The 451710-nt window shown below is 67.2% G+C and carries 420 protein-coding genes, 7 tRNA genes, 16 pseudogenes, 1 riboswitch and 1 other annotated feature (2 of these 445 only partly in view); of the genes and pseudogenes, 218 read left to right on the top strand and 225 right to left on the bottom strand.

From position 1 onward, the window contains the following. Window positions 1-539, top strand: the 3' end of a protein-coding gene (gene trmFO, locus OVA30_RS15675; protein WP_043707097.1) for a methylenetetrahydrofolate--tRNA-(uracil(54)-C(5))-methyltransferase (FADH(2)-oxidizing) TrmFO. The gene continues 886 nt to the left of window position 1, outside the view; 539 of the gene's 1425 nt are visible here — the last part of the coding sequence; its start codon lies beyond the left edge, outside the window; the stop codon is at window positions 537-539. A gap of 18 nt (window positions 540-557) precedes the next feature. On the opposite strand, the gene OVA30_RS15670 is transcribed toward trmFO, so the two are convergent. Next, complete coding sequence (locus OVA30_RS15670; RefSeq protein ID WP_268176010.1) at window positions 558-770, bottom strand: hypothetical protein; 213 nt, start codon at window positions 768-770, stop codon at window positions 558-560. A gap of 382 nt (window positions 771-1152) precedes the next feature. Here OVA30_RS15670 and OVA30_RS15665 point away from each other — a divergent pair, with 382 nt between their 5' ends. Then, window positions 1153-1563, top strand: coding sequence for a hypothetical protein (locus OVA30_RS15665; protein WP_268176009.1), 411 nt, complete (start codon window positions 1153-1155; stop codon window positions 1561-1563). Window positions 1564-1575: 12 nt separating this feature from the next. Here OVA30_RS15665 and OVA30_RS15660 read toward each other — a convergent pair. Further along, window positions 1576-1652, bottom strand: a tRNA-Arg gene (locus tag OVA30_RS15660). Between the two features lie 45 nt (window positions 1653-1697). Then, window positions 1698-1774 (bottom strand) — tRNA-Pro (locus OVA30_RS15655). Window positions 1775-2276: 502 nt separating this feature from the next. On the opposite strand from OVA30_RS15655, the pseudogene OVA30_RS15650 reads away from it, so the two are divergent. Then, window positions 2277-2396 (top strand): annotated as a pseudogene (locus OVA30_RS15650) (IS5/IS1182 family transposase); the annotation flags it as partial. 453 nt (window positions 2397-2849) lie between these two features. On the opposite strand, the gene OVA30_RS15645 reads toward OVA30_RS15650, so the two are convergent. The 3 genes from OVA30_RS15645 to fdxA form a co-directional block, all read right to left on the bottom strand. After that, window positions 2850-3722, bottom strand: a complete 873-nt coding sequence (locus OVA30_RS15645; protein WP_003599511.1) for an RNA polymerase factor sigma-32 — start codon at window positions 3720-3722, stop codon at window positions 2850-2852. Between the two features lie 282 nt (window positions 3723-4004). Continuing rightward, window positions 4005-4595: a CarD family transcriptional regulator gene (locus OVA30_RS15640; protein ID WP_003599510.1), complete on the bottom strand. Its 591-nt coding sequence runs from the start codon at window positions 4593-4595 to the stop codon at window positions 4005-4007. Between the two features lie 519 nt (window positions 4596-5114). After that, the gene (gene fdxA / locus OVA30_RS15635) at window positions 5115-5453 is read right to left on the bottom strand and encodes a ferredoxin FdxA (protein WP_003599509.1); all 339 of its coding nucleotides are present in this window, start codon (window positions 5451-5453) and stop codon (window positions 5115-5117) included. 478 nt (window positions 5454-5931) lie between these two features. On the opposite strand from fdxA, the gene OVA30_RS15630 reads away from it, so the two are divergent. From OVA30_RS15630 to greA, 3 genes are all read left to right on the top strand, one after another. Beyond that, complete coding sequence (locus tag OVA30_RS15630; protein ID WP_268176008.1) at window positions 5932-6531, top strand: hypothetical protein; 600 nt, start codon at window positions 5932-5934, stop codon at window positions 6529-6531. 105 nt (window positions 6532-6636) lie between these two features. Next, window positions 6637-7635 (top strand): acrylyl-CoA reductase (NADPH), encoded by a 999-nt coding sequence (acuI, locus tag OVA30_RS15625; RefSeq protein ID WP_268176007.1) that lies wholly within the window; start codon window positions 6637-6639, stop codon window positions 7633-7635. A 20-nt stretch (window positions 7636-7655) separates the two neighbouring features. Beyond that, a complete protein-coding gene (gene greA / locus OVA30_RS15620; protein ID WP_056113075.1) occupies window positions 7656-8120 on the top strand; it encodes a transcription elongation factor GreA in 465 nt (154 codons plus the stop codon). A gap of 124 nt (window positions 8121-8244) precedes the next feature. Here greA and OVA30_RS15615 read toward each other — a convergent pair whose 3' ends face one another. Continuing rightward, window positions 8245-9189, bottom strand: a complete 945-nt coding sequence (locus OVA30_RS15615; protein WP_003599505.1) for a ribose-phosphate pyrophosphokinase — start codon at window positions 9187-9189, stop codon at window positions 8245-8247. A gap of 166 nt (window positions 9190-9355) precedes the next feature. Continuing rightward, window positions 9356-9583, bottom strand: a complete 228-nt coding sequence (locus tag OVA30_RS15610) for a DUF4170 domain-containing protein (RefSeq protein WP_003599504.1) — start codon at window positions 9581-9583, stop codon at window positions 9356-9358. A 127-nt stretch (window positions 9584-9710) separates the two neighbouring features. Here OVA30_RS15610 and OVA30_RS15605 point away from each other — a divergent pair, with 127 nt between their 5' ends. Then, a complete protein-coding gene (locus tag OVA30_RS15605; RefSeq protein WP_268176006.1) occupies window positions 9711-10175 on the top strand; it encodes a hypothetical protein in 465 nt (154 codons plus the stop codon). Between the two features lie 56 nt (window positions 10176-10231). On the opposite strand, the gene xseA is transcribed toward OVA30_RS15605, so the two are convergent. The 3 genes from xseA to OVA30_RS15590 all read right to left on the bottom strand — a co-directional run bounded on the left by xseA (window position 10232) and on the right by OVA30_RS15590 (window position 13060). Further along, entirely contained in the window at window positions 10232-11803 is a 1572-nt protein-coding gene (xseA, locus tag OVA30_RS15600; RefSeq protein ID WP_268176005.1) for an exodeoxyribonuclease VII large subunit, read from the bottom strand. A gap of 217 nt (window positions 11804-12020) precedes the next feature. Then, complete coding sequence (locus tag OVA30_RS15595; protein WP_015824059.1) at window positions 12021-12236, bottom strand: hypothetical protein; 216 nt, start codon at window positions 12234-12236, stop codon at window positions 12021-12023. 86 nt (window positions 12237-12322) lie between these two features. Next, the gene (locus OVA30_RS15590) at window positions 12323-13060 is read right to left on the bottom strand and encodes a hypothetical protein (RefSeq protein WP_012255066.1); all 738 of its coding nucleotides are present in this window, start codon (window positions 13058-13060) and stop codon (window positions 12323-12325) included. 83 nt (window positions 13061-13143) lie between these two features. Here OVA30_RS15590 and purD point away from each other — a divergent pair, with 83 nt between their 5' ends. From purD to OVA30_RS15575, 3 genes are all read left to right on the top strand, one after another. Next, on the top strand, window positions 13144-14466 hold the full coding sequence (purD, locus tag OVA30_RS15585; protein ID WP_268176004.1) for a phosphoribosylamine--glycine ligase: 1323 nt from the start codon (window positions 13144-13146) through the stop codon (window positions 14464-14466). A 13-nt stretch (window positions 14467-14479) separates the two neighbouring features. Next, window positions 14480-14923, top strand: coding sequence for a nucleoside deaminase (locus OVA30_RS15580; protein ID WP_268176003.1), 444 nt, complete (start codon window positions 14480-14482; stop codon window positions 14921-14923). 91 nt (window positions 14924-15014) lie between these two features. After that, the gene (locus OVA30_RS15575) at window positions 15015-15716 is read left to right on the top strand and encodes an SDR family NAD(P)-dependent oxidoreductase (RefSeq protein ID WP_268176002.1); all 702 of its coding nucleotides are present in this window, start codon (window positions 15015-15017) and stop codon (window positions 15714-15716) included. Between the two features lie 4 nt (window positions 15717-15720). Here the strand turns inward: OVA30_RS15575 and OVA30_RS15570 are convergent, their stop codons facing one another. Next, window positions 15721-16638 carry an alpha/beta fold hydrolase gene (locus tag OVA30_RS15570; RefSeq protein WP_268176001.1) on the bottom strand — a complete coding sequence of 306 codons (918 nt, stop codon included), beginning with the start codon at window positions 16636-16638 and terminating at the stop codon, window positions 15721-15723. Window positions 16639-16952: 314 nt separating this feature from the next. On the opposite strand from OVA30_RS15570, the gene OVA30_RS15565 reads away from it, so the two are divergent. Then, window positions 16953-19055, top strand: a complete 2103-nt coding sequence (locus tag OVA30_RS15565; RefSeq protein WP_268176000.1) for a putative bifunctional diguanylate cyclase/phosphodiesterase — start codon at window positions 16953-16955, stop codon at window positions 19053-19055. 178 nt (window positions 19056-19233) lie between these two features. Here the strand turns inward: OVA30_RS15565 and arsB are convergent, their stop codons facing one another. From arsB to OVA30_RS15550, 3 genes are read right to left on the bottom strand one after another with little or no spacing between them, the layout of a single operon-like run. Further along, the gene (gene arsB / locus OVA30_RS15560) at window positions 19234-20310 is read right to left on the bottom strand and encodes an ACR3 family arsenite efflux transporter (protein WP_268175999.1); all 1077 of its coding nucleotides are present in this window, start codon (window positions 20308-20310) and stop codon (window positions 19234-19236) included. A 9-nt stretch (window positions 20311-20319) separates the two neighbouring features. After that, window positions 20320-20757 carry an arsenate reductase (glutaredoxin) gene (arsC, locus tag OVA30_RS15555; RefSeq protein ID WP_268175998.1) on the bottom strand — a complete coding sequence of 146 codons (438 nt, stop codon included), beginning with the start codon at window positions 20755-20757 and terminating at the stop codon, window positions 20320-20322. Then, on the bottom strand, window positions 20750-21109 hold the full coding sequence (locus OVA30_RS15550) for an ArsR/SmtB family transcription factor (RefSeq protein WP_015824050.1): 360 nt from the start codon (window positions 21107-21109) through the stop codon (window positions 20750-20752). Before OVA30_RS15550 ends, arsC begins: the two co-directional genes overlap by 8 nt. A gap of 50 nt (window positions 21110-21159) precedes the next feature. Between OVA30_RS15550 and arsH (OVA30_RS15545) the strand changes: the two genes are divergently transcribed. The 10 genes from arsH (OVA30_RS15545) to OVA30_RS15500 all read left to right on the top strand — a co-directional run bounded on the left by arsH (OVA30_RS15545) (window position 21160) and on the right by OVA30_RS15500 (window position 33764). Next, on the top strand, window positions 21160-21927 hold the full coding sequence (arsH, locus tag OVA30_RS15545; protein ID WP_268175997.1) for an arsenical resistance protein ArsH: 768 nt from the start codon (window positions 21160-21162) through the stop codon (window positions 21925-21927). Between the two features lie 167 nt (window positions 21928-22094). Next, window positions 22095-22271, top strand: coding sequence for a DUF1328 domain-containing protein (locus OVA30_RS15540; RefSeq protein WP_003607421.1), 177 nt, complete (start codon window positions 22095-22097; stop codon window positions 22269-22271). 90 nt (window positions 22272-22361) lie between these two features. Continuing rightward, entirely contained in the window at window positions 22362-24371 is a 2010-nt protein-coding gene (locus OVA30_RS15535) for a pseudouridine synthase (protein WP_268175996.1), read from the top strand. Between the two features lie 12 nt (window positions 24372-24383). Next, a complete protein-coding gene (gene rsmD, locus OVA30_RS15530) occupies window positions 24384-24938 on the top strand; it encodes a 16S rRNA (guanine(966)-N(2))-methyltransferase RsmD (RefSeq protein ID WP_268175995.1) in 555 nt (184 codons plus the stop codon). A gap of 72 nt (window positions 24939-25010) precedes the next feature. After that, complete coding sequence (locus OVA30_RS15525) at window positions 25011-25940, top strand: aldo/keto reductase (protein ID WP_268175994.1); 930 nt, start codon at window positions 25011-25013, stop codon at window positions 25938-25940. Further along, window positions 25930-26667, top strand: coding sequence for an NADPH-dependent F420 reductase (locus tag OVA30_RS15520; protein ID WP_268175993.1), 738 nt, complete (start codon window positions 25930-25932; stop codon window positions 26665-26667). The genes OVA30_RS15525 and OVA30_RS15520 overlap by 11 nt, the downstream gene beginning before the upstream one ends. Then, window positions 26664-28040 carry an NTP/NDP exchange transporter gene (locus OVA30_RS15515; RefSeq protein WP_015952098.1) on the top strand — a complete coding sequence of 459 codons (1377 nt, stop codon included), beginning with the start codon at window positions 26664-26666 and terminating at the stop codon, window positions 28038-28040. Before OVA30_RS15520 ends, OVA30_RS15515 begins: the two co-directional genes overlap by 4 nt. A gap of 312 nt (window positions 28041-28352) precedes the next feature. Next, complete coding sequence (locus OVA30_RS15510; RefSeq protein ID WP_056153080.1) at window positions 28353-31583, top strand: efflux RND transporter permease subunit; 3231 nt, start codon at window positions 28353-28355, stop codon at window positions 31581-31583. Beyond that, window positions 31576-32892, top strand: coding sequence for an efflux RND transporter periplasmic adaptor subunit (locus tag OVA30_RS15505; RefSeq protein WP_076642365.1), 1317 nt, complete (start codon window positions 31576-31578; stop codon window positions 32890-32892). The genes OVA30_RS15510 and OVA30_RS15505 overlap by 8 nt, the downstream gene beginning before the upstream one ends. A 272-nt stretch (window positions 32893-33164) precedes the next feature. Continuing rightward, window positions 33165-33764 (top strand): cysteine hydrolase family protein, encoded by a 600-nt coding sequence (locus OVA30_RS15500; protein ID WP_015824041.1) that lies wholly within the window; start codon window positions 33165-33167, stop codon window positions 33762-33764. Window positions 33765-33769: 5 nt separating this feature from the next. Here the strand turns inward: OVA30_RS15500 and OVA30_RS15495 are convergent, their stop codons facing one another. Then, window positions 33770-33997, bottom strand: a complete 228-nt coding sequence (locus OVA30_RS15495) for a hypothetical protein (RefSeq protein ID WP_268175992.1) — start codon at window positions 33995-33997, stop codon at window positions 33770-33772. A gap of 315 nt (window positions 33998-34312) precedes the next feature. Here OVA30_RS15495 and OVA30_RS15490 point away from each other — a divergent pair, with 315 nt between their 5' ends. Next, entirely contained in the window at window positions 34313-35347 is a 1035-nt protein-coding gene (locus OVA30_RS15490; RefSeq protein ID WP_003605024.1) for an aldo/keto reductase, read from the top strand. An 88-nt stretch (window positions 35348-35435) separates the two neighbouring features. On the opposite strand, the gene OVA30_RS15485 is transcribed toward OVA30_RS15490, so the two are convergent. The 3 genes from OVA30_RS15485 to OVA30_RS15475 are packed head-to-tail and all read right to left on the bottom strand — an operon-like array spanning window position 35436 to window position 36195. After that, on the bottom strand, window positions 35436-35654 hold the full coding sequence (locus OVA30_RS15485; protein ID WP_268175991.1) for a hypothetical protein: 219 nt from the start codon (window positions 35652-35654) through the stop codon (window positions 35436-35438). A 2-nt stretch (window positions 35655-35656) separates the two neighbouring features. Further along, window positions 35657-35902 carry a hypothetical protein gene (locus OVA30_RS15480; RefSeq protein WP_015824037.1) on the bottom strand — a complete coding sequence of 82 codons (246 nt, stop codon included), beginning with the start codon at window positions 35900-35902 and terminating at the stop codon, window positions 35657-35659. Between the two features lie 5 nt (window positions 35903-35907). Beyond that, entirely contained in the window at window positions 35908-36195 is a 288-nt protein-coding gene (locus OVA30_RS15475; protein WP_003605030.1) for a hypothetical protein, read from the bottom strand. A gap of 242 nt (window positions 36196-36437) precedes the next feature. Here OVA30_RS15475 and OVA30_RS15470 point away from each other — a divergent pair, with 242 nt between their 5' ends. Genes OVA30_RS15470 through OVA30_RS15455 form a run of 4 tightly spaced genes read left to right on the top strand, consistent with a single transcriptional unit; the run spans window position 36438 to window position 39688 of the window. Continuing rightward, complete coding sequence (locus OVA30_RS15470; RefSeq protein WP_268175990.1) at window positions 36438-37613, top strand: acyl-CoA dehydrogenase family protein; 1176 nt, start codon at window positions 36438-36440, stop codon at window positions 37611-37613. Continuing rightward, on the top strand, window positions 37610-38206 hold the full coding sequence (locus tag OVA30_RS15465) for an SAM-dependent methyltransferase (RefSeq protein WP_268175989.1): 597 nt from the start codon (window positions 37610-37612) through the stop codon (window positions 38204-38206). The genes OVA30_RS15470 and OVA30_RS15465 overlap by 4 nt, the downstream gene beginning before the upstream one ends. A gap of 13 nt (window positions 38207-38219) precedes the next feature. Continuing rightward, window positions 38220-38948: a cytochrome b/b6 domain-containing protein gene (locus OVA30_RS15460; protein WP_268175988.1), complete on the top strand. Its 729-nt coding sequence runs from the start codon at window positions 38220-38222 to the stop codon at window positions 38946-38948. Then, window positions 38945-39688, top strand: coding sequence for a molybdopterin-dependent oxidoreductase (locus OVA30_RS15455; RefSeq protein WP_268175987.1), 744 nt, complete (start codon window positions 38945-38947; stop codon window positions 39686-39688). The genes OVA30_RS15460 and OVA30_RS15455 overlap by 4 nt, the downstream gene beginning before the upstream one ends. Before the next feature lie 9 nt (window positions 39689-39697). Here OVA30_RS15455 and OVA30_RS15450 read toward each other — a convergent pair whose 3' ends face one another. From OVA30_RS15450 to OVA30_RS15440, 3 genes are read right to left on the bottom strand one after another with little or no spacing between them, the layout of a single operon-like run. Continuing rightward, on the bottom strand, window positions 39698-40471 hold the full coding sequence (locus OVA30_RS15450; protein WP_015952087.1) for an ABC transporter ATP-binding protein: 774 nt from the start codon (window positions 40469-40471) through the stop codon (window positions 39698-39700). Further along, the gene (locus OVA30_RS15445; RefSeq protein WP_268175986.1) at window positions 40468-41517 is read right to left on the bottom strand and encodes a FecCD family ABC transporter permease; all 1050 of its coding nucleotides are present in this window, start codon (window positions 41515-41517) and stop codon (window positions 40468-40470) included. The genes OVA30_RS15450 and OVA30_RS15445 overlap by 4 nt, the downstream gene beginning before the upstream one ends. Continuing rightward, complete coding sequence (locus OVA30_RS15440) at window positions 41514-42563, bottom strand: iron ABC transporter substrate-binding protein (protein WP_268175985.1); 1050 nt, start codon at window positions 42561-42563, stop codon at window positions 41514-41516. The genes OVA30_RS15445 and OVA30_RS15440 overlap by 4 nt, the downstream gene beginning before the upstream one ends. A 166-nt stretch (window positions 42564-42729) precedes the next feature. On the opposite strand from OVA30_RS15440, the gene OVA30_RS15435 reads away from it, so the two are divergent. Beyond that, complete coding sequence (locus OVA30_RS15435) at window positions 42730-43596, top strand: alpha/beta fold hydrolase (protein ID WP_101475586.1); 867 nt, start codon at window positions 42730-42732, stop codon at window positions 43594-43596. Between the two features lie 73 nt (window positions 43597-43669). Here OVA30_RS15435 and OVA30_RS15430 read toward each other — a convergent pair whose 3' ends face one another. Further along, complete coding sequence (locus OVA30_RS15430; RefSeq protein WP_268175984.1) at window positions 43670-44800, bottom strand: hypothetical protein; 1131 nt, start codon at window positions 44798-44800, stop codon at window positions 43670-43672. Window positions 44801-45048: 248 nt separating this feature from the next. Then, complete coding sequence (locus tag OVA30_RS15425) at window positions 45049-46722, bottom strand: bifunctional protein tyrosine phosphatase family protein/NAD(P)/FAD-dependent oxidoreductase (RefSeq protein WP_268175983.1); 1674 nt, start codon at window positions 46720-46722, stop codon at window positions 45049-45051. 126 nt (window positions 46723-46848) lie between these two features. On the opposite strand from OVA30_RS15425, the gene OVA30_RS15420 reads away from it, so the two are divergent. The 8 genes from OVA30_RS15420 to OVA30_RS15385 all read left to right on the top strand — a co-directional run bounded on the left by OVA30_RS15420 (window position 46849) and on the right by OVA30_RS15385 (window position 52789). Next, window positions 46849-47514 carry a peroxiredoxin gene (locus OVA30_RS15420; protein ID WP_268175982.1) on the top strand — a complete coding sequence of 222 codons (666 nt, stop codon included), beginning with the start codon at window positions 46849-46851 and terminating at the stop codon, window positions 47512-47514. 2 nt (window positions 47515-47516) lie between these two features. Further along, the gene (locus OVA30_RS15415) at window positions 47517-48410 is read left to right on the top strand and encodes an MBL fold metallo-hydrolase (protein ID WP_268175981.1); all 894 of its coding nucleotides are present in this window, start codon (window positions 47517-47519) and stop codon (window positions 48408-48410) included. 38 nt (window positions 48411-48448) lie between these two features. Beyond that, window positions 48449-48835: an ArsR/SmtB family transcription factor gene (locus OVA30_RS15410; RefSeq protein WP_268175980.1), complete on the top strand. Its 387-nt coding sequence runs from the start codon at window positions 48449-48451 to the stop codon at window positions 48833-48835. Then, on the top strand, window positions 48832-49614 hold the full coding sequence (locus tag OVA30_RS15405; RefSeq protein ID WP_268175979.1) for a sulfite exporter TauE/SafE family protein: 783 nt from the start codon (window positions 48832-48834) through the stop codon (window positions 49612-49614). The genes OVA30_RS15410 and OVA30_RS15405 overlap by 4 nt, the downstream gene beginning before the upstream one ends. Window positions 49615-49859: 245 nt before the next feature. Next, complete coding sequence (locus tag OVA30_RS15400; protein WP_268175978.1) at window positions 49860-51284, top strand: cytochrome ubiquinol oxidase subunit I; 1425 nt, start codon at window positions 49860-49862, stop codon at window positions 51282-51284. A 14-nt stretch (window positions 51285-51298) separates the two neighbouring features. Continuing rightward, a complete protein-coding gene (gene cydB / locus OVA30_RS15395) occupies window positions 51299-52309 on the top strand; it encodes a cytochrome d ubiquinol oxidase subunit II (RefSeq protein ID WP_268175977.1) in 1011 nt (336 codons plus the stop codon). Continuing rightward, on the top strand, window positions 52309-52488 hold the full coding sequence (locus OVA30_RS15390; protein ID WP_268175976.1) for a DUF2474 family protein: 180 nt from the start codon (window positions 52309-52311) through the stop codon (window positions 52486-52488). The genes cydB and OVA30_RS15390 overlap by 1 nt, the downstream gene beginning before the upstream one ends. Window positions 52489-52579: 91 nt before the next feature. Beyond that, window positions 52580-52789: a hypothetical protein gene (locus OVA30_RS15385; RefSeq protein WP_268175975.1), complete on the top strand. Its 210-nt coding sequence runs from the start codon at window positions 52580-52582 to the stop codon at window positions 52787-52789. Here the strand turns inward: OVA30_RS15385 and OVA30_RS15380 are convergent. After that, window positions 52779-53105, bottom strand: coding sequence for a hypothetical protein (locus OVA30_RS15380; protein ID WP_268175974.1), 327 nt, complete (start codon window positions 53103-53105; stop codon window positions 52779-52781). The two genes, OVA30_RS15385 and OVA30_RS15380, sit on opposite strands and share 11 nt — an antisense overlap. 42 nt (window positions 53106-53147) lie before the next feature. Here OVA30_RS15380 and OVA30_RS15375 point away from each other — a divergent pair, with 42 nt between their 5' ends. The 3 genes from OVA30_RS15375 to clcA all read left to right on the top strand — a co-directional run bounded on the left by OVA30_RS15375 (window position 53148) and on the right by clcA (window position 59205). Next, a complete protein-coding gene (locus OVA30_RS15375; RefSeq protein ID WP_268175973.1) occupies window positions 53148-54458 on the top strand; it encodes an efflux RND transporter periplasmic adaptor subunit in 1311 nt (436 codons plus the stop codon). Window positions 54459-54577: 119 nt separating this feature from the next. Continuing rightward, window positions 54578-57709, top strand: a complete 3132-nt coding sequence (locus tag OVA30_RS15370) for an efflux RND transporter permease subunit (protein ID WP_268175972.1) — start codon at window positions 54578-54580, stop codon at window positions 57707-57709. A gap of 128 nt (window positions 57710-57837) precedes the next feature. Continuing rightward, a complete protein-coding gene (gene clcA, locus OVA30_RS15365; RefSeq protein ID WP_268175971.1) occupies window positions 57838-59205 on the top strand; it encodes a H(+)/Cl(-) exchange transporter ClcA in 1368 nt (455 codons plus the stop codon). 583 nt (window positions 59206-59788) lie between these two features. On the opposite strand, the gene OVA30_RS15360 is transcribed toward clcA, so the two are convergent. From OVA30_RS15360 to OVA30_RS15335, 6 genes are all read right to left on the bottom strand, one after another. Further along, window positions 59789-60148, bottom strand: a complete 360-nt coding sequence (locus OVA30_RS15360; protein ID WP_238508723.1) for an acid-activated periplasmic chaperone HdeA — start codon at window positions 60146-60148, stop codon at window positions 59789-59791. A 664-nt stretch (window positions 60149-60812) separates the two neighbouring features. Continuing rightward, window positions 60813-62303, bottom strand: a complete 1491-nt coding sequence (locus OVA30_RS15355) for a Do family serine endopeptidase (RefSeq protein WP_268175970.1) — start codon at window positions 62301-62303, stop codon at window positions 60813-60815. Window positions 62304-62637: 334 nt separating this feature from the next. Continuing rightward, a complete protein-coding gene (locus tag OVA30_RS15350; protein WP_268175969.1) occupies window positions 62638-64335 on the bottom strand; it encodes a methyl-accepting chemotaxis protein in 1698 nt (565 codons plus the stop codon). Between the two features lie 130 nt (window positions 64336-64465). After that, window positions 64466-65269 carry a GAF domain-containing protein gene (locus OVA30_RS15345; protein ID WP_253397660.1) on the bottom strand — a complete coding sequence of 268 codons (804 nt, stop codon included), beginning with the start codon at window positions 65267-65269 and terminating at the stop codon, window positions 64466-64468. Window positions 65270-65715: 446 nt separating this feature from the next. Then, window positions 65716-66423 carry a YoaK family protein gene (locus OVA30_RS15340; protein ID WP_268175968.1) on the bottom strand — a complete coding sequence of 236 codons (708 nt, stop codon included), beginning with the start codon at window positions 66421-66423 and terminating at the stop codon, window positions 65716-65718. A 147-nt stretch (window positions 66424-66570) separates the two neighbouring features. After that, entirely contained in the window at window positions 66571-66789 is a 219-nt protein-coding gene (locus OVA30_RS15335; RefSeq protein ID WP_268175967.1) for a hypothetical protein, read from the bottom strand. 97 nt (window positions 66790-66886) lie between these two features. Here OVA30_RS15335 and OVA30_RS15330 point away from each other — a divergent pair, with 97 nt between their 5' ends. After that, window positions 66887-67756 (top strand): LysR family transcriptional regulator, encoded by an 870-nt coding sequence (locus tag OVA30_RS15330; protein ID WP_265224992.1) that lies wholly within the window; start codon window positions 66887-66889, stop codon window positions 67754-67756. Here the strand turns inward: OVA30_RS15330 and OVA30_RS15325 are convergent. Next, window positions 67735-68661 (bottom strand): alpha/beta fold hydrolase, encoded by a 927-nt coding sequence (locus OVA30_RS15325; protein ID WP_268175966.1) that lies wholly within the window; start codon window positions 68659-68661, stop codon window positions 67735-67737. The genes OVA30_RS15330 and OVA30_RS15325 overlap by 22 nt on opposite strands. A gap of 446 nt (window positions 68662-69107) precedes the next feature. Between OVA30_RS15325 and OVA30_RS15320 the strand changes: the two genes are divergently transcribed. Continuing rightward, window positions 69108-70184 carry a linear amide C-N hydrolase gene (locus tag OVA30_RS15320; protein WP_268175965.1) on the top strand — a complete coding sequence of 359 codons (1077 nt, stop codon included), beginning with the start codon at window positions 69108-69110 and terminating at the stop codon, window positions 70182-70184. 6 nt (window positions 70185-70190) lie between these two features. Here the strand turns inward: OVA30_RS15320 and OVA30_RS15315 are convergent. The 3 genes and pseudogenes from OVA30_RS15315 to OVA30_RS15305 all read right to left on the bottom strand — a co-directional run. After that, window positions 70191-70358: pseudogene (locus tag OVA30_RS15315) on the bottom strand (transposase); the annotation flags it as partial. A gap of 2 nt (window positions 70359-70360) precedes the next feature. After that, window positions 70361-71620: an extracellular catalytic domain type 1 short-chain-length polyhydroxyalkanoate depolymerase gene (locus OVA30_RS15310; protein WP_268175964.1), complete on the bottom strand. Its 1260-nt coding sequence runs from the start codon at window positions 71618-71620 to the stop codon at window positions 70361-70363. A gap of 74 nt (window positions 71621-71694) precedes the next feature. Continuing rightward, window positions 71695-72114, bottom strand: a complete 420-nt coding sequence (locus OVA30_RS15305; RefSeq protein WP_015952063.1) for a CopG family transcriptional regulator — start codon at window positions 72112-72114, stop codon at window positions 71695-71697. Window positions 72115-72166: 52 nt separating this feature from the next. Here OVA30_RS15305 and OVA30_RS15300 point away from each other — a divergent pair, with 52 nt between their 5' ends. Beyond that, the gene (locus OVA30_RS15300; RefSeq protein WP_268175963.1) at window positions 72167-72322 is read left to right on the top strand and encodes a hypothetical protein; all 156 of its coding nucleotides are present in this window, start codon (window positions 72167-72169) and stop codon (window positions 72320-72322) included. A gap of 422 nt (window positions 72323-72744) precedes the next feature. Here the strand turns inward: OVA30_RS15300 and OVA30_RS26025 are convergent, their stop codons facing one another. Continuing rightward, complete coding sequence (locus OVA30_RS26025) at window positions 72745-72912, bottom strand: 2Fe-2S iron-sulfur cluster-binding protein (protein ID WP_442786133.1); 168 nt, start codon at window positions 72910-72912, stop codon at window positions 72745-72747. A gap of 393 nt (window positions 72913-73305) precedes the next feature. Between OVA30_RS26025 and OVA30_RS15295 the strand changes: the two genes are divergently transcribed. The 5 genes from OVA30_RS15295 to OVA30_RS15275 all read left to right on the top strand — a co-directional run bounded on the left by OVA30_RS15295 (window position 73306) and on the right by OVA30_RS15275 (window position 80258). Then, complete coding sequence (locus tag OVA30_RS15295; RefSeq protein WP_056498784.1) at window positions 73306-74391, top strand: efflux RND transporter periplasmic adaptor subunit; 1086 nt, start codon at window positions 73306-73308, stop codon at window positions 74389-74391. Then, the gene (locus OVA30_RS15290) at window positions 74388-77495 is read left to right on the top strand and encodes an efflux RND transporter permease subunit (RefSeq protein ID WP_268175962.1); all 3108 of its coding nucleotides are present in this window, start codon (window positions 74388-74390) and stop codon (window positions 77493-77495) included. The genes OVA30_RS15295 and OVA30_RS15290 overlap by 4 nt, the downstream gene beginning before the upstream one ends. Window positions 77496-77734: 239 nt before the next feature. After that, on the top strand, window positions 77735-78277 hold the full coding sequence (locus OVA30_RS15285; RefSeq protein WP_268175961.1) for a TetR family transcriptional regulator: 543 nt from the start codon (window positions 77735-77737) through the stop codon (window positions 78275-78277). A gap of 176 nt (window positions 78278-78453) precedes the next feature. Then, a complete protein-coding gene (locus OVA30_RS15280) occupies window positions 78454-79860 on the top strand; it encodes an MATE family efflux transporter (protein ID WP_268175960.1) in 1407 nt (468 codons plus the stop codon). Window positions 79861-79934: 74 nt separating this feature from the next. Further along, entirely contained in the window at window positions 79935-80258 is a 324-nt protein-coding gene (locus tag OVA30_RS15275; RefSeq protein WP_268175959.1) for a DoxX family protein, read from the top strand. A 76-nt stretch (window positions 80259-80334) separates the two neighbouring features. Here OVA30_RS15275 and OVA30_RS15270 read toward each other — a convergent pair whose 3' ends face one another. Further along, entirely contained in the window at window positions 80335-80784 is a 450-nt protein-coding gene (locus tag OVA30_RS15270) for a MarR family winged helix-turn-helix transcriptional regulator (RefSeq protein ID WP_268175958.1), read from the bottom strand. 224 nt (window positions 80785-81008) lie between these two features. Here OVA30_RS15270 and OVA30_RS15265 point away from each other — a divergent pair, with 224 nt between their 5' ends. The 3 genes and pseudogenes from OVA30_RS15265 to OVA30_RS15255 all read left to right on the top strand — a co-directional run. Then, the gene (locus OVA30_RS15265) at window positions 81009-81308 is read left to right on the top strand and encodes a hypothetical protein (RefSeq protein ID WP_268175957.1); all 300 of its coding nucleotides are present in this window, start codon (window positions 81009-81011) and stop codon (window positions 81306-81308) included. A 192-nt stretch (window positions 81309-81500) separates the two neighbouring features. Then, entirely contained in the window at window positions 81501-82322 is an 822-nt protein-coding gene (locus OVA30_RS15260) for an oxidoreductase (protein ID WP_268175956.1), read from the top strand. 630 nt (window positions 82323-82952) lie between these two features. After that, window positions 82953-83089, top strand: a pseudogene (locus OVA30_RS15255) (recombinase family protein); the annotation flags it as partial. A gap of 137 nt (window positions 83090-83226) precedes the next feature. Here the strand turns inward: OVA30_RS15255 and OVA30_RS15250 are convergent. Next, window positions 83227-83302, bottom strand: a tRNA-Ala gene (locus tag OVA30_RS15250). 122 nt (window positions 83303-83424) lie between these two features. On the opposite strand from OVA30_RS15250, the gene OVA30_RS15245 reads away from it, so the two are divergent. After that, a complete protein-coding gene (locus OVA30_RS15245) occupies window positions 83425-83715 on the top strand; it encodes a YggT family protein (RefSeq protein WP_003604312.1) in 291 nt (96 codons plus the stop codon). Between the two features lie 194 nt (window positions 83716-83909). Continuing rightward, complete coding sequence (locus tag OVA30_RS15240; RefSeq protein ID WP_015823963.1) at window positions 83910-84956, top strand: MaoC family dehydratase; 1047 nt, start codon at window positions 83910-83912, stop codon at window positions 84954-84956. Between the two features lie 28 nt (window positions 84957-84984). Here the strand turns inward: OVA30_RS15240 and OVA30_RS15235 are convergent, their stop codons facing one another. Together OVA30_RS15235 and OVA30_RS15230 are read right to left on the bottom strand one after the other, a co-directional pair. Then, window positions 84985-85776 carry a TSUP family transporter gene (locus tag OVA30_RS15235; RefSeq protein WP_268175955.1) on the bottom strand — a complete coding sequence of 264 codons (792 nt, stop codon included), beginning with the start codon at window positions 85774-85776 and terminating at the stop codon, window positions 84985-84987. A 151-nt stretch (window positions 85777-85927) separates the two neighbouring features. After that, window positions 85928-86713, bottom strand: a complete 786-nt coding sequence (locus OVA30_RS15230) for a class II glutamine amidotransferase (RefSeq protein WP_003604305.1) — start codon at window positions 86711-86713, stop codon at window positions 85928-85930. A 279-nt stretch (window positions 86714-86992) separates the two neighbouring features. Here OVA30_RS15230 and OVA30_RS15225 point away from each other — a divergent pair, with 279 nt between their 5' ends. Continuing rightward, window positions 86993-87382, top strand: a complete 390-nt coding sequence (locus OVA30_RS15225) for a response regulator (protein ID WP_085856205.1) — start codon at window positions 86993-86995, stop codon at window positions 87380-87382. A 100-nt stretch (window positions 87383-87482) separates the two neighbouring features. Here the strand turns inward: OVA30_RS15225 and rpsU are convergent, their stop codons facing one another. Next, entirely contained in the window at window positions 87483-87800 is a 318-nt protein-coding gene (gene rpsU / locus OVA30_RS15220) for a 30S ribosomal protein S21 (RefSeq protein WP_012254978.1), read from the bottom strand. A gap of 434 nt (window positions 87801-88234) precedes the next feature. Continuing rightward, window positions 88235-89449: a polyhydroxyalkanoate depolymerase gene (locus OVA30_RS15215; RefSeq protein ID WP_268177503.1), complete on the bottom strand. Its 1215-nt coding sequence runs from the start codon at window positions 89447-89449 to the stop codon at window positions 88235-88237. A 350-nt stretch (window positions 89450-89799) separates the two neighbouring features. Here OVA30_RS15215 and OVA30_RS15210 point away from each other — a divergent pair, with 350 nt between their 5' ends. Next, a complete protein-coding gene (locus OVA30_RS15210) occupies window positions 89800-90456 on the top strand; it encodes a glutathione S-transferase family protein (RefSeq protein WP_003606293.1) in 657 nt (218 codons plus the stop codon). 128 nt (window positions 90457-90584) lie between these two features. Here OVA30_RS15210 and OVA30_RS15205 read toward each other — a convergent pair whose 3' ends face one another. The 3 genes from OVA30_RS15205 to OVA30_RS15195 form a co-directional block, all read right to left on the bottom strand. Continuing rightward, window positions 90585-91757, bottom strand: a complete 1173-nt coding sequence (locus OVA30_RS15205; RefSeq protein WP_268175954.1) for a GGDEF domain-containing protein — start codon at window positions 91755-91757, stop codon at window positions 90585-90587. A gap of 200 nt (window positions 91758-91957) precedes the next feature. Further along, window positions 91958-93436, bottom strand: coding sequence for an ATP-binding protein (locus OVA30_RS15200; protein ID WP_268175953.1), 1479 nt, complete (start codon window positions 93434-93436; stop codon window positions 91958-91960). After that, a complete protein-coding gene (locus OVA30_RS15195; protein ID WP_003607099.1) occupies window positions 93433-94158 on the bottom strand; it encodes a response regulator in 726 nt (241 codons plus the stop codon). Before OVA30_RS15195 ends, OVA30_RS15200 begins: the two co-directional genes overlap by 4 nt. Before the next feature lie 242 nt (window positions 94159-94400). Here OVA30_RS15195 and OVA30_RS15190 point away from each other — a divergent pair, with 242 nt between their 5' ends. The 4 genes from OVA30_RS15190 (at window position 94401) to OVA30_RS15175 (ending at window position 97406) form a co-directional block, all read left to right on the top strand. Continuing rightward, window positions 94401-94682, top strand: a complete 282-nt coding sequence (locus OVA30_RS15190) for an accessory factor UbiK family protein (RefSeq protein WP_012254975.1) — start codon at window positions 94401-94403, stop codon at window positions 94680-94682. A gap of 458 nt (window positions 94683-95140) precedes the next feature. Next, a complete protein-coding gene (locus OVA30_RS15185) occupies window positions 95141-95647 on the top strand; it encodes a YbjN domain-containing protein (protein WP_003607101.1) in 507 nt (168 codons plus the stop codon). An 81-nt stretch (window positions 95648-95728) separates the two neighbouring features. Beyond that, window positions 95729-96562 (top strand): pyrroline-5-carboxylate reductase, encoded by an 834-nt coding sequence (gene proC, locus OVA30_RS15180; protein WP_268175952.1) that lies wholly within the window; start codon window positions 95729-95731, stop codon window positions 96560-96562. 70 nt (window positions 96563-96632) lie between these two features. Beyond that, entirely contained in the window at window positions 96633-97406 is a 774-nt protein-coding gene (locus OVA30_RS15175; protein ID WP_268175951.1) for a TetR/AcrR family transcriptional regulator, read from the top strand. 372 nt (window positions 97407-97778) lie between these two features. Here the strand turns inward: OVA30_RS15175 and OVA30_RS15170 are convergent, their stop codons facing one another. From OVA30_RS15170 to OVA30_RS15135, 8 genes are all read right to left on the bottom strand, one after another. Next, window positions 97779-98036, bottom strand: coding sequence for a hypothetical protein (locus tag OVA30_RS15170; protein ID WP_268175950.1), 258 nt, complete (start codon window positions 98034-98036; stop codon window positions 97779-97781). Between the two features lie 175 nt (window positions 98037-98211). After that, on the bottom strand, window positions 98212-98889 hold the full coding sequence (locus OVA30_RS15165) for a DUF4142 domain-containing protein (protein ID WP_268175949.1): 678 nt from the start codon (window positions 98887-98889) through the stop codon (window positions 98212-98214). Window positions 98890-99056: 167 nt separating this feature from the next. Continuing rightward, window positions 99057-99557 carry a GNAT family N-acetyltransferase gene (locus OVA30_RS15160; protein ID WP_147019146.1) on the bottom strand — a complete coding sequence of 167 codons (501 nt, stop codon included), beginning with the start codon at window positions 99555-99557 and terminating at the stop codon, window positions 99057-99059. 289 nt (window positions 99558-99846) lie between these two features. Continuing rightward, the gene (locus OVA30_RS15155) at window positions 99847-100125 is read right to left on the bottom strand and encodes a DUF2218 domain-containing protein (protein ID WP_003606707.1); all 279 of its coding nucleotides are present in this window, start codon (window positions 100123-100125) and stop codon (window positions 99847-99849) included. Window positions 100126-100153: 28 nt separating this feature from the next. Then, a complete protein-coding gene (locus OVA30_RS15150) occupies window positions 100154-100990 on the bottom strand; it encodes a sugar phosphate isomerase/epimerase family protein (RefSeq protein ID WP_238508417.1) in 837 nt (278 codons plus the stop codon). After that, on the bottom strand, window positions 100987-102294 hold the full coding sequence (locus tag OVA30_RS15145; protein WP_268175948.1) for a DUF6005 family protein: 1308 nt from the start codon (window positions 102292-102294) through the stop codon (window positions 100987-100989). The genes OVA30_RS15150 and OVA30_RS15145 overlap by 4 nt, the downstream gene beginning before the upstream one ends. After that, on the bottom strand, window positions 102291-105287 hold the full coding sequence (locus tag OVA30_RS15140) for an IucA/IucC family protein (protein ID WP_268175947.1): 2997 nt from the start codon (window positions 105285-105287) through the stop codon (window positions 102291-102293). Before OVA30_RS15140 ends, OVA30_RS15145 begins: the two co-directional genes overlap by 4 nt. Beyond that, entirely contained in the window at window positions 105271-107055 is a 1785-nt protein-coding gene (locus OVA30_RS15135; RefSeq protein WP_268175946.1) for an IucA/IucC family protein, read from the bottom strand. Before OVA30_RS15135 ends, OVA30_RS15140 begins: the two co-directional genes overlap by 17 nt. An 882-nt stretch (window positions 107056-107937) precedes the next feature. Between OVA30_RS15135 and OVA30_RS15130 the strand changes: the two genes are divergently transcribed. The 19 genes from OVA30_RS15130 to OVA30_RS15040 all read left to right on the top strand — a co-directional run bounded on the left by OVA30_RS15130 (window position 107938) and on the right by OVA30_RS15040 (window position 131538). Continuing rightward, the gene (locus OVA30_RS15130; protein ID WP_015823952.1) at window positions 107938-108459 is read left to right on the top strand and encodes an RNA polymerase sigma factor; all 522 of its coding nucleotides are present in this window, start codon (window positions 107938-107940) and stop codon (window positions 108457-108459) included. Between the two features lie 97 nt (window positions 108460-108556). Then, the gene (locus OVA30_RS15125; protein WP_268175945.1) at window positions 108557-109522 is read left to right on the top strand and encodes a FecR family protein; all 966 of its coding nucleotides are present in this window, start codon (window positions 108557-108559) and stop codon (window positions 109520-109522) included. Window positions 109523-109692: 170 nt separating this feature from the next. Further along, window positions 109693-112212, top strand: coding sequence for a TonB-dependent receptor (locus tag OVA30_RS15120; protein WP_268177502.1), 2520 nt, complete (start codon window positions 109693-109695; stop codon window positions 112210-112212). Between the two features lie 128 nt (window positions 112213-112340). After that, complete coding sequence (locus tag OVA30_RS15115; RefSeq protein WP_268175944.1) at window positions 112341-112508, top strand: hypothetical protein; 168 nt, start codon at window positions 112341-112343, stop codon at window positions 112506-112508. Between the two features lie 38 nt (window positions 112509-112546). Continuing rightward, on the top strand, window positions 112547-114118 hold the full coding sequence (locus OVA30_RS15110) for an ABC transporter substrate-binding protein (RefSeq protein WP_268175943.1): 1572 nt from the start codon (window positions 112547-112549) through the stop codon (window positions 114116-114118). Window positions 114119-114210: 92 nt separating this feature from the next. After that, window positions 114211-115191, top strand: coding sequence for an ABC transporter permease (locus OVA30_RS15105; protein ID WP_003602451.1), 981 nt, complete (start codon window positions 114211-114213; stop codon window positions 115189-115191). Beyond that, window positions 115191-116114: an ABC transporter permease gene (locus OVA30_RS15100; RefSeq protein WP_253387843.1), complete on the top strand. Its 924-nt coding sequence runs from the start codon at window positions 115191-115193 to the stop codon at window positions 116112-116114. Before OVA30_RS15105 ends, OVA30_RS15100 begins: the two co-directional genes overlap by 1 nt. Continuing rightward, a complete protein-coding gene (locus OVA30_RS15095) occupies window positions 116114-117952 on the top strand; it encodes an ABC transporter ATP-binding protein (RefSeq protein ID WP_268175942.1) in 1839 nt (612 codons plus the stop codon). Before OVA30_RS15100 ends, OVA30_RS15095 begins: the two co-directional genes overlap by 1 nt. Window positions 117953-117984: 32 nt before the next feature. Further along, entirely contained in the window at window positions 117985-119277 is a 1293-nt protein-coding gene (locus tag OVA30_RS15090) for a Zn-dependent hydrolase (RefSeq protein ID WP_268177501.1), read from the top strand. Further along, window positions 119274-120254 carry a phosphotransferase gene (locus OVA30_RS15085; RefSeq protein WP_268175941.1) on the top strand — a complete coding sequence of 327 codons (981 nt, stop codon included), beginning with the start codon at window positions 119274-119276 and terminating at the stop codon, window positions 120252-120254. The genes OVA30_RS15090 and OVA30_RS15085 overlap by 4 nt, the downstream gene beginning before the upstream one ends. 222 nt (window positions 120255-120476) lie before the next feature. Beyond that, window positions 120477-121412, top strand: a complete 936-nt coding sequence (locus OVA30_RS15080; protein ID WP_015952000.1) for a phosphotransferase — start codon at window positions 120477-120479, stop codon at window positions 121410-121412. Window positions 121413-121415: 3 nt separating this feature from the next. Then, a complete protein-coding gene (locus tag OVA30_RS15075; RefSeq protein WP_268175940.1) occupies window positions 121416-122222 on the top strand; it encodes an inositol monophosphatase family protein in 807 nt (268 codons plus the stop codon). A gap of 124 nt (window positions 122223-122346) precedes the next feature. Continuing rightward, window positions 122347-123606 carry an aromatic ring-hydroxylating oxygenase subunit alpha gene (locus tag OVA30_RS15070; protein WP_003605821.1) on the top strand — a complete coding sequence of 420 codons (1260 nt, stop codon included), beginning with the start codon at window positions 122347-122349 and terminating at the stop codon, window positions 123604-123606. A gap of 3 nt (window positions 123607-123609) precedes the next feature. Continuing rightward, complete coding sequence (locus tag OVA30_RS15065; protein ID WP_268175939.1) at window positions 123610-124737, top strand: hybrid-cluster NAD(P)-dependent oxidoreductase; 1128 nt, start codon at window positions 123610-123612, stop codon at window positions 124735-124737. A gap of 63 nt (window positions 124738-124800) precedes the next feature. Next, window positions 124801-126843 carry an NADH:flavin oxidoreductase gene (locus OVA30_RS15060; RefSeq protein WP_268175938.1) on the top strand — a complete coding sequence of 681 codons (2043 nt, stop codon included), beginning with the start codon at window positions 124801-124803 and terminating at the stop codon, window positions 126841-126843. A 262-nt stretch (window positions 126844-127105) separates the two neighbouring features. After that, window positions 127106-129007 carry a (Fe-S)-binding protein gene (locus OVA30_RS15055; protein WP_268175937.1) on the top strand — a complete coding sequence of 634 codons (1902 nt, stop codon included), beginning with the start codon at window positions 127106-127108 and terminating at the stop codon, window positions 129005-129007. Beyond that, on the top strand, window positions 129004-130224 hold the full coding sequence (locus OVA30_RS15050) for an electron transfer flavoprotein subunit alpha/FixB family protein (protein ID WP_268175936.1): 1221 nt from the start codon (window positions 129004-129006) through the stop codon (window positions 130222-130224). The genes OVA30_RS15055 and OVA30_RS15050 overlap by 4 nt, the downstream gene beginning before the upstream one ends. After that, the gene (locus OVA30_RS15045) at window positions 130221-131015 is read left to right on the top strand and encodes an electron transfer flavoprotein subunit beta (RefSeq protein WP_268175935.1); all 795 of its coding nucleotides are present in this window, start codon (window positions 130221-130223) and stop codon (window positions 131013-131015) included. The genes OVA30_RS15050 and OVA30_RS15045 overlap by 4 nt, the downstream gene beginning before the upstream one ends. 13 nt (window positions 131016-131028) lie before the next feature. After that, on the top strand, window positions 131029-131538 hold the full coding sequence (locus OVA30_RS15040) for a prolyl-tRNA synthetase associated domain-containing protein (RefSeq protein WP_012254950.1): 510 nt from the start codon (window positions 131029-131031) through the stop codon (window positions 131536-131538). A 298-nt stretch (window positions 131539-131836) separates the two neighbouring features. Here OVA30_RS15040 and OVA30_RS15035 read toward each other — a convergent pair whose 3' ends face one another. From OVA30_RS15035 to OVA30_RS15010, 6 genes are all read right to left on the bottom strand, one after another. Next, window positions 131837-132058, bottom strand: coding sequence for a DUF1127 domain-containing protein (locus tag OVA30_RS15035; RefSeq protein ID WP_003607061.1), 222 nt, complete (start codon window positions 132056-132058; stop codon window positions 131837-131839). Between the two features lie 429 nt (window positions 132059-132487). Further along, window positions 132488-133849, bottom strand: coding sequence for an L-serine ammonia-lyase (locus OVA30_RS15030; RefSeq protein ID WP_268175934.1), 1362 nt, complete (start codon window positions 133847-133849; stop codon window positions 132488-132490). Window positions 133850-133991: 142 nt separating this feature from the next. Next, the gene (locus OVA30_RS15025) at window positions 133992-134582 is read right to left on the bottom strand and encodes a sarcosine oxidase subunit gamma (RefSeq protein ID WP_268175933.1); all 591 of its coding nucleotides are present in this window, start codon (window positions 134580-134582) and stop codon (window positions 133992-133994) included. Next, window positions 134575-137562, bottom strand: coding sequence for a sarcosine oxidase subunit alpha family protein (locus OVA30_RS15020; RefSeq protein ID WP_268175932.1), 2988 nt, complete (start codon window positions 137560-137562; stop codon window positions 134575-134577). The genes OVA30_RS15025 and OVA30_RS15020 overlap by 8 nt, the downstream gene beginning before the upstream one ends. A 1-nt stretch (window position 137563) precedes the next feature. Next, the gene (locus tag OVA30_RS15015; RefSeq protein ID WP_015823931.1) at window positions 137564-137860 is read right to left on the bottom strand and encodes a sarcosine oxidase subunit delta; all 297 of its coding nucleotides are present in this window, start codon (window positions 137858-137860) and stop codon (window positions 137564-137566) included. Window positions 137861-137879: 19 nt separating this feature from the next. Then, complete coding sequence (locus OVA30_RS15010) at window positions 137880-139133, bottom strand: sarcosine oxidase subunit beta family protein (RefSeq protein WP_015823930.1); 1254 nt, start codon at window positions 139131-139133, stop codon at window positions 137880-137882. Window positions 139134-139569: 436 nt separating this feature from the next. On the opposite strand from OVA30_RS15010, the gene OVA30_RS15005 reads away from it, so the two are divergent. Continuing rightward, on the top strand, window positions 139570-140601 hold the full coding sequence (locus OVA30_RS15005) for a GlxA family transcriptional regulator (protein ID WP_015951988.1): 1032 nt from the start codon (window positions 139570-139572) through the stop codon (window positions 140599-140601). Window positions 140602-140794: 193 nt separating this feature from the next. Here OVA30_RS15005 and OVA30_RS15000 read toward each other — a convergent pair whose 3' ends face one another. The 4 genes from OVA30_RS15000 to OVA30_RS14985 form a co-directional block, all read right to left on the bottom strand. Next, entirely contained in the window at window positions 140795-142144 is a 1350-nt protein-coding gene (locus OVA30_RS15000) for a hypothetical protein (RefSeq protein ID WP_268175931.1), read from the bottom strand. A gap of 80 nt (window positions 142145-142224) precedes the next feature. Continuing rightward, window positions 142225-143061 carry a glycine betaine ABC transporter substrate-binding protein gene (locus OVA30_RS14995; protein WP_003606104.1) on the bottom strand — a complete coding sequence of 279 codons (837 nt, stop codon included), beginning with the start codon at window positions 143059-143061 and terminating at the stop codon, window positions 142225-142227. Between the two features lie 185 nt (window positions 143062-143246). Further along, complete coding sequence (locus OVA30_RS14990; protein ID WP_015823926.1) at window positions 143247-144098, bottom strand: ABC transporter permease; 852 nt, start codon at window positions 144096-144098, stop codon at window positions 143247-143249. After that, entirely contained in the window at window positions 144014-145342 is a 1329-nt protein-coding gene (locus OVA30_RS14985) for a quaternary amine ABC transporter ATP-binding protein (protein WP_268175930.1), read from the bottom strand. The genes OVA30_RS14990 and OVA30_RS14985 overlap by 85 nt, the downstream gene beginning before the upstream one ends. 515 nt (window positions 145343-145857) lie before the next feature. Then, window positions 145858-145967: riboswitch (guanidine-I (ykkC/yxkD leader) on the top strand. Between the two features lie 388 nt (window positions 145968-146355). Between OVA30_RS14985 and OVA30_RS14980 the strand changes: the two genes are divergently transcribed. The 12 genes from OVA30_RS14980 (at window position 146356) to OVA30_RS14925 (ending at window position 160190) form a co-directional block, all read left to right on the top strand. Continuing rightward, window positions 146356-147366, top strand: coding sequence for an ABC transporter substrate-binding protein (locus OVA30_RS14980; protein ID WP_268175929.1), 1011 nt, complete (start codon window positions 146356-146358; stop codon window positions 147364-147366). Window positions 147367-147376: 10 nt separating this feature from the next. After that, window positions 147377-148438, top strand: a complete 1062-nt coding sequence (locus tag OVA30_RS14975; protein ID WP_268175928.1) for an ABC transporter permease — start codon at window positions 147377-147379, stop codon at window positions 148436-148438. Continuing rightward, entirely contained in the window at window positions 148435-149385 is a 951-nt protein-coding gene (locus tag OVA30_RS14970; RefSeq protein ID WP_268175927.1) for an ABC transporter ATP-binding protein, read from the top strand. The genes OVA30_RS14975 and OVA30_RS14970 overlap by 4 nt, the downstream gene beginning before the upstream one ends. Continuing rightward, on the top strand, window positions 149382-150182 hold the full coding sequence (locus tag OVA30_RS14965) for a creatininase family protein (RefSeq protein WP_268175926.1): 801 nt from the start codon (window positions 149382-149384) through the stop codon (window positions 150180-150182). The genes OVA30_RS14970 and OVA30_RS14965 overlap by 4 nt, the downstream gene beginning before the upstream one ends. A 1-nt stretch (window position 150183) precedes the next feature. Beyond that, window positions 150184-151557 (top strand): type III glutamate--ammonia ligase, encoded by a 1374-nt coding sequence (gene glnT, locus OVA30_RS14960; protein ID WP_012254934.1) that lies wholly within the window; start codon window positions 150184-150186, stop codon window positions 151555-151557. Between the two features lie 12 nt (window positions 151558-151569). Then, a complete protein-coding gene (locus tag OVA30_RS14955) occupies window positions 151570-151941 on the top strand; it encodes a cupin domain-containing protein (protein WP_268175925.1) in 372 nt (123 codons plus the stop codon). 228 nt (window positions 151942-152169) lie between these two features. Then, window positions 152170-152982 (top strand): urea amidolyase associated protein UAAP1, encoded by an 813-nt coding sequence (locus tag OVA30_RS14950; RefSeq protein ID WP_268175924.1) that lies wholly within the window; start codon window positions 152170-152172, stop codon window positions 152980-152982. 14 nt (window positions 152983-152996) lie between these two features. Continuing rightward, the gene (locus tag OVA30_RS14945) at window positions 152997-153617 is read left to right on the top strand and encodes an urea amidolyase associated protein UAAP2 (protein WP_012254931.1); all 621 of its coding nucleotides are present in this window, start codon (window positions 152997-152999) and stop codon (window positions 153615-153617) included. A 4-nt stretch (window positions 153618-153621) separates the two neighbouring features. Next, window positions 153622-157293 (top strand): 5-oxoprolinase/urea amidolyase family protein, encoded by a 3672-nt coding sequence (locus OVA30_RS14940; protein WP_268175923.1) that lies wholly within the window; start codon window positions 153622-153624, stop codon window positions 157291-157293. Between the two features lie 303 nt (window positions 157294-157596). Next, entirely contained in the window at window positions 157597-159432 is a 1836-nt protein-coding gene (gene atzF / locus OVA30_RS14935; RefSeq protein ID WP_268175922.1) for an allophanate hydrolase, read from the top strand. Between the two features lie 97 nt (window positions 159433-159529). Continuing rightward, complete coding sequence (locus OVA30_RS14930) at window positions 159530-159745, top strand: hypothetical protein (RefSeq protein ID WP_003604125.1); 216 nt, start codon at window positions 159530-159532, stop codon at window positions 159743-159745. A gap of 223 nt (window positions 159746-159968) precedes the next feature. Continuing rightward, window positions 159969-160190, top strand: a complete 222-nt coding sequence (locus OVA30_RS14925) for a DUF6894 family protein (RefSeq protein ID WP_003604123.1) — start codon at window positions 159969-159971, stop codon at window positions 160188-160190. Between the two features lie 45 nt (window positions 160191-160235). Here the strand turns inward: OVA30_RS14925 and OVA30_RS14920 are convergent, their stop codons facing one another. The 5 genes and pseudogenes from OVA30_RS14920 to OVA30_RS26020 all read right to left on the bottom strand — a co-directional run. Further along, a complete protein-coding gene (locus OVA30_RS14920) occupies window positions 160236-160763 on the bottom strand; it encodes a hypothetical protein (protein ID WP_056498906.1) in 528 nt (175 codons plus the stop codon). Window positions 160764-161087: 324 nt separating this feature from the next. Beyond that, entirely contained in the window at window positions 161088-161303 is a 216-nt protein-coding gene (locus OVA30_RS14915; protein ID WP_003604120.1) for a hypothetical protein, read from the bottom strand. Window positions 161304-161546: 243 nt separating this feature from the next. Further along, window positions 161547-161729 (bottom strand): DUF3606 domain-containing protein, encoded by a 183-nt coding sequence (locus OVA30_RS14910; protein WP_003600567.1) that lies wholly within the window; start codon window positions 161727-161729, stop codon window positions 161547-161549. A gap of 78 nt (window positions 161730-161807) precedes the next feature. Then, a pseudogene (locus OVA30_RS14905) lies at window positions 161808-161993 on the bottom strand (integrase core domain-containing protein); the annotation flags it as partial. Then, window positions 161990-162115: pseudogene (locus OVA30_RS26020) on the bottom strand (IS3 family transposase); the annotation flags it as partial. The pseudogenes OVA30_RS14905 and OVA30_RS26020, both read right to left, overlap by 4 nt. Window positions 162116-162514: 399 nt before the next feature. Between OVA30_RS26020 and OVA30_RS14900 the strand changes: the two are divergent. Then, window positions 162515-163257 (top strand): annotated as a pseudogene (locus OVA30_RS14900) (IS5 family transposase). A 15-nt stretch (window positions 163258-163272) separates the two neighbouring features. Here the strand turns inward: OVA30_RS14900 and OVA30_RS14895 are convergent. The 3 genes and pseudogenes from OVA30_RS14895 to OVA30_RS14885 all read right to left on the bottom strand — a co-directional run bounded on the left by OVA30_RS14895 (window position 163273) and on the right by OVA30_RS14885 (window position 166527). Then, window positions 163273-163662, bottom strand: coding sequence for a hypothetical protein (locus OVA30_RS14895; RefSeq protein WP_268175921.1), 390 nt, complete (start codon window positions 163660-163662; stop codon window positions 163273-163275). Window positions 163663-163762: 100 nt separating this feature from the next. Continuing rightward, window positions 163763-163981, bottom strand: a pseudogene (locus OVA30_RS14890) (IS5 family transposase); the annotation flags it as partial. Window positions 163982-164154: 173 nt separating this feature from the next. After that, window positions 164155-166527, bottom strand: coding sequence for a glycosyltransferase family 2 protein (locus OVA30_RS14885; RefSeq protein WP_268175920.1), 2373 nt, complete (start codon window positions 166525-166527; stop codon window positions 164155-164157). Window positions 166528-166882: 355 nt separating this feature from the next. Here OVA30_RS14885 and rfbC point away from each other — a divergent pair, with 355 nt between their 5' ends. From rfbC to OVA30_RS14855, 6 genes and pseudogenes are all read left to right on the top strand, one after another. Then, complete coding sequence (rfbC, locus tag OVA30_RS14880) at window positions 166883-167437, top strand: dTDP-4-dehydrorhamnose 3,5-epimerase (protein ID WP_268175919.1); 555 nt, start codon at window positions 166883-166885, stop codon at window positions 167435-167437. Window positions 167438-167570: 133 nt separating this feature from the next. Continuing rightward, the gene (gene rfbB, locus OVA30_RS14875; protein ID WP_012253821.1) at window positions 167571-168629 is read left to right on the top strand and encodes a dTDP-glucose 4,6-dehydratase; all 1059 of its coding nucleotides are present in this window, start codon (window positions 167571-167573) and stop codon (window positions 168627-168629) included. A gap of 2 nt (window positions 168630-168631) precedes the next feature. Next, window positions 168632-169522: a dTDP-4-dehydrorhamnose reductase gene (rfbD, locus tag OVA30_RS14870; RefSeq protein WP_268175161.1), complete on the top strand. Its 891-nt coding sequence runs from the start codon at window positions 168632-168634 to the stop codon at window positions 169520-169522. A gap of 16 nt (window positions 169523-169538) precedes the next feature. Then, window positions 169539-170424 (top strand): annotated as a pseudogene (gene rfbA / locus OVA30_RS14865) (glucose-1-phosphate thymidylyltransferase RfbA). A 168-nt stretch (window positions 170425-170592) separates the two neighbouring features. Continuing rightward, a pseudogene (locus OVA30_RS14860) lies at window positions 170593-171020 on the top strand (transposase); the annotation flags it as partial. Between the two features lie 450 nt (window positions 171021-171470). Beyond that, on the top strand, window positions 171471-171899 hold the full coding sequence (locus OVA30_RS14855) for a transposase (protein ID WP_268177500.1): 429 nt from the start codon (window positions 171471-171473) through the stop codon (window positions 171897-171899). 338 nt (window positions 171900-172237) lie between these two features. Here OVA30_RS14855 and OVA30_RS14850 read toward each other — a convergent pair whose 3' ends face one another. Then, window positions 172238-172993, bottom strand: coding sequence for a class I SAM-dependent methyltransferase (locus tag OVA30_RS14850; RefSeq protein ID WP_015951970.1), 756 nt, complete (start codon window positions 172991-172993; stop codon window positions 172238-172240). Between the two features lie 201 nt (window positions 172994-173194). On the opposite strand from OVA30_RS14850, the gene OVA30_RS14845 reads away from it, so the two are divergent. After that, entirely contained in the window at window positions 173195-173740 is a 546-nt protein-coding gene (locus OVA30_RS14845; RefSeq protein WP_268175918.1) for a hypothetical protein, read from the top strand. Beyond that, entirely contained in the window at window positions 173737-174360 is a 624-nt protein-coding gene (locus OVA30_RS14840) for a hypothetical protein (protein ID WP_268175917.1), read from the top strand. The genes OVA30_RS14845 and OVA30_RS14840 overlap by 4 nt, the downstream gene beginning before the upstream one ends. A 35-nt stretch (window positions 174361-174395) precedes the next feature. On the opposite strand, the gene OVA30_RS14835 is transcribed toward OVA30_RS14840, so the two are convergent. Beyond that, window positions 174396-175540 (bottom strand): IS3 family transposase gene (locus OVA30_RS14835; protein ID WP_268175847.1). Its coding sequence is split into 2 segments (ribosomal slippage): window positions 174396-175273 and window positions 175273-175540, totalling 1146 coding nucleotides; the frame shifts between segments, so codons are not numbered across the junction. A 228-nt stretch (window positions 175541-175768) separates the two neighbouring features. On the opposite strand from OVA30_RS14835, the gene OVA30_RS14830 reads away from it, so the two are divergent. After that, window positions 175769-176395, top strand: a complete 627-nt coding sequence (locus OVA30_RS14830; RefSeq protein WP_268175916.1) for a trypsin-like peptidase domain-containing protein — start codon at window positions 175769-175771, stop codon at window positions 176393-176395. 347 nt (window positions 176396-176742) lie between these two features. On the opposite strand, the gene OVA30_RS14820 is transcribed toward OVA30_RS14830, so the two are convergent. The 5 genes from OVA30_RS14820 to OVA30_RS14800 all read right to left on the bottom strand — a co-directional run bounded on the left by OVA30_RS14820 (window position 176743) and on the right by OVA30_RS14800 (window position 183310). After that, on the bottom strand, window positions 176743-177372 hold the full coding sequence (locus OVA30_RS14820; RefSeq protein WP_268177543.1) for a hypothetical protein: 630 nt from the start codon (window positions 177370-177372) through the stop codon (window positions 176743-176745). Between the two features lie 39 nt (window positions 177373-177411). Beyond that, a complete protein-coding gene (locus tag OVA30_RS14815) occupies window positions 177412-179112 on the bottom strand; it encodes a site-specific integrase (RefSeq protein WP_268175915.1) in 1701 nt (566 codons plus the stop codon). 97 nt (window positions 179113-179209) lie between these two features. Further along, window positions 179210-179299, bottom strand: a tRNA-Ser gene (locus tag OVA30_RS14810). Window positions 179300-179437: 138 nt separating this feature from the next. Continuing rightward, window positions 179438-181612 carry a glucans biosynthesis glucosyltransferase MdoH gene (gene mdoH / locus OVA30_RS14805; protein WP_268175914.1) on the bottom strand — a complete coding sequence of 725 codons (2175 nt, stop codon included), beginning with the start codon at window positions 181610-181612 and terminating at the stop codon, window positions 179438-179440. Window positions 181613-181663: 51 nt separating this feature from the next. Next, window positions 181664-183310: a glucan biosynthesis protein D gene (locus OVA30_RS14800; protein ID WP_268175913.1), complete on the bottom strand. Its 1647-nt coding sequence runs from the start codon at window positions 183308-183310 to the stop codon at window positions 181664-181666. 413 nt (window positions 183311-183723) lie between these two features. On the opposite strand from OVA30_RS14800, the gene OVA30_RS14795 reads away from it, so the two are divergent. From OVA30_RS14795 to OVA30_RS14785, 3 genes and pseudogenes are all read left to right on the top strand, one after another. Then, window positions 183724-184893, top strand: a complete 1170-nt coding sequence (locus OVA30_RS14795; protein ID WP_268175912.1) for a dimethylmenaquinone methyltransferase — start codon at window positions 183724-183726, stop codon at window positions 184891-184893. A gap of 152 nt (window positions 184894-185045) precedes the next feature. Beyond that, window positions 185046-185727: pseudogene (gene arsH / locus OVA30_RS14790) on the top strand (arsenical resistance protein ArsH). A 69-nt stretch (window positions 185728-185796) separates the two neighbouring features. Further along, complete coding sequence (locus OVA30_RS14785; RefSeq protein WP_268175911.1) at window positions 185797-186003, top strand: hypothetical protein; 207 nt, start codon at window positions 185797-185799, stop codon at window positions 186001-186003. A gap of 467 nt (window positions 186004-186470) precedes the next feature. Here OVA30_RS14785 and OVA30_RS14780 read toward each other — a convergent pair whose 3' ends face one another. After that, window positions 186471-186695, bottom strand: a complete 225-nt coding sequence (locus tag OVA30_RS14780; RefSeq protein WP_003607107.1) for a hypothetical protein — start codon at window positions 186693-186695, stop codon at window positions 186471-186473. A gap of 596 nt (window positions 186696-187291) precedes the next feature. On the opposite strand from OVA30_RS14780, the gene OVA30_RS14775 reads away from it, so the two are divergent. Continuing rightward, window positions 187292-188323, top strand: coding sequence for an LLM class flavin-dependent oxidoreductase (locus OVA30_RS14775; protein WP_268175910.1), 1032 nt, complete (start codon window positions 187292-187294; stop codon window positions 188321-188323). Here OVA30_RS14775 and OVA30_RS14770 read toward each other — a convergent pair. The 12 genes from OVA30_RS14770 to OVA30_RS14715 all read right to left on the bottom strand — a co-directional run bounded on the left by OVA30_RS14770 (window position 188312) and on the right by OVA30_RS14715 (window position 202499). Then, a complete protein-coding gene (locus OVA30_RS14770) occupies window positions 188312-188503 on the bottom strand; it encodes a hypothetical protein (RefSeq protein WP_268175909.1) in 192 nt (63 codons plus the stop codon). The two genes, OVA30_RS14775 and OVA30_RS14770, sit on opposite strands and share 12 nt — an antisense overlap. Window positions 188504-188646: 143 nt before the next feature. Continuing rightward, entirely contained in the window at window positions 188647-189987 is a 1341-nt protein-coding gene (locus OVA30_RS14765) for an NCS2 family permease (protein WP_253387887.1), read from the bottom strand. Window positions 189988-190096: 109 nt separating this feature from the next. Then, complete coding sequence (locus OVA30_RS14760) at window positions 190097-190351, bottom strand: hypothetical protein (protein WP_076642614.1); 255 nt, start codon at window positions 190349-190351, stop codon at window positions 190097-190099. 128 nt (window positions 190352-190479) lie between these two features. Beyond that, a complete protein-coding gene (locus OVA30_RS14755; RefSeq protein ID WP_268175908.1) occupies window positions 190480-192717 on the bottom strand; it encodes a xanthine dehydrogenase family protein molybdopterin-binding subunit in 2238 nt (745 codons plus the stop codon). Between the two features lie 11 nt (window positions 192718-192728). Further along, entirely contained in the window at window positions 192729-193703 is a 975-nt protein-coding gene (locus OVA30_RS14750; RefSeq protein ID WP_268175907.1) for an FAD binding domain-containing protein, read from the bottom strand. Between the two features lie 13 nt (window positions 193704-193716). Next, the gene (paoA, locus tag OVA30_RS14745) at window positions 193717-194367 is read right to left on the bottom strand and encodes an aldehyde dehydrogenase iron-sulfur subunit PaoA (protein ID WP_253387890.1); all 651 of its coding nucleotides are present in this window, start codon (window positions 194365-194367) and stop codon (window positions 193717-193719) included. Window positions 194368-194525: 158 nt separating this feature from the next. Then, window positions 194526-195785, bottom strand: a complete 1260-nt coding sequence (locus OVA30_RS14740; protein ID WP_268175906.1) for an SfnB family sulfur acquisition oxidoreductase — start codon at window positions 195783-195785, stop codon at window positions 194526-194528. A 185-nt stretch (window positions 195786-195970) separates the two neighbouring features. Next, window positions 195971-197083 carry a dimethylsulfone monooxygenase SfnG gene (gene sfnG / locus OVA30_RS14735; protein WP_268175905.1) on the bottom strand — a complete coding sequence of 371 codons (1113 nt, stop codon included), beginning with the start codon at window positions 197081-197083 and terminating at the stop codon, window positions 195971-195973. Window positions 197084-197374: 291 nt separating this feature from the next. Further along, complete coding sequence (locus OVA30_RS14730; RefSeq protein WP_003603464.1) at window positions 197375-199792, bottom strand: penicillin-binding protein 1A; 2418 nt, start codon at window positions 199790-199792, stop codon at window positions 197375-197377. A 326-nt stretch (window positions 199793-200118) separates the two neighbouring features. Further along, the gene (locus tag OVA30_RS14725) at window positions 200119-201450 is read right to left on the bottom strand and encodes an N-acetylmuramoyl-L-alanine amidase (protein ID WP_056503231.1); all 1332 of its coding nucleotides are present in this window, start codon (window positions 201448-201450) and stop codon (window positions 200119-200121) included. A 190-nt stretch (window positions 201451-201640) separates the two neighbouring features. Then, complete coding sequence (locus OVA30_RS14720; RefSeq protein ID WP_003607569.1) at window positions 201641-201826, bottom strand: hypothetical protein; 186 nt, start codon at window positions 201824-201826, stop codon at window positions 201641-201643. 268 nt (window positions 201827-202094) lie between these two features. Continuing rightward, window positions 202095-202499: a hypothetical protein gene (locus tag OVA30_RS14715; protein ID WP_268175904.1), complete on the bottom strand. Its 405-nt coding sequence runs from the start codon at window positions 202497-202499 to the stop codon at window positions 202095-202097. A 14-nt stretch (window positions 202500-202513) separates the two neighbouring features. Here OVA30_RS14715 and OVA30_RS14710 point away from each other — a divergent pair, with 14 nt between their 5' ends. Together OVA30_RS14710 and OVA30_RS14705 are read left to right on the top strand one after the other, a co-directional pair. Beyond that, window positions 202514-205654: an Rne/Rng family ribonuclease gene (locus tag OVA30_RS14710; protein ID WP_268175903.1), complete on the top strand. Its 3141-nt coding sequence runs from the start codon at window positions 202514-202516 to the stop codon at window positions 205652-205654. Window positions 205655-206157: 503 nt separating this feature from the next. Further along, complete coding sequence (locus OVA30_RS14705; RefSeq protein WP_268175902.1) at window positions 206158-207042, top strand: carotenoid biosynthesis protein; 885 nt, start codon at window positions 206158-206160, stop codon at window positions 207040-207042. Between the two features lie 33 nt (window positions 207043-207075). Here the strand turns inward: OVA30_RS14705 and OVA30_RS14700 are convergent, their stop codons facing one another. The 3 genes from OVA30_RS14700 to OVA30_RS14690 all read right to left on the bottom strand — a co-directional run bounded on the left by OVA30_RS14700 (window position 207076) and on the right by OVA30_RS14690 (window position 210800). Continuing rightward, window positions 207076-208239, bottom strand: a complete 1164-nt coding sequence (locus OVA30_RS14700; RefSeq protein ID WP_268175901.1) for a pyridoxal phosphate-dependent aminotransferase — start codon at window positions 208237-208239, stop codon at window positions 207076-207078. Window positions 208240-208317: 78 nt separating this feature from the next. Continuing rightward, a complete protein-coding gene (locus tag OVA30_RS14695) occupies window positions 208318-209631 on the bottom strand; it encodes an OprO/OprP family phosphate-selective porin (RefSeq protein WP_268175900.1) in 1314 nt (437 codons plus the stop codon). A 125-nt stretch (window positions 209632-209756) separates the two neighbouring features. Next, the gene (locus tag OVA30_RS14690) at window positions 209757-210800 is read right to left on the bottom strand and encodes an HD-GYP domain-containing protein (RefSeq protein ID WP_147018225.1); all 1044 of its coding nucleotides are present in this window, start codon (window positions 210798-210800) and stop codon (window positions 209757-209759) included. Between the two features lie 313 nt (window positions 210801-211113). Here OVA30_RS14690 and OVA30_RS14685 point away from each other — a divergent pair, with 313 nt between their 5' ends. After that, window positions 211114-211893, top strand: a complete 780-nt coding sequence (locus OVA30_RS14685) for a DsbA family protein (protein WP_003604931.1) — start codon at window positions 211114-211116, stop codon at window positions 211891-211893. Window positions 211894-211959: 66 nt separating this feature from the next. Here OVA30_RS14685 and OVA30_RS14680 read toward each other — a convergent pair whose 3' ends face one another. The 4 genes from OVA30_RS14680 to OVA30_RS14665 all read right to left on the bottom strand — a co-directional run bounded on the left by OVA30_RS14680 (window position 211960) and on the right by OVA30_RS14665 (window position 217750). Next, a complete protein-coding gene (locus tag OVA30_RS14680) occupies window positions 211960-213141 on the bottom strand; it encodes a mechanosensitive ion channel family protein (protein WP_268175899.1) in 1182 nt (393 codons plus the stop codon). 482 nt (window positions 213142-213623) lie between these two features. Continuing rightward, window positions 213624-215360 carry an AMP-binding protein gene (locus OVA30_RS14675; protein WP_268175898.1) on the bottom strand — a complete coding sequence of 579 codons (1737 nt, stop codon included), beginning with the start codon at window positions 215358-215360 and terminating at the stop codon, window positions 213624-213626. A 99-nt stretch (window positions 215361-215459) separates the two neighbouring features. Further along, window positions 215460-216260 carry a hypothetical protein gene (locus OVA30_RS14670; protein ID WP_268175897.1) on the bottom strand — a complete coding sequence of 267 codons (801 nt, stop codon included), beginning with the start codon at window positions 216258-216260 and terminating at the stop codon, window positions 215460-215462. Further along, window positions 216257-217750, bottom strand: a complete 1494-nt coding sequence (locus OVA30_RS14665) for a leucyl aminopeptidase (RefSeq protein ID WP_268177499.1) — start codon at window positions 217748-217750, stop codon at window positions 216257-216259. Before OVA30_RS14665 ends, OVA30_RS14670 begins: the two co-directional genes overlap by 4 nt. A 291-nt stretch (window positions 217751-218041) precedes the next feature. Here OVA30_RS14665 and lptF point away from each other — a divergent pair, with 291 nt between their 5' ends. The 14 genes from lptF (at window position 218042) to OVA30_RS14600 (ending at window position 232765) form a co-directional block, all read left to right on the top strand. Next, window positions 218042-219211, top strand: a complete 1170-nt coding sequence (gene lptF, locus OVA30_RS14660) for an LPS export ABC transporter permease LptF (protein ID WP_012254867.1) — start codon at window positions 218042-218044, stop codon at window positions 219209-219211. A 10-nt stretch (window positions 219212-219221) separates the two neighbouring features. Beyond that, window positions 219222-220310 carry an LPS export ABC transporter permease LptG gene (gene lptG, locus OVA30_RS14655; protein WP_060770957.1) on the top strand — a complete coding sequence of 363 codons (1089 nt, stop codon included), beginning with the start codon at window positions 219222-219224 and terminating at the stop codon, window positions 220308-220310. Window positions 220311-220358: 48 nt separating this feature from the next. Continuing rightward, complete coding sequence (locus OVA30_RS14650; protein WP_268177498.1) at window positions 220359-222989, top strand: LPS-assembly protein LptD; 2631 nt, start codon at window positions 220359-220361, stop codon at window positions 222987-222989. Window positions 222990-223016: 27 nt separating this feature from the next. Then, window positions 223017-223745, top strand: coding sequence for a class I SAM-dependent methyltransferase (locus OVA30_RS14645; RefSeq protein WP_268175896.1), 729 nt, complete (start codon window positions 223017-223019; stop codon window positions 223743-223745). 265 nt (window positions 223746-224010) lie between these two features. Continuing rightward, complete coding sequence (locus OVA30_RS14640; protein WP_268175895.1) at window positions 224011-224487, top strand: tellurite resistance TerB family protein; 477 nt, start codon at window positions 224011-224013, stop codon at window positions 224485-224487. 138 nt (window positions 224488-224625) lie between these two features. Then, on the top strand, window positions 224626-225012 hold the full coding sequence (locus OVA30_RS14635) for a CidA/LrgA family protein (RefSeq protein WP_268175894.1): 387 nt from the start codon (window positions 224626-224628) through the stop codon (window positions 225010-225012). After that, window positions 225009-225725, top strand: coding sequence for an LrgB family protein (locus OVA30_RS14630; RefSeq protein ID WP_012254862.1), 717 nt, complete (start codon window positions 225009-225011; stop codon window positions 225723-225725). The genes OVA30_RS14635 and OVA30_RS14630 overlap by 4 nt, the downstream gene beginning before the upstream one ends. 51 nt (window positions 225726-225776) lie before the next feature. After that, window positions 225777-225832, top strand: a sequence feature (sul1 is cis-regulatory element that is thought to sense ions involved in sulfur or methionine metabolism; They are found in Alphaproteobacteria). A 71-nt stretch (window positions 225833-225903) separates the two neighbouring features. Continuing rightward, entirely contained in the window at window positions 225904-227409 is a 1506-nt protein-coding gene (locus tag OVA30_RS14625; protein WP_268175893.1) for a SulP family inorganic anion transporter, read from the top strand. 165 nt (window positions 227410-227574) lie between these two features. After that, window positions 227575-228678: an alpha/beta fold hydrolase gene (locus OVA30_RS14620; RefSeq protein ID WP_268175892.1), complete on the top strand. Its 1104-nt coding sequence runs from the start codon at window positions 227575-227577 to the stop codon at window positions 228676-228678. A gap of 516 nt (window positions 228679-229194) precedes the next feature. Beyond that, the gene (locus tag OVA30_RS14615; protein WP_268175891.1) at window positions 229195-230466 is read left to right on the top strand and encodes a glycosyltransferase family 2 protein; all 1272 of its coding nucleotides are present in this window, start codon (window positions 229195-229197) and stop codon (window positions 230464-230466) included. Next, the gene (locus OVA30_RS14610) at window positions 230463-231509 is read left to right on the top strand and encodes an HlyD family secretion protein (RefSeq protein WP_268175890.1); all 1047 of its coding nucleotides are present in this window, start codon (window positions 230463-230465) and stop codon (window positions 231507-231509) included. Before OVA30_RS14615 ends, OVA30_RS14610 begins: the two co-directional genes overlap by 4 nt. Beyond that, window positions 231434-231790 (top strand): hypothetical protein, encoded by a 357-nt coding sequence (locus OVA30_RS26015; protein WP_442786106.1) that lies wholly within the window; start codon window positions 231434-231436, stop codon window positions 231788-231790. Before OVA30_RS14610 ends, OVA30_RS26015 begins: the two co-directional genes overlap by 76 nt. A 283-nt stretch (window positions 231791-232073) precedes the next feature. After that, window positions 232074-232310, top strand: coding sequence for a nucleotidyltransferase domain-containing protein (locus OVA30_RS14605; RefSeq protein WP_268175889.1), 237 nt, complete (start codon window positions 232074-232076; stop codon window positions 232308-232310). Window positions 232311-232312: 2 nt separating this feature from the next. Next, a complete protein-coding gene (locus OVA30_RS14600) occupies window positions 232313-232765 on the top strand; it encodes a nucleotidyltransferase domain-containing protein (protein ID WP_268175888.1) in 453 nt (150 codons plus the stop codon). 73 nt (window positions 232766-232838) lie between these two features. Here the strand turns inward: OVA30_RS14600 and OVA30_RS14595 are convergent, their stop codons facing one another. Continuing rightward, window positions 232839-233288 carry a GNAT family N-acetyltransferase gene (locus tag OVA30_RS14595; RefSeq protein WP_253397398.1) on the bottom strand — a complete coding sequence of 150 codons (450 nt, stop codon included), beginning with the start codon at window positions 233286-233288 and terminating at the stop codon, window positions 232839-232841. Window positions 233289-233601: 313 nt separating this feature from the next. Continuing rightward, window positions 233602-234069, bottom strand: a complete 468-nt coding sequence (locus OVA30_RS14590; protein WP_253397397.1) for an Lrp/AsnC family transcriptional regulator — start codon at window positions 234067-234069, stop codon at window positions 233602-233604. A 123-nt stretch (window positions 234070-234192) separates the two neighbouring features. On the opposite strand from OVA30_RS14590, the gene OVA30_RS14585 reads away from it, so the two are divergent. Further along, window positions 234193-234747, top strand: coding sequence for an RBBP9/YdeN family alpha/beta hydrolase (locus OVA30_RS14585; RefSeq protein WP_268175887.1), 555 nt, complete (start codon window positions 234193-234195; stop codon window positions 234745-234747). Between the two features lie 330 nt (window positions 234748-235077). Here the strand turns inward: OVA30_RS14585 and rsmA are convergent, their stop codons facing one another. From rsmA to OVA30_RS14570, 3 genes are read right to left on the bottom strand one after another with little or no spacing between them, the layout of a single operon-like run. Further along, window positions 235078-235968 (bottom strand): 16S rRNA (adenine(1518)-N(6)/adenine(1519)-N(6))-dimethyltransferase RsmA, encoded by an 891-nt coding sequence (gene rsmA, locus OVA30_RS14580; protein WP_268175886.1) that lies wholly within the window; start codon window positions 235966-235968, stop codon window positions 235078-235080. A gap of 8 nt (window positions 235969-235976) precedes the next feature. Further along, complete coding sequence (gene pdxA, locus OVA30_RS14575; RefSeq protein WP_268175885.1) at window positions 235977-237026, bottom strand: 4-hydroxythreonine-4-phosphate dehydrogenase PdxA; 1050 nt, start codon at window positions 237024-237026, stop codon at window positions 235977-235979. A 23-nt stretch (window positions 237027-237049) separates the two neighbouring features. Beyond that, the gene (locus OVA30_RS14570; RefSeq protein WP_268175884.1) at window positions 237050-237754 is read right to left on the bottom strand and encodes a nucleotidyltransferase domain-containing protein; all 705 of its coding nucleotides are present in this window, start codon (window positions 237752-237754) and stop codon (window positions 237050-237052) included. 295 nt (window positions 237755-238049) lie between these two features. Here OVA30_RS14570 and OVA30_RS14565 point away from each other — a divergent pair, with 295 nt between their 5' ends. Then, the gene (locus OVA30_RS14565; protein WP_268175883.1) at window positions 238050-238229 is read left to right on the top strand and encodes a hypothetical protein; all 180 of its coding nucleotides are present in this window, start codon (window positions 238050-238052) and stop codon (window positions 238227-238229) included. An 88-nt stretch (window positions 238230-238317) separates the two neighbouring features. On the opposite strand, the gene modC is transcribed toward OVA30_RS14565, so the two are convergent. Continuing rightward, complete coding sequence (modC, locus tag OVA30_RS14560; RefSeq protein ID WP_268175882.1) at window positions 238318-239412, bottom strand: molybdenum ABC transporter ATP-binding protein; 1095 nt, start codon at window positions 239410-239412, stop codon at window positions 238318-238320. Window positions 239413-239689: 277 nt separating this feature from the next. On the opposite strand from modC, the gene OVA30_RS14555 reads away from it, so the two are divergent. Then, window positions 239690-240346, top strand: a complete 657-nt coding sequence (locus OVA30_RS14555; RefSeq protein ID WP_268175881.1) for a glutathione S-transferase — start codon at window positions 239690-239692, stop codon at window positions 240344-240346. 72 nt (window positions 240347-240418) lie between these two features. Here OVA30_RS14555 and OVA30_RS14550 read toward each other — a convergent pair whose 3' ends face one another. The 8 genes from OVA30_RS14550 to OVA30_RS14515 form a co-directional block, all read right to left on the bottom strand. Continuing rightward, on the bottom strand, window positions 240419-240799 hold the full coding sequence (locus OVA30_RS14550; protein ID WP_268175880.1) for an energy transducer TonB family protein: 381 nt from the start codon (window positions 240797-240799) through the stop codon (window positions 240419-240421). Window positions 240800-241021: 222 nt separating this feature from the next. Further along, window positions 241022-241756, bottom strand: a complete 735-nt coding sequence (modB, locus tag OVA30_RS14545) for a molybdate ABC transporter permease subunit (protein ID WP_268175879.1) — start codon at window positions 241754-241756, stop codon at window positions 241022-241024. Window positions 241757-241832: 76 nt separating this feature from the next. Beyond that, the gene (locus OVA30_RS14540; protein ID WP_003605771.1) at window positions 241833-242081 is read right to left on the bottom strand and encodes a BrnA antitoxin family protein; all 249 of its coding nucleotides are present in this window, start codon (window positions 242079-242081) and stop codon (window positions 241833-241835) included. Between the two features lie 5 nt (window positions 242082-242086). After that, the gene (locus OVA30_RS14535) at window positions 242087-242320 is read right to left on the bottom strand and encodes a hypothetical protein (RefSeq protein WP_003605770.1); all 234 of its coding nucleotides are present in this window, start codon (window positions 242318-242320) and stop codon (window positions 242087-242089) included. A 241-nt stretch (window positions 242321-242561) separates the two neighbouring features. Beyond that, complete coding sequence (locus OVA30_RS14530) at window positions 242562-242780, bottom strand: hypothetical protein (RefSeq protein ID WP_012254849.1); 219 nt, start codon at window positions 242778-242780, stop codon at window positions 242562-242564. A gap of 60 nt (window positions 242781-242840) precedes the next feature. Continuing rightward, the gene (locus OVA30_RS14525) at window positions 242841-243359 is read right to left on the bottom strand and encodes a GAF domain-containing protein (RefSeq protein ID WP_056503163.1); all 519 of its coding nucleotides are present in this window, start codon (window positions 243357-243359) and stop codon (window positions 242841-242843) included. Window positions 243360-243758: 399 nt separating this feature from the next. Beyond that, window positions 243759-244595 carry an alpha/beta fold hydrolase gene (locus tag OVA30_RS14520; RefSeq protein WP_015823866.1) on the bottom strand — a complete coding sequence of 279 codons (837 nt, stop codon included), beginning with the start codon at window positions 244593-244595 and terminating at the stop codon, window positions 243759-243761. 247 nt (window positions 244596-244842) lie between these two features. Beyond that, window positions 244843-245415: a fasciclin domain-containing protein gene (locus OVA30_RS14515; protein ID WP_012254846.1), complete on the bottom strand. Its 573-nt coding sequence runs from the start codon at window positions 245413-245415 to the stop codon at window positions 244843-244845. A gap of 123 nt (window positions 245416-245538) precedes the next feature. Between OVA30_RS14515 and OVA30_RS14510 the strand changes: the two genes are divergently transcribed. After that, window positions 245539-246459, top strand: coding sequence for an oxidoreductase (locus OVA30_RS14510; RefSeq protein ID WP_268175878.1), 921 nt, complete (start codon window positions 245539-245541; stop codon window positions 246457-246459). Window positions 246460-246567: 108 nt separating this feature from the next. Here OVA30_RS14510 and OVA30_RS14505 read toward each other — a convergent pair whose 3' ends face one another. From OVA30_RS14505 to OVA30_RS14480, 6 genes are all read right to left on the bottom strand, one after another. Then, window positions 246568-247284 (bottom strand): endonuclease III domain-containing protein, encoded by a 717-nt coding sequence (locus OVA30_RS14505; protein ID WP_268175877.1) that lies wholly within the window; start codon window positions 247282-247284, stop codon window positions 246568-246570. Window positions 247285-247349: 65 nt separating this feature from the next. Continuing rightward, window positions 247350-247856 carry a DUF892 family protein gene (locus tag OVA30_RS14500; protein ID WP_268175876.1) on the bottom strand — a complete coding sequence of 169 codons (507 nt, stop codon included), beginning with the start codon at window positions 247854-247856 and terminating at the stop codon, window positions 247350-247352. Window positions 247857-247967: 111 nt separating this feature from the next. Beyond that, a complete protein-coding gene (locus tag OVA30_RS14495; protein WP_268175875.1) occupies window positions 247968-248549 on the bottom strand; it encodes a TetR/AcrR family transcriptional regulator in 582 nt (193 codons plus the stop codon). 153 nt (window positions 248550-248702) lie between these two features. Continuing rightward, window positions 248703-250757, bottom strand: a complete 2055-nt coding sequence (locus OVA30_RS14490) for a GAF domain-containing hybrid sensor histidine kinase/response regulator (RefSeq protein ID WP_268175874.1) — start codon at window positions 250755-250757, stop codon at window positions 248703-248705. A gap of 5 nt (window positions 250758-250762) precedes the next feature. Then, window positions 250763-250957, bottom strand: a complete 195-nt coding sequence (locus OVA30_RS14485; protein WP_080518443.1) for a ribbon-helix-helix domain-containing protein — start codon at window positions 250955-250957, stop codon at window positions 250763-250765. Between the two features lie 196 nt (window positions 250958-251153). After that, on the bottom strand, window positions 251154-252002 hold the full coding sequence (locus tag OVA30_RS14480; RefSeq protein WP_268175873.1) for a LysR family transcriptional regulator: 849 nt from the start codon (window positions 252000-252002) through the stop codon (window positions 251154-251156). 98 nt (window positions 252003-252100) lie between these two features. Here OVA30_RS14480 and OVA30_RS14475 point away from each other — a divergent pair, with 98 nt between their 5' ends. Together OVA30_RS14475 and OVA30_RS14470 are read left to right on the top strand one after the other, a co-directional pair. Next, window positions 252101-252505, top strand: a complete 405-nt coding sequence (locus OVA30_RS14475) for a tautomerase family protein (RefSeq protein WP_268175872.1) — start codon at window positions 252101-252103, stop codon at window positions 252503-252505. Between the two features lie 305 nt (window positions 252506-252810). Continuing rightward, window positions 252811-253062 carry a hypothetical protein gene (locus OVA30_RS14470; RefSeq protein WP_003602849.1) on the top strand — a complete coding sequence of 84 codons (252 nt, stop codon included), beginning with the start codon at window positions 252811-252813 and terminating at the stop codon, window positions 253060-253062. A 190-nt stretch (window positions 253063-253252) separates the two neighbouring features. On the opposite strand, the gene OVA30_RS14465 is transcribed toward OVA30_RS14470, so the two are convergent. Continuing rightward, complete coding sequence (locus OVA30_RS14465) at window positions 253253-253597, bottom strand: hypothetical protein (protein WP_268175871.1); 345 nt, start codon at window positions 253595-253597, stop codon at window positions 253253-253255. A 550-nt stretch (window positions 253598-254147) separates the two neighbouring features. Between OVA30_RS14465 and OVA30_RS14460 the strand changes: the two genes are divergently transcribed. Beyond that, a complete protein-coding gene (locus OVA30_RS14460; protein ID WP_012254837.1) occupies window positions 254148-254429 on the top strand; it encodes a hypothetical protein in 282 nt (93 codons plus the stop codon). Window positions 254430-254530: 101 nt separating this feature from the next. On the opposite strand, the gene OVA30_RS14455 is transcribed toward OVA30_RS14460, so the two are convergent. The 6 genes from OVA30_RS14455 to OVA30_RS14430 all read right to left on the bottom strand — a co-directional run bounded on the left by OVA30_RS14455 (window position 254531) and on the right by OVA30_RS14430 (window position 261008). Next, on the bottom strand, window positions 254531-256228 hold the full coding sequence (locus OVA30_RS14455) for a methyl-accepting chemotaxis protein (RefSeq protein ID WP_268175870.1): 1698 nt from the start codon (window positions 256226-256228) through the stop codon (window positions 254531-254533). A gap of 506 nt (window positions 256229-256734) precedes the next feature. Beyond that, window positions 256735-257277, bottom strand: a complete 543-nt coding sequence (locus OVA30_RS14450; protein WP_268175869.1) for a YciE/YciF ferroxidase family protein — start codon at window positions 257275-257277, stop codon at window positions 256735-256737. Between the two features lie 210 nt (window positions 257278-257487). Then, window positions 257488-258492, bottom strand: a complete 1005-nt coding sequence (locus OVA30_RS14445; RefSeq protein WP_003602860.1) for a magnesium transporter CorA family protein — start codon at window positions 258490-258492, stop codon at window positions 257488-257490. Window positions 258493-258517: 25 nt separating this feature from the next. Next, entirely contained in the window at window positions 258518-259387 is an 870-nt protein-coding gene (locus OVA30_RS14440; RefSeq protein WP_268175868.1) for an SDR family oxidoreductase, read from the bottom strand. Then, window positions 259384-260235, bottom strand: coding sequence for an SDR family NAD(P)-dependent oxidoreductase (locus OVA30_RS14435; protein ID WP_268175867.1), 852 nt, complete (start codon window positions 260233-260235; stop codon window positions 259384-259386). Before OVA30_RS14435 ends, OVA30_RS14440 begins: the two co-directional genes overlap by 4 nt. Window positions 260236-260243: 8 nt before the next feature. Further along, on the bottom strand, window positions 260244-261008 hold the full coding sequence (locus OVA30_RS14430; protein WP_268175866.1) for an enoyl-CoA hydratase-related protein: 765 nt from the start codon (window positions 261006-261008) through the stop codon (window positions 260244-260246). A 431-nt stretch (window positions 261009-261439) separates the two neighbouring features. On the opposite strand from OVA30_RS14430, the gene OVA30_RS14425 reads away from it, so the two are divergent. After that, a complete protein-coding gene (locus OVA30_RS14425) occupies window positions 261440-261883 on the top strand; it encodes a DMT family transporter (RefSeq protein WP_268175865.1) in 444 nt (147 codons plus the stop codon). 61 nt (window positions 261884-261944) lie between these two features. On the opposite strand, the gene OVA30_RS26010 is transcribed toward OVA30_RS14425, so the two are convergent. The 5 genes from OVA30_RS26010 to OVA30_RS14405 all read right to left on the bottom strand — a co-directional run bounded on the left by OVA30_RS26010 (window position 261945) and on the right by OVA30_RS14405 (window position 266481). Continuing rightward, complete coding sequence (locus tag OVA30_RS26010; protein ID WP_442786105.1) at window positions 261945-262346, bottom strand: hypothetical protein; 402 nt, start codon at window positions 262344-262346, stop codon at window positions 261945-261947. 128 nt (window positions 262347-262474) lie between these two features. Further along, a complete protein-coding gene (locus tag OVA30_RS14420) occupies window positions 262475-262867 on the bottom strand; it encodes a DNA adenine methylase (protein ID WP_268175864.1) in 393 nt (130 codons plus the stop codon). Beyond that, the gene (locus tag OVA30_RS14415) at window positions 262864-263214 is read right to left on the bottom strand and encodes a hypothetical protein (protein WP_268175863.1); all 351 of its coding nucleotides are present in this window, start codon (window positions 263212-263214) and stop codon (window positions 262864-262866) included. Before OVA30_RS14415 ends, OVA30_RS14420 begins: the two co-directional genes overlap by 4 nt. Before the next feature lie 180 nt (window positions 263215-263394). Continuing rightward, on the bottom strand, window positions 263395-264225 hold the full coding sequence (locus OVA30_RS14410) for a hypothetical protein (RefSeq protein ID WP_268175862.1): 831 nt from the start codon (window positions 264223-264225) through the stop codon (window positions 263395-263397). Between the two features lie 1233 nt (window positions 264226-265458). Then, a complete protein-coding gene (locus tag OVA30_RS14405) occupies window positions 265459-266481 on the bottom strand; it encodes a KpsF/GutQ family sugar-phosphate isomerase (RefSeq protein WP_268175861.1) in 1023 nt (340 codons plus the stop codon). A gap of 253 nt (window positions 266482-266734) precedes the next feature. On the opposite strand from OVA30_RS14405, the gene OVA30_RS14400 reads away from it, so the two are divergent. Then, window positions 266735-268507, top strand: coding sequence for an outer membrane beta-barrel protein (locus OVA30_RS14400; protein ID WP_268175860.1), 1773 nt, complete (start codon window positions 266735-266737; stop codon window positions 268505-268507). Window positions 268508-268575: 68 nt separating this feature from the next. Here OVA30_RS14400 and OVA30_RS14395 read toward each other — a convergent pair whose 3' ends face one another. The 7 genes from OVA30_RS14395 to OVA30_RS14365 all read right to left on the bottom strand — a co-directional run bounded on the left by OVA30_RS14395 (window position 268576) and on the right by OVA30_RS14365 (window position 274995). Then, the gene (locus OVA30_RS14395; RefSeq protein WP_268175859.1) at window positions 268576-269139 is read right to left on the bottom strand and encodes an AprI/Inh family metalloprotease inhibitor; all 564 of its coding nucleotides are present in this window, start codon (window positions 269137-269139) and stop codon (window positions 268576-268578) included. A 240-nt stretch (window positions 269140-269379) separates the two neighbouring features. Beyond that, on the bottom strand, window positions 269380-270204 hold the full coding sequence (locus OVA30_RS14390; protein WP_015823847.1) for a succinate dehydrogenase iron-sulfur subunit: 825 nt from the start codon (window positions 270202-270204) through the stop codon (window positions 269380-269382). Window positions 270205-270260: 56 nt separating this feature from the next. Then, window positions 270261-270821, bottom strand: a complete 561-nt coding sequence (locus OVA30_RS14385) for a hypothetical protein (RefSeq protein ID WP_268175858.1) — start codon at window positions 270819-270821, stop codon at window positions 270261-270263. A 44-nt stretch (window positions 270822-270865) separates the two neighbouring features. After that, entirely contained in the window at window positions 270866-272683 is a 1818-nt protein-coding gene (gene sdhA, locus OVA30_RS14380) for a succinate dehydrogenase flavoprotein subunit (protein WP_268175857.1), read from the bottom strand. Window positions 272684-272712: 29 nt separating this feature from the next. Continuing rightward, window positions 272713-273132 carry a succinate dehydrogenase, hydrophobic membrane anchor protein gene (sdhD, locus tag OVA30_RS14375; protein WP_004446649.1) on the bottom strand — a complete coding sequence of 140 codons (420 nt, stop codon included), beginning with the start codon at window positions 273130-273132 and terminating at the stop codon, window positions 272713-272715. A gap of 8 nt (window positions 273133-273140) precedes the next feature. Next, window positions 273141-273542, bottom strand: a complete 402-nt coding sequence (gene sdhC, locus OVA30_RS14370) for a succinate dehydrogenase, cytochrome b556 subunit (protein WP_012254823.1) — start codon at window positions 273540-273542, stop codon at window positions 273141-273143. A 127-nt stretch (window positions 273543-273669) separates the two neighbouring features. After that, window positions 273670-274995 carry an SLC13 family permease gene (locus OVA30_RS14365; RefSeq protein ID WP_268175856.1) on the bottom strand — a complete coding sequence of 442 codons (1326 nt, stop codon included), beginning with the start codon at window positions 274993-274995 and terminating at the stop codon, window positions 273670-273672. 177 nt (window positions 274996-275172) lie between these two features. Between OVA30_RS14365 and OVA30_RS14360 the strand changes: the two genes are divergently transcribed. Continuing rightward, the gene (locus tag OVA30_RS14360) at window positions 275173-276063 is read left to right on the top strand and encodes a LysR family transcriptional regulator (RefSeq protein WP_056460390.1); all 891 of its coding nucleotides are present in this window, start codon (window positions 275173-275175) and stop codon (window positions 276061-276063) included. Window positions 276064-276075: 12 nt separating this feature from the next. Here OVA30_RS14360 and OVA30_RS14355 read toward each other — a convergent pair whose 3' ends face one another. Continuing rightward, a complete protein-coding gene (locus tag OVA30_RS14355; RefSeq protein ID WP_268175855.1) occupies window positions 276076-277410 on the bottom strand; it encodes an Nramp family divalent metal transporter in 1335 nt (444 codons plus the stop codon). 417 nt (window positions 277411-277827) lie between these two features. On the opposite strand from OVA30_RS14355, the gene mntR reads away from it, so the two are divergent. The 3 genes from mntR (at window position 277828) to OVA30_RS14340 (ending at window position 278977) form a co-directional block, all read left to right on the top strand. Next, window positions 277828-278295: a manganese-binding transcriptional regulator MntR gene (gene mntR / locus OVA30_RS14350; RefSeq protein WP_012753420.1), complete on the top strand. Its 468-nt coding sequence runs from the start codon at window positions 277828-277830 to the stop codon at window positions 278293-278295. A gap of 68 nt (window positions 278296-278363) precedes the next feature. Then, window positions 278364-278672, top strand: a complete 309-nt coding sequence (locus OVA30_RS14345) for a hypothetical protein (RefSeq protein WP_004446663.1) — start codon at window positions 278364-278366, stop codon at window positions 278670-278672. A gap of 101 nt (window positions 278673-278773) precedes the next feature. Then, the gene (locus OVA30_RS14340; RefSeq protein WP_268175854.1) at window positions 278774-278977 is read left to right on the top strand and encodes a hypothetical protein; all 204 of its coding nucleotides are present in this window, start codon (window positions 278774-278776) and stop codon (window positions 278975-278977) included. Between the two features lie 51 nt (window positions 278978-279028). On the opposite strand, the gene OVA30_RS14335 is transcribed toward OVA30_RS14340, so the two are convergent. After that, window positions 279029-279235 (bottom strand): hypothetical protein, encoded by a 207-nt coding sequence (locus OVA30_RS14335; RefSeq protein WP_015823843.1) that lies wholly within the window; start codon window positions 279233-279235, stop codon window positions 279029-279031. Window positions 279236-279408: 173 nt separating this feature from the next. Between OVA30_RS14335 and OVA30_RS14330 the strand changes: the two genes are divergently transcribed. Further along, window positions 279409-279600, top strand: a complete 192-nt coding sequence (locus OVA30_RS14330; protein ID WP_004446666.1) for a hypothetical protein — start codon at window positions 279409-279411, stop codon at window positions 279598-279600. A gap of 167 nt (window positions 279601-279767) precedes the next feature. On the opposite strand, the gene OVA30_RS14325 is transcribed toward OVA30_RS14330, so the two are convergent. The 6 genes from OVA30_RS14325 to OVA30_RS14300 form a co-directional block, all read right to left on the bottom strand. Next, window positions 279768-280067: a hypothetical protein gene (locus OVA30_RS14325; protein WP_268175853.1), complete on the bottom strand. Its 300-nt coding sequence runs from the start codon at window positions 280065-280067 to the stop codon at window positions 279768-279770. A 153-nt stretch (window positions 280068-280220) separates the two neighbouring features. After that, window positions 280221-280430 (bottom strand): hypothetical protein, encoded by a 210-nt coding sequence (locus tag OVA30_RS14320; RefSeq protein WP_004446669.1) that lies wholly within the window; start codon window positions 280428-280430, stop codon window positions 280221-280223. A gap of 88 nt (window positions 280431-280518) precedes the next feature. After that, complete coding sequence (locus tag OVA30_RS14315; RefSeq protein WP_015823841.1) at window positions 280519-280974, bottom strand: hypothetical protein; 456 nt, start codon at window positions 280972-280974, stop codon at window positions 280519-280521. A 299-nt stretch (window positions 280975-281273) separates the two neighbouring features. Next, window positions 281274-281513, bottom strand: coding sequence for a hypothetical protein (locus OVA30_RS14310; protein WP_015951888.1), 240 nt, complete (start codon window positions 281511-281513; stop codon window positions 281274-281276). A 260-nt stretch (window positions 281514-281773) separates the two neighbouring features. Continuing rightward, window positions 281774-282019 (bottom strand): DUF6894 family protein, encoded by a 246-nt coding sequence (locus OVA30_RS14305; RefSeq protein ID WP_004446672.1) that lies wholly within the window; start codon window positions 282017-282019, stop codon window positions 281774-281776. A gap of 151 nt (window positions 282020-282170) precedes the next feature. Further along, window positions 282171-282533 (bottom strand): phage holin family protein, encoded by a 363-nt coding sequence (locus OVA30_RS14300; protein ID WP_268175852.1) that lies wholly within the window; start codon window positions 282531-282533, stop codon window positions 282171-282173. Between the two features lie 383 nt (window positions 282534-282916). Here OVA30_RS14300 and OVA30_RS14295 point away from each other — a divergent pair, with 383 nt between their 5' ends. From OVA30_RS14295 to OVA30_RS14285, 3 genes are all read left to right on the top strand, one after another. Then, window positions 282917-283627 (top strand): L,D-transpeptidase, encoded by a 711-nt coding sequence (locus OVA30_RS14295; protein WP_056113453.1) that lies wholly within the window; start codon window positions 282917-282919, stop codon window positions 283625-283627. Between the two features lie 92 nt (window positions 283628-283719). Next, window positions 283720-284427, top strand: a complete 708-nt coding sequence (locus OVA30_RS14290; RefSeq protein ID WP_268175851.1) for an SOS response-associated peptidase — start codon at window positions 283720-283722, stop codon at window positions 284425-284427. Between the two features lie 144 nt (window positions 284428-284571). Then, entirely contained in the window at window positions 284572-285618 is a 1047-nt protein-coding gene (locus OVA30_RS14285; RefSeq protein WP_268175850.1) for an endonuclease/exonuclease/phosphatase family protein, read from the top strand. Between the two features lie 95 nt (window positions 285619-285713). Here OVA30_RS14285 and OVA30_RS14280 read toward each other — a convergent pair whose 3' ends face one another. Together OVA30_RS14280 and OVA30_RS14275 are read right to left on the bottom strand one after the other, a co-directional pair. Beyond that, a complete protein-coding gene (locus OVA30_RS14280; protein WP_268175849.1) occupies window positions 285714-286037 on the bottom strand; it encodes a hypothetical protein in 324 nt (107 codons plus the stop codon). After that, complete coding sequence (locus OVA30_RS14275; protein ID WP_004446692.1) at window positions 286034-286252, bottom strand: hypothetical protein; 219 nt, start codon at window positions 286250-286252, stop codon at window positions 286034-286036. Before OVA30_RS14275 ends, OVA30_RS14280 begins: the two co-directional genes overlap by 4 nt. A 487-nt stretch (window positions 286253-286739) precedes the next feature. Here OVA30_RS14275 and OVA30_RS14270 point away from each other — a divergent pair, with 487 nt between their 5' ends. Continuing rightward, the gene (locus tag OVA30_RS14270; RefSeq protein ID WP_165617940.1) at window positions 286740-286895 is read left to right on the top strand and encodes a hypothetical protein; all 156 of its coding nucleotides are present in this window, start codon (window positions 286740-286742) and stop codon (window positions 286893-286895) included. A 165-nt stretch (window positions 286896-287060) separates the two neighbouring features. On the opposite strand, the gene OVA30_RS14265 is transcribed toward OVA30_RS14270, so the two are convergent. Continuing rightward, window positions 287061-287456 (bottom strand): hypothetical protein, encoded by a 396-nt coding sequence (locus tag OVA30_RS14265; RefSeq protein ID WP_268175848.1) that lies wholly within the window; start codon window positions 287454-287456, stop codon window positions 287061-287063. A gap of 615 nt (window positions 287457-288071) precedes the next feature. Here OVA30_RS14265 and OVA30_RS14260 point away from each other — a divergent pair. After that, window positions 288072-289216, top strand: a protein-coding gene (locus OVA30_RS14260) for an IS3 family transposase (protein WP_268175847.1) whose coding sequence is annotated in 2 segments (ribosomal slippage) — window positions 288072-288339 and window positions 288339-289216 — 1146 coding nt in all. Because the reading frame shifts where the segments join, the coding sequence is not laid out codon by codon here. Window positions 289217-289402: 186 nt separating this feature from the next. Here OVA30_RS14260 and OVA30_RS14255 read toward each other — a convergent pair. After that, window positions 289403-290278, bottom strand: coding sequence for a glycosyltransferase family 61 protein (locus OVA30_RS14255; protein WP_268175846.1), 876 nt, complete (start codon window positions 290276-290278; stop codon window positions 289403-289405). A gap of 623 nt (window positions 290279-290901) precedes the next feature. On the opposite strand from OVA30_RS14255, the gene OVA30_RS14250 reads away from it, so the two are divergent. From OVA30_RS14250 to OVA30_RS14225, 6 genes are all read left to right on the top strand, one after another. Then, a complete protein-coding gene (locus tag OVA30_RS14250; RefSeq protein WP_268175845.1) occupies window positions 290902-291093 on the top strand; it encodes a hypothetical protein in 192 nt (63 codons plus the stop codon). After that, window positions 291093-293090, top strand: coding sequence for a glycosyl hydrolase family 28-related protein (locus OVA30_RS14245; RefSeq protein ID WP_268175844.1), 1998 nt, complete (start codon window positions 291093-291095; stop codon window positions 293088-293090). Before OVA30_RS14250 ends, OVA30_RS14245 begins: the two co-directional genes overlap by 1 nt. Window positions 293091-293203: 113 nt before the next feature. Continuing rightward, entirely contained in the window at window positions 293204-294085 is an 882-nt protein-coding gene (locus OVA30_RS14240) for an N-acetylmuramidase family protein (RefSeq protein WP_268175843.1), read from the top strand. Window positions 294086-294087: 2 nt separating this feature from the next. Next, window positions 294088-294354: a hypothetical protein gene (locus tag OVA30_RS14235; protein WP_268175842.1), complete on the top strand. Its 267-nt coding sequence runs from the start codon at window positions 294088-294090 to the stop codon at window positions 294352-294354. Beyond that, window positions 294351-294767 carry a hypothetical protein gene (locus OVA30_RS14230; protein ID WP_268175841.1) on the top strand — a complete coding sequence of 139 codons (417 nt, stop codon included), beginning with the start codon at window positions 294351-294353 and terminating at the stop codon, window positions 294765-294767. Before OVA30_RS14235 ends, OVA30_RS14230 begins: the two co-directional genes overlap by 4 nt. Window positions 294768-294771: 4 nt before the next feature. Then, complete coding sequence (locus tag OVA30_RS14225; protein WP_268175840.1) at window positions 294772-295128, top strand: hypothetical protein; 357 nt, start codon at window positions 294772-294774, stop codon at window positions 295126-295128. 246 nt (window positions 295129-295374) lie between these two features. On the opposite strand, the gene OVA30_RS14220 is transcribed toward OVA30_RS14225, so the two are convergent. The 4 genes from OVA30_RS14220 to OVA30_RS14205 all read right to left on the bottom strand — a co-directional run bounded on the left by OVA30_RS14220 (window position 295375) and on the right by OVA30_RS14205 (window position 298387). Then, a complete protein-coding gene (locus OVA30_RS14220; protein WP_268175839.1) occupies window positions 295375-296229 on the bottom strand; it encodes a glycosyltransferase family 2 protein in 855 nt (284 codons plus the stop codon). A gap of 217 nt (window positions 296230-296446) precedes the next feature. Next, window positions 296447-296647 (bottom strand): hypothetical protein, encoded by a 201-nt coding sequence (locus OVA30_RS14215; protein WP_268175838.1) that lies wholly within the window; start codon window positions 296645-296647, stop codon window positions 296447-296449. Window positions 296648-297019: 372 nt separating this feature from the next. Continuing rightward, on the bottom strand, window positions 297020-298033 hold the full coding sequence (locus tag OVA30_RS14210) for a glycosyltransferase (protein WP_268175837.1): 1014 nt from the start codon (window positions 298031-298033) through the stop codon (window positions 297020-297022). A 183-nt stretch (window positions 298034-298216) separates the two neighbouring features. Further along, on the bottom strand, window positions 298217-298387 hold the full coding sequence (locus OVA30_RS14205) for a hypothetical protein (protein WP_268175836.1): 171 nt from the start codon (window positions 298385-298387) through the stop codon (window positions 298217-298219). Window positions 298388-298461: 74 nt separating this feature from the next. Here OVA30_RS14205 and OVA30_RS14200 point away from each other — a divergent pair, with 74 nt between their 5' ends. Then, window positions 298462-298728, top strand: coding sequence for an adenylyl-sulfate kinase (locus OVA30_RS14200; RefSeq protein WP_326493634.1), 267 nt, complete (start codon window positions 298462-298464; stop codon window positions 298726-298728). Window positions 298729-299001: 273 nt separating this feature from the next. Here OVA30_RS14200 and OVA30_RS14195 read toward each other — a convergent pair whose 3' ends face one another. Both OVA30_RS14195 and OVA30_RS14190 read right to left on the bottom strand, forming a co-directional pair. Further along, entirely contained in the window at window positions 299002-299763 is a 762-nt protein-coding gene (locus tag OVA30_RS14195) for a hypothetical protein (protein WP_268175835.1), read from the bottom strand. A gap of 147 nt (window positions 299764-299910) precedes the next feature. After that, the gene (locus tag OVA30_RS14190) at window positions 299911-300114 is read right to left on the bottom strand and encodes a hypothetical protein (protein WP_268175834.1); all 204 of its coding nucleotides are present in this window, start codon (window positions 300112-300114) and stop codon (window positions 299911-299913) included. 231 nt (window positions 300115-300345) lie between these two features. On the opposite strand from OVA30_RS14190, the gene OVA30_RS14185 reads away from it, so the two are divergent. Next, a tRNA-Ile gene (locus tag OVA30_RS14185) sits at window positions 300346-300421 on the top strand. Window positions 300422-300462: 41 nt separating this feature from the next. Here OVA30_RS14185 and OVA30_RS14180 read toward each other — a convergent pair. Continuing rightward, on the bottom strand, window positions 300463-300759 hold the full coding sequence (locus OVA30_RS14180) for a tyrosine-type recombinase/integrase (protein WP_268175833.1): 297 nt from the start codon (window positions 300757-300759) through the stop codon (window positions 300463-300465). Between the two features lie 167 nt (window positions 300760-300926). Further along, window positions 300927-301634, bottom strand: a complete 708-nt coding sequence (locus OVA30_RS14175; protein ID WP_268175832.1) for a hypothetical protein — start codon at window positions 301632-301634, stop codon at window positions 300927-300929. 381 nt (window positions 301635-302015) lie between these two features. Between OVA30_RS14175 and OVA30_RS14170 the strand changes: the two genes are divergently transcribed. The 13 genes from OVA30_RS14170 to OVA30_RS14110 all read left to right on the top strand — a co-directional run bounded on the left by OVA30_RS14170 (window position 302016) and on the right by OVA30_RS14110 (window position 309882). Then, window positions 302016-302363 carry a hypothetical protein gene (locus OVA30_RS14170; RefSeq protein WP_268175831.1) on the top strand — a complete coding sequence of 116 codons (348 nt, stop codon included), beginning with the start codon at window positions 302016-302018 and terminating at the stop codon, window positions 302361-302363. Between the two features lie 564 nt (window positions 302364-302927). Further along, a complete protein-coding gene (locus OVA30_RS14165) occupies window positions 302928-303788 on the top strand; it encodes a hypothetical protein (protein ID WP_268175830.1) in 861 nt (286 codons plus the stop codon). Further along, entirely contained in the window at window positions 303785-304252 is a 468-nt protein-coding gene (locus OVA30_RS14160; RefSeq protein WP_268175829.1) for a hypothetical protein, read from the top strand. Before OVA30_RS14165 ends, OVA30_RS14160 begins: the two co-directional genes overlap by 4 nt. 5 nt (window positions 304253-304257) lie before the next feature. Continuing rightward, window positions 304258-304842 carry a hypothetical protein gene (locus tag OVA30_RS14155; protein WP_268175828.1) on the top strand — a complete coding sequence of 195 codons (585 nt, stop codon included), beginning with the start codon at window positions 304258-304260 and terminating at the stop codon, window positions 304840-304842. A 10-nt stretch (window positions 304843-304852) separates the two neighbouring features. Continuing rightward, complete coding sequence (locus tag OVA30_RS14150) at window positions 304853-305149, top strand: hypothetical protein (protein WP_268175827.1); 297 nt, start codon at window positions 304853-304855, stop codon at window positions 305147-305149. A gap of 496 nt (window positions 305150-305645) precedes the next feature. Beyond that, complete coding sequence (locus OVA30_RS14145) at window positions 305646-306344, top strand: NlpC/P60 family protein (protein WP_268175826.1); 699 nt, start codon at window positions 305646-305648, stop codon at window positions 306342-306344. 197 nt (window positions 306345-306541) lie between these two features. Further along, the gene (locus OVA30_RS14140; RefSeq protein ID WP_268175825.1) at window positions 306542-306973 is read left to right on the top strand and encodes a hypothetical protein; all 432 of its coding nucleotides are present in this window, start codon (window positions 306542-306544) and stop codon (window positions 306971-306973) included. Further along, window positions 306973-307281, top strand: coding sequence for a hypothetical protein (locus tag OVA30_RS14135; protein WP_268175824.1), 309 nt, complete (start codon window positions 306973-306975; stop codon window positions 307279-307281). Before OVA30_RS14140 ends, OVA30_RS14135 begins: the two co-directional genes overlap by 1 nt. 13 nt (window positions 307282-307294) lie before the next feature. Then, window positions 307295-307756 (top strand): hypothetical protein, encoded by a 462-nt coding sequence (locus OVA30_RS14130; protein WP_015951845.1) that lies wholly within the window; start codon window positions 307295-307297, stop codon window positions 307754-307756. After that, the gene (locus OVA30_RS14125; protein WP_268175823.1) at window positions 307753-308211 is read left to right on the top strand and encodes a hypothetical protein; all 459 of its coding nucleotides are present in this window, start codon (window positions 307753-307755) and stop codon (window positions 308209-308211) included. The genes OVA30_RS14130 and OVA30_RS14125 overlap by 4 nt, the downstream gene beginning before the upstream one ends. Window positions 308212-308512: 301 nt before the next feature. Then, entirely contained in the window at window positions 308513-308977 is a 465-nt protein-coding gene (locus tag OVA30_RS14120) for a MucR family transcriptional regulator (RefSeq protein WP_268175822.1), read from the top strand. 115 nt (window positions 308978-309092) lie between these two features. Beyond that, window positions 309093-309236 carry a hypothetical protein gene (locus OVA30_RS14115; RefSeq protein WP_015951842.1) on the top strand — a complete coding sequence of 48 codons (144 nt, stop codon included), beginning with the start codon at window positions 309093-309095 and terminating at the stop codon, window positions 309234-309236. A 364-nt stretch (window positions 309237-309600) separates the two neighbouring features. Beyond that, a complete protein-coding gene (locus OVA30_RS14110) occupies window positions 309601-309882 on the top strand; it encodes a hypothetical protein (protein ID WP_015951841.1) in 282 nt (93 codons plus the stop codon). Window positions 309883-309912: 30 nt separating this feature from the next. Here the strand turns inward: OVA30_RS14110 and OVA30_RS14105 are convergent, their stop codons facing one another. Beyond that, window positions 309913-310125 (bottom strand): hypothetical protein, encoded by a 213-nt coding sequence (locus tag OVA30_RS14105; RefSeq protein ID WP_268175821.1) that lies wholly within the window; start codon window positions 310123-310125, stop codon window positions 309913-309915. 552 nt (window positions 310126-310677) lie between these two features. On the opposite strand from OVA30_RS14105, the gene cysC reads away from it, so the two are divergent. Continuing rightward, on the top strand, window positions 310678-311268 hold the full coding sequence (gene cysC / locus OVA30_RS14100) for an adenylyl-sulfate kinase (protein WP_268175820.1): 591 nt from the start codon (window positions 310678-310680) through the stop codon (window positions 311266-311268). A 275-nt stretch (window positions 311269-311543) separates the two neighbouring features. Here cysC and OVA30_RS14095 read toward each other — a convergent pair whose 3' ends face one another. From OVA30_RS14095 to OVA30_RS14080, 4 genes and pseudogenes are all read right to left on the bottom strand, one after another. Beyond that, entirely contained in the window at window positions 311544-311831 is a 288-nt protein-coding gene (locus OVA30_RS14095) for a hypothetical protein (protein WP_268175818.1), read from the bottom strand. Window positions 311832-312459: 628 nt separating this feature from the next. After that, window positions 312460-312849 (bottom strand): annotated as a pseudogene (locus tag OVA30_RS14090) (hypothetical protein). A 96-nt stretch (window positions 312850-312945) separates the two neighbouring features. Next, window positions 312946-313623, bottom strand: coding sequence for a CatB-related O-acetyltransferase (locus tag OVA30_RS14085; protein WP_015951838.1), 678 nt, complete (start codon window positions 313621-313623; stop codon window positions 312946-312948). Between the two features lie 37 nt (window positions 313624-313660). Next, complete coding sequence (locus OVA30_RS14080; RefSeq protein ID WP_268175815.1) at window positions 313661-313927, bottom strand: hypothetical protein; 267 nt, start codon at window positions 313925-313927, stop codon at window positions 313661-313663. 97 nt (window positions 313928-314024) lie between these two features. On the opposite strand from OVA30_RS14080, the gene OVA30_RS14075 reads away from it, so the two are divergent. The 6 genes from OVA30_RS14075 (at window position 314025) to OVA30_RS14050 (ending at window position 321401) form a co-directional block, all read left to right on the top strand. After that, window positions 314025-314117, top strand: a tRNA-OTHER gene (locus OVA30_RS14075). Window positions 314118-314350: 233 nt separating this feature from the next. Then, window positions 314351-315472, top strand: a complete 1122-nt coding sequence (locus OVA30_RS14070; protein ID WP_268175813.1) for an NAD(P)-dependent alcohol dehydrogenase — start codon at window positions 314351-314353, stop codon at window positions 315470-315472. A 368-nt stretch (window positions 315473-315840) separates the two neighbouring features. Further along, entirely contained in the window at window positions 315841-316380 is a 540-nt protein-coding gene (locus OVA30_RS14065; protein ID WP_182569983.1) for a TadE/TadG family type IV pilus assembly protein, read from the top strand. Beyond that, window positions 316377-316985, top strand: coding sequence for a TadE/TadG family type IV pilus assembly protein (locus OVA30_RS14060; protein ID WP_442786104.1), 609 nt, complete (start codon window positions 316377-316379; stop codon window positions 316983-316985). Before OVA30_RS14065 ends, OVA30_RS14060 begins: the two co-directional genes overlap by 4 nt. Before the next feature lie 198 nt (window positions 316986-317183). After that, on the top strand, window positions 317184-318605 hold the full coding sequence (locus OVA30_RS14055) for a TadE/TadG family type IV pilus assembly protein (protein ID WP_015823654.1): 1422 nt from the start codon (window positions 317184-317186) through the stop codon (window positions 318603-318605). A gap of 66 nt (window positions 318606-318671) precedes the next feature. Beyond that, on the top strand, window positions 318672-321401 hold the full coding sequence (locus tag OVA30_RS14050; RefSeq protein WP_268175810.1) for a hybrid sensor histidine kinase/response regulator: 2730 nt from the start codon (window positions 318672-318674) through the stop codon (window positions 321399-321401). A gap of 136 nt (window positions 321402-321537) precedes the next feature. Here OVA30_RS14050 and OVA30_RS14045 read toward each other — a convergent pair whose 3' ends face one another. Together OVA30_RS14045 and OVA30_RS14040 are read right to left on the bottom strand one after the other, a co-directional pair. Then, entirely contained in the window at window positions 321538-322593 is a 1056-nt protein-coding gene (locus OVA30_RS14045; RefSeq protein WP_268175809.1) for an HD-GYP domain-containing protein, read from the bottom strand. Between the two features lie 217 nt (window positions 322594-322810). Then, window positions 322811-323671 carry a universal stress protein gene (locus OVA30_RS14040; protein ID WP_268175808.1) on the bottom strand — a complete coding sequence of 287 codons (861 nt, stop codon included), beginning with the start codon at window positions 323669-323671 and terminating at the stop codon, window positions 322811-322813. Window positions 323672-324017: 346 nt separating this feature from the next. On the opposite strand from OVA30_RS14040, the gene OVA30_RS14035 reads away from it, so the two are divergent. From OVA30_RS14035 to OVA30_RS14025, 3 genes are all read left to right on the top strand, one after another. Continuing rightward, window positions 324018-325565, top strand: coding sequence for a sensor histidine kinase (locus OVA30_RS14035; RefSeq protein ID WP_268175807.1), 1548 nt, complete (start codon window positions 324018-324020; stop codon window positions 325563-325565). 3 nt (window positions 325566-325568) lie between these two features. Continuing rightward, complete coding sequence (gene fixJ / locus OVA30_RS14030) at window positions 325569-326177, top strand: response regulator FixJ (RefSeq protein WP_012254741.1); 609 nt, start codon at window positions 325569-325571, stop codon at window positions 326175-326177. A gap of 537 nt (window positions 326178-326714) precedes the next feature. Further along, entirely contained in the window at window positions 326715-327404 is a 690-nt protein-coding gene (locus OVA30_RS14025; RefSeq protein WP_003600862.1) for a helix-turn-helix domain-containing protein, read from the top strand. Between the two features lie 152 nt (window positions 327405-327556). Here the strand turns inward: OVA30_RS14025 and OVA30_RS14020 are convergent, their stop codons facing one another. Continuing rightward, the gene (locus OVA30_RS14020) at window positions 327557-328417 is read right to left on the bottom strand and encodes a universal stress protein (RefSeq protein WP_268175806.1); all 861 of its coding nucleotides are present in this window, start codon (window positions 328415-328417) and stop codon (window positions 327557-327559) included. Window positions 328418-328681: 264 nt separating this feature from the next. Here OVA30_RS14020 and OVA30_RS14015 point away from each other — a divergent pair, with 264 nt between their 5' ends. Together OVA30_RS14015 and OVA30_RS14010 are read left to right on the top strand one after the other, a co-directional pair. After that, complete coding sequence (locus OVA30_RS14015) at window positions 328682-328903, top strand: hypothetical protein (RefSeq protein ID WP_003600858.1); 222 nt, start codon at window positions 328682-328684, stop codon at window positions 328901-328903. Between the two features lie 32 nt (window positions 328904-328935). After that, entirely contained in the window at window positions 328936-329262 is a 327-nt protein-coding gene (locus OVA30_RS14010; protein ID WP_268175805.1) for a BON domain-containing protein, read from the top strand. A 45-nt stretch (window positions 329263-329307) separates the two neighbouring features. Here the strand turns inward: OVA30_RS14010 and OVA30_RS14005 are convergent, their stop codons facing one another. The 12 genes from OVA30_RS14005 to OVA30_RS13950 form a co-directional block, all read right to left on the bottom strand. Continuing rightward, window positions 329308-329757, bottom strand: a complete 450-nt coding sequence (locus tag OVA30_RS14005) for a host attachment protein (RefSeq protein ID WP_003600853.1) — start codon at window positions 329755-329757, stop codon at window positions 329308-329310. Between the two features lie 144 nt (window positions 329758-329901). Continuing rightward, window positions 329902-330714, bottom strand: a complete 813-nt coding sequence (locus OVA30_RS14000) for a universal stress protein (RefSeq protein WP_012254736.1) — start codon at window positions 330712-330714, stop codon at window positions 329902-329904. An 87-nt stretch (window positions 330715-330801) separates the two neighbouring features. Next, a complete protein-coding gene (locus tag OVA30_RS13995; RefSeq protein ID WP_268175803.1) occupies window positions 330802-331632 on the bottom strand; it encodes a Crp/Fnr family transcriptional regulator in 831 nt (276 codons plus the stop codon). Between the two features lie 20 nt (window positions 331633-331652). Further along, complete coding sequence (locus OVA30_RS13990; protein WP_003600850.1) at window positions 331653-332129, bottom strand: Hsp20/alpha crystallin family protein; 477 nt, start codon at window positions 332127-332129, stop codon at window positions 331653-331655. Window positions 332130-332792: 663 nt separating this feature from the next. Then, window positions 332793-334055, bottom strand: coding sequence for a monooxygenase (locus OVA30_RS13985; RefSeq protein WP_268175802.1), 1263 nt, complete (start codon window positions 334053-334055; stop codon window positions 332793-332795). A gap of 31 nt (window positions 334056-334086) precedes the next feature. Further along, window positions 334087-334848, bottom strand: coding sequence for an ABC transporter ATP-binding protein (locus OVA30_RS13980; protein WP_268175801.1), 762 nt, complete (start codon window positions 334846-334848; stop codon window positions 334087-334089). Then, on the bottom strand, window positions 334845-336218 hold the full coding sequence (locus OVA30_RS13975) for an ABC transporter substrate-binding protein (RefSeq protein WP_015823638.1): 1374 nt from the start codon (window positions 336216-336218) through the stop codon (window positions 334845-334847). The genes OVA30_RS13980 and OVA30_RS13975 overlap by 4 nt, the downstream gene beginning before the upstream one ends. 34 nt (window positions 336219-336252) lie before the next feature. Beyond that, a complete protein-coding gene (locus OVA30_RS13970; RefSeq protein ID WP_082290077.1) occupies window positions 336253-337296 on the bottom strand; it encodes a branched-chain amino acid ABC transporter permease in 1044 nt (347 codons plus the stop codon). A gap of 4 nt (window positions 337297-337300) precedes the next feature. Beyond that, window positions 337301-338182 carry a branched-chain amino acid ABC transporter permease gene (locus OVA30_RS13965; protein WP_012254728.1) on the bottom strand — a complete coding sequence of 294 codons (882 nt, stop codon included), beginning with the start codon at window positions 338180-338182 and terminating at the stop codon, window positions 337301-337303. Between the two features lie 10 nt (window positions 338183-338192). After that, entirely contained in the window at window positions 338193-338963 is a 771-nt protein-coding gene (locus OVA30_RS13960; protein ID WP_268175800.1) for an ABC transporter ATP-binding protein, read from the bottom strand. 5 nt (window positions 338964-338968) lie between these two features. Further along, window positions 338969-340372 carry an LLM class flavin-dependent oxidoreductase gene (locus OVA30_RS13955; RefSeq protein ID WP_268175799.1) on the bottom strand — a complete coding sequence of 468 codons (1404 nt, stop codon included), beginning with the start codon at window positions 340370-340372 and terminating at the stop codon, window positions 338969-338971. A 55-nt stretch (window positions 340373-340427) separates the two neighbouring features. Next, on the bottom strand, window positions 340428-341882 hold the full coding sequence (locus OVA30_RS13950; protein WP_268175798.1) for a carbohydrate porin: 1455 nt from the start codon (window positions 341880-341882) through the stop codon (window positions 340428-340430). Between the two features lie 671 nt (window positions 341883-342553). Between OVA30_RS13950 and OVA30_RS13945 the strand changes: the two genes are divergently transcribed. The 5 genes from OVA30_RS13945 to OVA30_RS13925 are packed head-to-tail and all read left to right on the top strand — an operon-like array spanning window position 342554 to window position 347062. Next, a complete protein-coding gene (locus tag OVA30_RS13945; RefSeq protein ID WP_268175797.1) occupies window positions 342554-343309 on the top strand; it encodes an ABC transporter ATP-binding protein in 756 nt (251 codons plus the stop codon). Between the two features lie 22 nt (window positions 343310-343331). Then, window positions 343332-344558, top strand: coding sequence for an ABC transporter substrate-binding protein (locus tag OVA30_RS13940; RefSeq protein ID WP_268175796.1), 1227 nt, complete (start codon window positions 343332-343334; stop codon window positions 344556-344558). Further along, a complete protein-coding gene (locus OVA30_RS13935) occupies window positions 344555-345412 on the top strand; it encodes an ABC transporter permease (RefSeq protein WP_268175795.1) in 858 nt (285 codons plus the stop codon). Before OVA30_RS13940 ends, OVA30_RS13935 begins: the two co-directional genes overlap by 4 nt. A gap of 10 nt (window positions 345413-345422) precedes the next feature. Then, the gene (locus tag OVA30_RS13930; RefSeq protein WP_268175794.1) at window positions 345423-345980 is read left to right on the top strand and encodes an OsmC family protein; all 558 of its coding nucleotides are present in this window, start codon (window positions 345423-345425) and stop codon (window positions 345978-345980) included. Window positions 345981-345985: 5 nt separating this feature from the next. After that, window positions 345986-347062, top strand: a complete 1077-nt coding sequence (locus tag OVA30_RS13925) for an acyl-CoA dehydrogenase family protein (protein ID WP_268175793.1) — start codon at window positions 345986-345988, stop codon at window positions 347060-347062. Window positions 347063-347064: 2 nt separating this feature from the next. On the opposite strand, the gene OVA30_RS13920 is transcribed toward OVA30_RS13925, so the two are convergent. Together OVA30_RS13920 and OVA30_RS13915 are read right to left on the bottom strand one after the other, a co-directional pair. Continuing rightward, window positions 347065-347490, bottom strand: a complete 426-nt coding sequence (locus OVA30_RS13920) for a hypothetical protein (RefSeq protein ID WP_268175792.1) — start codon at window positions 347488-347490, stop codon at window positions 347065-347067. 130 nt (window positions 347491-347620) lie between these two features. Beyond that, on the bottom strand, window positions 347621-347884 hold the full coding sequence (locus OVA30_RS13915) for a hypothetical protein (RefSeq protein WP_003601346.1): 264 nt from the start codon (window positions 347882-347884) through the stop codon (window positions 347621-347623). Window positions 347885-348203: 319 nt separating this feature from the next. On the opposite strand from OVA30_RS13915, the gene OVA30_RS13910 reads away from it, so the two are divergent. After that, window positions 348204-348482, top strand: a complete 279-nt coding sequence (locus OVA30_RS13910) for a hypothetical protein (protein WP_268175791.1) — start codon at window positions 348204-348206, stop codon at window positions 348480-348482. A 183-nt stretch (window positions 348483-348665) separates the two neighbouring features. On the opposite strand, the gene OVA30_RS13905 is transcribed toward OVA30_RS13910, so the two are convergent. After that, window positions 348666-349415 carry a Crp/Fnr family transcriptional regulator gene (locus OVA30_RS13905; RefSeq protein ID WP_268175790.1) on the bottom strand — a complete coding sequence of 250 codons (750 nt, stop codon included), beginning with the start codon at window positions 349413-349415 and terminating at the stop codon, window positions 348666-348668. A gap of 393 nt (window positions 349416-349808) precedes the next feature. Then, window positions 349809-350858, bottom strand: a complete 1050-nt coding sequence (locus tag OVA30_RS13900) for a substrate-binding domain-containing protein (RefSeq protein ID WP_268175789.1) — start codon at window positions 350856-350858, stop codon at window positions 349809-349811. 141 nt (window positions 350859-350999) lie between these two features. On the opposite strand from OVA30_RS13900, the gene OVA30_RS13895 reads away from it, so the two are divergent. After that, entirely contained in the window at window positions 351000-351728 is a 729-nt protein-coding gene (locus OVA30_RS13895; protein WP_268175788.1) for a recombinase family protein, read from the top strand. 155 nt (window positions 351729-351883) lie between these two features. Here the strand turns inward: OVA30_RS13895 and OVA30_RS13890 are convergent, their stop codons facing one another. After that, on the bottom strand, window positions 351884-353161 hold the full coding sequence (locus tag OVA30_RS13890; RefSeq protein WP_268175787.1) for a DegT/DnrJ/EryC1/StrS family aminotransferase: 1278 nt from the start codon (window positions 353159-353161) through the stop codon (window positions 351884-351886). 479 nt (window positions 353162-353640) lie between these two features. Here OVA30_RS13890 and OVA30_RS13885 point away from each other — a divergent pair. Then, a pseudogene (locus OVA30_RS13885) lies at window positions 353641-353931 on the top strand (Arm DNA-binding domain-containing protein); the annotation flags it as partial. A 573-nt stretch (window positions 353932-354504) separates the two neighbouring features. Here the strand turns inward: OVA30_RS13885 and OVA30_RS13880 are convergent. After that, window positions 354505-355688, bottom strand: a protein-coding gene (locus OVA30_RS13880; RefSeq protein ID WP_253386706.1) for an IS3-like element ISMex5 family transposase whose coding sequence is annotated in 2 segments (ribosomal slippage) — window positions 354505-355424 and window positions 355424-355688 — 1185 coding nt in all. Because the reading frame shifts where the segments join, the coding sequence is not laid out codon by codon here. Between the two features lie 257 nt (window positions 355689-355945). Next, window positions 355946-356194, bottom strand: a pseudogene (locus OVA30_RS13875) (integrase core domain-containing protein); the annotation flags it as partial. A gap of 976 nt (window positions 356195-357170) precedes the next feature. On the opposite strand from OVA30_RS13875, the gene OVA30_RS13870 reads away from it, so the two are divergent. From OVA30_RS13870 to OVA30_RS26005, 8 genes are all read left to right on the top strand, one after another. Then, entirely contained in the window at window positions 357171-358502 is a 1332-nt protein-coding gene (locus OVA30_RS13870; RefSeq protein ID WP_268175786.1) for an MFS family transporter, read from the top strand. A gap of 150 nt (window positions 358503-358652) precedes the next feature. Continuing rightward, window positions 358653-360311, top strand: coding sequence for an acetolactate synthase large subunit (locus OVA30_RS13865; RefSeq protein WP_268175785.1), 1659 nt, complete (start codon window positions 358653-358655; stop codon window positions 360309-360311). Window positions 360312-360419: 108 nt separating this feature from the next. Next, window positions 360420-361805 (top strand): aldehyde dehydrogenase family protein, encoded by a 1386-nt coding sequence (locus tag OVA30_RS13860; RefSeq protein ID WP_268175784.1) that lies wholly within the window; start codon window positions 360420-360422, stop codon window positions 361803-361805. 138 nt (window positions 361806-361943) lie between these two features. Continuing rightward, the gene (locus OVA30_RS13855) at window positions 361944-362243 is read left to right on the top strand and encodes a DUF6894 family protein (protein ID WP_268175783.1); all 300 of its coding nucleotides are present in this window, start codon (window positions 361944-361946) and stop codon (window positions 362241-362243) included. 353 nt (window positions 362244-362596) lie between these two features. Continuing rightward, window positions 362597-364267, top strand: coding sequence for a methyl-accepting chemotaxis protein (locus tag OVA30_RS13850; RefSeq protein ID WP_442786103.1), 1671 nt, complete (start codon window positions 362597-362599; stop codon window positions 364265-364267). 382 nt (window positions 364268-364649) lie between these two features. Further along, window positions 364650-366293, top strand: a complete 1644-nt coding sequence (locus OVA30_RS13845; protein WP_268175782.1) for an ATP-binding protein — start codon at window positions 364650-364652, stop codon at window positions 366291-366293. A gap of 5 nt (window positions 366294-366298) precedes the next feature. Then, window positions 366299-367642 carry a sigma-54-dependent transcriptional regulator gene (locus OVA30_RS13840; protein WP_268175781.1) on the top strand — a complete coding sequence of 448 codons (1344 nt, stop codon included), beginning with the start codon at window positions 366299-366301 and terminating at the stop codon, window positions 367640-367642. Between the two features lie 273 nt (window positions 367643-367915). Continuing rightward, a complete protein-coding gene (locus tag OVA30_RS26005) occupies window positions 367916-368230 on the top strand; it encodes an alpha-hydroxy-acid oxidizing protein (protein WP_442786102.1) in 315 nt (104 codons plus the stop codon). Here the strand turns inward: OVA30_RS26005 and OVA30_RS13830 are convergent. From OVA30_RS13830 to OVA30_RS13790, 9 genes are all read right to left on the bottom strand, one after another. Continuing rightward, window positions 368181-369611 (bottom strand): PQQ-dependent sugar dehydrogenase, encoded by a 1431-nt coding sequence (locus tag OVA30_RS13830; protein ID WP_268175780.1) that lies wholly within the window; start codon window positions 369609-369611, stop codon window positions 368181-368183. The two genes, OVA30_RS26005 and OVA30_RS13830, sit on opposite strands and share 50 nt — an antisense overlap. A 19-nt stretch (window positions 369612-369630) precedes the next feature. Continuing rightward, on the bottom strand, window positions 369631-370509 hold the full coding sequence (locus OVA30_RS13825; protein WP_268175779.1) for an alpha/beta fold hydrolase: 879 nt from the start codon (window positions 370507-370509) through the stop codon (window positions 369631-369633). A 65-nt stretch (window positions 370510-370574) separates the two neighbouring features. After that, window positions 370575-371318: an SDR family oxidoreductase gene (locus OVA30_RS13820; RefSeq protein WP_268175778.1), complete on the bottom strand. Its 744-nt coding sequence runs from the start codon at window positions 371316-371318 to the stop codon at window positions 370575-370577. Window positions 371319-371329: 11 nt separating this feature from the next. After that, window positions 371330-372115, bottom strand: coding sequence for an SDR family NAD(P)-dependent oxidoreductase (locus OVA30_RS13815; RefSeq protein ID WP_268175777.1), 786 nt, complete (start codon window positions 372113-372115; stop codon window positions 371330-371332). A gap of 209 nt (window positions 372116-372324) precedes the next feature. Continuing rightward, window positions 372325-373029, bottom strand: coding sequence for a dihydrofolate reductase family protein (locus OVA30_RS13810; protein WP_268175776.1), 705 nt, complete (start codon window positions 373027-373029; stop codon window positions 372325-372327). Beyond that, the gene (locus OVA30_RS13805; protein WP_268175775.1) at window positions 373026-373880 is read right to left on the bottom strand and encodes an SDR family NAD(P)-dependent oxidoreductase; all 855 of its coding nucleotides are present in this window, start codon (window positions 373878-373880) and stop codon (window positions 373026-373028) included. The genes OVA30_RS13810 and OVA30_RS13805 overlap by 4 nt, the downstream gene beginning before the upstream one ends. 13 nt (window positions 373881-373893) lie before the next feature. Further along, on the bottom strand, window positions 373894-374703 hold the full coding sequence (locus OVA30_RS13800) for an SDR family NAD(P)-dependent oxidoreductase (RefSeq protein WP_268175774.1): 810 nt from the start codon (window positions 374701-374703) through the stop codon (window positions 373894-373896). Window positions 374704-374719: 16 nt separating this feature from the next. After that, the gene (locus OVA30_RS13795) at window positions 374720-375445 is read right to left on the bottom strand and encodes a haloacid dehalogenase type II (RefSeq protein WP_268175773.1); all 726 of its coding nucleotides are present in this window, start codon (window positions 375443-375445) and stop codon (window positions 374720-374722) included. Between the two features lie 4 nt (window positions 375446-375449). Beyond that, window positions 375450-376337, bottom strand: coding sequence for an NAD-dependent epimerase/dehydratase family protein (locus OVA30_RS13790; RefSeq protein ID WP_268175771.1), 888 nt, complete (start codon window positions 376335-376337; stop codon window positions 375450-375452). A gap of 132 nt (window positions 376338-376469) precedes the next feature. Here OVA30_RS13790 and OVA30_RS13785 point away from each other — a divergent pair, with 132 nt between their 5' ends. Further along, entirely contained in the window at window positions 376470-377384 is a 915-nt protein-coding gene (locus OVA30_RS13785; RefSeq protein ID WP_268175769.1) for a LysR family transcriptional regulator, read from the top strand. Between the two features lie 492 nt (window positions 377385-377876). Here OVA30_RS13785 and OVA30_RS13780 read toward each other — a convergent pair whose 3' ends face one another. The 3 genes from OVA30_RS13780 to OVA30_RS13770 all read right to left on the bottom strand — a co-directional run bounded on the left by OVA30_RS13780 (window position 377877) and on the right by OVA30_RS13770 (window position 382499). Continuing rightward, window positions 377877-378824 (bottom strand): transporter, encoded by a 948-nt coding sequence (locus OVA30_RS13780; protein WP_268175768.1) that lies wholly within the window; start codon window positions 378822-378824, stop codon window positions 377877-377879. Window positions 378825-378910: 86 nt separating this feature from the next. Next, on the bottom strand, window positions 378911-380698 hold the full coding sequence (locus OVA30_RS13775) for a GMC family oxidoreductase (protein WP_268175767.1): 1788 nt from the start codon (window positions 380696-380698) through the stop codon (window positions 378911-378913). A gap of 364 nt (window positions 380699-381062) precedes the next feature. Continuing rightward, window positions 381063-382499 (bottom strand): aldehyde dehydrogenase family protein, encoded by a 1437-nt coding sequence (locus tag OVA30_RS13770; protein WP_268175766.1) that lies wholly within the window; start codon window positions 382497-382499, stop codon window positions 381063-381065. A gap of 235 nt (window positions 382500-382734) precedes the next feature. Here OVA30_RS13770 and OVA30_RS13765 point away from each other — a divergent pair, with 235 nt between their 5' ends. Continuing rightward, complete coding sequence (locus OVA30_RS13765; protein ID WP_268175765.1) at window positions 382735-383643, top strand: LysR family transcriptional regulator; 909 nt, start codon at window positions 382735-382737, stop codon at window positions 383641-383643. Window positions 383644-383757: 114 nt separating this feature from the next. Here OVA30_RS13765 and OVA30_RS13760 read toward each other — a convergent pair whose 3' ends face one another. The 5 genes and pseudogenes from OVA30_RS13760 to OVA30_RS13735 form a co-directional block, all read right to left on the bottom strand. After that, entirely contained in the window at window positions 383758-384627 is an 870-nt protein-coding gene (locus OVA30_RS13760; RefSeq protein ID WP_268177496.1) for an HpcH/HpaI aldolase/citrate lyase family protein, read from the bottom strand. 119 nt (window positions 384628-384746) lie between these two features. Further along, a complete protein-coding gene (locus OVA30_RS13755; protein ID WP_268177495.1) occupies window positions 384747-386081 on the bottom strand; it encodes an MFS transporter in 1335 nt (444 codons plus the stop codon). Between the two features lie 234 nt (window positions 386082-386315). Next, a pseudogene (locus OVA30_RS26000) lies at window positions 386316-387742 on the bottom strand (fumarate hydratase). Between the two features lie 226 nt (window positions 387743-387968). Continuing rightward, entirely contained in the window at window positions 387969-388715 is a 747-nt protein-coding gene (locus OVA30_RS13740) for an SDR family oxidoreductase (protein ID WP_268175764.1), read from the bottom strand. A 27-nt stretch (window positions 388716-388742) separates the two neighbouring features. After that, window positions 388743-390185, bottom strand: coding sequence for an aldehyde dehydrogenase family protein (locus tag OVA30_RS13735; protein WP_268175762.1), 1443 nt, complete (start codon window positions 390183-390185; stop codon window positions 388743-388745). 292 nt (window positions 390186-390477) lie between these two features. Here OVA30_RS13735 and OVA30_RS13730 point away from each other — a divergent pair, with 292 nt between their 5' ends. The 11 genes from OVA30_RS13730 (at window position 390478) to OVA30_RS13680 (ending at window position 402362) form a co-directional block, all read left to right on the top strand. Next, window positions 390478-391404, top strand: coding sequence for a LysR family transcriptional regulator (locus OVA30_RS13730; protein WP_268175761.1), 927 nt, complete (start codon window positions 390478-390480; stop codon window positions 391402-391404). A 99-nt stretch (window positions 391405-391503) separates the two neighbouring features. Continuing rightward, window positions 391504-393036 (top strand): citrate lyase subunit alpha, encoded by a 1533-nt coding sequence (gene citF, locus OVA30_RS13725; RefSeq protein ID WP_268175760.1) that lies wholly within the window; start codon window positions 391504-391506, stop codon window positions 393034-393036. A 247-nt stretch (window positions 393037-393283) separates the two neighbouring features. Further along, window positions 393284-393520 carry a hypothetical protein gene (locus OVA30_RS13720; protein ID WP_268175759.1) on the top strand — a complete coding sequence of 79 codons (237 nt, stop codon included), beginning with the start codon at window positions 393284-393286 and terminating at the stop codon, window positions 393518-393520. Window positions 393521-394408: 888 nt separating this feature from the next. After that, complete coding sequence (locus OVA30_RS13715; RefSeq protein WP_268175758.1) at window positions 394409-395680, top strand: site-specific integrase; 1272 nt, start codon at window positions 394409-394411, stop codon at window positions 395678-395680. 2 nt (window positions 395681-395682) lie between these two features. Next, on the top strand, window positions 395683-396594 hold the full coding sequence (locus OVA30_RS13710; RefSeq protein WP_268175757.1) for a hypothetical protein: 912 nt from the start codon (window positions 395683-395685) through the stop codon (window positions 396592-396594). 3 nt (window positions 396595-396597) lie between these two features. Then, entirely contained in the window at window positions 396598-397299 is a 702-nt protein-coding gene (locus OVA30_RS13705) for a tyrosine-type recombinase/integrase (protein ID WP_268175756.1), read from the top strand. After that, window positions 397296-399497 carry a hypothetical protein gene (locus OVA30_RS13700; RefSeq protein ID WP_268175754.1) on the top strand — a complete coding sequence of 734 codons (2202 nt, stop codon included), beginning with the start codon at window positions 397296-397298 and terminating at the stop codon, window positions 399495-399497. Before OVA30_RS13705 ends, OVA30_RS13700 begins: the two co-directional genes overlap by 4 nt. Beyond that, on the top strand, window positions 399494-400009 hold the full coding sequence (locus OVA30_RS13695) for a hypothetical protein (protein ID WP_156635726.1): 516 nt from the start codon (window positions 399494-399496) through the stop codon (window positions 400007-400009). The genes OVA30_RS13700 and OVA30_RS13695 overlap by 4 nt, the downstream gene beginning before the upstream one ends. A 383-nt stretch (window positions 400010-400392) precedes the next feature. Further along, entirely contained in the window at window positions 400393-400731 is a 339-nt protein-coding gene (locus tag OVA30_RS13690) for a type II toxin-antitoxin system RelE/ParE family toxin (RefSeq protein ID WP_056203425.1), read from the top strand. Between the two features lie 17 nt (window positions 400732-400748). Next, window positions 400749-401843, top strand: coding sequence for a HigA family addiction module antitoxin (locus tag OVA30_RS13685; RefSeq protein WP_056203422.1), 1095 nt, complete (start codon window positions 400749-400751; stop codon window positions 401841-401843). 162 nt (window positions 401844-402005) lie between these two features. Next, window positions 402006-402362, top strand: a complete 357-nt coding sequence (locus OVA30_RS13680) for a hypothetical protein (RefSeq protein WP_268175752.1) — start codon at window positions 402006-402008, stop codon at window positions 402360-402362. Window positions 402363-402668: 306 nt separating this feature from the next. Here OVA30_RS13680 and OVA30_RS13675 read toward each other — a convergent pair whose 3' ends face one another. Beyond that, window positions 402669-403082: a class I tRNA ligase family protein gene (locus OVA30_RS13675; RefSeq protein WP_268177493.1), complete on the bottom strand. Its 414-nt coding sequence runs from the start codon at window positions 403080-403082 to the stop codon at window positions 402669-402671. Between the two features lie 59 nt (window positions 403083-403141). Between OVA30_RS13675 and OVA30_RS13670 the strand changes: the two genes are divergently transcribed. Then, window positions 403142-403924, top strand: a complete 783-nt coding sequence (locus tag OVA30_RS13670; RefSeq protein WP_268175750.1) for a hypothetical protein — start codon at window positions 403142-403144, stop codon at window positions 403922-403924. Between the two features lie 586 nt (window positions 403925-404510). Here OVA30_RS13670 and OVA30_RS13665 read toward each other — a convergent pair. From OVA30_RS13665 to OVA30_RS13655, 3 genes are all read right to left on the bottom strand, one after another. Next, window positions 404511-410492, bottom strand: a complete 5982-nt coding sequence (locus tag OVA30_RS13665) for a DUF3320 domain-containing protein (RefSeq protein ID WP_268175749.1) — start codon at window positions 410490-410492, stop codon at window positions 404511-404513. Then, the gene (locus OVA30_RS13660; RefSeq protein WP_268175748.1) at window positions 410489-414613 is read right to left on the bottom strand and encodes a peptidoglycan-binding protein; all 4125 of its coding nucleotides are present in this window, start codon (window positions 414611-414613) and stop codon (window positions 410489-410491) included. Before OVA30_RS13660 ends, OVA30_RS13665 begins: the two co-directional genes overlap by 4 nt. 315 nt (window positions 414614-414928) lie before the next feature. After that, window positions 414929-415291: a helix-turn-helix domain-containing protein gene (locus OVA30_RS13655; RefSeq protein WP_268175747.1), complete on the bottom strand. Its 363-nt coding sequence runs from the start codon at window positions 415289-415291 to the stop codon at window positions 414929-414931. Window positions 415292-415457: 166 nt separating this feature from the next. On the opposite strand from OVA30_RS13655, the gene OVA30_RS13650 reads away from it, so the two are divergent. Beyond that, window positions 415458-416987, top strand: coding sequence for an ISL3 family transposase (locus OVA30_RS13650; protein WP_268177492.1), 1530 nt, complete (start codon window positions 415458-415460; stop codon window positions 416985-416987). Window positions 416988-417251: 264 nt separating this feature from the next. Here the strand turns inward: OVA30_RS13650 and OVA30_RS13645 are convergent, their stop codons facing one another. From OVA30_RS13645 to OVA30_RS13635, 3 genes are read right to left on the bottom strand one after another with little or no spacing between them, the layout of a single operon-like run. After that, window positions 417252-419174, bottom strand: a complete 1923-nt coding sequence (locus OVA30_RS13645; RefSeq protein ID WP_268175746.1) for a hypothetical protein — start codon at window positions 419172-419174, stop codon at window positions 417252-417254. Between the two features lie 10 nt (window positions 419175-419184). Beyond that, window positions 419185-421146: a hypothetical protein gene (locus OVA30_RS13640; RefSeq protein WP_268175745.1), complete on the bottom strand. Its 1962-nt coding sequence runs from the start codon at window positions 421144-421146 to the stop codon at window positions 419185-419187. Next, window positions 421143-421643: a hypothetical protein gene (locus OVA30_RS13635; protein ID WP_268175743.1), complete on the bottom strand. Its 501-nt coding sequence runs from the start codon at window positions 421641-421643 to the stop codon at window positions 421143-421145. Before OVA30_RS13635 ends, OVA30_RS13640 begins: the two co-directional genes overlap by 4 nt. Window positions 421644-422085: 442 nt before the next feature. Here OVA30_RS13635 and OVA30_RS13630 point away from each other — a divergent pair, with 442 nt between their 5' ends. Further along, window positions 422086-422751: a DNA-binding protein gene (locus OVA30_RS13630; protein WP_268175742.1), complete on the top strand. Its 666-nt coding sequence runs from the start codon at window positions 422086-422088 to the stop codon at window positions 422749-422751. Window positions 422752-423084: 333 nt separating this feature from the next. Here OVA30_RS13630 and OVA30_RS13625 read toward each other — a convergent pair whose 3' ends face one another. Both OVA30_RS13625 and OVA30_RS13620 read right to left on the bottom strand, forming a co-directional pair. After that, window positions 423085-423435: a hypothetical protein gene (locus OVA30_RS13625; protein WP_056203401.1), complete on the bottom strand. Its 351-nt coding sequence runs from the start codon at window positions 423433-423435 to the stop codon at window positions 423085-423087. A gap of 61 nt (window positions 423436-423496) precedes the next feature. After that, window positions 423497-424783 (bottom strand): hypothetical protein, encoded by a 1287-nt coding sequence (locus OVA30_RS13620; RefSeq protein ID WP_268175740.1) that lies wholly within the window; start codon window positions 424781-424783, stop codon window positions 423497-423499. Between the two features lie 651 nt (window positions 424784-425434). On the opposite strand from OVA30_RS13620, the gene OVA30_RS13615 reads away from it, so the two are divergent. Next, on the top strand, window positions 425435-425698 hold the full coding sequence (locus OVA30_RS13615; RefSeq protein WP_268175739.1) for a helix-turn-helix domain-containing protein: 264 nt from the start codon (window positions 425435-425437) through the stop codon (window positions 425696-425698). Here OVA30_RS13615 and OVA30_RS25955 read toward each other — a convergent pair. Then, complete coding sequence (locus OVA30_RS25955) at window positions 425670-426068, bottom strand: helix-turn-helix transcriptional regulator (protein WP_326493618.1); 399 nt, start codon at window positions 426066-426068, stop codon at window positions 425670-425672. The genes OVA30_RS13615 and OVA30_RS25955 overlap by 29 nt on opposite strands. A 940-nt stretch (window positions 426069-427008) precedes the next feature. Then, window positions 427009-428192, bottom strand: a protein-coding gene (locus tag OVA30_RS13610; protein ID WP_253386706.1) for an IS3-like element ISMex5 family transposase whose coding sequence is annotated in 2 segments (ribosomal slippage) — window positions 427009-427928 and window positions 427928-428192 — 1185 coding nt in all. Because the reading frame shifts where the segments join, the coding sequence is not laid out codon by codon here. Between the two features lie 143 nt (window positions 428193-428335). Here OVA30_RS13610 and OVA30_RS13605 point away from each other — a divergent pair. Then, window positions 428336-428938: a hypothetical protein gene (locus tag OVA30_RS13605; protein WP_268175738.1), complete on the top strand. Its 603-nt coding sequence runs from the start codon at window positions 428336-428338 to the stop codon at window positions 428936-428938. A gap of 36 nt (window positions 428939-428974) precedes the next feature. Beyond that, entirely contained in the window at window positions 428975-429391 is a 417-nt protein-coding gene (locus OVA30_RS13600) for a Crp/Fnr family transcriptional regulator (protein ID WP_268175737.1), read from the top strand. 134 nt (window positions 429392-429525) lie between these two features. On the opposite strand, the pseudogene OVA30_RS13595 reads toward OVA30_RS13600, so the two are convergent. After that, window positions 429526-429753, bottom strand: a pseudogene (locus OVA30_RS13595) (transposase); the annotation flags it as partial. Between the two features lie 153 nt (window positions 429754-429906). Between OVA30_RS13595 and OVA30_RS13590 the strand changes: the two are divergent. Beyond that, window positions 429907-430695, top strand: coding sequence for a hypothetical protein (locus OVA30_RS13590; RefSeq protein WP_268175736.1), 789 nt, complete (start codon window positions 429907-429909; stop codon window positions 430693-430695). Window positions 430696-430920: 225 nt separating this feature from the next. Here the strand turns inward: OVA30_RS13590 and OVA30_RS13585 are convergent, their stop codons facing one another. Further along, window positions 430921-431403 (bottom strand): LysR substrate-binding domain-containing protein, encoded by a 483-nt coding sequence (locus OVA30_RS13585; RefSeq protein ID WP_268175735.1) that lies wholly within the window; start codon window positions 431401-431403, stop codon window positions 430921-430923. 781 nt (window positions 431404-432184) lie between these two features. Here OVA30_RS13585 and OVA30_RS13580 point away from each other — a divergent pair. Together OVA30_RS13580 and OVA30_RS13575 are read left to right on the top strand one after the other, a co-directional pair. Further along, window positions 432185-432763, top strand: coding sequence for a recombinase family protein (locus OVA30_RS13580; RefSeq protein WP_268175734.1), 579 nt, complete (start codon window positions 432185-432187; stop codon window positions 432761-432763). 4 nt (window positions 432764-432767) lie between these two features. Further along, a pseudogene (locus OVA30_RS13575) lies at window positions 432768-433091 on the top strand (HNH endonuclease); the annotation flags it as partial. Window positions 433092-434399: 1308 nt separating this feature from the next. Here the strand turns inward: OVA30_RS13575 and OVA30_RS13570 are convergent. The 3 genes from OVA30_RS13570 to OVA30_RS13560 form a co-directional block, all read right to left on the bottom strand. Next, window positions 434400-434474 (bottom strand) — tRNA-Gly (locus OVA30_RS13570). 104 nt (window positions 434475-434578) lie between these two features. Beyond that, window positions 434579-435055, bottom strand: coding sequence for an NUDIX domain-containing protein (locus tag OVA30_RS13565; protein WP_268177491.1), 477 nt, complete (start codon window positions 435053-435055; stop codon window positions 434579-434581). A 47-nt stretch (window positions 435056-435102) separates the two neighbouring features. Further along, window positions 435103-435798 (bottom strand): fumarylacetoacetate hydrolase family protein, encoded by a 696-nt coding sequence (locus OVA30_RS13560; protein WP_012254712.1) that lies wholly within the window; start codon window positions 435796-435798, stop codon window positions 435103-435105. Window positions 435799-436005: 207 nt separating this feature from the next. Here OVA30_RS13560 and OVA30_RS13555 point away from each other — a divergent pair, with 207 nt between their 5' ends. From OVA30_RS13555 to OVA30_RS13545, 3 genes are all read left to right on the top strand, one after another. Then, entirely contained in the window at window positions 436006-437457 is a 1452-nt protein-coding gene (locus OVA30_RS13555) for an FAD-binding oxidoreductase (RefSeq protein WP_268175732.1), read from the top strand. Window positions 437458-437834: 377 nt separating this feature from the next. Further along, window positions 437835-438128 (top strand): DUF2218 domain-containing protein, encoded by a 294-nt coding sequence (locus tag OVA30_RS13550; RefSeq protein ID WP_003601356.1) that lies wholly within the window; start codon window positions 437835-437837, stop codon window positions 438126-438128. A gap of 77 nt (window positions 438129-438205) precedes the next feature. Then, on the top strand, window positions 438206-439465 hold the full coding sequence (locus OVA30_RS13545; protein WP_268175731.1) for an aminopeptidase: 1260 nt from the start codon (window positions 438206-438208) through the stop codon (window positions 439463-439465). Between the two features lie 28 nt (window positions 439466-439493). On the opposite strand, the gene OVA30_RS13540 is transcribed toward OVA30_RS13545, so the two are convergent. The 3 genes from OVA30_RS13540 to OVA30_RS13530 all read right to left on the bottom strand — a co-directional run bounded on the left by OVA30_RS13540 (window position 439494) and on the right by OVA30_RS13530 (window position 442809). Further along, entirely contained in the window at window positions 439494-440468 is a 975-nt protein-coding gene (locus tag OVA30_RS13540; RefSeq protein WP_265221419.1) for a lipid A biosynthesis lauroyl acyltransferase, read from the bottom strand. 155 nt (window positions 440469-440623) lie between these two features. Beyond that, on the bottom strand, window positions 440624-441352 hold the full coding sequence (phbB, locus tag OVA30_RS13535; protein ID WP_012254708.1) for an acetoacetyl-CoA reductase: 729 nt from the start codon (window positions 441350-441352) through the stop codon (window positions 440624-440626). Between the two features lie 272 nt (window positions 441353-441624). After that, a complete protein-coding gene (locus OVA30_RS13530; RefSeq protein WP_003601364.1) occupies window positions 441625-442809 on the bottom strand; it encodes an acetyl-CoA C-acetyltransferase in 1185 nt (394 codons plus the stop codon). 325 nt (window positions 442810-443134) lie between these two features. Between OVA30_RS13530 and phaR the strand changes: the two genes are divergently transcribed. Both phaR and OVA30_RS13520 read left to right on the top strand, forming a co-directional pair. After that, window positions 443135-443746 (top strand): polyhydroxyalkanoate synthesis repressor PhaR, encoded by a 612-nt coding sequence (phaR, locus tag OVA30_RS13525; protein ID WP_003601366.1) that lies wholly within the window; start codon window positions 443135-443137, stop codon window positions 443744-443746. Window positions 443747-443967: 221 nt separating this feature from the next. After that, window positions 443968-444216, top strand: coding sequence for a hypothetical protein (locus OVA30_RS13520; protein ID WP_056498203.1), 249 nt, complete (start codon window positions 443968-443970; stop codon window positions 444214-444216). An 82-nt stretch (window positions 444217-444298) separates the two neighbouring features. On the opposite strand, the gene rpmF is transcribed toward OVA30_RS13520, so the two are convergent. From rpmF to OVA30_RS13500, 4 genes are all read right to left on the bottom strand, one after another. Then, the gene (rpmF, locus tag OVA30_RS13515; RefSeq protein WP_003601373.1) at window positions 444299-444487 is read right to left on the bottom strand and encodes a 50S ribosomal protein L32; all 189 of its coding nucleotides are present in this window, start codon (window positions 444485-444487) and stop codon (window positions 444299-444301) included. Window positions 444488-444644: 157 nt separating this feature from the next. After that, entirely contained in the window at window positions 444645-445541 is an 897-nt protein-coding gene (locus OVA30_RS13510) for a transglycosylase SLT domain-containing protein (RefSeq protein WP_268175729.1), read from the bottom strand. 249 nt (window positions 445542-445790) lie between these two features. After that, window positions 445791-446594 carry a Cof-type HAD-IIB family hydrolase gene (locus tag OVA30_RS13505; protein WP_268175728.1) on the bottom strand — a complete coding sequence of 268 codons (804 nt, stop codon included), beginning with the start codon at window positions 446592-446594 and terminating at the stop codon, window positions 445791-445793. An 8-nt stretch (window positions 446595-446602) separates the two neighbouring features. Then, window positions 446603-447145 carry a gluconokinase gene (locus tag OVA30_RS13500; protein ID WP_268175727.1) on the bottom strand — a complete coding sequence of 181 codons (543 nt, stop codon included), beginning with the start codon at window positions 447143-447145 and terminating at the stop codon, window positions 446603-446605. Between the two features lie 304 nt (window positions 447146-447449). On the opposite strand from OVA30_RS13500, the gene OVA30_RS13495 reads away from it, so the two are divergent. Continuing rightward, window positions 447450-448616: a polysaccharide biosynthesis/export family protein gene (locus tag OVA30_RS13495; RefSeq protein ID WP_015823611.1), complete on the top strand. Its 1167-nt coding sequence runs from the start codon at window positions 447450-447452 to the stop codon at window positions 448614-448616. Continuing rightward, on the top strand, window positions 448613-449320 hold the full coding sequence (locus tag OVA30_RS13490) for a phosphorylase (RefSeq protein WP_268175726.1): 708 nt from the start codon (window positions 448613-448615) through the stop codon (window positions 449318-449320). Before OVA30_RS13495 ends, OVA30_RS13490 begins: the two co-directional genes overlap by 4 nt. A 194-nt stretch (window positions 449321-449514) precedes the next feature. Here OVA30_RS13490 and hpnH read toward each other — a convergent pair whose 3' ends face one another. Continuing rightward, on the bottom strand, window positions 449515-450678 hold the full coding sequence (hpnH, locus tag OVA30_RS13485; RefSeq protein WP_003601722.1) for an adenosyl-hopene transferase HpnH: 1164 nt from the start codon (window positions 450676-450678) through the stop codon (window positions 449515-449517). Window positions 450679-451425: 747 nt separating this feature from the next. Between hpnH and OVA30_RS13480 the strand changes: the two genes are divergently transcribed. Further along, window positions 451426-451710 carry the 5' end (the start) of an MMPL family transporter gene (locus OVA30_RS13480; RefSeq protein WP_268175725.1) on the top strand. The gene runs 2364 nt beyond the window's last position, so 285 of the gene's 2649 nt are visible here — the first part of the coding sequence; the start codon lies at window positions 451426-451428; the stop codon falls past the right edge of the window.

Raw genomic sequence — 451710 nt, 5'->3', positions numbered from 1 at the left:
ACGCCGAGCAGGTCCGGGTCTTCCGCACGATTCCGGGGCTGGAGAATGCCGAGTTCGCCCGGCTCGGCGGCCTGCACCGCAACACCTATCTCGACAGCCCGCGCCTGCTCGACGCGACCCTGCGGCTGAAGGCACGGCCCCAGCTTCGCTTCGCCGGCCAGATCACCGGATGCGAGGGGTACGTCGAGAGCGCCGCGGTCGGGCTGATGGCCGGCCGCTACGCGCTCGCCGAGGCGGAGGGGCAGACGCTCGCTCCCCTGCCCCCGACGACCGCGCTCGGGGCGCTCATCGGCCACATCACCGGCGGCCATGTCGAGGCGCCCGAGGAGGCGGAGCGCAACGCACCGCGCTCGTTCCAGCCGATGAACGTGAATTTCGGGCTGTTCCCGCCGCTGGCGCAGATGCCCCGCAACGAGACCGGCAAGCGCCTGCGCGGGCCCGAGAAGGCGGCGCTCAAGAAGCGCGCGCTCACCGACCGGGCGCGGGAAGACCTCGCTGCCTGGATGACGGGTGAGCGACTTCCGCACGCGGCGGAGTAGAGAGCGGCTCCGCCGGCTTCAGGGCGCGGCCCTGAACACCCGCCAAAGGGCCGTGAGGCCCTTTGGGGACCCGATGACCTCAGAACGGACCGGCACGGCGCCCGCGAAGCGGCGGCCCTCAGCGTAGCCGTCGCGCACCGCCTCGACCAGATTGACCTTGCCGAGCAGCGCCACGATCAGCGTACCGGCATCCATGCCCTCGGGCCGCTCATGCGCGTCGCGGAAGGTCACCACCGGCAGGTCGAGCAGAACGGCCTCGACTGGCGCGCTCGTCAGGCGAGCGCGAGGCGGGCAATCGCCTGTCCGTCATTTCAGCCATGCTGACTTGGGGTTAGGAGAACCACATTCGCGGTTTCAAGCGGCTGTACCGTGCCGACCGAGCCGGGATTGTCCCGGCTGCCCGAGCCGATCGATGCCTTCATGCGCGTGGCGCCGATCGAGCCGCAGCGCGCCGATCATCGCCCTCCTCACCGGACCACGCCAGGCCGACATCCTTCGCCGGCCCTAGTCGTCCTACGATGGCAGCGCAATCCCGCTCAGGCAGGCTAAGAGCGCCCGCGGCGCCCGATTGGTGCCGATGGGGTCAGATCCCTGCACGCAAGCGCTCCGGCGCATGCTGGATGGTATGGAGCGCAGGTCGCTGCTGATCCTGACGACGAAGACCGATCGCGCCTTCCAGAAAAGGTACTTCGCCCGACTCTGGGAGGAGGCGACGGAGACCGTTGTTGGGAGCATCGCTCTGCCAGGGCTCGACGAGACCGCCGCCCTGCACGTCCGCGACCTGTGCGGAACGGCCGTAACGATGCTGTCGGAGGCCGGCTGCAGCCCGCAGCAAATCGCAACGATCACAGGCCAATCGCGCAAGACGGTGACCGTGATTTTGGGCCCCTACCTCGCTCGCACGAGAGCGCTAGCGGACCAAACAAACTTCAGTTGGGAGAACTCACCGCGAACGGAACTTGCAAACCATCTGCAAGCCGTAACCCCGACGCCGAAGGCATCAAAGGGGAAAACTTATATCTAGCAGAAGAGTAGATGGCGCGCCCGAAAGGATTCGAACCTCTGACCCCCAGATTCGTAGTCTGGTGCTCTATCCAGCTGAGCTACGGGCGCCTTTTTTACTTCTTGACGCCCTTGCGGGGCGTTCCTCTTCTTGCTTGGTCGGAGTGGCAGGATTTGAACCTGCGACCCCCACGTCCCGAACGTGGTGCGCTACCAGACTGCGCTACACTCCGATGCCGGCCCCCGAGGGCCGACGAGCGGGCTTATAGCCGGCACTTTTCGCGGTCGCAAGCGGGTCAGGGCGCTTCATGGCCCTTATTGCGCAGATAGGACGGCTTTTCGCGCTCAAGATTCGGCGAATTTCCGAGCAAGATGCTGACAAACATGGATATTTAAAAATTCCCGTTTTGCCCGGCGGCATCACGCCAAAGCCGGGCCGCGCCCCGACGGGTCCCTTGCGAGCCGGCTCCCTGTCGATCCTAGGCGCCATGGTCGGGGCGGTCGGTATCTGCGCGATCGCGTGACACCCCGTTGTTCGACTCCTGCCGTGACCGGTGATGGGCGCATCACGCTTGAGGCGGGTCGCCGGCTTGGCAGGGGCTGAACAGCGCCCACGTCTCGACCTGCGGCGCGATTGCTGGCGCCGTCTGCGCCACTGGCGGCGGTCGGTAAGATCGACCGGAGCCGGGGTGCGTCTGGACGGTGTCCGTCGTCACGACCAAAGAGGGCGGCCCTGCCAGCGGCCCGAACCCAACGGACCGGGCGATGCGGGCACGAAACGCCACCGACGCGTGCGGCACGCCGCTCGGCCTGAGGCTAACGGGTGCCAACCAGCATGACGGCCGGCGGTTGGCGCCCCTTCGATGCCGTGCCGCCTTGCAGCAGGCGATCACCGGCCGACTTTTCGCCGGCCTCGTCCTGCCCGTGCGATGTCCCCCCGCTGCCACAAGCGCGTCCGGCTGCCCTCTGACCTCAAAGTACCCAGGTCGATGCTGGCAAATCGCCGAGCCTGGCCCAGCGCTGTGCGGCGGCAGGGCAAGGGCTCTCCGGGCTCGGTGTCGGTCGCAACGCCTCCACGGGCCGCCTCCGGCGCGTGCAGCCGGACTGGAGCCTGCCGGTGACGCCGGATCTCCTTCGTCACGACAAGGCGGCTCGCAGCCATGCCTGGCAGCACCTCCGGCGATCCGTGCGGCGGCGGAACCGGACGGCTTGGTCCGTCAAGCGGTCGGCGCTTACCTCTAGATCGCATTCTGAAACGCGAAAGGGCGGCACGCCTGTGCCGCCCTAGAGCAAACCTGCTTCGACCAATCAGGCGTAGACGCTGCTCGGTGCCTGCGGGAACTTCTCGGCGAGCGCCCGACGCAACTTCTCCAGGGCGCGGTTCTCGATCTGCCGGACGCGCTCCTTGGAGATGCCGAGGCGGTGGCCCAGCGCTTCGAGGGTCGCTTGATCCTCGGCGAGGCGCCGTTCCCGCAGGATCCGGAGCTCGCGTTCGGAGAGCACCGTCAGGGCCTGCCGCAGCCAGATGAGCCGCCGTTCGCCATCGACCAGGGCCGAGACCGTTTCATCAGGCAGGGCGGCGTTGTCGACCAGGAAGTCCATGCGCTCGGAGGACGCTTCGCTCTCCTCGCCGACCGGGGCGTTCAGCGACATGTCAGGGCCCGACAGGCGGGCATCCATGAGCGCCACGTCCTCGCGTGAGACGCCGATCGCGGTGGCGATCCGTCCATGGATCTCCGACCCGACCTGCTCCTCGGTCGATTGCATCAGCCGGGCGCGCAGGCGGCGCAGGTTGAAGAACAGGGCCTTCTGCGCGGAACTCGTTCCGCCGCGCACGATCGACCAGTTGCGCAGGATGTAGTCCTGGATCGAGGCGCGGATCCACCACGTGGCGTAGGTGGAGAAGCGGACTTCGCGCTCCGGCTCAAACCGGGCCGCGGCCTCCATCAGGCCGACATGACCCTCTTGCACGAGATCGGCCATCGGCAAGCCGTAATGGCGGAACCGGCCGGCAAGCGCGATCACGAGGCGCATATGCGCGGAGATCAGACGGTGCAGGGCGCGCTCGTCGCGCGCTTCCTTCCAGGCCACCGCCAGCCCACGCTCTTCATCCCTCGCAAGGAACGGCGCCTCCATCGCTGTTCGAATGAACTGACGCCGCATCCCCGCGATCTCTGCCATCCCCGCCTCTCTCGTTCGAGCATTCTTGGTTCGAGCGTTTCGGATCCGCTCGCTCCGTCCCGTCGGTCGGCGACATGCCGGACAGGACCATGGGGCAAGCCCTCCGTGGCAGAGGCACAACACATCCGTGCGACGCTTGTTCCCTACGGGCGCGTGGCGTCGGAGGCGAAAGGGTCAAGAGCTGTACGGGCGGCGCATGAAAAAAGGGCCCGGCGTGGCGCCGAGCCCTCTGGTTCACACATGCGAATCGTGCAGCGATCTGATTCGCTGACGGAAGCCGTCTCAGGCGGCCTCTTCCTGCACGTCGTCCTCGCCCTCGGCATCGGCTTCCGCATCGGCCTTGGCGCGGCGCGGCGATTTCGCGAGGCTCTGCTCGATCAGCTTGAGCGCTTCGGTCTCGGTGATCTTGTTCACCGAGGAGATCTCGCGCACGACGCGGTCCAGGGCGGCCTCGTAGAGCTGACGCTCGCTGTAGGACTGCTCGGGCTGGGCCTCGGAGCGGAAGAGGTCGCGCACCACTTCGGTAACCGAGATCAGGTCGCCGGAATTGATCTTGGCCTCGTATTCCTGGGCGCGACGCGACCACATCGTGCGCTTGATGCGGGCGCGGCCGGTGAGCACGTCGAGGGCCTTCTTGACGAGTTCCGGCTCGGCGAGCTTGCGCATGCCGACGCTGTTGGCCTTCGCGGTGGGAACGCGCAGGACCATCTTGTCCTTTTCGAACGAGACGACGAACAGTTCGAGCTTGTAGCCCGCGATCTCCTGCTCTTCGATCGCGGTGATCCGCCCGACGCCGTGCGCCGGATACACGACCGCCTCGCCGGTCTTGAAGCCTTGGCGGCCTGCTACCGTCGTCTTCTTGGCTGTGGTCATGCGGAATGAGCCTCCACTGTCATCCACGCGGGGCGCGTCCACGCCCGCACGCTCGTCACCTCCGGGGCGGGACACCCGGCGCATGCCTCTGTCCGGCGGCGCGCCATTGAGGCGCTGGCCGGTTCCCGGGCTCTCGCGTTGCTCACACCACACGAAGGCACCCACCGGGAGCGAGATGCTTCCGGCGGTCGATTGCAGCCAGCCTCTTTTCCAGGAAGATGGAACTCGCTTTGAGGGCGATCAGGAGGGGCGCATCGGGCGTGAGCGACGGCGAGCCCTTATGTAACACGAACAGGCCGGCGAATCAAAGGATTGCCGGCGCGCGAGCGCGTCTCCGCAGGGGAGGATCGAAGGTTTTTCGCCAGCCGAAAAGAGCGTCGCCGGAGCTTCCGGTGGATCTTTCGAGGGAGGCCGTGGTGCGTTTGGGGCATCGCCCCGGATGAACCGCCTGCGACGAGACGCCGCCGCGGTTCCAGGGCCCGTCCCGCCGTGCTGCCCGTGGGCGCGCGGCGGAGGAGCTCAGTCGCCGGAGCCGGGGTTGGGCGAGAAATGGGCCTCCAGCTTGCCGCTCACGCCATCCCACTGCTTGGCGTCGGAGGGGGCGTCCTTCTTTTGGGTGATGTTGGGCCAGGTCTTGGCGTAGTCGGCGTTGAGCTTCAGCCAGCTCTCCAGATCGCCCTCGGTGTCGGGCTTGATCGCCTCGGCGGGGCATTCCGGTTCGCAGACGCCGCAATCGATGCATTCGTCGGGGTGGATGACGAGCATGTTCTCGCCCTCGTAGAAGCAATCCACGGGGCACACCTCGACGCAGTCCATGTACTTGCACTTGATGCAGTTGTCGGTGACGACGTAGGTCATGGGCCGTTCGGTCCTTAAATCCGCTTGCCTGGGTGGGGGCTTGCCTGGGCAGGGGCGGGCGCGCTCCTCACCGGCCCGTCGCCCGCTTGCGGATGCGATCCCCTCGTGCGGCGGTTTCAAGCGTCCCGGGCGCCGCCGCCGCCCGATTTGGAAGCGCTCTAGCCCTTGGCCGATGGGCTGACAAGCGCGCCTTGCCGCCCGCCCTCCCCTGCGCGGTGCGAAGGGTTTTTCGGCAACGCCTCCGCCTGCGTCTTTGATCCGATGCGATCCCGCCTGGCGGCTGAAATGTGAAGTCGAAGCTGAATGTTTAGATCTGCGTAGTCTTAGTCGTTGGTTAATTTTACTGTCTTTGACAATCGAGCTTGTCCGGCAGGCAACCTTGGCCGCACTCTGTACGTCGAATGTTATGCCACGCTGAGACCCGTGCGGGACTCGCGGCGGCGTCGAAATCGTATCGAAGTCGCGTTCCGAGGTTGTTATGGCCACCCCCCTGCCCCGCTCGAGCCTGTTCCCCTCCCTTGCCGTCGCCGCCGTCTCGGTGATCGCCCTGGCCGCGCCCGCGCAAGCCGGGGGCGGCTGTGTCAGCGCCGAATGCTACCGCCGCATCGTGACGCCGCCGGTCTACGACACCGTCGCGGAGCGCGTGCTGGTCCAGCCGCCGCGCACCGTCTACCGCACCACGCCGCCGATCTACGACACGGTGTCCGAGCGGGTGCTGGTCGCCCCCGGCTCGCGCCGTTGGGAGACCAGCATCGATGCTTACGGCCAGCTCGTCGGCTGCTGGGTGACCACCCCGCCGCGCTACGCGGTGCAGACCCGCCGGGTGCTGGTGCGGCCGCCGGAGGTGATCCCGCACACCGTGCCTCCGGTCTACACCACCACGCAGCGCCGGGTGCTGGTGCAGCCCGCCCGCGCCGCCTGGGTGCCCGCGGGCGGGCCCGAGTTCGGCCCTGGTCCCGGCTATGGCCCTCTCGGTGTCGGATCGATTCCGGACGCCCTCGGCATCGCCGGCGCCTCCTCTGCGGACGTGGCGGTGGGTCTCGGCTTCTCCCGGGGCAGCATCTACGACGGCTATTGAGGCCCGCGGCCATGTCGGTCTCAAGCGTCGGTCTCGACCGGCGGCCTTGATTCAGGGCCGGGCCGCCGTAGCTCCCCTCCCGACATGAGACGGGAGGAGCGGACCATGGCGGCGTTCAGAGCCTGGGTGATCGAGAAGGGCGAAGCCGGCCAGAGCCTCGCCCTGCGCGACTTCGACGAGGCCGACCTGATGGACGGCGACGTCACCGTGCGGGTCTCGCATTCGGGCCTGAACTACAAGGACGGGCTCGCCATGACCGGCCGGATGCCGGTGGTCCGCCGCTTCCCGATGATCCCCGGCATCGACTTCGCCGGCACCGTCGAGGCCTCGGCGCATCCCGACTACAAGGCCGGCGACGCCGTGGTGCTCACCGGCTGGGGCGTCGGTGAGACCCATCTCGGCGGTCTCGCCGAGCGCGCCCGGGTGCGCGGCGACTGGCTGGTGCCCCTGCCCGAGGGTCTGAGCCCGGCCGAGGCCATGGCGATCGGCACCGCGGGCTACACGGCGATGCTCTCGGTTCTCGCCCTGGAGCGGCACGGGCTCACCCCCGAGGCCGGGCCGGCGCTGGTGACGGGGGCCTCCGGCGGCGTCGGCTCGGTGGCGGTGGCGCTCTTGAAGCGCGCCGGCTGGCACGTCATCGCCGCGACCGGCCGGAGCGGCGAGGCCGATTACCTGAAAGGTCTCGGTGCGGCCGAGATCCTGGAGCGCGAGGCGCTCGCGGGCGAGCCGCGCCCGCTGGCCAAGGAGCGCTGGGCCGCGGGCATCGACGCGGTCGGCGGCCGGGTGCTCGCCAACGTCCTGTCCATGACGAAGGGTGGCGGTGCCATCGCCGCCTGCGGCAATGCCGGGGGCATGGACCTGCCGAGTTCGGTCGCACCCTTCATCCTGCGCGGGGTCTCCCTGCTCGGCATCAACAGCGTGACGACGCCGCAAGCGCCCCGCCGCGAAGCCTGGGCCCGGCTCGCACGCGACCTCGACCGTGATCGGCTCAAGGCCATGACGCGGACGGTCTCCCTGGAAGAGGCGGGCGGCCTCGCCGAAACCCTGCTCGACGGTCAGGTGCGGGGCCGGACCGTCGTCGCCATCGGTGGAACCGCGGCTTAGGCTTGGGCATTTCGTATCTTATGAGCAGAGCATTCGTCCGTGAGCCGGAAGGTGGCGAGGCCTTCGAGGATCTTCCCGATCGGCCCATCTCCTCCCACACCAACTTCGTGACGCCTGAGGGCCTTGCGCAGATCGAGGCCGAGGTGGCGCGCTTGGAGGCGGAGCTGTCCGGCCTCTCGCCGCAGCAGGACAAAGCCGACCACACCCGTGTCTCGCGCGATCTGCGCTATTGGACCGCGCGGAAGAACTCGGCCGAACCGGTCGAAGCGTTCGAGGGCGATACCGTGCGCTTCGGCGCGACCGTGACCGTGCTGCGCGAGGACGACACGCGCCAGACCTTCCGCATCGTCGGCGAGGACGAGGCCGACCCGTCCGCCGGCTCGATCTCTTACGTCGCGCCGCTGGCCCAAGCGCTCACCGGCAAGGGCGTCGGCGACACCGTGACGGTCAACGACCACGAGTTCGAGATCGCCGAGATCCGCTAAGGTCGAAGGTTTCGAAAGGACAAGTCCTTTCGCGGGTCCAGGGCAGAGCCCTGGTGAAGGAGGTTCGGGGCGCTGCCCCGAGACCCCGCCAAAGAGATGATCCCTTTGGAATCCCGCTATTCGTTCAGGTGAACAGGCTCGACACGCTCGATTCCGTCGCCGTGCGCCCGATCGCTTCGCCGAGCAGCGGTGCGATCGAGATCACGCGGATGTTGCGGGCGAGCTTGACCGCCTGCGTCGGCAGGATCGAGTCGGTGATGACGAGTTCCTTCATCCGCGAGGCGGCGATGCGCGAGACCGCGCCGCCCGACAGCACCCCGTGGGTGATGTAGGCGGAGACCTCCTTGGCGCCCGCGTTGAGCAGGGCTTCGGCTGCGTTCACCAGCGTGCCGCCGGAATCGACGATGTCGTCGACGAGGATGCAGGACTGGCCCTCGACGTCGCCGATGATGTTCATCACCTCCGACTCGCCCGCCCGCTCGCGGCGCTTGTCGACGATGGCCAGCGACGCATCGATGCGCTTGGCGAGCGCGCGGGCACGCACCACGCCGCCGACGTCGGGCGAGACCACCATGCGCTCGCCGGGCGCCAGGCGCTCCTTGATGTCGCGCACCATCACGGGGGCGGCAAACAGGTTGTCGGTGGGGATGTCGAAGAAGCCTTGGATCTGTCCGGCGTGGAGATCGAGCGTCAGCACCCGGTCGGCGCCGGCCTCGGTGATGAGGTTGCACACCAGCTTGGCCGAGATCGGCGTGCGGCCCGAGGTGCGCCGATCCTGCCGGGCGTAGCCGAAATAGGGGATCACCGCCGTGATGCGCCGCGCCGACGACCGACGCGCGGCGTCGATCATGATCAGCAGTTCCATCAGGTGGTCGTTGGCGGGGAACGAGGTCGACTGGACGATGAACACGTCCTCGCCGCGCACGTTCTCCTGCAGCTCGACGAAGATCTCCATGTCGGCGAAGCGCCGGACCATGCAGTTCGCGAGCGGCAATTCGAGGTAGCCGGCGATTGCTTCCGCAAGCGGACGGCTCGCGTTGCCGGCGATGATCTTGATGGACGACGTCATGCCGGGCGTCTCTCGGCTCACTCTGCAAGTCATTCGCGGGACGCGCGCGAAACGATTACGTCCGAGACCGCACAAGCATCCGGCCGCGCGGCTCATACCAGCGGGGCCGAGCCCTCACAATGGTTTCGTGAGAAGGACTTCACTGCGCGGGCCCCGCCCTGCCCCCTTAGGGCTCGAGCAGGCGGTGCAGGTGGACGATGAAGTAGCGGGTCTGCGCGTTGTCGACGGTGGCCTGCGCCTTCGAGCGCCACGCGGTCTGGGCCGAGGCGTAGTCGGGAAAGACGCCGACGATGTCGAGATCCTTCACGTCGCGGAAGCGCACCCCCGAGACATCCTCCAGCTCGCCGCCGAAGACGAGGTGAAGCTTCTGGTCCGAGTCGATCGTCGTGGTCACGCGTCTCTCCTGCGGGATGCCGGGGCCCGCCGCCGGTGAGGCAGGAGCCGTGCCGCTCGGTCGCAGAGGCGGCCGTGCCGGTCAAGGTGCTTGCCGCGCAAGGAGGGGCTGATGCGGGAGCCTAAGGATGGTTGTCCTTGAGATGGGCAATCCTTCTGGTTGTGAAGGCCTGATGTCTCGTAGTCTCGCGCGAGGCTCGAATCAGGAGGTTGCGATGGTAGAGCGCGGATGGCGATGGAGACTCCGCCGGAGGTTCGCTGAGCGTCCGATCCTGACTGCCGTTCAGCTCGCCTGTTTCGTGCTCTGGGTCGGCGTCGTCGGCTTGGGCACCTACTTGTCCTTCGCCCTGCCCTACTTCCCACCTCCCCCGGGCGCAAAGTGTTACTTCACCGATGCCCTAATCATCTTCATCGAGTGCCGAGATGGTTTCCCCACGTTGTGGTTGAACATTGCGTGGTGGTGGACTTGGGGAAGCTTCGTGACAATCAGCTTCCTGCCCTTCTCCCTACCTGTCGCGTTGCCGGCGCTCGTGACGCTTGGCTTTGCGCTTGGGTTCGCTCGCTTGCTGTATCGCTGGCGCTGGACTTCATGAGGCGGTGGGCGGCTCCGCGCTTGCCCAGTCGCTATAATTGAAGCCGCTCGGATGGCTCAGAACAGCGATCCCTGCCGCGCGGCCGGTTCGGCCGCCGCCTTCTCAGGCTTCGGTGCGGGCTCGGGCGCGGCCCGGCGGGGCGCACGCTTCGGGCGCGGCGCCGAGCGCGGGGCTTCGGCAACGGGGGGCGCAACGGGGTCGTCCGGAGCCTCCTCCGGGCGCGCAAAGATAGCGCCGTCCGCGAACTGGAGCTGGAACCGCGCGGCTCGGGCCGCGGCCGCGGCCGAGCGCACCGGCAGGCCGTCGGCGTCGCGCACGAGCGCGTAGCCGCGGGCGAGCACGGCCTTGTAGCTGAGCGCTCCGAGCAGGCTGGTGAGCGCGTCGAGCCGGTCGCGGCGGCGCTCGACGATGCGGCTCATGGCGGTGCGCGGACGGTGGTCGATGGCGGCGAGCCGTGCCCGCGCCTCGGCCAGCGCGATCGCCGGGGAGCGCCGGGTCAGGCGATCGGCGACGCGGTTCAGGCGCTCGCGGGAATCGCGGGCATTGGCGGCGAGCGCCGGCCGCAGCCGCGCGTCGGCGAGATCGAGGCGCTGGCGCTTGACGGCGAGGAAGGCGTCGGCGCCGGGGATCGCCCGCACGAGCGCCCGGAAATCCGCCCGCTCGCGCTCGATCCGCCGCAGCATCGTGCCCGCCTGCCGGGCGCCGAGCTCGTGGACCTGGGCGCTGAGTTCGGCCCGCACCGGCACCGCCATTTCGGCCGCGCCCGTAGGCGTCGGGGCGCGGCGGTCCGAGGCGAAGTCGATCAGCGTCGTATCGGTTTCGTGGCCGACGGCGGAGATCAACGGGATCTCGGACTCGGCGGCGGCGCGCACCACCGCCTCCTCGTTGAAGGCCCAGAGATCCTCGATCGAGCCGCCGCCGCGGGCGACGATCAGCACGTCCGGCCGCGGGATCGGGCCATCGGGCGACAGCGCGTTGAAGCCTCGGATCGCCGCGGCGATCTCCTCGGCCGCCCCCTCCCCCTGCACCCGCACCGGCCAGACCAGCACGGGGCGGGGAAAGCGGTCCTCCAGCCGGTGGAGGATGTCGCGGATCACCGCGCCGGTCGGCGAGGTGACGACGCCGATCACCCGCGGCAGGAACGGGATCGGCCGCTTCCGGTCAGTCTCGAACAGCCCCTCGGCCGCGAGCTGGCGCTTGCGCTCCTCCAGCAGCGCCATCCAGGCGCCGATGCCGGCAGGCTCCATCGAGTCGATGACGATCTGGTACGAGGATTTTCCGGCAAAGGTCGTGATCTTGCCGGTGGCGACGACTTCGAGCCCTTCCTTGGGCTTCTGGCGCAGGCGCCCGAGCACGCCCTTCCACACCACCGCGTCGATCTTCGCCGAGCCGTCTTTCAGCGAGAAATAGGCGTGGCCCGAGCCGTGCGGCCCGCGATAGCCGGTGATCTCGCCGCGCAGACGCACATGCCCGAAGGCGTCCTCCAGGGTGCGCTTCAGGGCGGCAGCGAGATCGCCGACCGACCATTCGGGGGTGTTGGCCTGGAGCAGCGCCGATGGCGCCGGCTCCCCCGGCGGCGGCACGGCGGCGGCAGAGGTCGCAGGACGTGGCGGGGGCACGAGCGGCATGGGGCCGGACGCTAGGGAACGGGCCGGGAGAGGTAAAGGCCGACCGCGCGATCAGCTGGGGAACGGCCTGCGGGTGTGGCGCCGGAGCCGCGTCGTTACCCTTGCTGACGGCTTGTTCTGCGAGGGCACGCGCGCCGCACGGAACGCCAGCTGCGCCGGATTCTCGAGGGAAGACGTCGAGCGAACAGGACAGCGGGTGCGATGAACGCGCCTGGCGTCAGATCAGGCGCGTGAGGATCAGCGCTGCCGTCACGGCCGGGGCGGCGGCGGCCGCCATGGCCCAGGGCCAGACCGGCGCGAGCCGCGAACGGCGGTTGTCGTTGGCGGCCCGTGGCGCCGAGCGGCGCTGCACCACGTAGTGCGACAGCCGAACGACGGGTTGCTCGCGGGGTGTGCGGGCGGGGGGGGCGATCGAGTGGCGACAGATCGGCATGGCAGACATCAACAGGCGAGCCCGGCCAACCGTTCCGTCCGGCGCGCGGGATAAAGCGATCCCGTGAGAGGGCCGCCCCGACGCGCTCACCACAGCGAGAATTCGGTGGCGAAATCCGTGCTCCGCAGCGGGCATTTCGGCGCGGGGCAGGGCTCGGCCGGGACGGTCGCGAGCACGCCGTCCGCCCCCGCCTCGAAGCGCAGGCGCACCGGCGGGTCGTCCTCCTTGGCGTAAGCGAGCCGCACCTCGAAGCGCACCGCGTCGAAGGTTTTGCGGTCGGCATAGACGATCACGTCGCGGGAGACGGATTCGCCCGGGTTGAGGTCGGAGGGCTCGCTCGGGAGCGGCGTCGCACCGGAGAACAGCAACCCCTGGCGCAGGATCGGCGTCCCGCCGCTCTCGCGCACGTAGTCGCGGGCGGCATCGACGCTCGCCGTGCCGGAAAGCGAGGCCCGGAAGGCGGCCTCCCGCGCCGCCGTGTCGTCGCCCGGTTCGGAGAAGCGGGTGCGGATGCCGACCACGGTGTAGGTGAGCCCGAGCACGCGCACCCCCGCCTGGCCGACATTGGTGCGGGTCACGGTCGAGCGGATCGCCACCCGGTCGCCGCGCTCGCCGACCCGGGCGAGGTCAGTCTTGACCGAGACCGAGGGCGGGGCGAGCCCCGGTTTGATCCGCGCCTCGTAGACGAAGGTGTAGACGCCCCAGGCCCCTGCCCCGAGGATCGCCAGCGTCTGCACCAGGGTGCTGGCGCCCTCTAGGCCGAGCCCGCGGCGCTTTCGGCCCGGCCCCTCGTGACGGTCCGGCTGACGATCTGTCGGCGCCATAAGGCAGCTTCTCCCGTGCGTTGCCGGGGCAAACGCGAAACGCCCTTTCCCCGGCCCAAAATTTTTTGGATAGGGTTCTTCTCATGACCGAGCCCTTCTCCATCCTGCTCATCGGCTCCGGCGGGCGCGAGCACGCGCTGGCCTGGGCCATCGCGAAATCGCCGCTCTGCACGCGGCTGTTCATCGCCCCCGGCAATCCGGGGACGGCGCAGCACGGCGAGAACCGGCCGGACCTCGCGGTGTCCGATCACGCCGCCGTCGTCGCGTTCTGCCGGGCGGAAGGGGTCGGGTTGGTGGTGGTGGGGCCGGAGGCGCCGCTGGTGGCGGGCCTCGTCGACGACCTTCAGGCCGCCGGCATCCCCGCCTTCGGGCCGACGAAGGCCGCGGCGCAGCTCGAAGGCTCGAAGGGCTTCACCAAGGATCTGTGCGCCGAGCACGACATCCCGACCGCGGCCTTCGCTCGCTTCACCGACCTCGAGCCGGCTTTGGCCTATCTGCGCGCGCGCGGCGCGCCGATCGTGGTCAAGGCCGACGGGCTCGCCGCCGGCAAGGGCGTGACCGTGGCCGAGACGCTGCCCGAGGCCGAGGCCGCCGTGCGGGCGATCCTCGACGGAATGGAAGGCGGGGCGCTCGTCATCGAGGAATGCCTGTTCGGCGAGGAGGCGAGCTTCTTCGCGCTCTGCGATGGCACCCGTGCGGTGCCGATCGGGACGGCGCAGGACCACAAGCGCGTCCATGACGGCGACCTCGGCCCGAATACCGGGGGCATGGGCGCCTATTCCCCCGCCTCCATCGTCACGCCGGAGATCACCGAGACGGTGATGACGCGGATCATCGCGCCGACGCTGGCCGGCATGGCCGCCCGCGGCACGCCGTTTTCCGGCATCCTCTATGCCGGGCTGATGCTGACGGCAGAGGGCCCCAAACTCATCGAGTACAACACCCGCTTCGGCGATCCGGAGGCGCAGGTGCTGATGCCGCGTCTGACCGGCGATCTCGTGCCGGCGCTGCTGGCGGCGGCTCAAGGCGACCTCTCCGGCGTCGCCATCGGTTTCGATGCCTCCCGCGCCGCGCTCACGGTGGTGATGGCGGCGCAGGGCTATCCCGGCGCGGTGACCCGCGGCACTGAGATCCGCGGCGTCGAGGCGGCCGGGGGCGAGGCGGGCGACGCGACGGTTCTGGTGTTCCAGGCCGGCACCCGCCGCGACGGCGACCGGCTGCTCGCCGATGGCGGCCGGGTGCTCGCGGTCACGGCGCTCGGTGCCAGCGTCGGGCAAGCGAAAGACCGCGCCTACGCGGCGGTGAAGCGCATCGACTGGCCGGACGGCTTCTTCCGCAGCGATATCGGCGGCCGGGAGGTCGCCCGCGAAGCGGCTTCCGGAGAGACGGCCTCCAAGGGCGACTGATGAAGGGCGACTGATGCCCGATTTCCTCGACCTCGCCTTCGCCGCCGCCCGCGAGGCCGCGGCTCTGGGCGAGGTGCCGGTCGGTGCGGCCGTGGTGCGGGACGGGACCGTGCTCGCGGTCGCGGGCAACCGGCCGCGCACGCTGTGCGACCCCACGGCTCATGCCGAGATCCTGGCGATCCGCGCCGCCTGCACCGCGCTAAGTGACGAACGCCTCACTGGCTGCGACCTCTACGTGACCCTGGAGCCCTGCCCGATGTGCGCGGGTGCGATCGCCTTCGCCCGTATCCGCCGGCTCTACTACGCCGCCTCCGACCCCAAGGGCGGTGGCGTCGAGCACGGCCCTCGCGTGTTCAACCAGCCGACCTGCCACCATGCGCCGGAGGTCTATTCGGGCTTTCGCGAGGGCGAGGCGGCGGGGCTCCTCAGGGCGTTTTTCGCCGAGCGGCGGGGGTGAGCCGGGAGGGGCGTCGTAACGGAGCGTCGAACCGCGGCTGCGGGCGGCGCGTTCGACCCTTCGTCCTCGCAATGCAGCGGAGCCTCCTCCCATGGTCCCGACCTACCAGCGTGCCCTAATCGTCGGTGCCGGCCCCGGCCTGAGCGCCTCGCTGGCCCGCTTGTTCGTGGCCGAGGGGCTGAAGGTCGGGCTCGCCGCGCGCAACACCGAAAAACTCAACGACCTCGCCGCGGAGACGGGGGCCGTCATCCATGCCTGCGATGCCACCGATCCGGGCGCGGTCGAGGCGCTGTTCCCCCGGCTCGAACCGGCGCTCGGCGGTGCGCCGGACGTGGTGGTCTACAACGCCAGCGGACGGCTGCGCGGCGCGACTGTCGATCTCGATCCGGAGGCGGTGGCCCGCGCCCTCTCGGTCTCGGCCTATGGCGGTTTCCTCGTGGCGCAAGCCGCCGCCCGGCGGATGCTGCCCCACCGCCACGGCGCGATCCTGTTCACCGGTGCCTCGGCGAGCGTGAAGGGATTTGCGGGCTCGGCCCCCTTCGCCATGGGCAAGTTCGCCCTGCGCGGCCTCGCGCAGAGCCTTGCCCGGGAGCTTCAGCCCCAGGGCATCCACGTCGCCCATGTTGTGATCGACGGCGCCATCCGCTCCGCCGCCCGGCCCGATCCGCAGGACCAACCCGACGCGACTCTCGATCCGGACGCCATCGCGAAGGGCTACCTCGCCCTCCTGCGCCAGGATCGCAGCGCCTGGACCGATGAGATCACCCTGCGGCCGTGGGTCGAGCGCTTTTGAGGAATCACGCCGCCAGGAAAGCCTGCAACGCTCGCAAAGTCGGCTCCGGCGCCTCCTCGGCCATGAAGTGGCCGGAGGCGATGCGGGCACCCTGCGCCTGGGGCGCAAAGGTCCGTTGCCAGGCCGCCAGCGCGGTCTCGGGCTTGTCCCGGTCGAGATAGGCCTCGCTCGCAAGCACGAGCACCGGCATCGGCAGGGTCCGGCCCGCGGCGAGGTCGGCGCGGTCGGCGGCGCGGTCGGGCCCGTCGGCGCCGCCGGCCCGGTAATCCTCGCACATCGCATGGATGCGCTCGGGCACGCTCCAGGCCTGCCGGTAGAGGGTGAGCGCACGGGCGTCGAAGGCGGTCAGATCGTGGCGCGCGGTCCAGTCGCGCAGCAGCCCCTCGAAATAGCCGTCCGGATCGCGGCGGATCGCCGTCTCCGGTTCCGGGGCGGGACGCGACAGGAACGGCCAGTGCGGGTTCGCCTCGGGGTTCGCCTCGATGCGGGCCCACTGCACGTCGGTCGGCACGATGTCGAGCAGCGCGAGTCGCTCGATCCGGCCGGGTTCGTCGAGGGCGAGCCGGTAGCCGATGCGGGCGCCGCGATCATGGCCGGCCAGCGCGAAGCGGATATGGCCGAGCCGCTCCATCACCGCGACGATCTCCGCCCCGAGTCGCCGCTTGGCGTAGGCGTTCTCCCCACTCCCCGAATCCGGCGCGGCCGACCAGCCGTAGCCTTTCAGGTCGAGGGCGATGACGCGGTGCGTCTGGGCGAGCGCCGACGCCAGCCGGTGCCACATCGCGTGGCTCTGCGGAAAGCCGTGCAGAAGCAGGAGCGGCGGCGCCGCTTCGGGACCGCCCGCCCGGCCGAACCAGCGGCCCGCCGGCCCCTCGATCCAGAGCGGCGCGAAGCCGGGAAACAGGTCGTCGCCCTCTGCCATCCGCCGTCCTTCCCACGCCACCGCTTCCGTATCGCGGATAACTGCTCGGTGGGGCGAAGGCTCCGGCGTACCCGACCCGACGGCCGTTTGGGGCCCTGAGATTGCGATGATGCAACCTTGCGGAATTTTCTAAGGTCTTTGCAATCCAGGCGACAGTCATGGGGCCCTTCTGCACTTGGAGTCCACTTGAAGCTCACTTGAGTCTCACTTGGGCCAACACGGAAAGGGTAAAATTTAGGCGAAATGTCCAAGACGCGGGCATGAGGAAATATTCACTTTTAGGCGTAAAAGTCCGGCTCGTCCGCGGTGATCTCATGCCCCTGAACGACCTCGAAGAACTCGCGCGAATCGCCTTCGACTGGCTCTGGGCCACCGATGCCGAGGATCGATTCAGCTACGTCTCCTCAGGCGCCGAGCGTGTGCTGGGCCGCTCTCCGGCGGAGCTGATCGGGCTCACGCGGTCGGCCCTGGTCTGCGAGGGGGAGGGTGAGAGCCTTGCCGTCTACCGCGAGACGATCACCGCCCGCCGCCCGTTCCGCGACCTGACCTACGTCTACCGCCATCCCGACGGCACGCCGCGCTGGTTCGAGATCAGCGGCCGCCCGCATTTGTCGCCCGAGGGCGATTTCCTGGGCTATCACGGCGTCGGCAGCGACGTCACCGAGCAGCACCGGACCCGGTGCGCCCTGGTCGAGGCGCACGCCGAACTCAGCGAGCAGAACCGGCGCTTCGACGCGGCCCTGGAGAACATGACGCACGGCCTGTGCATGTTCGATGCGGAGCAGCGGCTCCTGGTGTGGAACCGGCGCTACCTGGGGATCTTCGGCCTGCCCGACGACGCGGTCCATGTCGGCATGGGCCAGCGCGCCATCATCGAGATGCTGGTGGCGCGCGGGTGCTACAAGCGCGGCGCCACGGTCGATGCGATCAGCGAGGGCACCCGCACCTCGCTCAGCGGAGACGGGTCGAAATCGGTTCTGCGCGAACTCGCCGACGGGCGGGTCATCGCCGTGATCCACCGGCCCATGGCCGATGGCGGCGGCTGGGTGGCGACCTTCGAGGACATCACCGAGCGGCGGCGCAACGAGGCGCGCATCATCCACATGGCCCGCCACGACGGGCTCACCGACCTGCCGAACCGCACCCACCTGCGCGAGGTCGGCGCCGAATGGCTCGCGGCGTTGCGCACCGCCGCGGAGGCGCCGCTCGCGGTGCTCTGCCTCGACCTCGACCGGTTCAAGCCGGTCAACGACAGCTTCGGCCACGCGGTGGGCGATGCCCTGCTGCGGGCGGTGGCCGATCGGCTGCGCGGGCACGTGCGCAGCCACGATGTTGTGGCCCGGCTCGGCGGCGACGAATTCGCGGTGCTCTCCCGCGTCGAGGATGCGGCCGCGGCCGCGGCCCTGGCCGAGCGCCTGATCGAGACCGTGGCCGCGCCCTACACCCTCGACGGAATCACCGTCGAGATCGGGATGAGCGCCGGCATCGCCCTGGCCGAGGGCGACGTCCCGCACGACATCGAGCGCCTCCTCAAGGAGGCTGACCTCGCCCTCTACGAGGCGAAGACCGAGGGGCGCGGCACCGTCCGCCTGTTCGAGCCGCAGATGGACGAGACCCTGCGCGAGCGGCTCGGCCTCGAACGCGAGCTGCGCGAGGCGCTCACGCTGGACCGCTTCGAACTGCATTATCAGCCGCTCGTGGACCTGTCCGACAACCGCATCACCGGCATGGAGGCGCTGATCCGCTGGCACCATCCCGAGCGCGGGCTCGTGAGCCCGGCGGTGTTTATCCCGCTCGCCGAGGAGACCGGCCTGATCGTGCCGATCGGCGAATGGGTGCTGCGCCAAGCCTGCCGGGACGCGGTGGACTGGCCGGGCGAAATCAGCGTGGCCGTCAACGTCTCGCCGCTGCAGCTGCGCCACCGCGGCTTCATCCAGAGCGTGCTCGGCGCGCTCGCGGCCAGCGGCCTCAAGGCGAGCCGGCTCGAACTGGAGATCACCGAGAACGTGCTGCTCGACGACACCGAGGCGAACCTCGAAACGCTCCACACCCTGCGCAAGCTCGGCGTGCGCATCTCCATGGACGATTTCGGAACCGGCTATTCCTCGATCAGCTACCTGCGCCGCTTCCCCTTCGACAAGATCAAGATCGACCGTTCCTTCGTGCGCGACTGCGCCGCCCAGTCGGAGGCTGGCGCGATCATCCGCGCCATCGTGAGCCTGGGGGCGAGCCTCGGCATCACCACCTTGGTCGAAGGCGTCGAGACCGAGCCGCAGCTCGCCACGATCCGGGCCGAGGGGGCGCAGGAGGTGCAGGGTTACCTGTTCAGCCCGCCCCGCCCGGTCCACGAGATCGCCGTCCTGCTCGAAGCCGGGACCACGGCCGAGGGCCGGCCCGGGCGGACGCTGGCGGCCTGACGGATCTTTTCGCGAGCTTTCGAGCGCCCGGGGGACGGGCTCCGGGCGCCTTTACGCGTTGCAGCACCCCCTGCCCTACAGGGTTCGAAATACGATCGGCTCGATCGTGTGAGGGGCTGCTGAGTTGTGATGAGCCGCTTACACGGCCCAGACGGGGGCCGCGATCAGACGAGCGCGGCTACCCGACTCGGGTCTCGCGGGAAACGGATTGCAGCGCCGTTCCTCGTGCTGACGCACCGCGCTCGTACCAGCCCTTCGAGCGGTTCACGATCCACACGACCGAGAGCATGACCGGCACCTCGATGAGGACGCCGACCACGGTGGCGAGCGCCGCGCCCGAGTTGAAGCCGAACAGGCTGATGGCGGCCGCCACCGCGAGCTCGAAGAAGTTCGAGGCGCCGATCAACGCCGAGGGGCCGGCGACGCAGTGCTGTTCGCCCGCAGCGCGGTTGAGCAGGTAGGCCAGCCCCGCGTTCAGGTAGACCTGGATGAGGATGGGAACCGCGAGCAGACCGATGACCGCCGGCTGGGCCAGGATCTGCTCGCCCTGGAAGCCGAACAGCAGCACCAGGGTGGCCAGCAGCGCCACCAGCGAGACCGGACCGAGCCGGCCGAGCAGACGGTCGAGGGCGGCTTGGCCGCCGGATGCCAGCAGAATTCGGCGGACCGCCTGCGCGATCACGACGGGGATGACGATGTAGAGCACCACCGACAGCACCAGCGTTCCCCAGGGCACGGTGATGGCCGACAGGCCGAGCAGAAGGCCGACGAGGGGCGCGAACGCCACCACCATGATGGTGTCGTTGAGCGCCACTTGGCTCAGCGTGAAGTGCGGCTCGCCGCGGGTCAGGTTCGACCACACGAACACCATCGCCGTGCAGGGCGCAGCGGCCAGGATGATGAGCCCGGCGATGTAGCTGTCGATCTGCTCCGCGGGCAGGTAGGGTCGGAACAGGGTGCCGATGAACAGCCAGCCCAGCGCCGCCATCGAGAACGGCTTCACCGCCCAGTTGATGAAGAGCGTCACGCCGATGCCGCGCCAGTGCCGCCCGACCTGACGCAGCGCGACGAAGTCGATCTTGAGCAGCATGGGGATGACCATGAGCCAGATCAGCACCGCCACCGGCAGGTTCACCTTGGCGACTTCGGCGGCGCCGACAGCGTGGAAGACGCCGGGCATGACGTGGCCGAGCGCGATGCCGGCCACGATGCACAGGGCCACCCAGAGGGTGAGGAAGCGTTCGAACAGGGACATCGGGCTTCCTCAGGCGGCGCTGACGCGACGACCGTGCTCGTCCACCACGCGCTCGCCGTCCTCCTTCACGAACGCGCCCCGCTGGGCCGGCAGAAGGTCGAGCACCGCCTCGGACGGCCTGCACAAGCGTACGCCCTTCGGGCTCGCCACGAGCGGGCGGTTGAGGAGGGCCGGGTGGGCCTCGATCGCGTCGAGGAGCTGCGCGTCGGTAAACGCCGGATCGGCCAGGTTGAGCTCGGCATAGGGTGTTCCCTTGTCCCGCAGCGCATCACGGACCGAGAGGCCAGCGCGGGCGAGCATCCGAGTGATGAGCGCCCGGCTCGGCGGAGTCTTCAGGTACTCGACCACGTGCGGCTCGATGCCGGCGTTGCGGATCATGGCCAGGGTGTTGCGGGACGTGCCGCAGGCAGGGTTGTGGTAGATGACGATGTCGAACGCCTCAGGCATGGGCGGTGTCTCCGGTGGGGCAGTCGCAGGCGGACAGGGCGGCGACGGCCGGGGCGCAGACCTCCGGCCGACCCTGGCAGCAATCGCGCATCAGAAAGGCGATCAGGGCGGACAGGCCAGCGTATGCGGCGCTGTAGATGACCGACTTGCCCTCGCGGCGGAACGTGATCAGCCCAGCATGCGAGAGCTCCTTCAAGTGGAAGGACAGGTTGGTGCTGGCGACCCCGACCTCGGCCGCCAGCGCCCCGGCGGCGAGGCCGTCGGGCCCGGCGATGACGAGCGCGCGCACGACACGGAGGCGGTGCTCCTGGCCGAGTGCGGCGAAGGCGGCGAGGGCTTGCCGTTCGTCCATGTCTGGTCCATCAATTCAACGTTTGTTGAAACGTATGGAAAGATTGCTGCGTGGACAAGCCCCATCAGCCGTTCGCCGACGGGTTGCCGAACCTCTCCGAGGCGCATGTCGAACTGCCCACTACCGAGCGAGTGCAGGCGTCGACGCCGCTCGCGCACGCGCCGCGCTTCCTGATCCTCTACGGTTCGCTGCGAGAGCGGTCCTTCAGCCGGTTCCTGGCCTACGAGGCGGCCCGGCTGCTGGAGGCGATGGGCGGTGAGGTGCGGATCTTCCATGCGCACGGCCTGCCGCTCCCCGACGACGCGACGGCCGACCACCCGAAGGTGCGGGAGCTCCGCGAACTCTCGGTCTGGTCCGAGGGGCAGGTCTGGGTGAGCCCCGAGCGGCACGGCAACCTGACCGGGGTGATGAAAAGCCAGATCGATTGGCTGCCGCTGAGCGAGGGCTCGGTCCGCCCGACGCAGGGGCGCACGCTTGCGGTGATGCAGGTGTCGGGCGGTTCGCAGAGCTTCAATGCGGTGAACAGCCTGCGGGTGCTCGGGCGCTGGATGCGGATGATCACCATCCCGAACCAGTCCTCGGTGCCGATGGCCTACAAGGAGTTCGACGAGGCCGGCCGCATGAAGCCGGGGCCGCTCTACGACCGGGTCGTGGACGTGTGCGAGGAGCTGATGAAGTTCACGCTCCTGACCCGCGGACGGGCCGATTACCTCGTCGACCGCTACTCCGAGCGCAAGGAGCGTGAGCCCGACCGGCTCAAGGCGGTCGCCGCCGATGTGGGCTTTGTCCGGGCGCCATCCTCCGAGCGGGCATCGTAGGCCGGCCGAACGCGGCGGGGCCGGGCGCTTCCCGGAACGCTTCGCTCCCGGCAACCGTTTTCAGCGCCATCGACGGAACGATTCCGGCAGCTTGGCAATTTCTCAGCCAGGACAGACTTCGAAAGACACTGCAAGACATCGTCCGAGACGGACGTCAGGAGGATACCATGATCGGTTGGGCTGTTACCTTTCTCGTCGTCGCTCTGATCGCTGCGCTGCTCGGCTTCGGCGGCATCGCCGGCACCGCCGTGGAAGCGGCCAAGATCGTGTTCTTCGTCGCGATCGCGCTGTTCCTGATCTCGGCGGTGATGGGCGCGGTGCGCGGTCGTTCGCCGCGACTGTGACCGACTTGAACCGCACGGTTCGATGAAAGGGCGGCCCTCGCGGGCCGCCTTTTCCTTTTGTGCAACCCGCTGCTCTGATAAGGGGCGCGGATGACCGACATTCCAGACCCCTCCCCGGCCGTGCCCGCGGACCAACCCGCCGCGCCCGAGGGCGAGCGCATCGCCAAGGCCATCGCCCGCGCCGGCATCGCTTCCCGCCGCGACGCGGAGGCCCTGATCGAGGCCGGCCGCGTCACCCTCAACGGCAAGGTTCTGACCTCGCCGGCGATCAACGTCACCGATTCCGATCGCATCACGGTGGACGACGAGCCCCTGCCCGCCCGCGAGCGGACCCGGCTGTGGCTGCTGCACAAGCCGCGCGGCGTCGTCACCACCGCCCGCGACCCGGAGGGCCGCCCGACGGTGTTCGACGGCCTGCCCGAAGAGCTGCCGCGGGTCGTCGCCATCGGCCGGCTCGACATCAACACCGAAGGGCTGCTGCTCCTCACCAATGACGGGGGGCTGGCCAAGGTGATCGCCCATCCCGATACCGGCTGGCTGCGCCGCTACCGGGTGCGCGCCTTCGGCGACGTGACCCAGCCCGATCTCGACAAGCTCAAGAAGGGCCTGACCGTCGACGGCATGGAGTACGGCCCGATCGAGGCGACCCTCGACCGGGCGCAGGGCGACAACGTCTGGCTGACGCTCGGCCTGCGCGAGGGCAAGAACCGCGAGGTCAAGCGCATCCTGGAGCATCTCGGCCTGTCGGTGAACCGGCTGATCCGGCTCTCGTTCGGACCGTTCCAGCTCGGCGACCTCGAAGTCGGCCTCGTCGAGGAGATCCGCACCAGGGTTCTGAAGGACCAGCTCGGAAAGAACCTCGCCGAGCAGGCCGGCGTCGATTTCGAGAGCCCGGTGCGCGAGACGATCGCCCCCTTCGGCAGCCCGAAGAAGGCCACCCGCGCCGCGCAGGCGGCGCCCGCAGGACGGGGCCGTCAAGGCGCGCGCGACGAGGGCGCCTCGGAGGCCCGCTCGGGGTCTCGCGGCGGCTCGGCCGGCCGTCCGCCGCGCGATCCCGCCCGCCCTGCCGCCCCCCGCGCCGGTGCGCGCCCGGCCCCGCGTCCCCCTTCCCCGACCGTGTGGCGCGCCGACGAGGAGACGCGGCCTCGCGCCTCGAAGGTGCCGCGCCGGGGCATGGACCCCAAGACCGCCCGCGCGGCGGCGGCCGAGCGCGGCCGCGAGCGGGTCGGCGCGATCCAGGCGGCCGGCGAGCGCCGGGTGCTGGTGGAGCGGCTTCAGCCCTCGCCCGAGAAGCCCGCACCCGAGCCGCATCGCCGGGTCCGCTTCCGCAACGAGGAGGAGCGGTCCGCGCCCCGCGACAGGGCGCGCGAAGACAGGCCGCGCCAGGATCGGCCAGGTCAAGATCGGCCGCGCGATGACAGGCCGCGCAGCGAGGGACCGCGCGAGAACCGCGCCCGCGACGAGCGGCCGGGCCGGGACGAGTTCCGCCACGGCGCACCCGCGGGCGATGCCCGTCCCCGCCGCCGCGAGGCCGGGGAGGCCGCACCGGCCGAGCGGCGCGGGCCGCCCCGCGAGCGCCCGTCCGATTTCGAGGGGCGTCCGCCGCGTGAGCGGAGCGAGGGCCGGCCTCAGCGTGACTTCCATGGTGACTCCCGTGAGCGCGGCGAGGGTGCACCCCGCCGCGAGCGGCCGAGCGAAGGGCGCCCGCCCGAGCGTCGCGGCCCCCCGCGCGACCGGCCCCGTGCCGCCGAAGGCGAGCGGCCGGCCCGCCCTCCGCGCGGCGCCGAGGCGTCCGATCGTCCCGCCTTCCGCAAGGGCCCCGGCAAGGGGCCCGGTGGTGGTGCAGGCAAGAGCTTCGGCGGCAAGCCCGGCTTCAAGGGCGGTGACCGCGACGGCGCCAGGGGCGATTTCAAGGGCGGCGCGAAAGGTGGCCCGCGGGGCGACTTCAAGCCCGGTGGTGGCGGCCGGCCCGGTGGGCGCCCGAGCGGACGTCCCGGCGGCAAGCCCGGCGGTGCCCCTGGGGGACGTCCCGGTGGTGGCGGCAAGCCGGGACCGCGCGGGGGCGGACGTCCGAGCCGTCCGCCGCGCGGCGAGGGCTAAGGGGCTTCGCGCGTGCGGATCGTCGGCGGCGAATGGCGCGGGCGCAGGCTGGTCGGACCGAAGGCGGAGGGCATCCGCCCGACCTCCGACCGCCTGCGCGAGGCCCTGTTCAACGTGCTCGCCCACGCCTACGACGACGCGGTTGAGGATGCGGTGGTGCTCGACCTGTTCGCGGGTACCGGCGCCCTCGGCTTCGAGGCGCTGTCCCGCGGCGCGGCCCGCGCGCTCTTCGTGGACGAGGGGCGCCAGGCCGGCACCCTGATCCGCGCCGCGATCGCCGCCCTTGGCTGCGAGGACCGCGCCCGGCTGATCCCGCGCGACGCGACCCGGCTCGGACCTGCCCTGGACCGGCCCGCGACGCTGGTCTTCTGCGATCCGCCCTACCGGAAGAACCTTGCACCCGCGGCCCTCGCGGCGGCGGCCGGGGGCGGTTGGCTCAGCCGCGGCGCGCTGGTCCTCGTCGAGGAGGCCGCCGAGGCCGGCCCGGTCCTGCCACCGGGTTTCGAGGAACGGGAGCGGCGCAGCTACGGCGAGACCATGGTGACCTTCGGTCGCTTTGCGGGTTGAGCCCTTCGCCCGCGCCGTGAGGTCGCCCTATCTCGCTCGGGCCACGCCCGTCCGCGAGAGGAGCCCGCCTCCATGCCGCCCGTCCCGCCGCTTTCCCGCCGAACCCTGTTGCAGGGCGCGGCCCTCACCGCCGGAGCGGGCTTCGCGCCGGCCCTGCTGCGCCCGGCCCGCGCCGCCGACGCCCTGATCACCCGGCCGATCCCCTCTTCCGGTGAGCGATTGCCGGCCATGGGCATCGGCACCTCGCGCCGCTACGAGGTGGCGCCGACGCCCGAGGCGACCGCGCCCTTGCGCGAGGCGGTCGAGCGCTTCGTCGCGCTCGGCGGCCGGGTGATCGACACCGCCCCGAGCTACGGCACCGCGGAGGACGTGCTCGGCCTGATCCTCGACGGCCTGCGCGAAAAGATCTTTCTCGCCACCAAGGTCGCCGCCCGCGGCCGGGAGGCGGCCCAGGCCGAGACCGAGCGCTCGTTCCAGCGCCTGCGCACGGACAAGATCGATCTCATCGCCGTGCACAACCTCGTCGACACGGAAGTGAACCTCGCGGTCCTGCGCACGCTCAAGGAGAAGGGCCGCATCCGTTATGTCGGCGTCACGGTCTGGCGCGACGAGCAGTTCCCCGAGCTTGAAACGGTGATGAAGCGGGAGAAGCTCGACTTCGTGCAGGTGAACTACGCCCTCGACAGCCGGGCGGCGGCCGAACGCGTCCTGCCGCTGGCGGTTGAGCGCGGCGTGGCGGTGATGGTCAACGTGCCCTTCGGCCGCGACCGCCTGTTCAAGGCCGTGAAGGACAAGCCCCTGCCCGCCTTCGCCGCCGAATTTGGCTGCAAGAGCTGGGCGCAGTTCTTCCTCAAATACGTGCTCGCCAACGAGGCCGTGACTTGCCCGATCCCGGGCATGGCCAAGGCGAGTTACGTCGAGGACAACCTCGCCGCCGCGACCGGGCGGCTGCCGGACGCCGCCGAGCGGCGCAAGATGGAGGCCTTCATCGATGCGGTCTGACTGTTTTGGGATTTCTTCCGTTCGGCGTGGGGTACTGGCTCTGCTGGCCGGCACGCTTCTGCTCCCCGCCCTGCCCGCTCTCGCTCAATCGGAAAATCCCAAAAGAATCGGGATCATCGGGGCGGGCAATATCGGCGGCACGCTCGGCCGTCTCTGGATCAAGGCGGGCTACGAGGTGTTCTTCGCCTCCCGCCACCCCGAGGAGCTGAAGCCGCTCGTCGAGGAACTCGGGCCCAAGGCGCGGGCCGGCACCCCGGCGGAGGCGATCGCCTTCGGCAACGCCGTGCTGATCGCAGTGCCCTACAAGGCCTATCCGGACTTGGGGCGTGAGAACGCCGCGGCGCTGAAGAACAAGGTCGTGATCGATGCCGGCAACGCGGTGAAGGCCCGCGACGGGGCCGTCGCCGACGAGGTCGAGCGCGACGGCATCGGTGCGGTCTCGGCCAAGTATCTGGCCGGCGCCCATGTGGTGCGCGCCTTCAATGCGGCCAACTACAAGATCTTCCAGAAGAATGCCGGCCGGCCCGAGCCGCGCATGGCGGTGCCGATCGCCGGCAACGACCCGAAGGCGCTGGAGACCGCCCGCACCCTGGTCTCGGATGCCGGCTTCGACCCCGTCGTGGTCGGCGAACTGAAGGCGGCCGATACCTTCGCCATGGGCTCGCCCGGCTTCGGGCACGACCTCTCGGCGCCGGAGCTGAAGCAGAAGCTCGGGGTGAAGCCTTGAGCGAGGCCCCGGCCTCTTCGTCGGGCTTTTCGCTCTCTGACCGCCTCGCCCGCCTCGTCGATGTGAGGCCGGGCGAGGGCCCGGCGCTGGCTTGGTCTTGGGCCTACATCTTCGCGCTGCTCGCGAGCTACTACGTGCTGCGCCCGATCCGCGACCAGATGGGCGTGGCGGGCGGCCTGGAAAACCTGCCCTGGCTGTTCCTGGCGACGCTGATCGGCATGCTGGCGCTGAACCTGCCCTTCGCCTGGCTGGTCAAGCGCCTGCCGCGGGCGCGCTTCGTGCCCCTCACCTACCGCTTCTTCATCCTCAACATCCTGATTTTTTCCGCCCTGATCGCGCTTACGGACGGTGAAACCGCGGTCTGGGTGGGCCGAGCCTTCTTCGTCTGGCTCTCGATCTTCAACCTGTTCGTGGTCTCGATCTTCTGGGCCACGGTGGTGGACGTGTTCTCGACGGAACAGGGCAAGCGCCTGTTCGGGTTCATCGCGGCGGGCGCGACGCTCGGCGCGATCTGCGGCTCGGCGGTGACGGCGACGCTGGCGCGCGACGTGCCGACCTGGGCGCTGCTCATCGCTGCCGCCGTGCTCCTGGAGGCGGCGGTCTTCGCCATGCGCGGCCTCGCCCGCCTGATCGGGCGCCTCCACGAGGTGCCGGAGGATTCGCGGGCGGGCGAGGTGATCGGCGGCGACATCTGGGCCGGCATCCGGCGCACCGTCGCTTCGCCCTACCTCCTGAACATCGCGCTGTTTCTGGCGCTGTTCTCGATCACCGCGACCTTCCTGTATTTCGAGCAGGCGGCGGTGGCCAAGAACAACTTCCCCAGCCGGGGGGCGCAGACGGCCTTCTTCGCCAATGTCGATCTCGCCGTGAACGCCCTGACGCTCGGCGTGCAGCTCTTCCTCACCGGGCGCATCACGCGCTGGCTCGGGGTCGGCGTGACGCTGGCGCTGCTGCCGGCGGCGAGCATCGTGGGATTTGCCGCGCTGGCACTCTCGCCGAGCGTCGCCTCGGTGGTGGTGATCTACGTGCTGCGCCGGGCCGGCAACTTCGCCATCGCCCGGCCGGTGCGCGAGGTGCTGTTCACGGTGGTGCCGCGCGAGGACCGCTACAAGGCGAAAAGCTTCATCGACACGGTGGTCTACCGCCTCGGCGATCAGGTCGGCGCGTGGTCCCATGCGGGGCTGGCCGCGCTCGGTTTCGGCGGCCACGCCGCGGCGGTGGTGGCGGTGCCGCTCTCGGCCGCATGGCTCCTCAACGCGCTCTGGCTCGGCCGGGCGCAGGCGCGGCGGCAAGACACGGCACAGCAAGAGGCGGCACAGCTGGCGGCACAAGCAGACGACAATCCGGCGCCATCGCCACCGCGCCCGGCCTGAGGTCAATTGTTGCAAAAGTTGTTTTCAGTTTAACCCTGTCGCTTCGGGCGGATGCGGTGCACCTCGACAACGGGGACAGGCGGCGATGCGGCATCGCAGCGCGCGCATGTTGTCGGCGACAATCGGACATAGAACAGAAACAGTCGCCGTGCGGTATTCGTGGGATCATCCCGCGCCATGGCTCGGGCCAAGGCTTCGTGCCTCTCACAAAATTCCCGTCGGCATGGCCAGGCTAAGGGCCGTCGGCGACCGGGCGTTTCGTGAGGCACTCTGACCGGACATCCACCGGAGATCCAACTTCACCGGAGATTCATGGGACTCGTCCAGTACGCCCTCAAGTTCCGCATCACGACCTATGTCCTCGCGGTGCTGATGATGCTCGGCGGCGTCAGCGCCATCGTCGTCACCCCCAAGGACGTGCTGCCGGCGGTCGATATCCCCGTCGTCGTCGTGGTCTGGACCTATACGGGCCTGTCCGCGCCGGAGATGGAGAAGCGGATTACGACCTATTCCGAGTTCGGAATCTCCAACAACGTCAACAACATCGCCCGAATGGAATCGACGAGCCTGCAGGGCACGTCGGTGATGAAGATCTACTTCGACCAGAGCGTCAGCATCGATCTGGCCATCGCCCAGGTCGTCTCCTCCACGAACTCGATCCGCGCGCTGATGCCGCCGGGCGTGCAGCCGCCCGTCATCGTGCGCTTCTCCGCCTCGTCGGTGCCCGTGATCCAGCTCGCGCTGACCTCGGCCAAGGACAGCCTCAACAAGGTCTACGACTACGCCCAGTACCGCATCCGCCAGCGCCTGACCCAGGTGCCGGGCTCGACCCTGCCCTCCCCCTTCGGCGGCGCCCCGCGCCAGGTCATGGTCGATCTCGACCTGCACGCGCTCCAGGCGCTCGGGATGACGCCGCTGGAGGTCACCAACGCGGTGACCTCGCAGAACCTGACGATCCCCTCGGGCCTCGCCAAGATCGGCGAGCAGCAATACCCGGTGCAGATGAACGCGACGCCGGATGCGATCGCGGCGTTGAACGAGATCCCGATCAAGGTGGTCAACGGCCAGCCGGTGCTGGTGCGCGACGTGGCCTATGTCCGCGACGGCGGCCCGCCGCAGGTCAACGTGGTGCGGGCCGACGGCGCCGCCTCGGTGCTGATGCGGGTCTTGAAGAACGGCACCGCCTCGACGCTCGATGTCGTCAACAACGTCAAGGCGGCACTCCCCGACATCCGCGCGGCGGCCCCCGAGGGCATGGAGATCAAGCCGCTCTTCGACCAGTCGGTCTTCGTCTCGAACGCGATCGAGGGCGTGTGGCACGAAGCCGTCATCGCCGCCGCGCTGACGGGTCTGACCATCCTGCTGTTCCTCGGCTCGTGGCGCTCGACCTTGATCGTGCTCGTCTCGATCCCGCTCTGCCTGATGACCTCGCTAGCCCTGCTCGCCGCCCTCGGTCACACCATCAACGTGATGACGCTCGGCGGGCTGGCGCTCGCGGTCGGCATCCTCGTCGACGACGTGACGGTGGCGATCGAGAACACCTACCGCCTGTTCGAGGAGGGCAAGCCCTTCCGCAACGCCGTGGTCGAGGGTGCCGCGGGCATCGCTAAGCCGGCGCTGATCTCGACGCTGTCGATCTGCGCCGCCTTCGTCTCGGTCTTCGCGCTCACCGACACGCCGAAGTATCTGTTCACGCCGCAGGCGCTCGCGGTCGTGTTCGCGATGCTGACCTCCTACCTCCTCACCCGCACGCTCGTGCCGGTGATGATCGACGTGCTGGTGGCGCGCGAATACCTGCAGCACCACGGCGGCGAAGCGGACGCCCCGCGCCGCGGGCGGATCGAGCGGGCGCTTGTCTGGCTGCTCTCCCCCGTCTTCCGGCTGGCCGGCGCCTTCCGCCGCGGTTTCGAGGCGCGGTTCGACCGGTTCCACCGCGGCTATGTCGGGCTGCTCCACGCCGTTCTACGCCACCCGGTCGCGACGGTGACCGGCGTCGTCCTGCTGTTTGCCGGCACCGGCGGGCTCTTCGTCTTCACGGGGCAGGACTACTTCCCGCAGGTCGAATCGAGCCAGATGACGATGCACCTGCGCACCCGGCCGGGGATGCGCATCGAGACCGCCGAGCAGACCTTCGCCGAGGTCGAGAAGGTGGTGCGCGAGGTGATCCCCGAGGATGAGATCGACCAGATCCTCGACAATATCGGCCTGCCCTCGAACAACTATAACTTCGCCTTCTCCGACGGCTCCTTCGTCTCCTACAACGACGGGCAGATGCTCATCGACCTGAAGGACGAGCACGGCCCGGTCGCCGAGTACCAGCGCCGCCTGCGCGAGATTCTGCGCGAGCGCTTCCCCGACATGATCGTCTACTTCCAGCCCTCCGACATCATCACGCAGATCCTCAATTTCGGTGTGATCGCGCAGATCGACGTGCAGGTCTCGGGCCGCAACACGGTGAAGGATCTAGCCGCCGCCCGGCGCATCGAGGCGCGGCTGAAGGAGACGCCCGGCCTCGTCGACGTGCACCTGCACCAGATCGTCGATCAGCCGCAATTCTTCGTCGATGTCGACCGGCGGCTGGCCTCCGAACTCGGCCTGACCCAGCAGCAGGTGGCGCAAAGCCTCAACGTGTCGCTGTCGGGCTCCTTCCAGGTGAACCCGAACTTCTGGACCGACCCGAAGACCGGCATCCCCTACCAGCTCTGGGTCCAGACGCCAGAATACCGCAACGCCTCGCTCACCGCCCTGCAGAACACCCCGCTCTTTGCCCGCGCCAATGCCGGTAGCGGGCCCGGCGCGCTGACGCTGCTGTCGAGCATCGCCACGATCACCCGCCAGCCGACGCAGACGGTGATCAACCACGTCAACACGCAGCCGACCTTCAACGTCTACGCCGCGGTGCAGGACCGCGACCTCGGCGCGGTCGCCCGGGATATCGATCGGATCGTCGCCGAGGAGCAGAAGACGCTGCCGGCGCCCGACAAGATTAGCGTGCGCGGGCAGATCGAGAACATGCGCGCCGCCTTCTTCCGGCTCGGCATCGGGCTCGGCATCGCGGTCGTCGCCGTCTACCTCCTGATGGCGGTGAATTATCAGAGCTGGGGCGACCCCTTCGTGGTGCTGGCCGCCCTGCCGGTCGCCTTCTGCGGCATCGTCGCGAGCCTGTTCATCACCGGCACCGCCTTCTCGATCCCCTCGCTATTCGGCGCGATCATGTCGGTGGGCATCGCCTCGGCCAACTCGATCCTGCTCGTCACCTTCGCCAAGGAACACCGGGAGGCGACGGGCTGTTCGGCCCGTGAGGCGGCCATCGTCGCGGGCGAGACGCGGCTGCGGCCGGTGCTGATGACCGCGAGCGCGATGTTCTTGGGGCTGGTGCCGATGGCGCTCGGCACCGGCGAGGGCGGCGAGCAGAACGCGGCGCTCGCCCGCGCGGTGATGGGCGGCATCGCGCTCGGCACGCCCTCGACCCTGCTGTTCGTGCCGTTCCTGTACAGCCTGCTGCGGCGGGGCGAGGCCAAGCCGCTCGAGGATTATGTCTGATGACGCCCGTCCGATCCGACCGGAGGATTCGCCCGTGACCGACGGCGAGGACAAGAAAATCCCGCCGCCGCCGGGCAAGGGCGGCTTCGTGTGGGCCGGGCTGATCGCGCTCGGCCTGCTGGCCTATGGCGGCTACGGCCACTGGCAGCGGGCGGCCCGGGCCGAGTCGACGCGGGCGCGGCAGATGGAGTTCGTGCCGAAAGTGCGCACCGAGGAGGCCAAGCGCCTCGACGGGCCGATCGAGCTGACCCTGCCGGGCCAGACCGAGCCCTTCGCCACCGCGCGGATCTATCCCCGCGCCACCGGCTACATCGCCGAGCGCCATGTCGATCTCGGTTCGCGGGTGAAGAAGGGCGACGTGCTCCTGCGCATCGCCGCCCCGGATCTCGACCAGCAACTCGCGCAAGCCGAGGCGCAGCTCGGGCAGCTCGAGGCCCAGCTCCTGCGGGCCCGGGCCATGGTCGATCAGGCCAAGGCCAACACGAACCTCGCCCAGGCCACCAACTCGCGTACCTCGACGCTCGCCGGCCAGGGCTGGGCCTCGAAGCAGAACGCCGACAACACCCAGGCCGGCGTGCTGGCGCAGCAGGCGAACCTCGCCTCGGCGGAGGCCGACGTGAAGGTGGCACAGGCCAACATCAAGGCGCAGCAGGCGACCGTCGGGCGGCTCAAGGCGCTGACCGGCTTCGAGATCGTCACCGCCCCCTTCGACGGGGTGATCACCACCCGCAACGTCGATGTCGGCGACCTCGTCCAGGCCGATGCCGGCTCCGGCTCGCCGCTCCTGTCGATGGACCGGGACGACGTGCTGCGCATCTCGGTCAACGTGCCGCAGAACGCGGCGGTGGGCGTGCAGCCGGGCATCGCGGCCCAGATCAAGGTGCCGCAGATGCCCGACCGCAGCTTCGCCGGCGTGGTCGAGCGCAGCTCGGTGGCTTTGCTCGCCTCCTCGCGCACCCTGACGACGCAGGTCGACGTGCCGAACCCCGACCTCACCCTGCGGCCGGGCCTCTACGTCTACGTAACCCTGGCGATCCCCCGCACCGGCGGCGCCACGGTAGCGGTGCCGGCCGAGGCGCTGGTGTTCAACCAGTCCGGCACCCGCGTGGCGGTGGCCGGCGAGGACGACCGCGTGCGTTGGGTCGAGGTCCATGTCGCCCGCGACAAGGGCACGGTGGTCGAGGTGGACAAGGGGCTCTCGGGCGGCGAGCGCCTCGTGCTGAGCCCCCCGGCCGATCTCAAGGACGGCGGCCGCATCGCCCCCCAGGCGCCGAAATCGGACAAGCCGATGCAAGCCGCGCAGCGCTAAAACTTTCGCGCAGCGCTAAAACTTTCGCGCAGCGCTGATCCCATCCTCGTCCTCATCCTGAGGTGCCGGAGCGAAGCGGAGGCCTCGAAGGATCCTCCAGCAATCGCGCGATCGCTGGAGGATCCTTCGAGGCCCGCTGGCGCGGGCGCCTCAGGATGAGGGGTAGGTGGGATCGGTGGCCTTCCACCCGTTGGACCTTTCAGCAGGTTGCGCGGGCGGCCCCACTCGGCTCACATCCCGCCCGGAAACGCATCCCACGAGAAGGACCAGCCATGACCGACCTCAAAACGCTTCGCAGCCTGTCCGGCCTGCCGCCGGAGCCCGCTTCCCTGTCGGGCTCAGGCTTGGTGATGATCGACCTGCAGAACACCTACCGCGAGGGCGTGATGCGCCTGGAGGGCGTCGAGCCGGCGATCCGAGAGGCGCAGGCGCTGCTGGAACGGGCGCGCAACGCCGGGATCCCGGTCTTCCATGTGCGCCACGATGCCGGGCCTGGCTCGCCCTACGACCTCACCGCCGCCATCGGCCAGATCAGCGACGAGGTCGCCCCGCGGGAGGGGGAGCCCGTCATCACCAAGGCCTATCCGAGTTCCTTCGTCGGCACCGACCTGCAGGCGCAACTGGAGGCCGCCGGCGTCAAGGATGTGATCCTGGCCGGCTTCATGACGCATATGTGCGTGAATTCGACCGCGCGCAGCGCCTTCAACCTCGGCTTCCGCCCGACCGTGGTGGCCTCGGCCACCGCCACCCGCGCCCTGCCGGGCCCGGACGGTGCGACCGTACCGGCGGCCGCGGTGCAGGCCGCAAGCCTTGCGGCGCTCGGCGACCTGTTCGCGGTGGTGGCCCCGGATGCGGCGGCGATCCGGGGGTAGGGCGATCAGGCCGCGCGGGCGCGGGGCGGCGCGGACTCGTCCGTCGGCTGCTGCCCGAACACACGCTGGTAGAGCGCGGCGGGGCTGTGGCTGCGGCCTTCCGAATCGACGATGCGCACGTCGCTCATGCCGGAGGTCGTCAACGACAGGCCCTGCTCCAGGGCGCTCAGCAGGGAGCCGTGCTGCCAGGAATAGACGCGCGAAGCGGTGCCGGCGCTGACGGTGAAGCTCACGAGGCGACATTCCCAATGTTAAGACCGGCTGGCGACACCGGCGCCGGATCTGATGAAAGAAGAGGCAGCCCCGATCGGGGTTCCTAAAACTTGAGCTTTAATAGTGGCTCTTGGTTGACGAAGTCTTTGCGGAACCTGCCCCTTTCGGTGGCGGAACCGCGGGCGCCCGATGGCGGTATGATGGCAGCGGCGCCATTCGCGCCTTGCAGGGTGCCCGCCCGGTCCGCCGCATTGCCGGGGCGCGCCGGTCTCCTCAAGACGGGGGCGGGCGGCCTCTCAGGGCCGTTTCCCGACAGCCACAGCGGAGTGACGGACATGGAATACCGGCAGTTCGGACGCTCGGGCCTCAAGGTACCGGTGCTCAGCCTCGGCACCGCCACCTTCGGCGGCACCGACGCGTTCTTCCAGAACTGGGGCAGCACCGGCGTGGCCGAGGCGAGCCGCCTGATCGATCTCTGCCTCGATGCGGGCGTCAACTTCCTCGACACCGCCGACCTCTATTCGAGCGGCGATTCCGAAAAGATCCTCGGCGAGGCGATCAAGGGCCGCCGCGACCGGCTCCTGATCTCCACCAAGGCGACCTTCCGGGTCGGCGAGGACGTGAACGCCGTCGGCTCGTCGCGCCACCACCTGATCCGCGCCTGCGAGGCGAGCCTGAAGCGGCTCCAGACCGACCATATCGACGTCTACTTCATGCACGGCTTCGACGCGCTGACCCCCGTCGAGGAGACCCTGCGGGCGCTCGACGACCTCACCCGTTCGGGCAAGATCGGCTATATCGGCGCCTCGAACTTCTCCGGCTGGCAATTGATGAAGGCGCTGGCGACCTCGGAGAAGGAGGGGCTCGCCCGCTACGTCGTCTATCAGGGCTATTACTCGCTGATCGGCCGCCACTACGAGTGGGAGCTGATGCCGCTCGGCCTCGACCAGGGCGTCGGCCTGATGGTGTGGAGTCCGCTGGGCTGGGGCCGGCTCACCGGCAAGATCCGGCGGGGGCAGGCGGCCTCGGGCGGGCGGCTGTCCACGGCGAGCGGCGCGGAGGGCGGTCCCACCGTCTCCGACGACTACCTCTACGATGTGATTGATGCCCTCGACGCGGTCGCCGCCGAGACCGGCAAGACGGTGCCGCAGGTGGCGCTGAACTGGCTGCTCAGCCGCCCGACCGTGTGCAACATCGTCATCGGCGCCCGCAACGAGGAGCAGTTGAAGCAGAATCTCGGTGCGGTGGGCTGGTCGCTCACGCCCGACCAGATCGCCCGCCTCGACGCGGCGAGCCGGGAAAATCCGATCTATCCGTATTGGCACCAGATCGGCTTCGACGAGCGCAACCCCAAGCCGACGGCTTGGTGAGGCGGGACGGGTCCGCCAAGAACCCCTCTCCCCGCGGGCGGGGCGAGGGGATGCGTCCGCAAATCGACCCGGTGAGCCGTGAACGGCCTCACATGCTGATCTCGGGCCCGTGCTTGTCGCCGTCATCCGGCACAGGGCCGGCCTCGCCCTGCCAGGGCAGGCTTTGCCAGGGCGGCTGGCCGACCCGAGCCTCGTATTCCTCCAGCGGCAGGGTGGTCTCACCGCCCTCCCCGTCCTGAACCCGGACGTGGCTCGGGCGCGGCTGCTTCGGCGGGCAGAGGAACAGGCCCTTGAACGAGGTCGCCATCGTCAGAGCCCCTCCGGCTTTTCGCCCTTGGGCGTGCGATGGGGGTGTGCGGGGCGGGCGCGCAGGTAGCCCTTGAAGCGCAGATACTCGGCGACGATCTCGCAGATCGCCCGGTCCCGCGGCAGGCGCTCGACCGCGCAATGCTCGTCCAGCGCCGCCACGACCTCCGGCGGGAAGGTCAGGATGCCGGCAAGCTTCGGTTCGGGCGCCGGATCGGTCTCGTGTTCGGTCTCGCTCACGGTCTGCACCCTCTCTACACGCCGGATCCGGCCGGCGGTACGCCCTGCTCCGGCGTGGGGATCACACCGAGCCCGTCCGCATCGCCGGGTCGGGTGGCCCCGAGCCGCCGCAGCAGCGCTTCGTAGGTCTGTACCGCCGGGGAGTCCGATTGCAGCTCGCGAGTGTCGGCCAGGAGCCGGCGCACGTCCTCCACGAACAGGTCGCGCGCCTGCCCTCCTCCGGGGCTCGCCTCGAACAGGCGGCTGAGGGCCAACTCGAACACGCCCATGAGAAGGCCGAGTCGCTCGGTGTCGTCCGCCATCGCTCCCCTCCGGATGTCGTCCCGGCCGCTTGTGCGGTCCGGCCGAAGACTGGAACGCCCATGAGGCGCCCCGCGGTTCCGCCCCTGACAGTGCCGGGGATAATCCAGCCCCCCGCCACTGCGCCGCATGGGAAGACGCGCTCTGCCGCTCTAGGTTTTGTTCCTGGATGGCTTTCCCGTAAGGCCGGCAGCCCGCTCGCGGGCCGGTGCGCCCGCGCGGGGGTGCCGGAGCCGTTCGGGGGATGTCGTACGATTCATCGAACCCCGAGCCGCTTGTGTCGCCCCATTCGCTCCTCTCTCTCGCGCGGTCTCCTGGGGCATCCCGGGCCGGCGCCTGCGACGAGACGGCGGATGGGCAGGGTGGTTTTCCCGCGCAGGCCATCGCCCGGCTGCGTCGGGCCGGGCATCTCGCCGCGCCCCTGCCCGAAGCGCTCGGTGGTGCCGGATTGTGCGAGCCCGCCCGCGTCGACGCTCTGCGGGCGCTGCTGACGGAGATCGGCCGTGACGATCTCGCGGTCGGGCGTCTCTTCGAGGGCCACGTCAACGCACTGGCCCTGGTGCTGCGCTACGCCGACACCGCCGTCGCCGAGCGGCTTGCCCGCGACGCGGTGGAGGGCCGGCTCTTCGGCGTCTGGAACACCGAGCCGGCTGAGGGCGGCCTCGTCCTCGACGGTGCGGACGGCCTCGACGGCGTGAAGACCTACGCCTCGGGGGCGGGCTTCGTCACCCGCCCGCTCGTGACGGCGCGGATCGCCGACGGGCGCCGGCTGATGCTGGTGTTGCGCCTCGAACCCGGCGAACGGGCCGACCTGTCGGATTGGCGCGTTCACGGCATGCGCACGACCGCGACCGGGACCGTCGATTTTTCCGGGCTCGGCCTGCGCGACGGCGAGGTGATCGGCGCGCCGGACGACTATTGGCGCCAGCCCTTCTTCTTCGCCGGGGCGTGGCGCTTCCTCGCGGTCCAGCTCGGCGGGATCGAGGCGGTGATCGAGACCCACCGGGCGCATCTCGCCGCCACCGGCCGGGCCGATGACCCGCACCAGCAGGCGCGGTTCGGGCGGGCCATGGTCGCGGCCGAGACGAGCCGCCTGATCGTCGCCCGCGCCGCCCGCCTCGCCGCCGCGGAAGCCGACCACCCCGAGCGGGTCATCGCCTACGTCAACCTCGCCCGCGCCGCGGTCGAGCAGGCGGGGCTTGACGTCATCACCCTGGCGCAGCGTTCGATCGGGCTCGCGGGTTTCCTCGAAAGCCACCCCCTGGAGCGTCTGATGCGCGACCTCGCCACCTATCTGCGCCAGCCGGCCCCGGATTTCGCCTTGACCGGCATGGCCGCGCACGCGCTGGCGGCCGACGAGCCGCCCCACGCCCTGTGGCCCGACGAGGCCGCCCCGCGCGCCGCGGAGCGTGTGGGATGAGCGGCCGTCGGACGGAGACGCTGCCGGAGCGCTACTTTTCGGAGATCTACGCCTCCGATCCCGATCCCTGGGGCTTCACCTCCAGCGCCTACGAGGCGGAGAAATACGCCGCGACGCTGCAGGCTCTACCGCAGGCGCGCTACAAACACGCTCTCGAGGTCGGCTGCTCCATCGGCGTCTTCACCCGGGCGCTCGCCCCCCGCTGCGGGGCGCTGACCGCCCTCGACGTCGCGCAGGCTGCCCTCGACGCCGCTCAGGCGCGTTGCGCCGAGTACCCGCAGGTCGGCTTCGTCCGCGGCGCGGTGCCGGAGGTCTGGCCGGAGGGCCGGTTCGACCTCATCGTCTTCGGCGAGATGCTCTACTTCCTCAGCATGGAGGATCTGGCCCGGCTCGTCGCACGGGTGGAGGCGAGCCTGGCGCCGGGGGGCGACTGCGTCCTCGTGCATTGGCTCGGCGAGACCGATTACCCCCTCTCCGGCGATGCGGCGGCGGAGGGCTTCATCGCGGGCGCGGCCCCGTTCTGCCGGGTGCTGTCCGGCACGCGCACGGATGCCTACCGCCTCGACGTGCTGCGGCGGTCGGACGGGCCATGATGGCGGACAGGCCATGACGAACGCGATGACGGCGCGTGGAGAAAGTGCCGTCCCGCGCCATCCGCTCTGGGTGCGCCTGACCCATTGGGTGAACACCGGCGCCTTCCTGGCGCTCCTCGTCAGCGGATTCGCGATCCTGCTCGCCCTGCCCCGGCTGTTCTGGGGCGAGACCGGGGCCAACGACGCTTCGGCCTGGATCGTCCTGCCGCTGCCGGTGAACCTCGAACAGACCGGCTGGGGCCGCAATCTCCACTTCCTCGCCGCCTGGATCTTCGTCCTCAACGGCGCGCTCTACGGGCTCGTCGCCCTGGCGAGCGGGCATTTCCTGCGCCGCCTGACCCCCGAGCGTGACCAGCTCCACCCCCGGCACATCGCGGCCGACATCCGCGCGCATCTCCGGCTCACCGGCTCGGGTGCAACGGGCGCGCACCGCTACAACGTGCTGCAGAAGCTCGCCTATCTCGTCGTCATCCTCGTGCTGGCGCCGGTGATGCTGCTCTCGGGCCTCACCATGTCGCCCGGCGTCACGGCGGCCTACCCCGAGCTGTTCACCCTGTTCGGCGGCCGGCAATCGGCGCGCACAATCCACTTCCTGTCGGCGGTTCTGTTCGTCGGCTTCCTCCTGATCCACGTCTGGCAGGTGCTCGCCAACGGGCCGCTCGACCTGATGCGGGGCATGATCACCGGGCGCTCCGCCCGGCCGAAATCCCCGTCGGCGCCGTCAGAGGAGGACCCGCGATGAGCGATCTCACCCGCCGCAGGCTGATGCTCGGCTCCTCGGCAATGGGGATCGGCGGCCTTCTCGGCGGCTGCGAGCTGATCGAGAGCGGCCCGCGTCGATCAGGCCTCTACGGCTTGAGCGACACCCTGACGCTGGCCACCCAGCGCTTCCTCCTGCGCGACCAGCCGCTGGTGCGGGAGTTCGGGCCGGAGGCGATCTCGGCGGTGTTTCCCACCATCAACACCACCGATCCCGACAACCCCGATTACCGCCGCTCGAAGGCGGCCGGGTTCTCCGATTGGCGCCTGCCGGTGAGCGGCCTCGTCGAGCGGCCCGCCGCCTTCACGCTGGCCGAGCTGAGGGCAATGCCGGCCCGCACGCAGGTGACGCTGCATAGTTGCGAGCAGGGCTGGTCGGCCATCGGCGGCTGGACCGGCGTTCCGCTGTCCCACGTTCTGGCGAGCGTCGGGCTCAAACCCGAGGCGCGCTTCATCGTGATCCGCACGGTGGACGGCTGGTGGGACAGCTACGACCTGTTCGACGCCCTGCACCCGCAGACGATCCTGGCCTACGGCATGAACGGCGGCGACCTGCCCGTGGCCCACGGCGCGCCGGTGCGCCTGCGGGTCGAGCGCCAACTCGGCTACAAGTCGCTGAAATACCTCGCCAGCATCGAGGCCACCGACCGCGTGGACGGGCTCGGCCAGGGCCGGGGCAGCATGGTCTCGGAGATGGGGTTTTCCTGGTACGCGGGGATCTGAGAGGTCGGCTCAGCCGATCAGCGGCGTGCAGACCGCCCGCCCCTGCCCCGGCAGCGGCACCACCGCGACCTCGACCCCGTAGAGCAGCCGCAGGGTCTCCGGCGTCACCGTCTCCGAAGGCGGACCCAAAGCGACGAGGCGCCCGCCATGCAGCAGCGCCACCCGGTCGGCGCAGAGGAAGGCGTGGCCGGGATCGTGCGTCGAGAGCACCACGGCGATGCCGGCGGCAGAGAGGCGCCGCACCTGGGTCAGCACCCGCGCCTGGTTCCCGAAATCGAGGCTCGCCGTCGGCTCGTCCATCACGAGGAGCCGCGGCTCGCCGGCCAGGGCGCGGGCGATCAGCGCGAGCTGGCGCTCGCCGCCGCTGATCTCGGTGTAGATCCGCTCGGCCAAGTGGCCGATGCCCAGCGTCGCCAGCGCCCGCTCGGCCGCCGCGCGGTCGGCCGGGCCGGGGCTGGCAAAAGCGGAAAGCCGGCTCGCGCGGCCCATCAGCACCACCTCCCGCACGGTGAAGGGGAAGAAGGCGGCATGCGCCTGCGGCACGTAGGCGATTCTTTTTGCAACTTCGCGGCGTGGTAACGCCGACAGGTCGGTGCCGTCCAAGAGGACGCGGCCGGCGAGCGGGCGCAGCAGCCCGAGCAGAGTCTTGAACAGCGTGGTCTTGCCGCCGCCGTTCGGCCCGAGCAGGCAGAGCGCCTCGCTGTCCCGAAGCGTCAGGCTGACGCCGGAGCCGACCACGCGGGTGCCGTAGCCGAAGGCGAGATCCTGAACCTCCAGGATCATGCCCAGCCCCGCTTTCCCGCAGCCAGCAGCCAGAGGAAGAACGGCGCGCCGACGAGCGCCGTGAGGATGCCGAGCGGCACCTCGATGGTGGCCACCGTGCGGGCCAGGAGATCGACCGCGGTGAGGTAGCCCGCTCCGAGCAGCATCGAGGCCGGCAGCAGGCGGCGGAAATCCGGCCCGACCAGCAGCCGGGCGACGTGCGGCACGATCAGCCCGATCCAGCCGATGACGCCCGTCACCGAGACCGCGGCGGCGGTCACCAGCGTCGCGCCCGCCACCAGGAGCGGGCGGAGCCGGCGCGTCTCGACGCCCAGCGCGCGGGCCTCCTCGTCGCCGAGGCTCATCAGGTTCACGCGCCAGCGCAGCAGCACCAGGGGAGCGAGGCCGAGGGCCATCGCCGGCAGGATCGCGGCGATGTCGCCCGCCGTGACCGAGGCGAGGCTGCCGAGCAGCCAGAAGGTGATGGCGGGGAGTTGGTTGTAGGGGTCGGCGAGCACCTTGAGCAGCGAGATCCCGGCCCCGAGCAGCGCCCCCACGGCGACGCCCGCGAGCACGAGGGTCAGCACCGGATCGTGCCTGCGCACCGCGAGGCCGACGGCGTAGACGGCGCCGACCGCGGCGAGCCCTCCGGCGAAGGCGAGCCCCTGGATCGCCGCCACCGGCAGGGCGAGCACGATGCCGAGCACCGCTCCGAGGCTCGCGCCCGCCGAAACCCCGAGGATGTCCGGCGAGACCAGGGGATTGCGAAACAGCCCCTGATAGGTCGCCCCCGCCGCCGCGAGCCCGGCTCCGACCACGAGCGCCCCGAACACACGCGGCAGGCGCACGTTCAGCACCACGGTCTGCGCGGCGGGATCGAGGGCGGGCGCTTGGCCGAACAGCTTGGCAACGAGCACCCCGAAAACGTCGGCGAGCGGCACGGGGTAGCGGCCGATGCCGAGCGAGACCAGGACGAGGAGGATCAGCGCGACCGGGGCCAGGACCGCCAGCGGCAGGAGGCGCCACCGCGCGGGTCGGGCCTGAGCGGCGCTCGCGGCCTCGCTCACCGGGTCGGCCCCGGTCCGGCGGCGTCGCGCAGGAGGCGGTCGAGCTGCTCGGGCGTGAGCTCGACCCGGTAGAAGCGCTTGTAGAAGTCGCGCACGGCGTCGCCGAGCGTCTGCGGGAACTGCTCGGGGAAGAACAGGCCGGCGAGCCAGCGCAGGCCGATCAGGCGGTTGACCCCCGGCGGGGCATCGACCCAGCCGAAGGGCAGCGTCGGCACCGCGTGGACGCGGCCCTCCCGCACCGCCTTCAGCCCGTTCCAGAGCGGGTCGGCGGCGGCGAGCTTCGGGAAATCGGGGTCGAGGGCGATGATCACGTCCGGGTTCCAGACCAGCACCTGCTCGGGCGAGACGGCGGCGAGCCCGCCGGCACCCGCCCCGGCCACGTTGCGGCCGCCCGCCGCCTCGATGATCTCGGTGTTGATCGAGCCGGACAGGCCCGTCTCCAGCCCGCGGGGGCCGCGGCCGTAATAGACGCGCGGGCGCTTCTCCTCCGGCACCGCGGCCACCGCCTCGGCCACCCCCTTCAGGATCGTCTCCGACGCCGCGGCGAGCGCTTCGCCGGCCTCCGGCGTGCCGATGAGCTGGCCCAGCGTCCGGTAGGTCTCGGGCGTCGCGCTGAAACGCCCGTCGAGCAGCAGGTAGGGGATGCCGGTCTGCGCCTGCACCCGGTCGGCAAGGGAGGCGTAGGTCGCCGCCGTGCTGCCGACATCGACGATGAGGTCCGGCTTGAGCGCCAGCACCGCCTCGACATTGGCGCTGCCGCCCCGCCCCGTCAGCCGCCCGGTGGCGGGCAGGTCGCGCAGTGCCGGGGCGAGATACGCGCGCTCCTCCGGGCTCGGCGCCCGCGGCCAGCCGATCATCTTGTCGGGCGCCAGGGTGGAGAGCAGCACCGCCGCGGGCGGGCCGGCGGCGAGCACCCGGAGCACCCGCTCCGGCACCTCGACCCGGCGCCCGGCGGCGTCGGTGAAGGGCCGGGCCGCCGCGAGGCAGGACCACAGCAGGGCCGGCCACAGGCAGGCGAGCGCGAGAAGGCAGCGGAGCAGCGGCATCGGGGAAGGGCGTCTCCCGTGATCGGATGCTACCTATAGCGGCTTCCGCCCCGGTTGGCGCCGCGCCCGAACCGCGCCGGCCCTGCCGGGTTGGCCGAAATACCGGCATCTGTCCCGGCATCTGTCCCGACTTGCCCATCGACCGCGCGCGAGTGTCCCCGAACCCATGTCCGATCCCGCCGTCAGCCACCGTCACATCGACCTCCGCGGTCTGCGCCTGCATGTCGCCGAGGCGGGGCCGGCGGATGGGGTGCCGACGATCCTGCTGCACGGCTTTCCGGAATTCTGGTTCGGCTGGCGGCATCAGATCGGGCCGCTCGCAGGCAGCGGCCTGCGCCTCCTCATCCCCGATCAGCGCGGCTACGGCCTGAGCGACCGCCCCAAAGGCATCGCCGCCTACCACCTCGACCGGCTCGCCCAGGACGTGATCGCGCTCGCCGATGCCTGCGGGCTCGCGCGGTTCAACCTCGTCGGGCACGATTGGGGCGGGCTCGTCGCGTTCTGGGTCGCGAGCTTTCACCCCGAGCGGGTCGAGCGGCTCGCCGCGCTGAACGCCTGCCATCCCGGCGTGTTCGGCCCCTATCTCCGGCGCCATCCGGGGCAGGCCCTGCGCAGCGCCTATGCCGGCTTCTTCCAGCTCCCCCTGCTGCCCGAACGGGTGCTGACGGCGCGGGAGGGCCGCCTGCTGCGGGCCCTGATGCGCCGGTCGAGCGCGCCCGGCAGCTTCACCGAGGCCGATCTCGACGTCTACGCGCGCGAATGGCTGCGCCCCGGCGCGGTCACCGCGATGCTGAACTGGTATCGGGCGCTCGCTCAGCTGCCCCGCGAGCGGCACCCGCCGAAGATCGTCGCGCCGACGCTGATCCTGTGGGGGGAGCGCGATCAGGCGCTCCAGACGGGCCTTGCCGAGGCGAGTCTGGACCTATGCGAGCGGGGCCGCCTGCAGCGTTTTCCGCAGGCGACCCACTGGGTGCAGCACGACGCGCCGGAGGCGGTCAACGCCGCGCTGATCGACTTTCTGGGACGGTCGTAGACAACCATAAAAGAATGCCGGGGCAGAGCCCCGGCATTCCGCCAAAGGGATGATCCCTTTGAAGTTCCGCTGATCAGCGGCCGCTCATGCCGGCGCCGCCCTCGGTGCCGCCGCGCGAGCCGGATTGCATCCCGCCGCGCTGCTCGCTGCCGCGGTTGCCGCCCGTGTTGCCCATGCCGCCGCCCTGCTCAGAGGCGTTGCGGACGCCGCCGCGCTCGTTGCCCTCGCCGCGCATGCCGACATTGCGCGCGCCCTCGCCGCCCCGGCCCTGCTCCATCGAGCGACCGCCGCGTTCAGCCCCGCGCTCGGCCCCACGCGCCTGATCCGAGGCACGCATCTCGTTGCGCTGGCTGTCGCGGGTCTCGCTGCTGCGGCTGCGCAGATCGGTGCGGGTCTCCGACCCACGGACCTCGTTGCGCTCGCGGAAGCCCGCATTGACCGTGCCGCCGCGCCGCTCGGTGGTCGAGACGGTGGTGGAGAGGCGACGGTACTCGGGCGAGCCGTACACGACGCGCTGGCCGCGGATCGTTACGTAGCGGCGCGTCTCGCCGACGCTGACGAGGCGGCGATATTCCGGCGAGCCGTAGATCACGCGCTGGCCGCGGATGGTGACGTAGCGGCGCGGGCCGGTGCTGCGGCGCTCGGTGACGATCAGGCGGCGATACTCGGGCGAACCGTACACGATCCGTCGGCCGCCGACGAACACGTACCGGCCCTCGCGGCGATAGCCGCCATCGACGGTGGTGGAGCGCACATCGGTGCGGCTGCTGACATGAGTCCGGTCGTGGGTGCGGTCGTGCGTGCGATCCTGGAACCGGTCGCTCCGCTCGGCGCGGGCGTTGCTGCGGACCGTGTCGCTCCGCTCATCGCGCTCGGCCGTATCGCGGCCGGCGCGACCGCTCATGCCGCGCTCCGAACCGCGCTCGCCGCGCGCCATGTCACCGCGATCCGCCCCGCCCCGGCCGGCTTCGCCGCCGTCCCGGGCGGCGCTGCGCTCACCGCCCATGGCGTTTCCACCCCCGCGCGCCTCGCTGCCCTTGGCGCCCATGCCGCCGCGCTCGCTGCCCGACATCCCGGTCTGCCCACCGGACTGCTCCGCACCGGCCCGCATGCCGCCGCGCTCGGACCCACCGGTCGCGGCGCTTTGAGCGTAGACCGACGTGCTCATCAGCAACGCGGCAAGACCCATCGCAATCGTCTTCATGGCGTATCCTCCGAAACTTTAGACGCTCAAAACGTCGCAAATGACAAAAGGGTTCTGCGAAAAGATGCCTGATCGGAAAAAGTCCGATGGGTCGCGTGGGGATTGATTTATGTGAACAAGCTTGGCCATTTGACGTGGATGACGTCTTGCGTGTTCTGCAGGCGTCTTCGCAGATTGGCTCTGATGCCGGGCTCGATCTGCGCATCGACGCGAGCGACGGCCTGGATCGACCTCTTGGTGCGGCGCGATCAAACCGCCCGCTTGGGCTTGGCCATCCACTCGCGCCCCATGAGCATGCCGTGCCAGTAGAGGGGCGGGAGCAGGCGCTCCTTGAGCAGCCACGCGGCCCGGCTCGGCTTCGTACCGTCGAGGAGCCAGGACGGGAAGCTGGGAAGAAGCTTGCCGCCATAGCCGAACTCGGCAAGCAGGATCTTGCCGCGCTCGACGGTGAGCGGGCACGAGCCGTAGCCGTCGTAGACGGCATCCGGCCCCTCGATGAAGCCCATGTCGCGCAGCAGGTTGTGCGCCACCACGGGCGCCTGCTTGCGTGCCGCGGCGGCGGTCTTGGCGTTCGGCGCGCTGCAAGCGTCGCCCAGCCCGTAGACGTCGGTAAAGCGCTTGTGGCGCAGACTCGCCGGGTCCACCTCGACCCAGCCGCTCGGATCCGCCAGGGGGGATTCCCTGACGAAATCGGGGGCCTGCTGGGGCGGAACGACATGGATCATGTCGAACCCGGTCTCGACCGTCGATGGGGTCCCGTCCTCGGCCGTGCAGGTGAACCACGCGCGCTTGGCCGAGCCGTCGATGCGCGTGAGGTCGTGACGGAAGTGCAGCTTCGCGTCGTAGCGCCGGACGTACTCCATCAGGGGCGGCACATATTCCTTCACGCCGAACAGGCTCGGGGTCGCCGTGAAGAGGTCGATCCCGATCTCCCTCAGGCGGCCGGCACGCCGCCAATGGTCGGCGGAGAGATACATCGCCTTCTGCGGGGCGCCCGCGCACTTGATCGGCATGGGGGGCTGGGTGAACACGGCCCGACCTCCGCCGAGGTTCCGGACCAGCTCCCAGGTATAGGGCGCGAGGTCGAAGCGGTAGTTCGAGGTGACCCCGTTCCGGCCGAGCGTTTCGACCAGCCCCTCGATGCCGCCCCAGTCGAGCTTGAGTCCGGGGGCGACGACGAGGCGGTCGTAGCCGATGGTCCGGCCGTCCTCCAGCATCACGGCCTTCCTCTGGGGCTCGAAGGCGACAACGCCGGCCTTGATCCACGTCACGCCGTCCGGGATCAGGGACGCCATGGTCCGGGCGGTCACCGCCGTGTCGAACACGCCGGCGCCCACCAGCGTCCAGCCGGGCTGGTAGTAGTGGATGTCGGCCGGGTCGATCACGGCGACCTCCAGGTCGGGCTTGCGCGCCTTCAGGCTTGAGGCCGCCGCGAGGCCGGCCGCGCCGCCGCCGACGATGACAATCGCGAACCGTTGCTCGGTTCTCTCTTTCGCCGCGCCGGCCTGCGCCGCCATCCGGGGCGCGGCGCCTTTCAGGTCGTAGCCTGCGGCCTTCGTGGCCGCCAGGATCTCCGCCACGGCGCGGCCGCGCCGTGCCTCGGCGAGCGACCATAGCGTCGCCGAGCGCGTGCCGGTGCGGCAATAGGCCAGCACCGGCTTCGGCAGGGTGTCCGCTGCCGCCTCGAAGGCCGCGACATCCGCGTCGGTGATACGGCCCGACGTGACCGGCAGGTCGCGGGCGACGAGGCCGCCCTCCCCGGCCCGCCGCTCGATCTCACGAAAATTCGGCTGGTCGGGGGCCTCGGCGTCGGGGCGGTTGCAGAGGATCGACCGGAACCCGGCGGACGCGACCGCCGGGATGTCGTCAGGCCGGATCTGCGGTGCGACGGCCAAGTCGCGCGTGATGTGATGGACGTCCACCGACGGCTCCGTCGCTATATAAAATTGCATATTGACTTAATCCCCCGGAGCATATCGAATATTGACAGTGGCACAGTACCGGCACTACCTGCCTCTATGCCGGCGAAAAGCCTGGAGCATCGATATATGATTTCACATATTGAAAGGTCCGATCTGGCGACCGACCGGCCGGCCGGCCCCCCGGTGATGGGCGATCCCGCTCCGGGCTTCCGCGCGCGCACGACGATGGGCGAGCGGACGCTTGAGGATTACCGCGGTCGCTGGCTGGTCCTGTTCTCCCATCCGGCGGACTTCACGCCGGTCTGCACGAGCGAGTTCCTCGCCTTCTCGCGCGCCCATCCCCGGTTCCAGATGCTGGATTGCGACCTGCTCGGCCTCTCGGTCGACAGCCTGTCGTCGCACCTCGCCTGGGCGCACAACATCGAGGAGCGCTTCGGCGTCCGCGTTCCGTTCCCGATGCTGGAGGATCCCTCCATGGCCATCGCCCGCGCCTACGGCATGCTGCCGCCGGGCGCCGTGTCGAGCGCGACTGTGAGGACCACCTTCGTCATCGATCCGGACGGGATCATCCGGGCCTCCACCACCTACCCGATGACGGTCGGGCGCAGCGTCGAGGAGATCCTGCGCCTCGTCGCCGCGCTTCAGGTCACCGACGAGGCGGACGTCGTCACACCGGAGGCTTGGCGGCCGGGCGACCCGATCCTCGTCGCGCCGCCGCTGACGTTCCACGGAGCCGCCGCCCGTCCGGAGGGTGAGGCCGGCGACTGGTACTTCCGAACGGGAACCTTGTGACCATGACGGAGACGGACGGCCCGCACCCCATCGTCCGGGGCTTCTACGAGCGGCGCACGGGCAGCATCCAGTACGTGGTCTCGTGCCCGCGGACGAAGCGCTGCGCCATCGTCGATCCCGTGCTCGACTTCGACGAGAAGTCGGGGGCGACCGCGACGCGCTGCGCCGACGAGATCCTGGACTACATGCGCGCGGCCGGGCTCTCGGTCGAATGGATCCTGGATACGCACCCGCATGCCGACCACTTCTCGGCCGCTCAATACCTCAAGGAGCGCACCGGGGCCCCGACCGCCATCGGCGAGCGGGTCGTCGACGTCCAGAAACTCTGGAAGGCTCTCTACGGCTTCACGGACCTGCCGATCGAAGGCGCCCAATGGGACCGGACCTTCGCGGAGGGCGACGTCTTCTCGGTCGGCGAAGTGCCGGCCCGCATCCTGTTCTCGCCCGGCCACACGCTGGCCTCCGTCACCTACGTGATCGGCGACGCCGCCTTCGTGCACGACACCCTGTTCATGCCGGATTCGGGCACCGCGCGGGCCGACTTCCCCGGCGGTAGCGCCGTCGCGCTCTGGCGCTCGATCCAGGCCATCCTCGCGCTGCCGGACGCCACGCGCCTCTTCACCGGGCACGATTACCAGCCGGGCGGTCGCGAACCGCGCTGGGAAAGCACCGTCGCCGAGCAGAAGGCCGCCAACACCCACATGGTCGCGGCGCGCAGCGAGGCGGAGTTCGTGCGCATCCGAGAGGCGCGCGACGCCACCCTGCCGATGCCCAAGCTCATCCTGCACGCGTTGCAGGTCAATATCCGTGGCGGCCGGCTGCCGGAGCCCGAGGCGAACGGCAGGCGCTATCTCAAGTTTCCGCTCAACGCCCTGGAAGGGGCGGTGTGGGAATGAGCCCGGCGGCCTCATTTCCCGAGGACAAGGCCCGGGAGGTGTCCGACCTCCTGAAGGTGTTCGCCCATCCCGGACGGTTGCGCCTCCTCAGCCGCTTGTTCGAAGGCGAGTGCTCCGTGGCCGAGATGGAGCGCGAACTCGGCATCCGCCAGCCGAGTCTCTCCCAGCATTTGGGCGAGTTGCGCGAGGCCGGGCTGGTCTCGACTCGCCGCGAGCACAAGACGGTCTTCTACACGCTGACAGCGCCCCGTGCGGTCGAGCTCGTCGAGATCCTGCACGCGATGTTCGGTTCGGAGGAGCCGCGCCGTCCCCGTCGCGGGAAGGCGAGCGAACGGGCCCGCAATGGCGGGGCGGCCATGTTCGCCCAGGCGGGCGCGGCGGCGACCGGCCGGAGCCAGGATCCTCCGGAGCCAACCCCGCGATGAGCGTCGTGCTCGCCCTCCTGTCCGGCGGCTTCGTCGGGTTCAGCCTCGGGCTCATCGGCGGCGGCGGGTCGATCCTGGCGACGCCCCTCCTGCTCTACGTGGTGGGCGTGGGGCAGCCGCATGTCGCGATCGGGACGGGCGCGCTCGCGGTGGCGGTCAGCGCCATGGCGAACTTCACCGGCCATTGGCGGGCGGGCAACGTGCGCTGGGGCAACGCGCTGGTGTTCGCGGCCTTCGGTGTCGTCGGCGCCCTCGGTGGCTCGACGCTGGGTAAGGCCTTCGACGGCGAGCGTCTGCTCTTCCTGTTCGCCCTGCTCATGATCGCCGTCGGGCTGCTGATGCTGCGGTCCGGCGAGCGCAACGGCTCCGGGCGAGTTGCGGCCGGCGCGCCGTCCGCCCCCGCCTTCACGCCGAGATTGGCCGTGGTGGCGCTGGCCGTCGGCGGGGCGTCCGGGTTCTTCGGGATCGGCGGCGGCTTCCTGATCGTGCCGGGTCTCGTGTTCGCGACGGGGATGCCGATGATCAACGCCATCGGCACCTCGCTCTTCGCGGTCGGTGCCTTCGGCCTTGCGACGGCGGCGAATTATGCCCTCTCCGGCCTGATCGATTGGCCGGTCGCGGCCCAGTACGTCGCCGGCGGCCTCATCGGCGGCTGGGTCGGCATGCGCCTCGCCTGCCGTCTCGCCGGACGGAAGGGCGCGCTCGATCGGATCTTCGCGTCCCTTATCTTCACGGTCGCCGCTTACATGCTCTACCGGACAAGCGCGGCCTTGACGTAACGACCGTCAGGGCCCGGCCAGAACTGGGCAAACCGGCGCGCAGGCCCTCCATCGGGGTGAACCACGCCTGGGGCGCGGCGTAATCATCGCGGCCGCGACGCTCCCGTCTGATCTCGATCAATGCGGCCTTCAGCGTGATGCGCTTCCCTGTTGGGGCGTACTTTGCCGGTGCCTCCAATACAGGGGGTGTCGAGGATGTGCGCTGAGGGAGCCGTACTTCACTTCCGCCGATCGAGTTTCTAAAGATGCCGGACATCTACCTCCCCAGCGCACTCGATCTCGCTCGGAGCCAATTCGCCTTCACGGTCGTCTGGCATTTCCTGTTTCCGGCTTTCACCATCGGGCTGGCCAGCTTCCTTGCCGTGCTCGAAGCCTTCTGGCTCACCACCGGACGCGCGGTCTATCTCGATTCCTACCGGTACTGGCTCAAGATCTTCGCCATCGCGTTCGCCATGGGCGTCGTCTCGGGGCTCGTCATGAGCTACCAGTTCGGCACCAACTGGTCGGTCTTCTCCGACAAGACGGCTCCGATTCTCGGTCCCCTTCTGGGCTACGAGGTTCTGACGGCCTTCTTTCTGGAGGCGGGTTTTCTCGGAGTGATGCTGTTCGGACTGGAGCGCGTGGGCCCGCGCCTCCACTTCCTGGCCACCTGCCTCGTCGCGGTGGGCACGCTGACCTCGGCCTTCTGGATCCTGTCGGCCAATTCCTGGATGCAGACGCCGGCGGGCTACGTGCTCGACGCCAACGGCCATTTCGCGCCCCAGGATTGGTGGGCGGTGGTCTTCAACCCGTCCTTCCCGTTCCGTTTCGCCCACACCGTCACCGCCGCCTACCTGACCACCGCGATGATCGTCGGCGCGGTGGGGGCGTGGCATCTCCTGCGCGACCGATCGAACCCGCGCGCGCGCCTGATGTTCTCGATGGCGATGTGGATGGCGGCCATCGTCGCCCCCGTCCAACTCGTCCTGGGCGATCTGCATGGGACCAACACCTACCACCATCAGCCCGCCAAGGTCGCGGCGATGGAAGGCCATTTCGACAGTGAGCGGCGCGCGCCCTCGATCCTGTTCGGCTGGCCGGACGCGCGGGCCGAGACGACGCGTTGGGCGATCGGCATCCCGGGGCTCGCGAGCCTGTATCTCGCCCACGACCTCAACGCCGAGGTGCGCGGGCTGAAGGCCCTGCCCCGCGACACCTGGCCGACCAACCTGCCCCTGGTGTTCTGGGCCTTCCGGGTCATGGTCGGGCTCGGCTTCCTGATGATCGCCTTGGGCGTGACCTCGCTCTATCTGCGTTGGAAGGAGCGGCTCTACACGTCGCGATGGCTGCACCGCTGCGCGGTCGCGATGGGCCCGTCCGGTCTCGTCGCCGTCACGGCGGGCTGGGTGGTGACGGAATCCGGGCGTCAGCCCTTCACGGTGTACGGGCTGCTGCGCACCGCCGACAGCGTCTCACCCATCGCCGCCCCCGCGGTCGCGACCTCGCTGGCCGCGTTCGCCGTGGTCTACTTCGTCGTGTTCGGGGCCGGCATCTGGTTCCTTCTGCACCTCTTCAATCAGCCCCCGCGACCGCACGAGGCGGGTCTGCCCACCGGTCAGCCGGTGCGCACCGCCGGCATTACCCCGGCCCCGGCGCTCGCCGCCGGTCCGAATGCCCAGCCCGCTGAGTGAAGGAAGCGGTTTCGATGTCTCTCGACCTCACGCTGATCTGGGCCGTCCTGATCGCCACCGCCGTGTTCCTCTACGTGGCGATGGACGGGTTCGATCTCGGCATCGGCATCCTGTTCCCGGCCATGTCCGCCAAGGCCGATCGGGACGTGATGGTGAACTCCGTCGCCCCCGTCTGGGACGGCAACGAGACCTGGCTGATCCTCGGCGGCGGCGGCCTCTTCGCGGTCTTCCCGCTGGCCTACGTGACGATCCTGCCGGCGCTCTACATGCCGCTGATCCTGATGCTGCTCGCCCTCGTCTTCCGCGGTGTCGCCTTCGAGATGCGCTTTCGCATGGTCACGGCGCGGGGTCAGCTCTGGTGGGACCGGGCTTTCTCCTGGGGCAGCTACGTCGCGGCCTTCTGCCAGGGCATCGCGCTCGGCGCCCTCGTCCAGGGCATCCGCGTCGAGGGGCGGGCCTATGCCGGCGGCTGGTGGGACTGGCTCACCCCCTTCTCCCTGCTGACCGGCGTGGCGCTGGTGGTGGGCTACGCGCTCCTGGGCGCATGCTGGCTCATCTGGAAGACGGGGGGCGAATTGCAGATCCGCGCTTACCGCCTCGCCCGCCCTCTGGGCCTCGCGACCTTGCTCCTGATCGCGATCATCTCACTCACGATGCTCGTCCTCAGCGCCCCCTTCCGCGAGCGCTGGCTCTCCTTCCCCGGCCTCCTCGTCGGGGCGCCGGTGCCCGTGCTCGTCGGGCTGCTGGCTTTGCGCTTCCAGCGCTCGCTGGAGCGGCGGGAGGAGCTCATGCCCTTCCTCTGCGCGCTCGGCTTCTTTCTGCTCTCTTACATCGGGCTCGCCATCAGCTTTTGGCCGATGATCGTGCCGCCGGACATCTCGATCTGGGCCGCGGCCACGCATCCGAGCAGCCAAGCCTTTCTTCTCGCCGGTGCGGTGGTGCTGGTGCCGATGGTGCTCGGATACACGGCCTACGTGTACTGGCTGTTCCGCGGCAAGGTCACACCGGAATCCGGGTATCACTGATGGGTCTTCATCAGCCGATGGCGGAGCCTGCCTTCAGGCCCGACGCCGCACGGGTTCGCAGCGAGACGATCACCGGCAAGCTCCGGCGGATCGGCTGGTTCGTTCTGCTCTGGGCAATGAGTGTCGTCAGCCTGACGCTCATCGCCCTCCCGCTTCGATGGCTGCTGAAATCGACCTGATCGGCGATCCGAACAGGGGCGCGGACCGGACGGGTGGTTCGGTGCGCGACCTCGCGCCTCGGACGCGTCCCGTCGGGAACAGTCCTCTGCGATGAAGAATCCGCAAATCCCTGACGATCTCGTGGAGTCATACCGGAATTGGATTGATCATCGTCAAGGTGCTGGCCTGCCCGCCTCGGCTATACTGTCGGTCTTGCAGGGATTGACCATGCCTCAGTTCGATCCGCCTGCCGGCGCCGACTTGAATCGCCACGTCGCCACCGTCGCCCATCCTGACGAAGAGGCCCGGTTCAAACCCTGATTGGTAGATTTTCCAATTTACCGCCCGCCAATCGATCAATCATGATGGAGGATGCGCCATGCGAAGCGTTGCAATGCTCGTTGCTGTTCCGGTGATGATGATGGGAGTCAATATCTATACTGCGACGATGGCCATGAGCCGGCCGGGCCAGATCATGACGACGCGCGACATGAATATCGAGTGTCGCGGCAATGGATGGGTCGGACGCGGTGCGAGAGATTGCTGCAGCGGTCGCTGCCGGGTTCTGAAATCGAAGCGATGCAAGTGCATCGGCAATAAGCCGTCGTTCTAGAGCGCATTCCGGCGAAGTGGTCACCGGTTCGTCGAAAGAATACGTGTCAAACCCCCGGAGGCGGACATGACGATGACCGGCATGTTCACGCTCCGGGTCTGGGTGGCCGCCGCAACGCTCTCCGCCGCGTGCCCGCCCGCCATTTCGACGGCGTTCGCGCAGGCCGAGCCGACGGGCCCCCCCGTCGTCGGCATCATCGCCGCGCGCAAGGAGCCGATCACCCAGACGGAGCAGTTCATCGGCCGCATCGAGGCGAAGCAGCGCGTCGACATCGTCGCCCGGGTGACGGCGTTCATCGAGAAGCGGCTCTTCGTCGAGGGCACGGATGTCGAGGAAGGCGCGCTCCTCTACCTCCTCGAGCAGGGCCCGTTCCAGGCGGTCGTGGCCGCGCAGAAGGCGCAGATTGCGCAGGTCGAAGCGCAATTGGAGAACGCGCGTCTGACGACGCAGCGCGCCCGAACCCTGCTCGGCGGGCCGGCCGGGCAGCAATCGACCTACGACGCGGCCCTCGCGAACGAGCGGGCCTTGGAGGCGCAGCTCCAAGGCGCACACGCCCAGCTCGACACGGCGCAGATCAATCTCGGCTACACGGAGATCCGCGCGCCGATTGCCGGCCAGATCGGGCGCACATCCCTGACGATCGGCAACGTCGTCGGGCCGGGCTCCGGAGTGCTGACGACGATCATCAGCCAGGACCCGATGTTCGTGACGTTTCCGGTGCCGGTCCGTGAAGCGATCAATCTGAGAGCGCGCTATGGGCCGACGGGCGGATTCGGCGCCGTCCTGATCCGGGCGCAACTCCCGGACGGCCGCTTCTACGATCACACCGGGACGCTCGATTTCGTCAACAACACCATCGCGACGAATACCGACACGATCCTGCTTCGCGGCGTGCTGCCGAACCCTCCGATCTTCGGTCAAACCCGCAGCTTGCTCACCCTTCGTGAACTCACGGATGGCGAGTTCGTGACCGTGTTCCTCGAGGGCGTCGAGCCGGTCGAGGTGGTCGCGATTCCCCGCGCCGCCGTCCTGGCCGACCAGCGGGGCAGCTACGTCTACGTGATCGGGCAAGACAATAAGGCCGAGGAGCGTCGGATTCAGCTTGGTCAGTCGAGCACGACGCTCGCGGCAGTGACGGGCGGCCTCAAGGTCGGAGAGCAGGTCATCGCCGAAGGCTTGCAGCGGGTCCGCGCGGGCGAGACGGTTTCTCCCAAACCCGCCGACGCCATTCTGCAGAGGATGATGCGGAATTCGGCCGTGAACGCGGACCGCGCGGGGCCGGCTGCGTCCGTTTCGCCGCCTGCCGGACACGCTCCGACGGGAGCCGCCAGCGGCGCCGGTCCGAGCGCGAGCGGCAGCCCGAACAGCCGGCGCTAGCGCAGCATGGGACGCCGCCCCCCTCGCCCCGTCCCTTGCCTCGTCCCGTGTCCCGCTCCGCGGCCCCTCGTCCCGGATCGCACTTCGTTTGTCCCAGGCGGCCGAGCCCGAGGCGCGTCATGATCTCATCCATCTTCGTGGACCGCCCCCGGCTCGCGATCGTCATCGCGCTGATCATCACGATCGCCGGGGGGCTGGCGCTGCTCCGGATCCCGGTCGCGCAGCTTCCCGACATCGTGCCGCCGCAGGTGAGTGTGTCGGGGATGTATCCGGGGGCCTCTGCCGAGGTCGTCGAGGCGAGTGTCGCCCAGCCGCTCGAGGCGCAGGTCATCGGCGTCGACCGCATGATCTACATGAAGTCCACGAGTGCCAATGACGGCAGCTACAGCCTGGCGGTGAGTTTCGACCTCGGCTCCGACCCGGATATCAACACGGTCAACGTCAACAACCGCGTGCAGTCGGCCTTGTCGCAGCTCCCGTCCGAGGTGCAGCTGCAGGGGCTCAAGGTGCAGAAGAAGTCGTCCGCGATCCTGCTGTTTGCCGTCCTCTACAGCGAGACGGGCGCGCAGGACCCGCTCTTCATCACGAACTACGCCATCATCAACGTGCTCGACGAGATTTCGCGCACGGCCGGAGTGGGCCAGGCCAACCTGTTCGCGCGGATGAACTACTCGATGCGCATCTGGTTCGACACGGATCGCCTCACGAGCCTGAATTTCGCGCCGTCGGACGTGGTGGATGCCATCCGGGCGCAAAGCGTTCAGGCGCCGGTCGGCCGCATCGGCGCGCCGCCGATCACGAACGAGCAGCAGATCCAGATGAACGTGCAGACGCAGGGTCGGTTGTCGACGCCGGCACAATTCGGCGCGATCGTCCTGCGGACGAATTCCGACGGCTCCGTGGTGCGCATCCGCGACGTCGCCCGGGTGGAACTCAGCGCGCAGAGCTTCGACAGCGAATCCCGGCTCGACGGCCGCCCCGGTGTCCCTGTCGCCATCTATCTCGTGCCCGGCGCCAACGCGGTGCGGACCGCGAGCGCCGTGAAAGCAACCCTGGAGAAGCTGTCGGCGCGCTTCCCGGCAGGCTTGCGATACGTGGTCGTGCACGATTCCACGACCTTCGTGAAGGACACCATCTCCGAGGTGCTGCGGACGCTGGCCGAGGCCTTCGTCCTCGTCGTCCTCGTCGTGTTTCTGTTCCTCGGAAATCTGCGGGCGACGGTGATCCCCGCCATCGCCGTGCCGGTGAGCCTCATCGGCACCTTCGCGGTGCTCTACGTGCTCGGCTACTCGGCCAACACCGTGTCGCTCCTGGCGATGGTGCTCGCCATCGGCATCGTGGTCGACGACGCCATCGTCGTCGTCGAGAATGTCGAACGGGTGATGGAGGAGCATCCGGAGCTGTCGCCGGCCGAGGCGACGAAGCTCGCCATGACGCAGATCACGGCCCCCATCATCGCCATCACGCTCGTCCTCCTGTCCGTCTTCGTTCCGATCGCCTTCATCCCGGGCGTGTCGGGAACGCTGTTTCGCCAGTTCGCCGTCACGATCAGCGCCGCGATGCTGATCTCGGCGATCAACGCGCTGACCCTTTCGCCCGCGCTCTGCGGGGTGTTCCTGCGCCCCACGCGCGCGCGGCGGGGCATCATGGGCCGGGTGCTCAACGGAATCGACTGGGTGCGGGACCGCTATGCAGGGGGCGTCCGCCGCCTCGTCCGCGTGTCCGCGCTCTCGCTCGTGCTGGTTCTCCTGTTCGCGGGCGGCATCTTCGGCCTCTCGCGGATCACGCCCGCCGGCTTCCTTCCGGAGGAGGATCAGGGCGCCTTCTTCGTCTCGGTCCAACTGCCCGACGGCGCCTCGGTGGCCCGCACGAGTGCGGTCGCGGCGGAGGTCGAGAGGCTCCTGAAGGACATGCCCGGCGTCAATCAGGTGCTTGCGATCGTCGGCTTCTCGCTTCTGGACGGGGCGGCCGAGCCGAATTCCGCGTTCCTGGTGGCGCAGCTCAAACCCTTCGCCGATCGCCGGAGCGAGGCGGAATCCGCCGGGGGCCTGATCGGGCGCGCTTACGCAGCGGCCGGGACGATCGGGCAGGCCACGGTCCTACCCTTCAACCTTCCGCCGATCGTCGGACTCTCGACGAGCGGCGGCTTCGAATACGTGCTCGAGGCGCGAGAGGGCCAGGACCCGGCCGCGACCGACGCGGTCGTGCGCGGGCTCGTCGCGGCGGCGAACCGCGACCCGCAGCTTGCCCGCGTCTTCTCCACCTTCACGGCGTCGAATCCCTCGATCTTCCTCGACATCGACCGCACCAAGGCACAGGTGCTCGGGCTGGCGATGAGCGACGTCTTCAGTTCGCTCCAGGCCACGCTCGGCGGAGTCTACGTCAACAATTTCAACCTCTACGGCCGCACCTGGCAGGTGAATGTGGAGGGGGAGGCGGACAACCGGGGCGACATTCGCGACATCTGGAACATCTATGTCCGCGGCGCCTCGGGCCAGATGGTGCCGGTGCGTTCGGTCGCGAGCGAGCGCATCGTGCTGGGACCGCAGGTGCTCACGCGCTACAACAATTTCCGCGCCGTGAGCGTGAACGGCAGCCCGGCGCCCGGCATCTCCTCCGGCGCCGCGATGGCCGCGATGGAGCAGATCTCGGACCGGACCCTGCCGGAAGGCTACAGCTACGAGTGGACCGGGACCGCCTATCAGGAGCAGCAGGCCTCCGGGCAGACCTGGATCGTCCTCGGCCTCGCCTTCCTGTTCGCCTACCTGTTCCTCGTTGCCCTCTACGAGAGCTGGACGATCCCCATTCCGGTCCTGCTGTCGGTCGTGGTCGGCGCCTTCGGCTCCTACCTGGCCGTCAAGCTCGCCGGCCTTTCGCTCGATCTCTACAGCGAGATCGGGCTCGTGGTGCTGATCGCGCTTGCGGCCAAGAACGGCATCCTGATCGTCGAGTTCGCGAAGGATCAGCGGGAGGCCGGCGTGCCGATCCGCGAGGCCGCGATCCGCGGCGCCGAGCAGCGGTTCCGCGCCGTGATGATGACCTCCATCGCCTTCATCCTCGGCCTGGTCCCCCTCGTGATCGCCACCGGTGCGGCCCAGATCAGCCGTCGCGACGTCGGCACCGCGGTCTTCGGCGGGATGATCGCGGCCAGTTCGATCGGCATTTTCCTCGTGCCGATGCTCTACGTCACGGTGCAGACCCTGCGCGAGCGCGTGAGCAAGGGGAAGGCGAAGCAGGCTCAGCCCGCCTGACCGGTGGTCCGGGCGCCTGCGAAACCGCCCCCGTGGAACTTCGGTGAGTCCCACGGAGACATCCGTTCCGGGGACGGACCGCGTGAAGTCCAGGGTCTGCCGGCGATCAGCGAGAGGAAGGGGCGAGGATGAAGCCGGCAGATCAACCCGCCACGTCTCCGCAACAGGCACGCTTCGTTGCCGTGGCCCTGATCACCGGTGCCCTCACGGGCGTGTTCGGCGGCCTCTTCCACCTCGCCATCGACACGATCATCGATTGGCCGACATGGCTCGCCGGCCAGACCGCCGGTTGGCGGTTGGTCGCGGCGAGCGCCGCCATCACCATGGCGGCCACGGTCTTTGCCGTGTTCATCACCCGGCGCTTTGCCCCGGAAGCGAGCGGGAGCGGGGTTCCGGAAATCGAGGGGGCCATCGCCGGCATCCGGCATGTGCGCTGGGAGCGCGTGCTGCCGGTGAAGTTCATCGCCGGCATCGCGGCGATCGGCTCGGGCCTGGTTCTTGGCCGCGAGGGGCCGACCATTCACATGGGCGGCTCGGCGGCGCTCGCGGCGTCCGAGATGTTCCGGGTGAGGGACGTCGATCGGCGGGCTCTGCTGGCGGCCGGCGCGGGGGCGGGTCTCGCCTGCGCCTTCAATGCCCCGATGGCGGCCGTGCTGTTCGTCATCGAGGAAACGCGCAAGCAGTTCCCCTACAGCTTCCGGAACTACATGGGGGTGTTCGCGGCCGCGATCACCGGAACCGCGGTGACCCAGATGATCTCGGGCGCGCGGCCGGACTTGCCGCTGTCGGCCGGGGCAGCGGCGCTGGCTTCGTTGCCGGCCTTCGCCGTGCTGGGCATCATCCTGGGGGCCGTGGGCGTGCTCTTCAATCGATGCATCCTGGCGATGCTGGACCGCGCCGCCGCATGGCAGAAGCGGGCCCCGTATGTTTGGCCTGCCCTGGTCGGACTGCTCGTGGGCGCCCTGCTGATCGTCGCGCCGCGCACGGCGACGGGCGGGGAGCAGGTGATTTCACAGATCGCCGTTCTGACCCCGAGTGCGGGCGTGCTGCTGATGCTGGCGGTCGCCCGGCTCTGCACCTCGGTTGTCTGTTATTCCGTCGGCACGCCGGGTGGCATTTTCGCGCCGATCCTGTCGCTGGCGACCTGCATCGGTTTGGCCTTCGGCCTGCTCGCGCAGATGGCGTTCCCCGAGGTCTTGTCCGGCCTTGGGGTGACGCCGGTCTCCTTCGGCATCGTGGCGATGGCCGCACTCTTCAGCGCGACGGTGCACGCCCCGGCCGTGGGTGTGGTGTTGGTGCTCGAACTCACGACTGCCTACGCGCTCGTCCTGCCCATGCTGACGGCCTGCCTGACGGCCAGCCTCGTGGCCCAATGGCTCGGCGGCCGTCCGATTTATGGACAGATGCTGGAGCGCGCCCTTGCCCAGGCCGGCAGGGTGCCAGCCAAGGGCTCGGATATCGGTCTGGCTGCCGATCGGGATCGTGCGACCCACTGAACCGCCCCAAGGCCTGCAAGGCGATCGCTGAAGGCTCGCATCCGCAACGTCACACGGGTGGGGGCGGAGGCGGTGGGGGTGGCGGGGGCGGCGGCAGGGGCAATACCGGCGGTGGCGGCGGAGGGGGCAGCGGCGGAGGCGGCGGAGGCGGCAAGACCAACGGTGGCGGCGGAGGCGGCGGAGGGGCCGGGCGGCGGCGGAAGGGGCTGCGCGAGCGTCACCGTGCTGGTCGCAAGTGCCGCAGTGATGATGATCCATCGCTTCATCATGAGCGAACCTCCATCGCGCTTGGCCGACCTGTGCGGCTCTTCGGACATGACTGAAACGATAGAAGGAGGCTCGTTCGAACCGCGCTTCATCCTCGGCTCCTCTGGTCCCCGTGGACCCTCGCATTCGGCCCTGTCCGAGGTCTGCCGGTCCGGTTGCCCGGACAGGACAGGTCTGAGTCTCGAGCGCGCCGAAATCGGTCCCTGAAATCAGCGCTCGACCAGCTGCAGAAAGGATGAAGCTGGTCGATTTGCTGGCTGAGTGCTGTCGAAGCACGCGTTCGGCGAGGTCATTCAATGATGCAGTCCTATCTACATCAGAATATCTTCTTCAGCTCACCATCGATCTTCGACCATAGGGAGGCGGTCGGCGCCTTCCTGCATTCTTCAGCGACCAGGGGCGTGACCTTCTCGACCCCGGCGATATCGATGGCCACCACATCGGGCTTCTTCTGGCCCTGTTTGTAGCCTGCGGCCCATGCGACGACTTTCGGTTTGAACGTGTCTTCGAACCCGTTGAACTCCTCGCAGGTGACCTTCTCGAGGGGTTTGCTCGCCAGTTTTTCCTGATTTTTGTCGGTGCTCTTCCCGCTGGTGGTTTCGGCCTGAACGAGACCGGCGGATAAGACGACCGCAAGGGCAGACAGCAGGTAAGTCTTCGAAGATCCAGTACGCATGATGAGCTCCTTTGTCTTAGCTTGATGCCATCGACCACATCTCGTCGAACTTCAGAATGCCGAAGTTCGGCGACCTAGATCGCTTTCCGACGAAGTGGACGCCGGCTCGGCGAAAGAAAGCGCGTTGACACAAAGACCTGGAGACGCCGGCCTGATGCCGTCAGGTCGGATACGGCTCAAGCCGGCCAACAGATCTCAGTGCGACGGGCCGATCGCCGGTCGCGCCAACGTCAAATGATGATGACTTGTAATTTGATGCAGCTTGAAGATCGGCGTGTTTGTTTGATTGAGGCCAGGAAGCTAAATCAGCAGGGTCAACCGGGCCAAACACGAAGATGAGGATGGTCCACTTGTGTTAGGCTGACCGGGGCGATCATGCCATCGAGAACTGACGTCTCAACTATAGCTTGAACGGCCGTCGCTCGGCGACGTTCCGGGCGGTTGCAACTTAAAAGATACGAACCGCACCGGATTGCATGGCAGGAGCGATCCGATCGCTGATCCGGCTTGAGCGCAGGATAGCCTCGCTCTGTCGGCAAGAGCGTCCCGTGACCATCGGTGTACTGGCCCGATGACGGTCCGGACCGGCACGGTACGCTCCCGCTCGCCCGCAATGCTTTCGGCATCGAGGTGGGCGCCGCCGAAGCGGGCGATCCGGGGCGGATCAGCCCTCCTTGGTCAGGGGGACGGCGATGAAGCGGGTCTGCCCCCTGGCGCTCTTCACCCGCATCAGCACCGCCTTGCGGCCGCTCGACTCGGCAGCGCGGATCTGTGCCTGCACCTCGGAGGGCTTCGAGACGCTGGTGCCGGCGACATCCAGGATCACGTCGCCCTGGGCGATGCCCCTGGCCGCGGCCGGGCCGTCGGGATCGACATCCATCACCGCCACGCCCTCGTCGCCGAGGCCGGTCTCGCTGGCAGGGGCCAGGCTCAGGCCGAGCCGGGCCTGACCGCTCGGCGCGTCGTCGCCGCGCCGCGCCACCTTGCTGTCGCCTGGCAACGTGCCGAGTTCGACGGTCGCCACCTCGCTTTTGCCGCCCCGCAGATAGGCGAGCTTCACCTCGGTGCCGGGCTTGAGGCCGGCGATCAGCCGCGACAGATCGCGAGCGTTGTTCACGGGCACGCCGTTGACCGACTCGATCACGTCGCCCGATTTCAGGCCGGCCTTGGCCGCCGGCGTGCCGCTCTCGGCGTCATTGACGAGCGCGCCCTTGGCCTTGTCGAGGCCGAGCCCCTCGGCGATGTCCTTCGTCACCGGCTGGACCTGTACGCCGAGATAACCGCGCACCACCTTGCCGTCGGTGCGGAGCTGATCGACCACCGTCTGCACCGTCTCGGCGGGGATCGCGAAGCCGAGCCCGACCGAGCCACCGGACGGCGAGGCGATTGCCGTGTTCACGCCCACGACCTCACCGTTGACGTTGAAGGTCGGGCCGCCGGAATTGCCCTTGTTGATCGGCGCGTCGATCTGCAGGAAGTCGTCGTAGGGGCCGGCGCCGATGTCGCGACCGCGGGCGGAGACGATGCCCACCGTCACCGTGCCACCGAGGCCGAACGGGTTGCCGATGGCCAAGACCCAGTCGCCGACGCGCGGGGCGCCCTTGCCGAACTGGACATAGGGATAACTGCCGCTCTCGGTGATCTTCAGGAGGGCGATGTCGGTCTTGGAGTCCTTGCCGATCACTTTGGCGTCGAGGGTGCGGCCATCGTCGAGCGTGACCTGCACGGTCTTGGCCTTGTCGACGACGTGGTTGTTGGTCACCACGTAGCCGTCCGCCGAGATGATGAAACCGGAGCCGACCCCGCCCCGCGGCCGCATGCCGCGACCGCCCGGCCCACCCTGGCCGAAGCGCTTGAAGAACTCACGCAGTTGCGGCGGCACCTGCTGCATGTTCGGGCCGCCGGGGCTGTCGTCGTCATCGTCGGCGCTGTCGTCGAGCTTCACCTTCACGGCGACGACACCCGGCTTCACCTTGTCGACGACGTTGGCGAACGAGCCCGGCGGCTGATCGGGCGCCTCGATCGGGGTCTTCGGCAGGGCCTGGGCGTAAGCCGGGGTCATGGGCTCGGCCAAGCCAAAGCCGGCCGCGCCGCCTGCGACGAGGGCGGCTGCGGCGACAGAGGCGATGGGGCGGCGGCAGACAGTCAGGGGCATGGAAGTCTCCGAACATCAATCACGGAAGCCTGCCGCCCGACCGCGCCGGAACGCGACCGAACGCCGGACTATGAGACAATGAACGAAAGTGTAGGTTGTGCCCTCCGATCATTTGATCAAACAAGTCGCAGCTCGGCCTCGTACGGAGTCAGCTATTCGTCGTCAGCAGATTTGAGACGAATTGGCTCACCGCACGAGAGGAGTGACTTGAATTCTGCCAGCCGGCCCGATTTTCATGCGAGTGACCCTGGCCCGGCACATTGGCCCGCAGGCTGTACATCAGGGCTGACCACGCCTGGGCGAATCCCATCGCGACCGCGCGGCGCCGAGCCTCTCAGCCCGTGAGAGCCTGCAAACTGGTGTTGATCTCGCCGACACCGTGTGCGGCCGTCTGCATGCTGGACGAGATCTCCTGGGTAATGGCGTTTTGCTCATCGACGGCCGAGGCGATGCCGGTCACCGTCTCCCGTACCGACCCGATCGCCTGCACGATCGAGAGCAGGGCACCCACCGCGTCTTCCGCGATTCCCTGCATCCCATGGATGTCCTGTGCAATCCGCGTCGTCGCCTGGGTCACTTGGTTCGACAGGTTCTTCACCTCGCCGGCCACCACAGCAAAACCGCGTCCGGCCTCTCCCGCCCGCGCCGCCTCGATCGTCGCATTGAGGGCCAGAAGATTGATCTGCTGACCAACGCCCTGGATGAGTTGGACGACGCCGTTCATCGATGCGGCGGCGTCCTTCAGCTTCGCTGTGGAGCGGTCCGCCACGACGGTCTGGTCGTGGATGGCGTCCACTTCCGAGCGCGAGCGGGCCAGGCTCTGCGCGATGTCACCGATCGAAGCACTCAGCTCCTCTGCCGCCGAGGCAACGGTCTGCACGTTCATCAGCGTCTGGCTTGAGGCGCCGGTCGCCGCATGCTGAGCCGCCGTTTTGGCCGTGATGTCGGTGGCGTACTTCACGACCTTGAACGGCTTGCCGTCCGCATCGAAGATCGGGTTATAGCTCGCCTGGATCCAGACCGCCCGCCCGCCCCTGCCGAGGCGCTTGAACACGCCCGCCCGGTACTCACCCCGCCGCAGGGCCTCCCACAGCTGCAGGTACTCCGCGGACTGGACCTGAGACGGCTCGACGAAGGTCCGATGGTGCTGGCCGCGGACCTCGTCCAGCCGATAGCCGACAACGCTCAGGAAGTTCTCGTTGGCGTCGAGGATGGTGCCATCCATGTCGAAATGGATGACGCCCTGTGACCGGTTGATGGCCGCGATCTGCCCCGCCACGTCGGCCCGGTGCAGCTTGTCCTGAGTGATGTCGGTCGCGAACTTCACGACCTTGTACGGGTTGCCCTGGCTGTCGCGAACCGGATTGTAGATGGCCTGCAGCCAAATCTCCCGTCCATCCTTGCCGATGCGCTTGTACTCGGCGCGCTGGAACTCGCCGCGCGCCAGAGCCGCCCAGAACGCGCGATAGGCTTGGCTGTCGCGTTCTGCCGGAGCGACAAACAGGCTGTGGTGCCGGCCCTGCACCTCTTCCAGCTTATAGCCGACAGCGTCGAGGAAGCCGGTATTAGCCATGAGGATGGTGCCATCCAGGGCAAACTCGATTGTGGCGCGCGAGCAGCTGATGGCCTCAAGGACCGCCGCGTGATCGGCGCTGCTCTGCTGCTGTGCCGTGACATCGACCGCGAGGAGAACGATTTTGCTCACCCGGCCGGTACGGTCGAGCACGGGGCAGTAGCTGACCTGCAGCCAGATCGCGTCGCGCTGCTTGGTGAGATGCCGAGAGCACGCGGTCCGGGATTCGCCTCGGGTCACCGCTGCCCAGAGTTCCTGCTGCTCCGCGCGGGTCGCCTCGTACGGATCCCGGACGACATCCAGTGTGTGGCCCTGTAATTCGTCGAAGCTATACCCGAGCCAGTCGAGATAGCATGCATTGGCACTCAAGACGGTGCCAGCCGGCGTGAGCTCCACCATGCCATGCGCACGACCGAAAGCGTGCAACACGGCACGATCGCCGCGAAAGAACAGCGACATGCATCCATCCCAGAGGCGGCATTGTTCGATTGAACCGCGCCCCTTTGAAGGACGGGAGCGCCGCACTGCCGCCAGGCGGTCTGCCGTTGGACAAGATGGGCAATCAGGTCCTAAAAACTCGTTAAACGACCTATTGATCTTTGTTGTTACTGATTTTTCTCACAAGTTGTACGCCGGGATCGGCCGCATCATGCCCGAGAAATACAATCCCTTCGCCTTCCAGAGCCTCCTTGATTTTTACTGTCGTGGACGGGCTACTTGGACGGCTTTGCTCATCCGCCTCCATTCGTTTGATGGTGTTCGGCGAGAGGCCGGTTTTCAGGCTCAGCTCGTCGATGGACCAGCCGAGCATCGCCCTGGCCGCACGAACCTGCAGGCCTGTGATCAGGGATGGCGTTTCGGTACGCGGCCTACCCTGTGCGAAATGTGGGAAGACCCTGTTTTGTCCGGATGCAAGGGTTCTCAACCAGATTTCATCTGTAATCACCTGCGCCAATCGGGCTAACAGCCGGCTGTCTTCTTCGTCGAAGGCGCGCAACTTCCTGTCGATGAGGCAGAGCGAGCCGATCCTTGTCCCCGGTGCGACGATGAGGGGCGCGCCCGCATAGAAGCGGATGAAGGGTTCCCCGGTCACGAGCGGATTCAGGGCGAAATCAGCATGGGCGCGCGCATCGGGAACCACGAACACGCTGTCGTGCAGGATCGTATAGTTGCAGAAGGCCTGTTCCCGCGGCGTGCCCGAGACGTGCAGGCCACACTTGGCCTTGAACCATTGTCGGTCCTCATCGAGCAGGGAAATCAGCGCGATCGGGACATCGAAGAGGGTCTGGGCCAGCTGAGTGATGCGGTCGAAGGCTGGATCCGGTGGTGTGTCGAGCAGCTGCAAGCGATGCAAGGCGGCAAGCCGCCGGCTTTCGCTCTGGCCCGGCGGCATGGGCCATGTCAGTGCTGTTCTGGTCATCGCTTGCACAGCCGATCCGCTCGAGAGACGCCGACCCCATTGCATCAGGCCGGCGTCTCTCGGTCTTTGTTTCACTGCGCTTTCTTTCGCCGAACCGGCGTCCATTTCGTCGGAAAGCGCTCTGACAGGCGGCTTTGTATCAAGGCCGCGACGTACAACGGAGAATGGGTCTGATCGGCGCGGGAACGATATCCCTCGCCGACGAAGAGCGGACCGTTGTAGGTTGAGTGTCTTGGCTCAGTGACGCCTGGGGCTGCATGGCAGCGATGCGGAAGGGTCAACGCCAAGATCGATTGCGCAAAATGCAAATATTGTTCCGTCATGCCCGCCGCGCCTTCGAGCCGTATCGCTCAAGATCGGGCGTTCGAGCCTACAATCGTCGTGGCCACTTCATCGCGTGAGCCCATCTCCGGCGTCGCTCACGTCGTGGCGTTCGCTTCGGCGGGCGTCATCGCCACAAGGACGATCAGGCCGATCAAGATCATAATCGGCAGCGTGATACAGCCGAAGGCCAGATGGGCGATCCCGAAGGCGCCGCACAGAGCGCCCGCGGCGAAGGTCACGATGGCCGGCAACACCCGCAGCAGCCGCGCGCGCGTCTGAGCCGGGCTCCCCGACGTTCTCAGGGCAAGATCCATGGCATCGATGACCGCTTGACTGACGCTAACGGTCATCACCGTGGTCGGAGCGAGGTGGCCGAGGGAGAGACGACCGATCGCGTTCTGCACGCCCATGGCCGCGACAGCGAGCATGCCGACGATCAGCGCCGGGGCACCGTCCGGCGCATCGAGCGGCGCCCATAGGGACCCGCACAAGCCGAAACCCGCGAGGAGAACGGCCTCAACGGCGAGCAGCCAAGGCAGCGGATCAGCATCCCGCCGCTGCAGGAGCAGCGCAAGGACACGGGCCCCCGCCACGGCCGCCAAGAAGACGGGCAAAGCCAGAAGCTTCGCCAGCACGCCGGTCGAGCTCGCGACCAATTCAGCACCGATCAGGACGAAATTTCCGGTGACATGGGCCGTGAACAGGCCTGTCAGCGCGATGAAAGCCGCGGCATCGAAGAAGCCGGCGACGAAGGCAAGGGCGGTTCCAGCGGATGTGCCGCCATCCGTGATCTGCGGCTTCACGAGGCTTTCCCTAGTTTGTAGGCGGCGGAGGCGGCGCCCTGCGCTCAAGCCGCATCCGACCTGATTTGCATCAGGCCAGCGCCTCCAGGCCTTTGGCTCAACGCGCTTTCTTTTGCCGAACCGGCGGCCGCTTCGTCGGAAAGCGCTCTAGTCGTCGAGTGGCGTTTCCGTCATGGCGGCCGGAATCTGTGGGCTGGTGTAGTAGTCCGGCCAAGTCTTGCAGAGGAGCATGACCGCAATGACCAGCACGACGGTCGCGAGAAGGAAGGCGAGCGCTTCCGTGACCTGATGCGCCCATCGGCCGGATGCCGGGATTGCGACGAAGCCGCCGATGAAGATCATGGCGATGGCAACGGGAGCGGTCACTGAGCGGCTCGACGATGGTGCTGCGAATCGGGTTCGGCCTGGACCCTAAGCCTACCGGGCTCCCGAGCGGTAAGGATATCGGCTATCACGAACCGTGATGAGCAACCTCAATGTCGACCAGATCCGCTCCTTCCTGGCCGTCCTTGAAAGCGGCAGCTTCACGGCCGCTGCGCAGACCCTCGGCCTGCAGCAATCCACGGTCAGCGGGCATATCGCGCGGCTGGAACAGGCGCTGGGCCGCTCCCTCCTCATGCGGGACACGCATCGGGTCGCCCTGACGCCGGACGGCCAAGCCATGATCGGCTTTGCGCGCGACGTGCTGGAGGCGCACGACCGGCTTCGCGCCTTCTTCTCGCCGGGCGGCCTGCGCGGCCGCATCCGCCTCGGCGTCTCCGAGGACTACACGCTGTCGGCCCTGGCCCAGGTTCTGGCGCGGTTCGCGGATGGCCACCCTTCCGTCGATCTGCAGCTGACGGTCGGTCTCAGCCGGGCCCTCTACCAGGGCTACGATGCGGGCGAACTGGACGTGATCTTCTGCAAGCGCCGCCGCGGCGATCCGCGCGGTGAATTGGCTTGGGCGGAAGAGCTGGTCTGGGTGGGCCGGCCCGGCTTCGCGCCCGATCCGGCCTTGCCACTGCCGTTGGTCCTCTATCCGCCGCCCTCGATCACGCGCACCCTGGCGCTCGATGCCCTCGAAGCGGCGGGGCGTTCCTGGCGGATCGCCTGCACCAGCGGCAGCCTGATGGGGCTGCGCGCGGCCGTCGAAGCCGGTCTGGGCATCGCGCCGCACTCGGCCCAGGTGACGCCACCGGGACTGGCTCCGATCCCGGAGACGGCCGGATTGCCGCCGATCGGCGAGGTCGAGTTCGTGGTGCTCGGCTCGGGCCGACAGCATCCCGCCGCGACGGCGTTACAGGAGGCGATCCTCGCAAGCACGGCGGAGCTTCAAGCCGTTCCCGAAGGGTGAGTCTCTCGATGCCGAGCCTCGCGCCGTACGTCCCTGGGACGGTGGCCGGTGGCAAGTAGAAATGGAAGTAAGGCCGAAACAAACGCCTTCGGATGCGAGTAGTTGATCCCATGGGCGGCGCCGGGGATGACAGCAAGACGGCCGCGAGGCAGGGCCGCTGCGAGGCTCGTCACAAATGCATAGGGGACGATGTAGTCACGCGTTCCCCAAACCACGAGCGTCGGCTGCGTGACTCGGAGCACCTTCTCTCCGATGCGGTTGCCGACCATGCTGCGTAAGGTCAGGATGTAGCGCTTGATCCCACCACGGGCATAGTCGGCGAGCGCCACCCAAGCGAGCGACCAGCGCTCGAACGGTGCAATGGCAAAAAAGCCGACCACTTGCCGGACGAGGCCGCGTGATTCCGGGTCCGGCGTGGGCCCCTGCAGGACAAGGCGGTCGACGCGCTGCGGGTGAACGAGGGCCAATTCGACCAGCACCTCGCAGCCGAGCGAATTGCCGATAAAGGCCGCGCGATCGATCCCGATCGCGTCCATCCAGGCCGCCAGCGCATCGGCCAACTCGCGAACCGTGAGCACGTGAGGAGGCTTGTCGCTCAAGCCGAAGCCGGGCAGGTCAGGCGCGTAGACCCGGCGGTAAAGGGCGAGTTGCCGCGCGAGCGGGATCATGTAGCGGCTCGACATCCCGAGCCCGTGGACCAGGATCACGGGCAGGCTGTCATCGGGGACGGGATCGACCGAGACACGGGCATGCATCGTCCGGCCGTTGACGCGGGTGTGCCTCGCCGCGAGCCGGCCTGGACGTTGGCTGTGCTCCTGACCGGCACGCCGTCGGGCCAGGGAGTTCACCAGGGCCAGACGAACCAGGATTGCGCCAGCCGTCACAACGATCCACCGCAGGGGCACGCAACTTCCCGTTTCAGCCAAAGTCAATCTCGAGCGGAGCGCCGAGAAGAACCAGCCCCGCGAAACGCAACGGCTCAAGAGATTGTTTCGGAGGGCCCAGATTCCAGCCGTTCGTCAAGGCCAAGGAGCGGGCGACGTCGGCAAATGGGACGCATTGCCCATCCCCAATGCCTCCGAGCGTTTCAAACCTGAAGGGGCCGAAATCACCCCGAAGCTGCCGGGAGAAGCAAAGCTGCAAAACTGTGTTCAGCATGATGTTTGATTCAAGTCATTGCTGAAAAATCGCCGGCCCATGATGGTCAGCGCCGGCATGCTCCCATCATCTCGCCGATCGGACCCGTTGTTTGTATGCGGCTCGCGAGCAGATCTCTAAAACGGATAGACGTCGAGGTCGCGCTTGGAAAATTAAATATTCAAATATCGCGGTCGGATAAGGATATATTTCAATGATACGGATTTGCCCGATCAAAAGTTTCGTGTCGATCCTGACGTTTTGGGCCGTACTCCAAGTCGTTGTTGAACCCGCAGGCGCCTGCTCCCGCTTCGTTTACCTTGGACGAGACGGCAAGATTTTCACGGCCCGGTCGATGGACTGGGAAAATCCCATCGGAACCGACCTCTACATCCTGCCGCGAGGGATGGCGCGCAATGGTGAGGTCGGGCCTGCTTCGATCCGGTGGACGTCGAAATATGGATCCTTGGTCGCGACAGCGTTCGACAATTCGACCTCGGACGGCGCCAACGAAGCGGGCCTTACGGCCAATGTGCTCTGGCTTGAAGAGTCGCAGTACCCGGCTTTCGACGGCAAGGGCCCGCCTGGATTGGCGATCTCAGTCTGGGCGCAATACGCTCTCGACAACTTCGCGACCGTCGATGAAGCCGTTGCCGCCCTCAAGAAGCAACCCTTCACGCTCGTGACGAGCGTGATTCCCGGCACTCAGATCATCGCAAATGTCCATATGTCCCTGTCCGATTCCGGCGGGGACAGTGCCATCATCGAGTATATCGACGGCAAGCAGGTCATTCATCATGGGCGCCAATACCAAGTGATGACGAACTCTCCGACCTACGAACAGCAGCTTGCCCTTGCATCCTACTGGTCACAGATCGGCGGAACGGTCATGCTGCCCGGTACGAACCGCGCGTCCGATCGCTTCGCCCGCGCCTCCTTCTACGTCAAATCGATCCCGCAGGATGGAGACTCGGATCACCTCTTGGCCAGCGTATACGGCATCATACGCAATGTTTCCGTGCCGATTGGGCTTTCGACGCCGGAGAAACCGGAGATATCCTCCACACGCTGGCGCACGGTCTTCGATCACAAGCGCCGCCTCTATTTCTTCGAGTCGGCGCTTTCACCCAACACGTTCTGGACCGACCTGAATCAGATCGATTTCTCCAAGGAAACGGGGAAAGTGCTGAAACTCGATCTCGGCATCGATCAGGCCAACGTCTTCGCTGGAAACGCGACACGGTCCTATCGCGCGTCGGAGCCTTTTCCCTTTGCCGGACTACCGCGATAGAGGCCGCTACAAACCGGCTGCGAGCAGAGCAGCCTTTTGGAGCATGAGGCAAACGAAGGCGACGAGATGCAGGTCTGCCCGCGCGCTGGCAGAGCGCTCCTCGTCTTCGACGAGGCGGCGGAAGCGGGTGGCCCAGGCGAAGGAGCGCTCGACGATCCAGCGCCTGGGCGGCAGATTTATTGTTGTCTTGTTTCGCTTCCACCTGTGTGCGCCATGAAGAAGCGCACCATCTCGCGGCTGGCGTCTGGACCGCGCGGATCCGTGTAGGTGCCGTTCGGGCTTCCGCCGGACCAGGCATGACCCGCTCCATGCAGAACCCACTGCTCCAACACCTCTCGGCCCGAAGGATCGGACTGAACGCTGCGGGTGTAGGTCATGCCGCCTGGGCTCTCCCCGTGAGTGACGACTTTCCCTAAGGCTCCCTCCGGCTTGGATTGAGCGATGATGCGGTCGCCGTTGGCTGCGTTGACGGTGCGGTCCGCATCACCGTGGAAGACGATGGTCGGGACCGACGCGCGTGCTCCCAAAGGCTGAGCCGTCCCGCCGCCGTTCATGGCCGCAAAGGCGGAGGGCATATCCTTGGCCGCACCATAGGGAAGCCCGGAATGGACGCCGATTGCCGCGAACAGATCCGGGTAGGTCGCCGCCATAATCGCTGCGGCCGCTCCACCGGCCGACAATCCCGCGACGTAGACCCGTCTGGGATCGGCCGAGAACTCGCGGATGACGTCCTGGGCAATCCCCGCGATCAGCGAAGGCTCGCCCGAGCCGCGCTGCTGATCGGCCGCGTTGAACCAGTTCCAGCACTTCTGCATGTTGGCCGATTGAGGCTGGCTGGGATAGGCCACCAAGAAGGTCTGCTCTTCGGCCAGCGCGTTCATCCGTGTCCCGGACGCGAAGTCATCGGGCGACTGGGTACAGCCGTGCAGCATGACGACGAGAGGAAGAGCTTGGCCGGTATAGCCGCTCGGGACATAGACCTTGTATGTCCGGCTGCCCGCCGCGTTTGAGAATGTCCGCTCCTCGTATCGAGCCCCATCCGGGACCGGGACCGGAGCTCGCTGAGGCGATCCGAGACCGTCCCCGAGGCCGGAGATCCCGCCCATCTTGGGAAAGCGCTCGCGCAAGGACCGCAGGGTCTCTGCAAGCCCTTGCCGTTCCGAGGCACTTGTCCTCTCAGCGGGGGCTTCCCCGGCCGTTCCCCGACCGAAGACTGGTGCGGTCCACGCCCCACCCGGGGCCCGAGGCGCGACCATGTCGATGGTCGACGCGGGTCGTGCGGTGCTGGCGTCCTTGCCGGGTGCACCCTCCGGCGTGCCCGCTTGCGGCTTGGCGGAGGCCGAGCGTCCCTGAAGAAGGGCCATGGCTTCCGTGAGCTGGCCGGCGCGGGTGAGACGGGTCACCTCACCCATGTCGATGCCGGAGAATGCGTTCATGATCACGATCCTGAATGAGGTGGACGGGCCGGGGCGCGTGTCCGGCTTCGCCGCGAAGGCGTTGAGGCGAGGGATCAGGCCGTACGGTCGGCCAGGGCGGCCTTGACCGCCGGTTTGGCGTGGAAGGCGCCGAGCACTTGCACGGAGGCGATGGCGGCACGGGCGAGTTCCGGCGTCACATCGGGGGCGATGCTGGCGAGGCCGAGAACCTGGATGTGGAGCGGAGCGCCCGCGTCTCTTGCCGCTTCGAGGTCCTGCCGGGTGTAGTGAGACAGGCCCAGGCTGAGCTTCTTGCGGGCCAGCGACTGCGTGACGGCATCGCCCTGACGGTCGAGCTGGTTGCGCACGGCCGTTCGGATGAAGTCGGCGCGATTGGCATAGAAGCCGTCTCGAACCAGCAGATCGATACGGCCGAGATCGACGAAGCCGAGGTTGATCGTCAGCTTCTCGCTGTCGGGCGCTCTCGGACGAAGATCTGGAACGTCATCTGCCATCTCGAGACCATCCTTAAACCATCCCGTTGGATGGCCATGAGATGGTGTGCTCGTGGTGTCATACAAGGGGCGGGCTTTGGCGCCTGACCAAGCCGCGATCGCACACGATGACGCGCCCGCTCTGTCCGACGTGACGTTGAGCGCATCGCTCTATCTCGACACCGAAGTCGATGACGCGCTGATCCTCTCGGAGCAGACCGAAATCTGAATCGACGCTGCGGTTGCAGTGGCTGCGGCGAGCCAATGTCATGGTCGCCCCGGAGGGTTCCGAATGATCCCTTGCGGACCTTAAGTCTGCCAACCCAGATGTCCGCTCCGTAGGAAGAACCAGACCGGTAGGCGGTCACGACAACTGCCGGTTCGGGCACATTAGCGGCCCTGCATCCATCGAACTCAATGCCCGACGCCGGCCCGCAAGGAACACCGTCCGACCCCCCGCTTTGCCATCCGTGCAGGGCGACGCCGCGGACGGTCAAGGTTTGGAGTTCAGGCAGAATTTCGGCTGACGGCAGGGTGCCGCGTTCGGCCAGGATGTCGGCTCTTTCGCCCAAGACGCGGTCTCAGAATTCTTCGGCGTGGAAGCGGTTGAGTTCGTTCTCGCGGCAGCGCTCGCCCCTGGCGAACGAGGCGTTAGGCTTCCAACGCCACGTCACCTTCCGGCCCGGCTTGGCAGGCTAGGATGTAGTCATCCCCCCGATCGGCGTCGCTGAGTGCGTCCTGCACGGGCATCCGGACTTTTCCGTTCTTCAGCTTCACCCTGCAGGTTCCGCACGTTCCGGAGCGACAGGCGCTGTCGATGCGGACCTTCGCTCGTCAGCGACATCGAGCAGCGCCGCTCCGTCCCAAGACGTCGACATCTTGCCGGTGTCCAGGAACCTCACCTTGCCGACGAATCTGCCGGACTTTCAGGTCCTTCTGGTCGGATCGCGCCGGTCCGTTCCGAAGGCCTCGGTCCGTATCTGACCGTCCGGCACGCCCAGGTCGAGCAGGACTACCTTGACCGCATCCCTCATCGGCGTTGGTCCGCAGATGTGGGCGCGGTGGGCCTCGCTTGCTTCTCTGTTCGAGGTCCAAACCTCCGTTTTTCGTGGAGCCGCCGGCTGGCAGACGAAGGCCATTGACGATACATGACGGCCATAATAAATGATGCCCGTCATTTTAAGCGCTCAATCGGCCACGGGGGAACGGGCTATGGATGCGAGATGGGTAATCGGTCTGACCGGTTTGGCCCTTGCGGCCTGCTCGCCGGCCGAGACGGCCGTGAACCCGGAGCCGCCCCTCGTCCAAGTGACCGAGGTCGCCCCAAGCTCCGGCGTCGTGTCCCGCTACACCGGCGTGATCAGGGCCCGCACCGAGAGCAACCTTGGCTTCCGGGTAGGGGGCAAGATCTTCGAGCGTCTCGTCGATCCGGGTGACCGCGTGCACCTCGGTCAGCCGTTGATGCGCCTCGACCGGACCGACTTCACCCTCGCCCTCAATGCCGCGCGCGCCTCCGTCGAGGCTGCCCGCGCCCAGATGATCAAGGCCAAGGCCGACGAGGAGCGTAGCCGTAAGCTCGTGGCCGACGGCTGGACCTCGAAGCAGACCTACGACCAGAACAAGGGTGCGGCCGATGCAGCCATCGCCCAGTTCGCCAATGCCGAAGCCCAGGCCGGCCAGATCGAGAACCAGGCAGGTTACGCCGAGCTCAAGGCCGATGCCGACGGCGTGGTGATGGAGGTTCCCTCCTATCCCGGGGAAGTGGTCGCTGCGGGCCAAACCGTGGTCAGGCTGGCGCGCGACGGGTCTCGGGAGGCGGAGATCTTCTTGCCCGAGGCAAGCCGTGGTCTGGCCAAGGGCGAAGCCAAGGCAACGCTCTATGCCGAGGGCGAAGCAACCTACCCGGCGCGCTTGCGGGAGTTGTCCGCCATTGCCGATCCGGCCACTCGAACTTACCGGGCGCGCTACATCCTTTCGGGTGGTGGTGAAGACGCTTCGCTCGGGGCGACCGTCACCCTGCAGCTCAAATCTCCTGAGGCTGTCCGCACCGCGACGGTCGAGGTGCCCCTCGCCGCCCTGTTCGACCAGGGGCGCGGCACCTCGGTTTGGCGCTATGACGCCGCCAGCGAGACGGTGAAGCCGCAGGCTGTGCAGGTGGCCCGCATGGGCGAGGAGCGCGCCGAAGTCGCCGCCGGCCTCAATCCGGGCGACCGGATCGTGGCTCTTGGCGCCCATCTGCTGAAGGCCGATCAGAAGGTGCGTCGAGCGCCCACCAGCATGACGGGGGTGGTGCGATGAGCGGCTTCAACCTTTCGGCGCTCGCCGTCCGCGAGCGGGCCGTCACCCTGTTCCTGCTGATCGCGCTGACCGGCGCGGGATTCTTCGCTTTCCAGAAGCTCGGACGGGCCGAGGACCCGGCGTTCACGGTCAAGGTCATGACGGTCTCGGCCGCCTGGCCCGGCGCCACCGCCGAGGAGATGCAGCGCCAGGTCGCCGACCCCCTGGAGAAGCGCCTGCAGGAACTGGTCTACTACGACCGTGCCGAGACCACGGTCCGGCCCGGACTCATGGTGACCAAGGTCATCTTCAAGGACAACATGCCGCCGGCGAAACTTCAGTCGGAGTTCTACCAGACCCGCAAGAAGCTTTCCGACCAAGCTTCCAGCCTGCCGCGCGGCGTGCTCGGGCCGCTCTTCAACGACGAGTTCTCGGACATCTACTTCGCCCTCTACGCCGTGCAGGCCAAGGGCCTGCCGCACCGGCAACTGGTCCTGCGCGCCGAGGACTTGCGCCAGCGCCTGCTACGGGTGCCGGGCGTCGAGAAGATTAATATCCTCGGTGAGCAGGCCCAGAAGATCTTCGTCGAGATCTCCTACCAGCGCCTCGCCACCCTCGGGATCAACGGCCAGCAGGTCTTGGCCGCGCTCGCCAACCAGAACGACGTGACGCCCGCGGGTTTCGTCGAGGCCGAGGGCCCGCGCGTCTACCTGCGACTGGACGGCGCCATCGACGGGCTCGACGCGATCCGCAACCTGCCCGTGGCCGCCGGCGACCGCAGCCTCAAGCTCGGCGACATCGCCGAGGTGAAGCGCGGCTACGAGGACCCTCGGACCTTCGAGATCCGCAACGACGGTGAGCCCGCGCTGATGCTCGGCCTCGTGATGAAGCCCGGCTACAACGGCCTCAAGCTCGGCGAGGCGCTCAACGCAGAAGAGGTGGCGATCCACCACGAGACGCCCGTCGGCATCACCTTCACCAAGATCACCGACCAGGCGAAGGTCATCGAAGACGCCATCCACGAGTTCATGGTGAAGTTCTTCACCGCGCTCGGCGTGGTGATCTTCGTGTCCCTCGTCGCGCTTGGCTTCCGCGTCGGCATCGTGGTGGCGCTCGCGGTGCCGCTGACGCTCTCGGCGGTGTTCGTGGTGATGATGCTCACCGGCCGCGACTTCGACCGCATCACGCTGGGCGCCCTGATCATCTCGCTCGGGCTCCTGGTCGACGACGCCATCATCGCCATCGAGATGATGGTGGTGCGCATGGAGGAGGGCTACGACCGCATCGAGGCGGCGACCTATGCCTGGAGCTCGACCGCCGCGCCGATGCTGACGGGCACGCTCGTTACCATCGCCGGCTTCCTCCCCGTGGGCTTCGCCGCCTCGACGGCGGGCGAGTATGCCGGCAACATCTTCTGGGTGGTCTCGTTCTCGTTGATCATCTCGTGGATCGTGGCCGTGACCTTCACGCCCTATCTCGGCGTCAAGCTCCTGCCGAACATCAAGAAGGTCGAGGGCGGTCACGACGCCATCTACGCCACGAAGAACTACGAGCGCCTGCGGCGCGTCGTGCGGATGTCCGTCGACCACAAATGGTGGGCCGCCGGCATCACGGTCGGGCTGTTCGGCCTCGCGGTGGTCGCCATGGGCAAGGTCGAGCAGCAGTTCTTCCCGAACTCGGAGCGCCCCGAACTCATCGTCGAGGTGACGCTGCCGGCAGGCTCGGCCTTCGCCACCACCGAGTCCAGCGTGAAGCGGATCGAGGCAGCCGTGCGCGAACTGCCGGAGGCACGCGAGATCACGAGCTATATCGGCCAGGGCATGCCGCGCTTCGTGCTCTCCTTCGACCCCGAACTGCCCGACCCGGCTTTTGCGCAGATCGTCGTACAGACCGCCGACGCCCATGCTCGGGACGCGCTGCGCGTAAAGGTGCGCGAGCTCGTCGAGGAAGGCCGCTTTCCCGAAGCCCGCGTGCGGGTGCTGCAGATCGTGTTCGGGCCGCCGGTCCGCTTCCCCGTCGCCTTCCGCGTGGTCGGGCCCGACCTCGACGTGATCCGCGGCATCGCGGCGGAAGTCGCGGGCGTTATGGCCTCCAACCCGAACATGCGGATGGTTCACCTCGACTGGGGCGACAAGACTCCGAGCCTGCGCCTCGCCCTGGACCAGGAGCGCCTGCGTCTGATCGGCCTGACCCCGAAGGAGGCCGGCCAGCAGTTGCAGAACTACCTCAACGGCACGCCCGCGACCCAGGTCCGCGAGAACCTGCGCTCCGTGGATGTCCTCCTGCGCAGCCCCGGTCCCGAGCGGCGCTCACTCGGCGACATCGGCGACCTGACGCTGGCCACGAAAGACGGGCGCCAGGTCCCGGTGTCCCAGGTCGCGCGGCTGGAAAGCCGTACCGAGGACGCGGTGCTCAAGCGCTACAACCGCGAGACCTACATCCGCGTCCAGGGCGATGTGCTCGACGGTAAGCAACCGCCGGACATTCACGCCCAGGTCTTCCCGCTGCTCGACCCGATCAAGGCCAAGCTGCCGCCGGGTTACCGCATCGACACGGCCGGCTCGGTCGAGGAGAGCGTGAAGGCGCAGATGTCGCTGGCAGCTGTGTTCCCGGTGATGCTGATCGTCACGCTGACGGTCATCATGATCCAGGTCCGGTCATTTTCCGCCATGTTCATGGTGTTCGCGACCGCCCCGCTCGGTCTCGTCGGGGCCGCGCCGACCCTGCTGATCTTCCACCAGCCCTTCGGCTTCAACGCGATCCTCGGCCTGATCGCGCTGTCGGGCATCCTGATGCGCAACACCCTGATCCTCGTGGACCAGATCCATCACGATCAGGCGGCGGGCCTCTCCGACTACGATGCCATCGTCGAATCGACCGTCCGGCGCGCCAGGCCGGTCATTTTGACGGCGGCGGCCGCGATGCTGGCCTTCATCCCGCTCACCCACTCGGTGTTTTGGGGGGCACTGGCTTACGTGCTGATTGGCGGCGTCGGTGTTGGCACGCTGCTCACCCTGCTGTTCCTGCCTGCCCTCTACGCCTTGTGGTTCCGTGTGAAGCGGGAGCCGCGCCATGCGGAGAGCGCCGCCGGAGCCGACGCGGTGCCGATGCCGGCCGGGACCTGAGGCCCGAATGACCGCCATCGATGTCCCGCCCCTGGGACATCCCGAGATCGCGCGTTTGTCCTCCGAACGTGCGGTGCATCGACCGGCCTGCGCTCCTGCCCTCTTCGCGCAGGTCGGTCGACAGCCTCTGCGAAAGGTATGGGACGGTCGGACACCCCAGAGTGTCCATCCCCAGCCGAAGCTTTAATACATGACTGCTCGCATCTATATGGATCCCAGCAACGGCGGAGGACGATACGATGCCGAGAGTTTCGCAGGAGCAAGCCAAGCTCAACCGCCAACGGGTCGTGGAGGTCGCATCCTCCCTGTTCCGGGAGCGCGGCCTGAACGGCATCGGCGTCGTGGACATTATGGGGGCCGCCGGCCTGACCCATGGCGGCTTCTACGGCCAGTTCGCCAACAAGGATGCCCTCGCGGCCGAGGCGTTCGACGCTGCGATCGGCAACGAATACCGGGCGAACCTCGACACCTTCATCGAGAACTATCTCTCCCTCGGGCACGTCCGGACACCTGGGAGAGGCTGCCCCGTCGCGGCCCTGGTGAACGATATCGGGCGCGAGCCTGCCGGAAGTGCCCTGCGGTCGCGGTTCACCCACGCGGTCAAGGGGCTCGCCAGCCTCATCGCGGACAGACTGCCTAAGAGCGCGAAGGAGCGTCGTAGGCAGCGGTCGCTCGTGGCGCTGTCGACCATGGTCGGGGCCGTGGTGCTGGCGCGGGGCGTCGACGACGAGGCGCTGGCTGACGAACTCCTCCAGGCAGCGCGCTCAACCATCACCCCCTGAGACGTTTCGGGGCCGCGCTTTTCGAAGCCGGTTCGACGTTCCGAATCTGGGTCTCCGAAGGGCAGTTGGGGCTGATGTCCAAGCAAGCCGAGGCCGGCACGGATGGCCCGAGCGTCCACCTGCGTTCCGTGGACGGTCAGTAGCGCGTCGTCGGACTATCTCGGACAGGAGCCCTCATGGACGTCCGCACACGCCGCCTCCTCACGGACCCTATCGTGCCGACACTCGCCCGGATGGCCGCGCCCAACATCCTGGTGATGGCGGTCCAGACCTCCGTCGGCCTTATCGAAACGTATTTCGTGTCGATGCTCGGGACGGACGCATTGGCCGGGATGGCCCTCGTCTTTCCGGTGGTGATGCTGGTCCAGATGCTCTCCGCCGGCGGGATGGGGGGCGCCATCCAATCGGCGGTCTCCCGCACGCTGGGTGCGGACCGGCAGGCGGAGGCCGGAATTCTGGCGTGGCACGCGATGGTGCTCGGCCTGGGGCTCGGCATTGCGACGAGCCTCGTCGCCCTTCCGTTCGGGCCGACCCTCTACGCGGCGATGGGCGGGACCGGAGGCTCGCTCCGAGCGGCGACCACCTACGCGTCCATTGTGTTCGGCGGGGCGGTCCTGATCTGGCTGTTCAACGCGCTGTCGGCCGTGATCCGCGGCACCGGCAACATGGTGCTTCCGGCCATCGTCACCTGCGTCGGGGCCGTCGTGCTGATCCCGCTCTCGCCCGCGCTCATCTTCGGTTGGGGGCCGTTCCCCGAGTTCGGCGTCGCGGGCGGTGGCGTGGCATTCGCAGCCTACTACGCCGCGGGGTCCGCGGTCTTCGCCGCCTACATCTGGTCCGGCCGCAGCGTCCTCCGCCCGAGCCGGCGCTTGCCCGCTCTCTCTTGGGGGCCGTCACGGGAGATCCTGCGCGTCGGGGTTCTTTCGGGCATCGCCAGCATGACCTCGAACGTCACAGTCATCGTGGCGACCGGCTTCGCCGGGGCGGCGGGGCCGGCGGCCGTGGCCGGCTACGGGACCGGCGCCCGGCTCGAATACCTCTTGGTCCCCCTCGTGTTCGGTCTCGGCTCTCCCATCGCAGCCATCGTCGGTACGGCCCTGGGAGCGGGCGACCACGTACGAGCCCGCCAGGCGGCACTGACGGGTGCCCTCATCGCCGGTGTCCTGACGGAGTTCATCGGGCTCGCGGCGGCCCTGCATCCGGCCGCGTGGCTCGGCTTGTTCGCAGACGATCCGGCGATGCTCGCAACGGGCTCGCTCTACCTGCGAATCGTCGGCCCGTTCTACGGATTTTTCGGCTTCGGGCTGGCCCTGTACTTCGCCGCTCAGGGTGCAGGACGTGTCGGCTGGCCGCTCGCCGCCAGCCTCCTTCGGATGGGGGTCGCATTGGGCGGTGCTTGGCTCGCCTTGGCGCTCGGGCTCGGCCTCACCGGAACATTCATCGCCATGTCGGCCGGGTTCGTCACTATGGGGCTCGTCAACGCGGCGGCCTTCGCGACGGGCAAGATGTTCCCGAGCGACGCCCTCGGCCCACCCTCCGTAACTTCCGGAACGCTAGCTCCAGCCGCGGGCGTGAGACGCTGACTTCCGCACCTCAGGGGACAGGGGGGATCTCCATCACGCCGTGTAAACGGCAACTCGGCGACCGGGCGCTCCGGATGCTGCTCGCGACGGTCTTCGTCGGGGCGGCAGGAATGAAGCTTGCGGCGTCCGAATTCGAGACCATGAACTTCGCACGCTTCGGCTACGCGCCATGGTTCATGTACCTGGCGGGTCTCGCTGAAATGCTGGGTGCGGTCTTGCTCTGGGTCCGGGGACATGTCGCGTACGGTGCACTGCTCCTTGCTGTCTTAATGGCGGGTGGTGCGGTCAGCCACCTGCGCGTCGGCGACCCGGCGATGCTGGCTGCCCCGGCGCTCGGCCTGATGGCGCTACTGTGCGGTATCGCCGTTGCGCACCGGCACGAACTCCCCTCCCCGTGACGCCGAACGAGGGCGGAAGATTCGGATACGTTCGAAGCCTGAGCAAGCCTCGGTTCCCGGGACGCTTTGGCCGAACTCACGCCGACAGGGCCATCACGGCGGCACGAAAGGCGTCCTGATCGACCTTGCCGAGTTGCCGGGCAACCGTCGCCTGGGCCTGCTGCCAGAGAGGGTACGCTTCGGCGAGGAGCGTGCGGCCCTCTTCGCTGAGTACGACCCGCCGGACACGACGATCCTCCGCATCGCCCTGGACGGTCACGAGGCCGCGGCGCTCCAGGGGCTTCAGGTTGGCCGTGATAGTCGTGCGATCCGTCGCCAGGTGCTGCGCCAGGGCGCTGATGGTCGGCGGCTCCTCGCGAACCAGCATCATCAGCAACGTGAATTGCCAGTTCGAGAGCCCGGTCGGTCGAAGGGCGGCGTCGTACCTGCGCCCGATGGCGCGCGCAGCCTTCTGCGCCGCGAAGCTGTAGCAGCTCCGTTCGACCGATGCGGCCATCGTCGGGGTCAGGACGGGATCTCGGGCCATGGCGGCTCCCTGGAAGGTTGATACCAACGATATAGGTGCGGTTTGCATGCGTCCAAAGCCGGAAACAGCTGCTCGGAGATGCCCTTGAAGGGTTGATATCAACTATGTGCGCCGCCACACAGCCGTCAGTTCGGATAGGTTTATATCAACGTTATCGCAGAGAGAGGCCACTGGTTCGAAGCGAACCGGCAGGGCCAGCCGCTCCGTCGATGAGGAGAACTCCGATGACCGTTCGTTCCATTCTCGCCGCTGCCGCAGTCGTCGCCGGCTTCACCGCTTCGGCCGCCGCCCAGGAAGGTCGCACTTTCGAGGCGTGGGGCCATACCTTCGACGTCCCCGGCGCCCGGGCCGCTTCCGGGACGGTCGCCGCCCCCAAGCGGGATGCCTTCCGTGCCATCGCTCCGAAGCGCACCTACGTTTCGGGCCAGGTCGGCACCGTGGTCGAGGGCGAGGTTCTCGCGCCTGCCACGACCTCCAACGTCATCAACGTGTGGGGTGCGCGCATCGGGGTACCGGCTCGCTAGACGAGACGTGGGTATATCCTACGCAAGGTCCGATCCGACAAGCCGCCGACACTGGGATCCCACGCCCTCGCGATCCCGCAGGGAAAACCGTCAAGCTGCATCGATGCGATCGATGCAGCTTGCCAATTAAAATTACGATCGTAATGTATTGAGGTCTGCGGCAGTGGCCTGTCGCGACAATGGGAGGTCATCGTGACCCAGGGCAGCACCAAGACCGTAATCGTCACCGGGGCCGCCTCCGGCATCGGGTTATCGACCGCCAAAGCCTTGCGGGCTGCGGGCTACCGCGTGTTCGGGACAAGCCGGAAATCGGTGCCTGCCGCCGGGGGCGGGATAAGCATGCTGGTCTGCGACGTCACCGAGGACGCGTCCGTCACCGAGATGGTCGAGACGGTCTTCGGCGAGACCGGCCGCATCGACCTGCTCGTGAACAATGCCGGTTTCGGCATCAGCGGCCCTGCTGAGGAAACCTCGATTGCGCAGGCGCAGGCCATGTTCGACGTGAACCTGTTCGGCGTCATCCGCACGACCCGTGCGGTCCTTCCCCTGATGCGTGCCCAGAAGGGTGGCCGCATCATCAACGTGAGCTCGGTGCAGGGCTTTATTCCCGCGCCTTACATGGCCCTGTATGGCGCCAGCAAGCACGCGGTCGAGGGCTACTCGGAGTCGCTCGACCACGAGGTCCGTAGCCAGGGCATCCGGATCGTACTCGTGGAGCCCGCCTTCACGCGGACCGCGTTCGACCGGAACCTCGTTCGATCCGATACGCCCCTCGACGTTTACGAGACGAAGCGCGCCGGGCGTAACCGCTTCCTGGCCGATGTCATGATGACCGCAGATGCGCCCGAGGTCGTGGCGAAGGTCATCGTGAGCGCCGCCACGACCGCGACACCCAAGCGCCGGTACACCGCGGGATCCAAGGCACGGCAGATTAGTCTGCTGCGACGCTTCGTACCGGCAAGCGCCTTTGACAAGGCCTTTCGCAAGGCCATGCGCCTTCCGCCGATCGCATGAGAACGCCGGTTGCTATTGATGTCGGCTGACGCGTTGGGCGCTTAGTGTCTCTCACAAAACTCCCGCCGCGCTGTCATCGCCAGAGCGAGAACGGTCAGAGACCGGGCGTTTTGTGAGGCACTCTTAGGTGTTGCGGAAACCGGAAAGGCCAACCTCAACCTCGGACGACGAAGGTCACCTCAGCGCAGCGCAAGGCCGCGACAGTTTCGTCGCCCGGCGCGAACAGGGCCGCGCGCTTCACGCCGAAGCTCAAGGGAGGGGGGCGGCGCTGAAGTTCACCGCCGGCGCAATCGACCACGGAGTCGATTTCGGCCACCACCCGGCCGAGATCGAGCTCGTGCGGTCGACTACGAGCTAACGGCAGCTTTCGGGGCACAAGCAGCCATCCCCGCGCATTTGCTCGAATGTCAGCTCATGGCGCGAAGCAGCGGTCCAGTCTCCGCTTGCTCAAATGCCGTTTCCCGCCCCGCGTGGTCTTCTGGTTGTGCGATCGCGCGTATCCGTAAAACGAACGTTTTCCTTGCGCATATGGGGGGCCTCGGACGGCCTGCCGAAACAACGCTGTTTTTGTGATGACAATATACCCGCAAATCTATTGCACGCATTAGGGCATTGTTTGACTGCCCTAGCATGCTCGCCGGATACGCCCGTGTCTCGACTCAGGATAGAACTTCGACTTGCAGCGCGATGCGCTGACCAAGGCTGGCTGCGAGCGGATCTTTGAGAAGAAGAGCGGTAAGGGTCAGGAGCAGGCGCCCACGAAGGAATGACCTTCAAGAGTGTAAGGTGCACAGCCCATAAGCTTGGAAAAAACCGTCCCCTGAATGGGGACTACCGGGGAGAGCGGTCATTTTCCGCTCTCATAACCCATTGCCACCATTCGGCTTTCCTCGCGAGGAAAACCTGGTGGAGCTGAGGGGAATCGAACCCCTGACCTCCGCAGTGCGATTGCGGCGCTCTCCCATCTGAGCTACAGCCCCGTCCGAGGCGAGGGCCTTGTAGGCTTGTCCGCTTCGGCCTGTCAATTCCGGAAATTTCCCGCCGCACCCGCGTCCCTCACGCCGGGTCTCCGTGCGGGGCGATGAGGACCGAAACCCCCCGCATGAACGCCCTGCTCTGGCTCTTCAACACCATCATCCAGCTCTACATCTACGTCCTCGTTGCGAGCGCCGTGCTGAGCTGGCTCGTGGCCTTCAACGTGGTCAATGTGCGCAATCCGATCGTCTCGCAGATCGGCGAATTCCTCTATCGCGTCACCGAGCCGGTGCTGCGGCCGATCCGGAACCTGCTGCCCAATCTCGGCGGCGTCGATATCTCGCCGATCATCCTGATCCTGCTGCTGCTGTTCGCCCAGAAGCTCGCCACCGACCTCTACGTCCAACTGGCCTTCTGACCGCGTCTCCGGCGCGACCCACCCCGGCGTCAAGCGCGGCATTGCGCGGGCGCCGGGCTCGTTGCTAAGGCGGTCGGGCATCGGTTCGGCCGAAAAGCCGATGCAATGTCAGAGTTTAGGGCCTCGTTCTGAATACGATATTCAAGACGGTGCCCGCTCGGCCAGCAAGAGCCGCACAGGGAGCGACGCGCGCCATGAAGACCAATCCGGGCCGCTTCTTCGAGGATTTCCGCCTCGGGGAGACCATCCGCCATGCCACGCCGCGCACCGTCACCACGGGCGACGTGGCCCTCTACACTGCCCTCTACGGTCCGCGCTTCGCCGTGCAGTCCTCGGACGCCTTCGCCAAGGCGATCGGCTATCCGGCGAGCCCGCTCGACGACCTGCTCACCTTCCACGTCGTGTTCGGCAAGACCGTGCCGGACGTCTCGCTCAACGCGCTGGCCAATCTCGGCTACGCCGAGGGCGGCTTCCACCGCCCGGTCTATCCCGGCGAGACGCTCTCGACCGTCTCCGAGGTGATCGGCCTCAAGGAAAGCTCCAACCGCCAGACCGGCGTGGTCTACGTCCGCTCCACCGGCTCCGACGCCTCGGGGCGGACCGTGCTGAGCTATTGCCGCTGGGTTCTCGTGCGCAAGCGCGACCCGGAGGCCAAGATCGCCGAGGAGCACGTGCCGCAGCTCGCCAAGGTGGTGAACCCGGCCGACCTCGCCCACGCCCTGCCCCCGCTCGATCCGGCCGCCTACGACAATGCGCTGGCCGGCAGCCCGCATCGCTTCGCGGATTACGCGGTCGGCGAGAAGATCGACCACGTCGATGGCATGACCGTCGAGGAGGCCGAGCACCAGATCGCCACGCGCCTGTTCCAGAACACCGCCAAGGTCCATTTCGACGCGGTGGCGACCAAGGAGACGAAGTTCGGCAAGCGCCTGATCTATGGCGGCCACGTCATCTCGCTCGCCCGCGCGCTCAGCTTCAACGGGCTCGCCAACGCGTTCGCCATCGGCGGCATCAATGCCGGCCGCCACGTCGCGCCGCTCTTTGCCGGTGACACGGTCTATGCGTGGTCCGAGGTGCTGGAGACGGCCGAACTGCCCGGCCGCAGCGATATCGGCGCGCTGCGCCTACGCACGGTGGCGACCAAGAACCAGGCTTGCGGCGCCTATCCGGACAAGCAGGGCGAGGGCTACGACCCGTCGGTGATCCTCGATCTCGACTATTGGGCCTTCATCCCGCGCTGAAGCGTCGGCCCTCAAGAGGCTGACGCCTCTACAAAAAGAACCCGGCCACGGCCTGACGCAACGGGTTGGCCGGGTTCGACAGCAGGCGTAGCGCCATCGCACAGGCGATGACGACAAGGAGCGGGCGGATCAACCGGGCGCCGAGGCGCACGGCGAGCGCCGAGCCGACCTGGGCGCCGAGAAAGGCGCCGACGGCCATCGCGAGCCCCACCGGCCAGATCACCGCGCCCTGGAGCGTGAACAGGGCGAGGCTGCCGAGGTTGCTCGCGGCGTTCGAGAGCTTGGTGTGGGCGGTAGCCCGCACCACGCCGAGGCCGAGCAGCGTCACGAAGCCGATCATGTAGAACGAGCCGGCACCGGGCCCGAACACCCCGTCGTAGAAGCCGACAGCAGGGGCCAGCGTCACCGCGAACAGGCCGGGGGTGATCCGTGCCGCCGCATCCTCGTTGCTCATCCGCCGTGCGGTGGCGAAGTAGAGTGCGATGCCGACGAGCATGAGCGGCACCAATGCGTCGAGGACCGGGCGCGGCAGCAGGCTGACGCAGAGCGCGCCGCCCACCGAAGCGAGGCCGGCCCCGAGTGCGGCGGGCCCGGCCTCGCGCCAGCGGATCAGCCCGCGCCGGGCGAAAGCGATCGTGGCCGAGACCGAGCCGGCGCTGCCCTGAAGCTTGTTGGTGGCGATCGCGCTCACGGGGTCGAGCCCGGCGAGCAGCAGGGCCGGCAGGGTCATCAGCCCGCCCCCGCCCGCGATGGCGTCGACGGCGCCCGCCACCACGGCCACGCCGAACAGGCCGGCGACCGTCTCGAACTCAATGCTCATCGGGGATCCCAAAGGGCTTCAAGCCCTTTGGCGGGTTGTCAGGGCAGCGCCCTGACGTCGGCACAGCCGATTTGCAGGGCCCTGCCCTGCACCTTTGACAAGGACTCGTCCTTTCGAAGCCTTGATCACGGCTGCCCCGCCTGGGCAAGCCTCAGGCGGCGGCGCGCTCCGTGCGCGGCAGGCTGACGACGGCGCGGCTGCCGCGGGTCGCCCGCAGCGTTCCGCCCTTGGGCACGATCGTCCAGCCCTCCTTGCAGCCGTCGATCGGCTCGGAGACGACGGTGAGGCCGCGCTCGCTCTCGCGGTAATACAGGCTCGGCGGGCGCCCGTCGCAGGCCCAGCGGAAGGCGGTGAGGCTCTCGCCGTCGGTGAGCACGGCGGTGAAGCGGAAGGCTTCGGCGATGTGCGCCTCCTGCATCAGGTCGCGCACGGTGGTGCAGGTCGCCTCCATGGCGCCGACGGGATCGGAATCGAGGCCGTTGGCGAGCGCCAGCAGGAACAGCGCCTCCGAATCCGTCGAGCCGCGGCGGGTGTCGTACAGCGCGTCGGGGATCATCGCCTCGAGGCGCCGCTTGATCCGGTGATAGCCGCCGATCTGGCCGTTATGCATGAACAGGTGGCGGCCATGAGCGAACGGGTGGCAGTTGGCCCGCGTCGTCGCCGTGCCGGTGGCCGCCCGCACATGGGCGAAGAATGTCCGCGCCCGCACCTGCCGGCACAGGTTCACGAGGTTCTCGTCCGACCAGGCCGGGCAGATGTCGCGGTAGAGGCCGGGCTCGGCATGCTCGCCGTACCAGCCGATCCCGAACCCGTCACCGTTGGTCTCGGTCTTCGCCTCGGAGGCGTGCAGCGACTGATGGACCAGCGAATGGGTCGGGGCGCAGACCAGCTCGTTCAGAAAGACCGGCTCACCGAGATAGGCGAGGAAGCGGCACATGGCGGGACAAGAGCCTCCTTTGCGGTCCGGAGCGAGCTATGCAAGCATCGGTCCGCTCGGACCGCTGCGTGTCGCCGGACTGTAACAATTCGTTCCGTGTAGTGAACAGTCCGTTAAGGGAGGGGTCGATCGGAAGGGTTCAGGCTGGTGCAATTTCGCTGAACCGATCGTCCCCGAACTTGTTGTCGCAGGGCAAGCATCGTCGGCGCCGCCGATTCCGCCGCGGCGTGCCCATGGGCCGCCGCTTCCGAACCGCTCGCACAGCTTCAGGGAGACATCATGGCTCATTCCGGAGACAGCCCGGTCGCGCTCGTCGTCGAGGAGGACGAGGCCGCCCGCGACCTCGCGACCGTCCTAATCGAGGAGACCGACCTCGACGTCATCGCCTGTTCGAGCGCCGAGGACGCGTTGGCCGTTCTCGAACGCGGGGACGTGACCGTGGCGATGGTGATCGCCGACACGCGCCTCTCGGGCAAGATGGACGGGGCGGCGTTGGCGCGCGCGGTCGAGGATCGCTGGCCGGAGGTGCGGCTCGTGGTGACCTCCGGGGGCCGCGAGGAGCGCCGGACCGAGATTCCGCCGCATGCCGTCTACATGCGCAAGCCCTGGCTGCCGCTGGAACTGCTGCGGCAGGCCGAGCGCGCCACCCTGACGGCCAAGGCCGCCTAACGCCAGACGTTCAGACAATGGAAAAAAGCCCCGCCGGTCGAGCCGGCGGGGCTTTTTTCGTATCGCGATGCTGCGGGCTGCGCGCGGCGGCCGGCGCGGATCAGGAAGCAGCGGGCGCCGGAGCGGCGGCGGGGGCCGCTGCGGGCTGCTGCGAGAAGCTCGGCATGCCGGGGCGGCGCGGAGCACCGGTACGGGGCTTCGGCTTCGGAGCGGCGATCAGGCCCTCGCGGATCGCGGTCTTGCGGGCCTGCTTGCGGGCGCGGCGGACAGCCTCGGCCTTCTCACGCGCCTTGCGCACGGAGGGCTTCTCGTAGGCCTTGCGCTGCTTCATCTCGCGGAAGATGCCCTCGCGCTGCATCTTCTTCTTGAGGACGCGGAGCGCCTGATCGACGTTGTTATCGCGAACGAGTACCTGCAACGGAATCAACCCCTAGATTTGTCGTTTCGAACCGCACCGGCCCCGGAATCCCGGCTGAACCGGGAAAAAGCCGTCGGGCGCCCCTGTCTCCGGGCTGCATTCCGGAGGAGGCGTCGTGACGGCAGCCGAATCGGTGCGAAAGAATTGCACCTGAGCGCGCGGCATACACGAAACAGGTTCGTGTTGGAAGTGCAGGAAAGCCTCTTGCAAAGCCGCCGCGCGGTTTCTTCCTGTCCCGCCCTCGCGCGGCGAAGCCGAGGTCACCCAAGGCGTTATCCGATCCGGAAACGCTGCGCCATGGATGGCGCCGGCTTCGCCCCGCAAGGCAGAGAGCAAGGGCAGAGAGACGGTTTCAGAGTGCCTCACAAAACTCCCGGTCTCTGACCGTTCTCGTTCTGGCGATGACAGCGCGGCGGGAGTTTTGTGAGAGACACTCAGGCGTGCGAGGCGATGAAGTTGCGTACGAGCGGATAGGTCTGCGCCTCCCACTTGCGGCCCGAGAACACGCCGTAGTGACCCACGCCGGTTTGGAGGTGGTGGGTCTTCATGTGCGGCGGCAGGCTCGAGCAGAGGTCGTGGGCGGCCATGGTCTGGCCCACGGCGCAGATGTCGTCGCGCTCGCCTTCCACCGTCATCAGGGCGGTGCGCCGGATCGCGCCCATATCGATGGGCTCGCCGCGGTAGGTGAGCTGGTTGCGGGCCAGGGTGTAGTCCTGGAAGACGATCTTGACCGTCTCGAGGTAGAACTCGGCGGCGAGGTCGAGGACGGCGAAATACTCGTCGTAGAAGGTCTCGATCGCCTGCGCCTTGTCGGCGCTGCCGTCGACATAGTGCCAGAACAGGTCCGTATGCGCGTCTCTGTGGCGCTTGGCATTCATCGAGACGAAGGCGGAGACCTGCGTGAAGCCGGGATAGACCCGCCGCCCCGCCCCCTTGTGGCGTCCGGTCACCGTCTCGATCAGGTTCTTCTCGAACCACTCGATCGGCTTCGAGACCGCAAGCCGGTTCACCGAGGTCGGGCTGACGCGGCAATCGACCGGTCCGGCCATCAGGGTCATGCTGCGCGGCTGCGCCGGATTCTTGGTGTGCGCCATCAGCGCCGTGGCGGCGAGCGCCTGCACCGCGGGCTGGCACACGGCCATGAGGTGGGTGCCCTCGCCAATGGTTTCCAGAAAGCGCACCACGTGATCGACGTAGTCGTCGAAGCCGAAACGCCCTTCCGAGAGCGGCACGTCGCGGGCGTTGTGCCAGTCGGTGATGTAGACGTCGTGGTCGGGCAGCAGCGTGCGCACGGTGCTGCGCAGCAGCGTGGCGAAGTGGCCCGAGAGGGGGGCGAGCACCAGCACCTTGGGCTGGACGGTGTCGATGTCCTTGCGGAAGCGGAGCAGCGTGCCGAAGGGCGTGGCGAGCACCGGCTCCTCGATCACCGGCACTTCGCGGTTGCCGACCATGACGGCGTGGATGCCGTAGGCCGGCCGCGCGAAGGTGAGGCCGGCGCGCATCATCATGCGCGCGCCCGCCGACCACCATTTCGCGGCGTCGTGCCAGGGCGTCCGCATCCACGGCGCGGAGGCTTCCTGCAGCAGGCGGCCCCATTGGCGGGTCTGCCGGGCGATGTCCGATTGGACATCGAGGGCTTGGTAGAGCATCGGGCGCAAACTCCAAGCGCGCAAGGTGCCTGCACGCATCCATCTCTCGCGAACGCCCGAACGGCCCGGATTCGCCCGCTTCACGTTTCCGGTCGCCACTGCCGCCCCACGTGACGATGCCAGACGGGACAGGCTAAGCGGTTCTGGATTGGGCGCAACCGATCAAAAGTATATATTGCGCCCCTGTGGTGTGGATGCATCACCTTGCATAGGAGTTTATGGGAGAAGAATTCTATTGCCGGAAAGGCGGGCAGAGGGCCCGAGATCCGGCACAAGACTTGCCCTAGAAAAACATCAAGTGCTGGGTTCCGGGCAGCAGGCCCGGGCGACGTGCATCCGGGGAGAGGGCCATGGCCGAGGCGACGCTCACGATCTCCAGCCGCAACTACTCGTCTTGGTCACTGCGCGGCTGGCTGCTGTGCCGGATGGCCGGGCTCGATCTCGCGGTGGAGGTGCTGTCCGGCTCGGACGCCTCGACGCGGGCCGAACTGCTCCACCTCTCGCCGTCCTTCCTCGTGCCGCGGCTGGAGCACGGCGCGATCGTGGTGTGGGACGTGCTCGCCATCGCCGAATATCTCAATGAGATCCGTCCGGAAGCCGGCCTTCTGCCCGAAGCGCCCGCTGAGCGCGCGCGCTGCCGCGCGGTTTCGGGCGAGATGCATGGCGGCTTCGTCAACCTGCGCTCGGCGCTGCCGATGAACCTGCGCAGCCTCCATCGCGGCTTCAAGATCTTCAACGGCGCCAAGGGCGACATCGAGCGGATCTGCGCGATCTTCGAGGATTGCCTGTCGCGCTCGGGCGGGCCCTACCTGTTCGGCGCGCGCCCCACCCTGGCGGACGCGATGTACGCGCCCGTCTGCACCCGCTTTCGCACCTACGACGTCGCCCTCCCCTTCACGACGGCCACCTACCGCGACACGATCCTCGCCTGGGATCTGATGAGCGAGTGGGCGGCGTCGGCCGAAAGCGAGCCGGAGGAGATCGAAGAACTCGACATGGAGTTCTAGAGCGCATTTCGACGAAGGGGGCACCGGTTCGTCGAAAGAATGCGCGTCAAGGCAGAGACCGAGAGACGCCAGGCTGATGCAAGGGGGTCGGACACGGCTCTAGCGGCGGCCGGCTGGCGCCGCACCGATCAGGCCACCGCCACGCGGTTGCGGCCGAGATTTTTCGCTTGATAGAGGGCGGCGTCGGCGGCGTTCACGAGTGTGTCCAGCGCCGTATGGCCCTTCTTCCAGTCGGCGACGCCGATCGACAGCGTCACCACGGCGTTCGGCCCGAGGCCGGGATGCGGAATCCCGACGCCTTCCACGCGCCGGCGGATGGCCTCCCCGAGCGCGGCGGCCCGCGCGGCATCCATGCCTGGCAGCAGCACGAGGAACTCTTCGCCCCCGAAGCGCACGGCCGTTCCCAACGGGGGCTTGTTCTCGTTCGCCGGGACCAGCATCTCGCGCACCAAGTCACTGACGGTGCGGATGCAGCGGTCACCCGCCAGATGACCCTGGGTGTCGTTGAACCGCTTGAAGTGGTCGATGTCGATCAGGAGCGCCCCGAGGGACTGCGTGTCCTTCTTGGGAATGAGATCGGCGCCGATGGTCGCGAGATGGTGCCGGTTGAACAGGCCCGTGAGTTGGTCGGTCCGTGCCATCTCCGCGTTGCGCTCGATCATCGACTCGACCCGGAGGCGCTGGAGGAAGCCGTAGCGCTCCGTCCGCTCCAGCACGAACGATCCCAGGAGGATGATGGCGGCCGCGATGAGGTAGAAGACCACGATGTACCAGAAGGTCGGGGCATCGACCTCGGGCCGTCTCGCGACGGTCGAGATCTGGGTCAGGACGATCAGCGCCATCCCGATCACCGCCATCCGGAACCGGACGCGCTGCACCAGGACCATGTAGAAGATGATGAGCATCGAGCCGAGCTGGTAGGTCGCGACGTAGTGCGATGCGCTGAACGAGATGATCGTGGACGGCATCAGCACCGAGAGGAAGCAACCTCCCACGAGCAGCCCGTCGACCTGCCAGGTCCGTGTCCGGCGCGGCAGGATCCAGATCATCAGAAGGGTCAGCGGCGTGAAGACGCCCAGGCGCATCACGGCGAGCGGCCCGAGCACGTCCGGCAGGATCATCCAGTCGGCTAAGAGGAAGATGTCGTAGAGGAAAATGGCGGCGAAAAGCGTCGCCTGGGCGAGCCTGATGCGTTCGGGGAGCCCCTCCGTCTCGAACCGCGCCTCGACCGGGGGCGAGAACCGCAACGGGGTGAGGCCGGCGAACTCGCCCTCGATGGTTCCGGTTCGGGAGAGACTCATCAAAGCGAGGGCCAAGTCATTCCAGTCACCCCGACGCTAGAGCAATTGGGTTGCTGGGTTCTTACGAGGACATCTCGGGCGAGGGCATCCCGCGATTGGTCGTTCGCCCCCACTCCTTGCCGGCTGTACTGAACGATCCTCCTGCATGGCGGCCGAGCCGCGTCGGCGGCGCCCTCCATCCGAACGCCGTGCGGACGGGGTTAAGCCGCCCTGCCGGCGCCCGTCGCCCTGGACCGTCCGGCGGCGAGCGGCAGCTCGATGCGGGCACAGAAGCCGCCGCCGGGGCGGTTCTCCAAGGTCAGGCGCCCGCCATGCCCCTCGACGATGGCGAGCACGATCGACAGGCCGAGGCCGAAGCCGCTCGCGGAATCGAGATTGCGGGCGCGGTCGCCACGCACGAAGGGCTGGAGCATGGCGCTGCGCTCGGCGTCGGGGATGCCGGGGCCGTCGTCGATCACCTCCACCGCCACGCCGGGGCGATCGCCGGAGCCCGCCGGCCCCATGACGAGGCGGGCGCCACCGCCATACTTGACGGCGTTGTCGACGAGGTTGGTGATCGCGCGCTGCAGGTCGTCGGGGCGGCCGCGCACGAGGACGTGGCGGGTTCGCTCCAGGCTGACCGCCGCGCCGATGTCGCTGAACCCGTCGCAGACGGTCTGCACCACCGAGGCGAGGTCGATCAGCGTGGTCTGGCCCTCGCCCGGCGCCCCCTGCCCGTCCCGGACATAGGAGAGCGCGGATTCCACGAGCCCGTTCATCTGGTCGAGGTCGCGCAGGGTCATCTCGCGGGCGCGCTCGTCCTCGATGAACTCGGCCCGCAGCCGCAGGCGGGTAATCGGTGTGCGCAGGTCGTGGCTGATCGCGGCCAGCATCTGCGTGCGGTCGTCGAGCAGGCGCAGCAGGCGGGTGCGCATCCGGTCGAGCGCACGGGCGAGCGCCAGCACCTCCTCCGGCCCGCGCTTGGGCAGGGGCGGCGGTTCCTCCGCCGTGCCGAAGGCCTCCGCCGCCGCGGCCAGGCCGGCAAGCGGCGCGGTGAGCGCCCGGGTCGCCCAGAACGAGAGCAGCGTGAGGCTGACCCCGAGGAAGACGAAGGTGAAGATGATCGGCGCTTGCGCCGGCGGGCGCGGAAAATCGTCGGGCAGCACCGCGCGGAGCCGGGCGCCGGCCGGCGTCGTAATGCCGATCTGAAGGAGGCCGGTCTTGCCCCGGTCGTGGCCGGGGGCGAGGTCGGTCACCGGCAGCGCCCGCCCGAAGCCGTCCCGCAGGCGCTCGATCAGGGGATGCTGGCCGATCTCGTCCGCCTGGTTCCCCTGCCCCGCCGACGGCGCGGCGCCGTCCCATGGCGCGATGCGCAGGGTCGGCAGGCCGCGCGCCGCCGCCCGGAGGATCCCGTCGCGCTCGCCCGGCTCGGCGGCATCGAGCAGCCGCGCGACGGTCGAGAGCCGGGTCGCGGCGACGCCGGGCCGTTCGTCCGGCCGCCACGGCTCGCGCAGGGCCAGCAGCATGACCGCCGCGAGCACATGCGCGGCGAGCAGAGCCGCGACGACGAGGAGCGCGATCTGCCCGGCGGCCTTTTTCGGACGGGGCCAGGGCAGATGGGGCCAAGGCAAACGAGGTCGAGTTCGCGATGGTACGGGAGCAGCGGCGGGCGGCTCCGCCGTGGTTCTCAGGGGACTCATGAGCGGCCGATCTCCGGCGCGAACAGGTAGCCGCCCGAGCGGATCGTGCGGATGATCTCGGGGTTGCGCGGATCGCGCTCGAGCTTCTGGCGAAGCCGGGAGACCAGGACGTCGATGCTGCGCTCGAACGGCCCCGCCGCCCGCCCCTGCGTCAGGTCGAGGAGCTGGTCGCGGGAGAGGACGCGCCCCGGCCGCAGGCACAACGCATGGAGCAGGTCGAACTCGGCCCCCGTGACGGCGATGCGCGCGCCCTCCGGGCTCAAGACCTGCCTGAGGCCGACATCGAGGGTCCAGCCCGAGAAATGGAAGCGGCGTGCGCCGTCGCCATCCTGCGGCTCGGCGCCCTTGCGCCGCAGGATCGCCCGGATGCGCGCCAGCAATTCGCGCGGGTTGAACGGTTTGCCGAGATAGTCGTCGGCGCCGATCTCCAGCCCGACGATCCGGTCGATCTCTTCGGATTTGGCCGTGAGCATCAGGATCGGCACCTGCGATGCGGCCCTGAGGCGCCGGCACAGGCTCAGGCCGTCCTCGCCCGGCAGCATCAGGTCGAGGACGATGAGATCGACCCGGGCATCGGCCAGCACCCGGTCCATCTCGCGTCCGTCGCCCGCGACGCTCACGCGGCACTCGTTGGCCCGCAGGTAGCGCGCGACGAGCGCGCTGATCTCGCGGTCGTCCTCGACGACGAGGATGTGGGGCGTCGGCAGGTTGGTGGTGGTCATGACGGCATCCGTCTTAATCCCGCGCGCCTCCTGCCCGGAAGTATGGCCGCTGACGAAGATTGTAACCGCGGGTTTCCGCAGCCGGCCCCGATACGTGCGGCAACAATCCAGAACGGATTTCCGGTCTCCGCACCCCGTGATGGCCGAAGCGTTTCGTCGGTGCCGCTCGATTGCCCTGCTGCCCGCCGATTCTTATGTCGTTGGCACGTGCTCGACAGGTCCGGGCGCCGGAGGGAATTTCCATGCAAGGCTCGAACCGCCTTTTCGACGATGTCGCCCGCCTGTTCACCGATGCCACCGGGGCGGCCCAAGGGGTGCGCCGCGAGGCGGAAACGATGGTCAAGGGCCAGATCGAGCGCCTGATCCGCGACATGGATATCGCCACGCGCGAGGAAGTGGACGTGCTGCGCGACCTCGTCGCTGCCCTGCGCAGCCAGAACGACGCACTCGCCGCCCGGGTGAGCGCGCTGGAGACCCGGCTCGGCGCCGAGGCGGGCAGCGCCGGCAGCACGGAAGCGGTCTGATACGGTTTCCGCTTGATCAAAGCGGCAACCGTATCAGCAAGTCCGCGCGGCGCTTGAGGAGGGCACCCATCGCGCCAGCGCGATGGGATCCCACCGAAACCCAAATCCGCCATCTCGAAGGGATCAATCGGATTTGGGATGAGCGGGCAGTCCGGACTCACCCTCGCGGGAAAGCGCGAATCCGGATTTCTTTGCACAGGAAGCATCGGTGGATAGCTGCGTTGCCCACCGCTGATGCCGGGGCGACGCTTTGAAGCCCGCGGGGCGCGCGGGCTATAAACGATCCGAAGTTGATTCGCCCCGGCGGAAAGGTGGAACCAAACCCCGGGGCGGCGAAATCTGGATTGAACCCCTCCGCAGGACGGAGATCGACGTGGGTTGCCTCGACTCCCGTCACGGCCCTGCTTTGCCCGCCGACCCGATCGAGCCTCTCGACCGGGCCGACAACTTGGATCGCCATGACCCAGCTTAGCCTCATCGAAGACAGCGACCGGCCGGAGCACCCGCTCGATGTCGTCGAGCGCCTCGCCTCGCTGCGCGACTGGATCTTCGATCGCATCGAGACCGACGAGATGTCGGTTTCCGTCTCGGGCCGCTGGGCCGAGTACCACGTCGCCTTTACCTGGATCGAGGAAGTCGAGTCGCTGCACGTGGCCGCCGCCTTCGACCTCAAGGTGCCGGAGCGGCGCCGGGCCGAGATGCTGCGCCTCGTCGCGCTGGTGAACGAGCAGCTCTGGATCGGCCATTTCGACCTGTGGTCGTCGGACAGCGTGGTGATGTTCCGCCACTCGCTGCTGCTCACCGACGGTATCGCGCCGACGCAGGGGCAATGCGCGATGATGATGAAGACCGCCGCCGATGCCTGCGAGCGCTATTATCAGGCCTTCCAGTTCGTGCTCTGGGCCGGCAAGAGCGCCCGCGAGGCCCTCGACGCGGTGCTGTTCGAGACCGAGGGCGAGGCGTAAGCTGCCGATCCTGCGGGATCGCGCCGCCGTCCTCGAGCCCTCGCCCTTGATTCGGTGCGGCTGCGGTGGGATCGAAGGCCTATGACGCGTGCGCCCGATGATCCGACCGCCTTTCCCACGCCCCTGGTTCTGGCCGGCGCCGGCAAGATGGGAGCGGCACTGCTGCGGGGCTGGCTCGCGGGCGGCCTCGACCCCGCCGCCGTAACCGTCGTCGATCCGCAGCCCTCCGCGGAGATCGCGACACTCTGTGCCGAGCGGGCGTTGCGCCTCAATCCCGAGGCCGCCGCCCCGGCCGGAGCGCTGGTGCTCGGCATCAAGCCGCAGGTTCTCGACGCGGCGGCACCGGCGCTGGCCGGATGGATCGGCCCGGACACCCTCATCGTCTCGATCCTGGCCGGCAAGACCATCGCCGACCTCAAGCGCCGCCTGCCGACCGCCCGCGCCGTGGTGCGCGCCATGCCCAACCTGCCCGCCAGCATCGGCCGGGGCGCGACCGGCGCCGTCGGCAGCCCGGAGGTCGGGCCGCAGGCGCGGGCGGGCGCGGAGGCGTTGCTCGCCAGCTCCGGCCTCGTGGCGTGGCTCGACGATGAAGCGTTGATCGATGCGGTGACCGCGGTCTCGGGCTCCGGCCCCGCCTACGTCTTCCTGCTGGCGGAAGCGCTCACGGAAGCCGGCGTGGCGGCGGGCCTGCCGCCGGACCTGTCGGCGCAGCTCGCCCGCGCCACCGTCGTGGGGGCCGGTGCCCTGCTCGACGCCGATGCCCGCGAGGCCGGGCAATTGCGCCGCGACGTGACCTCGCCCGGCGGCACCACCGCAGCCGCGCTCGCCGTGCTGATGCGCGAGGGCGCGCTGCCCGACCTGATGCGCGAGGCGGTCGAGGCGGCGCGGCGGCGGGCGGGCGAATTGTCCGGCTGAGAGGCCCAGCGGTTTCAAGCGGGCGACACTGACCCTACATGAGACGTGAACCGAATGCGGAGCACGGACCATGGAAACAGCCCCCGAGCCCAACACCGGCGGCAAGCCCGAGACCGGTGGGCCATCCGGTTCGTCGAACGCCGACACGGCCTCGCACAAGCCCAACCCGCGTGAGGCCGCGGTCGAGGCGCTGATGCGCCTCGCGGCCGAGCAGCCCTGGAACGACATCGAGGTCGGCGACATCGCCCGCGAGGCGGGACTAAGTCTGGCCGAATTGCGCGACCTGTTCCCCTCGAAGGGCGCCGTGCTCGGCGGTCTGTCGCGGATCATCGATCGCAAGGTGCTGGAGGTCGACACCGCCGACCTCGCCGACGAGCCGGCCCGCGAGCGCCTGTTCGACGTGCTGATGCGCCGGCTCGATGCGATGACGCCCTACAAGCCGGCCCTGCGCCGCATCGCCTTCGCGCTGCGCGGCGACGTCCTGTCCATGCTGGCGCTCAACGGGGTCGCCCTGAACTCCCACCGCTACATGCTGGCCGCCGCCGGCATCGACACGGAGGGGCCGCTCGGCCGGCTCAAGCTTCAAGGGACCGTGATCGCCTTCGCCCGCACCGTCGAGGTCTGGCTCGACGATGATGACCCGGCGCTCGCCCGCACCATGGCCAAGCTCGACCGCGAGATCCGCCGCGGCGAGACCTTCATGGAACGCGCCGACGACGCTCGCCGCCTCACCGCGCCCCTGCGCGCCCTCGGCCGTGCCGTTCTGGAGCGCCGCTCGCGCCGCGATCGGACACCGCCGCCGGCGGGCGACGGGGAGGATCGCGATCCCGCCGCGGCGATCTGAGCGCAGAGTTCCGGGTGGAAAGAGTTCGGGGTCGGAGCGCGTTTGCCAGTCCGACCCCTCAACGATGATCCGAAGCACCGACTCCCAAGTCGGTGTGCTCGAAGCCCGCCGTTGGCTGAAATCGTACTGGGAAACGGTCCGCGCTTTGGCGGCCGAGGGCAAAGACTTGTCGGCCCTGCCTCCGGCTCAATCGCGCGCTCAACAGCCGTTCTGGCCGTGAAGGTCTTGCTGCATCCCCGTGCAGATCTTCTGTCGCTGACGGTGTTTCGCTCTTCAACAGGCTCAGCCAACTTGACTGGGCACGGGGGTGCTGAGCTTCCGGCGCACGAGAGGTCGCAACCGGCCGGAGATGATACTCCGGCCTCAGGGGTTTTACCGGTCCCACCCCTTCAGGTCGCAGAGCGTCATGAAGTCGTGGATCGTGATCAGATCAGCATCAAGCAGAGCTAGGGCTTCATCACGGCTCTTGATCGCTTCGGCGTTCATGGAATGCGCCTTTCCAGTGTCGTGTTTTGAAGAACGACAAGCTAAAGCTTTCGTTCCTTTCGTCTGGAGAAGCATCTCGCGTGCCAGCGGCAACATCGTCGGCGAACCGCTTCGAGGCGCTTCGCTCCGGAGATCGGATTCCAAGCGATGCGCCGCGTTCTCGGGCCTGCCTCGGCCTCAGTCAGTCAGGGACTACCTAAGACGAGGGTTCGACGCGTCCTCGCGTTGAACCCCCTTCAGTCTTTGGCGAGCGCGGTCTGCTCGGGCCTCCTGTTCCTGCATCGTCCCGAAAGCCGGTTGCCACCTTTCGGGACGACGCTCAGCCCTCCCGTCTGCCGCCCATCGTCGCCTGCATCCGCGAGAGCTGCGCGATGTGCCGCTGGATCAGCGGGATCGCACCCGCCGCGATGCGGCGCAGGCCCGGATCGTCGCCGGCCTGGGCGTAGGAGCCGTGGATGTTGAGGGCCTCCTGATGGCCCTGGAGCGAGGCGTTGACGAACATAGCGTCGTATTCGGGACCGGGCTGCATCCCGGAGAGCTGCGACAGGATCTGAGCCTTCTGCTCATCCGTCGTCATGCCGCCGGGACCGCGCCCACCGGGTACACCCAGAACGCCGCCAACCGCACCGACGGTCGCCCCCGCGACGCCGCCCGCCACCGCCAGCGGCGCCTCGACAAGACCGCCGACGAGGCCGGCCGGACCGGCGGGCGCGCCTGCCATTGGCGCTCCCGCACCCAGATACGGGTCGAGCTTGCGGGCGAGGTTGACCTGCTCGGTCACCTCGGCCCGGCTGAAGGCTTTGATGCGCGGATTGCGGGTCTTGGCGTAGGCATCGCGCGCCGTGTTCTCGAGGAACAGGCCGCCCTTCGTCGCCATGGCGAGGTAGACCGGCGCCGGCATGGCACCGGCCGGCGCCGGTTGCGCCAGGGCGGTCCGGGTGACGGCCAGGGCCGCCGTTGCCGTCAGCAGGGTCGTCAGAAAATCGCGCCGATGCATGGTCTCGGGTCTCCCGGTCTGAAAACGATGCTCGGGCGCCGGTTTGCTTGTGCGGTGCCGGAGTCTGACGGGCGAAACCTTCGCGAAATCAGCAATGTTCCTGACCTGCCAGGGGCGGCTTCAAACGAAGACGCTCGGGCGATCCCGGCCGGGTTTGCTGCCGGGATTCAGGGGCCGATCGAGGGACGCAAACGGGCCATGCAATGCACGTCGGCGAAGATGCCGTTGCGGAATGAGGCGGCTTTGTGCGTCCCCTCGATGGCGAAGCCGAACTTTTCGTAGAGGGCGATGGCGCGGGTGTTGTCGGTGAAGACCGTCATCTCGATGCGCAAAATATTGATCCAGTTGTCGGCCGTATCGATCACCGCCGCGAGAAGCCGCGAGCCGATGCCGTGTCCGGCGAAATCCTCGTGCACGGCGATCCAGAATTCCGCCGCATGCGCCCGCCGCCCGTAGAAGGGGCGCAGGGCCGCCGCCCCGACGACGCGCTCGCCCTGCTGCGCGGCGAGGTGCAGATCACGCGGCGAGCGGGGCTCGGCCCATTTCTTCACCGCCTCGAATGATTCGTAGGGGAGCGCCAGCGTTCCGAAACGGAAGGCGGGCTGGTTGTAGATCTCGAACAGATCCGGCGCGTCGTCCTCGCGCATGGCCCTTATCGTCACATCCATACTGGTCCTTGCTCCGTGTGAAGGTCTGATCTCGTCGAGAGCCGGTTCGACCGGTCCGGTCCGGCAACGATGACGATCCTCATGCTGAGGTGTTGCGGCAGCAGCCTCGAAGCACGCCGCGACGCTTCTCTCGGCAGGCCGGTGCGTGGGATCGACCGTTGAAGCACGCTTCGAGGCCGCGCTTTCGCCTGGCACCTCAGCACGAGGGGCGGTGTGCTGGCCGACGCGACGCTGCCCTGCCGTCTTGCAGCGATACGCTCGATGCGAAGCGCGTCTTGCCTGGTGCGGCTCACGTCCAGTCGAAGCGCAGCGTCTCGCGGAAGGCGAAGCGCTCGATGTGGCGCACGACCACGTCGCGCAGATCGGGTAGGCTGGCGGCATCCTGTGCAGTCAGGTCGATCGTCAGGGTTTCGGCGCTGGCACTCAGGCGCGTCTCACCGAGCGGCAGGGCGATCCGGGCATCGGTCGGGCTGAACTCGGTCTCGAACCGGTGGGCCCAGTGTTTGCAGAGCTGCTGGAGGTAGCGGCTGGCATGCGGGGTGCCGACGACGGCACGGCTCTCGGTCATGTCGGTCTCCTGAAGTTCCGGCACCGGCTCAGCGCGCGGCGTGGAGGGCTCCCGCCCCGCGGCGGCCGGCAGTGGCGCTGCGCAGGCGGAAAAGGTCGGTGGGCAGGACCGAGAAGCTGGCCTCGCCGAACCATTCGAGCGAGCCTTCCGCCTGCGGCGGCAGCGTCTTCAGGAAGGCAGCGTAATCCAGCGCGCCCTCGAACAGGCCGGTCATGCCCTCGCGCCGTCCGGCCGCGGCATAGACGTTGGCCGGCTCGAACACCGACAGGTCGGCGCGGCTGCGCACGTTCTTGAGGTGATAGTAGTCGATATGCGGGGAGAGCCGGGCGTGGGCCGCGAGCGGGTCGTCGCCGCCTTCCCAGACGTGGAGCGTGTCGAAATTGACCCGGAGGTTCGGGTGATCGACCGCGTCCAGCAGGTCGAGGAGCGAGGCGGTGGTGTCGGCGAGCGTGCCGGGATGCGTCTCCACCACGAGCCGCAGGCCCTGGTCGGCGAGCTGGCCCGCCGCCATCCGCAGGCGCTGGGCGACATGGGCGCGCTCGTCCGCCGAGGCGGCCGCACTGCCCTTGGTGCCGGCGAAGGTGCGCAGCCGCGGCGCCCCCCAGCTCCCGGCGAGCCGGGCGAGTTCGGCCGTCCGCTCGGTCAGGGTCTCCAGCGGCGCGTCGAGCGGCAGGTAGTCGCTCAGCATCGGCACCCGCAGGCCGTAGGCGGCGAGCCATTCGGCGTGGTCGCCGGGGCCGAGATTGCGGGCGTGCACGCCCCACAATTCGATCCCGTCGAAGCCGTGGCCGCGGGCGAAGCGGGCGAGCTCGCCGATCGACACGAGATGGTGGCGAAAGCTGATGGTGCAGAGCGCGATTCTCATGCGGAGAGCCTTTCGCGTGACGGGAGCGCCTGTCCGAGATCCGGGCTCGTCTGCCGCCACGCCGCGTAGGCTGAAGCGAGCTGCCGCTTGATCGCGAATTCCTGTGCGTCGAGGGCGTCGAGCCGCGCGAGGACGGAGGCGACCTCCCCCGTTTCCCCGGTCCGGGCGAGCTTGAGGACGGCGTAGTGCAGGGCGGTGAGGCCGTTCACCAGGGCCTCGATCTCGTCGCAGATCCGCTGGAACTCCGGGTCCGGCCAGCGCAGGGCCCGCCAGAAGAAGGCGAAGCCGTGCTCGTAGGCCCATTTGCGGATGGTGATGACCGGCAGTTCGCGCAGCGCCTCGCCGACATCCGTCAGCTTCAGCCCGCCCCGCCCCTCGGCATGGGCGAGCACGATGGCGCGCGCGGCATCGATCAGCGGGTTGGTGTCGAACCGGAAACAGGCGTCGAAGAAGGCCGCGAGATCCGTGTCCGCCGGCGGATGGGCCCGCGAGGGATCGAAGCGGTAGCCGCCGGCGACGCTCGGCTGGCGGATGGCGTTCAGCATCCGCTCGCGCTCGATCACGCCCTCCCAGCGGAAGTCGGGGTCGCGCACCTGCCAGAGGTCGGGATCGTCGCCGAGCGAAACGAGCAGGTAGTGCGGGAAGGGGTTCTGGTTGAACTTGTTCTCGCGCTCGGGGAGGTGGAACATGTCGAGCATCACCATGATGCGCGTGTCCGGCTCCCGCTGGTCCAGGAGGTCGAGCAGGGTGGCGACGTTCTCGTCCTTAGAGCGAGAGTGGTCGTACCAGGAGACGAGCGGCACGCTGTAGAGCCGCTCGAACCAGTAGCGGAACGACTCGTGGTCCATCGCGTCCGAGTGGTAGGCGAGCCGCGAGCCGTCGGTGATGGCGAACTCGGCGTCCCAGATCAGGGCGTAAAACGGGCGGTGGTCGATGCCCCGCGCCTTCAGCCCGTCGCAGACGCAACTGACGAAGCAGTGGATCTTCAGGTCGTAGGGCATCGCGCCGTGGACGCCCTCGGAGGGCGTCTCGGACTCGGCGACCGGTGCGACCGGCTCCGCGCCCGGCGCCAGGAGCCGGGCGAGGTCGGCGACGGTGGAGACGTCCTGCCGGTTGATCGCTTCTTCCGGCACCGACACCCCATGCGTCAGTTCCAGTGACAAGATGAGTTGAAGCAACTGGACGGAATCGAGGTAGAGATCCTCGTTCAGCCGTGCGTCCGGCCCGAACCCATCGAGATGGGGATGCTGCATCTCCTCGCGCAGCACCGTGCCGATGGCCGCGATCAGCGTCTCGTTGCTCACGCCACCGCCTCCAGCGCGCCGTCCCGATACTGCGCGGCGACCGCGCGACGAGAAATCTTGCCGTTGGCCTCGCGCGGGATCGCGCCGACCTGCACCGCCTCGACCGGCACTTGGTGGCCGGCGAGCCAGCGGCGGCACCAGTCCTGAAGCGCGCGGGGCGGCACGGGACCGTCGGCGCTGAACAGCAGCGTCACCCGCTCGCCCGCGAACGGATCGGGCCGGGCGAAGGCCACGGCGTCGGTGATGCCGGGCATCGCCATCACCACGTCCTCGACCTCGCCGGGATAGACGTTGAGGCCCGAGACGTTGATCGTGTCGTCCTTGCGCGCGACGAAGATCAGCATGCCGTCAGGCGCCAGGTAGCCGAGATCGGCGGTGTGGATCGCCCCGCCCTCCCCCTCGACCACGATCTCCGCCGGGGCCTCGGGGCCGGTCCCCGCCCGGACGCGGTGATGCGGCAGCGGCCGGCCGATGGCGTCGGCGCGGCGCAGATCCGGGTTGATCGCGATGCAGCCGGCTTCCGAGCAGCCGTATTGCTGGAACAGGTGGGTGACGCGCCCGCGGATGGCGGAAAACCACGGCGCCGGCAGGAGCGTGCCCGAGACCATCGCCGCATGGAGGGTTTCGCCCTCGGGCATCAGCCGGGCCAGCGTGTGCAGCATGGCGGGTGCGGTGTAGAGCACCGGCCGCTCGATCTCGCGCAGGCGACGCAGGAGGTATTTCGGGTTGGTGGTGTCCACGATCACCGGCACGCGGCCGCGGCGCAGACCCACGAACAATCCGCAGATCAGCCCGTAGGAATGGGTGATCGGGCAGGCGATGACCGGGGTCATCCCGTCCGGCTCGGTGAACGCCGAGACGTAGCTCTCGATCTCGCGCTCCACCGCGCTCCAGGGGCGGGCGATGCATTTCGGCTCGCCGGTGGTGCCGGAACTCATCTGGAGCAGCTCGCCCTCCCCAGGAACCGGCGGGGCGGCGCCGTCCAGAGGCTCGCCCTCCAGGCTGTCGAGGAACAGGCGGTGGCAGCCGGCGCGCTGGGCGAGCCGGCGCGCGCCCTCGTCCGGCAGGGCCGGATGGATCGGCAGCAGGCTCGCGCCGCTGCGGCGGGCGGCGAGGATGAAGGCGAGACCCTGGGCGGTGTCGCGGAAACGCGCGGCGACGCGCTCGCCGCTGCCGCCGCGCAGGGCCGCTGCAGCCTCGACGCGCCGGATGGCGGCCTCCATCGCGTCCGCCGGGATGGTGCGGCCGTCGATCTCGATCATGCAGGCTCCGGAAAGGGCGTCAGGGGAAGGGAACAGGGCGTTGGGGGCCAGCAGGCTGCCGCCCGCCTCGCCGAGTCCGAGCTTGCGCGACAGCAGCGCCTCGACCCGCAGCCGGGGCGCCTCGACAGCGAGGCGGGCGAAACGCGCCTCCAGCCCATGCTCCGCCGCGTGGTGCCGCAGACGCAGGCCGAGGCGGCGCCAGAACCCTGCCTCGTCGAGGCCGTGCCGACGCCCGAGCAGGCCGGTGATCTCGCTGAGGTTGAAGACGAACAGGCTGTCGGTGACGAGTTCGGCGAGCGTCGCGGCCGAGCGCATGGCGTGGAAGCGGTCGTCCGCCGGCCCGGCATGGGCCGGGTCGATCGCCCCGAAATCCGGCACGCGCTCCGGGCTCGTCACGAAGTCGGGCGCGTATTCCGCGCTCTCGTGGAAGTCGCGCAGGATCACCCGGTCCGGCCAGCCGTCGCGGTGGACCAGAATCATGTTCTGGCCGTGCGCCTCCAGGGCGACGCCGTGGCCCGCGAGCAGGTGCCAGACCGGCAGCACCGCGACCGTGACCAAGCGGTCGAGCCAGGCGTCGCGGCCGTAGCGTTCGAGCCAGGGCGCGATGAAGGGGCTCCCGTCCGCCTCGCACACGGCCAGCGCGTTGAAGGGCACGGCCGCTTCGCCGGGAACGAGACGCGGGCTCTCCCGCCAGATCGTGGCGAGCTGCCCGGCGAGCGGACCGTCCCGGTCGGCGAGCGCGGCGGCGTATTCGCGCAGCACCGTCACGCGGCCCTGCAGCGCGGGATCGGCGGCGATGAGGCCGGCGAGCCAGTCGGACAGGGCCGGGCCGGTCAGCACGAAATGCGGGTCGAGGATGCGCAGGCTTGAGGTCGAGACGACGGCAAGCGCCAGTTTCACGCTGGCGGCGGACGGGTCGTCGAGATTGTGCAGCGTGCGCAGGGACTGGCTCGCGACATAGCGTGGGCCGGCGGTGCCGAGCGCGACGGCGCGGCCCTCTGCCAGCCAGGGGCGCAAGGCTTCCGCTGCAAGCCGGCGCATCTGCCAGGGATGGACCGGCAGCAGCGCGTGCGTGTCGAGGGAATGGCCAGCCGCGGCGAGGCGGCTGGCGAGGACGTCCCACGCGTCCCCGAGTTCGGACCGCCAGAACCCGTCCTCCGGGCCCGGCAGCGCGAGGGCGATGGTGTCCCGGCGGACAGCCAGCCATTCGAGGCGGAACGGCGCGGCGGCCTCGGGCCCGTAGCGGCGGTGATCCTCCAGGGTGAAGCCGGTGCGCGCCTTGAAGCTCGGATGGTAGGGATGGCCTTCCCACAAAGCCGCATCGAGCGCGGCGAAGGGCAGCGCGCGGCGCTCCGGCGGCGACAAGTTTTGGCTATTCCAGCGGCAGAGTTCGATCGTCTGCCGAAGCTCGGCCAGCAGCCGCGTCCGGTGCTCCGGGGCGGCGGGAAGGGCCTCGACGAGGGTGGCGAGGTCGGCCGGCACCCAGGCGTCCTCTTCGCCTGCCATCTCGACCGAACCGGGATCGAGGCGGGGACGGCCGAAGGGGCCGAAGGCGCCGGTCGCGCGGAAGCGGCGGGAGCCGAGGCGCCATGCGATCCGACCGGCGACGTCGCGGATTGGCTCGCGCTCGGCTAGCCCTTCGAACAGGACGGCTTCGGCCAACTGGCGCAGGACACGCGCTTCGGGCTGCTCCACGGTTTCGGGAAGCATGGCCTCAGGACGCGAGGGCATGGCCGGCCTCGCCCCGAGCCGCCCGAAGCAGGAGCGGGTTCGGCATGTCGATGTAGTTGCCGGTGCCGTCGCCCGAGGCGAGTTCGTCGCGGTCGGACAGGCGCACCCGCAGGTTGGCCTTGGTGCAGAGCGTCGGACCGTCGAGCACCGAGCGGGCGAAGGCGCGGCCGGCGCCGGTCATGCGGCGTGCCATCGCCTCCAGGCGGCGGGCGAGGTCGTCGAGGAGCGTTTCCTCGCGGGCCACCCCGTCATGGCCCATCCGGGCGATGACGGAGAAGATCTGGTTGACCACGAGATAATAGGCCAGCCGTCGGCGGATCTCGCCGTCCGGGAAATAGAGCGAGGCGATGGCGCCGGTCTCGGGCGCATCGCGCAGCAGCCGGGGGCGGGCGGATTCCGAGAGGTAGAAGCCCTGGTTGTCGCGGTAGAAGCCGCGCTCGGGCCAGCCGGAGGCGACATCGAGCAGCGCGTTCTGCTGGTGGGCCTCCAGCGCGATTCCATGCGCGTCGTAGAGGGCGACGACGGGCTCCAGCATGCAATCGAGATAGCGAGCGAACCACGTGCGGGCGGCCTGGGCGCGCGCGGCCGAACCCTCCGGGCAGACCTGCCGCAGAAGGGCCTCCAGCCGCGAGAGGCGGCCGGGCAGCGGCTCGGCGGTGAGGGCTGCCAGCGTCGCGACACCCCGCTCCGCCCCGTCGCGGAACGGATTCTCACGCAGGACTGTCTCGAAGCCGCTCTCCTCGCGGTCGGGGCTGTGCAGGGTGAGGTAGGCGGGGTCGGCCAGGATCTGGAAGTTGGGATGGCGGGTGCCGAATCCGCTTTTCGCCAGCAGCCGGGCCATGGCGACGCCGGCCTTGAGTTCGGCGAGCCGGTTCACCCGCAGCGAGTTGGTGAGGGTGACGGGCAGCGAGAACTTCGCCATCCACGGGCTCTCGGCGGCGTAGACGGTGCGCAGCGAGGAGGTCGCGGTGAAGCGGGGGCCGAAGGCGCCGAGCCGCCGCAGGCGGCCCGCCTCGACCCATGCGGCGACGTGCGGCTCCAGCATCAGCGCCTCGGCCTGGAGCGGATGCATCGGCAGGGCGATCTCGTCGGCGCGCAAGCGCAGCTCGGCAGCGTCGGGGCCGAGCAGGTCGAGGGCGAGGTCGGGCGCGGCGCGGGCCACCGCCGAGTCGTGGCGGACGAGGCTCGCCTGCGCGCCGAACACCGCGAGCTGGAACGTGCCCCCCTCCTCCGGCGCGTAGGCACGAGCCTGCCAGGTCGTGAGGCCCTGCCGGCTCTTGGGTGTCGGGTGCAGCCAATGGCCGAAGACGAGGGCGCGCTCGGCGGCGATGAAGCCGGTTTCCGTCTCGGCCGCCCGCTCCGCGAGGTCGAGCAGGCGGGCGGTCTCACGGTAGCTGTCGAGCACGCGCCCGAGGAGTTCCAGCTCCCGCTCGCGGGCGGTGTCGCCCCGCCCCTCATCCGTGCGCGAATAGGCCTCGCCGAGAAGCTCCTGAAGCGCGCGCATCGGCGCCACCGGCCGCCAGCGCGGCTCGTGCAGGTGGCGGGTCCAGAGGCGGCCGAACGCCTGCGCGCCGCATAGCGAGGGCGACAGGATCTCGACGCGGATCGCGAGGCGGCGGCTGCGCAGATTCCACTCGATGCACGGCGCGGGCGGCCCGTCCGTCAGCGCGTGCCGGATGCGGATGCCGGGGTCGATCTCGCGCAGATATCCGTTGGCGAAGCTGCGGAAGGCGGCTGCCTCGGCCACGGCTTGAGACGAGGGTGGCATGATCTTCGAAACCTCCTGAGAGCCTTGAGGGCCCGGCCGCATCGCGGCGGGGGCGTGCGCCCGAATGATCTGATCCGCCGGCCCGGCCCGGCGCCGCGTCATCGGATCGACGCGGCGGTCCGGTCGCCGGGCCGCCCGTGCGTCACCATCGTCTTGGGGCCTGAGCGCGCGGCGAACTCACCGTTGCGGCGGCGGGCTTGGGGGAGCGTGCGGGTTCGAGAGAAAGAAAAGGTCGTCGATGGAAGCGTAATGATAAGAAAATGGATCTTCGTCGTAGTTGCTCATCGGACTGAGGGCTCCCTCGAATCGCTTGAGGCTGAAGGCGTGTTGCGCAAACTTCAGGCATGCGTCAAGAGAAGATGAATTTATTGGAATTGTTCTTGATATAGGGTGATTGCCTGGTTGCCTTGTCGCGACAGTTGGTTGCCTACAAAAATATTCTTTATTTGTCCGTGGCTTTATCGTGTGTGGGCCGGTTCCGTGCCTCCGCCGGTCACGGCGTGAGCGCGCCCAGCGAGCCATCCCTGATTGTGCCCGCGATCCCGCCGCGCCGGGCCGCCGTCCGTCTCCGAGCCGGCTTCGATCCCGGCGCCGCCGGATGATCGCGACCTGTGAAGCGCGCATTGCGCCGTAATGGGAAAAATCCGTTGCTGATCCGCAACGAGGCCATGAAATGACTTGTAGTATTTAGCTGTTATAATTCTCGTCTTGTTTCTGGGGCGGGTATTTCGACTGTCTGTGCAACGTCTTGCGACAGCATCGTCCGCTAGACTGGAAATGATACAAGCTATTGTGGGGCTTGCATAATCCGCGCGTCTCCTTCTGGTCGGTCCTCAGTCATCGATCAGCGTGGGATCATCTGTGGGCGACGGGACCGACCTCATGGCGGGAGGGGCGGCGGGGGTGTCGATCGATGCCCTCTACCGTCACGAGGGGCTGAAGCTCCGGCGTTTCCTCCAGCGCCTGCTCGACAACCCGGCCGACGCCGCGGATGCGAGTCAGGAAACCTACTTGCGCATGGTCGCCGCGCTCTCGCGCACGAGCATCGAGCACCCCTCGGCCCTGCTGTTCCGCATCGCCACCAACGTCGCCCTGCGGATGCGCAACCGCGGCCGGCTGGAGCGGATTCTGTTCGCGGCAAAATGCGAAGCGGAACTCGCCGAGATCGCCGACGGCTACGCCCTCCCGGAGCGGCAGACGATCGCCCGCCAGGAGCTGAAGCGCCTCGCCGCGGCGATCGACGCCTTGCCGCCCCGCTGCCGCGAAGTGTTCCTGCTCAGCCGCCTCGACGGCCTCGCGAACGGCGAGATCGCGCAGCGCCTCGGCATCTCGCGCAACATGGTCGAGAAGCACATCATCAAGGCCCTGCTGCATTGCCGGCGCAGCCGCCTCGATCTTTTTTGAACGAGTCGCATCAGGAGGCGGCGACCTCGTTGATCTAAGGGGATAGGACACCCGCGCTGCGCCATTTCGGGCCGCGGTGGGCCCCAGGGGGATTGGCGTGGCCGGCAGCGACGGGACGGAGGCCGACGAGGCCGACGGCGATGAGGATCCGGTCGAGCGCGAGGCCGCGGCCTGGGTCGCACGGCTCTCCTCTTCCGACGCCACGGAAGCCGACCACACGGCCTTCGAGACCTGGCGCAAGGCCGATCCCGTCCACGCGGCGGTCTATGCCGAGATGGATGCGCTGTGGCGCCGGCTCGGGCATCTGCCCGATCCCCGCCCGCGCAAGACGTCGGACAAGACATCGAACAAGACACCGAAATCGCTCGCCGGCCTTGCCGCCGTCGCCCTGATCGCGGGCGCCCTGGCCTACGAGACCGGTCTCCTCGACCGGCTGCGCGCGGATCTGTGGAGCGGCGTCGGCGCCATCGAGCACGCGACGCTGCCCGACGGCAGCCGCGTCGACCTCAACACGGACACGGCGATCGCGGTGCGGTTCACCGAGGGGGAGCGCGGGATCGCGCTTCTGCGCGGCGAGGCCAGCTTCGATGTCGTGCCCGATCGGAGCCGGCCCTTCGTCGTGCGCGGCGGCGGCCTGAGCGTGCGTGCGGTCGGAACCCGCTTCTTCCTGCGCGCGGACGGGGCGGACCGTCCCGTGGGCGTCGCGGAGGGGCGTGTCGACGTGTCGGCCGAGAGCGGGCGCGTCGTCGTCTCGGCCGGGGAGGAAGTCCGGATCGGTGGCGACGCCCTGCACGTGGCGGCGGCGGATGTGGAGCGCGCCACGGCCTGGCGCGACGGCCGGCTGATCTATTCCGGAAAGCCGCTGGCGGCGGTCCTGGCGGAACTGAACCGCTACCGCCGCGGGCGCATCGTGTTGCTCGACCGTGGGCTCGGCGAGCGGCGCGTGACCGGCGCGTTCGATGCCCGCAACACCGACGACGCCCTCGACGTGATCGCTGCGACCATGGGCACGCGCATCCGGCGGCTCTCGCCCCTGCTGGTGCTGGTCGGATCGCCCCTGTGAGCGGGGCGATGAGGGTGCGTGAAAAAAATCGCCCTGCTCACGTCAGGAGATGGCGCCCCCGTTGATCTTAAACGTCGAGGGCGCGGAGGACGCAGAGCGTGCCGCCCCTCCCGACGGATCGATGGGGCTTTGGTATGGCGTCGCGCGCGCGCAGGTTTTCACAGGGCCGGATGGCGGGGATCGCGCTGGCCGGCGTGTCGGTCGCGGTGATGTCTCAGGCGGCCGCGCAAGCCGGCGAGGCGAAGCGGCCCCGCGGCCCCACGATCCTGGCAGAAGCGCCGGTGGGGGGCGCTCCCGTCCGGCTCGCCATCCCGAAGGGTTCGCTGGAAGCCGGCCTCGTCGCCTTCACCGAGCAGGCCGGGGTCAAGCTGGTCTACCCGACCGAACTGACGGCGCGGCTCGAGACACCGGGGCTCGCGGGCGAATTCGCCCCGCTCGACGCCCTGACCAAGCTCTTGGACGGCACCGGCCTCACCTATCGTCCGGCCGGCGCCTCGACCATCACCCTGGTCAACCCGCGCTACGTCCAGCTCGGCGCGGCGCCGGCCGGCGCGGTGACCCTCGATGAACTGCACGTCGAGGGGCAGGCTCAGGCCCGGGGCCGTGCCACGGCCGCCGGCCTGCCGCCGCCCACCGGGACGGTCGGGCAGCCGCCCGTGCCCTATGCCGGCGGTCAGGTCGGCTCGGGCGCCCGTGTCGGCTTGCTCGGCAACCGCTCCGTCCTGAAGACGCCCTTCAGTATCACGGGCTACACGGAGAAGCTGATCGCGGACCAGCAGGCGGTGTCGCTCGCCGATGTCGTGCTGAACAATTCGTCGGTGCGCAACGACGCCCCGCCCTATAGCGAGCGCGATTCCTACTTCATCCGCGGCTTCTCGGTCACCAATCTCGACACCGCCTTCGACGGGCTGTTCTACCTCGCCAACCCGCGCCGCACCTTCACGGAGGGCCTTGAGCGCGTCGAAGTGCTGCTGGGGCCGACGGCGCTTCTGAGCGGCGGCACCGGCCGCGTCGGCGGCACGATCAACCTGATCCCCAAGCGCGCCTACGACGAGCCGTTCGCGCGCCTCACCACGACCTATATCAGCGACGCGCAGATCTGGACCCATGCCGACCTCGGCCGCCGCTTCGGCGAGTTCAAGGAATGGGGCGTGCGCTTCAACGGCGCCTACCGCACCGGTGCCACGCCGCTCGACAACAACGCGATCGAGGTGGGCGTGGCGGCGCTGGGCCTCGACTACCGCGGTGACCGGTTCCGCGCCTCGCTCGACATGACCCACTCGACCCAGAACGTCACGGCGCCGACCTCGCTGTTCAACGCGGTCGCGCCCGGTATTCAGATTCCCCGTGCCCCGAACAACCGGACCAACACCGCGAATCCGTTCGAGTACAACGACAGCCGCTACGGCATGATCGCCGGCCGGGCCGAGTACGACGTCCTGCCTGACACGACGGTCTACATCGCTGGCGGCGCCAGCCGCTACAACGAAGACTTCCTCACCTCGAACTACCGCGTGACGAGCGTGACCGGGCAGGCGACCAACCTACTCGCGATCCAGCCGCAGGAAATTCAGGGGCTCACCGGCGAGGTGGGCCTGCGCACCCGCTTCAGCACCGGCTTCCTCAATCATCAGGTGAACATCGCGGCCGTCGAGGCGAACAACAAGAACTTCCGCAGCGGCTTCGTCCCACCCGTCTTCACCCCCTACACGATCAACATCTACAATCCGGTCTACCTGCCGACCGGATCGATTCCGACGATCGGGCTTCCCCGCTCCGCCGCGCAGCCGCTCTTCGCCCAGCTCTCCGCGCGCAGCGTGGCGGTGGCCGACACCCTGTCGTTCTTCGGCGACGACCGCTTCCTGCTGACGCTCGGTGGTCGCTATCAGGAGATCGACCAGCAGGGCTTCGCCACCCGTCCGGGGCCGACGCAGGGGCAGGTGACCTCGAACTATCAGGAGGGCCGCTTCAGCCCCGCCATCACCTTCGTGCTGAGCCCGTTCGAGAACCTGTCCTTCTACGGCAACTACATCGAGTCGCTCGACCCGGTGGCCGGCCCGCCCTCGACGGCGAGGAATGCCAACGAGATCTTCCCGCCCGCAGTGGGGCGGCAGAAGGAGATCGGCGTCAAGTACGATTTCGGCACCATTGCCGCCACGGCCGCTCTGTTCGAGATCGAGCTGCCGAGCGCCTTCACCGATCCCGCGACCAACATCTACTCGGTCAGCGCCCGTCAGCGGAACCGCGGCGTCGAACTCAACGTGTTCGGCGAGCTCGTCCCAGGCCTGCGGCTGCTCGGCGGCGTCACCTTCATCGACGCGGAACTGGTTCGGGCGACGAATGCCCAGGCCAACGGGAAGGCGGCTCCCGGCGTGCCCGACACGGCCTTCAACCTCTACGCCGAGTACGACCTGCCGCCGTGGCTGGCGCCGGGCCTGACCCTGACCGGACGGGCGATCTACACCAGCAGCATGTTCTACGATCAGGCCAACACCCAGTCGGTTCCGGACTGGACGCGCTTCGATGCCGGCCTGCGCTACACGACAGAGGGCGTGAACGGAAAGCCCGTCGTGTTCCGCGCCCTCGTCCAGAACCTGCTCGACGATTCGTATTGGGCCTCCGCCGCCCGCGGCTTCCTCGCCGTCGGCGCGCCGCGCACCTTCATCGTCTCCGCCTCCGTCGACTTCTGAGAGACCGACGCGTCGCTTCCAGCTCCGCCCTGCCCCGACATCGCGAAGGGGTAAGGACGGGCCGCTTGGTCGCGCACGCCTGGCCCGTCGATCGCCCCCACACGCGGGACGCTCGGCGGGCTTTTCGCATGTGCGCGCTCGATCCGCCCGCGATCTGCCGCCGAAACGAGCAGGCCTTCGCGGTGAACGGCCGCTCGCCCCCTCAGCGCTCCGGCCTTCCGGCGGCGATCACCGCCAAGCTGACCGGTCTGTGTGATTTGTGGCTTCTGGCACGGGTCCTGCAATGTGGTTTTTGACCACTTTGATGGATGCGTGGGAACTCGGGAGCCTCAGAATGGCCGGTACAATGGACCGCAGACGGTTTCTTCAGGCGAGCGCCGCCGCTGTGGGTTTTGCCCAGATCAATCCCGACTTCCTGGTCTCCTCGGCCTTCGCCCAATCGGGCAAGCCGCTGGTCTTCCTCTCGGCCGAGAACATCACCGGCAACTGGGATCCCACCGCCCACACCACGCTCTCGCAGAAGAACATCGAGGGCTTCGTGATGGGCTTCCTGACCCGCACGCCGATGACCCTCGATGACCCCGGCAAGGTGGTCTACGAGCTCGCCACCGACATCCGGTTGCTCGATCCGCACCGCCTGCAGATCAAGCTGCGCAAGGGCGTGCAGTTTCACGACGGCAAGCCGTTCGGGCCCGAGGACGTCAAGGCGACCTTCGAGTACGGCGCGGGCAAGGACCGGCCGGCGCAGTGGTATCCCGGCCCGACCGAGACGCTGACGATCACCACGCCCGACGACGAGACGGTGATCGTCGACACCTCGAAGGGCGGCTACCCCGCCCACCTCTTCATCTTCCTCGCCTCGTTCCTCCCGATCCTCTCGGCCAAGGACGTGGCCGAGGGCCCGGGCGGCGCCCTCACCCGGCGCCTGAACGGCACCGGCCCGTTCCGCTTCGTCGAGCAGCGCGGCAACGACACCGTGCTCAAGGCCCATGACGGCTATTTCCGCGGCAAGCCCGGCATTCCCGGCATCAACTTCACCTTCACCGGCGATTCGACCACGCGGATGCTGTCGCTGATGAACGGCCAGGCCTCGATCGTCGAGCGGCTCGAGCCCGAGCAGGTCGAGACGGTCAAGAACAACCCGAAGATCGCGATCAACGAGGTCGTCTCGGTCGAGAACAAGTATCTCTGGTTCCGCTGCTCCAAGCCGCCCTTCAACGACGTGCGGGTGCGCATGGCCGCCTGCCACTCGATCGACCGGGCGATGCTCCTGGAGATCCTCGGCGCGGCAGGCCACGCCTCGGCCAACTTCATTTCGCCGGTGAAGTTCGGCTACGTCGACCTCAAGAACTACCCGGCCTACGACCCCGCCAAGGCCCAGGCGCTGCTGGCCGAGGCGGGCTTCCCCAAGGGCAAGGGGCTGCCGCCGCTCGAATACATCACCTCGGTCGGGTTCTACCCGAAGACCAAGGAGTACGGCGAGGTCATCACCGCGATGCTCAACGAGCAGGGCTTTCCGGTGAGCCTCACGGTGCTGGAGCCGGCGGCCTGGAACGAGCGGCTCTACCATCGCCCCGGCGGCGGACCCGGCCACATGGTCGATTGCGGCTGGTCCACCGCCTCGCCCGAGCCGGATCTGGTGCTGCGCACCCACTTCCACTCCTCCTCGCACCGCATCACCGGCATCGAGGATGCGGAGATTGACGCGAGCCTCGACAAGGAGCGCGCGGCGCCGACGCTGGAGGAGCGCAAGGCCATCCTCCAGAACGAGACGATGCCGCTGCTGGCCGCCAAGATGCCGGCGCTGTCGCTGTTCACCTCGGTGATGATCCACGCGATGCAGCAGGAGCTGAAGGGCCTCTACATCTATCCGGACGGGTCGATCGACGCCTCCAAAACCGCCTGACTGAACTGTCCGCGCCCGGCGCGTGACCCGGCCCGCCTCCGCGGGCGGCCGGGCCCCGCCCCGCCGATTCCGTCACCGGACCCGATGCCCCGATGTTCGTTCTCAGTTTCCTCGCCCGGCGCCTCGCGCAGGGTGCGGTCATCATCTTCCTCGTCTCGCTGCTGATCTTCACCCTGCTGCGGGTGATGTCGGGCAACCCCGTGCGCCAGATGGTGGGCGGGATGGCGCCCGACTCCCTGGTGGAGCAGATCGCCACCACCATGGGCCTGCGCGATCCGATCATCGTGCAGTTCGGCCGCTACGCGGCAGGGGTGGTCCAGGGTGATCTCGGCCGCAGCTTCATGCGGCCGGCCAACGGCGCGGCGACGGGGGGCGCGAATTTCGACGATATGACCCGCGGCGAGCGGGCCGGGGTCGGCGATCTCATCCTCGACGCCCTGCCGATGACCCTGCAACTCGCCGCCCTGGCGCTCGCCATCGCCCTGGTCTTCTCGGCCCTGCTCGGGATCGCGGCCGGCCTGCGCCCCGGCGGGTTCTTCGACCGGCTCGCCTTCGCGGTCTCCTCGGTCTTCATCTCGATCCCGAATTTCTGGCTCGGCATCGTGCTCGCCCTGCTCCTGTCGGTGAAGCTCGGCTGGCTGCCGGCGATCGGCTATGGCGGCTTCTCCTATACGGTGCTGCCGGCCCTGGTGCTCGCCGTCGAGCTGTCGCCGGTGCTGATCCGGACCCTGTCGAGCGCGGTGGCAGCGCAGATGGGCGAGTCTTACGTCGCCGTCGGCCATGTCCGCGGCCTGTCGCGCCCGCGCATCGTCGCCGCGCATGCCCTGCGCAACGCCTCGGTGCCGCTCCTCAACCTGCTCGGCGTGCAGTTCTCCTCGCTGCTCGGGGGCGTGATCATCGTCGAATACATCTTCGACTATCCCGGCCTCGGGCTGTTGACGATCAACGCCGTGCTCCAGCGCGACTTTCCGCTGATCCAGGGCATCGCGATCGTCACCAGCGCGATCTTCGTCCTTATCAACATCCTCGTCGATCTCGCGGCGACCACCATCGATCCGAGGCTCGAATACTGATGGATGCCGTGGACTCTTCCCTGGCGCTGGCTCCGCCCCGCGTCGATGTCACGGCGTCGCGCTCGATCGGTCGGCGCATCCTCGGGCGCGCCGCCCGCTCCGGGGGTTTTCGCGTCGGCTTCGTCGTGCTCGCTCTCCTCGTGTTGGCGGCCGCGCTCTACCCGGAACTCAGCGGCATCGACCCGGCGATGCGGGACATCCGGGCGCGCCTGCTGCCGCCGCTGTTCCTCGGCGACAAGTGGAGCTGGGTGCACCCCCTCGGCACCGACCAGATCGGCCGCGACATGCTGGTGCGCTGCCTCGTGGGCCTGCGCTACTCGCTGCTGATCGGCGTGGCCTCGGTCGCCGTGACCGTCATCATCGGCTGCGCGCTCGGCACCGTCGCCGGCTATTTCGGCGGGCGCACCGACACGGTGATCATGCGGATCACCGACGCGCAGCTCTCGATCCCGATGATCATCCTGGCGATCGCCGTGCTCGGCGCCGACCGCCCGACGATTCCCGCGATCATCCTCGTGCTCGGCCTCTCGAACTGGCCGGTCTATGCCCGCGTGATGCGGTCGGTGGTGATGGCCGAGCGCGGACGCGAATACGTGCGCGCGGCGCAGGTCTCGGGCGCCACGCATCCGCGCATCATCCTCACGCTGCTGGTGCCGCTGCTGGTGCCGCCGCTGCTCTTCACCTCGGTGCTCGATGTCGCGCGGATGATGATCTTCGAATCGACGCTCGGCTTCCTCGGCCTCGGCGTGCAGCCCCCGACGCCGACCTTCGGCAGCATCATCGCCGACGGGCGCAAATACCTGCTCAACGCGTGGTGGATCGCCACCATGCCCGGCGTGTTCCTGTGCCTCACGCTCACCGGCATCAATCTGATCGGCGCCGCCTTCGAGCGTGCCCGCAACTCGATCCACGGGGGCGCCTGATGGACCCGGTGCTCTCCGTCCGCGACCTTTCCGTCGCCCTCACCCTCCCCGGGCGTGAGCGAACCATTCTCGACAGCATCAGCTTCGACGTCGCCCCGCGGGAGATCGTCGGCGTCGTCGGCGCCTCGGGCGCCGGCAAGACCGTGCTGTCGCGCGCCGTGGTCAACTGGATCACCGCCCCGCTCGCCATCCGCTCCGGCACCGTGTCCTTCCGTGGGCAGGATCTGCTGGCGCTGCCGCCGCGGACGATGCGGCTCTTGCGCCGCGACATCGCCTATGTCGGCGCCGACCCGATGGGCGCCCTTGACCCGACCCTGCCGGTCGGGCGCCAGATCGTCGAGAAGCTGCGCGCCGTCATGTCCGAAGTGAGCCGGAAAGAGGCGCAGGCGCGCGTGATCGCCCTGCTCGATGCCGTGCGCATTCCCTCGGCTCCCGCGCGCTTCCACGATTACCCCTCGCAGTTCTCCGGCGGGATGATGCAGCGCGCGCTCATCGTCGATGCCATGGTCTCGAACCCGGCCCTGCTGGTCGCCGACAACGTGACCCAGCCCCTCGACGTGACGGTCGCCGCCCAGGTGATCCGCCTGATGCGCGAACTCACCGAGCGGTTCGAGACCGCGATCCTGTTCGTCTCCTCCTCGCTGCCCGTGGCCCGCGAGGCGGCGAGCCGCACCCTGGTGATCGATGCCGGGCGTCTGGTCGAGGAGCAGCCGACCGAGGCGCTGATCGCGGCCCCGCGCCACGCCTATACCCGCGATCTCGTCGCGCAGATCCCGGTGATCTGGGGCGAGCGCCCGCGCCTGCCCGCGATGCCGAAGGCCCCCGGCGCGCGGCCGCCCCAGCCGATCATCAGCCTGCGGGACGTGTCGCAGACCTACCGGGTGAAGCAGCGCGGGAGCTTTGCCGGCACGAGCGCGCTGCGGGCGGTCCGCAACGTCACCTTCGACATCGCCCAGGGCGACAGCTTCGCCGTCGTCGGCGAATCCGGCTGCGGCAAGTCCACCCTGATGCGGCTTCTGAGCCGCCTGGAGCGCCCGAGCGGCGGCAGCGTGCTGTGCGAGGGCCGTGACATCGCCGGTTTGTCGGGGGCCGAACTCCTCGGCTTTCGCCGCAAGCTGCAACTGGTGCTGCAGGACCCGTTCAACTCGCTGCCGCCGCGCACCGGCATCGGCGCCATGCTGGAAGCACCCCTGCGCACCCATGGCTGGCGCGACCCGAGAAAGATCCGCGAGCGGGTGCGCGCGGTGATGGACGATGTGGGCCTCCCCGTCGCGCTCTACGACGACCTGCCGCTCGGGCTCTCGGCCGGGCAGCGCCAGCGCATCAACGTCGCCCGCGCCATGGTGCTCGAGCCTCAGATCCTGCTCATGGACGAGACGCTCTCGGCCCTCGACCAGACCGAGCAGTTCAAGCTGCTGGCGCTGTTCGAGAAACTCCAGCGCACGCACGGGCTGACCTACATCTACATCAGCCACGACCTCGCGATGGTGCGCAAAGCCTGCAACCGCATCGCGGTGATGTATCTCGGCGAGGTCGTCGAACTCGCCGACAACGAGCGCCTGTTCTTCGATCCCGGCCACCCCTACACCCGCGCCCTGCTCTCGGCGATGCCGGCCCTGGAGGCGCGGCGCTACCGGCCGGAGGATTGCCTGATGGAGGGCGAGCCTCCGAGCCCGATCGACCTGCCGCAGGGCTGCGCCTTCCGCTCGCGCTGCCCGCAGGCCTTCGACGCCTGCGCCACGCATCCCCCGTTCCTCACCGTGCGTGGCGCGCACGACTTCGCCGCCTGCCACCGCGTGCCGGGCGCCGGCGCCGCCCTGCTGGCGGGCGCTGCCTGATGCCGCCCCTTCCCGAGACATCGATGACATCTATGCCCGACATGATGGCCTTCGCCCCCGTGCGGATCGACCCCGCCCGCCTCCAGGCGATGATGGAGGCGGTCTCGGCCTTCGGCGCCGGGCCGGACGGCGCCCTGACCCGCCTGACCCTTTCGCCGGAGGACGGGCAGGCGCGCGACTGGCTCGCCGCGTGGTTTTCCGCGCACGGCTTCACCCCGCGGGTCGATGCGATCGGCAATCAGTTCGGCTGTCTGGAACTGGCCGGCCCCGGCGCGCCCACGGTGATGGTCGGCTCGCATCTCGACAGCCAGCCCAATGGTGGGCGCTTCGACGGCACGCTCGGCGTGCTCGCCGCCTGCGAAGCCATCCTGTCCGTGCGCGCGGCGCTCGAAGCGGCGGGCAGGACGTCGGCCTGCAACTTCACGGTCGCCAACTGGACCAACGAGGAGGGCGCCCGCTTCCAGCCGAGCCTGCTCGGCAGCAGCGTCTTCACCGGTGCCGCCGGTCTCGACTGGGCGCTGGCCCGCAGCGACGGCGACGGCGTCACCGTCGGCGAGGCCCTGTCGCGGATCGGCTATGTCGGGAGCGACGCCGTGGCGGTGCCGGACGCCTTCATCGAGCTGCATATCGAGGGCGGGCCGATCCTCGAGCGCGAGGGCCTGCGCTTCGGCGCCTTCACCCGCTACTGGGGCGCCACCAAGTACCGCCTCGCCTTCCTCGGGCGCCAAGCCCATACCGGCCCGACGCCGATGGCCGAGCGGCGCGACGCGCTTCTCGGCGCCGCCTACCTGATCGCCGACCTCAAGGCGATGACGGCCGATTACGGCCTCGACCTGCACACCTCCGTCGGCCGGCTCGAAGTGCGGCCGAACTCGCCCAACACCGTGCCGAGCGAAGCGGTTCTGTTCATCGAGCTGCGCTCCGGCTCGCCCGCGATCCTGGAGGAGGCCGAACTCCGGCTGAAGGCGGCCATCGATCTGGCCGCCGCGCGCGCGGAGGTGGGTCACGAGGTGCGCGCCATCGACCGGCGCGCCGCCGGCCCGATGGCGCCGGGCCTCGTGCGGCTCGCCGAGCGCGCGGGCGCCGCCAACGGCACGACGACCCGCCACCTCGATACGATCGGCGGCCACGACGCCGTCAGCCTCTCCGCTGTCTGCCCCTCGGTGGTGCTGGCCGTGCCTTGCCGCGGCGGCGTGATGCACCACCCGACCGAGTTCACGAGCCCGGCGGATCAGGCCTTCGGTACCCAGGTGCTGGCCGACATGCTGATGATCCTCGCCACCGAGGGCATGGCCGCCCTCGAGACCGCGGGAGGGGACCGGTGAAGGCGCTGGGCACCCCCGAGGACGCGCCCGAGCGGCTGGCCGAGGCCGCCCTGGCGCAGGCTTTCTCCGCGCGCCCCGACCTTCGGGGCAAGGCGCCGCATTACGCCGTGGCGGTGCCCGGCCTCGCCTCGCCCTCCTATCACGGGGTCGAATCCACGACGTTCCACGTGGCCGAGACCGAGGGCGCCGAACCGAGCCTGTTCCTCAAGGTCTCCGAGCCCTGCGCCGCCGCGCTGCTCGATCCCGCCGCCGCCTTCCGCGGCGCGCAGACGGTCGCTGCGCTGGGCCTCGCACCGGAACCGCTGCATTTCGCGGCGGATCAGGGTGCGATCCTGTTCCGGTGTCTCGGCCCGGATTGGCGCCCGGCTGCCCTCGACAGGCTTCAGCAGCCGGACAGCATGGCCACGGTGATCGAGGCCTTCCGCCGGATCGGCGCGGGCGACCCCCTCGGCCGGCCCTGGAACGTGTTCGACGCGATCCGTACCCTTCGCGCGCTGCTGGGGCCGGAGGCCGATGCCCTGCCGCCCGATGCGTGGTTCCTGTTCGACTGGGCCGAGGCGATCGAGGCGGCGCTGACCGCCGTCGGCACGGACATCCGCCCGGCCCATGCCGACCCGCACGCCTCCAACCTGCTGTTCGGTCCCGGCGGCGCCCTGCAACTCGTCGATTTCGACATGGCCTGCGACACCGACCCCCATTACCAGCTCGGCGCCTTCCTCAACGAGGCCTGCGCCTTCGAGGCGCCGATGAAGGCCGGCATCGAGATGGCGGAGGGGCGCTTCCGTCCGGACGTGTTCAACCGCGCCCGCGCCTATGCCGCCGCCGACGACCTGCACTGGGCCTTGCGCGCGCTCGCCATGGACCGGCTCTCGCCGCGCCGCGGGCTCGAATTTCGCAAATACGCCGCGTGGCGCTTCCTGCGCTGCCGAATGCTCGTCGGCCGACCGGGCTTCGAGGAAACCCTGAGGGCACTGTGATGGCCCGCTCGACGACGATCATCCCGTTGCTTCCCCCGCATCCTGAGGGGCCGCGAAGCGGCCTCGAAGGGGGCTCCCGTTCCCGCGCGAACCCCAGAGCCCCCTTCGAGGCCTCCGCTTTGCTTCGGCGCCTCAGGACGAAGTTCGGAGCAAGGGCCTGATTGCGCGCGCAAAGACCTGCGGTTTCGGCGCGCCGACCGAACGAGCTGTGAGGAGACGACCATGATCGCTCTGGGCCATGCCGCCACCGAGGCCGAGCACGCTTTCGAGGCGGCCCTGCGCACCGTCCCGCGCTGGCAGGGGCGCCCGACGCGCTACCGCCCGGTGCTCGGCGGGATCAGCAACGTCAACTGGCGCGTCGAGATCGAGGGCGAGCCGCATCCCTACTTCGTCAAGATGCCGGGCCGCGGCACCGAGATGTTCATCGACCGCGCCGCCGCCCGCGCCGCCAGCCGGCAGGCGGAGGTGATCGGGCTCGGCCCCCGCACCTTCGACGATCTCGACGCCCACGGCATCGAGATCGCCGAGTTCGTGGACGGGCGCCGGCCCTCGACCAACCGCGACTTCGCCGACCCGGCCCTGCGGGCGGAGGCGATGCGCGTCTATCGCCGCTTCCACGCGGCCCCGCTCCTGCCGCTGACCAAGACCGTGTTCGACATGATCGACGAGCACGACCGGCAGGCCGCCGAACTCGGCGCGCTCCTGCCGCCCGATCAGGCCTGGCTCACCCGCCAGACCCGGCTGGCGCGGGCGGCGCTCGAAGCCTCGGGCCTCGACCTCGTGCCCTGCTTCAACGATCCGATGCCGGGCAACTTCCTCCTCGGCGAGGACGGCTCGATCCTGCTGATCGACTTCGAGTACGCCTCCAACAACGACCGGCTCTACGACATCGCGATCTGGAGCGGGGAGATGTTCTTTCCCGAAAGCGTCGATCGCGAACTAATCGAACAATATTTCGGCCGCTACGACGAAGCGTTGTTCGCGCGCCTGATGGTGCACAAGGCGCTGGCCGACGTGAAATGGTCGACCTGGGCGATGGTGCAGAACCGGATCTCCACCCTCGACTTCGATTTCTACAAATACGGGATCTGGAAGCACATGCGCGCCCGCTCGATCATGAACGACCCGCGCTGGCCGCTCTTCCTGAAGGCGCTCTGAGCGATGGATCTGGCTTTGCCCGCGACCGACCCTCTCGCCCCGGAAACCATCCTCGCCTTTGCCGCCGAACTGGCCGAGGCCGCGCGCCCGATCGCGCTCGCCTATTTCCGCACCCCGCTCGACATCGTGACGAAGGCCGACGAAAGCCCGGTGACGTTGGCCGACCGCGCCATCGAGGTGCGCCTGCGCGGCCTGATCGAGGCGCGGTTTCCCGATCACGGCATCTTCGGCGAGGAGATGGGGGTGAAGCCCGGAGCCACGCCTGGCAGCGGCCCGGTCTGGGTGATCGACCCGATCGACGGCACCAAGAGCTTCGTCACCGGCCTGCCGCTGTTCGGCACCCTGGTCGCCTTCCTCGACGGCGGCGTACCGCTCGTCGGGCTGATCGACATGCCGGCTTTGGGCGAGCGCTGGACCGGCGTGCCGGGGCAGGCGCGGTTCGGGGCCGAGCCCGCCCGCACCAGCACCTGCCGGAGCCTGTCCGCGGCGCGCTTCTTCACCACCTCGCCCGAGGGCTTCGCCGGGGCGGACGAGGCGCGCTACCGCCGCCTCAGCGCAGCGACAGCCCTGCGCCGCTTCGGTGGCGACTGCTACGCCTACGGCCTGCTGGCCTCCGGCCATTGCGACCTGATCGCCGAGACCGGCCTGCAACCTTACGATTACATGGCCCTGGTGCCGGTGATCCGCGCGGCGGGCGGGGTCATCACCGACTGGGCCGGCGAAGACCTCACCCTCGCCTCCGACGGGCGGGTGCTCGCGGCGGCGACGCCGGACCTGCACGCCGAGGCGCTGGCGATCCTGCGGGCGTAGGGAGACCTGAAACCGCCGGCTTCCCCGCGTCGCGGTTTGCCAAGGGGATGTCGCTGAGGTGGAAGCGACGGGGCCCCCGCCGAACAATAATTCCCGACAGCCAGATACGGCTCGGGAGGTCCCCATGCTCGATGTGACGCCGACCCCGCTTCAGCGCCTGCTGCGCGAGCGTCGCCCCGGCTACACCCTCGCGGCCCCGTTCTACCTCAGCCCCGAGGTGTTCGAGGCCGACATGGAGATCATCTTCGGCCGCCACTGGATCTATGTCGGCGTCGAGCCCGACGTGCCGGAGGCCGGCGACGTCATGGTCGTCGAGATCGGCAAGACCTCGGTCGCGATCGTGCGCGACGACGACAACGCGATCCGCGCCTTCCACAATGTCTGCCGCCATCGCGGCGCCCGGCTCGTCCATGACGAGAAGTCCACGGTCGGCAACCTCGTCTGCCGCTACCATTCCTGGACCTACGACCTCACCGGCAACCTGATCCATGCCGAGCATATGGGTCCGGACTTCAAGAAGAGCTGCCACGGCCTCAAGCCCGTGCATATCCGCTCGCTCGCGGGCCTGCTGTTCATCTGCCTCGCCGACCAGCCCCCGGCCGATTTCGACGAGATGGCCGCAAAGCTCGGCCCCTATATCGAGCCGCACAACGTGCGCGACACCAAGGTCGCCTTCCAGAAGGACATCATCGAGCCCGGCAACTGGAAGCTGACGATGGAGAACAACCGCGAGTGCTACCATTGCGGGGCCAACCATCCCGAGCTGACCGTGCCGCTCTTCGCCTACGGCTTCGGCTTCGCGCCCGAGGAGATGGACGAGCACGACCGCGCCAATGCGGAGCGCTACGGCTGCCTGCTCAAGACCCGCCACGGCGAGTGGGAGGCGGAAGGTCTGCCGTCGAAGGAGATCGACGAGCTCGACACCATGATCACGGGCTTCCGCACCGAGCGGCTGCCGCTCGACGGTGAGGGCGAGTCCCACACCCTCGACACCAAGGCCGCCTGCAAGCGGCTGCTCGGCAACCTCACCAGCGCCAAGCTCGGCGGGCTCTCGGTCTGGACGCAGCCGAATTCCTGGCACCATTTCCTCGGCGACCACATCGTCACCTTCTCGGTGCTGCCGCTCGATGCCGAGCGCTCGCTGCTTCGCACCAAGTGGCTCGTGCACAAGGATGCGGTCGAGGGCGTCGATTACGATCTCGCCAACCTCACCGGCGTCTGGGAAGCCACGAACGATCAGGACAGCGAACTCGTCGGCATCTGCCAGCAGGGTGTGGCGAGCCCGGCCTACGAGCCCGGCCCCTACTCGCCGCATACCGAGATGCTCGTGGAGAAGTTCTGCAACTGGTATGTCGGCCGCATGGCCGCGCATCTGGGACGCTGAGCCATGGCCCCGGCCTCCTCCGAACCGGCCGCCCGGCGGCTGGCGGCCTCCGCGCCCTGGGATGCGGAGGCCGACGACGCATTGGTCTGCCTCGCGGTGCGCGACGAGACGCACGACGTGAAGACCTTCGTGCTGGCGCCGAAGGAGCCCCGGCTCTTCGCCTACGCGCCGGGCCAGTTCCTGACCTTCTCGTTCGAGATCGGCGGCGAGACCATCCACCGCTGCTACACAATCTCCTCGGCCCCGACCCGGCCGCACGCGGTCTCGTTCACGGTCAAGCGCGTGCCCGGCGGCCCGGTCTCGAACTGGCTGCACGACCATCTCAAGCCCGGCGACACCGTGCGCGCGCTCGGGCCGATGGGCGAGTTCTCCTGCTTCACCCACCCGGCCCCGAAATACCTGCTCCTGTCCGGCGGCAGCGGCGTCACGCCGATGATGTCGATGGCGCGCAGCTTCCACGATCTGGGCGAAGCCCGCGACGTCGCCTTCGTCCATTCCGCCCGCTCGCCCGCCGACATCGTGTTCCGGGGTGAACTGGAGACGATGGCCCGGCTCGATCCCACCTTCCGCTTCCATGCGGTCTGCGAGACCGATTCCCCCAACGAGACCTGGGCGGGTCCGAAGGGTCGGCTCTCCCTCGAAACCTTGCGCGATGCCGTGCCCGACTTCCTCGACCGGGAAATCTTCGTCTGCGGCCCCAAACCCTACATGGACGCGGTGCGGGCCATGCTGAGCCAAGCCGGCTTCGACATGGCCCGGCACCATCAGGAGAGCTTCGACTTCGGCGAGCTGCCGGAGGCCGAGCAGGAAGCAGCGGCGGAAGCCGAGAAGGCCCTCGACGCCGAGGCCGCGCCCGCGGGCGGCGTGCGCATCTTCCGGGTGGAGTTCGCCAAGACCCGCCGCGTGCTCGAATGCCCGGAGAACGAGACGGTGCTCGACGCCGCCCGCAAGGCCGGCATCCGCCTGCCCTCCTCCTGCGCCAAGGGCCTGTGCGGCACCTGCAAGTCGAAGCTCACCGCCGGCACCGTCGCCATGACCCATGCCGGCGGCATCCGTCAGCGCGAGATCGATGCCGGCATGGCGCTCTTATGCTGCTCGAAGCCCACTAGCGACCTCGTCATCGAGCGCTGAACGGGCGGGCTCGGCCTCGCCCGCGACCTCAAGCTTTTCCCCATCGCATTCGGGAGTCGTCCCGTGATCGCCAATGCCGACGCGCTCTTGAAGCCCCTCACCATCAAGGGCCTCACCATCCGCAACCGGGTGATGTCCACGAGCCACGCCCCCGGCTACGGCCGGGATGGCAAGCCGCAGGAGCGCTACCAGCTCTACCACGCCGAGAAGGCCAAGGGCGGCATCGGGCTCACCATGTTCGGCGGCTCGTCCTCGGTCGCCGTCGACAGCCCCGCCGCGCCCTGGAACCAGATCTCGGTCGCCGACGACTCGGTGATCCCATTCTTCCAGCAGTTCTCGGACCGGGTGCACGCGCATGGCGGCAAGCTGATGATTCAGCTCACCCATATGGGCCGGCGCACCAAGTGGGACACCGAGCACTGGCTCCCCACCGTCTCGCCCTCGCCCCGGCGCGAGCCCGCCTCCCGCACCATCCCGAAAGAGATGGAGGCGGAGGACATCGCCCGCATCGTGAAGAGCTTCGCTCAGGCCGCGCGCCGCTGCCGCGAGGGCGGGCTCGACGGCTGCGAGGTCTCGGCTGCCCACGGCCACCTGATCGACCAGTTCTGGTCGCCGTCGGTCAACCAGCGCACCGACCAATACGGCGGCAGCCTGGAGAACCGGATGCGCTTCGGCATCGAGGTGCTGGAGGCGATGCGCGCGGAAGCGGGCGACGACTACGTCATCGGCATCCGCATGTCCGGCGACGAGATGATCGCCGACGGCCTCAGCCAGGACGATTGCGTCGCCATCGCCTCCGAATATGCCAAGCGCGGCCTCGTGGACTTCCTCAACATCCTCGGCGGGCAAGCGCGCGACCACATCGCCCACGCGATCTCGCTGCCGAACATGTCCTTCCCCGTGGCGCCGTTCCTGTTCCTGCCGAGCGCGATCAAGCGCGAGGTCGACGTGCCGGTGTTCCACGCCCAGCGCGTCACCGATCTCGCCACCGCCGCCCGCGCGGTCGCGGAGGGCCATGTCGACATGGTGGCGATGACGCGCGCCCATATCGCCGACCCGCATCTCGTGAAGAAGCTCTCCGAGGGCCGGGCCGACGACATCCGCCAATGCGTCGGCGCGGGCTACTGTATCGACCGGATCTATGTCGGCGGCGACGCGCTCTGCATCCAGAACGCCGCCACCGGCCGCGAGGCGACGATGCCGCACGAGATCCGCAAGGCGGATGTCCGCCGCCGGGTCGTCGTGATCGGCGCCGGCCCCGGCGGGCTGGAGGCGGCCCGCGTCTGCGCCGAGCGCGGCCACGCGGTGGTGCTGTTCGAGAAGAATGCGGTTGCCGGCGGCCAGATCGGCATCGCGGCACGCGCCGGCTGGCGCGAGGCGATGTCGGGCATCACCCGCTGGCTGGTGGCGCAGGTGACCAAGCTCGGCGTCGATCTGCGCCTCAACACCGAGGCGACCGAGGCGGCGGTGCTCGCCGAGAAGCCCGACGTGGTGATCGTCGCGACCGGCGGCACGCCCTTCCGCGGCCACGCCAAGGGCGCGGAGCAATACGCGGTCACCACCGCCGAGGTGCTGGCCGGCGCGGTCGAGCCCACCGGCTCGGTCCTGCTCTACGACGAGATGGGCCAGCACAACGCCGCGTCGGTGGCCGAGCAATTGGCCAAGCGCGGCTGTCTCGTCGAGATCGCCACCCACGACCGCATGGTCGCGGAGGAGGTCGGCACCACCAACCAGCCGATCCACCTGCGCGAACTCTACAAGCTCGGCGTGGTGATGAGCCCGAACCTGGAGCTGATCGAGATCTATCCGGAGGGCAACCGCTTCGTCGCGGCGTTGCGCAACACCATGACCGACGCCGAGGAGGAGCGCCTCGTCGATCGCATCATCGTCGATCACGGCACGCTGCCGGTCGATGCGCTCTACCACGGCTTGAAGGAGGCCTCGGTCAACCGGGGTCAGACCGACCCGGACGCGCTGATCCGCGGCGAGCCGCAGCCCTACGACCTGTCGAAGGGCTACGCGCTCTACCGCATCGGCGACGCGGTGGCCGGCCGCAACATCCACGCGGCGATCTACGACGCCCTGCGGCTGTGCAAGGATCTCTGATTGGGTTCCCCCTCTCCCCGCACGCGGGGAGAGGCCCGCAGGCACCCTGTCGTGCCTGCGGGAGGCGGAGGCGAAGCCGGAGCGAGGGTGAGGGGGCGATGCCGGAAGTGGCTCCCTCTGAACCGCCCCCTCACCCTCGGCTGCCGCCTCGTCGCGCCGACGACAGGGTCGTCGCGACCCTCTCCCCGCGTGCGGGGAGAGGAGATGCACGGTCCTCGTAAGCCCCGTCCGGAACTGTCGCCCAGCCCGTAGGCCCACCGTCATGACCAGCTTCGTGCCCCTGACCACGGTGTTTCCCGGCCTCGTCTGGCTGATGGCGGCGCTCGCCCTCGTCCAGGGCTTGCGCCGTGCCGCCCTCTGGCGCGTCGGTGCCGCCGCGCCCGTGGCGTGGCTCGACGGGCTCGCCAAGCTGCCCCGGCGCTACCTCGTCGATGTCCACCACGTCGTGGCGCGCGACGCCTACGCTTCGCGCATGCACGCGGTCGTGGCTGGCGGCCTGATCGCGGCCTCGATCCTCACCGCGCTGGCGATCCTGCCGCCGCTGGCCGATTTCCGGCCCTACTGGTTCCTCGTGGCGCTCGCCTTCGGCGTGACCGCGATCGGCTCGCTGCTCGTCGGCGCCCGGCGCTACCCGGCCAAGCCGAAGCGCCTCTCTGCCGGCCGCTTCCAGATCCTGCCGTTCCTCCTCGTCGCCTACGCCGTCGGCGGCACGATCACCGCCCTCATCCTCGCGCTCGGCGGCGGCGGTGGCCTGTTCGGCTCCGTCGCGCTCGCGCTCGCGGCGGCCGGCGGGCTCGGCCTCGCCTTCGAGGTGCGCCACGGCCCGATGCGCCACGCGGCGGCCGGCGCGCTTCACCTCGTCGCCCATCCCCGACCCGGCCGGTTTGAGGGCCGGCCCGACACCGCGCTCCAGCCGCTCGACCTCGACGCGCCCCGGCTCGGCTCGGAGATGCCGGCCGACTTCACCTGGAACCGGCTGCTGTCCTACGACGCCTGCGTGAGCTGCGGGCGCTGCGAGACCGCCTGCCCGGCCTTCGCCGCCGGCCAGCCGCTGAACCCCAAAAAACTCATTCAGGATCTCGTCGCCGGCCTCTCGCCGGCCGAGCCCGCCTATGCCGGCAACCCCTATCCCGGCGGCCGGGCGGCGGAGGGCGAGCGCGGGGCTTTGGCCCGGCTGATCGGGCCGGATGCGCGCATCCATCCCGACACTTTGTGGTCCTGCACCACCTGCCGCGCCTGCGTCGAGGAATGCCCGATGATGATCGAGCATGTCGATGCCGTGGTCTCCCTGCGCCGGCACGAGACGCTGGAGCGCGGAGCGCTGCCCGAGAAGGCCGTCGTCCCAGTGACGGAGCTGCGCCAGTCCGGCGATCCCGGCGGGCGCCCGCTGGCCTCGCGCACCGATTTTGCCGCCGGGCTCGACCTGCCGCGGATCGCAGAGCGCGAGCCGGTCGATGTCCTGCTCTGGCTCGGCGAGGGCGCCTACGACCTGCGCTACGGCCGCTCTTTGCGGGCGCTGATCCGGCTCCTGCGCGAGGCGCAAGTCGATTTCGCGGTGCTGGGTGCGGAGGAGCGCGACACCGGCGACCTCGCCCGCCGGCTCGGCGACGAGGCGACCTTCCAGGCGCTGGCGCGGGAGAACATCGCGACGCTGGCGAAGTACCGCTTCAAGCGGATCGTCACCGCCGACCCACACGCGCTGCATGCCCTGCGCAACGAGTACCCGGCCTTCGGTGGCCACTACACCGTGACCCACCACACCGCCCTCCTGCTGGAGCTGATCCGGGCGGGCAAGCTCAATCCGGGCCGTCTGCCGGACCTCTCGGTGACCTATCACGACCCCTGCTACCTCGCCCGCTACAACGGGGAGACCGAGGCGCCCCGCGCGGTGCTCGACGCGATCGGCGTCACCCGCCGCGAGATGACCCGGTCCGGGCGCCGGGCGATGTGCTGCGGCGGTGGCGGCGGCGCGCCGGTGAGCGACGTGCCGGGCGAGCGGCGTATCCCCGACATCCGCATGGCCCAGGCGGCCGAGACCGGCGCCGGGATCGTCGCCGTCGCCTGCCCCTCCTGCACGGCGATGCTGGAGGGCGTGACCGACCGTAAGGCGGAGATCCGCGACGTGGCCGAACTCCTGCTCCAGGCGGTGGAGGCGGGCCGATGAGCCGCCCGCGCCGAGACCCACGGGCCGAGCGGGCGGCTTCCCTCGTCGCCGGCGAGGGCCCCCGCCCGCGCTACGACCGCACCCGTCGGGTGACCGGCTCCGGCCGGCCCCGCCGCGACCCGCGGGCCGAGCGCGCGGCGCAGCGCATCGGGGGGCTCGCGCGGGCGCGCTACGATCTCAGCCAGATCGGCCGCCCTGTCGGCGAGGCCGTCACCGCTACACCCCGGACCGCGCCCGTGGCCGAGGCGCCGAAGACGATCATCGTCGAGACCCCCGCCTTCCTCGTCGCGGTGGTGCCGGACGCCCCCGGCGGGCGCCTCTCGAGCCATGACCGGCAGGTGATCGGTGCGGCGCGCGCGCTCGCCGGGCGCGAGGGCGCCGTCGCGGTCATCGTGGAGGGGGAGTGCGAGGGGCTGGGTGCGGCCGGTGCCGACCGGATGCTCCGGCTCGAGCGCGCGGAGGGCTACGACCCGGCAGGCCGGGCCGCCCGCATCGAGGCCGCGCTCGCAGGCGTCGGGGCACGTCACGTCCTGTTCCCGGAATCGCTCGATGGCGGCGATCTCGCCCGCCGCGTCGCGGTGGGCCTGAACGAGCCGCTGTTCACCAATGCCGAGGTGGTGGCCGCCAAGGGGCTCGTCCGTCCGGCCCGGGGCCGCCGGGTCGAGCAGAGCCTCGCCCCGCCCCGCCTCGCCACCGTGGCACCGGACGCGGTCGCCGACTATGCCGGCCCGCCGCGGGAGGCCCGCGCCCTGCCCTTCGAAGGGGCTGCGCTGGAAACCCCGCAACACATCGTCTCGGTGACACGCATCCCGGCCGATCCCGCGACCGTGCCGCTCTCGCTCGCCGAGTTCGTGGTGTCGGCCGGCAACGGTCTCTCCGATCTCGACACCTTCCGGCAGGTAGTGGCGGCGCTTCACGCGACACCCGGCGCCAGCCGCGTGCTGTGCGATTCCGGGCTGATGCCGCGCCATACCCAGGTCGGCGCCTCGGGCACGGTGCTCGCGGCGACCTGCTACTTCGCGCTCGGCATCTCCGGGGCGCCGCAGCATCTCCAGGGTGTCGCCGGCTGCGAGCACGTAGTGGCGGTCAACACAGATCTCCACGCGGCGATGATCGAGCGGGCGGGCCTCGCCGTGGTGCTGGATGCCCAGGCCGTGATGCCGGCCCTGCTGCGGCTGCTGGCGGAAGAGGCCGCCGGGTCGGGGACGGCGTCATGAGAATCGCGGTCCTTCTCTCCGCCGGGCTGCATCCGGTCTCCGGGGCGCCCGTGCTGCCGCGGGTCGAGGCGCAGGCGATCCGGATGGCCGCCGGGCTCGGCTCGGGGTCCGAGACCCTGGGCCTGCATGCCGGGCCGGATGCCGCCGCCATCGCCGAGGCGCTGGGCCAGGGCTTGCCCCGCATCGAGCACATCAGGATCGCGGCCGGCGACGACCCGGTGCCCGCGCTCGCCGCGCGGCTCGCCGAACTTGCCCCCGACTTGATCCTGGCCGGACGGCGCAGCCAGGGCGGCGACGAGAGCGGCCTCGTGCCCTACGCCCTGGCCCGCGCCCTCTCAATTCCCCTCGTATCCGACGTGGTCGCGGCGGCGCTCGACGCGGAGGGCGCCCTGCGCCTCGATCAGAGCCTCGGGCGGGGCGCCCTGCGCCGGGTGGAGGTGCGGGGACCGGTCGTCGTCACCTGCCATCCGGACGCCCCCGCCCCCCTCGCCTACGCCTATGGCCGGGCCCGCCGCGGGCGCGTCGAGGCGCTGGCCGTCGCGCCGGCATCACTTCCAGCTCTCGCCTTGGCGGTGGAGGAGCGGCCCTATCACCGCCGGCCCAAGATCGTGAAGGGCGCGCCCGCGGGCGGCTCGGCGGCGGAGCGGCTGAAGGCGGCCACCGGCGAGGGTGGCTCGGCCGCGAGCGGCCGGCTCCTGGTCGAGCCCGATCCCGAGGACGCCGCCCGCGAGATCTTGGCCTATCTCCGGCAGATCGGCGTGCTCGCCCCGCCGGCGGAACCGAAGACCTGAGGAAAGCGAAACGATGCCCCTGAGCCCGGACGACCTGCTGACGCGGCTGCGCGAGCGCGGAATCGCCTACAAGCTCTACGAGCACGAAGCCGTGCTCACCGTCGAGGCGATGATGGCGATCTGCGGCGACATCGCCGGCGCCCACACCAAGAACCTGTTCCTGCGCGACGGGAAGAAGACCTACTTCCTCGTCACGCTCCAGCATGACGCGCAGGTCGATCTGAAGGCGTTCCGCGCCGTGCTCGGCGCCCGCGGCGGCTTGTCCTTCGCGAGCCCCGATGCCTTGCGCGAACAGCTCGGGGTCGAGAGCGGGGCCGTGTCGCCACTGGCGGCGCTCAACGCCGCGCCGGGCAGCGTGCGGGTGTTCCTTCAGGACAGCCTGCTGGCGGAGACGCGGGTCAACATCCACCCGCTCGTCAGCACGCGCACCCTCTCGCTCGTCCCGGCCGATCTCGTGGAGGTTCTGCGGGCCGAGGGGCACGAGCCCACGGCGGTCGCCCTGCCGGAGAGCGCGGCGGCCTGAAGATCCTCAGAGCCTGTTCGATGTGCGATGGCAGCACCGCAGGCCGTGTTCTCTTCCCATCCGCGACCTCATCCTGAGGTGCCGGAGCAAAGCGGAGGCCTCGAAGGAGGGCTCCAGAGAGCACCGCGATCCCTGGAGCCCTCCTTCGAGGCTCGCTGACGCGAGCACCTCAGGATGAGGGCGCGGGTGGGATCGCGTAAAAGTGCCTCACACAATGCCCGGCGGATTGTCCCCGCTCCGGCGCTGACGGAGCGGCGGGCATCGTGAGAGCATTCGATCGGTCACGTCAAACCGGCCCTCAGGCGCGCTGGATGGCCATCGGGAAGGCGAAGGACAGGAACAGCGTCTCGCTGGCCTTCGCCTCGACCGGGGCCGGCTCGATGCGGGAGCGCAGACCCGGCAACGCGGCCCGGCTCAGCCCGATATCGGCCAGAGCCGCATCGCTGAGGTCCATCAGAGCCTCTTCATCCGCCCGAGCGCGGAGCCGGGCGCGAACACTTTCGAAAACCTTGCCGAACATGAGATGAGCCTCGATCGCGCCGTCGTTGATCAAGACGAGGACGGCCTGCGTCTGAACTCATATGATCCTTCCTCTGTCCTCGGAGGAGCGCGGAAGCTTGGGAGCAGACTTGCTCCATGCGCATGCATTGAGCAGGAAGGCCCAAAATTTAGCGAATTGCTCACCTGTTTTGCATGAAGCCGCCGGTCCGGCCGAGCGTTGCCGGCGGCGCGCCGCCCTGCCGGAGAGCGGAATCGACGCAAAAAACCCCTCCTCCGGGGCCGGAAGAGGGGTTGCGGGATCAGCCGGTGCCGGTGTGATCGGGAAAGGGCCGACACGGGTCCGATCGGCGCTTCGTGCAGCGGAGGGGCGCCGCGCGCCCCGCTGCAGCGTGCTGTACGGCACGCCCCAACGCCGGTCGTTCTCACCCGCGACGGTGGGCGCGGGACCTCAGCAGGCGGCGACGTTGACGGCGAGCCCTCCGAGCGAGGTTTCCTTGTACTTGGCCTGCATGTCGTGGCCGGTCTGGCGCATGGTCTCGATCACCTCATCGAGGCTCACCCGATGCTGGCCGTCGCCGCGCAGCGACAGCGAGGCCGCTACCACCGCCTTGTTGGCGCCGAAGGCGTTGCGCTCGATGCAGGGCACTTGCACGAGGCCGGCGATCGGATCGCAGGTCATGCCGAGATGGTGCTCCATGGCGATCTCGGCGGCGTTCTCGATCTGGAAGGCCGAGCCGCCGAGCGCGGCGGTCAGCCCCGCCGCCGCCATCGCCGCGGCCGAGCCGACCTCGCCCTGGCAGCCGACCTCCGCGCCCGAGATCGAGGCGCGGGCCTTGATCAGCCCGCCGATGGCGGCGGCGGTGAGCAGGAACTCGCGCCCGCGCTCGTCGCTCCAATCGGGGCAGAAATCGCGGGTGTAGCGCAGCACCGCCGGGACGATGCCGGCCGCGCCGTTGGTCGGCGCCGTCACCACCCGGCCGCCCGAGGCGTTCTCTTCGTTGACGGCCAGTGCGTAGAGGCTGATCCAATCCATGATCTCGTGGGCCGGGCGGCTGTTGGCGAGCTTCGTCGCCTCCAGCGACTCGTAGAGCCGCTTGGCGCGCCGCCGTACCCGCAGGCCGCCGGGCAACTCGCCGTCCATGCGCAGGCCGCGCTCGATGCAGGCGAACATCGCATCGCGGATCGCGTCGAGGCCGGCATCGATCTCGTCGCGCGGGCGCAGGGTCAGCTCGTTGGCGAGCTGGATCTGCGGGATCGTCAGCCCGGTGCGCAGGGTCAGGTCGAGGAGTTCGCGCCCGCTGCCGAAGGCGAGCGGGGGCGGCACGCACTCCGCATGGCCCGCCGCAGCGGCTTCTGCCTCGGCGGCGGTGACGACGAAGCCGCCGCCGACCGAGTAGAAGATCTGGTCCTCGATCAGCGCATCCCGGGCATCGTAGGCGCGAAAGCGCATGCCGTTGGTGTGCAGCGGCAGGATGTCCTTGAAGTTGAAGACGAGGTCGCGCTCGGGCTCGAAATGGACGCCGGGAATGCCGAGATCGCCGGTCCGGCGCAGTTCGTCGGCGAGCGGCGCGGTCCGATCCGGGTCGATGGTGGAGGGCGCGTGGCCCATGAGCCCGAGCAGGATCGCCACGTCGGTGCCGTGGCCGCGCCCGGTCCAGGCGAGCGAGCCGTAGATCTCGGCGCTGACGCGGGCGACGCGAGCGCGGGCGAGCACGGTCTCGCGGAACCGGCGCCCGGCGATCATCGGCCCGACGGTGTGGGAGCTCGACGGACCGATCCCGATCTTGAACAGATCGAAGGTGCTGATCATCGGGTCCGTTGCTCTCTCAAAAGGCGGCTCTTCCCGACATGGATGCAAGTTCGGGGGAGATGCGCGTCATGGCAGGGTGCCGGGGCCGCGCGGGAGCCATAGGGACGAGATGGGCTCGCCGCCAACGTGTATCAATCCTGCATCAATGCGCGGCGGACCCTTCGACCCCGAAGACGGCCTCATTGAGGAAGCCGTGGACGTAGGTCGAGAACGAGCGCCAGCACTCGACGCGGTAGAGCGGTGCGGCGGTGGCGCGGATCAGCACGATCTCGGACTTGCCGAGCAGGGTGCGGGTGGCGCTGCCCGGCGGGAAGGCGGTCTCGGACAGGTCGAGCGGGCAGCCGGCATTGAGCACCGCCGCGGCCTGCCGGCCCGACACGTCGATGCCGACATTGCGGTGCGAGACGTCGACCAGGGAGTGGGGCAGCCCGGCGAGCGCCTCGTGGATGCGGCCTTGGAGCAGGTCGGCATCGGCCTCGGGGCCGCCGACGAGCCACTCGTCGGGCCCGAGCCGGGCGATCCAGACCTCGCCGTCGGTGCCGACCGTGTTGATCGGCGCATCGAGCGCGAGCCCGGCGAGCTTCGGTGCGGTGCCGGCGGCGAGCCGCGCCCGCAGGGAGAAGCGCGCCTCGGCGCCCGCGGGCCGGACCGAGACGCCCGAACCGGCGGGGGCCGAGCGGGACAGGGCGCCGAGCGGCAGGGCGCGGGCGGCGCGGTAGCGGGTCTCAAGCATGGATGCGCTCCCCCTGGACGTCGAAGAAGACCGGTTCGCAGACGGTGACGCGGGTGAACCCGTCCGGCGTGGTGACGAAGAGATGGCCGTTCATCCGCTCGCGTCCGCCCTCGACCAGGGCCAGCGCGATGGAGCGGCCGCAATTGGCGCTCCAGTAGCTCGACGTGACGTGGCCGAGCATGCGCATCGGGATCGGCTGATGGGTATCGGTGACGATCTGCGCGCCCTCGTCGAGGACGAGTTTGGGATCGTCGGTCATGAGGCCGACGAGCTGCTTGCGGCCGGTGGCGACGACGTCGGGGCGCGCCAGCGAGCGCTTGCCGACGAAGTCTCCCTTGGCCTTCGGGATCATGCCGGCCATGCCGACATCGTCCGGCGTCACCGTGCCGTCGGTCTCCTGGCCGACGATGATGTAGCCCTTCTCGGCGCGCAGCACGTGCATCGTCTCGGTGCCGTAGGGCGTGATGCCGTGGGCCCGGCCCGCCTCGAACACCGCTTCCCAGACCGCGCGGGCGTGGTCGGCGGGCACGTTGATCTCGAAGCCGAGTTCACCGGTGAACGACACCCGGAACAGCCGGGTCGGCACGCCGCAGATCGTGCCTGAGCGCATCGCCATATGCGGGAAGGCGTCCGGCGACAGATCGATGCCGTCGACCAGCGGCGCGATCACGGCGCGGGCCTTCGGGCCCTGGAGCGCGATCACCGCCCATTGCTCGGTGGTCGAGGTCAGGAACACTTCGAGCTCCGGCCACTCGGTCTGAAGGTAGTCCTCCATGTGGCCGAGCACCCGCGCGGCGCCGCCGGTGGTGGTGGTGACGTGGAAGCAGGTGTCCGAGACGCGGGCGACGACGCCGTCGTCGAGGATGTAGCCGTCCTCCTTCAGCATCAGCCCGTAGCGGCAGCGGCCCGGCGCGAGCTTGGTCCAGGGGTTGATGTAGAGGCGGTTCATGAACTCGGCCGCATCCCGGCCGACGATCTCGATCTTGCCGAGCGTCGAGGCGTCGAAGATGCCGACGCCCTCGCGCACCGCCTTGCACTCGCGGGCGACCGCGGCGTGCAGGTCCTCGCCGTCCTTCGGGAAGTACCAGGCGCGCCGCCACAGGGCGACGTTCTCGAACAGGGCGCCGTGGGCCTCGGCCCATTCGTGGATCGGCGTGGTGCGGATCGGATCGAACAGGGCGTGGCGGGCGGGGCCCACCAGCGCACCGAAGGTCACCGGGGTATAGGGCGGCCGGAAGGTCGTGGTGCCGACGGCGGGCAGCGCCTTGTCGAGCTGCCCGGCGACGATGCCGAGCGCGTTCATGTTCGAGGTCTTGCCCTGATCGGTCGCCATCCCGGTCGTGGTGTAGCGCTTGACGTGCTCGATCGACTGGAAGCCCTCGCGCACCGCGAGTTTGATGTCCTTGGCGGTGACGTCGTTCTGGTAATCGACGAAGGCGCGGACCTTGGTCGGGTTCGCGTCGGTGGGCATGATCCGCACCGGCTGGAAGCCGGTCAGCGTCTCCGTCGCCCTGAAGTCCTGCCGTGCGTCGGAACCCGCCGCGGCGGCACCGGCGGCGAAGCCCTCCGCGAGGCAGGCGGCGAGGTCGTAGGTGCCGCGGGCCGCGCCCGCCGAGCGCTCTTCTTGCGCCGAGCGGCTCGGCACGAAGGCATCGATGCCCTCGTCGTAGGCGAGCTTGCCGCGGGACTGCGAGAACAGGTGGACGGCGGGCGTCCAGCCGCCGGACATGCCGACGCAGTCGCAAGGGAGAATGCGACGGCCGCCGCACCGGCCGTCGCTCCCGACAGGCGCCACGATGAGACCCGTGACGCGCTTCCGGCCCTTCGATCCGACCACGGTGTGGCCGGTCAACACGTCGACTCCAGCGCTGCGTAGGCGGGCCAACTCCGGTCCGCAATCCGCTTCCAGGCGCAGATCGACGAGGGTGACGTCGAGGCCAGCGGAGCGCGCATCGAGCGCGGCTTGGTAGGCGGAGGCGCCGCTCGTGGCGAAGACGAGCTTGCGGCCCGGCGCCACGCCGTAACGGTTGAGGAAGACCCGCACGCTTTCGGCGAGCAGGATGCCCGGCCGGTCGTTGTCGGCGAAGACGAGGGGGCGCTCATGGGAGCCGCCGGCGAGCACGACCTGCTCCGCCCGCACCTGCCACAGGCGCTCGCGGGGCGCTTGGCCTGCGGCGGAGGAGAGGTGGTCGGTGACGCGCTCGGTCATCGCCACGTGGTTGTGGTTGTAATAGCCGAAGGCGGTGGTCCGGGGCAGCAGGATGACGTTCTCGCGGGCATCGAGCTCGGCCAGCGTCTCGGCAAGCCAGTCCGCCGCCGTGCGTCCGTCGATCTGCGAGGTCGTGTCGTGCAGGAGGGTGCCGCCGGGCTCCGCGCCCTCGTCGGCCAGGATCACCCGCTTGCCGGTGCGCGCCGCGGCGAGCGCGGCAGCAAGCCCCGCCGGGCCGGCGCCGACGATCAGCACGTCGCAATGAGCGTGGCGGTTGGCGTAGCGGTCGGGATCGGCCACCGTCGGCGCCTTGCCGAGACCGGCGGCGGCGCGGATGAACGGCTCATAGACCCGGTCCCAGAACTTCCGGGGCCACATGAAGGTCTTGTAGTAGAAGCCCGCCACGAAGACCGGCGACAGGAGGTCGTTGACGGCGCCGACATCGAATTCGAGCGACGGCCAATGGTTCTGCGAGGTCGTGCGCAGGCCTGAGCGGGCCTCGACCACGGAGGCACGGTTGTTCGGGTCGATCCGGCCGGGCCCGCGATCGACCGAGAGCAGCGCGCTCGGCTCGTCGGGGCCGTGGCTCAGGATGCCGCGGGGGCGGTGGTACTTGAACGAGCGTCCGACGAGGTGGATGCCGTTGGCCAGCAGCGCCGAGGCGACGGTGTCGCCAGCAAATCCGTGGACCGGCTTTCCGTTGAATTCGAAGACGATGGGGCGGGTGCGGTCGATGCGTCCGCCGCGGGACAATCTGAACGGCTGTGCCATCTCACGCCCTCGTCTCGCTCTGGGTGGATTGGGTGGGCTTCGCCCCCATCGGATAAGTCTCGACGAAGCGGTCGCTGATCGTGTCGCGCAGGGCGTTGAACCAACGCCCGCAGCCGTGGACGTGGCACCAGCGCTCGGCATGCACGCCCTTGGGGTTGGCGCGCACGAACAGGTGCTCGCTCCAGGCGCCGTCATCGACGGTCATCGGGTCGGTGGGCCGCGCGATATGGGCTTGGCCGCCGCACCGGAACTCGGTCTCGGGCCGTTTGCCGCAATGGGGACAGGCGATCAGCAGCATGGGTCTGGCTCCCGACGGATCAGTGCGCGACGGCCGCGGCGGCGGCCTCGTCGATGAGGCGCCCGGTGCGGAACCGGTCGAGGGTGAAGGGCGCGTTGATCGCGTGCGGCTCAGCCGTCGCGAGCGTGTGGGCGAAGACGTGGCCCGAGCCCGGCGTCGCCTTGAAGCCGCCGGTGCCCCAGCCGCAATTGACGAACAGGTTCGGCACCGGGGTCTTGCCGATGATCGGCGAACGATCCGGCGTCACGTCGACGATGCCGCCCCAGGAGCGCAGCATCCGCATCCGGGTGAATTGCGGAAACAGCTCGCAGATCGCGTCGAGCGTGTGGGTGGTGATGTGGAGGCCACCCTGCTGGCTGTAGGAGGTGTACTGGTCGGTGCCGGCGCCGATCACCAGCTCGCCCTTGTCGGATTGCGACAGGTAGGCGTGGACCGCGTTCGACATCACTACGCAGGGGAAGCACGGCTTGACCGGCTCGGAGACCAAAGCCTGGAGCGGGTAGCTCTCCAGCGGCATCGACACGCCGGCCATCGACATCAGCGTCGAGGTGTGGCCGGCGGCGACCACGCCGATCCGGCCGGCGCCGATGAAGCCGCGGGTCGTCTCGACGCCCACCGCCGCACCGGAGGCATCCCGGCGGATGCCGGTGACCTCACAATTCTGGATGATATCGACGCCGCGGTTGTCGGCGCCGCGGGCATAGCCCCAGGCCACCGCGTCGTGGCGGGCGGTGCCGGCCCGGCGCTGGAGCGCGCCGCCGAGCACGGGGTAGCGCAGGCTCCCCGAGATATCGAGCGGCGGGCAGAATTCCTTGCACTCTTCCTTCGAGAGCCACTCGTTGTCGATGCCGTTGAGGCGGTTGGCGTAGACGTGGCGCTTGAAGCTCTGAACGTCGTGGATGTTGTGCGCGAGCATCAACACGCCGCGCTGGGAGAACATGATGTTGTAGTTCAGCTCCTGGCTGAGCCCCTCCCAGAGCTTGAGCGCGTGCTCGTACATCGCCGCGCTCTCGTCGTAGAGGTAGTTGGAGCGGATGATCGTGGTGTTGCGGCCAGTATTGCCGCCGCCGATCCAGCCTTTCTCCAGCACCGCCACGTTGGTGATGCCGTGCACGGTGGCAAGATAATAGGCGGTCGCGAGGCCATGGCCGCCGCCGCCGACGATGACGACGTCGTAGCGGGGCTTGGGCTCGGGGGCACGCCACTGGCGGCCCCAGCCGGTATGGCCCCGCAGGGATTCGGAGAGCAGCGACGTGAGGGAGAAGCGGCGCATCGGTCGACCTCGCGGTATTGAGCGATCATGGTCCGCGCCCCGCGGTGGGGCTTGATCGACGGCGACCGCGAGTTTGGGATTCCCGACCTCGATCGATTTCCCGGCCTGTCCCGCCGAAACGCCGCCGCGCGGCTTCGATCGGGCTCTTCGGCGGTCTGTTTCGCGCGGCCGTTCGACCGACAAACCGGATGGCCAGCCCGATCACGCGGCGGTGATCCGAGGGGCAAACAAGAATTATTCTGTTGCCTTCGCCGGCCGATCGGAGATTAAGTTCCGGTGTGGGCGTCGTCTCTGCGGAGGTGCCGCGTCCGATCGACCGTGCCGGGTACAGCCGGAGCGACCCCGAATCGCTCCCCCGCCGGCACAGGGATCGCCGCGGCACGCGATTTGCCCACCAAGCCGCGGCATAGGCCGACAAACGGTGGTCGGGATGGAAATGACGATCGCGGCCGGGGCTACATGCCCGGCAGGTGTTGCTGCGGCGAGCGAGGCCGTGACCGGGAGAGCCATCTCCGTCGGCTTCATGCTGGTCGATCGCTTCTCGATGATCGCCTTCTCCTCGGCGATCGAGCCCCTGCGGCTCGCCAACCGCGCGGTCGGCCGCGATCTCTACCGCTTCTCGCTGTGGTCGGAGGACGGCACCAAGTGCACCGCCTCGAACGGGATCGAGGTCAAGGTCGCGGGCCGCTTCTGCGATGCGCAGGACTTCGACATGCTGGTCGTGTGCGGCGGCATCGACATCCAGCATCCGGATCACCGCGCCCTCCATTCGGCCCTGCGCCGATGCAGCGCCCGCGGGGCGGCGATCGGCGCGGTGTGCACGGGCACCTACGTCCTGGCCAAGGCCGGCCTCCTCGACGGCTACCGGGCGACGATCCACTGGGAGAACCTGCCGGGCCTCGTCTCCGAGCATGACGGGCTGGAGATCGGCTCGGACCTGTTCGAGATCGACCGCAACCGCTTTACCTGCGCGGGCGGCACTGCGGCGGCCGACATGATGCTGTCGCTGATCGTGCGCGACCACGGGCCGAGCGTGGCCTCGGAGGTCGCCGACCAGCTCATCCATCACCGCATCCGCGAATCCGGCGAGCGCCAGCGGATGGACCTGCGCATGCGCCTCGGGGTCTCGCACCCGAAGCTGCTGCGGGTGGTGGGACTGATGGAAACCTCGCTCGCCGAGCCGCTCGGCAGCCAGGAGCTCGCCGACGCGGTGCAGCTCTCGACCCGCCAGCTCGAACGGCTGTTCCTGAAGTATCTCGGCCGCTCACCGGCCAAGCATTACCTGCGCATCCGCCTGGAACACGCCCGCAACCTGATCCGCCAGACGGCGATGCCGCTGCTCTCGGTGGCGTTCGAGTGCGGCTTCACCTCGGCCTCGCACTTCTCGAAGGCCTATCTCGACTGCTTCGGCCAGCCGCCGAGCGCCGAGCGGAAGCTGGTGCAGACGCAAGGCAGCGTGCGCGCCTGAGCCGTCGCGGCCAATCCACCTCACCCGATCAAAGCACAGCGGGGCGCCGGGGCATCCGGCGCCCCGCTGTGCCTTCACTGCTGCGTGCCGATGCAGATCTCGACGGAACCGGATTGTGGTGGGGCCGGCGGGCCTGAAAACGAAAACGCCGGCTCCCAAGGAAGCCGGCGCGCCGCTCGCGAAACCATCAATTCTAGAAATAATAGCCGATGTTCATGATGAATCGCGACTTGAAGCGGTTCTCGCCGCCCTGGGCGAGGCCGTTGTTGAACTCGCCGACGCCGACATAGGGGTCGTTCCGGCCGATGGCGGCCTCGGTGTAGATGATCAGGTTCGGATCGGCGGTCAGGGTCCAGGCGCCGCCCAGCGTAAAGCGCTCGCTGGCCCGGAAATTTGCTTTGTCCTTGTAGAAGGCACTGAAGCCGGCGAAGGGCACCACGGTGAACGGGCCGATCGGATCGGGCACCTTGTAGGTCACTTCCGCCGAGACGAAATTGCCGCGCGCCGCGAGGTTGTACGAGAAGTCGAAGCCGCCGACCGTGACGAGATCGTTGCGGAAGGGGTTTCGCGGGTCGATGTCCTGGCGGACATAGATCGCCTTGAAGCCCCAGGGGCCGTAGGTGCCGAGCGCGTGCAGACCTTCGAGCTGCTTGGTGCCGGTCTGGCGCGTGTCGAAATTGTAGATGTCCGAGTGCCAGATCGAGGCGCCGAAGGCGAGCGAGACGTCATCGTTCTTGAGAACGAAGTACTCCGCCCGGCCGATGAACATGTTTTGTTCGGCGTTGTTCGTTCCGAACGTGACGTAGGGGTCGGCCCGGACGATCGCGGTGGAGTAGCGCGCGCTGTCCGGGCTCAGGCCGAAGGCGTTGGGGGCGGAGCCCGGATAGAACCCGACCTGATAATTGAAGTCCGGCTCGACATGCGAGAACTTGACGCCGAGATTGTACACTTCCTCCAGGCCCATGGTGAAGCCGAGGGTTTCGAGGAAGCTCGTCCCGAAATACGGGGTCAGGCCGAAAGGGGCTTGGTTGATGCCGGCGGTGATGCTGTCTTCCGGCGTGAATTTGTAGCCGACATAGGCCCACATCGGGTAGCTCACCTCGCCCGGATTGCCGCGATAGCCGCTGCGCGGGCCGTAGATCGAGCTGCCGCCGTAGAACCGGTACTGCGCCGAGCCGAAGATCGTGTCGGAATCGTAGGTGGCCTTGAACGCGAGGGTATCGAAGTCGAAATTCTCCCGCGCCTTGCGTACGCCGCCGCGGCTGGCATCGTCGAAGCGCCAATCGTAGCGGGCGCGGATGGCGCCGCCGAAGGTGAAGGTGCCCGAGTCGGTCTTACCCTTCGGTGGCCCCAGATCGAAATTGCTGCGGGATTCGGGCGCGTAGCGCGGATCGGGGACGGCAACCGGCTGCTCGCTGTTGGCTTGGCTGGGCTCGGCATTGACCTCGACCGGGCCCTGCGTCTGCGCAGCGGCTGTCGATGGGCACAGCATGACCCCCGCGGCACATGCCACAAGGGCAGCCGCCAAACCGTTCGCCGTCATTTGCCTCAACCCCTTGAATGAAGACCCAGGTCGCCTTCCGAGCTGTTTCCCGTCGTTTTCTTATGTCTCGGACCGGGCCGTCACTTCAGCCAGCCATCGACCGTCGCGCGATTCTGCGCGATCCACTTCGCGGCGGTCGCCTCGGGCTTGGCGCCCTTTTCCTCGTTCTCCGCCATCACGGCTTCTTCGTCCTTGATGGTGAGCTTGAACTTCTGGAGGATCGCGTAGACCTCGGGCAGGTCGTCCTTGAGCCCCTTGCGGGCCAGCGTGTTCACGCTCTCGGCCTCACCGAAGCTCTTCTTGGGGTCGGCCAAGTATTTCAGGTCGTAGCGCGCGAACATCCAGTGCGGCGTCCAGGCCGTGACGACCACGTCCTTCTTCTGTCGCACCGCATCCTTCAGCGCGCTGGTCATCGTGGCGTCGCTGCCGTCGAGCAGCTTGACCTTGAGGCCGTAGGCCTTGATGGCCGCCTCGGAACTCTTCATCACGCCGGCGCCGGGATCGATGCCGATCACCTTGCCGTCGACCTCGGAGGCCTTGGTCGCCAGATCCTCGATCGAGTTGAGGGACGACGTCGCGGGCACGGCCCAGCCGATCCGCGCCCCCGTGACGTTCGGGCCGATCAGGTCGATGCGGTTCTTCAGTTTTTCGTAATAGGCGCCCTGCGTGACGGGGAGCCAGGCCGCGACGCTCGCATCCGCGTCGCCGGTCGCCACCGACTGCCACATGGCCGCCGCCGCGAGCGGAATCGTCTTCACTTGGTAGCCTTTTTCCTCAAGGACGAGCTTGAGGATGTTGGTGGCGACCACGGCGTCGGCCCATTCCACATAGGCGAGCCGAACCTGTTTGCCGGCTGCCTCGGCCGGCGTCTGGGCCAGCGCGAGGCAGGCGATCACCCCAAGTATCGGTGCACGCATGGATTGAGCCTTTCAGGGTGGCTTGAGGGTGGTGCCGATTTTGATCTGAGGGCTGACTTCGCCTGAAGCCTCTCTCGCTCGGGGAGAACGAGGCTAATCAGAGAAGATCATGGTGTATGACTTATGTTATTCGAACGGCCGGGTAACGCAAGCAGAAGTTGCTTTTCCGGTCGAACATGTAGCCCTCAAGCCACACCGTGCGGGCGCGCCCGGGCGGCGAGGGCCTGCGTCACGCGGTCGAGGATGACGGCCACGATCACGATGCCGATGCCCGCCTCGAAGCCGGCGCCCGCCTCGAGCCGCTGGATCGACTGCCAGACCGCGCGGCCCAATCCGCCGGCACCGATCATCGCCGCGATCACGACCATGGAGAGGGCGAGCATCATGGTCTGGTTGACGCCGGCCATGATGGTCGGCAGCGCGAGCGGCAACTGCACCTTGAACAGCTTCTGGGTCGCCGAGCTGCCGAAGGCATCGGAGGCCTCGACGAGTTCGCTCGGCACGTTGCGGATACCGAGCGCCGTCAGCCGGATCACCGGGGGCACCGAGAAGACGATCGTCGCAAAGCAGGCCGAGACGGCGCCGAGCCCGAAGAAGGGGAGCGCCGGGATCAGGTAGACGAAGCTCGGCAGCGTCTGCATCATGTCGAGGATTGGGGAGAAGGTGCGCCAAGCCCGTCGGCTGAGCGCGAACCAGATCCCGACGGGAACGCCGATCACGAGTGCCGCAGCGGTGGCGATGGTGACGAGGACCAGGGTCTCGACCGTCGCCTGCCAGAGCCGCAGGTTCCACAGGAACAGCAGGCCGACGAGGGTCAGGAGCCCGATCTTGCGACCGCCGGCCCGGTACGCCGCGAAGGCCGCGACCGCGATGCAGAGCCATGGCGGGATCGCGACGAGGGCGGTGGTGAGCGTTTCGATCCAGTCGGAGACGGTGCGGCTGACGGCTCGGGTCAGCCAACTGCCATGCTCGGTGAGCCAGTCGAGGCCGTTGTCACTGAGCGTGTCGAGGGGGAATTTGGGGACGTTCCACTCCATGTCGGGGCTCCTGACGGCTTTGAGAGGATCGGGGCACCGGCATGCGGCTGCGCGTGCGTGCCGGGCCGCGCGGCGAGTGCCTGCACGACGTCGCGGCTGGTGATGGAGCCGATCAGGCGTCCGTTCCGGCCTACGACCGCGACGGATTCCTCGGCGGCGACCGTCGCGAGGATGGTGTCCAGCCGGCTGTCCGCCTCGACGACGGATTGTCCGAGATCGAGCAGGCTGGAGAGGGTCTCGGCCGGCCGGGCGGAGGCGAGCCTCTCGGCGAAGATTCGGCCGACCAGCCGTCCGTCCCCGTCGGCGACGAGCCACGCCCGGCCGCTTGTGCGGCTACCTGCCCCGCCGAGCGCGGTCCGCGCCTCAGCCACCGTCTGCGTGGGGGCGAGCACAGGGGCGGAGCGATCCGCGACCTGCTCCGCCCGCAGCACGGCGGCGAGATCGATATGCTCGACGAAGCGCTCGACATAGTCGGTCGCGGGGCGGGCCACGATGTCCTCGGGCTGCCCGATCTGCACCACCTCGCCGTCCTTCATCAGGACGATGCGGCCGCCGAGCGCGATGGCCTCGTCGAGGTCGTGCGAGACGAAGACGATGGTCTTCTTGAGCTTGCGCTGGAGGTCGCGCAGCTCCGCCTGCATGTCGCGGCGGATCAGCGGGTCGAGGGCGCTGAAGGCCTCGTCCATGAGCAGGATGTCGGCATCGGCGGCGAGCGCCCGCGCGAGGCCCGCCCGCTGCTGCATGCCGCCCGACAATTCATTGGGATACTTCGTCTCCCAGCCCTTGAGGCCGACGAGTTCGATGGCCTGCATCGACCGCTCGATCCGCTCCTTGGCCGGGACCCGCTTGATCTCGAGGCCGAACCCGACATTCCCGAGGATGGTCCGGTTGGGGAGCAGCGCGAAGTGCTGGAAGACCATGCCGAAGGTCTTCTGGCGGAATGCGAGCAGTTCCTTGCGGCCGAGCCGGGTCACGTCCACCCCGTCCACGACGATCCGGCCGCAGGACGGCTCGACCAGACGGTTCATGCAGCGCAGGAGCGTCGACTTGCCGGAGCCGGACAGGCCCATCAGGACGAGGATCTCGCCCTCTTCGATGTCGAACGAGATGTCGCGCAATCCGACGACCGCACCGCAGGCGGCGGCGATGTCGCCCTTGCGCTTCCCCTGGCCGATCAGATCGAGCGCCTTGGAGGGGTTCGAGCCGAATATCTTGCTGATACCTTCAAGATTGATCCGGCCCATGGGGTGACACCTTTCGATATAGATCGATATTGTTCGCGGCAGAATTTTCTGACAAGCTTATCTTGGACGATGTAAGAGTATTTCCGGCCCTTCGAGGGGGCTTGTCGTATTGCGACGCTTTATTGGCAGCGACCGACGTTCCGGAATTTTAACGCCTCAGCACCGGATCTATGTTGGTCCGTGCCGTGTTTCTGAGCAAGCGTGTTCAATAAAGTTGCAAGATATGTGCGGGCCTTGTGCAGAGGGCCCGTGGTTCCCGGCCGGTCGATGCGCGTCTCCGCCGGTACCGCGCGGCATGCGGGTCGGTACCGTCATCCGGCACTTCGCCGAACGCGCGCGGGTTGCGTCCGCGGATCCGGAGCCGAACACCGCTCCGCCCACTTGTCCGCCCACTTGCGCCGAATGCGAATCCAGGCTGCAGAGCGATTAAAACGTGGGCATAAAAGGTAAAAACTTGCGCAGCCCAAGAATGGTCTTCGCTTGACCAAGAAAATCGCCGGTCCTAAAACCATCATCGAGTTGATCGCTAGGGTTCCAGCATCTCTTTGATGTGTTCGGTCCGAGAGCGGTTGCCGCGGCGGGAGACATCCGCCCGGATGCACGGCGGGATAAAAGCCCGGGAGACCTCACTAGCCAGAGATTGGCAAGGTTAGGTCTTGTACAATCTCTTTCTCTGTTGAGAGGGAACGTATGCCCGGCATCAGCCCCCAGATCGTTTCTCTGACATCATCTCTCGATCGCCGCCCCAGCGGGTCGCGCGCCTTGCGCCGCCCGAGGACGGCGCGGGCCGGGATCGCGCGCCTTCGCGGCCGCTTCGGGGGCCGCACGCGCCTCGTCCCGGGCCGGACGTAACGTCCGCGGGCCCGAGCGCCTCACCCCCTTCCAACCTCAGTGCCGGCATCCGACGGACGGGCTTCTCAGCCCGCCGATGCCGGCCTGCGCGCAAAATCCGCGGCCGACCCACGGCAAGGGTCGGCCATCCGGTTCCGGCGACGATCCCGAGGAGACGAGACATGCGCATCCCGACCCTGATCACCGGCGGCCTCACGCGCCTCCGCCGAAGCCTGTCCGCGCTGACCCTCGCTGCCGGCCTCCTTGCCGCGCCGATGGCGCAGGCCGCCGAGCCGCTGCGCATCGGCTACAGCGATTGGCCGGGCTGGGTGGCGTGGCAGGTCGCCATCGAGAAGGGCTGGCTCAAGGAGGCCGGCATCGACGCCAAGTTCGAGTGGTTCGACTACTCCGCTTCGATGGATGCGTTCTCGGCGGGCAAGCTCGACGCGGTGACCTGCACCAACGGCGACGCCCTCGTCATGAGCGGCAACGGCGCCCGGAACGTCATGATCCTGCTTACCGACTACTCGAACGGCAACGACATCATCGTCGGCAAGCCGGGGGCGAAGTCGCTGGCCGACCTCAAGGGCAAGAAGGTCGGGCTCGAAGTCGGCCTCGTCGAGCACCTGCTCCTGATCGACGGCCTGCAGAAGGCCGGGATCAAGGAGAGCGACGTGACGCTGGTCAACGCCAAGACCAACGAGACTCCGCAGATCCTCGCCTCCGGCGACGTCGCCGCCATCGGCGCGTGGCAGCCGATCGCCGGCCAGGCGATGCGCGGCGCGGCGGGTGCCCGTCCGCTCTACAGCTCAGCCGACCGGCCGGGCCTGATCTACGACGTGGTCACGGTGACGCCCGCGAGCCTTGCCGCGCGGCGGCCCGACTGGATCAAGCTCGTCGGCCTGTGGGACCGGGTCGTCGGCTACATCACGGACCCGAAGACGCAAGGCGACGCGGTCGCCATCATGGCGGCCAAGGTCGGGGTGGAGCCCGCCGTCTTCACCCGCTTCCTCAAGGGCACCAAGCTGCTGACGCTGGCCGAGGGCCGCGCGGTGATGAAGGATGCCGACGGGTTCGGCTCGCTCTACGGTTCGAGCCGGCACGCCGATGCCTTCAACGTCAAGTTCGAGGTCTACAAGACCCCGCAGGACGTGAAGGCCGCCATCGACCCCGCCCTCACCGACGGCAAGTGAGGGCTTGAGGATGCGCGCGCCGCTGCCTCAGCCTCCTCCCGAGGGGGACGCCGTTCCGGCGGTCGCGGTCGCCCCGCTCCCGCCGGTGGCGGGGACCGCCCCGGTCGTCGGGCGGGTGCGGCTCTCCTGGGTCGGCGCGCCGCGCCCGCTGACCCGGCGTCGGCGCGTGGCGCTCACCCTGCTCTCCTTCCTGCTGCCGCTCGGGCTGTGGGCGGCGGTCTCCTACCTGCCCTTCCTCTGGCACCCGCTGGTCGAGGTCACGAATCCCGGCGACGTGACCTGGATGGAGCCCGGCATGCGGGTGCCGCGGACGGCGTTTTCCGAGGAGGTCGCGGCGGCCCAGAGCGGGGGGATGGCTGTGCCCGAGGGGCGCCCGGCCAACCCGGTCTACCTGCCCGCGCCGCACGAGGTCGCGGTGGCCTTCTGGACCTCGCTCACGGCGCCGCCCCCGCAGCGCGACACGATCTGGCTGCCCGCGAGCCTGTGGCACTCGATCCAGATCATTTTTTGGGGCTTCACGATCTCGTCGCTCGTCGGCGTGCCGCTCGGCATCCTGTGCGGGGCGCAACCGACGATCGCCCGGCTGACCGAGCCCGTGATCGAGTTCGTGCGCTACCTGCCCGCCCCCGCCTTCGGCGCGCTGATGGTCGCGATCCTCGGGATCTATGACGGGCCGAAGATCGCCATCATCGTCATCGGCACCTTCTTCCAGCAGGTGCTCGTCATCGCCAACACCACGCGCCGGGTCGATCCGCTGCTGATCGAGGCGGCGCTCACCATGGGCTCGCGCAATCTGCGCCTGATCCGCCGGGTGATCGTGCCGGCGGTGCTGCCGCAGATCTACCGCGACCAGCGCATCCTGCTCGGCTGGGCCTGGACCTACCTGATCGTCGCCGAGCTGATCGGCACCTCGTCCGGCATCACCTTCTTCATCACGCAGCAGGCCCGCTACCAGCATTTCGACAACGTCTACGCGGCGATCCTCGTGATCGGCCTCGTCGGCATCGCCACCGACATTGCCCTGGCCCTGCTCGGCCGCCGCCTGTTCCCCTATGCGAGGGCCGAGGCATGAGAGACGGCATGAGCGCGTCCGCTCCCATCCCGCTGACGGCCGAGCCGTGTGATTATCGGACCCAGTGCGAGCCCGTCCGCGCCCGCTTCGACCGGCTGAAGGCCCGCGACGTCGCCCTGCGGGTCGAGGGCCTCGGCAAGGTGTTTCGCAACGCGGACGGCGCCGAGACCGTGGCGCTCCGCGGCATCGATCTCGTCACCCATCGCCGCGAATTCCTCTGCGTCGTCGGGCCGTCGGGCTGCGGCAAGTCCACCTTCGTGCGCATCCTCGCCGGGCTCGAGATCAAGAGTTCGGGCAGCGTCAGCGTCGGCGGCGTGCCGGTCTCTGGCCCCGGCGCCGACCGGGGCATGGTGTTCCAGGGTTACACCCTGTTCCCCTGGCTCACGGTCAAGCGCAACGTCGCCTTCGGCCTGGAGGAGAACGGCGAATCCCGGCATGTGGCCGAGCGCGAGGCGCTGCAATGGCTGGCGCTCATCGGGCTGGAGCGCTTCGCCGACGCCTACCCGCACCAGCTCTCCGGCGGCATGAAACAGCGCGTGGCCATCGCCCGCGCGCTCGCCATGCGCCCTCGCATCCTCTTGATGGACGAGCCGTTCTCGGCGCTCGACACCCAGTCGCGGGCCAGGATGCAGGCCTACCTGATCGAGATCTGGCGCAAGATCGACATCACCATCGTCTTCATCACCCACGACCTCGACGAGGCTATTTACCTCGCCGACCGCATCCTCGTCCTGAAGGCCCATCCCGGCGAGGTCGAGGAACTGATCGAGGTGCCGGTGCCCCGGCCGCGCCATCCGAGCCAGAGCCTGACACCGGAATTCCGCGCCACCCGCGCCCGGCTCGATGCGCTGATCCACCCCGGCGAGGCGGAGGCCGACGGCCCGGCCGATCTCGGTGGTCTCGACATGGTGACCCGGATGGCGAGCGTGGGGGACGAGGTCGAATGAGCGCCCTCCCCACTCTCCCCTTGCTCTGGTCCGAACGCACCTGGGAGGAGATCCCCGGTGATCTCGAAGCGGCTGCGGGGGCTGCGCTCCTGCCGATCGGTGCCACCGAGCAGCACGGGCCGCATCTCGGCTGCGGCATGGATTTCGTGCTGGCCGACCTCCTCTGCCGCGCGGTTTCGGCGCGCACCCGCGTGCCGATGCTGCCGGCCCTCCCCTATGGCTGCTCGCTCGGCCATTCCCGGCGCTGGCCCGGCACCCTCGCTCTCGACCCTGTCGTGATGACCGAACTCGTCCGGCAGATCGGAAGCCAAGCCTACCATTCGGGCGTGCGCCGCCTGTTCCTCGTCAACGCCCACGTCACCAACGCCGCCCCCTTACGCTGCGCACTGGAACTGCTGCGGGCGGCCCACGACGACCTGATGGTCGCGCTCGTCAACACCGCCACCGTCAGCGAGCGGGTGCGCGCGGCCCATTTCGCCGACGCCGAGGACTGGCACGCCAACCGGGCCGAGACCGCGCTGATGCAGGCGCAGGCCCCCGCCCTCGTGCGGGAAGACCGCATCGCCGAGGCCGACGACCCGGACCGCACCCAAAACCTCGTCTTCGCCCACCCGGTCAACCGCACCAGCCGCAACGGCGTCACCGGCTTCCCCTCGCAGGCGAATGCGGCGGAGGGCGCCGAACTGTTCGCCTGGATGGTCGAGGACCTGACCGCCCTCGTCCGCCGCGGGCTCACCGAGACCCCGCCCCTTCCCCATTCCTACGACGGCCCCGCCGTCCCCATGCCAGGAGCCTGAAATGGGCCACGCGAACGACATCGATCCGCAGGTGCGTGCCGTGCAGGAGGATCTGCGCGCGAAGGGCGTGAAATACGTCATCGGCGCCTATGTCGACATCCACGGCGCGCAGAAGGCCAAGGTGGTGCCGATCGACCACCTGCCGCAGATGGCGGCGGGCTCCGAGCGCTATACCGGCTACGCCCTCGACGGCCTGGGCCAAGCGCCGAACGAGGACGAGCTCGCCTCGGTCCCGGATTTCTCGCAGGTCATCCAGCTCCCCTGGGAGAGCAAGCTCGCCTGGGCGCCGGCCGACCTCACCTTCCAGGGCAAGCCCTACCCGCTCTCGACTCGCGTCGCCCTCAAGAATGTCCTGGCGCAGGCCGAGGCGATGGGCTTCGGCTTCAATCTCGGCATCGAGTGCGAGATCTTCCTGCTGCGCCAAGCCGCCGACGGTTCGCTGCACACGCCGGTGGCGGACGATAAGCTGGTGAAGCCCTGCTACGATGTGCGCGGCTTCATCGACAACTTCTCCTGGCTCGACAAGGTCGCGACCACGATCAACGATCTCGGCTGGGATCTGTACTCGTTCGACCATGAAGATGCGAACGCGCAGTTCGAGTTCGACTTCCAGTACGCCGACGCGCTGACCATGTGCGACCGGCTGACCTTCTTCCGCATGATGACCAAGCATTACGCGAAGGAGGAAGGGCTCATCGCCACGATGATGCCCAAGCCCTTCGCCGACCGCACCGGCAACGGTGCCCACTTCAACATGTCGCTCTCCGACCGCGAGACCGGCCGCAATCTCTTCGCCTGCGCGCCCGGCGAGGATCCCCGCGGCCTCGGCCTCACCGAGACCGGCTACCACTTCATCGGCGGCGTGCTGCGCCACGGCCGGGCGCTCTGCGCCGCCTTCGCGCCGACCGTGAACAGCTACAAGCGCCTCGTGCGCCAGGGCGCGATGGCGGGCTTCTCCTGGGCGCCGGTGTTCAACTCCTACGGCTCGAACAACCGCACCAACTCGGTGCGCGTGCCGGCCGGCGGCGGGCGCTGCGAGAGCCGCAACGCGGACGGCGCGGTCAACCCCTACCTCGCCGCCGCCCTGGTGCTCGCGGCCGGGCTGGAGGGCGTGCGCGAGCGGATCGACCCCGGCCAGCCCAACGAGGACAACCTCTACGCGCTGAGCGACGGCGAGCGCCGGGCGCGCGGCATCGCGTTCCTGCCCCAGACCCTGCAGGAGGCGGTCGACGCCTTCGCCGCCGATCCCCTGGTCGAGGCGACGCTGGGCTCAGGGCTGCGCGAAGAGTTCATCCGCACCAAGCGCGAGGAGTGGAACGCCTACCATCTCACGGTGAGCCCGTGGGAAATCGAGCGCTACAGCCACCTGTTCTAGGCGGAGGCTCCCATGAAGACCGTCATCGCCTTCGCGAACAGCACCGCCGAGCCCTCGACCTACCGACCGGCGCCCGAGCGCATCCTGGCTGGAGACCCGGTTCAGACCGCGACGCTTCACTTCACCAGCGCCGACGGGCGCTTCGCCGCCGGCACCTGGGCGGCGGAGCGGGGGACGTGGCGGGTCGTCTTCACTGAGAGCGAGTTCTGCCACCTTCTCGAAGGGGTGATCGTCGTCACCGACGAGGCCGGCACCCGGACCACCTTCCGGGCCGGCGACGCCTTCGTCTCGCCCGCCGGCTTCACCGGCACCTGGGAGATCGTCGAGCCCGCCCGCAAGCTCTTCGCCTTCTACGAGTCACCCTCGAACCCTGGTGGCTCATGAACGTCCCATCCTCGCCCTCATCCTGAGGTGCCTGCGTCAGCGGGCCTCGAAGGAGGGCTCCAGGGATCGCGCGACGTCTGGAGCCCTCCTTCGAGGCCGCTTCGCGGCGCCCCAGGATGAGGGCGAGCGGGGGACAGGACATCGAAACCTCTTCTGGCCTGCCGGGACGGCCCGGCCGCGACAGGGCTTTTGGACCGGGACGACCCGGCCCCATCGGAGACATGCGCAATGTCGGACGAAGCGAGCCAGATCGCCGAAAACCGCCGCCGCTACGAGGACCTGAAGCAGGCAGGCCAGGGCCACGCCCCGCGCGCCCTGCCCGGCCCGAGCCCGCGCGGTGGCGTGCCGCTCGACGCGGGCACGATCCTCCACCGCGAGACCATCCCCGGCGGCTGGTACTGGACCACCGCTCTGAAGGCCGGGGAGGCGCTCCGGCTCGGCCTCGACCACGGCGCGTCGAGCGTCGCCCTCGTCGCCTGGTCGGCCGCCGACACCAGCGAGCGGCTGAATTACGCCGACACCGTCAAGGTGCAGTGGACGGCCGCCCTGCGGAAAGGCCGGGTGCTGTTCTCCGATATGGGCCGGGTGATGTTCTCGCTGATCGAGGATTCCTGCGGGGCGCACGACGCCCTCGTCGGCGGCTCCAATGCCGCCTCGAACGCGGCGCGCTACGCGGGCGGGCCGCATCGCAACACCCGCGACAACCTTGTGCTCGCCGCCCTCAAGAGCGGGCTGGAGCGGCGCGACATCCCTCCTTGCGTCTCGTTCTTCGCCCCCGTCGTCGTCGGGCCTGAGGGCCGCTTTGCTTGGAATGCCGCTGGCCGGACCACGGGCGATTTCGTGGACCTGCGCGCCGAGATGGACCTGATCGTCGCGCTCTCGAACTGCCCCCATCCCCTCGACCCGGCGCCCGAATACGCGCCGAACCCGGTGGCCGTGACCCGCTTCCGCGCCCCGCCCCCGGCAATGGACGACCTCTGCCGCACCGCCACGATCGAGGCCGTGCGCGGCTTCGAGAACAACGCCGCCGCCGGCTTCTGAGGGGAGCGACACCGATGACCGACACCGTGACCACGCTCTTCGATGCCATCGTGCCCGCGCAGGCGCCGTTCTCCACCCTCGTGCGGGCCGGCCAGACCATCCGCATCGAGGACAGCCAGGGCTGCCAGGCCGTCGATACCCTGTTCTACCGCGCCGACGACCTGGGTGAGCGCTACTCGTCCCAGGATACGGTGCGCGCGCAGGGCGCGGCCTACGTCACCACCGGCACGCGGGTGATGTCGAACGAGGGCCGGGTGATGCTCACCGTCACCGCCGATTCCTGCGGGCGCCACGACACCTCGGCGGGGGCCTGCTCCTGCGAAAGCAACACCGTCCGCTTCGGCCACGCCACCAAGTATCTCCACGCCTGCCGCGAGAATTTCGCGCTGGAAGTCGCAAAGTACGGCCTGTCGAAGCGCGACATCGTGCCGAACATCAACTTCTTCATGAACGTGCCGATCGAGCAGGATGGCGGGCTCGCCATCGTCGACGGCGTGTCCTCGCCCGGCGACTATGTCGAGCTGAGGGCCGAGATGGACGTGATCTGCGTGATCTCGAACTGCCCGCAGATCAACAACCCCTGCAACGGCTTCAACCCCACGCCGATCCGCGTGACCGTCCGCGGCGAGGCTTGAGCGCATGTTCGCCAAGGTTCTGGTCGCCAATCGCGGCGAGATCGCCGCCCGCGTCGTGCGCACATTGCGGCGCATGGGTATCGCCTCGGTCGCCGTCTACTCCGACGCCGACCGCTTCACGCCGGGCGTGCTCGCCGCCGACGAGGCCGTGCGCCTCGGCCCCGCGCCGGCCGCGCAGAGCTATCTCGACGTCGAGGCCGTCGTCGCCGCCTGTAAGGCAACCGGCGCCGAGGCCGTCCATCCCGGCTACGGCTTCCTGTCCGAGAATGTCGGCTTCGCCGAACGGCTGGCGGCGGAGGGCATCCGCTTCATCGGCCCGCGCCCGGAGCATCTGCGCGCCTTCGGCCTCAAACACACCGCCCGCGAACTCGCCAAAGCCAGCGGCGTCCCGCTGCTGCCCGGTACCGATCTGCTGCCGGATGTCGCGACGGCTCTGAGCGCGGCCGAAGCGATCGGCTATCCGGTGATGCTCAAGAGCACGGCGGGCGGCGGCGGCATCGGCATGCAGCTCTGCCATTCGGCCGAGGAGCTGGCCGAGCGCTTCGCCGCGGTCGAGCGCACCGCGCGGGCCAGCTTCGGCGACGCCCGCGTCTATCTCGAGCGCTTCGTGGCACAGGCCCGCCATGTCGAGGTGCAGATCTTCGGCGACGGGCGCGGCCGCGTCGTGGCGCTCGGCGAACGCGACTGCTCGCTCCAGCGACGGAACCAGAAGGTGATCGAGGAGACGCCCGCCCCCGGCCTCTCCGACGCCGTGCGCGCCCGGCTCCACGCCGCGGCGGTGGCGTTGGGGGAGAGCGTCGCCTACGCCTCGGCCGGCACGGTCGAGTTCATCTACGATCCGGACCGCGAGGACTTCTCGTTCCTCGAAGTGAACACGCGGCTCCAAGTGGAGCACCCGGTGACGGAGGCGGTGTTCGGCATCGACCTCGTGGAATGGATGGTGCGCCAGGCCGCGGGCGAGGACCCGATCACGGCGGCCGGTCCGCTCGTGCCGAGGGGCGCGGCGATCGAGGCACGGCTCTACGCCGAGATCCCGCACGCGAATTTCTCGCCGAGCGCCGGCCTGCTCACCGAGGTGCGCTTCCCCGAGACCGCTCGCATCGACGGCTGGATCGCCACCGGCACCGAGGTCACCCCGTTCTACGACCCGATGCTGGCCAAGATCATCGTCACCGGGCCCGACCGTCCGGCGGCTTTGGCCGCGCTCCGGGCAGCGCTCGCCGACACCGCCATCTCCGGCATCGAGACCAATCTCGACTACCTGCGCACCATCGCCGCCTCCGACCTGCTGGCAAGCGGGCGCGTCGCGACCACGGCCCTGCGCGACCTCGCCTATGCTCCCAGAAGCATCGAGGTGCTGCTGCCGGGCGCCCAGTCGAGCCTTCAGGAGCTGCCCGGCCGGCTCGGCCTGTGGGAGGTCGGCGTGCCGCCGAGCGGGCCGATGGATGCGCGCTCCTTCGCCCAGGCCAACGCCCTCGTCGGCAACGGGCAGGACACCTGCGCCCTCGAACTCACCGTTTCGGGCCCGACGCTGCGCTTCCACATGGACGCTCGGGTGGCCCTCGCGGGCGCCGCGATGCGGCTCACCCTCGACGGGGAGGCGCGTCCGCACGGGCAGGCGTTTCCGGTGAAGGCGGGCCAGACGCTCGCCATCGGCGCGATCGAGGGGCCGGGCCAGCGCGCCTATCTGGCCCTGCGCGGCGGCCTCGCGGCGCCCTTGGTGCTCGGCTCGCGCGCGACCTTCGCGCTGGGCGCCTTCGGCGGCCACGCCACCGGCGTGCTGAAGGCCGGCGACGTGCTCCACCTCGGCGACGCGCCGGAGGTCGCCGCCGCCCCGCCCGAGCCCGCGCCGCTGACGCAGGATTGGGAGATCGGCGTCGTCTATGGCCCGCACGGCGCGCCGGACTTCTTCCAGGAGGCCGACATCGCCGACCTGTTCTCGGCGTCCTACGAGGTGCATTTCAACTCGGCCCGCACCGGCGTGCGCCTGATCGGCCCGACGCCGCGCTGGGCGCGGACCGACGGCGGCGAGGCGGGCTTGCACCCCTCGAACCTGCACGACAACGCCTACGCCGTCGGCGCCATCGACTTCACCGGCGACATGCCGATCCTGCTCGGCCCCGACGGGCCGAGCCTCGGCGGCTTTGTCTGCCCCGCGGTGATCGCCCGCGACGAGCTGTGGAAGATGGGCCAGCTCCGGCCCGGCGACACGGTGCGCTTCCGGCCCCTGGCCCGGCCGGAGGATGCGGCGCTGACCCAAACCCTCCCCCCTCTGCGGGGGAGGGTGACTGCGGAGCAGGCGGGAGAGGGGAGCGACGTTTCCGGCGGCGGCGCAACCTTCATGAGGGACGCGACAGCGTCTGCACCGTCGCTCCCCTCTCCCACCCCCCTTCGGGGGGCACCCTCCCCCGCAGAGGGGGGAGGGCAATACGGCTCACCCATCCTCGCCCGCGACGAGACCGGCCCGGTCCCCGTCGCTTATCGGCGGCAGGGCGACGACAACCTCCTCGTCGAGTACGGCCCGATGGCCCTCGATATCGGCTTGAGGCTGCGGGTCCACCTGCTCGCCGAGGCGGTGCGCGCCGCGAAGCTGCCCGGTCTGACCGAGCTGACGCCGGGCATCCGCTCGCTCCAGATTCACTACGACGGCACGGCGCTGCCGCGCTCGCGCCTGCTCGGCAGCCTGCGCGAGATCGAGGCCAGCCTGCCGCCGGCCGAGGCGGTGAGCGTCCCGAGCCGCACCGTCCACCTGCCGCTCTCGTGGAACGACCCGCAGGCGGAACTCGCCATGCGCAAGTATCAGGAGCTGGTGCGACCCAACGCGCCCTGGTGCCCCTCGAACATCGAGTTCATCCGCCGCATCAACGGCCTGCCCGACGAGGCGGCGGTGCGCAGCATCATCTTCGATGCGAGCTACCTCGTGATGGGGCTCGGCGACGTCTATCTCGGCGCGCCGGTCGCCACCCCGGTCGATCCGCGCCACCGCCTCGTGACCACCAAGTACAACCCGGCCCGCACCTGGACGCCGGAGAACGCGGTTGGGATCGGCGGCGCCTATATGTGCATCTACGGTATGGAGGGGCCGGGCGGGTACCAGCTGTTCGGACGCACGATCCAGGTCTGGAACACATGGCGGACCACCCGCGAATTCGTGCCCGGCCATCCCTGGCTGCTGCGGCCCTTCGACCGCATCCGCTTCTTCCCCGTCAGCCACGCCGAACTCACCGAGGCCCGCGCCGCCTTTCCGCACGGGGCCTATCCGATCCGGATCGAGGACGGCACGTTCTCCTACGCCGAGCACCGAAGGATGCTCGCGGGCAAGGCCGCCGAGATCGAGCAGGCCGGCGCGCGCCAGAGGGCGGCCTTCGCCGCCGAGCGCGAGCGCTGGAAGGCGGAAGGCCTCGACAGCTTCGTCGCCGACGAGGCGGTGGCGGCGGAGGCCGCCGAGATCCCGCCGGGCTGCGAGGGCGTGCCGACCACCGTGCCCGGCAATGTCTGGAAGGTTCTCGTCGACGCGGGCGAGACCGTGGCCGCCGGCCAGACGGTGGCGATCCTCGAATCGATGAAGATGGAGGTGGCGGTCACCGCCCCCGTCGGCGGCCGGGTCCGCGAGATCCGGGCCCAGCCCGGCCGCACCCTGCGCGGCGGCGACCTCGTCGCCATTCTCGAAATCTGAGGCCGGGCCGGATCTTGCAAGGCCCGACCGGCCGGACGGCGGAGCCCGCCCGGCGCGCTCCTCGCACAGGCACGGAGACGGCCGATGATGCAGCAGATCCACCGCGCCCTCACCGCGATCCTCGGTCTGGTCGTGCTCGGCCTCCAGGCCAAGGCCGCCGGGCGGCTGCCGCAGGGCGACCGGGGCCGGGAGACGCCGCGATAGGCCTTCCGGCCGCCGGGCCATCAGGCTCGGGCCGCCGGTGCCAATCCCCTTTGAATTACGGGCCGCGTGCCACTGGCCCTTCACGGACGTGAGAGATCGATGCCGGTTCCCGCCTTCCCGAGCCTCAGCGCGCTCCACGCCGCCTATGCCGAGGGGCTCTCGCTCGAGGCGGTTCTGGCCGAGATCGATCGCCGGATCGCTGCTGCCGACGATCCCGGCATCTTCCTCGCACGGGTGCCGGCGGCGGAGATGCAGGCCGCCGCCCGCGCGCTGGGCCCCTTCGACCCCGCGAACAAGCCGCTCTGGGGCGTGCCCTTCGCGGTGAAGGACAATGTCGACGTCGCAGGCCTGCCCACCACCGCCGCCTGCCCCGACTTCACCTATACGCCGCAGGCGACCGCCCCGGCCGTCGAGCGCCTGCTCGCGGCCGGCGCGATCCTCGTCGGCAAGACCAATCTCGATCAGTTCGCCACGGGGCTGGTGGGTGTGCGCACGCCCTATCGGGTGCCGAAGAACGCCATCAATCCGGCGATCGTGCCGGGCGGCTCCTCGTCCGGCTCGGCGGTGGCGGTGGCGCGCGGCCTCGTCACCTTCGCACTCGGCACCGACACGGCGGGATCGGGCCGGGTGCCGGCCGGCCTCAACAACATCGTCGGGCTCAAGCCCTCCCTCGGCAGCGTCTCGGGCCGCGGCGTGGTCCCGGCCTGCCGTACGCTGGACACTCTCTCCGTCTTCGCCGGCACCGTGACGGAGGCCGATGCGGTCTTTCGGATCATGGCCGGATACGATCCGCAGGATCCGTATTCGCGCGCCCTGCCCGTTCCACCCCGCCCCGGTGCCCTGCCGCCGGGCTTGCGCGTCGGCGTGCCGGATGCGGCGGGCCTGATCTTTGCCGGCGACGCGTTCTCGGCGGATGCCTTCGACGGGGCACTCGCCGACCTGCAAACGGTGACTGGCGCTGCAGCGACGGCGGTCGATCTCGCGCCCTTCTTCGCGGTGGCGGGGCTTCTCTATGCCGGCCCCTGGGTGGCTGAGCGCTATCAGGCGATCCGCGGTTTCATCGAGGAGCGCCCGGAGGCCCTGCACCCGACGACGCGGGCGATCATCGGCGCGGCCACCGGTCACTCGGCGGCGGATGCCTTCGCCGGCCTCTACCGCCTCGCCGAACTGCGCCGGGCGACGGAAGCCGTCTGGCGCGGAATCGACGTGCTCGTGGTGCCGACTTATCCGCGTCCGCGCCGGGTCGCCGACCTCGCCGCCGACCCGGTCGGCCCCAACAGCGAACTCGGCACCTACACCAACTTCGTCAACCTGCTCGATCTCTGCGCCCTCGCGGTGCCGGGGCGCTTCCGGGCCGACGGCTTCCCGTCCGGCGTTACGCTGATTGCGCCGCGCGGGGCCGACGGTCTCATCGCCGAACTCGGCGCCCGCCTCCACGCGGCGGCCGGCGGCACCCTCGGAGCGAGCGGCGTGCCGATTCCGGCGGAGGCCGCATCGCCGGGGGATCGCGCGCAAGGGGGAGATCGCGCGCAAGGGGACGAGATCGAGATCGCGGTGGTCGGCGCGCACCTGTCCGGCCTGCCGCTCAACGGCGAGCTGACCGCCCGCGGCGCCCGCTTCCTGCGCGCCGTCCCCACGACGCCGGATTACCGCCTGCACGCGCTGCCGGGCGGACCGCCGGCCCGGCCCGGCCTGATCCGCGTCGCGCCCGGTTCGGGCCATGCGATCGAGACCGAAATCTGGGCGCTGGCGCCGGACGCTTTCGGCTCCTTCGTGGCGGGGATTCCCGCGCCGCTCGCGATCGGCACGCTGTCGCTGGCCGACGGCACGGCGCCGAAGGGATTTTTGGCGGAAGCGGCCGGGCTGACGGGCGCGCGCGACATCAGCGATCACGGCGGCTGGCGCGCCTATCTCGCCTCCGTAACAGCGACGTAGCGCCGTGCCCGGCCCGGTCGCATCGGTCTAGAGGCCCTTTGGAGAAACCTCTCGGGGGGATGAACCCTTTCCTTGTCGGAAGCCAAGGAGGTTCACGATGGCAGACGCGAAGACGGAGCGGGAGGCGGTCGGGACACAGCCGCCCGGTCGCCCGCTCGGTGAGCGCAGCAAGCCCGAAGCGGAGCCGGATCTCGGACCGACGGGCCCAGCCTCGGCCGAGGGCGAAAAACCCGGCCCTCAATCCGGCGGCTACGATCGGCAATCGCCGGATCGTTCGACGGACAATGCCAAGGGCGGCTACGGCGCCGGCTGAGCCGGCCCGCGGGGCAGGCGGAGCGTGTCGCCGCCTGCCCCGCAGAGCCGGTGTCCAAGGGTCACCGAGGCCATCTCATCCCCAGGGCGCGGCCTGTTCAAAAATGGGGTGTAAGTCTCTGAGAGGCCGTGGGTCGCATTGCCCTTTTCCACCGTCTGTCCCCATATGGGAACGAAAGGCGAACAACCGTCTTATCGGAGTTGGAACGAGGGGCTTGGCGCAGATGGCACGCTACCGCTTTCACGCGACGAACGGCTACGCATGCGTGTTCGACGCGCAGGGCAAGGACATCCGGGTCCCCGCGCGCCTCGTCCGGCGTGCCGACGAGGTGGCCCAGGCAGTGATGAGCAGCCTCGATGACCAAGAGGATTGGTCGCAGTGGCATGTCAGCGTGCATGACCTCAGCGGTCGACGCGTGCTGGTGAAACCGTTCGTGTCGGGTTGATCGATCGTCCGGCAGAACGTGGTCACGGCGTTGGCCGAGGCCGCTCTACCAGCACACCCGCGGCAAGCGCCGCTTCCACCGCTCACCCAGGCGCAACGTCTCGCTGCCTGCCCTGTCCGGGCGGCGGCGGCCGACGATGGGGGTTGCCTCCGTCACGGGCTGAGGCGGCTCCGGGACCGCCTGTTCGACGACCTCCTCGACGGCATTCGGGATCGGCACCTTCCGCGGCCTACCCCGGCGACGCGGGGCGTCCTCTGGTGCGGTGCTGGGCGGCGCAACCCGGCGAACGCGAGGAAGCACCTCGGGCTCGATCCCGGGTTCCACTTCGGGCTCCTGAACCTCCGCGACGAGGAGGCTCGGCAGGATGCGGCGATGCTCGGACGGCGCCTCGTCAGCCGACGTCGGAACGCTCGGCGCGGCGGCCTCGAGCGAGGGCCACAGGGCCGCGGCCTTGGCGTGTCCCGCCTGCTTTTGCGTCTCCCGCGGCAGCTTCGAGGGGATGGAGACGAAGCGAGCTTGGCCGTTCGACTTGGCTTCGACGGTGAACGGTCGCCGAACGCGGTTGCGCAACATACCGATCCTGATGCTGGGAGCTTGGGTTTCTGTTCGAAACACCTTGCGCCCGCACATGCCGTGCCACGAAGTGTTTGTCGAGGCCGGGGAACATCAAGCCTTCATGAGGAGGTGCCTCGGCGAGGGACCGGATGGTCTCAACGTTCCGATCGGGCAGGCTTCGATCTGGCGGAAGGAGCGAGACAGTCCGAGCCGCCCATCAAAATCATATCCATCGATGATTTGATCTGGCCTGATGGCTCAAACTGAAGCGCTTGACTGTCGCGTGCGGCTTGCTGAGCGGGAGGGCCTCTTGAGCGCCCTCCCCTTTATCACATGCGCCGGTTACATCCGGTGACGCATCGACCGGTGATGGTGCCGATGCATCATCCGCTTGCGCATCATGTGCCGGTGCATCATCCGCCGCTCGTGGTGGGACATGCGAGCCTGCGTGACGCTGCTGTCGGCTTGGATGCCAGCGGGTGCAATCGGCGCCGCCGATGCGGTGCCGGCCGTAAAGCCTCCGAGCAGGATTGCCAGCGCGAGCGTGGTCTTCTTCATCACCATCTCCTTGGGAGCTTAGGGCCGTCCCAGGCAGGGTGGATAGGTGATTATCCTAGGCCAGGGTTCCCACCCGAGGGAATTTTCCTCCAACGACAGGAGCCAAGGAGCGCCCCCGCCGGGATCACGCTCGCTGGCCCCTAAAGCCGTCTCCGACCCCATTGCATCAGACCGGCGTCTCTCGGTCTTTGTTTTGACGCGCTTTCTTTCGCCGAACCGGCGTCCACTTCCTCGGAAAGGGTACTAACGCTTCTTGCCCAGCTCCGCCGCGATGTCCTTGGTCATGCGGCCGACCTTTCGGTGCGCGGCGGTGAGCTGGTCCTGCGTGACGCCCCAGCGCTTCATCCAGAACTCGACCGCTTTACGCTCGCTGAGGTCGAGACGGTCCTTGTCGATGAAGCCGCGCTTATCCTTGAGGCCAGCCATGAATGATCCCGTGAGGTCGGTTGCAGAGCGTCGATCGAATTGATCTGACCGGTATCTTGGACCGGGCCAGATGGGTGGCTACTGCATGGCAGTGGCCATGGGTAGAGGGAAGGCCAGATCAGGGAAACTGACAGGCACAGGCGGCCGGTAGCCCAGCAACGAATGCGGCCGGACACGGTTGTAGGTGTTCTGTCATAGGCAAATCACGATCTGGGCTTCTCTCAGCGAGTAGAAGAACTCTTGGCCTAGGAACTCGTCACGTACGTCACTTCGGTCACACCGAGGGCGCGGATCACATCGCCTACGCTGTGGCCCTGTGGGATCAACACGTCCGCCTGCCGCAGCTTGGCAACGAAACCCTCGGGCTTGTACCGCTTCGTTCCCATCTGTCCGTTCTCGTCCTGGCCCGCAGGCCATACCTCAGCGCAGACCAATTAGATGGGGGGATCACTCGGCCTGTGTCTTCGCTGCATTCCCAACTCCTCTGTTCCGGGCTAATTCTCTCAATCAGCCCGATCCAAAGCCCGCCGGTCAGGTCACCGCTCTGCAGATCCCCTCTATATTGAGAGATGAGTTCCCAGCGGCGTAGCAGTGCGTCGTAGGCGACCGCAACAAGTACCGGGTTGCGCAACGCGATCAGCGGCATCTCGCGCTTGGCTTCTGTGACATACCGGTGCAGGCGCTCGTGCGCCTCGACGGCCAGCAGGCGCTCCGTGCTAGAGCCTGTCGTCGCCTGAACGGATTGTCGGTGATGGCGTTTTCTCGTTTTCAAATGAGGAGGCGTGATGCTGTCAGACGCGCAGTGGGGTGAGTTGGAGCCGTTGATCGAGGCCTGTCGCCCGAAGGCCAAGGCGTCGCCCAAGGAGCTTCGGCGCATGATCTCTGCGATCCTCTGACGACATCAGAGCGGGGCGAAGTGGCGCGCCATCCCCGAGGAGTTGGGGCCCTGGTGGCAGGCGGCACAGATGTTCATCCGCTGGGCACGCGCCGGGGTGTGGGAGCGGCTGCTCGATCGCGTGCAGGAGCGCGGCGTCGCGCTGGGCATGGTCTTCCTCGACGGCAGCAACGTGCGGGCTCACCAGAAGGCGGCGGGCGCGGCAAAAAGGGGGGATCTGCGGCCGAGCGACATGCTTGTGAAGCACTTGGCCGCTCACGTGTGGTCGCCGACGGACGCGGGCGCGCCGTTGCCTTCCGCATCGCTCCGGGGCAGGCCCACGAACTGCTTCACGCCATTCCGCTCCTCGACCAATTGCCCGGCGTGCCCAAGTGGGTCGTGGGCGACCGCGGCTATTCCAGTCACGGCTTCCGCGAGCACATCTGGACCACCGGTGCACGCTCCGCGATCCCGGCCAAGCGCAACGAGGAGCAACTCGCTTGTCCGGATTGGGTCTACAACAACCGCAACATCGTCGAGCGGCTATGGGCGCGCCTCAAGGAGTGGCGCGCCGTCGCCACACGCTACGAGAAGACCGCCGTCAGCTTCGCCGGTGTTCTCTGCCTCGCCGCAACGCTCGATTGGCTCAAGTGACAACACGCCTTATTTCTATTGAGTAGCTCGACCTGTTTCTGGCGTCAGCCCTTGGCTCAATTCATCCGTTTCACGGCCAGCCAGACGATCTCGTCGGTCCAACGGTTCTGTAGGTCGGCGGCGCGGTGCAGTGCAGCGATCGAGGAACGGTAGCGCTGGATCGTAGCGCGCTTTCGTTTCGGCTTGCGCGTCGATGAAAGCGGCCACCGTCTCGAGTGTTGTCGGCAGCATCGCCCTCCCCACTTCCCGACACCAAGCCGCGAAGATGCGGCTGCCGGCGGCGAGCACGCGGACCGTGTTATCGGCAAAGGCGCCGCGCGCGGCGCAGGCATGGTGCTCCAGCCGCTCGATCAGAACATCAGGGCCGGGCGGCAGTGCGGCGGCGAACGGGATTGGCGCAGCCAACGCGTGACGATGCAGATCGGAGGCGGAATCGACGGCTTCAAGCTCGATAGTCGAAGCTTAGCCGTTCGAATCCCAGTGATCCACACATTTCCTGCGATAGGGCGACGGCGCAACCCCTCCCGTCGGCGATCACAGAGGCCTTGATGCCATAATCGCCACGCGAGCGGCTAAGTGCCTCACGAGCACCTCTCGCCAGCAGATCTCCCCTTTCTGCGGCGCCCGCCGCCTTCTGGTAAGCCCGCACGTTGCTGCCGCCGAGGAAGACCGTGCCCAGCGCTCCGCCCCGCTCGTGCACGCAGTCGAGCAACCGCTCCCACAGGTGGGGTTCACACCGCACTCCCAGATCAGGCTTCAGCCCCTTCTGGAAGCATCGCCATCCCGAATACTCAACCCTAAAACCACCCTTTATCCGACAAAATTCTATACGCTTCCCCCGCAGCGTGGGAGTCAGACGTACCACCACACTGCGGGATCAGGCAAAAGGCCGCTGGTTCAACTATCAGATTGCTTGGTGTGATTAGCCTTCCAAGGTGGAAGCTCTGCTGGATACGGATCGATGGTAAAAGTTGCGTGATTTTTTTTGAATTTAGGATTATAAAACGGATCTGCCAGTTTAGATTGCCCCCACTTTCTAAGCATCAAATCAGCGTCACGCTGGAGGCGGGCTTTTTTATCCGCCGTTGTATCACGCCCCCTAGATTTCGATTCTTTATGCAACAAACGAATGTCCGGGTCGCAGATTACCTTAAGCCCCTTTTCTCGAATACTAAGGCAAAGATCCACATCATTGTAGGCAACCGGCAAGCTTTCATCACAGCCACCGCAAGAAATGTAATCTTCTTTTCTAATAAAAAGACAGGCACCAGTTACCGCATTAAACTGTTGTAAAAGTTTGCTTTTGCTAAAGTTGGAATGATGACTATCTTGTAAGTTATGATAGCAATGTTCTGCAATCCCATGAACCCCAACTCCAGTATAAACGCCAAAATGCTGAATAGTGCGATCAGGATATAATAATCTCGCTCCGACAATACCAATATCTGGTATTGAGAGCCAAGCTCTTGCTCTTTCGAACATGCCCGGTGCAATAACCTCGGTGTCATTGTTAAGTAGACATATAATGCCTCCAGACGAATTTTCAACACCAATATTGCAAAGTCTTGAGAAGTTGAACGGTTCCTCAGAGCGGATAATTTTTATTCTACGACTATCGCGTTTAATTCGAGAAAAATATTCGAACGTTTCTGGATGCTCAGAATTATTGTCAACGATTACAATTTCCATAAGTGGATCAGCATAATTCAGTAGAGAGTCTATGCAAGGGCGCAGCACATCGAGCCCATCTCGAGTGGGAATAACTACACTGATTTGCGGAGGTCTATCTATGGATAATGTACGTACCGAAGCAACACCAGGCACGCTCGAGTCTATTGCTTCTAGGGGGTAGTTGCATCTGGCATAATGATCATTCAGAGCTTTCTTTGCCGCTTCGAAAGCATAAGATTTTTCCCCTGCCCCCATGGATGTCGAACCAACAATTTGTCTCCAATGATAAAGAACGTGTGGGATATGAACAACACTATCCTCGCCAGCCATCTCAAGACACCGAAGGGTTAAATCGTAGTCTTGACTTCCTTCGTATCCCTTCCTGAACCCGCCGACCTGAACGAAGACATCGCGGCGGTATACGCCGAGATGGCTAAACATATTGTGGCCATACATTAGAAATCGATCAAATTTGCCTTTATTGTATGGCTCGCATCGAAATCCTTCAATGCTGATTTTGTCCTCATCGGAATATAACATTGCACAATTGGGGTTTTTATTTATGAAGTAGGCTACAGTCCAAAGCGCATGGGCCGGAAGTAAGTCATCATTGTCCATAAGCACTAAATAATCACCGCTTGCCAAGCTTGCAGCAGAATTTGACGCTTCAGATATATGGCCGTTAATATCTCTAAATATGACCTTAATGCGCGCATCTTCGTCTGCTAACTTTGATAGCAGCTGCCGTACGTTTAGGTCGCGTGAAGCATCATCTGCTATGCATAGTTCCCAGTTTGGATATACTTGTGCCTGAAGGCATGAAATAGCTTCTTGCAAAAGATGCACGGGCGGATCAAAGACAGGCATAATTATCGACAGTAATGGGCGATGTGTCCAGTTTCGATACTGAGCCTCCATGTGCAGCAGATCAGCTGACTTAAGTTCTTCGGTTAAAGATATATAGGAAAGGTACTTTTCGTCTGCCGCTGAAGTGTCCGATGTATTTGCGTGTACCCCGTGCATAGCAGCTGCAGCTAGAAGCGCGTAACTCTGAATTTCGCCTTGCGTAGCAGTAGTGCTGCGGTATCCTTCTAGATAGCCGACCGCCGCAGCTGCTTTTCGTGCAACAAGATTTGCAGCAGCTGCATTGCCTAGCGCTAGCAATCTCTCGATAAATTGTCCGACCGGAGCTTTTTGAGCAATAAGCGACCCTATTTTTATTTGTGCTTTTGCTTCCGTAATGTCTAATCTTGCGCTTGTTAATATTGACGGAAACAAGATGTATCCGCTCCAATAACCCTGGTCACGACCACCAAGCTTGCCCAGATGCACCGTGTTTTCTTCGGAGTAACCAGTACCATAGTCGAGATAAATTTTCGGGCTCACCTCGATATCAGAAAACTCTAACTCCAGTATTATTTGAGACACAAGACTATCGGTAATTAGGTGTGACTCTAACGCAAATTCGATCTGCCCATCTTCTTCGAAGAAAAATATTCCGTTATCGACGGTCGCATTCTTCACGGAGGTGCTTACTATACCGGCTGTTTTAACTCCTAAGTCAGTTTCTTTTTTTCGACCAAACAATTTCTTGACCATTTTTACACCTTGTGATATGAAGTTTTTATTGAATTTGTGCTGGCGTTTCCCGGCGTCGAAGCCTTCGGCTGATATCGTTTTGGTTACACAAGCTATGACTTGTGCTTACACAAATCCGATGCCATCAAGAGGGAGCTTTCCATGTATAGCCATTCTGGCGTAATTTGTGCTCGCACCTCATTGGCAGCGACCTCAGATTCGGCGGCGTCACGGTGGCTCCAGAATCTCCTGCGCTCGTTCTGCGTCAACACATCCTTAAGCGCGGCAGTCAAGGCAAAAGTGTGATGTCTCGACCTTGACTCCCTCCTGCGCAGAGGGCACTAGCCGCTGCCCTATCCTATGCGTGGGATTGAGATTGTTACTTTCTATCGGGACCGAGATCCCAGCGGTCAAGCGGGTGATCCCGAAGCGCCACGGCGACGACCGCGGCTGGTTCTCCGAGGTGTACCGCGCCGACCTGCTGGCCGAGAGCGGCATCACCAACGCCTTCCTGCAGGACAATCAGTCCTTCTCCGCACCCGCCGGGACGATCCGGGGGCTGCACTTCCAAGTCGCACCCAACGCCCAGGCCAAGCTGGTCCGAGTGCTCGCAGGCGCGATCCTCGATGTCGCCGTCGATCTGCGCTCCGACTCTCCAACCTACGGCCGCCACGTCGCCGTGCGGCTCGACGCGGACGGCGGTGAGCAGCTCTTCGTGCCCGCCGGCTTCGCCCACGGCTTCTGCACCCTGGAGCCGGATACCATGGTCGCCTACAAGGTCGATGCCTATTACAGCCCGGCCGACGACCGGAACCTGCGCTGGAACGATCCGGCGATCGGCATCGCGTGGCCGGTGGCTGAAGCGGATGCGATCCTCTCGGGCAAGGACAAGGCCGCGCCGCTTCTGGCCGATCTCGGGCGGGTGTTCTGAGTCAAGGTATCGAGATCGTTCGGTCGGGCGGATTGAGCCCGACCTCAGGTTGGCGTAGGCGCGGCCGAGCGTGGCCCTTGCCCATCGCGCGGATGCCGACCCCGCTGGCAGGAATTAGACGGAGTTGAGATCGATGCGCATTCTGGTAACGGGCGGCTGCGGCTTCATCGGCTCCGCGCTCGTGCTGCATCTGGTGCAGGATCTCGGCCACGAGGTGCTGACCCTCGATGCCATGACCTACGCCGCCAACCCGATCTCGCTGCAGCCGCTGGCGGACGACCCGCGCCACCGCCTGGAACAGGCCGACATCTGCGATCCGGCGCGCGTCCACGCCCTCTACGCCGAGTTCAAGCCCGAGGCGGTGATGCATCTGGCCGCCGAGAGCCATGTCGATCGCTCGATCACCGATCCGGGCGCCTTCGTGCGCACCAACGTGATCGGCACCCAGGTGATGCTCGATGGCGCCCGCACCCATTGGGAGAGCCTCGACCGGGAGGCCAAGGCGACGTTCCGCTTCCTCCACGTCTCGACCGACGAGGTCTACGGCTCGCTGCCGCCGGACGCGTTCTTCACCGAGGAGAGCCGCTACGATCCGCGCTCGCCCTACTCGGCATCAAAAGCGGCCTCCGACCATCTCGCCCGCGCCTGGCACGAGACCTACGGCCTGCCGGTCCTGGTGACGAACTGCTCGAACAATTACGGCCCGCGCCACTTCCCCGAGAAGCTGATCCCACTGATGATCCTGGCCGCGCTCGAGGGCAAGCCGCTCCCGGTCTACGGCGACGGCCTGAACGAGCGCGACTGGATCCATGTCGAGGACCATGCCCGCGGCCTCGTCGCGGTGCTGGAGCGCGGCCGGCTCGGCGAGACCTACCTGCTGGGCGGGCGCTCCGTGCGCAACAACCTCGCCGTGGTGAAGGCGCTCTGCGCCGCCTTCGACCAGCTCAAGCCCGAGAACGGCCCGCACGAGCGCCTGATCAGCTTCGTCGCCGACCGGCCCGGCCATGACCGCCGCTACGCGATCGACCCGTCGAAGGCGGAAGCCGAGGTGGGCTGGCGGCCGACCAAGGTGTTCGAGGAGGCGCTGACGGAAACCGTGCGGTGGTATCTCGACAACGAGGCGTGGTGGCGCCCGATCCGCGAGGGCCGCTATTCCGGCGAGCGCCTCGGCCTCGCGCCCAAGAGCGCCTGAGCATGGACATCCTGATCCTCGGCGGCGCCGGTCAGGTCGGCACGGAGCTTCAGGCCTTGTCCTGGCCCGAGGGCGTGCGGGTCCACGCGCCCGACCGCCAGAGCCTCGACATCACCGACGAGGCGGCCGTTGCGGCTGCCCTCGACGCGCGCACCTACGCGGCGGTAATCAACACGGCTGCCTACACCGCGGTGGATAAGGCCGAGAGCGAGGTCGCGGCCGCATGGCGCCTCAACGCGCTGGCCCCGGCCATCCTCGCGGCCGAGACGAAGCGGCGGGCGATCCCGCTCGTCCATGTCTCGACCGATTACGTGTTCGACGGCGCGGGCGAAGGCTTCTACGCCCCCGATGCGCCGGTGAACCCGCAAAGCGTCTACGGCGCCAGCAAGGCGGCCGGCGAGATGGCGGTGCGCTCCGGCAATCCGCGCCACGCCATCGTGCGCACCGCCTGGGTGGTGAGCCCGCACCGGGGCAACTTCGTGAAGACGATGCTGCGGCTCGCGGGCGAGCGGGATCGGCTTACCGTTGTCGAGGACCAGCACGGCTGCCCGACCTCCGCGGCCGATCTCGCGGGTGCGCTCGCCGCGATCGCCCTGCGGCTGGCCGGCGACGAGGCTGCGCCCACCGGCACCTTCCACTGCGTCAATGACGGCGCGACGACGTGGTGCGACTTCGCCCGTGCGATCGTCGCGGGGTCGGCCCGGCGCGGCGGGCGCTCGGTTCCGATCGAGGGCATCCCGAGTTCCGCCTACCCGACGCCGGCCCGGCGCCCGGTGAATTCGCGCCTCTCCACCCAGAGCCTGACCGACGCCTACGGCCTCGCGCCGCGCTCCTGGGAGCCGGCGCTCGACGACATCCTCGACCGGCTGGTCGGGCCGGTTCGCTCCCACTGATCAGGACGTGTTTCGTATGAAGGGCATCGTGCTCGCCGGCGGCTCCGGCACCAGGCTCCATCCGGCCACGCTGGCGATCAACAAGCAGCTCCTGCCGGTCTACGACAAGCCGATGATCTACTACCCGATCTCGGTGCTGATGCTCGCCGGCATCCGTGAGATCCTCGTCATCTCCTCGCCGGAGCATCTCGGCAACTACCAGCGCCTGCTCGGCACCGGTGAGCAGTTCGGCGTCACCTTCACCTATGCGGTGCAGCCGCGGCCCGAGGGGCTGGCCCAGGCCTTCATCATCGGCCGCGACTTCGTCGGCAGCGACGACGTGGCGCTGGTGCTCGGCGACAACCTGTTTTTCGGCAACGGCATGAGCGAGCTGCTCGCCAAGGCGCGCACCCGCAAGAGCGGGGCGACGGTGTTTGCCTACCACGTCGATCACCCGGAGGCCTACGGCGTCGTCACCCTCGACGAGACCGGCCGGCCCTTGCGGCTGGTGGAGAAGCCCAAGACCCCCGAGAGCCCTTGGGCGGTGACGGGCCTGTACTTCTACGACAATCAGGTGCTCGACATCGCCGCCGAGGTGAAGCCCTCGGACCGGGGCGAACTCGAGATCACATCGGTCAACCAAGCCTATCTCGAACGCGGCCAGCTCCATGTCGAGCGGATGAGCCGCGGCTACGCCTGGCTCGACACCGGCACGCATGACAGCCTGCTGGAGGCCGGCGAGTTCGTGCGGGTGCTGCAGCGCCGGCAAGGACTTCCAGGTCGCCTGCCTCGAAGAGATTGCCTACCTGCAGGGCTTCATCGGCCGCGAGCAGTTGCAGGCGCGCGGTGAGCTGTTCGCCAAAACTAGCTACGGCCAGAATTTGCTGCGCCTCGCCCGCGAGGGCCACCTTAGCATAGCCTAAGGGTGCTTCACACAACGTCGGGTCACCGATCGTCTACCCCTTCGGACGCAGTGACGCGGCGGGAGTTTTGTGAGTGATGTTTAAAGCGCCTAACAAAAAGGCACGGCGGAGCAGTTTGGGCGTTGGCTGCGTATGGCTCGTCCTATTCTGCCCGATGATTTGTGGCACGGCCCGAACCCGACGGACCGGGGCAAGTCGGGCACTAAGCGTCACCTCGTCATTGACGCCCGCGGCACGCCGCTGGGTGGCTGCCGGGCGCCAACCGGTACGACAGCCCGCAGAGGGCGCCTACCCTCGATGCCTCCCGTCGCCTAGGCAATGGCCAACTGGGACGGCCGCGCCGACAAAGCCTACGACGCCAAGGTGCGTCGGCAGGACTGCCGGGCGCACGGGATCGTGCCGCGCATTGCCGGCAAAGGCATCGAGAGCAGTGAGCGGCTCGGCCGCCACCGCTGGGTGGTGGAGCGCACCACGCCTGGTTCAACCGCTTCCGCCGCCTGCCCATCCGTTACGAGCGGCGCAGCGACATCTACGAGGCCTTTACCAGCCTCACCGCGAGCCTCATCACACTCAACCAAATCAAACGGTTTTGTTAGGCGCTCCTAGTCCCGCTCCGGGTTGCGATCGGCGCATGTGGAACGCTCCTTCGGCGGGCTCAGCCATTGGGGCGGCCTGCACCCTGAACGGCCTGGCCGCCTCGACGTTGCAACCGGGCGTCTCGCCTGCGTCGCCAGCATCATGACCACCGATGCCCTCAAAAAAGCCCGCCCGACATGAATATCTTAGACAGGCTCTCAGAGCCCGTTTAAGCACTTCTACCGGCCGTTCCCATCTGTCACGTGTGCAAACTCGAATTCCGCCTGGCGGGGCGGCCTAGAGCGCAGATGTGAACGGACTGACATCGGACGCGCCATGAGGCGCGCCTGGAGGACATGGTGATGCAAGCAGGCTTGGCCGAGGTGTCCTGCTTCTTGGAGCGAGCAGATCCGCCAAGCTGTCAGGATGCGACGGTCATGCGCCGGGTGCTGGCTGGGATCGGTTGACACCTGCGGACGGGCGGAGGGTGGCGGGCGCTGCCGGCTAGCTTTCCGCCCTGGCGAACAGTCTATGGCTGGTTCCGGCGCTGGATCGAGAGCGGGTTGTTTGAGAGCCTGATGCGGGCGCTGGCTCGCCGTCAGCGGCGGCGTTGCGGACGCCGACCGACGCCACGACTGGCGATCATCGACAAGCAAAGCGTCCAGTGCTTTGGGGTACGTGGGCCGTGCGGCTACGATGGTGCCAAGAAGCTGGTCGGGCGCAAACGCGTGGCCCTGGTCGATGCCGAAGGTCATTTTCTGGCCCTCGTCGTCGTGCCCGCCAACGTGCTGGATCGTGACACGCTGCCGGCGGTGGATGCAGGCAAGGAGAAGTGGCCCAGCCTGCGCTTGGCCCTTCCCGACGGCGCCTTCACGGCCGAGCGCGTCCAAGAATCGTGAAAATTCCACGGCACGCGCCACCGCGTCGTCGAGAAGAAGCCGGATCAGAAGAGCTTCGTCGTGCCGAAGCGGCGCTAGCTCGCGGAGCGGACCTTCGGCTGGCTCAGCCATTGGGGCGGCCTGCACCGTGAGCGAACCGGCCGCCGCGATGCCGCAACGGGTCGTATCGCCTACATCGCCAGCCTGATCGCCGCCACTGCTCTCAGCAATTCTGCATGAAATCAAGACCTTAAACAGCATTTTAGTGGAATTGTTGAGCGTCCGACTCAGATAAGAAATAAGCGTTGACTGTGCGATACAGTAACATAACTATATTCGACAGTCAACGCTTAGAAAAATTACTTTCGCTTGGCTACAAAAGTAATTCCTGGTCCATGCGGGTGATTTTCTTGCTTCTCAATGACTACAAACTCAAACCCAAGCGCTTCAAAAGTTTCGCGTAGACCTTCAAGCGATACCCAATAACTATAATTTTCGAGGCCGCCAGCAAAATCTAGACGATCGAGATCACCCAAATAAGACTGCTTTGCTACGACTATGTCGCGTCCTTTGAAGGAGACAACTTCTGGTTCGGAAATTTTTGAGCTCAGCTGAGCATTGCGGGAAACTAAGTCTTTATCGTAGTAGTGGGTCCAAAAGCAACATTGGGTCGCCGTGGAGCATATGGCATCGATCAGCTCCAGCGGCTCCTTCATGTGGTATAAAACGCCGGACGCAAGTACTACATCTACTTTTGGCGGGGCATGGCGCATGTATTTTTCAAAATCTCCGCATATAAATTTTGCCTTAATGTCGAATGCTTCCTTCACTACAAGGCATCGAAGAAAAGCATCTATATTCGCCTCAATTGATATTATGTCGTTGGCGCCCAGCAAATTCATTGCATATGTATGCCCTGCTTCCAACGGACCTAGTTCTAGAATCTTTTTCCCTGCAAATCCTCCTATATATTCATCAAATTGCTTGATTCTTGTGTCGAAAAAAAGTTGAGATGGGCCGCCGCCATATAATGGCACATCGCTGCACCACTGGCCATCGAATATATCAAATGAGTTTCGAACTGCTGCTACGCGTGATTCGAATCGCGTCGTCATTTTTCGTTGCCTTTGCATTCAGCTCAGAGATTGAGCCATTCAACCACAATTTGGCTTAGCTGTCTGCCACACACCACCTTACCCGTTCGCGGGGTCCGGTGGAACTGTGTTCGGTGGGTTCATGTAGCGGCAGGGAACGTTTAGGTGCCTCTGAACTGATAAGGTTGAGCATGTGCTGAGGCCGAGTTGCAGCCCTGCCGGGTGCGGGCTCACGTCGACACGGTGGTCGCTCGCATTCTCCTCGGATTAGAGCAGGGGCACAGCCGTGGCACCGCCGAGAACGCGCTTCTCGTTTCCGAATACGTCGAGGCGCTGGAAGGGCTCCCGCTGGCTGTCATCCAGGCCGCCGCCAGCCGCTTCCGTGACAAGACGACGATCCTGCGCTGGGACCCCGCTTGGCGCCAATCGCCGGCGCAGTTCGCGGATGAGGCTCGCCAAGGCCTGATCCCGCTGCGGGCAAAGCTCGTCCACATCCGGCAGATCCTCGAGACGGAGGTTTACGAGCTGCCGTCGGACGACGACCGGGCAAAGGTCCAGGCCGCGGCGGCGGTGTGGCTGAACCGGGGAGGCAACACGGAGCTTGGGCGCCCTCGCCCTCGCCCGTCGCCCAAAGCGATCGCCGCCGCTCGAGAGGACGCGCTGCACGAGCATGGCGCCCGGTTCCGCGAGGTCGCCGTCGGCTTGCTCGCCCAGCTCCACGCCCGGCTCAATGCCAGGGCGTCGGCGCAGAAGGAGCGGGCGGCGTGAGTGCCGCCCTCGCCCTCACCGATCCCGCCCGCCTCGTCGCGTCATGGCGGGCCGGCGTGCTCAGCCTGCCGGACGACCAGGTGCCCTGCCCCGGCATGATCTGGACCGAGCTGAGTCCGAGCGGGCGCTCCGGCGTGTGGCGCTCGGTGCGGAAGGCGATGCTCGCCTTCATCGACGATTGGGGCGAGGCCGCTGCTGATCTCGGATGGAGCACAGAAGCGCTGTTCGGCGTCCACCGCCTCGCAGGCGCCTCTCGCGCCGACTGCACCGGCACCATGTTCACCGTCTACCCGCGTCGCTGCATCGCCCTGTGCGAGCGCGAGATCCACCTCGACCACATCGGCGGCTCCGTCGTCGTCGATCGCCGGCACCCCTGCCGAATGCGTGCCGATCTGACTGCGCGGGAAGTGAGGGGAGCGATGATCGTCTGCGACGACCCGAAAACGACGGGGAGTTTGGAGCACGTCACCTGCGACCGCTGCCGCATGATCCGCACCGGCGCCGCCGGTTGGACGATCGCGCGATGCCGCTGGTTTAAGAGTCTGGACGAAGCCAGGTTCTACGAGCGGCACGGGAGGCTGCCCGACCCGGCCCCGTCCGTCGCGCCGGCTGTGCACTGACCTGACCGGTATTTTGGACCGGGCCAGATGGGAGGCTACTGCATGGTAGTGGCCATGGGTAGCCGGTAGGCCCGATCCGGGAAGCTGACAGGCGCGGGCGGCCGGTAGCCCAGCGACGAATGCGGCCGGACACGGTTGTATGTGTTCTGCCATAGGCCAATCACGACCTGTGCTTCTCTCAGCGAGTAGAAAATCCCCTGGCGTAGGCACTCGTCACGAAGCTTGCCGTTGAAGCTCTCACAGTACCCGTTCTCCCACGGCGAGCCCGGGGCGATGTACTGGATCTGCGATCCGGTCTTTGCGACCCACTTGCGCAACGCCTTCGAGATCATCTCAGGGCCGTTGTCGCAGCGGATGTGCTCTGGAATGCCATGCAGGCACATCGCCTCTGCTAGCGCCTCGATCACGCCGACGCTGTTGATGCGCCGCGCCACCTTCAACGCCAGGCACGCCCGGCTGTGCTCGTCGATCAGCGTCAGGATGCGTAGAGAGCGCCCGTCATGGGTCTGTGCCTGCACGAAGTCGAAGCTCCAGACGTGGTTGCGGTGAAGCGGCCGCAGCCGCACGCACGAGCCGTCGTTCAACCAGAGCCGGCTGCGGCGGGGTCTATGTCGGCTGGGGACCTTCAGCCCCTCGCGACGCCAGATGCGCTGAACCCGATCCTTGCCCACCCGCCACCCGTCTGCTTGCAGCAGAGCCGTCACGCGGCGGTAGCCGTAGCGCCCATACTCGGACGCTAAGGCGACGATGGCTCGGGTCAGTGCATCCTCGTCGGCCGGCAGGGTGGGCACGTAGCGCTGCGTACCCCGATGCTGGCCGACGATCCGGCAGGCGTGACGTTCCGAGAGGCCGTACTTGGCTCGGATACCGTCGACCGCCTGCCGGCGTCGCTCGGGGGCTACAAGTTTCCCGAGGCGACGTCCGCCAGCACCTGCTTCTCCAAGGACCGATCGGCCACGAGGCGGCGCAACCGAGCGTTCTCGCGTTCCAGATCTTTCATCTTCCTGGCTTGATCGACTTGGAGGCCGGCGTACTCCTTGCGCCAGCGGTAATAGCTCTGCTCGGAGATCTCCGCCTCCTTGCACGCCAGCGCCAAGCTCTTGCCCTGGGCGGTCTGCACCTCGATCTGGCGCAGCGTCAGCACCACCTGCTCCGCGCTCGTCTTCTGACCTCGCCGCATGTCCAACCCCTTCGGTCCTGGCTGATCCTCTCAATCGGCCCGGTCCAAAGCCAGCCGGTCAGGTCACGAGCGCTCCGTTGACGGACGAAAGCCATAGGCTGAGTGCGGGGTTCTTCATGGTGCGGCCTCCGAGGGGTCAACGGAGCTCTGGGAGATTGGTTCGCTTCGATAGTGAAGGCTATCGTGTTGTGATGCAGTAGTGGCTCTACGAGAATGGAAGGTGATAAGATGCTGGATGCTATCTCTCTCTGTTGCCCGAATAAGTCGAAGAACGACGAGTTGGAAGTAGGTTCGGGTTTTGCATATCAAGGCAAGAATGGGCGCTGGATAGTGACCGCAGCGCATATTGGTCTGGGCGCAAAGCCTCATGAGGATTGGTTAAAATGGGCTGACAGAATGTTTGTCGTGCTTCCTGAGCCCAACACCTTCTCTGTCGCGCTGTTCGAAAGCGGCGCTCCACGCTTTCGGCATCTTCCACGTATCGGGGACAATCAAATCAAGCCGGATGTGATTGCGGTTCCCATCACAGAGGCTCAATGGGCAAGTCTTGCGCCCGATTATCGACTTTTCACTGAGGCTGACGCTGGGAATGCGGTGACCGGGCATGAGGTGGTTGGCCAAGGATACCCAGGAAATGGTAGTGATTCGTGGCCCGGCCCGATGCAGACCTTCAAAGCGACTGCTGAAGTTCATCCTGCTCGCATTCGGTTTGATTATGATGTGGAAGTCGGATTTTCAGGAGGGCCGCTGAAAAGCTCTCAGAATAGAATAGTTGGAGTGATCGACTCTGCTGACGATCTCCAGCGTGGATATGCGTGGGATTTTAATTTCCTCCTGCTTGCTGGCAATCTGTAGCCATCTTCTGGCTGATAGGATCACCTCCCTGGTGCTGCGGTCCCAGCGACTAGGCGTGTTGTGCATCAGGGCAAATTATGTGGGGTGCGGCGAGGAAAGTTCGGAAGATAGCCGGACAGCCGCATCCGATCACGCGCAGGGAATTTGACCCGCTAGGCTGGCCCCATGTGCAACCTTTACAGCTTCAATCGCCCCCAGGACGAAATCCGGCGGTGGTTCGACGTGAGCCGCGACAGCGCCGGCAACCTACCTCCCATGCCCGGCATCTTCCCCGACCAGATGGCCCCCGTGGTCTTGGCCGGGAAGCAAGGCTGTGAGCTGACGATGATGCGGTGGGGCAAGGCCGGCTACGCCTCAAATATCTTCCAGTGCCCGCCGAGCGCACTCTTGGCGCCGTTCATGTCACACCGACTGACCATGAGCGCACTGTCTTGGTCCTCTCTGCCGGGCAGTATGATGTGGGCGAGCTGTGCAGTCTCATCTTGAGCTTTCAGAGCCCAAGATGGTACGCCTGTGAGGTTGAGGCGCTTCGGCTTCGTTGGAGATGCAAGGACGAAGTGCGGCTGCACATACTGCGTTGGCAGTGATGTCATCCTCCTGAATTTGCTCTCCATCTGCTTGTTGGTCCAAGAGCTGGATAATTTGGCTTCGATCAAGACAATAGTTTGGTCGAACGCAATCAGAAGGTCGATATCTTCCTGGCCTCCTGTAGCGATGGGAGGATTGTTGAGGGCAGGGCCGGGCAAAGGGTTCAGGTTATATGCCGGGCCAAGCGTTAGGACGGCGTGCAGCCAATCGAAATGGTAGTCGAAAGCCCGCCATGGATCTGGTGGCAATACAATTCCTATTTCATCCCCTACCTTGCTCAGGAAGGCTGGGCTTAGCGATGTGAACGTCTTGCCGATAGCGTCAGAAAGAAGCCAAAACCGCTCCTTCCGATTGAACTGCTTCAGCGCCCGCACTAGCTCGGAATCCATCTGACCTCCTGAACAATTACGAGCGACCGAGCATCGGGCTCAAATGGTATGCAAATGCTTCAAGCAGAGGCTCGCATAGCGCACCTTCTCAATCTCCCGGTACAGCGTCGCGGCCTTGAGCCCCTTGCCGTAGATGGCCTCCTCACCGTCGCTATCACGACGCCATCCGCCCAGCGCATGGACCCGTTCAAGGCCAATCTCAGCCTCTCTCCGCGCGTCTCGATAATTGTGCCGGAAGCTGTGGAAGGAGACCCCTTTCACCTTCATGTCGAGCTTCCCGAGGAAGCGGCGCTTTTCGTTGAACCACTTCGAGAAGGGGCCTGAGAGGTAGCCCAGGCTGTCAGGCTTCAACTCAGGGAACAGGCGCTTCTCTCCCCTCCCCCGCATCTCCTCAGCGAACGCCAGGAACCCGATGCGCTGAAGTTCGGGGTGGACCGGCACGAACCGCTTACCGGCCTCGGTCTTCACCCGCTTTTTATCCGCATCGTCCGCTCCGGGCTCGCCCGCATCATCAATGAGAATGACCGGTACGCCCTCAAGCTCGGCCACATCGTCCACGCGGAGCTGGCAACACTCGCCCAGCCGCATCCCCGTCCAGAGCGACAGGAGAGGCACCCAAAAGCGCCCACGACGGATCACGTTCGGGCCGGGCTTGGCGTAGCCCTCCTCATCGTCCTGACAGCCCGTATAGAGCGGGGCGTTGAAGATGGCCTGGAGCTGCTCCGTGCTGAACGGCTGGCGTAGGTCGCGCCGGTCCCGGTCATCAGGCAGAGCCAGCCCCTCGGCCGGGTTGCGGACCACCCTCCAGTTCTTCACGCCCCACTTGAACAGGGCCGAGAGGTTGTGGAGGTAGTTGTTGACCGCTGCGACCCCGATGCGCTCCAGCTTCTCCGCATCGGCCACCTTAGCGGCATCCTCAAGGGACAGTTTCGGGAACCGCTGCGTGGCGTTCCGGGGCAACCGCATGATGACGTTGCGGATGCGCTCGCAGTCCATGCGGTGGATGCTGTCCACGGGGGTCTCAGAGCCAAGCAGCTCCCTCATGGCCCTGAAGACGGTCTGGTAGGTCTTCAGCGTCCCCGGTGTGCGGCTTCTGGTTGGGTCCGCCAGATAGGCTGTGATGAGTTCCTCGACGGTGCAGGAGCGTGGCGTAGAGGCCGCTATGGGCAGTGCCGGGGTATCGACCACCTCACCCGCATTACGCTCCTGTAGGGCTTTAGCGAAGCGTTTCTGGGCCTTGAGCATTGCGTAGGAGAGGCGGCTCCACGCCTCCGTCCCAGGGCGCACGCTGATGCCCTGAGAGTGGAGCACCTCCTCCATCTCGAAGGCCATGAGGTTTTGGTCGCCACGCGCGAGGGCGGCACCACCGCCCATGTCGAGGATGTCTGCGGCTTCGACCTTCTGCCGGAACGCGCGCTCCGAGAGCCCTTCGCGGCGGGTTTCCTCATCCTCCTCCAGCACCCATGCCAGCCAGATCGAGGCGAGCCTCTCAGCCTCCGCTACGGAAAGCTCGTGCGACGGACCGTCCATGAGGCGGCGTGCAGCGTCCAACTGCCGGTCAAACTCCACGGACTTGAGGCGCGCTCGGCGCACCGCTTCGGCCCTGTCGGATGTCCCGAGGGCAATCCACTTCTGCCCGCTGCGCCCACCAGGGATCACCTCACGCAGCTCGGGAGGCACCCAAGCGCGGAATGAGTAGGTGCCGTTGGGGCGGCGAACGAGGCGGGTTTCAAGGCCCATCTGAAAGGGTCACCTGTAGCAAGGACCTGTAGCACAGGTGCCTGCCAACCCTTTTAAAGTCAACGATTCTCGCTGTACCAAGGGCTTAGAGACGGTCTGGCGGAAGGGGTGGGATTCGAACCCACGGTGGAGTTGCCCCCACGGCGGTTTTCAAGACCGCTGCCTTAAACCACTCGGCCACCCTTCCCCGTCCGCGAAGGCGCGCGATCATGCGCGCCGTGGCGTCACAGGCTTGTCTATGGCCCCCTGGGGATCAGCGTCAATGTGCGATGCGCGGGATCGGGGCGGCGCGCGAGGCGCCGGTGCGCAGGGCGGAGAGCCGGGCTCAGGCTGGCTGCAGGCGGGTGAGCTGGTCGAGGAGGGCGCGATCGTGGAGGAGGGCGAAGCGCTCCTTCGGGGTGAGCCAGGCCTGCGCCTCGGTCAGGGTTTCGGCCTCTACGATCTTGGCGCGGGCGAGCGTGTGGTCGGCGTCGATCGTCCCGCGCGGCCGGGGCGTGCCTTCGGGCAGCATCGCTGCGTGGGCGCGGGCGAGGGTCGGGTCGGCGTGGAGCGCGGCGAGCGCGTCGGTGTCGTCGAAGCCGCGGGCCTCGTTGCGGCGGGCGAGTTCGCCGGCGCGGCGGGCGATGGACGGCTGGGCGTGCTCCTCCGGCGTCACCAGCAGGCCGCGGTGCTTCAGCGCGAGCCCGAGCGCCAGTTGCCCACTCGCCCAGGAGAGCGGGATCGCCAGCACGAGGCCGAGGATCGTCGGCGACATCCATAGGAACAGGGAGGTGGCGATGGCAAAGGCCGCGACGCCGGTGACGAGGCCGAGGCCGGTGTGCCAGCGGTGGCGGCGCACGATGTCCGAGAGGGGGATCGAGCCGTCGTCGCGGCGCTGCGGGTTCCAGCCGGTGTCGCGCCCGGCCAGGATCTGGAACACCGAGCCCGACTGGACCAGCATCGCGATCGGCGCGATCAGCGCCGAGAGCAGGATCTCGATCAGGAAGGACAGGGTCAGCCGTCCCGCGCCGCCGCTGGCCCGCCGGGTCTCGGCGTCCAGAAGCGCCAGGATCAGGCCCAGAAACTTCGGGGCGAGCAGGATGCCCATGGTCAGGGCGAAGAGCTGGAGCGCGCGCACCGGGTCGAAGCGCGGCCAGACCGGATAGAGGCCGAACTCGGCGGAGAAGTATTCCGGGCGGACCCAGGCGGTCTGCAGCACGATGATGATGCCGATCACCAGCTGGGCGAGCCAGAGCGGCGAGGCGACGTAGCCGGCGATGCCCGTGGCGAAATGCTGGCGCGAGGCCGGCGCGAGGCCTGCCGCACCGATGACGCGGGCATGCTGGAGGTTGCCCTGCGCCCAGCGCCGGTCGCGCACGGAGAGATCGATCAGCGAGGGCGGGCTCTCCTCGTAGGAGCCCTCCAGCCGCGGCAGCATGGTGACGCCCCAGCCGGCCCGGCGGATCAGCGCCGCCTCGACGAAGTCGTGGCTGAGGATGTGGCCGCCGAAGGGTGGGCGGCCCTTCAGGTCCGGCAGGCCGGCAGCCTCGGCGAAGGCCTGCATCCGGATGATCGCGTTGTGGCCCCAGTAATTGCCGTCGCGGCCCGACCAGACCGAGAGGCCGGTGGCGATGACGGGGCCGTAGATGCGCGCGGCGAATTGCTGGAGCCGGGCGAACAGGGTGTTGCGGTTGATGATGAGCGGCAGGCTCTGGATGATGCCGGCTTGCGGGTCGGCCTCCATCGCGGCGGCGAGCCGCACGATGCAGTCGCCGGTGAGCAGGCTGTCCGCGTCGAGCACCAGCATGTGGTCGTAGGCGGCACCCCAGCCGGTGACGAAGTCGCCGATATTGCCGGCCTTGCGGTGATGGTTCTTTGCCCGGTGGCGATAGTAGAGCCGGGCCTCGGGGCCGAGTTCCGCGCGCAGATCGAGGAGCGCGCGCTCCTCGGCGACCCAGGCATCGGCTTGGGTCGAATCGGAGAGCACGAACCAGTCGAAATGGCGCCCGAGACCGGTGGCCTCGACCTCCTCGTGCATCGCCTGGAGCCCGGCGAAGACCCGGGCGCTGCCCTCGTTGTAGACCGGCATGACGATGGCGGTGCGGGTGGAAAGGCTCGCCGGACGCGGCGCTGCCTTGTCCCGCAGCAGCAGCGTCGCGAAGCCGAGGAGTGCCCCGGTGAAGGCCAGCGCGATCCACGAGAAGTTCAGGACGAACAGCACCAGCAGCACGTACTGAAGCCAGGTCGCGCCGCCGGAGACCGAAATCACCTCGTACATCTGCCACGCGCCGTAGGCGGTGAGGGCCGCCGCCCCGCCGAACACGAACAGGCGTGCCGCCAGCGGCCCGCCGCCGCCGTCGCGGCGCGTCGCGGGCCGGGTGCGCAGATCCTGCACCGGCATCGCCAGGGGGGCGCGCGGCGGCATGGAGGCCGGCTTGGAGGCCGGCTCGGTCCGCGCCTCGGCCTGGTGCGCCACGGGGCGGTCCATCACGGTCGAGGCGCTATCGGCGGTGTCGGGCATCGTCGCTCCGGCAATGGGTCGGCAACGGGCTGCGAAGGCGCCCGCAAGGGATTACGGCGTCCAGCGGTACAGCCACGTTTCCGTGATCTGTCGCCCTTCCGTCTTCAGGGCAAGGCGCAACTCGCAGGCCCGCTCGCTGCCCGGATCGAGCTCGAAGGCGACGCGGACGGTGCGGGTCTCCGGATGGGCGATCCAGCGGGTCGCGCCCTCGACGATCCGGCCGGGGCCGGCGATCAGCACGGTCTCGACGGGCACGAGGGCGCCCTCGGCGGTGAACAGCCCGTCGCCGGTGAAGTCGACGAGGAACAGGCGCCGGGGATTGGCGGTGCCGCGGCCGCTGCGGGTGCTCGTGACCCGCGCGAGCGGGCTGCCCTGCGGCGATGCCGAGGCTGGCTCGCGGCCCCAGTTCTGCCGGTAGGCGATGCGGACCTCCTGGCCCGCGGGCAGGGCCGCCTTCGGCCGCCAATAGGCGATGACGTTCTCGTTGACTTCCGAATCGCTCGGGATTTCGAGGAGCGTCACGGCGCCCTCCCCCCACAGGCCCTCGGCGCCTGCCTCGGCGGCGCCGGTGGCCTCGCCCGGCTCGACCCAGAGCGAGGGGCAGCGCTCCCAGTGGCGGCCGTCATCCTCGAAGGTCGTGAACGAACGGTCCCGTTGCGTCAGGCCGAAGCCCTGCGGGCGGTTGTCGAGGAAGCCCGAGATCTGGAGCGTCTCCGGGTTGCGCACCGGGCGCCAGATCGCCTCCCCGCCGCCGTTGCGGATCTGCAGGCCGCCCGCGGCATAGACCGCGGCCCGGGCATCGTCCGCGCCGCGCCGGTCGTGCGGGCCGAACAGGAACGGTGCCTGCATGCCGCTGAGCCCGAGGTGATCGACGGCCTTGCGGGTGACCAGGGTGGCGGTGATCGCCGCGGTCGAGGTCTCGCCGGGGCGCAGCTCCAGGCGCAGGGCGGCGGCGAGCGAATCGGAATCGAGCAGGGCGTGGATCACCAGCGGGCCGTCGGGCGTCTTCGGGCGCTCCACGAACAGGGCGCGCCAGCGGGGGAATTCCTCGCCGCGCGGGTCGGCCGGGCGCAGCATCAGCGCGCGGCCATCGACGCCGAATTCCTGGCCCTGCCCCACCAGCCGGTAGAAGCAGGCGCCCTGGAACACCGCAAAATCCTGGTGCCGCTCGCCGAAGCGCGCGCGGATGCGCAGGCCGGAAAAGCCCGGCTCGCGCCCGGATTCCGGCAGGGCTGCCGCACCCGCCTCCGTGCCCGCATCGTAATGCGTGCGGTCGTAGACGACGGGGCGGACCACGCCGTCCTCGACGAGGAACAGGGCGACCCGGTCGGTGAAGTAGAAGCCGCGCGGCAGCGGCTCGACCGCGAAACCGTGCGGCTCGCCGCCCCAGATCAGCGCCTCGGGCCGGATGCGGATCGCCTCGTAGGCTTCCCGCGGCAGGTTCTTGAGCGCGTCGGGGACGTCGTTCGCGGTCTGGGCCACGAAGGGCCGGTTGCCGAGCGCCCGGGCGAGGTCGGGCACGGTGGCATCCGAGAAGGGCGAGCCCGCCGCGGGCAGGGCCGGCGGCGCCGCCTGCGCCTCCACCCGGCCGGGCAGCAGGGCCAGGGCGGCGCCGGCCGCGACCCCGCCGAGGAGCCGGCGGCGGTCGATCGGCGCCGGACCCGCATCGCGGGTCGAAAGGTCGGTCGGATGCGTCATTCCCTCGTCGGCTCTCACGGTCATCGTCTCAAAGTCATCGCGTCTTCCACGAAACGCCCGCTGCGCCGTCGGGCCCGGAGGGGAGACGATCGCAGACCGGGCGTTCGGTGAGGCACTGTTCGTCTCGGAGCGTTCTCGGGGTGAAGAACGGTCGCAGATAGGATCTCAACGCCTGAACCGGGCGTTAAGGTTGCCGGCTTTGCCCGAGTCTTCGCTGCACGTCTGCCGCCATTTCCGTTTCCGGGCGATGCGCCGCGGAGAAGACGGCACCGAGCCCGGACTCGACGAAGGCCCGTGGACCTTCCGGGTCCGGCCGGCGTAAGAGGCTTGCGATCTCGCACGCCGCGTCAGCGGCGCCCGCCGTCTCGCGTCCCGCGAGCCTCCTGTCCAGCCTTGAGACGATGATTCTGCCGATGATTGTCACGCAGATCACCCACCACGACCTCGACGGCTACGGCGCCTCGACGGTGGCCGCCGCCTTTGCGGACGTGTCGCGGGTGGTGCATGTCGCCCGCTATTCCGATGTCGGCCCGGTGGTGGAGGACGAGCTGAAGCGCCTGCGCGGCGCACCGGCCTCCGAGACGCTGCTGATGACCGATCTCGGGCTGGAGGAGCCGACCATCGCCTTCCTGCGCCGCTTCGCCGCGATGAACCGCGGCCGGGTGGAGGGCACGCATCACCGCCTCGTCGTGCTCGATCACCACGCCTCCTCGATCGATCAGCTCAAGCGCCAGAACCTGGAGACCGCGCCCGATCCGGAGCGCGCCGGGCTGCTGCGGGCGGATCTCGGCGACGCGGAGGTGTTCGTGCTCATCGACGAGGCGCATTGCGCGACGCGGATGGCCTATGACCAGCGCGCCCTCTACGCGCCCGAGGCGAAGGTGCCCGGAGAGACGGCGGCGGCCGACCTCGCGGCGCTGATCGAGTCGGTCGAGGCGCTCGACCTGTGGAAGAAGGGCGAGCCCGCCTTCGCCGGCGGTCTCGCCCTCGACGAGATGTTCTGGGACAGCGTCTCGACCCTGGTGCCGGCGAGCCACCCCTGGCACGACCGCTTCGTCTCCGATCTGCTGATGGCGGCGGCCGGCCTGCTGCGGGCGGGCTCCACTCCGGCGGAGCTGGAGCGCCGCTCGGGCGAGTTGCGCGCCCGCCTCGTCGATGGCCTCCTTGCCGGTGAGGCCGGCGACGATCCGACCTTGACCGCGCGCCAGCGCCTCGCCCGGGCGCTCGCCCGCTCGGACGCGCTGTTCCACCGCCTGTCGGACGGCACGCTGCTCTCCTTCGGCCTCGATTCCGGCACCTTCCAGCGGGTCTCCGATCAGGTGATGGAGGCGGGCCGGGCCAAGCGGGTCGTCAACGTGCAGCGGGCGGGCACGCTCTCGTTCCGCTCCATCGACGGCACGGCGCTCGACGGCGCCCGCGCCTTCCGCGGCGGCGGCCACCGCGACGCGGCCGGTGGCAAGCTGCCCCAGGGCAGCGCGCATTCCCGCGAGGACGCGGTCGCCCAGGTCGAACCGGTGCTCAACCCCCCGCCCCCGGACCTGTCCGGCAGCCCGTTCGCCGCGCTGAAGAACTGGAAGGGGTGATCGCTTCACCTCTCCGGATACGAGGGGCCGAACCCCATCAGCCTGACTGCATGACAGGATGCTGAGGGCGGAAACCAGGAGTTGGTTGGATGTGAGGGGAAAAGTCCGGATCAGGAACCGAAGCGGACGAGGCATGGAGATATAACTAGCGGGTGCCGAGCAGCGCGCACTTGGGCCTGTCGCAGCGGTTCGTACACGCGCCACGGTTTCTGATCCTCTACGGCTCGCTGCGGGAGCGGTCGTTCAGCCGCTTCCTGGCCTACGAGGCGGCGCGGCTCTTGGAAGCCATGGGCGGAGAGGTGCGCATCTACGACGCTCACGGGCTACCCTTGCCCGACGACACAACTGCCGACCACCCGAAGGTGCAGGAGCTGCGCGCCCTCTCGATTTGGTCCGAGGGGCAGGTGCGGGTCAGCCCCGACCGGCACGGCAACCTGACTGGCGTGATGAAGAGCCAAATTGACTGGCTGCCGCTTAGCGAGGGCAGCGTGCGCCCGACGCAAGGGCGCACCCTCGCCGTGATGCGGGTGTCCAGCGGCTCGCAGAACTTCAACGCCGTGAACAGCCTGCGCGTGCTCGGGCGCCGGAGGCGGATGATTGCCACCCCGAATCAGGCTTCGGTGACGATGGCCTACAAGGAGTTCGACGAAGCCGGCCGCAAGAGGCCGAGGCTGCTCTGACCGGGTGGTGGATGTCTGCGAGGAGCTGATAAAGTTCACGCTGCTGACCCGCGAGCGAGCGAACTACCTAGTGGATCGCTACAGCGAGCGGAAAGAGCGGGAGCCGGAGAGCCTGAAGGCGGTGGCGACCGACCTCGGTTTTGTGAAGCGGTAGGCAAGCGCTTGACCTTCCCCCTATGGGAAGGGTCACAATCACGCAGCATCCTGCGGAGGACACCAAGCCATGAAGAACCTGATTGCAAGCGCGACAGCCTTGCTACTGCTGAGCGCTGCTCCTGCTCTCGCCATGAGCTGCTGCGGTGGCAGCAAGGGCAAGGGCGCGATGATGTGCGGGAAAGGCACCATGGCGATGAACCACGCCCAGAAGGGCAAGAAGGGTGGTTGCTGCTGCGAGGGTATGAGCGGCGGCAACATGAGCAAGCGTACCTGAGCTACGCCACGTCGTGCCCCAATCAGGCCGGGCCGACTGCCCGGCCTTTTTTGCGCGTGCCATTGGTCAAAACTCGTCCCAACGCGCACGCAGCACTCACACCTGACCGACAAAGCTGATGCACCAGCGGCGCGGCGCAACTAGGCCAAAACTTCATAATTCAAGATTTCCGGATGGCTCGCGGTAGGCGTTGCCAATCAGGCACTTGGAAGGCGCGAAAGTCTCGCCCGAAACTCAACTCATAGGTTCCGATTTCCATCCGCTCCAGACATTGGGATGTGGCTGCTCGAAGGTCCGACTGGGGTCGCAAGCCGTCCTTCGAACGGTCAAGCTGATTGGGTCTTGATCCTCACCTCCCCTCGTCGCCCTCATCCTCGGGCGCTTGGATACAAGCAGTTTAGGTCGGATCGAGGTCGGCGGCCTCTCGTGAAAACGATGGTGATGTCGGATCGTCCGGTCGAATAGGCTCAGATCCCGAGGTTGAACGGCAGGTCGAACAGCGTCGAGTGATCGACGTAGCTGACCCGCAGGGTGTGCTCGCGGGCGCCGTCGGGCAGGGTCTCGCCCTCGCGCAACGTGCGGATCATGTCGCGGGCGGCGCGGAAGGCCATGCCGCAATCCGGGCAGTCGCGCGTCTCCGTCCGGCCGACCGTCTGGCCGTTCCGGCATAGCTCGAAATGAAAGAGAGGCATCCGGTGCCGGTCTCCGAGCAGCGTTCGGAGCGTACTCGTGCAAGCCTTGAGCCGTGATGCGGATGACAACGCGATGTGGTGGAAATTTCGCTTGCCTGCCAGCCGATTGGGCAGGCGCTCCGTTCAGGCACAAAAAAACCCGCCGGCTTTCGCCGACGGGTTTTTGCAGGGGCCACGCTCTCTCGCGCGATGGGAGCTGCCGCCTCGCCCTCGGACTGGCGGGGGAACTCGACCTGTCGCAGCGTTTAGGGAGCCACTATCCCTGCCGATCTTGGTTGGGTGGCGTGTCCTGATCCGCGTCGGCGGTGCGCGTGGGGGAGCCGTTGATGCCGTGAAGTTTCATGGCCAACCTCCTTGTCTCAGGGCGGCGCCGCAGCGCCGATGAAGAGAGGCTAGGACGGTTCGCGGGCCGCGCGCAAGCCCCTTTCTTTCCCTTATCCGCCCTCTCGGTCCGCCCTCGCGCCAGCCTCCGGCAGCGGCGGCCTTGCGCGGTCCCGTTCCTTGCGCCGGGGCGTCCTGCACACGATCTGTCCGCTTCGAGGGGAAACAGTTTTTTCCGCCCCCACGGGCGTGAAACGAAGGTGCGCGGCTTGCTGATGTCTTCCTCTCTGCCTCCCCTCTCCGTCCTCGATCTCGCCTTCATCCCGGAGGGCGCTACGCCGCGGCAGGCGCTCGCCAACAGCGTCAGCCTCGCCCGGCACGCGGAGGAACTCGGCTACCGCCGCTTCTGGCTCGCCGAGCACCACAACATGGTCGGCATCGCCAGCGCCGCCACGGCGGTGGTGATCGGCCATGTGGCGGCAGGCACGGATCGCATCCGAGTCGGCGCGGGCGGGATCATGCTGCCCAACCACGCGCCGCTGGTGATCGCCGAGCAGTTCGGCACGCTGGAATCGCTGTATCCGGGCCGGATCGATCTCGGGCTCGGCCGGGCGCCGGGCACGGACGGGCTGACGCTGCGGGCGCTGCGCCGCGACTACGAGTCGGCGGAGCGCTTTCCCCAGGACGTGCTCGAATTGCAGGCTCTGTTCGGCCCGGTGCGGGAGGGGCAGTCGGTTCAGGCAGTGCCCGGAACGGGGCTGAAGGTGCCGCTGTGGATCCTCGGCTCGAGCCTGTTCGGGGCGGAGCTCGCCGGCATGCTCGGCCTGCCCTACGCCTTCGCCTCGCATTTCGCGCCCGATGCGCTGCTGCCGGCGCTCGCGGCCTACCGCGCCCGCTTCCAGCCGTCCGAGCAGTTGCAGCGGCCCTACGCCATGGTCGGCGTCAACGTCGTCGCGGCGGAGACCGATGCGGAGGCGCGGCGCCTGTTCACCACGGTGCAGCAGCAATTCACCCGGCTGGTGCGCGGCACCCGCGGCCTCCTGCCCCCGCCGATCGACGACATCGAGGCGTATTGGCGCCCGGCGGAGAAGGCGCAGGCCTCGCGGATGCTGGCGCGTGCGCTGGTGGGCTCGCGCGAGACCGTCCGCGCCGGGCTGGAGGCGCTGGTGGCCGAGACCGGCGCCGACGAGGTGATGGTGGCCTCGGCCCTCTACGACCACGACGCGCGGCTCGCCTCCTACGCGATCCTCGCCGAGGCGCATGGCGCTCTGGCGGCGCAGGCCCTGCCCGCGCGCTCAGCGGCCTGAGCGGGCCGCGGGCTTCCCGGCGGCGGGCGGCGGAAGCTGCGAGATGTGGCGCAGGGCCGGCGGCGTCGCCGTCGTCCCGGCCGCGGGGGCGCCTGCCTGTTCCGTCACCCGCGCGATGACGCTGCCCAGGGCGAAACCGCTGAGGCTCAGAAGGATCGCGATGCCGGTGTGCTTGATCATGGCCGGTATCCAAGGCCGGGCCCGGCGGGCGTGGATGGGGCCGATCGTGGCGGGAATTCATTGACGGATCGTGGACAGATCGTGCCGCCGGCCGCGCGGATACCGTCCTGCTCTTGAGAAACGCCGTCCGGCGCGCGCAAAGATCAGTGCGCGCCGCCGCTCTCGACGAATTTGAACAGGAACACGGCCGCGATCACCCACACCACCGGCTTCACCTCGCGGGCGCGCCCGGTCAGGCCTTTGAGGACTGCGTAGGTGATGAAGCCGAAGGCGACACCGTTGGCGATGGAGTAGGTGAAGGGCATCAGCAGCGCGGTGACGCAGGCCGGGATCACCTCGGTGAGGTCGTCCCAATCGAGCGCGGTGAGGTCGCGCAGCATCAGGCAGGCGACGTAGAACAGGGCCGGCGCCGTGGCGTAGGCGGGCACCGAGCCGGCGAGCGGCGCGAAGAACAGGCAGGCCAGGAACAGCACGGCCACGGTCGCGGCGGTGAGCCCGGTGCGCCCGCCCTCCTCCACCCCGGCGGCGCTCTCGAGATAGGCGGTGGTGCTCGACGTGCCGAGCAGCGAGCCGGCGAAGATCGCCGCGGAATCGGCCATCAGCGCCCGGTCGAGCGCGGCCGAGCGGCCTGTCTCCGGCAGGAGACCCGCGCGGTTGGCCACCGCCATCAGCGTGCCGGTGGCATCGAACAGCTCGACCAGGAACAGCACGAGGATGACGTTGACGAGTCCCCCGGTCAGCGCGCCGGGGATATCGAGGGCGAACAGCGTCGGGCTCAGCGAGGGCGGCGCCGAGACGATGCCCTGGAAGGCGTTGCCGGCAAAGACGAAGCTCAGGCCCGTCACCGTCAGGATGGTGAGGAGCAGCGCCGCCTTGATCCGCCGCGCCGAGAGCACCGCCACCATCAGGAAGCCGAGCACGGCCAGCACCGTGCCGGGCTGGCGCAGATCGCCCAGCGTCACGAAGGTGGCGGGGTTGGCGGCCACCACGCCCGCGTTCTTGAGCGCAATGATCGCCAGGAACAGGCCGATGCCGACGGTGAGTGCGATGCGCATGGAGCGCGGGATGCCCGCGACGATGATCCCGCGCAGGCCCGTCAGCGTCACGGCGAGGAAGCAGAGGCCGGAGATGAACACCGCCCCGAGCGCCGCCTGCCAAGTATAGCCCATGCCCTGCACGACGACGTAGGCGAAGTAGGCGTTGAGCCCCATCCCCGGCGCCAGCGCCACCGGCCAGTTGGCGACGAACGCCATCACGGCTGAGCCGAGCGCGGCGATGAGGCAGGTCGCGACGAAGACCGAGCCCTTCGGCATGCCGGCATCGGCGAGGATGCTCGGATTGACGAAGACGATGTAGGCCATGGTGAGGAAGGTGGTCAGCCCCGCAAGCAGTTCGGTGCGGACCGTTGTGCCGTGCGCGCGGAGCTTGAACAGGCGCTCCAACAGGTTCGGCGGCGCGGCGACCGTGTCCTGCTTGGTGTCCATCGCCTCACAGCCCCTTCCCGGATGAGCGGTTCCGCACCGTCATCGCAAGGGTCGGCGACGCAATCCAGTCACCGGCCGCGCGTCGGCGCGCCCGTGTCTGTCTGAGCGCTCAGCGAATGGCCGTCATCCCGCCGCGGGCGGCCGGGCCGGAGAGGGGCAGGCCGAAGCGGCCGACGCTGGGGCTGAGCCCGTTCGTGGTCCAGCGCGGATCGTGCGGGCGCGGACGCTCGGAGGGTGGAAGCTGCTGGATCAGCTGCCGGTACCGCACCGACGCCTCGTCGTTCGGGAAGGCCTGCGCCGTCGCGGTGCCGGCAAGGGTGAGGCCGCCGAGGACGAGCGCGCTGAGGATCGGAAAACGGGTCATGGGTGAGGACTTCGTTCTAACCCGAATCGGCCTGGGGGATGGGTCGATGGGACGTTTCCGTTCGAGGTGGGCACCCGGATCACGATCTGCAATCCGGGTGCCGCCTGTGTCTCAGTAAGCCAAAAGACTCAGGTCCGGCGCTGGGCCGCGCCCTCCCGCTCGTTCCAGCCGTCGAGCACCTTGTCGAGCGTCAGCGGGTAGTCGCGGATGCGCAGGCCGGTGGCGTTGTAGACGGCATTGGCGAGCGCCGCCCCGGCGCCGCAGATGCTGACCTCGCCGAGCCCCTTGCTCTTCAGCGGGTTCGCCTTGTCATCGAGTTCGGGCAGGAACATCGCATCGATGGCCGGCACGTCGGCATGGGCCGGCACATGGTACTCGGCCAAATCGTGGTTCACGAAGTAGCCGTAGCGGGTGTCGGTCTCGGCCGCCTCCATCAGGGCGGCGCCGATGCCGAAGATCATCCCGCCGAGCGCCTGGGAGCGGGCGGTCTTCTGGTTGAGGATGCGCCCGCCGGTGAACACGCCGAGCATCCGCCGCAGCCGGATCTCGCCGGTGTCGGCATCGACGCCGACTTCCGCGAAATGCGCACCGAAGGAGTGCTGCGAGTACTTCTCCTTCATCGCGCCGGGCTTGATCTCGCCCTTGGCCTCGACGCCCTGCGCTCCGGCCAGATCGGTCAGCGCCTCCGAGCGGTTGCCGGAAGTCACGCGCCCTTCCGAGAACACGGCGCCCTCGGGCGCCATGCCCGCCGATTGCAGCAGCGACTGCCGGAGGTTGTCGCAGGCGACGTAGAGCGCCGAGCCGGCCGAGCCCGCGCCGAACGAACCGCCGGAGCCGGCCGCCTTCGGATAGGCGGTGTCGCCGATCTCGACGTGGATGCGCTCGATCGGCAGGCCCATCATCTCGCCCGCGATTTGGGCCAGGATGGTGTAGGTACCGGTGCCGATATCGGTCATCGCCATCCGCACGGTCAGCGTGCCGTCGGGGTTGAGGCGCACGCCGGCCTGCGAGGGCATCAGCGGGTTGAGCCGCGAGGCCGCCGCCATGCCCATGCCGACGAGCCACTGCCCGTCGCGGGTCGCGCCGGTCGCGCCGCGCTTGTCCCAGCCGAAGCGTTGCGCCCCCTCGCGCATGCAGGCGACGAGCTGGCGGGTGGAGAAGGGGACCTTCTTCTCCGGGTCCTGCTCCGGCTCGTTGCGGATGCGCAGCTCGATCGGGTCGATCTTCAGCTGCTCGGCCAGCTCGTCCATGGCGCACTCAAAAGCGAGCTGGCCGACCGCCTCGCCCGGTGCCCGCATGGCCGAGGCGATCGGCACGTTGAGGTTGGCGAGCCGGTGCCGGGTCAGGCGGTTCTGCGCCGCGTAGAGCGAGCGGGTGACGACGGCGGAGGTCTCGTAGAAGACGTCGCCCGGCGCGGTCGCCGACCACGACTCGTGGGCGATCGCGGTGAGCCGGCCGTTCTCGTCGGCGCCGAGCCGAATGCGCTGGATCGTGTCGGTGCGGTGGGTCGCGACGTGGAATTCCTGCTGGCGGGTCAGCGCGACCTTCACCGGGCGCTTGAGGCTCTTCGAGGCCAGCGCGGACAGGATCGCCTCGGGCTGCGGCTGAAGCTTCGAGCCGAAGCCGCCGCCGATATAGTGCGAGACGAGCCGCACATTCTCGGGCTTCAGCTTCAGGACCGAAGCGAGCGAGGTCTGGCCGCGGTTGAGCATCTGGTTGGCAGTGTAGAGCGTCACCCGCTCGCCATCCGGCCCCGCCTCCCAGGAGGCGATGGTGGCGTGCGGCTCCATCTGCGCGTGGATCTGCACGGGCGTGGTGTATTCCACGTCGAGCTTCACCGGGGCGCTGGCGAAGGCGCCGTCGAAATCGCCGATCTTGGAATCGGGCGGCGTCTGCGCCGGCTTCGGCTCGACGGCCGTGGGCCGGGCCGCCTTCAGCGAGGCCTCGGGCGTCTGTACATCGTACTCGGCCCGCACGAGGGCGGCCGCTGCGCGGGCCTGTTCGAAGCTCTGCGCGACGACGAAGGCGATGGGCTGGCCGTGGAAGCGGATCTCGGTGCCCTGCAATTGTGGGTAGACCTGCTCCTTCTTCTCGCCCTGCTCCGGCACGTTCTCGTGGGTCATCACGAGGAGCACGCCCGGCGCGCGCTTGGCCGCGGAGACATCCAGGCTGCGGATGCGCCCCTTGGCGATGCCGGCCTCGACGAGGAAGCCGTAGGCCGGGTTCTTGAGGTCGCGGGTCTCGTAGGCGTAGGGCGCGCGGCCCGTCACCTTGAGGCGCCCGTCGATGCGGTCGATGGGGCGGCCGACGAGCCCGTCCGGCTTGCCGTCGAGGGGCGTCGCGCCGATCGGCTGGTTCATGTCCATGGCGGATTTCCTCAGGCTCGCAGGGCTTCGGCGACGGTGGCGCGCAGCGTCCGGCGGGTGAGCGGGATCTTGAAGTCGTTGGTGCCCTGGCCGCGGGCGCCGTCCAGCACCCGGTCCGCGGCGGCATCGGCCGAGCCGGTCTCGACCAAAGCGGCCTCCGCCGCCTCGACCCGCCAGGGCTTGTGGGCCAGCCCACCGAAGGCGAGCTTGGCCAGCTTCGGCTTGTCGCCCTCGCCCTTGGCGATGATCGCGGCGACCGAGACCGTGGCGAAGGCATAGGATGCCCGGTCGCGGACCTTGCGGTAGAGGTGCACGCCCTCAATGGGTTTGGGGAGCGTCACGGCGGTGATGAGTTCGCCGGCCTTCAAGTCGGTCTCGATCTGCGGCGTGTCGCCGGGCAGGCGGTGGAAGTCCGCCAGGGCGATGCTGCGCCGCGCGCCCTGCGGATCGACCGTCTCGACGGTGGCGTCGAGGACGCGCATCGCCACGTTCATGTCGGACGGGTTGGTGGCGATGCAGGAATCGCTCGCCCCCAGCACCGCCATGATCCGGTTGAACCCGCCGATGGCCGCGCAGCCCGAGCCCGGCTCGCGTTTGTTGCAGGGTTTGGTCGTGTCGTAGAAGTAGTAGCAGCGGGTCCGCTGCAGCAGGTTGCCGGCGGTCGTGGCCTTGTTGCGCAACTGGCCCGAGGCGCCCGCGAGCAGGGCTTTGCCCAGAACCGCGTAGTCCTTCCGCACCCGGGGATGCGCGGCGAGATCGGAATTGCGCACCAGCGCACCGATGCGCAGGCCGCCGTCCTCCGTGTCCGTGACCTCGGCCAGCGGCAGGCGGTTGACGTCGATCAGGGTGGCGGGCGTCTCGATCTGAAGCTTCATCAGGTCGAGCAGGTTGGTGCCGCCGGCGATGAAGCGGGCGCCGGGCCGCTCGGCAGCAAGGCGCGCGGCGTCCTGAACCGTGGCGGGGCGCTCATAGGCGAAAGCCTTCATGGGGTTCGCCTCCTCAGATCTTGGTGCTGGCGTCGCGGATCGCCGCGACGATGTTGGGATAGGCCGAGCAGCGGCAGATGTTGCCGCTCATCCGCTCGCGGATCTCTTCGTCCGTGAGCGAGGCTTTCTGCGTGAGGTCGTCGGTGACGTGGCTCGGCCAGCCCGCCTCGATCTCCGAGAACATGCCGGCGGCCGAGCAGATCTGGCCCGGCGTGCAGTAGCCGCACTGGTAGCCGTCATGGTGCAGGAAGGCGGCCTGGAGCGGGTGGAGATTGTCCCCGTCCGCCAGCCCCTCGATGGTGGTGACGGAATCGCCCTCGTGCATCACCGCGAGGCTGAGGCAGGAATTGATGCGCCGGCCGTTCACCAGCACCGTGCAGGCGCCGCACTGGCCGTGATCGCAGCCCTTCTTCGAACCGTTGAGGTCGAGATGCTCGCGCAAGGCATCGAGCAGGGTGGTGCGGGTGTCGAGGGTGAGGTCGTGCCGCCGCCCGTTGATCTCGAGCGAGACCGGCATGGTCTGCGGCTGCGGATCGACCGCCGCCGGGGCGGCCTCCGCCCGGCCGCGCAGGGAGGCGCCGAGCGTCGCCAGGGCGGCGCAGCTGCCCATCACCGTGCGACGCGATGGATCGAAGCGCCGGTCTCTCGTCGAATGGTCGCTCATCAGGCCTGCCGTCCCGCGCATCCGGACCGGCCGCGGGTGGCGGCCAGTCTGGAATGGATCGAAATCTGACAGGCGAACGCGACAGGGCCCAAGTTGATCCGGCCGGGCGCCGCGCCCCTATGGCGCAGCTTTGCGGTGGGCTCGGCGGAGCGGAAGCCTCAACTCCAGGCGTGGAGCGGCGGGTTCACCCCATTGAGCGCGTGGTTGCCGATGATCGCGTATTTCCACCGCACGGGATCGTGAAGCGTGTGGGTGCGGGCGTTGCGCCAGTGGCGGTCGAGGTTGTGCTCGGCCAGCGTCGAGCGGGTGCCGGAGAGTTCGAACAGGGTGTTGGCGGCCGCGAGCGCGGTCTCGGTGGTCAGCACCTTGGCCTCGGCGACCGCGATCTGGGCCGCGGCCACGCTCTCGGCCGTCGGGTTTACCAGCGCGGCATCGATGGCCAGTCCCGCCCGGTCGAGCAGGGCTTCCGCCGCGTGCTGGCGGATCGTCAGGTCGCCGATGGTGCGGATGGTGTAGGGGTCGTCGGAGGCCCGCTCCCCGCCGCTGTCGATCCAGGGCCGCGCCTTCTCGCGCACGAAATCGATGGTCTCGTCGAGCGCCTCGCGGCCGATCCCGGCATCGACGGCGGCTTGGATGATCTGGAAGATGGCGCCATCCGCCCGCGGCGCCTCGTAGGCGCGGTAGCCCGGCACGAGGTGGCTTTTTTCGACCCGCACATCCTCGATGATGACGGTGCCGCTGGCCGTTCCCCGCTGGCCGAAGGCCGACCAGTCGTCGATCACGGTGAGCCCCGGCGCATCGCGCTCGGCGATGGCGTACCAGGCGCGGCCCTCCGCATCGAGGGCGACGATCGGCACGAGATGGGCGAGGAGCGCCCCGGACGAGTAGAACTTCTGGCCGCGCACGATGACGTGGTCGCCGTGATCGGTGAAGCGGGTCTCGAACTCGGCGGCGCGCTTGGTGCCGCGCTCGGAGAAGGCGTTGCCGAAGCGGGTGCCCTTCAGGACCTCGGCGAAGAGAAGCGCCTGCTGCTCGGGGTCCGACACCGTGCGGATCGCCGCGACGATGCCGAGATGGTTCTGCGCGATCTGCGCGATTGAGGGGTCGGCGGCGGCGATGATCGCGATCACCTGCGCCAGCGTCTTGTAGGAGACCTCCGGCCCGCCATAGGCCCGCGGCACGTTGATCGACCACAGGCCGCTTTGCGAGAAGGCGTCGAGTTCGGCGAGCGGGCGGGCGTTGGTGCGGTCGCGCTCGGACGCGCCCTCGCGGAATTCTTTCGCCAGTTCGTGGGCGATGCGGATCGCCTCGGCGTCGTCGCGGATGACATGAGCCGGGGTCGCGGGGCGCGCAGGCCCCGGCACGCCCTGCGGCCGGCTGCCGGCCTCGGCCGTGGTGGGATTGACGGCGATGGTCATGGAGCGGTCTCCGAAGCGAGAGGGGATCGGAAGGGATCGATCCCACCCTCCCCCCTCATCCTGAGGTGGCGGCGCGAAGCGGCGCCCTCGAAGGATCCTCCAGGGATCGCGCGGGATCTGGAGGGTCCTTCGAGGCTGCTGCGCAGCACCTCAGGATGAGGATGGGGGTGGGACGAGCGTAAGGGTCAGGCCGCCTCGGCCCGGCGCTCGCGGGCGGCTTCCAGCGCGCGCACCCGCGGGATCACGTGCTCGCCGAAATACTGCACCTCCTCTTGGAAGTGCAGGAAGGCGAGCAGCGCGAGATCGACGCCGGCATCCTTGAGGGCAAGGATGCGCTCCGCGATCTGGTCCGGCGTGCCGATCAGGTTGGTCTTGAAGCCGTCGTTGTACTGGACGAGATCCTCGAAGCTGGATTTTGCCCAGTTGCCTTCGCCCTCGGGCGAGGCCGCGCCGGCGTTCTTCACCTCGTGGCCGAAGGCCTTCACCGCGTCCGGATCGGCGTTCTCGATGATCTCCTGAAGGACGGCGCGGGCCTCCTCTTCCGTCTCGCGGGCGATGACGAAGGCGTTGACGCCGACCTTCACGGAATGGCCGTTCGCCTGCGCCTTGGCCCGCAGATCCTCGACCTGCGCCCGCACACCCTCCGGGGTGTTGCCGTTGGTGAAGTACCAATCGGAGACGCGGGCGGCCATGTCGCGGGCGGCGCGTGAGGAGCCGCCCTGGAAGATCTCCGGCAGGTTCGGCCCCGGCTTCGGCTTCAGGGTGTAGTTCGTGTAGCGGTAGAAATCGCCGCGGAAGCTGAAGGCATCCTGGGTCCAGATCCCACGCAAGGACCGGATGAACTCCTCCGAGCGGCGGTAGCGCTCGTCGTGGTCGAGCCAGGGCTCGCCGATCGCCCGGAACTCGCCGGAGAACCAACCCGAGACGATGTTGACCGCGATCCGCCCTTCCGTGAGCTGGGAGATCGTGGCGATCTGCTTGGCCGCCAGCGTCGGGTTCCAGGGGCCGGGCAGGATCGCGGCGATCACCGTCAGCCGGGTCGTGGCGGCGGCGAGCGCGTGGCTGAAGGCGACCGATTCGTGCTGATACTCGGCGCCGTAGCCGGCGGTGAAGCGGATTTGGGTCAGGGCGTAGTCGAAGCCCGCCGCCTCCGCGATCTGCGCGAGCTTGCGATTATAGTCCGCGTCCCAGCTCGTGCGCTGCGCGATCTTGCTGATGACGAGGCCGCCCGAGACGTTGGGCACCCAGTAGGCGAAGCGGATCGGCTCGGACGCGGAGGGCGGGTTCGGAACGGACATGGTGGCGCGGCGCTCGCTCTGAGAAGCGTTGTTCTGAAACATTTCGAGATGACGATGGTTTTATCTGAGTCATCATCGCGTTGACTCCAATCATCGTCTCGGAACAACCTGTCGTCAAAGGAATGATCGAGCGTTTTTTCAGCTCATCGCGAAAGCTCGTTCTTCGTCGTACGGCATCCGGGCGAAGAACGTTTTCGTTGAATACGATCCACCGCAAGAGCGCTTTGAAACGAAAAGAGCCGCCCCGGTCGGGGCGGCTCTTGGTCTATCGCAGGTTGGGGCGGCGGGTCTTCAGTAGACGCCGCCGGCCTGGGCGGCGGCGCCCGCATCGGGCGGCACCGCGGCGGGGGCGGACGGGGCGACGTAGGAGTCCGGCGGGGCGGTGCCGGGCTTGAACGCCTCCAGGATGGTGCCGCCGCCCTCGCCCGAGCCGGCGCGGGTGCCGGAGGAGGCGTTGACGCGGATCAGCTTGATCCCCGCCGGGACGCGGAACGGGGTCGGCGGCTTGTCCTTGAGCGCCACCTTCAGGAAGTCGAGGACGATGGGGGCGGCGAGCCCGCCACCGGTCGCCCGGTCGCCGAGCGAGCGTGGCTTGTCGAAGCCGAGATAGACGCCGACCGCGAGATCGGGGGAGAAGCCCACGAACCACGCATCCTTGGCGTCGTTCGTCGTGCCGGTCTTGCCCGCGAGCGGCTTGCCGATCTGCTTGAGCAGGGTCGCGGTGCCGCGCTGGACCACGCCCTCCATGATCGAGACCATCTGGTAGGCGGTGAGCGGGTCGAGCACCTGCTCGGACTGGTCCACGAGCTTGGGCTCGTCCTGGCCCGACCACTTCTCCGCGTCGCAGCCGACGCATTTGCGGTTGTCGTGGCGGTAGATCGTCTCGCCGGTGCGGTCCTGGATGCGGTCGATCAGCGTCGGGCGGATGCGGCGCCCGCCGTTGGCGAGCATCGAGTAGGCGGTGACCATGCGCATTACCGTGGTCTCGCCGGCGCCGAGCGACATCGGCAGCACGGGCAGCAGGTCGTCGTAGACGCCGAAGCGGCGGGAATACTCGGCGATCAGCGGCATGCCGATATCCTTGGCCAGCCGCACCGTCATCAGGTTCTTCGAGTGCTCGATGCCGTAGCGCAGGGTGTGCGGACCGCCGGACTTGCCGTCGTAGTTCGAGGGCGACCATGCCTCCTGGCCGGGGCCGGCCTCGATGGTGATCGGCGCATCCTGCACCACCGAGGACGGGGTGTAGCCGTTGTCGAGCGCCGCCGAGTAGACGATCGGCTTGAACGAGGAGCCGGGCTGGCGCATCGCCTGCGTCGCGCGGTTGAACTCCGATTCCTCATACGAGAAGCCGCCGACCATGGCGTGGACGCGCCCCGTATAAGGGTCCATCGCGACGATGGCGCCCGACACTTCGGGCTTCTGGCGCAGGCGGTAAGTGCCCTTGGCCGGATCGATCGCCTCGACATAGACCACGTCGCCGGGCTTGACCGCGGCGGCGACGGCGCGGCCGGTCCACTTCACCCCCTCGGCGGTGATCGCGCCGGTCTCGCGCTCCTTCGAGAGCGAGCCGCCGGCCTCGCGCTTGGGCTGGAGCCCGATCTGCGCCACGCCGCCATTGGTGTTCAGCACCACGGCGAGCCGCCAGGGGGCGATGTCGCCGAGCGCGGGCATCTCGGCCACCGCCAGGCCCCAGTCACGGCCGGTGAGATCGACCTTATGCTCGGCCCCGCGCCAGCCGCGGCCCTGATCGTAGCGCACGAGGCCGTCGATGAACGCCTTGCGCGCCCAGGCCTGCATCTTCGGGTCGAGGGTGGCGCGCACCGAGAGGCCGCCCTCGTAGAGCTTGCTCTGGCCGTAGCGCTCGGAGATCTCGCGGCGGACCTCCTCGGTGAAGTAGTTGGCGTTGGCCGCGTTCGGGAAGGCGACGCGCGGGTTGACGCCGAGCGGCTGCTTCTTGGCCTCGGTGCCCTCCTCGGCGGTGATGTAGCCGTTCTGGGCCATCAGGCCTATGATCTCGTTGCGCCGCGCCAGCGCCTGCTGCGTGCGCCGGTAGGGGTGGTAGTTGTTCGGCCCCTTCGGCAAAGCGGCGAGATAGGCCGCCTCGTTGATCGTCAGCTCGTGGACGGACTTGCCGAAGTAATCCAGCGCCGCGGCGGCCACGCCGTGCAGGTTGCGGCCGGGGACGATGGTGCCGAGGAAAATCTCGTTGAGGTAGAGTTCGAGGATCTTGTCCTTCGAATAGGCCGACTCGATCCGCAGCGCGATCAGCGCTTCCTTGATCTTGCGGTCATAGGTCTGCTCGGCCGAGAGCAGGAAGTTCTTGGCCACCTGCTGGGTGATGGTCGAGGCGCCCTGCTTCTTGCCGGACTGGGCGTTGGTGAGGATCGCGCGGACGATGCCCTCGGGGTCGATGCCGCCGTGCTTGTAGAAGTTCTTGTCCTCCGCCGAGAGGAAGGCGGCGACGACGATCTTCGGCATCGCCTGGATCGGCAGGTAGAGGCGGCGCTCGTGGGCGTATTCGGCCAGAAGCGAGCCGTCCGCCGCGTGAACGCGGGTCATCACCGGCGGCTCGTAATTGGCGAGCGCGGCGTGGTCCGGCAGGTCCTGGCTGTACTTCCAGTAGAAGAACGCGCCGACCGCGGCGGCGAGGCAGAACACCACCGCACCGGCCGAGAACAGGAAGGCGAAGAATCGCAGGATGAAACGCATCCGGGGTCCGTTCCGTCGCTCGTCCGCTGCGCGCCGATGAAGGCCAAGCGCGAGGGCCTGCCGCGGGCTCTGATGAGGCCCCGCGCGGCCGCGCCTCTTGTCAGGCGGACGGGGGGCTCGTCGAGCCCCGTATCGACACCGGCTCTATGGTGAAACTGGGGCGATGCAAGGAGACCGCTCGAAAGCGCTCCCCTTAAGCTTTCGTCGGCCTCAGTCGCCGGCGCCCGCCTCCGCGGGCTCAGGCTTTCGCTCCGCTCGACGCCTCGGCAAAGGCCGAGGCACGCTCCGCGCGGCGCTCTTCGCGCCGTGGAGCCGTGTCCGGCTCCTCAGGGTCGGAACGCGATCGCGCTTTTCCCGTTCTCGGCGGAGCGCGCTCCGATCGCCACCGGACGCGAAAGCGTGGCCCGGCCGGAGAAGAACAGGTCCACGGCCTTGGCCATCGAACCCGTCACCCGCATGCGCCACTCTTCCGATTGCAGCTTCTCGAGGTCGCTCTTGCTCGACAGGTAGCCGAGTTCGATCAGCACGGAGGGCACGTCGGGCGAGCGCAAAACCCTGAAGCCGGCCTCGCGGTGGGGCTTCGTGCTCATCTCCATTACCGGGGAGAGTTGGCCCATCAGCCGCCCGGCAAAGCCCGAGGAGAAGCCGCGGGTCTCGCGCAGGGTCAGTTCCTGGAGGATGTCCGCGACCTCCGCCGGGGCTTCGCCGGATTCGGTGCCGGCGGCGGCGTCGGCCCGGTTCTCGCGCTCGGCGAGCCGGGCGGATTCGCCGTCGGTCGCCCGCTCCGAGCCGGTATAGATCGTGGCGCCCTTCACCTGGGGCGCGGCTGAGATCGAATCGGCGTGGATCGAGACGAACAGGTCGGCCTTGGCGTCGCGGGCAATGCGCACCCGCTCGGCCAGCGGCACGAACACATCGCGGTCGCGGGTCATCAGCAGGCGGTAGCGGCCGGAGGCTTCCAGGCGCTCGGCAAAGGATTGGGCGAAGCCGAACACGATGTCCTTCTCGAACACCCCCGTGGCGGCGATGGCGCCGGGATCGGTGCCGCCGTGGCCGGCATCGATGACGATGAGCGGGCGCGTGTCGGCGGTCTCGCGCACGGGCGCGGCCTTGCCCGCGGCAGCCGGGCTCGGATCGCCCGCGACCGCCGCCTTGCGGAAGGTGTCGCGATCGACCTTGCGGAAGGGAATCGAAACCAGAACCGCGCCCTCGCGGGTCTTGACCGTCTCGATCGCCTCGACCACGGCGGGCCCGGTGAGATCGACCACGATGCGCGAGCGGCCCGGGGCGAACAGGCCGTAGCGGAACGAGGCGATGGCACCGTCGCGCTTGCGGCCGCTCATCTTGGCCGGCTCCTTGCCCGGCTCCTGGTCGAGCTGGAAGTTGACCTCGGGCAGATCGATCACCGCCCGGTCCGGCCGCTCCATCACGAAGGCGCGGGCCTCGATCGCCTTCGACAGGGTGAGGGTGAGCCGGGTCGTGCCGTCCCGAGTCGCGGTCTCGGCGGCGATCGCCACCGCCGCGCCGCCGGGCTGCGGGCTGCCGGGGCCGTCTTGAGCCGGCACGGGGCCGGCGGCCAGCACCAAGCCGCCCGCGAGCGCGAGGACGGCGATGGGGCGGACAAGTCCGGTGCGGGGCAGGCGGGTGCTGTGCGGCATCGGGCGGCCAAGGGTCCGGGGAAGCCTCCGATACGAGATACGGCCGAGATGGTTAACCGTTCCTCACTTCGCCCCCGCCGATCCCGGCGCCGCTGTTGTGCGAGGGCGACACCGCCTGCGGCGTCCCATGTCCTGTCCCGCCCTCCCCCTCAGGATGAGGGCGGTGGATGGGATGTCCCTGGCCGGCGGGTCAGGCGCGGCTGTCGGGGGCTTCTCGCTCGGCCGCCTCGCCGTCGGGCATCTCCCAGGCCCGCTGCCAGACGGCGTGGGCGTCCGAGCCCTCCGGGTGCGGGTTGGCGGTGGCCGGGTCGCCCCGGTAGCGGGCCTCACGCCCCTCCTTCGCCACCGCGGCGAGCGATTGATCCGGAAGCGACACCGCGAAGCCCTCCCCTGCTATCCCGACGGGATTTCTGCCATTCCAACGGGTTCGCCGGGTTCAAGCCCGCGGGGCGGCCTCCGGTTCACGGGAACGTGCGGACGATGGCGCGCTTGCCTGACGAAGTGCCGGGGGCCGTCATACGGAACCCTTGCAATTCTCCCGCGACACTCTGTAATGATATCGACCCCATTCCCGGGTTGGCGCTTCGGCGGCCCCCGGGCGCGCCCGGGGCATGTCGGCGCCCACCTCGCTCGAATCAGCAGCGTCAGTCGGCGCCTCCCGGCATCCGGGCGGGTGTCACGGCATTCGCGGCCTCCCGATCATTCCGGGTCGGCCGTGCCCATGAAATCTGTACGGGCCGCTTGCCGGCCCACCATCTTCGCGAGGCCGGATCAGGATGGGAGGACGCACAGCATCGGTTGCCGCTGCTCGTGCCGAAGGCGCGCGGTTTTCGCGTCGCCTCGCCCCTTCCGTCGCCCCGGCCCTGTTCAACCCCCACCGCGCCGATGCCCGGCGCGTCAAGGCGGTTGACGGCAATCCCCTCCCCCGCATCCACCGCGACCTCGGCGACGAGGCCGGCACGCGCCCATCTCCTTCCGGCCCGCAGGCCGGGGGCGGCGCCGCCGGGACCAAGCGGCGCGAGCGTGAGGAGAACGACGTCGGCCGCCATGTCGAAAGCACGTCATGGCCAACAACAAGATGCTCATCGATGCGATGCATCCGGAGGAGACCCGGGTCGTCACAGTCCAAGGCTCGCGGGTCGAGGAATTTGATTTCGAGGCGGCCAACCGCCGGCCTCTGAGGGGCAACATCTATCTCGCCAAGGTCACCCGCGTGGAGCCCTCGCTCCAGGCGGCCTTCGTCGAGTACGGCGGCAACCGCCACGGCTTCCTCGCCTTCAACGAGATCCACCCCGACTACTACCAGATCCCGATGGCCGACCGCCTCGCGCTGATCGAGGCCGAGGCGCGCGAGGAAGAAGAGCACCGCGAGCGCGAGGAGCGCCGTCCGCCGCGGGGCCGCCGCTCGCGCGGGCGCCGGGCCGAGGCCCGCGGTTCGCGCCCCGACGACACGGTGAAGTCGCAAGAGGCGGTGTCCGACGCAGGGTCCGAGGACGCTGCGATCCCCGGTGAGGGCCAGGCCGCCGACGCGCCCGCGCCGGAGGCGATCGAGGCGGTGCGGTCCGCTCTCGTCGAAGGACGGATCGAAGAACGGAACGACGAGCGGAGCGAGGGCGACGCGGCGTCCGCACCGGTCGAGGCCGGCGGCGATGCCTCCGCGAGCCTGCCCGAGGCGGCTTTGGAGCCCGGCCCCTCCGCCGGCGAGGCGCCGGCTGACGAAGCCGCCGCGGTCGAGCCCTCCGACATCGCCGCGATCTCCGAGGCGCCGAACCCGCCCGTCGAGGCCGCGGAATCCTCCGAGTCCGCGCCCGCCGAGGCCGATTCCGCCGAGGCAGAGACGGTCGAGCCGCAGCCCGTCGCCGCCAGCGCGCCCGTCTCCCAGGCCGAGATCGAGGAAGCCGACGCGGATTCCGACGAGGACGCCGAGACCGACGATTCGGACGACGAGGACTCGGAGGATGACGAGTCCGACGACGAGGATGAGGACGACGATTCCGAGGACGACGATTCGGACGACGAGGACGACGACGAGGACTCGGAGGACGGCGAGCCGCGCGTCGCGCAGGTCGGCGGCTCGGGCGATGCGCTCGCCGAGCTCCCCGAGCGTCCGCGCGCCTATCGCCGCCACTATAAGATCCAGGAGGTGATCAAGCGCCGCCAGATCATCCTCGTCCAGGTCGTCAAGGAAGAGCGCGGCACCAAGGGCGCGGCGCTCACCACCTACCTGTCGCTGGCCGGCCGCTACTCGGTGCTGATGCCGAACACCGGACGGGGCGGCGGCATCTCGCGCAAGATCACCTCGGCCGCCGACCGCAAGCGCCTCAAGGAAGTGGTCGCCGACCTCGACGTGCCGGACGGGATGGGGATCATCCTGCGCACGGCCGGCGCCTCGCGCACCAAGCCCGAGATCAAGCGCGACTTCGAGTACCTGATGCGCCTGTGGGAGAGCGTGCGCGAGCTGACGCTGTCCTCGACCGCCCCGGCGCTCGTCTACGAGGAGGGCTCGCTGATCAAGCGGGCGATCCGCGACCTCTACAACAAGGATCTCGACGAGGTTCTGGTCTCCGGCGAGGACGCCTACCGCGAGGCCAAGGACTTCATGCGGATGCTGATGCCCGGCCAGTCCAAGGTGGTGAAGCCCTACCGCGATCCAACGCCGATCTTCGCCCGCTACGGCGTCGAGCAGCAGCTCGACGCGATGTTCTCGACCCACGTCGCGCTGCGCTCCGGCGGCTACCTCGTCATCAACCCGACCGAGGCGCTGGTCTCGATCGACGTGAACTCGGGCCGCGCGACCCGTGAGCACGACATCGAGGACACCGCGCTCAAGACGAACCTCGAGGCGGCCGAAGAGGTCGCCCGGCAGGTGCGCCTGCGCGATCTCGCCGGCCTCGTCGTGATCGACTTCATCGACATGGAGGAGAAGCGCAACAACCGGGCGGTGGAGAAGCGGCTCAACGAGGCGCTCAAGAACGACCGGGCGCGCATCCAGGTCGGGCGGATCTCGCCCTTCGGCCTGCTTGAGATGAGCCGCCAGCGCATCCGCACCGGCGTGCTCGAATCTTCCTCGATCCCCTGCGCCCATTGCGGCGGCTCGGGCTTCGTGCGGGCGACCTCCTCGGTGGCGCTGCACATCCTGCGCTCGATCGAGGAGGTGCTGCTCAAGTCGGCGAGCCACAACGTCGTGCTGCGCACCCGCACCGAGACGGCGCTCTACATCCTCAACCAGAAGCGGGCGCATCTCTTCGATCTCGAGCAGCGCTTCTCGGTCACGATCACCATTTCCGCCGACGACCGGCTCGTGGCGACCTCCGCCTTCCAGCTCGAACGCGGTGAGCCGGCGGTGAAGCACGAGGGCCCGGTGACGGGCGTGCGCGCCGTGGCGATCTCGCCGGTCTACGAGGCCGAGGAGTTCGAGGACGAGGCGGCCGAGAGCCAGGAGACCGAAGAGGTCGAGACCGAGGTCGAAGCGGAGGCTGAGGGCGCGTCCGAGGAGCGCCCCGCCGCCGACGCGTCCGAGGAGGGCGGTGGCCGTCGCCGCCGTCGCCGTCGCCGTCGCGGTGGCCGCGCCTCCGGTGAGGGCGAGGCCCGCGCGCGGGACGAGGACGGGACCGACAGCGAGGACGGAGCCGAGGACGGCGCGGAGGACGGCGACGATGCGCCCGATTCCGAGCCGGAGGCCGTCGAGGCGGCTCTCGGCGCTGCGTCCGAGCCGGACGAGACCGCATCGGACGCCGACGCCAACGGCGAGGACGCCAACGGACGCCGCCGTCGCCGCGGACGCCGGGGCGGTCGCGGCCGCGGCCGGACCGAGCGCAATGGCCGTTCGGATTCCGAGCAGGATTCCGATGCCGACGAGGTGCGGGCCACGGAGGAGTCCGAGGCGCATCCCGAGGAGACCGCCTCCGATACCCTGCCGGTCGGCCCCGAGGAGCCGTTCAACGATGCCGATGTGAGCACCGTCTCGCTCGCCGCCGAGAACGGCGCCGCGGCCGAGCCGCCGCCGGTCGTCCGCGCGCCGGAGCTCGAGCCGATCCAGGTCGAGTCCTTCGCCGAGGCCGCGACCGAAGCGGCAGCGCCCAGCCCGGCCAACGCCGAGCCCGCGCCGGAGCCCGTCGCGGTGGTGCTGACGCCGCCGGACCCGAACCGTCCCAAGCGGGCCGGCTGGTGGTCGCGCACCAAGGCGGCGTTGTCGGGGGAGTGAGGCGCGGCGCGGGATCGCGGATCCCGCGCACGGCTCCTGATGCGTCCTAATGGTTGCGAAGCGGGGTCCGGCTCAGCCGGGCCCCGCTTCGCGTATTGAGGTTTGCCGGAACTCGGACGACGAGCCTGTGCCCAGCTTCGAGAAGGGCCGGATGCGGTGCTGACGGACGCCGAGGAACTGACAGGCCAAGCGGCTGCCATCCAGCATGTGTCGGTTTACAGGTTCCCCCGAAACGACGGGGAGCCACAGCGCGAATGAGACGCGCAGGCAGGTGCCGTGGCCGCCACGACGATGGTGATGACCACGGGGACAGTTCGCCGACCCTTTCGGTGTGCATCCGCCGACGCGTAAGCCGGTCACTGTCGAAGATGCGCCGTGCTGAGGGCGGCGCGAGAGGCAGGTGCCGCTTGGGAGAAGCCGAGTGGCCCGGCCGGCGAACGGTTGACCAATCCGACCCGCTACGGTTGTAGACTCTCGGGATTCTCCCGATCGAGGTGCGGGCGGTGGCACGGTTTTGCTCTTGGCTGGCCTTCTCGGCCCTCCTGCTGGCCGTCGTCTACCAGGGCGGTCGAACGACGATCCTGGCACAGGGCATCGCGGCGCTCTCCATCGTCGTGCTGTTCCTGCATGCGCTGCTGACCCTCGGCGTGATCAGGGCGGGCGCCTTCCTCGCGATCTGCCTCACGGTGACCTTCGCGATCGAGAATCTCGGCGTCGCCACCGGATTTCCCTTCGGGGCCTACGAATTCCTTGTCGCGCCCGATCTCCCGCATGTGGGCGCGATCCCGGTCATCGTCGGGCCGCTCTATTTCGGGATCGGCTATCCCGCCTGGATCATCGCCTGCCTGCTTCTGGGAACCGATGTCGGCGGTCCGGCGAACCGCCGGGAACTCGCGTTTACGCCCGTCGTCGCGGCCTTCACCCTGACGCAGTGGGACGTGGTCATGGACCCGGCCAGCGCCACGATCGGACGGGCTTGGGCCTGGTTCGAGAGCGGCGGCTATTTCGGCATCCCGCTCTCGAACTTTTTCGGCTGGTTCCTGACGACGTGGCTGTTCTTCCAGGGCTTCGCCCTGTTTGCCTATCGAGATCGAGGCCGGCGTCAGAGCATCCGGCGGAGCCCGGCCTTCCTGGCGGTGCCGGTGTTGCTCTACGCCGCCTCCGCGCTCTGCCACCTGCCGCCGCTTCTCGACCCTGACACGGCGGTCGTGGATGCCGGCGGACGCTGCTGGTCTTCTGCCGACATCCGCGAGACGGCGGCGATCATGGCCCTGTTCACTATGCTCCCGGTCGCCGTTGTCGCCTTGATGAAGCTGGCAGGGATGGCGGACCCGCTGGGCGCGGAAACGGTTCGTGCGGACCGGCCCACGCATTTTCTGGCCTCCTGAAGGGGGCGAGCCGCGAACCGCTCCGCCAGCGGCTCAGCCCAGCCAACCCTTCAGCCGCGCCACCGCCTCGGCGCATTCGGCGTTCGAGCCGGCGAAGGAGAAGCGGATGTGGTGGCTGCCCTCCTCCGGGTCGAAGTCGAGGCCCGGGGTTGCGGCGACGCCCGCCTCCTCCAGCATCCGCCGGCAGAAGGCGCTCGCGTCGTCGGTGTGCCGGGCGATGTCGGCGTAGAGATAGAAGGCCCCGTCCACCGGGTGGATGTCGCTGAAGCCGAGGGACGGCAGTGCGTCGAGGAGCAGGGCGCGGTTGGCCGCGTAGCCCTCGCGGATCGCGACGATCTCGTCGAGGGTGTCGAAGGCGGCGAGCGCCGCGATCTGCGAGAGATAGGGCGCCGAGATGTAGAGGTTCTGCGCCAGCCGCTCGATTCCGCGGACCAGCGCCTCGGGCACCACCATCCAGCCCACCCGCCAGCCGGTCATGCAGTAGAATTTCGAGAAGGAGTTGATGACCAGCGCGTTCGCATCGAATTGCAGCGCGGTTGCCGTCGGCACGCCGTAGCTGAGGCCGTGATAGATCTCGTCGGAGATGAAGGGCAGCGAGAGCGCCCGCGCCGTGGCGCAGAGTTCGGCAAGCCGGGTCGGCTCGATCACCGTGCCCGAGGGGTTGGCCGGGCTCATCACCAGCAGGCCGGAGAGGGGCTGCGCCGCATGGACCGCGCGCACCAGCGCGGGGGTCGGGGCGTAGCGGTCCTCCGCACGCAGGGTCAGCGGCTGCGGGATCAGGTCGAGGGCGCGCAGGATGCCGTCATAGGCCGGGTAGCCGGGGCGCGGCACGCCGATCCGGGCGCCCGCATCGAACAGGGCGAGGAAGGCCAGCACGAAGCCCGCCGAGGAGCCCGTCGTCACCACCACCCGCTCCGGCGAGAGGCTGACGCCGTAGGTCTCGGCGTAGTGCCGGGCGATGCGCTCGCGCAGGCGCGGAAGCCCGAGCGCTTCGGTGTAGGGGATGCGCCCGTCGGCGAGCGCTCCTTGCGCCGCCGCGATCACCGCGCGGGGCGCGGGCGCCGAGGGCTGGCCGACCTCCATGTGCACGACGCCTTCCCCGCGCCGCTCGCGGGCGCCGGCGGCGGCCATCACGTCCATCGCCAGGAAGGGCGCCACGGCCTGCGCGCGGCGCGAGAGGGCGGGATCGGGGCTCAAGGGCGAGGCTCCTCACGGGAGAGGCGGGACCCCGGTCAGGTAGACCCTGCCGGCGCCCCGCTCAACCGCGGGAGGCGTCTACCAGGTGAGCTGCGCCCGGCCGATGAAGAGGTCGGCGTCGACGGTGCGGCGGCCGAAGTTCAGCGATTCCGCCGACGGTTCGGCATGCGAGCGGATGTAGTCGAAGACGAAGCGGATGTTGGGCTCGGGATACCAGTTCGCGCCCGCGGTGAAGTCGTGCTCGACGCCGCCGCGCACCTCACGGGATTCGAGGTCGATGGCGCTGTAGCGGACCCCGAGTTCGAACAGGCCGGTGCCGCCGCGGCTGACTCGCTGACGTTCCTCGACGGTGACGCCGGTGAAGACGCCGTACTCGCTGCCATAGGTCGGCACGACCCGGTAGGGCCGGCCCTTGTCGTTGAGCACCACCGAAGCCTGGATGTAGCCGCCCTGGAACAGCAGCGGCGGGCGTCCGTCGCGGCGCTCGATATCGGTGAGGATGTACTCGCCCTGGAGCCGGAACGGACCTTGCTGCCACGCCGCCTCGACACCGACCCGGCCGATCGCCGTGGCGTCGCGGATTGTCCGGGTGTTGACGAGCGGGCGGGCGAACAGGAACGCCTCCGAGCGGCTCGACAGGCTGAGGCTGCTGTCGTCGTCGCCCAGCGTCCGATAGCTGCCGGCGAGGCCGAGATGCAGCACGTCGTTCTTGTTCTCGGAGAGCCACGGCGTGTAGGTCAAGCGGGTGGTCGAGGCGATCCCGTTGTTCTGCAGGCCGGTGTTGATGTTGCCGCCGAACACGCCCGTCACCGCGGTCCAGTTGGCGCCGTGGGTACCGATGGCGGAGCCGAAGTTGCGCGCCGGGGCGAAGGCGTCGGCCTGGGAGCGCTCGGTGAACTGGCTGACATTGTCGCTGATGAGCTGATCGAGGCTGAACGGCTCCTTGAAGTTGCCCTGGGTGATGATGACGTCCTGAAAGCCCTTGTAGGCGACGATGGCGTCGCTCACCGGCACGCGCCGCTCGTTGAAGTCGTACTGGAAGGCGAATTCGGAGTCCTTGAGGTTGTAATAGGTCTCGATCCAGGCCCGGCGGATCGCCGCCGGCTCCTCGAACACCGTGCCGAAGCCGCGCTGCTGCACATGGCCCGTGCCGAAATCCCCCTGGAGCCGGCCGCCGATGCGGAATGTGCTGCCGTCGTCGAGCCGGACCGTGATGCCCTTCTCGTCGAGGGTCACGGGCGGCTTGGCCTCGGCCTTCTTGCGGGACGTCTCGTCGGCCGCGGCGGGGCCGGCGGAGCAGGTCAGGACCGAGGCGAGGGTCGAGACCGCGGCCAGGGCGAGGCTTGGGGCGGCGGCGGAAGCAAGGCAGCGGAGGGCGCGGCGGGGCGGCATCGGAACATCCAAGGCGGGGCAGGTCATGCTTAACCTTTGATGGTTTTGATGACCCGTGTACGACGCCTGGGATGAAAAGGCGGCCCTCGACCGCCGATACCGCGCGCTCGTTGCCGGAGGCCGCGTCAGGGCACCGTCTGCACCGCCCGGCCGAAGGCCTGCACCAGCCCACCCTCGAGCTTGCCCTGCATGCTCGACAGGATCGAGAGCGCGTCGCGGCTCGCCATCGGCACCTTGTAGGGGCGCCGCTCGATCAGGGCGGCATAGATGTCGCAGATCGTCAGCAGCCGCACGGGGTCGCCGATCGCGTCGGCGCAGAGCTTGTCCGGGTAGCCCGAGCCGTCGAGCATCTCGTGATGGTGGCGCGTCACCGCGAGCGTGATCGGGTCGCAGCCGCCGGACGCCATCAGAATCTCGTGGCCGATCGGTGCGTGGGTCTGCATCACCGCCCGCTCGTCGTCGTCGAGCCGGCCGGGCTTGTTGAGCACGGCGAGCGGGATGCGCGACTTGCCCACGTCGTGCACCAGCGCGGCGCGGGTCATGAGCTGCTTGTCCGTGGCGGAGAGGCCGAGATTCTGGGCGAAGGCGGCCACGACGCCGGAGACCAGCAGGCAGTGCTGGAAGGTCACGTCGTCGTGTGCCCACACCTCGTCGAGCCAGCGCGACAGGCCGCCCTCGTGGATGGCGTCGAGCACCGGGGCGATGCCCCGCTCCACGCTCGGCAGGTCGATCGGACCGGTCTGCGCCGATTCGAACAAGCGCGTCATCAGCGTACCCGCCCGCTCGGCCTCGCGGGTCACCACGAGGTCGGCCACCGACTTCTCGGGCCAGACCTCGCGCACCAGCGAGCCCACCACCATCCGCGGCTCGGCCAGCGCCGACAGGCACAGGGTGGCCCCGAGGTTGCGCGCCTCGGTGAAGGCGGATTGCTCGTTGCCGCGGGTCAGGCAGATCAGGGGCGCGCGCGTGCGTGCGGGGCGGCTCGCCAGCAAGCGCAGGCAGCGCTTGGCTTCGGGGCGGCTCAGGGTGATGTCGGCGATCACACCGCGGAAGGGGCCGATCCGGGCCCAGGTCTCGTCGGTGCCCACGACCCGGCACTCGGCGACCGCGCGCACGGCATCCACCAGGGACTGGCTTCGATCCGGGCGGTCGCTCAGCACGACGATCACGCTGCCCTCCCCGTTCCGGCCGAATCGTTGCTTGCCTGGAAGTTGCTTGGCTGGAACTTGAGGTGCATCATTTAGCAAATCGCTAAAATCGAACGACTTTCGGTTGCGCGGCCGGACGGGGCGGTCGCCGCGAAATCGCCGCAGCCCGGGAGCAGGTAACGGCGCGAGACCCTTCAGGGGGCTCCCGTCCGGATCAGATTCGGGTCGGCGCGGCGGATGCGCCGTGCCATAGTTTCGTCGGCGGGGCCGGTGGGAACGCCGTGTCGCTGGTCCCGGCCGGGATGTCGTCCCCGACATGCATTTCGAGGTATCGATGAAGCTCTTCCGCTCCGTTTCCGTCTTCGCCCTCGCCGGCGGCCTTGCGCTCGGTGCGGCCGTCGGCGCCCGCGCGGAGGATGCCGCCCCCTTCACCGACGCCCAGCGCAAGGCGATCGAGGGGATCGTCAAGGACTACCTCGTCAAGAACCCGGACGTGCTGCAGGAGGCGATCGCCGAGGGCGAGCGCCGCGCCCAAGAGACGCAGAAGCTCGCCCAGGCCGCCGCGCTGAAGGAGTCGCGCGAGGCGCTGACGAACTCGCCCCACGGCATCGTCGCCGGCAACCCGAACGGCGACGTCACCGTGGTCGAGTTCTTCGATTACAATTGCGGCTATTGCCGCAAGGCCTTCACCGACGTGCAGACCCTGATCAAGTCCGATCCGAAGCTGCGCGTGGTGCTCAAGGACTTCCCCGTGCTCGGCGCCGAGTCGCTGGAGGCGAGCCGGATCGCGCTCGCGGCCAAGCTCCAGCTCAAGCCGGAGAAGATGTTCGACTTCCACGCCAAGCTGCTCGAGACCAAGGGCCGCATCAACGGCGAGCGGGCGATCGCGGTGGCCAAGGAATTCGGTGCCGACGTGGAACGCCTGAAGAAGGACGCGCAGGGGCCGGAGGTGAAGGCCGCCCTCACCGAGAATGTGGGCCTCGGCGACAAGCTCAGCCTCTCGGGCACCCCCGCCTTCGTGATCGGCGACGAGATCCTGCCCGGCGCGGTCGGCGTCGAGCCGATGCGCAAGACCATCAGCGACATCCGCCAGTGCGGCCACGCGAGCTGCTGAGCCGCTGCTCTCGACGGAAAGAAACAAGGGCCCGGTGCGGATCGACCGCACCGGGCTCTTCTTCGTTCAGGCCGCCGCGGCGCGGGGATCGCTTTGGAGCGGGCGCTCGCCGCGGATGCTGGTCTCGTTGCCGGCCTCGGGCCGTGCCTGGCCACCGGGATAAGGCGGATCGGGGTTCACCCATTCCGCCCGCTGGCGCGGCAGGGCGCTGGGATGCTCCTTCTGCAGGAAGCCGATCATCTTCTCGCGCACCTCGCAGCGCAGATCCCAGGTCTGCGGCGCGTTGCGGGCGCTCACCAGCATCCGCAGCTCGATCACGCCCTCCCGCGCGTCCGAGACCTGCAGGTTGACCACGTTGCCGTCCCACAGCCGGGACGCCCCGGCGATCCGCCGCAATTCCTTGCGCATCGCCTCGATCGGCGCCCGGTGATCGACGTAGAGGAACACCGAGCCGATCAGCGAAGCGCCCTCGCGGGTCCAGTTCTGGAACGGCTTCTGGATGAAGTAGGTCAGCGGCAGGACGAGGCGGCGCCAGTCCCACAGCCGCACGACGACGTAGGTCGCGTTGATCTCCTCGACCCAGCCCCACTCGTTCTCGACGATGACCGCGTCCTCGATCCGGATCGGCTGGGTGATGGCGATCTGGATGCCCGCCACGAGGTTGGAGAGCACCGGCTGCATCGCCAGCCCGAGGATCAGCCCGGCCGCGCCCGCCGAGGCGAGCAGGCTCACCCCGTATTGCCGCACCGGCTCGAAGGTCATCAGCGCGATGGCGATGGTGACGATGGCCACCAGCGTCAGCGCCGCTCGCTCGAGGATGCGCATCTGGGTGAAGTGCTTGCGGGCGAGCAGGTTGTCTTCCGCATCGAGCTTGAACCGGCGCAGGTAGATCACGGTGGCGATGTGGATCGCGGTGGCGCAGGTCCAGCCCGCGAGCGTCACGAAGGCGACGAGCAGCACCTGATTGAGGACGAGCCGGATCTGCCAAGTGAGCGGCGCGGTGGAGACCGCGAGCGTCAGGCTCATGACCAGCAGCGCGAGCCGGCTCGGACCGCGGGTGCGTGACACCAGCGAGCGCCAGAACAGGCTCTTCCCGCTCACCGCCCTCTGCGCGAAGCGATAGGCCACCCCGTGCAGGGGCAGCACCAGCGCGCAGCAGCCGGCCACCAGGATCGGGCTCGCCACCCACCAGGGCCATTGGACGATCCAACCGATCAGCTCGTCGAAGAATGCGTGGGCTTGCGCCATCGATATCCTCTCGCGGCCGATCCTGCCGGCGAAGGATGCGAGCCGGGCGAGCCCCCGGTATTGCCCGAGGTCCCTTCGCCCGAGATCCCTTCGCCGGAAGGACCACACCGGGGGCAATGATCGCTGACGGACACGGTTCCGCACTGCACAATAGCCCGGAAATCCGCTCCGGCCGGGCGCAGTTTTCTGCCTGAAGCAGCCTCCGTGAAGCCTGCCAGCGCCCTCGTATCGAGGGTGACGGCGCGAGGTTTCACGAGCCGTTGCAACAGGCCGAACGGCTCTTCCGGAGCCTTGCACGAGGCCGCGCCGGCACGGCCTGCGGCCGCCGATGATCGGCGACCCGGACGCCCGTGCCGCGATCGCGAAGGTCTGGGACGTGCGGCGCTGCCTCGCCCTCATCGGGGGCCCGATACCCGGCGCGGACGACCGCCCGCTGTTGCGGGTCGATCGGATCGTCGGCGCATGCGGCCGGGGCTGAGCCTTCAGCCCGCCGCTGGCCCGCTGTCCCGCAGGGCCCGGCGCAGCACCTTGCCGACATTGGTCTTGGGCAGGCTGTCCTGGATCACGATCCGGCGGGGCACCTTGTAGCCGGTGAGGCTCGCGCGGGCATGCGCCCTGAGCGCGTCCGGCTCCACGGACGGATCGCGCAGGACCACGTGGGCGACGACCATCTCGCCGCTCTCGCCGCAGGGCGCGCCGACCACGGCGCATTCGACCACCGCCGGGTGGGTGGCGAGCACGTCCTCGACCTCGTTCGGGTAGACGTTGAAGCCGGAGACGAGGATCATGTCCTTCATCCGGTCGACGATGCGGATCTGCCCGTCCGGCGTCATCACCGCCACGTCGCCGGTGCGGAAGAAGCCGTCGGCGGTCATCGCCGCCCGCGTCTCCTCCGGGCGGTTCCAGTAGCCGGCCATCACCTGGGGGCCGCGCACGCAGAGTTCGCCGGGCACGCCGAAGGGCAGCACCGTGCCATCCTCGGCGCGGATCGTCACCTCCGTCGAGGGCAAGGGATAGCCGATCGTCCCGGTCCAGTCGGCGAGCCCGAGCGGGTTGACGCTCACCACCGGCGAGGTCTCCGACAGGCCGTAGCCTTCGAGGATGGTCTGGCCGGTGATCGCCTTCCAGCGGGCGGCCACCGCCGACTGCACCGCCATGCCGCCGCCGACCACGTACTCCACGTTTGAGAAATCGACCGTGCCGATCTTCGGGTGGTTGTTCAGCGCGTTGAACAGCGTGTTCACCCCGGCGAAGTTGGTGAAGCGGGTGCGGCTGAGCGTCTTCACGAAGCCGTCGAGATCGCGCGGGTTCGGGATTAGCAGGCAGCAGCCGCCGAGCCGGAAGAAGAACAGGAAGCAGGCCGTCAGCGCGAAGATGTGGTAGAGCGGCAGCGCCGTCACCGCCACGTGCCCGTCCCCCTCCCCCGCCGGGCCGCGGAACCACGCCCGGCTCTGCTCGACATTGGCCATGATGTTGCGGTGGGTCAGCATCGCCGCCTTGGCGATGCCGGTGGTGCCGCCGGTATATTGCAGGAAGGCGACGTCGCCGGGCTCGATCGCGACCGAGGGGCGCTTGAGGCCGCGGCCCGCCCGCACCACCGCCTCGAACCGCAGGGTCCGCCTGGCCGGTAGGGTGTAGGGCGGCACCGCCCGCTTCACCCGCCGCGAGACGAGATCGACGATCCGTCCCTTCAGCCCGAGCAGGTCGCCGGGGCCCGCCACGACGATCCGCTCCAGGCTCGGCATCTGCGGCAGCGCCTGCGCGACCGTGTGGCAGAAGTTCTCCAGCACGAAGAGGACGCGGGCGCCGGAATCGTTGATCTGCGCGGCGAGTTCGCGCGGGGTGTAGAGCGGGTTGACGTTGACGACGGTGCAGCCCGCCACCAGCACGCCGAGCAGCGAGACGGGACAGGCCGGGACGTTGGGCATCATCACCGCGATGCGGTCGCCGATGCCGTCCACACCCGTCTCGCTGCCCTTGCCGGCCTTGCCGTAGCCGTTGGCGGCGAGCCACGCCGCCACCGCCTGCGCCGCGGCGCCGACCTCGCGGTAGCGCAGGCTCGCGCCGAAGCAGGTGACCGCCGGACGCTCGGCGAAGCGCAGCACGCTGCGGTCGAACAGATCGACCACGGTGCCGACGGAATCGACGTCGATGTCGGCGGGAATGCCGGGGGGATAGGCGGCCAGCCAAGGACGCTCCGCGCTCCGGTCCTGCGCCATCCTTGTCCCTCCTGCCCTGTGGCACGCGGCTTATGAGGGCCGGGCTCAGCCCGGCTCCGCCGCTTCCCGTCGTGGCTTAAGCGTTTCCGGCGCGTTCGATCAAGCCACGCCCACCCGCGCGGCTTGAGGTGTCACCCGAGTCGTCCGCTGCGGCCGCAGGCGGGCGGCCATGAGCAGCCCATGCGGCAGAGCGGCGAGCGTCAGCACCAGGGCGGCCACGACGAGGTCGCGGGCGTCGAGCGGGCGGCGCGGCCACGGGCCGAACCCGGCATCGCGGGCGAGCCCGATCACGGCGGCGGCGAACCACAGCGCCAGGAAGCCCGCGACCCATCCCAGTAGCGCCCGCCCGGCCCCACGCCAGCGGCTCCCGCTGCGCGCCGGACCCGGCCGGCCGACCAGACGCGCGCCGAGCCCCATGGCCAGCCCGAACAGGCCCGCGGCGGCCCCTGCCCCCATCGCATAGGCGATCACCATCGGCGTGCCGTTGAGGAAGGCACCGCTGCCGGTGGCGAAGCCGGCCCGCAGGACGAGGCCGCCGAAAGTCGGGTGCAGGCTCGCCGCCAGGAACAGCGCGAGGCCGATCCCCCCGCCGACGACCCGCCGGACCAGCGAGGCGGAGCCCGGCGCCAGCATGACGGCCAGGATGCGGGTGAGCCCGTAGACCAGCGCGAAGACGAAGAGCGGGTAGCGGTCGAGGAAGAAGCCGTAGAACCGCGCCGCCACGTCCGGCGGCATCGCGCTGCGTTGATCGAAGCCGGTGAGGAAAGCAACGAACAGGGCGGTCAGCGCCGCCAGCAGCGGCGCCGCGGCGATGGCCAGACTGCCCCGTTCCGAGCGCGAGGCGCGCGCCTCCGCCGGGCCGGCCTCCGGGCCGGCGGAGAGCGCTCCGGTGCGGCTCACCGCTCGTAGTGTTCGCGCACGAGCCGGTCGAGCAGGCGCACGCCCCAGCCCGCGCCCCAGCTCCGGTTGATCTCGGAGGGGGTGGAGGACATGCCGACGCCGGCGATGTCGAGATGGGCCCACGGCACGTCGTTGACGTAGCGCTTGAGGAAGGCGGCCGCCGTGGCCGCGCCGCCGTGGCGCCCGCCGGTGTTCTTCATGTCGGCGAACTTCGAGTCGATCGCCTTGTCGAAGGCCGGGATCAGCGGCATCCGCCACACCTTCTCGCCCGCCGCCTCGCCGGCCGCGGTGATCTGGCCTGAGAGCGCGTCGTCGTTGGAGAACAGGCCGGCGATGTCCTGGCCGAGCGCGACGATGATCGCGCCGGTGAGGGTGGCCAGATCGATCATCGCCTTGGGCTTGTAGGTCGCCTGGACGTGCCAGAGCACGTCGGCGAGCACGAGGCGGCCTTCCGCGTCGGTGTTGATGACCTCGATGGTTTGCCCTGAGAGCGAGGTGACGATGTCGGAGGGGCGGTAGGCCGCACCGTCGGGCATGTTCTCGACGATGCCGATGGCGCCGATCACGTTCGCCTTGGCCTTGCGCGAGGCCAGGGCGTGCAGGGTGCCGACGACGGCGGCCGAGCCGCCCATATCGCCCTTCATGTCCTCCATGCCGCCGGCCGACTTGATCGAGACGCCGCCGGAATCGAACACCACGCCCTTGCCGATCAGGGCCAGAGGCGGCTCCGCGGCGTCGTCCGCCCCGTTCCAGCGCATGATGACCACCCGCGGCTCGCGGGCCGAGCCCTGCGCCACCGCGAGCAGGGCACCCATGCCGATCTCCTTCATCCGCGCCACGTCGAGGATCTCGACCTCGACGCCGAGCTGCGTCAGCTCGGAGACGCGCCGGGCATATTCCTCGGGGTAGAGGACGTTCGGCGGCTCGTTGACGAGGTTGCGGGCGAGGATCACGCCCTCGGCGACCGCCTCGGCGCTCCGCGCGGCAGCCTCGGCCGCGGACGGGTCGGCGACCCGCAGGGTCAGCGCGGCACCCGCCTCGTCCTCGTCCTTCTTCTTGGTCTTGTACTGGTCGAAGCGGTAGCTGCGCAGGCGTGCGCCCAGGGTGAAGTCGGCGACATCGCGGGCGCTGGCGGCGAAACCGGGCCCGTCGATCACGACGCGGGCGCTGCGGGCGCCGACCTTGCCGGCGGTGAAGCCGCCCAGCACGGTCCAGTCGATCTTGGCCCGGTCCTTCTCCGATCCCAGCCCGATCACCACGAGCCGGTCGGCCTCCAGCCCCGCCGGAGCCGGGAGGACCAGCGCGCTCTGCGCCTTGCCCTTGAAGCGCTCGCTCGCCGCGGCGCGGGCGACCAGCTCGGTGCCGGGCTGGCCGAGCGCCTCGGAGGCGGCACCGGTCAGGGCGAGGTCGTCGCCCACGAACACCACGAGGTCGCCCCCCGTGCCGCGCGACGACAGCGGCTCAAAGGTGATTTCGATCCCACCGGCCATGATGCTCTTCGCTCTCAACCCGTCTTCCGCCGGCTCCTCCGCGTGCCCCGCGAAAACCGGCGAACCTGTGTACCCGCTGAAACGCAGAACGCAACGCGGGGACGGGGCGCAGGACCCGTGCCCGCTGGCCGCGTGCCTCGAGGGAGGTTGAACTCGCCGTGCTGCTTCCGGTCCTCCCCGCCGCGAAACGGCCTCATTCCAAGCGCCCGAAGCCGGCAGTATCGGCGCCTTGTCCCTTGCATGGGGTGCCGCTCGCGGTGAGTGAATGAAGGACCGGTTCGGGCGGCGCGGATGACGCAGATCGAGCGCTACATATTCAGGATCGCGCTCGGGGCCTTCCTCACCTGCCTGATCGGCCTCACCGGCACGATCTGGGTGACGCAGGCCCTGCGCGAACTCGACCTCGTCACGGCCAAGGGGCAGACGCTCCTCGTCTTCCTGTTCATCACCGCCCTGTCGCTGCCGACGCTGATCACGGTGATCGCCCCGGTCGCCCTGTTCATTGCCTGCGTCTACGCGCTGAACAAGCTCAACGGCGATTCCGAGCTGATCGTGATGTCGGCCGCCGGCATGCCGCCGCGCCAGTTGCTGCGCCCCTTCGCGACCCTGGCCTTCGCGATCAGCGTCGTGGTCGCCTTCCTGACGATCCAGGTGATGCCCTCCTCCTTCCAGGAGCTGCGCGACGTGCTGACCCGGGTGCGGGGGGATTTCGTCGCCAACGTCGTCAAGGAGGGCCAGTTCACGGCGCTCGACAACGGCATCACCTTCCATTTCCGCGAGCGCGGCGCCGACGGCTCGCTCCAGGGCCTGTTCATCCAGGACAAGCGCGAGGCCGGCAAGGCGGTGGTCTACCTCGCCGAGCGCGGGCGCGTCAGCGAGGTCGATGGGCAGACCTATCTCGTGCTGGAAAAGGGCAGCATCCACCGTCAGCAGAAGGACAGCCGCGATTCCTCGATCGTGAGCTACGAGCGCTACGCCGTCGATCTCGCCGCCTTCACGCCGCCGGATTCCGAGACGGTCTACAAGCCGCGCGAGCGCTCGACCATGGCGCTGCTCTTCCCCGATACGGGCGAGGGCTATTACCGCCTGCAGAAGGGCCGCTTCCGGGCCGAACTCCACGACCGGCTCTCCGCCTGGCTCTACCCACTGGCGCTGGCCTTCATCGCGTTCGCCGCTCTGGGCGATCCGCGCACCACGCGCCAGGGCCGGGGCTTGGCCGTGGCCGGCGCGGTCGTGGGCGTGATCGCACTGCGCATCGCCGGCTTTGCCGCGAGCAGCGCGGCCGTGCGCAGCCCCGGCGCGGTGGTGGCGATCTACGCCGCGCCGCTCGGGGCGATCGCCCTCTCCTGCCTGCTGATCTTCGGCGGTGCCCGCACTCGCGCGATGAACGAGTGGTTCGGCCGGCTCGGGCGAAGGCTCGCCGGCAGCCTGCGGCGGCGCCCGCTCGCCGGACGGGCCTGAGGGTGCCGGCATGCTGATCGGAGCGACCCTCGGCCGCTACTTCGCGTGGCGCTTCGTGCGCACCATCCTCGGCGTGTTCCTCACCGTCTTCGCCCTGGTCTACACCCTCGACTTCGTCGAGCTGCTGCGGCGGGCGGGCGACGCGGAGGGCGCCTCGCCGGGGCTGATGGCGCAGCTCGCGCTCTACCGCACGCCCGCCGTGGCCGAGAGCGTGCTGCCCTTCGCGGTGCTGTTCGGCTCCATGGCCGCCCTGCTCCAGCTCTCGCGCAAGCTCGAACTCGTGGTGGCGCGGGCCGCCGGCATCTCGGCGTGGCAGTTCCTCCAGCCCGGCGCCTTCGTGGCGCTGGCGATCGGCGCCCTGGCGATCGGCGCCTACAATCCCCTGTCCGCGGCGCTCAAGCAGCGCTCCAGCGAGATCGAGGCGAAGATCTTCGCCAAATCCACCAAGGCCGGCACCGGCAAGGACCTGTGGCTGCGCCAGCGCAGCATCGACGGGCAGGCGATCATCCGCGCCGAGACGGCGGTCGAGGGCACGACCACGCTGGCCGGCGTCACCGTCTTCCAGTTCGACGAGGCCGGCGCGTTCGCCGCGCAGATCGAGGCGGCGCGGGCGACCCTGCACGACGGCTGGTGGGAGTTGCGCGATGTGCGCGTTCTCACACGCGATGAACCGCCCGAAAGCCACGAGGTCTACCTCGTCGCCTCGACGCTCGATCCGAGCCAGATCCGCCAGCGCTTCACCCCTCCGGAATCTGTGCCCTTCTGGCAACTTCCGGAGACCATCGCACGCCACGAGCGGGCCGGGCTGGATGCCACGCGCTACCGGCTCCAGTACGATGTGCTGCTGGCAACGCCCCTGCTCTACCTCGCGATGGTCCTTGTGGCGGCAACGGTTTCCTTAAGGTTCTTCCGCTTTGGTGGTGTCGGAAAACTGGTGCTCGGCGGGGTGAGCGCGGGCTTCGTGCTCTACGTCGCGCGGCAGGTCATGGAGGGCCTCGGCGCGTCGGGGATGGTCGCGCCGACAGTGGCGGCATGGTTCCCGGCCGTGGTAGGAAGCTTGCTCGGTACGCTCACGCTTCTCTACCAGGAGGACGGCTGATGCACGGTTGTCCGGGTCGGGACGGGTTCGGTCGTGCAAGGGACTATCGTGATCGGCGTGCAGGGGGCTGCACAGGGTTCGAGGGACGCGTTGCGTAAGGTCGCCGACATCGCGATCACGGTCTCCATGGCCGCACTGCTGACGGCAGCCTACGGGCTCGCCGCGCCGCGCGCCCATGCCCAGGCCGGACTGGAGAAGCTCGCCGGCTCCAAGCCCGGCGAGAAGGGCCAGCGCCTGCTCGTCGAGGCCGACGAGCTGATCTACGACAACGACCGCAACACCGTGACCGCGCGCGGCAATGCCGAGCTGCATTACGGCGCGCGCACGCTCCAGGCCGACCGGGTGCGCTACGACCGCGGCACGAGCCGCGTCTTCGCCGAGGGCAATGTCCGCCTCACCGACGAGACCGGGGCCCTGGTCACCGGCGAGCGGATGGAGCTGACCGACGACTTCAAGAACGGCTTCGTCGAGGCCCTGCGCATCCAGCAGACCGTCGTGATGAAGGGCGAGACGGTGCGCACCCGCATCTCCGCCCCGCGGGCGGAGCGAATCGCGGGCGAGCAATCGAGCTTCGACTACGCGACCTACACCGCCTGCGAGCCGTGCAAGGACCATCCGGAGACGCCGCCGCTCTGGCAGATCAAGGCGGCCAAGATCATCCACAACAATGAGACCCACACGATCAGTTACGAGGATTCGAGCCTCGAAATCGGTGGGATCCCGGTCGCCTACCTGCCCTATTTCGAATCCGCCGACCCGACGGTGAAGCGCAAGACCGGCTTCCTGACGCCGCGCTTCATCACCTCGACCCCGCTCGGCAGCGGCGTCGCGACTCCGTACTTCATCAACCTCGATCCGAGCTACGACCTGACGATCACGCCGGCCTTCGTCTCGCGCCAGGGCGTGCTGGGCCAGGCCGAGTTCCGCCAGCGCCTCGACAACGGCAGCTACAATCTGCGCCTGTCGGGTATCTTCCAATCGACGCCCTCGGCCTTCCTGCCGGGGCCGCTGGGTGCGGCCGACCGCGAGTTCCGCGGCTCGGTCGAGACGCGCGGGCGCTTCTTCATCAACGAGCACTGGCGCACGGGCTGGGACCTCGTCGGCGTGACCGACAAGTGGTTCCTCGACAACTACCGCATCCGCAACCAGAGCATCACCACCGACTATTTCCGCGAGGCGGTGTCGAGCGCCTACCTGATCGGCCAGGGCGACCGCTCGTGGTTCGAGGCGCGCGGCTACTACTTCAAGGCCCTGTCGAGCTTCGACTGGCAGAAGGAGCAGCCCGTCGTCCTGCCGGTGATCGACTACGACAAGCGCATCAATGGGCCGGGCAGGCTCGGCGGCGAGGTGCGGTTCGAGGCCAACGTCACGAGCCTCAGCCGCGAGGCGACCGACTTCCAGGGCATCCCGCGCACGGGCAGCTATCTGTTCGCCCCGAGCGTCAACGGGATCAGCTATCCGCTCTACGAGACCTGCACCACCTTCGTGCGCGACCGCTGCATCGTGCGCGGTTTGGGCGGCGTCGACACGCGACTCTCGGCCCAGGTCTCCTGGCGCCGCAGCTTCATCGACGATTTCGGCCAGGTCTTCACGCCGTTCACCTATCTGCGCACCGACGCCTTCTTCGTGAACCCGAGCCGCTCGGGCTTCCAGAACGCCTTGGTGAACAACATCACCACCGTCGATGACGGCTTCTCCGGCCGGGTCATGCCGGCGATCGGCCTCGACTACCGCTATCCCTTCGTCGCCGATTTCGGCGGGCTCGGCGTCCATACCCTGGAGCCGATCGCCCAGGTGATCGCCCGGCCCTCCGAGACCCGGATCGGCCGCCTGCCCAATGAGGACGCGCAGAGCCTGGTCTTCGACGACACCTCGCTGTTCGAGTGGGACAAGTTCTCCGGCTACGACCGGGTCGAGGGCGGCGTGCGGGCCAATCTCGGCGCGCAATATTCGGTCGTGACCCCGTCCGGCTGGTACGCGAACCTGATGTTCGGCGAGTCGATCCAGATCGCGGGCGTGAACTCGTTCCGCCGCGGGGATCTGGCCAATGTCGGCCTCGATTCCGGCCTGGAGAACCGCCGCTCGGATTTCGTCGGCCGCTTCCAGCTCTCGCCTAACCAGAACATCAGCTTCATCAGCCGCGCCCGCTTCGACCAGCGCGACTTTGCCGTGAATCGGTTCGAGACCGGCGTGACCGCGCGGTTCTCGCCGTTCCTGCCGCTCGAAACCTCGCTGTTCTACTCGTTCTACGAGGCGCAGCCGGCGCTCGGCTTCGCCCATCGCCGCGAGGGCGTGACGGCCTCGGCCACCTACCGCATCACCCCGAACTGGTTCGTCACCGGCTCGGCGCTCGTCGACTTCACCCGCTACCTCGACACCCGCGACACCTTCGCCGACCTCTACACCGCCTATCTCACCAACCCGGTCGGCCTCGCCCCGGTCTACAGCAGCCCCGGCCTGACCTACCTCTCCGGCCTGAGCCTCGGCGGCGGCTATCAGGACGAGTGCACCACGGTCTCGCTCAACTACATCGTCTCGCCCATCGCCACCGCGATCGGCGTGCGCGAGCGCAACCAGACCGTGCTGCTGCGCCTGGAATTGAAGACTTTGGGCGAGGCGGACCTGCGCCAGAACGTCAGCAGCTCGACCACCGCCGACGGTATCGCCTCGGTGCGCTGAGATGGTCGTCTGCGCCGGGATACGACGATGCTGAAGGGGGCGGCCGATTCGCTGATCCGCGCCTACGGCGCCTTGGCCACGCTCCCGTTCAGGTTCCGCCGGGACCGCATCGCCCCGCCGAAGGACCTGGCGCACGGCGCCTGGATCGACACCCTGTCGGAGCGCTTCGACAAGCCGGGTCTGCGCGTGCTGGAGGTGGGTTCGCGCAACGTCACCGGCGCCAACTTCCGCCACCGCTTCGCCCAGGCGGAGTATGTCGGCTTCGATCTCTACGCGGGCGAGAACGTCGATGTGGTCGGCGATGCCCACCGGCTTTCCCACTATTTCGGGGACGATGAGCGCTTCGACCTGATCTTCTCCTCGGCGGTGTTCGAGCATCTCGCCATGCCCTGGGTGGCAGCGGTCGAGATCGCCAAGCTCCTGAAGGTCGGCGGCCACGTCTTCGTCGAGACGCACTTCTCGTTTCGCTCGCACGAGCGGCCGTGGAATTTCTTCCAGTTCTCGGACATGGGCCTGCGCGCGCTGTTCAACGACGCCTTCGGCTTCGAGCTGATCGACAAGGGCATGAGCAGCCCGATCGTCGGCTACTTCACCGACCGGGCGCGGTCGGGCCTGCGCTTCGCGCCGATCACCGAAATGTACGGCCACAGCGAAATCCTGTGCCGCAAGCGTGCCGAGCCGGCGGGCTTCGACTGGGCCCGCATCCCCCTCGACGCCATCGTGGACGGCACGCGCTACCCGGCGCCGAGCCGGTAAGGCTGAAACGCCATCGGGTTGGCGATACCCGCGACATCGCCCCACGGATTGCCCGCTGGGGCATCGGGAGCCAACCAAAGGCGACGGGCGCGGTGCGCTCGCTTGCGTCCCCGTTCGCTTGCCATCCCAGGACGCGGCCGCACCCTGTGCAGCCGCACCACGGCGAGGCCGGAAATCCTGTGATGGGCGGGCTTCGGCGCGCTCCGTGCTTGACCCCGTCCCGCCCGGCACCGACGGTGGCGCGCAAAATCGGACGGGAACGGACATGGCCCTCCTTCAGCGGCTTCTCTCCTACGCCTCCTCGGCCTTCGGCCTGCCGACCCCGGCCGAGACGGTGCCCGATGGCAGTGAGGAGCATCTCGCGGCGACCGCGCTGCTCGTCCACGTCGCCCGCGCCGACGGCGTGCTCGACCCGGCCGAGGGCGAGCGGCTGGTGCGCCTCGTGCGCCGCCGCTACGCCGCCAGCGACGCGGAAGCTGAGAGCCTGATTGAGCGCGCCGCCACCTTCGAGGCGCAGACCCGCGACATGACGAGTTTGGTCGAGCTGATCGGCAGCGACGGCAGCAGCTCGGAAGAGCGGGGGCGGCTGCTTGCCATGGCGTGGTCGGTGGCCGGCGCCGACGGCGATCTGCACGAGTTCGAGGAGGCCCTGGTCTGGCGCCTCGGCAAGCTGCTCGGCTTCGACGAGCCGGCGATCACGGCGGCCCGCGACCGCAGCTTCCGCGAGCCCGCCGGCGCGTGATGATGAATCCGGATTTCGAAAAGGCGAGCCTTTTCGCGGGTCCAGGCGCGGGTCCAGGGCAGAGCCCTGGGACAAGATCGCGGCGCCGCCCCGTGACCCCGCCAAAGGGATGATCCCCTTGGGATCCCGGACGTTTCGATGATCGTCAGCCTGACCCTGATCCTGCTCGCCCAGCTTGTGGGCGAAATTGCCGCCCGCGCCGCCGGCCTGCCGGTGCCGGGGCCGGTGATCGGCATGGCGCTGCTCCTCATCTTTCTGGTGCTGCGCGACCGGACGCAGCCGGCCTCGAACCGCTGGCTGCCGCCGCCGCTGGTCGATGGCGGGCTGGAGGGCACCGCCAAGGGGATGCTCGCGCATCTCTCGATCCTGTTCGTGCCGGCCGGCGTCGGCATCGTCGGCAAGCTCGACGTGCTGGCGAGCCACGGGGTGGCGCTCGCCGTCGTGCTCACCCTCTCCGTGACCCTGACCCTGGCGGCGACGGTGCTCACCTTCGTCGCGGTCTCCAAGCTTCTGGACCGCCGATGACCGGCGAGTTCGCGCTCTGGGTTTATCTCAGCCACACGCCGCTGCTGTGGCTCACCGTGACGCTGCTGGCCTATGCGGTAGCCGACCGCCTGTTTCAGGCGGCCGGGCGCCACCCGATGGCCAACCCGGTGATCCACGCGATCTGGATGATCGGCCTCGTGCTGACGCTGACCGGCACGCCCTACCGCGCCTATTTCGAGGGCGCGCAGTTCGTGCACTTCCTGCTCGGCCCGGCCACGGTGGCGCTCGCCGTGCCGCTCTACGAGCGGCGGGCGACGGTGATGCGTGCGCTCCTGCCGATGCTCGCCGCCCTTCTGGTGGGCTGCGTCACGGCGATGACCTCGGCGCTGGTCTTCGCCAAGCTCGTCGGCATTCCCTATGATGTGCGCCTCGCCATGGCCCCGAAATCCGTGACCACGGGCGTGGCCATGGGCATCGTCGAGGCGCTCGGCGGCGACCCGACGCTGGCCGCCGTGCTGGTGATGCTGACCGGCATGGCCGGCGCGGTGATCGTCACGCCGCTGATGCGGACCCTGCGCATCGAAGACATGCGCGCCCGCGGCTTCGCGGCGGGGCTCGCCGCCCACGGGCTCGGCACCGCCCGCGCCTTCCAGGTCAGCGAGGTCGCCGGCACCTTCGCCGGCATCGCCATGGGGCTCAACGCGTTCCTGACGGCGGTTCTCGTGCCGGTGGCGGTGAGTTTCTTGCGCTGAACCTCCCGCATTGCGCTGCGGCGCAGCACGCCGTAAACCCCACCGCAATCGCTCGGACCCGGTGCAAGCCCGGGTGGCTCTTCCGGCCGCCGATCCGCCGGACCACGCATTCGCGACGCTCGCTCCCCTCCCCGCATCAGCCGGCGGAGCCTTGCGTCCCTCTGCGGAATCTTTTGCAATGTCATCGACGGTTTCAACCGCCCGCGGGCGGTTCGGCTCGACTTGGTTCGCCAACTGGTTCGCTAACCCTTGGGCCGACATCCTCTCCGGCATCGTCGTCGCGCTCGCCCTGATCCCGGAGGCGATCGGCTTCTCGGTGATCGCCGGGGTCGATCCGAAGGTCGGGCTCTACGCCTCGGTCGTGATCGCCTGCGTTATCGCCTTTGCTGGCGGGCGCCCGGCCATGATCTCGGCCGCCACCGCCGCCACGGCGGTGGTGATGGTCGATCTCGTGCGCGACCACGGCGTCCAGTATCTCTTCGCCGCCACCATCCTGATGGGCGTGTTCCAGATCCTGGCGGGCCTCGCCCGGCTCGGGCGGCTGATGCGCTTCGTCTCGCGATCGGTGATGACCGGCTTCGTCAACGCGCTGGCGATCCTGATCTTTTTAGCGCAGCTGCCCGAACTCACCGGTGTGACACCGGCCACCTACGGGCTGATCGCGCTGGGGCTCGCGATCATCTACGGCTTCCCCAAGCTCACCCGCGCGGTGCCCTCGCCGCTCGTCGCCATCGCCGTGCTGACGGCGCTGACCGCGTATCTCGGGCTCGACGTGCGCACCGTCGCCCATCTCGGCGCGCTGCCGACCGCCCTGCCGAGCTTTGCCCTGCCGGACGTGCCGCTGACCTTCGAGACCCTGCGCATCATCCTGCCCTACTCCGCGACGCTCGCCGCGGTCGGCCTGCTGGAGAGCCTGCTCACGGCGCAGATCGTCGACGACATGACCGATACCGGCAGTTCCAAGAACCGCGAATGCATGGGCCAGGGGCTCGCCAACATGAGTTCGGCCGTGTTCGGCGGCATGGGCGGCTGCGCGATGATCGGGCAATCGGTCATCAACGTCTCGTCCGGCGCACGCGGCCGGCTTTCGACCCTGGTGGCCGGCAGCTTCCTCCTCGCACTGCTGGTCCTGTTGCAGGATCTCCTGGCCATCGTCCCCGTCGCGGCGCTGACGGCGGTGATGATCATGGTCTCGCTCAACACCTTCTCCTGGCGCTCGCTGCTACAGCTGCGCACCAACCCGCTGCCCTCCTCCCTGGTGATGCTCGCCACCGTCGCAGTGGTGGTCGCCACCCGCGATCTGGCCATCGGCGTGCTCGTCGGCGTTCTGCTCTCGGGCGTGTTCTTTGCCGGAAAGGTCGCGCGGATGAGCCGGATCACCGCCGAGCTGTCGCCGGACGGGCGCACGCGCACCTACCGGGTGGCGGGCCAGGTGTTCTTCGCCTCCGCCGGCAGCTTCGCCGAGGCGATCGATGTCCGCGAGCCGGTGGAGCGGCTCGTCATCGACGTGCACGCGGCGCATTTCTGGGACATCTCGGCGGTCGGCGCCCTCGACCGCGTGGTGATGAAGGCCCGCGCCGCCGGCCGAACCGTCGAGGTCGTGGGCCTCAACGAGGCCAGCGCCACCCTGGTCGAGCGCTTCGGCCAGCACGACAAGGCGGAGGCGTCGCTGCCCGCCCATTGAGGGGCCGGTCGCCGCATTCCCGTTCCAACCCTGGTTGTGCGCTGCGGTCAAACCTCGGTAGTGTCGGCGTGCGACCCTCCGGAGCGTCGCGATGCGGTGTCGCCCTGACGATGCTCAGGACGGCCCAATCTGAGGCCGAGCCGGCCCGTTGCCCTGCGAGGCGCCGTGTTTCCCTTTGACCCCTCCCGTCAGAGCCGGCGCCGCGTGAGCCGCAGCCTCACCCGCGCGACGCGGCAAATGACAGGGCAACTCACGCGCTCCCTCGAGAGCGCCGCCAAATCTGTCACGAAGGCCGTGACCCGCTCGACCGAGCAGGCGATCCGGGAGACGCGCAAGGCTACGGTCCGATCGGTGAAGCGGACGGTCCGCGACACCGAGAAGGCGGTCGCGGCCGCCTTCTCCGCACAAGAGACCGAAGTGGTCCGCAAGCCGCCCGGCCAGTTCGTGACGGTCGATGGCCTGCCCGTGCACGTCATCGTGCGCGGACGCGGAAGGCCGGTGGTGCTCGTCCACGGCAACGGCACCATGGCCGAGGATTTTGCGATCTGCGGCCTGATCGACCGGTTGGCGGCGCGCTACCGGGTCATCGCGATCGACCGGCCCGGCTTCGGCTACACGGGCCGCCCCCGCCACCGCATCTGGACCGCTCAGGCTCAGGCCGTGCTCCTGCACCGGGTGCTGGAACAACTCGGCGTCGAGCGCCCGCTCATCGTCGGGCATTCCTGGGGCACGATCGTCGCCCTCGCGCTCGCGGCCGACGGGCGGCGCCCGTTGCGCGGACTCGTGCTGCTGTCGGGCTCCTACTTTCCGGGGCATCGCACCGACGCGGCCCTGATCGCCCCCTTGGCCGTGCCGGGCCTCGGGGACGCGATGCGGGCCATGGTGCCGGCGAAGGTGAGCGCCTCGCTCACCGGGCAATCGTTCCGGCAGGTGTTCTGGCCTCAACCCGTGCCGGCCCGCTTCACGGCGCGTTTCCCGATCGAGATCGCGGCGGCGGCAACGCAGTTGCGCGCGGTCTCGGAGGACGCCGCCTCAATGAACGCCGCCGTCACGGGGCTTCAGCGCCGTTACGCCGGCCTGACGCTGCTCGTCTCCATCCTGGCCGGGGACGCGGACGCGATCGTCAAGGCCAGCGAGCACTCGGTGCGGCTGCACACGACGATCCCCGGAAGCACCCTCCGGCTCCTGCCCGGCCTCGGCCACATGATCCATTACGGCGCGCGGCTGAAGGTCGAGCGCGCGATCGACGATCTGATGAAGCTCAGATAAAGAATACGCAACATTTCTCGAAGCCCTTCAGCCGCTGAAGGCGAATTGGGCTGAGCTTTCCCTCGCCGAAGAGTGCATTCCGATTTCCAATGCTGCTTGGCTGCTAAGCGTCGAGGAAGCGCGTTCGTTCGCCCACACCTGCAAGCGCTGGCCGGCATAACGCCACGCGAACTGAGGTCTGCCGACGTAGAGTGTACTCGGGTGCCATGAGAGCAGGGTTGAGCTTGGAATGGTGCAGCGCCTGCAGACTGAGCCATGGTCGTGATCGATCACGGACTTACAAAAGTTGACCAGCTCTCAGGACTCGAAGACCCGGCAAGGTATGTCGCTCAGCTGCTGTCGCCAGAAGATACGGCGAAGTTTCTGCAAGGCCCTATTGCTGAGCTTACGCCGCCGACCGGCCACCCATATTCGCTTATCTAGAGTTTTTACCCCATACTACCGGAGGGGACGATTCTCTGAATAGCTAATCCGAAGCGAATAGCGCGAACGACGACCAAACATTTGAGGTGATCGATGTTCGCGATGCTGTATGTGATCGTTGATACGAATTGGCTTTTGCTTGCTTTTTCCGCGCTTATGTTCGACCTGCCCCGCTACACATTTTCGCTACTTTCCTGGTCATTGGTCGGCATATTCAGGAATTCGCGACCCGGCGATAGGCGGGTCCAGGCCGCCGTGAGCGTGATCATCCCGACCTTCAATGGTGGTTCGGGGCTTGCTCCGACGATCGCCTCACTCCGCCAGCAAACCTTGTCACCACTTGAGATTATCATCGTCGACGATGGCTCCACGGACGATACGCGCGCCGTCGCAAACCGAGCGCGCCAAGACGGCTTGGTGGACATGGTCATTTGCCACGGGACCCGCTGCGGCCGCAGTGCCGCGATCAACGCAGCAGCGAGGTTCGCGAGCGGCGATCTCCTTTTCACAATCGATGCCGATACAGTTCTTGAGCGCGACGCGATCGCACGGCTTGCCAATGCGTTCAACGATCCGCGCGTGGCCGGCGCCTGCGGCAACATCGCGATTCGCAACGAGAGCGCGTCGCTATGGACCGGGCTGCAGAGCGTCGAATATATGATGTCGATCAGCGCCGGCAAATCTATTCTCGATGTTGTCGGCGCGATTGCTTGCCTGTCCGGTGCATGTTCGATGTACCGGCGCGGTGTCTTCGCGCGGCAAGGCGGCCTTGATGTCGGCCCTGGCGAGGATCTCGAGTTCAGCCTGCGGTTACGGCGCCTCGGTTATCGGGTCCGCTTTGTGCCAGATGCCTGGGCTGAAACGGACGGTCCGGTGGCAGCCGTCGGTCTTCTGCGCCAGCGCGCGCGCTGGGATCGCGACGCGTTGCGCATCCGCTCCATGATGTATGGAGAGCTTAGCTTCTTCCATCCACTGGAGCGACTTCCGGACACCCTCCAGCGACTAGACTTCATCGTCTTCGATTTGATACCGACGATGAGCCTCCCATTTTATTCAATATACATCGTGATTTTGTTCGGACCGGCTCACGCTATCCTCTTTATTTGTGCAATATATTTTCTTTTGCTTTGGATTTCGCTTTTCAATATGGCGCTGGCTTTCGTTCTTTTCAGTAGGTCTCCCAGTTTTTTCAGCCTTGGAGCTGCATTTATATTCCCATTATACCAAGGAATTCACATGAAATGCGCCCGCTTCGTTTCGTATTCGTCGGAAATCCTCTTCGCCACCTCGCGGCGTGATGACTACGTGCCGCCGCGCGTCCGCCGTGCGCTCTTCGCAGACGAGGTTGGAAAGGTGGTCTCATGAACGTTCGTATCAACCGCCTGGACCCGAATGTGCCGGATCCCGTCGAGAGCCGCCGGCGCGCCGCCGGGCGGGTCGTGCGCATTGCCTACGCCGTGGGCATCTTCGGCGTCCTTGGTTTCTTTGTCGTCTATTTCGGCGCACCCTTCGTCTTCCTCAGCGGTCCCGGAATCGTCTCCTCCCCGCGCCACGTGCTGTCGCCTCCCTTCACCGTGCAGGTCAGCCGCATGAACGTGAGGCCCGGCTCCACCGTGAAGGCCGGCGATGAAATCGGACAGGTGTACTCGCCCGAGCAGGAGACCATCGTCGCGACCTACATGCGCGCGCTGTCGGATATCGCCGGCCGCAGCGCCGAACTGCGCGTCAAGGCGCGTGTCGCCGCGGAATCGCTCGAAGCGGCGCGGGCGTATCAGCGCGAAACCGAGACGGCTCTGGAACGCATCGCTGCGATGGCCAGCACGACGACGACATTTCGCGTCCAAATTCTCCGTGAGCGCGCGCTCGCGAACAAGGACGTCATCTCGCAGCAGGCCGAGGCCGAGGAGGCCACGAAACAGCTTGTCTCTCTCGATGCGTTCAGCAAACAGATCCACGATCAGCTAGACGAGGTGAAGCAAAACTTCAGATCCGGTCGGGTATTCGCTCCCGTCGGCGGCATCATCTCGACAGGACTGGCCCAGACCGGCCAGTCACTCGTCGCCGGCGCGCCGATCGCTGACATCCTCAACCCAAACGATGTCTATGTTGACTGGTATATCCCCAATGAGCGATTAATCGATCCTCGGATTGGAAATGATGTATTTGTGCTTTTCGGACACCGCCGCATTCCCGGAAAGATCACAGAGATTCTGCCCGTTTCGGCCGTATTCGGAAGCTCACAGCAGCTCACCTTGCGTGATCGTCCGGCGACTCAAATTGCTCGCATACGTTTCACCTCTGAGGCGTCAACGCCAGCCCTTAACTCTACCGTATGCGTTCATATGCATTACAGCAAAATTTCCACAGATATCTCCCGTTCACTGATAAAAATTTGTGGCCTAGATTGAATTATCTATTAAATTCTCACCGAGATGTCCCAATGAATATCGAGGCAGGCCAATCATCATGCCCGCTCTGTAGAGCGGAACATTTAGAAATCACTCCAGTTTTACATCATATGATCTGTGCTTATATTGGTCCGCAGTACGATTTTGCTGAATCGCCTGCCGGATACACATGCCCAAAATGCAGACGCAGTATCGTGTCGGACGACATGGCTTGCGAAATCGTCGGAGAAAGCGCGCGCTGCACCGCATGCGGCAAGGAGATGATCGTTTCGCCGTTATGAGAGCACGTCCCCTATTCCGGCGAACCTCCGCCGAAGCGGACCAGCCTCTCCCGGCCAGGATCTGCCAAAGCCAGCCCACCGTACGGCCTGGAAGCGGACCTTCCGGCCGTCTGCATTGGGTGGAAACCGGACCCTACTACGCTACCCGAAAGCGGACGTTCCGTTTCCGACCCGTTGCAGCCTCTCAGGCGGTGTTGCCGTCTACCCGGAAGCAGACGTAAATCGGGTAATGAGCATTCATTCCTCTCTGTCGCCTTCTGACGCCCTTACGATCGCGCGAGCCGTGGTCCGCGAGCGCTATCAGGCCGCCTCCTTTGCCTTTGTTGCTGGCTCGATCATGCGGGGGCAAGGGACGAACCTGTCAGACATCGATCTCGTCGTCGTTTTCGACACGCTGGAAGCGGCCCACCGAGAGTCCTTCACCTTCGAAGGCATCCCGGTGGAAGTATTCGTCCACGATCCCGGTACATTGGCTTGGTTCGTCAACGATGACGCAGCGCGGGGTGCCCCTCGATCCTGAACATGATCGCCGAAGGCCAAGCGATCGGAGAATATCTGGAACACGCCGCAGCGCTCCAGAAGTCAGTTTCGGCAAAGTTGAGGGCTGGCCCACCGACCTTGACGCAGGCCGAGATGGATGCGCTGCGCTACGAGATCACAGACGCGGTCGATGATCTGCGGGGAGAACGGAGCGCGCCTGAACTTCTGGCTATCGGTGCCATGCTCTATCCCAGGTTGGCGGAGTTGGCGTTGCGCGGCCGCGGCCGATGGAGCGGCGTGGGGAAGTGGACGCCGCGACTTCTGGCGGAAGAAGACCACACATTGGGCGATCGCTTCGATACCGCGTTTCGAGCGCTCTTCGCGGCCAGTCAACCTGGTCCCGTGATTGCTTTGGCGGAGAGTGAACTGACTCCACACGGCGGCCGGTTGTTCGAAGGAGACCGCCGAACCGCGCCCCCGGACTGGCGAGCTTAAACGGCTTGGTAGGCGATGACCCGTTGCGGTTGTTCAGCGAGGCGATACTCGGTCCCGGAAGCCGTCGCTCATCTCAATCGCTTCTGCGGGGCCGATGCTTCTCAAAACGTGCGTCACCGTTTTCCAGCTCCTCACTTCGCTTCCACCCCAACCGCTCGTAGATGCCAGCCGCTCGCGACGAACCGTCGGTTTCGAGCCAGATCGAGGCGTGGCGCTCGAAGAGAAACGCTTCCGCTCGTTCCACCAGTTGGCGGCCGATGCCTACTCCCTCACGTTCTGGGCGAACGAAAGCTGCAAATATGCAGGCATCCTCAACATCCACCATCGAGAAGCCGACGATCTGACCTTCCAGTTCGGCGACCCAAATGCAGGGATGCTCGCAAAGCGCCTCTCGGATCGTCCCGAACGTGACGCCTATTTCGGCCATTTGCCCGACCGACAGATGGTTTTCTCGAACACTCGTGCGAACCTCGAAGATTGCGGGAATGTCGTCGTCGACGGCATCGCGAATGGAGATCGTCATAGGCAACCAGATGGCCGCGGGAATGGGCGGCGGGCTTCGTGAGTATGCCTGCCTTTTGTTCCTGCTCATTTAAGGCCAACAGGCAGGAAACCACCTTACCCGGTCGGTGGCCTATGCCTCCAACAGCCCAGGAGCGGACCTTCCGAGGGTCGGAAGCGGCCCAAACGATGCTCAAAATCCGTTAGGATTTGCCCCTATGGCCGACCGGAATATCGAACGGACTTGGGGGCACCGCGCCTACGTCCGCTGTGGGTCCCCGAGGCAGGGAAAGCTGTCGTTGTGATGCGCGGTCACCCCCAGCTGGGCTCGATCGTTACAAACGGGACTGAAGGGGTTCGATGGGTTTGGGTGGCTCACTCCTGAGAACGACGTTGGTCGCAACAGCGCCGTATTTCGCCACGGCGTCAACGATGCGTTCGAGGTCCTCGGGCGCGGGCACCATGACCCGCAGGATGAAGCAGTCCTCGCCGGTCACGCGGTAAACCTCGATCACCTCGGGCAGGGTCCTGAACAGATCCAGACACGGCTTGATATGCTCGTGCGTCGTGCGCAGCCGCATGATTGCAGAGGTGGCGATGCCCAGGGCCTTCGGGTCAATCTTCGCGCCGTAGCCCGTGATGACCCCACGCTCTTCCAGGCGACGGACCCGTTCCGACATGGCGGGCTGTGAAAGGCCGATGCGCCGTCCGAGTTCGGATAGGGCGATGCGGCCTTCGTGCTGAAGAGCCGCCAAAATGGCGCGATCCGTCGCATCGAATTCGAGCTCCGAACGATGTGCCATCTCTGACCGCCTTTCCACCTTGAAATCATCGGCGGAAGCGCCTTCTGGCCGATGACCATCCATATACGCAGTGCCACCACATCCGCATAGTTCCGGGCATCGCAAACCTTTAGCGACACGGAAATGACATTGATAATCCTTCCGGGGATCGGCGGTTCTGGAGAAGCCCATTGGCAAACCATCTGGCAGAGTGAAGGCTCTCAATGGGTCCGGTTCCAGCCGACGAGTTGGGACCACCCGGAACTCGATGACTGGGCTCAGGCTCTCGACGAGGCCATCCGGCAGACGGACGAGCCCGCGATCTTGATCGCGCACAGTTTAGCTTGCCTCCTGGTCGCGCATTGGGCGGCTCGTTCACAGCTCGCCAGGAGGGTCGCAGGAGCTTTCCTGGTTGCTGTTCCTGATCCAGACGGGCCTCGGTTTCCGCTGGCGGAAGCCGGCACCTTCGCTGATCCGCCGTCGGTTCCATTGCCGTTCCCAACCCTCATCCTGGCTAGCAGCAATGATCCCTACGCCTCCTTCAAGCATGCTGAACGTCGCGCCTTCGACTGGAAAGCGGGCATCATCGATGTCGGAGCTTTGGGCCACGTCAACAGTGCGAGCGGTTTAGGGGCGTGGCTAGAGGGGCGAAGGCTCCTGACTGCATTCCGATCCGGAGCGCACCGTTCGAACGGTTGAAACGGCGCGGGATGTCTCCCCCTTCGTGCCCAGGTGGAAGGACGACGTCCGCTTGTGGGACCTCGTCCTGAGGTCGTCGATGTCTCCAACGGGTCGAAAGTTTGCATTCCCCGGTCGCGCTGAAGGCGCGATCGACGGTCAGGCATCACACTGATGGTTTCGCGCCCACGGGGCTCCTGGCTTCCATCCGTGTTCGGCACAAGGACCAGCCCATGAGCGGGCCCTGCTGAAAGGCGATCCCATAGGCGGTCGCGGCCATGCTAGAGGGCGGCCATGCCAGAGGATGGCCGCCACTTCTGTCGCAAGACATCGCCCGGCCCGGAAGCTCGGTTACAGGGCGCTTTCACGCGATTCCCCCGCCTCCAGTGCCCGCGCCAGCGCCACGAACCCGGCGACCGGGATCTCCTCCGCCCGCGCCGTCTCCGGTAGGCCGGCGGCGGTGAGCAGGCGGATGGGGTCGGGGGTGGCGGCCTTCAGGCTCTGGCGCAGCATCTTGCGGCGCTGGCCGAAGGCGGCGCGGGTCACCCGTTCGAGGTCGGCGATCCGGCAGGGCAGCGGCTCGGGCCGCGGGCGCAGGTGGACGACGCTGGAGGTGACCTTCGGCGGCGGCACGAAGGCCGACGGCGCCACGTCGAACAGGATGGTCGCCTGCGTGCGCCAGCCGCACAGCACGCCGAGCCGGCCGTAATTGGCCCGGTCGCCTTCGTCGGCGACGATGCGCTCGGCGACCTCGCGCTGGAACATCAGCGTCGCCGACTCCCACCACGGCGGCCAAGCCTCGTCGCGCGTGTCGGCGCCGAGCCAGCCTGTGAGCAGCACAGTGGCGACGTTGTAGGGCAGGTTCGCCACGATCCGCACCGGCCCCTCGCCGACCCGCGGGCGCGGATCGAAGCTGACGGCGTCGGCATCGATCACGTCGAGGCGGCCGGGATAGTGTGCGGCGATCTCGGCCAGAGCCGGCAGTGCGCGGGGATCGCGCTCGATCGCCACCACGCGCTTGGCGCCCGCCGCGAGCAGCGCCCGCGTCAGCCCGCCGGGGCCGGGGCCGACCTCCACCACCGTCACGCCCTCGAGTGCCCCCGCCGAGCGGGCGATGCGGCCGGTCAGGTTGAGGTCGAACAGGAAATTCTGGCCGAGCGCCTTCTTCGGCTCCAGCCCGTGCCGCCGCACGACCTCGCGCAGGGGCGGCAGGCCGTCGGTGCTCAACGCTTCGGTGCTCATCGATCGCTTCAGGCGCGGACGGGGAAGGGCAGGACGGTGTCCGCCGGGCGGTGCGCGAGGCGATGCGCCAGCCGCAGGGCGGCGATCAGGCTGTCCGGCTTGGCGATGCCTTTGCCGGCGATGTCGAAGGCGGTGCCGTGATCGGGCGAGGTGCGGACGAAGGGCAGCCCCAGCGTCACGTTCACGCCCTCGTCGAAGGCCAACGTCTTGACCGGGATCAGCGCCTGATCGTGGGTGGGGGTGAGCGCCACGTCGTAGGTCGCCCGCGCCCGCTCGTGGAACAGGGTGTCGGCCGGCAGCGGCCCGCGGATGTCGATGCCCTCGCTGCGCAAAACCGCCACGGCAGGCGCCAGCACGTCGCGATCCTCGGTGCCCATGGTGCCGGATTCGCCCGCATGCGGGTTGAGGCCCGACAGGACGAGGCGGGGATGTTCGAGGCCGAAGCGGGCACGCAGGTCGGAATGGACGATGCGCGCGGTGCGCTCGACCAAGTCTTGCGTCAGCAACTCGGGCACGCGGCGCAGGGCGACGTGGATCGTCACCGGCACCACGGCGAGGGTGTCGCTCCAGATCATCATCACCGGCAGCGGCGGCTCGCGCCCCTCTCGTGCGGCGAGTGCGGCCAGGAACTCGGTATGGCCCGGATGGGCGAAGCCGACCCGCGTCAGCACGAACTTGGCGATGGGGTTGGTCACCACAGCCGAGGCCGCGCCGGAGCGCACCAGATCGACGGCGGCGGTGATCGACTCGACGATGGCGCCGGCATTGGCCGAATCCGGCGCGCCGGGCGTGGCGATCACCTTGGCGCCGCTCGGCAGCGGCAGCACCGGCAGGGCGCGGGGAAACACCTCGCAGGCGTCGTCGGGCTCGACCTCGGCCACGGGCACCGACAGGCCGAGCCGGTAGGCGGTGGCTTCCAGGAATTCGGGGTCGCCGATGAGCTGGAACGGCGGCACCCCCCGCTCACCCCGCAGCTGCCACGCGGCGAGCGCGATCTCCGGCCCGATCCCGGAGGGATCGCCGAGGGTGAGGGCGAGCGGTCTGTCGTCGGAGGCCATGGGGGACCTATACAAGGTTTCGCCTACAATGCCTGCGCCCAGGCATGTCCGGGATGCAAGCGGTCGAGACCCTCCCGCAGCCAGCGCCGTTCTGCGTGGGTGAGATGCGGCAGGGCCCGCTCGAAATCGGCCGTGTCCTTGTCGCGCCAATGCTTCGCCTTGAACAGCAGGACGGCGGCCGGCCTGAGATAGGGGATGCCGTCGGGCGTCGATGCCACCATCTCCGCGCGAGGATGCCGGATGGCCGGGCAGCGCCGGCAGACCCAGACGTCCGGCTCGCCCGGCTCGATCATCAGATCGACCCGCCAGCGGGCGGCGCGGGCATCGAAGCACCAGATCTGGAGAATGTGAGGCGGCGGCTCTGCGCCTTCCGGCAGGATCTCGAAGCGACCGTCGGCCACCGTGTAGAGCGTCATGTCTGATAGGGCTTGGCGGAAGACCCCGACATCGTCGCGCAGCACCGTGAATTCGAGATCCTCGTGGTCGCGGGTCTGGTGCCCGTGCCACAGGTCGAGGGCCCAGCCGCCGACGACGCACCAGGGCCGCGCCACCCTTTCCAGCCGCCGCGCCAATTCGCCCGGATGCCAAGGCGACCAGTCGTCCTCCGGCGGCGCAATGGGGCTGTGTCTATCTGCGGTTCCGCTCGCGGCCACCGCGCCATCGCTGCCGTCTCGGGAGGGCCCCGAGCCGACATGGGCCGAATCCGGCGCGCCGGGCGGGGCGGTCACCTTGGCCCGCTCGGCAGCGGCAGACCGAGCCGGTCGGCGGCGGCTTCCGGGAATTCGGGCAGGAATTCGGGATCGCCGAGGGCGAGCGGTCGGTCGTCGGAAGCCATGGCAGGCTTATAGCGCGGTTTCACTGATCACCGAGGCGATGTGGGGGAGCGGCTGGGAGGTCGGCATCGCTTTCCGAACCCCCCTGGCGGAAGAGGGCCGGGCGAAGAGGCGATCGTCGCAAAAATTGTCGTTGCCGCCGCTTCGCGCATTCTTAGAAAGTCAGAAGGGATGGTGAAGGGAGCTGAGGATGAATACGCGCCAACAACGCTCGCTTCGCGAGCCGCGCGCCCGTCACGAGGCCTGGATCAATCGGCGCTCTCCCGCAACAGCCAAGGCTATTTTGTCGGCGCGAGAAAAGTCGGCGCAGCGCAATACAGAAGCCCACCTTCCGGCTTTGAACGACAACCACACGAAATCGGCCGAGTGACCCTCCGCATCGTCGTCGATGTCCCGCTCAGCTTGGGCGCGACGGGTTGTCCGGCTCCGATGAGCTGACCCGCGCCCCGGCGCTCCCCTCAAATCTCGATCCGCCCGCCCCCCGGCGCCTCGCCCGCATCGAGCGCCACGCTCTTCACGATGGCGAAGACCGGGCACCCGACCGTGAGACCCAGGTCGCGGGCGGAGGCGCGGGTGAGGCGGGCGGCGAGCGTCGCCCCGCCGCAGGCGACCTCGACGAGGCAGGCCGTCCCCTCCTCCCGAAGGGCGGCGACACGGCCCGGCAGGACGTTGCGGGCGCTCAACGCTTCAGGCCGGGCGAGCGCCAGCAGCACGTCGCGGGCGGGCACCCGCAGGTTGAGGCGGCGGCCTTGCGGAGCGTCGATCAGCGGCAGGTCGAGGGGGCCGGCCGCGCCGGTCAGGCGTGTCAGGCCGGCCTCCGGATCGTGGCGCTCGACCTGCATGGCGAGCACGCTGCCGGCCTCCGCGCTGTCGGGGATCAGGTCGGGCCGGCGCAGCACGGTATCGACCGGGCCGCTCGCCGCCACGCGGCCGGCCTCCAGCACCACCACGGTCGAGGCGAGGCGCGCCACCTCCGCCACGGAATGGCTGACATAGACGATGGGCAGGCCGACCTCGTCACGCAGGCGCTCGATATAGGGCAGGATCTCGCGCTTGCGGGCCTCGTCGAGGGCCGAGAGCGGCTCGTCCATCAGCAGAAGCCGCGGGCGCGCCAGCAGCGCCCGGCCGATCGCCACGCGCTGCCGCTCGCCCCCCGACAGGCCGGCGGGGCGCCGGTCCAGCAGCGGGCCGATGCCGAGTAGGTCCGCCACCGCGTCGAGGCTCGGGCCCCCTGCCCCGCGGGAGAAGAGGCGGCCGAAGCGCAGGTTCTGCCGCACGCTGAGATGCGGCATCAGCCGCGCCTCCTGGAACACGCAGCCGATCCGCCGCCGATGCACCGGCACGCGGATGCCGCGCGCGGTGTCGAGCAGCACCGTGCCGTCGATGGCGATGCGCCCGCGCTGCGGCTGGGCCAGCCCGGCAATCAAATCGATCACCGTGGTCTTGCCCGAGCCCGAGCGCCCGAACAGGGCGGTGAGGCCGGCGCCCGCGCTGAAGGCGACATCGAGCGCGAAGCCGTCGCGGCGGAGCGAAACGTCGATGGCGATGGTCATGGCGCGATGGTCATGGCGCGATGGTCATGGGGCGATCGTCATGGGGCCTCGGCTCGCACGATGCTCTCGCCTTTTGTTTTGCATCATCTTTTTCCGAAAGCCGGTGCCCACCGTTCGGGACGATGCTCTCGCCTTTTGTTTTTTGCATCGTCTTCTCCGAAAGCCGGTGCCCACCTTTCGGGACGATGCTTGAGCTTCCCAGAAAAACCGATGCGGCGACAAGGGGCCCGAGGCGCGCGCTGCCGCGTTGTCGGCGCAGGATCGAAAAAGGCAGGCGATGATCACCGTCCACCATCTGGAGAACAGCCGCTCGCAGCGGGTGCTGTGGCTGCTCGAAGAGTTGGGGCTCGACTACACCGTGAAGCGCTACGAGCGCGACCCCGCGACGATGCAGGCGCCGCGCAAACTCCGCGCCGTGCATCCGCTCGGCAAGTCGCCGGTGATCGCGGCGGACGGGCATGTGGTGGCGGAGACCGGCGCCATCGTCGAATTCCTGACCGCCCGCGCCGACGGCGCCCTGGTGCCGCCGGCCGGCACGCCGGAGCGCGCGCGCTACACCTACTTCCTGCACTATGCGGAAGGCTCGGCGATGCCGCCGCTGCTGCTGAAGCTGATCTTTTCGCGGCTTGCGCCCGGCAGCCCCGCCCTGCTGCGCCCGCTGGTTCGGGCGATCGCGGGGAAGGTCACCGGCGGTTTCGTCGATCCGGAGCTGCGCCGCCATGCCGCCTACTGGGAAGCGGAATTGGCCGAGCGCGCGTATTTCTGTGGCGCGGACTTCACCGCCGCCGACATCATGATGAGTTTTCCCCTCGAAGCCTTTGCCGCCCGCGGGACCGGGGCGGGCCCGCTTCTGACGGACTGGCTCGCCCGCATCCACGCGCGGCCGGCCTACAAGCAGGCCCTGGAGCGAGGCGGGCCGTATGCCTATGCGTGAGGTGGGCGACCCATCCGCTCGACGGCGCGAGGACAAACCTCACGGGATCAGCCCACGACACGAGACGAGCACTCAGAACCGGCGGTCGGGGCGAAATTGTATGGGAAACATCAAGGTGATAAGATTGGGCCTGTAACAGGCCGGCAGCGGTGGAAGCTGCAGGCCGGCCGGGAATATACTGAGTAACCTTGCGTCAAACTGGGGCGATCCCGACGATTTCGCAATTTCTGATGACGTCACGACACCATCTTTTCTGATCGATAGCGAGACGATGTTGATCCTTTCAATGGAAGCGTCGCTCCGCACCGATCTGACGCGTGCGGAGATCATCGGCTGAAGCTTGTCCCTGTATTCTCGAAACGCGTTGCGCCCGCCTTCGCCGCAACCGGATTGCGCCTTGGCCTGAAAGGCAATCGTGGCCAGAAGGCAGGCCGCCGCCAGCTTCAGCTTCATCGTAGGGTGGCTTTCGTCTCGCCCTTCGCATCCCGATCGATTTGGGACGGCTGGCCATGAGTGTTGTTGCGGATAAGCCCGGCCTTTGGCCAGGCGGCGACCCGGCTGCCCGCCCGGTTGTGCGAAGTCAATCTTCTACTTCGGCTTGTCTCTGGGATGAGGGCAGGACCGTTCGGCCGGGGCTGCGCGAGGGGGTATCCGTGTCGCAGCGGGAGGCGGGCCCTACCGCCCCGCCCCGATCCGCCGGCTCATCCGCCGCGCCAGCCCCTCGGAGGCGACGAGCGCCAGCATCGAGACCGCGACCGAGATCAGGGTGAGGCGCAAAGCCCCCGCCTCCCCGCCCGGCACCTGGGTCAGCGTGTAGATCGCCGAGGGCAGGGTCTGGGTCTCGCCGGGGATGTTCGAGACGAAGGTGATGGTCGCGCCGAACTCGCCCATCGCCTTGGCGAAGGCGAGCACCGCGCCCGCGAGGATGCCGGGCAGGCTGAGCGGCAGGGTCACGCTCAGGAACACCAGCGGCGGCGCGGCGCCGAGCGTCGCCGCCGCCTGTTCCAGCTTGCGGTCCACCGCTTCGATCGACAGGCGCATCGCCCGCACCATCAGCGGCAGGCCCATCACCGCGCAGGCGAGCGCCGCACCGGTCCAGCGGAACGAGAACACGATGCCGATCTCGGCGAGCCATGCGCCGAACACGCCGCGCCGGCCGAAGGCGAGCAGCAGCAGGTAGCCCGTCACCACCGGCGGCAGGATCAGCGGCAGGTGGACGAGGCCGTCGAGCAGGGCGTGGCCGGGGAAGCGCCGCCGCGCCAGCAGCCACGCCAGCAGCAGGCCCAGCGGGAGGCTCGCCAGCGTCGCGACAAGGGCGACGCGCAGGGAGAGAAGGAGCGCCGTCGTCTCGTCGGGGTTGAGGCCGAGCCACGCCGAGGGCCAATCTGCCAGTCCGCTCACGGCGCCCATCCCCGCAAGGCGGAGAAGCCGGGCGCGGTCATCCGCCGAGGCTCGCCCTCACGACCCTGTCCTCAAAGACTTGCCCTCAAAGACCTGCAGCGGCCTTGAGGGCGGCGTTGATGCGGTCCTGCCAGCCGGGGCCGTCCTTCTGGTAGTGCTCCAGCACGGCCCGGTCGATGCGCAGGGACACCGTCTCGCGCGTGCCGGGAATCAGCGGCGCCCTGGGCGGTGCCGGCGCGGCCTCCTCGGGGGCTTTGCGCGTCGTCACCGCGCGGAAGGCGGCTTCGGCGGCTTGGCGCGGGTCGCTCGGGCGGCGGGTACGGTCGATGGCCATGGGGGTCAGGCCGTCGCTTTCTTGCGGCCGCGCTTGGGCGCGGGCGGGTTGGCGGCGCGCTCCGCGGCCTCCTCCGCCTCCTTGGCGAGCCGCAGGGCCCGCAGGCGCACGGTGCGCTCGTCCACAGCTTTGACCGCGGCCAGATGCTCGGCCATGGCCTGCTGCCCCTCGCGGGCCATACGCTCGGCCCGTTCCGCGCGCTCGGCGGCGCGGGTCTTGGCGTCGATATCGTCGCTCATAAAAGATCTTTCGACGAGAACTCGCGCCGCGTGAAGTCCCGGCGGCGGCGCGCGGCGTCCCGACGCGGGAAAGGTCGGGCGCGGGACGGCAAAGAACCCCGAGCAGGACCATCGAGGATTTCTGCTCGAGACTTAGCACGAAAGCACACGCAATGACCAATTCAGCCAGGGCAGGGCTGGTTTTCCCCCACTCATCGCAACGTTTGTGAGAAAGAGGCCGGCCGGCTCGATCCGGCTCCGATCAATCCCGGTCTGCGCGCCGCAGGGACCAGTGCAGGACGCCCTGCGCATCGACGAGCCAGAGGGCGTTCGCCCGCTCGTCCTTGGTCGAGAGATCGTGCGCGTTGGCGAGCCGGACCGCTTCGCTCGGGCTGGCCGCCGTGATCGTCTCCTCGAACAGCGGCGGTCCGATCTGGCCGTCGGGGGCCCGGCAGGCGCCTCTGAGAACGAAAACCGGCATGCATCCTCCTGATCCACGCGGTTTATCCCCGAATGGGCGGCCGGTCACCCGTGCCGGCCCTCAGGGGATGGCCGGTTCGGCGCTCTGCGGGGCGCGCAGCCGGGCAAGGGCCACCGTGGCTTGGTGGGCCAGCGCTTCGAGGCGGGACACCGTCGTCGTGTCGAGCCAGACCATGGCGCACCAATAGGCGCCGAGTGCGGCCACCGGCTCGGGCGCACCGATCGGGACCATCACGAGGCTTCGGATCGCCTTGTAGGCATAGGCGGCCGCCGGGATGCGGGGATCGCTGCCGACATCGAGGATGACAGCCGTCTCCCGGTTCTGCATCGCCCAGCCGGAAACGCAGATGTCGAGCGGGAAGCGGCACCCCTTCCACAGGGGCTCGATCGCATCCTCGGCGACATAGGCGCAGACGTCCTCCTCCCGCAGCACGACGGCGATACCATCGGAGCCGGCGATCCGACGGGCCGTCTGCGCCAGGACGTCGACGACGTCCTCCAGGGACTGAGCTGCGGCCATGAGCTCGGCGGTCCGCATCAGATGCGGGTTGGCCTGGGAGCGCTCATCTAACATCGGCATAAGGTAGGGCGTTTGGGCCGATTCGTACAGGCGGCCCGTCCGTGGAGCGACGCGCGGGAGGCAAAACCGGGACACGAAGCATGATGATTGCCGCCGTCCCGCCGACGGAACTGCCGCTCGACGCCACCATCCGCGAGAAGATCCGCGAGCGGATCGCCCTGGCCGGTGTCTCGGGACTTGACTGTGCCGGATGAGACTTACGAATTGCCACGCTTTGCTGCGCAGCATGTTCCACTGGATTGTCGCTGACCGGCAGCGAAGGCCATTTGCGACCCTCGCCGGAGCGACTATGCATGGGGCGGGTGTCCCGCACGCGTCCCCAATCGTCGGCCGCCGGGGCTGTGAACCGCTCCCCGGCGACGATGCGCAGAGCCGCTGAAGGCGGAGCCGGCGCCCGGCTCAGCCGCGGATGAAGGCGAGGATGTCGGCGTTGAGCTGGTCCGCGTTGACCGTGAGCATGCCGTGCGGAAGGCCCGGATAGGTCTTCAGCGTGCCGTTGCGCAGGAGCGTGATCGATTTGCGCGCCGCCGCGACGATCGGCACGATCTGGTCGTCCTCGCCGTGGAGCACCAGCGTCGGCACCGAGATCGCCCGCAAATCCTCCGTCTGGTCGGTTTCTGAGAACGCCTTGATGCCCTCGTAATGCGCCTTGGCCGAGCCCATCATGCCCTGCCGCCACCAGTTCCGGATCACGCCCTCTCGGACCGCCGCGCCGTCGCGGTTGAAGCCGTAGAACGGGCCGGCGGCGACATCGAGGAAGAACTGGGCGCGGTTGTCGGCCAGCGCCTTGCGGAACCCGTCGAAGACCTCGATCGGCAGGCCCTCCGGGTTGGCCTCGGTCTTCAGCATCAGCGGCGGCACGGCGCTCACCAGCACCGCCTTGGCCACGCGGCCCTGCGGCTCGCCGTGCCGGGCGACGTAGCGCGCGGCCTCGCCGCCGCCGGTGGAATGGCCGATATGGACGGCGTTCCTGAGATCGAGATGCTCGGCGACCGCCGCGGCGTCGGCGGCGTAATGGTCCATGTCGTGGCCCTCGGAGACCTGCGCCGAGCGGCCATGGCCGCGCCGGTCATGCGCCACGACGCGAAAGCCTTGGTGCGCAAAGAACAGCATCTGCGCGTCCCAGTCGTCGGACGAGAGCGGCCAGCCGTGATGGAACATGATCGGCTGCGCGTCCTTCGGGCCCCAATCCTTGTAGAAGATCTCGGTGCCGTCCCCGGTGGTGATCGTCGCCATGCTCGCCTCTCCTCACGGTGCGGTGGTCCGGAGCGGCCTTCGGCCCCGGGTGTGGCTTGACGGTACGAGGATGGTCCCGGGGCGCGGTTTTGAAAATGGGAAACGACGGAAACCCATCGTTTCCGGAGGTGGTATTTTACGCGGGATCCGGATGCCCGCCGGCGGAGCTCGTGAGATCAGGGTCGAACGAAAAAGCCCCGGCCCAGACGGGCCGAGGCTTCGCGCGTCAACGCATCTCAGCGGAGGATCAGGGCTGAAGCACGCCGTTGATGACGTGGATCACGCCATTCGACTGCATCACGTTGGCGATGGTGACGGTGGCGGTGTTGCCCTTGGCGTCCGTCACGAACACCTTCTTGCCCCGGGCCTGCACCGTGAGCGGCTCGCCCTGGACGGTCTTCAGGCTGGCTTCCCCGCCGCCCCGCTTGGCCAGAGCCATCAGATCCTTGGCCGTGTAGGTGCCCGGCACGACGTGGTAGGTCAGGATTCCCGTCAGCGTCGCCTTGTTCTGCGGCTGCACCAGGGAGTCGACCGTGCCCGGCGGCAGCTTGGCGAAGGCGGCGTCGGTCGGCGCGAAGACAGTGAAGGGGCCGGGGCCGGAGAGCGTGTCGACGAGGCCCGCCGCCTTCACCGCCGCCACCAGCGTGGTGTGGTCCTTCGAGTTCACCGCGTTCTCGACGATGGTCTTCGAGGCGTACATCGGCGCGCCGCCGACCATCGGGTTCTTGGCGAGCGCCGCCGTCGGCGCGGCGGCGAGGCTGAGGGCGAGCGCAGCGCCCAGGGTCAGCGATTTGGTAACCGAACTGCGGATACGGAACATGGTTTCCTCCTGTGCCCGTGCCCCGTCTTGTCCGGGGATCACGCCGCCCATTACGGAGCCCGCGCGCGATCGGTTTCGCGCGACCGGTCTTTTTTCGACTCGACGCGTGAGGAGCGCCGCTCGATGGCGAGACATCCCTGGACCGCCGCCGACATTCCCTCGCAGGCCGGTCGCCGCGCCGTGGTGACGGGAGCGAGCGCCGGGCTCGGGTTCGAGACGGCGCGGGCGCTGGCCGGGGCGGGGGCCGCGGTGGTGCTGGCGGTGCGCGATCTCGAGAAGGGGGAGCGCGCCGCCGCGGCGATCCGGCGGGAGCATCCCGCCGCCGCGCTGTCGCTGCGCCGGATCGACACCGCCTCGCTCGCCTCCGTGCGCGCCTTCGCGACGGAGTGGCCGGCGGAATGGGCGATCGACCGGCTCGTGCTCAATGCCGGCATCGCCGCGGTGCCCCGGCGCGAGGAGAGCGTGGACGGGTTCGAGCGGCAACTCGCCACGAACTATCTCGGGCATTTCGCGCTGACCGGGCTGCTGCGGCCGGCCCTGAGCCCCTCGGCGCGGGTGGTGTCGGTGTCGAGCGTCGCCCATCGCAGCGGACGAATCCGGTTCGACGATCTGCACTGGCGCGAGATTTACGGGGCGCAACGCGCCTACCGGCAGAGCAAGCTCGCGCTGCTGATGTTCGCCCTCGAACTCGACCGGCGGCTGAAGGCGGCGGGATCGGGCATCGCCTCGCTTGCAGCGCATCCGGGGCTCGCCCGCACCGAGGTGTTCCGCCGGGGCGACCGGGCCGGCGCGTTCCAGCAGGGAGCGGGACGGGCGATCTTCTCGCTGATCGGCCAGCCGGCGGCGCAAGGCGCCCTGCCGATCCTCTACGCGGCCACCGCGCCGGAGGCGGAGCGCGGGGGCTATTACGGACCGGACGGCGTCTGGGAGGCCCGCGGCTACCCGAAGCCCGCCGCGATCGCGTCTCAAGCCCTCGACCGCGCGGCAGTCGGGCGGCTCTGGGCGGTCTCGGAGACCCTCACCGGCGTGCGGTTCGCGCTGTGAGGGAGGCTTCGGTGTACCCCGAAGCCGACAAGCCGGTCCCGCAACCGATCGCTCTTCATTTCGGGATGTTCGCAGAACCGCACTGACGGAAACGGCTCCGCTTCGAGACTATGCGGTGCGATGGTCGGCGTACCAGTCGCAATGCTTCGTCAGCGGGCAGTCTGCGCATTTCGGAGTTCGGGCGACACAGATCTTCATCCCATGCTGGATGAGCCATTCATGCGCATGGCGCTTATAGCGCGCGGGGGTTTGCGCATTGATGAGATCGGCCGCTTGCTTGGCCGAAGTCGTGTCCACGACACCAAGACGGTTCAGGACGCGAAGGACATGCGTATCGACCGCGATGCTGTCTTCCGAGAAGGTGAAGTTCATCAGGATATCGACGCATTTGCGGCCGACCCCTTGCAGCTTCATCAGGTCGTCCCGGTTGCCGGGTATTTTCCCGCCGTAGTCTTCGATGATCTGGCGGGCCATTTCCTTCAGGTTCTTGGTCTTGCGGTTGTAATGCGCGACCGGCTTGATGATGCGACGCAATTCGTCGTCCGGCAGGTCGCGCAGCTCCTCGAAGGTCGAAACCTTTTCATAGAGCGGCACGGCCGCGTTCACGACGCGCTGGGTGATCGTCATCGTGGACAGGCACACCGACACGAGGCTCTTGAACGGCGTCGAGGACAGGCCGTTGGTCATCCACGGATCGTCGGTTTCATCGAAGGTCGTGTAGGTCTTGCTCAGGATGCCGTAGATCGCATCGAGGTCGCGCTGGGCTGCCACCGGTGCGGCGGCGCGGCGGGATGTGTTCTGCGAGCGGGATGGGGTCGCCGGCATCGAAGCCTCCGGGCGGCCGAGCCGGCCCCGATGAGGGACCGGCCGCGCCTTGTGCGGTTGCGGGATCAGGCGGCCTTGCGCGCTTCGCCGGCGGCCTTGGCGCGGATCGTGTCGCCAACCTTGGTGAACCGCTCACGCAGGGCTTCACAGGCCTTGCTCATGGCCATGAAGGTGTCCGCTTGGTCCGCGTAGCCGAGCTGCTTGGCAAGGGCCCCCTGCCCTTTGAAGGCACCCGCATAATAGTCCAAGCCGGACTGCGTGCCGGCGACGGCGCTGAGGTCGAGCAGATCCTGATCGGGCGCGGCCTTGACCATCTCGGACGTCCCGTTGCCGACGCCTTCCATGATGCGATCCTTGAAGCCGTTCGGCTCGGTGCCGAGCTCTTTCAGGAAGCCGACGAAATGGGTCTCCTGCTTGCCGGCGGTCTCGCTGTACTCTCCGAGAAGCGCCTTGAGGTCCGCATTGCGGACCTTGCCGGCCAACGCCTTGCCAGCCGCATCGCCTTGCTCGCTCGCCGAGCGCAGCGCGTGCAGGCCGGCGATATGCCACTTCGTGAAGTTGTCGTCTGCCATGTTCGCCTTCGCCCCCGTTTGAGGTTTTGAAACGCCCGGTCGCCAGTGCCGTACACTGCCTTCGGGCTATTGGACGATATCGTCCATTTCCTTCAAACGGATGCCGGCGCGCTAAGTTCCGGGCGGTTCGCGCGTGAGCCAGCCCTTGGCTTCGAGGAGCAGGATGGCATCGTCCACGTCGCCGGCGCATCGCTGCCGGAGAGGCTCGATGTCGGTACCGAAGGCCGCCTGAAACGAGATCGGCTGGATGGCCAGCTCCACGAACCGTTCGGCCATTCGGATCATGTCTTGGGACGCTTCGCCTCCGCCGACAGGATCGAGGGCGGCGAGGACACAGCGGACGGAGCCCTCGAAGCTGACCCGGTACGCCATTCGCGCGAGGTCCGGGAAATTCGGAGCTTCCGCTGCCGTGATCCGCATCAAGGCAATGCAGCGCGGCACCAGGAGGTTTTCCGCCAAACCGCGCCCGACATGGCGCAGCCGTTCCCGGACGCCGACGCCGGTTGGGCTCGCGGTCAGCTCATCGAACATGACGTGGATCGAGCGGCGGACGACGGCAGCGAACAGCGCTTCCTTGTCCGGGAAGCGGCCGTAGAGCGCGGACTTGCCGGTCCCCGAGCGCCGCGACACCTGATCGAGCGTCGTGCGACCGAATCCCTGTTCGAGGAACAGAGCGGTGGCCGCTTCCAGCATCCGTTCCTCGGCAACGCCCGCTTCGGCGGCCGGTGGTCGTCCCCTTCGCGGCTTATCGGCAATCATCGATTTCCGTGTTCATCCGGCTGTCACCAGCTCACCGCCACCGCTTTACGAGAAACGTCTCCGATCGGATGGCATCCACGGTAGACACTACACGTCACCGATGCGCTTGCGGCGGGCAGGCTTGGCAACCGCCTGCAAGGTGCGCGAGAGCTGTTCGACCGAGTAGGGTTTCTGCAGAAGCTCGAACCCGTTGGTGCCGGTCCGGGCCAGAACGTGGCTGTAGCCCGAGGTCAGGACGACAGGAAGATCGGGGTGAAGCCGCTGGATCTCGCGGGCGAGATCGACGCCGTTCATGCCGGGCATCATCACGTCCGTGAACACCACGTCGAAGCGATCCGCGTCCTTGGCCAACTCCGCCAGGGCTTCCGCGGCATTCGCCGCCCAGACCGTGCCGAAGCCGAGTTCCGCCAAGGTCTGCGTGGCGAAGGTGCCGACTTCGACATTGTCCTCGACCACGAGCACAGAGGTGCCGCGGCCGCTCGGCACGGGCGTCGGCTCGCTTGGCTCCGGCGCCTGGATCTCGCCGAGCACGCGAGGAAGGTAGAGCGTGAAGGTCGTGCCCTGCCCGACTTCGCTTTCCACCACGACCTCGCCATGGGACTGCTTGGCAAAGCCGAAGACTTGGCTGAGCCCGAGGCCAGTCCCTTGCCCGACCGCTTTGGTGGTGAAGAACGGCTCGAAGATCCGTTCGACCACGTCCTTCGCGATGCCGCTGCCCGTGTCGCTGATCGACACCGCCACGAACGGCCCCTGTACCGCGGGGTGAGCGCGCACAGCTGGCATCTGCTCGACGGGCTCCACGCGAATGGTGAGCTGCCCCTCACCCTCCATCGCGTCGCGCGCGTTCACGGCCATGTTCACCAGCGCCGTGTCGAACTGGCTCGGGTCAGCATTCACGAAGCAGGCGTTCTCCGGCAACTCGGTCACGACCGTGATGCGAGAACCGGTGAGCGTACCCAGCATATCGGACAATGCGCGCACGCTGTCGCAGGCTGCGAACACCTTGGGTTTGAGTGTCTGCCGCCGTGCGAAGGCGAGGAGCTGGCCCGTCAGCTTCGCGGCGCGATCCACCGTGTTGGAGATCGCCTCGATGTAGCGGGTGCGCCTGTCCTCGGCGAGATCCGGTCGCTTGAGGAGATCGGTCGACGACTTGATGACCGTCAGAAGGTTGTTGAAATCGTGCGCGACGCCGCCGGTGAGCTGGCCGATCACCTCTAGCTTCTGCGACTGCCGCAGCACGTCCTGCGCGTCCCGAAGCTCAGCCTCGGCCCTGAGCCGCGCGCTGATGTCGTGCGCTTGGTGGAAAGCGCCGAATATCGTTCCTGCTGCATCGCGTAGGGGTGTGTAGGTGATCTCCCAGCAGGGCTGGCCGAACTCGGCCCGGCCGAAAACGGCTTCGACCGTGTACGCCTCGCCCGCCAGCGCGCGGGCCATATTGGCGCGCATCGCGGCGGCCTGCTCCGGAATGAACAGGTCGGGAAAGACGTCGCCGATCTTCGTGTAGAAGCCGTTGACCCGGAAGAACTCGTCGTTGTGGGCCTTGTTGAAGGCGATCAGCCGGTACGCTTTGTCGAAGACGCAGATCGGCTCTGCGTGGGACTGAACGATGTTCTCGTAGAGATCGCGCTCGGCCGTACGCGATGCAAGACTTTGGTTGGCATCGAGGTGGAAGCCGATCAGGTCGGCGAACATCTTGAACATGCCCACGACCGCGGGCGTGTTCAGCTTGGCGGGTTTCGGATCGATGGCGCAGAGCGTGCCGAAGAACGTGCCGTCCGGCAGCACGATGGGCATCGAGATGTAGCTCTGGAAGCCGTACTTGGCGGGTGTGTGATGTTCGCAGAAGGTCGGGTCATCGGCGACGTGGTCGATGATGACCGGGACCCCGCTCTGCCGGATCTCGTGGCAGATGGTCGTCTCAAGATCCAGCTCGCCGCCGGGCTTGAGGCCGAAGGCGATGTCGTCCTTGACGGCGCAGGCGACCCAGCGGTCCTCGGTGACACGGGCGACGGCGGCGAAGCCCATGCCCGTGGTGCGACAGACCACATCGAGGATCGTGGGCACGGCCGCGATGCTTTCGACCGCGACGACGTCGTTGAGGAAACCCTGTGGGAATGGTGGAGCTGATCTCGAGGCGGTCATGCGGCTCAGCGACCTGAACAATCATCCGCGCGGGTTCGCTTGCAACCTGCCGAGCGCGCGGGGTCACGCTCGATCAGAAGACGGAGCCCGGCCCATACCACTTCACTCGCGTTCGAGTAGTAACCTGAAGTAACTTCAACGTGGATGTCGGCAATCAATTCGGCCGTGAGGGAGACGTTGCAGGTCGGCGTGTTCGACATACCAACGGTCTGTCACGCCTGGGCGGCACCGTCAAAGGTTGCCGAAGACACAAACCGGCTCTGTAGAGGGCGGAGGTGGTGTCGCCGAGAAGTGGACATCCCGAGACTCCGAAACGGGCGGTTTGCAGACATTCGGCTTGACGCACCGGTCTAGGTGACAGCGGGGCGAAATGGCCCGCACGGCAATCCCTGCCGATCACGTGACACGCAGCATCGTCTGTACCGCCACCTCAAGTGCCCGTGCTGCGGCACTGGCCGTAGGCGAGCTTGTTCGGGCAAACATCACGATCTCCGACGGCGGTAAGTCGGGAAGGCCGAAGCGCGGTCCAACATCGCTCATTCGCCCAGAGGCGACGGCACCCATTGGAGCAATACCGAGCCCTGCTCTCACGGCCGCCAGCAGCGCACTGCAACTCCCCCCGACGAAGGCCTCCCGCCACGGCGTCTTGTTTGCATCGAGGCGCCTGATCGCAACGGCTCTTACCCCGCAGGGCGGCCCAAGCGTCACGAGTGGTACGGGGAGGTCTGGCGCTGTGACGTTGTCTTCCATGGACCGCCAGCCCAGCGGGTCCGTGCCAAGCACTTCCCCATCCGCTCCGCCCGCTTCCCGGCGGATGATGACGGCGTCGAGTTCACCCTCGTCGAACGACGCGCGGACCTGCTGAGAGGTCCCGCTGCGCAGTTCGAGAGCGCTCCTCGACGGGAGTGCCGCTCGAACGTGGCGTATGACGTGCTCCAGCCCTGTTCCCAGTGCGTGATCGCTCGCCCCGATTGCGAACCGCATTGTTGGCTCATCGTCGAAGCACGCGGCCTTATCGTGGGCAGCCATCAGCGCGCGCGCCTTGGCGAGGAAGGCCACGCCGTCCTCTGTCGGTCGGACGAAGCGAGGCGTGCGTTCCAGCAACTTACGACCGAGGGCCGCTTCCAAACCTTTGAGGCGTGTGCTGACCACCGGCTGCACCGTACCAGCTGCCTCCGCTGCCCGCGTCAGATTGCCAAACTCCACCGCGAGGATGAACAGGCGGACCGAAGCCAGATCGAGCATGATATTGAATCGCTATGATCACAAGTGCACATCATAGCGTTCCGCGTTAGTTGCTCCAATGCCAAATTGACCTCCGCACGAAGGCCCAGGAGGTTTCTATGCCCATGATCACCGTCCGCTACGTCACTGCGTCCCCGCGCGCCGATCTCAGGTCCGATATCGCTCAACTGGCAACGCGGCTCGGGGCGGAGCGGCTTGGCAAGGACCCGAACGTCACCGCTGTGTTGGTTGAGGAAGCCGATCCACAGGGCTGGTTCATCGCTGGAAAGCGCCCGACCGATGCGGGGCTGTCGGCGTTCTGGCTGGACATCAAGATCACCGCTGGAACCAACACGAAGGCTGATACGACCTCCTTCGTCAGTGCAGCCTTCGCTGGGATGGAAGCGTTGATCGGCCCTTTGCATGAAGAGTGCTACGTTTTCGTACATGCCGTTGACGGCGACGCTTACGGCTACGGTGGGCGCACTCAGAATGGCCGTTGGGCAGCCGCCAACCCTGGATAAGTCGTTAGGTAGGGGCTTCTTGCCCAAGATCGGAAGCCCTTGTGCAAAGGCATGCAATGGGTCGAAAGCGACTAACCGCTCATGTCACATCAACGTTCGTTTTATTTGCAAATCCGGCAACGGCATCTTTCAATTACTCAGTGTCATGTCGAAGGTTGGTGGGTGTCAGCGCGAACTGACGTCCAAGCACGACTGCGCGGATAAGCGCCGCCATCACGAGGTTGTCGCGAGCCGGAACGAACCCTTTTCGATGCCCATGCGTTTGGTGTCTCACTCCAGCGATCTAAGAAAACACGGAGGCTCAGATGCGTAAGGTGTTGCTCGTGACGGCCGCCCTCGGTGGGCTGATCATCCAGGAGGCTCCCAGCTTCGCGCAGGGCTTTCGGGTCGGTCCAGGGGGCGTCGAAATCGATGATGGGCGCGGCTACCGCGAGGATCGGCAGGAGCGCCGCTACCGCCGGATGTGCCGCGAGCTTCGCGACGCTTGCGAGAACAAGGACATCTACGGTGAGGAGGGCCAAGGCAATTGCCGACGCTATCGCCGCACCTGCGGCTGACAAGCAGCGAACGCGAACCACCGAAGCGAAATAGGGTGACGTCCAAGCTGATACGCTGAGGCTCGCGGCTTGGCTGTCGAAGGCCGGGTACGCGACACGTCTGACGTTGTGACTGGAGGAACCCGGCATGAGAAGACTGTGGGTTACAGCGCTCGTGGGCCTGAGTTTTTTGAGCGTGATAAGCTCAGCCTCAGCCCAGCGAGGGGGGCGTGACTACGGCTACGACGAGCGGGAGTATGGTCGTCAAAGCTATGGCGAGCGCGACGGCGGCGTTCGTGGTCGCGGGTACGATGACGATGACGATGATGATGATGATGATCGGCCACGTGAACGCGGCCGCAGCTACGATAATGGCTACGGTAACGAGCGGCGTCGCCGATACGATGAAGATCAGGATCGCCAGCCCGGTCGCGGGTACGACACTGATGACCGGGAACGGAAGCGTCATCGTGGGTCCCAGGAGGAGCCTGAGGCTAAGTTCGACGAAGACGAGTACCTGCGTTGCAACCCGGATGTCGCCCGAGCCGTGGAACAAGGGCAAATGCGGTCTGGGAATACCCATTACAGGACATTCGGGCGCCGTGAGGGGCGCCGCCTCAGCTGCCCAATGAAGCTCTAAGTCCCAGTCGCATTCGCCGACTTGCTGAAGCGCTGGCTCTTTTAAAGGTCCAAGTGGGTCCATATTCGCATTTGCGCGAACGGCTCCCTTTCACCTTAACCGCGCCGCGACCCAGATGCTGCGTTCCTTCGGTTTTCTGGACATTTATGGTCGCACTGCGAGAGGCCCGCTTGGGGTCGAAAGCGGCGGCCGGCCGGAGTCCGAGAAAAGGATCGCCCGAGCCGGTTCGAGGCAGGTATCCGGTGGGTCCTCTGCGCCCGATCCGAATGTGCGAATACAAGCTCAGCCTCCAAGCCACCTGAGCGGTCGGTCCGACGGCACCGTTCGGCCGGGAGAGACGCGCCGATCTGCGCCGCGCCTCTGGGGGAACGCTCGTTCCCGGCCATTGCCGAGGCCGGCGAGGAGCGCGCGAAGGAACGCCATCGCGCCGCCGTGGTTTCTTCCGCCACCACCTGGGAGGAACAGTATGCGAATTCTTGCGACGGCGTTGGCGCTGACGGTCATGACGGGGCTCGGCGCCGGGACCGCGGAAGCCAAGGGATGCATCAAGGGCGCGATCATCGGCGGTGTCGCCGGACATTATCTGGCCGAGCGCGGCGTGGTCGGGGCCGTGGCCGGCTGTCTGGCCGGACGGGCCCTGGCGAACCGGCGCGCGCGGCGGGAGGTCGATTACGGCTCCCAGGTCCAGCCCCGCGGAGCCGGCTATGGCGGCGGGCAGGCCTATCCGAGCCGGAATTACCGGTATTGATGCACGAAGGGGCGCCGTTCGGCGCCCCTTCTCGTTTCTGCAGTTTTCGACACGGCCCGGGCCGCGCGAAATGTCCGGAACTCACTTCGTCGGGATGCGCCTTAGGCAGCGCGAATCGTCGTGAGGAAGCGTTTGACCTCGGCGGACAGGTGCTCGGACTGACGCGACAGCTCTGAAGCGGACATCAGCACCTGGCTCGCGGCAGCTCCCGTTTCCTCCGAGGCCTCGGCCACCCCGCCGATGTTGGTCGTGACCTCGCTGGTTCCCACCGAAGCTTCGGCGACGTTGCGCACGATCTCCTGCGTCGCCGCGCCCTGCTGCTCGACCGCCGCCGCGATCGTCGCGGTCACCGTGTTGATCTCCCGGATCCGCGTCGTGATCGAGCCGATCGCACCCACCGCCTGCCCGGTCGCCCCCTGGATCTGACCGATCTGGCCGGAGATTTCCTCGGTGGCGCGGGCGGTCTGGTTTGCCAGCTCCTTCACCTCGGCGGCGACGACGGCGAAGCCGCGACCGGCTTCGCCGGCCCGTGCGGCCTCGATGGTGGCGTTGAGGGCGAGCAGGTTGGTCTGGCTCGCGATGTTGGCGATGAGGTTCACCACGTCGCCGATCCGGGTCACGGCCCTGCTCAACTCGGTGACGTGGGAACCGGTCTCGTCCGCCTCGGCCACCGCCTGCTGGGCGAGGTTGGCCGAGCCGGAGACCTGCCGGCCGATTTCCTGCACCGATGCACCGAGTTCCTCGGCGGCGGAGGCGACCGTGTTGACGTTCGCGGCTGCCTCCTCCGCGGCCGAGGCAACGGTGGTCGATCGGGTGGCGGTCCTCTGAGCCGTCGATGTCATCTGCTGGGCCGTCGCCTGCAACTCGGTCGCCGAGGAGGAGACCATGCCGACGATGCCGCCGACCGCCCCCTCGAAGCCGTCAGCGAGCTCCATCATCGTGCGCTTGCGCTCGGCCGCCGCGGCGGTCTCGGCGATCTGCCGTCGCTCGGCGTCCTCGGCCGCCTTCCGGGCTACCATCGTCTTGATGCCCTCGACCGCCCGTCCCACGGCGCCGATCTCATCGCCGCGCGCGGCTTGGCGAATCGTGGAGTCGATCTCGCCCTGAGCCATCCGATTCAGAACGGAGACGAGCTGCGAGAGCGGCCGGGTAATGCCGAACACGACGATCGCACCGGAGAGCACGGCGGCCAGAAGCAGGCCGACCGCCGCCATCACGATCAGCTGGGTGACGGCCGTTCCGACATCCCGCTCGAGTTGGCTCGCGCCGGCCTGCATCTCCTCGATGATCTTCTGCGTGCGCGCTTCCACCAGCTCGGTGAGCTTGGCCCGCGCGGGCTGCCCTTCCTCCTGCACGATCGTCATCGCGGCATCGGTCTCGTTCCTGCTGCCGAGAACGATGGTCCGGTCGATGACGGCGAAATAGGCTTCGGCGAGTTTGCGAACATCGTTGCCGAATTTGACGCGTGCCGGCGTGTCCGCCAGGGCGATCAGCCGATCGATGTTTTTGTAAACGCCGCTGACGGTGGCGTCGTATCGTGCCTTGTATCGGTCGATCTTTTCCTTTCTGGGGTCGATGATGAGGTTGCGGCTGAGCAGAGTCGCCTCCGCAACGCCGGCCTGAGCCTTGAGATAAGACTCCTGTCGCACCGTCAGGACGTCGGCGACATAGCGGGATTGGACGGCGATTCCTTCGAACGTCGCCCGCTCGTGCAGAATAAGTGCGATAGCCATGGCAGCGATCAGGACGAGCGGCGCGCATAGCTTCAACAAGACGCTCGCGTTGTTGATATATCTCATTTGAGGTCAGTCCGCCCGCTCGGTGCCAAATGGATCTATTGGAAAAGCGGGGCGAGTATTAAATAACGGGTTAAGATCCCTCGATCGATTGTAATCCCTTGGGATGCTGCCGCCTTTGCAAAAAGAGAGCAGTGTAGAGGCGGGACATCAGAAGCTTGGGTCGGCCGAAAACCCCGTGCCGGTCGGGCACGCGGCGGGTGCAGAGGTCGGCGCCGGACGCGCCCTTCAAGGGCCGGCTTCCCGCTCGCGGATGGCTGACATCTGCCCGGCGAAGATCAACCCGGCCTCGCGAGCACGCTTTCGAAGGCCCTCCGAGCGGGAGGAGCGCTCGCACTTCGAATGGGGGTGACGAGCGCGATACGGCCTGTCGGAAGGGGGCGGGAGATGTCCGGAACGAAAAAAGGGGCGCCCTTTGAGGGCACCCCTTTCCTGATCTGGCTTGCCTGCCCGCGATGCGCGGCCCGTCTTACGGCAGGACCATCGGTCCTGCCGCGTGCCGCGTCGGATCAGGCGCTCTTGCGCCCGCCCTTGCCCTTCGCCGCGCCCGCTTCGGCCTCCTCGGAGCCCTCGGTGTTGATGCGCTCGGCGATCTGCGAGAGCAGCGCGTCGGTCTTCTTCTCTTCCTGAAGGGTCTCGTCGAGCAGCTTGGCGGCGTCCGCGTAGCCGAGCTGGGTCGCCCAGGTCTTAAGCGTGCCGTAGCGGGCGATCTCGTAATGCTCGACCGCCTGGGCGCAGGCCGCCAGCACCGCGTCGGCGGCCGGGCTGTCCTCGAAATCCTCCAGATCCTCCTCCATCTCGGAGGTCAGGCCCTGCATCGCCTCGCAGGTCTTGGCGCGGGCCGGCTTACCGATGATCTCGAACACCTGCTGCAGGCGCTCGACCTGGTTGGCGCTCTCCTCGGCATGGATCTCGAACGCTTGGCGGAGTTCGTCATGTTCGGCCGCCTTGGCCGACTTCTTCAGTGCACGCACCGATTGCTTTTCCGCGTAATAGACGTCCTTCAACGTCTCATAGAACGCGTCGTGCAAGGTCTTCTGCTTGGTGGCCATGGGAGTTCGTCTCCTGATTGCTGAACGAGGGGGCCGGGGGAGTGATCTCACCGTCGGCCGACACCTTAAGAACGTGAGTTCAGGCGACAGGGTCCGAAAATTCTCTTGGGGGGAGGCCGTAAAATTCCGGGAACCTCGGCCGGTGGCGCCGGGGTTTCTGGGATCGGCCCGGAGGCAGGGCCACCTCCCCGGCCCAGGGCGCGGCGCGGGCTACAGCCACTTCTTCCAGCGGAAGAACACGTAGGGCAGCACGGCGGCCACCACCATCATGCCGACGGCGGCGGGGTAGCCGAAATGCCAGTCGAGTTCCGGCATGGTCTTGAAGTTCATGCCGTAGATCGAGGCGATCAGCGTCGGCGGCATGAACACCACCGCCATGACCGAGAACAGCTTGATGATGTTGTTCTGTTCCAGGTTCACGAGGCCGAGCGTCGCGTCGAGCAGGAACTGGATCTTGGCCGAGATGAAGGTCGCGTGCTCTTCCAGCGATTGCAGGTCGCGAAGCGTCGAGCGCACGTCCTCGCGCAGCTCGCGCGGGGCCTTGGCCGTGCGGTAGGTCGCCGAGAGCGAGAGCAGGATGCGCTCCATCGAGACGAGGCTCTCGCGCTGCTTCGAGATCAGGTCGCCGTAGCGCCCGAGCGAGCGCAGCGTGTCCTGCAGCGCGTTGTTGCGCGAGGACGGGTCGCCCTTGTCCTCGAAGATCTTTCGCGAGAGGCGGTCGATGCGCTCGCCCTGGAGCTGGAGCACGTCGGCGGCGCGGTCGATCACCGCCTCGATCAGCCCGGCCAGGATCGACTCGCCCGAGACCGAGCGCGACGGCCCGTTGCCCGTCGCCCGGCCGGCGCGCTGGGTGTACATCCGGAACGCCTGCGGCTCCTCGTAGCGCACAGTGATGAGCCGGTTGTCGCGCAGGATGAAGGTGATGCCGGCCAGGCCCGGCTCCTCGGAATCGCTGACGCGGGAGAGCACGCGGCCCGTCATGTAGCGGGCGCCGGCCTCAACGTAGAGCAGCTCGGAGGGCTCGATGTCCTTCATCTCCTCGCGCGTCGGCACGGTGATGCCGAGGAAGGATTCGACCTTCACCTCCTCCTCCCGCGTCGGGCGCACGAGGTCGAGCCAGACCGTGTCCTCGGAGATCGGCTCCTGCAATTCGAGGTAGCGGCGTTCCAGCACCGTCTGGGAGCCGCCCGCGACGGGCTTGTGGGTGAAGATCAACGGATGTGACCTGTCGGATGGGGCTTCAGTCGAGTGCCCCGGGCGGGGCGACGCTTGTGTCCGGCACGAAGAAGTCCGGCGCAAGCGGAACGCCTGCTGTGACGCGGTATTTTGAAAAGTCCGTGACGCCTTCCTCACTCAGAACCGTGTCGTCGATGAGGAAATGTCCGGTGAAGCCCTTGGCCTCCCGCAGGAACACGGCATGCGCGGCATCCGCCATGATCTCCGGCGTGCGGCTGGCCTGCATCAGCGCGTCGCCGCCGAGCAGGTTCTGCACGGCGGCCGTGGCGATGGTGGTGCGCGGCCACAGGGCGTTGACGGCGATGCCCCGGCCCCGGAGTTCCCCGGCGAGCCCGAGCACGCAGAGCGACATGCCGAACTTGGCCATCGAGTAGGCCAGATGCGGCGCGAACCATTTCTCCGCCATGTCGAGCGGCGGCGAGAGCATCAGGATGTGCGGGTTCTCCGCCCGCTCCAGATAGGGAATCGCGTATTTGCTGACCATGTAGGTGCCGCGTGTGTTGATCTGATGCATCAGATCGAAGCGCTTCATCTCGGTCTTGGGCGTGTTCGACAGCGAGATCGCGCTCGCGTTGTTGACCACGATGTCGATCCCGCCGAATTGTTTTGCGGTTTCATCCAGCGCCGTCTTCACCGCCTCCTCGTCGCGGACATCGACGGTGAGCGGCAGCGCCCGGCCCCCTGCCCGCTCGATGGCTTCGGCGGCGGTGAAGATCGTGCCCTCCAGCTTCGGATGCGCCTGCGCGGTCTTGGCGGCGATCGCCACGTTGGCGCCGTCGCGGGCGGCGCGCAGGCCGATGGCGAGCCCGATGCCGCGCGAGGCGCCGGTGATGAACAGCGTCTTCCCCTTAAGGCTCTTCCCTTCAAGGCTCATGCGTCATCCTCTCCGATCCGGAAGCGCTCCGGCTGGCGGCCGTCGGCGTCGGTGAAGCCGTAGGCGCGGGCGAGATCCCCGACATGGACCGTCCGCCCCGCCCGGTCCAGCACGGCGGGGTCGGCGGACAACGCCGCGAGCGCCCGGCCGGCATAGAGCGGGCTCTCGGTGGCGAGCGCCTCCTGGCCGAGATCGCGCACCCGCTCGGTGGCGACGAAGCCCGGCGAGAGGCTGAGCGCGCAGACGCCGCGGGGCGTCAGTTCGGCGGCGCAGGCGAAGGCGAGCCGGTTCGTCGTCGCCTTGGCGAGGTCGTAGTAGAAATCGCCCAAAAACCCCTCCTCGGTGCCGAAGGAGACGAAGGCGATCAGGCCGGAGCGCGCGGCGACCATGGCCGGCGCCACGGCGCGGGCCAGCAGCAATCCCGGATAGGGCCCCGTCCCCAGAAACTGCGAGAACGGCTCGGCCGAGCGGCGCCAGAACGGCGTGCCCCAGGCGGCGCCGTCGGGGTAGCGCTCGCCGTCATAGCCCTCGTTGCCGCCCCACACGCTGGATGCCGCGACATCGATCCGCCCGAACCGGCGCAGCGCCCAGTGCACGAGTTCGTCCACCGCCCGCTCGCTGGTGTGGTCGCAGAGGTAATGGTGCCCCTCGCCGCCGGCCGCATCGACCTCGCGGGCGGTGTCCTCGATCGCTTCCGCGCGCGTCTCGGTGCGCCGCCCGGTCTCGGAGGAGCGCGCGGTGACGATCACCGTCGCCCCCGCCTCCCCCAAGCCGCGGGCGAGCCCGCGCCCGACCCCGCGCGAGGCCCCGGCCACGAGGCAGACTTTTCCCCGCAACGAAGGCGTCACCGAAGCGCTCACGCCTTGCCAGCGAGGAAGCGGGCGAGCCGCGCCTGCGTCTCGGGATCGCGCAGGCCCGCCTCGAAGGCCTGCGCCTCGGCCTCGATCGCCGCCTCGACCAGCCCCTGCTCGCCGCGCATCAGCGCGCGGGTCGCCTGCACCGCCCGGCGCGGCAGGGCGGCCAGCCGCGCGGCTTGCGCCAGCGCATGCGCCTCCAGCGCCTCGGAGGGTAGTTCGGCGTTGGCGAGCCCGAGCGCCACGGCGGCCGCGCCGTCGAACGGCTCGCCGAGCAGCAGCAGCGCCGAGGCGCGGGCGAGCCCGATCCGGCGCGGCAGCAGGTGGCTGGCGGCGGCCTCCGGCACCACGCCGAGTTCCACGAACGGCATGCGGAAGCGCGCCTGCGGCCCGACATAGACGAGGTCGCAATGCAGCGTCAGCGTGGTGCCGACGCCGATGGCGAGCCCGTCCACTGCCGCGACCATCGGCGTGCGGGTGCGGGCGAGCTGCCGGATGAAGCGCAGGGCCGACATCTCGGAAAACGAGTCGCGCGGCGCCGTGCCGGCGGCAAAGAAGTCGGCCAGATCGTTGCCAGCGGTGAAGGCGCCGGGCAGCCCGGCAAACACCACCGCCCCGATTTTTTGGGAGTTCGCGTCGGCGTCTTCCAGCGCCGCGGTGGCGGCGTCGTACATCGCCCCGGTCAGCGCGTTCTTCTTGGCCGGGCGGTTCCAGCGGATCAGGCGGACGCCCCCCAAAAGATCCTCGATGGTGATGGCTTCGCTCATCCGCCCTCGCCCCACGCGCCGATCCCGAGCGCCGTCGCCGCCCTGACGGCATCGGCCCTTCGCCCCACCCTTCTTCCCGCGGCGACGCTTTGTCGAGGGGCCATCGGCGCGGTTCGGGCGCGCGCCCGCAAGCGGGTTCACGGCGCCGCGCCCCCTCCCCGTCCGGCCGAGGCCGCGGAACCCGGCCGCACGGTGCCGACCCGCGCGGCAACACGGGCGGCGTCCGGGTTCGCGGGCCGGCGCCCCGGATGGAGGGCGGCGGGGACGGGCGGCCCGAGCCGCCGTTCGCGGGGCCGGCCGGGTCGATCCGCGCGCAGGGCCCGAACCCAAGCCCCGTCGCCCGGCCGCGCCGGCCCCGACGCCCCGGCTTGCCCGGCGGTCCCGGTGTCGCACCCGCGAAACTTGGCGGTCCGCGTCTCGGATGACGGGCTATGTGGTCACTCTACGCTCTCACGATCCTCGCCGGTCTCGCCAACGCGATCCAGCCGGGGCAGAACGCGACGCTGTCGAAGTCGCTCGGCCTGCCGGTGACGGCGGCCCTCCTGACCCTGCTGGTCAGCACCGCCGCCCTGCTCGTGGGCGGCCTCGCCCTGGGCAAACTCGAACTCCCCACCAGCCAGCAGCTCGGGCAGGTGCCCTGGTGGGCGTGGCTCGGCGGTTTTTTGAGCATCCTGCTGATCCTGGCCCAGCTCTACGCCTCCCCCGCCATCGGCGCGGCGACCTTTTTGGGCATCATCGTCACCGTGGGCGTGCTCGCCTCGCTCGTGCTCGACCACTTCGGCTGGATCGGGTTTCAGGTGCACCCCGCCAGTGTTTGGCGGGTCGCTGGGGCAGTGTTGATGGTGATTGGGGTGGGGCTGGTGGCTATCTTTTAGGAGTCAATGTGATCCTACATACGCAGGACATCGGCTCCGATAGAAAAAGCAGCTGGCTCATTTAGAAGGTTCTTGGAATTCGGTGGTCAGTAACCAAGGAAATTGGCCCCGCTAAGTCTGGAATATGCAAACTATCATCAAAAAACATTATCTCAGTTCCCTTCCGCGTAGTTCTGGCAGAGTAGCCTATATCATAAGAAATCCACTGTCTTTCCGAGTATAATTCTCTAATGCTCGGCACGTCATCGTATGAGACGATCCATTTCTGAGCTTTGATATTGGATTGTATTGCTCGAGATATAGATACGTGATCATCATGTTTGTAGAAGTTATAATATAGATCTGGACCTTTCACATAATATGGAGGGTCGCTATATACTAAGGTGTTCTTTGGCCATTTTTTAGTTCCATGAGACAGGAAATCCACTGCGTCTAGACCTGTAACTCGAATTCTACCTTTCATTTTGGCTATTGCCTGAATTCGATTTATCAAATCTTTGCTGTTGTAACGCGCATTGATTTTCCAATTCCCATTCTGAGAGCGCCCACCTATAATGCCGGCGTTTAGAATACCAGACCGATTTGTGCGATTTAGAAAAACATCGCAAAACCTAAATCAGTTATACAGTGTTGGTCTGGTGCTTGAAGGACGAATTTGTTTTTGTCCCAACTATCAACCGTAACTGGAGTGTCTGAAATAAGTCGGCAAAGTTCCTCTGTGTGATCCAATACCGTGCGCCAAAACGCGTAGACGGGCTTGCTTATATCATTGATATGGATCGTGCTAACGTACTCATGAAATAGTAATTCTAGGGCGATAGCGGCGCCGCCTGCAAATGGTTCTACATATTCGCCATCCATCATTCCGTTTTGTTCAATGATCTTCTTAACATATGCAGCAAGCTTGCCTTTTCCACCAGGGTATCGCAGCGGGGTAAAATGCAAAAGACCAGTCTCATTCTGAGACAGTTTAGCGGGTTTCATTGCCAGATTGCCTCGAAGAAAAGTTGCGCATTATCCCATGCGACCTTAAGTTCCCTTTCTTGGGGGGAATAAAATCTATTATGCACATAGTTGTGCAGCGTATCAACATAGAGGGGGCTATTTCTGTCATCAATGCCTTTAGATACCCCGTCTAAGTTTTTCTTCACGATTCCATTTGCTCCCATGTGATCAATCACAAGTTTTACCTTGTCTCTAAGCTTTTTGTCTTTTGGACCCTGTGGGGTTGCGTTGGTTGTAGGAAGTGCGTTTTTGTCCATGTAATGATCAACTGACAATTCTAAAAATACTCGAAACAATACTGATATGGCGTGAGGGTTTTCGGCCATTATGAGGCCGCGCAGCTCCTTGACAATTTCTGCGATCTTCGCGTTCGTTACATTGAGAGAGCAGTCCCTTGGAATCAATGCTCGCCTTACGTATGCACGCACTCGCACAGGTTTAGAAGGGGGAGGCGACGGCTGAGGCGGCGGAGGTGAAGGTGGGATGAAATCGGTATCGCCGAATGATTAAACAGGAGAAAGTTTTCCGGCTACTGCATTTAGATCTGGCAGATCTTCTTGTAACGTTTTTACCCAATCAATCATCTGGTCGCGTTTTTTGAGCATAGTGACATTGATTGCGCCACTTGCTAGATCTTTCACTATTCTGCGAAGTGGCTTTATGATTTGTTCCGGCGGGAGCTGGGTTGACAGCTTCTGACCTCTGATTTCCACTCCGATCAAATGACGGACGGCAGGCGTAGAAATAAGACGATCGAGAGTTGTGATTGGAAATCGATCAAGTATTTGCTCTTTTTCTTCGTCAGACAGTCCCCCATGGCTGATGACAAGATCAAGGGCTTGCAGGGCTGGGTCTGTACCCCTGAAGCGAGCTGTCGCAACGCCATTCCAATCAACTATTCCACGCCCTCCGTTTGCGCCAGTATGGCGCTGTGTGATCCATGAAACGCCTTCCGACCTGCTCTTAAGTTCGAAGCAGGGCACGGGCTCTATGACTGCCGCATCAAACTGATGCGCAAGTTTCTCGAAACGTTTTCTAAGATTTGGACGTATCTCAAGATCGCGGAGAACATTAGGGTTTCTAAGTATTTTCATTGCCGCCAGCCGGCGATTGCCCTCAAGAACGATCCATTTGTTTGTAATGGTGCTTTTTATGACCAGCATCCTGTCCATAGGATTGAGGCCGTCAGTTACGATGCTTTCTGCAAGGGCCGCGAGGCGAACGTCTTGATCAGTTATAATTTGTTTTATGGCGTCGCGTTGGCTGCCTGGTTTGTCAATTCGAGGGTTCTCTAAGTCGAGAAGAAGACTGTCAATTTTTAATTTTTTATCGGCCACAGATTGGACCTCCCAAAACGGGTGACCAACTTAAGGATGGCGGGTTGCACTGTCTAGCGGATCGGTTGTGTCGGATGCAGCGTCCTTCTGTTGTGTCTCGTGAAAAAGATTGAGCGATTCAGCATAGATCTATTTCAAGTCGAAATAAGGGTTGTCGCAGGTTGGGAAATATTTGCAAAGACTTATCGGTATTGACTTTTTATCCGGACTTTAGGCGGCATGAGAGGCAGGCAGGAGTTGGATGCGAAAAGGACATTTGTGTGGATGGAAATAATTCCTTGACATTCTAGGCTGAAAATCCTACAACCCATGCCACTCGCCTCCCGGTCCAACCGGGGGAGCTTTTCCGGTGACCGGCCGGCGAGGCTCGTTGGGAGGTGGGGCGGTTCCCGCGTCGGTGGCCCGGTCGCCATCGCCTCGGGCGCTGTGCGCGACACAACGCCAACGCGGGATGGGGCCATAGGCCGGTCTCGGGTCGGCGCCCAGGAACAACCGGAGCCGGGCCCAATACGAGGTCCGGTGCGGACGAGTCCGCCCATAGCCGTCTGCCGAGGTTCCCTCTCCCCTCGCGGGGAGGCGGGCCGAGGGTCCCACAGCGCCTAGATCCGGGGTCGATGCCGGTGGAGAGACCGTGACGCCAAAACGGAGGGACGGCTTCCCGTGATAAGGAAGCGGCCCCTCCGCGGGACGCCGGGAAACCGGCAAAGTCTCACATACCCATCCGGAGGTTTCGCGGCGTCCCGCGTCCCCCTCGGGGTTTGTGTTCGATGCGTACCCAGCCGGCCGATCGGCCAGCCGTCCTCCGGGCCCGGATTCAGGGCCGCGGGGGGAAACGTGTTTTTGCAAGAAAGCTGTTTGACCGGTCGGGGCGACGAGCGCGGTTCCAGCCCTCCGTCTCATCCTGAGGTGCGGCGCGAAGCGGCGCCTCGAAGGATCTTCCCGATCCCGCGCGATCCCCGGAGCCCCCTTCGCGGGCGCTTGCGCGCCACCTCAGGCTGAGGGCGTGGCGGGGCGGATGTGCGCGGCGCCTGGAGCCGTATCCGACCTGAGTGCATCAGGCCGGCGTCTCTCGATCCTTGTTGTGACGCGCATTCTTTCGACGAACCGGTGGCCACTTCGTCGGAATGCGCTCCAGAGCATCATCCTGAAAGGTGGTGACCGGCTTTCGGAAAAAGATGATGCAAGAACAAAAGGCTAGAGCATCGTGCCGGATCCGATATCCAGCACGATGCTCTAGGCCACGCCGGTGCGCAGCAGGTCGTGGTAGTGCACGAGGCCGACGGGGCGGCCCTGGTCCACCACCACGAGCGCGGTGATCTTCATCGCTTCCTGGATCTGCAGCGCCTTGGCGAGCAGGGTCTCGGGCGTGATCGTGCGGGGGTTGGCGGTCATCACCGCCTCGACCGGCAGGCGGTCCAGCCCCTCGCGGGAGAAGACGGCGCGGCGCACGTCGCCGTCGGTGAGGATGCCGGCGAGCGCGCCCGCTTCATCGACCACGAGGACCGACCCGAACCCCTTGGCGTCGATCTCGGCCACGGCGGCCCGCATCGCGGTGCCGATGGCCACCACGGGCAGATGCGCCCCGCCATGCATGACCTCGCGCACCTGCCGCAGCGAGGCGCCGAGCCGGCCGCCGGGATGGAACACGGAGAAGTCGCGGGCGGAGAAGCCGCGGGCCTCCAGCAGCGCCACGGCGAGGGCGTCGCCGAGCGCGAGCTGCATCGCCGTCGAGGTGGTGGGGGCGAGCCCGTTCGGGCAGGCCTCCTTGGCCTTCGGCAAAGCGAGGCAGGTGTCGGCCTCGCGGCCGAGCGTCGAGGCGGCGTTGGAGGTGATCGCCACGAGGCCGACGCGGTAGCGCCGGGTGTAGCCGATGATGTCGGCCAGTTCCGTGGTCTCGCCCGACCACGACAGCGCCAGCACCACGTCGTCGGGCTGGATCATGCCGAGATCGCCGTGGCTCGCCTCGCCCGGGTGGACGTAGAGCGCGGGCGTGCCGGTGGAGGCGAAGGTCGCCGCGATCTTGCGGGCGACGTGGCCGGACTTGCCCATGCCGGTGCAGATCACCCGGCCGCGCGCCGCGCCGATCCGCTCGACGGCCTGCGCGAAGGGCTCGCCGAGGCCGTTGTCGATCGCGGCCATCAGGCAGGCCAGGCCCTCGCGCTCGGTCTCGATGGTGCGCAGGGCCGAGGCGATGGCGGGCGCCCGCGCCGCGCCATTCGTCCGGTTCCGGTCCTCGATCCGCTGTGCCAGGGCCATGAAGCTGTCGTTTCCGTCTCAAAGCCCGGCGCCGGGCCCTCGCGATTCCTGATCCGCCCTCTTCAACCGCGACTGTGGCCGCATGGGGGCTACGCGGCGGCTGCTCACGGCGGGACAGGGCGAGCGGGCGCCCCGCAACGGCACGTTAACCATGCCCGGTGTAGCCCCGTTAACCATGGAGCGCCGACCGGACACGGAACGCCGCCCCGTCCACGGGCCGCCGGCCGTAGTATCCAGGGAAAGAGCGCTGCCGGTGTCACGCGAGCGGCCGAACGGGGACAAGCGAGGCGGGCGCCGCGGGGCGTTCGCTCTGGCGCTGCTCCCCGCCCTGCTCGGGGGCCCCGCGCTGGCGCAGGAGGCGCCCGACCCGGCGCAGGCCGAGCCCGCCCCGAGCACGGCGTCGAACCCGCTCGCGCGCAGCCCCTCCGAGCCGGCGACCGCGGGCCGCCCGCGCCGCTCCGCCTTCGACGCGCCGACGGCTTTGCGCGGCTCCGGCGCCTTCTCCGCCCCCGCCCCGCTCGGCAGCGGCACGACCGCGAATCCGGCCCCCGCCTCCGAGGAGAGCGAGGAGCCGAGTGTCGCCCGCCTGCCGCGCTTCCGCAGCGCGACGAGCCTGCCCGGCTCCGCCGCGACGCGGGGCACGCCGGCCCGGCCCTCGATCCTGCGTCTGCGCGCGGCGCCCCCGCGCCGGCTCGGCACGGCGACCCGCCAGATCACCCAGACCCGCACGCAGCAGACGATCACCGATCTGCGCCTCACCCCGGTGATCCAGACGCCCGTCTCCGGCGTGCCGCTGCCGGCGCCGATCCTCGGGCTCGGCCTGCCGAACGCCGCCGGGCTGCTGCTCGGCACGGCTTTGCGCCGGCCGATCCCCGCCGACACCGCCTACGCGCCGCTCGGCATCCGGCTCGGCACCTTCACGCTGCTGCCGGCCTTCACCCAGAGCGTCGGCTACGATTCGAACCCGGACCAGATCGGCGGCACCCGCCTTCGGCCGTCACTGACCCTGCGCAGCGAGGCGGAGCTGGCGCTGCGCAGCGAGTGGTCCGCGAGCGAACTCACCGCCGAGATGCGCGGCAGCTACCTCGAATATCCGCAGAACCCCGAGGCGAGCCGCCCCAACGCGGTGGGCACCGCCCGGATGCGCATCGACGTCGACCGCGACACCCGGATCGATCTGGAGACCCGCTTCCTGCTCGACAGCCAGCGCATCGGCAGCCCGGATCTCGGCGCGGGCGGGGGGGCGACGACCCGGCCGCTCTTCGCCACCTACGGCGCGACCGCGGGGGTGCAGGAAAACTTCAACCGGCTGCAGCTCTCACTGCGCGGCTCGATCGACCGCTCGGTCTTCGAGGACGCGCAACTCGGCAACGGCACCACGATCATCCAGAGCGACCGCGACGCCAACCAGTACGGCCTGCGCCTGCGCGCCGGATACGAGATCTCGCCCGCGATCACGCCCTTCGTCGAGACCTTCCTCGACACCCGGGTCTACGACACGCCGGTGGACCAGTTCGGCCTGCGCCGCGATTCCGACGGCGTCGCCTTCACCGCGGGCGCGGCGGTGGCGCTCAACAGCACGCTGACGGCGGAGATCTCGGGCGGCCTGCAGCACCGCTCCTACATCGATCGCACGCTGCAGGACATCAACGCGCCGGTCATCAACGCGGCGCTCGTCTGGTCGGTCTCGCCGCTGACCACGGTGCGGTTCAACCAGCAGACCGGCGTGATCGAGACCGCGGTGCCGGGCTCCAGCGGCGCCTTCACCGACGCCGCCACGCTCGAAGTGCAGCACGACCTCCTGCGCAACCTCTCGATCACGCTGGGCGGCGCTTACCTCTCCACCAACTACGACGGCGTGCGCATCCGCGAGCGGGGCTATTCCGCCACCGCCCGGCTCGACTACCGCTTCAACCGCTGGCTGGCTCTCCGCGGCAGCTACATCTACTCGACGCTGAACAGCACCGTCCCGCTCTCGACCTACGAGGCGCACACGGTGCTGCTCGGGGTGCGGGTGAACCCCTGAGGGGAGCGCCTTAGAGCCGTCTCCGACCTGATGGCATCAGGCCGGCGTCCACTTCGTTGGAAAGCGCTTTAGCGCGCCATCGAGAGCTGCGCGCCGGATTTCGAGAGCGCGCCCTCGAGGCCGCCGCCGGCCTGCCGCAGGCGCGCGGTGACGGTGCCGCCCGGCTGGTAGAGGTAGACCTCGCCATCGCGGAAATCCCAGGCCGAGACCTTGGCGAGATCCTTGTTGCTGCAACCCGCGGCCGAGGCCTTGTAGAGGTCGAGCGAAGGCGTGCTCGACAGCGACACCTTGCAGCTTCCCGCGGCATCGGTGGCGTTCCACGAGCCCACCACCGAGGAGCGGCCGGTCGCGACCACCGGCGGCGGAGCGGGCGGGGGCGGCGGCTCGATCGCCTGCGAGGGGGCCGCGGCGACGCTCGGGGGCGGCGGCTCGCCGGGGGCGGCGGAGGCGCCCGGCGGGGGCGCGAGCGGCTCGCTCGTCACCGTGCCGGCGGGCAGAGCGGGCGTGGCGGGTTCGAGCGCCGCCTGGGGCCGCGGACGCTCGCGGGGCCCCTCGAAGCGGTTGGAGGCGCAGGCGCCGACGCTCGCGGCCAGCGCGAGACAGGCGGCTTTCGACAGGAACCCACGCGTCATCAAAGACCCCTCACCCCAAACACGCAACGGTCGCGCTTGCCCTCAGGGCCAAATGCGCTTGCGGCAAGGCAGGCTGCACGCCGGGCCGGGGAAAAGCCGTACACGTCCAGGTTTTCGCGGCAGTGTGGCGGCCCTGCCTCAGTCGATGAGCGCCGCCTGCGGGGTGCCGGAACGCGGAGAGCCGCGCCCGGATTGGGCGCGGCTCTCGGACTTCGTCTCGTAGGTCCTGCGGCGAAGCGATCAGACTTCGCGTTCGACCATCATCTTCTTGATCTCGGCGATCGCCTTGGCCGGATTGAGGTTCTTCGGGCAGGTGTTGGCGCAGTTCATGATCGTGTGGCAGCGGTAGAGACGGAACGGATCGTGCAGCCCGTCGAGGCGCTCACCGGTGTTCTCGTCGCGGCTGTCGATCAGCCAGCGATAGGCCTGAAGCAGGGCTGCCGGGCCGAGGAACTTGTCGCCGTTCCACCAGTAGCTCGGGCAGCTCGTGGTGCAGCAGGCGCACAGGATGCACTCGTAGAGGCCGTCGAGCCGGGCGCGGTCCTCGGGCGTCTGCTTCCACTCCTTCTCGGGCGCGGGCGTCTCGGTCTGAAGCCAGGGCTCGATCGACGCGTGCTGCGCGTAGAAGTTGGTCAGATCCGGCACGAGGTCCTTCAGGACCGGCATGTGCGGCAGCGGGTAGATCCGCACCGCCCCATCCTTGTCCTTGCGGGTCAGGAACGGCAGGGCGTTGTCGGGGGTCTTGCACTCGTCGATGCCCATGGTGCAGGCGAGCGCGTTCTGGCCCTCGATGTTCATGGCGCAGGAGCCGCAGATGCCCTCGCGGCAGGAGCGGCGGAAGACCAGCGTCGGATCGACCTTGTTCTTGATCCAGAGCAGGGCGTCGAGGACCATCGGGCCGCAATCGTCGCGATCGACCCTATAGGTATCGATGCGCGGGTTCTTCCCGTCATCCGGGTTCCAGCGATAGATCCGGAACGTCTGGAGGTTCTTGGCGCCGTCCGGCGCCGGCCAGGTCCGGCCTTCGGTGACCTGGGAGTTCTTGGGAAGATTGAACTGGGCCATGTCGGGTGCCTTTTGAGGTGCGGCGGCCTTGCGGCGCGCTCCGAGTTTCGAAGATCCTATTGCCGGTCGAGCCAGCCGGTCATGAACCGCTCGGCCTCCGCCTTCGGAGGCTGCTTCGCGGCCGGGCCGGACAGGCGGAACTTCACGAATTGGCCGCGCAGACCGGTGAGGCAGAGCAGGCTCTCGGTGGCGCCGAGGGCCGGGTGATCGATGGTGAAGGCGCGGCAGGTGAGCCGGGCGCCCGCCTCCCCCGGCAGGCGCTCCGCGCCGCGATCCTCGCTGCCGCGGTAGATGCCCTGCGCCACCGCCGTCCTGACGTCGCCGGCCGCCTGCGCGAGCTGTCCGGTGACGACAGGTGACGACGCTCCGTCGGGGATGTTCGCCACACCGGCATCGTAGACGTAGATGTCCGCCTTCCAGCGCCCGTTCGTGTAGACGACGGAGTAGCCGAGTCCCGGTGCCCGGGCCTCGTAATCCGTGCGGGGGCCGCGACTGAAGCCCGCGACTTCGGCCGGGAAGTCGAAATCTGGTGCCCGCGCCGCTGCCGGCACGATCAGCAGCAACCCCGCCGCGGCGGACAGGATGGCACGCCCGAGGCGACGCGAGACCGGGATCATCGTCCCCGCCCCTCCCCGTTCGACCGACTGCGCCGCGGGCTGCATCAGTACACCCGCGCCTTCGGCTCGATGTACTGGATGTCGTTCGACATCGTGTAGGTGTGGACTGGGCGGTAATCGATCTCGACGCCGTGGTTGGATTGGTCGAGCCACGCGAGCGTGTGCTTCATCCACTCCTTGTCGTCGCGGTCGGGGAAGTCCTCGCGGGCATGCGCGCCGCGGCTTTCCTTGCGGTTGACCGCCGATTCCATGGTCACGACCGCCTGGCCGATCAGGTTGTCGAATTCCAGGGTCTCGAGCAGGTCGGTGTTCCACACCAGCGAACGGTCGGTGATGGCGATGTCGGAGACGCCGCGCCAGACCTCGTGGATCAGGCCCTTGCCCTCCTCCAGCACCTCGCCGGTGCGGAAGACGGCGCAGTTGTTCTGCATCGTCCGCTGCATCCGGTCGCGCAGCTGCGCGGTCGGGGTGCCGCCGTCGGCGTAGCGGAAGCGGTCGAGGCGCGACAGCGCCTTGTCGGCCGAGCCCTTCGGCAGTTCCGGCTGGCGGGCGTCGGGCTCGACGATGTCGGCGCAGCGCAGGCCCGCGGCACGGCCGAACACCACGAGGTCGATCAGCGAGTTCGAGCCGAGGCGGTTGGCGCCGTGCACCGAGACGCAGGCCGCCTCGCCGAGCGCCATCAGGCCCGGCACTACCGTGTCGGGGTTGCCGTTCTTCAGGGTCAGCACCTCGCCGTGGAAGTTCGTCGGGATGCCGCCCATGTTGTAGTGGACCGTCGGCAGGACCGGGATCGGCTCCTTGGTCACGTCCACGCCCGCGAAGATCTTTGCGCTCTCCGAGATGCCCGGCAGGCGCTCGTGCAGGATCTTCGGGTCGAGATGGTCGAGATGCAGGAAGATGTGGTCGCCTTCCTTGCCCACGCCGCGGCCGTCGCGGATCTCCATGGTCATGGAGCGGGAGACCACGTCGCGGGAGGCGAGGTCCTTGGCCGAGGGGGCGTAGCGCTCCATGAAGCGCTCGCCCTCGGAGTTGGTGAGGTAGCCGCCCTCGCCGCGCGCGCCCTCCGTGATGAGGCAGCCGGCGCCGTAGATGCCGGTGGGGTGGAACTGCACGAACTCCATGTCCTGCAGCGGCAGGCCGGCGCGCAGCACCATGGCATTGCCGTCACCGGTGCAGGTATGGGCCGAGGTCGCCGAGAAGTAGGCGCGGCCGTAGCCGCCGGTGGCGAGGATGGTCTGCTGGGCGCGGAAGCGGTGGATCTCGCCGGTGGCCTGGTCGATCGCCATCACGCCGCGGCAGCGGCCGTCCTCGTCCATGATCAGGTCGAGAGCGAAGTACTCGATGAAGAACTGGGTCTTGTTCTTCACCGCCTGCCCGTAGAGCGTGTGGAGCATGGCATGGCCGGTTCGGTCGGCCGCGGCGCAGGTGCGCTGGGCGGTGCCCTTGCCGTAATCGGTGGTCATTCCGCCGAACGGGCGCTGGTAGATCTTGCCCTCGTCCGTGCGGGAGAACGGCACGCCCCAGTGCTCGAGTTCGTAGACGGCGGCGGGGGCGTTGCGCACGAGGTACTCGATCGCGTCCTGGTCGCCGAGCCAGTCCGAGCCCTTCACGGTGTCGTACATGTGCCAGCGCCAATCGTCCGGCCCCATATTGCCGAGCGAGGCGGAGATGCCGCCCTGCGCCGCCACGGTGTGCGAGCGGGTTGGGAAGACTTTGGTGATGCAGGCGGTGCGCAGCCCGGCCTGGGAGCAGCCGACCGTGGCGCGCAGACCCGCGCCGCCGGCGCCGACGATCACCACGTCGAAGGTGTGGTCGATGATGGCGTAGGCGGGCGCGCCGCCGTTCGTTCCGTTGGAGGCCATGGCGTGAATCCTTGGTTCCGTGACGACGATCAGGCGAGGCCGCCCAGGCTCACGCGGAGGATCGCGTAGAGGCAGGCAGCGGCCACCGCGACCGCGTAGAAGGTGTTGGCGATGAGCGCCGCGAACTTGAGGCCGTGGCTGTGCACGTAGTCTTCGATGACCGTCTGCATCCCCAGACGCATGTGGATCGTCACCGACACCACGGCCAGGATCAGGATGATCGCAACCAGCGGGTGCGACACCAGCGCGACCGCCTGCGGGTAGGTCCGCCCGGCCATCAGCGCGATGATCACGACGAAGGCGAGCATCAGGAGCGCATTCGAGGCGCCGGTCAGGCGCTGCAGCCAGAAATGGCCGGCGCCGTGGCCCGAAGCGCCGAGGCCCTTCACCCGAGCGCGGGGCGTGCGCATCGAGAGCGCGGTGTTCTGGCGGTTGTCGACCTGGGACATGGCGAGCCTCAGCGCACGAGCAGGGCGATCGCCCAGATCACGATGGTCAGGGTGACGGAGCCGATCAGCGTGGCGCGGGCGAGCCCCAGGCGACGGTCGCGGTCGAAGCCGTAGCCCGCATCCCAGATGAAGTGGCGCAGGCCGCCGAGCATGTGGTGCAGCAGCACCCAGGTATAGGCGAACAGGATGGCGCGCCCGGCCCACGAACCGAAGAACCACGCCACCGTGTCGTAGGCGCGCGGACCGGAGGCGAGCGCCACCAGCCACACCGCGACGAGGAAGGTGCCGCCATAGAGCGCCGTGCCGGTGATGCGGTGGAACACCGACATCGCCATGGTCCAGGTCCAGCGGTAGATCTGGAGATGGGGCGAGAGCGGCTGGGCGACCGTAGGTCTGACGGTAGGGTTCATCGCGGCTCACGATCCTCGCGTCGAAGACTGGATAAATTCCAGGGAAGGGTTAGGGCGCTCGGCTCCGACCGGCAATGCCGGTGCTGCGGTGCAGCATTGGTCAAGCTGACGATCGCGCGGATCTGTCTCATGCCAGTCTCCCGGTCAGCCTGAACCAGAAATAGGCAAGCGGGGTCGCCACCAGCAGCGACGCGACGCCCGTGGCGAGCGTGAGTTTGGTCGCGTCGGCCAGGGACAGGCGGCCGAGATCCATCGTCATGATGATGGGCGGTGCCTGATAAGGCAGGAACAGCGTCGAATAGCCGACCACCTGCACCATCAGTACGCTCATCAGGTCGAAGCCGCTGGCCCGCGAGAACTCCTCTGCTAGCGCCGTGTAGAGGGCGGGCGCGCCGTTGGCGGTGGCGGTGAACAGGAAGCCGATCGACAGGCCGGTCAGGGTCGCGAAGTTCTTGGCGGGCGCGCCCGGTTCCAGCGGGGCGACCGAGAGGAGTGCGTGGCCGAGATTGGCGCCGAGCCCGGTTTCGTTGACCACCGCCGTCAGCCCGAACAGGGCGGCGACGTAGAAGCAGGTCCGCAACGGGATCTCACCGAAACTCGCCGACGACAGCACGCCGACGCCCGGCAGCAGGCAGATCACCGCGGCGGCGAGCCCGATCCAGGCCGGCGGGATGCCGTGCCAGCCGTCGCTGAGCCACAGCGCCAGCATCACCGCGAGGATCACCGAGAGGCGCCGCTCTTCGGCCGATAACGGGGGCAGCGGCGGCAGTTCGGGCCGCTTCCCGTCGAGGCGATCGGGAAAGATCAGGATCGTGCAGGCGACGAGCAGCGCGCCCTTGACGAGGCCGAGAACCGGAGCGTGCAGAAAGAGATACGGCAAATAGCTGAGATGGATATCGAACAGCGTCTCGGCGGTGCCGGCCATGACGAGGTTCGGCACGTTGGCGGGCAAGATCGCCGCCGAGAGCATCGGCGTGGCGATGCCGAAGGCGAGCAGCGCGCCCGTCCGGCCCGGACGCCCGGCCTCCAGCCCGAAGGCGTCGCACAGCGCGATGACCACCGGCACCATCAGGGCGATGCGGCCGAGATTGGACGGCATCACGAAGGCCAGCGCGAAGGAGAAGGCGACGAGGCCGGCGATGAACCCCGGATAGGAGGCGGGCAGCCGCGCGGCCAGTCGGCGCGCGAGCCGGTCGCCCAGTCCGGTGCGATTCATGGCGAGCCCGACCACCATGCCGCTCGTCACCAGCCAGAAGGCGGAGGAGGCAAAGCCGGAAAACACCGTCTGCGCCGGGGCGAGGTTGAGCAGCATCGCGAGCGCGAAGAACATCAGCGCCGTGACGATCTCGGCCACGAGCCCGCTCGCCCACAGCCCCATGCACAGCACGAGCAGGCCCCCGGCCGCGACGACCGTGCCTTGTCCTCCGAAGATGCTGGCGGCTGCAGCGCTCATGGGCGCGCTTCAAACGCGAATTGGAACCGTTCGCAATTCGGCTTTCGTGGTGGGTGCCTTCGTCACCGGCGAAGGCTGGTGCCTCGCTCACGCTCTCGTGATAGGCTTTACGACCGATCCTTGCTCCACCCCACGCGAATGCGGGGCCTGAGAGCGCTTCGTCGAACTCAACCTGTGATGCGCTTCGATCTCGTCGATCTGAACCTGTTCCGCCACGTCGTCGAGGCCGGTTCGATCACCCATGGGGCCGAGCGGGCGAACCTCGCGCTCGCCGCCGCCTCGGCGCGGGTGCGGGCGATGGAAGCCTCGCTCGGCGCGGCACTCCTCGTGCGCGGGCGCCAGGGCGTGACGGTGACGCCTGCCGGCCGCACCCTGTTGGCGCATGCCCGCGAGATCATGGGCCAGATCGAGCGGCTGCAAGGCGATCTTTCCGTGTTCGCGGGCGGCGCGGTCGGCCAGATCCGGGTTCTGTCGAACACCAACGCGCTCACCGAATTCCTGCCTGAGGCGCTCTCCGCCTACCTCGCCCTGCATACCGGCGTCAGCGTCGATATCGAGGAGCGGACATCCGACGAGATCGTCGGGATGGTGGCCGACGGGGCCGCCGATCTCGGCATCGTCGCGGGCACCGTCGATACCGGCACGCTCCAGACCTTCCCCTTCCGCCACGACCGCTTCGTGGTGGTGGTCGCCGCCGGCCACCCGCTCGCCGGCCGCGACAGCCTCGGCTTCGCGGAGGTGCTGGAGCACGACCTCGTCGGCCTCGACCGGCCGAGCGCCCTGACCCGCTTCCTCGCGGCCAAGGCCTCCCGCATCGGCCGGCCGATGCGGCTGCGGGTGCAGTTGCGCAGCTTCGATGCGGTCTGCCGCCTCGTGGAATGCGGCGTCGGCCTCGGCATCGTGCCGGAGACCACGGCGCGGCGGGCCAAGCGCACGATGAGCATCGCGCCCGTCCCGCTGGAGGATCCCTGGGCGGCGCGCGACCTCAAGCTCTGCCTGCGGGATCTGGCGGGTCTGCCGCCCTTCGCGCAGGATTTCGTGGCGCATCTGCGTGCAGCTGACGCATGAGGCGCCGTCGGTTCAGGTGCCGGCGAGCGTGTCGACCAGCAGCTTCACGTTCAGCACGACGATGATGCCGGCGATGACCCAGGACAGCCCCTTCAGCCAGCTGGGGATCACGAGCGGGCCCATCAGCCGCCGGTCGGAGACGAAGCGCACCAGCGGGATCACCGCGAAGGGCAGTTGCATCGAGAGCACCACCTGGCTCAACACGAGGAGCCGGGCCGTACCCTGCTCGCCGTAGAGGGCGGTGACGATCACCACGGGGACGATGGCGATGCCCCGCGTCACCAGTCGCCGGGCGAAGGGCGGCAGGCGCAGCCGCAGGAAGCCCTCCATCACGATCTGGCCCGCGAGCGTCGCGGTCACCGTCGAGTTGAGGCCGGACGCCAGAAGCGCCACGGCGAACAGCGTCGAGGCGATGCCGACGCCGAGCAAGGGCGAGAGCAGCTCGTAGGCCTGCTCGATCTCCTCGACATCGGTGCGCCCGCCCGCGTGGAACACGGACGCGGCCATGATCAGGATGGCGGCGTTGACGAACAGCGCCAGCATCAGCGCCACCGTCGAGTCGGTGACGGCGAAGCGCAGCGCCTCGCGCCGGCCCTGATCGGTGCGGGGATAGGCGCGCGTCTGCACGATCGAGGAGTGGAGATAGAGGTTGTGCGGCATCACAGTCGCACCGATGATGCCGATGGCGATGTAGAGCGCGGCCGGGTTGGTCACGATTTCCCGCGAGGGCACGAAGCCGCCGAGCACGGCCTGGATCGGCGGTGCCGCCATCGCGATCTGCAGGCCGAAGCAGACGAAGATGATCGTCAGGAGGCCGATCACGAAGGCCTCCAGCGCCCGGAAGCCCCGTCGCAGCAGCAGCAGCACCACGAACACGTCGAGCGCCGTGAGGATCGCGCCCAGCGTCAGCGGGATGCCGAACAGGAGCTTGAGGGCGATGGCGGTGCCGATCACCTCGGCGAGGTCGCAGGCGATGATCGCCGCCTCGCAGATCAGCCACAGCGCGATGCTCACGGGCCGCGAGGTCCGCTCGCGGCAGGCTTGGGCGAGGTCGAGGCCGGTGGCGATGCCGAGCCGCGCCGCCAGCGCCTGCAGCACGATCGCCATCAAGTTCGAGAGCAGGATGACGGAGAGCAGCGTGTAGCCGAACTGGGCGCCGCCGGCGATGTCGGTGGCCCAGTTGCCCGGGTCCATATAGCCGACCGAGATCATGTATCCCGGCCCGATGAAGGCGAAGAGCCGCCAGAGCCAGGACCCGCCCGCCCGCACCGGCACGCTGCCATTGAGCGCGCCGAGGCTCGGTTCCGCTGGGGCTTGCCCGGGCGGTGCCGGCCGAACCTGATCCATCACCACTTCCATTCGCATCGGGGTGCCGATTGTCCCTGCCCGTCGCTCCCGATGGAGCGGACCGGCGCAGGAGAGCGGGCGCTCCATTCGCACCCGCACACAGCAAGGCCTTATAGCATTAGCTATAAAGCTGCGCCGAAGCTGAGATCAAGGGGCTTCCAGCCGGGTTCCCGGCCGTGGGGGGCTTAGGTTAAACATGCCGGTAGGGTACCTTCGAAACACCGGGCGGATCGATCGCTCTCGCCGTCGCATTTGCCCCGCCGCACTTGCCATCGCTCGTGCCGAGGCGCGGTTCGTGCGCCGGGTGTTTCGTGAAGACGTTTGACGACCCTATGAGGCGTGGGCCAATCAGGCCGCGCCCGAAATGGAGGAGCCCGCCGCCTCATGCAGGATGCGTCGCGAGATATGGGGCGAGAGATGGGTCAGAAGCCGGCACCCGAGGTGCACCCGGCGGGCGCGGATGCGCCGCTCGTCGATGCGGAGGTCCATGTCGAGAGCTTCCGTCAGGCCCGCGAGGCGCGTCGTCTCGAACTGGTGGAGGATTACGTCGAGTTGATCGCCGACCTGATCGGCGATGGCGGCGAGGCGCGGCAGGTCGATATCGCCGCTCGCCTCGGCGTGGCCCAGCCGACGGTCGCCAAGATGCTCAAGCGGCTCGCCGAGGACGGCCTCGTGCAGCAGCGGCCCTATCGCGGCGTGTTCCTCACCCCGGCGGGGCAGGCGTTGGCCGAGCAGTCGCGGGAACGCCACCGCATCGTCGAGCGCTTCCTGCGCGCCGTGGGCGTCAGTGCCGAGACGGCCCGACGCGACGCGGAGGGGATCGAGCACCATGTCAGCGCCGAGACGCTGGAAGCGTTCCGCCGCTTCGCCGACGCGAAGCTGTAGGCTCCGATCCTGACCGCCCGGCGCGCTTCCCGCCTGACCTCTCGACGTGCTTTTGAGGACCCGACCCGATGGACCAGACCCAGCAACTGACGGCGCTCGCCGCCGTCAGCGCCCGGCACGACGCGGCGGTGACGAACCTCGCCGAAGGGCTCGCCGAGCTCGGCGCCAAGCAGGTGGCCCACCAGATGGCGGTGGGCTTCCTGGCCAGCGTGCTGCGCTCGATCGATTCCGATCACTACGACGAGCGCCTCGAAGGCTACCTCGCCATGCTGCGCGACGTGCTGTTCCGTGACGATCCGGATGCGGTGCTCGCCACGACCGTTCTGGAGACGATCGAGCGCTCCTTACGTCCCGCGCAGGATCAGGACGAGAGCTGAGGGCGCCCGTCCGGTGCTGGGATTCGCGCGCTTACAAATGTGAACGCTGCGCGGTGTCGCCGCGCCTTGGTCGCTGCCGCGGGGCATGGCACCATGCCCGCATGGCTGACCGGAACCACCATCCCTATTCCATCGATGTGAGACCCTGCTGGCGGCGCCCGGGCCGCTTCGTCTGCTCCATCATCGAGAAGGGGGAGCCACGGCGCTACGGCGCGCAGAGCTACGCGACCTTCGACGAGGCCCGCCGCGCCGCCCAGACGCGGCTTCGCCAACTCGTCTTCGAATGGCAGCTCGTCGGCTCCTGATCGGCCCCCTCGGACGGCAGGCCGCGGGGATTGCCGCCGTCCGCTTCGGTTCTACTCAGTGTCGGCGGTCTGCGCGTACTGAACCAAGGCGGCCATCTGCGCCGGCGCCCGGAACACCCGCCCGTCGCTGGTCTCCACGTAGACCTCCGAGGCGCCCATGCTCGCGAAGGTCATGGCCCGCTCGGCGGCCCTCGCCCCAAGGTCGTGCGGTTCCTTGGAAGGGCCCGAGGGTGAGGTCCAGTGAACGGTGTAGCGCATAACGTTCTCCTCTTCAGCGACCGTGATGTCGGGGCACATCACCGCTGCGCGGCGAGCGGTATACCCGGTCCGGCCGATCAAATCTGCATCATAATGCCGAAGTGACGGTTCCTTGGGGCTTACTGCGCGTTCTACGGCCTGAGGCGCTCTGCGCTGCGAACCGGGAGACCATCATGAGGAAGCCGGAGAAGCCGGGTGCGGATGCCGGCAAGACGCACAAAGGCGGTGCGCTCGGGAACATCGACGAGCAGACGGGGCATCCCGGTAAAGGCACGCCCGGCGCGACGCTCAAGCCCGAGGACAACCCCGATCCCTCAAAGGACTTCAAGCCGGAGACGCCGGAGGACCGCAAGCCGAAAGGTTAAGTGCGGACCACGCGCTTTCGGGTCCGGCGCGGTTTCCGGTGGGCGTGGTCGAGGATAACCGCGGGCAGAGCAGAGCGCCGCTCCGAGACAGCCAAGCGAGGCTGGGGTCGTAAAGAAAGAGGGCCGGCATCACGCCGACCCCCCAATCTTATCTCGCTGTGGATTGGTCAGCGCCCGCCGGCCGCGCCACCGGCACCGCTGGTGCCTGCACCGGTGCCGGTGCCCATGCTGCTGCCGGACGTACCGCCAGCAGCACCGGGCGCTGCCGGGGCCATGCCGGTCCCGGTCGTGCTGCCGGTCGCTGAACCCGTTGCGCGCTCCATGCTCTTCTCGGAATTGCTCTTCACGCTGGCCGGGTTGTTCATGTTGCCCTCGGCGCTTCCACCGCCGGCAGGCGTTTGAGCCAGAGCTGCCCCCGAAAGGGCCAGTGTCAGCGCGGCGGCAAGGGCGATTGTCTTGGTCTGCATGGTCGTTTCCATCCCTGTTTGTCGTTGAGCAGGATCAACGCCGGGGTTGCCCGGTTCGTTCAGGCCCCCCGAAGCGCCCCGGCGCGAATGCGACAGGGACGCATATGGATGGATCACGCTGCGCATCTGCGTGAGGACGCAGATCCCTCACAATCAGCGGAGGGTGGGAGACTCATCGGGCTTGAGCGCCCGCTCTTCACCCTCGGAACCACCGGTCGAGACGTGAGAGTTCAGTCGATCCAGGTGCTCGAAGACGTGCTCGAAAGCCCGTGTCACAGCCTTTTCGAAGGACCCGTCCTGCGTGCCCTGAGCTGCTTTGACAGCGCTGAGGAGTTCGTGATGCTGTTGCGTGTCGCTCGACATGGCATTCCTCGCTTGCGGGTGAGATGCGATACCGAGCCAAACCTCAGCGGCTGGCTCGGTTCCGAGGCTGTTCGATCGCCTCTGCGCCTCAGCCGGCCGGCGGAACGAGAATGTACTTGCCGACGAAGGGGTTGCTCTGGCTGTTCACACCCGTGCATCCGTAGGGATGCTCGCCAGCCGCCATCGTCCTGAACTTGAGCGTGGCTTTGCCGTTCAGCTTGATGGTGTAGCCCTTCTCGCTCGCAGAGTGGCCCTGGTCACCATCCACGTGCTGCACGAGGCCGTTCTCGAACTGACCGTCCATGGTCAGGGTCACGGGCTGATCGGCCTTGTTGATCACCCGTAGCTCGGCATTCGTATTCGCGGGCAAACGGAGCTCGGCGGGCGAGCAGACGATCTTGCTGTCCTTCTTCTCCATCGTCAGCTCCATGACGGGCTGTCCGTCGGAGGCCGGCGGGGGCAGCGGCTTCCCTTCCGCATGGGCGAGGTTGGCGGACAGCATGAGGCACAGGGTGCCCAGCGTGCTTACGGCGTATCGTGTCACATCGATCTCCCTGGGAGTTGAAGGGGCAAGGCAAACGCCGGCTGCCTGTTCCTGGACGTGACGCCGCAGGCCGACCCGGGGCGGGGCGGGCTCAGGGGGGAATCGACGGTCAGGGCATGAAGAAAGGCGGGCACTCTGCCCCAAGCACCCCAGCGAGAAGACGGCGCGAGCAAGGGCGTCATCGGTGAGGTCTTGAGACGCGCAACGTCTGACTGACCCCGACACCGTGGGAGTGTGGAAGGACAGCAGGATCTCGTTCCGACCCCCGCCACTGAGTGCGCCGGAGTCTGGGGGTAGCCTCAGCCGTGCAAATCGGCTTCAGCCTGAAGGTGCACTTCGGCCTTGCGGACGACACTGCAAGGATCGTGACCTTTCACCTCCGCCAACAGCAGGAGGTCGGTGACGAGGTCGATGATATCGCTCTCTCCGATATCGTCCGATCTGGCCGGATAGCACCAGCGTCGGATGCCGGAGTGTTCGTGAAGGTAAGCGTCGAGGGCCTTTTGGGCGAGATCGGCGCGCTTTGCTTTGTCCGGCATGAGGATCTTGCCTCCCACCGCATGACGCCGCGCCAGATATCATCTGATTCGGCTGGTATTCCGTAAACGATAGGCTGCGGCACCTGTTCAACGGGCCGATGGAGAATTTTGCCTCGGTCGTTTCGAGGGTGGATCAGATGAGGATGTTATTCTCTACCCCTTCCGGGGTACCCCGGCGGATTCAGGTCTATACAGGTGGCCAGGGTCCGGGTTGTCTTTAGCGCCAGAAAGTTGTCAGATGATTTACTTGCCTTCCAAGATTATCCAGCGCTGGTGAGCCGGAGTCCGGAATAGGTCAGCGTTCCCGTGTAGACGATGGCCCCGCTCTCATCACGGACGAAAACGCTGAAGGAACGGTGATCGCCGTCTTTCGGGATCTCCCAGCGCGCGACCTCAGGCAAGAAGATCATCGCCTCCTTGCGTGCCGCCTCAAAATCCGCCTGCTCGGACCCCTCATCGTCACGATGAAACTCACCGTCGTGCGTGTCGAAGAAGTAGCGCGGCACTCCCGCCTCCGAATTGGCTCTGACTGCCCCAGCCAACCGCGATGGTCGGTGCCGGGTTTCTGCCTGACCTCACAATGACGGTGCTGCCGAGCTTGGTGCGTGGCCGAGTCCGTTTACCGCTCGAGTCCGTTTGCCGCCCTCGGCGGACCCCTCAGCCGACCGGCGCGCGTAGGCTCATCCACTTGAGGCCGAGGAACGTCAGAATCGCTGTGGCGGCGACGAACGGCATGCCCACGATCAACGCCGCCAGCGCGTCATTGCCGATCAGCGCAGCCAATGCGTCCCGCAGGGCGATCAGAAACAGCACCAGCGCGGCGAGGACCAGCAGGAGCGCCCCGCCGAACAGGAGCACGAGCAAGGCAAGCATCCGGAGGTTGCCGCGGACTTCCGTTCGCGCCAGCCGGAGCAGCTTGCCGAGGTGAGCGCTGGCCTCGCGGATCGCGACGAGGATCAGGACGGCGGTGGTGCGAGGATCGTCGCCCGGCTGACCTTTTTGAATGGTCTGTTCGTTCAATGGTGTTTCCTCACCGCTCTCCGAGCCTCTCGTCCCTGGCAGGCATGAGAGTCCGCGCCGCCATCAAAGCGGCCCGCGGCCTATAGCTAGCGCGAAGCTTCTGCATGGCGACATCCGGATCGACAGCGCTCGCAACGTGAAGGTTCGCCACCGAGGCAACCCGTGACAGTCCGCCAGCATCAAGCCGAGCGGATCATCCGCTCGGCTGCCGTTTGCGGTTCGGAGCAAAGCGTCCGGCATCGTCGCAGGGCCATCGATCGGCCGCGAGCGCCGCACTTGCCAGACGAGCCAAGTCGCCGCACTCTCAGCTTAGCCTTACGATGGTCGGATTGATGCCGATGCATGTCCCCATCGGATTGCAGGATATGGAAAGCCCTGAAAGCATGACGATGGATGGTGGGCACGCCGACGCCGGCGGTTCGGTCGAGACCGGTCTGCTCGGGTGCCAGGCGCGGCGTCTTGGCCGCCGCTCGTTTCTGGTCGGCTCGGCGGCCACCCTCGGCGCATTCGGGCTCGGTGGCTGTGTGACGTCCGACGGCACGATGCTCGCTGATGCGGCGAAGGTCTACGGGCCGATGCCGGACGAGAAGTTCCCGATCCCGGCGGTCGATATCAGCAAGGTCAATCCGAAATACTACCGCCGGACGGTTCAGTACGAGACCAAGGAAGCGGCCGGAACGATCATCGTCGATCCGCGCAATTACTACGTCTACCGCGTCGAGGGCGACGGTTCCGCCACCCGCTACGGCGCCAATGTCGGACGCGACGGGTTCTTGTGGAGCGGTGACGCGTATGTCGGCCGCAAGTCCGAATGGGCGACTTGGACGCCGCCCAAGGAGATGATCCGGCGTCAGCCCGAGGCCGCTCAATACGCGCGTGGGATGCCGGGCGGCCTCGACAACCCGCTCGGTGCCCGCACCCTGCATCTCTATCAGGGCGGCGCCTACACGCTCTACACGATCTACGCCAGCAGCGACCCCGAATCGATCGGGAGTGGCATCACAAGCGGCTGCGTCGGCTTGCTCAGTCAGGATATGATCCACCTCTACGCGCGAACCCCGGTCAAGACGAAGGTGGTGGTCCTGCCGGCATAGCGGCCTGCCTCGGCCCTGATTCCAGGGCCCTGTGGTTTTGACGCGATCGCAACCGAGGGGCGGCTGCCGGATCGCGCCACGCGGCGCTGGCTATGTCGCGGCGCTGTGAGTCGCGCGCGGCGGACTGGCTCGGCTATCATCCGGCGATGTGCAATCTCTACGCCCTTACCAAGAGCCAGGACGAGATCCGGCGCCTGTTCAAGGTGGAAACCGATCGGACCGGCAACCTGCCGCCCCTGCCTGGGATCTTTCCCAACAATGCCGCACCGATTGTTCACGTCGCGGAGGGGCAACGCACCCTCTCGATGTATCGATGGGGCATGCCCTCGCCAGCCTTCGCCCTGAAGGGCAAGAAGACCGATCCGGGCGTCACGAATGTGCGCAACACCGCCTCGCCGCACTGGCGGCGCTGGCTCGGGCCGGAACATCGCTGCCTCGTGCCGCTGACGAGCTTCTCCGAGAACGAGGCCCTGCCCGACGGCTCCCACCCGCCCGTGTGGTTCGCGCTCGCCGAAGAACGTCCGCTCGCCTGTTTCGCCGGCATCAAGACGGAGGGCTGGACCTCGGTGCGCAAGGTGAAGGACGGCGAGACGACGGACGACCTCTACGCCTTCCTGACCACGGAGCCGAATGTCGAGGTCGCCGCGGTCCACCCGAAGGCGATGCCGGTGATCCTGACGACGGATGAAGAGCGGGATCTCTGGCTGCGCGCGCCATGGTCCGAAGCGTCGGTGCTGCAGCGCCCGCTCCCGGATCGGGTGCTGACCGTTGTGGCGCGCGGTGAGCGATCCGACGCATGAGACGGACCGAAGGCCCGCGGCGCGAGAGCGCATGATCGCAGGCGCTCACGTCACCCTATGACCCCCGAAGGGGCCGGCGCCAGACTGTGCGTCGAAATCGAGCAGAGACTCGATGGGGCTGGCCTCCGATTGATTGGAATAGAGTTGGCCTACTTGTCGATCGCCCTGGAACTTGTCGCACTTCTGCTGGTCGTCGCGACGTTGCTACCCCTGATTCCGACGAACCTTGGCGTCATCCGCAGCCTGGATTTTCCCCGGCTGCAGATCGCGGTCGCGCTCGCTGCGAGCAGTGTCGGGCTTCTCGCGATCTCCCGGGACGGCACGGCTCTGACTCTGGCGGTCGCCATGGTCGCGGCTCTTGCCCTGCAAGCCAGCTATATCCTGCCGTTCACGCGATTGACGGCGCCTCAGGCAAAGGGAGCAGGGTCGTGTCGTCCGGACGACCGTATCAGCCTCCTCGTCCTCAACGTGCTCCAGTCGAACCGTAATTACGGTGCGGCGCTCGATCTCATCGCCGCCAAGGCGCCCGATCTAGTGTTGCTGCTCGAAACCGATGCGGGATGGCACGCCGCGATGGCTCCGCTGCGCGCGCATTATCCGCATCGCGTCGAACATCCGCAGGACAACACCTATGGCCTGCTGTTCTACTCCCGCCTTCCCCTGCGCGATCCGACGATCCGCTTTCTGCTGCAGGAGGACGTTCCGTCGTTACGCACCACGGTGGTCCTGCCCAGCGGCGAACCGGTCACTTTCTACGGGCTTCATCCGCGGCCACCCCATCCCGGCCATAGCAGCGCACCGCGCGATGCCGAACTCGTCGTGGTCGCCCGAGAGGTCGCGAAAACGAAGGATTCCACCATCGTCGCCGGTGACCTCAACGACGTGGCTTGGTCACACACGAATCGATTGTTCCAGAACATCAGCGGCCTTCTCGATCCCCGTCAGGGGCGCGGCCTGTTCTCGACCTTCCATGCGCAATATCCGTTTGCACGCTGGCCCCTCGACCACATTTTCTTCAGCGAGCATTTTCTCTTGAGCGACATGCAGCGCCTGAACGATGTCGGGTCCGATCACTTCCCGATCTGGGTCGACTTACGCCGGGCGCCGCATGCGCCGGCACAACAGGTTGCACCCGAAGCCTCCGAGCAGGACCATCGGGATGCCGAGAAGGCCATCGAGGCGGTGCGGTGAGGTCGGGAACGATAGCCGGCGCAAGGCCATCCACGGCGGCTGTTTCGAGAAAGCGGAGGGGCCGACAAGGCGCTCCCGTTGCCCCCGCAGCGTCCTCAGGCAGAGGCCGGCCCGCTGCCTTGCTCGACAACCTCCAGCGCGCGCAGAACCGCCATGGCGGCCATGTCGGCATCGACGCGTCCTTCATCCGTGGCCGGCATCACGGCGACGGCCTCGAACATGTTTCCGCCGACGGCGCCGATGACGACCTTGAGGCATCGTCCTTCGGGCCCGCTCGCGTCCTCCAGCAGGGCCACGAGATAGCCCGCTGCGGTCCCGTAGACGTGGAGCGGCTCGTACGCCTCGAGCGTCTCGGCCGCGATGGCTGGCTCAGCTTCGCGGTCACGGCCACCGAAGTTGGGGCGGATGATGTTCGTCATAGCCATCGCTCGTCGATGTCGGTCGCGTTGTAGTCCGCCAAGGGCTGGTGCTCGTCGCCGTCGGCGAAGATCGCCACATCGTCCGGGCCTATGTCGTGCTTGGCAATGCGGTCCCAGCGCCGATGGATCATCGTGGGGCCGCCCCAGATCCGGAAGGCGTTCCAGTAGCGGTCGTCCTTGAAGCCGATGTAGTGGACGCAGCGGGCAGCGGGCATGCCGCAACCTACGTTCGGGGATCCGGCGACGCGAGAGGTTCTTGCCACCGCCACCCCGACTGCGACGACGAGGACGCGCCGCGGGCCGTGTTGCCGCCTCAACCTCGCTCCAGACGCACCTCGCCCAAGCCGGGCCGAGAGGAAAAGCATGTTCGGGACCGAGGTTTTTGTCGTGCTCGCAGGCGTCGTCGGCGCAATCGCATTCATGGTGGCCGGACGACCGGCTTCAGACCGCTTCCTGCCCTGGTGAGGCGGCGGCGATCCCCGACGGATCAGCCTTAACGGATGGCTAACTACATCCGAACAGGGCGCGGAAACCATCGCGGACAAAGGCGTTAGCCGGACACGTCGATCCAGCCACGTTCACGAGTACCCGCGATGACCATCACCGTCTTCGATCCGATTAGCGGCCAGATGGTCACGATTCGCGTGCCCGCCCCGCAGCCGCGTTGATCCCGTCACTCTCGTCCCCGCCCGAGCCACGACGATGATCGGTCTCCCTCTCTACCGCCTGCTCGTTGCCCTCGTTCTCGTGCTGTCGAGTGCGGCGGCGACGACGCGCCTCGGTCACGCCGAGCCGAAGACGGCCTGCGAAAGCGGGGCACCGGCCGGTGCCTGTTCCCCTACGGCCGAGCCCCGGTAGCGCTTTCGAAGCATCGCCGCTCGGAGCCGCACCGATCCTCCGGATCGGCCACGCGGTAGCCGGCCACCGCCCCTTGGAGGTGGAGCGGCGGTTGCTCGTCGGTGGGCGGCGCTCATCAACGGTCGCGATGTCGGGCTCGACTGAGTGCGTCCGGTGCGTCGTCGGTCATTTCCCGCCGCGACGGGCCGCGAACTCCCAGATCGGCAGGCCGGTCGGCACGCCGGGCGTGTTCCGGTAGCCGCTCACATTGCCGAACAGGATCCGGTTCGGCTCGATGCCGATCGCCTTATGCCCTCCTGTGATCATCACCCCGCACCAATCCACGCGCAACGTCCCGTGCTCGGGATGGACGCCGAAGATCTGGGGCGCGGTCCAGCCCAAGCGCACGGCCTCGGCGCCGAAGCGCTCGATGAAGTCGGTGCAGGCCTCGTGGATGTTCGCCCAGGCCGTGGTGCCGAGATACCGGCAGGGCGGTGAAGTCGGACGGAGTGCGCCGAGGGCTTTGCGCCATTCGGCGGCTTCGGGCGGAAGCGAGTCGGGCACGAGTTCGGGAAGGAGCATCCTGGCTGCCGGCTGATGGTGGGGCCGACGGCATAGGGGCGCCCGGTTGCCTCAGGCTTACCGGCTGACCGGATTCACAGGCTTAGCGCCCCCGCGCGTTGGCCTCGTAGGTTCGCCGACGGTGGGGCTCGGATCAGGCCGGTTCGACCGAACCGCGGTTTGGTCTCGGTGGCCAGCGGTCGTGCGCGGAGGGCTTGCCCGAAGCCCCCTGCCCGGCTACTCAAACGCAGCGTTTCTGCCGTCGTTTCTGTCGCCCAACCTGTCGTCGAAAGCCAGTGCTGCGCATCAGTAATCGGCAGTATAAAGCGCGGGCCTGTAGCTCAATGGTTAGAGCCGACCGCTCATAACGGCTGGTTTTTCGATTTTCTTCAACGAAATCAACTACGACTGGCCCGGATTATCACGAAACGTTCGTGATCAGTTCACGCCAATCTGTAGCGTTTCTGTGTAGCGCCCATGGCGCTCACTGCCGCGCCCATGTGGTCCGGGTGATGGTGCGCGTAGTGGCGGCGAAGAACCGCCTCCCCCATGCCCGCGAAACCTGCCACCTGACCTGACCGGCTGGCTTTGGACCGGGCCGATTGAGAGGATCAGCCAGGACCGAAGGGGTTGGACATGCGGCGAGGTCAGAAGACGAGCGCGGAGCAGGTGGTGCTGACGCTGCGCCAGATCGAGGTGCAGACCGCCCAGGGCAAGAGCTTGGCGCTGGCGTGCAAGGAGGCGGAGATCTCCGAGCAGAGCTATTACCGCTGGCGCAAGGAGTACGCCGGCCTCCAAGTCGATCAAGCCAGGAAGATGAAAGATCTGGAACGCGAGAACGCTCGGTTGCGCCGCCTCGTGGCCGATCGGTCCTTGGAGAAGCAGGTGCTGGCGGACGTCGCCTCGGGAAACTTGTAGCCCCCGAGCGACGCCGGCAGGCGGTCGACGGTATCCGAGCCAAGTACGGCCTCTCGGAACGTCACGCCTGCCGGATCGTCGGCCAGCATCGGGGTACGCAGCGCTACGTGCCCACCCTGCCGGCCGACGAGGATGCACTGACCCGAGCCATCGTCGCCTTAGCGTCCGAGTATGGGCGCTACGGCTACCGCCGCGTGACGGCTCTGCTGCAAGCAGACGGGTGGCGGGTGGGCAAGGATCGGGTTCAGCGCATCTGGCGTCGCGAGGGGCTGAAGGTCCCCAGCCGACATAGACCCCGCCGCAGCCGGCTCTGGTTGAACGACGGCTCGTGCGTGCGGCTGCGGCCGCTTCACCGCAACCACGTCTGGAGCTTCGACTTCGTGCAGGCACAGACCCATGACGGGCGCTCTCTACGCATCCTGACGCTGATCGACGAGCACAGCCGGGCGTGCCTGGCGTTGAAGGTGGCGCGGCGCATCAACAGCGTCGGCGTGATCGAGGCGCTAGCAGAGGCGATGTGCCTGCATGGCATTCCAGAGCACATCCGCTGCGACAACGGCCCTGAGATGATCTCGAAGGCGTTGCGCAAGTGGGTCGCAAAGACCGGATCGCAGATCCAGTACATCGCCCCGGGCTCGCCGTGGGAGAACGGGTACTGTGAGAGCTTCAACGGCAAGCTTCGTGACGAGTGCCTACGCCAGGGGATTTTCTACTCGCTGAGAGAAGCACAGGTCGTGATTGGCCTATGGCAGAACACATACAACCGTGTCCGGCCGCATTCGTCGCTGGGCTACCGGCCGCCCGCGCCTGTCAGCTTCCCGGATCGGGCCTACCGGCTACCCATGGCCACTACCATGCAGTAGCCTCCCATCTGGCCCGGTCCAAAATACCGGTCAGGTCAGTGCACAGCCGCTCCACCGACCTCGCCCGCGGCGCCGCCCTGGCCATCGGCTGCGGCACCTGTCGCGCCGCCCTTCAGCCCCTTTGAACCGCAGCGCAGGAGCGACGATGTCTCGCCCCGCCCACAACGCGGCTCATCACGCCGTCTGTCAGCGGCGAGCCATGAGCCTTGATCGCAGTCGAGCCCAATACCCCGCCCTTTTGACGCGCGGGTTCTTGGACGGCGTGGGAAGATATTCAAGTTGCTGGATTTCTAAATTCAAGCTTTCGGCGACGCCAGTCACATCGTCAAGCGAGTGAGATCGTTGAAAGGGCAACTTGTCAGTAACTCTGCTGGAGAGTTTCGGATAGACATACTTCGAATGATTATGACATATACCATCAATCAATTTGAAGTTCGACGGAATATGACTCTCAAAGTTTATCCCCAATAGATTATTCGGATTGGCGGCAAATAGAGATGTATGAAGGCCAGAACCGGCAATTCCGATGATGTTCTGATGCTGATTGAACAAATCGATTTGTTCAATAAAACTCAGTTGTTCCGGGTGAATAATCCTGACGCCTCTTTTATGAAGATAACTACATAATATATTTTCGTTAGTAAATCTCCAAACTCCAGATTCAAGCTTCTCTTTTGACAAAAATATAGGTTCATTTGATCTGAATCTAGATTCTTTGGAAAGCTGCGATCCGATTTTGCGGCACAACGTGGCGTGAATATCATGAGCGAATGAAAGCTCCTGAAAGGATGGCGCCGGCACGATTATTTTTCGAAAAAGCGTGGGCCTCTGCGGTATAACGACATCGGAAATCTGAATTCCGAGCGCTTCAAATGTCTGCCTAATGAAAGGTTTTTCATGAAGCTGTTCAACATCCACGTACGTGTGGAACACAACTTTATGCCTCTTATTCTTCAAAAGATACCAACAACGAGCTAGGGAAGTCACTAAATAATGACCGTAATGGTGATACAAAGGCCCAAGGTAAACGCACTCATGAGTTATGATATCGTAGGTCGTCATGTGTTCGTCCGGCAGTGTTTCGCATTGCCCGACTAGAGAATTATCTCCGCCCCTTCTGTATGCAGCCTCCGAAATAATAATCCCGTGCTTATCGTATAGGCCCCAATAATCATATGGATCGTATCCGGAGCCATAGCTATCGACCGGTCTGTAAATAGCATTTTTATGATATGATATTGGCGGCTCAATGTTCCTTATCTCGTATAAACCGTGCATCGACACACACTCGGCAAGGCTTGAACAAATTTCAATCATTAGCTACGTTATATTTCGAGGAATCAAGCGGTTTCACCGACCGGCAGGCGGCGGTATCCCTTTTCAATCTAGCTATAATCTACAGCCGCGGGAAGATATTTTCGGAGATCGTCATAATCGTACCGGTGCCCATCTCTCGCGTTTCTATGTACTATGGCCTGAAGATCCGTCCTGCGATACACCACCACGGTGCCGAGGTGAATTTCAGCGTTGTTACCTTCGCTAAAATCGGATGCTCGGGACGTACCGCCGAAGCGATCAAAATCTAATCAAATCTACGCCGGTCGCTAAGCCGCTGGCGCTTCCGCCCATCTGGTGAGGCCTGCATCGGCGAGCTCCTCGCCGTATTCTGAAGCTACGAGGCAGTTGTGACGAGCATCCTTACGCTGACTTGGCGCCTCTACATCAACGTCGCGACCTTCTCGAACAGTGCCTGGATCGACACGTTCCCGTTCCCGTTCCCGTTCCAGGCCGCGGGCGCGGCCTCTCTCGTCATCTCTGCCCTCTGCTTCGCGTTCCTCTTCGGTTGCGGGGCGGACAACCTGTGGATCCGCCCCTGATGATGCGCCCTGCTGCTGCTTGCCTCGTACTGCTGGCCTTTGTCGCGCCGTCGTTCGCGCAGAACCGTGCCCCCAATGGAGGCGAGGTGCTGTCCGACGGCACGATTTCGTTCGGCACTGACCTGCCGAAACTTGGCAGGCGCGAGGGCAACAAGACCGTCATCACGCCCGACACGCTGCAGATCCTCGGCCCCGGCTCGACCGGCGACACGTCGGCGATGAGCTACATCGTTGCCAAGCCCGGCGCGGTCGCACGCACGCTGGCCAGCCGCATGGCCGACCAGATCAGTGTCAAAGATTTCGGCGCGGTCTGCGACGGGACGGCGGACGACACTTCCGGGTTCCAGAAGGCTATCACACGCCTTGCCGCGGGCGACGTGCCGGGGCTTTATGTACCCTCCGGTAGCCGCTGCCGTGTCTCATCCGCACTGTCCGCCACGCTGACCACCCCTGCGACGATCTGGGGTGCCGGCATGGGGGACAGCGAGATTGCGTTCACAGGCGCGAGCGCAGGCTTCACGTTCAATGTGCCTGATCGTGGCAAGCTTAATATCGTTGGCCTGACGATCAAGCGAGATGTGATTTCACCTGCCCACGCAAACACGGGTGTTCGCGTCAACGCAGCGACGATGAGCAACGTTGTAAACGTCGATAAGGTTGAGTTTCGGGGCCTTGCGAACGATATGAGTGCGTGGAGCGTGGGGCTCGCCCTCAAGAACACCGTTGCCGCTACCGTTCGCGGCTCTCGCTTTCACATGACAAACGGGGCGTTCGAAGCCCCCGGTGCCGGCCCGGTCGGGATCGAGTTGACCGGCACGTCTGTCTCGATCTTCGGTGTTGATACGAAGATCAGCGACGCTATGATTCAAGGCGGAAATATTGGCATTCGTATCGGCGGTTACGTCCAGGGCGTGTTCGTCACCAACACGGAGGCCATCGGCCTCGACTACGGCGTTTATTGGGACGCGCCCGGAACGTTGGGCGAATATCTGACAGTGAGCAATACCCATATCAATGCAGGCATCAAAGGTATCTACCAGAACGGCATCGGACAGAGTCTCATAAACAACAACCTGTTTCTCAGATTTGACGCTCATCGATCCTCGTTGCCTTGGGCTGCTGTCGATAATGTGGATAGTCATAACTTGACCATTACAGCAAACCAAATCTACGGGTCCGTCAAAGCGCCGGAAACCGGCATCGCTATTGTTGCAAACGACGGCTCGGGGGCGCAGCCCAATTCCGTGACCGGAAACTCCATCGCGGGCATTGCCGGTCGCGGCATCTCAACCGGCGGAACCGTTTCGGGGGCGAGCATTACGGGCAACTCCATGAACGGCGTTCTCGGTGGCGGCATCATCCAAGATCCATTGACGTCCTGGGCTCCGTCGCGTGCCTACGCGATCAACAAGGCCGTACTCAGTGGAGGGGCTACCTATGTGGTCAAGCAGGCTGGCACTTCGGCAGCGCGTGGAGGCCCGACCGGCACAGGGGACAACATCGTTGATGGCGGTGTAATCTGGCGCTACAGCGGTCCAAGTCCAGTTGGCACGAATGCTGTTATCGGCAACACATTAAACGGACGGCCGGATATCACTATTTCCGGAGACAATATAGCCACAACACATATTCTGCCGAGACAAAACCTTTCATATGTTTTGGGGGCTGGGCAGAATATATGGTCTCAGGCGTGGATCAATCAGCTTGTTCTAAGCTCCGGGGGAATCGCTTCCGTGTTGTCGGCCGATACCAGGGGTAACGTCAACGTCAATGCCCCAACCCTGGCCAGCAAGACGATCCGAGCGACTGAGGCGAGCGTCCTGCCGGCCTACACGGTCGCGCAGCTTCAAGGGGCTGTTGCCTGTTCTTCCGGCCGCCGGGACTGGCTCGTCGTCGTCACGGACGCAGCCAACCCGACCTATCGCAGCGCTCTGACCGGGGGCGGGTCGGTTCGGACCCTAGCCTACTGCGACGGCACGAGCTGGACTGCGCACTGAGGCGCAGTCGCTGGCGGCGCGATCGGCTGATCGCGCTCGCGCGCTCGACGATGGCCTTCAAGGTCGTCGCTTTCCACCGAGCCCTCCTTCCCCGCGCCACCACGGAGCCGACCATGACCTCGTCCTCCGACGTGGGCGCCTTCGCGCGCCTGCGCGCCGCCGGCTTCGTCTCGGCCGCGACCCGCCTGACCGATTACGACCTCCCCCGCATTGGGCACACCATCGGTGTGGGCGAGGACGAGATCCGCGCCGTCATGGAGGTGGAGGCCTCCGGCGGCGGCTTCGAGCGGCTTAAGCGGCCGAAGATGCTGTTTGAGCCGCACGTCTTCTGGCGCAATCTCGTGGGCGCCGAGCGGACGCGGGCGGCCTCGCTCGGGCTGGCCTATGCCGCGTGGAAGCCGGGCGCCTACCCCATCGACAGCTATCCGCGCCTGATGCAGGCGATGGCGATCAACGAGAAGGCCGCGCTGAAGGCCGCCTCCTGGGGTCTTGGCCAGATCCTCGGCGAAAACCACAAGGCCGCGGGCTATGCGACGCCGCAGGCGATGGTCTTGGCGTTCTGCAACGGCGGCGAGGCCGAGCATCTGGCCGCGATGGTCCGCTTCATCGTCACGAACGGCCTCGACGACGAGTTGCGCCGGCACGATTGGGCGGGGTTCGCCCGCGGCTACAACGGGGCCGGCTACGCCAAGCACGGCTACCACACCAAGCTCGCCGCGGCCTTCGCCAAGTGGTCGAAGATCAAGGACACGCCGTGGTCGCCGGTCACGGGCGAGCTGGCGCCCGACCCGCTGGCGCCGATGACGCACCCTCCGTTGCCTTCAGTCGCCGAGACACAAGCCGGTTTGTCTCTCACGAAAGCCGATCCGCTTAACGCAAAGCCCGCCCCCACCGGCGGGCTTCTTCGTTCCGGGGTCCAGGCCACGGGCGGCGCGGTCCGCTCCGGCCTCGCCGGGCTCTACGACCTAATCCACACCTCGTTCCGGAAGGCCTGACCATGGCGCCCCGTCCCTTCCTCACGCGAGCCCGGCTGGGTCTGCGTCGCTGCTGGCGCGCGGCCTCGGGCTGGCGCATCTACCTCCTCGCGGGTGTCATGGCGTTGCCCGACGTCCTCGACGCGCTCCCCGGCGTTGACCTGGCGCCGCTGCTGCCCGAGTGGCTGCCGGGCACGAAGGTGGCGGCGTTCCTCGCCGTCGCCCGGCTCGCCGCCCGCGCCTACGCGACGAAGCTCGCGACGCTGCCGGCGCGGGAGCCGCTCCGATGAACCTCCTCGGCTGGCTCTCGAACCCGATCGGGTCGGCGCTCGGTGCCATCGGCTCGGGCCTCATCAAGGTGTTCGGCAACTCCGTGCTGAGCCCGATCCTCAAATCGAGCGAGAACGGCCAGAACGCGCAACGCGACGTGGCGGTGCAGGTCGTCCAGGCCGAGATCGCAGCCAACCAAGCGAAGGCGGCGATCGCGCCCGCCTTCAAGGGACTGATCTACGGCATCGGCATCCCACCAGCCGTCCACTTCGGGGCGATCTGCCTCTCGAAAACCTTCGCGCTGGGCTGGCCCATCGAGCCGCTGCCGACCGAGTACGTGGCGATCGAGGCCACGATCCTGACGGCCTTCTTCGTCTCCTCGCCGCTCACGACGCTGGCTCGAGCCGGCGCCGCCCGCCTGCTGAAAGCCTGATCCGATGGACACCTCGTTCCTGGCCGCCGGCCCGATTTCCTGGGCGCAGGTCGTCGCGCTCGCAGCCTTCCTGTTCGCCCTCGGCAAGGGAGCGGATTGGGTCGTCGGCAAGCTGCGCGCCGGCACGAAGGACGCGGTGTCTCCGCTGACGATCGACATGGCGGCCTTGAAGATCCAAGTCGCGGCCCATAACGAGGCCCTGCACAACTTCAAGGTCGAAGTCGCGCGTACCTACGTAACCGGTGATGTCATCACCCGGCTCGAGCGACGGATCGACGACCTCGTGTCCTCGGTGCGCGACGAGATGAAGGAGACGCGCCAGACCATGCTTAAGGCGATCACGGGCCGCTTGCCTCCGTGATCCCGGACGGTGCCATCCGTCAACGCACCGCCCCGGGGCTTCGGCCTCGGGGCTTTTTCGTTTCTAGTACCTGAGCGCCTGCGGCCTGTGCTCGATGCGGGGAAGCCTGCGCCACTCCTCCCACGATTGGGCAAGGCTCACGCCGACAAGGCACGCTACGGAAATCGCGGGAGAGGCAACAACTAAGATCGCGTGCTCGGACCTGCCGTAACGCCTCCCGACATCGCCGCGACTCCCTTAGCCCGCTCAGCAACCGCTGCGAGGGGCATTCCGTTCGCGATACGGGGCCGCTACGATGGATGTTGCGGCGTAAAGCCATGGGGGAAAAGTGGCCATCCAAGTTCCCCGGTGGCGAGCCGCTTCGATCTCTCTTCGAAGGATGCGCTTCTGTTTTTTACTCTGCCAAGCCGGCCGATACAAATTCTCATGTTCGATGGCATCGAACACTATGCGGTTATGCTCAAGGGCTTCTGCCGTTTGATGAGACTCGTCCAAGTCAAACTTGACCGGCGATTTTAAACCATAGTAATGAAGACCTCGCTCGGCGGTTGCTTGAACACCTCCGTATCCAGCCTTGATAAATCTGTTTGTATGCTCGACGTGCTCATATCCGTATTTACGGAATCGAGTGTCGAAGTAGCCAACGGCGTTGATCGCTTCGGCTGAAAATGCCGAGCAAACCCCTCCCAAAACCCAAGACTGGTACGGATCTTCTACTGATCCATCACCCTTGACGATTGTGGAATATACGTTTTCATAAATGAGATTTATGTGCCCGTGTCGGATGCTGTTTTCAATCCACGGCACCTCCCATCCTTTTTCTGTGACGAAGGCATCATCTTCTAATATTATAACAACGTCGCAACGCTCAACAACGTGCAAATAATACAGGGCGCGGTTTTTATTCCAGGCAACTCCCCGGTTCTTTCCAGTTATAAAAGTTAGGCCTCGGTCGCTGGCAAGCTCTTCCGTTCCATCATTAGATCCATCGTCAGCCACCGCGATAACATGCGGCGTCACTGTGTTCTGAGCCAGTGAGTCAAGGCAACGCGCGAGCTTGTCTTTCCTTTTGTAGGTAACAGCGCCGATCCCGAGCTTCATTCTCGTCGTCTTTCCGTTTTGTTCTGCCCCGCCCGGCAATCGCTCACGGGGATCTCAGGTTTCAACGCTGCGTCCACGTCGGCGGCGGCGATGACCCTGCCAGCTTCACCGGCCTCCACGATATTCCTTCCCTGCAACACCTAGAGATGTTCGCACAACACGAACCCGTCGGCTCGACTAGCCTCGCCGGCCTCCCCCCGCGCGGGGCTGCTTCGTTTCAGCTGTCGCGCGCCGCCGCGAGCATCCGCTTCCGCACCTCGGCCATACGGTCGTCATCGCCGACGCCAGCCGCTGCGGCTTGATGGCCCACGTCCTCATAGATCTCCCGCGCCGTCTCCTCGTCCAAGCCGAGGCCCTGCGCGAACCGGTGCAGGCCGCGCATCTCCGCGGCGGATTGTTCGGGCTCGTTGCTGTTCATGCTGCTACCGGACCGCGATCTCGCGCTCGCCGACAACAACCTTCGCCGGCGCGGTCGGATGACGCTCGACGATTCGGTTGATTCCAAAGGGTCGCAACCTGTCCCAAGCCGCGTCGCTGCCTGACATCAGCGCGCTAGCCAGCAAGTCCGCCATCTCTGCCCGCCGTCGCTAACGGCCGTGGCGCTGTCGTTGTTGATCTCAATGATGTGCGCATGGCGGCTCTTCTACTAGGGGCGCCGGGCGGCCGTCATGATCGCGCTGGCTGCGGCGTCGTATCGAACTCACTCTCTTTCCCATCCGCCGGTAATGCTCGGCAATGTCGCGCATCACTTGGGCGCCACAACTGGAGCAGCGCGCCCAACTAACACTTATTAACCCCCCCGCCTGAAAAGTCGTTCGTAGAGCTGCCGTTCACTCCAATGATTTCCAGGGCCGCGGTACGAATGAAATTTGTACAGCTCAAAACCTGAAGATGCGCCGTCTTTAATTATATTAACTACTACTTTAGGACGAAACTCCAATCTTACGTTTGGTCGTAACGCGGGCACCTCTAAAAATCGCTCCGCGAGCAGCCATGTTCCCGTAAGAGAAAAGAGATCGTATTGTACATAATCGGGTGTTTCCATCTCCTTGTGCCAATGCTCAATGACATTGGTCATCATTTTGTCGATGATCATACTGAGTTCCGGCGCGCCTTGTCGCGCAGCTATAACACCATTAATTAGGTCGAAGTAATTCGACCGCTCGTCCATTAGCCAATCTCTGGAAAATAGCATCAGGTTGCATCCAGCGAGCCTGGCAAGTGTCATCAGAAGGTATGAGGAACGAGTTGGACCAACGTGAGCATCGACATACAAACCTCCGTGCTCTCTAAGCAAAAAAATCCTGGCCATATCGGATTTTGCGGCAGGCAGTTTGATGGACAAAAATACATCTACGAATGTTTCGGGAAGTATGGGGACAACATCTTCTTCGCGGAATACCCTAAATTTCGGGTAGAATGATTTCCACGAAGAGGCCGATGGTGGTTCTACGATTTCAGAATTTTCCCAGTACATAAATATCAGAGGCATGCCGGAATTGTCATCTGAGAACCAGTCAGCAGATGCTCGTTGATCTATCGACAGACTCCTAACTGGCGAAGAACCTTTCTGCCATCCACCTCGCCCCTCGGCTAACCCGTGCTTAAGAAAATGCGCTAGGGGATTTAAGTCGTTCGCAGTCACGTCGGGATTGGCAGCCAAATACCCACTGCTACTGAAGCCCGCACTTGGGTCGCATCCGTCCCTCCATCCATGCTGAAGATAGTGCTGCAACGGGCTGCCTGTGAAATTACGCACAGATGGGTTATGTTCAAGGTAATATGCCTCATCGAAGCCCGGCATGTGGCATTCCGGCGGAGCTGGCCAAAGCTTCTTGAGCAGGCGAGGTGGTCTCATAAGAGGTGTTTTCCTGCGGCCCTGATAGTACAAGCAGCGTCTATCTTCCGCGCGGCCCTTCCGTCTAGGCGAGGCCACGGGCGAAACCGAGCAGGCCGCCCATCTCGGCCGCGGCTTGCTCAGTGCTGATCACGTCCAGCCCTGATCCTCGGCAAGAAACCACGCCGCCAGGAACTCAGCGCCCTGCTCGCGTGTGGCCGAGTGGCCCATGAGCCGGCCGTTCTGATCCTCGTTGACCCAGACGCCAGGGTGCTCGCCGTCTTCCGCGACATAGCCAGCCACCTCGTTACCGACCTTCACCACGAACTGGCCGGCGCGACTTCCTCGACCGTGTAGTCGGGCGCGCTCAAGCCTTCTGCGCCCGCGCCAGCGGGATCGCCGAGCGCGCGGCGGCAAGGGCCATTGCGGGGGATATCCCCTTCTTCGAAATTTTCATTGATGCGCCACCTGCGGTCTGCGAAGCGCGTGATCCAAAGGGTCTCTACGGGCGCGCTCGCGCCGGTAAGATTCCGAGCTTTACCGGGGTCTCGGCTCCTTATGAGTCCCCGCAGGCTGCAGATCTAGTCATAAATACGCATCATTTTCCGCCTGAGCAGTCAAGTCGAGACATAATTGCACGATTGCTTGAGTCCAGCGGCTGATTTCCGGAAACCCCACCGGAAGTACTCAACTATAAGGCTTGAGATAAACAAGGCGGTAGAGCGCCAAGCATCTGCGCAAGCCTTTTATTGAAATCGCTGTTCCTCAATCAGCCCCGCCAGGTTCCCCGGCGCGGGGCTTTTCGTTTTAGCCTCGAGCGTGAGCTGACGCCCTGTTGAGCAGCACCCGACGGCTCTTGGGCTCCGACTAACCTGTCACGATCAGGCGTGTGAGCAGCGAGGGCGTGCGTACGGACACCAGCTATCTCCGGCGGATCAACGAGTCAAATGCTGCCAATAAGAGTTAGAAATTTGGTTTATCTTTTTTACTTCATCGTATATAAGTAAATCTTCTAGCAATAATTCGCGAATTTTATCTGTAATTATGATGTCGCTTTGAGGTCTATCAGGCTGCATATTTTCATGTGGAATGCTAAAGCTCAATTTACGATCGTTGAGTTTTATATGATCGCCCAACCGGCTGATATCCTCAGTTAGAATGATTGTATCGTATTGCGCCAGAAGATAACTCGTGCGACTCTGTGCATCGAGCGGAAGACGCGTTCTATCTGAGCCGAATACTGCTTTGCTTTGCTGGCCCGAGCAAAACTCCAGTTGCTCCATTGTTGCTGATTGGAAAAAAGCATTCGGGTCTTCGCGCAGCCCCAATCTCGACGCATTGAGATTAGCATCAACTATCGTGTGTGTGCTGCGCGCAAACCAAAGGACAAACGAGACGAAATGTTCAACTGGTTCGCGCAAGGTCACGATAGCTTTGTATCCAAATGGTTTAAAATGAACATTATAAAAATCGCGCGGCAAGTGCGCAGACACGAAGTTATACTCGCGGCATACTTCGGCATTAACTTCGCGTGTTGCCGGCGCGATGAGCATTGACTCTGCGTGCGTTAAAGATCGGAGTTCGCCAAAAATATTCCGGAACAGCACATTGATTGTCGTGCCTCCTGTTTTTGGAACATGAACATAATACAGCCGTGTCTCTTTATTTATATTTCTTGTGCAGTTGCCGATCAGCATAGCTTGGATGACCCTGGGATGATTTTTGAGAGCTGGCCCGCGATTGTTGCGGAATTCTAGACGCCGAGTTGTGACGTTGGCAAACGAAAGATGCAACCTTATCGAATGACGTGCGAGGACCACTTCGGTCCTGCCAGGCCGGCCTGCTCACGCCTTCTGCGTCCGCGCCAGCAGGATCGCCGTGCGGGTGGCGGCACGCTTCAGGCCAGGGCTCGATTCGGGGTTGGCGAGGACCTGGCTCGCCGAGCCATGCCCGGCAACGGCCGCAGCAAGGTCGAGGCTGTAGCCACCGGCGATCGGGTAGGCGGTGGTGCGGGGATCGGCTTGGTAAGCATCGACGGCCGCATTCACCTCGTCGTCGGTGACGGCCTTGGCCTTGAAGAGTTCACCGACGGTGGGGGGGAATCAGCCATGCGGTGAGCCTATCCCGAGGGGCGTGTGACTGCCAGCGAACGGTGGCCTGGCCCTTGCCGGGAAGCCCCTCTCCGGCTACTCAGATCGACGGTTTCTGTGGGGATTTCTGTAGAGCAATCTGTTGTAGGAGCCCGGAAGCAAGTCTAAGTATCTGACCGGAAACGGTTAGGGCCTGTAGCTCAATGGTTAGAGCCGACCGCTCATAACGGTCTGGTTGCAGGTTCGAGTCCTGCCGGGCCCACCACCATTATCTATCTGCAACATATACGAAACCTAGCAGGAAGCCTAGGCATCTGCCTCTGCCCGCCTCGGTTTAGCCAACGATTTGACCAACGATTGCGGTTTCCAGCGTCGGTTCTTGAACGCGCCCGCGGCCTCGTTTTGGAAGTCGGGATGGTGATGGCCGTAGACCTTCTGCAGCATTTCGGGCGTCATCCCGAGATAGCCGGCGGCCTCCCACAGATTGACGCCTTGCTGCATGCGCCACGTCGCAGCCGTGTGCCGCAGGACGTGCGGCGAGGCACCTTCCTCAAGGCCGGCAAGCCGCACCGCCTTGGCGAACGCCGTCTTCACCGATGCCACCGGCTAGCCGGTTCCACTCGACGACGTACTCGGGCAGCGTGCCGTCCTTGGGCGGGATCTGCGACCAAGCGCGCAGGCGGGCCAGCACATGCGGCGGCAGCTTCGCCGGAGGCTGGCGCTTGTTGGTGGCGCGCCTACCCTTTGCGAGGCGATAGTAGACGCCTTCCTCAAGATCGACATGCGATCGCCCCTCCCTCGTTGAAACGAGGCGGACGCGATGGCCCCGGCCGAGTGCCTGTGTAGAGGCCAAGGAGGATGAAGCGCGCGAGATGGCGCAGCGGACGTTTCTTGGTCGCGACCTGCTTTCCCTTGCGCGTGCCGGTGTTCCAGGCCTGCACCTCGCGGTAGCGCCAGCACGTCCACAGCAGCCGAGCGGCCTCGGATCGGGTCAGGCAGCGCATGCGCGACTCGCCCTTCCTCGGCAGCACAACGCGCACCTCGCCGCGGTGCAGTCCTTCGTCCTTGTGGTGGCTGATCGCGGCGCGAAGGTCTTCGAGATCCCTCCGCGCGCCGCCGCTGTTGCCGCGGACCACGACGTATTGGCGGCACGTCTCCCCGGTCACATCGCTGAGCATCATGCCGCCGAAGAAGTGCGCGAGCCTCGAGATGCGCCCCTCGAAGCGCTTGCGCTGTTCCGGCTCGATCTCCTTGTCGCTGAAGTAGATGTTGAGCGCGTCCGCCACATCGATCGACTCGATGTCCTTCAGCTTGCGCTTCGGCTGATACTTCTCCGCGATGTGCTCTGAGAGCCGCTGTTCGGCGAGCGCAATTTCGCCATGAGCGCATCCCGTGGGGAAATGCTTTCCTCCGTCGAGAATGATCCAGGTCGCGTTTGCGACGACCTTCCCGTTGCGAACTGCTCGGGGCGGAGCCATAGGCGTGCGCGCTTTCTTGGACGCGGCATCGTTCTCTCATTCTCTCAATGTCGGCGAGCGTGGTGTAGAAGCGCCCGGCGGTCTTCTCGATACGGAGGTTGCCCCGGGTAGCTTCGGTGCGGAGCCCGTTCGCGGTCATGGACCCGTCGGGATAAGCAAGGGTCGCCGCCACATCGAGGCGCAGCGGCGAGGTCAGCGTGAACCGCGCGGGGTCGATAGCCCCCTCTCCTTAGGCATCCTCCCCTCCTGAGTTTGGCGCGGGACGTGGGTGGGCTCGATCGGCGAACAGCATGAGGGCCGCGACCTAGGCCGCGCCGACAGCTACCCCGACGCTGAACTGATGGCTGACAAATGTCGCGAGCCAGAGCACGAGGAGCGTCAGTGCGAAGGTGCAGGCGCTTCGCCAACAATTCCGCCTCGATCATCTCTGTCTCGCAGGCGCAGGCGAACCAGACCTCGGCGCAGGCATCGATCAATCAGGATCTCACGGCCCGCACGGATGCCGGCACGGTCTCCGGTCAGTTCCTTATGGGCGCCACCTCAAGCGCGGCCGGTGTTTCCGTGCGAATTGCGGCCTACGTCAAGACAGACCGCTACGGTGCGCCCTTCTATGGCGGATGGTTCCTCGATGCTCTCCCTAACGGAGCAGCGCGGTTCGTCGATGATGCCAACTTCTTTGCTCTGACCGCAAATGGCGGCCTGACCTACCCGTTCCAGTTCGACGGGTAGTTCATCAACATTGCGAATATTCGAGTAACACAGCAGGCCATCTTGCCGGGCGCTGTATCGGATAGATTATCCCTTTTCGGTCAAGATGTAGACGCGGGTGGGTTTTCAAACGATTGGCGCGAAGTGCCGGGAACGGGAATTGCGATCACGCCCGATGATCTTTAGTCGGTAATCTTCAGCGGGACTGCAATCTTACAAGCGGTTGCCCAGGGGAATGGAAACCTTGCGACCAATACGAGGCTCGTAGTCGCCGTCGGTCTTGATGGTGTTCCCTATGGGGCGTCGTTCGGCGTTGACTCGGCAACTGGCGGCGGTGGTGGCCCTCCGGTTCATACTGTCGATACCGCTATTCTTTCCGGTTCAACTCTGTTCGAGATACTGCCCCCGGACCCCCAAGACGCATTGCACTTCTCTACCAGCTTACCGGCCAAATAGGTTCGGGCAGGATCAAATTCGGCCAGTTGAAGGCCGTCGTGAACAAGCGCTGACGGCGCCCGGCGCCTTTCGCGCCGCCCTCCGAACACCTCCGCTCCGCCATCCCCTCGTTTCTGAGGACGCTTGCCTATGGCCTTCTACGGCAACAACCCGACCGCAACTGCGACGGTCGGGGCCAACACCAATCTCGTCACCGTCACGGGCATCGACCTGACCATCGTCACGCCCGGCATGACGATCAATCTCGGCGCGCGGGACCGGAAGGTTGGGGATGCCTGGCTCATCGCTTCCGTCGCACCAAACGGCGCCAACGGCGGCAGCCTTACGACGCAGGGCAGCATCCCGACCGCCTATAACAGCGTCCCCTTCCTCATCGACACCACGGGCTATCTCGGCACTGACGCGAGCTATGCCGCAATCGTCGGCGTCAAGATCCTCGACGCGCTCAACACGCTGCTCGGAACGGCTACGACGCTCTACTCGGGGGCACGACAGCTTGCCCTCGACAAGGTATCATCATCCGCGATCGGCCGCATTCTCTTCCAGATCACCGGCCGATCCTGGGGCGCGATCGAGCAACGCTCGCTGACCTACACGCCGTCTGGCGGGCAGGCGGCCTCCGTCGAGACGCTTGCGTTGCGGGCATCTCCGGACGGCACGACGTGGACCGACGCGCTTCTGGTCAACCTCGCGAACGGCACGGGCGACCTGCGCATAGGCGCCGTCAACATGACGGCAGCATCTACCGTGGACCTCAGCTCGGCGCCGGCCGGGATCATCAACATCAACGGCGCGGCGACAATCGCCTCCTTCGGTGCCGGCAAGAACCTTAATCGCTTCATCGAGTTCGGCGCCGCCGGCGCCGTGCTCAAGCACAGCGCCACCCTCGTCGTGACCAACGGATTGGATTTCACCACTCAGGCCTGCGACTGCATCCACGCCACTTCCAAGGTTCGGGAAAATGGCGGGTTCGCAGCATTCAGAGGATGAGCGGCAAAGCGTTCGTCCCGCACACGCCGGCAGAGCTTGGGGTCGTTCGCCAGGGCGGAGGCGTGAGGCAGAATGCTTCGAACATGGTTCGCCTCGGATGGTCTAACACCAATCTTCTGGCACAGGTCGATGCATTGGAGCTTGGCGCGCTCTGGGCCTCTCGCTTGAACGCCGTCGGCAGCATCGACGCGAACGGTCAATATGCGATCCAGCGGTTTCCGTCCGGCCTCGCGATCGTGATGGGATCGTCCGTCGTCACGCTCGACGCCAACGGCAGCGCCCACGTGCCGGTCGGGTTGACCACTGCGGTGGGCCCGTGGCTCGCGCTGGTGAGCAACGGTGAGTTCAGCGTCTTTGCCGGTGCGCCCGTGTCCGGCGACAGCAACAGCACATCCTTTCTCGTCAACTTTCCCGGCGGAGCGAACAGGGTCGTCCGCTACAACTGGCTTGCCTTCGGAAGGTAGAAGTAATGCGCGTCTACGTGATCTTTGGGCGCGATGGTCTCGCCACCGATCGCTTCTTCGACGAGGTGTCGCATCCGCCCGTGACGGAGACGGTGCGCGTCAAGTCGGAGGGCGCGGCCGACGGTCTGGCCGAAAGCGAATGGCCGCTCGAGGAGCGGTTCATCCGACGCAACGACGCGATCCCGGCCGAGGCGGTTGAGATCTCCGAGGCGGATCGGGCGGCGATCGTCTCGGCGCCGCAGTTCCACCGATGGGGCCGGACGCAACTGACGGCCATGGCGATCCCCGCGTCGACACTGGCTGTTCCTCCGATCGCGGATCGCCAGTTCGCCCGGGCGCTGGCGCCCGCCGGCAGCATCACGGAAGCCGAGGTCGAGGCTTGGGTTGGGCCGGGCGAAATCCCCGCAGCTATGGAGGCGGCTCTCTCCCTGATCCCCGACGCAGGCGGCCAGCGGTTCGGCGCCAGGATGATGCTGAGAGGCGCTACTACCTTCGAACGCTGCCACCCACTCACCGAACAGCTCGGCGCGCTGCTCGGCTACGACGCCGCGGCGCTCGACGCGCTGTGGACCCGCGCCGCGGCGCTGTGAGGAACCGCCCATGCTGACCCTGACCAAGACCACCGTCGAGACCCAGACCCCCGATACGCCCGAGGCCGTCGCCGATCATGTGCATGCCGAGTACCTGCGGCGCACCGAGGGGCCGCCGTTCAAGCCCGGCGACCGCGTGCGGATCGCCCGCCGCGACGGCTTGCCACCCGAGTTCATGACCGGTGACGTCGGCACGGTGATGCTGTGCGATCCCGAGTTCTCGCTGCTCACCACGCTGATGGGCGTGAACGCCTCCGGCTTGACGATCCAGTTCCCGGTGCAGACGGCGAACCTCGAAGCTGCCTGAGCACGACCCGATCGCCGCGCCACCCGGCCCGAGCCCGGCACCTTCCCTCGACATCGGAGAACGTCAGGGCATAGTGTTTGTCGGGAAGAGCGACATACCTCGGTGTACCCACATGCCTGAGACCTTGCTAGACAGGTGGCATCGGGAAAACTCGGCAGCGCAGAGGACGCCTTCGATCCTGCATCAGTGTGTAAGTGGCGCAATCAGAGGCGCCCTCCTAGGGGTCGCACTGCTTATGGCGCTCGGGCTGATCTATTGGGCCCGCCTGATCTGAAGTATTGGTCTCGATATTCACAGTCCGACGCAAGCTGTTCGAAGACCGACGCTGAGATTCAGCGCGGGTAATGTGTGTGGAGGGCTGGGCTCGGACTTGAACCGAGCTTGTGAAACGCTTGCGGCCCGCCCGGGTAGCCGATCCCTCACCAGCCCATGACGGCTGACCAAGGCGCCGCTGCGCTCCCGGCGAGCGCCGAAAAACCACGGAGACATTGAAATGATGACCGTCGCTGAAATCCAGCGTGCTCTCTTGGCGCGCGGGTATGATCTCGGGTCCTCAGGAGTGGACGGCGATGCCGGGCCGCGCACCATCGCCGCTTTGACCGCGTTTCAGCGCTTAGCCGGGCTGGTGGCCGACGGCATCGCCGGGCCGAGGACACAGGCCGTCCTGCAGAAGGCCGACATCAGTGAGCGGCGCGAAGCTCCCGAGAAGCCTGGCTGGCTCGTACTGGTCGAGGCGCTGAATGGCCTGAAGGAGGCGCCCGACGTTGCCAACAACCCGCAGGTGGTCAAGCTGTTCGCCGATGCGGGCTTCCCTGGCATCAAGACCAACAGCACCGCCTGGTGCGCGGCTTTCGTGAACGCCGTGATCGACCGCGCCGGGCATCGCGGTTCGCGCAGCCTCGCGGCCTGCTCGTTCGAGGCCTGGGGTGTCGGGCTGCCGGCACCCGCGCTCGGCGCCATCGCCACGAAGAAGCGGGGCAACTCGTCCTGGCAGGGGCACACCGGCCTCGTGGTCGGCGCCAACAACGATCAGGTGTTCCTGCTCGGCGGCAATCAGAGCGACGCGGTCAACGTGGCAGCGTTCAAGCGCTCGGAAATTGTCGCCTTTCGCTGGCCGGCCGACGTGCCGCTGCCGGCGCCGCACACGCTGCCGACGACGGTCGCCGGAGCGCGCTCGCGTGTGAGCGAGGCGTGAGTACAGCGGACCGACTGCAAAGGGGCTGAGGCTTGAGCCGACCCGCTGACTGCCGGACAACGATCGGGTCCATCCGACGGCGTCGCGTCATGCCCTGCGGCCCAGTTCCGCTCAAGCTGGTTCCGCCTGTCTGACCAACATTTGATCTACCGAGCCGGCCGGGCCCGCCGCGCATCCCCACCATCAGGACCATCACCATGACCCGTACGCTTCTGCTCGCGGCGCTGGCGCTCGCCTGTGTCGCGTCTCCCGCCTTCGCCCTTGGCGTGATGCCGGGGCAGGCTGCTCCCGCCTCAGGCTTCTCGATCCTCATGCCTGCGGCTATTCCGCTGATCGTCATCGGCGCGCTGCTGATCCCCACCAAGCGCGCTACCGACGCCGCGCTGTTCGCCATGAGCATTGGCTTGCTCGTGCTGACGGCGTCTGGAGCCCTCGCCGCCGAACTCGGCACCATCGGCGACAAGGCCGTGATCCTGCCCTGGGGTGATTGGCTCGTCGCGCTCGCCGTGTCCCTGCGCGAGCCGATCCTGACAATCCTCGTGCCGATCATCGCGGCCTACCTCATCCAGGCCATCCGCAAGGTTTACCCGTGGGCTGCCCTGTTCCTGTCGCAACGCGGGTTGAGATGATGATCGAGGCCGCCGTCAGCTTCGGCCTCAACGCGGTGAACGGCGCGGCCAAGGGCAAGACGCTTTCGGTCAACGTCGCGGTGCCGGTCATCGCCAAGGGCACGCAGTACGTCATCGACACAGCGCCGGCTGCGGTCATCAAGGCGGCTGGTGGCGCCGATGGCATCACGGCCCGGATCTTCCGCAAGCTCGACCTCGACGACCACGCCAGCGAGGCGGCCGTGCTCATCTCGGCGCAGGAGCAGGTTGCCGCCAGCACGGTGGATGCCGACGAGCTGCGGCGCATGGATGAGATGAGCCGGCGCTGAGCAGGAGAAGCGAATGCCCGGGGCAGAGCTGCCGGAAGAAGAACTGCGGCAGGCGCGGCGCGGGGCGGCGATCGGGGCGGGCGAGATGCTGCGCAGCAGCGTCCACCCGCCCGAGCGCGGCCTCGGCGAGGATGCCGTGCGCCGTGCTATTGGTCTGGATAACGACGATGACTACCGCCGCGTCATGTTCTTCCCGCTGCATATGCGAAAGCTGTTCCGCTCGATCGACGAGGGCGAGGCGGAGAAGCTGCTCGCCCTCCTGGCGCTGCGCAAGGACACCATCGACTGGATCGCCGAGAAGAACCCGCGCGAGCTGAAGAACCTCGACGGGGTGGTCGAGTTCGTCAGCTCCTCGCGAACGGCCGCCAAGGTGCTGATGTGGGTCGGGGGCTTCGCGGTGGCCTTCGTCGGCGGTGTCACCGCACTGGCGAAAAACGGCATCGATCTGTTCGCGATGATGAGGGATGGCCGATGACGGGATTGTGGCTCTTCGGCTACGCCTGCCTCACCATCATCACCGGCGCTATCCTGGCCACCGCCGGGGTGCTGGCATGGTTCATCGCCGATCGCGGCCTGCCGGTGGATGTGAAAGAAACGACCGTGCTGACGCCCGTAGTGCGGCCTGGCAGCAAGCTCGTGATCCGGCAGCGTCTTGGCTACCTGCGCAACTGCAGCGCCTACATCGATCGCGCCCTGTTCGACGCGCATATGCATCGGGTGATCCTGCCGGCTGTTCGATACGAGCGGCCACCGCAGGGGCTCGGCCCGCGGACGATCACCTTCACGGTGACGGTGCGCGAAGAGTTCGGGCCAGGCGCCGGTGAGTACCGTGCCGCACTGGAGTACCACTTCAACCCGCTCCAGCGGCACTACTGGTCGATCACCCGTGCGCAGAACGTGGTGCGCTTCCAGATCGAGCGGAGGTCATGACGCCGGTTAACGCCGAAGAGCGTCACGATCAGCGGTTTGACCCCTCGGAAGCTGCCGCCGGTACACGCGCCGCTGCATCGCCAAGTGCGAGCGCGAGATCCACTTCAACTGCCCCGCCGGCTCCGCGGTCGTCGATCGCCGCCCCTGATCCCCCCGTCGAATGCGTGCCGATATGGCTGTTCAGAAAGTGAGCGGGTTTTCTTTCAAATAGAGGACGCCCTCCCCCATTTGGAGGATGGATAATAATTGCGTAAAATTTTTAAGATTGCATAAGTTGATCTTTCTATGATGGGGTGCAGCTTTGATTAGAAAATCATATTCGTCCGCCGCTACGGCTGAGCCCGTCGATCTAACAATCATAGTTGCTTCGGCCTGCGTACGAAACCATACGTTAGCTGCGACTGATTTGCCTGGCCTTATTCAGGGGACATACTCGGCATTGGCTGTATTGAAGGCGGAACCGGAAGCTCATGCGGTGCCGAAGGTTCAGCGGCTAACGGTTGGACAGATCCGGCGACCGATCACAACCGAGGGGCTAACGTCCTTCGTCGACGGCAAGCCGTACATGATGCTGAAGCGGCACCTTCGTCGGCATGGGCTAGATCCCGACAGTTACCGCGCCCGCTACGGCTTGCCGGCAGACTATCCCATGGTGGCGCCGAGCTACTCCGAGCGCCGGTCGGAAATCGCCCGTTCCTTCGGCCTGCCGCATCGGCGTCGGAAGTGGCCGGCGAAGGCCGATGAGGGAATTACATCCGGAGCCTGATGCTCGCGCCTTCGGAAGGACCTGAATCGCCCCAGCGATCCACCGTCCCTTGGACCAGCGCTGACGTCGAGCTCTGGCTTTCGGATGCACAGGCCTACTGTTCATCGAGCTGAGCATGCGCATCAGTCTGGTGGTCACCGCGCCGGGTGATCGTCCTCACGCCCGCTCGGAAATCACCATCGGGCCGCTGACGACGTTCGCCCGCGAGACGCCGGAGGAGGAGGTGCGGGCGCCGTGCGTGGAGCAAAGGGGCCCTTGAGAGCGAACGGTGCGGTTTCAGACCGAGCTCGAACAACGGATGCCGCCACCCGTTTCGCCCCTGACGACTCTCCGTCGTTCCTCCCAAGACTTGCCCCGCCGGGGCCTCCGGCGCGGGACTTTTCGTATGCGACACTCGGCGCGATATTACCCCGTCCAGCGCAAGCGGCCCCACGTCGGCGCCTGTGTGACAGCAAGAATGATCTGCCGGCCCGATCTATCGATAGATCATCCTCCATTTTCGGTGATTGACGATAAAGTCCGGCTGTGCTCAGATCTGTTGCGAGCAGAAATTATATTGCACTGCAAAGTAGCCGTCTGGCACTGCGGTAGTCAGACTTCGATGTCCATAGAGAGGATGATCGATGCCCGTTTTTCAGATACACCAAGGTGGAACGGGCGCGATCCTCTGGACAGGCGCGGCCGCTAACGAAATCCAGGCCATGGATGCGATGGCCCATGACGCAGGCTACTACGACCACTCTGGTCTTCCGGAGAACATGCGCAGAGGGCTGAAGGTCGAAGCGCTGTCGTTCGATACCGATCGTGAGCAGGGATCAGCAGGCCGAGCGCAGGGTGGCCGGTACGGTCAGTTCGTAATGGGCACCGCGATCAGCGACCGTAACCTCGGCCGGGCCGCAGGCTAGCACCAAAAGGCGACAAGCCGCCTGGTTTGGCTACTTGGAAGCCGAGAGTGTCAGTTGCCGCATGAAGCCACGGGAGGCAGCTCGTTCGGCTGCCTCCAGCCTCTGCCGGCATTCCATGGCGTCCACGAGCGCATCCGAGATCGCCTGCCGGAGAGCCACTACCGGGCTGCCCTGCGCATTCTTGAGGTACTGCTCGACGAGGATCTCCACCTCGTCCGCCCGCGCCGCTGCCACTGCGCTCATATGCCCAACCTCTAGCTCTGATGAGGTGCAGCGTTTGGTGCGGCAGTATGGCCCTGGTGAGGCCTGTGGCTTGTGGCTGTGGCGGGCCGGACTATCCGCCCACCACCATCCGTCTATCCTATGCCCGCCGCATCGGCGGGCGCCTCTTCAGCCCCGCCTAGCTCAGCCGCGGCGGGGTTTTTCGTGGGCGTCACCCGGCCGGACATAGGCCCGGCGATCGAGCAGACCCTGCCCTACATCGGGGATTGGTGGAAAACCGGAGGGATTTGGGGCGGTGGGCCCGCGCCGATCTGACACCGCCCGACATCGCAGCGCCTTCCCAGCCCCGCCCGGCTCAGCCGCGCGGGGCTTTTTCGTGCGCGACCTGGCCCGGCCGCAGTCCGGTAGGTCGCCGTTACGCGAGCTTGGCCTGCGAAAATAGGACGCGTGGCATAGAAGAAACGCATTTTCTGTTTGAGAGCGGCAGCGTAAAAAATCACCCTAGGTTAACGACAATCCGGCGGAAAACTCGTTCGACGTGTCGCCCTAAACCTTAGCGCTACGAGAAGGAAAATGCCCAGGCAAAACATCATCTGGCAGGATCTGCAGCCACGCGAGCGTCGATGGGAGCGGATGGGGCAGCGCCCGGCCATTGCATGGCTCACCGGCCTTTCTGGAGCTGGAAAGTCGACGATCGCCAACGTCGTGGACCGGGCACTGACTCAGGCGGGCCGTTGCAGCATGGTGCTCGACGGCGACAACCTGCGCCATGGGCTCAATCGCGACCTTGGCTTCACGTCTGCCGACCGAGTAGAAAACATCCGGCGCACGGCTGAGGCAGCCCGGCTGATGGCGGACACCGGGCTTGTGGTTATTGTTTCGCTCATCTCGCCTTTCCGCGCCGAGCGCGCGGCGGCAAGGGCCATTGCGGGGGATATCCCTTTCCTTGAAATATTCATCGATGCGCCACTTGCGGTCTGCGAAGCGCGTGATCCAAAGGGCCTCTACGGGCGCGCTCGCGCCGGTAAGATTCCGAGCTTTACCGGGGTCTCGGCTCCTTATGAGGCCCCGCAGGCTGCAGATCTAGTCATAAATACGCATCATTTTCCGCCTGAGCAGTCAAGTCGAGACATAATTGCACGATTGCTTGAGTCCAGCGGCTGATTTCCGGAAACCTCACCGGAAGTGCTCAACTATAAGGCTTGAGATAAACAAGGCGGTAGAGCGCCAAGCATCTGCGCAAGCCTCTTTATCAAAATCGCTATTCATCAAGCAGCCCTGCCCGGTTCCCCGGCGCAGGGCTTTTTCGTTTTAGCCTCGAACGCGAGCTGACGCCCTGTTGAGCAGCACCCGACGGCTCTTGGGCTCCGACTAACCTGTCACGATCAGGCGTGTGAGCAGCGAGGGCGTGCGTACGGACACCAGCTATCTCCGGCGGATCAACGAATCAAATGCTGCCAATAAGAGTTAGAAATTTGGTTTATCTTTTTTACTTCATCGTATATAAGTAAATCTTCTAGCAATAATTCGCGAATTTTATCTGTAATTATGATGTCGCTTTGAGGTCTATCAGGCTGCATATTTTCATGTGGAATGCTAAATCTCAATTTACGATCGTTGAGTTTTATATAATCACCCAGCCGGTTGATATCCTCAGTTGGAATGATTGTATCGTATTGCGCCAGAAGATAACTCGCGCGACTCTGCGCATCGAGCGGAAGACGCATTCTGTCTGATCCGACTACTGCTTTGCTTTGCTAGCCCGAGCAAAACTCCAGTTGCTCCATTGTTGCTGATTGGAAAAAAAGCATTCGGGTCTTCGCGCAGCCCCAATCTCGATGCATTGAGACTGGCATCAACTATCGTGTGTGTGCTGCGCGCAAACCAAAGGACAAACGAGACGAAATGTTCAACTGGTTCGCGCAAGGTCACGATAGCCTTGTATCCAAATGGTTTAAAATGAACATTATAAAAATCGCGCAGCAAGTGCGCAGACACGAAGTTATAATCCCGGCATACTTCAGCATTGACTTCGCGTGTTGCTGGTGCAAAGAGCAGTGACTCTGCGTGCGTTAAAGATCGAAGTTCGCAAAAAATATTCCGAAACAGCACATTAATTGTCGTGTCTCCTGTTTTTGGAGCATGGACATAATACAGCCGTGTCTCTTTATTTATATTTATTGTGTAGTTGCCGATCAGCATAGCTTGGATGACCCTGGGATGATTTTTGAGAGCTGGCCCGCGATTGTTGCGGAATTCTAGACGCCGAGTTGTGACGTCGGCAAACGAAAGATGCAACCTTATCGAATGACGTGCGAGGACCACTCCGGTCCTGCCGAGCCGGCCTGCTCACGCCTACTGCGCTCGCGCCACGAACTCCCAGATCGGTATGCTGATCGGCGCACCGAGCGTCTTGCGGTAGCCGCTCACGTTGCCGAACAAAATCCAGTTTTGATCAATGCCGATCGCCTTATGCCCGCCGGTGATCACCACCCTGCACCAATCGACGCGCAATGTGCCGTGCTGGGGATGAACGCCGAAGAGCTGCGGCGCAGTCCAGCCCAGGTGCACGGCCTCGGCGCCGGAGCGCTCGATGAAGTCGGTGCAGGCCTCGTGAATGTTCGCCCAGGCGGTGGGGCCAAGATATCAGCACGGCGACGAGTTGGGGCGCAGGGTGCCGAAGGCTTTGCGCCACTCGGCGGCTTTGGGTGGGAGCGGATCGGAAGCGAGTTCGGGAAGGAGCATTACGGCTGCCGGCTGATGGCGGGGCCGATGGCATAGGGGCGGAGGTTTGCGTCAACCTTGCTGCTTCGATGCAGCGCCTGCGCTATTCTTCTTACACTAGCTTGAGGTGACAAGGGGGCGGAGTTCTTCCATCTCTGATTGCTCAGAGGTCGCCTGCTCTTGCCCGACGTCCTGCTGTGCCTCTGCATGATCCAGAAAAGCCCCTATGTCAGGGCTGAGAATGAGAGGCAGCACCTCGGCGATCCGTTCGTCCGGCCATGACCACCAATTGATGCGAAGCAAGCGCGCAACGGTGGCTTCATCGAAGCGGAAGCGCCGAACGCTGCCCGGATTACCGGTAACTACCGCATATGGCGGAACGTCCTTGCGCACGACGGCGCCGGCGCCGATGATGGCACCAGCGCCGATCGTCACGCCAGACAAGATCGTGCAGTTGGTGCCAAGCCATACCTCGTCACCGATCACCACATTTCCGCGGCTATCATGATCGGGCTCAGCTGCGGCGCCGGCTTGTCCCCACAGATGACCTCCAGTGATCACTCGTATGGCCTTGAACGGATAGGTAGTGACTAGGTCGCTTCGGTGATTGCCAAGCACGACGGTGACGTTCGGACCAATCGAGCAGAACGCACCGATCCACAGGCTAGCCAAATCCGGTTCGAGAACGCGCGGGTGACCGTAGGTATGCTTTCCGACGACCCATCCCCATCGCTCGATATCTCGAGAAAGATGAAAGCGTGTCAGATCGTCGAAGATCGGGTTCGGCGTGACCATGCTTGCTCCGTTCGGTCAGCATCGCGGCTTGACGATTTCAGGTTTTCTGCGGCCGCGCCAGCAGGATCGCCGTGCGGACGGCATTGTGTCTCACGGCCGCGCTGGCCTCTTCATTGGCGAGGACAAAACTGGCCCACGAATGCGTGACGACGGCTGCATCGAGATCGACGACATACCCATCGGCGATGGCATGCATGCCCGCTTCCAGGTCCGTGAGGTACACCTCGACAGCCGCGTTCACCTGCTCGTCGGTGACGGCCTTGGCCTTGAAGAGTTCGCCGACGGTGGGGCTGGGATCAGCCATGCCGCAGGTTAGCGTGGGCTCGGCGTTACGGCGAGGGCGCAACCAACGTTTCGCCAACGAAACCGGGTCGCCAGGGGTTAAAAAACGCCCATGAACAGGGCCCGAAGACCCTGAAAACCCCTCACTTCCCCACGGAAGCAGCGCGCTCATAACGGTCTGGTTGCAGGTTCGAGTCCTGCCGGGCCCACCAGCTCCTTCTCGCGCCGAACGGATTTGCCAAGACGCGCAGCAGCGCCCGAATCCGACGGCGCGCGGGCGGTAATCCGTACTGCGTCGATCCGGCACCCTGCATCGCCTGCCGGAGGCCGGCGGAGGGACGGAAGAATTGCCAGCGCGTACAATCAACCGTGGCGCGCAGATGATCGAACAACTTTCCGCCGTTCCGCGAGTTGAGGTTCGGGGGGCCCTGAATGGAGACAGGGCATGAACGGTCAGGCCGAAACCCGTATCACCGAGCGCAACCGAGCCCGCGCCGCGCGCATGAAGGCGGCGATCTTCGTCGAGCCGGGGCGCATCGTGCTGGATGAGAAGCCGGTCCCCGAGATCGGGCCGCTCGATGCCCTCATCCGCATCACGACGACGACGATCTGCGGCACCGACATCCACATCCTCAAGGGCGAGTATCCGGTCGCGCGCGGCCTGACGATCGGCCACGAGCCGGTCGGGATCATCGAGCGGCTCGGCAGCGCGGTCCAGGGGTTCCAGGAGGGCCAGCGGGTGGTGGCCGGCGCGATCACGCCGTCCGGGCACAGCGCCGCCTGCCTCTGCGGCTGCCTCTCGCAGGACGGCCCGGACACGAAGTACGGCTTCAAGCCCATGGGCGGCTGGCGCTTCGGCAACACCATCGACGGCTCCCAGGCCGAATACCTCCTCGTGCCCGACGCCATGACGAACCTCGCCCCCATTCCGGACGATCTGAGCGACGAGCAGGTTCTCATGTGTCCCGACATCATGTCGACGGGCTTCTCCGGTGCCGAGAGCGGCGGCGTGCGGATCGGTGACACGGTCGCGGTCTTCGCCCAGGGGCCGATCGGCCTCTGCGCCACGGCCGGCGCGCGGCTGATGGGGGCCACGCGGATCATCGCCGTGGAATGCGTGCCCGAGCGCCAGCGGGTCGCCCGCAGCATGGGCGCGGACGAGATCGTGGATTTCTCCAAGGAAGATCCGGTCGATGCGATCCTGCGGATCACCGACGGCCGGGGCGTCGATGTGGCGATCGAGGCGCTGGGGCGGCAATCGACCTTCGAGGCGGCCCTGCGCGTGCTGCGCCCAGGCGGAACGCTCGCCTCCCTCGGCGTCTATTCGGAGGATCTGCGCATCCCGCTCGGACCCTTCGTGGCGGGGCTCGGCAACCACACCATCGTCACCACGCTCTGCCCCGGCGGGAAGGAGCGCATGCGCCGCCTGATGTCGGTCGTCGCCTCCGGCCGCATCGATGCCCGCGCGCTCGTCACGCACCGGTTCAGGCTGGAGGCGATCGAGGAGGCCTACGACCTCTTCGCGCACCAGCGCGACGGCGTGTTGAAGGTCGCGATCACGCCCTGATCCGCCGCTGCGGGCGGAGTGAGGGCGCGCAACTGCGAGACCGCGCGCCCTCACGCGGCTGACAGGCTCCTCAGGCCGTTTGACGGGCATTCTGACGGTGGGCTGGTTCCGCCTTGACCCGCTCCGGTAACGCCTCAAGCGGAATGACCTCTTGGCGTGTCTGACGCCGCAGTGGTTTGCGCAATCCTCCTGCCCGCATTCACGGAGCGTAAACGCGTCCCGTCCCATCATCGTCGGACGAGCGTAACCTCTGCCCAGAAGTTTCACGACGGTGTCGGGGCTGTACAGAGGCGGCGTCAGCGAAGACGAAGTGATTGAAACCCTCCCGCCCTGCCCCGCACAATCGAACCCACCAAGCGCCGGACACATTGAGGTCGCGGTTCATCACCGACGTGGGTGGGATCGCTGCGGTCGAGCTCTCGCTCGTGATCTTGCCGCTCTTCGTCCTGATGATGGTGATCGCGGAGGCTTCGCTCTTCGTGTTCGCCCAGCAGCAATTCGATCTCTCGGTTCAGCGGGCGGCACGCCTCCTCCGCACGGGGACGTTCCAAGAGGAGGCGACCGGCGCCGACCCGGTGCAGTCCCTGCGTGGTTTGCTCTGCGGCACCGGCATCCGACTCTACCAATGCGATGAGATGCGGGTCGATCTCGTGCGCACCGCCACCTTCGCCATCAAGCAGATCGCGCCGGCCTACGATGTCGCCCGCGGCGACTGGGCCGCCGGGTTCGGTACGCAGTTCACCTGTCCGTCGGGCGGCGGCATCCATGTCCTGCGTGCCGCCGTGCCGATCTTGCGGCCCTTCAGCTTTCTCGACTTCACCGGTCAGCGCATGCCCGGCGGCAAGCAACTCCTCACGGCGACGGCTGTCTTCCGCACGGAGGATTATGCGGACAAGCCGTGTGCATGAGGCTGTGGAGGCACCTCTGGACAGGACGGCGTGCGGCGGCGGCCACGCATGCGTTCGGTCGAGCCGAAGGCGGTGTGAGCGCCATCGAATTTGCCTTCATCGCGCCGGTCCTCGTGATCCTGTTCATTGCAGCGATCGAGATTCCACGGGCGATCGCGACCAATAACCGTCTGGCCCAGGCCACGATCGCGATGGCCGACCTGGCCTCCAAGAACGATTACGCTGACATCAACGACGTGTTCGCGGCCGCTCAGGTCGTGGCCGCCCCCTACAGCTTGGCAGGAACCGGCATCGTGCTGACCGCGGGCGGGGTCTACCAGGTGGGCAACGACTTCGTGGCCAGGGTCTGCTCCAGCGTCCAACTCGGGGACAAGGCGCGTATCGTCGGTTCGGATATCGGGCCGCCGCCGGCGGGAACGGCCTTGAAAGGCGACCGCTTCGTCATGGCCGAAACGCGTCTGTCCTACCGACCGCTGTTTTCCTTCTTTCCGATTCTCAACACCTTGACCTTCACGGGCAAGGCTGCCTGGCCGGTGCGCGAGGGGATCGCCACCAATGGACAGGCTGAAGTTGTCTTGCCGGGTGGAAAGCCATGTCCGCCTTGATCCGGACCGCATCATTCGATCGCGTTGCTGGCCCGATCGGCCCATCCCTCCTTCCGTGACGCTGAAGGAGAGGATTCTCGTCGTGAAGGGTGCGTAAACCGTACGCACACTGCTCCGTCATTGCGCAATAGACCCTATTAACGCGGGAGAATTATCCCTTCGGACAGGGACGCAGCCAGCAACAGGTCAACAGTCACGATGGTGGCGCGAGACGTAAACGGAGGGTCGACGCGCACGATTCGGTGGAGGCAGCCCTTCGCGCGCCTGTGCCGGCAGAATGACGGCTCGGTCGCGGTGATCTTCGCGCTGGCGGGCTCCACCCTGATCGGCCTGGTCGGAGGGGCGATCGATTACGCACGGTTTGCCTCCGCGCGCACCAATCTGCAAAGCGCGGTCGATGCCGGCGTGCTGGCCGGCGGCAACGCCCTCAAGCTGGTCGTGTCGAGCAGCGAGTCCATCGTCGGCCTGACGACCCAGACGATCCAGGCCGAGGCGAAAGCCGGCGCCGACGCCCCGGTCTCCATCCAAGTCACCGTCGCCTCCGACAAGACGAGCGTCGAGGCGCGCGCCGAACAGGTCATCAAGCTCACGTTCGGGGCCTTCGTCGGCATGGCCTCGATCCCGATCTCGGCCCGCGCCCGGGCGAGCGTCGTGGGGCGGATGCGCCTGTGCATGCTGGCGCTCGATCCCGCGGCGGCGGGTGCGTTCAACCTGGAGCGCAACGCGCAGGTCACGGCCTACGATTGCGCCCTCTACTCGAACTCCGTCAGCCGCTCGGGCATGGTCGGTCGCGACGGCGCGCTCGCCCGGGCGCAGACGATCTGCTCCGCGGGGGGCTTCAAGGACGACCGGGCGAACTTCACGCCCAGCCCGCAGACGAGCTGTCCCGTCATCGAGGACCCGCTCCGCAACCGGCCGGCCCCGCCGGTCGGGAACTGCGTGAACCTGCCCGAGATCCTCCGCCTTGCCGATCTGCTGACCGGCAAGAGCAAGGGCAACAACGTCATCGCGACGCCGTTCACCCTCGATCCCGGCACCTATTGCGGCGGCTTGCACATCACGAAGAATGCCGTCGTCACGCTGCGGCCGGGTATCTACGTCATGAAGGACGGCCCGCTCATCGTCGACAAGAGGGCGACGATGACGGGCAAGGATGTCGGCTTCTACTTCGTCGGAAACAATAGCGGCCTTCTCTTCGACAAGAGGACGACCGTGGACCTGACAGCGCCGACGACGGGGGCGATGGCGGGCCTGCTGATGGCGGAGGACCCGTCCGTCGCCCTGCCGACCGATCCGGTGCTGGCTGTCGATACGCTTCTTGGCGACATCGTCACGCCGACGCCCCTGCCGCTCAACGCAAGCAAGCCGATGCGGACCTACCGCATCATCAGCGACAACACCCGCACCATGCTCGGGACCATCTACCTGCCGGCTGGTCGCCTCGTGATCGATTCACAGCGGCCCGTGGCGGATCTCTCCGCCTATACGGTCGTCGTGGCCCAGCAGATCAATCTCTACGAGGGCCCGAACCTCTACCTCAACGCGGACTACAACCGTTCGAGCGTCCCGCTACCGAAGGGGGTCGGCCCGATCTCGGGGCGGCTCGTCATCAGCCAGTAACCATCGCGATCCGTGCCGGAGCACCGATCCGCCCCGTCGCGAGACCTTTGCCGCGAGACAGAACCCGTGCGTGCGCCCCTCTCGAACCCGATCCGCTCGCTCTCCGGGCGGCTGGCCCTGGCGGTGGCCAGCGCCGTCGCCATCGCCCTGCTCCTCCTGACCGGTCTGTCGACCTGGCGCGAGGTCGAGCGCTACGCTGCGGCCAAGCGGGATCTCCTTCGGATGACGGCGCAGATCCTGGCCGCGAGCGCCGCGCAGGCGACCGCCCAGGGCGACGAGGCGGCGGCGCAGAGCACCCTGCGGGCGATCGCCCACGGGGAGGCTCTGGTCTACGCGTCGGTCGAGCGGACCGATGGGGACATCCTCGCCGAGCAGGGCATCGGATTGCGCCTCTCGAACGACATCGATCTCGATCAGGGCGCCGTCTCGCCGCTCGATCTCATGACGACGCGGACGCTGCGCGTCTCGGTTCCGATCCTGGAGAACGCCCGCCCCATCGGCCGCGTCGTCCTGGTCTCGGATAACCGCGATTTGGCCGAGCGGGTCGCGGAAGTCGGCCTGACGGCGGGGTTTGCCGGGCTGCTCGCCCTGGCGCTCGGGCTTGCCGTCTCGATGGGCCTGCAGCGCAGCGTCACCCGGCCGCTGGCGGCGCTCGCCCGGACCATGGATGGGGTGCGCCTCGGCCACGACTATTCCCGGCGCGCGGAGACCGGCAGCGGCGAGGTCGGCGCGTTGGCCGAGAGCTTCAACGACCTCTTGCGGGCCGTGAACGAGCGTGACCGGGCGATCGCGCGCTACAATGCGGGCCTGGAAGAAGAGATCCGACTGCGGACCCACGACCTGATCGAGGCCAAGCAATCCGCCGACGAGGCCAACGCGGCCAAGTCCGTGTTCCTCGCCACCATGAGCCACGAGATCCGCACGCCGATGAACGGCATGCTGGTGATGGCGGAACTCCTGGCCTCGGCCGACCTGCCGCCGCGCCAGCAGCGCTATGCGCAGGTCATCGCGCGCTCCGGCCAATCCCTGCTCGCCATCATCAACGACATCCTCGATTTCGCGAAGGTGGAAGCCGGCCGCCTGGAGGTGGAGCGGATCCCGCTGAGCCCGCGCGACGTCGCCGACACCGTCGTCACCCTGTTCGCCGAACGCGCCCGGTCGGCGGGGCTCGACCTCGCGGCGCAGATCGATGGCGACGTGCCGCGCTCCCTCCTCGGTGATCCCGTGCGCCTCGGGCAGGTGCTCGGCAACTTCGTCTCGAACGCGCTCAAGTTCACCGCCGCCGGCCATGTCCTGGTGCGGATGGAAATGGAGCAGGAGGCGTCCGGTCCGGTCCTGCGCATCGCCGTGTCCGACACCGGCATCGGCATCCCGCAGGACCGGCTGTCGGGGATCTTCACCGCCTTCACCCAGGCCGACCAGTCGATCGCGCGCCGGTTCGGCGGCACCGGGCTCGGGCTGTCGATTGCCGAGCGCCTGATCGTCGCCATGGGCGGCCGCGTCGGCGTCGAGAGCCGTCTCGGCGAGGGCTCGACCTTCTGGGCCCGCATCCCGGTGGAGGGCGCGGAGGGCGCCGAGCCCGTGCTCCGCCGCGCCCCCGCTTTGCCCGCCGCTGTCCGCCTCGGTGCGCTGGGCGGCGCGACGCGCGCCGCGCTCACGGCCGATCTTCAGGCCGCGGGTTTCCATCCCGTCGAATCCGGGGTGGGTCACTGGATCGTCGAGGCGGCGGAGCTTCTTGCGAGCGGTCGCCGCCCGGAAGGCGCGGGCCGGGTCATCGCCCTGGTTCCGATCGGCGACACCTCCGGGCCCGAACTCCTGCGAGCGGGCCTCGCCGACGCCGTCTTGCGCCGTCCCCTCGCCCAGGCCGAGTGGCGCCCGCTGCTGGCCGCCCTCGCCGAAGGCACGGCCCTCGCCGTCGAGGCTCCGGCAGCCGAGGAGAGCGCCGCGACCGCCCTGCCCTCCTTTGCCGGCGCGCGGGTGCTGCTCGCCGACGACAGCGCCGTCAACCGCGAGGTTGCGGCCGAAGCGCTCGCCCGCTTCGGCGTCCACGAAATCGTCTGTGTCGAGGATGGTGCGGCCGCGGTGGAGGCGGCCGCCGTGCACCGCTTCGATCTCGTCCTGATGGATGGCAGCATGCCGGTGCTGGACGGGTTCAGCGCGGCCATCGCCATCCGCGCCCGGGAGGCGCGGGACGGGGCGGTCCGCGTGCCGATCGTGGCCCTGACCGCGCATGTCGTCGGCGACGGCGCCGAATCCTGGCAGGCGGCGGGGATGGACGGCATGCTCGCCAAGCCGTTCACGCTGGCGCAGCTCGGCAGCCTGCTGGCCCAGCATCTGCGGGCCGCGCCGCTGCGCGATCCGGCTGACATCGTGACGTCGGAGGCGCCGCGGATTTCGGACGATGTGCTGCTCGACGAACCGACGATCGCCAATCTGGAAGAACTCGGCGACCGCGACTTCCTCGCGCGCATCCTCCGGCTCTACATCGCCCAGGCGCCTCAGGCGCTGCTGGAGCTCGAAGCCGCCCTCGCCCGCGGCGACGCCCCGGCCGTGTCCCGCGCCGCCCACGGCCTCAAGTCGATGAGCGCCAATATCGGTGCGGCGCAGGTGAAGGATCGCGCGGGCGCCATCGAGCGCACGGCGCGCGACGGCGACCTGTCCCGCCTCGCCGACGCGGCGTCCGGCCTGGACGGCCTGCTCACCCGCACCGTCAGCGCGCTCCACCTCCGTCTCGACGTGCCCACCGGGAGCGCCGAGGGCGAACAGAGCGAGATGGCTCACGCGATCGGCGGGTAGCGCAAAGCTGGCTGAGGGGCGGATGAGCCTGTGACGGACAATGCTCGAGGCGACACGCCGATGCCGTCTCCGGTCCCTGTCGGGCCGGGCGGGCTCGCCGAGACGCTCTGACGCCCCGCTCGCGCGAAAGGCCGGATCAGGCGGCCGCGGATGCGGTGTCGCGGCCGAGATCGAGGAAGGCCTGGACGTCGGCCCAGCGGCTCAGGAACGCCGCGACGATGGCCGGGTCGAAGTGGGTGCCGGCGTTCTCCTGCAGAAAGACCCGCGCATGCTCCGGTGACCAAGCCGGCTTGTAGGGACGCTGGGTCGTCAGCGCATCGAAGACGTCGGCCACCGCGACGATGCGGCCGGACAGGGGGATGGCCTCGCCTTTCAGGCGATACGGGTAGCCGGTCCCGTCCCAGCGCTCGTGATGGCTTCCCGCGATTTCGGCGGCGAGGCGCATGACGGGCGAGTCGCTGCCGCCCAGGATGCGCCGTCCCCGGTCGGCATGCTGCTCCATCTCCCGGCGCTCCTCGGGGGTGAGAGCGCCCGGCTTGAGCAGGATCGCGTCCGGCACGGCGATCTTGCCGACGTCGTGCATGGTCGCGGCCAGACAGAGCTGCCGGGCATCGGATGCGGGCATCCGCATCGCCTCGGCGATCAGCCCGACATAGGCGGAGACGCGGGCGATGTGATCGCCGGTGTCGGAATCGCGGTGCTCGGCGGCGCGCATGAGGGTCGAGACGATCTCGCGCTCGCGCTCCTCGACCAGGGCCACCGCCGCCGCGACCTCGCGGGCGAGCTGCGCGGCATGGTCGCGCTGCGCCCGGTGGGCCGCGGAGAGGGCGAGCAGGTTCGTGACGCGGGCACGGATCTCGACCGCGTCGGCGGGCTTGGTGAGGAAGTCGGTCGCTCCCGCCTCCAGCGCCTCGCGGCGCAGGCTCCGCTGGTCGTGGCTCGTCACCATGACCGTGGGAACGTTGGTGAGGCCGGGAATGCGCCGCACCGCCCGGATGAACGCGACGCCGTTCATGTCCGGCATCTCGTAATCGGTGATGACGACCCCGATCTCGGACGCCCGCGCCTCCGCGAAGGCGAGCGCTTCGGCCGGCACGGTGAAGGCCTGCGGCGTGCAGCCGGCGAGGGGCCGCAACGAGGCGACCATCACCAGGTTGTTCATCTCGGCATCGTCGAGGACGAGAGCGAGCATCGAGTTTTGTCCCAGGCCTGACGGCACCCCTCGCCCAGCTGGCTGCTCGACGGCAACCTTATGGTGGACGGGCCCACTAACACCCCCGTCCATTGCTGAATGGTGAAACCGGCTCCGGTTCTCCGCCGATGCGGTCGCCGCCGCATGCGTGAGCGTTAGCGAAAGCTTGGTGGAATGCTCGAAACCGGCGCCGGGTGGGGCCCGCGCGAAGGGCCCTTCAGCGGGACAGGAACAGCGGAACGGGGCAGCTGCGCAGCAGCGAGCGGGTCACGCCGCCGAAGAAGAACTGGCGCGCGGGGGAATGGCGATAGGCGCCCATCACGATCAGGTCGGCCCGGAACAGGCCGGCTTGGCTCCGTAGGGTTTCGCCGATGGAGCCGGATACGGGCAGGTTGTTGACGCTGACGTTCACCCCGTGCCGCGCGAGGTGGGGCGCGAATTCGGCCCCCGGCACCGAATCACGGATCTCCGCCGCGTCGCCGATCGAGACGATCTCGACCGCCTCGGCCGCACGCAGGAACGGCAGCGCATCGTTGGCGGCCCGTGCCGCCTGGGCGCTTCCGTCCCAGGAGACGATGATCCGGCTGCCGGCAAAGCCCGTGTGCCCCGGCGGCACCGCGATGACCGGGCGACCGCTCTTGAACAGGGTCGTTTCGATCGCCTCGCGGTCGAGGTCGCAGGTCCAGACCAATGCATCCAGAATCGCCAGATCGTGCAGCCGCGCCTGTTCCGCCAGCCGGTGGATGATGGCCGGATAGTGCAGGCTCGGCGTCTCCGTCGTGCACACGACGCCCGCCTGCGCCGCATCGCCCGCGGTGCGCTCCGCGATGGCACGGGCCAGCCGATCGAGGCGCCGGTCGATGTCCGCGACGGTCCCGTCGTCGAAACCGCTGATCCAGCGATTGTCGCCGTAGAGCCGCCAGGACGCCGATTGAAGCGTCAGGTGGGCGCCTGCGGCCCGGGCCAGCGACAGGCCGTAGCCGACGGCCGGCGAATCCCTGTCGCTCTCGTTCTCGACGGCGATCCCGACGAGGACGTCGCGGATGCCAGTGAGCGCGGATGAGGCAGGTTGGGACATGGCAGGACTCCGGTCTGAACCGCTCCATGGTTGGAGCGGCGGGCGCCCGCCGGCCTTGATCCAGCGCAAATGATTTTTCCGCGTCGGATCAAACGGGGGAGACCACCACCGGCGGTACCGCCATTTCAAAGGCGAGAGGTTGTGTCAGGCCGTCTCGGCGTTGAGGAACCAGCGAATTCATTTCTCGTTGTGACTATTAATGCAGGCACAAATTGCGGTACGCTTGAGAAATAGATCGATATCTTCCGTGACGAGTTGAGTGATTGGCTTGTTATTTATCAAATGACATAATTTATGTAGAATTTATTCAAAAATTACCCCCTCATCCTACGCAGATACTTCCGGGATGGAATCGATGACGCTTTCCATGGCCGCGGCTGAGGCGATTCAGGGGGGCGGCGAAGCGCTGACGGCCGAGGACTTCCGGCAGACCCTCCACGAGGTCGGTGTCTGCATCTGGTCGCTGGACATTCCCACCGGCCGCGTCAGCGCTTCGCAGACCTGCGGCTGCCTCTTCGGTATTCCAACCGAACGTCTGACGAGCTTTGCCGCGACCCAGGATCTGGTCCACCCGGACGACCGCCAGGCCCGCGCTCACGCCATCGAGAGCGTGCTGCGGGACGGCGGCAGTTACGAGATCGAATACCGTGTCGTGCTGCCGAATGGGCGGGGTGGCTGGCTGCGCTCGCGGGGGCAGGTGCAGCTCGACGCCGAAGGCCGGCCCCACCGGCACCGCGGGGTCGTCTTCAGCATCGAAGAGCAGAAGCAGGTGGAGGCGGAGCTGCGCGCCCGCGAGGCCCATCTCCGCTCGATCCTCGACACGATGCCGGAGGCGATGGTGGTCATCGACGAGGCGGGGCTGATCCACTCGTTCAACCCGGCGGCCGAACGCCTCTTCGGCTACGCGGCCGGCGAGGCGATCGGGCAGGACGTCCGCATCCTGATGCCGGAGGCGATGCAGGATGGACATGCCGCCGACCTCGAGCGCTATCGGCAGACGCGCCAGCGCCACATCATCGGCACCACGCGGTGCGTGACGGGCCGACGGCATGACGGCTCGACCTTTCCGATGGAGCTGGCCATCGGCGAGATGCATTCGGGCGAGCGGACCTTCTTCACCGGCTTCATCAACGACCTCACCGCGCAGCGGCGGACCGAGGCGCGGCTTCAGGAACTCCAGTCCGAGCTGGGGCATGTCTCGCGCTTGAGCGCCATGGGCGAGATGGCGACGACGCTGGCCCACGAGCTGAATCAGCCGCTCGGCGCCATCACCAACTACACCAACGGCTGCCGCCGCCTCCTCGCCCATCCCGACCCCGAGACCATCGCCAGGGCACAAGAGGTTCTCGACAAGGCGGCCGAGCAGGCGCTGCGGGCCCGGCAGATCATCGCCCGCCTGCGGGAGTTCGTCGCCCGTGGCGAGACGGAGAAACGGGTCGAGCCGGTCGCGACGATGATCGAGGAGGCCGGCGCCCTGACCCTGGCGGCGGCCGGCGAGCAGGGCATCACGGCCCACGTCGTGCCGGATCCGCGGGTCGGATCGGTGCTGGTCGATCGGGTTCAGGTGCAGCAGGTTCTGGTCAACCTGATGCGCAATGCCTGCGAGGCGATGCAGCGCAGCAGCCGGCGCGAGCTGACCGTCGCGACGCGGCGGGTTTCGCCGGATCTGGCCGAGGTCGCGGTGTCGGATACCGGCCCCGGTATCGCCGAGGAGGTGGCTGACCGGCTGTTCCAGCCCTTCGTCACCACCAAGGATGCCGGGATGGGCGTCGGCCTTTCGATTTCCCGCACCATCATCGAGGCGCATGGCGGCCGCCTCTGGGTCGAGCCCAACGCCGCGGGCGGGGCGACCTTCCGGCTGACCCTGCCGACCGCACCCGAGAGAGGGCGCTAGCCCATGGCCCCTGCCCTCGTGCATGTCATCGACGACGACCCCGCCATGCGCGACTCGGTCGCCTTCCTTCTCGACACGGCCGGCTTCGACGTGCGGCTCTACGAGGCGGGAACGGCCCTGCTGGCGCGGCTCACGCGGCCGCTCCGGGGGTGCATCCTGACCGATATCCGCATGCCCGACCTCGATGGGTTGGCCCTGTTCCGCTCCCTCCGCTCGGCCGGTCACACGCTTCCCATCGTGATGATGACGGGGCATGGCGACGTGCCGCTCGCGGTGGAGGCGATGAAGCTCGGGGCCTGCGACTTCATTGAGAAGCCGTTCGATGGCGAAGCTCTCCTCCGGGCGCTGCAGGCCGCCCTGGAGCAGGGTGGGCCTAACGGCTCGGTCGACCCGATCCTGCAGGACTTCATGCGGCGGTTGGCGACCCTGAGCGAGCGCGAGCGCCAGGTTCTCGATCATCTGGTGACCGGGGGCACCAGCAAGGAGATCGGGCGAAGGCTCCGGATCAGCCCGCGGACCGTCGAGATCTACCGGGCCAAGGTCATGGCCAAGACGCGGGCGGGAAGCCTGCAGGAACTGGTCCGCTGGGCCGTGCTCGCCGGCTTCGTGTGAGCCCGGCTCGCGGTCGATCACGGGATGGCCGCGTTCCTGCCCTCGTAACCACCCCGAGCCGGCCATCCGAATGCGGGGCCCCGTCGCCGGGATGACGGGAGCGGCCCGCCGTCCTGCATCCAGGGGCGAGAGGGACAGCCCGCCGCGGGATTTTGCGGGCGCGGCGGCTTGCGCGGATCGGCCCAGGGCGCAACGTGAGGGGACACGGCGTGCGCCTTCCCTGCTCCGGCTGATTGCAGAGGCTACAGCCCGAGCGCGTTAGGGCGTTGATCTTGCGCAATCGATCTTCGATGATACATGGAATCACCGTCCGTCCCTGATTCATGGGACTTCATGGGACGTTCGCCGCGGGCGGACGGGATCGCGCGCTCCAGGCCCGACCCGTGCCCATGCGCGCAACCGCTGGCGAAGCGGCGAGACAGGCCGCACCCCTACGTAGTTTTCCTTAAGCAGGACTACTTAAGAGAGTATCCGGAATTTCGTCGGTGCCGTGGCGCGACCACTCTCGTCTCATCGAGACGGATGAGGAGCGAACCGATGGGCACGAAGCCGACGCCGAGATCCATTCCGGTCGCTCCGGGCTCGCGCACGCCGCGCCGGAGCATTCACGAATGCGGCCTCTTCGCCGATTGCCCCGATCTCGTCGGCACACCGTTCTCCTACGCCCGCGAGGAGGAGGTCTACGGCGAGGGCGAGGACGCCGAGTTCGTCTACCGGGTCGTCGAGGGGGCGGTGCGCTCCCACAAGATTCTAAGCGACGGCCGGCGCCAGATCACCGGCTTCCACTTGGCGGGCAACCTGTTCGGGTTCGAGCAGGGCGACACCCATTGGCACACGGCGGAAGCGCTCTCGGACACCCGGGTGCTGATCTTCCAACGGCGGCAGATCGAGCGGGCCGCCACCCGCAGCGCCGAGGTCGCCTGCCAGCTCTGGGGCATGGCGACGACCAGCCTGCGCGACGCCCAGGATCTTATGCTCCTGCTCGGCCGCCGTTCCGCCCAGGAGCGCGTCGCCGCCTTTCTCATCGAGGTCGATGGCCGCTTCGGCGGCACCGGGGCGTTCGCCCTGCCGATGACCCGACGCGATATCGCCGACTATCTCGGCCTCACCATCGAGACCGTCTCACGCACCTTCTCGCAGCTCGAGGAGAACGGGGCGCTGCGGCGCTCCGGAAGCCGGCAGATCACGCTTCACCGCGGCCGCCTCCGCCACGTGGTCGAGAACTGATACGGCCTCACATTCGGTTTTCGTGTCCGGCCGCCGCGTGCAGGGATGCGCCGTCCGCCACCGCCGCGACGACGCATCCGTGCATCGTCGCCACGGCCGCATCGCCGAGGGCGCAAGCGTTCCGCTCACGGCCTCGAACACCGGTCCGGCGATCAATGGGCGAGGAACAGCGGCACCGGAGAGCGTGTCAGGAGCGCGTGCGTGACACCGCCGAGGAACCATTCCTTCAGGCGTGAATGCCGGTAGGCGCCGATCACCAGCATCTCCGCCCCGAGAAGGCCGGCCTGCCGTCTCAGCGTCTCGGCGGCGTCGCCGTCGACCGGGACGTTCGTCACCGAGACGTTCACACCGTGGCGGGCGAGGTGCGGGGCGAATTCGGCGCCCGCGACCGAGGTCGAGAGATCCTTCTCGCCGACCACCGAGACGATCTCGACCGCGTCGGCTGCGCGCAGGAATGGCAGCGCGTCGTTGGCGGCCCGCGCCGCCTGGGCGCTGCCGTCCCAGGCGACGACGATCCGCCGTGCCGAGAACGTGTCGCCGCCCGGCGGCACCACGAGGAGCGGCCGCCCGCTCCCGAACAGGACCCCGTCGATCACGTCACGATCGAGATCGACCTCCCGCGCTTCGGCGTCCAGGATGGTGAGGTCCGCGAGCCGGGCGCGGGCGGTCAGGCGGCCGACGAGTTCGGGGTAGGCGAGCGCGGAGGCTTCGATCGAGCAGCTCACACCCTCTAGCGTGGCATCCGTCACGGCGCGCTCGGCGATGGCGCGTGCGCGGGCGCTCAAACGCCGGTTCTCCTGCGCGACGAGATCGTTGACGAAGCCCCAGCCCGATCCGCCGACCATGGTCAGGCGGCGGGCCGCCGATTGGACGGTGAGATGGGCGCCGGCCATCCCCGCGAGCGACAGGCCGATGCCGAGTGCGCTCGCGGTCTCGTCCCCGCGGCCCTCCTCGGTCAGGCCGACGAGGATGTCGCGGATGCCCGTGAGGGCGACGGGCGGCGGCTTCGGCATGGTCTGCTCCGGTGGCGAACACCGCCCGGAGAGTGACGGACCGACCCGCATCCGCTTTGATCCAGCGCAAGAACCCCGGTTTGATCCCGTCGGGGCGGATCCGATTCCGGCGCTCCGAGTGACGAGCACGCCTCGCAGGCGCCCGCCCAGCTCTCCCGCGAGGCGATGATGACGGGGCCGGCCGTAGTCGCCTTGAGGTGAATCAAGGCGTCGTGCCGCCGGCGCGGCAGGATGGCGACCGTCGGACGAAGACGGGAGCGAGCGATGAGTGTGGTGCTTCGATCCATCGAAATCGAGACGGTGCGCTACGTGCGGGCGCCGGCCGGGCCGGTGTCGCGCGCCGAAGCGGCCGGAGCCGGCCTGCCGGCGAGCGCGGGCGTCGTCACGGACATCGCCCGCTACCGGACGATCGGCAGCCTGCAGGCGCTGGGCCTGGCCGCCACCGCTTCGGTGGTGACGATCGCGCTGCTCTGGCTGGCCGTCTGAACGCCTGAAACCTTGAAGCGAGGAGGCGGGAGATGGACGACATCACCGTGCGCCGACACGTGCTGGCGGCGCTGGGACTCGCACCCATGATCGATGCGGCGCAGATCGGCGTCGCCGTCGACAGCGGTGTCGTGACGCTCCGCGGGCATGTGCGCAACTGCGCCGAGAAGGGGATCGCCGAGCGGGTCGCGCTGCGGGTTCGCGGCGTCCGCGCCGTGGTCGAGCAGATCGAGATCCGCTACCCGGATAAGTCCCGCAGCGGCGACGCGACGCCGCCCGATCACCGCAGCTGGTGCGAACGGGCGGCGTGGTCGGCTCCCGGCCTGTCCGCCGTCGAGGATCGGCTGACATACGCCTGATCGGACCCTGCCGCCTGATCCCCTGCGATCGAAGGGCCGGCCGCGTCACCCATCGGTGAGGCGGCGTCCGATCTCCTCGATCGAGAGCTTGGTCAGATCCTTGTCGATCTCGGCGATGACGACGCGCTTGAGGCGCTCGGACAGCGCCTGCCGCAACGATGCGAGCGTGCGCGGCGGGGCGACGACGATCAGGGCGGGGATCGCGTCGGCGATGCGGTCCAGCGCCGCCGCGACCTCGTCCGCGAAGCGCTCCTCGGCGATCGTGTGCCAATCCGTCTGTTCGATGGCGCTGCGGTGCTCCCCCTGCCGGACGCGCGGCGGCCGGTCCGTGCCCTGCTCGCGCGTCGGCGGGTTTGGGGGCGCCTCGAAGACGTGCTGCACGCGAAGGGCGAGGTGCAGCGCGTGGCCCTCGTTGCGCAGCACCAGGGCCCGGCGACCGTCGCCGACGACGACGTATCCCCCGTGAGGAATCTTGAGGTTGGGTGTCTCGGTCATCGGGCGGCTCCGGCCTAGAGCCGTATCCGACCTGATGGTATCAGGCCGGCGTCTCTAGGTTGTTGTTTCAACACGTTTTCTTTCGCCGAGCCGGTGTCCGCTTCGTCGGAAAGCGCTCCGGCGATTCCGGGCCGGATGCGGCGTTCAGTGGCTCATCAGGCAGCAGACGGGTGCGCCGGCCAGGAGGTCGCGGGTGACGCCGCCGAAGACCCATTCGCGCAGGCGGCCATGGCCGTAGGCGCCCGTGACGATTAGGTCCGCGGCCTGCTCGGCTGCCGCATCCACCAGGGCCAGAGAGGTCGCGCTGCCGCCGGTCTCCGTGCGGATCGCGGTGGCCTCGATGTCATGGGCCTGCAGGAACCCGACGACGTCGGCCGTGTCGTCCGCGCTCTCTCCGTCGTCGATCGAGACCACGACGACGCGGGAGGCCCGCGTCAGGAACGGCAGCGCGTCCCTGACCGCGCGGCGGGCTTCGCGGGTGTTCTTCCACCCGACCGCAACCCGCCGGACGTCGAGGTGGTCGAGGCCGGGCGGCACCACCAGGACCGGGCGGCCGAGATGCATCACGAGATCGCCTGGATCGACCGAGCACAGAAGCGGGCCGGATGCCGGCTTGCGGCCGACCACGACGAGATCGGCCGCCGCGGCCTGCCCGATCAGGAACGGCAGCGGGAAGTCGAGATTCGAGCGCCACTCGACGCGGCTGCGGGTGCCCGCCGCCTCTTCGAAGACGGCATGGGCCCGTTTGAGATCGTTCAGGATGAGTTCGCTGTTGGCGGCCAGCGCGTAGGCGCTCGCCGGCACCGGGCCGATCGGTGGGACGGCATAGGAGGCCTCTTCCGCCGCCACGCCGATCAGCCGGGCGCGGAAGTCGTCGGCGAGATGGCCGGCGAGGCGCACGCGGTCGCGCGCCTCCGCCCCGAGATCGACGGCCACCATGATGCTGGCATAGGTCATGAGAGAGTTCCTGCCGGACGAGGGTGACGGGCGGGAGCGCGGCGTCGTGCCGAGAGTGAATCCCGAGCGGATTCGGAGCAAGTGGGGTCAGGTTCGCGACGCGTATCCGAGATCCCTGTTCGATCCGGCCCAGGGAACCGGGTCGCGTCGCATCCCCGCGCTGGGCTCCGGCTTGGCCCGCGCGGCGTGATCGGGGAGGTGCAGGTAGCCGGGGTCGAAGCCTGCGAAGGCGATGAGGGGGGCGGGTTGGGGAACGGCCGCCGCGCCTCGGTTCAGGGTGATCAGCCGCGCGGCCTGGAGGGCATGCAGCACCCGGCTGACATGCACCGTGGAGAGCGCCGCGATGTCGGCGATCACCACCTGCCGGACGCCGCTCGCGAAGCACTCCTCCATATCCCTGCCGGGGGCTTGCATGTCCCGGCCGGCGGCCTGCGACCGTGCCCGCACCTCGCAGATGAGGTGGGCGATCCGCCGCTCCGCCTCCCAGCCGGCATTGATCAGCCATTGCTGCCCGATGCCGAGTTCGACGAGCGTCAGCCACCACAGCGCCCGCTCGATGCCGGGATGGCTCCGGATCAGGCTGTCGATCGTGCCGGACGGGATGTCGGCGACGGTGCAGGGGGACAGCGCTTCGATGGTGCCCGGCAACGGGTCCGCCGCGCCGCGGCCCGTGCTGCAGAGGTCGCCGGGAAAGTACAGGGCGAGGATCCGGCGCGTACCGTCGGGCAGCATCGCGGCGCGGCAGGCGACGCCGTCCACGATCAGGTGCGCGCCGCCCGCCTTCTGCCCGTCGCGGATGTCGGTTCGGGCCGGCACCAGCCGTTCCTGCGGCGCGAGGGCGAGGAGGGCCCGACGCTCCGCCACGCCGAGCAGGGCGGCCTCGTCCAGCCGCCGGACGAGCCATGCCAATGGGGTCATCGTCTGCATCCGAGCCGTCCTCAAGGCGACTTGATGTCGATGCGCTTGGCTTCCGGCGGCGTCACGGCCGCCTTGGGCAGCGTCACCGTCAGGATCCCCTTGTCCATGCTTGCCTGGATGTCCTCGGCCTTGATGCCGGCGGGCAGTTCCAGGGCACGCACGAAGGCGCCGTAGGCACGCTCCGTGACCTTGCGGGCGCCTTCGGTCTCCTCCCGCTCCTGCCGCTTCTCGCCGCTGATGACGAGGGTATCGTCGGCCAGTTCGATCCGGACGTCGTCCCGCGCGAGACCCGGCAATTCGGCGGTGATTTCGACCCGCCCGTCCTTCTCGACGACATCCATGCGCGGCGCCGCGCCGCCCTGGAAGAACGGAAGGCCGAAGCGCAGGTCGCCGAACATCTGCTCCGCCACGCGCTGCAGGGGCGGCGCCGCGGCGCTCGCGTCGGTCGAGGGCGCGTGGGTGTGGCGGCCGAGGGTGAGGAGGGATTTGAGATTCATGGATCATCTCCCGTCATGCGGCTGGTCGGCCGTTCGGGAGAGACTGCCGTCCGGGCGCAGGCTCGGCGTTGAGATGGATCAAGCGGGCGGCGGCCATGTTGGTGGCCGGCGCATCCCTGTCATCGAGAGCATCGCCCCGAGCGCCGGCCCATGTCGTATGAGCGGTGCACGGACCTGAGGCCGGCCGCCATCGACCGGAATGGCCGGATCAGGATGGCGCGTCTGTCGGCCAGGCCGGCTCCGTCTCCAGCCGCGCGCCATGCGATAGGTCAGGTCGCGGTTCGCCGCCATGAGGCGGGCGATGACGCCAAACACCTCGATCGACACCCCGCGCTGGGCCAGATGGAAAAGCCGGGTCGGGCGCCACGGCGAGACCGTATCCGGGCTCCGGATAGAGTTCCTGCAACACGTCGTAATAGGACGACAGCACCGCCCGGTCCCAGGCCAGGGCCGAGCCGTCGGGCGCAGCAGCCGCAGCCTTCCGTCGGCGGCGGGGCGCTCCAGGGCGACGTAATCGGTCTCGACGAGACCGTCGATCTTCGCAACAAGTTAATGGGAGCGTGCCGGTTTTTGCAGCCTCCTGGTGATGGCGCCGTGCGCTCGCGCGCGGGCCGAGGCCGGCGGTCGAGAGCGCCAAACCCGGCCAGAGGCTCCGTCACACGCTCAGCCGCGGGCTTCCTGCACCTGCCCGATCTTCCACTGGAAGGGCGGCTCGGTGCCGTTGACCGCGTAATCGCCGACGACGCGGTCCTTGAAGATGCGCGGATTGTGCGAGGCGATCGTGCGGGCGTTACGCCAGTGGCGATCCAGAGCGTGGCGGCGGCTGGTCGCCGAGGCGCCGAGCGCGTCGAACAGGATCGTGCCGGCATCCAGCACGAGGCCGGTCAGCACGCTCTGCGCCTGGGCCAGCTCGATCTCCGCCGCCACGTTGATCGCGTGGCTCTCCGCGTCGGGCAGGCCCGCGACCCGCGCCTCGTAGGCCCGCTGCACGGCCTGCGCCGCCTGCCCGTTGATCGCTCCGGCAGCGTAGGCGAGGCTGTGAACCCGGCCCACGACCTGAAGCACCTGCGGGTCGGCGCTGGGGCGCGCTCCGGCGGCGTGGGAATAGGTGCGGTTACGCTCGCGCACCGCCTGGGCGACCTCGCCCGCCGCCGCCCGGGCGATGCCGGTGAGGGTGGCCAGATGCACCGCCTGGAAGAAGGCAGGGCCATAGGGGAAACGCTCCGCCGTCGGCAGCGGCTCGCCGATGGCGGGGGCGTCCTCGAACAGGGCGGTGCCGCTGGCGGTGAGCCGCTGGCCGAACCCGTCCCAATCGTCGATGATCTCGACGCCCGCGGCTTTGGCCGGCACCACCACCGAGGTTTCCTCCCCCGCCTCGCCGGTGCCGACGACGTCGATCCAGTCGGCGAAGAGCGAGCCCGTGGTGTAGTACTTCTTGCCCGTCAGCCCCCAGCGCGCGCCGCTGCGGTGGATGCGGGTCTCGAAGGTGCCGACGGCGGCGGTCCCGGTCTCGGACCACGCGCCGCCGAACAGGTCGCCGGCCGCGAGGCGTTCGATCCACTGCGTCCGCCGCTCCCCCGCCGGACTGCCGACGGTGTCCTCGGCAAAGCCGAAATGGTTGCGCAGGGCCTGCGGCAGGTTGGAATCGGCTTGTCCCAGTTCGGCCAGCAACGCGAACAGGTCGGGCAGGCTCGCGCCGAAGCCGCCCTCGTCCTCCGGCACCCGCAGGGCGCCGAAGCGGGCTTCCTTCAGCCATCCGATCGCCGCATGGGGCAGATCGCGGTCCTGCTCGCGCGCGACCGCTCCGTCGCGGATGCGGGCGAAGACGGGCCGGAAGCGCGCGGCGAGGGCCTCGTAGCGCGGGCTCGGGGGCGTACCCCAAGCGGTCCAAGGGGCGGCCGACCGGGCGGCGTCGGGTTCACTCATCGATGGTCTCGTTCGGTGAAGGACAAAGGTTTCAGTGCCGGGTCCCGGCCTCGGCGCCGCCGAGGTAGAGCGCACCGAGTCGTCCGCTCGCGGCGAGGTCCACGCTGGAGCCTGAGGCCACCACGCGCCCGCTCTCGAGCACGACGGCGCGGTGGGCATGGTCGAGCACGAGGTTGGCGTTCTGCTCGGCGACGAGCACGCTCACGCCTTCCTCACGATTCAAGCGGGCGACAATTTCAAAAATCTCGGCGACGATGATCGGCGCGAGCCCCATGGAGGGCTCGTCGAGCAGCAGCAGCGTCGGGCGGGTCATCAGGGCGCGCCCGATCGCCACCATCTGCTGCTCGCCGCCCGACGTCAGGCCGGCTTTCGTCCCGCGCCGCTGCTTCAGGCGCGGGAACCACGCGTAGATCCGCTCCAGATCATCCGCGAGCTGGCGCCGGCTCGGGCGGCGGAGATAGCCGCCCGTCAGCAGGTTCTCCTCCACTGTGAGCTGGCCGAAGACGTGGCGGCCTTCCAGCACCTGGACGATGCCGCGGGCGACGAGGTCGGCCGGGTCGAGGCGCCCGGTCGCCTCGCCCTGCCAGCGGATGGCGCCGCGCCGCAAGCTGCCGCGCTGCGCACCGAGCAGGTTCGAGATCGCCCGCAGGGTCGTGGTCTTGCCGGCGCCGTTGGGGCCGATCAGGGCGACGATCTCGCCCTTGGCCACGCTGAGCGAGACGTCGCGCAGGCCCAGGATCGAGGCGCCGTAGACCGCCTCGATGGATTCGACGTCGAGGAAGGACGCGCTCATTTCGCGCCCGCCTCGGCCGTGTCCTCGGAGCGGGGCGTGATGCCCTTCTCGCGGGCATAGGCCGCTGCGCGCTCGTAGATCACTGGCAGGAGCAGCTCACGGTCGGACTTGACCCAGCCGTTGCTGACGATGTTCCACTTCGCGCCGTCCCATTGCAGCACCTTGCCGGCGCCGCCGCCCTCGTGGTCCTTGATCGAGAGGCGCAGCGGCTGGACGAGGCCGTCCGCGCCGAGTTCCTTCAGGCGGGCTTCGTCGAGCACGAGGTGTTCGAGGCCCCACTGCGTCTCCTCGCCGTTGAGGGGGCGCTTGCCGAAGCGGGCTTGCGCGGTGCGGATCGCCTCGACGGCGATGATCGTCTCGATCACACCGGAATTGTAGTAGACCGAACCGAAGCTCTTGAGATCCTTCAGGTCGCTCTTGCCCTGATCGATGATCGCCGCCTTGATCTTCTTGAGGATGCCGAACTCGGCCCCGGCCGGGAACGGAGTGATGGCGAGATAGCCCTTGCCGACGCTGCCGGCCGGGCGCACGTCCTCCTCCGACCCCGACCAGATGCCGCCGATGATGTGATCGACGGGAAAGCCCGTCTTGGCCGCGGTCTTGATCGCCACCGGGGTCATCACGCCCCAGCCGCGCAGGAAGACCCAGTCCGGCTTGATCTGGCGGATGCGCGCCCATTGCGCCGACTGGTCGTTGCCGGGATGCGGCACCGCGATCTGGATGTTCTCGAAGCCGTAGGTCTTGGCCAGCAGGTCGAGCGGGACTTGCGTCTCCTTGCCGTAAGGCGAGTCGTGGTAGACCGTCGCGATCTTGAGACCCTTGAGCTTGTCCTTCCCGCCGACCTGCTCGGCGATGTAGTTCACCGCCGAGGACGCCTCGCTCCAGAAGCTGAACAGCGCGGTGAAGCTGTAGGGGAAGACGCGTCCGTCGATCGCCTCGGTGCGGCCGTATCCCGTGGTGAGCAGCGGGATCTTGTCGGCGGCGGATTTCTCGGTGAGCGCCTTCGTGATCGGATCGCCATGCGGCAGGAACAGCGGCACCGGCGAGCCGTCACGGCCGCCCTTCAGCCGCTCGTAGCACTCGACGCCCTTCTCGACCGCCCACTCGGTCTCGCACTCCTCCCAGGTCAGCTTGACCCCGTTGATGCCGCCCTCGACCTCGTTGAGGTAGCGCAGGTAGTCGATGGTCCCGCCCCAGACCGGCGTGCCGGACGAGGCGTAGGCGCCGACCCGGTAGGTCGCGAGGGGAATGTATTGCTTGGCCGCTTGAGCACCGGCTTCTTGCGCGAAGGCGGTGGGCGCGAGGCCTGGAGCGGCGGTCAGGCTTGCGGCGAGGGCGACGGCGCGCAGGGCGCGGGACAGGCGTGGCATCGTTCGGTTCTCCGGGACGGTTCTGGGAAAAGGGTCAGCGGGCGGGGCGACGCAGGCGGCCGAGCAGCGCGGCCAGTCCGTTCGGCTCCTTGATCAGGAAGCCGATGATGAGCGCGCCGAAGAGGATGCGCTGGAGGTTCGAGAGCTGGCCGCCGTCGAGGCTGCCGCCGAGGAACGCGTTCGACAGGTGGGTGAGCAGGATCGGCGTCAGCACGATGAAGGCGGCGCCGATGAAGCTGCCGGACAGGCTGCTCAAGCCGCCGATGATGATGATGAACATCGCTTGGAATGAGCGGTCGAGATCGAAGCTGCGGGCATCGACCGTGCCGAGATAGGCAAACGCCCAGAGCGCCCCGGCCACACCGCTCACCGCGGCCCCGACGAAGAAGGCCGAGAGCTTGGCCCGCGCCACCGGCACGCCGATGACGGCGGCGGCGGTCTCGCCGTCGCGCACCGCCCGCCAGTTGCGGCCGGTCTGGCTTCCGACGAGGCGCCACGCCAGCACCGTGACAACCGTCACGCTGGTCAGCGTCAGAGCGTAGCGTCCGGCCGGGCTCGACAGGTCGTAGCCGAGGAACACGAGCCGCGGGGCCGAGATCGCGCTGGACGAGGCATAGTTCGAGAACCAGCCGACCTGATTGAAGACCCATTCGATCAGGAACTGCGCCGCCAGCGTCGGCGCGATCAGGTAGAATCCCTTGATGCGAAGGCTCGGCAGGCCGACGACGAGGCCGACCGCCCCGGCGATGAGGCCCCCGCCCGCGAGGCTGACCGGCAGCGGCAGTTCGGGCAGGCGCAGCAGCAGGTTGTAGGTGGCGTAGGCCCCCACCGCCATGAAGGCGCCGGTGCCGAGCGAGGCTTGGCCGGCATAGCCCATGGTCAGGTTCAGGCCGAGCCCGGCCAGAGCCATGATCAGGAACGGAATCAGGATCGCGTTGTACCAGTAATCGGTGGCGGTGAGCGGGATCGCCACGAAGGCGACCGCGAGCAGGAGGGCGAGGCCGGCGGCGCGCACGGGAAGAGCGGGCAGCACGGGGCGCCGGACGGGCGCGAGGGCGGCAGCGAGGGCAGGAGGCATCGGGTCAGACTCTCTCGATGGCGCGTTCGCCGAACAGTCCGGCCGGGCGCACCAGCAGGAAGGCGACGGCGAGCCCGTAGGCGAACCAGGTGGAGACGGAGCCGCCGAGCAGCGGCCCGAGATAGATCTCAGCGAGCGCGTCGGCCGCGCCGACGATGAGGCCGCCGACGACGGCGCCGGTGATCGAGGTGAAGCCGCCGATGATGAGCACCGGGAGCGCCTTCAGCACCACGAAGGTGAGGGAGAACTGCACCCCCTGGCGCGCGCCCCAGAGCAGGCCCGCCACCAGCGCCACGAAGCCCGCCACCGCCCAGACCGTAGCCCAGAGCACGGGGAGCCGGATGCCGATGGAGAGCGCCGCCTGCGGATCGTCGGCCACCGCCCGCAGCGAGACGCCGACGCGGGTGCGCTCGAAGAACAGCCACAGGGCGATCACCAGCGCGCCGGCGCTCGCCGCCGCCACAAGATCGAACGAACTGAGCTGGATCGGGCCGATCGCCACCGGCAGGTCGCTGATGCCGAGGTCGAGTTCGTGGACGCTGGCGCCCATCACGAACTGCGAGCCGCCCTCGATGATGTAGGACAGGCCCAGTGTCGCCATGAACAGCGTGATCTGCGAGCGGTTCACGAGGGGCCGCAGCACGATCCGCTCGACGGCGACCGCCAGCGTCACCATGATCGCCAGCGTGATCAGGCCGGCGAGCCAGAACGGCACGTCGCGCTCGGTGAGCGTCACGAAGGTGAGCGCGGCGCAGAGCACCATCGCCCCTTGCGCGAAGTTGAACACGCCGGACGCCTTGTAGATCAGCACGAAGCCGATCGCGACGAGGGCATACATCACGCCGGCGAGCAGGCCGCCCGCGAGCGTTTCCAGAAAGAAGCTCATGGATCGGCCCTCAATGCGGCTTGCCGAGATAGGCCGCGATCACGGCCGGGTCGTTGCGGATCGCCTCGGGCGGGCCGTCGCCGACCTTGCGGCCGTAATCGAGCACCACGACGTGGTCGGACAGGCTCATGACGACGCCGATATCGTGCTCGATCAGCACGATGGTGGTGCCGAACTCATCGCGCGCCGCCGCGATGAAGCGGGCCATGGCGCGCTTCTCCTCGCCGTTCATGCCGGCCATCGGCTCGTCGAGGAGCAACAGCGTGGGCCGCGCCACCAGGGCGCGGGCGAGATCGACCCGCTTCTGGATGCCGTAGGGGAGCGTCGCGACGATGCGGTCGCGGTAGGCGGTCAGTTCGAGGAAACTCAGCGTCTCCTCCGCGGCTTCGCGGAAGCGGCGCGTCTCGGCGGCGTCGCGGGGGAGCCCCAGCGCGTGCTCGATCAGGGTGGTGCGGCTGTGGCGGGCGAGCCCGGCCAGCACGTTGTCGAGGACGCTGAGGCCCGAGAACAGGGCCGCGTGCTGGAAGGTGCGCCCGATGCCACGCCGCGCCGCAGCGCCCGGCCGGATCGAGCGCAGACGCTTCCCCTCGAAGGCGACATAGCCGGCATCGGCCCGGTAGACGCCGTTGAGGATGTTGAGCGCCGAGGACTTGCCGGCCCCGTTCGGGCCAATGAGGGCGCAGATTTCGCCGCGCTCGACCGAGAAGCTCAAAGCGTTGATCGCCTTGAGGCCCTTGAACGAGAGCGAGACGTCGGAGAGTTCGAGGATCGGATCGGCCATCGCTCTCACTCCGCCGCTTCGAGGCGGCTGGCCTCGCGGGCCTTCACCGCCTCGATGTCGCGGTAGCCGTGGGCCGGGTGCGTCTCCGGCAGGAGCGGCCCGCGCCCGAACAGCTTTTCGCGCAAGGTTCCGGGGCGGTAGCTCTTGGGGTAGACGCCGCGGCGCTGGAGTTCGGGCACCAGCAGGTTGACCGTGTCCTCGAAGGTCTCCGGCGTCACCGCGTAGGCGAGGTTGAAGCCGTCGACATCGGTCTCCTCGACCCATTCCTGGAGGATGTCGGCGACGGTCGCGGCCGAACCGACGAAGACCGGCCCGATCCCGCCGATGCCGCCCCAGCGGGCGAGTTCGGCGATCGACCATGGCTTCTCGGCCGAGGAGAAGCTCTCGACCATCGAGACGATGGCGTTGGTCTCGACCTTCTTCACGAGATCGGTCGGCGCGTACTGGCCGAAATCGATCCCGCTCCAGCCCGACATGAAGACCAGCGCGCCGTCATACGAGGTATAGGACTGGTATTCCTCGAACTTCTTCTGCGCGGCCTCGTCGGTCTCGGCGACGATGACGGTGGTGAGATTGTAGATCAGCACGTCGCGGGCGGAGCGGCCGGCGGCGACGGCCTTGGCCCGCACGTCGGCGACATAGGCCTTGAGCATGGATTTGAGCGGCGCGCCAACGAAGACGCATTCGGCATGACCCGCCGCAAACGCCTTGCCGGGGCCGGAGGCGCCGGCCTGATAGAGCACCGGCGTGCGCTGGGGCGAGGGCTCGCACAGATGGTAGCCCGGCACGGTGAAGTGCCGGCCGCGATGGTCGATCTCGTGCACCTTGGACGGATCGGTGAAGATCCGCCGCTCGCGGTCGCGCAGGACCGCGCCCGCTTCCCAACTGCCCTCGAACAGCTTGTAGAGCACCTCGACGTATTCGGCGGCGACCTCGTAGCGGTTGTTGTGGCGCGCGAGCCCCGACTGGCCGACATTCTTGGCCCCGCTCTCCAGATACGAGGTGACGATGTTCCAGCCGACGCGGCCCTTGGTGTGGTGATCGGCGGTCGAGAGGCGGCGGGCGAAGGTGTAGGGGTGCTCGAACGAGGTCGAGGCGGTGATGCCGATGCCGAGATGTTCGGTGGCGAGCGCGATGGGCGCGGCGAGTTGGAGCGGATCGTTGACCGGGATCTGCGCCGCCTGCTGCAGGGCGTGCCAGTTCGAGCCCTTGTAGACATCGTAGTAGCCGACGACATCGGCAATGAAGATCCCGTCGAAGATGCCCCGCTCCAGCGTGCGGGCGAGATCCTGCCAGTATTCGAGATCCTTGTACTGCCACGAGCGGTCGCGCGGATGGGCCCACAGGCCCGGCGACTGGTGGCCGACGCAGTTCATGTCGAAGGCGTTGAAGCGGATTTGGCGCGTCATGAGGCTTCGTCCGTTGAGGGGGGCTTCGGGCGGCGCGGCGGGAATGCTCGGGGGCTCAGCCCGGGGCGAGGCCGAGCAACTGGCCGAGCGGCACGATCAGCGTGGCGCCGACGTAGAAGCCGTCCTTGGTGCGGTTGGGCGTGAAGGGATTCCAGAAGGAATTGCCGTTGACGAGGTACTGGACCACCGGCTCGAAGAAGATGTTCTTGCCGAGCGCCAGATGCGCGTTGGCCTCGAAGACCAGCTTGTCGCGGGAATAGATTTCGCCGCTGCCGCCGGAGATGAAGTTCGCGTCGCCGAGGAACTGGGCGTAGTCGGCGGAGATGCGCTGCCAGTTGACCTTGACGCCGTAGCGGTCCTGCGGCCGGCTCTGGTCGGGCGCCTGGAGAGTCAGGCCGGCGAACGCGTTCCAGCGGATCGGCACCGTCGGGTCGGGGGCGTAGGCGAGGCTGGTATAGGCCTGGAGCGAGGTCGGGTTGAGGTTGCCCGCCTCCGCCCCGCCATCGGCGCGCCAGAACACCTGGCTTCCGGTGAGGATCACGCCGGAGGTGCCGGAGCGCAGCCGCACCGGATCGCCGGGATTGAGCCCCTTCGAGGTGCCGAAGACCGTCCTGAGGTTATCCTCGTGGTCGGCGGTGTTGTAGAAGCCGGTGAGCGCCACACGGCTCGGATAGGGATCGGTGACGAAGGTCGTGGCGTGGCCGATCTCGGCTAGCGTCACGACGCCGTTGAGCGGTTCGTGGCCGAAATCCCAGCCGGAGGTGAAGTTCGCGCGGCCCGTCACCGCGAAGGCGCCGGCCTGGATGTAGTCGTCGGGAGAGGTCTTGTAGGCGACATTGGCGCCCCAGACGCCGTAGAGCGGCGAGGACAGGCCCGCATTGATCTGCAGGATGTCCTGGAAGCAGCTCACGCTCGATTGGCACGGCGGCAGCGCGTAGTAGCGGTTCGGGTGCGTGCGCCCGACCTCGATGGCGAGGCGGTCGTCGAGCAGGCGCTGCTCGTAGGTGAGGATCGAGAGGCGGGCGAAATCGCGGTTGAAGGTCGGCTGGTAGCCGATCGTGGTGTCGCCGATATCGGCGCCCATGTTGCGGTTGTTCCAGCGCAGACCGAAGAAGGTCTGGGTGATGTGGAACCAGCCGCCGGGGACACCCGCCAGTTTGTCCAGATCCGCATCGAGGCTCAGCAGGTAATAGGCCGAGTTCGAGAGTTGTCCGGGCCGCAGACCCGCGCTCGGGTTCGAGAAGAAGAAGTCGTAGGCGTTGACGTCGAAGCTGAGGCCCGCGAGAGCCAGCGAGGCGGCGTAGGGTGCGAGCGGCCCGTGCCACTTCACCTTGCCGTCCGGCGCGACGCCGATCGCTTCGGGGTTGGTGCGGGGCCCGGCCTCCCCGGTGAAGCTCTCGACCGCGCTCGGCGATTGCGCCAGGGCCGGTGTGTCGAGGAGCGGCAGGGCACAGGCGAGGCCGGCGCCGAGCAGCAGGAGGCGGGCCGGCGGGGACAGGACGTTGGGCATCGGGCTCGTCTTCAGGCAGTCGCGCACGGGTCATCGGACCGGCGCGGACGCAGGCACGTGAGGCGGATCGGGGGGATGCGTCGGCTCGCTCGATGCGAGACCTCGGCGGGGTGGCCGGTCTGGGAGGATGTCGGTCCGCCCGCTTTGCCGGCGCGTCATCGAGAGCCCGACGAAGATCTTCTTGTCTTCGTTTGATGCTCTTCGATTGCGGTCTGATATTCCGCAATGGAAACTGATGCGTCAATGAAAGCGATTGCCCTTTTTCAGCGCGATGCTGGGACAAGATTTCCCCTTTTGCGCCGGAAAAGGGAGGTCGGCGTATCGGTGCCGTTGAAGGCACGTGTGGATCGCTGATCGGCGAAGCAAAACGCTTCCACGTTGCAGCGGAGCGCCGAAGGGGACGGGCTCCGGACGATGTCAGCCCTGACAAACCTCACGGGCCAAGGCTCAACGCGGACGCGCCGTAGGATCGAGCGAGGCACGGACGGCTGACGGGCAAGAATAATCCTCCCACAACGGGCGGTTATTAGAGAAATATCATGCAAATTCGTGTTAATATTTGAATATTACATTCATTGATCTTGAGAGGGCTGGTCGGTCATTTTGGCCGTGTGCCGCTCTACGACACGGTCGACCTTCAGGGTCGGTCCTGTCCGATTTGTTCAGGTTTGATGTCGCGTTCCGTTCCCCGTCTCGCCCTCGCGGCCGTCGCCTATCGCTACGGCCTGAGCCCGGTGCTCGACCGCATCGATCTCGAAGTCGCGGCGGGCGAGCGCATCGGCATCCTCGGGCGCTCCGGCGTCGGGAAATCGACCCTCTTGCAGATTATGGCCGGGCTCGTCGCGCCCTCCGCCGGCAGCGTGCGGCTCGATGGAATGCCCTCGCGCGGGCCGGTGCCGGGCTGCACGGTGATGTTCCAGCGCCCTGCCCTGCTGCCTTGGGCGAGCGTGCTCGACAACGTACTGCTGCCCGCTCGTCTCTCGGGGCGTCTCGGCCGCGACCGCGCGGCCCGCGAGGCGGAGGCGCGCCGCCTCCTCGACGATCTCGGCCTCCGCGAGCGCGTGGGCGCCAAGCCGCACCAGCTCTCGGGTGGTCAGCAGCAGCGGGTGGCGCTTGCCCGGGCGCTGGCGAGCGAGCCCTCGATCCTGCTTCTCGACGAACCGTTCTCGGCGCTCGACCCGGAGATGCGGGCGAGCCTGCGCGCCGACGTGCTGCGGCTCGCCCAGGCCCGCGACCTGACGCTGATCGTCGTCACCCACGACCTCGCCGATGTGGCCGCCCTGGCGGCGCGGGCCGTGGTGCTCGACGGGCGCCCCGCCCGCATCGCCGCGGACTTTTCCTTCGGCGACGACGCGGAGGCCGAGTTGCGCCGCCGTCTCGGTTCCGTTGCCCGCGACGCATCCGGCATCACCGGTCGCGCCGCCTGATCCTTCCTCCCCGAGACCGCAGATGACCGCCCCCGACGACCTCTCCGCCCTCTGGACGCACGAATGGGCCCGCGCCGACTGGACGCGCCGCAACACCCTCGACGCGCTGGCGCGCGGCGGCCTCGCCGCCCTGCTCGGCGGCGGCAGTCTCGCCCTGTCGGGCCGCGCGGTCCATGCCGCCGAGGACGACACCGTGCGCATCGGCTACCTGCCGATCACCGACGCGACCGCTTTGCTGGTGGCCCATGCCAAGGGCTATTTCGAGGAGGCGGGCCTGAAGGTTGCCGAGCCGATTCCGGTGCGCTCGTGGTCGGCGCTGGTGGAGGGGTTCGCCGCGGGCAAGTTCAACCTCGCTCACCTGCTCAAGCCCATCCCCGTCTGGATGCGCTACAACAACAAGTTCCCGGTCAAGATCCTGGCTTGGGCGCACACCAACGGCTCGGGCATCGTCGTCGGCGGCAAAAGCGGGATCGAGGACTTCAAGGGACTGGCGGGCAAGCGCGTCGCGGTGCCGTACTGGTACTCGATGCACAACGTCGTGCTGCAATACGCGCTTCGCGAATCCGGCGTCACGCCGGTGATCCGGGGGGACGCCGGGCCGAACGAGTGCGCGCTTCAGATCCTGGCGCCGCCCGAGATGCCGGCAGCGCTCGCGGCGGGCAAGATCGACGGCTACATCGTTGCCGAGCCGTTCAATGCGCTCGGCGAGATCAAGGCCGGCGCACGGATGCTGCGCTTCACCGGCGACATCTGGAAGAACCATCCCTGCTGCGTCGTGGTCGCGCACGAGAGTCAGATCGCGGCCAAGCCCGAATGGGCCGGCAAGGCGGTCGATGCCATCGTGCGGGCGCAGGCCTATTGCGTGAAGAACCGCGAGGAGGTCGCCCGGCTGATCTCGAAGGAGGGCCGCGGCTACCTGCCGATGCCCGCCGACGTCGTGATCAAGGCCACCACCGATTACGGCCCGGCCTACGAGGCGAGCGGCGCGATCCGCCATCGCGACTGGGCGGCGCAGCGCATCGACTTCCAGCCCTGGCCCTACCCCTCCGCCACGAAGCTGATCGTCGAGGCGATGGGCAACACCGTCGTCGAGGGCGATGCCGGCTTCCTCAAAGGGCTCGACCCGGATTTCGTCGCGCGCGACCTCGTGGACGACCGCTTCGTGCGGGCCTCGCTCAAGCGCTATCCCGAATGGCCGGGCGCGGCGGATGACGCCGCGCTCACCCGCCAGGAGACCTTGAGCCTGTGAGCGGGGGCGTGATCGAGGCGGCGCTTGCCGTCGAGCGGGCGGTCGCGGCCCCGGAGCCGCGCCGGGCCGGAATCGGTGCACGGTTCGGCGCCTCGGCCCTCGACCGGCTGGCCCCGCTCTTCGGCCTTGCGGGGCTGCTCGCCCTGTGGTTCGCGGGCGGGCTGGTTCTGGAGAGCGTACCGGCCTACGCCGCCTTTGCCGGTTTCGCGCCGGCGCCTGCGCTGGCCTCGTTCGTCGAACTCCTGACCTCCGGCGAGGCGTGGCGGGCCGCCGCGCCGAGTCTCGCCCGGATCGGACAGGGCCTCGCCGTCGCCTTCGGGCTCGGCGCGCCGCTCGGGCTGCTGATCGGCTCGGTCCCGCTCGCCGAGCGCATCCTGCAGCCGCCGTTCCAGCTCCTGCGGATGATCTCGCCGCTGGCCTGGATGCCGGTGGCGGTGCTCGCCTTTCCGAGTTGGGACGGGGCCATCGTCTTCCTGATCGCCGCCGCCGCGATCTGGCCGATCCTGTTCGCCACCGCCGCCGGGGTGAAGCGGGTCGATCCGGTCTGGCTCGCCATGGCACGCAATCTCGGCGCGGGCCGGCTCGCGGCTCTGCGCGCCGTCATCGTCCCGGCGGTGCTGCAGGACATCCTCACCGGCCTGCGCCTCGCGCTCGGTGTTGCTTGGATCGTGCTGGTGCCGGCCGAGTATCTCGGGGTCACGAGCGGGCTCGGCTACGCCATCAACGACGCCCGCGACACCCTCTCCTACGACCGGCTCGCCGCCCTCGTCCTGCTGATCGGAGGGATCGGCTACGCCCTCGACACCGGTCTCGGTCGGCTGGCTGCCCGCGCCCGCTGGATTCCCGCCACTTAAGGAAACAACAATGACCGCGACCGCCGCCAAGGAAATCGTCCAGACCTTCGAGAAGGTGTTCGAGCCGATCGATCGTGAGCGCCTGCACGCCCTCTCCGAGAAGGGCCGGGCCGATCCGAGCGTGGTCAAGACCGTGCGCGCCCGCACCGTCGCCGAGGGCCGCCGCTTCCGCCATCTCAACTACATCCGCAGCCTCGACCCCCACATCGTCGACGAGCCGCCGGCTCTGCTCGGCGACGACACCGCGCCGAACCCGACCGAGGCGTTGCTCGCCGCGCTCGGCACCTGCGTCGCGGTCGGCCTCCAGGCCAACGCGATCGCCCGCGGCTGGACCGTGAAGGGCATCGAGGTCGAGTCGGAGGGCGACATCAACATTACCTCGGTCTGGGGCACCGGCGACCTGTCGGAGAAGCCGGTCGGGCTCACCGCCGTGCGGCTCAAGGTGCATCTCGACGTCGAGGGCGCGACTGCGGCTGAACTCGACGAACTCGTGGCCCATGCCGGGCAGTGGTCGCCGGTGCTCAACACCGTCAAGAACCCCGTCTCCGTCACCCTGGCGCGGGCCTGACGCCGATGGCCGCCAGCGCCCGCATCGCGGAGCCCCCTTCGCTCGACGTCGCCGGGATCGTGCGCGAGACCTTGCGCCCGCGCCTCGGCGCGATCGATGCCGGGGAATATCCCGCCGACATCCTGCGGGCGCTCGGGGCGGCCGGCGCCTATGGGCACCACGCCGACGGCACGGCGGCGGGGCTGCTCGCCGCCATCGACGCGATGACGGAGGCGGGGCAGGCCTGCCTCTCGACCGCCTTCTGCATGTGGTGCCAGGACGCGCTGGTCTGGTACCTCGCCCAGGGCGACGAGGCCGGCCCGCGCCGCCATCTGGCCGCGATCGCCTCGGGCGCGGCGCTCGGCGGCACCGGGCTGTCGAACCCGATGAAAGCGTTTTCCGGCATCGAGCCGCTGGCGCTCCAGGGCGAGCGCGCGGGCGACGGCTACCGGGTGCGCGGGCGCCTGCCCTGGGTGTCGAACCTTGGTCCGGGCCAGCGCTTCGCCGGGATCCTCTCGCTGCCCGACGGGCGTCGGGTGATGGGGCTGTTCGAGGCCGGCGCCGATTCTGTCTCGATCGCGGCCAATGCCCGTTTCATTGCGCTCGAAGGCACCGGCACCTACACGGTGATGATCCGCGACGCGCTCCTGTCCGACGAAGACGTGATCACGCACGATGCTGCCGCCTTCGTGCCGCGCATCCGCAACGGTTTCGTTCTGCTCCAGACCGGGATGGGGCTCGGGCTCGCCCGCGGAGTCGCGGCGATGATGCGCGCGGATGCCCGTGGGCGCGCCAACGCGGCGTTCCTGCCGCTCGGGCCGGACGCGATCGAGGCGCGGGCGGATGCTCTGCGCGAGCGCGTCGCCGCCGCGGCACAAGCGCATGCCGAGGCCGACCGCGCGACCTTCCTCGAGACCCTGCGTCTGCGCCTCGACGTGTCGTGGCTGGCCCTGGAGGCGGCGCAAGCCGCCATGCTCCAGGCGGGCGCGCGCGGCTATCTGGAGGGCGCGGAGACGTTCCGGCGCCTGCGGGAGGCGCAGTTCGTGGCGATCGTCACGCCGTCGGTGAAGCACATCACAACGGAGCTCGCGCGGGGCGGCTGAGCCTATTCCGGGAGCAGGTCCGCGTCGTCGGGCGGGCTCTCGATCTCGACGGCTTCGGGAGCGGCAACGGCGGGAGCGCGCAGGCGGGATGCGGGGGCCGAGGGCATCATTGCCGCGCCGGAGGCGACGAGCCCGGCCATCATCCGCAGGTCCGGCGGCTGGCGCGGATCGTCGGCCAGGCGCTCGGCATCCACTTGGAGCCGCAGGTTGCAGGCCTTCGGGGCCAGCGCCCCGTCCGGCGTGCAGGCGTCGTGGCGGGCGCAGGCCGCGTCCAGCGCATCGACGGGTGCCGCCGGCCCATTGTTGCCGGGCCCACAGTAGTTGCCGTGCAGCAGCATCGGTGAGCCCTCGACCGCAGAAGCGGTCTGGCTGAACGCGGGCGCCGTCAGGACGGTGACCAGAAGGAGGGGGAGAATCGAACGGTTCATCGGGAGCCGTATCTCCTGTCGTGGATCGAAATCAGGCGCGGGAGCGGTTCCGGCGCCGTTCGGCCGTCATGCGCGCATGACGGCCAGGCCGAAGTGGGAGAGCGGGTGATCGACCGGCGCTCCCCGATCCTCAGCGGAGGCTCGCCGAGCGCCGGCCGGCCGAGGAAGCGGTCCCCTCGTCGAAGGCCGCCCGGCATCCGGGGCTCAGGCTCGCCCGTTGCGCCTTCATGCAACTGACGATGCGGCCGCGATCGGGGATCGATGTCAGGCACAGCCGCATGACATCGTCGCGGCACAGCGCAGCCTGCTCCTCCTCGCCGGCCCGCACGCTGGCAGTGCCGGCGGCCGAGAAGGCGATCAGAGCCAGCATCGTGCGGGTTCCGATCTTCACCATCGAACGTCTCCTGTCTCATGCGGCCGGGCATCCATGCTCGGCTAAGGTCCGACGGTGAACGTCATAAGCGACGGCTCGTTCCGTGGGCTGGCAAGCCGGCCGGCTCGATGACCGCTCGGCGCCATCTCGCGACTGAGACGACCAAACAGGTTTCCGAGGTCCCACGCGCAGCGGTGCTCTGCCCTGATGATGTATGGCAAAGCGCGTCGTCGATCTGGAGTATGTAAGAATAATATAATATTAAAACAACACAGTGAAATACTTCGGAACAACATGTTCTGTGGACGTTTACGACGACATCTCTATTGGGAGGTCATACATGTCGAAACGTCACACCGCTTGCTTCGCGTCGCTTCTGCTGATCGGTGGCCTCGGGGCCGCGTCCGCGCAGGAGACGTCCGGCCAGGGCGCATCCAAGCCGTCGACGCCCGCCGGTACATCCCGAGCCGGGACGGCGGGCGAGATGCAGAAGGGCGACGCGATGAAGGCGGGCGAGATGGGCGGCGGCTCGGGCAATACGGGCGTGCCGGGGGCGTCTCCGGCCGCAGAGGGCAACAAGAACCAGGATTCCCGGACCACGAAGACACGCGACCGCTGAGCATCTTCCGTTCCGGCCAAGCCGAGAACCGCTCGCGAACATGTTGCAGCCGGGAGCGGTTCTCGGTCTCTGTCCGACTCATCGAGCGCATTCCGACGAAGCGGTCACCGGTTCGTCGAAAGAATGCGCGTCACAACAAGAGACCAGAGACGCCGACCTGATGCAATCAGGTCGAATGCGGTCCTAGGCGGCGGTTTGTGCTTCCCAATTCAGGTAATTCGACCGGAACTCGGCCAGTTCGACGAGGCGAGGCAGGTCGCAGAGCGTCACGCGCTTGCCCTTCCGCTCGATCAGCCCTGCACGCTTGAGTTCGCCCAACGAGCGGTTCACGTGCACGCTGGTCATGCCGGTGGTGTCGGCGAGGTCGATTTGCGTGATTGGCAGGTCGAAGCTGTTGCCGCTCGCAAGCCCCACCGCCCGCAGGCGTACGAGCAATTCGCACAACAGGTGCGCGAGGCGCTCCACGGCCGAGCGGCGGCCGATATTCATCATCCACTCGCGGAGGGTCGCCTCATCGACGAGGGCCACCGTGCGCAGGCCGCGGGCGAGAGCGGGACGTTGACGCAATTCCCGCCCGGCCTCGGGACCGATCCGCGCGACGCGGCAGGTGGAGAGCGTGCCGATGGTGTGATCGATCCGGTTCAGGATCGAGGTCTCGAAGTCGCAGATATCCCCCGGGATGAGGTAGGCCGTGATCTGACGCGCCCCGTTCGCCCGCAGCTTGTAGCGGCAGGCGAAGCCTTCCGTGATCGCGATCATGCCATCGGGCCGGTCACCCTCGGAGATCAGGTCCGTGCCGGCCGGAATCAGCCGTGTCCCCGCCTCGATGATCGCCAGGGCGGCTGCGTCCGCTTCTTCCAGCTTGCTGAAGCCTTGCAGCTTGCGCAGCAAGGGGCCGCTCACCGCCGTTCCACTGCCCGCTAAGACCTTCATCCTGCTTGTCCCGCCCGCGCGGCGCAGACGAGGAACGACGCGCGGCGTCGGCGCAGAGGTCGCAGCCGTCGCGAGAAATCAGGGTCCGCCGTGACGAGATCGAGCGCTGCTCGAGCGGGATTCCGATTCATGCTCGTTCTCGAAAAGTGGAGCGCTCGGCGGCCGTAGGGATCATTGGAATTGTTATACTAGTGGCCAGCCGATCGACATGTAAGCCGGGGGGCGCCTTCGGTGCGGTTCCCGATAATGCGGTGTCCGTCGCGAGGCTGTTTCGTAAATGTAAATAATTTTTACTTATGGTAATTCACATCTCACCGTTGGATGCTGGCGAAATCTACCTTCCGACGACAGGACGGAGGTCATTGACTTGACTGTAGAACGCCCCGTTTCCGGTCAAAGATCCGCGGCGGCGCGGTAGCCGGGGGTGCGGCTCGCGCGCCGTCTCGCTGCGGCGACGAGGGCGTCGAGTGCCGGGCTGGCGAGGGAGCGGCTGGCGGCGAGATAATAGGTCTCCCAGCCGACCGAGAGGAAATCGAGGCCGAGCCGGTCGGCCGCCGCCCGTACACCGAGTCCCGCATCCGCCGCGCCGCAGGCGATGACCGCCGCGACCGCCTGATGGGTGAACTCCTCGACCGTGTAGCCCTGGATCGCGGCAGCCGGCAGGCCGGCCTGCGCCAGCATGCGGTCGAACCAGTCCCGCGTGCCCGATCCCTTCTGGCGGTTGACGTAGCGCAGGCCGGGCGCGGCCAGGTCGGCCAGCGTGCGGATGCCGCGCGGGTTGCCGGGGGCCAGCAGCAGGCCTTGCTCGCGCTCGAACAGGGGGTGCAGCACGAGGCCGGCGCCGACATTGATCGCCGAGAACGGAGCGCCCGCCGCTTCCGGCGCGAGAGCCCCGCAATGGAAGCCCGCCGCATCGGCTCCGCCATCAAGGAGGCGCTGCACCGCCGCGCTGCTGCCCGTCACGGAGAGTTCGATGCCCGCCTCTGCACCCGGTTCTCCGCTCATGACCTCGGTCAGGACCTCGACCAGCAGCGGATCGTGGCTCGCGGCCAGTGTCAGTGCTCCGGCCCCGCCGCTCATGAGAAGACGCAGGCGATGCTCGACGGCGCGGGTCTCGCGGCCGAGGCTCGCCTCCAAGGCCGCCGAGGCGGCGGTGAAGGCGTCCGCCAAGGCGGCCCCGAACTCCGTCAGGGCGGTGCCGTGCCCACGTGTCTTGCGCACCAGGGGCCGGCCGAGCGCCGTCTCGTAGGCCTGGAGGCGCGCCCAGGCCGCGCGATAGGACAGGCCGAGGGCGTCGGCGAAGCCCTGCACCGAGCCGGTCCGGGTGATCGCGTCGAACATTACCGTCAGGTCGGACACCGTGAGCGCGCTCGCGCCGATCCGAATCGTACCGCCCAAACCGAGCACGACGGAGACGGCCGCCTCATCGGAAACCTTGTTCATATTGATGGCATCACAACTGTCTTCCACAACCGTTTTCCCTTATCGGGGCTTGTTTCGGAACTGCGCCGCCACCGGGGCGAACCCGCGAGGCGTTGCACCGGCTCCGTGCTCGCTCCAAGACGCACGACCGGCCGACCGCAGATGTCCTCAGACCGCTTTGTTTCCTACCTCCGTCCGGCCCTCTTGGGACAGGGGGCGCCGGAGGCCGCCCTGGCATCGCAGCGGGCCGCGATCGACCGCCACCTCGCAGGGCGTGGCCGGCTCGCTGCCGAGTGCATCGAGCGGGAGCCCGACGATTCCGGTGTGGAGCGGCCGGCTCTGCGCCAGGCGCTGGCCCTGTGCCGCCGCCACGGCGCGACGCTTCTCATGGTGGAACTCGGGGCTTCCGGTCAGGATTCGGGCTTCCTGCGCGCTCTGAGCCGTGAGCTGCGCCACCTGGGCCTGCACTTTGCCGTCGCCGACAGCCCGGAGGTCAGCGAGGCGACCCTCGGCATCATGGCCGCGGTGGCGGAGGCCGAGGACCGGCTCGGAGTGTGCCGCACCCCCGAGACCCTGGCCCGCCGCCGCGCGTTCTATGCCCGCTTCACCGACGAGCGCCGCGCGCGGGCGCCGGCCGACAGGGCCATCCCATCCCTCGCCGACCCACGCCCTCTGGCGGAGAATTTGGGGCGGGGCGAGACCCTGCTGCGGAGCCGTGAGCGGGCGGAGGAGGTGGCGCCGATCCTCAGCGAGATCCGCGCCGCGGGCGCGCTCACGCTGGAGCAGGTCGCCAACGCCCTCAACGCCTTGGGCATTCCCTCGGCACGGGGAAGCCGCTGGTACCCGATGCAGGTGACGCGGATCGAGAAGCGCCTCGCCGGCGTGGGCTGATCGGTGCCGATCACCCTGTTGAGGCGAGCCGAAACGCAGCGGGTCCGGCCGGCGTCGCTTGCGCGCGCCTCCTTACCCCTGCGGATCACCGAGTCCGGATGGACTCCGGACTCGACGGAAGCGCCGCCGAGTGATCGCGACGGTAGCAGGCGTGGTCATGGCCGTGCGATCCGCCGGACGATCCGGGCCACGATGGCGGGATCGAGGTCGGGATAGATCGGCAGGCACAGCACCCGGTCGGCCGCCAGGGCCGCCACGGGCAGATCCTCCCGCCGGGCGCTCGGCAGCGTCCGGTACATCGGGTGGTCGGAGATCAGGGGATGGAAGTAGCGCCGCGGGTGGATGCCGTCGCGCTTGAGCGCGTCGTAGAGCGCGTCGCGGCCGATCGGGTAATCGGGGCCGATCAGGATCGGGAAATAGGCGTAGTTGGCCGCGCCGTCCCCGGCGAAGTCCAGGCAGCGAATGCCGGGAATGCCCTGCAATCCCTGCCGGTAGGCCGCATCGATCGCCTGCCGCCGCGCCAGCACCGTGCCGATGTGCCGAAGCTGGACGAGGCCGAGCGCGGCATTCAGCTCGCTCATCTTCCCGTTCAGGCCCGTTTCGATCACCGACGTCTCGTCTTCGAAGCCGAAGTTCTTGAGCTTATCGATCCGGTCCTTCATCGCCGGATCGGCGCAGACGATGGCGCCGCCCTCGAAGGTGTTGAACACCTTGGTGGCGTGGAAGCTCAGGACCGACAGGTCGCCGTGGTTCAGCACGCTTTGTCCGCGGTGGCGCACGCCGAAGGCGTGGGCGGCGTCGTAGATCACCTTGAGCCCATGCCGGGCGGCGATGCTCGCGATCGCCTCGACGTCGCAGGGCTGGCCGTAGCAATGGACCGGCAGGATCGCGCTGGTGCGCGGGGTGATCGCGGCTTCGATCCGGGCGGGATCGAGGTTGAGGGTCACCGGGTCGATGTCAACGAAGACGGGAGTGAGCCCGCTCCAGAGCAGGGCGTGCGAGGTCGCGACGAAGGAATAGGGCGTCGTGATCACCTCGCCCGTGAGGTCGAGCGCCCGCAGGGCCATGATCAGCGCGGTCGTCGCGTTGTTGAACAGGGCGACCTGCGGCACGCCGAGATGGTCGCTCAGGCGTGCTTCCAGCTCCTGGTGGAATGGACCGCCATTGGTCAGGACCCGCGTCTGCCAGATCTGCCGCAGCAGCGGCTCGAATTCCTCAAGCGGCGGCAGGAACGGTCGGGTGACGTAGATCGGATCGGCCGCGCCCTCTGTCTCCGAGGCCGCCTGAGGAATGATCTCTGGGGCGGTGTCGAGGGTCCGTGCAAATTCCTGCTCCAGCCGGCGCAGGGTCGCCTGCACAGGAAGCTCACCCCGAGCAGCGGGCGACGGGAGGCTGTCTGCCTCGGGTGTCGGATCAAGCGGCGCAGCTCGCATCGATCCAGCGCCTCCCCACCGCGCGGAAGGCGTCAGCGACCTCTCCGGTCAAGCGGCCGGAAGCCCGGTGGGTCGCGGCCTTGGCGAGGGAACGCTCGACCGCGCGCGTTCTACGATGTTCGAGCATGCCCGGCCTTCCTGCGCCAGCCGGATGTTAGGAAATGTTTGGCTAACAGATCGTTAACGCTGCGGGTGCGGCTGCGTCATACGACAGGCCTGAAACGACGAAAGCCGCCTTGCGGCGGCTTTTCGTAGGTCGGTCAGTTTTTTGAAGAAACTGGAGCGGGCGAAGGGATTCGAACCCTCGACCCCAACCTTGGCAAGGTTGGGGCATTCCGTTTCATTGCGTTTCCCGGTGTGTCACTGCGTGCCATTGTGTGGCCTAACTTATTGATTGATTTGACAAAATAGTTGCATGGGCTTTCATTGCATGGCCCCGCGTTTCAGAAAGCGTGAAGCCTGGGTGCAGCCCGAGGAGCATGCGGATGAAGCGTGGGAACTCAGTGCGGCTGACAAGAGCCGTCGTCGACAAGGCCAAGGCGCGGCCTTCGAGCTACTTCGTCTGGGATCTGGATCAGCCGGGCTTCGGACTGCGCGTCCAGCCTTCGGGCGTGAAGGCCTTCTACGTCCAGTATCGTGTGGGACGAGGTCGAACCGCAAAGCTCGACAAGCTCAAGCTTGGCGATGCCGGGACCATGCGTGTCGAAGACGCTCGGAACGAGGCCAGGATCAAGCGTGGGCTCGCAGCGGACGGAAAAGACCCGGCGAAGGAACGTCGGGAGCTCCGGAACTCGTCGCTCGTATCGGAACTGATCGATCTTTATGAGAATGAAGGATTGTACTGCCGGACAGGTAAGCGGCAGGCGCAGCCCTTCGGCGAGAAGACGAAGCGCTACACGATGGGCCGCCTTCGCAACCACGTAGTCCCCATCCTCGGGAAGCTGAATCTCTGCAATCTGACCGAGAAGGATGTCGAGACGCTCTTCAAAAAGGTGTCCGAAGGCGCAACTGCGACCGGGGTTGGAAAGGACCGCAAGCGTGACAAAAAGGGCAAGGCCGGGGAGAGGAGCACCGGGCCCGAAGGAGGTGAGCGCAAGGCGGGTGGGGGAGACTCCGCCGGCAGGCGGTCTGAGGTCTGCGGGGGGGTGGGCGCCGCCAGGAAGGTCATCCGCGACTTCTCGTCGGTCTGTAGCTTCGCGGTCGAGCGCGGATTCATGGCGTCCAACCCGGTGCGGACTGCGAAGGTTTTCAAGGTTGACGGTGAGAGAAAGAGCTATCTGACCCTGGCCATGATCGAGCGGCTAGGCAATGATCGGCCCCCACGCGGTGGTCCAAGTTCTAAGTTAGTGCAGGGTCGGCCTTTGCTCCACGGGTCGCTTGGCCGGCGGAGCCGACCGGGTGAGCGCAGCCGGCCAAGCGGTGAAGGCCGGCACGAACACCTCCGGGGCCGGTGGTCGGTAGCCGAGCGAGGCGTGCGGGCGCACGCTGTTGTAGTGTAGACGCCAACTCTCGATCACGATCTGCGCCTCCTTGAGCGTGTAGAAGATCTCACCGTTCAAAAGCTCGTCCCGTAGTCGTGCGTTGAAGCTCTCGACGTAACCGTTCTCCCATGGCGAACCGGGTGCGATGTAGGCTGTTCTGGCGCCGACATCGGTGATCCAGGCCTGCACGGACTTGGCGATGAACTCCGGACCGTTGTCCGAGCGGATATGGCCGGGCACGCCGCGCAGGATGAACAGGTCGGACAGCACGTCGATCACGTCCGCCGCCTTCAGCTTGCGTGCGACGCGGATCGCCAGGCACTCCCGCGTGAACTCATCGACCACGTTCAGCATCCGGAACTTGCGGCCCTCGTGCGTGCGGGCTTCGACAAAGTCGTAGGACCAGACGTGATCGCGACGCTCCGCCCGCAATCGCAGGCAGGAACCATCCCCGTCCCAGATGCGGCCGCGCTTGGGCTGCCGAGACGGGACCTTCAGCCCCTCGCGCCGCCAGATCCGCTCGACCCGCTTGTCGTTGACGAACCAGCCCGCCGCCTTCAGCAATGCACCGATCTTCCGGTAGCCGTAGCGCCCGTACTGGCGAGCCAGTTCCACGAGGTCGGCTGTCAGCGCGGCCTCATCCTCTCTTCCCCGCGGCACCTTGCGCTGCGTCGAGCGATGCTGCCCGAGCGCCCGACAGGCGCGGCGCTCGGAGACGTCTAGGACGTTCATGACATGCGCGATGCAGGCGCGTCGGCGCGCGGGGCTGGTCAGTTTCCCCGAGCGGCCTCCTGCAGGATCAGCTTGTCGAGGGTGAGATCCGCAATCGCCTTGCGCAGCCGCTGGTTCTCAACCTCCAAGTCCTTCATCCGTCGAACCTGATCGCTCTTCAGGCCGCCGTACTCCTTGCGCCAGCGGTAGTAGGTCACTTCCGTCACGCCGATGGCCCGGATCGCCTCCGCCACGCTCTGGCCCTGCGAGACCAGAACATCCACCTGCCGCAGCTTGGCGACCACGTCTTCCGGCTTGTGCCGCTTCGTTCCCATCTGTCCGTCCTCATCTGGCTCAAAAGCCATACCTCAGGGCGGACCACTTCAGTGGGGGCGGATCAGGCGTCGTTCTGATCCTCGGCCATGTCGCATTCCTCGTCGCGTCGGAGTCGCACGGAGTTGCCGACGCGCTGTGTCGCGTCGTGTAAAATCAAAGACTTAGGTGTAGATGCCCGGAGATAGGCCCAGACGGCTTTGGCCGAAAAAATGACAACGCAGCCAATGGTTTATGCCATGGCCGCGTCAATCTTCAGGTAGTGGCACCTCCAGTCCTTGATGCGCTCGCGGGCATCGGCCAGCGACAGGAACCACGAGGCGTTCAGGCATTCCGCCCTTAGGCGCCCGTTGAACACTTCGATGTAGGCGTTGTCGGTCGGCTTGCCCGGTCGTGAAAAGTCGATCTCGCCTCCGTTCAGGTAGGCCCACTAGTCGAGCATGCGCCCGGCGAACTCCGGTCCATTGTCCACCCGCAGGCTCTTGGGCCGCCCCCGCAGCCGGACCAAGGCGTCCAGGGCCTCGGTTGAAGATCGGCTGCCGCTGGCAGGACACGCCTTCCGTGTACGGCCCGCACACGACGATCTACCCCGATGGGGATGGCGATCGACGACATCGCCTGCGCCCGCGCCGTCCTGCACCGCGCCGAGGCGATGGGCGCGGGCACCGTGCGGCCGCTGTACTGATGGGCCGCCTCATATCTGGGGAGACGACCGGCACCGAGGGGGCGGCGTTGCTCGCCGATTTGCATTGCCCCGGCCGTCACATCGAGGTCTTCCGGTGGAAGGCCGAAGCCGAGGGCAAGCTTCTGCCGGTCTTGATCAACATGAGGCTCGACCCAGCAATCTATATCGGCGCCTGTTTCGAGGCGCCGACGACAATTGCTTTGATTTGTTGTCAGCCCTCAGTCTAGCTAGCGGCGTTACACAGCATTTCTGTGAAGTTTACTGAAACGACGGCAGCAGACATGCAGCTTATAGGAGTTGCTAGAGCCATAGGCATTCTTCAAGCAACACGTCGATCTGGCATTGCTGGCGATAGATCCGCTTGATCACGATCACCGTCACAGCCACCGCGCGGCCGCGCTCCGATCCGAGCCGAGGATGTCCTGGAATTTGTCTTGAGTTCGTTCGCCGAGTGGACAGCTTTGAGCGTGGCCAACAACGTGTTGCATGAAATCTGAGTGCAGCTGCTGGGTCGAAGCAGGCCCCGCAGACAGGCACGGCCCCGCTGCGATCGGCAATATTCCGCCGAGCGTGGATCACGGATCGGCGAAATTCGGCCTATCGAGTCAGAGAGAATATTGCCCAAATAATTGTAAACATTCGTTTTTACGCGCCATCTGCCTTTGGCATCCCTATTGCCATCATTCCCCTCGTGTCCCGTCGATGCCGACGATGAAGAGGCCGAAGGCCCAGGTCGGCGGAGCGGGGCGAGGACGGCCGCATCTCGGTGAGGCCAGGACTTAAAACAGGGAGAACGCCCATGAACACGGCTGTACCCGCAGCAATCGGGGATGTCCCCGTGCGCGCCGAGGCCTCGGACCGCCAGAAGATCAAGGCCATCGTCGCCGCCTCGTCCGGCAATCTCGTCGAGTGGTACGACTTCTACGCCTACGCCTTCACCTCGATCTACTTCGCCTCCGCCTTCTTCCCGTCGAGCAGCCCGACCGGGCAATTGCTCGCGACGGCCGGCATCTTCGCCGTCGGCTTCTTCATGCGCCCGCTCGGCGGCTGGATCTTCGGACGGATCGCGGATCGGCGCGGCCGCAAGTCCTCGATGGTGTTCTCGGTTCTCCTGATGTGCGCCGGCTCGCTGATGATCGGCCTTTTGCCCACATACGAGAGCATCGGCGTGCTTGCCCCCGTGCTGCTCCTCGTGGCGCGTCTCGCGCAAGGCCTCTCGGTCGGCGGCGAGTACGGCACAGCGGCGACCTACATGAGCGAGATCGCCGGCAAGGGCCGGCGCGGCTTCCTATCGTCGTTCCAGTACGTCACCCTGATCGGCGGTCAGCTGCTCGCCGTGCTCTTAGTGTTCGCCCTCCAGCACATCCTCACCGGCGAGGAAATGCGGGCCTGGGGCTGGCGCATCCCCTTCCTCGTCGGCGCCGCCGCCGCCATCGTCGCGATGCTGCTGCGCGGCTCGCTTGAGGAATCGGTCTCGACCGAGACACTACAGCGCGAGGAGGCCGGTTCGCTACGGGCGCTGATGCAGCACAAGCGCGCGGTGTTGATCACGCTTGCCTTCACCATGGGCGGTTCGCTCTACTTCTACACAATGACGACCTACATGCAGAAGTTCCTCGTCAACACGGTCAAACTCGACCTCAAGTCGGTATCGACCGTGATGACCTTGGCGCTAGTCATGTTTATGGTGCTGCAGCCGCTATTCGGCCTGCTCTCGGACCGGATCGGCCGACGCAATAACATGATCCTGTTCAGCGGGCTCGCGATGGTCGGCGCCGTGCCGCTGCTCTCGACGCTCTCGGCGGTGAGCAGCCCCTACGCTGCCTTCGGCCTAATCATGGTGGGCCTAATAATCGCGACCTTCTACACCTCGATCAGCGGCGTGGTGAAAGCCGAGCTATTCCCCGCCGAGGTGCGGGCGCTGGGCGTCGGGCTTCCCTACGCTATCGCCAACGCGATGTTCGGCGGCACTGCAGAATACGTGGCGCTTTCGTTCAGGAACTACGGCAACGAGAGCCTGTTTTTTTACTACGTTGCGGCCATGGCGGCGGTGGCCTTCGCGGCCTCGCTCTGGATGCCTGACACTCGCAAGTACGGCTACCTCGACGGCAGCGGCCAGATAAGCGGCTGAGCCCCTTACGCCCGGCCGCCTGAGCCGGTCGCCTCGCGAAAGCGCCCCCCTCACCCCCCCCGAACCCAATCGGCAGGCGAAGCACCCGCCCGGCCGGCGGTCGGTCCCTCGCGTGACCGATCGAGGTGAAACGACCAACAGGAGGAAATCATGCCCAAAGGATCCGATCTTCTAGTTCGGGCCCTCGAGAACGAAGGCGTCGAGCGCATCTTCGGCATCCCCGGCGAGGAGAACCTCGACATCGTCGAGTCCTTGCGCACTTCGAACATCGAGCTGATCCTGACCCGCCATGAGCAGGCCGCGGCCTTCATGGCCGCTACCTACGGACGCCTGACGGGCAAGCCCGGCGTCTGTCTCGCGACGCTCGGGCCGGGCGCGCTGAATTTTACAACGGGCGCGGCCTACGCGCATCTTGGCGCCATGCCGATGATTATCATCACCGGCCAGAAGGGCATCCTTAAGGCCCGGCAAGCCCGCTTCCAGATCGTCGACGTGATTGCTTCGATGAAGCCGATCACCAAGATGGCCCGACAGATCGTCTCCGCCTCCTCGATCCCGACTATCGTGCGCGACGCCTTCCGCGTCGCTTCCGAGGAAAGGCCGGGCCCCGTCCTCCTGGAACTGCCCGAGGACATCGCGGCCGAGGAGGCCGAGGCCTACACTGTGCCGAGCCACCCGATCGACATCCCGGTTGCTCACCCGGCGTCGATCGAGCGCGCCGCCCAGATGATCCGGGCGGCCAAACGTCCACTAATCATGCTCGGCGCAGCTGCAAGCCGCCCACGCTCCACGAGCGACCTCGGCGGCTTCGTGCAGCGCACCGGCATTCCGTTCTTCACCACGCAGATGGGCAAGGGCACAGTCGCCCACGGCACCCGCCTCTACATGGGCACTGCCGCCCTGTCGGAGCGCGACTACGTGCACGAGGCGATCGACGCGGCCGACCTGATCATTGCCATCGGCCACGACACCGTCGAGAAGCCGCCCTTCTTCATGAGACAGTTGGGGCAGAAGGTGCTGCATATCAGCTACACGCCTGCCCATGTCGAAGAGGTGTACTATCCCGACGCCGAGGTAGTGGGCGATCTCGGCCCCACCCTGAAGCTGATCGCTGACCGGCTGGAGGAAGGGCTGCCGAACGCGGGGGCGCTGCTCTATTTGCGCGAGCACATCCTGACGCGCATCGCCGACCGCAATGACGAGGACCGCTTCCCCGTCACGCCGCAGCGCCTCGTTCGCGACGTGCGCAGCGTCATCCCGGAGGACGGCATCGTCTGCCTCGACAACGGGATGTACAAGATCTGGTTCGCGCGGAACTATCGCACCTACGTCGCCAATACGCTGCTGCTCGACAACGCGCTCGCCACGATGGGCGCGGGGCTTCCCTCAGCGATGATGGCCGCAATGCTCCATCCCAACCGCCGCGTCATGGCGGTGTGTGGCGACGGTGGCTTCATGATGAACAGCCAGGAGATGGAGACCGCTGTGCGCCTCAGCCTCAACCTGGTGGTGCTGGTCCTCGACGACTCGGCCTACGGGATGATCCGCTGGAAGCAGGCAGTGGACGAATTTCCGGATTACGGAATGACCTTCAAGAACCCGGACTTCGTGAAATACGCCGAGTCCTACGGCGCCGCCGGCCACCGCGTCACCGCGGTGGAGGATCTGGTGCCGACCCTAGAGCGGGCCTTCCAGGCCGGCGGCGTCCACCTCGTGGCGGTGCCGATCGACTACTCGGAGAACACCCGCGTCCTCGTCGACGAGCTGCGCACCAAGGTCGAGGATCTGGTGCTCGAACCGGCCGAATGACCCGAAACGGCGCCGCCCCCGCCGGAGCGGCGCCGATCCCATACGCGAACCCGCCCCAGAAACCCGAACCGGCTCCGCGCCTCCAAAGAAGGCCGTGGAGTGAGGAGTATGCCCGTGCTTCAGATTGTCCAGGCCTACGACCGCGCGCCGTTCGCCGAGTTGCCCACCGACGACGCGTCGGCGCTGGAGCGCAAGCTCGTCGCCGCCGAGCGCGCCTTCCGCGACCGCGGGGCGTGGCTGAAGCCGCATGTACGGATCGCCATCCTGCAGGAGGTCGCCCGCCGCATCGCCGAGCGGCGCGACCATTTCAGCCGTCAGATCTCCCGCGAGGGCGGCAAGCCGCTCACCGACGCACGAATCGAGGTGGACCGCGCCGTCGATGGCGTGCGCAACGCCGCGGAAGCCCTGCGCGACCTCTCCGGCCGCGAGATCCCGATGGGGCTCACCCCCGCAAGCGACGGGCGCTGGGCCTTCACGACGCGCGAGCCGATTGGCGTCGTCGCAGCGATCTCTGCCTTCAACCATCCGCTCAACCTGATCGTCCATCAGGTAGCGCCCGCCATCGCCGTCGGCTGCCCAGTGATCGTCAAGCCGGCGTCTTCTACGCCGTTGTCCTGCTTCGACTTCGTGCAGCTCGTCCACGAGGCCGGTTTGCCCGAGCCGTGGTGCCAGACCTTCTTGCCGGCGACGAACGACCTCGCCGAGGCGATGGCGACCGACCCGCGCGTCGCTTTCGTGAGCTTCATCGGCTCGGCCCGCGTCGGATGGCACCTGCACGGCCGCCTCGCGCCGGGCACGCGCTCAGCGCTGGAGCACGGCGGCGTCGCCCCGGCCATCGTCGATCGCAGCGCCGACCTCGACGCTATCATCGCGCCGCTGGTGAAGGGCGGCTACTACCACGCCGGTCAGGTCTGCGTATCGACGCAGCGCATCTTCGTCCATGCCGATATCGAGGCGGCCTTCGCCGAGCGCTTCCTGGGCCGGGTCGCGGAACTCCGGACCGGCGACCCGCTCCTCTCTGAGACGGATGTCGGCCCGCTGATCCAGCCGCGCGAGGCCGACCGGGTCCGGGCCTGGATCGAAGAGGCGGTCGGCGGCGGCGCAGGGCTGACCGGCGGCGAGCGCCTGTCCGAGACGATGCTGAGCCCGGCGGTGCTGCGCGCCCCCTCGAACGAGGCGCGGGTCTCGCGCGAGGAGGTGTTCGGGCCCGTGACCTGCCTCTACCGCTACGACGACCTCGACGCGGCCATCGCAACGGCCAACGCGCTGCCCTTCGCCTTCCAGGCAAGCGTGTTCGCGCAGGATGTCGGCGTGGCCCTGCGCGCCGCCGAGCGGCTCGACGCCGCGGCGGTGATGATCAACGACGCGACCGCCTTTCGCACCGACTGGATGCCGTTCGCAGGGCGACGCAGCTCGGGCTACGGGACCGGCGGCATCCCCTACACCATGCGCGATATGACCCAGGAGAAGATGATCGTCTTGCGCAGGCCCTGATCGCGGCTCACCGGCCCTGCTTCACCGACGAATCCTCCGAACGTTCCAATTTCACGGACTAATCGGGCATCTGGAAAGAAAGTACTAGCACAACTGAGATCGCATAGAATTCGAGAAAAATGGCGATTGAGGTCAAAAATGCCGATCGCCTTATCTGGTAAAGCCGAATATAAGCAAGCTAAAACCTGGATCATGAGGGGAGTCATGGCGCTGTACTTCTTCGACACGATTTCCGTGAATCTGCACGTGCAAGACGACTACGGCATTGAATGTGGGAGCTTGTGCGAGGTGAAGAAGCTCGCGCAACGGGCTTTATGTGAAATGGCGATCCACAATCTGAACGACGGCGACCATCAAACATTCACCGTTCAGGTGCGCGACTTATTAGGGTCGGAAATCTACACGTCCAACCTGAAAATCGCAGAACAATATAAATGACAGTGCAATATTTTAAAGGTTCGACATAGTGATTATCCTGTTTTTTCTTTGCCGCAACGATGCGACGCGTAAATAGTCTTTGCATGTTCGGATGCAGACACCACTCGGGCACGCGAACCAGCAAATATCGAAGTCTGATGCACTCGGCTCGGCCGAACGGAAGATCCCCACTCAACCTGATGGGTACGGGCGCATCAATCGTTCGGAGCCATAGCAATTGGCGAAGTACCATCCAGTCAACCAGAGAGAAATTCAGGCGCCGGGGCCGAAACCTGTTTAAGGGTTTTTTATAGATCCTCAACCATGCCTCGAAATCTCAATTTCGCAGTCGTTCAAACCTTGAGGACCGCCACGTGACGATCAAGCGCATTCTGACAGGCCTGTTTTCAGTCATGCTTCTGCTGTGTCTCGGTCAGGGCGCGCTGACGCTGATGAAACTCGACAGCACGGCGGAGCGGACGAGCGACCTGCTCGACAACGCCATCCCGTCGATGAACGAGGCACACACGATCAACGCGCTCGTCATACGGACGCGGCTCTGGCAGTTCCGCTACATGACCGCCGAAAGCGAGACTGCGAAGGCCGAGAGCGCGGCGAAGGCGGTAGAATTCAGCCGCGACCGGAATACAAAGCTCGAAGGATACCGGGCGTTGATTGCTTCGCCCGAGGAGCAGAAGGTCTACGACGATCTCGTCGTCAAACTGAGCCGGTCGAGCCTCGACTGGGACCAGTTGCGCGGCTTCCCTGCAGAGCGTCGCGACGAGGCGATGGCGTTCTTCCGCGGTCCGATGAATGCGAACTACCTCGCCGCGTCGGCCGCGACACGGGCGCTCGTCGATCTCAACGTCGCGGCCAGCAAGGCGGCGGGTCAGTTGATCCGCGCGGAGCAGGCCTCCGCTGTCCGGGCAACGCTCGTCATGCTCTGTGTCTCCACCCTGATCGCGCTGGGCGCCCTGGCCTTCTGCTTCCTCGGCATATCGCGCCCGATCGCGCGCATGACCGAGGCGATGCGCCGGCTCGCTGGTGGCGAGGCCGGGATCGAAATTCCCGGGGCGGGACGCCGTGACGAGCTCGGCGCGATGGCGGGTGCCGTCCGGGTGTTTCGCGACAACCTCATCCGCACCCGGCAACTGGAGGAGGAGACGGCGCTCGCCCGTGCCTCGGCCGAGGAGCAGCGCAAGGCCGGGATGCGCCAGATGGCCGACGGCTTCGAGCACGCGATCGGCGGCATCGTCGGCATGGTATCCGCTGCGGCGAGCGAGTTGCAGGCGACGGCCCAGAGCATGAGCGCCACCGCCGGTCAGACGGCCGCCCAATCGGTCAGCGTCGCGGCGGCGGCGGAGGAGGCGTCCACCAACGTCACCACAGTTGCGGCCGCCGCCGAGGAACTTGGCTCCTCCGTCGACGAGATCGGCCGACAGGTCTCGGGTTCGACCGCGCTCGCGCAGGCGGCCGTGGCCGAGGCGCAGGGAACCGCCGGTCTGGTTCAGGATCTGGCACAGGCGGCGAGCCGCATCGGCGACGTGGTGGCGCTGATCTCCCAGATCGCGGGCCAGACCAACCTGCTCGCCCTCAACGCCACGATCGAGGCGGCACGAGCCGGCGAGGCCGGCCGGGGGTTCGCGGTGGTGGCCGCGGAGGTGAAGGAACTTGCCAATCAGACGGCGCGGGCGACCGAGGAGATCGGGAGACAGATCGGCCAGATCCAGGGCTCGACGGATCAGGCCGTGCAGGCGATCGACGGCATCGGTGGACGCATCCGCGAGATCGCGAACGTCGCCGCCTCGATCGCCGCGGCGGTGGAGGAACAAGGGGCGGCCACGCAGGAGATCGTGCGCAACGTCGCCCAGGCGGCGTCCGGCACCGGAGAGGTGACGGCTAACATTGCGGGCGTGGCGAGTGCGGCCGAGGAGACCGGTTCGGCGTCAGCCCAGGTGCTCGCCTCGTCCTCCGAACTGTCGCGCCAATCCGAGCATCTCACGGCCGAAGTCGCACGCTTCCTCGCGACTGTGCGCGCCGCATGATGCGCCGCATCGGCCGATGTCGCCGGACGAGAACCGCGCGCACGGCCGGTGTGCACAGCACGCCCGCCCGCCGCCAGGGGGAAATGGCGGACCCTGATGACAGGGGAGCGTTCTGCGAGGATGATCCGCTCCGGTCGCTGCCGCCCGTCACGGGCCGGCATCGGGATCGGAGCGGACTTCGCATCGGATGAGAGCGCTGCGCCTCGTGACCTGTGCCGTGCGGCGGCGGATCACCCGCAACCGCGCCGTCCTTTCGACGTGGCGTTGGGCCTTGGCGGCGTTCACCCTCATGGCCACGCTCGCGGTGTTCGGCGTCACCTTGGATGCCGGCCACGAGCAGGTTCGGCGCGCTGCGCGCCAGCGCCTCGTCATCGGCGAGGCGGTGCTGCGCTCGGCCGTCGAGCGCTATCAGTATCTTCCCAGCGTCCTTGCCCTTGATACCGAGGTACGCGGCCTTCTCAATGCGGTCGGCGATCCCCATCGGGTCGCGGCGGTCAACGCAAGGTTCGAGGCCATCGCCCGCGCGTCGAGCGTCGCCGCCATCTACCTGCTCGACCGGGACGGGTTGACCCGCAGCGCCAGCAACTGGAACCAGGCCCTTAGCTTCATCGGGATTTCCTACGCCTATCGACCCTACTTTACTGAGGCCGTCGCGACCGGCGCCTCACGCTATTTTGGTGTTGGCAACACCACGAATCGGCCTGGCCTGTTCATCGGCAAGGCGGTGCCGGCGCCGGAGGGCGGCATCGCAGGGGTCGTGGTGGTCAAGGTTGATCTCGAGGGATTGCAGCGGGAGTGGCGGCAGGCTGACGAGCATGTCCTCGTTTCCGACGCGTCGGGCGTCGTCTTCTTGGCGAGCGAGCCCTCCTGGAAGTACCGCCCGCTCCGCCCTCTTGCCCCATCCGATACGGCCCGCATCCTCGCGGCACGCCAGTACGGCGATAGCGACCTGCGCCCCCTGCTGGCGGGCGACGCCGACGGTGGCACGATTAAACTCGCCCAGGGCGCGAGCGCCGTGTCAGGGATCGTCGAACGGACCGTAATGCCGGATCTCGGCTGGACGCTGCTGTACGTTGCCGAGACCGACGCCACCCTGCGTTACGCTTTGCTGGCGGCGCTTGCCGCCGGCATCTCGTGCCTCGCCCTCGCGCTGGCCCTCGCCGCGGCGCAGGAGAGGCGGCAGCGGCTACGCAGCGAACGCGCCATGCGCCTCACGCTGGAGCGGCGCGTGGCGGAGCGGACCGCCGATCTCAGCGCCGCCAACACCCGGCTGCGCGGCGAGATTGCCGAGAGGGAACGCGCAACCGCCGCCTTGCGAGCGACGCAAGACGAGTTGATCCATGCCGGCCGGCTCGCTGCGCTTGGGCAGATCTCCATGGCAATCAACCACGAGATCAACCAGCCGCTGGCGGCGCTTCGCACCTTCCTGTCCAGCTCATCCGTCTTCCTGGAGCGCGGCGACACCGCCACCGTCAGGCGCAACCTGAAGCGTATGACCGAGGTGACGCAGCGCATCGGCGAGATCATTCGCCATCTGAAAGTCTTCGCTCGCAAGACCGGGCCGGAGCATTGGGAGCCGGTGCGGCTCGGCGTTGCCGCCGCGGCAGCCCTCGACCTGCTCGCGGCCCGCATCCGCGCCGAATCCGTTCAAGTGAGCTGCGCGATCCCACCCGACGCTATGGTGCGGGCCGAGCCGGTGCGGCTGGAGCAGGTGATTCTGAACCTGATGGTCAACGCCCTCGACGCCATGCGCAACACGCCCGAGCGCCGGCTCAACCTGACCGCTGCGCGCGAGGAGGCGTCCTCCTGGCAACTGCGCGTTTCCGACAGCGGGAGCGGAATCCCCGAGGAGCACATGCCGCACGTCTTCGATCCCTTCTTCACAACGAAGGCAGCCGGAGAAGGCCTTGGTCTCGGCCTGTCGCTGTCGTCGCTGATCGTGCGCGACTTCGGCGGCAGCCTCGCCGCCGGCAACGGGACGCACGGCGCTATTTTCACCCTCGTCCTACCCGCGGCGGAGGCCTGAGCGCGATGGCGAAGCTATCGAACCGAGTCTTCTTCATCGACGACGAGGAGACGGTGCGGGAGGCGCTGCACCAGTGGCTAACGCTCGCCGACTACGACGTCGAAACCTTCGAGGACCCGGATGCGGCGCTCGGCCAGCTCGACGAGCGCTTCCCCGGCATCCTCGTAACCGACATGCGCATGCCGCGCATGAGCGGCCTCGACGTTCTGGAGCAGACCCTGCGGCGAGATCCGGACCTGCCGGTCCTCCTCGTCACCGGCCACGGCGACGTGACGATGGCGGTGGAGGCAATGCGGCGTGGCGCCTACGACTTCATCGAGAAGCCCTTCGAGCCCGAGCGCCTCGTTAGCGCGATCGGCCGGGCCTGCGAGAAACGCCACCTCACCCTGCGGTTGCGACGCCTCCACGCAGTCGCGGACGTCACCGGCATAGAGAGCCAGCTGGTCGGCACCTCGCGGGCGATGGAGACACTCCGGCGCGAGGTGCTCGATCTAGCCGCGACGCCGGTCAACGTCGTCGTCAACGGCGAGACCGGCTCCGGCAAGGAACTCGTGGCGCAGTGCCTGCACGCATTCTCCGGGCGACGCAATGCCCAGTTCGTCGCGGTCAATTGCGGCGCCATCCCCGATACGATGGTGGAGAGCGAGCTGTTCGGCTACGAGGCCGGCTCCTTCACCGGTGCGGTAAAGCGGCGGGTCGGTAAGCTCGAATACGCCCATCGCGGTACGCTCTTCCTCGACGAGATCGAGGCGATGCCGCTCTCGGGCCAAGTGAAGATTCTGCGCGTGCTGCAGGAGCGCAGCCTGGAGCGCCTCGGCTCGAATTCGGCCGTTCCGGCCGACTTGCGAACGGTTTGCGCCAGCAAGGTCGATTTGCGGGCCGAGGCGGATGCCGGACGGTTCCGGGCTGATCTCTACTACCGCCTTGGCGTCGCGGAACTGCGCATCCCGCCGCTGCGCGAACGGCGCGAGGACATCCCACTCCTGTTCGAGCACTTCGCGAGCCGGGCCGCGGAGGCGCACGGGCGCGCGATGCGCCCCTTGAGCGCACGCCTCATCCAAGATCTCCTCGACAATTCCTGGCCGGGCAACGTCCGTGAGTTGCGCAACGCCGCCGAGCGCCACGCATTCGGCCTCGACCGGCGCGGCGTCGCGCCGGAAGTCAACCTGGACGGCGCGCAACCGCTCGCAGCCCGCGTCGAGGCCTTCGAGCGCGACCTGATCCGCCAAGCCCTGCAACAGGCCCAGGGCAACATCGCCGAAGCGATGCGCCTGCTCGACCTGCCCCGTCGCACTCTGAACGAGAAGATGCAGCGCTACGGTCTCAATCGGAGCGACTTTGCGCCGTAGGAGACGATCCGCGCGTGTCGTGCATGGGTTCGTACGGATTGCCGGAAGAGTGGTGTATCTGAGCCGACCTTATCCTGTTGGGAGAAGCAGTTCGTCGGCGTGACTCTCCCGGAGATCTGGCAGCTCAATCAGCTAGAGGCTGTTGTGAATCGTCTCCGAGTAGAGCGGCCTTTCTGAGCATGAGGCAGACGAAGGCGACGAGGTGCAGGTCGGCCAGGGTGCCGGTATATCGCTCGTAGTCTTTCACGAGGCGGCGTGCAGCGCGGCACCCACGTGCTCAAGGCGCTTGCGCTCGGGGCGAAGGCCATCGGCCTCGGGCGCTACTATCTCTTTCCGCTCGCCGCCGGGCAGCCGGGCGTCGAGCGCGCCCTCGAATTGTTGCGCGTCGAGATCGAGCGCGGGATGAAGCTCATGGGCTGCAGCTCCCTCGACCAACTGACCCGCGGTCACCTTCGCCTTCAGAATCGGGCCCGATCGACCGGTCGCGCGGTCGTGAGGCCGGTTGAACCGCCCCATGCCGCCGACGAGCGGGTCGCCCTCAGCCGCGGGGCGCCAGCCGGATCAGGCGACCGTCCGCGTCGTCGGTGAGCACCCAGAGCGTCCCGTCCGGGGCCTGCTTGACGTCGCGGACGCGCTGGTTGTTGGTCAGCAGCAGGCGCTCCTCGCCGGTCACCTTGCCGTCGACCATGACGAGGCGCGCCAGATGCCGGCCACCGAGAGCGGAGACGAAGAGGTTACCCTGCCATTCCGGTACGCGGTCGCCGGTGTAGAACGTGATGCCGGCCGGGGCGATGGCGGGGTCCCAGTAATAAGCCGGCTGCTCGGTGCCGGGGAACTGGGTGCGGCCGCCGCCGAGCAGGCCCCCGTCGTAGCGCTTGCCATAGGCCACCAGGGGCCAGCCGTAGTTGCGGCCGGGCTCGACGCGGTCGATCTCGTCGCCGCCTTGCGGTCCGTGGTCGCTGATCCAGAGGCCGCCGGTCTTTGGGTCGAGCGCGAGGCCCTCGGGGTCGCGGTGGCCGATCGACCAGACCCGCGGCTCGGCCCCGCTGACATTGGCGTAGGGGTTGTCGTGAGGGATCGATCCGTCGCGGTTGATGCGCAGGATCTTGCCCATCGGCGAGGCCGGCAGCTGCGCGGCGATGCGGGTCTCGTCGGTGATCCACTCCGAGGTGCCGAGATAGAGCTTGCCGTCATGGCCGATGACCATGCCGCCCGCGTAGTGGTTGATGCCCGTGAAGGCCGGCAGGGTGACGAGCTGGGTGATTCCTTCGATGGCCCCGTCGTCGTCGGACAGGCGGCCCCGGACCACCATCAGCGCGTGCCCCTCGGGCCGGTAGCCGATGAAGGACAGGTAGATCAGCCGGTTGGTGGCGAAATCCGGATCGACGAGCACCGCGAGTAGGCCGCAATCACCGGCGAACAGCACCGGCGGCACGTTGCCGACGGGCGCGGAGACCTCGCCCTGCGGGGTGACGATGCGCAAGGTCCCGCTCTTCTCCGTGACGAGCATGCGCCCGTCCGGCATGAAGGCGAGCGACCAGGGATGAGAGAGGCCCCGGGCGACGACCTTCTCCTCGATTGAAGTCGTCGTGCGCACCGCGACGGCGCGGGTCTGCCCGGGAAAGGCCGGCTGCTGGGTGGGGTTCACCGCCGGGCGCTGCTCCAGAACCTGTCCCTCGGGCGGCACCTCGCGGGGCGTCGGCTGACGCTGCACCGGAGCTGTGGGCGGCAGACCGGGGAAGAGTGGGCGGTCGTTCGGCTCGGTGAAGGGCTCCTGGGTCGCCTTCTCGACCAGAAGGGCGGGATCGACCGGCGGGCGCTCCGTCCATGGGCGGGGCTGCTGCTCGGCCCTGGCCCCCTCCTCCTTGGGTCCAATTTCCCTGGCTCCGACATCATCGGCGCCTTGGGCGGCGGCATGAACGAGCGTCGTCCCCGTGATCAGGGCGGCGAGAATCAAGCTGGCTTTCATCGATGCGACGTCCGCTGCGTTAGAGAAAGGCCGTGATGGCGGAAGCGAGCGCCTCGGCGTTCTCCTCAGGCACCCAGTGGTTGGCCCGGTCGATGGTCCGGAAGGTCACGTCGTCCGCGACCTCGCGCATCATGCCCTCGGTCATCGACGCGAAGGCGCTGTGCGCGCCGGCAAGCGCCAGCACCGGGAAGTTCAGCTTCCCGTCCTGGTCCAGGTCGGCGCGGTTGCGCTCGGCGTCTAGCGGAAAGGCGCGGTAGACCTCGAACCCCGCCCGCATCGCGCCGGGACGCGAGAAGGCGCGCACGTAGCGCGCGACCGCCTCCAGGCCGATGGCCTCGGTGTCGAAGGCGAGGTCCTGGTAAAAGCGCTCCAGGTAGAGCTGCTCTCGCCCGGCGGTGAGGAGCTCGGGCACGTCGGGCGCCCGGTGGAACTGGAAGTGCCAGAGCCGGTCCGTGTTACGCAGGCTCTCCTCGTAGGCCGCGGTGCCCGGCAGGGGCGCCTCCATCACCACGAGACGTTCGGTTCGGGCCGGAAAGCGGCGGGCGAAGGCGTAGGCCACCATCATCCCGATGTCGTGGCCGACGACCGTCACCGGCCCTGTGAGCCCGAGATGGTCATAGAGAAGCGCGTGGAGGTCCCCCGCCATGGTGTACTTGTCGTAGCCGCCCGGCGGCTTCGAGGACCCGCCGGCGCCGCGATAGTCGGGAGCCACGACGCGCAGGCCCGCCGCGACGAGGAGGGGGACCACCCGGCGCCACGCATAGGCCGTCTCCGGGTAGCCGTGGACGAGTAGCACGGTGCGCTCGCCCCTCCCGGCGACGCCGTGATGGATGCGGATGCCGGGCTCGACCTCGGCCGAGCCCCATTCGATGGTTGTGTCGCCCCAGTTCTCGCGCATGGGTCTCTCCTGATTGGGGGGGTGGGCGCCGACGCTGACCCGTGGTCGAGCGCTGGTCGCGAGGTTCACCAAGCCTGCTTGGTGGGATGGATGACGACGTCGTTCACGGTCACGTTCGCGGGCTGGTCGAGGGCGTAGGCCACTGCGTCCGCGACGGCCTCGGGGGGGATGGCGTCCCTGTTCAGCTCAGTCGCCGCCTTGCGCCCCTCGGCGTCCGAGACCTTGTCGGCCCAGCCGGTGTCGATCACGCCGGGGCTCACCATCGACACCTGGATGCCGTTCGCGACGCCGACCTCCTTGCGCAGGCTCTCGGTGATGGCCCGGACGAAGAACTTGGTCGCGCTGTAGACGCCTGCGCCCTCGCCGACGTTGATGCCCGCGACCGAGCTCATGTTCAGGATGCGCCCGGACCTGCGCTTCAGCATCGGTGGCAGCACCGCCGCGATGGCGTGGAGGTAGCCGCGCAGGTTGGTGTCGATCATCCGGTCCCAGTCGTCGACCGCCGTGTCCTTCCAGGCGGAGAAGAGCATCAGGCCGGCGTTGTTCACCAGGATGTCGACCGGGCCGTAGGTCTCCTCGGCGAAGGCGGCGAGCGCCTTTGCGTCGGTCCGGTCAGTGACGTCCGTGACCCTATACGTCGCCGTTCCCCCAGCCTCCGTGATCTCAGAGACCAGGGCACGCAGCTTGTCCTCGTTGCGGGCGGCCAGGACGACCTTGGCGCCCGAGGCCGCGAGCCGCTTGGCGGTGGCGGCGCCGATCCCGGAAGACGCACCGGTGACGATCGTCACCGCGTTGGTAAGGTTGCTCATGGTGCTTCCCCTCAGCCCTGCAGCTTCGTCTTCTCGGCGTGGCGCGCGGCCTTCACCGGCTCGGGCGTGACGCGGTTGTCGACGACGGTCTGCTTGGTCTCCTCGTCGCCGCCGACAACGTGGTCGACGTCGTTCATCAGGGCCTCGAAGCCCTGCCGGGCGACCTCGGTCTTGTCGTTCTTCTTGCCCTGGTCGATGGCGCTGGAGGCCATGCCGGCGTTCTTGTGGAACTGGCTGTCGGTGGCGCCGGGCAGCAGGGCCGTCACGGTCACACCGGTCTCCCGGAGCTCCTCGCGCAGGCTCTCGGCAAACATGAAGCCGAAGGCCTTGGACGGGCCGTAGACGGTCTCGTAGGGGGTCGGCATTGTGGCCGAGACCGAGGACGTGATCAGGATGCGGCCGCGCCCGTTCGGGACCATGTGCTGCACGACGCGCTTGGCGAGGTGCACGGTGCCGGTGATGTTGATCGCGATCAGCCGGAACTCGGCCTCCAGCGTGTTGTCGACGAAGGCGCCGCCCTGGCCGATGCCGACGTTGAGCGCCGCCGCCTCGACCGGCCGGCCGAGCCCGGTGACGAAGGTCCAGAAGCCCTCGACGCCTTCGTAGGTCGCGGCGTCGGCCTTGTGCGGGTAGGCCTCGGCGCCGAGCTCGCGCAGGGCGTCGGCCGCGGTGTGCACCTTGTCGCTGGAGCCGGAGATGGCGACGTCGAAGCCGTTTTGGGCGAACTGCTTGGCGAGCTCGAAGCCGATGCCGGACGAGCCGCCGGTGACGAGCGCGAGAGGACGTTGGGTGGTCATAATTTCACTCCTCGGTTTGCACGGTGATGCGGGCATGGGCCGCCGTTCACGGGGAGGAAGCCCCCCTGTGTGGTTCGGCGCCCCAGGCGCCGTTGGTGTCGATGCGGTGACGAAGACTTAACGAACTCGGAGGCGGTTGGCTGCTTCGGATCCGTTCACCTGAATTGCACGGTGAGTTGAGTGGTGCTCACAATAGTCCGCGCGTCGGACTAGGCCGGCGGGTAGGCGACGCGGTACCGGAGTGAAACGGCGCCCGCCGTACGGACCTCAGTGGAGACGAGGCTCAGCCGGACGCGGTCGGCCAGTCCTTCCTCGCCTGCCTCGAACAGGGTCTGACTGCCCGAATGGCCGCCGATGGCCGGGAACAACACCAAGCTGATCTCGTCCACCAGCCCCGCCTTCAGGAAGGCGGCGTTGGTATGGGCGCCCCCTTCCAGGATCAGCCGGCGGACGCCGAAAGCCGAGGCCAGCACATCGAGCGTTCGCCCGAGGTCGATCTCGGGACCGTCCGACACGACGTAGGAGATACCGTCGGCGGCGAGTTCGGCGAGGTGGGCGTTGGGGACGTCCCTGCCTAGGACCATGATCAGGGGCGCCCCGTAGGTTTCCGGCCCGGTCCAGTGCAGTTTTCCGTGCTGGTCGATCAGCACCGCGTACTCCTCGGCCCCCGCCCTGGCGACGTGGACCGGACGCTCCACCGCGGGCACCGGCTCCGGCGGATGCGCTCGTCCCTCGGCAAACTCCTCGCCCACGGCACGGCCGGCGATCCAGGCGTCACCCTCCAGCGCCTCGTGCACGCGGTCGTATTCCGCGATCAACGCCTCCGACGAGCGCCCCGTCGAAGGGCTCCAGCGGTCGACGAGCAGCTCGCCGTCGAGGGGCCCCATCATGTGGCAGATGACGTACGGCCTCATGCGCCGGTCTCCTGTGCGACGAAGGCGTCGAAGCGCCCCTTCCAGTCAGGATGCCAGCGCGAGAGCGCCGGCCGGTTCTCGGTGATGTCCCGGGCGCCCCAGAGGATGCGGGCGGCGTCGAGTTCGGGCGTGACGACGTTGTCCGGGCAGAGGATGTAGAAGTCCCCGCGCCGGAAGCGGCCCTCGAAGTGGGCGAGCAGGCGCTCCGCCGTCCATGCCTCGTCGGGTATGGTCACGCCGGCGGGCTTCTGGGCGGCGTTCATCGGCGTCCAGGTGTACCCGGGAACGAGCAGATGGGCCGTCACCTTGTTCCCGGCCTCGGCGCGCAACTCGTGCGCCAACTGCTCGGTCAGCACCTTCACGCCGGCCTTGGCGACCGAGTAGGCGGCGTTGCCGGGCGGGGTGGTGATGCCCTCCTTGGAGCCGAGGTTGACGACCGCCCCGCGGCCGCCCTGGGCGAGCATGCGCGGCACGAAGATCGATTGCGCTGTGACGATGGAAAGTAGGTTCACCTCAAGCTGGAGGCGCCAGGCGGACGGGTCGGTCCAGGGCCCGGCGCCGGCGATGACGCCGGCGTTGTTCATCAGGACCGCGACCTCGCCGAAGCCGTCGTAGGCTGATGTGCACAGCGCGCTCAGGTCGTCGGCGGACGTGACGTCGCCGACCGTGGTCCGCACGTCCGCCCCCCGGCCGAGATCGCAGACGAGATCCCGGAGGGCGTCCTCGTTCCGGTCGAGGAGGCAGAGCCTCATGCCGAGCGTGGAGAAGTGCCGAGCGGCCGCGGCGCCGATCCCGAGCGCCGCGCCCGTGATGACCGCGACGCGGCCCGGTGCGAGAAGATCGTCGTTCATCGTTATCGCCCCCTCACTTCAGGCCCGAGCCGGGCTCCGCCCCGCCGGAATGGGCCGCGGCCTTGGCGGTGTCGGGTAAGATATTGTTGAGCACCCGGCCGATGAACTTCGAGCCGGGCTTGCCGGCGACCACGCGGTCCTTTCCGGCCTTCATCGCCTCGTACCCCTCCTGGGCGACCTTGGTCGGGGCGGCTTTCTCGCCCAGGCCGAGCTTGGTCGTGTCCATGCCGGCGCGGTGCCAGAACGGGGTGTCGACCTCGCCCGGCAGCAGCAGCGTAAAGCTGACGCCGCTGTCCTTCACCTCCTCCTTCACCGCCTCGACGAAGCTGATCAGGAATGCCTTCGTGCCGCCGTAGACAGCCTCGTAGGGCGTCGGCATCGTGCCGGAGATCGAAGCCGTGTAGAGCAACCGGCCCGCACCGCGCTCCACCATCGCCGGCAGCAGTCGCTTGGTCAGGTGGACCTGCGACGCGACGTTGAGTTGGATCATCTTGAGTTCGGCCACGAGGTCGGTCCCGCCGACGAAGTAGCCGCCGACGTCGACGCCGGCGTTCAGGGCCGCCGCCGCCAGGGGGCGACCCGTCCCGGCCACTGCCTGGGCGAGGGCCTCGACGCCGTCGTACTCGGTGAGGTCAGCCTTCACGACGATGGCCTCGACGCCGGTCGCGCGGACCGCATCGGCGGTGCGCTCCAGACCGTCGTTCCGGCCGCTCGCCGTGATGAGGACGTCGTGGCCGTCGGCTGCGAACAGCCGGGCGAGCTCGTAGCCGATGCCGCTGGAAGCGCCGGTGACGAGCGCGAGGGGGCGATGGGTGTCGGTCATGGCATGGTTCTCCGGGTCAGGGACAGCCGAGCGCGTCGGCGGCCTCGATGAGGCTGTCGACGACGACGTCCCAGCGTTCGGCGGGGGCGAGGTCGGTGGTTTGGTTCGGACCGTGCTCGAGCGGCCGGCGAACGAACACCGTCCGGAGGCCGCAGTCCCGGGCGGCCTTGAGGTCGTCGTTATGGGCTGCGACCATGCCGACCTGCTCCGGCGGCAGGCCGACCGCCTCGGCCGAGCGCAGATAGGTCTCCGGCGTCGGCTTGTAGGATCGGGCGATCTCGGCCCCGACAATGACGTCCCAGGGCAGGCCGCCGAACCGGGCGAGTCGCATCATGCCAGCGAGATGGCCGTTGGAGAGCGGGCCGAGGGCGAAGCGCTGCTTGAGTCGGGTGAGCCCCTCAACGCTGTCGGGCCAGGGGTCGAGCCGTTCCCAGGCCCGGTTGAGATCGGCGAGTTCCTCCTCCGGGAGGTCACCGACCCGCACGCCATGCCGGGCCAATACAGTCTTCAAGTTTTCGCCGTTAAGGACGTCGAGGCGCACCCAGGGGCGACGGCCCGAGCGCACTTCCTCCATCGCCGGCTGGTAAAGGGAGCGCCACTCGTCGGCGAAGGCGAGCGGATCGAGGCCGATGCCATGGCGATCGAGAAAGGGCGCGGCCGAACGGGCTACGCCGGAACGCCAATCGACCACGGTGCCGAAGGTATCGAAGCCGAGGAATCCCAGGTGATTGAAACCGGTCATGCCCTCAGACCTCGTCGGTCCAATGGTGAACGGGCCTGAAGCCCAGGACGCGCTTAGCCTTCTCGTTCGAGAGGATGACCTCGTTGCCGTTGAACGCCTTGCGCCGCTCCGCCTTCGGGAAGTGGAGTTCGAGGAGCTCCGCCGTCGGCGTGCGCATCACCGTCTCGTCGTTTGTGATGAGGAACGCGTCCTTGCCAGGGGCCTCGTACCGGATCGCGCATTCGATAGCCTGGGCGGCGTCCCGGTTGTCGATGTAGGTCCACATGTTCCAGAGGCGCTGGGTCGGGTCGTCCTGCCAGCCTTCGAACTTGGCGTAATCCTGCGGGTCCATGACGTTCGACAGCCGTAGGCAGGTGATGCGCATCTCCGGGTCGTTGAGACAGAACTGACGCGCCATCTCCTCGCCCAGCACCTTGGTCAGCGCGTAAACGTTGTAGCCGCGCATCGGGTAGTCCTCGTCCACCGGGACGTAGGGGGCGTCGGTCTTGTCGAACGGAACGCCGATGCCGACCTCGGAGGCCGCCCAGACGATGTCTTTGATGCCGAGCCGGCGCGCCGCCTCGAAGACGTTGTAGGTCGCCATCATGTTGAGCCGGAACTCGTCGCTGTCAGGCAGCATGCGCGGGTGCGGGATGCTGGCGAGGTGCACGACGACGTCGAACGCCTTCGGTTCGGCCCGGGCGTAGGTGTCCTCGCCGGCGGACGACAGGGCGTCGAGCGCCTGGCCGAAGTCGGTCAGGTCCGCGACCATTGCCAGCTCGTTCGGATCGGACGGCGCATCGCGGTCGATGACGAAGACCTCGTAGCCCTTGTCCTTGAGATGCGGCACGAGGGTCCGGCCGACCTTCCCATGGCCTCCAGTCACGGCGATGCGCTTGCTTTTTCCAGCCATGTCCGACCTCAATTGTCAGTGGATGCCGGCGTCCGGCCCTACCCACATCTAACTACGCTAACGTGCGCTTGTGCCGCCCTGAAATTCACCGTAGCGTTCAGGTGAACTCAACACTGAGCTGGAGCGGCAATCGTGGTTGGACTGACCCGGGGCGACCTGGGCGACCTCAACCTGTTCCGCATGATCGCTCGGGCCGGCGGCTTCCGGCGCGCCGCCCTCGAACTCGACGTCTCACCGTCGGCGCTGAGCCACGCACTGCGCGGGCTGGAGACGAGGCTCGGCGTGCGCTTGTTCAACCGGACCAACCGCGCCGTCACCCTGACTGAGGCCGGCGCCGACTTGCTGGCGCGGCTGGAGGCCGGGTTCGGCGCCATCGAGGAAGGCCTGGAGACGCTGAACCGGTACCGGGGAAAGCCGGCCGGCCGCCTCCGGCTCAACGTGTTGACCGACGCCGCCCGCCTGGTGCTCGGACCGGCCCTTTCGGGTTTCCTCGCCGAGTACCCAGAAGTGAAGCTGGAGGTCGTGGTCCAAGACGACTTCGTCGATATCGTCGGAGGGGGCTTCGACGCGGGCATCCGCTTCGGAGGGCGCGTCCCCGAGGAGATGATCGCGGTCCCCATCGGAGGTGATATCCGATGGATCATGGTGGCCTCCCCGGGCTACCTTCGGAAGGCCCCTCCCCTGGAGCATCCATCTGACTTGGCGGCCCACCGTTGCATCGGTCTCAGGATGGGCACCGGCGCGATCTATCACTGGGAAGTTGAGCGGGGGGCGGAGCATCTCATCGTCGACGTCGCTTGGTCCGTCGTTCTGAGCGAGACAGCGCTTGCGGTGGCAATAGCAGAGACGGATGGTGGGATTACCTATTGCCAGGAGGGCTTGGTCGCGCTGCAGTTAGCGGCTGGTACTTTGCGGGAGGTACTGCCCGCATGGAGTTCACCCGGTCCGGGCTTCCACGTTTATTACTCAAGTCGCCGTCAAGTACCCCAAGCCCTTCGCGCACTGATCGCGTACCTGCGTATACGCGGCGGTACGGAGGAGCCGTGACCTACACATCTCTTACCGATCGGCAGGTACTAGAGGCTGTCATGAGTTAGCTGCGAGTAGAGCGGTTTCTAAGCACAGGGCAGACGAAGGCGACGAGGTGCAGGTCTGCCAGCGCACCGGCATATCGCTCGTAGTCTTTGACGAGCCGGCGGAAGCGGGTGACCCACGGCGAAGGAGGGCTTCACGGCTCAGCACCCGGGCAGGAACACGTCCTTCGACAGGCTCAGAATGAGAGCCGCGCTTAGGCTCGGGCAGCTTCACGACCCCGAGTTCGATGCCATGTTCGCGTGGCCGCGGCCGGTTTCTCGCCAGTGTAGCTCCGGTCGACGAAGGCGATGTTAACGCTGTCGTTGGTGGCCGACCGCACGGCCTTGGCCAAACGCTCAACCTGGGCGCGGTCATCGGCATTGGCCGGTGTGACGGGGGCCAGGGAAGGCCCGAGCGTGTCCACCGCCATGTGCAGCTTCGAGCTGGGATTGATTGGAAGGTATTCTAGTTGCTGGCTGAAAAAATTTTGAGATAGCGAACTCTCACGCCGAGATCTTGTGCGAAACCTCCTCTGACGCCGAACTCGTGGAAGAGACCCACTTGAATCTGCGTTGTCGGATCAAGAAAAGCCTGGACGATGCCGCGGAGTTGATGCGCTTCCGTTCGCAGGCCGTTGCGGACCCCGCCGATATACTGATCGCCGCCGAATGTGTAGGAGTGGCCGGCGGTTAGGAAGATCCCGTCCCCGGCTTCGTAGCGCACGTAGGATTGCAGCTGATAACTGGGATCCTGCTGCAGGGATTGCCGCACCAGGCCGCCGACGCGTGAATCCGTCGAGAACGTCGCGTCTCCGTAGAATTCGAAGTGGAATTTGGGCGCGAACCCCTGAATGTATCCCGCTTGAAGCGTCGCCTGGAAGATATCGGTGCCGATGTTGAGGGCGGCGTTCCGATCGAATTTTCCGAGCGGAATGCTGAAGAACGGCGTGATGCCGAAATAGGTCGCGTAGACCGGATCCGGCTTGTTGATTAGCCAAGCGGTCGCGGCCACGATAGGATTCGCCAGTCCGGTCGAGGACGGAACACGGGAGCCCGCGAGCCGCCCATTGTAGAGCGAACCGAACGGGATGAGGACCTGCGGATCCACAGTGATCCCCGCAATGTCGATCCAGTGCACGAAACGCGCGATGCCGACGGCAGAATCGAGTTCGTAGCCTTGCCCGATCGTTCCGGTCCCGATGACATTGATGGAGTTACGCTGCGCATACTGCCCGTACATAAGGAACGCGCTGGTTCCTGGAGGAAGCGCCGTGTAATCGCCCGGATCGACATCGATGGCCGAAGCCGGGCTGGCCGCGAGCATGATGGAGGCCGCAGCGTAAGTCGCCGCAGCGCGGCGCGACAGCAGGTATCCGCGTGTCGACCTCAAGAAGTCAGTGATCAGGTTGAACATAGCCCCTCGCAACAATAGTCTTGTCGAGTTCGTGTGCGGCGCCGGAGTCGCGACTCTGCGTTCCTCCGGCGCGAAACGGCGGTGCCTTAGCCCTGCTGCATCAGGAGTTTCGCCGCGCGCCAGCCGACCAGGATCGCGGGGGCGTTAGTGTTGCCCGTCGTGACGTGCGGCAGAACCGAGACGTCGACGATGCGCAGGCCCTTTACGCCCTTCACAAGCAGTGTCTCGTCCACGACGGCCATGTCATCTACGCCCATCCGGCAGGTGCTGGTCGGATGGAAGTAGGTCCAGACGGAGCGCCGCAGGAACTCTTGATATGCTGCCTTGTCGGCCGTCGGTCCCGGCAGGAGCTCCTTGCTGCGGAGGCTTGAGAACGCCGAGCTTCCACCGATCGCCCGCGCCAGATCCATCCCGGCCTTGAGCGCCTTGAAATCCTGATCAGTGCCCAGATAGTTGGGGTCGATCAGCGGGTCGACGCGCGGATCGGCCGAGGCGAGCCGGATGCTTCCGCGCGACTGAGGCTGCATGACGCCGCACAGGATCGAGTAGCCGTTTTTGACCCTGAACGGCAGGTCCGGCGTCGCAAACGGAATATCGAGATAGAGCGTAGCGATGTCCGGAGTCTTCAAGGAACTGTCGGACTTCGACCACATGTATACTTCGGAGGCATTGTAGAAAGACGGGGCAAGAGGAGCTTTTGCTTCGTAGTTGACGCCTGCGCCCAGGACGTGATCCTGGAGGTTCTGGCCGACGCCCGGCAGATCCGCGGCAACGGGGATGCCGAGCTTGCGCAGGTCGGCAGCCGGACCGAGCCCCGACAGCAGCATCAGTCGCGGCGTCGCGACCGCGCCGGCGGCGATGATGACTTCGCTGGTCGCCTTCACCTTCACCGGCTTTCCAGCGTGCAGGTACTCTACCCCGGTGCACCGACCGCCCTCGACGATCAGCCGCGTCACCGGCGCCTCGGTCAGGACCGTCAGGTTCTTGCGCGTCTCCATGGCGGGCTTGAGAAAAGCGACCGCCGTCGATTGCCGCTTGCCGTCGTAGATCGTGAAGTTGACCCAGGCCGGACCTTCAAATTGCTCACCGTTGAAGTCCTTCGTTTCCTTGTGGCCGAGCGACTCGGCGCCTTCGATGAACATGGCGCCGCCCGCGCTCCGCCGGCCGTCGGCCGGCTGGGTTACGTGAAGCGGACCGCCGACGCCCCGATAGGCGCTGGCGCCGCCCTGCCAATCCTCGAGCGCCTTGTAGTCCTTCAGGACGGACGCGTAGTCCCAGCCCTTGTTGCCGGCGGCGGCCCAGGAATCGTAGTCGTTCTGGTGGCCGCGGCAGTAGATCATCGCGTTGATGCTGCTGCATCCGCCGAGGACTTCTGCCCGGGGCCAGTCGATGACGCGACCGCCGACATTCTTCTGCGGTACAGTCTTGAAGTGCCGCACATACGGCTTGTCGAGCGTCAGGGCCCAATCCCGTGGGTTGTGAATCTCCGGGGCGGCATCGACGCCGCCCGCTTCGAGGACGAGGATTCGAGCATCGGTCTGCATCGCGAGGGCGCCCGCAAAGGTTCCGCCGGAAGATCCTGCGCCAATCACGATGTAGTCGTAAGCTTCGGAGAGGGGTTCTACCTCCCGGGTCGTCTTAGCGAAGGCACGTCCCGATGCGGCTAGGGATAGGGACTGTGCGACGGCAGCCGACAAGCCGACCGAGATCGCGGACTGGATGAAGGCGCGTCGGTCGAGATGTCCCTTCTTGTAATCCGACAGAAAGCGGTCGACCGACCCTGTCTTGGAGTTCTTGGTCATCCTCATCTCCTCACCATTCACGTTTTTCGTTTTTTGTTTTGTTGATTGGGCCGCCCAGGCAGACAGCAGCATGCATCGACCCGACGCGGCCGACGACGACTTGTCTGAAGACGGACTTCCGGTCCGGAGCCTGCCAATTCCGTCCTGTCCGGGAATCGGGGCCTTCCCCGTCGAAGCGCGCTCGCGCCGCTTCCGTGCGCCTGAAGACTCGGCCGGCTTTTTTACGAACCGCGTTCTCCAGGACCTCGCTCCGGACTTTCAATCCGGGGCGAGGCTGTGAACCGCCGCCTTCGGCCTCACCTCGTCCGAAAGCGCGCAACTCGATTGGGAGGTGAGGCGCGCGCCGGCTGCCCTCACGAGAGCTTTACAGCCTCAAATGGATCGCCGCGGCCATGGTCTCGGAGACTTCGCGCGACTCGGCGTGACCAGCGCCCTGCTAGCGGGCGGTCATGACGACCTTGGTATTAGTATATTCCGACAACCCCTCGCGGCCGTTCTCGACCCCGAGACCGGATTGCTTGTGGCCGCCGAACGGAATGTCGATGCCGTGGATATGGATCTCGTTGACCCAGACCGTTCCGGCCTCGAGGCGGCTCGCGATCCCGTAGGCCTTGGCCTTGTCGCGTCCCCAGACTGAGGCCGCGAGGCCGAACGGCGTTTGGTTGGCGCGGGCGATCACATCCCCGATATCGTCGAAGGCTATGATCGGGAGCACAGGGCCGAACGGCTCCTCCTGGACGATCCGGCTCTGTTCGGGCGGATTGTCGACGATCGTCACCGGAACGAAGTTGCCGGCCTGGCTCTCATCGATCTTTCCGCCGAGCGGGACGCTGTAATTGTTCTTGGCGATATCGGCGAAGAGGTCCTTGAGCTTGTCGAACTGCATCCGGTTCTGGATCGGCCCGAGATCGGTCTCTGGATCCATGCCGTCCCCGACCTTCCGTTCGCGGGCATAGGCAACGAACTCCTTCACGAAGTCGGCGTGGATGTCGGAATGGACGTAGAGCCGCTTGATCGCGATGCACCACTGCCCGGAGTTGCCGAAGGCGGCCCAGAACAGCTTCGGAATCAGATCCTTGTAATCGGCATCCGGAAGCACGATCGCCGGATCGTTGCCGCCGAGTTCCAGGGTCAAGCGCTTCAGGTTGACCGCACCACTTTCCATGACCCGCTTTCCGGTCGCGGTCGAGCCGGTAAAGCTGACCTTGGCGATATCGGGATGTCCGGTCAGGTGCTGACCGAGTTCATTGCCGCCTGACACGATGTTCAGAACGCCCTTCGGCAGAATCCCCTGCGCGATCTCGCCGAACCGCAGCGTGCAGAGCGGTGTATAGGGCGACGGCTTCATCACCATGGTGTTGCCCGTGATGAGGCACGGCGCGATCTTCCAGAGGCCGAGCAGAACGGGAAAGTTCCAGGGCGTGATCGCCGCCACGACCCCGAGCGGCGTAGATTGCGTCTCGACAACGTGCTGGTCGGTCTCCTCGATGATCTCGTGCGGCAGCCGGCGCTTGGCGACTTCGCGGACCCAGTAGATGGCGGCCTCGACCTCGCCTTTGGCCATGGAATGGCGAGGCTTACCCTGTTCGAGGGTGAGAAGCGTCGTCAGTTCCTCGCTCTGGGCCTGAAGGGCGTCGGCGAAGCGCGTCAGGTAGCCCTCGCGCTCGCCCCAGGGGAGACTCGACCAGCCGGGAAAAGCCGCCTTCGCCGCTGCCACCGCGGTGTCGAGTTGATTGATGGTTCCAGCCGGCGCCTGCGCCAGGACCGCGCCCGTGGCGGGGTTGTAGACGTCGAAGGTTTCGGCGGCTTCGACGAGCTCTCCAGCAATGGAAAGACGGTAGGGCGACTCGAAGTCGATTCCGGCCTTGGCCATGGAAATTCTCTCCCCTCTGCCCGAACCGGCCCCTTGGAACGAAGGCATAGATGTGGCGGGCATTTCTTCTTTTTAGAACTGGAGCGAACCTGAGATGCGCGATCAACAGTCGATTTTACTGTAGATGCACGCGTCTTTCTCTGTCGAGAGAGGAGGTTCGATTGGCAGATGAAGATTGAACTCCCGGACCATATGTGTCAATAATACTGAACATATGGAGCCATAGGAAAAAAATATGGAACTCCGGCATCTTCGCTACTTCTCGGCTGTCGCGGAGGAGTTGAATTTCACGCGCGCGGCCGCACGCCTCGGGATCGGCCAGCCGCCTCTGAGCCAGCAGATCCAGCAACTCGAACGGGAGATCGGGACGCCCCTGTTCTACCGTCCCCCTCGGGGGGTGTCGCTGACCGAGGCCGGCAAGCGGTTCCTGCGGGATGCCCAGGAGATCCTGTCGCTGTCGGACAGGGCGATCGAGAATGCGCGGCGCGCCTCGCGGGGTGAGACCGGCACCTTGCGGGTGGGCTTCACCTCCTCCGCCGCGTTCCACCCCTTCGTGTCCGCAATCATTCGCGATTTCGGAATTGCCCATCCGGGTGTCGGCATCAATCTGATCGAAGACACCACCGCCCAGTTGTTGCAGGCTCTGAATGGCAGCCGGCTCGATGCGGCCTTCATGCGTCCGGCAAGTGGCGAGGCGCGATCGCTCGCGTGCCACCTCCTCTTCAAGGAGCCGATGCTGGTCGCGCTCCCGTCTGGGCATCCCTGCGCGAATCAGGCCAAGATCCCGCTCTCGGCGCTGTGCGATGAGACCTTCGTGCTCTACCCCCGCCGAAACGGCCGCGCGCTGTACGACGCCATCATCCAGGCCTGCGAGCAGGCGGGTTTCCAGCCGCGCATCGCGCAGGAGGGGCCGCAGATGGCCACCACGATCAACCTCGTCGCGGCCGGGGTCGGCGTCTCCATCGTCCCGGCCTCCATGAGCCAGATCCAGGCGCGGGGCGTCCATTTCCGGGAGATTGCCGGCCCCGGCCCCAAAGCGGCCCTCAGCCTCGTCAGCCTGCATTCCGACGCGGCCAGCCCCCTGCACAACTTCGTCGACCTAGTGCTCCGGCACGTCAAGGATGGGCAACTGAGCCGCGACTGACGGGCGCGACCGTGCCATTCGGCATCAAGCCGGATAGCTCAAAGTCGAACCGCCCGATTTCAGGCCGGCCTCGTTGTCCGGGCTTTCCGTTCCGCCTCGACAAGGGGAGATGTCCTACGGAGACGCATCGGCCGCGGCATCGAGAATGCGCTCGGCCAGTCGCATATGCGGTCGGTCGATCATCACGCCGTCCAGGACCATGACGCCCGATCCTGGATTGTCCATGAAAAGCTTGTAGACGGATTGGGCCCACCGGATCCGTTCCGGCGAGGGCGTGAAGGCCGTCGCGACGGCTTCGAGCTGGTTCGGGTGGATGCACAGCTTCCCGGCAAAGCCGTCCCGTGCCGCGGCCGCGATCTCCGCGTCGAAGGCCGGGGATGGATGCGGATTGGGCCAGGGAGTATCGATCGCGGGCACCTGAGCCTGCGCGGCGGCGACCAGCAGCATCGCTCTGGCGGCGGCAAGAGGGGCGGCGAGCGTGCCATCCGCGGCGCGCGGGGCGATCCCGAAATCGACGGCCAAGTCCTCGGCGCCGAACAGAAGCGCCCGCAGCCGTGGCGTCACTCCGTCATAACGCATGCTTGGCAGGGCGCTGGCCGACTCGGTCACCAGCGGCAGGATTCCGATCTTGCCGAGCGGCAATCCGTTGGCATGTTCGAGAGCCTCGAGATGATGGTCGAGACGTCGCAAGTCTTCGGGACAGCTACACTTCGGTAGAAGGATGGCCGCAGGGCTCTGCGGCACTACGGTCGACAGGTCATCGAAGTACCACGGCGTATCCTGCGGATTGATCCGGACCACGACGTCGGACGGGCCGGATCGACCGGCGAGGACCTCAGCCGCGATCGATCTCGCCGCTTCCTTCGCCCGCACGGATACGCTGTCCTCCAGATCGAGGATCACGACGTCCGCGGAGGAGCTGAGGGCTCGGGTGATTTTGCGCTCGGCATCCGCAGGACAGAAGAGGAGAGTCCGAAGTTTCATGGCCTGTGCGCCTCTGGAGAAGGGATCAAGGAACGCTGGCACGCATGCTGGAGGCCGGATCGAGGAGGATGCGCTTGCCGAGTAAGGCGCGCGCGCTCCCTGCTCGGAACGCTCTGCGGTTACGGCTTCGGAGGCTCCGGCGCGCGCAAGGTCACCGCCATGACGAGCAGGCCGACAGAAATTAGCGGGACCGTGAAGATGAGGAACAAGACGGAGAGGGGCTGCTGCGCGGCCAGCAGCCAGCCGGCGATGAGGGGGCCGATCACCGCCCCTGATCGCCCGACCCCGATGCACCAGCCGATCCCCGTGCTGCGCACTTGGGCCGGGTAGGCGCCGGCAACGAGGGGATACAGGCCGTTGAAGCCGCCCTGCACGGTGAAGCCGATGCAGAATGCGACCAGCAGGGTCAGGGTGACCGACATGGGCACGGCGAAGGCCACCAGCGACAAGGAACCACCGAGCATCATCAGCAGCACGAGGCGTCGGACGTCGAACTTGAATAGCAGCCAGCACAGGGCGAGGCCGCCCGAGAACGCCCCAAAATTGTAGACCGTGCCCGCCACGATGGCTTGGCTGCGATCCAGGCCGGCCTCGATGGCGAGGCGGGGGATCCAGGCAATGGCGAAGTACAGGGTCATGTAGCAGCAAAAAAACGCCGCCCAAAGTAGGAGCGTCTGCCTCCACTGGCCGTAATCGAACAACAGCCTGAAGCTGACCGGCTTGCGCTCGCCGACCTCGGTAAGCGTCAGCATCGGCGGCTGGCCCATGCGACGACGAATGGCATTGATGCAGGCGAGTGCCCCACGCGGCTGGCGCTTCTCGAGGAACTCCAGGGATTCTGGAAGAAGCATGACGGCGAAAGGAAGCAGGATCAGGGTCGCCCCGCCCGCAGCGCTCATCAGCACGCGCCAGCCGAGATCCGGCAGCCACGCATTGACCGCGAGCCCCGCGAGCATGGCCCCGATGGGATAGCCGGCCTGGAGCAGCGCCACCGAGACGATGCGATAGCGGGCCGGTGAGTACTCGGACGTGATGGCCGCCATGCTGGCCAGGATGGCGCCGATGCCCAGTCCCACGATGAATCGCAGGACGATCAGGGTCGTGATGTCCGGGGCGAAGCCGCAGCTGATCATCGACAGGCCCATCAGGGCGACGGACCACAGGATGACCGGGCGGCGGCCGAACTGATCCGCGAGCGGTGCGAGCACCAGCGCGCCGACCATCATGCCGGCCAGCGCGGCGCTGAAGACCACGCCGAGCGCCGCGGCGCCGATGTTCCAGTCGCTGGTGATGGCGGGCGCCAGATAAGACATCATGAGGATGTCCATCCCGTCGAGCATGTTCAGGACGAAGCAGGTGCCGACCGCAAATGCCTGAAGGGAAGTCCAGCGGGACGCTTCATCGTTATTGTATGCAATCACGGCGACGCCCGGCGACGATGGTACTGCGCTCATGTTCACTCCGCACGCTCGCCTTGATGGATCAAAGTCGCCGCCGATAAGCCGTCGCGAATGCTTGAAAAAATTGGATTTTTGCTTCCTGTCCGGTCGGGTGGCGTCATCGTCCTCATTTTTCGGGGACGACCCTCCGTCGCTCGGGATCGACACTCGTCTCTTATTGACGACGCGCCGGTCACGCGCGGGGCCTGGGCGGTCTGTATCTCACCGGCCCGACGCGGCCGGCCGCGATCAGGCCGTGCTAGACGTCTGGAAGATCGGCCGCCGCCAAGCGCTCGGCCCTGAGGCGTGAACATTATCCCCCTCCGCCGTTACCGCCACGGTGACGGGCATGTCCTTGACCTCGAACTCGTAGATCGCTTCCATACCGAGATCCGCGAAGGCGAGGACGCGGCTCGACCGGATCGCCCGCGAGACGAGGTAGGCGGCGCCGCCCACCGCGCTCAGATAGGCGCGCCGGTGCGCCTTGATCGCCGCAACCGCCGCCGCGCCGCGCTCCGCCTTGCCGATCATCGCCAGCAGGCCGAGGCCGAGCATCGTGTCGGTGAACTTATCCATGCGGGTCGCGGTCGTCGGACCGGCCGGGCCCACGGCTTCGCCGCCCACCGGATCGACAGGCCCGACATAGTAGATGACGCGGTTTCCGAACGAGACCGGCAGCGGTTCTCCGCGAGCGAGCATATCCTGAATGCGCTTATGCGCCGCGTCGCGGCCCGTGAGCATGTGTCCAGACAGGAGCAGCCGGTCGCCCGCCTTCCAAGACTGGACCTCGGCTAGCGTCAGCCTGTCGAGATCGACAGGGCGGGCTTGCGTGTCGGGGACCCATTCCACGTCGGGCCAGGCGGCCAGGTTGGGCGTCGGCAGAAAGGCTGGGCCGGAGCCGTCGAGGACGACATGCGCGTGGCGCGTCGCGGCGCAGTTCGGGATTATCGCCACGGGCTTCGAGGCCGCATGCGTCGGCCAGTCGAGGATCTTGACGTCGAGCACCGTGGTGAGTCCGCCGAGGCCCTGCGCCCCGATGCCGAGCGCGTTAATCCGGTCATGCAGTTCGATGCGCAGGGCCTCGATGTCGTTGGCCGGTCCGCGCGCCTTGAGCTGCGCCATGTCGATCGGGGCCATGAGCGATTCCTTGGCCATAACCATGGCCTTCTCCGCGGTCCCGCCGATGCCGATCCCCAGCATGCCGGGGGGCACCAGCCGGCCCCCATGGTCGGCACGGTCTCCAGCACCCAGTCGACGAGCGAGTCAGACGGGTTGAGCATCTTGAACTTGGCCTTGTTCTCCGAGCCGCCTCCCTTCGCCGCTACGGTCACCTCCACCGTGTCGCCCGGCACCATCTCGACGTGCAGGACGCTCGGGGTGTTGTCGCGGGTGTTCCTGCGCGTGAAGGCCGGGTCGGAGACGATCGACGCCCGCAAGGGATTCGACGGGTCGAGATAGGCCCGGCGCACACCCTCGTCGACGACCGCCTGAAGGCTCCGGTCCGAGGCCAGCGTGCAGCCCTGCCCCCACTTCACGAACACCGTGACAATTCCGGTATCCTGGCAGACCGGGCGGTGGCCTTCGGCCGACATCCGGCTGTTGGTGAGGATCTGCGCGATCGCGTCCCGGGCGGCCGGCGCTTCCTCGCGGGCATAGGCCTCGGCCAGCGCGTGGATGTAGTCCAGCGGATGATAGTAGCTGATGTATTGCAGCGCGTCGGCCACGCTGTCGGTCAGATCCTTGGCCTTGATCACGGGCATGGATGTGGCTCCGGAATCCGCGTCTCACGGGAGGGGCCGGCCTGAGCCAAACTCAGGCTCGCCGCTTCGTCATGGGTACGGTGTCTGTCGCGACGGGGCGTTTCTGAGCGGCGCCGGGCGGATCCCGCCGCCGCCCCCCGCTTTACACCGTCCGTCCCCCGTCTACGGGCAGTTCGACGCCGGTGATGAAGTCGGCAGACGCGAGATAAAGGGCGGCCTGAGCGACATCGTCCGCCTCGCACAGGCGGCCGAGCGGGATGCTGCTGAGAAACTTGGCGCGGTTCTCGGGCGTGTCCGGCATGCCCATGAAGTCCTCCAGCATGCCGGTGACGCCCATGACCGGGCAGATGACGTTTACCCGGATGTTCCAGGGCGCGAGTTCGACCGCGAGCGACTTCGACAGCATGTTCGCGGCGCCCTTGGAGCCGTTGTACCACGTCAGCCCCGGCCGTGGCCGGATGCCGGCGACCGAGCCGACGTTGAGGATCACCCCGCCGCCGTTGTCGCGCATCGCCGGCACGGCCGCATGGACCATGTGGTAGATCGACTTGACGTTGACGCTGAACACCCGGTCGAAGGTCGCCTCATCGACCTCGAGCAGCGGGCGGTTCTTGTGCGTGTAGCCCGCGTTGTTGACGATGATGTCGGGTGTGCCGAACCTGCCGGTGACCACGGCGATCAGCCGTTCGATGTCCGGCCGTGACGAGACGTCGGTCCGCACGGCGATCGCCTTGTCCTCGCCCAGCGCCCGCGCGACGGCGGCGGCCTTGTCGGCGTTGAGATCGGCGATGGCGACGCGGGCACCATTCTCGACGAAGCGGTGGGCGATCGCCTCGCCGAAGCCGCTCGCCGCACCCGTGACGATGGCAGTCTTGCCCAAAAGCTTCATTTAGTCCCCCCTTTTTCTTGTTGTGTCTCAACCGTGATTGAAGACCGTGGTCTTGGTCTTGCTGAAGTCGTGCAGGGCGGCAAACCCCTTCTCGCGCCCGTGGCCGCTCTTGCCCGAGCCGCCGAACGGCAGCTCGATGCCCGCCCCGGCCCCGTAACAGTTGACGAACATCTGGCCGGTACGGACACGCTTGGCGAGGCGCATCTGACGCGCGCCGTCGCGGGTCCAGACGGCGGCGACGAGGCCATAATCGGTGCCGTTTGCCAGGGCCACCGCATCCGCCTCGTCGTCGAATGGTAGGGCCACGAGGACGGGGCCGAAAACCTCTTCGCGGGCGATGAGGTTGTCGCGCGGGGTCGGGCCGAACAGGGTCGGGCGCACGTAGAAGCCTTCCATGGGGGCCTCCTCGGCGATCACGCCCTGCGCGAGGACGGGAACGCCGTCCGCGATCGCACGATCGATGAAGCCCTGGACGCGGGCCTGCTGCTTGGCGGTGATGATCGGGCCGCACTCGAGATCCATCTCGGGCGAGCCGACGCGGACCTTGCCGAAGGCCTGCCGGAGCCGGCCGATGACCTCGTCGTAGGCGTTGCGCTCGATCAGGATGCGGCTGCCCGCCGAGCAGGTCTGGCCGCTGTTCTGGATGATCGCCTTGACGATAACCGGGATCGCCGCATCGAGGTCGGCATCTGCAAAGACGATCTGCGGCGACTTGCCCCCGAGTTCGAGCGTGCAGGTGATGAAGTGGTCGGCACAAAGCTTCTGGATGATCTGCCCGACCTCCGGTGAGCCGGTGAAGGACACGAAGTCTACGCCGGGATGGGCGGCGAGCGCGGCGCCCGCCCCTGCCCCGCGGCCCGTCACGATGTTCACGGCACCTCTCGGAAAACCCGCTTCCTCCAAGAGATCGACAAGGGCGAGCGCCGTCGCGCAGGCATCCTCCGCCGGCTTGAGCACCGTGGCATTACCGACCGCGAGCGCGGGCGCGAGCGTCCGTCCGAACATCTGCGCCGGGTAGTTCCAGGGCAGGATGTGACCGGTGACGCCGTGCGGCTCGTGCGTGACAGTGACGAAGTATCCGTCGAGGTAGGGGATGGTCTCGCCGTGCAGCTTGTCGGCGGCGGCGCCGTAGAACTCGAAGTAGCGGGCGAGCGCCACGATGTCGGCCCGAGCGACGCTCGCGGGCTTTCCGGTGTCGCGCGCCTCGATCTGCGCGAGGCGCGCGACGTCGCGCAGGATGAGCGTCCCAAGGCGGAGCAGCAGGCGGCTGCGGTCGAGCGCCGAGGTTTTGCCCCAGGCCCCTTGGTCGAACGCCTCGCGGGCCGCGCGGACGGCGCGGTCTACGTCGGCGGCGGTGCTGTCGGCGATCGCTCCGATCACCTGTCCGGTCGCGGGCTCGTAAACGTTCAGCGTGGCGTCGCCCTCCGACGCGGTCCACTGACCATCGATAAAGTTGCAGGATCGCGACATCAAGGATTGTTCCTTCAAGCACAGACAGTCATCAGAGGTTGCCTGGCGCGGACGTATGAAAGATCTGGCACATCGCCCCAGCTTCGATCCGGGGCGATGTGCCAGATCTTCGTTTCGGCATCGCCTCCCCCGAAAGCGGTCGCTGCCGTTCGGGATGAGGACCGATGCTTCCTAACGCGCCGCCGACGACCCAACTCGCGAGCGGCAAGACCGCCCTAGCCGATCGCGAGGATAGCTTTGGTGGCCGATAAGGTCTAATAAGGCGAATGCCCTAAACCGATGCATGGTGCTTATGGAGCTTCGGCACTTTCGCTATGCCTTGGCCGTCGCCGAGGAGCTTCACTTCACACGCGCCGCCCAACGGCTCGGGATCGCTCAGCCGGCACTCAGTCAGCAGATCCGGCAGTTGGAGGAGGAGTTCGGGACGCAGCTGTTTCATCGGCTGACCCGCGGGGTCGAACTGACGGAGGCTGGGCGCGCCCTTCTGCCCTATGCCCGGGCCGCCCTCGCGGCCGCCGACGAGGGCACCGCTGCGGTTCGGCGCGCAGCCAAAGGCGAACTGGGGCAGTTGCGCATCGGGTTCACCGGCTCGGCCTCGTTCAATCCGGTCGTGTCGGGCACCATCGGTCGCTTCCGTGATGCCTATCCGGAGGTGGAACTGGACCTGCAGGAGCAGGTCACGTCGATGCTGCTGCGATCTCTGCGCGAGGGACGCATCCAGCTCGCCTTCGGCCGCGCCGCGGACGACGAGACGGACGGCCTGCGCCGGATCGCCCTACCTGATGAATCGCTCTGGGCCGCGCTTCCGGCCAAGCACCGCTTGGCCGGGGCCGGGCGCATCGACCTTGGCAGCCTCGCGGTGGACCCGTTCATCCTGTATCCGCGGGCGAACGGGCGCCTCCTCTACGACGCCATCGTCGCAGCCTGCGGCCGGGCCGGCTTCAGCCCCCGCATCGTTCAGGAGGCGCCACAGATGGCCTCGACGGTGAATCTCGTCGCGGCGGGCGTCGGCGTCGCCCTCGTGCCTGCTTCGATGCGGCTGCTTCAAGCCCCGAGCGTCTCTTACGTCGAACTGTCGACGCCGGGCACGGTCGCGTCGCTCTCCCTGGTGCAGGGGCCGGACCTGCTCATGACCGCGTCGGTGCGGAACTTCATCCGCTGCCTCGAAGAGGCGAAGCGCGATCATGCGCCAGTCGAGCAAGATGCGTGCAGCGCATAAGCTGCGGCTATCGGATGGAGGGACCCTGTATATTGGACGGGGGTCCGCGGTGTCGGCATCACTTCTCCGGCTGGAGATGTGCGAGGGGCTTGGCAACGGATGGCAATTCCGTCCTTTATCGAGGGCTACGGTGAGGTCAGACCTTTCACCACCGCCTTCGCGGCTCCGCTCGATGCGGTCCGGACAGGTGCCCGCATCCGGAGCCAGCGGCCCGGTCAGAGCAAGGTGCTGCCCTCGATCCGGGAGGCGATCCTTGCCTGCGGGCTGAAGGACGGTGCCACGGTCTCCTTTCACCATCACCTGCGCAACGGCGACGACGTGCTGCGTGCGGTGATGCATGAGATCGCGGCCCTCGGCCTGCGCAACATCCGCGTCGCCGCGAGTTCGCTGTTTCCCGTTCATGCGCCGCTCGTCGAGCATATCCGCAGCGGGGTCGTGACGGGGATCGTGTCGAACTACATCACCGGTCCGGTGGCCGAGGCGATCACGGCGGGCGCGCTCCCGAACCCCGCGGTTCTGCAGACCCATGGCGGCCGCGCCCGCGCGATCGAGGCCGGCGAACTCACCATCGATGTCGCGTTCGTGGCGGCGCCGGCTGCGGACGTCTATGGCAACCTCAACGGCATCGACGGGCCCTCCGCGTGCGGGCCCTTGGGCTACCCGATGGTCGATGCCCGCCATGCGGATCGTGTCGTGGCGATTACCGACACGCTCTCGCCGCATCCCCTGACATCCATCGACATCGCGCAGGATCTCGTGGACTACGTTATCCCGGTGGCCTCGATCGGAGATGCGTCCAAGATCGTGTCGGGCACGACCCGTGTCACCGAGGATCCCGTCGGGCTCGCCATAGCAGCGTTGGCCGCGAGGGTTATCGACGCCTCGGGCCTCCTTGTGGACGGGTTCTCGTTCCAGACTGGAGCGGGCGGGATCTCCCTGGCCGTCGCGCAGGACGTTGCAACCATCATGCGCGACAAGGGCGTGATCGGCAGCTTCGCAGCGGGCGGCGTACATGCAGGCATCGTCGCCATGTTCCGGCAGGGCTTGTTCCGCACACTGTTCAACGTGCAGTGCTTCGACCTCTCGGCCGTCGCCTCCTATCGGGAGGACAGAGGCCATATGGCGATGTCGGCCTCACTTTACGCCAACCCCGCCTCGAAGGGCGCCCTCGTCAACCATCTTGATTGTATGGTGATGGGCGCGGCGGAGGTCGATATCGGCTTCAACGTCAACGTCACCGCCGTGAACGGCGGCACGATCATCGGTGGCTCAGGCGGGCACGCCGACACGGCGGCGGGCGCCAAGCTCGCCCTCGTGACGACCCGGCTCGCCGCGGGCGGCGCGCCAAAAATCGTTGACGCCGTCGAGTGCGTGACGACCCCCGGCGAGACGATCGACGTTGTCGTTACGGAGGCAGGTGTCGCCGTCAATCCGCGGCGCAAAGACCTGCATGAGCGACTCGCTGCAGCGGGGATGCCTCTCGTTGCGATCGAACGACTGCGCGACCTCGCATCGGAACGGACACAAGCAACGGTGCGTCCTCGCATCGAACCTCAGGCCCGAATCGTAGCAATCGTGGAATACCGTGACGGTTCAGTCATCGATGTCATACGCCAGCGCGGGAGCAAATAGAAACTTTGTTTAATGTTTTATTGATTCGATTGGTCCGGCAGCGTTCGCATGCATTTCATACGTTTTACATTCTAGCCGCTATGGATTCCGCAGTGGCCTCAGTTCAAATCTGCAAGATAGGGCTAGTTGCGCCTATATTGTACACATACTGCAGAAATTAGTGTATAATCTATAGTCAATTGTACAGATAAACACTCCATTTTGGAAAAACATCAGATTTCATAATGCAGTATTGCGATAGGAGGGGGTGAAGATTAAAAATATTATTATAACTACACAATTTTATGCCCTAGTGTCTTTGTCAATCAAGACCATGATTATGACCTGCGCAGTAGCAACCGACTACGATTATCATGCGATGTTCACTGAAAGAGCCAATCGCGTCTTGCTGATGGCGGAAACTGCGGTCATCGTGCTAGATTGCTATTGCGAGCGAACTCAAAAAGGCGAGATGGCTGAAGCACAAGATAGAACAGCAGCCTAATCCGACGCTGTAACAGTGAGTTACGCATTGGATGCGTCGGCTCTACTTTGACTATTCAGCCAGGAGCAGTGCAGGGCCGAGTTCGTGCCTTACTCTCCGAGTCGGCCATCTACTCAGTGAACTACTCGGAGTTTATCGCCAAGCTCGTCGAGCGTGGGGGGCGGTCGCGGCAGTGAGCCGAGCCTCGTCAAGCGCGGCGCCGATGGGGGCGAGGGTAGGCTCGAGCACGCCTTGGAAGGCGTAAAGTGTCGCCCCGCGGATGCGGACACCTGGCGTCTTGCCAACGAACGGCTTGGTCACGCCGCCTAGTTCCGCCTTGAACGCAGTGACCTGACCGGCTGGCTTTGGACCGGGCTGATCCTCTCAATCAGCCCGGTCCAAAGCCAGCCGGTCAGGTCACCGTGGCATGCGGAACGTACTGGAGTCCAACAATCCACCGCGGCCTCGCGGAGCGCCTGGATCAGGCTCGGCCTACTTGGAGGTGAAGGCGGCTTCCTCCGAACCATCGCGAAGCTTGCGTTGAGGGATGCTGGGGCCGGGCTATGCAGTATAAGGCGCAATTGGCGCTAACAGGGACTTGTCAAATTCTCATTCACTCTTAGTAGCTTATCAGCCATTTGCACCTACGGGCGAGAAAAAAGATGTAGAGCCGCCCAGGGAATCTCCCTGTGGTTGTGCCAAGATAGGCTGATAGTTCAGCACCGACAAGGGTTTGGGGGCGGGTATTCCGCCCCCTTTCGGCTTTTTGCGATCCCGGCAGATTGCTGCACCATCGGATGGCCTACGGAGGCCGCGCCCGATGCAGACGATCCCCGACAGACCCACTCCCCCCTCCCCGGCCGCACCAGACACCGGCGTGCCGACATCCTTCTCGAGAACGGGGAGCACATGCCCGTCGTCCTCAGACCGGACGGCGTGCCTGCGCTCATGCCCTGGCTCTGGATCGACCTCGACTTGCGCGAGAAAGACCTGCAGGCCGGTACCCTCGGCGCCTACGCCGCCGTTTCCTGCATCCTCGAGGACTGGTTCGCGCTGCGCGGTATCGACTGCACGGAGCGGTTGGGCATGCAGAAGCCGTTCGAGGACCGCGAAGCCCGGGACCTGCGGGACCACCTGCGTCGGCTCACGCCTACCGGATCGCGCCAGCGCCGCCATGCCATCGCCAAGCGAGACCGTCTCGTTGCGGAGGGACGCAGGGAGGTCGGTGAGGAACCCATCCGACTCCTGCCCGACATCGTGTCCCAGCCCGTCCTCAACCAGCGCATCTGCGTGGCCGCGAGCTACCTGCGCTGGCTCGACGACACCTTGTCCCGCATCGTCTTTCCCGATCCCGTGCGGCGGCGCTCGATCGTGCACGTCCTCGTCGATTTCGCCGAGCGTCTCGAGCGGCACCGTGTGCGTGCCCGCGAGGTCCGCCGCGAGGGCCTGAGCCTCGACCAGCAGAAGCTGCTCCTCGCCGCGATCCTACCCACGACCCCTCCCCTTCCTGCCGGCCGCAGCGCCTTCCGCCAGGACGTGCGGCATCGCAACTTCGCTCTCATTCTCCTTCTTGCCTCGACCGGCCTGCGCATCGGGGAGGCGCTGGGCCTCAAACTCGGCGACGTCCTCGTCGAAGGCGACCAAGTGAGAATCCGCGTCCGGCGTCGACCGGACGATCACCAGGATCCACGCAGGCGCCGCCCACAGGCGAAGACACTCGAGCGGACGCTCACCCTCCCCCATGTCGCCGCGATGGCGCTCCTCGATTGGCGCGATGTCCATCGCGTCGATGGAGACCGCTTCGGCGATGCACAGGCCTCGCCTTTCCTGTTCCTCGCCGCCATCCCTCGGAACGAGGCTGACCGGCGGCCGAGACCACTGACCCTCGGCGGTGCCGACAAGATCTTCCGCCAACTGCGCGACGAACTGCCCCCCGAAGCCGGGCATGTGACCGCCCATCGTCTCCGCCACAGCTGGATGGATCACCTCTGGTCGAGGCTGCGCGCCAAGGGCCCGCAGGATCCGTTCGTGCTCGACGTCATCAACTATGCCGCGGGTTGGCGCCCCGGGTCGCGGCAGGCCGAGGCCTACGCCCAACGGGCAGTTCGTGAGGCAGCCGACGACTTCGCTGCGATCTTCCAAAAGGATCTCGTATCGCTGCTGGACGCCGACCACGAATGACGATGAGCTACGACGGAAACCCCACGCCTAGCGACGATGCGTGGGACGAGCTTACTTGGAAGAACGATGTCGTCATCCACGCACGGGATGGCGCCAGACACGATCTGACCGGAGACGTCTGGATCCTCGAAGATCCTGCTTGCATACGCCGGCTCGACTGGATCGCAACCTGCATTCCCGCCGGCCCCATCCTGGAAGCAGCGAAGGAGTTCGTCCGCCTGCGGATTGAGGAGCGCTCGTACGCGAGTGCCGACGGAGAGTTCCAAGCAATCCGGTGTGCCGCTGGCACTGCCGCCTTCGCCCTTGCAATGGCAACAATGGCCGGCGACCCTGACGCGCATCTCGGGACGGACATCGTGCTCGAAATGATTGACGGCGGCGTTGACCGGGTCCGCATCACCCGCTGGCGCTATTTCTACAGATGGGCGGCGAGGATGGATGACGCGATTCATCCACCCCGCCGCGGCTTCGACCGCAGAGTCGCGGCGGAACTCGACGCGATCGCGCTGGGCCGCCACAAACGCGAGATGCTCGCGGTTCTACGTTTCGATCCCTACGAGGGACCGCTGATCGACGTCGAACTGCAGGCCCTCGTGGCGGCGCTCTCCCACACGATCAAATCGGCGATGCTCGATCTGCAGGAGCGGGTCGCTCTGTGGCTCTGTCTGTCGCTGGGTACGAATGCCGGTCCGCTCGCTCTTCTGAGATCGTCCGACCTCGTGCGCCTGGGACCTGCCCATGCTCCCGAGGCGTACTTCCTCCGCATTCCGCGGCAGAAGAAGCAGGAGGACGAGTATGCCCGCAAGTCCTCCAAGCTGCGACGGCTGGAGCCCGTAGTCGGGCGTCTCGTTGCAGAGCTCGTGGATTGCAATCGAAAGAGAGGCGAAGCGGAGGCGATGCGCCGTGCGAGCTGAGCCATGCCGCTCTTCCTAGCTCCGTCCGCAAACGAGCAGCTTTCAAAGGGCGACAACAAGGCGTATACTATGCATCTCACGTCGATCGGGTTTTCAGAACTCGTTCGATCAGCCGCCGCGAAGCTCAAGGTAGTTTCGCCGCGGACAGGGGCGCTCCTGCACGTCAGGCCTCGCCGCCTGAGGCATACCTTCGCGACGAACCTCGCTCTGCTGGGCGTACCGGCATTCGCAATCGCTGAAGGTCTCGACCACTCCAGTTTGAATACGGTCGCGATCTACGTGGACAATGCGCGCGTTCTGCAGGAGCGGACGGATGCCGCCCTAGCCGAATACATGAACGGGCTGGTCGACGGCTTCCTGGGCCGGCTTCACCGCGACGAGGCCGCGGCAGGAGGCTCCGCCGCGGATCGCATTTATGCCGATCTGGGAGATCGCGGAATCGAGGCAGTCGGCACGTGCGGTTCGAAAGAAGAGTGTCGGCTCGCACCCCCCGTGTCCTGCTATACCTGCCGGTACTTCCGTCCCTGGCTCCACGCGCCGCACGACGGGGTCCTCGCCGCCATCGATGCGCGTGCCGACCGTCTGCGCGCGGCGGGAGCGACAGGTCGGCTTGTCGGGCTTCATGCCGATGCGGCCCGCGCCATCCGCAATCTTCTAAACGAAGTCGCGGCCACTCGAGCGACGGAAGAGGCCGCATCTCCATGAGCCGTTGGAACTCTCACGGGCGTCCGGCGCCGGTACGAGGCACCTCAGACCTCGAGCTCGGCCGCTTCAAACCGCGCGCAGGCCAAACGGAGGAAAACCTCCTTGGCCTCGTGGCCGAAGCGCGACGACTTCGGGTCTTCGGCGCGGACTTCGACTTCGATGCCGATGTGTGGTCGATACACGGGGAGGCTCGGATCCACTTCCGTCGCCTTGGCGAAGGTGGGCCGAAGGCCGCATTGCGACGCCCGCTGTTGACCTCCCCGTTCCGGGAATTCGCGAAGGCGATCGTGGTGCTGCGCGAACGTCGAAGCCGATCCGGCGGTTCGAAATACCACAATTTGATGAGCGCACTACGCCATCTCCACGACGCAGCCGAGGATGTCGGTCATCGGCCGACCGAACTCGAGACTCGGCATTTCCGCAAAGCGATCCTTGGCATGAGAGGAATTTCGGAGGCATCGAAATACCAGTATCAGCAGAATCTCGGACAGATCGCGAGGTGGATCAACCAGGCATGCATCGTCGAGCGACCTGTGAAGGTCGAAGCCATCGTGCGTCCGCCGACCGATCGGCTGAACATGGTCGAAGAACTGCGCGACCTCGCCGCCGACGGTGCGGATTCTCAGGATTCCGCCGGAGGAACGGAGGCGGATCAAGGAAAAGGGCACAAACTCCGCGGGGCGACGATCAGCGCCGACGTCTGGGATGCGCTCTTCGAGGTCCGCCGCATGATCCGCCGGGATGGCAGTGACGGAGACCGCCTACGCATGGCCGTCGTCGAACTGATGGCCGTCGGAGGATGGCGCATCGGCGAGATCCTGGCGATGGGGGCCGACTGCACGTTCCTCGACGGCCCCGATCCCAGGACCGCAAAACAGGTCGAAGTCGATCCGGCGCCCACGGAGGTATGGGTGCACTATCGCCTTTCCAAGGAGAAACGCCACCATACGAAGAGGATACCGGCTGCAGGTGTACCCGTCGTGATGGATGCGATCTGTGAGATCCGACGTATATCCGAGCCTGCGCGCGAGGTTGCTCGTTACATCGCCGAGACCGGACGCGCGCCTCGCCCTGAAGCATGGCGCGACCTCCCCTCGGATACACTTGTTCCTGCCGTGGAAATTTGCGCGCCGCTACGGATCAAAGACAGGCAGGGTGGGAAATGGCTCAGCGACAACGGCATCCCGGTAGTCAGGAAGGGGCGACGGGACTTCGCGAAGCTCGTTGATATTGATGCAGCCATCTTGCGGCTTCAGGACAAACCTCTCCCTGGCAGCAGCATCGCACTCCACGAACACCTCTGCATCATGCTCCGGCATAGTTGCTGGACAGGCCTTGGCCGCCAACCCAAACCGTACGCCGTCGAACTGCTGTCGATATTCCAGGTTCAGGATTTTCTATGCGGACGGAATGCCCCCAAAGTCGAAGCGGGGATACTTGCACGTCGGGGAAGCCGAGTAGGACCGGACGGTGCGGCACCTGAGCGCTCGAGGAGACTCGCTGGCGTCGAGAGCGTGTTCGAGCGGCTTCGCCCCCGACATCCGGATGGCACGGAGATGACGGACCGCGGTATGCCGGTGCGAATCCTGACCCATCAGTTTCGGCATGACATCTCGACGGCGATCATCAAAGGGGGCGGTGGCTACCTCGTTTTGAACGGGCTTCTCGGTCGGGAAAGGCTCGCAGCCAATCGATCGTACATCCATCTCACGACCGAGGAGATGCGCGCGGAGTTACAACGGAGATTGGGAGAAGGCGCCTTCATGGGCGCCTTAGCCCAGACGATAGACGATGCTCCTGAAATCGAGCGTGCCGAACTCCGCGAGGCCGCGATATCGACGCTCGTTTCGACGGACATTGGTCTGTGTCTGCATGACTGGTCAATTCTGCCCTGCCAGAATCATGCTGCGTGTGGAGCATGCCCGCACAACTTCATCCTGAAGGGCGATTCTGCTCAGCGCTCGGCGGCACAGGCGGCTCTGAGATCGCATCAGGCACTGGTCGCAGCTGCCGAAGGCGACACTGGATCGGCTGGCCACATGTCAAACCATACCCGCCACCACCGCAGGATGATCGTGGCGTTGCAGCAGACCATCGCCATTCACGACGATTCCTCGCTGCCCAGCGGCACCTTGATCCAAGTTGTTTCCGCCGCCTCCGGAACGCTCTTCGATCCGGCTGCGGGGCCATCGGCATGAAGAGAGGGTTAAAACCTATCTATCCGTCGCTCAAGCGGGGACGCCGACCAAGGCGCGAACATGTCTACGTTCCTGTTCCGCATCTGGGCCAGGAGCAGGTCGAGCGGATCGCGGCAGGCGTCGCGGCCAGCCGGGTAAGGCGCATGACGTGGGAGGTCGTCGGCGCGATCGCACGGCGTGAGACCGGCACGGCGTACAGCCGCCAGACGTTGAGTAAGAAGCCGGCGATCGTCGCTGCATACGAAGCTCGGAATACCAAGAAGATCGATTCCGACCGAAGCCGCCTTCGGCTTCGACCGGCCGAGGATCTAACAACGGTAGCTTCGCTACAAGCCCAGCTCACGGAGCGTGACAGGATCATCGCCGAGGCAAAGGTCAGGGTCGCAGGTCTCGAAACCGAGATCGACAACCTCAGATGCCGCCTGACCAGATGGATGTCAAATACTGTTCGACGAACGATGCTGACCGAAGAAGATCTCGATCAACCCATCCGCTACCTGCCCCGGCGATGATACTGCGTTCGCCGATGCGCACGCATGCGCGCCGCCACCGGCTTTGCTAGGACGTGACCGATCAGCGGCAAGCCGAGGTCATGCTGCGTTCTCAAAACGTGGAACTCGAAGCCCAAGTTGCGGTGCGCACGGCCGAGCGCGACGAGATCTGGCGCGTCTCCAGCGACCTCCTTTACGTCGCGACGCTCACGCTGCCGAATGCTGTCTCCAGGTTCCGGCCACGGCCTCTCGCCTCAGTCGCCGCCAGAGACCAAAACGGGTGCGAACAAGGCTGTTCATCGGTAGGGGGTACGGAACGTAGGCCATGGCGCCGGCGTTGCGACCATGTTACCCATTGGGTAATGAATCGGAGAACATTACCTTGCAGGTAACGGTTTTGGCCTATGGATCTCACCGTCAGGGGTAAGCGGCTGTGCAAGCAGCTTACCGACCCGAAGGAGATGGCCAAGGCCTTCGGTGACCGCGCGCGGCACATCCGGCTCCGGCTGGGTGTGCTGAGGCAAGCGAAAAGCCTGTCGGACGTCCCGACCGGCTCGCCGGACTACCGGCACATGCTGACGGGTGACCGGAAGGGCCAGTTCTCCGTCACCATCAAGGACAACTGGCGCATCGTCTTCGTGCCCGACCACGACCCGGTCCCGTCCCTGCCGGACGGCGGCGTCGACGTGGCGAGCGTCACAGCGGTCGAGATCGTCGAGGTCGTGGACTACCACGGGAAGTGAGCGTTGGAGGCGTGGACATGACGAGGAAGGAAGCCTTCGTCCCGCAATGGGCGACGCACCCCGGCGAGCACCTTGCCGAGTACATCGAGGAGCGCGGCTGGTCGCAGGCCGAGTTCGCGCGCCTGGCCGGCCTCACGCCGAAGCTCGTCAGCACGATCATCAACGGCACGAACCCGGTCACGCCGGAGACGGCCCTTCGGCTTGAGCACGTCCTCGGCTTGAAGGCCTACATCTGGACGGGGCTTCAGGCGGAATGGGACCTGTTCCAGGCCCGAGAGCGGGAGCGGGAGAGCGCCAAGCGGCAGGCCGACTGGCTGAAGCAGTTCCCGGTGAAAGAGTTGAAGGCATGCGGTCGGCTGCCCGACACGCGCGACATCGGCAGCCTGTTCGGCGAGATGCTGACGATGCTCGGCATCGGTACCGCGCAGGCCTACGATGCAAGGATCGGGTCGCTGGCGGTTCATCATCGCCGGGCGCGTTCCGCGACGGCTTCCCCGCACCACATGTACTGCTGGCTGATGCTCGGCGAGGAGCAGGCCCGACAGCGCGAGCTTCCGGCCTACGACGGCGAACGGTTCCTGCGGAGTTGCACCGAGATCCGGTCGCTGACGGTGCACAGTCCAGACGTCTTCGAGCCGCGCATGCTGGAGCTTTGCCACTCGGCAGGCGTCGCCCTGGTTTTCCAGAAGCCCTTGAGCAAGACCTGCGTCTTCGGTTCGGCGCGGTGGATGAACGAAGAGCGGCCGCTGATCCAGATGTCGCTGCGCATGAAGAGCAACGACCATTTCTGGTGGACCTTCTTCCACGAGGCCGCGCACATCGTCCTGCATCGCGGGAAGAATTTCGTCGACGATCAGAACGGCGAGGGCGACGGGGTGGAGGCCGAGGCCGACGCCTGGGCCGAGGAGGTGCTGGTCGGTCGGGAGCGGATCGAGTCCTTTGCCACGACATGTCCCTCGACCAGGCAGGAGGTTACCGCCTTCGCCGAGGAGGTCGGCCTGCATCCGGGCATCGTGGTCGGCATGCTGCAGCATCGTCGCGCCGTACCCTTCAATCACCTCAACGACTTGAAGGTGCGCTTCGCATGGGCGGACGAGGTTGCGCCGGCCTGACTGATGCGGCCCGGCTGCGCGGCCAAGGCTTCGGATCGTCGATGGTGCGGGTCCGTGGTGTACACGTAACTGGCGAGGTACCGCCCAGCGATACGGCGTCGGGAAGTCTGGCGCGGTGGTCGGCGACCGTTCGCCGGATGGCCACACGTTCGGGAGGGTTTCATGACGCCGCAGGAGATCAAGGCCAAGGTCCAAGGCGCCTACGTGAAGGCGCTGGAGAACCGCTTCATGCAGCGGCATCGAAGCTCGGGCATCTACGACCTGTTCCGCGCGGTGAAGCTTTACGGCCGGGATGCCGGGGCCGATTTCGCGGAGACGAACCTGGGGCGGATCGTCAATGAGGCCGCCGAGATGGCAGGGTGCAAGGAAGCTTCCCTGGAGATGCTGGTCCACGGATGGGGCAAGGCAGCCCTCGACGGGATGGCGCAGGCGTTGCGCGACCTAACCTCCCTGAAGGTCGAAGTGAGCCGAACGACCGTTCGGCTGGTCTGGGCGGAGGCGAACCCGGGGCTGGTTTAGGAACAGCGCCGGCCCCTTCGACCCCTCATCCCTGGGCTTATATGCTCCCAGGGCTTCCTGTGCCTCGACGGGGTCGGCCGCGGCCTTTCAAAGGGCTCGATGCCGAAGTCCGGCGCGAAGAACGTCAGTTGCCGGCTAACACGGAACAAAAACACCAACATCTAGATCGCACCCAGACTGCTAGCACCACATGCGGCCTGATCCCGGCACAGACCCTCCCTGACCGCGGCTGGAGCGATCAAGCGGCAATCCGCCGACCAGACATGCCCGCCCAAATGACAAGATTTCTTTGCAGCTGGACAAACGTTACTTCTCCAGCAGCTTGCTAGAGAGTTGAAGCGCGCCTGATTGGCCGAACACGTCGGCAAGATCCCTGTTCACCTCCGCCACGAAGCGGGCACTTCGGAAGTTAGTGTCGCTGCTCTGGGGTGCGTTGGTGACCAGCCTGCATCGCCAGAGATCGGCTGGGAGCGCCGTGAGCGCGGCGTCGCAGTCGATCCTGCGCCCCTGGCTGGTTGAGAGTTTGTTGCTCTTGAAGGTCAGCCAGTGGAAGCCTGCGATCACGTCGGCGGTGTGCGAGGGCTCGCCCGACCCGATCAACCTCGCGGGGAATCGCACACTGTGGAAGGGCACGTTGTCCTTTCCCGGAAACTGGACGTACCGCGTGTCGGATGCGGCCTCGCCCCACCACCACGCCTGCCGACCCTCATCCTCCTCTATAAACTCTAGCGTTACGTTTCTTCAGATAGAAATCTTTCGCGGAGGGCCGGAAGAGGTGCGTGCGTGCACTGGTCGGCTTACGGGATTCAAGAGGATTTCTGATGAGTGTTGCTTTGGAAACGTTATATTTGCTCGACCAGATTGTAAAAACGATTTCTTCGAATGGGGCGTCGCTAACGAAGACAAAAATAAGCCGCCTATTGGGCAGGGATCCTAAAGAACTAGTTGGTGCCCTTGAGCACGGTTGCGAAAAAAAGATCCTAATATGGTCAGAAGGCAATTGGTATAATGTAAAAAAGGATTTTATCATAGCCGAGGATGCTTTTTATCCTGCAGCTGAGGCGGGGTTGAAAAGGCTTTGGCAAGATGAAAATTTTCATGACAATGAGTTTTTCATCGAAAACACCTCTCGGAAAGACTCGAAGATCGTTGGTCCTTGGACGCGTCCCGACCTCACGCTGATCTCTCATAAAAAATATCCGTGGACCATCGGCCGTGAATTCGACGTCGTAACTTTTGAAATTAAACGACCTGATAGCTGCAACGTGATTGCGGTCTTCGAGGCTCTGTCGCATGCATCTGCGGCAACTAAGGCTTATGCAGTATTTCCTGTTGACCATGCAACTTGGCGAAAAGATAACCCTGCGCAAGAGTCGCGTGTGATGGATGAGTGTTCCAAGCATGGCATTGGGCTGATCCTGATCGAGGATGTCTATGTTGCACCTCGAGCCGTCCACTTGATCAAGGCTCAGAAGCGCGAAATCGACCATGAACGGTGTAGCGATTTTCTTGGTGCAGTGATGTCCGAAGACGCGAAAAGTAGGCTGTCTGAGTGGAAATGATCGGCCACGCGTTAGCGGTGGTACTGGTGCGGGTGCAGCGTTTGCCTAACGGGCACGCTGCTACATCGCGTGATTTCGCGCTTCTCACGCTCTTCAGCCTTGCGCTTGGTTCGCTCCGCGTTCCGATCAAAGGACTTCGGAGCCGATTGGGCGAATTGAAAGTCTTAGCTAGGCTGTTGCGCGAGCGCGGATCTTTCGGCTGCCTCCGTGGAGCGACGTGCGAGTTCGGGTCCTATGCGCTTCTGAAGGGCCCGTACGAGGTCTTTCCGGTAGGGCCCTTGGAAGAAGGCTTCGCCGTAGCCGGGATAGTAGATCTAATCGTGAGCCGCGATCATCGCGTCCACCTCGTCAGCACACTGGTACATGGACTGGGTGAGAGCGGTTCGGAGTTGCCCGGCCCTCGCGGCATTCACGATCCCGGGCTTGTTCAGCGCCTCACGAGCGATGCAGTCGGACGCCTCTCGGACCGACGGTAGGTAGGACGAGCCGTCTGCGGCGAGGATCGTCCTGAATGCATTGCGCGACTGCTTCCTCGAAGCTGCTTAGCAAAAACAGACAAGTGATGAGTCCAGCGCGCATCCTCGCCTCACGACGCGGTTGACTGGCGGGCGAGTTCGCTCGCCTTTTCGAACCGCATTCGCGCAGATGCTTCGATGCGTGACAGCCCAAGGCGCTGGCCGATCATCCTGGCACGCTCCGCCTCCGAAGCATCGGATGGCAGGGTGCTCGCGATCCCGACGAGTTCCGGCATCGGCGTGTCGGTGTGACTGCGGACGGTCGCATCAGCTGGCCGGTGAGGATAGCTCGTGTGGGGCTCCTCGCCTCGCGGCCAGAGCACGGTGCGTCCGTCATCCTCAGTTCGCGCGACGAATTCATCGATCTGAGCGGCAATGGCCTCACGGACAAGCGGACCAACCCGCTGAATTTCGTGAGCGCGGGCGATACGTCGTATGAGCAGCTCTTCGTAGATCGGCCCTTCTACGGAGAGGACGTAACCGACCATGGCATTGAGAGCCGGTCGGTAGGAGGCATCATAGAACCGGCCCGGTTCGATCGGTCGGCCGAGATCGTTCAGGTCCGCGATCCTGTAGTCCCGCACCTCATCCTCTGCTTCCGGCCTTGTAGTTGGCGAGGCGACCGGCAGGGCCCGATCAGCGTAGAGGCGCTGCGGAATAGCTTCGGTGACGGGATCCGGATCGTTCGCAGGCTCACTCGGCATCTCGTCGATGGATGAAGCGACCTCAGGCTCCGCTGTCGATTCGTGCCGGTCCTGTTCGACAGCCTCGGGTTCGACAACCACGTCGATAGGCGCTTCCGCCGCAGTCCTAGCGCGATCGGCTTCAAGATCTTCGATCAAGCGCCGGTCGAGCTTGGCGAGCGCGCCCTCGGCGTCCATCCACCATTCGGTGCTCCACACCCGGCGGATGCGCCAACCGAGGTCGGTCAGCACGTGCTCGCGCAGGCGGTCGCGGTCCCGAGCCGTAGCCGAGCTGTGGTAGGTCGCGCCATCGCACTCGACGCCCGCGAGGTAGCGCCCGGGGGCGTCGGGGTGGACGATACCGAGGTCGATCCGGAAGCCGGACACGCCGATCTGCGTATGGACGGTCCAGCCCCTGGCCTGGAGAGCTGCCATCACGGCGGCTTCGAAGGGTGATTCCACGTCGCCGCCAGTCGGTGCGAACGCCTCGGCCAGCGCGCGTGCGCCGCGATCGGCGAACTCGAGGAAGTGCTTGAAATCGCGCACGCCTTGCGCCCGAGTGCGGCCGAGATCGATCTGCTCGGGACGGAGCGACGCGAACACCACGAGTTCGCGCCGGGCGCGGGTGATCGCGACGTTCAGGCGGCGGTGGCCGCCGTCCTTGTTGAGCGAGGACACCGTGCTGACCGGACGCCCGCTCGGGTCCGGCCCGACCGCGACCGAGAAGATGATGGCGTCGCGCTCGTCGCCCTGCACGTTCTCGAGGTTCTTCACGAACACCGGCTCGTGCCAGCGGTCCTTGTCGAAGAACGGCTCCAGTTCGGGATACGACCGTCGCTGCTCGTCCAGAAGGTTCTCGATCAGGCGCTGCTGCTCGCCGTTGAAGGTGACTACGCCGAGCGAACGCCGCTCCTCCGCGAAGCTCGGGTCGCGCAGACGACGCACGATCTCCGCGACGACGGCGCGGGCCTCGGGGCGGTTCACGCGGCCCGCTCCCCGCTCGTACACCCCATCCGGCACGAGGGTGAGCCGGACGGCTCGGTCGTCGGTCACGGGCGACGGGAAGGTCACGAGCCGGCCGCCGTAATAGCGGCTGTTCGAAAAGGCGATCAGGCTCTCGTGACGGCTGCGATAGTGCCAGTCGAGGTTCCGCCGCGGGATGTTGGCGGCGAGGCACTCGTCGAGGATGGATTCCTGATCGGTGACGTCGCTCCCGTCCTCGATATCGTCGACACCGCGGTCGCCGACGTTGGTCGGCGGCAACTGTTCGGGGTCGCCGACGATGACGACTTGCTTCGCTCGGGCGAGCGCGCCGATGGCATCCCAGGGCGAAATCTGGGACGCCTCGTCGAAGATGACGACGTCGAACGGCTCCTTGTCGGGCGGCAGGTACTGCGCGATCGAGAGCGGGCTCATCATCACGCAAGGGGTGAGCTTGGTCAGTGCCGTCGGCATCCGGCCGAACAGCTTCCGTAGCGGCATGTGAGCCGTCTTCTTCGTCAGTTCGTGCGAGAGCGTGCCCCATTCCGGGTCGGCACCGAAGGCAGTCGCCCCCGGAATGCCGCCGCCGAGGCGCGAGCGGACAACCTGTTTCGAGAGTTCCGTGACGCGCGCATCGGCAGCGCGGAAACGCCCGATGGCATCCTCGTGGCGCTCGGGCAGGAAGCGCCGCAAAACCGGATCTTGGCTGACGACTCGATCGATCCACCAGCGTGCATAGGCGGTCTCGAAAGCGGTCTCCGCGCGGTCGGGGACGACGCGGCCCTCTTCCAGGGCGTCGATCAGCGGCGTGAGACCGTTCTGGCGTGCGTTCTGGGCGGCGGACTGCCATGCGCACCACCCCTGGGCGCGTCCCAGTCCCGTGCCCCAGCGCCGGGCGAGCGCGAGGCTCTGTTCGATCCAATCGGCGTCGGCGGCCAACGGCTCTTCGGGATCGGGGCGACCGGCCAGGTGGCCGAGCGCCTTCATCGCCTCGTTCGCCCTCGCGCGGTCCTGTGCGAAGGTGGCATAGCTCTGCGAGATGCGCCCGCCCTCGGCGAGGGCACGGCCCTGGCGCTCGACGAGTTGCACGAGGTGATCGCGCAGGCCATCGATCCCGAGGGACAGGGGCCCGAGGATGTCGAGCAGCTGCTCGACCTTTTCGGCCCAGGTGATGGCCTGGGCGAACTCGGAGGCGGGGTGATCCGGATTGCTCCATGGCAGCCCGAGCCGGGCGAGGATCAGCTCCTCCAGGCATCCGGCTTTGACGTGCTTGGCGAGTTCGATCAGTCCTGTGAGATCCGGCCCGAGATCGGCTGGAAGCGGCCCTTCCGCGTAGGGCTGCACCTGTGCCGCGACGCGTCTCAGCTTGCCGCCCTTGACCAGGAAGTTCGAACCCTGCGCGGCGACCCATTCAGCCAGCAGCGCCCCCAGGTTCTGCTCGAGGATGCCCGGACCGTAGCGGCCGGTAAGCCGGCCGAGCAGTTGGGCCTTCGTCGTCTGGAAATGCTCCCGCGCGGAGACGGCCCTGCGCAGGTCGCCAGTGCCGTCGGCGAGGAAGGCGACCCCGCAGCGCGCTTCCGACCGCATGAGGTAGTTGCCGAGCACCACCAGCCCGCGCGTGCTGGCATAAGTCGCGAGCAGGGAGGGTAGGCCGATCGCCTCGGCGAAGGTCTGACCGCTGACCCGGAGCGCGCCGAGCATCTGCTCGACGGTCCGGATCGCAGTGCCCATGTCGTCGCGCCAGACCGGCGACCACTGGGTGGCCTCGACACCCTGGAGCGGGTGATCCACCAGCGAGCCGACAGAGGCCAGGATGGGGCGAAGCTCCCGGCAGGCCGCGCGCAGGGTGGCGAGGGTCGTCTCGTCGTGGGCGAGGTGATCCGGCCATGTGAGCACGAGCGAGGCCTCGGCACTCCCGGCCGCGATGACGCGTCCGAAGGCCTCGTAGGCAGAGAGCCCATTCTCCCGCCGCCGATGCAGGGCGTTCACAAGGCCGTTGAGTTCCTCGCGTAGGCTCTTAAGTTCGCTTGTCGCCGCGTCCCAGGTTCCCTGCGAAGGTGTGGAGCGCTCGTGCCAGGCCTTGCGCAACTGGCCGAGGACGGCCGATTTCTGTGCCTTTGTCGAATGGAGTTCCAAGCAGTAGTCGCCGAGGCCTATCTCCTGCAGGCGGCGCTGCACGACCTCCAGGGCGGCCGTCTTCTGCGAGACGAACAGCACTGTACGCCCCTGCGCGAGGCACTGGGCAATCATGTTGCCGATCGTCTGGCTCTTGCCGGTACCGGGCGGCCCGAACAGCACGAAGTCTTTGCCCTGGGCGGCGGCCAGCACGGCAGAGAGCTGGGACGAATCAGCCGAGAGCGGCGCGAACACGGTCTCGGGTGGGTACTCGCGATCGAGGCGCGCGGGTTCAGGGAAGGGAGTCCCATCTCCGTAGGAATGCTTCGGCGTATCGATGAGATGGCGCACCACCGGGTTACGCTTCAGCAACTCGGCCCGGTCGACCAAATCCTTCCACATCAGATACTTGGTAAAGGAGAAGGCCGATAGCACGACGTCCGGCACGACCTCCCAGCCGCGGAGGTCACGCACGTGCGCGCGAACGATCTTGAAGATGGCATCGACATCGATGCCGGAGGCGTCCCGCGGCAGGTCGGCCTCGAACTCCGGCATGCGCAGCCGAAAGTCCTCGCGCAGCATCTCCAGCAGGGTCGGGTTGATCCGCACCTCGTCGTCGTGGAGCGCCAGACGGAAGCCGGCGCGCACGCTGGAGCGCTTCAGTGAGACCGGCACTAGCAGTAGTGGGGCGCGGTAGGCGGCCTCACCCTCTTTGCGGGTCCATGAGAGAAAGCCAATCGCGAGGTAGAGGGTGTTGGCCCCGCCCTCCTCGAAGCCGTTGCGGGCAAGGCGGAAGAGATCGAGCAGGCGGCGGTCGAGCTCTGTCTCGGTGGAGGTCGTGTAGATCTCCCGCCGGGCGAGTGCCGCCTCGAGATAGCTGCGCCGGCCGTCATCGTGATGTCGACGGGCGTAGAGGTCGGCGCTGCGCTCGTCGGATCCGCTCAGCACGTCCGAGACGGGCTTCAGGCGGAATTCCTGTCCCGCCGCGAGGCCGTCCTCTAGGGCCCCGGGTGAGACGCATTCGAGCACGACCGAGCCTTTACCAGGCTTAAAGTTCAGCAGCTTGTTGCGGAGCGTCAGGTCGAGGAGCTTGCGCTTCCAGCGCTCTATCCGGCCGACCGGGGTCTCGGGGGCTTCTTCGGCGGGCGGTCGCGCCTCCTCGTCGAAGCTGGGCGGCGCGGAGAGCGCCTGGTTGAGCGGTGCCGTCGGCGCGGGCGCGAGGTCCGCCGGCCTGCCCCCACCGAGATCCATCGGGCGGATGCCGCGCCGCCGGCAGCGCCGAACATCGATTGCGACTTCGAGTGCCGCGGGCGCGCTGTCCTCGACCTGGGCACTGCCCTGTGTCGTCGCGACCTTGAACGCTGCTGCCGGGTTGTGGGTCAGCAGCGTCGTCTCGACGAGGACGAGGTCCTGTAGGTCCCGGCGCTTGCGCAGGAACTGCATGTCGTCGACGGTCGCACTCGCGAAATCCTCTTCCTGCAGCCAAAGGCCGACGAAGGCGTGTCCCTCCGTCAGCACCAGGACCGGGTTTAGACCGGACTGTTCCAGGCAGGCGGCGTAGAGGAGCGAGAGGTCGAGGCAGGTACCGACCTTGCGTTCCAGAACCTCGCTCGGACCGCGCACCTTCTGACCGGTCTGCTCGAAGCTCGCTGGCGGCAGGACGTAGGCGATGCGCCGGTCGGCGATGGCTGCCCAGATTGCTTCGGCAAGTTCCCAAGTGCGGGCCTTCTTACGCGAGCTGTAGCCGTTCAGGCCGGTCTCGCGGCCCGCCTCGCCGAGCTTCGTCGCAGCATCCCGCAACACGATGTCCACAGCTGGATCGTTCGGCCGGACGAAGGCGGCAAGCAGTTCCGGGGCGCTTCGACCGCCGCCCCATTGCGAGGGCGGGAGCAGGCGGATCTCCGACACGCTCCGAGCGCGTTCGCCGCCCGCATCCTCTAGGACGCTCGTCAGTTCGAGGCGGCTCGCCTCGGTGAAGCCGGAGAGTAGCGCCGCATCGAGGCGGACATCAGGCGTCTCGATGTGATGGTTCGAACCCGCCGGGACACGGTCGATGCGCAGGGTCAGCGGCTGTACGACAGCCGGCCGGCTCTCGATCCGTACCCGGAGATCGACGAGATCTTCATCGGACGGGTTCGCGACCACGATCTCGCGGATCACCGGGATTGCGTTCTCGTAGTAGGCGAGGCTGACATGCTCCGTCGCCGTGCACGCGACCCACACAGCATCCTGGACGTCGATCTCAGCAACGGGTTCGATCGTCTCGTTGCTCACTGTACGATCCACCGGCTCGAAAAGCGCTCGCCCTGCTTGTAGCGGGCGAGCTTAGGTCCGACCTCGTCACAGGTCTCTCCGAACGCATCCCGGATGACGCCGAACTCGGCGTCGTTGACGTAGCCGGTCACGTAGCAAACGTCCTGGTACTCGCCTTTGATGCGGTTGCGCATCTTGATCCGTGTGGTCGCCAGGGCGGTCTCGAGTGGTCGATCCTTGTAGACGGCGGTGCCGTAGTCGAGGATCTGCGTTTCGGCCGACATGAACTCCCAGCGGTCGTCGCGCTGGGCCTCATAGTGACGGGCGGGTTTCGGGTAGCGCTCCGTGAACCCAACCGGGCGGTCACCGGTGGCAAAGGCCTGCGCCTCCTCGCCGAGCGCCTGCTCGAAGAAGCGCGCCCGCTCGCCCCACTGGGCACGCAAGTCCCGCTCACGCGTCTCGCGCCGGGCGGCTTCGTCCTTCTCCTTTTCACGGTCGAGCTTGCCGCGCTCCTCCAGCTCACGCTGACGCTTGAACTGCTCCTCGGCGCTACGGGTCTTGCTCGCGTCGATCTCGGTCTGCATGGTCGCAACCTCGCTCGGCTCCATCCAGAGCGGCAGATAGCGGTGGCTCAAACCGTCCCGGGTCATGGCCTCGGTGATCGTGTTGAGATCGGCGAACGCCGCGTAGACCGCGCCGCACTCGCCGCGCTTGACCGCGATGAAGGCTCCGTCTGCCGAGGTCGGCGTGACGACCGGTTGGCCCGGCAACTCGTCGCCAACCCGATCCGAGAGCCGGGCGAGGATGGCCGCGTGCCCCTCGGCCTTATCGGGCGCAACCCGGCAGAGCACGCTCGATGCATTCGGCACGACGATGACACCGAAGCCCTCGCCCTTGCGCTCACGCACCAGCGCCTCGACCTCGTTGGCCTTGGTCGCCTCAGCCTGCCGCGCGGAGGCCAAGGCGGCCGCATCGACAACGGCGAGCCGAGCGAACAGGTTGCCGTTGACCGCCTCCACCAGGGTGATCACCCGGTCGACCGGCTCGCGCAGCAGGCGCTCACGCTCCGCGAAGATCAGGTCCTGCTTGGCGAGGTCGTTCGGCCCGCAGGCTGCGAGCGGCAGATCGAGCTTGGCCCCGAGCGCCGCGCTCCGATCGCGGATCTGCCGGTTGAGGAACACGTCCGATAGGGTCGCGTGGTAAAGGCAGGCGGCCCCACGACCATCCTCGAACACCAGCTCGCCGCGCAGGTTGCGCACAACGGAGGGAGCCTTGCCGCTGTCGTTGTAGAGCACGATCAGGTCGCCGCGGCCGCCCTCGATCAGGAAGCGGCTCTTGGCTGACACTGACCGGGCGAGCCGCGCCGCCGCATCGATGCGGGTGCGCTTGCCCGCATAGGCGTCGGCGAGCTCCTTGAGGCGCTCATCAGAGCTGCCCGGCGCGATCCCGGTCACGTCGGCAACGAAGCCGGATAGGAAGGTCTGGAGATCCTGCGGGATGCCGCCCTTCAAGGTAGTCTCGGCCTCGGCCGCGTCGCGCTTCAGGCGCTCGACGAGAGCCGCGCGCCGGTTCTCTGCCTGGTCGCGCTCGCGTCGGCGCTCCTCCGCTTCGCGCTCGCGGCGCTTGGCGTCGCCCTGCTCCGCCAGCGTCGCCTGTGCCTTGGCGGCGACCTCCGGTGCGATCCAGATCGGCAGATAGCGGAAGCTGACGCCGTCGCGTGTGAGCCCCTTTACCAGGGGCGCGAGCTCCTTGGCACTGCCGTAGACGGCTCCGCACTGGCCGCGCTTGATCGACAGAAAGGCTCCGTCGGCACTCGCCGCCACCACGGTGGTCGCGCCGCCGAGTTCCGCCTTCAGCAGGGCCTCGTGGGGCTCCAGCAGACGGTCGTGCAGCGCCTTGTCGCCCGCTGCGACACGGCAGACCGTACGCGAGCCGGTGCCGAAGCCGAGCACGGCGAGGCCTTCCGAGGTCCCGCGCGCGACCTCGCTCTCGGCCTCCGCCGCGCGGATGCCCTCTTGCTGGCGCGCAGCCTCAATGTCGGAGTTCAACACGGTGCCGGCGAGCGCGTAGACGCCTGTATCGACTGCCGAGGCGATGGTGCCAAACAGCCCGGACTGCGCGCGTAGCGTGCCACGCTCAAGGGCCAGCAAGTTGGCGCTCAGCTGCTGGGCGCTGGTGCAGCGGGGCACCATCTCCCGGACCGGGGCACCGAGGCTGCGCAGCCTGGTGATGAGCTGTTCGAGGGCGATCCGGTCGGCCGGCGCGTCCGGCAGGGCGCAGGCCAGCGTGCGTTCAGGATCGAAGACGAGGTTGCCGTCGAGTCCGCGAACGACCGCGCCCGCGCGCGGCGAGCTGTTGTACAGCAGCAGGATGTCGCCGGGATCGCCCTCGACAAGGAAGCGGTTCTTGTCGGTGACGGCACGCTGCACTGCCTCGGCCTCGCGCACGCGCGGCTCGATCTGCGCAAAGCGCCGCTCGATGGTTTCCACGACGCGTGACAGTTCATGCGCCGAAGTCCCTTCCGACTGCTTGAGGAGCGGAGCGAGTTCGGTTCGCAAGTCCTCCGGTATTGGGCCGGCCAGCAGGGCCTCGATACGCTTGCGCTGTTCGTCGAGCCGGCGGTGCGCCTGGAGGCGGGAGCTGCGGTCCCGCTCTTCGCCCCCAAGGTCTCCGAGATAGGTCTCGTAGCGCCGCGCGACCGCTTCGATGCGGGCGGGCAGGCTGGCATCCGTCACTACGGCGAGGCTCGAGCCAACACTCGGTCCGCGCCCGAGCCGGTCAGAGAGGTCGGTGCTAAGGAAGCCGTCACGGGCCAAGCCCTGCGCATCCGCGAAAGTCGTGATCGCCCGCCGTGTCACGCCGCCGTAGACGCCGTCCGCGATAGCATCAGCCGCGAGGTAGCCAGCTGCGCGTAGAGCCTCTTGGAGGCGGACATGGTCCTCGATCGGCCGCCCGATCTCTTGGCGTGCCGCGGGGGGGGCATCGCGTCCGACGCGCGCTGCCCAAGCTTCCTTCTGGCGCTGGTAGGCCGCAGCAATGCAGGGGACGGCGCGAGTGCGCAGAGCCGCCGTGACCTTGCCGGTTTCCGGGATGCGGCAGGTCTTGAGCGTGCGCTCGACCAGCTCGTTCGATTCTGCCTTCAGCTCCGCGCCGGCATCGGGCTTGAGGTGGCGCAGTGCGTAGAAAGGCCGGGCCATCTCAAGATCGATGCGGCGCAGACCGGCATCCTCGCAGATCAGGATCGGCAGCGGGGTGTTGGCCTTCTCGCAGTCGAAGGACGGCCCGAGATCGCGGGTCGACGCCACCGGCTTCGGCAGCGAGACCGTGCGCGGGGGCTCGGACACGGTCGCGGCCTCCTTGCGCAGGTCGGCGAGCCGCTTCTTCAGCCCCTCCGAGGTTTCGGCCTTGGTGCGCGCCTCGGCCTGCGCGCGCAGGCTGCCCATCCGATCAAGGGCGGAAAGACGTGCAGCCTCGGCCTGAGACAATGCGCTGAGCCCACCGACCTCGCGGTTGATCGTGTCTGTATCGGGTGCGGACGGGCCGGTGCGGGCGGCGAGTTGCTGCTCGATCCGGCTCTGGATCCGTGCAGCCTCCGAACGCACGACGGGTGAGGCGTCGCGCTGGTAGTTCGCGAGCGTGGTCTTGAGTACCTGAAGCTGCTCGGCCCTCCCTTGCGCCTCGGCCCGCGCCTGACGCAGTTCTCGTGCCTCCCCGGTCTCGACGTCGGCGACGATGATCCGGGTGCCCGAGAAATGCAGCTCGATCGCGTCGCGCGGTTCGACGGCCAGGACGCGGTTGCTGCCGTCGCGGTAGGCGAAGGACTGGTTGCAGGTGGTCGAGACTGACCAGCCGTTCTCATCGGACGTGGTGCAACTGAAGCCGCGCCGCAGGTTCGACTCGGTGAAGCGTCGGCACTCGGAGAAGATGCTGCCGAGACGCCCGTCATCCGGTCCGATGCCACGCTGGATCATGCCGGCGATGTCAGCGTTCCGGCGCGCGAGTGCGCGATCGAGGCAGAGCCGGTCCGTATTGGAGAGCCGAGCCCAGGCATCACGCGTGGCCTGCGCCTGTGCGGCACCGAGAAGCCCCCCGAAGATGTCGAGCGGCGTGACCTGGGCGGAGGCCGGTGTGATCAATGCCATGATGGCTGCGACCACCAGAAAACTGCGCACCCCGCCCCGGGTCATCGTCGTACCCCGTACATTTGCTCCGAACGGTTTGCCGAGTTGACGAAGCCCATTCAAGGTTGAATTGGCAACACTCTTAAAATCGCCGCATCCCAGAACTCGGCGTCCCCGTGCCGATAGGATATCCTCACCTCCTGATGGTCCTAGTGTGAGAGCGCGGGCGGAACGACAGCACCATCATCAATCGGCGGCCAGCAGCGGTAGACACGGGTAGGAGTGGTCTTCACTGCGCTCCGCGAGCGAGAGCCTTATCAACTGCCCATCGATCGACTACGAGGTTTCACCGTCGCCAGCCGATCGAAGATCGGCGATCGCGTTCAGCAGCCTCTGGATCGTCCTCGCACCCTCGGGGGTCTCGTCCCATAGGCGGCGCATGCTTGACTGCGCTGCTGCCCATTCGGGAGCCAAGTCGTCGAGGTCTGGCTGAAGCCGGGGTACGCTGACACCGAGCGCCTTGCAGATTTGCACGACGTTGTGGCTGAACGTCTTGAAATGACCGGCACAGATGCGTCCGACTTGGCTTGGATGAACCCCTGAGATCTGCCCAAGCTGCGTCAATGTCAGGCCGCGTCGTGCCTGAGCCACAGCAATTTTTGCCCGAAGGTCGACAAGCTGCTTGTCCGTCGGCTTCATGCAAATTAGCATGCAAAATCGCTAGCTTTTTTGCAAGGCAGGGCAAAGCCGATGTGATCCGCCCCCACTGAAGTGGTTCATCCGCACTTTCGGTGCTGCGGGGTGTCTCGGGCGTTGATCAGCGTGGTGGCCCGAGGGCAGCGCGATGTCCATCTCGAACCCGTCGATGCCGTTGGTCCCGGACAGCCTGCACGTCGAGGATCTGACGCGGGATGGAACGGCGCTGCTGATCACCGCCCGGACCACAGCGGCCCAAGCCTCCTGTCGGGTCTGCGGGTGTGCTTCGACGCGGGTGCACAGCACGTATTGGCGGACTTTCGAGGACCTGCCCTGGCAGGACCGGGCGGTGACGTGGCGGGTACAGGTGCGCCGCTTCCGATGCAGCCATTGCCCGGGTCGGATCTTCGCCGAACGCGTGCCGGGGCTGGGCGCGCGCAAGGCGCGCCGCAGCGACCGATTGGCCGAGGCGCAAACCGACATCGGCATGGTGCTGGGCGGGGAGCCCGGCGCTCGGTTGTCGCGGCGGCTGGCCATGCCGGTCAGCGGCGACACGGTCCTGCGCCTGATCCGCCGCCGCGGGACCGTGCCGTCCGCGCCGCCGCGCGTAGTCGGCATCGACGACTGGGCCTGGCGGCGCGGCCGGACTTACGGCACCATCGTGTGCGACCTGGAACGGCAGCGCTTCATCGACCTGTTGCCCGGCCGCTCGTCGGCGCCGGTGCGGGACTGGCTCGCCGCCCATCCGAGCGTGACCGTCATCAGCCGTGACCGCTCGGGCCCCTACGCCGAGGCCGCGCGCACGGCAGCGCCGGCGGCGACGCAGGTCGCGGATCGCTGGCATCTGCTCGTCAACGCGTCCGAGGCGTTGCGCGGTATCGTCGAACGGCACCAGCCTCAGATCCGGGACGTGGTCCACCGCGGCATGCACGATCGCTCTGCCTCCCCTGACCTGACGGAGACCGCACCCACGCCAGAGGTAAACAGCCGGCGACGCGACCGCTGCGAGACAGCCCTGTGCCTCCACGGCGAAGGTCTGTCGACCAAGGAGATCGCTCGCCGTATCGGTGCGTCCCGCAACGCTGTGCGCCGCTGGCTCCGGGCGGGCCGGTTCATGCCCTACCGTCGAGCCTTAGGTCCGAGCCGGCTCGACCGCCATCTCCCCTTCGTCGAGACGCGCTGGCAGGAGGGCCAGCACAGCGCCACCGTCCTTCACCGCGAGTTGCGCGCGCAGGGCTTCATCGGCAGCTACGACATCGTCCGACGCTGGGCTGCGCGACGGAGGCAGGGTGCGCCGGCCCGACCGCCGGCCGCCCGGATCCCCTCGACGCGCCGCATCACGCACTGGCTCACCAGCGACCCGACCACGCTGTCACGGGAGGATCGCGCCTTCGCCGACGCGCTCTGCATCGCCGCGCCGAAGCAAGCCGCCGAGGATGTACGCGCCTTCGCCGACCTCCTGCGGCAGAGCGATCCCACCGGACTGACGCCATGGCTGGAGGCTGCAGCCGCAACCGATCTCGGCGGTTTCGTCGCCGGGCTCCGGCAGGACGAGGCAGCCGTGCGCGCAGCCATCGTCGAACCCTGGAGCAACGGCCCGGTCGAGGGGCAGGTCAACCGCCTCAAACTGATCAAGCGCAGCATGTATGGCCGAGCCAAGTTCGATCTTCTGCGCCAGCGCGTCCTGCATGTCGCATGAACCGAGACCGGCAGAGCTTCGGCAAACGATAGCCCAAAAGCACCGAAAGTGCGGATGAACCCCGTTCCAACGCTTTTTGACAACGGCAAACACCGACCGAGTGCCGGCCCTCGCTACCACGCCAGTCGGCGACCGGATCACGACCAGCACGTTTTGGGTGCCGTAACGGTCGTTCGGTCGCGCATACCATGGCATATCTCCTCGAAGGGCGGCGACCGATCCCCCTGCGAGAGCCCATGAAAGCTTGGACCACATAATCCAGGATCAGACCTGAGACGGCGTCTCGCGACACCCCTGCACGCGGAACAGTACGACGGCGTGCTCGGATGAACCCCAGGCAGGCTTCAGGTGGTGGATCGAGACCCGTTCGCTCACATGCGGCTGGCCGCCGTCGAGGTCTCTCAGGTCCAGCACCATCAGGATGCCGTATCGGACGTTCGTGACGTCGTAGGAGACCTTCTGGAGGCCGAACCGCTCAACGACCTTGGCGTTAGTCAGCCTGAGTGCGGTGCGCTTGAGCTCGGCGACCGTCTTGGTCCGAAGGAACGAGAGGAAGATGTCGGCGCGACCGCCACCGACGTCGCTCCTTTCGGCGCCGCAGATTTCCGAGAGCGCCGTACCCATCAGGAACTCGTAGTAGTCGTCCTGAAGGTCCTTCTCCACGGGCAGCTTCTTCCGGTCGCGCTCGAACAGGTACTTGCCGCGCGCGAGGGTGCTGACGCCGACGTTGCTGCGCAAGACGACGAACAGCATCGTCTGCCAGATTACGACCTCGAACATCGCACGGCCTTCGGGGTCGGCGCGGAAGTCCTCGTTGCGCCACAGCCCGTTCACCACGGTCTCGAAGAGCTCGGCAACGACAAGGGGCGTCGTCGTCTCGACAAGCATCGCCATCCCGGCCGCCACGCGCGCCAACGCCGATTTCCTGGCCGGATCGGGTAGAGGCTCAATGAGGGCGGCGGCCGGTGAGCTCCCGGTCGCCGCCGCGGTAGGGCGGTGGGTGACGAGCGCCTCCCTGGCATCCGAGACGCGGTCGCGCAGGTCGGACGCGTCGGGGATGAGCCCCGATTCCTCGTTCGCGTCGATCCACTGGCTCAGAAGGTCGAGGGAATGGACGTCCTTTTGCAGGGCCCCGACGATGCAGGGACGAAGTACGGCTTCGAGGCCGCCGTCGGCTGCGCGCCGTAGCAGGCTTCGGCTGGCCGCATAGACCGACAGCAACTCGTCCTGGATCACGTTGGAGGCTTGGAGCCATGCGCGCTGCAGGCTGGTGTCGAGCGCCCCAAGACGGAGAGCGAGCAGCGACCAGTGGATGCGTTCCCGCGCCTTGAGCCCGAGCCAGGAGGTGGTCTCTTCGGGACGGTCGGGCGTGGTCAGGAAGGCGGTATATGCGAAGGCGGACGCCTTGATCTCGTCGATCCGCGTCCGCAGGTCAGATGGCGTGTTGCCAGCCTGAAACGTCACCAGGGCGTCGAGGCAGCGCCGGTAGAGCATTGCGTCCGGTCTCGCCTCGCTCGTCGTCTCCGCCTTGTGGAAGCAGTCGCGGGCGAACCGGAATGCGTCGAGGGCCTCATCGGGCGCGGTCGCGTCGAGGCCGCGGCGCAGGGCGTCGAGCCCGAGCTCCATCGCGGCTTCGTCGGTGGCGTCATCGACCTCGGCCAACCGGGAGAGGACCTCCCTCAAATCGTCGTCGTCCGGCTGCTGGGCCAGCACGGCGCCAGCTATGCGCGTGGCATGCCTGAGGTACTCGCCGTCGTCGCCGGGATCGAGTTCCAGCAGGTCAGACTGGAGCCGCCGGAATAGAGAGCGGTCTGATTGCGAGAGGATCATCGCCGCCTTCAGGGCGTGCGAGCGGGTGCAGTAATCGGCGCCCCGGTCCCCCGCCTTTTCGAGGAAGGCGCGCCCCAACGGGCCGGCCTGGGCGGAGACGCGGCCACCGCGCCCGAGCCATGCGGACACCTCGACCATGGCAAGGGCGTCGAAGGCGGACCGCACGAGTTCGGACGCGGCCGGCATGGCGACCTCGTGGCGAGGGTGGCCGACGAGCGCAACGAAGAGGTCCGCGCCGTCGACGCCCTCGGCTTCATCGCGGAGGAGGTCCACCAGCCCCTCAGGGGTCTGGGTGTCGAGGTCGGCGGGTTCGTCTTCGATACCTGCCAGGAGCCGATCAACGATGTCCGCCCGCACGGTGGTCCCGTCAGAAAAGGAATCGGGCTCCCTTAGCGTGGAGCCTGCGCTTGCTTTCGACAACGCTCAAGAGCTCGGGGCGCGCGACGGCACCGACGATGACCTGAACGTCGTCGGCTTGGCTAACGGCCTCCTTGACGCTCGCCAAGAGGGCGCCGAATTTATCAGCCGTCATCTCCTGAGCCGCCGGGCTGTCCAGGACGAGGAACCCCGGATGCCGGCCGTAATGGCGCCGCCTGGCGACATCGATGACGGCGAGGGCCGCCGCGATGCGGACACGGAGCTTTTCACCGGGAGAGAGCTTCTTGAACGTGAGGTCGGTGCCGCCCTGCTTGATGTTGAGGACGCCGTTGGGCGTCCAATCCATCTCGGTGACGTGCTTGACGCCGAAGAGGGTCGACAAGCGCAGGAGGTGTGCCGAGACCTCCTTCAGCAGGTCTCGTTGCATCTCGTCGTAGAGGTCTTTGGTGACCCTGACGGTATGTTTCAGGACCTCGGCGTCGGCGGCGGCGGGGAGGGGCACGAAGGGAGATTGCTCGTCGATGATCTCCTTCAATTGGGCAACCTGCGCCTCCAGCGCCCGAACGCGCATCTCCGCGTCGGCCTCCTCGGAGGATGCGAGTTGGGATTTGATGCCGTCGATGGCCCGCTGCGCGCCGTCCCTTTCGTCCTCGTATGCTCGCCGCCGTCGCTTGGCGGCCTCCAACTGCGCTTCAAGGCGGGCGGCGACGGCCTCGGCGTCCCGGAAGTCCTCCTTGAGGTCGTCTAGCAGGGCCGTGTCGTCCTCCGGCACGACGTGCTCGGTCTTGCAGAGCGCGCAGGTTCCGCCGGCCTCGGCCGTCTTGTACTCCGGGGCGTCGATGCCGGCGTCGCAAGACGGGCAGCACACGGGCCGCAGCACCCGGAACACCAGCCCCGCCGCCCGTTCGTCGGCCATCTGCTGGAGCGTCCGATTGACCTCCGAAGCGGAGTCCCGTGCGGATGCCGCCTGTCTCGCAAGCTCCGTGACCTGAGCCCGCCCTTCCTCAACCTTGGTCTGGAAGTCGACCAGTTTTCGATCCTCGATCACCAATTCCCGACGCAATGCGACACGGTCGACGCGGTCCGCAAGGGCGGCGCGTGCCTCGCCGAGCGCTGCCTCGGCACTGGCGAGGCGGGTGGCGAGACGATCCCGGACAGGCGAGGACGCCATGGCTCGGTCGCGCTCGGCCAAGACCTTCTTCTCGGCGGTCGCGGCCGCGGAGTAGGTCGAAACCCAGGGCAGCCCCATGAACATCTGCAACAGCCTGAGGGGCATGCCGTCCTGGACGACCTCGCCGAACACCGCCTTGCCAGGTCCGGTGACGAAGAGCGAGCTCGCGATGGCCTGCCAGCCGTGGGCGTGGGAACCTGTGTCCTTGTTGAAGGCGAAGAACTTCGCGAAGGCGAACTCCTCCATCATGTTGTCTGCGACGGCCTCGGACAGGCCTTCGTCGGCTGCACCCGCGTAGATGACGAACCAGTCACCGCGGTCCAGGCGCGACAGCACGGCCTCGGCGAGCTTGGGGTCCTTCTCCCCGACCGTCTTCGACACGCTGACGCGGTAGACCGTCTGCTCGACCTTGAAGTCGACCTCGACGAGCGACAGCCAGGACCAGACGTCGGGCTTGACGTGAAGGGGGAACTCGCCCCGCAGGGCGGCCTGGACGATGTTGAGCAGGCTCGACTTGCCGCTGGAATTGTCGTCGGACAAGAGGGCCCAAAGACCCGGCGTCAGGTCCGTCCAATCGAATTCGATGCCGGTCTCGCCCGCCTCGGTCCGCTTGGTGCCCCTGAGCTTGATCGAGGAAAGCCCGAGTCGGCGTAGGCGCGGAAGGGTCGCCTGCGCCACGATGCCGTGGCGGTCGAGCACGGAGCGGACGTCCTCGGCCTTGGCATTCGCCTCCCTGGCGATGGTCGCGACCCAATCGTCCACGCTCGTGGGTACGGTCATGCCTCTCCCCTCAAACGTCCCAACCGGTCGAGCACCCGCACCTTGATCGAGGGGATCTCGGTGCCGAGAGGCGCGTCCTTGTACTCCGGATGCATGTACTGATCGTCCTTGAGGGCGGAGCCGCTGCGCAGCTTCGCGAGCCTCATGACGAGTTGGGCCCGATCCCGGTACCATTCGAGCGAGGGCTGCTGCCGGACGACGTCGTCCATGAACACGAAGGCGGCGGGCTCGACGATGAAGTCGTGCCTGCGCTGGCCGCCCGCCTGGCGCAGCGCGCGGACCAGATGACGGGCGCGAAGGATAGCGAGGGGCGTCTCTATGTTCTGGAAGGCGCCCCGGTGCCAACGGACCATGCGCACCAGCCTGACGTCAGGTTCGTCGGCCGCAAAGATCCCTTCGACGGCTTCGAGGACGTCCGGGTCGCCCTCGGCCTCGTAGAGGTTGAGGAGCTCGTCGGCGAGGTAGTCCGGGTAGCGGACGAGGAAGTCGATGGCCATCGCCCGCTTCTCCCCCCTGAACACACGACGGCCTTCGATGTCCTCGCTCCCAGCGGCCAGGATGAAGAGCAGCCTAATCGCGTCCCGGTGGTGATGCCCCGGCATCGCCACCGATGAGGGAACCTTCGGATGGGACGTCGAAGTGGGAGCGGTTGTGCCCGCGGCCATCAATACCGACCTTGTGCGCGTAGAGCAGGGCGCGACAGGAACCAAAGCGCGTTTGACCAGCGGGGTTCCCGATAAGCTTGATCGGCTGATGTCGCTTCCCGGGACGTAGACGTCCGGCAGGCGGCAGATGCCCGCCAAAACGCTCGCGGAGGGGTATCGGGAAGCGCTACCTGATACCCGACTGCGGAGGCGCGCTTCCACTCTCCCGGGGGCCAGCCCGCAGCGCCTACTTAACATGGATCGGGCATGCTCCCCGTACCAAGAGGGGTTGCACATGCCGTACGAGTCCGCCGTCTTCGTCGTCGCTGATGCAATACTGGCCAAGGGCGAGCGGCCCAGCCTGCGCAAGGTGCGCGAAGCAATCCCCACCGGTGGCTCACCCCGTGAGGTCTGCACGCACCTGCGTGCCTGGCGGAAGAAGCGCGGCTACGACCCCAAGCCCGAACCCACTGACATGTCGAAGGCCATGAAGGAGGCCGGCCAGGCGCTCGCCTTGGACCTATGGAAGCAGGCCAAGCGCGAGGCGACCCAGGCGTTCTCCCGCGAGCGCGAGGCCGCCGTGGCCATGGCCACGGACGACAAGCAGGACTGCGAGCATCTGCTCGGGATGGTCGAGACCCTGCAGGCGGAGAACACCGCGCTCGCCGCCCGGGCGGAGGCCGCCCGCGTCCAAGCCCGCCTCCACAAGGTCGAGAACCAGCTCGACCGCTTCCGCGCGCTGGAGTTCTGGGACCGCGTCATGCAGGAGATCTTCGAGATCATACCCCCCGGGGGAGCCATGACCCCGGCCGAGATCCTGCCCGAGCTCCGTTCCTGGACGATCCGCGGCGCCGCCCTCCACACTTCAGGCGCCGACGTAGGCCGCCATCTCATCCGGTGTGCCTCACGTGAACGCCTGCTTCAGGACGTCCGGGAATGCCGAGGCGTGGGCGCTGGGTGAGTGCGGGTATGCAGGACCCGGGAAGAGGCGGCTTGGCCGCCTCGATGTCGAAGTTTCCTAGGGACCCAGGTAGCCGTTCCACAACCGATGGACGGGGGACACGGGTCGCTGCGCGGGCACGGAGCAAATGAGGACGCCGAGGGTGTCGTTCGTACCCCCCTGGTCCAACTCGACGCTCGATGGAAAGGCGGCGACAGTCGGTCCCACATCGCAGGCTGTCTGGAGGCGGAAGGCGTCCCTCGCCACGCGTCATCGTCAATCTCGACCTCGTGCGGGCAGCCCGCGTCCGGGCTCGCCCACACGAGGTCATGAAGCGGGCAGGGATCTCCCAGCTTAGACCGCTTCTTGCACCTTGTCGGCAGGGACGGCCTTTGAGCGGCGTCCTGCAACGTTCGCTCGAACGGCCTTCTTCCCAGCGACGGGCTGCGCCGCCCCGACGATCTTGGCGACGCGATTCCTCTTGAGCGGCTGAAGGCGTACGGGCTCGCTTGGGCGCTTGGCCGCCCTGACGAAGCGAACATCCCCCTTGGCCTGCAACGACGCGATGCCTTCGAGGATCAACTCGCGCACGATCTCATTCTTACTCTGGTCTTCCCGAAAGGCGACGACCTTGAGTTCTTGGTCGAGCTCGCTCGGAAGGTACACGGTCCTCAGCACGAGGTTCCTGGCTTCGGCGTTCGCCATAGGGCATCTCCATGCGTATGCGTAAACATATGTACGCGTTTGCATGAAAGGCACAAGCCCGTCATCGATAATTCCGCAGGATCGCATCGGCCATGCCGCCGAGCGCCATCAGCGACATGTAGCCGGGAGCGACGATCTGCGAATGCATCGGCGCGTGTATCTTGGGCCATCCGGGAAGGTCGAAGGACAGGTCAGACTTCATGCCCTCCTCCAGCCCGAGCCTGGTCACCGCCTGCATCTGGCCCTGAAGCGCGGCGGGCAGCAGACGCTCGAACCACCAACCGTCGAAACCGGTGGCGTCGACGACGATGTCGGCCTCATGTTTATGACTTAAACCTAGCTCGTTCCCGTACTCCACGACCAGCCTCTTGGCCTTTCCGGGCGCGAGGCTGACTTGGTTCGCGCGGCCCGGCACGAGAACGAGATCCTTCGCGTCGGTGAGGATGTCGGTGATGTTTTCCCACACCACACCGCGGTTCAATCGGTCGGTGAATTTTCGCCTGTCCGCGAAGGAAAGCGCCAGCCACGCATTCTCGTTGTCGAACATGACGCTTTCGAAGAAGTTGACGGTCCTCGTGAACAGCGTGGCGCTATTGTTGATCATCGCGATGCTGTGATGGCCGTTGTTCGAACGAATGAACCAAGCCGCAATGGCTGCGGTCGTTCCGCCTCCACCGACGATCAAGACTTTCCGGGAACCTCTGCTCAACTGGGCTCGCACCCTGGAGAGGTTGTCCCAGAAATCCTCGCCGTTGTAGAGGCGATCGCTGCCGACATGGACCAGTTTCCCGGCTTTAGGCACCTTTCCATGCGCCGGGCCCGGCCCGGTGAAGACGATGCCGTCGAAACCTTCGACGTCGTAGGCGTCGCCGCTCGCAGTCTCGGTGTAGTTCACCTTCCATCGCCCGTCCGCCCATTCCACCGAGGTTACCTCGCCGATGATGGGCGTGATGCCGGCCGTCTTGACGGCGTAGTCCAGGTAATTCGCGAACTCGCGATGGATGGGCGACTTCCTTCCGCGGCTTACCCATGTCGAGTAATTGTCCTGCAGGGCGGGTTCCGTCATCTGGAAGGCGTCCCAGGAATACTCCTGCTTCATGAGTGCCGAGACGCCGGGCTCGATCCCGTCCACGTACGGGAACCCGAGGTCGCGCTCCGCCGGCGTGCACAGCCGCTGCTCGCCATCGGTGTAACCGTTGCGGCCGTTCCAGGCGGCTCCGATCTGCGCCTTCTCGAAAATTTCGATCCTGATCTTGTTGTCACCGAAGCGGTTGAGGCAATCGGCCTTGGCGCACAGCGCCGCCGCTTTCGGTCCCCCGCCGATGACCGCGATGTTCTTCTCTGGCACGTTCCTCTCCCAATCGAGGGGGCGGACGGGACAAACGGATGGATTCCGCGTCCCGCGGCGCTTTGCCAGGCGCTCACGAAATGCGTTTCGGGCAAGGCGCCGATGTGCGGATGCCAGCACGGCGCTGCCGCGGCAACTCGGGCCCATGCGCCAAAGTCTCGAATGGACGCTTGCGCCTTGATGCCCGCACCCCTGGCGCAGGTCGCAGCAGCCTTGCCGATGGCCGGTTTTCTAGGGCGTCACAGCGCAAGCGAACGACGACGCCTCGTGCGACGGCGAAAAAACGTCCGCAGTCGATAGCAGGCGTCCCGCTCGACGCGACGGTCCGTCCCCTGGAACGACCTCCCCGCGCAAGACCGCGCGTCCCACCGGGACGCCTCGATGAACCATCGACCCGGGGTGACGGATGCCGAGCCGACCCGCCACCGTGGAGCGCCGTCGCGCCAGCGGCCGTCGCGGCCGTATGACCGGATTCGGGTGGCAGTTCTCAGCGGGAGACAACAGGAGTCTCCACACCCCGGTTAGGCATCCGGAGATCGGTCCAGCTCGGAATGAGCGAGCATTCCGAATGGGCGTCGCGCGATTTGCCGATGCTCACGCCATTCCGGTCGGACGCCGGTCGAATGGTACTTAAAGTCCGTCGCTTTCCTGTTGTCGCGCGACTTCGCTGCCGGCGTGAAACGGACTCATCCCGGCGCCCTCCGCGACATCCTCGCGACCAATCTCAGACGAATCCGGACTGAAAGGGAGCTCAGTCAGGAAGCCTTCGGCGATCTCTGCGGGCTGGACAGGAGCTATGTCGGTAGCGTCGAGCGCGGCCAGCGGAATATCTCGATCGATAATCTGGAGCGAATGGCAAAAGCTCTGAACCTGGAGCCTTGGCAACTCATAAGGAGGAACGACACCGGCCGCTAACGCGCGTATTCAAGACTACCCTGCTCTCATTATCCGCCCGCGCCCGCGCAACGCCATCCGGTGGGGTGCGGCATCGTTTTTCAGACGGCGCGTGAGCCTCCGGCTTCCTACTCGCATCGACGATGCTGATCGCACCATCGGGTTCGAACTTGAATTCGACTCCTGCGTTCCGGAAAGCATCCAGCAGAGCCTGCACCTTCCGCGGTTGCGATCGCCCCCGTCCAGTTTCGACAGCTACGATAGTCCGCCTCACGACTTTTGCACGCTGTGCGAGATGCTCCTGAGTCCAGTCGAGAAGAGCCCTGGCAGCCCGAAAATGCCTCGGGGCTAGCTCTGTAAATTTTTCGCTTGCATGGCGCACTATGGGCATTATAGTAATCACCAAAGATCAGATGATTCGGCGCAAAAAATCTTGCGCCGAAATCGAACCTCTTCAGGCCGGCGGGATCGGATTAGTTCCGAGTCCTTGAAGATCGGCCCGTGATGCGGCATCGTCAAGTAGCACGATGCTCTCCGTTCCTTCGATGAAGGAACACGCATGTCAGACTGCATAGCGGTCTGCGTGGCGTAAATCTCGCGATGAGCCCACGCATGCGCGCGGCTGTCCTACGACAGTCGAGATCAAGTCTTCCGCATGTCTTCTCCCTCCCTTTCGCCCGATTCCCGCGGCGTTCGGCACCGTACGCCACTCTCCTGGCGCACAACCCGTGGAATCAGGGCAGCAAAGCGCCTCGCCCTTGAGGCTTCCGCCGTGGCGGTCTCCCACGGGGCCATCTGCCTCGGCCCCGACGAGATCGCGCGGCGCTTCTTCGATCAGGTCGGCATCGGGCCCGAAGCAGTCGCAGTCGTACGCTTCCGCCATTCCGGTCAGTCCTGCACGATCGTAGTGCCGACTTTCCGTACTTGGGGTCGAAACGACCTACGCAGACGCACGGCGCATGCAGCCGACTCTGCCTTCGCCGCCGGTCGAAACGTTGTCGTTGAGGATCCCGGTGCCGTGGAGTTGCAACCACGCCTCCGCAATGCCGAACGCATGCTTAAATCAATGCGAGTACCCGCCATGGGGGATGCAGCAACTCTGTCGCGCCTCCTGTCTGCCCAGGGCGGTGAAGCCTCGCTTGCGGAGTGCGAGGCGGCGCTCGCTAGTCCGTTCGCGGACGGGCGCATCTTCGGGCTGATGGTCGGCGGTCGCGTCGAGATCGACCTTTCAGTTCCCCTTTGCGCCGATAGTCTAGTCCGCCTCCGGTCTCCAGGATGGCCGTTCGTGGAAGCTGGGTGATCGGCCCCCACGCGGTGGTCCAAGTTCTAAGTTAGTGCAGGGTCGGCCTTTGCTCCACGGGTCGCTTGGCCGGCGGAGCCGACCGGGTGAGCGCAGCCGGCCAAGCGGTGAAGGCCGGCACGAACACCTCCGGGGCCGGTGGTCGGTAGCCGAGCGAGGCGTGCGGGCGCACGCTGTTGTAGTGTAGACGCCAACTCTCGATCACGATCTGCGCCTCCTTGAGCGTGTAGAAGATCTCACCGTTCAAAAGCTCGTCCCGTAGTCGTGCGTTGAAGCTCTCGACGTAACCGTTCTCCCATGGCGAGCCGGGTGCGATGTAGGCTGTTCTGGCGCCGACATCGGTGATCCAGGCCTGCACGGACTTGGCGATGAACTCCGGACCGTTGTCCGAGCGGATGTGGCCGGGCACGCCGCGCAGGATGAACAGGTCGGACAGCACGTCGATCACGTCCGCCGCCTTCAGCTTGCGTGCGACGCGGATCGCCAGGCACTCCCGCGTGAACTCATCGACCACGTTCAGCATCCGGAACTTGCGGCCCTCGTGCGTGCGGGCTTCGACAAAGTCGTAGGACCAGACGTGATCGCGACGCTCCGCCCGCAATCGCAGGCAGGAACCATCCCCGTCCCAGATGCGGCCGCGCTTGGGCTGCCGAGACGGGACCTTCAGCCCCTCGCGCCGCCAGATCCGCTCGACCCGCTTGTCGTTGACGAACCAGCCCGCCGCCTTCAGCAATGCACCGATCTTCCGGTAGCCGTAGCGCCCGTACTGGCGAGCCAGTTCCACGAGGTCGGCTGTCAGCGCGGCCTCATCCTCTCTTCCCCGCGGCACCTTGCGCTGCGTCGAGCGATGCTGCCCGAGCGCCCGACAGGCGCGGCGCTCGGAGACGTCTAGGACGTTCATGACATGCGCGATGCAGGCGCGTCGGCGCGCGGGGCTGGTCAGTTTCCCCGAGCGGCCTCCTGCAGGATCAGCTTGTCGAGGGTGAGATCCGCAATCGCCTTGCGCAGCCGCTGGTTCTCAACCTCCAAGTCCTTCATCCGTCGAACCTGATCGCTCTTCAGGCCGCCGTACTCCTTGCGCCAGCGGTAGTAGGTCACTTCCGTCACGCCGATGGCCCGGATCGCCTCCGCCACGCTCTGGCCCTGCGAGACCAGAACATCCACCTGCCGCAGCTTGGCGACCACGTCTTCCGGCTTGTGCCGCTTCGTTCCCATCTGTCCGTCCTCATCTGGCTCAAAAGCCATACCTCAGGGCGGACCACTTCAGTGGGGGCGGATCAATCATCGTTGCAGCTTTCGCAACTCTACCGACCGCCTTCGCCTATCTGGCTTTTCCCTACGGGTTCGAGGTCGCATGGTTGATCGTATTCATCTGCTGCAGGCTCTTTCCCGGCCTCCTGCGAAAGCATTGGGCCAATGTCATCGGAGGCCTGCTTGCGGGTGCGGCCGTTGTCGCGTCGATCTCGTTGCACCTTTTCTCCGTCGGCGAGCAGCAAGCTATTGAAGCGGCCAGCTCGTGGTCGTTGCTGGTTCCGTTGACGAACATGCGGCAGTTTCTAATCGAGCGATCGGGAATCAGTACTATCTATCTAAATACAATTATATGCTTTGGAGCGCCCGCGTTCCTGCCTCTATTGTTTTGGGACTATAGCAGAAGCGAGAATCGCGAGACCTATCCGATCAAGGCGACGGTGGCTTACATAAGAAATTATTGGATAGGGTTCGGAGCTCTCGGGCTGCACATGAGCATGATGAAGCTTAACCACATGGTCTATCCATTCTATCGCCAGACGACGCCCGAACAGGCAATCGCGATACAGCACAAGTACGCTTCGCTGCTCAATGCCCGTTTCGACAGCTGGGCGGTGGTAGGACTGGTCACGACAGCGACGCTTTGTTCCATCATGCTCACCGGCTGGGTCCAGCTCATCGAATCCATCTTGCGGCGAACGCCACGGTAATCAGGCGGCGCCAGATGTCCTCCGGAAGCCAGCCGAATGCGCCTCGCGCCTGAACTGGTCGCCGATCTGCTGACGCACCATCCCCGGATCGCCCGTGCCTTGCGCAAGAACCAGCTCGTGGATGAGGGGATCTTGCGCGAGTGGCTGATGAACGTGGGTCGGCGCTCGGCCGTGGAGCAGCTGGCGCACTTGTTCTGTGAGCTTCTGCTCCGATTGAAGGTGGTCGGCCTGGCGGATGGCACCGGCTACAAGTTACCGCTGACGCAGGTGGATTTCGCGGACACCACCGGCATCACCTCCGTTCACGTCAACCGTTCGCTCAGGGAGCTGCGGCAGAGCGGGCTGATTGAACTTGAAGGTGGCCGGCTGAAGATCCTCGACTACGCTGGCCTGCGGGCTCTTGCCGAGTTCAGGGCCAACTACCTGCACCTGTCAGATTGTGCTGCTGCATGAACCTGCGCCTTCAGCCGGTACAGGTCGCCACGGGCGGCGATGATCAGGAGAGACAGCTTGTCTTTCACGAGGGCTTCCTCGTCGCGGTGCTGATACACCTATCGGTGCGCATGGCGAAAAGGCCAGCATGTGGTGGCCAGCCGCTTCTTCCCGGCTTCCAGGAACTCCTTGGACCAGCCGTAGTACATCGAGCTGGCGATGCCTTCGCGCCGGCACAGCTCGGCGATGCTGTCCTCGCCGCGCAGGCCTTCCAGCACGATGCGGATCTTCTCTTCGGCCGAGAACTGCCGATGCGTAGCGCGGCGGATGTCCTTGATCACGGCCTCCGCCGGCTTCCGTACCGGCCCGGATGACTGTTTTATCTTCGCTCCTGGGGGCTACGATGAACCAGCCATCCTCCGTTCGTGAAGACCCTCAATCTGTCTCAGGAGTGCTGACGGCGGACACGCAGAGCTAAACGGGCGAAGGCGCAGCGTTCCAACGTCAAAGATACCGCTCTTAAAGGACGACATGGCATGATGCCGGGCATGCCGCTGAACCGCACCGCCACTGTAATCATTTTGATGTCGCTAATGGGCTGCTGCGCAACAGGTGCGGCAGAAGCAGAGGTAGACAGCGCTCCATCCAAGGAGGTCGTTTTTATCTACCTCGTACCGAGCGATCGTTCGGCTTCCGATACATATTCTGCCAAAATTGAATTTGCAGCAAGGCACTTCCAGGCGTGGCTCAGTCAAAAACTAGGCGGCAAGACATTCCGGTTGTCCTATCCCGTTGTCCGAGTTGTGCGTTCCAGCAAACCTGCAAAGTGGTTCGGCTCGGTCGAGCAATACAGCGGTTATAGTGCATTCTATCGCAACACGTTAGACGAACTAACGCGGCTGGGTGCTGCCAAGTTGAACGATCCGCAGGCGCGCTTCATGGTCTACGTGGATGCCGATCACGCTTGCGGACAATCCGGAGCCGGCGGTAACGGCCTCGCAGTAGTCTCAGCAAACGATCTCCGTGGACTCAGCGGAGAAAAGATTGTGCCTGCGTGCGATAAGGCAAACGGAGCCGAGATTGCGGGGCGCTGTCGATGGATCGGAGGAATGGGCCATGAGCTGCTACATACCCTCGGCCTGATCCATCCCGACCGATCGCCAGCATGCCAGACAAATCAGTGCCGTTCCGAAGCGTTGATGATGCAGGGATACATTACGTATCCGAAAGCCATCCTTCTTGAAGAGGAGGGTTCGCTCTTGAACCGATCTTCCTTCGTGAGCGCCCGACGTACAGACACTTTCATCGACTGCACGCTTCCCTGATACTCTTCTGCCTGTCCGCTGCTAAGTGATGCTCGTCGCGACACAGATGACTGGGTCGGATCGGAGGCGGAAAGTCCGCTTCCAAGTAGAGCGGCAGAGGCCGCTCTCCACCCCGTGCGGTCCTCTGGTTGTGCGGACGCGGTTGTCTAGAAAACAAACGTTTTCCTGATATGTCTTGGTAGCCGCTTACGACCCTTCTCAGGCCTACGATGTATGGATCGTTCTCTATCCTCTTGCGGCGCTGCGGAATGCGACAGAGAGGGTAGTCAGGGCATCTCGGGGTGGACCTTCTGTCAGCCTCGAGTGGATGAAGATCGGCAGGCGCGGCAGTGCAGGACGCCCCAGCCTGTCCCCTATGTCCACCGCACCGAGCGGCAGCATGCGCGGTGCGAAAACTGCGACGCCTAGCCCCGCCGTCACGGCGGCCACGCCGCCGCCCACAAAGATCTCTGTCCACGCGATGCCTGCCGCGTCGAGCACTTGGCTGGCCATCGCTCGCACCCCACAGGGCTCGGCCAGCATTGCCACGGGCAAGGGTTCGTAGCCGCGGCGCTGCCAGTCGGGAGCCGCGAACCAGCCGAAGCGCTCCTCAGCAATCATCTCGCCGTCGTCCCGGCTGGTTTGGAGCCGAACAATGACTGCATCGAGTTCGCGCCGGTCGTAGCTCTGCAACAGGTCACCCGAGGATCCGATGCGGCCGCGACTCATACCCTGATCGGCTACGCTCGCTGCTCCAGTGGCAGTTCACAATCGGGGCATTGTCGCTTGAACTGACATCCTAAGGTTCTGTGTTGGTATCGTCGGTAGCTTCAAGACTATCCTGTATTCTGCAGGTTGGCTGGCCACGCGATAAGTCACTGATCCGCTGCCAATCGCCTGCCGATGGGCAATCTCGTAGGATCAATGTCTGACCGTCCTCTGAAAACGCGTAAAGACACTGCTGCGCGTGCCCATAATTGTCGCGCAGCGCCAGCCGCTCCCCTGTCACTCGCCAGCGCTCGCAAAAGTCCCATCCGTCGCCAGCATCCATTGTGCTGCCATAGATTGCCCGCCCGTGATGAAAACACCGGGTGGTTTGCGAGGCCGGCCAAGGTGATCCTTTGAATGGCGGTCTTTTAACGTTCCAGCATCCGTAGAACAGGCGCGTGACCCGATAAGTGGGTGCTGCCTTCAACTCTGACTGCTGCGCGAAACTCGATGACGCTATCATGCTTGTGAGGAGAGAGATCAGGGCTATCAAGATCGCATGGCGGTCCAAGGTATTCTCCATAAGGCCTTATCCAGGCTGCACGGCTCAGCGTTGCTACGGCAGAGGCGACGTATCGTAAATTGTCGTCGACTCAGATTGTTGGAGATGTATGGAAAACGAATGTTTAGGTGACATACAGCCGGAACTCCTTCCCGGCCCCCTCAAGCGTGGCGGTTTCTGTCACCTAAATATGTAAGCTTTTCTATTATCACGAAAACGCTGTTGTAGGACTATCGTGACATGTTGATTGGCTACGTACGCGTTTCCACCGAGGACCGGAACCTGGATCTGCAGCGCGATGCCCTGAGGGCCGCTGGCTGCATCCGGATCTTCGAGGAGAAGGAAAGCGGGCGCGCCGGCATCAAGCGCCCGGCCCTCGAGGCGGCCTTCGACTTCCTGCGCGCCGAGGATCAGCTGGTGGTCTGGAGGATCGACCCTCTTGGCCGCTCCCTCCGCGAAATGCTCGACACCGCCCACATGCTGCAGGAGCGCGGGGTCAAGCTTCGGTCGCTGACCGAGCAGGTGGACACTGAGACCGCCACCGGGCGGATGATGTTCAACTTCCTCGGCACGATCGCCGAGTACTTCCTCGACCTGAACCGTGAGCGCACCCTGGCCGGGCTCAAGGCGGCGGTCGCGCGGGGCCGCAATGGCTGCCGTCCGCGCAAGATCACCGACGCCGACCTAGAGGCGGGCCGCGCGATGCTCGCCGCCGGCACCATCTCGGTGGCCGAGATCGCCAAACGCGTCGGCGTCAGCCGCAAGACCTTCTACCTCTACTTTCCGCAGGCACGCGCACGCAGCCAGGCGCAGGGCTGAGCCGATGCCGATCCGCCCGGAAAACCGCTTCTTCTATTCCATCGACTGGGCGCAACTGTCCGACATGATCCGGTTCGGGCGTGCCAAGGGCTGCTGCGAAGGCTGTGGCCGGCCCCATGGTCAGCTAGTGTTTCACCTGGGGGATGGTCGCTGGTGGGATGCAGTCGGGCAGACTTGGCGTAGCGGCAAGGGGCGTCCGCTCAAGCTGGCGCCTCTGGAATGCCTGCCGGCGGGCATGGTGATCGGAACCACCCGCGTCTACCCGGCCTGCGCCAACCTCGACTATGATCCGGGCGACAACGACCCCAAGAACTTGAAGGCGCTCTGCTAGCGCTGCCGCATCCTGCACGATCGTAGCGAGCATCTGCGCCAGCGCTGGTTCCGCCTACCTGCGGTACGCGGTGCAGTGCATGTGCACCTACATCCGCGCGAGCCGTGACGGCATGATGGCGATTGACGCGGCCGAGGTCTCGATGCGCGCCAACGACGGGGGCGGTCCATGTGCTAAGCCCGCGGCCGCTCCGTCGGCGATCCGAGCACGCCCGCCGACCGGTTCCGGCTCGTGCCCTTTGACCGGATCCGGCTCTCTACGGTGCCGCGGTTCCTCGTAAAGTCCTTGCTGCCAATCCTCGGGCTGGCTGAGTTCTGGGGGGCGCCGAAGTGCGGCAAGAGCTTCCTCGTCTCGACCTGCTGATGCACGTCGCACTCGGCTGGATCGACCAGGGCCGGCGAGTGCAGGCCGGGCCCGTAGTCCACTGCGCGCTCGAGGGGCTGAGCGGATTCGAGGCGCAGGCCGAGGTGTGCAAGCAGCGCCATCTCGACGGCAATACCGCCCCGGTGCCGTTCCAACTGATGCCGGCGCCGCTAAACTTCGTGGCGGACAATCCTGGCCTCATTTCCTCAATCTGCATGCAGATGCCTGATGGCGAGCGCCCAGCGGTCGTGTGCCTCGAATACACTCAGCCGGAGCTTCGTCGCTCCAAGGCCGAGGACGAGGCGATAACCGGGAATCGCTGCCGCTCAAGTTGCGGTATTGCTTCCTGCAGGGCAGCGCCATGCACGAGAGCATCACACTTCACGGATCGCTGCGGTCGAGTACCGAAGGATGGGGGGGCGAGATCGTGACCTCGATACGCATGATCCTGCGAACGGCAATTGCTGCGCTGAAGCGGGCCTCACCGAAGGGCTACTTGCCGCCGATTGTCTCCAGAGGACGCGCCTGGAACCGACTTCCGCAGCCGGAGCAGATCAGTCAGCGCGATCAGGTCGGTCGAAATTGTCGCCAGCCTCTTCGATCATATCCGACGTGGACCCGACGGCATGCGGCATCCGCGGAAGTCCGGCCTGCCGGGGGCCACTATGTGGGAAGATACGCGGCGGCTCATTCCTTCCTGGCGAAGGACTCAAGGAACAGAAATGATCTTTGGAGCGAATCAACTCATTCGGAAACCGGTGCCGCTCAAAGCGTCACAACGCTTCCAAAGATGCCGAGGCGAAGGATCGCGGTGCTAGGCTGATACCTTCTGGCCGTCGTTTCCACATGCAGAAACGTGAGGCCTCGGTGAGGCCTCAACATATCTAGTGCGCGGCCTGGCTGCCACTAAATAGCCCTAAGGGCTTGGAATGGTTGGGAAACTGGAGCGGGCGAAGGGATTCGAACCCTCGACCCCAACCTTGGCAAGGTTGTGCTCTACCCCTGAGCTACACCCGCTCTCTTGTCCGTCCGTCCGGCGCCGTGGGCGCGTCCGTCGGTGGCGCTGGTAAACACTATCCCGGCCGGGGATGCAAGCGCCAAGGTCGATTTTTTTGCGCGGCTCACCAAAGCTCGGCCGGAGGCTGGCTGCCGCGGATCTCGTCGAGACGGGCGCGGGTGGCGCGGGTGGTGTCGGCCGGCAGGGCGTCGAGGGGGAAGAAGCCGGCCTCGGCGATCTCGCGGTCCGGCCGCTTCGGGCCCGTCACCGTGAAGGCCGGGACGACGTAGACGGCGATGTGGTCGCGGCGCTGCGCGCCGGGGTTCAGGAAGAAGCCGTGCAACTGCAGCGGGGCATCCGGCGACACCACGATCTCGGCTTCTTCCCGGAACTCGCGGGCCATCGCGGCGGGGCCGCTCTCGCCCGGATCGATCCCGCCCCCGGGCAGATGCCAGCCGGCGACGTAGGTATGGCGCACGAGGCAGACCCGCCCCTGCCCGTCGATGGCGACGCCGCGGACACCCAGCGTCATGCCGCGCGTGAACAATGCGACCCGCAGGGACAAGCGGTGGAGCCAGGGGCGGTCGAGATTCGGGATCATGCCCGCCTTGTAGACGCAGGCGCTTCGCCCGTCGCGCCCCGGCTCGCTCACACGACCTTGAGCGCGATCGCGCCGACGCCCTCGATCCGCGCGCTCATGGTCTGGCCGCGTTGCACCGCCCCGACGCCCGAGGGCGTGCCGGTGAGGATCAGGTCGCCGGGATGCAGCTCGAAATAGGTCGAGAGCAGCGCGACCTGCTCCGGCACCGACCAGATCATCTCGGAAAGGTCGCCGCGCTGGCGTTCGGCGCCGTCGACGGCCAGCGTGATCGCGCCGGAGCGAGGATGGCCGATGACGCCCGCCGGCCGCAGGGCGCCGATGGGGGCGGAGAAATCCGCCGCCTTGCCGAGCTCCCATGGCCGAGCCTGCCGCTTGGCCTCGTCCTGAAGGTCGCGCCGGGTCATGTCGAGGCCGACCGCGTAGCCGTAGACATGGGTGCCGGCGGTCTCCACCGGGATGTCGCGCCCGCCCCGGCCGAGGGCGGCCACCAACTCCACCTCGAAATGGTAGTTTTCGGTGCGGGGCGGATAGGGATGCTCGACCGTCACGCCCTCGGGCACGATCTGGACCGTGTCGGCCGGCTTGAGGAAGAAGAAGGGCGGGTCGCGCTCGTCGGCGCCCATCTCGCGGGCATGGGCCCGGTAGTTGCGGCCCACGCAATAGACCCGGCGCACGGGAAACAGATCGGAACTGCCGTGGATCGGCAGCGCCGTGCGCGGCGGGTTCGGAATCACGGACAGCATGGCGCCTCAAGCCTCGTCTTCGGTGGGACGGAAAACACGGGCGGATCGGGCGGCGATCCGCTGCAAAGGGAAAACCCACAAGCGCCCGGTGTGTGCCATTTCCCGGGATCCCCGTTCCGCCATCCTCGGCTCTCGGTGCAAATGCCGTTCCCCCGGCCTATCTGAGGCGGACGACGCTTCGTTCGTCTCCGCCTCCGCCCTCCATCGATGACCGCTCCCCTCTCCCACGATCGCCTGCTGGCCACGCTCTCCGAGCGGCTCGGCCTTCGGCACGTGCGCACCGATCCGGCCGATCTCGCGCCGCATCTCGTCGAGTCCCGCGGGCTCTACCGCGGCCATGCGCTGGCCGTCGTGGCGCCGGGCACGACCGAGGAGGTCGCCTTCACCGTGCGAGCCTGCGCCGAGGCACGGGTGCCGGTGGTGGCGCAGGGTGGCAATACCGGCCTCGTCGGCGGCGGCGTGCCCTTCGGCGGGATCGTGCTGTCCTTGAACCGCCTCGACCGGCTGCGCGCGATCGATCCCCTCGGCGCCAGCATGACGGTGGAAGCCGGCATGATCCTCGCCGACGTGCAGGCCGCGGCCGAGGCGGCGGGGATGCTGTTCCCGCTCTCCTGGGCGGCGGAGGGCACGGCGCGGATCGGCGGCGGCCTTGCCACCAATGCCGGGGGCCTGGCGGTGCTGGCCTACGGCAATGCCCGCGACCTCGTGCTCGGCCTCGAAGTCGTGCTCGCCGACGGACGGATCTGGAACGGGCTCAAGGCGCTGCGCAAGAATAACGCCGGCTACGACCTCAAGCACCTGTTCGTCGGCTCGGAGGGCACGCTCGGTATCATCACCGCCGCGACCCTGAAGCTGTACCCCAAGCCCCTCTCCACCTGCGTCGGCTTCGTCGGCCTCGCCTCGGCGCAGGCGGCGCTCGCCCTGTTCGCCCGGCTCCGGGCCGGCGCCGACCGGGGGCTGACGGCCTTCGAGTACATGCCCCGCTTCGGCCTGGAGATGGTGCTGAGACACGGCATCGACGTGCGTCCGCCGCTCTCCGGCTCCCATGCCGCCTACGCCCTGGTGGAGCTGTCCTCGCCCCGGCCCGGCTCCGACACCCGCGCCGAGATGGAAGCCTTGCTCGCCGAGGCGATGGAGGCGGGAGAGGTGGAGGATGCGGTGATCGGCGGCAGCGCGGCGCAGGACGCCGCCCTGTGGCGCCTGCGCGAGTTGCTGCCCGAGGTGCAGAAGGCGGAGGGCGGCTCGATCAAGCACGACGTCTCGCTGCCGCTCTCGCGCCTCGCCGACTTCCTGGAAGAGGCGAGTGCGGCCTGCGAGGCGGCCATGCCGGGCCTGCGCCCCTGCCCGTTCGGGCATTTCGGCGACGGCAATATCCACTTCAATCTGACCCAGCCGGTCGGCATGGAGAAGGCGGAGTTCCTGAGCCAGTGGGGCCGCTTCAACGCCATCGTTCACGGCATCGTCGAGCGCATGGACGGCTCGATCGCCGCCGAGCACGGCATCGGCTTGATCAAGCGCGATGAACTCGCCCGCACCGCCGACCCCGTCGGCCTCGACCTGATGCGGCGGTTGAAGGCCGCCCTCGACCCGCATGATGGGCTCAATCCGGGCAAGGTGGTGGCCCTCTCGGACGACCCGCCGCCGGCTCTCCCGGTCTGAAAGCGAGTGTGACGGGGCGCACGCGGGAACGCGCGCTGGCCTCCGCGGGTTGTTGTGCAACGCACAAGATGGCTGCATGATCCGGGTCACAGGGCCGGGAATCAGCCTTGCGCGCAACCGGAATGATGCCCGGATGATGAGATCGTTAACCCTTGCGACCCGACAATCGCCCTCTACCGGCACCGGTGGCGGAGCGATCCGCCTCGGTTTCGTCGCATGACGATTTTAGGCGCTCGTTCCACATACCGCAGTGCGGTGCGCTTCCCCTGGAAGGTGACGCGCTGCAGCGACGGGCGATGGGACGAGTCATCCGGCTTGCATCCTGGGGCACGCGTTCCGAGCCGTCCCGTCCGCACCGACTTTGAAGGAGACCATTGATGCCCGTTTCACAGGCCCGGGTGCCGACCGCGGAAGCCAGTCGCTACCTGAAGCAGCTCTGCCGCCATTGGAGCCACAAGTTCCCGGTCGAAGAGAGCGGCGACAAGGGCCGGGTTCCGTTCGGCGAGGACCGGATCTGCACCTTCGAGGCGAGCCCCGACGCCCTGGTGATGCAGGTGGCCACGCCCGACCCGGCCGGCCTGACACGGCTGGAGAATGTGGTCTCCGACCATCTCCTGCGCTTTGCCTTCCGCGAAAATCTGGGTGACATCACGTGGTCGCGCGCGGCCTGAGCCGCGGATCGGTCTGACGGGATCGATTCCCGGCCGGGAAGACGGCGCGCGGCGAGACAGCCTGGAGAACCCCTTCCATGAGCCAGACGCCGGGCACGGCCGCCCTCCCCTTCACCGAGCGCCTCGACCGGCTGGCGGAAGTCGCCGTGCGGGTCGGCCTCGGGCTGAAAGCGGGCCAGGAACTGGTGATGACGGCGCCGCTCGAAGCGGTGCCGCTGGCCCGCGCCATCACCGAGCAGGCCTACAAGGCCGGCGCTTCGCTGGTCACGACCTTCTATGCGGACGACGCCGCGACGCTCGCGCGCTTCGCCCACGCGCCCGACGAGGCGTTCGACCGGGCCGCCGGCTGGCTCTATGCCGGCATGGCGGACGCCTACCGGAGCGGAGCGGCCCGGCTCGCCATCTCGGGCGACGACCCGTCCCTGCTGGCGGGTCAGGATCCGTCCAAGGTCGCCCGCGCCAACCGTTCGCGCTCGCAGGCCTACGTGCCGGCGCTGGAACTGATCGCCGGCTTCTCCACCAACTGGACCATCGTCTCGGCCGCGACCAAGCCCTGGGCGCGCACGGTCTTCCCCGACCTGCCCGAGGACGAGGCGGTCGTGCGCCTGTGGGACGCGGTCTTTTCCGCCTCGCGCATCGACGGACCCGACCCCGTCGCGGCCTGGGGCGCGCATAACCGCGATCTCGCCCGCCGCACCGAGCGGCTCAACGGCGCCCGCTTCTCCGCCCTGCGCTTCCGCGGTCCCGGCACGGACCTGACCGTGGGACTCGCCGACGATCACGAATGGTGCGGCGGCGCCACGACGGCCAAGAACGGCATCGTCTGCAACGCCAACATTCCGACCGAGGAGGTGTTCACCACACCGCACCGGGCGCGGGTGGAAGGCTACGTCGCCAGCACCAAGCCGCTCTCCTACCAGGGCACCCTGATCGACGACATCCGCGTACGCTTCTCCGAGGGCCGCATCGTCGAGGCGAACGCGCGCACCGGCAGCGACGTGCTCGCCAAGGTGCTCGACACCGACGAGGGCGCCGCCCGCCTGGGCGAGGTGGCTCTGGTGCCCGCCTCCTCGGCGATCTCGGCCTCGGGCCTGTTGTTCTACAACACGCTCTACGACGAGAACGCCGCGAGCCATATCGCCCTGGGACAGGCCTACTCGAAATGCTTCCGCAACGGCGGCGACGGTCTGAGCGAGTCGGATCTCGCCGAGCGCGGCGCCAACCGCAGCCTGATCCATATCGACTGGATGATCGGCTCGGCCGAAATCGACGTGGACGGGATCACCGCCTCGGGCGAGGCTTTGCCGGTGATGCGCCGCGGCGAGTGGGCCGACTGATTTCTTGTGAATCCGCCGTCCGCCGGGATCAGCTGCTCTGCGCTTCCCCGGCGGGCTGGACCGGAAGCGTTCCCTTCGGCAGCATCTTGGGCCGCCAGCGGCGGTGCATCCACAGCCACTGGCCGGGATGCTCGCGTACCCATCCCTCGATCACGCGCGTCATCGCCTGCATCGCGCCCTGAACCTCGATCAGCCCGTCCGGGCCGCGGGGCAGATCGAGCGGCGGCGTCAGTTCGAGCAGGAAGCGCCCGCCACCCTTGCGCACCACCCGCGCGCCGTGGACCGGACAATCATGGTGCCGGGCGAGCTTGCCGAGCAGCGGGTTGACCAGCACCGGCCGCCCGAAGAACGTCACCACGACACCGCGGGTGAAGTGCTGATCGATGAGCTGGCCGAGATGGCCGCCGCGCTCCACCACGCCCTGCATCGCGAAGACGGCGCCGGGGCCGGAGGCGGCAAGCCCTCCCATGGTCTTGCGGCGGACTTCCTGCACGAGCTGGGCGGCGGCCGGATTGTTCGGCGGGCGGAACACGGCGGTGGTCTCGAGCCCGAACTTCTCCGCGCAGATCGCGGGCAGTTCCCAGTTGGCGAGGTGGGCTGAGAAGATCAGCCCCGGCTGGCCGTCGTCGCGGATCGCGAAGAACTGCTCGAGCCCGCGCACTTCCATGCGCTGGGTCGCGAGGTTCTCCGGGTCGTAATCGAAGATCGTGTCGAGATGGGCGTATTCGGCGCCCGTGCGCCCGAGATTGTCCCATGCCTCCAGCGCGATCGCTCGCAGCCGCCGCTCGTCCTCCTTCGGATAGGCCGCGCGGAGGTTGTCCATCGCCGTGCGGTGCGAGGGCAGGAACGGGCCGATGAGGCGAACGAGCCGGCCGCCGGCCGCACTCGCCCGGTCGGTGCCGAGCATCCGCGCGAGCAGGAACACCGCTCGGATCAGCGGGATGGTCGCGAAGCCGGCCAGCCGAGGCAGGTTCCGCCGCAGGATCAGCGCAAGGCGCAGCACAGCCGGTTCATCGAAGGAGCGATCGGGGGAGGTTCGGAAGGCGGCATAAAGTATATTTTTCGGGCAGGCGAGCACGTTGCTCGGGAAACGGCGAAGGCCGCCGGCCCGTCGAGCGGACCGGCGGCCTTCGGAAGGCGCGGCGCGAGAGCCTTGGATCAGACGAAGTGCTGACCGCCGTTGATGGTGAGGGTCGAGCCGTTGACGAAGCCGGCCTCGTCGCTGGCGAGGTATTCGACCGCGTGGGCGATCTCGTCGGCCTCGCCGAGGCGGCCGGTCGGGATCGTCGAGATGATCTTGTTACGGATGTCTTCCGGCACCGCCATGACCATCTCGGTGGCGATGTAGCCGGGGGCCACCACGTTCACGGTGACGCCCTTCGAGGCGCTCTCCTGCGCCAGCGCCTTGGCGAAGCCGATCACGCCGGCCTTGGCCGCCGAGTAGTTGGTCTGGCCGGCCTGGCCCTTCTGGCCGTTGATCGACGAGATGATGATGATGCGCCCGAAATTGCGCGAGCGCATTCCCTCGATCAGCGGACGGGTGCAGGTGAACATCGAGTCGAGATTGGTGCGGATCACCGCCTGCCACTTCTCGAAGGTCATCTTGTGGAAGGCGCCGTCGCGGGTGATGCCGGCGTTGTTCACGAGGACGTCGATCGGGCCGAGTTCGGCTTCGATCGCCTTGATGCCGGCCTCGCAGCTCGCGAGATCGCCGACGTCGAACTTGAACACCGGGATGCCGGTCTCGGCCTTGAAGGCGTTGGCCGCCTCGTCGTTTCCGCCGTAATTGGCGGCGACCTTGTAGCCCTTGTCCTTCAGGCGCTTGGAGATCGCGGCGCCGATGCCGCGCGTTCCGCCCGTGACGAGGGCGACGCGTTCCTGAGCCATAGTTTCCTCCGTGATCCCGTATCGGGTTGTTGTTAAGACGGTTCGCGAAATACCCGCTAGGCGTGCGGCGGACAGGGCAACGATCCTGTCACCGCCTTCGCGGGAGCGGGGCGCCACGCGTCATCCCCGCCTGTGTATCCGGGCGACCGCGAGCCCGCATCGCATTTAAATTTCACAAACCCTCAAGCTGATTTCGTCAAATTCATCTTGAGTTTCTGTGTGGGAAGGGCGCCGCGCGCCCTTCCCCGCGCGCCCTTCCCGAAGCCGGTCGCTCAGACCCGCTCGACACACATGGCGACACCCATGCCGCCGCCGATGCAGAGCGTGGCGAGACCCTTCTTGGCGTCGCGGCGCTTCAGCTCGTGCAGCAGGGTGATGAGGACGCGGGCGCCGGAGGCACCGATCGGGTGGCCAATGGCGATGGCGCCGCCATTGACGTTCACCTTCTCGTCGTCCCAGCCCATGTCCTTGTTCACCGCCAGCGCCTGAGCGGCGAAAGCCTCGTTCGCCTCGATCAGGTCGAGGTCGGCGGGCTTCCAGCCGGCCTTCTCCAGGGCCTTGCGCGAGGCCGGGATCGGGCCCGTGCCCATCACCTTGGGATCGACGCCCGCGGTCGCCCAGGACACGATCCGGGCGAGCGGCGTGATGCCCCGGCGCTCGGCCTCGGAGGCCGACATCAGCACCAGCGCGGCGGCGCCGTCGTTGAGGCCCGAGGCGTTGGCCGCGGTCACGGTGCCGTCCTTGGCGAAGGCGGGCTTGAGCTTGGCCATCGCCTCGACGGTGGCGCCGTCACGGATGTACTCGTCGGTGTCGACGACCGTGTCGCCCTTGCGGCCCTTCACGGTGACGGGGACGATCTCTTCCTTGAAGCGGCCTTCCTTGCGGGCGGCCTCGGCCTTGTTCTGCGAGCGGACCGCGAACTGGTCCTGCTGCTCGCGGGTGAGCTGGAAGGCCTGGGCGACGTTCTCGGCGGTCTGGCCCATGTGGTAGCCGTTGAAGGCGTCCCACAGGCCGTCCTTGATCATGGTGTCGACGAGCTTGAGATCGCCCATCTTCTGGCCGCCGCGCAGGTACTGGGCGTGCGGGCTGAGCGACATCGATTCCTGGCCGCCGGCCACGATCACCTTGGCGTCGCCGTTGGCGATCTGCTGCATGCCGACCGCGACGGTGCGCAGGCCCGAGCCGCAGACCTGATTGAGGCCCCAGGCGGTCGCCTTCTCGGGGATGCCCGCGGCTATGGCGGCTTGACGGGCCGGGTTCTGACCGGCGGCAGCGGTGAGCACCTGGCCGAAGATCACCTCGTCCACGTCGTCCGGCGAAACGCCCGCGCGCTCCAGTGCGGCCTTGATCGCCGTGGCGCCGAGTTCGTGGGCCGGCACGGAACCGAAGGCACCGGCGAACGATCCGACGGGCGTACGCGCCGCACCGACAATGACGATATCTTCACTGGCTGCCATCGTGACGTTCTCCTCATTCGGCGGCGCGATATTTGGTAGACCAGAATGTCTGGCGCGCGACCTGCCGTTCACCGGATGAAGAGCGCACACCTCGCGAAGTCAAGCGTGCTTACGGACAACATGGGCGGAACGTCGCATAGACGACCGCGCTCGCATGCGCCGGATTCTACGGGGACAGGGATAAATTGCTGTTTTCGCCGCGCCGCGAAAGCCTTAAGGTTGGTTCCGACGAATGTAGAGCCCGGCCTGCGCAGGCGGGCAGCCGATCATGTCGGAGCGTTGAGCTTTGCGCAGACTCATGAGCGAAGCGGGAGGTGTCGCAACGATGGCCGAGAACGGCAGGGCGCATCAGACCGTCATCAAGAAGTACGCCAATCGCCGGCTCTATCACACCGGCACCTCCACCTACGTCACGCTCGAAGACCTCGCGACGATGGTGCAGAACGGCGAAGACTTCATCGTCTACGACGCACGCTCGGGCGACGACATCACCCGCTCGGTGCTGACGCAGATCATCTTCGAGCAGGAGAACAAGGCCGGCGACGACAATCTGCTGCCGGTGGCCTTCCTGCGGCAGCTGATCCGCTTCTACGGCGACAGCATGCGCACAATGGTGCCGAGCTTCCTTGAATTCTCCATGGCCAACTTCGCGAAGGATCAGGACGGCCTTCGCGAGAAGATGGCCCAGAGCTTTGGCCCCTCCGCCTTCCAGCAGGCGCTGCAGGAGCAGGTGCGGGCCAACATGACCTTCTTCGGCGATGCGATGAAGATGTTCACCGGCGGCTTCGGCCCCGGCGGACCGCCGCCGGGAACGATACCCGCCGCGCCCCCCGCCTCGGCTCCCACGCCCGCCGTCAGCGGCCCGGCCGACCTCGACGAGTTGAAGAAGCAGATGGCCGAGATGCAGGCCCGCCTCGAATCGCTGGCGCGCAAGTAGGGCCTCGTCCCGAAGGACGATTGCCGCGCGTCCGGCCGGACGACGCCGGCGAGAGGGCGAACCCGCGCCCTCTTTCACGCCCAGAGCATCATCTTTTTCCGAAAGCCGGCAGCCACCGGTCGGGATGATGCTCCGGTGGCGCGAGACAGATCGTTAAGATCCGGTTAACGTCGGCCCCGGCTTTGCACGAGAACGCGTGCGAGGCCGGAGGTTTGACGCGAATGGACCGTTTCGAGACCGATTGTGCCGATCAGGACCATGTCGTCCGTCCGGACTCGTCCTCGCGCGCCCTCGTTGCCGATACGCCCAGCGACGCCGGTCCCCGCATCCGGGGCCGCCGCCCGATGGCGGGCTTTCTGACCCAACTGATCGTCAGCGCCGATCCCGCCTTGCGTCCCGCACGCCTCGAACGCACGAAGGCCGCAACCGCGCTCTACGCGCGGAATGCGGCCTTCGCAAAACGGGCCTGACGGCCGGTTCTTCACATCGCTGGCAGGACACCCGCTGCGCCGCCGCGGACCGAGAAGGGCGGTCGGCGCTCGGGTGGTCTCCTTACGCCTCGGCGGACTTCACCTTCAGAACCTGACGGCCGCGGTACATGCCGGTCTTCAGGTCGATGTGGTGCGGACGGCGCAGTTCGCCCGAGTCCTTGTCCTCGACATAGGTCGGGGCCTTGAGGGCGTCGGCGGAGCGGCGCATGCCGCGACGGGAGGGGGAGGTCTTTCGCTTCGGAACGGCCATGGGAGTGTACCTCAGGCAAAAAGGGCGCCCAAGGCATCCTCATGTCTGAGGATCGCCGATGGCACCGCGTTGAGTAACGGAGATTCGAGGCGGGCTGTATAACCGCAGGAACGGCGACTGGCTAGAGTGCCGATTTCTCTATGGACAGGCCATCGCCTCAGGGCGTGACGGGGGCGGCCGAGGCCTCCCGGATCGGGGCGGGCTCGGCGGGCTTGCGCGCCGCGATGGCGATCGTCGGACGCGGGATCGCCGCGAGCACGGTCTCGGAGGGGCGGCGCGGCGGCAGCGGCACCTCGACGGCGTCCGCGGCGGCCATCGCCTGCACTGCCGCAGCCTGCGGAGCGGCGGCTTGCTGGGGAGCGACTTGCGCCGGGATGGGGGCCTGCGGCTGCGGAGCGCTGGGCTGCGCGAGGCTCGCCACCTGCACGGGCTCGGCGGAGAGAGCGGTCGGGCGGCGCGGCGGCAGCGGCACCTCGACGGCGTCGGTCGGGCCAGGGCCCGGCGCGGCGTAGGCCAGCGCCTGCTGGGCGCCCACGGCAGGCGTGCTGCCGCGCAGGGCGAACATGCCGTCGAAGCCGTTCGCCGACCGGGCATTCGCGCCGGCGGGCGGCGTGGCGGTGGCGACGGTCGTCGTGCCCGCGTCATCCGGCGGGGTGGCGTCGATGCCGAGGCGCTTGGCGGCGTAGTAGTAGCCGCGATTGTAGTAGCGGTAGGCCTGCTCCAGGTCGCCCTTGGCGGCGCGGTAGGCGCCGGCGAGATAGGCGATGCCGTATTTCAGGTTGATCTCGGGATTGTAGAGCCCGGCCGCGTCGCCGGTATAGCCGAGGCCGCGGGCGGTGGCGTGCTTGATCTGCATCAGGCCGAGCGCCGAGCCGCCCTTGGCGCGGGCGTTGTAGTTGCTCTCCCGCTTGACGACGCGATGGACGAACGCCTCGGGCACCTTGTTGGCCCGGGCCTGCTCGGCGATCAGCGCATCGATGTTGTCCCGTGCCGCCTCCTGGGCGAAGGCCGACGCCGGGGCGGCGGCAAGAAGGGCGGCGAGGACAAGACGCATGGGGGACCCGGTCGTTTTGGGTGCCGCGCTCCGTCTCCCGTTGGCCGGCGCTTCCGCCTCTCGAGAGAGGGCGGGTGCCGCGGGAGCCGGGCGAGGGTCACTCGTTACGGCTCAGTTTGTTTCTCCTGGGTCGGGGCCAAATGAGGCGGGAACGTGGAGTCCGAGCAAATCCCTGCGGATGCCGAGGACTGTGGCGCCGGCCCTGTCGCAGATGGGGCACAGCCCTTCGCCCGGCGGCAGGTGCCGATTTCAGGCGTCGCCGAACACGAACCGGTTGATCGCGCGGGCGAAACCGTCCTCGTTGTTGCCTGAGGTCACCGCGGAGGCCGCCTGCCGGACCGCGGGGGTGGCGTTGCCCATGGCGATCGACAATCCGCTCTCCCGGAATAGGGCGATGTCGTTGGCCGCATCGCCCAGCGTGGCGATTCGCTGCCGCGGGATGCCGAGCTGCCGGCCGAGATCGGCGACGAAGCTGCCCTTGTCGATGCCGGGTGGCGTCACGTCGAGGTAGTAGGGCTGCGAGCAATGCACGGCGGCCCGCCCCTCCAGCTCCGCCGCGAGCGCCTCTTCCAGCCGCGCGAGCCCGGCATGGTCGCGGCTCACGCCGACGATCTTGGCCGCCCGGTCGAGCAGGGGCGACAGATCCGGCACGACGCTCGGCTCGGTCTGCAAGGTGCGGCGCTCGAGGTCGGTATAGGGGGCTCGGTCGTCGCGCAGGTTCCAGGCGCCGTCCGCGAACACCCAGAGGTCGATCCCGGCCGCGTCGAGGCGCGCGGCCGCCACGCGGGCGACCGATTCGGGGATCAGCCGCTCCGAGATCGGCTTCAGGTCGGGCGCACAGACGGTGCTGCCGTTGAAGGCGCCTAGCGGCAGACGCAGGTCGAGCGCCTCGGCGAGGTGACGCAGGCCGACCGGCGGGCGGCTAGAGGCCAGGGTGAAGCCGATCCCGGCGGAGCCGAGCCGCCGCACGGCCTCGATCGCAGCCGGCGTGAGCCGCTTGTCGTCGGTGACGAGCGTTCCGTCGACGTCGGAGACGACGAGGGCGATAGCCATGCTCTCTCCTATGCGCAGATGTCGCCCGCGGGAATGTCGAGACGGGTGGCGACCGCCGCGACGATGGCGTCGGGCCCCTCCTCGATGCCGACGGTGATCGGGTCTTCCTCGGGGCCGGGTGGTTCGAGGGCGGCGAACTGGCTGTCGAGGAGCGAGGCCGGCATGAAATGGCCGTGCCGTGCCCGGATCCGGTCCTGGATGACCGTCCGGCTCCCTTCGAGGAAGACGATGCGCACCCGCTGGGGATCGCCGATCAGGGCCCGGCGGTAGGCCCGCTTGAGGGCCGAGCAGGCGACCACGGCATTCTCTCCGGCCGCGATTCGCGCGTCGATCCAGGCGCGGATGCGCCCGAGCCAGGGCTGACGCGCCGCGTCGTCGAGCGGGTGCCCGTCCCGCATCCGGGCGATGCTCTCGGGCGTGTGGAAAGCGTCGCCGTCGGCGAAGGTCCAGCCGAACCGCTCGGCCAGCAGCGCGGCCACCGTGCTCTTGCCAGAGCCCGAGACGCCCATCACCACGAGGACGGTCGGGGCGGAGGATCGGGGAACGGTCATCCAACGCCTTGAAAGAGCGATGTGGGCCTGGGTCGGACGCCCTGCCCCGTCGTAGATCGGGCGGCGCCGGCTTGGCCGGACGCAGACAGGTAGCGGACCTGAGCGCCAGGACCATCCTCCGCCCCTTCTCCGCCCTGCCTTCGATTTGATCGGGCCTCGCCTCCGATGAGGGCGGGATCAGTGTGGGCTGCGGGGAAAGGCGGCCCGGTTCGGTGCTCCCCGACCCGGTGTGGCGGCCTCGCCACGGACAGCCTGGCCTGTTTCGGCTACCCACCCCGATGAGAAAAACCGTCAGGCGGCCTGAATGCGCGCTCTAGCCATTGCTCTCCTCACCGCTACGGCGGTGTCGGGGTGCTCCATCCTGCCGGCCGCGGGGCCGACCACCTCGGCGATCGAGGGCGGCGCCGACGTCGCCACCGCCGAAGGCCTGTTTGCCCGCTACGAGATCATCGACATCACCCCCGCCCTCGTCGAGGCCCTGCGCACCCGTCCCCTCGACAGCCTCCTCGTCACCTTCGGTGACAGCCGGCCGGCGCTCGAGCCGGTGATCGGCGTCGGCGATTACGTGTCGGTGCAGGTCTGGGAGGCCGGTTCCGGCGGCCTGTTCTCCGGCCCGCTCGTCTCTGACCGCTTCTCGGCCGGCTCGAAGTCCGCGATGATCCCCGAGCAGGTGGTCGGGCCAGACGGCGGCATCACCGTCCCCTATGCCGGTCGCATCAAGGTCGTCGGACGCCGCACTCAGGAAGTCCAGGCGCTGATCGAGACCGAACTCGCCGGCAAGGCAATCCAGCCGCAGGTGCTCGTCTCCGTCACCAAACCGATCTCACAATCGGCCACCGTCACCGGCGAAGGCGCCATGGGCATGCGCGTGCCGCTGTCGGGCCGCGGCGACCGCCTGCTCGACGTCATCGCCCAGGCCGGCGGCGTGCGCACCCCGGTGGCCGAGACCTTCGTGCGGCTGTCGCGCGGCAACCGCACCGTTACCGTGCCAATGACCACGGTGGTCGCCAACCCGCGCGAGAACATCTTCGTGCGGCCGAACGATACGCTGACCCTGGTGCGCGATCCGCAGACCTTCCTAGCCGTGGGTGCGCTCGGCAACACCACCGAGGTGCCGTTCACGGCGGACGGGCTGACGCTGTCGCAAGCGCTGGCGCGCGCCTCCGGCCTGCGCGAGTTCCAGGCCGACCCGGCAGGCGTGTTCATCTTCCGCTACGAGCCGGCGGCGGTGGTGCGGCGGCTTCGGCCGAACTCGCCGCTGCTGGCCTCAGGGCAGGTGCCGGTGGTGTACCGGGTGAACCTGCGCGATGCGCAAGGCATGTTCCTGACCCAGAGCTTCCGCATGCGGAACCGTGACCTCGTCTACGTGTCGAGTTCGCCGTTCGCGGAGCTCGGTAAGGTGCTGGGCGTGTTCTCGACCGTGGCCTCGCCCATCGCGGCCGGCGCCTCGATCTACACCGTCACGCGGTGATCCAGGACGCGGTGGTGTCCGGCGCGGTGACGGGTGGAGCAATCCTCGCGGTCGCGGGATTGGCCCGCGAGGCCCGCATCGCTGCCGGGCCGAGCGTCGAGACGATCCAGGCCGGCGGCAACCCCGAGCGGTTGCGGGCCGCGCTCGACCGGCGGTCTCCCGATGACCTGCGTGCGGTCGTCAGCTTCGGAATTGCCGGGGGGCTCGACCCCGCCCTGCGGCCGGGCGACATCGTCATTGGCACACAGCTCGACGCGGACCAGCGTTTCCCCGCCGATCCCGAGCTTGCCCGCCGCCTGTCCGAGCGCCTGACCGGCGCGCCGGATCGCATCGTCGCGGGCGGCCTCGTGGGCTCCGCGGTCGCGGTCATGACCGTTGCCGACAAGGCGGCTTTGCATGCGCGCACCGGCGCCCTGGCCGTCGATATGGAATCGCATGTGGCCGCCGCCTACGCCGCCCGCCACGCCCTCCCCTTCGCGGCGATCCGGGTCGTCTGCGACCCCGCAGGCCGCGCCCTGCCCGCCTTCGCGGCCTCGGCCCTGACGCCGGAGGGCGAGCCGGACATTCGGGCGGTGCTCGGCGCGCTGCTACGCGGCCGCGCCCGGATCGGCGAGCTGATCCGGCTCGGCCGCGATTCCTCCGCGGCCTTCGCGGCGCTCGCCCGCTGCCGGGCCCGGCTCGGACCGGGTCTCGGGCTGCTGTAGGATCGCCTCGCGAGGCGCCCGCCCTTCCCTCTTCCGCGACGGCCGTTCCGCGAGGGGCGCTCAGCCGCCACCATGGCCGCGGCGCGTCCGCTTTCCGCGAGACGAGCGTTTTCACGCGCGACGCCCTTGAAACGAAAAGACCCGCGCGGCCGGTGCCGCGCGGGTCTCTCATGGTAGGCAGGGAAGCGCGTCGCTCAGGCGGCGGTGCGCTTGCGGGCTTCCTGCTTGGTGTCGACGCCCGAGGCTTTGATCTCGGACAGCTTCTGGGCGACGTTGCGGGAGAACACGAACTCGGCCGGGCGCTGGTTCTCCAGGGAGATCTCCGGCGCCATGTCGCCCTCGGTCTTGATCCCGCGGATCGCGTGGATCAGCGGCTTCCACGGCTTCTTGACTGAATCGACCACCGAGGACGCCTCGTAGCCCGAGTGGACCATGCAGTCGGCGCACTTCTCGTAGTTGCCGGTGCCGTAGGAATCCCAGTCGGTCTCCTCCATCAGCTCCTTGAAGGTCGCCGCGTAGCCCTCGCCGAGCAGGTAGCAGGGCTTCTGCCAGCCGAACACGGTGCGGGTCGGGTTGCCCCACGGGGTGCAGTGGTAGGTCTGGTTGCCGGCGAGGAAGTCGAGGAACAGGCCCGACTGCTGGAAGGTCCACTTCTCGCGGCCCTTCTCCTTGCCATGCCGGAACACGCCGCGGAACAGGTCCTTGGTCGCCTTGCGGTTGAGGAAGTGCTTCTGGTCCGGCGCGCGCTCGTAGGCGTAGCCGGGCGAAACGGTGATGCCGTCGATGCCCATCCGGGTCACCGAATCGAAGAAGTCGGCGATCTTGTCCGGCGAGGAATTGTTGAAGAAGGTGCAGTTGATGGTGACGCGAAAGCCCATCTCCTTGGCCTTCGCGATGGCTGCCACCGCCTTGTCGTAGACGCCGCGTTGGCACACCGAGCCGTCGTGCATCTCCTTGTCGCCGTCGAGATGAATTGACCAGGTGAAGTAGGGGCTCGGCTTGTAGTCCTTGATCTTCTTCTCAAGGAGCAGCGCGTTGGTGCAGACGATCGCGAACTTCTTCTGCGCGATGATGCCCTGCACGATCTGCGGCAAATCCTTGTGGAGAAGCGGCTCGCCGCCGGCGATCACGACCACCGGTGCACCGCACTCGCGCACGGATTCGAGCGCCTCGTCCACCGGCAGGCGCTTGTTCAGGATCTCGTCGGGGTAATCGATCTTCCCGCAGCCGGCGCAAGCGAGATTGCAGCGGAACAGCGGCTCCATCATCATGACGAGCGGGTAGCGCTTCCGCCCCGTGATGTGCTGCTTGAGGATGTAACCGCCGATCTTCGCGACGTACCGTATGGGGATTCCCAAGACGCGGCTCCTTGGATGCGCGGGTTCCGGACTTAGCCGGGCTGCTTAGCGTGAGAAGGACAGAAGTTCCAGCGCATTAGGCTGGAACTGTTCCGAGAGGGCGCGCTTTGAGCGCGATTTCGAGAGAGTGTGTCGTGCCGGTCTCGCGGCCGGACTGCGGCTTCGGAGATGAAGCCGGTGGTCGCGCGATCCGAACCGGGAATGATCGTCTGATTTCCGCATTCTGCGGCAGATTTTTGACCGTTCCTCTGCACGGACAAGCCGCAAGGGGCGAAACGGGGCGAAACACGTTCACGATTTCTCGCACGATGTCCCGTGCGGCGTCTGCTACCCCGTCATGAAGCCGACATCGTTCGGAATGCTTGTGCGAAGCGATATCGTCGCGCAATCCGGTTGCAGTGCGCAATCGCACCGCCGCCGCCGGATCGGACCGGTTTGCCGGGCCGCGTTGCATTCCCCCGCTGGGACAAGTAGGTAGCGCGCCAACGACACGAATGATCGGCGTGGAGTCTTTATCGAGCTCTTCGCGCGGTCCGTGTTCGACGGGCAGGGTCCGCCGGCCGTCGGCGCCTCTCCCGGTTTCTCGCTCGCGAGGGCCACGTCCCGCGGGCCAAGACGAGGATCGATTCGGCGCGTCGCCGCCTGCTGAGGACGCCGCGTCCTGTGTCGCGGGGAGGACGGGACTTCGGCGTCCCGGCCCGTCGTCACGCGGGGACAGGCCGGATCGTTAGGCAGACAGGGTTTTACGTGATCGAACGTCTCGTCGCGTTTTCCGTCAGGCGCCGCTGGCTGGTACTGGTGGCTGCGGCGCTCCTTACGGTCGCGGGCGTGGGCGCGGCCGCGCACCTGTTCCGCATCAACACCGATGTCGAGCGGCTGATTGAGCCGAGCGTCTCCTGGCGCAAGGACGAGATCGCCTTCGAGAAGGCGTTCCCGCAACGCACGAATCTCGTGGCCGCGGTGATCGACGGCGAGACGCCGGAGATCGCCGAGGAGGCCGCCGCACGCTTCGCCGAGGCGCTTAAGGCGCAC

Source organism: Methylorubrum sp. SL192, from assembly GCF_026672325.1.
Lineage (GTDB): Bacteria > Pseudomonadota > Alphaproteobacteria > Rhizobiales > Beijerinckiaceae > Methylobacterium > Methylobacterium extorquens.
The sequence above is the reverse complement of the archived record's forward strand: the minus strand, read 5'-3'. Positions and strand labels throughout refer to the sequence as shown.

Excerpts from the sequence above, each read along its gene's own strand:
- OVA30_RS15665 (WP_268176009.1), top strand. The coding sequence starts at position 1,153 with ATGCTGGATGGTATGGAGCGCAGGTCGCTGCTGATCCTGACGACGAAG.
- OVA30_RS15645 (WP_003599511.1), bottom strand. The coding sequence starts at position 3,722 with ATGGCAGAGATCGCGGGGATGCGGCGTCAGTTCATTCGAACAGCGATG.
- OVA30_RS15640 (WP_003599510.1), bottom strand. The coding sequence starts at position 4,595 with ATGACCACAGCCAAGAAGACGACGGTAGCAGGCCGCCAAGGCTTCAAG.
- fdxA (WP_003599509.1), bottom strand. The coding sequence starts at position 5,453 with ATGACCTACGTCGTCACCGACAACTGCATCAAGTGCAAGTACATGGAC.
- OVA30_RS15630 (WP_268176008.1), top strand. The coding sequence starts at position 5,932 with ATGGCCACCCCCCTGCCCCGCTCGAGCCTGTTCCCCTCCCTTGCCGTC.
- acuI (WP_268176007.1), top strand. The coding sequence starts at position 6,637 with ATGGCGGCGTTCAGAGCCTGGGTGATCGAGAAGGGCGAAGCCGGCCAG.
- greA (WP_056113075.1), top strand. The coding sequence starts at position 7,656 with ATGAGCAGAGCATTCGTCCGTGAGCCGGAAGGTGGCGAGGCCTTCGAG.
- OVA30_RS15615 (WP_003599505.1), bottom strand. The coding sequence starts at position 9,189 with ATGACGTCGTCCATCAAGATCATCGCCGGCAACGCGAGCCGTCCGCTT.
- OVA30_RS15605 (WP_268176006.1), top strand. The coding sequence starts at position 9,711 with ATGGTTGTCCTTGAGATGGGCAATCCTTCTGGTTGTGAAGGCCTGATG.
- xseA (WP_268176005.1), bottom strand. The coding sequence starts at position 11,803 with ATGCCGCTCGTGCCCCCGCCACGTCCTGCGACCTCTGCCGCCGCCGTG.
- OVA30_RS15595 (WP_015824059.1), bottom strand. The coding sequence starts at position 12,236 with ATGCCGATCTGTCGCCACTCGATCGCCCCCCCCGCCCGCACACCCCGC.
- OVA30_RS15590 (WP_012255066.1), bottom strand. The coding sequence starts at position 13,060 with ATGGCGCCGACAGATCGTCAGCCGGACCGTCACGAGGGGCCGGGCCGA.
- purD (WP_268176004.1), top strand. The coding sequence starts at position 13,144 with ATGACCGAGCCCTTCTCCATCCTGCTCATCGGCTCCGGCGGGCGCGAG.
- OVA30_RS15580 (WP_268176003.1), top strand. The coding sequence starts at position 14,480 with ATGCCCGATTTCCTCGACCTCGCCTTCGCCGCCGCCCGCGAGGCCGCG.
- OVA30_RS15575 (WP_268176002.1), top strand. The coding sequence starts at position 15,015 with ATGGTCCCGACCTACCAGCGTGCCCTAATCGTCGGTGCCGGCCCCGGC.
- OVA30_RS15570 (WP_268176001.1), bottom strand. The coding sequence starts at position 16,638 with ATGGCAGAGGGCGACGACCTGTTTCCCGGCTTCGCGCCGCTCTGGATC.
- OVA30_RS15565 (WP_268176000.1), top strand. The coding sequence starts at position 16,953 with ATGCCCCTGAACGACCTCGAAGAACTCGCGCGAATCGCCTTCGACTGG.
- arsB (WP_268175999.1), bottom strand. The coding sequence starts at position 20,310 with ATGTCCCTGTTCGAACGCTTCCTCACCCTCTGGGTGGCCCTGTGCATC.
- arsC (WP_268175998.1), bottom strand. The coding sequence starts at position 20,757 with ATGCCTGAGGCGTTCGACATCGTCATCTACCACAACCCTGCCTGCGGC.
- OVA30_RS15550 (WP_015824050.1), bottom strand. The coding sequence starts at position 21,109 with ATGGACGAACGGCAAGCCCTCGCCGCCTTCGCCGCACTCGGCCAGGAG.
- OVA30_RS15540 (WP_003607421.1), top strand. The coding sequence starts at position 22,095 with ATGATCGGTTGGGCTGTTACCTTTCTCGTCGTCGCTCTGATCGCTGCG.
- OVA30_RS15535 (WP_268175996.1), top strand. The coding sequence starts at position 22,362 with ATGACCGACATTCCAGACCCCTCCCCGGCCGTGCCCGCGGACCAACCC.
- OVA30_RS15525 (WP_268175994.1), top strand. The coding sequence starts at position 25,011 with ATGCCGCCCGTCCCGCCGCTTTCCCGCCGAACCCTGTTGCAGGGCGCG.
- OVA30_RS15520 (WP_268175993.1), top strand. The coding sequence starts at position 25,930 with ATGCGGTCTGACTGTTTTGGGATTTCTTCCGTTCGGCGTGGGGTACTG.
- OVA30_RS15510 (WP_056153080.1), top strand. The coding sequence starts at position 28,353 with ATGGGACTCGTCCAGTACGCCCTCAAGTTCCGCATCACGACCTATGTC.
- OVA30_RS15505 (WP_076642365.1), top strand. The coding sequence starts at position 31,576 with ATGTCTGATGACGCCCGTCCGATCCGACCGGAGGATTCGCCCGTGACC.
- OVA30_RS15500 (WP_015824041.1), top strand. The coding sequence starts at position 33,165 with ATGACCGACCTCAAAACGCTTCGCAGCCTGTCCGGCCTGCCGCCGGAG.
- OVA30_RS15490 (WP_003605024.1), top strand. The coding sequence starts at position 34,313 with ATGGAATACCGGCAGTTCGGACGCTCGGGCCTCAAGGTACCGGTGCTC.
- OVA30_RS15485 (WP_268175991.1), bottom strand. The coding sequence starts at position 35,654 with ATGGCGACCTCGTTCAAGGGCCTGTTCCTCTGCCCGCCGAAGCAGCCG.
- OVA30_RS15475 (WP_003605030.1), bottom strand. The coding sequence starts at position 36,195 with ATGGCGGACGACACCGAGCGACTCGGCCTTCTCATGGGCGTGTTCGAG.
- OVA30_RS15470 (WP_268175990.1), top strand. The coding sequence starts at position 36,438 with ATGTCGTACGATTCATCGAACCCCGAGCCGCTTGTGTCGCCCCATTCG.
- OVA30_RS15465 (WP_268175989.1), top strand. The coding sequence starts at position 37,610 with ATGAGCGGCCGTCGGACGGAGACGCTGCCGGAGCGCTACTTTTCGGAG.
- OVA30_RS15460 (WP_268175988.1), top strand. The coding sequence starts at position 38,220 with ATGACGAACGCGATGACGGCGCGTGGAGAAAGTGCCGTCCCGCGCCAT.
- OVA30_RS15455 (WP_268175987.1), top strand. The coding sequence starts at position 38,945 with ATGAGCGATCTCACCCGCCGCAGGCTGATGCTCGGCTCCTCGGCAATG.
- OVA30_RS15450 (WP_015952087.1), bottom strand. The coding sequence starts at position 40,471 with ATGATCCTGGAGGTTCAGGATCTCGCCTTCGGCTACGGCACCCGCGTG.
- OVA30_RS15440 (WP_268175985.1), bottom strand. The coding sequence starts at position 42,563 with ATGCCGCTGCTCCGCTGCCTTCTCGCGCTCGCCTGCCTGTGGCCGGCC.
- OVA30_RS15435 (WP_101475586.1), top strand. The coding sequence starts at position 42,730 with ATGTCCGATCCCGCCGTCAGCCACCGTCACATCGACCTCCGCGGTCTG.
- OVA30_RS15430 (WP_268175984.1), bottom strand. The coding sequence starts at position 44,800 with ATGAAGACGATTGCGATGGGTCTTGCCGCGTTGCTGATGAGCACGTCG.
- OVA30_RS15420 (WP_268175982.1), top strand. The coding sequence starts at position 46,849 with ATGATTTCACATATTGAAAGGTCCGATCTGGCGACCGACCGGCCGGCC.
- OVA30_RS15415 (WP_268175981.1), top strand. The coding sequence starts at position 47,517 with ATGACGGAGACGGACGGCCCGCACCCCATCGTCCGGGGCTTCTACGAG.
- OVA30_RS15405 (WP_268175979.1), top strand. The coding sequence starts at position 48,832 with ATGAGCGTCGTGCTCGCCCTCCTGTCCGGCGGCTTCGTCGGGTTCAGC.
- OVA30_RS15400 (WP_268175978.1), top strand. The coding sequence starts at position 49,860 with ATGCCGGACATCTACCTCCCCAGCGCACTCGATCTCGCTCGGAGCCAA.
- cydB (WP_268175977.1), top strand. The coding sequence starts at position 51,299 with ATGTCTCTCGACCTCACGCTGATCTGGGCCGTCCTGATCGCCACCGCC.
- OVA30_RS15390 (WP_268175976.1), top strand. The coding sequence starts at position 52,309 with ATGGGTCTTCATCAGCCGATGGCGGAGCCTGCCTTCAGGCCCGACGCC.
- OVA30_RS15385 (WP_268175975.1), top strand. The coding sequence starts at position 52,580 with ATGAAGAATCCGCAAATCCCTGACGATCTCGTGGAGTCATACCGGAAT.
- OVA30_RS15375 (WP_268175973.1), top strand. The coding sequence starts at position 53,148 with ATGACGATGACCGGCATGTTCACGCTCCGGGTCTGGGTGGCCGCCGCA.
- OVA30_RS15370 (WP_268175972.1), top strand. The coding sequence starts at position 54,578 with ATGATCTCATCCATCTTCGTGGACCGCCCCCGGCTCGCGATCGTCATC.
- clcA (WP_268175971.1), top strand. The coding sequence starts at position 57,838 with ATGAAGCCGGCAGATCAACCCGCCACGTCTCCGCAACAGGCACGCTTC.
- OVA30_RS15360 (WP_238508723.1), bottom strand. The coding sequence starts at position 60,148 with ATGCGTACTGGATCTTCGAAGACTTACCTGCTGTCTGCCCTTGCGGTC.
- OVA30_RS15355 (WP_268175970.1), bottom strand. The coding sequence starts at position 62,303 with ATGCCCCTGACTGTCTGCCGCCGCCCCATCGCCTCTGTCGCCGCAGCC.
- OVA30_RS15350 (WP_268175969.1), bottom strand. The coding sequence starts at position 64,335 with ATGTCGCTGTTCTTTCGCGGCGATCGTGCCGTGTTGCACGCTTTCGGT.
- OVA30_RS15345 (WP_253397660.1), bottom strand. The coding sequence starts at position 65,269 with ATGCCGCCGGGCCAGAGCGAAAGCCGGCGGCTTGCCGCCTTGCATCGC.
- OVA30_RS15330 (WP_265224992.1), top strand. The coding sequence starts at position 66,887 with ATGAGCAACCTCAATGTCGACCAGATCCGCTCCTTCCTGGCCGTCCTT.
- OVA30_RS15320 (WP_268175965.1), top strand. The coding sequence starts at position 69,108 with ATGATACGGATTTGCCCGATCAAAAGTTTCGTGTCGATCCTGACGTTT.
- OVA30_RS15310 (WP_268175964.1), bottom strand. The coding sequence starts at position 71,620 with ATGAACGCATTCTCCGGCATCGACATGGGTGAGGTGACCCGTCTCACC.
- OVA30_RS15305 (WP_015952063.1), bottom strand. The coding sequence starts at position 72,114 with ATGGCAGATGACGTTCCAGATCTTCGTCCGAGAGCGCCCGACAGCGAG.
- OVA30_RS15295 (WP_056498784.1), top strand. The coding sequence starts at position 73,306 with ATGGATGCGAGATGGGTAATCGGTCTGACCGGTTTGGCCCTTGCGGCC.
- OVA30_RS15290 (WP_268175962.1), top strand. The coding sequence starts at position 74,388 with ATGAGCGGCTTCAACCTTTCGGCGCTCGCCGTCCGCGAGCGGGCCGTC.
- OVA30_RS15285 (WP_268175961.1), top strand. The coding sequence starts at position 77,735 with ATGCCGAGAGTTTCGCAGGAGCAAGCCAAGCTCAACCGCCAACGGGTC.
- OVA30_RS15280 (WP_268175960.1), top strand. The coding sequence starts at position 78,454 with ATGGACGTCCGCACACGCCGCCTCCTCACGGACCCTATCGTGCCGACA.
- OVA30_RS15275 (WP_268175959.1), top strand. The coding sequence starts at position 79,935 with ATGCTGCTCGCGACGGTCTTCGTCGGGGCGGCAGGAATGAAGCTTGCG.
- OVA30_RS15270 (WP_268175958.1), bottom strand. The coding sequence starts at position 80,784 with ATGGCCCGAGATCCCGTCCTGACCCCGACGATGGCCGCATCGGTCGAA.
- OVA30_RS15265 (WP_268175957.1), top strand. The coding sequence starts at position 81,009 with ATGACCGTTCGTTCCATTCTCGCCGCTGCCGCAGTCGTCGCCGGCTTC.
- OVA30_RS15245 (WP_003604312.1), top strand. The coding sequence starts at position 83,425 with ATGAACGCCCTGCTCTGGCTCTTCAACACCATCATCCAGCTCTACATC.
- OVA30_RS15240 (WP_015823963.1), top strand. The coding sequence starts at position 83,910 with ATGAAGACCAATCCGGGCCGCTTCTTCGAGGATTTCCGCCTCGGGGAG.
- OVA30_RS15235 (WP_268175955.1), bottom strand. The coding sequence starts at position 85,776 with ATGAGCATTGAGTTCGAGACGGTCGCCGGCCTGTTCGGCGTGGCCGTG.
- OVA30_RS15230 (WP_003604305.1), bottom strand. The coding sequence starts at position 86,713 with ATGTGCCGCTTCCTCGCCTATCTCGGTGAGCCGGTCTTTCTGAACGAG.
- OVA30_RS15225 (WP_085856205.1), top strand. The coding sequence starts at position 86,993 with ATGGCTCATTCCGGAGACAGCCCGGTCGCGCTCGTCGTCGAGGAGGAC.
- OVA30_RS15215 (WP_268177503.1), bottom strand. The coding sequence starts at position 89,449 with ATGCTCTACCAAGCCCTCGATGTCCAATCGGACATCGCCCGGCAGACC.
- OVA30_RS15210 (WP_003606293.1), top strand. The coding sequence starts at position 89,800 with ATGGCCGAGGCGACGCTCACGATCTCCAGCCGCAACTACTCGTCTTGG.
- OVA30_RS15205 (WP_268175954.1), bottom strand. The coding sequence starts at position 91,757 with ATGAGTCTCTCCCGAACCGGAACCATCGAGGGCGAGTTCGCCGGCCTC.
- OVA30_RS15200 (WP_268175953.1), bottom strand. The coding sequence starts at position 93,436 with ATGAGTCCCCTGAGAACCACGGCGGAGCCGCCCGCCGCTGCTCCCGTA.
- OVA30_RS15195 (WP_003607099.1), bottom strand. The coding sequence starts at position 94,158 with ATGACCACCACCAACCTGCCGACGCCCCACATCCTCGTCGTCGAGGAC.
- OVA30_RS15190 (WP_012254975.1), top strand. The coding sequence starts at position 94,401 with ATGCAAGGCTCGAACCGCCTTTTCGACGATGTCGCCCGCCTGTTCACC.
- OVA30_RS15185 (WP_003607101.1), top strand. The coding sequence starts at position 95,141 with ATGACCCAGCTTAGCCTCATCGAAGACAGCGACCGGCCGGAGCACCCG.
- proC (WP_268175952.1), top strand. The coding sequence starts at position 95,729 with ATGACGCGTGCGCCCGATGATCCGACCGCCTTTCCCACGCCCCTGGTT.
- OVA30_RS15175 (WP_268175951.1), top strand. The coding sequence starts at position 96,633 with ATGGAAACAGCCCCCGAGCCCAACACCGGCGGCAAGCCCGAGACCGGT.
- OVA30_RS15165 (WP_268175949.1), bottom strand. The coding sequence starts at position 98,889 with ATGCATCGGCGCGATTTTCTGACGACCCTGCTGACGGCAACGGCGGCC.
- OVA30_RS15160 (WP_147019146.1), bottom strand. The coding sequence starts at position 99,557 with ATGGATGTGACGATAAGGGCCATGCGCGAGGACGACGCGCCGGATCTG.
- OVA30_RS15155 (WP_003606707.1), bottom strand. The coding sequence starts at position 100,125 with ATGACCGAGAGCCGTGCCGTCGTCGGCACCCCGCATGCCAGCCGCTAC.
- OVA30_RS15150 (WP_238508417.1), bottom strand. The coding sequence starts at position 100,990 with ATGAGAATCGCGCTCTGCACCATCAGCTTTCGCCACCATCTCGTGTCG.
- OVA30_RS15140 (WP_268175947.1), bottom strand. The coding sequence starts at position 105,287 with ATGCCCTCGCGTCCTGAGGCCATGCTTCCCGAAACCGTGGAGCAGCCC.
- OVA30_RS15135 (WP_268175946.1), bottom strand. The coding sequence starts at position 107,055 with ATGCCACCCTCGTCTCAAGCCGTGGCCGAGGCAGCCGCCTTCCGCAGC.
- OVA30_RS15130 (WP_015823952.1), top strand. The coding sequence starts at position 107,938 with ATGGCGGGAGGGGCGGCGGGGGTGTCGATCGATGCCCTCTACCGTCAC.
- OVA30_RS15120 (WP_268177502.1), top strand. The coding sequence starts at position 109,693 with ATGGCGGGGATCGCGCTGGCCGGCGTGTCGGTCGCGGTGATGTCTCAG.
- OVA30_RS15115 (WP_268175944.1), top strand. The coding sequence starts at position 112,341 with ATGTGCGCGCTCGATCCGCCCGCGATCTGCCGCCGAAACGAGCAGGCC.
- OVA30_RS15110 (WP_268175943.1), top strand. The coding sequence starts at position 112,547 with ATGGCCGGTACAATGGACCGCAGACGGTTTCTTCAGGCGAGCGCCGCC.
- OVA30_RS15105 (WP_003602451.1), top strand. The coding sequence starts at position 114,211 with ATGTTCGTTCTCAGTTTCCTCGCCCGGCGCCTCGCGCAGGGTGCGGTC.
- OVA30_RS15100 (WP_253387843.1), top strand. The coding sequence starts at position 115,191 with ATGGATGCCGTGGACTCTTCCCTGGCGCTGGCTCCGCCCCGCGTCGAT.
- OVA30_RS15095 (WP_268175942.1), top strand. The coding sequence starts at position 116,114 with ATGGACCCGGTGCTCTCCGTCCGCGACCTTTCCGTCGCCCTCACCCTC.
- OVA30_RS15090 (WP_268177501.1), top strand. The coding sequence starts at position 117,985 with ATGCCCGACATGATGGCCTTCGCCCCCGTGCGGATCGACCCCGCCCGC.
- OVA30_RS15080 (WP_015952000.1), top strand. The coding sequence starts at position 120,477 with ATGATCGCTCTGGGCCATGCCGCCACCGAGGCCGAGCACGCTTTCGAG.
- OVA30_RS15075 (WP_268175940.1), top strand. The coding sequence starts at position 121,416 with ATGGATCTGGCTTTGCCCGCGACCGACCCTCTCGCCCCGGAAACCATC.
- OVA30_RS15070 (WP_003605821.1), top strand. The coding sequence starts at position 122,347 with ATGCTCGATGTGACGCCGACCCCGCTTCAGCGCCTGCTGCGCGAGCGT.
- OVA30_RS15065 (WP_268175939.1), top strand. The coding sequence starts at position 123,610 with ATGGCCCCGGCCTCCTCCGAACCGGCCGCCCGGCGGCTGGCGGCCTCC.
- OVA30_RS15055 (WP_268175937.1), top strand. The coding sequence starts at position 127,106 with ATGACCAGCTTCGTGCCCCTGACCACGGTGTTTCCCGGCCTCGTCTGG.
- OVA30_RS15050 (WP_268175936.1), top strand. The coding sequence starts at position 129,004 with ATGAGCCGCCCGCGCCGAGACCCACGGGCCGAGCGGGCGGCTTCCCTC.
- OVA30_RS15045 (WP_268175935.1), top strand. The coding sequence starts at position 130,221 with ATGAGAATCGCGGTCCTTCTCTCCGCCGGGCTGCATCCGGTCTCCGGG.
- OVA30_RS15040 (WP_012254950.1), top strand. The coding sequence starts at position 131,029 with ATGCCCCTGAGCCCGGACGACCTGCTGACGCGGCTGCGCGAGCGCGGA.
- OVA30_RS15035 (WP_003607061.1), bottom strand. The coding sequence starts at position 132,058 with ATGTTCGGCAAGGTTTTCGAAAGTGTTCGCGCCCGGCTCCGCGCTCGG.
- OVA30_RS15030 (WP_268175934.1), bottom strand. The coding sequence starts at position 133,849 with ATGATCAGCACCTTCGATCTGTTCAAGATCGGGATCGGTCCGTCGAGC.
- OVA30_RS15025 (WP_268175933.1), bottom strand. The coding sequence starts at position 134,582 with ATGCTTGAGACCCGCTACCGCGCCGCCCGCGCCCTGCCGCTCGGCGCC.
- OVA30_RS15020 (WP_268175932.1), bottom strand. The coding sequence starts at position 137,562 with ATGGCACAGCCGTTCAGATTGTCCCGCGGCGGACGCATCGACCGCACC.
- OVA30_RS15015 (WP_015823931.1), bottom strand. The coding sequence starts at position 137,860 with ATGCTGCTGATCGCCTGTCCCCATTGCGGCAAACGGCCCGAGACCGAG.
- OVA30_RS15010 (WP_015823930.1), bottom strand. The coding sequence starts at position 139,133 with ATGCGCCGCTTCTCCCTCACGTCGCTGCTCTCCGAATCCCTGCGGGGC.
- OVA30_RS15005 (WP_015951988.1), top strand. The coding sequence starts at position 139,570 with ATGACGATCGCGGCCGGGGCTACATGCCCGGCAGGTGTTGCTGCGGCG.
- OVA30_RS15000 (WP_268175931.1), bottom strand. The coding sequence starts at position 142,144 with ATGACGGCGAACGGTTTGGCGGCTGCCCTTGTGGCATGTGCCGCGGGG.
- OVA30_RS14995 (WP_003606104.1), bottom strand. The coding sequence starts at position 143,061 with ATGCGTGCACCGATACTTGGGGTGATCGCCTGCCTCGCGCTGGCCCAG.
- OVA30_RS14990 (WP_015823926.1), bottom strand. The coding sequence starts at position 144,098 with ATGGAGTGGAACGTCCCCAAATTCCCCCTCGACACGCTCAGTGACAAC.
- OVA30_RS14985 (WP_268175930.1), bottom strand. The coding sequence starts at position 145,342 with ATGGGCCGGATCAATCTTGAAGGTATCAGCAAGATATTCGGCTCGAAC.
- OVA30_RS14980 (WP_268175929.1), top strand. The coding sequence starts at position 146,356 with ATGCGCATCCCGACCCTGATCACCGGCGGCCTCACGCGCCTCCGCCGA.
- OVA30_RS14975 (WP_268175928.1), top strand. The coding sequence starts at position 147,377 with ATGCGCGCGCCGCTGCCTCAGCCTCCTCCCGAGGGGGACGCCGTTCCG.
- OVA30_RS14970 (WP_268175927.1), top strand. The coding sequence starts at position 148,435 with ATGAGAGACGGCATGAGCGCGTCCGCTCCCATCCCGCTGACGGCCGAG.
- OVA30_RS14965 (WP_268175926.1), top strand. The coding sequence starts at position 149,382 with ATGAGCGCCCTCCCCACTCTCCCCTTGCTCTGGTCCGAACGCACCTGG.
- glnT (WP_012254934.1), top strand. The coding sequence starts at position 150,184 with ATGGGCCACGCGAACGACATCGATCCGCAGGTGCGTGCCGTGCAGGAG.
- OVA30_RS14955 (WP_268175925.1), top strand. The coding sequence starts at position 151,570 with ATGAAGACCGTCATCGCCTTCGCGAACAGCACCGCCGAGCCCTCGACC.
- OVA30_RS14950 (WP_268175924.1), top strand. The coding sequence starts at position 152,170 with ATGTCGGACGAAGCGAGCCAGATCGCCGAAAACCGCCGCCGCTACGAG.
- OVA30_RS14945 (WP_012254931.1), top strand. The coding sequence starts at position 152,997 with ATGACCGACACCGTGACCACGCTCTTCGATGCCATCGTGCCCGCGCAG.
- OVA30_RS14940 (WP_268175923.1), top strand. The coding sequence starts at position 153,622 with ATGTTCGCCAAGGTTCTGGTCGCCAATCGCGGCGAGATCGCCGCCCGC.
- atzF (WP_268175922.1), top strand. The coding sequence starts at position 157,597 with ATGCCGGTTCCCGCCTTCCCGAGCCTCAGCGCGCTCCACGCCGCCTAT.
- OVA30_RS14930 (WP_003604125.1), top strand. The coding sequence starts at position 159,530 with ATGGCAGACGCGAAGACGGAGCGGGAGGCGGTCGGGACACAGCCGCCC.
- OVA30_RS14925 (WP_003604123.1), top strand. The coding sequence starts at position 159,969 with ATGGCACGCTACCGCTTTCACGCGACGAACGGCTACGCATGCGTGTTC.
- OVA30_RS14920 (WP_056498906.1), bottom strand. The coding sequence starts at position 160,763 with ATGTTGCGCAACCGCGTTCGGCGACCGTTCACCGTCGAAGCCAAGTCG.
- OVA30_RS14915 (WP_003604120.1), bottom strand. The coding sequence starts at position 161,303 with ATGAAGAAGACCACGCTCGCGCTGGCAATCCTGCTCGGAGGCTTTACG.
- OVA30_RS14910 (WP_003600567.1), bottom strand. The coding sequence starts at position 161,729 with ATGGCTGGCCTCAAGGATAAGCGCGGCTTCATCGACAAGGACCGTCTC.
- OVA30_RS14885 (WP_268175920.1), bottom strand. The coding sequence starts at position 166,527 with ATGGTCAAGAAATTGTTTGGTCGAAAAAAAGAAACTGACTTAGGAGTT.
- rfbB (WP_012253821.1), top strand. The coding sequence starts at position 167,571 with ATGCGCATTCTGGTAACGGGCGGCTGCGGCTTCATCGGCTCCGCGCTC.
- rfbD (WP_268175161.1), top strand. The coding sequence starts at position 168,632 with ATGGACATCCTGATCCTCGGCGGCGCCGGTCAGGTCGGCACGGAGCTT.
- OVA30_RS14850 (WP_015951970.1), bottom strand. The coding sequence starts at position 172,993 with ATGACGACGCGATTCGAATCACGCGTAGCAGCAGTTCGAAACTCATTT.
- OVA30_RS14830 (WP_268175916.1), top strand. The coding sequence starts at position 175,769 with ATGCTGGATGCTATCTCTCTCTGTTGCCCGAATAAGTCGAAGAACGAC.
- OVA30_RS14820 (WP_268177543.1), bottom strand. The coding sequence starts at position 177,372 with ATGGATTCCGAGCTAGTGCGGGCGCTGAAGCAGTTCAATCGGAAGGAG.
- OVA30_RS14815 (WP_268175915.1), bottom strand. The coding sequence starts at position 179,112 with ATGGGCCTTGAAACCCGCCTCGTTCGCCGCCCCAACGGCACCTACTCA.
- mdoH (WP_268175914.1), bottom strand. The coding sequence starts at position 181,612 with ATGCCCGACACCGCCGATAGCGCCTCGACCGTGATGGACCGCCCCGTG.
- OVA30_RS14800 (WP_268175913.1), bottom strand. The coding sequence starts at position 183,310 with ATGACGCATCCGACCGACCTTTCGACCCGCGATGCGGGTCCGGCGCCG.
- OVA30_RS14795 (WP_268175912.1), top strand. The coding sequence starts at position 183,724 with ATGATTGTCACGCAGATCACCCACCACGACCTCGACGGCTACGGCGCC.
- OVA30_RS14785 (WP_268175911.1), top strand. The coding sequence starts at position 185,797 with ATGAAGAACCTGATTGCAAGCGCGACAGCCTTGCTACTGCTGAGCGCT.
- OVA30_RS14780 (WP_003607107.1), bottom strand. The coding sequence starts at position 186,695 with ATGCCTCTCTTTCATTTCGAGCTATGCCGGAACGGCCAGACGGTCGGC.
- OVA30_RS14775 (WP_268175910.1), top strand. The coding sequence starts at position 187,292 with ATGTCTTCCTCTCTGCCTCCCCTCTCCGTCCTCGATCTCGCCTTCATC.
- OVA30_RS14770 (WP_268175909.1), bottom strand. The coding sequence starts at position 188,503 with ATGATCAAGCACACCGGCATCGCGATCCTTCTGAGCCTCAGCGGTTTC.
- OVA30_RS14765 (WP_253387887.1), bottom strand. The coding sequence starts at position 189,987 with ATGGACACCAAGCAGGACACGGTCGCCGCGCCGCCGAACCTGTTGGAG.
- OVA30_RS14760 (WP_076642614.1), bottom strand. The coding sequence starts at position 190,351 with ATGACCCGTTTTCCGATCCTCAGCGCGCTCGTCCTCGGCGGCCTCACC.
- OVA30_RS14755 (WP_268175908.1), bottom strand. The coding sequence starts at position 192,717 with ATGGACATGAACCAGCCGATCGGCGCGACGCCCCTCGACGGCAAGCCG.
- OVA30_RS14750 (WP_268175907.1), bottom strand. The coding sequence starts at position 193,703 with ATGAAGGCTTTCGCCTATGAGCGCCCCGCCACGGTTCAGGACGCCGCG.
- paoA (WP_253387890.1), bottom strand. The coding sequence starts at position 194,367 with ATGAGCGACCATTCGACGAGAGACCGGCGCTTCGATCCATCGCGTCGC.
- OVA30_RS14740 (WP_268175906.1), bottom strand. The coding sequence starts at position 195,785 with ATGACCATCGCCGTCAATCCCACCACGGCCGAGGCCGGCAGCCGGCCG.
- sfnG (WP_268175905.1), bottom strand. The coding sequence starts at position 197,083 with ATGTCCGTTCCGAACCCGCCCTCCGCGTCCGAGCCGATCCGCTTCGCC.
- OVA30_RS14730 (WP_003603464.1), bottom strand. The coding sequence starts at position 199,792 with ATGCGTTTCATCCTGCGATTCTTCGCCTTCCTGTTCTCGGCCGGTGCG.
- OVA30_RS14725 (WP_056503231.1), bottom strand. The coding sequence starts at position 201,450 with ATGCCGCACAGCACCCGCCTGCCCCGCACCGGACTTGTCCGCCCCATC.
- OVA30_RS14715 (WP_268175904.1), bottom strand. The coding sequence starts at position 202,499 with ATGGCGGCCGACGTCGTTCTCCTCACGCTCGCGCCGCTTGGTCCCGGC.
- OVA30_RS14710 (WP_268175903.1), top strand. The coding sequence starts at position 202,514 with ATGGCCAACAACAAGATGCTCATCGATGCGATGCATCCGGAGGAGACC.
- OVA30_RS14695 (WP_268175900.1), bottom strand. The coding sequence starts at position 209,631 with ATGCCGCCCCGCCGCGCCCTCCGCTGCCTTGCTTCCGCCGCCGCCCCA.
- OVA30_RS14685 (WP_003604931.1), top strand. The coding sequence starts at position 211,114 with ATGAAGCTCTTCCGCTCCGTTTCCGTCTTCGCCCTCGCCGGCGGCCTT.
- OVA30_RS14680 (WP_268175899.1), bottom strand. The coding sequence starts at position 213,141 with ATGGCGCAAGCCCACGCATTCTTCGACGAGCTGATCGGTTGGATCGTC.
- OVA30_RS14675 (WP_268175898.1), bottom strand. The coding sequence starts at position 215,360 with ATGGCGCAGGACCGGAGCGCGGAGCGTCCTTGGCTGGCCGCCTATCCC.
- OVA30_RS14665 (WP_268177499.1), bottom strand. The coding sequence starts at position 217,750 with ATGGCCGGTGGGATCGAAATCACCTTTGAGCCGCTGTCGTCGCGCGGC.
- lptF (WP_012254867.1), top strand. The coding sequence starts at position 218,042 with ATGACGCAGATCGAGCGCTACATATTCAGGATCGCGCTCGGGGCCTTC.
- lptG (WP_060770957.1), top strand. The coding sequence starts at position 219,222 with ATGCTGATCGGAGCGACCCTCGGCCGCTACTTCGCGTGGCGCTTCGTG.
- OVA30_RS14645 (WP_268175896.1), top strand. The coding sequence starts at position 223,017 with ATGCTGAAGGGGGCGGCCGATTCGCTGATCCGCGCCTACGGCGCCTTG.
- OVA30_RS14640 (WP_268175895.1), top strand. The coding sequence starts at position 224,011 with ATGGCCCTCCTTCAGCGGCTTCTCTCCTACGCCTCCTCGGCCTTCGGC.
- OVA30_RS14635 (WP_268175894.1), top strand. The coding sequence starts at position 224,626 with ATGATCGTCAGCCTGACCCTGATCCTGCTCGCCCAGCTTGTGGGCGAA.
- OVA30_RS14630 (WP_012254862.1), top strand. The coding sequence starts at position 225,009 with ATGACCGGCGAGTTCGCGCTCTGGGTTTATCTCAGCCACACGCCGCTG.
- OVA30_RS14625 (WP_268175893.1), top strand. The coding sequence starts at position 225,904 with ATGTCATCGACGGTTTCAACCGCCCGCGGGCGGTTCGGCTCGACTTGG.
- OVA30_RS14615 (WP_268175891.1), top strand. The coding sequence starts at position 229,195 with ATGTTCGCGATGCTGTATGTGATCGTTGATACGAATTGGCTTTTGCTT.
- OVA30_RS14610 (WP_268175890.1), top strand. The coding sequence starts at position 230,463 with ATGAACGTTCGTATCAACCGCCTGGACCCGAATGTGCCGGATCCCGTC.
- OVA30_RS26015 (WP_442786106.1), top strand. The coding sequence starts at position 231,434 with ATGCGTTCATATGCATTACAGCAAAATTTCCACAGATATCTCCCGTTC.
- OVA30_RS14600 (WP_268175888.1), top strand. The coding sequence starts at position 232,313 with ATGATCGCCGAAGGCCAAGCGATCGGAGAATATCTGGAACACGCCGCA.
- OVA30_RS14595 (WP_253397398.1), bottom strand. The coding sequence starts at position 233,288 with ATGACGATCTCCATTCGCGATGCCGTCGACGACGACATTCCCGCAATC.
- OVA30_RS14590 (WP_253397397.1), bottom strand. The coding sequence starts at position 234,069 with ATGGCACATCGTTCGGAGCTCGAATTCGATGCGACGGATCGCGCCATT.
- OVA30_RS14585 (WP_268175887.1), top strand. The coding sequence starts at position 234,193 with ATGACATTGATAATCCTTCCGGGGATCGGCGGTTCTGGAGAAGCCCAT.
- rsmA (WP_268175886.1), bottom strand. The coding sequence starts at position 235,968 with ATGAGCACCGAAGCGTTGAGCACCGACGGCCTGCCGCCCCTGCGCGAG.
- pdxA (WP_268175885.1), bottom strand. The coding sequence starts at position 237,026 with ATGGCCTCCGACGACAGACCGCTCGCCCTCACCCTCGGCGATCCCTCC.
- OVA30_RS14565 (WP_268175883.1), top strand. The coding sequence starts at position 238,050 with ATGAATACGCGCCAACAACGCTCGCTTCGCGAGCCGCGCGCCCGTCAC.
- modC (WP_268175882.1), bottom strand. The coding sequence starts at position 239,412 with ATGACCATCGCCATCGACGTTTCGCTCCGCCGCGACGGCTTCGCGCTC.
- OVA30_RS14555 (WP_268175881.1), top strand. The coding sequence starts at position 239,690 with ATGATCACCGTCCACCATCTGGAGAACAGCCGCTCGCAGCGGGTGCTG.
- OVA30_RS14550 (WP_268175880.1), bottom strand. The coding sequence starts at position 240,799 with ATGAAGCTGAAGCTGGCGGCGGCCTGCCTTCTGGCCACGATTGCCTTT.
- modB (WP_268175879.1), bottom strand. The coding sequence starts at position 241,756 with ATGGGCGCCGTGAGCGGACTGGCAGATTGGCCCTCGGCGTGGCTCGGC.
- OVA30_RS14540 (WP_003605771.1), bottom strand. The coding sequence starts at position 242,081 with ATGGCCATCGACCGTACCCGCCGCCCGAGCGACCCGCGCCAAGCCGCC.
- OVA30_RS14535 (WP_003605770.1), bottom strand. The coding sequence starts at position 242,320 with ATGAGCGACGATATCGACGCCAAGACCCGCGCCGCCGAGCGCGCGGAA.
- OVA30_RS14530 (WP_012254849.1), bottom strand. The coding sequence starts at position 242,780 with ATGCCGGTTTTCGTTCTCAGAGGCGCCTGCCGGGCCCCCGACGGCCAG.
- OVA30_RS14525 (WP_056503163.1), bottom strand. The coding sequence starts at position 243,359 with ATGCCGATGTTAGATGAGCGCTCCCAGGCCAACCCGCATCTGATGCGG.
- OVA30_RS14520 (WP_015823866.1), bottom strand. The coding sequence starts at position 244,595 with ATGGCGACGATCACCACCGGGGACGGCACCGAGATCTTCTACAAGGAT.
- OVA30_RS14515 (WP_012254846.1), bottom strand. The coding sequence starts at position 245,415 with ATGTTCCGTATCCGCAGTTCGGTTACCAAATCGCTGACCCTGGGCGCT.
- OVA30_RS14510 (WP_268175878.1), top strand. The coding sequence starts at position 245,539 with ATGGCGAGACATCCCTGGACCGCCGCCGACATTCCCTCGCAGGCCGGT.
- OVA30_RS14505 (WP_268175877.1), bottom strand. The coding sequence starts at position 247,284 with ATGCCGGCGACCCCATCCCGCTCGCAGAACACATCCCGCCGCGCCGCC.
- OVA30_RS14500 (WP_268175876.1), bottom strand. The coding sequence starts at position 247,856 with ATGGCAGACGACAACTTCACGAAGTGGCATATCGCCGGCCTGCACGCG.
- OVA30_RS14495 (WP_268175875.1), bottom strand. The coding sequence starts at position 248,549 with ATGCTGGAAGCGGCCACCGCTCTGTTCCTCGAACAGGGATTCGGTCGC.
- OVA30_RS14490 (WP_268175874.1), bottom strand. The coding sequence starts at position 250,757 with ATGACCGCCTCGAGATCAGCTCCACCATTCCCACAGGGTTTCCTCAAC.
- OVA30_RS14485 (WP_080518443.1), bottom strand. The coding sequence starts at position 250,957 with ATGTCGAACACGCCGACCTGCAACGTCTCCCTCACGGCCGAATTGATT.
- OVA30_RS14480 (WP_268175873.1), bottom strand. The coding sequence starts at position 252,002 with ATGCTCGATCTGGCTTCGGTCCGCCTGTTCATCCTCGCGGTGGAGTTT.
- OVA30_RS14475 (WP_268175872.1), top strand. The coding sequence starts at position 252,101 with ATGCCCATGATCACCGTCCGCTACGTCACTGCGTCCCCGCGCGCCGAT.
- OVA30_RS14470 (WP_003602849.1), top strand. The coding sequence starts at position 252,811 with ATGCGTAAGGTGTTGCTCGTGACGGCCGCCCTCGGTGGGCTGATCATC.
- OVA30_RS14460 (WP_012254837.1), top strand. The coding sequence starts at position 254,148 with ATGCGAATTCTTGCGACGGCGTTGGCGCTGACGGTCATGACGGGGCTC.
- OVA30_RS14455 (WP_268175870.1), bottom strand. The coding sequence starts at position 256,228 with ATGAGATATATCAACAACGCGAGCGTCTTGTTGAAGCTATGCGCGCCG.
- OVA30_RS14450 (WP_268175869.1), bottom strand. The coding sequence starts at position 257,277 with ATGGCCACCAAGCAGAAGACCTTGCACGACGCGTTCTATGAGACGTTG.
- OVA30_RS14440 (WP_268175868.1), bottom strand. The coding sequence starts at position 259,387 with ATGAGCCTTGAAGGGAAGAGCCTTAAGGGGAAGACGCTGTTCATCACC.
- OVA30_RS14430 (WP_268175866.1), bottom strand. The coding sequence starts at position 261,008 with ATGAGCGAAGCCATCACCATCGAGGATCTTTTGGGGGGCGTCCGCCTG.
- OVA30_RS14425 (WP_268175865.1), top strand. The coding sequence starts at position 261,440 with ATGTGGTCACTCTACGCTCTCACGATCCTCGCCGGTCTCGCCAACGCG.
- OVA30_RS26010 (WP_442786105.1), bottom strand. The coding sequence starts at position 262,346 with ATGAAAGGTAGAATTCGAGTTACAGGTCTAGACGCAGTGGATTTCCTG.
- OVA30_RS14420 (WP_268175864.1), bottom strand. The coding sequence starts at position 262,867 with ATGAAACCCGCTAAACTGTCTCAGAATGAGACTGGTCTTTTGCATTTT.
- OVA30_RS14415 (WP_268175863.1), bottom strand. The coding sequence starts at position 263,214 with ATGGCCGAAAACCCTCACGCCATATCAGTATTGTTTCGAGTATTTTTA.
- OVA30_RS14405 (WP_268175861.1), bottom strand. The coding sequence starts at position 266,481 with ATGGCCCTGGCACAGCGGATCGAGGACCGGAACCGGACGAATGGCGCG.
- OVA30_RS14395 (WP_268175859.1), bottom strand. The coding sequence starts at position 269,139 with ATGACGCGTGGGTTCCTGTCGAAAGCCGCCTGTCTCGCGCTGGCCGCG.
- OVA30_RS14390 (WP_015823847.1), bottom strand. The coding sequence starts at position 270,204 with ATGGCCCAGTTCAATCTTCCCAAGAACTCCCAGGTCACCGAAGGCCGG.
- OVA30_RS14385 (WP_268175858.1), bottom strand. The coding sequence starts at position 270,821 with ATGATCCCGGTCTCGCGTCGCCTCGGGCGTGCCATCCTGTCCGCCGCG.
- sdhA (WP_268175857.1), bottom strand. The coding sequence starts at position 272,683 with ATGGCCTCCAACGGAACGAACGGCGGCGCGCCCGCCTACGCCATCATC.
- sdhD (WP_004446649.1), bottom strand. The coding sequence starts at position 273,132 with ATGTCCCAGGTCGACAACCGCCAGAACACCGCGCTCTCGATGCGCACG.
- sdhC (WP_012254823.1), bottom strand. The coding sequence starts at position 273,542 with ATGAACCCTACCGTCAGACCTACGGTCGCCCAGCCGCTCTCGCCCCAT.
- OVA30_RS14365 (WP_268175856.1), bottom strand. The coding sequence starts at position 274,995 with ATGAGCGCTGCAGCCGCCAGCATCTTCGGAGGACAAGGCACGGTCGTC.
- OVA30_RS14360 (WP_056460390.1), top strand. The coding sequence starts at position 275,173 with ATGCGCTTCGATCTCGTCGATCTGAACCTGTTCCGCCACGTCGTCGAG.
- OVA30_RS14355 (WP_268175855.1), bottom strand. The coding sequence starts at position 277,410 with ATGGATCAGGTTCGGCCGGCACCGCCCGGGCAAGCCCCAGCGGAACCG.
- mntR (WP_012753420.1), top strand. The coding sequence starts at position 277,828 with ATGGGTCAGAAGCCGGCACCCGAGGTGCACCCGGCGGGCGCGGATGCG.
- OVA30_RS14345 (WP_004446663.1), top strand. The coding sequence starts at position 278,364 with ATGGACCAGACCCAGCAACTGACGGCGCTCGCCGCCGTCAGCGCCCGG.
- OVA30_RS14340 (WP_268175854.1), top strand. The coding sequence starts at position 278,774 with ATGGCTGACCGGAACCACCATCCCTATTCCATCGATGTGAGACCCTGC.
- OVA30_RS14335 (WP_015823843.1), bottom strand. The coding sequence starts at position 279,235 with ATGCGCTACACCGTTCACTGGACCTCACCCTCGGGCCCTTCCAAGGAA.
- OVA30_RS14330 (WP_004446666.1), top strand. The coding sequence starts at position 279,409 with ATGAGGAAGCCGGAGAAGCCGGGTGCGGATGCCGGCAAGACGCACAAA.
- OVA30_RS14325 (WP_268175853.1), bottom strand. The coding sequence starts at position 280,067 with ATGCAGACCAAGACAATCGCCCTTGCCGCCGCGCTGACACTGGCCCTT.
- OVA30_RS14320 (WP_004446669.1), bottom strand. The coding sequence starts at position 280,430 with ATGTCGAGCGACACGCAACAGCATCACGAACTCCTCAGCGCTGTCAAA.
- OVA30_RS14310 (WP_015951888.1), bottom strand. The coding sequence starts at position 281,513 with ATGCCGGACAAAGCAAAGCGCGCCGATCTCGCCCAAAAGGCCCTCGAC.
- OVA30_RS14295 (WP_056113453.1), top strand. The coding sequence starts at position 282,917 with ATGACGATGGATGGTGGGCACGCCGACGCCGGCGGTTCGGTCGAGACC.
- OVA30_RS14290 (WP_268175851.1), top strand. The coding sequence starts at position 283,720 with ATGTCGCGGCGCTGTGAGTCGCGCGCGGCGGACTGGCTCGGCTATCAT.
- OVA30_RS14280 (WP_268175849.1), bottom strand. The coding sequence starts at position 286,037 with ATGACGAACATCATCCGCCCCAACTTCGGTGGCCGTGACCGCGAAGCT.
- OVA30_RS14275 (WP_004446692.1), bottom strand. The coding sequence starts at position 286,252 with ATGCCCGCTGCCCGCTGCGTCCACTACATCGGCTTCAAGGACGACCGC.
- OVA30_RS14270 (WP_165617940.1), top strand. The coding sequence starts at position 286,740 with ATGATCGGTCTCCCTCTCTACCGCCTGCTCGTTGCCCTCGTTCTCGTG.
- OVA30_RS14265 (WP_268175848.1), bottom strand. The coding sequence starts at position 287,456 with ATGCTCCTTCCCGAACTCGTGCCCGACTCGCTTCCGCCCGAAGCCGCC.
- OVA30_RS14255 (WP_268175846.1), bottom strand. The coding sequence starts at position 290,278 with ATGACGACCTACGATATCATAACTCATGAGTGCGTTTACCTTGGGCCT.
- OVA30_RS14245 (WP_268175844.1), top strand. The coding sequence starts at position 291,093 with ATGATGCGCCCTGCTGCTGCTTGCCTCGTACTGCTGGCCTTTGTCGCG.
- OVA30_RS14240 (WP_268175843.1), top strand. The coding sequence starts at position 293,204 with ATGACCTCGTCCTCCGACGTGGGCGCCTTCGCGCGCCTGCGCGCCGCC.
- OVA30_RS14235 (WP_268175842.1), top strand. The coding sequence starts at position 294,088 with ATGGCGCCCCGTCCCTTCCTCACGCGAGCCCGGCTGGGTCTGCGTCGC.
- OVA30_RS14230 (WP_268175841.1), top strand. The coding sequence starts at position 294,351 with ATGAACCTCCTCGGCTGGCTCTCGAACCCGATCGGGTCGGCGCTCGGT.
- OVA30_RS14225 (WP_268175840.1), top strand. The coding sequence starts at position 294,772 with ATGGACACCTCGTTCCTGGCCGCCGGCCCGATTTCCTGGGCGCAGGTC.
- OVA30_RS14220 (WP_268175839.1), bottom strand. The coding sequence starts at position 296,229 with ATGAAGCTCGGGATCGGCGCTGTTACCTACAAAAGGAAAGACAAGCTC.
- OVA30_RS14215 (WP_268175838.1), bottom strand. The coding sequence starts at position 296,647 with ATGAACAGCAACGAGCCCGAACAATCCGCCGCGGAGATGCGCGGCCTG.
- OVA30_RS14210 (WP_268175837.1), bottom strand. The coding sequence starts at position 298,033 with ATGCCGGGCTTCGATGAGGCATATTACCTTGAACATAACCCATCTGTG.
- OVA30_RS14195 (WP_268175835.1), bottom strand. The coding sequence starts at position 299,763 with ATGCTGATCGGCAACTGCACAAGAAATATAAATAAAGAGACACGGCTG.
- OVA30_RS14175 (WP_268175832.1), bottom strand. The coding sequence starts at position 301,634 with ATGGCTCCGCCCCGAGCAGTTCGCAACGGGAAGGTCGTCGCAAACGCG.
- OVA30_RS14165 (WP_268175830.1), top strand. The coding sequence starts at position 302,928 with ATGGCCTTCTACGGCAACAACCCGACCGCAACTGCGACGGTCGGGGCC.
- OVA30_RS14160 (WP_268175829.1), top strand. The coding sequence starts at position 303,785 with ATGAGCGGCAAAGCGTTCGTCCCGCACACGCCGGCAGAGCTTGGGGTC.
- OVA30_RS14155 (WP_268175828.1), top strand. The coding sequence starts at position 304,258 with ATGCGCGTCTACGTGATCTTTGGGCGCGATGGTCTCGCCACCGATCGC.
- OVA30_RS14150 (WP_268175827.1), top strand. The coding sequence starts at position 304,853 with ATGCTGACCCTGACCAAGACCACCGTCGAGACCCAGACCCCCGATACG.
- OVA30_RS14145 (WP_268175826.1), top strand. The coding sequence starts at position 305,646 with ATGACCGTCGCTGAAATCCAGCGTGCTCTCTTGGCGCGCGGGTATGAT.
- OVA30_RS14140 (WP_268175825.1), top strand. The coding sequence starts at position 306,542 with ATGACCCGTACGCTTCTGCTCGCGGCGCTGGCGCTCGCCTGTGTCGCG.
- OVA30_RS14135 (WP_268175824.1), top strand. The coding sequence starts at position 306,973 with ATGATCGAGGCCGCCGTCAGCTTCGGCCTCAACGCGGTGAACGGCGCG.
- OVA30_RS14130 (WP_015951845.1), top strand. The coding sequence starts at position 307,295 with ATGCCCGGGGCAGAGCTGCCGGAAGAAGAACTGCGGCAGGCGCGGCGC.
- OVA30_RS14125 (WP_268175823.1), top strand. The coding sequence starts at position 307,753 with ATGACGGGATTGTGGCTCTTCGGCTACGCCTGCCTCACCATCATCACC.
- OVA30_RS14115 (WP_015951842.1), top strand. The coding sequence starts at position 309,093 with ATGCGCATCAGTCTGGTGGTCACCGCGCCGGGTGATCGTCCTCACGCC.
- OVA30_RS14110 (WP_015951841.1), top strand. The coding sequence starts at position 309,601 with ATGCCCGTTTTTCAGATACACCAAGGTGGAACGGGCGCGATCCTCTGG.
- OVA30_RS14105 (WP_268175821.1), bottom strand. The coding sequence starts at position 310,125 with ATGAGCGCAGTGGCAGCGGCGCGGGCGGACGAGGTGGAGATCCTCGTC.
- cysC (WP_268175820.1), top strand. The coding sequence starts at position 310,678 with ATGCCCAGGCAAAACATCATCTGGCAGGATCTGCAGCCACGCGAGCGT.
- OVA30_RS14095 (WP_268175818.1), bottom strand. The coding sequence starts at position 311,831 with ATGCGTCTTCCGCTCGATGCGCAGAGTCGCGCGAGTTATCTTCTGGCG.
- OVA30_RS14085 (WP_015951838.1), bottom strand. The coding sequence starts at position 313,623 with ATGGTCACGCCGAACCCGATCTTCGACGATCTGACACGCTTTCATCTT.
- OVA30_RS14080 (WP_268175815.1), bottom strand. The coding sequence starts at position 313,927 with ATGGCTGATCCCAGCCCCACCGTCGGCGAACTCTTCAAGGCCAAGGCC.
- OVA30_RS14070 (WP_268175813.1), top strand. The coding sequence starts at position 314,351 with ATGAACGGTCAGGCCGAAACCCGTATCACCGAGCGCAACCGAGCCCGC.
- OVA30_RS14060 (WP_442786104.1), top strand. The coding sequence starts at position 316,377 with ATGAGGCTGTGGAGGCACCTCTGGACAGGACGGCGTGCGGCGGCGGCC.
- OVA30_RS14055 (WP_015823654.1), top strand. The coding sequence starts at position 317,184 with ATGGTGGCGCGAGACGTAAACGGAGGGTCGACGCGCACGATTCGGTGG.
- OVA30_RS14045 (WP_268175809.1), bottom strand. The coding sequence starts at position 322,593 with ATGCTCGCTCTCGTCCTCGACGATGCCGAGATGAACAACCTGGTGATG.
- OVA30_RS14040 (WP_268175808.1), bottom strand. The coding sequence starts at position 323,671 with ATGTCCCAACCTGCCTCATCCGCGCTCACTGGCATCCGCGACGTCCTC.
- OVA30_RS14035 (WP_268175807.1), top strand. The coding sequence starts at position 324,018 with ATGGAATCGATGACGCTTTCCATGGCCGCGGCTGAGGCGATTCAGGGG.
- fixJ (WP_012254741.1), top strand. The coding sequence starts at position 325,569 with ATGGCCCCTGCCCTCGTGCATGTCATCGACGACGACCCCGCCATGCGC.
- OVA30_RS14025 (WP_003600862.1), top strand. The coding sequence starts at position 326,715 with ATGGGCACGAAGCCGACGCCGAGATCCATTCCGGTCGCTCCGGGCTCG.
- OVA30_RS14020 (WP_268175806.1), bottom strand. The coding sequence starts at position 328,417 with ATGCCGAAGCCGCCGCCCGTCGCCCTCACGGGCATCCGCGACATCCTC.
- OVA30_RS14015 (WP_003600858.1), top strand. The coding sequence starts at position 328,682 with ATGAGTGTGGTGCTTCGATCCATCGAAATCGAGACGGTGCGCTACGTG.
- OVA30_RS14010 (WP_268175805.1), top strand. The coding sequence starts at position 328,936 with ATGGACGACATCACCGTGCGCCGACACGTGCTGGCGGCGCTGGGACTC.
- OVA30_RS14005 (WP_003600853.1), bottom strand. The coding sequence starts at position 329,757 with ATGACCGAGACACCCAACCTCAAGATTCCTCACGGGGGATACGTCGTC.
- OVA30_RS14000 (WP_012254736.1), bottom strand. The coding sequence starts at position 330,714 with ATGACCTATGCCAGCATCATGGTGGCCGTCGATCTCGGGGCGGAGGCG.
- OVA30_RS13995 (WP_268175803.1), bottom strand. The coding sequence starts at position 331,632 with ATGACCCCATTGGCATGGCTCGTCCGGCGGCTGGACGAGGCCGCCCTG.
- OVA30_RS13990 (WP_003600850.1), bottom strand. The coding sequence starts at position 332,129 with ATGAATCTCAAATCCCTCCTCACCCTCGGCCGCCACACCCACGCGCCC.
- OVA30_RS13985 (WP_268175802.1), bottom strand. The coding sequence starts at position 334,055 with ATGAGTGAACCCGACGCCGCCCGGTCGGCCGCCCCTTGGACCGCTTGG.
- OVA30_RS13980 (WP_268175801.1), bottom strand. The coding sequence starts at position 334,848 with ATGAGCGCGTCCTTCCTCGACGTCGAATCCATCGAGGCGGTCTACGGC.
- OVA30_RS13975 (WP_015823638.1), bottom strand. The coding sequence starts at position 336,218 with ATGCCACGCCTGTCCCGCGCCCTGCGCGCCGTCGCCCTCGCCGCAAGC.
- OVA30_RS13970 (WP_082290077.1), bottom strand. The coding sequence starts at position 337,296 with ATGCCTCCTGCCCTCGCTGCCGCCCTCGCGCCCGTCCGGCGCCCCGTG.
- OVA30_RS13965 (WP_012254728.1), bottom strand. The coding sequence starts at position 338,182 with ATGAGCTTCTTTCTGGAAACGCTCGCGGGCGGCCTGCTCGCCGGCGTG.
- OVA30_RS13960 (WP_268175800.1), bottom strand. The coding sequence starts at position 338,963 with ATGGCCGATCCGATCCTCGAACTCTCCGACGTCTCGCTCTCGTTCAAG.
- OVA30_RS13955 (WP_268175799.1), bottom strand. The coding sequence starts at position 340,372 with ATGACGCGCCAAATCCGCTTCAACGCCTTCGACATGAACTGCGTCGGC.
- OVA30_RS13950 (WP_268175798.1), bottom strand. The coding sequence starts at position 341,882 with ATGCCCAACGTCCTGTCCCCGCCGGCCCGCCTCCTGCTGCTCGGCGCC.
- OVA30_RS13945 (WP_268175797.1), top strand. The coding sequence starts at position 342,554 with ATGTCGCGTTCCGTTCCCCGTCTCGCCCTCGCGGCCGTCGCCTATCGC.
- OVA30_RS13940 (WP_268175796.1), top strand. The coding sequence starts at position 343,332 with ATGACCGCCCCCGACGACCTCTCCGCCCTCTGGACGCACGAATGGGCC.
- OVA30_RS13930 (WP_268175794.1), top strand. The coding sequence starts at position 345,423 with ATGACCGCGACCGCCGCCAAGGAAATCGTCCAGACCTTCGAGAAGGTG.
- OVA30_RS13925 (WP_268175793.1), top strand. The coding sequence starts at position 345,986 with ATGGCCGCCAGCGCCCGCATCGCGGAGCCCCCTTCGCTCGACGTCGCC.
- OVA30_RS13920 (WP_268175792.1), bottom strand. The coding sequence starts at position 347,490 with ATGAACCGTTCGATTCTCCCCCTCCTTCTGGTCACCGTCCTGACGGCG.
- OVA30_RS13915 (WP_003601346.1), bottom strand. The coding sequence starts at position 347,884 with ATGGTGAAGATCGGAACCCGCACGATGCTGGCTCTGATCGCCTTCTCG.
- OVA30_RS13910 (WP_268175791.1), top strand. The coding sequence starts at position 348,204 with ATGTCGAAACGTCACACCGCTTGCTTCGCGTCGCTTCTGCTGATCGGT.
- OVA30_RS13905 (WP_268175790.1), bottom strand. The coding sequence starts at position 349,415 with ATGAAGGTCTTAGCGGGCAGTGGAACGGCGGTGAGCGGCCCCTTGCTG.
- OVA30_RS13900 (WP_268175789.1), bottom strand. The coding sequence starts at position 350,858 with ATGAACAAGGTTTCCGATGAGGCGGCCGTCTCCGTCGTGCTCGGTTTG.
- OVA30_RS13895 (WP_268175788.1), top strand. The coding sequence starts at position 351,000 with ATGTCCTCAGACCGCTTTGTTTCCTACCTCCGTCCGGCCCTCTTGGGA.
- OVA30_RS13890 (WP_268175787.1), bottom strand. The coding sequence starts at position 353,161 with ATGCGAGCTGCGCCGCTTGATCCGACACCCGAGGCAGACAGCCTCCCG.
- OVA30_RS13870 (WP_268175786.1), top strand. The coding sequence starts at position 357,171 with ATGAACACGGCTGTACCCGCAGCAATCGGGGATGTCCCCGTGCGCGCC.
- OVA30_RS13865 (WP_268175785.1), top strand. The coding sequence starts at position 358,653 with ATGCCCAAAGGATCCGATCTTCTAGTTCGGGCCCTCGAGAACGAAGGC.
- OVA30_RS13860 (WP_268175784.1), top strand. The coding sequence starts at position 360,420 with ATGCCCGTGCTTCAGATTGTCCAGGCCTACGACCGCGCGCCGTTCGCC.
- OVA30_RS13855 (WP_268175783.1), top strand. The coding sequence starts at position 361,944 with ATGCCGATCGCCTTATCTGGTAAAGCCGAATATAAGCAAGCTAAAACC.
- OVA30_RS13840 (WP_268175781.1), top strand. The coding sequence starts at position 366,299 with ATGGCGAAGCTATCGAACCGAGTCTTCTTCATCGACGACGAGGAGACG.
- OVA30_RS13830 (WP_268175780.1), bottom strand. The coding sequence starts at position 369,611 with ATGAAAGCCAGCTTGATTCTCGCCGCCCTGATCACGGGGACGACGCTC.
- OVA30_RS13825 (WP_268175779.1), bottom strand. The coding sequence starts at position 370,509 with ATGCGCGAGAACTGGGGCGACACAACCATCGAATGGGGCTCGGCCGAG.
- OVA30_RS13820 (WP_268175778.1), bottom strand. The coding sequence starts at position 371,318 with ATGAGCAACCTTACCAACGCGGTGACGATCGTCACCGGTGCGTCTTCC.
- OVA30_RS13815 (WP_268175777.1), bottom strand. The coding sequence starts at position 372,115 with ATGACCACCCAACGTCCTCTCGCGCTCGTCACCGGCGGCTCGTCCGGC.
- OVA30_RS13810 (WP_268175776.1), bottom strand. The coding sequence starts at position 373,029 with ATGAGGCCGTACGTCATCTGCCACATGATGGGGCCCCTCGACGGCGAG.
- OVA30_RS13805 (WP_268175775.1), bottom strand. The coding sequence starts at position 373,880 with ATGAACGACGATCTTCTCGCACCGGGCCGCGTCGCGGTCATCACGGGC.
- OVA30_RS13800 (WP_268175774.1), bottom strand. The coding sequence starts at position 374,703 with ATGACCGACACCCATCGCCCCCTCGCGCTCGTCACCGGCGCTTCCAGC.
- OVA30_RS13795 (WP_268175773.1), bottom strand. The coding sequence starts at position 375,445 with ATGACCGGTTTCAATCACCTGGGATTCCTCGGCTTCGATACCTTCGGC.
- OVA30_RS13790 (WP_268175771.1), bottom strand. The coding sequence starts at position 376,337 with ATGGCTGGAAAAAGCAAGCGCATCGCCGTGACTGGAGGCCATGGGAAG.
- OVA30_RS13780 (WP_268175768.1), bottom strand. The coding sequence starts at position 378,824 with ATGTTCAACCTGATCACTGACTTCTTGAGGTCGACACGCGGATACCTG.
- OVA30_RS13775 (WP_268175767.1), bottom strand. The coding sequence starts at position 380,698 with ATGCTGCTGTCTGCCTGGGCGGCCCAATCAACAAAACAAAAAACGAAA.
- OVA30_RS13770 (WP_268175766.1), bottom strand. The coding sequence starts at position 382,499 with ATGGCCAAGGCCGGAATCGACTTCGAGTCGCCCTACCGTCTTTCCATT.
- OVA30_RS13765 (WP_268175765.1), top strand. The coding sequence starts at position 382,735 with ATGGAACTCCGGCATCTTCGCTACTTCTCGGCTGTCGCGGAGGAGTTG.
- OVA30_RS13760 (WP_268177496.1), bottom strand. The coding sequence starts at position 384,627 with ATGAAACTTCGGACTCTCCTCTTCTGTCCTGCGGATGCCGAGCGCAAA.
- OVA30_RS13755 (WP_268177495.1), bottom strand. The coding sequence starts at position 386,081 with ATGAGCGCAGTACCATCGTCGCCGGGCGTCGCCGTGATTGCATACAAT.
- OVA30_RS13740 (WP_268175764.1), bottom strand. The coding sequence starts at position 388,715 with ATGAAGCTTTTGGGCAAGACTGCCATCGTCACGGGTGCGGCGAGCGGC.
- OVA30_RS13735 (WP_268175762.1), bottom strand. The coding sequence starts at position 390,185 with ATGTCGCGATCCTGCAACTTTATCGATGGTCAGTGGACCGCGTCGGAG.
- OVA30_RS13730 (WP_268175761.1), top strand. The coding sequence starts at position 390,478 with ATGGAGCTTCGGCACTTTCGCTATGCCTTGGCCGTCGCCGAGGAGCTT.
- citF (WP_268175760.1), top strand. The coding sequence starts at position 391,504 with ATGGCAATTCCGTCCTTTATCGAGGGCTACGGTGAGGTCAGACCTTTC.
- OVA30_RS13715 (WP_268175758.1), top strand. The coding sequence starts at position 394,409 with ATGCCCGTCGTCCTCAGACCGGACGGCGTGCCTGCGCTCATGCCCTGG.
- OVA30_RS13710 (WP_268175757.1), top strand. The coding sequence starts at position 395,683 with ATGAGCTACGACGGAAACCCCACGCCTAGCGACGATGCGTGGGACGAG.
- OVA30_RS13705 (WP_268175756.1), top strand. The coding sequence starts at position 396,598 with ATGCCGCTCTTCCTAGCTCCGTCCGCAAACGAGCAGCTTTCAAAGGGC.
- OVA30_RS13700 (WP_268175754.1), top strand. The coding sequence starts at position 397,296 with ATGAGCCGTTGGAACTCTCACGGGCGTCCGGCGCCGGTACGAGGCACC.
- OVA30_RS13695 (WP_156635726.1), top strand. The coding sequence starts at position 399,494 with ATGAAGAGAGGGTTAAAACCTATCTATCCGTCGCTCAAGCGGGGACGC.
- OVA30_RS13690 (WP_056203425.1), top strand. The coding sequence starts at position 400,393 with ATGGATCTCACCGTCAGGGGTAAGCGGCTGTGCAAGCAGCTTACCGAC.
- OVA30_RS13685 (WP_056203422.1), top strand. The coding sequence starts at position 400,749 with ATGACGAGGAAGGAAGCCTTCGTCCCGCAATGGGCGACGCACCCCGGC.
- OVA30_RS13680 (WP_268175752.1), top strand. The coding sequence starts at position 402,006 with ATGACGCCGCAGGAGATCAAGGCCAAGGTCCAAGGCGCCTACGTGAAG.
- OVA30_RS13660 (WP_268175748.1), bottom strand. The coding sequence starts at position 414,613 with ATGGCATTGATCACACCGGCCTCCGCCCAGGTCACGCCGCTCGACATC.
- OVA30_RS13655 (WP_268175747.1), bottom strand. The coding sequence starts at position 415,291 with ATGAAGCCGACGGACAAGCAGCTTGTCGACCTTCGGGCAAAAATTGCT.
- OVA30_RS13650 (WP_268177492.1), top strand. The coding sequence starts at position 415,458 with ATGCCGTTGGTCCCGGACAGCCTGCACGTCGAGGATCTGACGCGGGAT.
- OVA30_RS13640 (WP_268175745.1), bottom strand. The coding sequence starts at position 421,146 with ATGACCGTACCCACGAGCGTGGACGATTGGGTCGCGACCATCGCCAGG.
- OVA30_RS13635 (WP_268175743.1), bottom strand. The coding sequence starts at position 421,643 with ATGGCCATCGACTTCCTCGTCCGCTACCCGGACTACCTCGCCGACGAG.
- OVA30_RS13630 (WP_268175742.1), top strand. The coding sequence starts at position 422,086 with ATGCCGTACGAGTCCGCCGTCTTCGTCGTCGCTGATGCAATACTGGCC.
- OVA30_RS13625 (WP_056203401.1), bottom strand. The coding sequence starts at position 423,435 with ATGGCGAACGCCGAAGCCAGGAACCTCGTGCTGAGGACCGTGTACCTT.
- OVA30_RS25955 (WP_326493618.1), bottom strand. The coding sequence starts at position 426,068 with ATGCCCATAGTGCGCCATGCAAGCGAAAAATTTACAGAGCTAGCCCCG.
- OVA30_RS13600 (WP_268175737.1), top strand. The coding sequence starts at position 428,975 with ATGCGCCTCGCGCCTGAACTGGTCGCCGATCTGCTGACGCACCATCCC.
- OVA30_RS13590 (WP_268175736.1), top strand. The coding sequence starts at position 429,907 with ATGATGCCGGGCATGCCGCTGAACCGCACCGCCACTGTAATCATTTTG.
- OVA30_RS13585 (WP_268175735.1), bottom strand. The coding sequence starts at position 431,403 with ATGAGTCGCGGCCGCATCGGATCCTCGGGTGACCTGTTGCAGAGCTAC.
- OVA30_RS13580 (WP_268175734.1), top strand. The coding sequence starts at position 432,185 with ATGTTGATTGGCTACGTACGCGTTTCCACCGAGGACCGGAACCTGGAT.
- OVA30_RS13565 (WP_268177491.1), bottom strand. The coding sequence starts at position 435,055 with ATGATCCCGAATCTCGACCGCCCCTGGCTCCACCGCTTGTCCCTGCGG.
- OVA30_RS13560 (WP_012254712.1), bottom strand. The coding sequence starts at position 435,798 with ATGCTGTCCGTGATTCCGAACCCGCCGCGCACGGCGCTGCCGATCCAC.
- OVA30_RS13555 (WP_268175732.1), top strand. The coding sequence starts at position 436,006 with ATGACCGCTCCCCTCTCCCACGATCGCCTGCTGGCCACGCTCTCCGAG.
- OVA30_RS13550 (WP_003601356.1), top strand. The coding sequence starts at position 437,835 with ATGCCCGTTTCACAGGCCCGGGTGCCGACCGCGGAAGCCAGTCGCTAC.
- OVA30_RS13545 (WP_268175731.1), top strand. The coding sequence starts at position 438,206 with ATGAGCCAGACGCCGGGCACGGCCGCCCTCCCCTTCACCGAGCGCCTC.
- phbB (WP_012254708.1), bottom strand. The coding sequence starts at position 441,352 with ATGGCTCAGGAACGCGTCGCCCTCGTCACGGGCGGAACGCGCGGCATC.
- OVA30_RS13530 (WP_003601364.1), bottom strand. The coding sequence starts at position 442,809 with ATGGCAGCCAGTGAAGATATCGTCATTGTCGGTGCGGCGCGTACGCCC.
- phaR (WP_003601366.1), top strand. The coding sequence starts at position 443,135 with ATGGCCGAGAACGGCAGGGCGCATCAGACCGTCATCAAGAAGTACGCC.
- OVA30_RS13520 (WP_056498203.1), top strand. The coding sequence starts at position 443,968 with ATGGACCGTTTCGAGACCGATTGTGCCGATCAGGACCATGTCGTCCGT.
- rpmF (WP_003601373.1), bottom strand. The coding sequence starts at position 444,487 with ATGGCCGTTCCGAAGCGAAAGACCTCCCCCTCCCGTCGCGGCATGCGC.
- OVA30_RS13510 (WP_268175729.1), bottom strand. The coding sequence starts at position 445,541 with ATGCGTCTTGTCCTCGCCGCCCTTCTTGCCGCCGCCCCGGCGTCGGCC.
- OVA30_RS13505 (WP_268175728.1), bottom strand. The coding sequence starts at position 446,594 with ATGGCTATCGCCCTCGTCGTCTCCGACGTCGACGGAACGCTCGTCACC.
- OVA30_RS13500 (WP_268175727.1), bottom strand. The coding sequence starts at position 447,145 with ATGACCGTTCCCCGATCCTCCGCCCCGACCGTCCTCGTGGTGATGGGC.
- OVA30_RS13495 (WP_015823611.1), top strand. The coding sequence starts at position 447,450 with ATGCGCGCTCTAGCCATTGCTCTCCTCACCGCTACGGCGGTGTCGGGG.